Genomic DNA, 457,748 nt, shown 5'->3' with positions numbered 1-457,748 from the left:
GCAGGTGCCGGGACACCGCCGGGCGGCTCACCGGGAACCGCTGCGCGATGGCGCCGGCGGGCTGGTCGCCGTGCGCCAGCAGCTCGACGATCTGACGCCGGGTGTCGTCGGCGAGGGCGGCGAGCGCTTCCATCGGACCAATGTCAGCCATCGGTTACGTAACTGTCAAGTTACTCGTCATCTCATCACAATTTGATTACCCGGTGTACTCAAGTGACTACTTTCAGGCGTCGATTGGTCCGGTGTGTGAGAGGGCAGAACGGGTCATCACCTGCGAAAACACATGGGTGTGATTCGGCGTGTCGGCTCGCATGTGATCGCCGCGTCAGAGGAAACTGACACGGGACCTGTGTGACTGGTGTTCCCTATGGGGCAACTTTCGCCTAGTCTCGGTCGAGCGCGCCTGCCTGGCGATCGCCGTCCGGCCCCAGCTGGGGCCTGACGTGAGCCTCGACCGAAGGGTCCGGATGAGTCCGCTGCACCGCATCCGCGGCACGCAGGTGCGCCGTGCCACCGCGCTCACCGCGACCGCCCTCGTGCTGGCCAGCGGGTTGACCGTGACGGCCGCCGACGGTGCCTCGGCTCGTCCCGTGTACCCCTCGGCCGACCAGGTCGCCCAGGCGAAGCAGGCCGTCTCGGCCGCCGCCACGACCGTGCACGGCCTCGAGGCCTCGCTGGCCGTGGCCTCCGCGAAGCTCGAGGCCCTCCAGGTCCAGGTGCAGGTCGCCGCCGAGGCCTACGACCAGGCCAAGGTGGAGCTCGACCACCGCACCGCCGCCGCCAAGGCCGCTCGCGCCCAGGCCGACGCCGCGCAGACGGCCGCCGACAAGGCGCAGTCGGACGTCGGCCAGCTGGCCGTCGACTCCTACTACGAGGGCGGCTCCTTCGGCGGCCTCGACGTCCTCATCGGCGCGACCACACCGCAGGAGCTGCTGCAGTCCGCCGCCAGCTACCGGATCGCCAACAACGTCGTCGAGCAGACCTTCGAGCGGGCCCGCGCCAGCCGGGTGGTCGCCACCTTGATGCGACACCAGGCCGACGCCGCGCTCGCCGAGCAGGCGGCCGCCGCAGCCAGGCTCGACGCCGCCCGGCAGGCCGTGCAGGACAAGGCCGACGCCGCCGCGCAGCAGACCGCGGCCATCTCGGCCCAGCGCCAGCAGACCATCGTCCAGCTCGCCGCCCTGCGCAAGACGTCCGTGCGGCTCGAGAGCCAGCGCCAGCAGGGCCTCGAGGCCGAGCGTCGCGCCCGCGCCGAGGCTGCCCGTCGGGCCGCCGCCGAGCGCGCGGCCCGCGCCGAACGCCGTCGCGAGGCGGCAGCCGCCGCCCGTCGCCGGGCGGCCCAGCAAGCGCACCACTCCAGCAGCGGCAGCAGCTCGGGTAGCAGCTCGGGCGGCAGCTCGGGTGGGACGTCCGGCGGGAGCTCGGGCGGTGGCTCGTCCCAGGGTTCGTCGTCCGGTGGCTCGGCCGCAGCGAGCTGGGCCCTGACCCAGCTCGGCAAGCCCTACGAGTGGGCGGCTGACGGTCCGTCCACCTACGACTGCTCCGGGTTGACCCTGCAGGCCTGGGCGCGGGCGGGCGTGTACCTGCCGCACTCCTCGGTGATGCAGTACTCCATGACCGAGCACGTGTCGTACAGCAGCCTGCGCCGCGGTGACCTGATCTTCTTCGCCACCAACACCTCGAACCCGAGCACCATCCACCACGTGGCCATCTACATCGGCGGCGGCCAGATGGTCGAGGCTCCCTACACCGGCGCGAACGTGCGGATCTCGTCGATCTACCGCTCGGACCGCATGCCCTACGCGGGCCGCCCCTGACCGCTCGCCGCGGTCAGTGCGCGGCGAAGCTGGTGCCCTTGGCCCGCTCGTAGGAGGCCAGGACCTCCGCCTCGGCCTCCGCGCGGCCGGCCCAGTGCGCGCCCTCGACGGACTTGCCGGGCTCGAGGTCCTTGTAGGTCTCGAAGAAGTGCTGGATCTCCAGCCGGTCGAACTCCGAGACGTCCTCGAGGTCCTGGATGTGCTTCAGCCGCGGGTCGCCGGCGGGCACGCAGAGCAGCTTGTCGTCCCCGCCCGCCTCGTCGCGCATGTGGAACAGGCCGATGGTGCGGGCCTTGATCAGGCAGCCCGGGAACGTCGGCTCCTCGAGCAGCACCAGCGCGTCCAGGGGGTCGCCGTCCTCGCCGAGGGTGCCCTCGACGTACCCGTAGTCGGCGGGGTAGCGGGTCGAGGTGAAGAGCATGCGGTCCAGCCGGATGCGACCGGTCTCGTGGTCCACCTCGTACTTGTTGCGCTGACCCTTGGGGATCTCGATGGTGACGTCGAACTCCACGGCCCTGCCCTCTTCCGCTCGGACTTCGGCGCGACGACTAGGGTCGCGGGTGTCCAAGTGTCCCGCACCGGGCGCGTGCCGTGCAGAGGGGGGCCTATGCGCAGGGTGAGGTGGCTGTCCGCGGCCGCCGTCGTCCTCGTGCTGGGCTACGTCGCCGCGGACGTCGCGGACGTCGCCCCCGGGCTGCTGACCCTGGACCCGGCGACGACGGGTCCGGCGCCGACCCGGCCCGCGCCGTCCGACCCGGCGCGTGAGCCGCTGCCCCCGGCGATGCCGGCGCTGGCCACCGACGCGCCGGCGCCGACCCCTGAGGGGGTGTCCCGGGTGCTCGACCCACTGCTGTCGGTCGACCAGCTCGGCCCGCAGACCTCCGCGACCGTCATCGACGCCGCCACCGGGGACGTGTTGCTCGACCAGTTCGGCACGTCGCTGCGGGTGCCCGCCTCGACGGCCAAGCTGCTGACCGGCGCCGCGACGCTGAGCACCGTCGGCGGCGCCACCACGCTCGCCACCAGGGCCGTGCAGGGCGGCAGCGCCGACGAGGTCGTGCTGGTCGGCGGCGGTGACGTCATGCTCGGCACCGGCGCGTCGAAGCTCGACCAGGTGCACGGCCACGCCGGCCTGCGCACGCTCGCCGCCCAGGTCGCCAAGGCGCTCAGCGCTGCGGGCCGCAGCCAGGTCGCCGTGCGCTTCGACGACAGCGCCTTCGCCGGTCCGACCGTCAGCCCGGGCTGGTCCGCCACCGACCTGCAGATCGGCTTCGTCGGCCACATCACGGCACTGGGCCTGGACGACGACCTGGCCGCCGTGAACCACCCCGGCCCCGCCGATCCCTCGCTCGCCGCCGGCCAGGCGTTCGCCCAGGCACTGCGCCGGCAGGGCATCACGGTCGTCGGGAACGTCGTCCGGACCCGCGCGAGCGCCGACGCGAAGGTGCTCGGCGAGGTCCGCTCGGCGCCGGTCGCGGACGTCCTCGGCGTGGCCCTGACGACCAGCAACAACACGATCGCCGAGGTGCTGGCGCGGTTGACCGCCAAGGCCATGCAGCGGCCGGCGACGTTCGAGGACTCGGCGCTCGCGGTGATGGACCAGGTGCAACGGCTCGGCGTGGACGTCGGCGGGTCACACCTCACGGACGGCAGCGGACTGGCCGCCGGCAGTGCGGTCACCAGCCAGGTGCTCACCGACCTGCTGGTGCTCGCGTCCGGCGGCAGCACCCCGGCGCTGCGGCCGTTGCTGGCGGGTCTGCCGGTCTCGGGCTTCACGGGCACCCTGGCGGAGCGGTTCGACCGGCCCCTGACCCAGGACGCCGCAGGCACCGTTCGCGCCAAGACAGGGACCCTGACCGGGGTCAACAGCCTCGCCGGCACGACCGTGGACGCCGACGGCCGGCTGCTCGTCTTCGCCGTGATGAGCGACCGGGTGCCGGTCGGCGGCACGACTCTGGCTCGCCGAGCGTCGGACAGGGTGGCGGCGGCACTGACCGCTTGCGGCTGCCGATAGCCCGCCGCCAGGAGAGGATGCCCGGATGAGCGAGGAGCTGCTGGACCGACTGGTGGACTGGGACCTGGCCGCCGCGACCGCGCGACGGCTGGCCGGCACCGGGCCGGTGGTCGAGCCGGACGAGGCCGCCGCGGTGGTCGCCGAGCTGCGCCGCTGCGCGGTCGAGTCCCGCGGGCACGTCGAGGCGATCACCGGCCTCAGTGCCCCGGACGACGACCCCGTGGTCCTCGTGGTGGACCGCGCCCGCTGGGTGGAGGCGAACCTGCGCACGCTGCGGGCCATGCTGCTGCCCGTCGTGGACAAGATGGCGGCGCACCGGCGGACCAGCGGTACCGGGGTCTTCGCGACGGTCGGCGGCAAGGTCACCGGCGCCGAGGCCGGCGGGCTGCTGGCCTTCCTGTCCGGCAAGGTGCTGGGCCAGTACGACATCGCGCCAGGGGCGACGCCGCGGCTGCTGCTGGTCGCGCCGAACCTGGTGAACGTCGAGCGCCAGATGGGCGTCGACCCCTCCGACTTCCGCCTCTGGGTGTGCCTGCACGAGGAGACGCACCGGGTGCAGTTCACCGCGGTGCCCTGGCTGCGCCAGCACCTGATCGAGCAGGCCACGTCGCTGGCCGGTGACCTGGCCCCGGACCCGGCGAGCCTGGTCAGCACGCTCGAGGACGCCGCCCGCCGGCTGCCGGAGGTGCTGCGCGGCGAGGGCGGATCGCTGATCGACCTGTTCGCCGGGCCGGAGCAGCGCGAGCGGCTGCGCGGGATCACGGCCACCATGTCGCTGCTCGAGGGGCACGCGGACGTCGTGATGGACGAGGTCGGACCCTCGGTGGTGCCCAGCGTGGCCACGATCCGGGCCCGGTTCACCGCCCGTCGCGCCGGGGTCGACCCCTTCGACCGGCTGCTGCGCCGCCTGCTCGGGCTCGAGGACAAGATGCGCCAGTACCGGGACGGCGCCTCGTTCGTGCGCGGCGTGGTCGACAAGGTCGGCATGGACGGCTTCAACGCGGTCTGGACGTCGCCGGAGACCTTGCCGTCGCCGCAGGAGGTGGCCGACCCCGCCGCCTGGGTGGCCCGCGTCCGCCCCTGACGTTGATCACGTTCAGTGGGTGCAGACCCGCTTCCCGAGGTGAACGACCCTCGACAAGTGGACGTAACCCTCGACATGTTCGCCCGCCGCGCGCCCGCCCTACGCTGAGCCCGTGACCGGACCCGACCGCGCGGTGGCCGACGTCCGGGTGGCCGTGCGCCGCTCGCTCGCCGACCTGGACGACGGCGACCTCGTGCTCGTCGCGGTCAGCGGCGGAGCCGACTCGCTCGCGCTCGCGGCGGCCACCGCCTTCGTCGGACCGCGACGGCACCTGCGGGTCGGAGCCGTCCTGGTCGACCACGGCCTGCAGGCCGGCTCGGCGGACGTCGGCGAGCGGGCCGCCGCCACCTGCCGCGGGCTGGGACTCGACCCGGTGCACGTCGTGCGGGTCGACGTCCCGGACGACGGCACCGGGCCCGAGGCGGCCGCGCGTAGCGCGCGCTACGAGGCCCTGGAGAAGGTGGCGGCGCAGACCGGTGCCCGCGCCGTCCTGCTCGGGCACACCCGCGACGACCAGGCCGAGACGGTGCTGCTCGGACTGGCCCGCGGGTCCGGCACCCGCTCGCTGGCCGGCATGGCCGAGCGCCGGGGGGTGCTGCGCCGCCCGCTGCTGGACGTCGACCGGGCCACCACCGCCCGTGCCTGCGGCGTCCTCGACCTCGACCCCTGGCAGGACCCGCACAACGACGATCCCCGGTACGCCCGGGTGCGCGCGCGCCGGCTGCTCCCCGAGCTCGAGGCCGCGCTGGGGCCCGGCGTGCTGGATGCCCTGGCCCGGACGGCGGCCCTGGCCCGGGCGGACGCCGACCTGCTCGACGACCTGGCTGACCAGGCGCTGCGCACCGCGAGCCAGCCGGACGACGCGCAGGGCCTCGACGTCGCCGCGCTGGCCGACCTGCCCGCTGCCCTGCGGGGTCGGGTGCTGCGCCGCGCGGCGGTCGCGGCGGGCGCACTGGACGGGCGGCTGTCCGCCACGCACGTCGCGGCGATGGAGGCGCTGGTCACCCGGTGGCGCGGGCAGGGCGTGGTGGCGCTGCCCGGGGGCGTCGGGGCGGTCCGGCGGTGTGGCAGGCTGCTCCTCGTGGACCACACGGACATGGGCGACGACCTTGCCTCGGTGATGCTGACCGAGGCGCAGATCCAGGACCGGCTGCGCGAGCTGGCGGCGGAGATCGACGCCGACTACGCCGGGCAGGACCTGCTGCTCGTCGGCGTGCTCAAGGGTGCGGTCATGGTCATGGCCGACCTGGCCCGGGCGCTGCACCACCCGGCCGAGATGGACTGGATGGCCGTGTCGTCGTACGGCTCGGGCACGAAGTCCTCGGGCGTCGTGCGGATCCTCAAGGACCTCGACCGCGACATCACCGGCCGCAACGTGCTCATCGTCGAGGACATCGTCGACTCGGGCCTGACCCTGTCGTGGCTGCAGTCCAACCTGCGTTCGCGCGGCCCGGCGTCCGTGAGCATCTGCACCCTGCTGCGCAAGCCCGCGGCGGCCAAGGTCGAGGTCGAGGTCCGGTACGTGGGCTTCGACATCGACCCTGAGTTCGTCGTCGGCTACGGCCTGGACTACGCGGAGAAGTACCGCAACCTGCCCTTCGTGGGCACGCTCGCGCCGCACGTGTACTCCTGAGCGCCCGCTGATCGGCCGGAACACCGCACCCCGCTCGCGCGTTGACCCCACGTGTACCGCCGTCCGGGAAGACGTGTACGGCGGTGTACGGTCATGACCAGGTCGTGGACCACGTGATCGGGCGGATCGCCGCCTGATCAGCACGAGTCGATCGAGCAGGAGGATGGGGTCCTAGACCCCGAAACCATGGACGTCAAGCGCATCCTGCGCGGCCCGCTGGTGTGGGTCGTTCTCATCGTGCTGATCGGGCTGTCCGTGCTGCGGCTCGGCTCCCTCGGCCAGTCCTTCCAGCGCATCGACACCAGCTCCGCGCTGACCCTGATCTCCGAGGGCAAGGCCGACAAGGTCAAGCTCGTCGACGGCGACCAGCGGATCGACATCACGCTCAAGGACGGCCAGAAGTTCACCGGGGACGGCGTCAAGGACGCCACCCGCGTGCAGGCCTTCTACATCCAGCCGCGCGGCGAGCAGGTCGTCGACACCGTCAACGCCGCCGCCAAGGCGAACCAGCTGCCGGGTGGCTTCGACGACTCGAACCCGCAGCCGGGCTGGCTCTCGTCCCTGCTGGTCTCGATCTTCCCGATCATCATCATCCTCGGCCTGTTCTGGTTCCTGATGAGCCAGGCTCAGGGCGGCGGCAACCGGGTGATGAGCTTCGGCAAGTCCCGGGCCAAGATGGTCAGCAAGGAAGCGCCGAAGATCACCTTCGCGGACGTCGCGGGCGTGGACGAGGCGGTCGAGGAGCTCCAGGAGATCAAGGAGTTCCTGGCCGAGCCCGCCAAGTTCCAGGCGGTCGGCGCGAAGATCCCCAAGGGTGTGCTGCTCTACGGCCAGCCCGGTACGGGCAAGACGCTGCTCGCCCGGGCGGTCGCCGGCGAGGCCGGCGTCCCGTTCTTCACGATCTCCGGCTCCGACTTCGTCGAGATGTTCGTCGGTGTCGGTGCCAGTCGCGTGCGTGACCTGTTCGAGCAGGCGAAGACCAACGCGCCCGCGATCATCTTCGTCGACGAGATCGACGCCGTCGGTCGCCACCGCGGCGCCGGCCTGGGCGGCGGTCACGACGAGCGCGAGCAGACCCTGAACCAGCTGCTGGTCGAGATGGACGGCTTCGACGTCAAGACGAACGTCATCCTGATCGCGGCCACCAACCGGCCCGACATCCTCGACCCCGCCCTGCTGCGCCCAGGTCGCTTCGACCGGCAGATCGCCGTGGACGCCCCGGACAAGAAGGGTCGCCACCAGATCCTGACGGTGCACGCCAAGGGCAAGCCGATGGCGCCGGATGTCGACATCGAGGCCGTCGCGCGCCGGACCCCCGGGTTCACCGGTGCCGACCTGGCCAACGTGCTCAACGAGGCCGCGCTGCTCACCGCGCGCACCAACGCGAAGTTCATCGACGACGCCGCGATCGACGAGGCCGTCGACCGCGTGGTCGCCGGGCCGCAGAAGCGCACCCGGATGATGAACGAGAAGGAGAAGAAGATCACGGCGTACCACGAAGGTGGGCACGCCCTGGTCGCCGCGGCGATGCGGCACACCGACCCGGTCGCCAAGATCACGATCCTGCCGCGCGGTCGCGCCCTGGGGTACACGATGGTGCTGCCGGTCGACGACAAGTACTCGACGACGCGCAACGAGCTGCTCGACCAGCTCGCCTACGCGCTCGGCGGCCGCGTCGCCGAGGAGCTGATCTTCCACGACCCGACGACGGGCGCCTCGAACGACATCGAGAAGGCCACGGGTCTCGCGCGGCGCATGGTCACGCAGTTCGGCATGAGCGAGCGCATCGGCGCCATCAAGCTGGGCGCCGAGAGCGGCGAGGTCTTCATGGGCCGCGACATGGGCCACGGACGCGACTACTCCGAAGAGGTCGCGGGCATCGTCGACGAGGAGGTGCGTCGCCTGATCGAGGCCGCGCACGACGAGGCCTGGAACGTGCTGGTGGAGAACCGCGACGTCCTGGACGACCTCGTGCAGAAGCTGTTCGAGAAGGAGACGCTCGGCGGCAAGGAGCTGCTGCAGATCTTCGCCGACGTGCGCAAGTCCCCCGAGCGCCCGATCTGGCTGTCCAGCGAGCGACGCCCGATCAGCAACGTGCCGCCGATCCTGACGCCGAACGAGGTCAAGGCGGCCAGCAACGGGCACGCCGTGCAGGACGACCGTGAGCACCCGCCAGCCGCCGTGGTCGAGGTGCCCGAGGGCGGCGCCGTCGACCCCAGCGCCTGACGCCCGGAGCACCAGGTGATCGACCAGCCGCGAGCCGAAGCAGCCGTGCGTGAGCTGCTGCTGTCGATCGGGGAGGACCCGGACCGCGAGGGCCTCAAGGACACCCCGGCCCGGGTGGCGCGCTCGTTCAGCGAGATCTACGCGGGCATGGACCAGCGCGCCGAGGACGTCCTGACGACGACCTTCAACATCGGTCACGACGAGCTGGTGCTGGTGCGCGACATCGACGTGTACTCGATGTGCGAGCACCACCTGGTGCCGTTCCACGGGCAGGCGCACGTCGGCTACATCCCCGCGAAGGACGGCCGGGTCACCGGGCTCTCGAAGCTCGCCCGGCTGGTCGACGTCTACGCTCGCCGGCCGCAGATCCAGGAGCGGCTGACGAGCCAGATCGCCGACGCCCTGGTCGAGCACCTCGAGCCGCGCGGCGTGCTGGTGGTCATCGAGTGCGAGCACCTGTGCATGGCGATGCGGGGAGTGCGCCGCCCGGACACCCGCACGATCACCTCCGCGGTGCGCGGGCAGCTGCGGGACGTCGCCACGCGCGCCGAGGCGATGAGCCTGCTCCGGGGTCGCTGACGTGCCGGCCGAGACGGTCGTCGCCGGTCTGCCCGAGGCGTTGCGGGACACCGCCCGCACACGGTGCCTGGTCATGGGTGTCGTCAACGTGACCCCGGACTCGTTCAGCGACGGTGGGCTGTGGCTCGACGCCGGTGCCGCCGTCCAGCACGGTCGGGACCTGGTCGCCCAGGGCGCCGACCTGGTGGACGTGGGTGGCGAGTCGACCCGACCCGGCGCCGAGCGGGTGGACGTCGACGAGGAGCTGCGCCGGGTGCTGCCGGTGGTCGCCGCACTGGCGACGGAAGGTCATCTGGTGTCGGTCGACACCATGCGCGCCGAGGTGGCTCGGCAGGCGCTCGACGCCGGCGCGGTGATGGTCAACGACGTGAGCGGCGGGCTGGCCGACGAGGCGATGGCGGGGGTCGTGGCGGCTTCCGGCGCGCCGTTCGTTGTCATGCACTGGCGCGGCCACTCAGCGACCATGAACGCGCTGGCGCAGTACGACGACGTGGTCACGGACGTCGTGCGCGAGCTGGGTGGTCGGATCGACGCCCTGGTGGACGCCGGGGTGGCCCCGGAGCAGCTCGTGCTCGACCCGGGACTGGGGTTCGCCAAGCAGGCCGAGCACAACTGGGCGGTACTGGCTCGCTTGGACGAGCTGGCCGTGCTGGGGCGGCCGCTGCTGGTCGGCGCGTCCCGCAAGCGGTTCCTGGGCTCCTTGCTGTCCGAGCCGGACGGCGAGCCGCGGGCCGTGCCGGAGCGCGAGGCCGCGACCGTCGCGACCACCGTGATCGCGGCGATGGCCGGCTCCTGGTGCGTTCGCGTGCACGACGTCCCGGGCAACGCCGATGCGGTCCGCGTCGTGCAGGCCACCAGGTCGGGAGCACCGGGCATGGCCGTGAGCGCGGGGAGGCACCGGTGAGTGGGGTCGGCCCGGACGCCGGACCGGTGCTGGACGCCGACGGGAGACCGCTGGATCGCGTTGCGCTGCATGGGCTGCGGGCCCGCGGGCGGCACGGGGTGCTCGACTTCGAGAAGGCGCTCGGCCAGGACTTCGTCGTCGACGTCGTGCTGCACCTGGACGTTCGGCCGGCGGCGGCGGGCGACGACCTGACCCGGACCGTGCACTACGGCGAGCTGGCCGAGCAGGTCGTGGCCGTGGTCGCGGGCGAGCCGGTGGAGCTGGTCGAGACGCTGGCAGAGCGGATCGCGCTGGTCGCGCTGGCCTCGCCGCTGGTGGTGGCCGCCGACGTCACGGTGCACAAGCCGCAGGCGCCCGTGACGGTGCCGTTCGACGACGTGACCGTGTCCGTGCGGCGGTGGCAGTCGTGAGCCCCCTCGTGGGCCCGGTCGGCGGTGACGTCGAGGTGGTGCTGGCGCTCGGCGCCAATCTGGGCGACCGGGAGGGCACGCTGCGCGCCGCCCTGGCCGAGCTGGACGAGACGGAAGGCGTTGCGGTGCAAGGTGTTTCGCCGCTGGTCGAGACCGACCCGGTGGGCGGTCCGGAGCAGCCCGACTACCTCAACCTGGTGGCGACGGCGCGGACGTCCCTCGGGCCGTTCGAGCTGCTCGACGTCTGCCACGAGGTCGAGCGCCAGCACGGTCGCGAACGCGAGGTCCGTTGGGGTGCACGGACGCTGGACGTGGATGTCATCGCCTACGGACGCCCGGGGTCGACGTCCGAGGTGGTCAGTGCCGACCCGGCGCTCACCTTGCCGCACCCGAGGGCGCACGAGCGGGCGTTCGTGCTGTCGCCCTGGTCCCAGCTCGTGCCGGACGCGCAGCTGAGGCTGCCGGACGGGAGCGTGCGGCCCGTGGCCGACCTGCTCGCCGAGGCGGCCGACCGGGACGGGGTGAGGTCGTGCTGAAGCCGACCCGGACGCTGCCGCTGGTCGCGATCGCCGTCGGGGTGGCGGTGGTGGCATGGATCGTCCTGCGGCTGTGGATGTCCGGCGGTCACGAGCTGCCCGGCCTGCCCTGGACGGCGCCGGGCGTCATGGTGCTGCTGGCCGGTGTCGTCCTGGCCTTCGGCTGGCCGGTGCGGCAGTGGACCAGGGGCAGCCGGCTGCGCCCGCTGGACCCGCTGCGCGCGGCCCGCACCGTCGTCCTGGCTAAGGCGTCCCAGTACTGCGGGGCGCTGCTGTCCGGGTGGTACGCGGCCCAGGTCCTCGCCCTGCTGCCCACGCTGGACGTCGAGCCGCGCCGCTCACTGGCGGTCCGGGCCGGCATCGCCCTGCTCTGTGCGGTCGGCCTCTGGGTGGTCGGCTGGCTCGTCGAGCGCTGGTGCCGGGTGGACCGCTCGGACGAGGACGAGCACAGCGGCGCCGACGTCGCCTAGCGCACCGGCCTAGCCTGGCCACATGGGTACCTTCATCAAGTCCGTGACGTTCGACTGCGCCGACGCGATGCTGATGGCGACGTTCTGGGCCGCGGCCCTGGGTTCGGACGTCGACGAGGAGTCGACGAGCGAGCGCGCGTTCGTCGAGCCGGCGGGCTGGGGTGGGCCGAGCCTGTGGTTCGCCGCCGTGCCGGAGCCCAAGATCGCGAAGAACCGGATGCACTTCGACCTCCGCGCACCGGGACGGGTCGAGGACGAGGTCGCCCGGCTGGCCCTGCTCGGTGCCATCGTGCTGCGGCCGGGGGACGACCTGGTCGTCATGGCCGACCCCGAGGGCAACGAGTTCTGCGTAGAGTGACCGACCAGTGAGCGAGGCGATGGCGGGCCGAGCCTGGATCGGCGTGGCGGACGGCGGGGTCGTGCTCGCGCGTCCGTCGGCGTCCGGCGCCGACGAGCTGCTCGTGGACCGGCCCGCGGGCTTCCGCTATCGCAGCCCCGAACCCGCTGTCTGGCGGGACGGTGTGCCGGTGCTGGACGGCGTCGTGCTGCGACCGGTCTCGGCGCATCCGTCGCGGATGGCCGGGCTCAGCGGCTGGTACGGCGACGACGACCGGCAGGTGCTGCTGACCCAGGTCCCCGAGCCGTACTTCGGTGAGCCGATGGTGCTGCTGGCCGAGGGTGACCGGGTCACCCGGGCCTACCCGTTGGGCGAGAACGCCTTCCTGACCGAGGACGCGGTCTTCCTCGAGGTCGCGGACGACCAGCTGCACCTCACCGGGCCCTCGGCTGCCGCCACCCTGGCCCGGACGTCACGCTGGCACGAGCGTGCAGTCGGCTTCGAGGTCGCCGGCGCGACGTACGCCGGCACCGTCGTCCTCCCGGCCGGTCCCGGACCGCACCCGGCCGCCGTCGTCCTGCACGGTGCGGCTGGTGGGCAGCGGGACTTCTGCCGGATTCAGTCCTGGGCCCTGCTGCGCGCCGGGGTCGGCGTGCTGAACTACGACAAGGCCGGGCACGGCGACTCGGGTGGTCCGCCGGACCCGTCGATCTACGACCAGGCCGACGCGGCCGAGGCCGCCATGCAGGTGCTGTCCGACCAGCCGGACGTCGACCCGGCGCGGATCGGCCTGGCCGGCTTCTCGAACGGCATGTGGTCCGTGCCGATGGTCGCCGCCCGGCGTCCGGCCGCGTTCGTCGTCGGGGCCGGATCACCCGGAGTCAGCATGGCGGAGTCGGAGGTGCACCGGCGCACGAAGGTGCTGCGGGACGTCGGCGTCAGCGAGCCGACGCTGGTGGCCGTGGCGCAGGCCTGGCGGAGCCTGTTCGCGATCGTCGCGGGTGGCCCGACCGACGAGCTGACCGGGCGCTTGGGTGCGGCCCTGGACGACGTCGCCGCCGCGCCGGACCTGGACCGCTACGAGGTGCCGGGGTACGTGGCGCAGAACCCGATGCTCTCGCCGATCCCGCCGCTGGTGCCGGTCGACGAGCTGGTGCCGATGCTGGCAGGTGAGCGCGACCCGCAGCTGGCGTACGACCCGGCGGACGACTACGCGCGGATCGGCTGCCCGGTGTTCCTGCAGTACGGCGAGGTCGACACGAGCGTGCCGGTGGACGTCTCCATCGCCCGCATCACCGAAGCCGTACGCTCCGCCGGCCAGTCGTTGACCGTCCGGGTCTACCCCGAGCTCGAGCACATGCTGAACGTCGTCTCCACCCGGGTGGTCGGGCTCACCGCCGAGGACGCGATGTACCAGTACCACGACTTCACGTTCGGCGCCGGCACGTGGGCCGACCTGACGATCTGGTTGTCGGAGAACGTCTTTCGCGAGGTCAGCGGCTGAAGCGCACGCCGCCGATCCTCAGGGCCGGTGCGAGGTCCGCCACCTGCGCGTCTCGCGAGCTCACCGGCTGCAGGCCCAGGGCTCGCTCGATGCTGGCCATGATCGAGGTCGTGTCGTAGCTCGTGTGGTCGACCCCCGAGTGCCGGAACGCGGCACCCAGGACCAGAGCCGGGATGCGCGTGCCCGGACCGAACGAGTCGTGCGTCCCAGGGGTGCTGCTGCCCGGGCCGGGCGGCGACACGTGGTCCCACTGCCCGCCGAACTCGTCGTACGTCACCACGATCACGGTGTGCTTGGCCTGCGGGCCGCGCTGGACCGCCTTGATCAGGTCGACGAGGTGGTCGCTGCCGTCCGGCTCGCTGGCGTAGCCGGGGTGCTCGTTCTCCGCGCCGTAGGGCTTGACGAAGCTGACCGTCGGGAGCCTCCCCTTCTTGGCCGCGGCGACGAACTTCGTCTCGTCCTGCAGGTGTGCCCGCCCGGGCTGGCCCGGCGCGTACGCGGCGAAGTAGTTGAACGGTTGGTGGTGGTACTGGAACAACGGTCCGGGGTGGCCGGCCTCCGCGTCGTCCCACCCGCCGGAGTACCAGGCCCAGCTGACGTTCGCGGCCGAGAGCCGGTCACCGATGTTCGGGTAAGTCGCGTTGTCCACCAGCGGGATCTTCGCCCCGCTGCCGAACGGCGGCGATGCGGGCTGCACGGTGTTGACGGCGTAGTTGCCGCACGCCTTGGCGAAGTCAGCCGTCGAACCATCTCGGCAGGACTGCGTCAGCTGGCTGTCCTTCACCGGGCCCACCGGTGTGTACAGGGGGTACGTGTTGGGCATGCCGTTGGCATCCACCACCGAGTTCGCGGCGCCACCGAACGTCCCACCGCTGGTGTCGACGGGTGCTCGGGCGGCGATGAGGTACTGGTGGTTCAGGAACGAACCGCCGAAGGCGCCCTGGAAGAACCGGTCCGCCACGACGTAGTTCGGCGCGCCGCGGCTGTGCAGGTACGTCCAGATCGGCAGGGACGTCGTGGCGTAGGTCCCCATCGTCAGGCCGACGGCGTCGCTGCCGGTGACGTACCGGTTCTGCCGGCCACCGTTCAGCTGGTACTGCTCCTGGTAGAAGCGGTGCACGAGGTCCCGGGTGCAGCCGCCGGGCAGGCCGGACCCCTTCAGCACGCCGTTGGGAGCGGACTGGCCGGGCGCCGGGCAGGTGGTGTCGGTGGGGCCGATGACGTCGTCGATCGTCCAGGGGCCGTTCGCGAACGCGCTCTGCGGAACGCCGTGCGCCGGGTCGTGGCACCAGCCGTCCAGCGGTGGTGCGGTGAGGTTGACGTCGACCTGCCGGAGGCAGCCGTACGCCGTCCCGTCCTGGGCGACCTGGGTCCGGTGCTGCGCGGTGGCGCCGGCCAAGCCGTCGACCTGCTGCCCGCCGACCGGCCCCCAGCTGCCGAAGAGGTTGTCGAAGCTGTGGTTCTCCTGGTAGATCACGACCAGGTTCGTGATCTTGGCGCCGCCACCTCCGTGGTGGCCGTCGGTGCCGAACGCCGAGGCGATCGGCAGGCTCGCGCCGGCCAGGACCAGCGCCGTGGCGGCGCCCAGGACGAGGTGCCGGCCGTGGGCACGGGGGATCAGGCGGAACATGGGAGTCCTCCTCGCGGTAACGGACGAGTGTGGCGAAGGACCAAGTGCTCTGGCCGGTGTCACACGAGGGGTCGTCCCGGACGCTAGACCTGTGCGGCGGGTTCGTCCAGACTTGCCGGGTTTGCGGTTCCAGTACGTTGACCCGATGCAGAGCGAAGCGGCCACGAAGGGTGCGGCGGGCGTCGTCCTGCTGACACTGGCATCAGGCCAGTTCCTGATGACGCTGGACAGCTCGGTGATGAACGTGTCGATCGCCACGGTCGCGCAGGACCTGGGGACGACGGTCACGGGCATCCAGACCGCCATCACCTTGTACACGCTGGTCATGGCGTCCTTGATGATCACCGGCGGCAAGATCGGCCAGATCGTCGGACGCAAGCGCGCGTTCGGCATCGGCTGCGTGATCTACGGCTGCGGGTCCCTGGTCACCTCGCTCGCCCCCAACCTCACCGTGCTGATCCTCGGCTGGTCGCTACTCGAGGGCATCGGCGCCGCCCTGATCATGCCCGCCATCGTCGCCCTGGTGGCCTCCAACTTCGAGCGGGCGGAGCGGCCCCGGGCCTACGGTCTGGTGGCGTCGGCCGGCGCGATCGCCGTCGCCGCCGGACCGCTGATCGGCGGTCTCTTCACGACGTACCTGTCGTGGCGGCTGGTGTTCGTGGCCGAGGTGTTCATCGTGATCGCGATCCTCGCCGTCGGCCGGCGCATGGCCGACGTCAAGCCGCAGGGGCGGGTTCGCCTCGACCTGGTGGGTACGGCGCTGTCCGCCCTTGGCCTCGGCCTGATCGTGTTCGGGATCCTGCGCTCGGGCGAGTGGGGTTTCGTCCGCGCCAAGCCGTCCGCCCCGGAGTGGCTCGGCCTCTCGCCGGCGATCTGGCTGAGCCTGGCCGGTGGCGTCGTCCTGTGGGTCTTCATCGGCTGGGAGAACCGCCGCCTGTCCCGCGACCAGGAGCCGCTGGTCGATCCCGCGATCCTCGGCAACCCGCAGCTGCGCGGCGGTCTGACCGCGTTCTTCTTCCAGTACCTGCTGCAGGCCGGGCTGTTCTTCGCGGTGCCGCTGTTCCTGTCGGTCGCGCTCGGTCTGTCGGCCATCGCCACGGGCGTGCGGCTCCTGCCGCTCTCGATCACGCTGCTCGTGGCCGCGGCCGGCATCCCCAAGGTCTTCCCGCACGCCTCGCCGCGGCGGGTCGTCCAGCTCGGGATCCTGGCCCTGTTCGCCGGCATCGTGGTGATGCTCGTCGCCCTGGACGCCGATGCCGGCGCCGAGATCGTGACGTGGCCGATGCTGCTGGCCGGGCTGGGCATCGGCGCCCTGGCCTCGCAGCTGGGCAGCGTCACGGTGTCGTCGGTGCCGGACGAGGAGGCCGGCGAGGTCGGCGGGTTGCAGAACACCGTCACCAACCTGGGGGCCTCGATCGGCACCGCCCTGGCGGGCGCCCTGCTGATCTCGGCGCTGACCACGTCATTCCTCAGTGGCATCCAGGCCAACCCCGACGTGCCGGCCGAGGTCTCGGCCACCGCCACGACGCAGCTGGCGGCGGGGATCCCGTTCGTCTCCGACGCCCAGCTGCGGACGGCCCTGGACGACGCAGGGGTCCCCGCGGCGACGTCCGATGCCGTGGTGAAGGAGAACGCCGCGGCGCGGCTGGACGGCCTGCGGGCGGCCCTGGGGATCCTCGCGCTGATCGCGCTGGTCGGGTTGTTCTTCACCCGCAAGCTGCCGACCGAGCAACCGGCAGTAGTCGCCGCCCGGGAGGCGCCGGCCTGAGGCCCTGGCGCGTGCGGTGGTGCTGGTGGCCAGGGGCGGGGTCGAACCGCCGACCTTCCGATTTTCAGTCGGACGCTCGTACCAACTGAGCTACCTGGCCCTACAGCCTGCCCTGGGCGAGCAGGACAAACCGTGGCGACCCCGACCGGACTCGAACCGGCGACCTCCGCCGTGACAGGGCGGCGCTCTAACCAACTGAGCTACGGGGCCAAATGAACTGCGCCGACCGATCGTACCGACAGCGCAGGTAGTACCCCCAACGGGATTCGAACCCGCGCTGCCGCCTTGAAAGGGCGGTGTCCTAGGCCGCTAGACGATGGGGGCGTCGTGACGCCTCCGAACGTGCCAGCGTCGAGGACCGGTTCAGCATAGGGGACACCTGCCGAGTTCTCCAAAGCGGGAACATCCGAGCGGCCCAAGGGGCTGTCGCTGCCGTCAGTAGACGCTATGAGAGGACCTCCATGCAGACCCGCACCCTCGGCACCGCCACCGTCTCCGCGATCGGTCTCGGTGGCATGCCGCTGTCGATCGAGGGCCGTCCGGACCGCGACCGGGCGCTCCGCACCATCCACGCCGCGCTCGACGCCGGCGTCACCCTGATCGACACCGCGGACGCCTACCACCTGCACGCGGACGACGTCGGACACAACGAGGAGCTCATCGCCGAGGCGCTGCGCACCTGGTCCGGCGACCCCGACACGATCCTGGTCGCCACCAAGGGCGGCCACCTGCGACCGGGCGACGGTTCGTGGACCCAGGACGGCTCGCCCGAGCACCTGCGCAGCGCCGTCCAGGACTCGCTCAAGCGCCTGGGCGTCGACCGGATCGACCTCTACCAGTTCCACCGCCCGGACCCGGACGTCGCCTACGAGGACTCCGTGGGCGCCGTCCGCGACCTGCTCGACGAGGGCGTCATCGCCCAGGCCGGCATCTCGAACGCGAACCCGGACCAGATCGCCCTGGCCCGCTCGATCCTCGGTGGCCGGCTGGCCAGCGTGCAGAACCAGTTCTCGCCGCGGTTCCGCTCCAGCGAGCCCGAGCTGCAGCTCTGCGACGAGCTGGGCATCGCCTTCCTGCCGTGGAGCCCGCTCGGCGGCATCACGAAGGCGGCCGACCTCGGCTCGTCGTACGCGCCGTTCGCCGAGGTGGCCGACGCGCACGGGGTGAGCCCGCAGCAGGTCGCCCTGGCCTGGGAGCTCGCCAAGTCGCCGTGGGTCATCCCGATCCCGGGCTCGAGCCGGCCCGAGACGATCCTGGACTCGGTGCGGGCCGTCGACCTCGAGCTCACCGCCGACGAGCTCGCCGCGCTCGACGCCATCGCGATCTGACCGTCGCGCGAACAGGACTCACCCGCCCGCGATCGACCGCCCGAGCACGTGGGCGGGGGCCCGGGCCGCGCGAGTCCTGTTCGCGCGACGTGATCGCGACGACGCACGGCAGACTGACCTCGTGGTCGAGATGAGCGAGCAGGACTTCGAGGCGGCCGTCGCCGCCGGCCTGGACTCCGTGCCGCCCGAGCTCACCGCGCTGATGCGCAACGTGGTCGTCCTGGTCGAGGACGAGCCGCCCGCCGACGAGCCGTCCGACACGCTCGGCCTCTACGTCGGCATCCCGCTCACCGAGCGAGACCTCGGCTGGGGTGGCGGCCTCACCCTGCCGGACCGCATCATGATCTTCCGCGGCCCCACGCTGCGCGCCTGCACGAGCGAGGAGCAGGTGGTAGAGGAGGTCGCGGTCACGGTCGTCCACGAGATCGCGCACCACTTCGGCATCGACGACGACCGCCTGCACGACCTCGGCTGGGATTGAGGGCCCACCCGACCGCTCAGAGCAGCCCGGCGTCGTGCGCCAGGATCGCGACCTGCACCCGGTTCCCGGCGTCCAGCTTGGTGAGCAGCCGGGACACGTGCGCCTTCACGGTGGCCTCGCTCATGAAGAGCTCGCGGCCGATGTCCGCGTTGGACAGCCCGCGAGCGACCCCCACGAGCACCTCCCGCTCGCGGGCCGTCAGCACGTCGAGCCGGGCCAGCGCGGACCGTTGCCGGGACGACGCCCCGCCGCCCGCGAAGTGGCCGATCAGCCGCCGGGTCACGGCCGGCGACAGCATCGCCTCGCCGGCCGCCACCACCTGGACGGCGCGCACCAGCTCGCGCGGCGGGGTGTCCTTGAGCAGGAACCCGGACGCCCCCGCCTCCAGCGCCCGGAACACGTAGTCGTCCAGGTCGAACGTGGTGAGCACGACGACTCGCGGCGGGTCCGCCAGGGCGAGCACCTCGCGGGTCGCGGCCAGCCCGTCGAGCCGCGGCATCCGGATGTCCATCAGGACGACGTCCGGCCGGTGGGCCCGGACCGCGTCCACCGCGTCCGCGCCGTCCTCGGCCTCGCCGACCACGTCGAGGTCCTCGGCGGCGGACAGGATCATCCGCAGCCCGGCCCGAACCAGCCCCTCGTCGTCCACGATCAGCACCCGGGTCACGCGCCTGGCTCCTCAACCGGTTCGACGGCGTCCGCGCCTGGTGGCTCCGCGCCCTCGGTGGCCGGCGCTGCCCAGGGCAGGTGCGCCTGCACCCGCCACCCGCCGTCCCCGGCCCGGCCCCACTCCAGCTCCCCACCGACGAGCTCCACCCGCTCGCTCAGGCCGACCAGCCCCATGCCCGACCCGGGCAGCAGCGTCGCCGCCGAGACCGGCACCTGGTTGCGCACCTCGACGTCCAGCCCGACGCCCTCCGCACCGCTGAGCAGCACCACCGTCGAGGCGGCGCGGGCGTGCTTGTGCACGTTGGTCAGCGACTCCTGCACGATCCGGTAGGCCGTGCGGCCCAGCACGGCCGGCGGCGTCCCGGTGACCTCGCAGCGCAGGTCCACCGCGACTCCGGCCACCCGAGAGGCCTCGACCAGGCGGCCGATCTCGGCGATGCCGGGCGCGGGCGCCAGATCGGACCCGTCGGGTGAGTCGTCGGTGCGCAGGACGCCCAGCACGCGGCGCAGGTCGTCGAGGGCCTCGCGGGCGGTCGTGCGCACCAGCGCCGCGGTCCGCTCCACCTGCTCGGGCCCGGCACCGGCGTTGACCTCCAGCGCGCCGGCGTGCAGGGCGATGAGCGACACCTTGTGCGCCAGGACGTCGTGCATCTCCTGAGCGATCCGGTGCCGTTCCCCCAGCCGGGCCTGGTCGGCGCGCGCCTCGCGCTCGGCCTCGGCGGTCTCGGCCCGCTCGCGCAGTGACGTCACCAGGTCGCGGCGGGCGCCGACGTACGCGCCGAACGCCAGCACCGCCGCGAAGTACAGGGTGGAGGTCAGGAAGATCGAGACCAGGTTCATGCTGTGGTCGGTCAACGCCGTGCGGACGACGTCGACCACGAAGCACAGCGCGGTGATCGCCCACAGCACGCGGTCGCGCCGCCGGATCGCCAGCGTGAACAGGGCGACGGTCAGCGCTGCCGGGATCCCGGTGATCGCGGCGCAGACCAGGGTGATCAGGGTGACGGCCACCGGGTAACGGCGCCGCCACCAGAGCACCACGGCGGAGACGATGCCGACCACGACGAGGACGAACACCCAGTCGTCCGCGCTCTTGCCGTCGCGGTTGGCGGCGTAGCCGAGGTTGATGCTGAGGACCACCAGGACGAACAGCACGTCCCTCGCCCGCGGGCTGACCCGGGCGCCGAAGACCCGGGCACGCTGCCAGCGCAGGTGCGCGTTGGTCCACAGGGAGGTCACGGCCTCCAATGTAGGGCGGCGGCGGCGCCGAGGACGTCGTCCGGACGTCGACCCCCGGACCGCGTGACCCCCTACTTTCGTCGGGGGTCGGCGGGGACGATCGGCCGATCCGGGCGGCGCGCCGGACCCGTCAGGATGGAGCCCATGATCACCGTCACGAACCTCACGAAGCGCTACGGCCACACCCTGGCCGTGGACGACATCAGCTTCACCTGCGCCCCGGGGACCGTCACCGGCTTCCTCGGCCCGAACGGCGCGGGGAAGTCCACCTCGCTGCGCATGCTCACCGCACTCACCCCGCCCACGTCCGGCACCGCCACCGTGGACGGTCGCCGCTACCGCGACCTGCCCAACCCGGGCCGGGTCGTCGGGGTCATGCTGGACGCCGCCGCCGCGCACGCCGGCCGGACCGGCCGCGAGACGCTGCAGGTGGCCGGTGAGGTCCTCGGCGCCCGCAGGGGGGCGGCCGACGACATGCTCGAGCGGGTCGGTCTGGCCTCGGCCGCCGGACGCCGGGTCGGCCAGTACTCGCTCGGCATGCGCCAGCGGCTCGGCATCGCGGTCGCCCTGCTCGGCGACCCGGCCGCGCTGGTGCTGGACGAGCCCGCCAACGGCCTGGACCCCGAGGGCATCCGCTGGATGCGCGAGCTGCTGCAGGACTTCTCCCGCCGCGGCGGGACGGTGCTGCTGTCCAGCCACCTGCTCAGCGAGGTGCAGGCCACCGTCGACCGCCTCGTGGTGATCGGCAAGGGCAAGATCGTCGCCGAGGGGGACCTCGCCGAGCTGCTGGCCGGGTCGGGCATCAAGGTCCGCGGGCTGGACCCGCAGGGCCTGCACGCCGCGCTCGTCGCGGCCGGGCTGAACCCGACGCCGCTGCCGGACGACGCGTTCACCGTGGACGCCACCCCCGAGCAGGTCGGCCGCGCCGCCGCCGCGGCCGGGCAGGTGCTGCTCGAGCTGCGCGCCGCCGACGGCGCCGGCCTGGAGGACCTGTTCTTCACCCTCACCGCGGGCACCGAGCTCGCCGACGACAAGGACGTGGCATGAGCACCGCCGACACGAGCACGGTCGACCAGTCCCGCCGCCCGACCGAGCACCCGTCGAACCTCGGACCCGTCGTCCGGCCCTCGTTCGTCCGGCTGACCCGGATCGAGCTGCGCAAGGCGGTGGACTACCGCGCCGGCCGCTGGATCCTCGGCGTGATCGTCGGGTTGGCCGTCCTGGCGCTCGGCTGGCTGGTGTGGGCCTCCTGGCACGACCCGCAGGGCGAGATCATGTTCCGCGACTTCGCCGGTGCCGCCCTGGCCGCCGCGGCCTTCCTGCTGCCGGTGCTCGGCATCCTGGCGATGACCAGCGAGTGGTCCCAGCGGACGGCGCTCACCACGTTCACGCTCTCACCGCGGCGGATCCCGGTGCTGCTGGCGAAGCTGGTGGCGGCGCTCCTGCTCATGCTGGGCGTCATGGTGGCGATCACCGTGGTGGCCGCCCTGGCGACCGCGCTGGCCGGGGCGATCAGCCCCGACTCGGTGACCTGGGCCGGCGAGGACCCGTGGAGCTACTGGGCCGGCCAGTACCTGACCCAGGCCATGTTCGTGCTCATGGGTGCCGGGTTCGGCGCCCTGATCCCGATCACCGGGGTCGCCCTGACCGCCTTCTTCGTGGCCCCCTTCCTGTTCGCCGTCCTGGCCAACACCCTGCTCAAGCACGTCGGCTCGTGGTTCGACGTCTTCAGCGCGTTCGACCGCATCGGTCAGTTCAAGCTCGACGGCAAGGGCTGGGAGTCCCTGACGTCGATCCTGATCTGGGTCGTCGTCCCGATCGTGGCCGGGCTCTACCTGAGCAACCGCCGCGAGGTGAAGTAGGCCGGTCCTGTTCGGGCCCGGCTCAGGGACCGGGTCCGAGGCAGGGCTCAGCGCGAGGCGCGTCGTCGAGCGGACGGCGCGCCTCGCAACATGCGCAGCACCGCCCGTTCGATCGCGCCGTGGGTGGCCGGGTGGCCGGGCTGCACGTCCTCGCCGAGCTTGCGCAGCGCGGGCTCGATCGTCGTCCCGTCCTCGAACAGGTCGATGACCCGCGGGTCGACGTAGGACGCCCTGGCCACCGCCGGGGTGTTGCCCAGGTAGTCGGCGACCTCGCGCATCGCGCGGGCGATGGCGCGCTTGCGGGACGACGGCGTGCCGGCGGCGTTGGTCGACACGGCGAGTGCGACCGCGGCGAGCACGGTGCCGTGCCAGGTGCGGAAGTCCTTGGCGGAGACCTCGCCGCCGACGACGTCCTTGACGTAGGTGTTGATGTCCTCGCTGGTGATGTCGCGCCAATTCCGTCCGTCGCGGTACGCGAGCAGCTCGTCGGTGCCACCTCGCCTGCGCCGCAACGTGTTCACGGCCGCGAGCAGCTCGGGGTCGCCAAGCGCGACGTAGCGTTCCTTGCCGGACTTGGCGGTGTACTCGAACACCACCAGGTCGCCGTCGAGGCTGACCTGGTCGCGGGTGATGGTGGCGAGCCCGTAGCTGCCGTTCTGCTCGGCGTACGTCTCGCCGCCGATCCGGAAGAAGCCGAGGTCGAGCAGCCGGAACGCGGTGGCCAGCGCGCGCTCGCGGGGCATGCCGTCCAGCGTGAGGTCCTGGCTGACCCGCTGGCGTGCCTTCGGCAGGCGCGCGGCCACGGTGAGGACGCGGTCGTGCTTGGCCTGGTCCCGCTGCCGCCGCCACTGCGGGTGGTAGAGGTACTGGCGGCGTTCGGCGGCGTCCGTGCCGACGGCCTGGATGTGGCCGTTGGGGTAGCGGCAGATCCAGACCTCCTCCCAGGCCGGCGGGATCACGAGTGACTTGATCCGGGTGATCACGACGGCGTCGGTGACCGGCTGCCCGGCGTCGACGTACCGGAAGCCGCGGCCCTGCCGGCGGCGGGCGATCCCGGGGTCGGTCGGCGAGACGGTGCGCAGGCGGGGCATGGACGCATCCTGCGGGCACCCGGAGGCACCGGCAACCGCAAAGCGCTGCACGCGGCTAGGGTCCCTGTTCGAGGAGGCCGCCATGATCATCCGCCCTGCCATCGCCCGAGCGCTGCTGCGCGTCACCCGCTGGAAGGTCGTCGGCGAGGTGCCCGCGGTCGGCGTCGCGGTGGGCGCACCGCACACGTCCTACTGGGACTGGGTGACGATGCTGATGATCATGTGGCGTGGGGGCCGCAAGCCGCGGGTGCTGATCAAGAAGGAGCTGTTCCACGGGCCGCTGGGCTGGCTGCTGACGGTGACCGGCGGGGTGCCGGTCGACCGCGAGCAGCCGAGCGCGCTGATCCGGGTGCTGATGAAGCAGGCGAAGAGCGGCGAGGACTTCCTGCTGGTGATCGCCGCCGAGGGGACCCGCTCCAAGGGCGAGTACTGGAAGCCGGGGTTCTACCGGATCGCCCGCGCGGCCCGGATGCCGATCGCGCTGGGCTTCGTCGACGGGCCCACCCGGACGATGGGTTTCGGGCCGAGCCTGGTGCCGACCGGTGACGTGCGCGCGGACATGGACGTCATCCGGGCGTTCTACGCCGACAAGCACGGAGTGCACCCCGACCGGCGCACCGAGCCGCGGCTGCCCGAGGAGGACAAGCCTCAGCGGCCGGCGGACCCCACCCACCCCCCGCGGTGATCATGCACGTTCGCCCACCCGATTCGTGACCTTCGTCACCTGCGCTCGTTGAACCGTCCAGACGCAGCCCGGCACGGGCCGGGGCGAGAGCTGGAGGACGGTCGTGAGGACGAGCAACCGAACAGCACACGGACCCACCGGACGACGGACCCGCACCGGGACGCTCCTGCTGGCCGCCGCGCTGGTGCCCCTCGGGCTGAGCGCGGCCCCGGCTGGCGCGGCCAGCACGCCCGCGCCGCTGCAGCCGTGGCTGGCCCACCAGCTGACGACCGTGTCGGCGACCCTGCCGCAGTCGGTGCTCGTGCACGGCACGGACGTCGCAGCCGCCCGCCAGGCGGTGTCGGCGTCCGGGCTGCACCTGGTCACCACCTTCGACAAGATCGGCGTCGCGGTCGCGCGGGGCACGACCAGCCAGATCACGGCCGTGCGCAGCCGGCCGGGCGTCACCTACGTCGAGGGTGACCAGCCGATCGCGTTCTCCCTGGACCACTCGCACCAGGCCACCCGCGGAGCGGAGGCGGTGCAGACGCTGAACGGGGCCAACGGCAGCGCGCTGGACGGCCGCGGGGTCAGCGTCGCCGTGATCGACTCGGGCGTCGACCCGACGCACCCGTTCCTGCAGGAGCCGAGCGGCGGTACGGCGGTGGTGCGCAGCCTGAAGTCGGTCTGCCTCGACGAGTCCACCCAGAGCACGAGCTGCATCCTCGACGTCCCGACGGCGGTGGACACCGACACGCTGTCCGGTGGTGGCCACGGCACGCACGTCAACGGCATCGTCGCCGGAAGGCCGACCACCACGACCGACGGCCGCCGGCTGCAGGGCGCGGCGCCCGGCGCGAAGCTCGTCGACATCTCCACCGGCGCCGTGCTGCTCATCGTCGGAGCTGACTCGGCCCTCAACTGGGTGTTGGAGAACCACGAACACCCTTGCGGCGCAGGCGTTCCAGCCACCACCTGCCCGCCGATCAAGGTGACCAACAACTCGTACGGACCGACCGGCGGCGGTGCGTTCGACCCGAACTCGGCGACCGTGAAGCTGCAGCGCGCGCTGGCGGCCGAGGGCGTGGTGACGGTGTGGGCCGCGGGCAACGACGGTGGTGACGGGACGACGTCCCTGACCAACCCGCCCGGCCAGGACCCGACCGGTGGCATCGTCTCCGTGGCGTCCTACAACGACCAGAACACCGGCACCCGCGAGGGCACGGTCAGCGACTACAGCTCGCGCGGTGCCGCGGCCCAGACCTCGACCTGGCCGGACGTCTCTGCTCCGGGCGAGAACATCACCTCGTCCTGCCGGCCATACCTGCCGATCTGCTCGACGGGACTGGACCCGGTCAACGGCCCCGGACCGCTGGACGTCGGCACCTTCAACACCATCAGCGGGACGTCGATGGCCGCGCCGCACATCGCGGGCATCGTGGCCCAGCTGTTCCAGGCCGACCCGACCGCGACGCCGGCCGAAATCGAGGACGCGCTGAAGGCCACCGCGCACCGCTACTCCGACGGTGCGCCGTACCAGGCCGTCGCTGGCTACCAGAGCTCGTTCGACAAGGGCGCCGGCCTGGTGGACGTCGTCGCCGCGGCGACGAGGCTGGGCGCTAGCCCGCGGTGACCCGGTTGCCGCCGGCTCGCTTGGCGGCGTACATGGCCTGGTCCGCGCGGGTGATCGCACCGGGCAGGGCGGCCGCCGGTGTCGAGCAGACGCCGATGCTGGCGGTCGCCGGGCTGTCCGGCAGGGCGTCGACGGCGTCGACCATGCGCTGCGCGACCCGCTGTGCCGCAACGGCGTCCGCGCCGGGCAGCAACGCCGCGAACTCGTCGCCGCCCAGCCGGGCGACGAGGTCGCCCTCGCGCACGCTGGCGCTGAGCGCGCCGGCGACGGTGCGCAGCAGCGCATCCCCGGCGTCGTGCCCGTGGGTGTCGTTGACGTCCTTGAACCGGTCGAGGTCGATCACGAGCGCGGCCACCGGGCGTCGCGGCTCGAGCGCGGCGTGGGAGGCGACGGCGTCGTCGAAGGCCCGCCGGTTCGCGATGCCGGTGAGCGGGTCGACCAGGGCGGAACGGGCGGCCTGGTCGTGCGCGTGCCGGAGCGTGTCGAAGGAGCGCATGGTCTCGGCCACGTGCAGGGTGCGCAGCCGCTGCCGCCACAACGCGTGCGCCAGCGTCTGGCCGTACTCCAGGGTCTCGGCCGTCCCGGGCAGCCCGGCCTCGGCGAGCAGGTAGGCCCGGGTGTGCTGCAGCGCGGCGAGCTGGATCCAGGCCGCCCGCGCGTTCGCCTCGGCCAGGGTCTCGCGCAGCAGGTCCAGGGCCTCCTCGCTGCGGCCGACCCGGCCCAGCGCGACCGCGACGAACGGCGCGGACCAGTGCAGGTCGGCGGTCGCTCCGCGGACCTTGGCCCGTTCCCGCCGCGTGAGGATCTCGCCCAGTGCGGGCTCGTCCTCGCCGCAGCTGATCCGGGCGCAGCACTCCTGGATGCCCGCGCTGGTGCGCCAGCGCTCGGCGTCCGGTCCGGCGGCGGCCTGCCCGGCGCGGACGGCGTACTCCAGCGCGTCCCGGCTGTGCTTCTCCGCGTCGGCCACCAGCTCGACGCGGTAGAGCTCCAGCGCCCAGTCGAGCTCGACCTCGGCGAGGTTGAGCAGCCACATCGCGGGCGCTCCGGTCTCGGTCGAGCCACGGGTGCTGGCCTCGTACGCCGCGGTGTAGTGCGGCAGCGCGAGCTCGTACAGGCGGAGGCTGTGGAACGGCAGGGCGATGCCGGTGTGCGCGTTGCTGGCCAGCCACGGGTCCTCGACGCCACGCAGCAGCGCGTCCTCGGCGTCGACCAGGTCGCGCAGCACCGTCTCGAGGTCGTGCTCGGCGACGTCCTGCTCGCCCATCTCGACCCGCAGGACGGCGCGCAGGGACAACCCGCAGGACAGCCAGCCCGCGCTCTCCTCGCGCTCCGCCGCCTTGATCATCAGCTCGGCGGCGGCCAGCGCCGCGTGCTCGTCCCCGCCGCTCATGTAGGCCACGGCGCGCGCGAAGTGCAGACCGGCGGGACCGTCGACGAGGTCGCCGGTGGGCTCGCGCAGGAGCCGCTCCGACTCCGCCACCACCTCGGCGTGCTCACCCGACTGGCCGCGTTCCAGCAGCCGGGCTGCCACCGCGGAGACGTCGTCCATCATGCTCGTGCCTCTCTCTTCCTCACGTGACATATCGACACGTCCGGGGCGGGGTTGAGCACAAGCGCCTAGCGGAGGCCGTCCCGGTTGTCCACATCCTGAGAGACTGTGCCAAGGGGTGGACGCTGTGCGACCATGGACGGGTGATGCCTGCGCAGCCGTACCTCGTGAGTCGACGCCACGTCGACCTCGGTCGTACGCGCAGCATGATCTGTCGCGGCTGCTGACCCGCCCGGACGACGACGTCGTCACCCCGCGCGCGGCGACCGTGCCCTCGACCCAGAGCTGGGCTCCCTCGTCTGCGTGCCACCACCTCGACGAGGACCCTCATGACTGCGACGATCCCCACCTCCCGCGCCGGCCGACCGCCTGCGCCCCAAGGGCAGTGGGCTCTCGGTGACCGCACCCCGCTGAACGCCAACGAGCGCTTCAAGCAGGAGGACGACGCGCTCAACGTCCGCGCCCGGATCGAGCAGGTCTACGCGGTCGAGGGCTTCGACGCCATCACCTCGGACGACCTGCACGGCCGGTTCCGCTGGTGGGGGCTCTACACCCAGCGCAAGCCCGGCATCGACGGCGGCCGCACCGGATCCATGGAGCCTGAGGAGCTCGAGGACAAGTACTTCATGCTCCGCGTGCGGGTGGACGGTGGCGCGCTGACCACCGAGCAGCTGCGCACGATCGGCGAGGTGTCCGTCCGGTACGGCCGCGGCACCGCCGACCTCACCGACCGGCAGAACATCCAGCTGCACTGGATCCGGGTCGAGGACATGCCGGCCATCTGGGAGCGGCTCGAGGGTGTCGGTCTGCTGACCACCGAGGCCTGCGGCGACTGCCCGCGGGTGATCCTGGGCAGTCCGGTGGCCGGTATCGCCGCCGACGAGATCATCGACCCGACGCCGGCGATCGAGGAGATCCAGCGCCGGTACGTCGGCGACCCGGCGTTCAGCAACCTGCCGCGCAAGTACAAGTCCGCGATCACCGGCATGGCGACCAACGACGTCGTGCACGAGATCAACGACATCGCGTTCACCGCGGTCGTCCACCCCGAGCACGGGCCGGGCTTCGACCTGTGGGTCGGTGGCGGCCTGTCGACGAACCCGCGGCTCGCCGTCCGGCTCGGGGCCTTCGTCCCGCTGGACGACGTCCCCGACGTGTGGGCGGGAGTCACCTCGGTGTTCCGCGACTACGGCTACCGCAAGATGCGGCACAAGGCGCGGCTCAAGTTCCTGCTGGCGGACTGGGGCCCGGAGCGGTTCCGCGAGGTGCTGGAGACCGAGTACCTGGGTCGGGCGCTGCTGGACGGCCCGGCGCCCGAGCCGACCGCCGACCCGGGCGACCACATCGGTGTGCACGCGCAGCGCGACGGACTGCACTACATCGGTGCCGCGCCGCACGTCGGACGGGTCTCGGGTGAGACGCTGACGCAGCTGGCCGATCTGGTCGAGTCCCACGGCTCGCAGCGGATCCGGCTGACGCCGCACCAGAAGCTGCTGGTCCTGGACGTGCCGTCCGACGCGGTCGAGGCCGTCGTCGAGGGCCTCGGCGAGCTCGGGCTGGACGCGCGGCCGAGCCTGTTCCGCCGGCACACCATGGCCTGCACCGGCATCGAGTACTGCAAGCTGGCGATCGTCGAGACCAAGGGCCTGGCGACGGCGACCATCGGCGAGCTGGAGACCCGCCTCGCGGACGTCGCGGAGCAGCTGGACGGCCCGATCACGGTGAACGTCAACGGGTGCCCGAACTCGTGCGCCCGCATCCAGGTCGCCGACATCGGGCTGAAGGGCCAGATCGTCACGGACGACGACGGCGAGCAGGTGCCCGGCTTCCAGGTGCACCTGGGCGGCGCGCTCGGGCTCGACCCCGGTTTCGGCCGCAAGGTCCGCGGGCTCAAGGTCACCGCCGAGGAGCTGCCGGACTACGTCGAGCGCGTCGTCCGCCGCTACCTCGCCGAGCGCGCCGGCGGGGAGCGGTTCGCCACCTGGGCCGTTCGCGCGCCGGAGGAGGCGTTGTCATGAGCACCATCACGGCACCACTGCGCGAGCGGGTGGCCGAGGCCGCCAAGGAGCTGGACGGCGCCCCGGCGCTCGAGATCGTCCGCTGGGCGGTCGAGGCGACCGGGGGCAACCTGGCGGTGGCCGGGAGCATGCAGGACTCGGTGACCTCGCACCTGGTCTCGCAGGTGCGGCCCGGGGTGGACGTGCTGTTCCTGGACACCGGCTACCACTTCGCCGAGACGCTGCGCATGCGCGGCCGGGTGCAGGGCCAGCTGGACGTCACGGTCATCGACGTGTTGCCCAAGCAGACCGTCGCAGAGCAGGACGCCGAGTACGGCGCGAAGCTGCACGACCGCGACCCCGGGCTGTGCTGCTTCCTGCGCAAGGTCGCGCCGCTGGCCGAGGCGCTGGAACCCTACGACGCGTGGGTGACCGGCCTGCGCCGGGACGAGTCGCCGACCCGGGCCGGCACACCGGTGCTGTCCTGGGACGACAAGCACGACATGCTCAAGGTCGCCCCGCTGGCCACCTGGACCGACGAGGACGTCGAGAGCTACCAGGTCGAGCACGGCCTGCTGCGCAACGCGTTGGTGCTGCAGGGCTACGCCTCGATCGGCTGCCAGCCGTGCACCCGGCTCGTGGCCCCCGGCGAGGACGCGCGGTCCGGCCGCTGGGCGGGCACCGACAAGGTGGAGTGCGGGATCCACATCTGATTGCAGAGCGCGCTCTCATTCACCCGCATGGCGTATAGCCGAAAGCCACACACCGCCCCTGAGCCCGTGCCACGATGAGCCTCACGTGGTCTGGGACAGGAGGGGCGCCCATGGTCGACGGGTGGCGAGATGCCCTCCGGGAGCAGTCGATCGCGGGCGCCGACGCGGCCTCGGACCCGCAGCCTCCCACCTGGCTGAAGGCCGTCGTCGAGGCGCAGCAGCACATCGCGCGCTCTGGTCCCGGTGTCGCGGACATGGCGGCGGCGCTGGCGCAGGAGGCGCACCGGATCCTGGGCTGCGCGGTCCTGGTGCCGTTGCTGGACGAGGGCGGCCTGCGGATCGCGGCGGCGGCCGGCGACCTCCCGCCGGGCATGCGCGTCGGTCGGCGGTTCGAGGTGCTGGGCACGCTGACCGAGCGGTGCCTGCGCTCCGGCGAGCCGGTCCTGTGCCAGGACACCCGCGGCGAGTCGACCCTGGCGCCGGAGCTGTTCGCGATGCTGGGCATCCGGTCCGCGGCCCTGGCGCCACTGCGCTACGGCGCGGTGTCGCTCGGCGTGCTGGTCGCGCTCGCCCCGACCGTGCACGCGGTGAGCCAGGAGGACTGCGACGTCCTGTCGGTGCTCGCCTTCTCGGCCGCGCCGGCCATGGTCGGCTCCCGGATCGAGACGGACCTGGCGGGTGAGCGGCTGCGGCTGTCCGCGACGTCCACCCTGACCGGCGCCGGGCAGTGGCGCTGGGACGTCCTGACGAACGACCTGCAGTGGTCGCCGGAGATGTTCGAGCTGTGCGGACTGGACCCGCGGACCACCCGCCCCTCGATGTCGCTGTGGGAGTCCTTGCTGCACCCCGAGGACCGCCGGCACGAGGACCTCGCCGCGGACGTCGCCGACCGCGAGGACGGGCTGCTCGAGACGTTGCGGCTGCGCCACCCCGACGGCACCTGGCGCGAGCTGGTCGCCTGGTCGCGGGCGATCGTGGAGGGCGACGTCGTCACCTGCGTCTTCGGTGCGACGGTCGACGTCACCAGCCAGCGTGGCGCCGAGCGTGAGCTGGCGCGGCTGGCCGCGCGGGACGGGCTCACCGGTCTGGCCAACCGCAGCGTGCTGGACGACCTGTTGCGCCGCAGCATCGCGACGCTGCCGGACCCGAACGACGTGTTCGACCCGGGGGACGCCGACGCCGCGTCCGAGCTGCCCGACGACCTGGGGCCGCTGACCGCCGTCCTGCTGCTCGACCTCGACCGGTTCAAGCTGGTCAACGACACGCTCGGCCACACCGTGGGCGACGCCCTGCTGGTGGCGGTCGCGCAACGGCTCACCGCGGCGCTCGAGCTGCACGACGTCAGCGACTGCTCGCCCACGGTGGCCCGCCTCGGTGGGGACGAGTTCGTGGTGCTGCTGCCCTGGGTCGCCGGCGTCGAGGCGGCCTGCGACGTCGCCCGGTGGTTGCTGGAGGAGGTGCGTCAGCCCCTCGAGATCGACGGGCTGGACCTGGTCTGCACCGGCAGCATCGGCGTCTCGGTCGCCTCGCACTCCGGCCGGTCGGGCAGCGAGCTGTTCCGCGAGGCCGACCTCGCGATGTACCGGGCCAAGAGCGTCGGCCGGGACCGGGTCGCCCTGTACGACGGGGCGCTGCGGGCCGAGGCCGAGTCGCGGATGCTCGCCGAACGGCGGCTGCGGGTGGCGATCGAGCGGGACCGGCTGCTCGCGGTGTACCAGCCGATCGTCGGCCTGGACGGCGAGAAGGTCATCGGCGTCGAGGCGCTGATGCGGCTGCGGGACGACGACGGCCAGCTGTTGCTGCCCGAGGGCTTCATCGACGTCGCGGAGGACACCGGCCTGATCGTCGAGCTGGACCGCTACATGCTCGAGCAGGGCGTCACCAAGCTCGCCGAGTGGGGCGCCGCCGGGCTGGACCTGACGGTGCAGGTGAACGTGTCCGCGCGGACACTGGGGCAGCCGGGCTTCGAGGAGCACGTGCACCAGCTGCTGGACCAGTACGGCGTGGCGCCGACGTCCCTGCAGCTCGAGCTGACCGAGACCAGCCTGGTGCCCGGCGGTTCAGCGGCCCAGGACGCGATGCACCGGCTGGCCGCGGTCGGCGTCCGCACCGGCATCGACGACTTCGGTACGGGCTACTCGGCGCTCGCGTACCTGCAGGACCTGCCCGTCTCGTTCATCAAGATCGACCGCGCGTTCGTCAGCCGGCTGGACGGGTCGCCGCGGCCGAGCGCGATCGTGCGCGCCATCGTCCAGCTCGCGCACGCCCACGGGTACTCGGTCACCGCCGAGGGCGTGGAGTGCCAGACCCAGGCGGACCTGTTGCGGGACATGGGCTGCGACTACGCGCAGGGCTGGCTGTTCGGCCGGCCGTCCGTCGAGCAGGTGCCCCTGCTGACCTGGGGCGAGAACCGCCGAGGCGCCCCCGCCTCCTGAAAGCCCCCAGCCCTCACCCCCCACACCCACCCCCCGCGGTGATCATGCACGTTCGCCCCGCGTCCGGGGGCGGAGGCGGGGCGAACGTGCATGATCACGGGTGGTGGGGTGGGCGAACGTGCATGATCACCGGGGGGTGGGGGTCAGCGCGGCTGGCGCGGACCGCGCGGCGCGGCGCCGTCACGACGTCCGGCGTACCCGCCCTCACGACGCGGGCCACCCTGACGCGGGCCACCCTCGCGACGTCCGGCATAGCCACCGCTGCGGCGGGGGCGGTCCGTGCGATCGGCGCGCCGCGGCGGGAACAGGTCGCGCTCGGCGACCACGACACCGCTGGGCACGGCACCGCGGGTGACCTGCAGCAGTGCGTCGTCGTGCGGCGAGACCTGCTCGGGCGTTGCGTCGACGCCCGCAGCGGCGGTCAGCCGGTCGACCATCCGGCGCTGGTGCGGCAGGGCGAGGGTGATGACGGTGCCGGTGCCACCCGCGCGGGCCGTGCGACCGGAGCGGTGCAGGTAGTCCTTGTGGTCGGCGGGCGGGTCGACCTGGACGACGAGGCTGACGTCGTCCACGTGGATCCCGCGGGCCGCGACGTCGGTCGCGACCAGCACCGGGACGTGCCCGTCCTTGAACGCGGCGAGCGTGCGGTTGCGGGCGCCCTGGGCGAGGCCGCCGTGCAGCGCCGCGGCGCGCACGCCCTGCTCGCGCAGCTGCAGCGCGATGCGGTCGGCGCCGAGCTTGGTGCGGACGAAGACGACGGTGCGGCCCTCGCGGGACGCGAGCGCGGCGGTCACCGGGGCCTTGTGCGCCGGCTTCACCAGCCACACGTGGTGCTCCATGGTGGTGACGGACGCGGTGGCGTCGCTGGTGGAGTGGGTCACCGGGTCGGTGAGGTAGCCGCGGACCAGCTTGTCGACGTCCCCGTCGAGCGTCGCCGAGAACAGCAGCCGCTGGCCGCCCTTGGGCGTGTGGTCGAGCAGCTCGGTGACGGCGGGCAGGAAGCCCATGTCGCACATGTGGTCGGCCTCGTCGAGGACGGCGACCTCGACCTCGGACAGGTCGCACGAGCCGCGGTCGACCAGGTCGGTCAGCCGGCCCGGGGTGGCGACGAGGACCTCGACGCCGCGCTCGAGCGCGCTGATCTGCTTGTGGTACGGCAGGCCGCCGGCGACCAGCTTGATCCGGACGCCGATGACGTGGGCGAGCGGCTCCAGGGCGTCGTGCACCTGCATGGCCAGCTCGCGGGTCGGCACCAGGATGACGGCGCGAGGCTTGCGGGCGTTGGCCTTGCGGCCCTCGAGGCGGGCCAGCATCGGCAGCCCGAAGGCGAGGGTCTTGCCGGAGCCGGTCTGGCCGCGGCCGAGGACGTCGCGTCCGGCCAGGGCGTCCGGGATCGTCGCGGACTGGATCGGGAACGGCTCGGTGATGCCGTCGCGGGCCATCCGCTCGACCAGCCGGTCGTTCAGGCCGAGAGCGGAGAAGGCGTTGTCGGCGGAGACGGTCACCGGACGCTGACGCAGCTGGGGACGGTCGGTGGAACGGGGGTGGTGCGTGGACACAGAAGTGCTCGTTTCATGACACTGGCGCACGCAACCGCTTCGTCGCGGGGGCGTCGACGCCGGGCGCTCCAGGTGCACCCTCGGCACCGGTCGACAGCAGGTCGCTGGCCGGTGGGGTGTCGGAGCGCCGAGTGAAAGCCTGGGGGCCGTCGTCCGCCCTGGCTTTAAACCAGTGCGTTCGGACGGCGCGCGCCGACGTCGTCCAGTCTACCGGCCCTGCGGGGTGCCCCTGACCACACCACGGGAGACCCCCGTCACGTCGGGCACCATGATCGCTGCGGTGGCCGACCCGGCCGGTTGGGCGTAGACATGTCCGCATGTCTGACGTCACCGGTGACTCCAGTCCCGCACCTCAACTGAGCGAGCACCACGGCAAAGTGGTGATGCTGTCCATCGCCGCGGCGATGGGCGGCTTCTTGTTCGGCTTCGACAGCTCGGTCATCAACGGCGCGGTCGACGCCGTTGAGGACAACTTCGAGCTGTCCTCGTTCGTGACCGGATTCGTCGTCGCGATCGCCCTGCTCGGGTGCGCCGCCGGCGCCTGGTACGCCGGCCGCTGGGCGGACAAGTGGGGCCGTACCCGGGTCATGCTGATCGGCGCGATCCTCTTCTTCGTCAGCTCGCTCGGCGCCGGGTTCGCCTTCTCGGTGTGGGACCTGGCGTTCTGGCGGCTCGTCGGCGGCCTGGGCATCGGTATCGCCTCGGTCATCGCGCCGGCGTACATCGCCGAGATCGCGCCGGCGTCGATGCGCGGCCGGCTGGGGTCGTTGCAGCAGCTCGCGATCACCATCGGCATCTTCGTCGCGCTGCTCTCGGACGCCTTCTGGGCCAACACCGCCGGCGGCGCGAACGACGTGATCTTCGGCCTGCAGGCGTGGCGCTGGATGTTCATCGTCGGCGTCGTCCCGTCGGCCGTCTACGGGATCCTGGCGTTGCAGATCCCCGAGTCCCCGCGCTACCTGGTGGCGACCGGTGAGCTGAAGAAGGCGACCGAGGTGCTGCGTCGCTGGGTCGGCATGCGCGCCCCGGAGAAGAAGGTCGAGGAGATCCAGAAGACCATCGACCGCGAGCACACGCCGTCCACCAAGGACCTGCGCGGCAACACCTTCGGGCTGATGCCGATCGTCTGGGTGGGCATCGCGCTCTCTGCCTTCCAGCAGCTGGTCGGCATCAACGTGATCTTCTACTACTCGACGACCCTGTGGCAGGCGGTCGGCTTCTCCGAGTCCAACTCGTTCGTCATCTCGGTCATCACCTCGGTCACCAACGTCGCGGTGACCGTCATCGCGATCCTGCTGGTGGACAAGATCGGACGCCGGATCCTGCTGCTCGTCGGGTCGGTCGGCATGGCCGTGTCGCTGGGTGCGATGACGCTCGCCTTCACCCAGGCCGTGATGACGACGGCGTCGGACGGTACCCAGACCCCGCAGCTCGGGTCGCCGTGGAACGGCATCGCGCTGGTCGGCGCGAACCTGTTCGTCGTCTCGTTCGGGGCGACCTGGGGACCGGTCGTGTGGGTGCTGCTCGGCGAGATGTTCCCGAACCGGATCCGCGGCGCCGCGCTCTCGGTCGCCGCAGCGGCCCAGTGGCTGACGAACTTCGTGGTCACCACGACGTTCCCGCCGCTGTCGTCGGTCTCGCTGGTGCTCGCCTACGGGCTGTACACCGGCTTCGCGGTGCTCTCGTTCTTCTTCGTGCTGTGGAAGATCAGCGAGACCAAGGGCATCGAGCTCGAGGACATGAGCGGCGACGTCCGGAGCCGGCGGCCGGCCAGCGCGCCGGCGCAGACCTAGCGGTCGCAGCCCCGGCGCATCAGCCGGGCTGTTGGGACGGGATCGGCTGCGCCTCGCGTCGACGGCGTCGGCCGAGGCCGAGCGTGAGCGCGGTCGCGACCAGGCACAGCGCGCAGACGGCGAGCGTCGCGGGCCGGACGCCGACGGCGGCGGACAGCTGGCCCGCGGCGAACGAGCCCAGCGCGATCGCGCCGACGTTGACCTGGTCGAACACCCCGAACACCCGCGCCAGGACGTCGGGCCGTGCCGCGCGCTGCAGCATGGTGACCGCGACGACCTCGGCGACCATGGTCCCGGCGCCCGCCACGGCGAGCATCGACAGGGTCGCGGCGGTGGCGCCCACCACCGCGAAGGCGGCGACGCTGCCGCACAGGCAGGTCATCACCACCATCAGCACGACCCGCGACCGCCCGTGGCCCGCGCACCGGTTGACCACGGTGAGCGCGGCCAGCGCGCCGCAGGTCAGCGCCCCGTTGAGCAACCCGAAGGACGCCACCGCGGTCAGCATCATCGCCACCAGCAGGAAGCCGTAGAGGAAGTTGTCGATCACCGCGACCGTCATCGGCACCCGCACCGCCCGGTCCGCGTAGACGGCGTGCAGCCCCTCGCCCATCGCCCGCCACCACGACGCAGGGTGCGCGGCCCGGCGCGGCAGCCGTACCCGTGCCGCCACGACCGTGGCCAGGACGAAGCACAGCGTCGACACCCCCGTCGCCACCGCGGTGCTGCGGCCCACCAGCATCAGCAGCCCGAGCAGGCCGGGACCGGCCAGCCACACCACGTTCTCCGCGGCGGTGACCAACGCGTTCGCCGCCGGGAGCTGCCCGGCCGGCACGCACTGCGGGGTGGCCGCGGCGGTGGCCGGGTAGGACGGCGTCGCGCACACCGCCGTCACCGCGGCCAGCAGCACCAGCACCGGGGTGGACCAGTCGAGCACGATGCCGGCGGTGACCGCGGCGGAGGTCGCGCCGCGCACCGCGACGGTGGCACCGATCACCGCGGGTGCGGACCAGCGGTCCGCCAGTGCGCCGGCCGCGCCGGAGAAGACGGCGTACGGCGCGAAGCCGAGCGCCACGGCGATGGAGACCCAGATGCCGGACGTCGTCCGGCTGAGCACCTCCAGGCCCACGGCGAGGGTGAGCGCCAGCTGCGCCGCGGTGCCGAGGCTGTGCGCGACCACCAGACCGCGCAGGCTCCGGGAGGCCAGCGCGCCGCGGAACCGGGCCGGTTCGCCGGCTGCCTCGGGCGCGGCGACGCCGCCGTGCTCGAGCGCCGCCGCGTCGACCGCCGGCGCGGTCACCGGAACTCCTCGCGCAGCGGCGCGAAGCCGTTGAACCCGATGGTGGAGTAGGACGCCGTGTACGCGCCGGCGGAGTGCAGCCGCAGCCGGTCACCGGGACGCAGGTCGGCCGGCAGCGGATAGCGGTGCTCGGCGTAGAGGACGTCCAGGCTGTCGCAGGTCGGACCGGCCAGCACCACCGGACGCGTCGGGCCGAGCAGCGGCGCGCCGTCCCGCAGCGCCTCGATCCGGTAGCGGATGGCCTCGCCCACCGTCTCGACCAGCCCGGTGAACACCCCGGCGTCCAGGTACACCCACGGCACCCCCGAGCGCTCGCTGACCAGGACGACCTCGGTGTCCAGCGTGCCGGCGTCGGCGACCATCGCCCGGCCCGGCTCGGCCATCACCTCGGGGAGGTCCGGCCCCAGGTGGCGGTGCAGGGAGGCCGTGATGGCGGCGCCGTAGTCGGCCAGCCCACGGGTCGGCTCGAGCGTCGAGGCGGGCAGCCCGCCGCCGAGGTCCACCACGGCCAGGTCGGCGCCGCACGCGCGGACGACCCGCCGCAGCGCGGACGTGGTGGCCAGCGGCTCGTCCCACGCCTGCGGGTCGCGCTGCTGGCTGCCGACGTGGAAGGCGACGCCCACCCGGTGCCCGGCCCGCACGGCCTGCTCCAGCAGCCGCGCGGCGACGTCCGGCGGGCAGCCGAACTTGCCGCCGAGCGCCCAGTCGGCCCCCGCCCCGGACGTGCTGATCCGGACCATCACCGTGCTGCCCGGCGCGTGCTCGGTGAGCTTGTTCAGCTCGCCCACGGCGTCGAAGGTGAACCGGCGTACCCCGGCGGCGAACGCGTAGGCGATGTCGGCGGCCCGCTTGACCGTGTTGCCGTAGGACATGTCCGCGGGGTCGCCGCCGGCGCACAGCACCGCGTCGATCTCACCCGGGCTCGCGACGTCCCACCGGCAGCCGAGCTCGGCCAGGGTGCGCAGCACCTGGTGCGCGGGGTTGGCCTTCACCGCGTAGTGCAGCCGGACGCCGGGCAGCGCGGCCGTGAGCAGCGCGTGCTGCCGAGCGACCTCAGCGGTGTCGACCCGGACGACCGGAGTGCGGTCGCCGCCCCGGTCGAGCGGGCTGGACGCGAGGGCGGACGCGGTCACGGCGGGCAGGGTCTGCATGGGAGGCCTCCGGCGGGCGGCACGCCGCGTCGCGGCGTCTCACCGGGAAGGAGCCGCCGGAACCGGCGCGTGATACCGCCCGGGCGCCCTCGCTGCGAGGGTCCTTGTGCGCGGCGGGGCCGTGCACTAGACACAGGAGCGGGCCGGGGCCGACGCCGGCCGCCCAGCGGCCGGAGGTGGACGTGGACGTCGACGTGCTGCGCAACCTCGTCGTCCTGCTCTCGGTTGCGGTGGCGGCGCCGCTGCTCGCCGACCGGTTGCGTCCGGTGCTGCTGGTGCCGACCGTCGTGCTCGAGCTCGTGCTGGGCATCGTGGTCGGGCCGGACCTGCTGGGCTGGGTGCAGGACTCCACCGCCATCTCGGGGTTGTCCAACCTCGGCCTCGCCCTGCTGATGTTCCTGGCCGGCTACGAGATCGACTTCGCCAAGATCCGCGGCCTGCCGGTCAGCCTGGGGCTGCGCAGCTGGGGCGTCTCGCTGGCCATCGGTCTGGTGATCGGGCTGGTCACGGCGACGGTGTCCGGGCACCTGTCGGTCCAAGGTGTCGCACTCGGTCTGATCGTGACGACCACGGCGGTCGGCACGTTGCTGCCGATCCTGCGCGACCGTGGCGAGCTCGAGACCTCCTTCGGGCCGTTCGTGCTGGCGGCCGGTGCCATCGGCGAGTTCTGCCCGCTGATCGGGCTCTCGCTCTTCCTGGCGTCGGACCGCCCGGTGGAGACCGCCGGGGTGCTGCTGCTGTTCGTCGCGGCCGCACTGGTGGTGGTGTGGCTGGCGCTGCGCAGCCGTACCCCGCGGGTGATCCGGATGGTCGGCGAGACGCTGACCACCAGCGCGCAGCTCGGCGTCCGGGTCGGCATCCTGCTCTGCATCCTGCTGGTCTGGGTCGCGACGGCGTTCGACCTCGACTTCCTGCTCGGCGCGTTCACCGCCGGGATCATCCTGCGGCTCTTCCTCGCGAGCAGCCCGCGCGAGGAGGTCGAGGTGCTGGAGTCGAAGCTCGAGGCCGTCGGCTTCGGCTTCCTGGTGCCGATCTTCTTCGTGATGAGCGGGGTCCGGCTGGACCTGCAGGCGCTCATCGAGCAGCCGCTCTACCTGCTGCTGCTGCCCGTCGCCCTGGGTGCCTTCCTGCTCGTGCGTGGCGGACCGATGCTGTGGCTCTACCGCCCCGTGCTCGACGCCGCCGACGTCAAGGCGCTCGCCCTGTACTCCGCCACCGCGCTGCCGCTGGTCGTGGTGATGACCGGTATCGGGGTGGACGACAAGCTCATGTCACCCGCCATGGCGTCCGTGCTGGTGACCGCCGCGATGATCTCGGTGCTCGTGCTGCCGTTGCTGGCCGGCCGGCTGCGTCCGGCGAACGCCGACTACGAGCCCGCCGACGGAGCCTGACCATGCCCGGCAGACCTAGGGAGACCACATGACCGCGCTCATCGGGGACCTACTGCCGTACGCGGTCGGGGTGGCGATCAGCCCCATCCCGATCATCGCGACGATCCTGATGCTGCTCGCGCCCAAGGCGGGCGGCACGAGCGTGGGGTTCCTGATCGGCTGGGTGCTCGGCATCACGGTCGCGACCGTCGTCTTCCTGGTGATCGCCGAGACGTCCGGCCTGGAGGCCGGCTCCGACCCCTCGACCACGTCGTCCTGGATCAAGCTGATCCTCGGGGTGCTGCTCCTGCTGCTGGCCGTCCGGCAGTGGCGCAGCCGGCCCAAGGGCGACGAGCCCGCGACGCTGCCCAAGTGGATGTCGGCGATCGACTCGTTCACCCTCGTGCGCGCCCTGCTGCTGGGGTTCGCGCTCGCCGCCATCAACCCGAAGAACCTGCTGATGTGCATCGCGGCCGGTGCCGCCCTCGGCGGCAGCACCCTGCCGAGCGGGGACGTCGTCGTCGCGACCGTCGTGTTCATCGTGCTGGCGTCCTGCACGGTGGCGGTGCCGGTGATCGGGTACGCCGTCGCCAAGGAGCGCATGCGTGACCCGCTGGACGAGCTCAAGGTCTGGTTGCAGGCCAACAACGTCGCGGTGATGAGCGTGCTGCTGCTGGTGATCGGCGTGGTGCTCGTCGGCAAGGGCCTCGCCGGCCTCTGAGGGCCCTGGGCTGGGCGGCGCGGCGGCGAGCCGTAGCCGAGAGGGTCGTTGCGGCTCTAGGGTCACCGGATGGACCCGTTGGTACGACGCGCCCCGCTGCGCGCCGTCCGCAGCGGGGTCTGGGGCCTGCTCGTGCTGGCGGCGTTCACCCTCGCCACCGCGGCCGCGGCCGCCGAGCCGCTGTTCGGTTCGGCCGCGGGGGACGCCGCCCTGGCCGACCAGCTGGCCGCCGTCCCGGCCGACGCGGTCGCTGCGGACGCTCCCGTCGTCCGGCTCGTCGGCGGTACCGGCATCCCCGGCCGGGGCCTGCTCAACGGGGCGCTGGACGACGTCCCCGGGCTCGGGCCGAGCGCCGTCACGGCCGCCTCCGTCTCGGTGGAGACCCGACCGCTGGAGTCCCTGCTGCAGCCGTACGTGAGTGCGGGCGGTGACCGCGAGCGCGCCCGGCTCTACGGGGACGACGACCTCGTCCACTCGTTGGTCCCCGTCGCGACCGCACCGGGTGCTGCGGCCAGCGGCGTCTGGCTGCCGGAACCGTTGGCGGACAGCCTGTCCGTGCGGCCCGGCGACCCGATCACGGTCGGCCTCGACACCCGCTTCCGGGACCGCTCGACCCCGTCCACGGTCGCCGGCATCTACGCGGTCGGACCGGACGGCCGGACGCCGAAGGACCCGCCCGGCACGCACCGCTGGACGTACCGGCGGGCCTCGCTGCCGGTGGACAGCGAGTTCGGCGTCCTGCCCGCGTACCTGCTGGTCACCGACGTCGCCGGTGCCGCCGCCCTGGCCGCCCCGATCGGTGACGAGCTGCTCTATGCGGTCGAGTCCCAGCTCGACCCGGTGACGCCGACCCTGGTCGAGGCCCAGCAGACGGTGGACGGGATCCGCGACCTGCAGGTCCAGGTGCGGGATCCCACCTTGGCCGGCGAGCGGCCGGACCGCTTGCGGCAGCAGGTCGTCTCGGGCCTGCCGAAGCTGGTGGCCGAGGCCCAACGGGTTGCCGTCCGGACCGTCGCGTGGACGCGCCCGCTCCTGCTGGCCGGGTTGCTGCTCGGGCTGACGGCCGTAGGGTGCGTGGCGGTGCTGACCGCGAACCGGCGAGCCGTCGAGGTGCGGCTCGGGGTCGCCCTCGGGCAGCGACCGTCGTCCGCCGGTGGTCTCGCCGCGCTCGAGGTGCTGCCTGCCGCGTTGCTGGCTGTGGTGCTCGGGCCGTTGGTGGCGTGGCTCGCGGTGTGGGCCGTCGGACCGCCCGCCGCGGTGTCGGCCACCGCGCTGGGCCACGGCGCCGGTCGGGCCGCGTTGGCCGCCGCGGCCGGCTGCGTGCTGGTGGCCGGGATCGCTCTGGTGGCGGCCTGGCGCGCGGAGCGGCTCCGGGTCGGGCCCGGCCGATCGAGTGTGCCGTGGGACGTCGCCCTGCTGCTGGTCGCGCTGACGGCGACGGTCGGGCTGCTGGTCCGGCCGGACGTGGCCGGGCCGCCGAGCGCGCTGGACCTGCTGGTGCCGCTGCTGCTGGTCAGCGCGGTCGGCGCAGTGGTCGGGCGGGCAGCGCTCACCCTGCTCGACCGGACGGCCGGCCGGGCTCGCAGCGTGTCCTCGATGCTGGCGCTGAACCGCGCCTCGGCCGGACGACGGCAGGGGGCCCTCGTCGTCACGGTGCTGGCCGCCGGGCTCGGGATGCTCGCCTACGCACTGGCCGCCGCCGAGTCCGTGACGACGGTGACCGCGGACCGGACGGCCGTCCTGGCCGGGGCCGACGCGACCGCCGAGATCGAGGTCTCCTGGCTGCTCGACCCCGGCGCGGCCCAGCTGCCGCCGCCGCAGCCCGGCGACTCGGCCCAGCCGTCGCTGAACGCGGTCCCCGGCGCCCGCACCCCGCCACTGCCGGACGGCACCACCATCGTCTGGCGGGGCCGGGTCAGCGTGCCGCCCGAGCTGGGCAACCTCGACCTGCTGGTCATCGACCCCGCGCACTTCGAGCAGGTCGCGGCGTGGGGCACCGGGCCCGAGCTCGCCCGGGCCCGCGCGCAGCTGGGCGAGCTGGCCCGCCAGGACGAGGTCGTCGCCGCGCGGCTGCGCGGCGGTGAACGCTTCGGACCCATCCCGGCGATCGGCGTCGGCGACGTCGTGGCGCGGCCCGGCGAGACCGCGGGGGTGACGAGCGAGCAGGGTGACGTCCCCGTCCGGTTCCTGGACGTCGTCCCCGCCTTCCCCGGGCACGACGACGCGCTCGGGATGGTCGTCGTCCCGGCGGACAGCTTCTTCCTCTACCTCGGCGCGCTCGACCCGAGGGTCAAGCCGCCGGCCGGCTCCGGGCGGTTCAACCGGGCGCCGTCGGACTACTTCCCCTCGCTGTGGTCCGCCGACGGCGTCGCTGGCATCCGGGCCGTCACCGACCCCGCCGGGGTCAAGACCGAGGGCATGACCACGATGGCGCAGGTCGCCCAGCAGCCGGACCTGGTCGCCGCCCGGCGCTCCACCGGCGCGCAGGTGGCGCTCGGCGCGAGCGTGGCCCTGGTCGCGTTGCTGGTGCTCGTGATGTACGCGGAACGGCGGGCCGCCGTGGCCCGTGCCGCCGACCTGATGCTGGCTCGGATGGGCCTGCGACGACGCGGTGTGCTGCGGGCCCGAGCGGTCGAGCTGGCCCTGCTCACCCTGCTCGGCTCGCTCGCCGCCGCGCTCGGGGCCGCGCTGCTCGCTCCGCTGGGTGGCCGGCTGCTCGATCCCGGTGGCGGCACGGAGCCGGAGTTCCACCTGCGGCTGGACGTCGTGGGCGCACTCTGGGTGCTGGCCGTCGCGGTGCTCGCGTGGCTCAGTGCGGTCGGTCTGGTGGCCTGGCGCGGCCGCCGGGTGGACGAGGGGCAGGTGCTGCGCGATGCCGAATGACGCGATGCGGAACGACCTGCAGCCGAGTGAGGAGGTCGCGCGCTGCGCCCGGCTGGTCCGGATCTACCCGTCCGCCACCGGTGAGACCCACGCCCTGCGCGGCGTCGAGGCGGTGTTCCGTCGCGGCACGGCCACCGCCGTGACCGGACCCTCCGGCAGCGGCAAGTCCAGCCTGCTCGGCGTGCTCGCCCTGCGCGACCGGCAGAGCGGCGGCGAGCTCTGGCTCGAGGGTCGGCTGACCGACGGCTTGGGCCGCCGCCAGCTGCGACAGCTCCGCCGGCGGGACGTCGCCTGGCTGGCCCAGCGCCCCACGCACAGCCTGTACGAGCACCTGACGGCTGCCGAGCACCTCCGGCACGCCGCCCAGATCCGTTCCGCCGCAGCGGAGTCCGGGCTCGAGCTGCTCGACCGGCTCGGCCTGGCGGCCCGCCGCGACGCCCGCCCGGCTGAGCTGTCCGGCGGGGAGCAGCAGCGCCTGGCGCTCGCGATGGCACTCATCGGGACGCCGTCGCTGGTGGTCGCCGACGAGCCGACCGCCGAGCTGGACGACAGCTCGTCCGAGCTGGTGCTGGCCGAGCTGCGCCGAGCGGCCGCGACGTCCGCCGTCGTGTTCGCGACCCACGACCACCGGGCTGTCGACGCCGCGGACCGGGTGCTGCACCTGCGGCACGGGGTGCTGTCCACCGAGACCCGTCGGGGCAGCGACGCCCTCGCCAGCATCGACTCGACGGGGCGGGTGCAGCTGCCGGCGCAGGCGATGACGCTGTTCCCGCAGGCCCGCGCGCGCATCGTGGTCGATGAGCAGGGCGTGCACCTGCTGCCACCGGAGGTCCCCGATGACGACTGAGTCGACGGGTCCCGAGCCGGTGCTGGTGGTCGAGGACGTGGGCCACGTGCTCGGCGGCTCGGCGCGGGTGCTGCAGGACGTCTCGGTGCAGCTGTCCGCCGGTGAGGTGCTGGCACTGGTCGGCCGATCGGGTTCGGGCAAGACGACCCTGTGCCACCTGGTGGCGGGCCTCGGACGCCCGACGTCCGGCCGGATCACGGTGGGCGGCACGGACGCGCACGACGTCGACGACTGGGCGCTCGTCTCCCTGCTGCCGCAACGGCTCGGGCTCGTCGAGGAGCTGACGGTCGAGCAGAACGTGCTGCTGCCGAGCCGGCTGCGCGGAGCCGACGACACGGTCGACGGCGCGCTGGTCGAGGACCTGTTCGCGGCGCTGGACCTGACCGCCTTCCGCGACCGACGAGCCACCCAGACGTCGCTGGGCGAGCAGCAGCGCACGGCACTGGCTCGCGCGCTGGTGCTGCGACCGGCGCTGGCCGTCCTGGACGAGCCGACCGGTCACCAGGACGACGAGCACGTGGCGCTGATCGGCGCCGCGCTGGACGTCGCCCGGCGGCACGGTGTCGCCGTGCTGGCCGCCACCCACGACGAGCGGATCATCGGCGCCGCCGACCGGGTGGTCACGCTGGCCGCTGGCCGCGTCGTCCCGGACTGATCGTGGCGCAGACCTAGCCGCGCAGGTCGCGCAGGATCCGCTGGCTGGCCAGCTTTCCGGGAGCGCCGATCACGCAGCCGCCGGGGTGGGTGCCGGACCCGCACTGGTAGTAGCCCTCGATGGGCGTGCGGTACTGGCTCCAGCCCGGCGCGGGACGGAAGAAGTACATCTGCGGCGCCAGGAACTCGCCGGCGAAGATGTTGCCCTCGGTCAGGCCGGTGACCCGCTCGATGTCCAGCGGGGTGACGACCTCGCGGTGCAGCACCAGGTCGCCGAAGCCGGGGAAGTGCGACTCGAGCACCGCCTGCGCCTTGTCGCCGAAGCTCTCCCGCTCGGTGTCCCAGTCGCTGCCCTTGAGCTCGTAGGGCGCGTACTGCACGAAGCACGACATGACGTGCTTGCCGGGCGGTGCCATGTCCGGGTCGACGACGGACTGGATCGCGGCGTCGATGTAGGGCCGCTCGCTGTACCAGCCGTACTTGGCGGCGTCGAAGGCCTTCTCGACGTACTCGATGGTCGGCCCGATGTTCAGGAAGCCGCCGTACTGGTCGACCGAGTCGGGCAGCGCCGGGAAGACCGGCAGCCCGTCGAGCGCGAAGTTGACCTTGGCCGAGACGCCGCGGAACTTCATCCGCTCGACGTTCTCCACCAGGTCCGCGGGCAGCTCGCGCGGGTTCACCAGGTCGAGGAACGTGCGGCGCGGGTCGAGCGCGCTGACCACGATCGGGGCGCGCAGCTCGGTGCCGTCCTCGAGGGCGACGCCGACGGTGCGGCCCTCGTGGGTCAGCACGGCCGTGACCGGTGCGCCCAAACGGATCTCGGCCCCGAAGGACTCGGCGGCCCGGGCCAGCACCTGGGTGAAGCCGCCGTTGCCGCCCTTGTGGAAGGCCCAGGACCCGAGGCTGCCGTCGTGCTCGCCCATCTTGTGGAACAGCAGGACCAGCCCGGACCCGGGTGACATCGGCCCGACCTTCGAGCCGATCACGCTGGACGACGCGTGGTATCCCTTCACGGCCTCGTGGGTGAAGTAGTTCTCCAGCCAGTCCGCGGCGCTGCCGGTGACGAGCCGGACGACGTCGTGCATGACCTTCTGCTCGATGCCGCCGAGGTGGTCGAGGAGCCAGGCGACGTCGGCCTGGTCCTCGGGGTCCTTGCCGAACACGTTCGGCGGCGGGTTGTCGAACAGCGGCCGCACGGCCTGGACGACCCGGTCGAGGTCGTGGTGGTACCGGTCGTAGGCGTCCGCGTCGTGCGGGGAGTGCCGGCGGATCTCCTGGATGTTCTGGCCGTGGTCGTCGCCGAACAGCAGGTAGTCGCCGTCCCCGGTGGGGTGGAAGGACGACGGCATCATCAGCGGCATGAAGCCGTGCTGGACGAGGTCGAGCTCCTGGATGATCTCGGGTCGCAGCAGGCTGAGCGCGTAGGAGAACGTGGTGAACGAGAAGCCCGGTACGAGCTCCTCCGTGATCGCCGCGCCGCCGACCAGGTGGCGCTTCTCCAGCACCAGCGTGCGCAGCCCCGCCTTGGCGAGGTAGCCCGCGTTCACCAGGCCGTTGTGGCCGCCGCCGACCACGATCGCGTCGTACGTCGAGCTGTCGGTCGTCATGGCTTGGCCGTCTTCCTCGCGGGGTTGAACAGGGCGTACCGGGCCGTGCGTGCGGCCACGGTGGTGTTGTGGTGCTGGATGGCGAGCTCCATCCGGACCACCGGGCCGAGGCCGTCGGCGGTGGGGGCCAGCGCCGGCCGGACCCGGGCCAGCCCGATGTGGCGCTGCAGGACCGGCGAGTACATGAAGCTCGTGACGTAGCCGACCTGGGCTCCGTCCTCGTCGTACAGCATCGACTCGTAGGGCAGCGGGTTCTCGTCCTTGGTGGGCAGCAGCCCGGCGTCCCGGAACAGCCGGTCCCACTCCTGCCAGTCGACGACGATCGAGACGGCGGCCCAGCGCGACGAGCGCTCGCGCAGCTCGCCGCGGATCGCGGCGCCGCCGACGAAGGCGCGGTCGTCGTCCAGGAGACCGCGCAGCATCCAGCCCATGCCGAGCTCGGTCGGGGTGACCCGCTCGTGGTCGGTGAACGCGAGCCGGCTGTTGTGCCACTCGACGTCGACCAGCGGCAGCCCGGCCTCGATCCGCAGCATCCCCATGGCCTCCTCGCCGTAGGGACGCAGGCTGTGCGCGCGACCGGCGTCCAGCACCGCGTCCAGCACCTCGAGGGCGTCGCCCGAGTCCACGGTGATCTCGAAGCCGAGGTCGCCGGTGTACCCGGTGCGGGACACGGTGACCGGGGCCGAGCCGACCTTGCCCGGTGCGTGGCCCATGAACGGCAGCTCGTCGACCGCGGGCAGCAGGTCGCGCAGGGCGGCGCGCGAGCGCGGCCCCTGGATGGCCAGCACGCCGTACGCGTCGGAGACGTCCTCGAACGCGACCTGCATCCGCCCGGCGAGGTCCTGGAACCAGCCCAGGCTGGCGCGCGCGGTGGTGAGCAGGAAGTCGTCGTCGGAGTGCCGGAAGACGACGCCGTCGTCCATCACGAAACCACGCTCGTCGCACCACAGGGTGTACTGCGCGCGCCCGGGGCGACAGGTGCGGATGTCGCGCACCAGGACGCCGGCCAGGAACCGTTCGGCGTCCGGTCCGTAGACGCGGTACTTGAACAGCGGCGACGTGTCGAACAGACCCACGCCGTTGCGCACCGCGAAGTACTCGTGCTTGGGCGCGTGCGAGTAGCGCAGCGCGGACAGGTATCCCTGCCAGTGGGTGTACAGGCCCTGCGTGTTCAGCTCGCTGAGCCGCGGATGGAACGGCGTGGTCCGGATCACCGGGTCAGCCTAGACGGCTACTGACCGGCGCGTCAGTAACTCGCAGCCGATCGAGCACCCAGGCGTAGACCTCCGCCTCGTACGCCAGGTGCGCGAACCGCCCCGACGGGCCGGCGTGCGCACCCGCCCCGGTCTCGCAGCGGAACAGGCAGCGCGGCGACCACTGCGGATCGCTCTCGCGCAGTGCCGCCACCCACTTGGCCGGCTCGCTGACCATGACGCGGGGGTCGTGCAGCGCACCGGTCACCAGCAGGTCCGGCCGGTTGCCTGCGGCCGGCAGGTTGTCGTAGGGGGAGTAGGCGAGCAGCCAGTCGAACTGCTCCCTCACCCGGGGGTCGCCCCACTCGTCCCACTCGTTGATGGTCAGCGGGACGTCGGCGTCGAACATCGTCGTGACGACGTCCACGAACGGCACCTCGGCCACCACCGCCCGCCAGCGCTCGGGGCGCTGGCTGAACACCGCGCCCTGCAGCAGGCCGCCGGCGCTCAGTCCCCGCGAGGCCAGCCGGTCGCCGTCCACCAGCCCGGCCAGGCCGTCGGCCACCGCCAGGTGGTCGTCGAACGTGTGCTGCTTGTGACCGAGCCGGCCGTCCAGCCACCAGCGCCGACCGCCCTCGCCGCCGCCGCGCACGTGCGCGTGCGCGAAGACCACGCCGCGGTCCAGCAGGCTCGGCAGGGCCGGGTCCCAGTCCGGCTCGAACGAGTACTCGTAGGCGCCGTAGGCGTACAGCAACGCCGGGGCGGTGCCGTCCAGCGGGGTGTCGCGGTGCCGCACGATCGTCACCGGGACGGCGGTGCCGTCCTCCCCGGGGAACGTGCGCGTCTCGGCCACGTACCGGTCGGGGTCGTGGCCAGGAGCTTGCTGCCGGTGCCGCGGCGTGCGCGCCCCGGTGACCAGGTCGACGTCCGACCAGACGGGTGGCTGCGTGTAGGCCTGGTCGACCACGGTGACGGCACCGGCCGCGAACTCCTGGTTGTGGCCAAGGGTGACGGTTCCCGCGGCGAAGTCCGGACGGATGTCGAAGGCCGGCTGGGCGTCGACCCGGCCGAGCCCGTCGACCGGCAGCACCCGCAGCCGGTGCTCGCCCTGCGTGCGCAGGCTGAGCACGACGTGGCCGGCGAACGCGTCCACCCGCTCGAGCCGCTCGGCCGGGTTCTCGTCGACCAGCGGGAGCCAGGCGCCGTGGTCCTGGTCGTGCTCGAGCGGCAGCGGGCACCGGGCCAGCCGGAACTCGGTCGCGGCGTCGTTGGTGACCAGCAGCAGCGCCTCGCCGTCGGGCAGCACGGCGTGCTCGGCGTGGTACTCGACGCCCGGACGGCGACCGCCGACCGAGCGGGGGGCGGCATCGGTGGCGGCGGCGTCCAGCACCCAGACCTCACTGGTGTCCCGGCTGGCCGACCAGAGCACGACGAGCCGGCCGCTGCGGCTGGTCCGCACGTTGATCTCGAAGCGTTGGTCCGGCTCGGCCTGGACGACCGTGTCCTGCTCGGTCGGCGTGCCGATCACGTGCCGGCGCACCTCGTACGGCCGGTACGCCTCGTCGTGCACGGTGTAGAGGAAGGCGTTCGAGTCGGCGCTCCACGCGCCGCCGTAGTACGAGCGCGGCACCTCATCGGCCAGGTCCTCGCCGGTGCTCAGGTCGCGGAAGTGCAGCCGGTAGACCTCGTCGCCGTCGGTGTCCACCGAGTACGCCAGCAGTCGCCCGTCCGGGCTGACCAGGGTCAGGCCCAGCTCCACGTAGCCGGTGCCCGCCTGGTCGGCCAGCAGGTTGGCGTCCAGCAGCACCTCGCTGCGGCGTCCGTGTTCGTCTGCCTCGACGCCGTTCGGCCACGATTTCAGCACCGATCCTGCGTCCGAGGTGTTGAAATCGCGCAACAGTTGCCGGTACTCCCTTCCGGCCGGGAGCAGCGTGTAGTAGGAAGACCCTCGATACCTCCAACTGACCGATGGGTCAGTAGCAGGGACCCGCTCCAGCATCTCCGAACGCAACGCCTCCACGAGGGAGACCAGATGTCCGGTAGCCGATCGGTACCAGTCGCGCTCGGCCTCGAGGTGGGCGAGCAGGTCGGGGGCGTCCAGCCTGCGCATCCAGTGGTACGGGTCCGGGCGGCGAACGCCGTGCTCGGTGTGCTCGTGCGGCTGCTGGCGAGCCTGCGGGGGAGTCGTCACAGCGCGCACCGTACCCCCGTGCGGCTGGCCGCCGTGCTGGCCCTGGTCGCGGGCGCGTCGCTGGTTCCGGCTGCGCTGCAACCGGCTTCGGGGGCGACGACGCCGGCCAAGTCGACCTTCACCGTGGCGCTGACCGGCGACGTCGACTCGTTCAACCCGTTCCTCGGGGTCGAGGCGAACTCGTACGAGATGTGGGCGCTGACCTACGACTACCTGGTCAACTACTCGATGAAGGACATGTCACCCGAACCGGGCCTCGCGAAGTCCTGGGAGACCTCGGCGGACGGCCTGACCTGGACCTTCCACGTGCGGGACGGCGTGAAGTGGTCGGACGGCCAGCCGCTGACCGCCGCGGACGTCGCCTACACCTACACCCGGGTGCTGAAGGGCGAGACCGAGTCGACGAACTGGGCCACCTACCTCGGCTCGGTCACCTCGGCGACCGCACCGGACGCCCAGACCGTGGTGCTGAAGCTGAGCCAGCCCAACGCCGTCCTGCCACTGCTGCCGATCCCGATCGTGCCGGAGCACATCTGGAAGAGCGTGTCCGAGAAGGCCGTGAAGACCTACCCGGCCGAGCCGAAGCCGGGCCAGCCGGTGGTGGGCTCCGGGCCGTTCCGGCTGGTCGAGGGCACGGCCGGCGGCTCGACGTTCCGGTTCGAGAAGAACCCGGACTACTGGAACGGCACCCCGCACGTCGACGAGGTCGACTACCGGGTGTTCAAGGCCAAGGACCCAGCGGTGCAGGCGCTGATCAAGGGCGAGGTGGACTTCGTCGAGGACATCCCGCCGCTGCAGGTCAAGTCGTTGCAGGGCAAGCCCGGCATCACGGCGCACAGCGGCATCTCGCCCCTGTTCGAGGAGATCGGCTTCAACACCGGGGCCATCGACACCGAGTCCGGCAAGGCGATCGGTGACGGCATGCCCGCGCTGAAGGACCCGAAGTTCCGGCACGCGCTGGGCTACGCGGTGGACACCAAGCGCATCGTGCAGAACGCCTACCAGGGCGCCGCGCTGCCGGGCGACACGATCATCCCGACGGCGTACGACAACTACCACTGGGACGTCCCGGCGGACCAGGCGTTCACCTTCGACCTCGCCAAGGCCGGCGAGCAGCTCGACGCGGCCGGCTACAAGAAGGGCGCGGACGGCCAGCGCACCGACCCGCAGGGCAAGCCGCTGACGACGATGCGGCTGTTCGCCCGCAGCTCCGACCCGGCCTCCGTGAACACCATGGACTTCTTCAAGGAGTGGCTCGGCCAGATCGGCATCAAGGCCGACGTCACCGCGATGGACTCCAGCAAGCTCGGGGACGTCATCCTCAGCGGCGAGTACGACGCCTTCCAGTGGGACTGGTACGTCGAGCCGGACCCGGACTCGATCCTGTCCGACTTCACCTGCGACCAGCTCGGCGGCTCCTCGGACTCCTGGTACTGCAACAAGGAGTACGACGCGATGTACAAGCAGCAGAACGGCGAGATGGACCACGCCAAGCGGGTGGACCTCGTCAAGAAGATGCAGGAGCTGCTGTTCCAGGAGTCGCCGTACATCGTGACCGCCTACACGACCATCGGCGAGGCGGTCCGCAGCGACCGGTTCGCCTGCTTCCAGCCGCAGCCCGACCCGGGCGGCGTCTGGCTCATCCAGTACGGCGCGCACAACTACAGCTCGCTGCGACCGGCGTCCGAGGCCGGGGACTGCGACGGGGTGACGTCCGCGCTGGGCGCCAACGCGTCGTCGGGTGAGGAGGACGCCGCGGGGACCAACACGGCGGTCTGGATCGGCATCGGCGTGGTCGTCGTCCTGCTGCTCGTCGGTGGTGGGGTCCTCGCGCTCCGCCGTCGGGGGACGGAGGGCGAGCGCGAGTGACGATCCTCGACTCCGGCGCAGCTGTCCCGCGGACGGTCCGCCGGCGCAGCTACGGCCGGTACGTCGGGTCGAAGGTGCTCGGGTCGATCGGCAGCCTGTTCTTCGTCCTGGTGGTGAGCTTCTTCCTCTTCCGGGTGCTGCCCGGTGACCCCGCCAGGACGCTCGGCCGCGAGCGGTTCAAGACCCCCGAGCAGATGGCGGCGTTCCGGCACACGTACGGGCTGGACCAGTCCATGCCGCAGCAGTTCGTGACGTTCCTGAAGAACGTCTTCAGCGGTCAGCTGGGGGTGTCGCTGCGCTACCGGGTGCCGGTCGCGGACCTGATCCAGGAGCGGATGTGGCCGACGGTCCTGCTGGTCGGGTCGTCGACGATCCTGGCCACCGTGATCGGGGTCCGCATCGGGATCCGCAGCGGCTGGAACCGCGGCAGCCGGTTCGACAAGTCCTCGACCGCGTCCACGCTGACCCTGTACTCGATGCCCGAGTGGTGGCTCGGCCTGCTGCTGATCGCGGCGTTCGCCGTCGGGATGGGACCGCTGCCGGGGCTCTTCCCCACCAGCGGGCTGCACTCCATCGGCGTCGACCCGAGCAGCCTCAAGGGCGTGCTGGACACGGCCTGGCACCTGACCCTGCCCGTGGTCACCCTGACCCTGGCGTACCTGGCCGAGTACTCGCTGATCATGCGCTCGTCGCTGCTGGACGAGCTCGGTGAGGACTACCTGGTGACGGCCCGGGCCAAGGGTCTGCGGGACGTGCAGGTGCGACGCCGCCACGCGGTCCGCAACGCGATGCTCCCGACGCTGACCATCTCGGCTCTGAACATCGGCTTCGTCGTGTCGGGAGCGATCACCATCGAGACGATCTTCTCCATCCCGGGGCTGGGCCTGCTCACCACGGAGGCGCTCACCATCCCGGACTTCTGGGTGCTGCAGGGCACCTTCCTGATCGCCTCCGGCGCAGTGATCGCAGCCAACCTGGCGGCCAACCTGCTCTACGGGTTGTTCGACCCGCGGGTGCGCACGTGAGCGCCGTCCAGGACGCCGTGCAGCCGCGGCTCACACCGGGTCAGATCGCGCGTCGTCGCCGGGCGGAGTCGGCGCGCCGCACGTGGAAGACGTTCCGCCGCAGCCGGTCCGGCGTGCTCGGGCTGTGCGTCCTCACGTTCTTCATCCTGGTCGCCGTGCTCGCGCCGCTGCTCGCGGACCCGGACGGCCTGGAGGTGACCAAGGCGACGGGCGGTGTCCTGCAGCCGCCCGGGGCCGGCTACCCGCTCGGCACGGACGAGAACGGGCGCTCGATCCTGACCCTGCTGATCTACGGTGCCCGGGTGTCGCTGGCGGTCGGGCTCACCGCGACCTTCATCTCGGTGGTGATCGGCACGTTGGTGGGCCTCATGTCCGGCTTCTTCTCGGGTTGGCCGGCCGCCGTGCTGTTCCGGGTCACCGAGTGGTTCCTCGTGCTGCCGTTCCTGCCCCTGGCGCTGGTGCTGGCCACCGTGCTGGGCCGCTCGCTGCTGAACATCGCGATCGTGATCGGGGTGACGAGCTGGCCTGCCACGGCCATGTTGATCCGCAGCCAGACCCTGTCCATCAAGGAGCGCCCGTACATCGAGCGGGCCCGCGTGCTCGGCGCCGGTCGGTGGCGGCAGATGACCCGGCACGTGCTGCCGAACGTGATGCCGATGGTGTTCGCGAACACCACCCTCACGGTGGCGATCGCGATCCTGGCCGAGACGACCCTGAGCTTCCTCGGCCTCGGCGACCCCACCCGGGTGTCCTGGGGCTCGATGCTCGAGGGTGCCTTCGCGGTCGGCGCGATCACCACCGGAGCCTGGTGGTACATCGTGCCCCCGGGCGTCTGCGTCGTGCTGGTGGTGCTGTCGTTCACCCTCATCGGGCAGGCGCTCGAAGAGGTCTTCAACCCCCGTCTCGGGAGCCGGTGATGACGGAGGTGCTGGAACCCGAGCAGCTGCGGACGGAGCTGCTGGAGATCGACGACCTGTCGGTGTCCTACCGGACGTCGGAGGGGCTGCTCCCCGCGGTGCGCGGTGTCTCCCTGACGCTGCGGGCCGGTGAGGTGGTCGGCGTGGCCGGTGAGTCCGGCTGCGGCAAGTCCACGCTGGTCAGCACCGTGCTCCGCCTGCAGCCCAAGGACGCCACGGTGACCGGGCAGGTCCGGGTCGACGGGGCGGACGTGCTGAGCATCGGCTGGGGTCAGCTGCGCGCGGTGCGCTGGGCACAGGCGTCCATCGTCTTCCAGGGAGCGCTGCACTCGCTCAACCCGGTGCTCCGGATCAGCGACCAGATCGCGGAGCCGATCCAGCTGCACGAGCCCGCGCTGTCGGCGTCCGCGGTGGACGAGCGCGTCGTCGAGCTGCTCGAGCAGGTCGGCCTGCCGCCCGCCCGGCGCAAGGCCTACCCGCACCAGCTGTCCGGCGGCCAGCGGCAGCGGGTGATGATCGCGATGGCCCTGGCCTGCCGACCGCACCTGATCGTGGCCGACGAACCGACCACCGCGCTCGACGTGATGGTCCAGGCGCAGATCCTCGACCTGCTCTCGAACCTGGTGAAGGAGCTGGGCGTCGGCCTGCTGATCATCAGCCACGACCTGTCCGTGCTCGCGTCGGTCTGCGACCGGGTCGCGGTGATGTACGCGGGTCGTGTGGTGGAGGGCGGCACCGCCGACCAGGTCTTCACCGACCCGTTGCACCCGTACTCCAAGGCCCTCTCCGACGCGTTCCCGCGAGTCGGCGACCCCGCCGCCCGCTACACCCCGGCCGGTCTGGCCGGCGACCCGCCCGACCCGCGGTACCTGCCGCCCGGGTGCTCGTTCGCGCCGCGCTGCAGTCGCGCGACCGCCGCCTGCGAGGTGGCCGAGCCGGCGCTTCTCGACTTCCCGGTGGCCCGCCAGGTCGCCTGCATCCGCGTGGGGGAACCGTGAGCGAGTCCAAGCAGCCGCTGCTGGAGGCGCGCGGCGCGCACGTGGAGTTCGTGACCCGGGCGGGTGCGGTCGCGCGCGCGCTGGACGGCGTCGACCTCGCGGTCGAGCGTGGTGAGATCGTCGCGCTGGTCGGCGAGTCCGGCTCCGGCAAGACCACGCTCGCACGCACCCTGGTCGGGCTGCAGCGGCCGGACGCCGGCCAGGTCCTGGTCGACGGCGCGCCGCTGGACTACTCCGTCCGTGGGCTGCGGGCCTTCCGCAGCCGGGTCCAGCTGATCCTGCAGGACGCCGCGGGCGCGCTGAACCCGCGGCAGACCGTGTACGAGTCGGTGGCCGAGGGCATCCGGCTGCACAAGCGCGTGCAGGGCGACGAGCAGGGCCGCAGCGAGCCAGAGCTGGTCGCCGCCGCGCTCGCTGAGGCGGGTCTGCGCCCACCGGAGAGGCTGTTCCTGCGGTACCCGCACGAGCTGTCCGGCGGCCAGAAGCAGCGGGTGCTCATCGCCGGCGCGCTCGCGCTCCGGCCGGAGCTCCTGGTCGCGGACGAGCCGGTCTCCTCGCTCGACGCGTCCATCCGTGGCGAGATCCTGGCGCTGCTGCTGCGGCTGCGCGACGAGCTCGGCCTGGGCATCGTGGTGGTGACGCACGACCTGGGACTGGCCTGGAACATCGCCGACCGGATCGCGGTCATGTACCTGGGTCGCGTGGTCGAGCACGGCACCACCGAGGAGGTGCTCGAGGCGCCGCGGCACCCGTACACCCAGGCGCTGCTGTCCGTGGTGCCCGAGATGGAGCAGCTCGAGCCGGTCGTGCTGACCGGTGAGATCCCGGACCCGACGCACATCCCGGCGGGCTGCCGGTTCCACCCGCGGTGCCCGATGCTGGCGGACGGGACGGCGGAGCGCGCCGGGGTGGCCGACAGCTGCCGGACCGTGCCGCTGACGGTGCTGCCCAACGAGTCCGGGCACCGGGTGGCGTGCCACCTGGACGCCGTCCTGAGCCGGACGCGGTAGCGGTGGCGACGGCGGGTTCGCCCATGAGACGATCGCTCCCGTTACTGACTCGCGAATCAGTAGGGACGAAGGTGGTGCGGCATGTCGACGGCTGACCTGGTCCCCGCGCTGCCCCGCGAGATGTACGTCGACGACGCGACCTGGCGGTCCGAGCGCGAGGCGCTGCTGTACGGCGAGTGGTTCTGCCTCGGGCGCCGGTCCGACCTCGGGCTCACCGCGCCGTCCCAGGTGCTGACGGCGGACGTGGCCGGTGAGTCCGTGCTGGTGACCAGCGACGAGCACGGTGTGCTGCACGCGGTCTACAACGTCTGCCGGCACCGCGGGTCCCAGCTGCGCCCGGTCGTCCCGGACGCTCCCGACGGCGCCGCCGGCCCGGCCGTGGCCTGCTCGATCGGCGCGCTGCGCTGCCCGTACCACTCCTGGACGTACGGGCTGGACGGCCGGCTGCTGCGGGCGCCGCACGCGGAGCTCGACGACCTCGCGCCGTTCTCGCTCGCGCCGGTGGGGGTGGACGTCTGGGGCGGGTTCGTGTTCGTGCACCTGACTCCTGAGCGCGCCCAGCCGCTCGGCGAGTCGGTCGCCAAGGCCGCGGCGACGCTGGCCAACTACGGGTTGGCCGACCTCGTCACCGGTCAGGTGCTCACCTACGACGTCGCGGCCAACTACAAGGTCCTGCTGGAGAACTACAACGAGTGCTACCACTGCGGCCCGGTGCATCCCGAGCTGACCCGGCTGGTGCCGGCGTTCGGCGGTGGCGGCGCGGACCTCACCTGGGACGACGGGATCCCGCACCGCGAGGGGGCCTGGACGTTCACCACCACCGGCACCACGACGCGCGCACCGCTGCCGGGTTTGAGCGAGGCCGAGCGGACCCGGCACAAGGGCGACCTGGTGTACCCGAACCTGATGGTGTCGGCGTCCGCGGACCACGTCGCGGCATTCGTGCTGCTGCCGACCGCCGCCGACCGGACGCGGGTGGTGTGCTCGCTGCTGTTCGCGGCGTCCGAGGTCGGTGAACCCGACTTCGACCCCACCGACGCCGGGGACTTCTGGGACCTGGTGAACCGCCAGGACTGGGCGATCTGCGAGTCCGTGCAGCGCGGGATGTCGTCGCGCAGCTACCGGCACGGCTGGTTCGCGCCGATGGAGGACGACAGCCTCGACATCCGGCGCTGGGTGCTGCCCCGGCTCGGCCACCGAACGGGGGAGCAACCATGAGCGAGCGGGTCGACTACGTGGTCGTCGGGCTCGGTGCCCTCGGCAGTGCGGCCGCGATGGAGCTCGCCGGGCGCGGCCACTCCGTGGTGGGCCTCGAACGCTTCGAGCTCGGCCACTCGCGCGGCGCCAGCCACGACACGAGCCGCATCCTGCGGCACAGCTACCACACGCCCGACTACGTCCGGCTGACCCAGCGGGCCTACGCCGACTGGGCCCGGCTGGAGCACGACGCGGACGCGTCGTTGGTCACCGTCGTCGGCGGGCTGGACCTGTTCCCGGCGGACGCCGCGATCAACCCGGTCGACTACCTCACGTCGCTGGACGCGGTCGGCATCGCCTACGACTGGCTGGACGTCGACGCGGTCCGCCAGCGGTGGCCGCAGTTCCGGCTGCCCGAGGGAACGATGGCGCTGCACCAGGCGGACGCGGCGATCGTGCCGGCCGGCCGCGGCACCCGAGTGATGCAGGAGCAGGCCCGCCGCCGCGGCGCCGACCTGCGGGAGCGCAGCGCGGTGCTCGCCGTCCGCGACCTGGGCGAGCGCGGATACGAGGTGGCGACCGTGCACGGCCCGGTGCTCTGCAGCGGTCTGGTCGTCTGTGCTGACGCGTGGGTCAACGACGTGCTCGAGGGCCTCGGGGTGCAGGTGCCGGTCGAGGTCACCCTCGAGCAGGTGACGTACTTCCAGCCGGACGACGCCACCCCCTTCCAGCCCGGCCGGATGCCGCTGTGGATCTGGATGGACGACCCCTCGTACTACGGCTTCCCCAGCTACGGCGAGCCCACGGTCAAGGCGGCCCAGGACTGCGGCGGCCCCACCGTGCATCCCGACCGACGGACGACCGACGTCGACCCCGCGATGGAGTCCCTGCTCGCCCAGCACCTGCAGGCGATGCTGCCCGGCGTCGGCCATCCGGTGCGTTCGCTGCGGTGCCAGTACACGCTGACCCCGGACCGTGACTTCGTGCTCTCACCCGTGCCCGGTCACGAGCGGGTGGTCGTCGGTCTCGGCGCCGCGCACGGGTTCAAGTTCGCGCCGACCTTCGGCCGGCTGCTGGCCGACCTGGTCGTCGGCGGGCCGGCACCGGACGCCGACCTCGACCTGTCGGCCTTCCGGCTCGACCGGGCCGCGCTGACCGACCCCGACTACCAAGCGCACTGGCTGGTGTGATGTGGCTGCCCGAGTGCGCCGCAGCGCTTCAGACCAGGTCCGCCGGGTCCAGCCCGAGCTCGCGGGCCACCGACTCGGCCACCCAGCGCTTGAGCTCGGCCCGGGTCACGGTGCGGTAGACCAGCATCGCGACCGACAGGCCGTCCAGCAGGGCCGAGACGCGGGTGACCGCGGCCGCCGGCTCGGCGCACTCGAAGGTCCCGTCCTCGACACCGTCCTCGACGACCTCGCGCAGCACGGTGCACCAGCGCTGGTCCATGCCGCGCAACGCCTTGCGGATCACCGGTTCGCGCTGGGCCAGTGCCCAGGCGTCGATCCACAGCCGCCAGCCGGTGGCCGCACCCGTCGGGCCGTACAGCCGCAGCACCCGGCGGAGCCGGTCCAGCGGGTCGCGTCCGCGCGAGTTGGCCGCGTCCAGCCGCGACAGGTCGCGTTCCACGGCGTGCGCGAAGGCATCCGCGACGAGCGCGTCCTTCGTGCCGAAGTGGTAGAAGATCAGCCCCGGGCTGATGTGCAGCGCGTGCGCGACGTCCGAGACCCGGGTCGCCGCGAGCCCGAGCCGGTCGACCACCTCGATGGTCGCGGACAGGATCTCCTCGCGACGGACGTCGACGCTGCGTCGTCCCCGCGTCACGGTCGCAATCCCATGCAGCGCAGCATATGGCCCCGTCCGCAGGAGGTGTGGTGATCGACGACATGAACGCCGACCAGGTCGAGTCGGTACGCCGGCTGGCCCCCGCCCCCGGACTGCCCGGGCAGATGATGGCGGCCGACGCGTACACCTCGGACGAGGTGCTCGCCTGGGAGCGGCGTCACCTGTTCGCCGGCACCTGGACGTGCCTGGGGCGGCTCGACGACCTGCTGCCGACGCCCGCCGAGGGCCGCCGGACCTCCCAGCGCGCGCTGCGGGTCGGTGACGTCTCGACCCTCCTGGTGCAGGACGGCGAGACCCTGCGGATGTTCGCGAACACCTGCCGGCACCGCGGCCACGAGCTGCTGCCCGAGGGTGAGGCGTCGCACCGCCGCACCGTCCAGTGTCCCTACCACGCGTGGACCTACGCCCCGTCCGGCGAGCTGGTCGGCGCACCCGGGTTCCGGGAGGACGACACCTTCGACTTCGCCGAGCACGCCCTGGTGGAGCTGCCCGTGCGCGAGTGGGAGGGCTGGGTCTTCGGGCACGCGCTGCACCCGCTGGGAGACGTGGACGTCCCGTCGTTCGAGGCGCACCTGGGCGCCCTGGCCGGGCTGGTCTCGCCGTACGCGCCGGGCTCGCTGGTGCTCGCGGACCGGCACACCTACGAGGTCGCGGCGAACTGGAAGGTCATCGCCGAGAACTACCACGAGTGCTACCACTGCCCGCTGATCCACCCCGAGCTCTGTCAGGTCAGCCCGCCGACCTCCGGCGAGAACTACGAGCTGCCCGGCGCCTGGGTCGGTGGGTCGATGGACCTGCGCGAGGGCATGTCGACCATGTCGATGGACGGCGCCCTGGCGGCCACGCCGCTGCCCGGCGTCGACCCGACGCGCGTGGAGTACCTGCACCTGCTGCCGAACCTGCTGGTGTCGGCGCACCCGGACTACGTGATGACCCACCGGATGGTGCCGCTGTCCCCGGGGCGTACCTGGGTCGAGTGCTCCTGGCTGGTCGCGCCGCCGGCCGACGGGTCGGCGCCCTCGGCCCGAGGTGCCGTCGAGTTCTGGGACGTGACGAACAAGCAGGACTGGGGTGCCTGCGAGTCCGTGCAGCGCGGCCTGGCCAGCCCGCACTTCCGGCCAGGTCCGTTCGCGCCCAACGAGGACGCCGTCATGCAGGTCGTCGCGATGATCGGCCAGGCCTACCGCACCGGGCGGCTCGAGGCGTGACCGACCGCCGGTCGGTCAGCGAGGCACGTGCTCGGACCAGGTGCGCCGGCTGACCAGCTCGTCGCCGTCGTAGGCCTCCGCGTCGATCGCGACCGCGTAGCCCTCAGCCCCGACGTCGATCCGCATCGTCGACATCACCCGCACGTCGATCCCCGGCCAGCTCAGGCGGTACGTGCAGGTGGCAGCAGCGTGCTGGGCGAACGTGCGCCGGTCCACCACGACCTCGCCGGCGTAGTGCTCGGTGGCCTCGCCGTCGTACGGCACCGGGTACGTCGAGCCGCTGCGCACCGCGCAGGTGGTGGTGCGGGCCAGCACGTCGCGGGTGATCGTCCAGGCCACGTCGGACGGGTCCTCGGACGACGACGGCTCACCCGGCGTGAACGCCGGCGCCGGGCGCTCGGAACCGCTCCAGAGCGGTAGGTCCAGCTCCGCCGAGTGCACCGTCAGCGTGACCGGTGCCGGGGGTGCGATCGTGTTCGGCCAGTCCGTCCCGGCGACGCTGACCCGCAGGGTCTGCCCGGGCGAGAACGCGTACGCACAGGCGTCGAGCTCCACCGTGACGTCGTAGACCTCGCCGGGCACCAGGGGCTCCGGGTCGGTGGCCGCGTGCACGCCGGCCCGGAAGGCCAGGTCCAGGCTGCCGCGCGAGACGAGGGCGGACGTGCCGTCGTCGAACACGTCGCACAGCTTGACCGACAAGGACGCCGCCGGGGCGTCGGCGCTGACCCGCAGCCGCAGCCGCGGCTGCCCGATCAGGACCTCACCCCCGGCGGGGCGGTCCCAGGTCAGCGACCGGACGTCGTCCTCGCGCTGGTCGCCGGACAGTCCCCACGGCAGGTGGCCCGCGCAGTCGATCCAGGCCGAGGTGCCGACGTCCGGATCGACTGGGAGGGAGCGGGTCCCGTCCAGCTCGTGGGTCGCCCAGGCCGTGGCCGGCGAGGGCCAGGTGTCGCTGACCCAGTACCCCTCGTGCAGCTCCAGGTCCGGCTCGGGCCGCGTCGAGGTGCGCACGAACACATCGGCGCGGTCCTCGTGCGGGGTCGAGTCGTCCTCGCGCAGCCAGCGGTCCCACCAGGCCACCATCTCGGGCACCAGGTCGATCCGCGGCCCGGGGATGGCGCTCGCCGGGTCGGCGTGCGCCCACGGTCCGGCCAGCAACCGGTGCGGCACACCGGCTTCGCGCAGCGCGGCGATGGTCCGGAACGAGTTGTTGCGGTAACCGTCGGCCCAGCCGGCGACGATCATCACCGCGCACTCGATGCGCTCGTACCCGCGCGTGCCGGTGTCGACCCGCACGGAGCCGTGCCGCCAGTAGTCGCCGTCGCGGTTCTCCCGCAGCCAGGTGAGCGCCCAGGGCTCGTTGGTCTCCAGCCGGCGCCGCCACTCGTCGCGCCAGTCCTCGCCCCAGAGCGCGGGCACGGGTGGCAGGACGCACATCGGCGTCATGTAGTGGTTGTAGTCGACCTGGTCGACCAACCGCAGCGCGCCGCCCCGCCAGTGCACGTCGTCGGTCCAGCGGTCGTCGCTGGAGTAGATGCCGCAGACCGCCTTCAGGGCGGGCGGCCGCTCGCACGCGATCTGCAGGGAGTTGAAGCCCGAGTACGACGTGCCCCACATGCCGACGTTCCCGCTGCACCACGGCTGCTCGGCGAGCCAGCCGATCACCGACGGCAGGTCGGACTGCTCGGCCTCCGGGTACTCGTCCGTGGCGTCGCCCCCCGAGGAGCCGGTGCCGCGCAGGTCGAGCCGGCAGACCGCGTACCCGTACTCGTCGCGCAGCCGCTGGTAGCTGTCGGCGTAGGAGGAGGTGAGGTCGTCCTTGCGGTACGGCAACGCCTCCAGCAGGCAGGGTTGTGGTCCGTTGGCCTCGTCCGGCAGGTAGAGCGTCGCTGCGAGCTCCACGCCGTCCGCCATCGGGATGCGGACCTCGCGCTCAGTGCCGGCCACGGTAGGCACCCCCCATCAGTCGGGTGACCAGCGCGGGATCCAGGCCCTCGCTGGTGTTGGCGTCCCGTCCGACCGTGGTCGGGGCGGTGAGCAGGGAGTTCAGGACGGCTTCCTCCGCGGCATCGACCACCGCCTCGAACAGCGCGTCCAGCCCGCGACCCGACACGAGCTCGATGCCGCTGGACCCGCCGTCCCGGTCGGTGCGGCACGCGGTGGAGGCGGCCAGGAAGATCTCGCCGCTGCCGTGGTGCGCGGTGGATCCGGTGCGCGCCAGGCCGAGGCCGATGCGGCGGGCCAGGCGGGCGCACCCGGCGCTGTCCACCGGCGCGTCGGTCACCACGATCCCGATGCACGATCCGGCGGGACGGTCCGGCTCGACCCGATCCGCGCTGAGCTCCTCCGGTGGTGGCAGCAGGCGGCCGAGCGGCGTCCCGTCCACGGTGAGGCGCTTGCGCTCGCCGAAGTTGGTCAGCAGCAGGACGGCAACGGTGTGGCCGTCCGGCGTCACCCGGGACGACGTGCCGATGCCGCCCTTGAACCCCAGGCAGGACATGCCCGTCCCGGCGCCGACGGCGCCCTCGGCGGGTGCCTGCTCGCCGCCCCGCGAGGCGAGGGCCCGGGCGTAGGCGTCGCGCACGTCCTGCTCGCTCACCTGCATCCGCCGGCAGTCGTTGAGGAAGGAGTCGTCGCACTCGCCGACGACGGGGATGACGACGTCGTCGGCCACCGCGTCGTGCTGCTCGAGCGCGATCTGGCAGGCCGCGTCGTAGACCCGGCCGAGCTGCATCGTGGACGTCAGGTAGACCGGCGTCTCGACCGCGCCCCACTCGCCCGCGGTGAGGAACCCGGTGCACTCGCCGGCGCCGTTCAGCACCGCGCCGCCGGCGGCGACCGGCCGCAGGTAGGCGTCCTCGGCGAGCAGCAACGTCGTCACGCCGGTGCGCGCCACGCCTCGCCCCTGCGGCGGAGCCGGCTCGTCCCGCACGACGGTCGCGTGCCCGAGGCCCACCCCGGCGACGTCCAGCACGGAGTTCGTGGGGCCGGTGGGCAGGACGCCGATCTCGATGCCGATCTCACGCGCGCGCGACATGGCGCCATCCTGCCGCACCGCGGACCCGGATGTGGTGTGATGCTGACTCATGAGTCAGTTGACGGCGCCGGTGGTGTGGTCGCCGGCCACCCGCGAGCACGACCCGCGGCACGAGATCTGGGTCGGCGTGGCCACCCAGGGCACCGAGGTCGCCACCCGGGTGGACGTGATCCTGCAGGCGCTGCGGGACGCCGGCCACCGACTGGTCGAGGCACCCGGGCACGGGGACGACGTGCTGCGGCAGGTGCACGACGGCGAGCTGCTCGAGTTCCTGGCCACGGCCGCCGAGCGCTGGGCGGCGGGGCCGTACGCCGAGCTGGTCGGGCAGGACCGCGTCGTCCCGTACCTGTTCCCGACCCCGGCGATGACTGCGGGGCTGCCGGTGCGCCGTCCCGTCTCGGTGCACGCGGACGCCGGGCGGTTCGCCTACGACACGATGACGCTGGTCGGCCCGGGCACCTGGGAGGCGGCGCGGGCGGCGGTCGACTGCGCCCTCGAGGCCGCTGCGCTGGTGGGCGCGGGGGAGCGGCTGGCGTACGCGCTCTGCCGTCCTCCGGGGCACCACGCGACGCCCGCCGGCTTCGGCGGTTCCTGCTACCTGAACAACGCCGCCGTTGCGGCAGAAGCACTTCGCGGCCAGGGCCACGAGCGCGTCGCCGTGGTCGACATCGACGCCCACCAGGGCAACGGGACCGCCGCGATCTTCTACGACCGTGCCGACGTGCTCTACGGGTCCGTGCACGTCGACCCCGGCGCGGGCTGGTTCCCGCACGTCGTCGGGTACGCCGACGAGACGGGCGTCGGGCCAGGGGTCGGGGCGACCCGGAACGTCCCGCTCGCCGCGGGAACGGGGGATGGGCCCTGGCTGGCGGCGGTCGGCGACCTGGCGGCCTGGGTCGCGCAGGCCGGCTGCACGGCGCTCGTCGTCTCGCTCGGGGTGGATGCCGCGGCGGACGACCCGGAGAGCCCGCTGCTGGTCACCCACGACGGATACCGGGGCGCCGGAACGGTTCTGGGCCACACCGGACTGCCGTCCGTGGTCGTGCAGGAGGGCGGCTACCACCTGCCCAGCCTCGGGACGCTCGTCGCCGCCTATCTCGACGGCCACGCGGACGGGCTGAGCTAGCCGGTCTCAACCGGCCCTGACGCCGGCCAGTTCGTCCAGGTCCTGCGCGGACAGGGTGAGGTCCCCGGCCGCCAGGTTGTCCTCGAGGTGGTCGACGGACGACGTGCCGGGGATCAGCAGCACGTTCTCGGCGCGCGACAGCACCCAGGCCAGTCCGACGCGGCTCGCCGGCACGCCGTGCCGGGCCGCCACCGCCTGCACCTGCGGCTGCTCCGTGACCTTGGGGAGGTGCGGGAAGGCCGAGCCGAGCGGGAAGTACGGCACGTAGGCGACGCCGACCGCAGTGCACCGGGCGAGGACGTCGGCGTCGCCCCGGTCGACCAGGCTGAACGCGTTCTGCACGCACGCGATGTCGGCCAGCCGGATCGCCGTCTCCACCTGCTCCGCCGAGACCGTGGACACCCCGACGCCCGCGATCTTTCCCTCCTCGCGCAGGGCCACCATCTCCGCGAGCTGGTCCTCGAACGGCACGGCATCCGCCGGATCCGCGTGCTCGTCCATCCGGCGCAGGTTCACCGCGGTCAGGCGCTCGACCCCGAGGACGCGCAGGTTCTCCTCGACGTCCTCCCGCAGCTGCGCCGGATGCTGCGCGGCGATCCAACCGCCGCCGGCGTCGCGCCGGGCACCGACCTTGGAGACGATCGCCAGGTCGTCCGGGTAGGGGTGCAGCGCCTCGCGGATCAGGCCGTTGGACACCCCGATGCCGTAGTACTGGGCGGTGTCGATGTGGTTCACGCCGAGCTCGACCGCGCGGCGGAGCACCCGCAGCGCGCCGTCGTGGTCGCGGGGTGGCCCCATCACGCCAGGGCCGGGCAGCTGCATGGCGCCGTAGCCGATCCGGTGGACGTCCCGGTCGGCGAGTCGATACGTGTCGGTCATACGTGCCACGCTACGTCGCCGCAGCGCCACATATTCGGTTGTCGGGACGTCGGCGCCTTGGCAGGCTCGCGCTATGCCCAGCGCCGTCGACCCCCCGTTCGACCAGTTCCTCGCGACCGCCGAGGCCGTGGCCCAGGCGCGACCCGAGGTCGACCTCGAGATGGCCCGCGAGGTCTTCATGGAAGCAGCCACCCTGCTGCACAACGGGCTGGTCCTCGATGACCTGGACGAGCACGACGCCAGCGCGGTCGTCGCCGGGCTGTGCATCGACCTGGTGACCGCGGATCCCGGCGCAGCGGTGCGCGCTCGCGCGCAGTCGGCGTTGGAGGGCAAGGAGGACCTGCACGACGCCGAGGGTGGCTACGCGGCGTACATCACCTCCGCGGCGCTCATGCAGCTCTGATCCGGGTTCCGAGGAGGGCGTCGTGGTCGCGGATCGCAGGACGCCCCCGCAGGGTGGGTTGCCGCCGACGGCGGGGCTGGCCGGGGTCGTCGAGATCGCCTGCGACGAGTCCGGGTTCTCCGGCACCAACCTGCTGGACGCCGCCACACCGGTGTTCGCGCACGCGAGCGTCGACCTGCGACCGGACGAGGCCGCCGACCTGGTCGCGGGGCTGCGGTCCGGCTTCCGGCGGTCCGACGAGGTCAAGTCCGGACGGTTCCTGCGCGGTGCGCACGTCGACGAGGGGCTGGCATGGCTCCTCGACGCGCTCAGCGGACGCGCACACGTCCACCTGATCGACAAGCAGCACTTCGTCGCGTCCCGGGTCGTCGACCTGTTCCTGGCCGAGCCCACGTACGCGGCGGGGACCAGCCTGGCTGAGGGCTCCGGCGTGTCCGCCCTGGCCCTCTACCGAGCCGGCCGCGAGGTGGGTCCCCGCTGGGACCGCTTCCTCCAGGCCTTCGTTGCGCTGGTGCGCACCAAGCGTCGGCGCCAGCCGAGTCGCGGTGCCGTGCAGCAGTTCATCCAGGCGCGGGACGACCTGGCCGGTTCCGGGCCGGGCGCCGAGGCCGAGCACGTCCTCGCTGCCATCGACCCGGCGCACGTCTGGGACGTCCTGACCCGCCTCGCGCAACGCGACCCGTCGATCCCGCCACCGCTGGAGCCCCTCCTGCCGGCGCTCGCCGAGACCGTCCTCTTCTGGAGCGGGGTGCACCGGCAGGTGCTGGTGATCCACGACGAGCAGAGCGCACTCACCCCCGGCCGGCTCCAGCGCCTCCAGCAGGTGCTCGCCCAGGGCCGCGAGGTGTCACCGCTGGCGGGGCTGGTGTCGGTCGACTCCCGAGACGATCCGCGGGTCCAGGTCGCGGACCTGCTGGCCGGGGTGGCCCGGCGCTCGGCGGGGCGAACGTGCATGATCACCGGGGGTGGGCAGCGGCCCGACGCGGCTGCCGGACACGGCTACACGACGTGGAACTCGATCCGGTAGACCAAGGTGGCGTCGTCAATCGGGCCGGCGTGAGCGGCGCGGACGCGCAGCGTCTCCCGGTCCGGTTCACCCGAAGCCTGCACGTCGTCGTCCGTCACGGCGGAGAACGGCAGCACCTCGATGGTGTCGACCTCGATCAGGACGCCGCACGTCGCGTAGCGCCCGCCGGCCTTGACCTGCGGGCGCGCCCAGAGCCGGATCGACACCGTGATCTCGCCACCCGCCACCGCCTCGCGCAGGTCCCGACTGAACATCACCCCTGACACGGTACGTCGGATCGCGTGCTTGGCGGCGCCTGGCGGTTTCGGGCAGGCTGACGGGGTGACGTCGTCAGCGCCGGCCCAGTACGTGACCAAGCCGCTCACGCCGCAGACGTGGCCGGACTTCGCTGCGCTCGTGGAGGCGAACAACGGGGTCTGGGGCGGGTGCTGGTGCATCGGGTTCCACCCCGACGGCTTCCAGGACTCGCGGGAGGGCAACCGCGACGCCAAGCGAGCCCATGTCGAGAACCGGACCGTCCACCAGATCCTCGTCTACGCCGGCGACGAGTGCGTGGGCTGGTGCCAGTACGGGCCGCCGGGTGAGGTGGCCTCGATCAAGAACGCCAAGGCCTACGAGAAGGAGCTCGTGGCCCTGCCGGACTGGCGGATCGGCTGCGTCTTCGCCGGCAGCAAGCACCGGCGCCAGGGCGTCGTGCGTGCCGCCCTGGCCGCGGCGCTGAGCGCGATCGGCGAGGCCGGCGGAGGCGTCGTGGAGGCCTACCCCGAGCAGCTGGACGGGCGCGCGCCACAGCGAGGCGCCTTCCTGCACACCGGCCCCGAGAGCCTGTTCGAGGAGTTCGGCTTCGAGCGCGACCGCCGCATCGCCAAGTGGCGCTGGGTCATGCGGCGCACCGTCACCTCGTGACGCTGCCCCTAGATCCGGACGGTTTTCGTCCTGTTGCTGTGCCAGCCTACGAAGCGATCACCGGCGCGATCGAGCGAGGGAGGGACCGTGAGCGAGTTCCAGGTCAGGCCGCTGACGTCGCAGAGCTGGGACGCGTTCGCTGAGATGGTCGAGCGGCACAACGGCGTGTTCGGCGGCTGCTGGTGCACCTACTTCCACACCATGAACGCCGAGAAGGAACGCACCTACGACGCCAACCGATCCCTCAAGCACCGCCTCGTCGTCGAGGGGCGGGCCCATGCGGCACTGGTGTTCGACGGGGACGAGGTGGTGGCCTGGAGCGAGTACGGCAGCCCGGACGAGCTGCCGAACATCTACCACCGCAAGCAGTACGAGGAGGAGCTCGACGTCCGGCCCGACTACCGGATCACCTGCATCTTCGTCGACAAGCGCTACCGGCGGCGCGGGCTGTCCGCCATCGCCCTGCAGGGCACCCTCGACCTGATCGCGGCGGCGGGTGGCGGCGTCGTCGAGGGCTACCCGCACGACAACGACGGCCAGAAGAAGTCCGTGCTCTACGACGGAACCCGGGCGCTGTTCGAGCGGGCCGGCTTCGAGTTCATCCGCAGCAAGGGGTTGGGCAACTGCGTCATGCGCCGCACCGTGGCCTAGCCCGGTAGGTCGCGGCGGTACTGGGCCGTCGCGGCGCTCCACGCCCCTGGCGGCAGGCGCCACGACGACGTCCCGGGGGTGACGGCCCTGAGCAGCTGCAGCACCGAGGCCACCTGGCCGACGAGCCCACCCTGACGGTGCCCGACCAGGGCCGCACCCTCACCCGTGAGGGCGAACCGGTCGTCGCCGTCGATCGCGAGCAGGCCAGCGGCCGCGAGCCGGCCGACGGACGACTCGACCTCGGCCTCCGTGACGATCGCGTGGTTGACGGCATCCGCGGCCGCGACCAGGTCGACCAGGTCGCAGGGATGCTGGGAGATCGTGACGGCGGTGAGGACCCAGGCATCGGCGAACCGCCACGCGTCGGCGCCTGCGTCGCTGCCCGCGTCCCTCACGAGCGGACCCGCGACTCGCCCAGCTTGACCGCGACGACCCCGGCCAGGATCAGCAGCCCACCCACCAGCTGGACCGGACGCGGCAGCTGGTCGAGGAGCAGCCAGGCGAACACGACGCCGGCCACGACCTCGAGCAGCGCCACGAACGACGCCAAGCGCGAGCCCAGCCGGCGCCCGGCCGCGATGCCCGTCGTGTACGACACCGCGGCCGTCACGACGCCGAGCACCAGCAGCGGGACCCACCACGCGACCGTGTGCCCGGCGTACGTCGTCGAGCTGGTCGAGGTGTCCATCGGCAGCAGGCCGACGACCCCGAGGACGCCGAGGAAGAGGGCACCGACGACGAGCCCGCCGGCCGCGAGCGCCAGGGGCGGCAACCCGTTCGCCTCGTCGGCCGAGATCACGAAGTACGCCGCGGCACCGACCATGGCGGCGAGGGCCCAGAGCACCCCGGCGACGTTGAGGTCGGCGCCGGAGAGCAGGTCCAGCACGAGGACGAGTCCGAGGGCGGCGAGCCCGGCGCCGACCAGGGTGACCGGGCCGGGGCGCTGCCCGTGACGGAGCCAGAGCCAGACCACGACGGCGGCGGGGGCGGTGTACTCGATCAGCAACGCCGGCCCGACGTCCATCCGGGCGACCGCGGAGAAGTAGCAGAACTGGGCGCCGGCGACGGCGAGGGCGCCGTACACCAGGACCAGGCCGGCGTTGTGCCAGAGCACGTTCCAGCGACCGTGCAGCGCGTAGAGGCCGAACGGGAGCACGACGAGCGCAGCGATCCCGACCCGCACCAGGACCACGGCCCCGGCGCTCCAGCCGGTGTCGAGCAGTCCGCGGGCCAGCGAGCCGGACAGGCCGAACGTCGTCGCGGAGACCACGGCGAAGACGAGACCGGTGACCAGCCGGGACGGCGCCGCCGTCGGGGCGGTCGCCGAGGGGGCGCTCGCGAGGCTGTCATGGTCAACGGTGGTCATGACTCATGACCGTAGGCCCGCCTGGTGTAATCTGTCAATGTGCTCTTCGGTCATGACACCGAGATGTCCCTCGGCGCTGCCGTCGCGTTGGTGAACACCGCCGAGGCCCCGGACACGCTGACCACCGTCGAGGAGCTCGACGAGTGGTACGCGGAGTGGTCCTACACCGGACGCCGGGACGGGGACGGCGCCGAGCTGGCCGCCGTCCGGGCGCTGCGGCCGGTGCTGCGCGGGCTGTTCGTCGCCGACCGGGACGACGCGGCCATCCTGGTCAACACCATGCTGGCCGAGGCCGGCGCCGTGCCCCGGCTGGAGCGGCACGGCTCGTTCGACTGGCACGTCCACGCGGTCCCGATGGAGGCGTCGCTGGTCACCCGGGTGACGGTGGAGACGGCGATGGCGATGATCGACGTCATCCGGTCCGACGAGATGTCCCGGCTCGGGGTGTGCGCCGACGACACCTGCGACGGGATCGTGCTCGACCTGTCCCGCAACCGTTCTCGGCGGTTCTGCAGTACCGCGTGCGGCAACCGCAACGCCGTCGCCGCCTACCGCGCGCGCTCCCGCCTCAGCTGAGCTCAACCGAGCCCGAGCCCAGCTCGTCCGGGGCCCGCATCCGCCAGGCGTCCGTGACCAGCTCGGTCAGCCGCTCGACGTCCACGGCGTCCAGCCGCAGCATCACCAGGGGCCACCCGTCGTAGGCCGGGGTGGTGAAGAACAGCTCCGGCTCGCCCTTCAGCAGCGCCTGCTTCTCGCCCTCGTCGCCGACGAACAGCACGGCGACGTCGGTCCGGATCACCCGCTTCCGGCCCGGTTCGCGCTCCGGGTAGGACCAGACGAACCCCTTGCCGCCGACCCGGAAGTCGAAGCCGTCGCTCGGGATCTCCGCGACGTGGGCCAGCTCGAGCGCGATCCGGCGCACGTCCGCCGCGTCAGCCATGGCCGTTCGACCGCTGCCTCGCCCGCTGCATCTGTACAGGTTAGGTGCCGATCCGGTGGGCCTGGGCCAGAAAGACGCCGGTCCGAGCGACACTAGGGGGCGTGACGAGTCTGAGTGCGCCGATGACCCGATGGTTCGGACGTCGGATGCTGAAGAGGGTGGCCGCCGGGGGTCTGGATCTGTCGCGCGTGCCGTTCGCGCCGGACTCGTTCCTGCTGCCGTTCCGGCGCGACGGGCTGGACCCGGTGGCCGAGCTGGGACGGCGGCGCGAGCGCGAGCCGGTGAGCCGGCTCCTGAGGTTCGCCGGGTTCAACGTCTGGCTGGTCAGCGGTCACGCCGAGGTCCGCGCCGTCCTCGCGGACCGGTCGAGCTACAGCAACGACATCCGCCGCCTGGTCCCGAGCCACGGCACGACGGCGGCGCACTCCGTCGGCGGCCTCGGGCTGACCGACCCGCCGGACCACACCCGGCTGCGCGGCCTGCTCACCCCGGAGTTCACGATGCGTCGCCTGGCCCGGCTGCAGCCGGGCATCACCCGGATCGTGGACGAGCAGCTGGATGCGCTGCAGGCCAAGGGGCCCGTGGTCGACCTCGTCGCGGACTTCGCCTTCCCCATCCCGTTCCTGGTGATCTGCGAGCTCCTCGGCGTCGCTCCGGAGGACCGGGAGGCGTTCCGCCAGCTGGGCGCGAGCCGCTTCGACCTGACCCGCGGCGGGATCGGCCTGTTCGATGCGGCGTCGACCTCGCGGTCGTTCCTGCTGGACGTCGTCGCCCGCCAGCGCGCAGAGCCGGGGGACGGCCTGATCGGCGCGATCCTGCGCGAGCACGGCGACGAGATCGACGACCTCGACCTCGCGGGTCTGGCGGACGGCGTCTTCCTCGGGGGTTACGAGACCACGGCCAGCATGCTCAGCCTGGGCACGCTCACCCTGATCCAGCACCCCGACGTCCTGGAGCTGATCCGCCAGGACGACGACGCCGTGGCCGGCGTGGTCGAGGAGCTGCTGCGGCACCTGTCCGTCGTGCAGACCGGCTTCCCGCGCTTCGCCCGGCACGACCTGCAGCTGTTCGGCCAGCGCATCGCGGCCGGCGACGCAGTGCTCTGCTCCCTCAGCGGCGCCAACCGCGACCCGAGGTTCGCCGCCGACCCCGACTCGGTCGACCCGGACCGCCGCGCGGACTCGCACGTCGCCTTCGGCCACGGGTTCCACCGCTGCGTGGGCGCCGAGCTGGCGCGGATGGAGCTGCGGACGGCCTTCCGGGCGATCGCGACCCGGTACCCCGAGCTCGCGCTGGCGGTGCATCCGGACGAGCTCACGTTCCGCGAGCAGTCGGTCGTCTTCGGGGTCGAGACGCTCCCCGTCAGGCTTCAGCCCGCATAGGACCGGGCCGCCGGGTCGGTGGCGGCCTCGGCGTCCTGGGCCTCGCCCTCGCTGCGCCCGAGGAAGAAGATCCCGAGCAGCACGGCCGCGAGCCCGGCGCACTCGACGAGGACGGCGAGCGGGCTGGACCGTGGGCGCTCGTCGAACACGATGATGCCGAACGTCAACGCCACCAGCGGGTTCACCAGGTTGAGCATGGGAATGGAGTCCGGCAGCCGAGTGCGGTGGTACAGGTGCTGGTTGAGCAGGAACCCGGTCAGCCCGATGCTGACGGCGGCGTAGAGCGGCCACGTGGTGAACACCTCGTGGTGCGCCCACGCGCCGGTCGTCGCCTTCAGTGAGCCGGCCATCAGGCCGAACACGATCCCGCCGGACGTGCCGAGCAGCAGGCCGGCCCGCGACGGGTGCCGGGCCGCCAGGCGCCAGGCCACGAACGCCCCCAGCAGCCCCAGCCCGATGACGATCGCGGCGCCGGCGTCGTCCGGGACGTCCGAGCTCTCGGAGGAACCCGTCGCGGCCAGGAACACCGCGAGCCCGGCCGCCGTGACGGCCCCCCAGGTGAGCGTGCGCCGACTGGGTCGACGGCGGTCGAGGGCGTCCCGGAAGACCAGCGAGAAGAACAGGCCGGTCACCACGATGGGCTGCACCAGCGTCAGCGAGCCCAACCCCAGGGCGATGGTGTGCAGGGCCAGTCCGAACAGGCTGGCAGCGAGCCCGATCAGCCACTTCCACTGGGTGAAGACGTGCCGCAGCAGGGCGATCCCGCGGCTGCCCGGGGCGGCCCCCGAGGCGCCGTGGTGCATGAGGGCGGTGGACCAGCCGAACGAGATGGCAGCAGCCAGCGCGACCGCCGCCGCCAACCAGCTCGTCATGTCCACCCCCTCAGTTTCTCATCCGCCAGAAACGCCGGTGCACCGCGGACGCCCGCGGGGCTACCGTCAACGGATGGAGTCGCTCCAGACGTCCGTTGCCGCGATCGCCGCCGAGCACGGGTTCTCGGGTGCGGTCCGCGTCGACCAGGCCGGCGAGACGGTGCTCGCCCAGCCGTTCGGCCTCGCGGAGCGGGGGCTCGGCGTCCCGAACACCCTCGACACCCAGTTCGCGGTGGCCAGCGCGTGCAAGGGAACCACCGCGTTGACGGTGATCAGCCTGGTGGACGACGGGACGCTGGCCCTGGGGACCACGGCGCGCTCGCTCCTGGGCGCGGACCTACCCGAGATCGACGACGCCGTGACCGTCGAGCACCTGCTGGCGCACCGGTCAGGAATCGGTGACTACGTCGACGAGGACGACGACGGCGAGATCACCGACTACGTGCTGCCGGTCCCGGTGCACCGGCTGACCGAGACCGAGGACTACCTGGCGGTACTGGACGGCCACCGCCAGAAGTTCGCCCCGGGCGCCCGGTTCTCTTACTGCAACAGCGGGTTCGTCGTCCTCGCGCTGCTGGTCGAGCGGGCCACCGGGACGGCCTTTCGGGACGTGGTCACGCAGCGGGTGTGCGGGCCCGCCGGCCTGCGGGACACCGCGTACCTGCGCTCCGACGAGCTGCCCGGTCGGGCGGCTCGCGGCTACCTCGACACCGAGGGTTTGCGGACGAACGTGCTCCACCTGCCGGTCCGCGGCAGCGGCGACGGTGGTCTCTACACGACCGTCGGCGACGTGCACGCGTTGTGGCGGAGCGTCTTCGCCGGGCAGGTCGTGCCGCGGCACTGGGTGGACGAGATGGTGCGCCCGCGCAGCGACTCGCCGCAGGTGTCCAAACGGTACGGTCTCGGCTTCTGGCTCGACCCGACGACCGACGCAGTCCTGCTGGAGGGCTACGACGCTGGGGTCTCGTTCCGCAGCCTGCACCGGCCCTCGACCGGCCTCACCTGGACCGTGGTGGCGAACAGCAGCGACGGGGCGTGGCCCGTCGCCAAGCACCTGGGCGCCGTCCTTCGGTGACTGCCGCTCTTCCCTGGCGGCTCACGGGTCCTGGCGTCGGCGAGCGCGTTGGACCGCGCCGGTGAACACGCGGATCCCCAGGCCGAGGACGAGCAGGTCGAGGATGATCTGGCTCGAGACGAGCAGCCGGGCGTTCTCGCTCGTCGCCGCGATGTCCCCGAAGCCGACGGTGGCGAAGGTCGTGATCGTGAAGTACAGGCTGTCGACCCGGGTCAGCCCGGGCGTGTTGAAGTTCGACGGGTCGTCCTGGGCCAGCACGAAGTAGCTGGCAGCGAACAGGAGCAGGAACAGGGGGACGGTGACGGCGAGCGCCTCGATGGCGCGCACTGCCGGGTGGGCGTCCCGGGTGATCGCCCGCAGCTGCCACCCGGACACGAGCAGCAGCGCCAGGAGGGCGAACCCGAGGGCCAACCCCACCGGCATCCGCTGGACCTGGGTGAACGGCCCGCGGAAGTACAGCGCGAGCAGCACCGTGGTCGCCGCGAGGGCCCGAAGCAGCCCACGGACGATGAGCCGACGTCGTTCGGCCGGCGGCAGGGCCGGCGGGGGTGCGACCGACATGATGGGGATCCCGTCGCTACTGGCGGGCCATCGCGACCCGCAGGCGCTCCTCCGGGTCGATGAAGTGGTCGGCGTCCTCCGCGCCGACGTCGAGCTGGACCCAGTGGATCTTGCCGGTGAACCGACTGGTGCGGGACGTGTAGGCGGGCGTGACCGTCGTCCCGGACTCGTACCCGACGTCGGTGGTCTCGTCGGCGGAGAAGATCATCGCCTGGGTGGCGGCGACCCGTCCGGACCCGACGGCGTCGCCGTCGTGGAAGAGCGTCACGTCGCCGCCCTTGGCCAGCCCACCGCCGTCGTAGGCGAACTCCATCCGCAGCTGGTGGTGGCCCGCGGGCACGGCGACGTCCGCGGTGACTGCGAACTCCTGGATGCCGAGCAGGTTGTAGACGAACGTCGCCTTGCCGTCCTTGGCGTAGAAGGACCAGCCGCCGAACCGGCCGCCCTGGGCGATGATCACGCCCTCGGCGCCGCCGGCCGGCACGTCGACGTCGGCGGTCACCGAGAACGACTTGTTCTTGATGCTGACGACGCTGTTCTCCGACAGCCGGCCCATCCCGGCGAACAACAGCTGCGAGCTCCCGTGGATCAGGGTGGGCCGACCGGCCAGGTCGGCGTTCAAGCGCTCACCCGAGCGGTCGTCCATCGGCAACGCGTTGTACTTCGTGGCCTCGATCAGCCAGAGCCGCTGCAGGTGGGCGAGGCGCTCCGGCTGGTCGGCCGCCAGGTCGTTGGCCTGGCTGTAGTCGCTGCTGCCGTCATAGAGCTCCCACACGTCGGCGTCGAACGGACCCATGTTCGGGTCCACGATCATCCACGGCGTCTTGTGCTTGGTGACCGCGCTCCAGCCCCGGTGGTAGATCCCGCGGTTGCCGAACATCTCGAAGTACTGCAGGTCATGGCGTTCCGGCGCGGCGGCCTCGTTGAAGCTGTAGACCATGCTGGTGCCTTCCATCGGCGACTGCAGCACGCCGTTCACCATGGTGGGCTCCGGCAGGCCCGCTGCCTCGAGGATGGTGGGGGCCACGTCGATGACGTGGCTGAACTGCGAGCGCAGGCCACCCTTCTCCTGGATCCCGTGCGGCCAGTGCACGATCGTCCCGTTGCGGGTGCCACCCCAGTGCGAGGCCACCTGCTTGGTCCACTGCAGCGGGGTGTTCATCGCCCACGCCCAGCCCACCGAGTAGTGGTTGTACGACGAGGGGGAGCCGAGCTCGTCCATCCGGCTGAGCATGAACTCGGGGGTCTCGAGCGCGGCCATCCCGTTGAAGTTCGCCATCTCGTTGAACGCGCCGTTCATCGTGCCCTCGGCCGAGGCCCCGTTGTCGCCGATGATGTAGTACACGAGCGTGTCGTCCAGGACCTCGAGGTCGGCGAGTGCGTCGATCAGCCGCCCGACCTGGTGGTCGGTGTGCTCGAGGAAGCCGGCGTACACCTCCATCTGCCGCGCCAGCACGGGCTTGAGCTCGTCGGGCATGTCGCCCCAGGCGGTGATCTCGTCGTGCCGCTTGGTCAGCCCGGCCTCCGGCGGGATGACCCCGAGCTCCTTCTGCCGGGCGAAGATCCGCTCGCGCTGCACGTCCCAGCCGTCGTCGAACTGGCCGGCGTACTTGTCCGCCCACTCCTTCGGGACGTGATGCGGTGCGTGCGTCGCGCCGGGCGCGTAGTACACGAAGAACGGCCGTTCGGGCATGAGCGCCTTCTGCTGGCGCATCCAGCTGACCGCACGGTCGGTCAGGTCCTCGGTCAGGTGGTAGCCCTCCTCGGCCGTGGCCGGCGGCTCGACCGGGGTCGTGCCGTCGTACAGCGCGGGCTCGTACTGGTTGTTCTCGCCGCCGATGAAGCCGTAGAAGGTCTCGAAGCCGCCACCGCCGGACGGCCACGCGTCGAACGGTCCCATGGGCGAGGACTGCCAGACCGGCACCTCGTGGCACTTGCCGAACTGCGCGGTCGAGTAGCCGTTGAGCTTGAGCGTCGTCGCGAGCGGGGCCTTCGTGTTGGGCCGCAGCGAGCTGTTGCCGGGCGCCGACGTCGCGGTCTCGGTGATGCTGCCCATGCCGACCGAGTGGTGGTTGCGGCCGGTCAGCATCGCCTGCCGCGTCGGGGCGCACAGGGCCGTGGTGTGGAACCGGTTGTAGCGCAAGCCTCCTGCGGCCAGCCGCTCGGCCGTGGGGGTCTGACAGGGGCCGCCGAAGGCACTGGACGCGCCGAAGCCGACATCGTCGAGCAGGATGATGAGGATATTCGGGGCGCCGGCCGGGGGCAGCAGCGGCTCGATCGGGGGGAAGGCCGTGTCCGGGTCCTTCGCGTCGTACGTGGTCAGTCCCGGCGCGGGTCGGTCCGGGATCGGCAACATCGAGCGGGCGTGACGGTCTGCGGCCATGACAGTCCTCCGTGCTCAGCGACCTGGGGATCTGTCCTGAACGTAGGGCGAGGGGCCGCCGTGCAGCATCACCCGCTCAGGGTGAGCAACGGACCGTGACGCTCGACGTCACGGAGTTCCATCGATCGTCACGCCTTCAGGGCATCAGTCCCGACGAGTTCCGAGGAGCCCACGATGCCCAGCGCCAACCGCCTGTCGACGCCCGTTGCGGTCGACGAGCCCGAGATCGAGGGACGCTACGCGCCGCTCGACGAGTACACCGTCAGCTTCGAGTCGTTCCACCAGGACGTCGATCCCGCGCCGTACTTCACCGGCCTCCCCGACGACCGGTGCCAGTGCGTGCACTGGGGAGTCGTCACGGACGGGCAGATCACCTTCCGCTGGCCGGACCGCGAGGAGACCTACGTGGCCGGTGACGCCTACTACGCCCCACCCGGGCACCTGCCGCTGATCACCGCCGGCACCGCGATCGTGGAGTTCAGCGCGACGGCCGACCTCGAGGCGACCATGGCCGTCGTGCAGCGCAACCTCGCCGCGGCCGGGGCGTCGTCATGACCGCCCAGCCGGTGGCGGACCCCACCGTCGCGGTGGCCCGGCTGATCTCGTTCCTGGAGACAGGGTCGGTGCCCGAGGGGCTCTTCGCCCCAGACGTGTTCTCGGACCTTTCACTGCCGCACTGGCGGATCCAGACCGAGACCGCGCGGGACATCATCGCCGAGCGGGTCGCCGGCCACCCGATCCCCGGTCAGGTGCGGGTCGAGCGGGTCGAGCACACCGGGCACGGCTTCACGATCGAGTTCGAGGAGCGGTGGGTGCACGAGGGGCAGCAGTGGTACTGCCGGGAGATGATCCGGGCGGACGTCGTCGACGACGTGATCCTGGAGATGTCGATCTACTGCACCGGTGACTGGGACGAGGCCAAGCAGCGCGAGCACGGCCAGGCCGTGCGACTGATCCGCCCGTGACGGCGCGATCGGACCGTTCCCCCGCCCGCAGCCGAACCCTACGATGAGTCATGGCCATCCGGGCGACCGTGGTCACGGATCTCCTCGACCGCGCCGATGCGGAACGCGCCGCCGGTCGGGGAGAGACCGCGGCCGGGCTCTACGACCAGGCGGTCGCCGCCGCTCGCGCGGACGACGACCTGCCGGGCTGGACCCGAGCCGTGCTCGGCGCGGCATCGCTCTACGTCTTCGGCGCCGAGCCCGGCAAGATACCCGCCCAGCTGTACGACGTCCTGGCCCGCACCGAGGCCGACGCCGACCGCGCTCGGCTGGCCGCCGCGCTGGCCCGGTGCTGGGGCTACGCGGGCCACCCCGAGAGGGGCGCGCCGTTCGCCTCCGAGGCCGTGCAGCGGGCCGAGCGGGACGGGGCCGCCGACCTGCTGGCGGACTGCCTGGACGCTGCCCTGGCGGTGCACTGGGGACCGGATGAGCTCGACGTCCGACAGGCCATGGTCGCCCGGCTCGACGAGGTCGCGGCGCACGTTCTCGAGCCGGACGTGCGGTTGCAGGCTCACCTGTGGGGCCTGCAGGTCGCGTGCGAGGTTCTGGAGATGCAGGCGGTGCACCGCCACCTGCGGGCCTTGGAGCGGCTGGGGGAGGAGTCCCCCCGTGCGCTGTTCTTCGCGGCATCGCGCCGGCTGATGCTCGACCTGCTCCGCGGACGCACCGACACCGCGCCCCAGCTGACGAAGGTCGCCTCGGCGGCGGGCGAGCAGGCCGGCCTGGCCGATGCCTGGTTGGTGCTCAAGGCCATGGAGGCGTACTCGGCCGCCCAGTCGGGTGACAGCCGCACGTGCGCCGCGGCCGCCGCGGAGGGTGAGGCGTTCGCCCTCGCCGAGGGTGTCCCCGCGGTGTGCGCGGAGATGGCGTACCTGTGGGTCTGTGCCGACCGGCTGGACCGCGCCCAGGCCCTCGTGCACACCTTCCGGGGCGCGGTGCTGGCCGACCTCCCGCGCGACGTGAACTGGCTGCTGACCTTGCAGTGCGTGCTGGAGGCGGCCCTGGCAGTCGACGACGACGAGGTCGTCGAGACGGCGGCCGGCCTGCTGGCGCCGTACGAGGGTCGGGCCGTGATGAACGCCGGGGCGGTCATGTTCCACGGGCTCACCGACGACACGCTCGCCCGAGCCGCCGCCCGACGCGGTGACCACCAGGTAGCGGATCGGCTGCGCGCCAACGCCCTGGCCACCTACGACCGGGTCGGCGCCCAGTGGTGGCGCGACCGGCTCGCCTCGTGGAGCCCGCCGGAGCGGCCGGCCCCGAGCCTCGGCGTCCGGCCCGTGCACCTGCACCCGGAGCGCGGCGGCCTCTGGCGGATCGGACCGGACGACGCCGCCGTCACGCTGCGGCCCCTGCGCGGGTTCGGCTACCTGCGCGAGCTGGTTCGTCGTCCGCACCAGCCCGTCTCCGCGCTGGACCTCGTGGGTGCGGGCACCGGTGTCGTGGTGGAGTCCGGGCTCGGTGAGGTCGCCGACCCGCAGGCCATCGCGGCCTACCGGGAACGCCTGCGGGAGCTGGAGGGCGAGCTGGCCGAGGCCGCCGAATGGGCGGATCTCGGACGGGCCGAGGTCGCCCGTCGTGAGCGGGACGCCCTGCTGGACGAGGTCGCTCGTTCCACCGGGCTGCACGGCCGAGCCCGCACCACCGGATCGAGCCAGGAACGGGCCAGGGTCGCCGTCCAGAAGGCCATCACCGTTGCGGTCGAACGGATCGGCTCCGTCGACGAGCGACTCGGGCAGCACCTGCGCGGCAGCATCCGCACCGGCCTCCAGTGCACCTACGAACCCCGGGACGACGACCAGGTCGGCTGGATCCTCGACTGAGGCAACGGGTCAGCCTGCCTGCCAGAGCTCGATCCGGTTGCCCTCGGGGTCCGTGACCCAGCCGAACCGACCGACGCCGTCCATGTCCTGCGTCTGCTCCGCGACGTCCGCGCCCCGGGACCGCAGCTGCGCGAGCATCGCGTCCAGGTCGCGGACCCGGAAGTTGAGCATGGTCTGCTGGGCGCGAGAGCCGAAGTAGTCGGTGCCGGACTCGAAGGTCGCGAACACCGTCGGCCCGGACTCCGGCTGCCACAGGCCGTTCGCGTCGGCGTCCAGGCCGAGGCAGTCGCGGTACCAGGCGCCCAGGGCCGCCGGGTCCGCGGCCCGCAGGAAGTAGCCACCGACTCCGAGGACACGTTCCATGTCGCCATCATGCCCGCACGGCACTCGTCGGCGACACCTCAGGCGTGCTCCGCGCGATAGCGGACGAGCAGCCGGTCGAGGAGGTCGGCCAGGTCGGCGGCGAGCGCGTCGTCGAGGGAGGGGAACGAGAAGGTGGCCCGTCCACTGCGCCGGGCCTGCAGCTCGGACGAGGCGGCGGCGACGTCCTCGGGATACCGGTCGGCGATGATCAGGTAGAGGCTGACGAACGTCTTGCCGCGCTTCGAGGCGACGAAGTAGTCGTGCCCGGTCGCGCCGGGCCAGACCAGCGCAGGAACGCCGTAGATGCTGCCGTCCACGAGCTCAGGGCGGTAGCGGTCCAGCAGTGTCCGGAGCCGATCCTCGACCTCCGTCAGGTCCGACGTCATGCCGTCAGGCTAGGTGCAGCCGCTCGCCGGCGGGTGCCAGCAACGTGGCAACCTCGCAGCCCCGGCGATGCCGGGTTGCCACGATGCCGGGTTGCCACGGTGTCGAGGTGGAACGGTCAGGCGAGCTGCCCGGCGACGGTGGGGTTGGCGACCGACACGATCACCCGCGCCGCCTCACCGAGCGCCGCGAGCTGCTCAGGCGTCAGGGCGTCCACGACCAGCCGGCGTGCCTCCCGCACGTGCCCGGGCGCGGACTCCTGGAGCTTGACCCAGCCCGCGTCGGTCAACCGGGCGTCGACCCGACGACCAGCGGTCGAGCAGCTGCTGCGCCGTACCCACCCGGCGTGCTCGAGGCGGGTCACCGCGTGCGACAGCCGGGACAGCGAGCCCTGGGAGAGGGAGGCCAAGCGGGACATCGGCAGGGTGCGGTCCGGGGAGCCGGACAGGGCCGCCAGCACGTGGTACTCGAACGCGTTCAGGCCGGCCTGGCACTTGAGCTGGGTGTCGAGGGCCGTGGGCAGGGTCGCGAGCAGGGCGATCAGGGACCGCCAGTCCCGCTGCTGGTCGGGGCTCAGCCAGGGGACGTCGTCGTCCTGAGATCGGGCCGTCATGTGCTCAGCGTAGGGCCGACTTGAATGTTCAACCATTGTCGGCGTACGGTGTTGAACATTCAACCCCACCAAAGGAGAACCCCGTGACCGTGCTTCGCGTCGACGCCAGCATCCAGGGACCGCGCTCGGCCAGCAGCGAGCTGGCTGACCTCGTCCTGGCCGAGCTCACGACCGCACGACCGGACGTTCCCGTCGTCCAGCGCCACCTCGCCGCCGACCCGCTGCCCGCCCACGCCTGGGCCGACGCCATCGCCGGCAAGTGGACGCCGGCCGAGGACCGCAGCCAGGCCCAGATCGACGCGCTGGCGCTCGCGGCGACCCTCGCGAACGAGCTGCGGGACGCCGACTCCGCCGTCCTCGCGCTGCCGCTCTACAACTTCGGTGTCTCCCAGCACGCCAAGGTCTGGTTCGACCTGGCCATCGCCGGCGGCGAGCAGGGCGAGCGGCTGCTGGACGGCAAGCCCGTCGTCCTGCTCACCACCCGCGGCGGCGCGTACGGCGCCGGCACCCCGCGCGAGGGCTGGGACCACAACACCGACTACCTCCGCCGCATCCTGGCCGACATCTGGGGGGCCGACCTCACCGTCATCGAGCGCGAGTTCACCCTGGTCGGCGTCAACCCGGCCCTCGACGAGTTCGCCGAGCTCGCCGAGCTGATGAAGAAGTCCGCGCACGAAGCGGCCGTCGACGCCGGCAAGGCCCTCGCCGCGCGGTAGTCGCCCGGTCGTGACCCGGCGATACTGGCGGGATGGAGCAGCTCACCCTCGCGCAGATCCTGGACGCCGGGCTGGACGACTGGCGCAAGCTGGCCCGAGCCCTGCACGCCCGCTACCTCACCGGTGACTTCGTCACGGGCCTGCGGTTCGTGACGGCCGTCACCGAGGCGGCCGAGGCGGCGAACCACCACCCGGACGTCACGCTGACCTACCCGGCGGTCGACCTGGCGCTGCTGAGCCACGACGTCGGCCGGCTCACCCAGCGGGACGTCGACCTCGCCCGCCGGATCAGCGAGATCGCTGCGGCACAAGGGATCGCCGCCGATCCGGCCGGCCCGGCCCTGGTCGAGCTCGCGCTGGACTCCGCGGACATCCGACCCCAGAGCCGGTTCTGGTCGGCCCTGCTGACCGGCAGCGCCGACAACGTCGACCCGGACGAGGGTGACGTCATCGACCCGACCGGGCAGGTGCCGCTGCTGTGGTTCCAGCGCACCGATGCCCACGAGACGCCGCGCCAGCGGTTCCACCTCGACCTGTGGGTGCCGCACGACGTCGCCGAGGAGCGCATCGCGGCCGCCGTCGCCGCCGGTGGCGCCGTGGTGGACGACACGGAGCGCCCGTCGTTCGTCGTCCTGGCCGATCCCGAGGGCAACCGGGTGTGCGTCTGCACCTGCCTCGACCGGGGCTAGGATTTACGAAGGGGTCCTTCAGGAGGCTGGTCACACGGATGGTTGCCCCGAAGCCGCTGGGAGACAAGGCGCTGCGCGAGTGGCTCGACCTGACCCTGTCCGGACACGGCTTCGACCCCCTGACCAGCGGATGCCTGTGCGGCTGGGTCGATGCGCGGCCCACGCAGCCGGGCGACCAGCAGCCCTGGTTGGCGCACCGGACCGACGTCATCCTCGACGTCCTGGAGTTCACGGACACCTCGCAGCAGGCCCAGGCCGCCGAGTGGGAACGCCTGGCTGCGAAGATGCGCCGCGTGGACCCGCGATGACGAACGACGAGACACGTGGCGGCCAGTACGCGGACGTGAACGGCGTGCACCTGTACTACGAGGTGCACGGCACGGGTGGCCCGTTGGTGCTGCTGCACGGCGGTCTGGGCTCGGGGGAGATGTTCGGACCGGTCCTGCCGGCGCTGACCGAGCACCACCAGGTGATCCTTCCGGACCTGCAGGGGCACGGCCGGACGGCGGATGTCGACCGGCCGCTCGACGTCCGGCTGATGGCCGACGACGTCGCCGCGCTGGTCGACCACCTCGACCTCGGTCCGGTGGACGTCGTCGGCTACTCGCTCGGCGGTGGGGTAGGCCTGCAGGCGGCGATCCGGCACCCGGCCACGGTTCGTCGCCTCGTCGCGGCGTGCGCCCACATCCGCCGGGACGCCCTCTACCCGCAGATGCTGGCGCAGCAGGCCCAGGTCGGTGCCGACGCGGTCGAGTTCATGAAGCAGACCCCGATGTACGAGCTGTACCAGCGGGTGGCGCCGCACCCGGAGGACTTTGCGCGGCTGCTCGACAAGATCGGCGCGTCCATGGCCCTGGACTTCGACTTCTCCGACGGCGTGCGCGGCCTGCAGGTGCCGACTCTGGTCCTGGCCGCCGACGCCGACATGGCGCCGCCCAGCCACTACGTCGAGGTGTTCGCCCTGCTCGGGGGCGGCCAGCGCGACGGCGGCTGGGACGGTTCGGGTCGACCGGACGGCGGCCACGCGCTGGCGATCCTGCCCGGTCTGACGCACTACGACCTGTTCGCCTCGCCACTGTTCGCCGCGACCAGTCTGGCGTTCCTAGCCGGGTGAGCCCGGACGCTCCACGAGCGCGGCCAGCCGGCCGATGGACTCGGTCAGCCGTTGGGTCAGCACCCACTCCAGCAGCGGGTTGTGCGCCCACTTGCCCGGGCCGCTGCTGGGCTCCTCCGCGAGGACGATGCGGGTGCCGCTGCGCTCGGGAGTGAGTCGCAGGTCGACCCGCGCGGTGCCGAAGGGACGCCCGCGCGCCTCGAGCACGAGGTGCCGACCAGGCTCGCAGGCGAGGACCTCCGACTCGTCCCGCAGCATCGCCGGCCAGGCACCGACCGCATGGTGCAGGCGCGACCCGACCTTCGGCCAGGTCGGCTCGACCGCCCGCATGTGGGTCGTGCCCACGACCCACAGCGGGTACAGCCAGCCATCGCTCAGCACCTCGAAGACCCGCGCGGGGGTGGCGTCCACCCACCTCTCGACCTGTGCCATCTCAGCTCCTCACGGCCGGAGGACGACCTTGATCGCGCCGTCCTCCTTCTTCTGGAAGATCTCGTAGGCCCGAGGTGCCTCGGACAGCGGGAGCCGGTGCGTCGCAAAGGACTCGACGTCCAGCGGGTCGTCGTCGGTGAGCAGCGGCATGATGTCCGGCACCCAGCGCTTGACGTTCGCCTGCCCCATGCGCAGCTGGATCTGCTTGTCGAACATGGTGGCCAGGTCCATCGGGTCGGCCGCGCCGGCGTACACGCCGATGAGCGAGACGGTGCCGCCGCGCCGGACGATGTCGATCGCCGAGGTCACCGCAGCGAGCTGGTCGACCCCGGCGGTCTTGGCGACGGGCGCCGCGATCGCGTCCGGCAGGAGCGCGGCGACCTGCAGCACCGCCCGCGCCGCGGGGGAGCCGTGTGCCTCCATGCCCACCGCGTCGATCACCGAGTCGGTGCCGCGACCGTCGGTCAGGTCGCGGACGACGTCCCCGAGGTCGTCCTCGTGCTCGCGCAGGTCGATCACCTCGAGGCCGCGGGCCCGGGCCCGCTCCAGCCGCTCGGGGACGAGGTCGACCGCGATGACGCGCAGGCCCTGGTACTGGGCGATGCGCGCGGCCATGTCACCGATCGGGCCGAGGCCCAGCACGGTCACCGAGCCGCCCTTGGGGACGTCCGCGTACTGGACGGACTGCCAGGCGGTCGGCAGGACGTCGGACAGGTAGACGAACCGCTCGTCCGGCGGCCCCTCCGGCACCTTGATGTGGGTGAACTGCGCCTGCGGGACCCGCAGGTACTCGGCCTGGCCGCCGGGCACCTGGCCGTACAGCTTCGAGAAGCCGAACAGCGCCGCGCCCATACCCTGCTCGCGCACCTGCGTGGTCTCGCACTGGGTGTACAGCGACTGGTCGCACATGAAGCAGTGCCCGCAGGAGATCTGGAACGGCATCACGACCCGGTCGCCCACCTTCAGGTCACCGACGTCGGACCCGACCTCCTCGACGATCCCCATCGGCTCGTGGCCCAGGACGTCCCCGGCGTCCATGAACGGCGTCAGGGTCTCGTAGAGGTGCAGGTCGGATCCGCAGATGTTGGTGCTGGTGATCTTGACGATCGCGTCCGTCGGCTCCTGGATCTGCGGATCCGGAACCTCCTCGACGCTCACCGAGCGCTTGCCCTGCCAGGTCACGGCCTTCATCAGGTGCCTCCGTTGGTTGCACCTGAGCGTGTGCCCTCGGCGGCCGATCCGCCCGTCGATCTTGAAGACGACAGCGGACCGGGCGCCGGGTCAGGCGATCGGACCCTCGCCGAGCGTGACCGTGGCGGACTGCTGCTGGCCGTCGGACGTCGTCCAGGTGACCCGCACCTGGTCGCCCGGCTGGTGGGTGGCGAGCGCGCTGCGCAGCTCGGCGGACGATCCGACCGACGTCCCGTCGATGGCGGTGATGACGTCGCCGGCCTGCAGGCCGGCCCCGGCGGCGGGAGTGCCGTCCAGGACGCCGGCCACGGTCGCGGACGAGTCGTCCGTGCCGAGCCCGATGCCCAGGTACGCCGGGTAGCCGAGCTCGACCGAGCCGGTGTCGTCACCCGACGTGATGGCCTGGACCGCGGTCAGCACGGTGCTCAGCGGGATCACGTAGCCGCGGATGTCGGACGTGCCGCTGGAGGCGGCGACGTTCATGCCGACGACCTTGCCGTCGGAGCCGAGCAGCGCACCGCCGGAGTCACCCGGGATCACGTCGGCGTTCACCTCGATCAGGCCGGTCAGCTGGTGCGGCGTGCCGTCCTCGTCCGACACGGTGATGGACTGGTCGAGCGCGGTGACGGTGCCGGCGGCGGCGGTCAGCGACCCGCCGTCACCGTTGGCGTCGCCGACCGCGGTGACGTCGTCACCCGACTGGACGCCGGACGAGTCCAGGCTGGCGGTCTGCAGGCCCTGCGCCCCCACGAGCTTCAGCACGGCGACGTCCTTCACCGGGTCGGCGCCCACGTAGTGGGCGGTGTAGGTCTGGCCCGTCGAGACGACGGTGACCTTGATGGCCGTCGCGCCCGCGACGACGTGGTGGTTCGTGACGATGGTGCCGTCGGAGGACAGCACGATCCCGGTGCCGGCCGCGGTCCCGTTGGTCAGCGTCGAGGTGATCTCGACCAGGCCCACGGACGCCGCGTCCGAGGCGTCGGTGGTGTCCGTGCCGCCGGTCGTGTCCTGCTGCTGCGTCGTCCCGGAGCCGTTCCACAGGTCGCCGTAGCTGCCGTAGCCCTGGTCGCCGTAGCCCTGGTCGCCGTAGCCCTGGTCGCCGTAGCCCTGGTCGCCCCAGGACCAGTCAGCCGTCGTGACGGTCTGGCTGCGCGGTGCGGTCGCCGTGCCGACGCCGGCGGCGTGCGCGACGCCACCGGTCGCGACCAGACCCAGCGCGAGCGCGATGCCCGCAGCGGTGCGGGACGAGCGGCGGGTGCTGCGGCACCGGTGGGCGGCGCGCGGTGCCGGACCGAATGCGGTGCCGCGGTCCTGACGACCGCTGTGCGGGGCCTGCGTGGTGTCCATGGGACGTTCCTTCCTCGGATGATCTCTCCCGAGGACTCTGGCCGACGAACCTGGGCAATCCCTTGGAGCCGAGTGGGAGCAGGCCGTGGAGTTCCGTGGCGCGTCGGTCAGTCCACGATCAGCTGGAAGTTCACCGGTCGGCTGCCCGGGAAGGCCACCCGGCCGGTCCCGTCGACCATCTTGAACCGCACGAAGCAGAACGTGGCGGCGGTCGGGGCCGTGACGTCCACCTTCACGTCCACCATCTTTCCGGGCGCGGTGTCGGGAACCGGGATGTCCGAGATGGTCTGGCACTGGTCGCGTCGCTGCGGCTCGTCGACGCGGTGCAGGGTGTAGCCGGACCACGCCACCGTGCCGGTGTTCTTGAACCGCCACGCCTTCGTGACCGTCTGCCCGTGGGGCACGTGGGCGCAGTCCGGCAGGGTCAGGTCGGCGACGAACGAGGCTCGGTCGCCGCGGTGCTCGGGCTGCTCGACCGGCGGGTTCGTCTGGTGCACCGGGCAGTCGCTCGCGGCGTACCGGGCCGGTGGGCGCGGCGCCGTCTTGTCCCGGGTGGCCATGGCCCACGCCACCCCCGCACCCGCGACGACCAGCACAGCGGCGGCTGCGGCCAGAACGGCGTACCGGCCCGGACGACGCCGCCGCACGGGCTGGTCCGGACCGGACGGAGCTGCGGACGGAGGTGCGGTCGGGGCTGCCGGAGCGGGTTCGGCCCGGACGTCGGTCCCGGCTGGGCTCACGACTCGGTTGGCCTGCTCCCACCGTTCCCGGTAGTCCGCGGGATCCGCCCCGCACGCCCGGACGAACTCCGCCGTCGTGCCCCAGCTCGGCAGCCGGTTGCCCTGCGCTGCCTCGTGCAGCGTGGTGTGCGAGATGGCCCGGGACCGTCCGGCCATGGTCCGGAACGACGGCTTGCCGACCGAGTCGCGCAGGTCCGACAGGACCGCGGCGAACCCCTCGATCGCCTGCGCCCGCTCGGCCGCTGTGCTGCCCGCCACGCCCCCTCCTCGCTCGTGCCCGCCCTTGACCTGCCCGGGCCCGGGCAGCGACATTACCGGCAAGCGGAGCGAGACATGCCGGATCGCCCGCCGCGCTGCAGCGCGACGGGCGACCCGGTGCTCGATCCGTGCTCGGGACGTGCTCGAGTGGCTACGAGGTGAGCACGATCCCGCTGTAGTACGACTTCAGGATCGTCGCGTAGCCCTTCCCGGCGTTCGCCTGGTCCCGCGAGCCGTACTGCGACATCCAGTTGCCGTCGACCCACCCGGAGCAGGCGGTCGTCGTCGAGCAGTAGTGCGCCTGCAGGATGTTGCCGCTGCGGGTCATCCTGGTACCCCAGGTGCGATCCACCGCCGCGCTCGTCGAGGCCGCAGCGGACGACGGCACGTACACCTGGTCGGCCGTGTCGTCCCGGACGTCGTAGCACTGGCCCGTCCCGGTCTGCCGGGTCGAGTGCAGTGCCCAGTACCAGCCGTAGCTCTTCACGGCCATGGCGCCGGCGTCCAGCGAGGCGCTCGGCCAGCTCGACACCCACTCGTTGGGCAGCACGTTCTTGACGTAGGTCTTGAACGCGACCCGGTCGACCCGCCCGGCCTGCACCCGGTACACCAGGATGGTGGTGGGCAGCGTGCTGTTCGTGCCGTCGGTCTTGCACCCCGTCGGCGGCGCGGCCGTGAGCAGCTGGTGAGAGGCGTTGTTGTTCTTCAACGTGGCGTTGAGGTTGCCCTTCGCGCCGGCCGCGAAGTCCTGGTGCGACCCGGCGAAGTTGCTGTTGAAGTACACCCGCACCGTCTTGCCGGTCCGGTTCCAGACCGACGCCGCGTTGTTCTTGACGCAGACGCCCTTGCCGGCCCCTGCCCCCTTGAACTCGTAGCACGTCGGCTGGCTCGCGCCGTAGTCGTCCAGCGAGGCGGTGAAGTCGGAGACCGAGCCCGCCTCACCGCTGTTGTAGTAGTAGCAGAACTCCCCGCTGTTGCAGACGCCGTCGCGGGAGGCCGCTGACGCGGGGCCGGCGAAGGCGATCGCACCGGCGACCACCACGACGAGCGTGATCAGCAGCGAGGTCAGCGCTCTGACGTGCTTCGGCATGCTCGACACCCGGATCAGTGGTTGACCTTGAACCACGGCTGGGTCCAGCCGAGGTAGTGCTCGCCGAAGCTGGACTCGATCGTGGCGATGGTGGTCTTGCCGTAACGACCCGCGTGGTAGCGGCCGTCGGTGCCGACGTCGGTCGAGGCGAAGCTGCCGCCGCCGAGTGACAGCATCACGTGGCCGTAGCCCTGCGAGCCGCCGCTGAAGAAGGCCAGGCCACCGGCCGGCACCGAGCGGTCACCCGCGTGCTTGTACGTGCTGGGCACCTGGGTCCAGTGCAGGTAGGCGTCGTGCGACCCGCTGCTCGACCAGCCGTACGCCAGGGCCACGACGTGGTCGCACGTGCCGGTGCCCAACGAGGTGCTGCCCAGGTGGTCGTTGGCCCACGCGACCGCCCCGCTGCAGGTACGCGGGTCACCGAGGCCGGACGTCGAGCACGCCGTGCTGGACGCGGTCACGAACTGGTGGGACGCGTTGTTGTTCTTGAGCGTCGCGTTGAGGTTGGCCTTCGCGCCGGCCGCGATGGACTGGTACGTGCCGCCGTAGCTGCTGTTGAAGTAAACCCGCACCGTCTTGGTGCTGCGGTTCCACACCGAGGCGGCGTTGTTCTTGATGCACAGGCCCTTGCCGGCGCCCGCGCCCTTGAAGTCGTAGCAGCCCGGCTGCGTCGTCCCGTAGTCGGCGATCGAGCCGGTGAAGTCCGAGATCGAGCCGGCCTCACCGCTGTTGTAGTAGTAGCAGAACTCCCCGCTGTTGCAGACGCCGTCGCGGGAGGCCGCGAACGCCGGGGTGGCGCCCGCGCCGAGGGTCGAGGCGGTGACCGCGATCGCGGCGCCGGCCAGGCTGAGGGTCTTCGTGAGCTGCTTCATCGTCGTTTCCTCCACGTGAGTGTGCTGGTGATGGTTGGTGCTGCGTGCTGTCACTGCAGCCGCTGGTACTCCTCCCAGGTGTGGATCGTGACCTTGGGGCCGTCGTCCGCCGCGCGGTTCGCGAGGCCGTTCTTGCCCAGGTAGTAGTCGCCGGTCTGGTGCTGGGCCTGGCTCGACAGGTCGGTGTCGTTGATCGCCGCGGCGTGGATGTGCCACGGCCAGTCGCCCTGGCTCGGGTTGCGCACCCAGGCCGCGAATCCCACCTCGCGCAGCCCCTTCGCCACCGCCGTGCGGGTGGCGGCGCTCATGCCGGTCACCGAGATGTCCACGACCCCGCCGCCGTCGTGGGTGCCGGCCGAGCTGGGGTCGCCGCCGGGGTTGTAGGAGCCCTGCTCGAGCACCAGCGTCCGGCCGAGCCGGCGCTGCGCCTCGGCGAGCATGCTGTTGGTCCGCGCGTTCACGGTGACGCCGTCGCGGGTGAGCTTGGCACCTGGCGCGAGCGGGTTCGTGACCGTGAAGCGACCGGCGCCGAGCGTGGTCAGCGACGTCTTGCCGGGCAACCCGTTGGCAGCCAGCCCGGTATAGCCGAGGGAGGCCTGGTACTTCGCGTACGCCGCGACCGTCTCGGTGCCGAAGTAGCCGTCGACCCACTGGGCCGCCAGCAGCTTCTTCGCCTGCAGCGCCTTCTCGACCGCCAGGACGCTCGCCTTCGCACCGGGGGTCAGCGTATGGTCGGCGCGGCGGGGGTCGATCTGCGCGGCCTTGACCGTGGCCTCCATGTTGACGGTGGGCAGGTCGGCCGCCGACGCGGCCGCCCCGCCGGCCGGGACGAGCAGGGCCACGGCCGCCGCCGTGGTGACCCAGGAACGGAACGTCATCAGTCCTCCTCGTGTGCTGCGGGGGTGACCCGGAACGGGCCGAGCACACGATGGGGCAGATCAGACGCCGTCCGGCAGGCCCAGCGCTCGCCTGACACGATGCGCGGGCTGTCATCTGGGCCCTGACCTGCGCAAACGCGGGTGTTGTCAGTCCGGCGCGGGCCGGCGTTTGACACGGTCGGCGGCCCGATCGGCGCGCGGCGCGGCCCGCCGGCTGGTCGAATGGGTCGCCGCCCGGACCCACCTCGAAAACTGGAGTCGCCTCGTGCCTGACATCCCCGTCGTCGCCGTGATCGTCGCCAACCCCGGGTCGGAGGACGTCGTCCGGGCCGCGTTGGCCGACCTCGTCGAGCCCACCCGGGCCGAGGAGGGCTGCCGGTCGTACGAGCTGCACGAGTCGGCGGCCGCGCCCGGCACGTTCGTCACGATCGAGTCGTGGAGCGACGCGTCCGACCTCGACAAGCACCTGGCCACACCGCACGTCGCCGCGGCGCTCGCCGCAGCGGACGGCCACCTCGCCCTGGCGCCAGGCATCCACCCGCTGACGGTGGTGCCCCGCTGACGGCTCGCAGCAGGCGGGGGGCTACGGCGCGTCGGGCTGGGCCGTCGAGCCCCGGACGACGAGCTCGGTGGCGAGCTCGATGTGCCGGAAGTCCACGCGCGCGCCGGCGGACAGCTGGACGGCGGTGCGCAGGGCCACGGCGCCCATCTCGCGCAGGGGCTGGCGGACGGTGGTCAGCGGAGGCGAGGACAGCCGGGCCATCTGGGTGTCGTCGAAACCCACGACGCTGAGCTCGGCCGGCACTCGCAGGCCCCGCGTTCGGGCCGCCTCGAGCACTCCGAGCGCTACCTCGTCGTTGAACGCCAGCAGCGCGGTCGGCCGGTCCCGCAGGTCCATGAGCTCGGCCCCGCTGGCGACCCCGTCGTCGTAGGCCTCCTGCTCCGAGCGCAGGTACTCCTCGATGACCGGCGCCCCGGCCGCGTGCATCGCGCTGCGGAAGCCGGCCATCCGCGCCTGGTTGCAGGGCGCCAGCGGTGCGCCGCCGATGTAGCCGATCTTGCGGTGCCCCAGGGCCAGCAGGTGGTTGGTGGCCGCGATGCCGCCGCTGAAGTCGGTCGAGCCGACGCTCGTCAACCGGGCGTGCGGGGTCGTCAACGGGTTGACGACGACCAGCGGCAGCCGGGCCCGCGACAGGGCGCCGACGTCACTGGCGGTCAGCTCGGTGGTTACCGCGACGACGGCCTTGCGACCTGCGGCGATCACGTCCTTCGCCCAGTCCGTGGGCTCGGACGTGCCCTTCGCGAGCGACAGCACCGACACCACCACCGAGACCGTGAGGTCGGCCGCGGCGTCCAGCGCCCCGTTCATGATCTCGGTCATGTAGGCGTTGAGGTCGTTCTGGAAGAGCAGCGCGATGCTCGGGGTCCCGCCGGCCGGCACCCGCCGCGACACGTAGTCGTGCTGGCGGAGCAGCGCCTGGACCCGGGCTCGGGTGGTGGGGGACACGTCGGTTCGCCCGTTGATCACCTTCGACACGGTCGCGACGGAGACACCGGCGGAGGCGGCGACAGTGGCGAGCGTGGTGCGGGCGGAACCGGACGGCACGACGTCTCCCTAGGCAGTACCTGGCGTCGTGGAACGCCCAGGGAAGGTTACCGGGGTGACCAGCTGGCGATCACTCCCGACTGGCCGGACCGGCCCGGTGAGCGCGATCGTGGCCCGGCAGGGCAGATCGGCCGCCGAGGTGCCCACGAGCACCTCGATGTCACCCGGCTCGACGATCCGCTGCAGCCGAAGGTCCAGGTACGACGTCCGGTCCGTGTGCACGGTGAAGGCGACGTCCTGCTCCTCGCCCACCTCGAGGTGCGTGCGCGCGAAGCCGGCGAGCTGCATCAGCGGTCGGGCGACCTGCGCCTGCGCGTCGTGCAGGTACAGCTGGACGACCTCGTCACCGGACCGCGAACCAGTGTTGGCGACCCGCACGGTCACCGTGAACTCGCCGTCCGTGGGCACCTCGGTGTCGCTGACCCGCAGGTCGGTCACCTCGAAGGACGTGTACGACGTGCCGAAGCCGAACGGGAAGAGCGGCGTCGAGTCCAGGCTGCTGATGCCGGCGCTCTCAGCCGCGCCGAGAGCGGGCTGCAGGTAGGTGCTCGGTTGGCCGCCGGAGGTGCGCGGGATCTGCACCGGCAGCTTGCCGCCGGGCTGGACGCGGCCGGAGAGCACGCCGGCGATCGCCTGGCCGCCCTCCTCACCCGGCATGAAGGCCTGCACGAGCCCCGCGGCCCGGCCGTGCACGTCACCGAGTGCGTAGGGACGGCCGGACACGACGACCACCACCAGCGGGGTGCCGGTGTCGAGGAGCTCCGCGAGGAGCTCGGCCTGCAGCCCAGGCAGCTTCAGGTCGACGGCGTCGCAGCCCTCACCGGAGGTCCCGAGCCCGAACAGCCCGGCGAGGTCTCCGACGTAGGCCACGCAGACGTCGGCGTCGCGGGCGGCCGCGACCGCGGCGGCGAAGCCGGAGCGGTCCTCGCCCTGCACCGCGCACCCCGGTGCGTGGACCACCTCGACGCCGGGCAGCTCGGCGCGCAGCGCGTCCACCCCGGAGGGCACCTGGACGCCGAGGCCCACCTCGGGGTAGCGCGGCAGCACGTGGTTGGGGAACGCGTAGCAGCCCATGAAGGTGCGCGGGTCGTCGGCGCACGGCCCGACGACCGCGACCCGGCCGAGCGTGGGCCGTCCGTCGCCGAGGAGCGGGAGGGCGGTGCCGGCGTCCAGCAGGATGATCGAGCGCTCGGCCAGCTCGAGCGCGATGCTGCGGTTCTCGGCCGAGTCCAGGTCGGTGTCGCCGTCGCGGACAGAGCCCTCGGGCGTCCAGTCGGGGTCGAGCAGGCCCAGCTCGACCTTCTGGGTCAGCAGCCGGCGCACCGCCCGGTCGATGAGGTCGACCGAGAGCTCGCCGCGGTTGACCCGGTCGGTCAGCCCGCTGCCGAAGCCCAGGGTGTCCGGCAGCTCGACGTCGATGCCGGCCGTGAGCGCGAGCACGCCGGCCTCGTCGGCGTCGGCCGCGACCCGGTGCATCAAGGACAGGAACGGGACGGCCCAGTAGTCGGACACGACAGTGCCCTCGAAGCCCCACTCCCCGCGCAGCAGGTCGGTGAGCAGCCAGGTGTCCGCCGCGGCCGGGACGCCGTCGACGTCGGAGTAGGAGTTCATCACCGAACCGACGCCGTCGCGCACCACCGCCATCTCGAACGTCGGCAGGATGATGTCGAGCAGCTCGCGCCGTCCCATGGAGACCGGCCCGTGGTTGCGGCCGGCGCGGGCCGCTGAGTAGCCGGCGAAGTGCTTGAGCGTGGCGATGACACCCGCGCCCTGCAGGCCGCGGACGTAGGCGCCGCCCAGCATCCCGACCAGGTACGGGTCTTCGCCGATGGTCTCCTCGACCCGGCCCCACCGGTAGTCCCGGACGACGTCGACGACAGGAGCGAGCCCCTGGTGCACGCCCACGGCGGCCATGTCCCGGCCGATCGCGGCCGCCATCCGCTCGACCAGGTCGGCGTCGAACGTCGCCCCCCAGGCGATCGCCGCCGGGTAGATGGTCGCGCCGAACGTGGTGAAGCCCGTGAGGCACTCCTCGTGCACGAGCGCCGGAACTCCCAGCCGCGAACCGTCCAGGACGACGTGGTGCTGGCGGACCAGCTCGGCGGTGCCCTCGGCCACGGTGACCGGCCGGCTACCGAAGACCCGCGTGAGGTGGCCCAGCCCGTGGACGCTGGCCTCCTCGAGCGAGACGGTCCCCGACGCGGCGAAGACGTCCTGCAGCGGGGCGACGTTGAAGGTGGTCGCCGGCTCGTCCGCGGGCTGCTCCGGGGTGGCGACCTCGTCCTGCATGTCGTTGCCCACCCAGCGGCTGCCGAGCTGGGCGACCTTCTCCTCGAGCGTCATCTCGCCCAGCAGGGCCTCGACGCGCTGGGCCACGGGCAGCGACGTGTCGTGCCACGGCCGCGCCGCCTGCACCTCCGAAGACGTCGGGACGGTCGCCATGGGGTTCTCCTTCGTCGGCCGAGCCGCTCCTGGAAGCGAAACAACTCGAAAAGTTTCGAAGAGGGTCGTTCGGCGGCGATGGCAGTGCCAGTTCCCCGAAAGCCGCGCGTTTACAACACTTCCAGCGTCACTCTGGACCCTGATGAAGCCATCCGCAAGGCTATTGACACTCGCGGACTTCGAAACATACCGTTCACCCTGCTGATGTCGTACGGACGATTTCGTTCATCGCAGTTGCTCACCCTTTCGCCGCGGCGAGGCCTCGGCCCTTCGAGTTCGGAGCTCAGCGTGGATCCCATATCGATCTCCCGGCGCACTCTCCTCCGCCTCTCCCTCGTCGGCACCGCCGGAGTGGGCCTCGCCGCCTGCGGCAGCTCAGGCCCCGACAAGGCGAGCGACAGTGGTGGCAGCACGGGTAGCGCCACCTACTGGTACCTCAGCGGTGCGCCGGGTGAAGGCATCCGCACCAACACCGTCAAGCGCTTCAACGAGGCCAACCCCAAGACCCAGATCAAGGGGTCCACGTTCCAGAACGACGCCTACAAGACGAAGATCAAGACGGCCATCGGCGCCGGCGAGGCGCCGACCATCATCTGGGGCTGGGGTGGTGGCGGGCTGAAGAGCTACGTCGACGCCAGCCAGGTGGAGGACCTCACCGACTGGTTCGGGCAGAACGCCGCGGTCAAGGACCGGCTCTTCCCGTCGTCCTTCGGCGCCGCCACGGTCGGCGGCAAGATCTACGCGATGCCGTGCGAGACGGTGCAGCCGATCGTGCTGTTCTACAACAAGACCTCGTTCGAGAAGATCAAGGCCGAGCCGCCCAAGACCTGGGCCGACATCATGGACCTGGTGCCGAAGTTCAACGCCGCGAAGATCGCGCCGTTCTCGCTGGCCGGTCAGTCCCGCTGGACCAACATGATGTGGCTGGAGTTCCTCTTCGACCGCATCGGCGGCCCCGAGGTCTTCCAGGCCGTGTTCGACGGCACCAAGGACGCCTGGTCGAACCCGCTGGCCATCCAGGCCCTCACCGAGTGCCAGAAGCTGATCAAGGCCAACGGGTTCATCAAGGGCTTCTCGTCGATCACCGCCGACTCCAACGCCGACCAGGCCCTGCTCTACACCGGCAAGGCCGCGATGATGCTGCACGGCACCTGGACGTACGGCAGCATGGCGACCGACGGCGGCGACTTCGTCTCCGGCGGCCACCTCGGCTACATGAACTTCCCGCCGGTCGACGGCGGCAAGGGTGACCCGACCAACACCGTCGGCAACCCCGGCCAGTACCTGTCGATCTCGTCCAAGGCCACGGCCGAGCAGAAGGACATCGCCAAGAAGTTCTTCGCCACGGCCGTCCTGTCCGACGCGGAGAAGAAGGAGTGGATCGCCTCCGGCGGCATCCCGATCGTCAAGGGTGCGGACGCCGAGCTGGCCAACTCGAAGGACGCGGACTTCCTGAAGTTCGTCTACGGCGTCGCCAGTGGCGCCAAGACCTTCGCGCAGTCCTGGGACCAGGCGCTCAGCCCCACGGCGGCCGAGTCGCTGCTGGACAACATCGCCAAGCTCTTCCAGCTGCAGATCACCCCTGAGCAGTTCGCCACCAACATGAACCAGACCATCGGCACATGAGCACTGCTCGACCGAGCACCGCTCCGGCTGGCGCCTCTCTCGCCGGCCGGAGCGGTTCGGTCACGTGGATGGCGCTGCCGGCGATGGTCATCTTCACCGCGTTCGGCGTGATCCCGCTGCTCGGCGTGCTGGGCCTGAGCTTCACCTCCTGGGACGGCATCGGGGTCATCCACTTCACGGGGCTCCGGAGCTGGCGCGCCGAGCTCGCCAACCCCGGCCTGCCGCACGCCATCTTCGTCACGTTCAAGATCATGATTCTCTCGTGGCTCGTGCAGACCCCCCTGAGCATCCTCATCGGGGTGTTCCTGGCCGGCCACCAGCGGTACCGGAACTGGCTCGCCGTCCTGTACTTCATCCCGCTGCTGCTGAGCTCGGCGGCCATCGCCGTCGCCTACAAGGCGTTGCTGGACCCTAACTTCGGCCTCGGCGCGGGGCTGCACATCGGGTGGCTCTCGCAGGACTGGCTCGGCCGGGGCGGGCTCGCGGTCGCCGTGGTCATCTTCATCGTGTCCTGGCAGTTCATCCCGTTCCACTCGCTGATCTACCAAGGTGCGGCGCGGCAGATCCCGCGCACCATGTACGAGGCTGCCGAGATCGACGGCGCCGGGCGGATCCGCGCGTTCTGGAGCATCACGCTGCCGCAGCTGAAGAACACGGTCATCGCCTCGTCGACGCTCATGGTCGTCGGCTCGCTCACCTTCTTCGACCTGATCTTCATCCTCACCGCCGGCGGGCCCGGCGATGCCACGCGAGTGCTGGCGCTGTCCATGTACAAGACGGGCTTCCAGGCGAACCTGATGGGCCTGGCCAGCGTGATCGCGGTCATCCTCGTCCTCTTCGGGGTGGGCCTGGCGCTGCTCCTGCGCCGCATCGGCGGCGGGGCGAACACCCAGAGCACGTTGGAAGGTGGCTGACGTGGCGACCACGGTGACCACGCCGACGCAGGGACGTCGCAAGACCCCGACCCGCCACGAGGGACCGGCCGGACGCCGTCCGCGACCCAACTGGTTGGGCGCGATCCTGGGCATCGTCTGGCTCGTGATCGTGATCGTGCCCGTCTATTGGATCGTCATCACGAGCTTCAAGACGCAGGCCAACTACTACGCGATGAACCCGCTCAAGCCGCCGCCCGAGCCGACCTTCGCCAACTACCAGCTGGTCATCCACTCCGGCTTTCCGCGGTACTTCCTGAACAGCGTGATCGTGACGGCCGGGACGATCGTGCCGGCCGTGCTCGTGTCGTTCATGGCGGCCTACGCCATCGTGCGTGGGGCCGGCCGCACGTTGCGGGTGATGAACGGGATCTTCCTGGGGGGTCTGGCGATCCCGTTGCAGGCCACCATCATCCCGGTCTATCTGATCATCATCCGGCTGCACCTGTACGACACCCTGCTGGCGATGATCCTGCCGTCCATCGCCTTCGCCATCCCGTTGTCGGTGCTGGTCCTCACGAACTTCGTCCGCGACGTCCCGCGTGAGCTCTTCGAGTCGATGCGGGTCGACGGGGCGAGCGAGTGGACGACGTTGTGGCGGTTGGCGTTCCCGCTGACCCGGCCGGCGCTGGTGACCGTGGCGATCTACAACGGCCTCGCCGTGTGGAACGCGTTCCTGCTGCCGCTGATCCTGACCCAGAGCACCGAGAAGCGGACCCTTCCGCTCGCGGTCTGGTCCTTCCAGAGCCAGTACGGCGTCAACGTGCCCGCCGTCCTGGCCTCCGTCGTGCTGACCACGCTGCCGATCCTCATCCTGTACGCCTTCGGCCGGCGCCAGCTGGTCAGTGGGCTCACCGCCGGCTTCAGCAAGTAGGCGTAGCGCGCGCTGTTTCCGCCCACGGGTCGCGTCGGCCGCCCTAGGCTCCGGGCCCATGACTGAAGGTGACAAGCCCCGCGCCGGGCAGTACCGGTCGATGACCTGCGGTCGTGGGACGGCGCCCGCCATGGCTCGGGCCCTGGTCCGGGCACGGCTGCTCCGCCCGGGGCCCGTGGGCGCGGTGCTGCTCGTCGGCGTCCTCGGTGCGTTGCCGCTCGCCTCGGACGGCTACCCGACAGGCGCTGTGGTGCAAGGCCTCGTGTCGGCCGTCGTCGTGGCGGCGGTCCTGGTGTGGGCGACCCACCGGCGCCTGATGCGTGCGACCCTGGCGCTGTGCCCGGCCGGGGCCACGCTGGCCGTCGACCTCGCGGACGACGTGCTGCGGGTGCGGACCGCTGTCGGTGAAGGACAGTCGCCGTACGCCGACATCCGGGAGCCGCTCCTCGTGCAGGGTCACGTGGTCCTGCCGATGCGGCGGGTGCGCAGCTCCATCACGTTGCCTCCCGGGTTGCTCACCGCCGCGGACGTCGCGTGGCTGCGGGAGCGGATCGCCCTCGCGCAGGCGCCCGACGTGGCGGGTCAGGTCGTGGCAGGTCCGGTCGTGGCAGGTCCGGTCGAGCTCGAGCCCGAACGGGTGGATCCGGACGTGGTCGGCGGCGCCGTGGTGCTCACGGCCGAGATGCTCGAGCGCGCGTATCCCGCGGTGCTGCGGTACCGGCTGCTGCGGGGCCGGGTCGGTCTCGCCGTGCCGCTGATCTCGATCGGGTTGGGGGTGTGGGTGGGAGACGCCATCGGGTGGGTGCCCGGCGCCGCGGTGGCCCTGCTGTTCGCCGGTTCCGTGCTCCTGGCCGCCGCGCTCCAGACCAGGAGGACGTGGCGGCGCAGCGCGCGAGTCGGCCGGAGGCTACGTAGTCGCTTCGACGACACCCACCTGCACCTCGACGTCGACGGCGCCGAAGCCTCCCTCGCGTACACCGCGATCCGCCGCTGCGACGTCCGGGGCGACGTCGTCGTGCTGGCCACGACCACCGGCCTGCTGCAGGTCCTGCCGCGCGAGCTGGTGCCGGACGAGGCGGTGCGCCGGCTGCGCGCGGCGCAGGGCTGATCTCACCACGGCCGGGCGGTCTAGCCGACGCCCCGCAGGACGCAGCGCATGTTCGGCTCGGCCGCGAAGCTGGCGGCGGCGGTCCACGTGGCATCGCCCTTGGCCGGCACGGTGACCTTCGTCGTCGCGTAGTCCAGCACGGTGGCGGCGGTCGTGGTGAAGAACACCGTGATGGTGAGCTTCACGTCCTTCTTGCTGGGGTTGACGGACTTCCCCGTGGCCTGCCACCCGCCCGACTTCGAGGTGCAGCCGGTGATGGCGGTGGTGCGGCGCAGCTTCACGTCGTTGCGGATCTTCGACGGCTCGGGCAGGGGCTCCTGCGTGGGGACGTGCGCCGGCGTGGTCTTGCTGCCGGACGCCGCGGCGCCGGTCGGCGTGGGCTTCTGGTCCGAGGACGTGCAGCCGACCACCGTGCTTGCCACGGCGACAGTCAGCAGGACGACGGCAGACTTCGAGAACACGCTGCTCCTAGGGTCGGTCGGATTTCGATCATGCCTCATCGCGTCGGCGGACCAGCGTGCCGAGCACCAGCAGCAGCCCGAGGAGGATCGCGCCGACACCGATGAGCAGCGACTCCTGCACCGCGTAGGCGCCGGTGTGCGGCAGGTCCGAGCCGGACCCGGATCCCGACCCACCAGCCGGTCCGGACCCGGGCTGGGACACCGCCCCGCCCGATCCGCCACCGGCGACGACGGACACCGTGGCAGTCGCCGCCGCGGACAGCACGGACGCCCCACGGACGCTGGTGCCCGTCGCGGTGGCGGTGTTGACGATGGTGCCGGCGGCGGCCTGTGCGGCCGTGATCGGTTGCGGCGCAGACGAACAGGTCACCGAACGGCCGGGTGCGACGTTCGAGCTCGGGCAGGTGACCGGCCCGGCCAGCGCGTCGTGCACGACGATGTCGGTCAGCGTCGTGTTGCCGGTGTTGGTGGCCTGGAACGTCCACCGGACGGTGTCGCCGGCATTCGTGACCCCGTCGCGGTTGGTGTCGGTCACCTGCGCCTGCTTGGTCAGCTGCAGCGCCGGGCTGTCCGGCAGCGGGACGGTGGCGCTGGACGGGGTCGAGGTGACGGGGGCGCCGCCGGCAGGTGTCCCGATCGCGGTGGCGGTGTTGGTCACCGACCCGGCGTCGACGTCCGCCTGGCTGATCACGTGGGGTCGGTCCGCGCGGCACGTCGTCGAGCTGCTCGGCACCAAGGTCGGGACGGGGCAGGTGACCGGTCCTGCGGTGTCGTCCTCGACGGCGATACCGAGGGTGATCTGCCCGGTGTTCGTCACCACGAACGTCCAGCTCACCTCGTCGCCGACGTCCAGGACGGCGTTGCCGTTCGTGTCGTTGACGGCGGCCTCCTTGACGAGGCTGATCGCGGGTGGCCCGGCGAAGACGGGGATCACCGCGGTCGACGGGGCCGAGGTCGCCGTCCCGCCGTCCGGGTCGGTGGCGTCAGCCGTCGCGGTGTTGCTGATCTGGCCGTGGTCGATGTCGGCCTGCGTCACGACGTAGTCGGCGGTGCAGGTCGTCTGGGCGCCTGGCGGCAGCGGTGTGTCCGGGCAGACCGCGGTCAGCCCGGGGCCGGCGGGCGCCTCGAAGGTGTCCACGATGACGACGCCGTGCAGCGTGACGTTGCCGGTGTTGGTCGCGAGGAACTCGTAGGTCACCGACTCGCCGGCGTGGGACACCAGGGTGGTGGGCGAGGACTTGACCAGCGACAGCGACGGCGCGGCGCCGATGGTGACGCGGGCGGTGGACGGCGCTGACTGGACGTCGCCCCCGCCGGGCACGGTGGCGGCCGCCAACGCGCTGTTGTCGACGGTGCCGTGGTCGACATCGGCCTGGGTCACCGAGTACGTCGACGTGCAGGTCGCCGAGCCACCGGGGGCGAGTGGGCTGTCGGGGCACACGATCGTGGGTTCCGGGCCGGCGGGGGCGGTGAACGTGTCGGTGACGGCGAGCGCCGCCAGGGTCACGTTGCCCGTGTTGGTGACCCGGAACGTGTAGGTGATGCTCTGGCCCGCTCGCGCGGCGGACGTCGGGGAGGCCGACTTGGCCAGCGTCAGGGACGGCAGGGCACCGACGTCCACGACCGCGGTCGAGGCGTCGGACGAGACCTGCTGCCCCGCCGGGCCGGTGGCCTGGGCGACGGCGGAGTTGTCGATGCGGCCGTGGTCGACGTCGGCCTGGATCACCACGTAGTCGGCGGTGCAGGTCGTGGACGTACCCGGTGCCAGCGTGGTGGCCGGGCAGCTCACCGCCAGCGCCGGGCCGGCGGGCGGGGTCAGCGAGTCGAGGACGGTGAGGTCGCTGACCGTGACGTTGCCGGTGTTGCTGGCCAGGAAGCGGTAGGTGACGGTCTGGCCGGCCTGCGTCACGGACGTCGGGGCCGCCGTCTTGGTCAGCGTGACGGCGGGCGACTGGGCCGCGCTCACCGAGGCGCTCGACTCGTTGGACGCGACCGGACCGGCCTGGGGGTCGACACCGGTCGCGGTCGCGGTGTTGTCGATGGCGCCGTGGTCGAGGTCGGCCTGGGTCACGGTGTACGTCGCGGTGCAGGTGGTCGACGCGCTCGGCGCGAGGGTGGACGTCGGGCAGGTGACGTCCACGGCCGGCCCGGCGGGGCTGCTGAGCTGGTCGTCGACCGACAGCTGGCTGATCGTGTCGTTGCCGGTGTTGGTGACCAGGAACGCGTAGTCGACCTGGTCGCCGACCGCGGAGACGCTGCCGGGGGTGGCCGACTTGACCAGGGTCAGCGCCGGGTCGGCGGGGATGGTGACGGTGGCCGTGTCGTCGTCGGACTGAACCGGATCCCCGGCCGCGTCCAGGGCCGTGGCGTGCGCGCGGTTGGTGATGGCGCCGTGGTCGACGTCCGCCTGGGTGACCGTGTACGACGCCGTGCAGGTCGTCGCCTCGCTCGGCCCGAGAGCCGCACTCGCGCAGTCGATCGACGTCAGCGGGGGACCGGCCGGCGCCTCGAGGCTGTCGTCGATGGCGAGGGCGGTGACGCTGACGTTCCCGGTGTTGGTCACGGCGAACGTGTAGGTCACGGTGGCGCCGGCCTGCGCCACCGTCGTGGGTGATGCCGTCTTGGTCAGGGCGAGCCCTGCCGCAGCCGGGACCGACACCGTGGCAGTCGACGTGTTCGAGGTGATCGTGCCCCCGCCCGGTGCCGTACCCGTCGCGGAGGCCGAGTTGACCACCGTGCCGTGGTCGACGTCCGCCTGGGTCAGCACGTAGCTGGCGGTGCACTGCGTGTCCTGGCCCGGTGCCAGCGTGGTGACCGGGCAGGCGATCGGGGACGGCGGGCCGGCGGGCGCGGTGAACGCGTCGTCGATCGCCAGGTCGGTGACCGTGGTGTCGCCGCTGTTGCTGACGGTGAACGTGTAGCTCACGCGGTCGCCGGCGTCGTGCGCGGTCTCCGGGGTGACGGACTTGACCAGGGTCAGCCCCGGGGTCTGGGCGATGGGCACGGAGGCGGTGGACTCGTTCGACGTGACGCTGGTGCTGCCCGGCGTGACGGCCGCGGCGGTGGCGGTGTTGTTGATCGAGCCGTTGTCCACGTCGGCCTGGGTCACGGTGTAGCTGGCCGTGCAGCTGACCGTGGCGTCCGGAGTGAGAGCGGCGCTCGGGCAGGTGACGGTCAGCGCCGGGCCGGCCGGTGCGGTCAGGCTGTCGGCGATCGCCAGGCTCGTCAGGCTCACGTTGCCGGAGTTGGTGACAGCGAACGCGTAGTCGACGCTCGTGCCCACCGTGACCGGGTCGGCGGGCGACGCGGTCTTGACCAGGGTCAGCCCGGCGTCCTGCACGACGTCGACCGTCACGCCGGCCTGCGGCGAGCTCACCGGCACGTCGGACGGGTCGCGCCCGGCGGCGACGGCGACGTTCTGGATGACCCCACGGTCCATGTCCGCCTGGGTGGTGACGTAGGTCGCGGTGCAGGTCGCGCCCTCCCCGGGTGCGATGACCGTCGGCGCGCACGTCGGCACGTTGGACCGCAACGGCGGGTCCGCGATCGTCAGGGAGCTCACGGTGACGTTGCCGGTGTTGACGACGGCGAAGGAGAACTCGACCGGCTGGCCCGCGTGGTCCACCGTCGTCGGGTCGGCCGTCTTCACCAGGGACAGCGACGCGGACCGGCTGACGACCACGGCGGCCGACGCCGGGTTGGACGTCACCGGGTCGTTGCCCGGGTCGAGGCCGGTCGCCGTCGCGGTGTTGCTGATGACGCCGTTGTCCACGTCGGCCTGGGTCGCGGTGTAGACGGCCGAGCACGTCGTACTCGCTCCGGAGGCGAGCGTGCTGAGCAGGCAGGTCGGGGTGACCGGCGGTCCGGCCGGCGGGGCGAGGACGTCGTCCAGGGCGAGGCCGTGGATCGTGACGTTGCCCGCGTTGGTGATCGTGAACTGGTAGGAGACCTGTTGCCCGGCAGCGGAGATCTGGGTCGGCGTAGCGCGCTTCTGCAGCAGCAGCGCCAGGTTCTCGTTCGTCGTGACCAGGGCCGAGGACGGGTTCGAGACCACGGCGCCGCCCTGCGGACCCGTGGCACCCGCGGTCGCCGTGTTGGTGATGGTGCCCTGGTCGAAGTCGGCCTGGGTCGACGCGTACGTCGCCAGGCACGTGGTGCTGTCGCCCGGGGCCAACGTCGTCACGGGGCAGACGGCTGGTTCGGCCGGGCCGGCCGGAGCGACGAACGTGTCGTCGATGGTCAGGTCGGTGACCGTCACGTTGCCGGCGTTGGTGACCAGGAACGAGTAGGTGACCGACTGGCCCACCGTGGTGAGCGCCTCCGTCAACGCGGACTTCACCAGCTGCAACGTGGCGCTCTGCGTGGCGATCACCACGGCGGTCGCCGCCGGGGACGCCACGGGCGCTCCAGCGGGGTCGCTGCCGCCGGCGACCGCGGTGTTCCGGATCGCCCCGCTGTCGATGTCGGCCTGGGTGGTGGAGCGGCTCGCGGTGCAGGTGGTGGAGGACCGCGGGGCCAGCGACTGCTGCCGGCAGACCGGCGCGTTCGCGCCGGTGAACACGGGGTCGGAGATCGTGATCGAGTCGACGGTGACGTTGCCCTCGTTCGTGACCGTGAACGTGTAGTCGATGAGCTGGCCCGGCGCGGTCACCGTGTCGCGCGACGCGGTCTTGGTCAGGCTGAGCGCGGCCGTCTGGTCGACGTCGACGGTCTCGGCGGACGGTGGTGAGGTGATGGTGGTCCCCGTGGGGGTCCGGGCGTTCGCGGTGGCGGTGTTGGCGACCGACCCGTGGTCGATGTCGGCCTGGGTGGCGGTGTACGTCGCCGTGCAGGTGACCTGCGCGGCCGGGTCGATGGTTCGTTGCGGGCAGTCGACGGTCAGCGGGGGAGCGGCGGGCGCGGCCAGGGTGTCGTCGATCGACAGCAGCGACATCGTGACGTTGCCGGTGTTGGTCACCAGGAACGAGTAGCTGATCGCCTGTCCGGCGGAGGTGATGGTGGCCGGGCTGGCGCTCTTGACCACCGTCAGGGCAGCGGTGACCGTGACGGCGACCGAGGCGGTGGAGGGCTGGGAGGTCACCGGGTTGCCGGCCGGGTCGCTGCCGTTGGCGGTGGCGGTGTTCGTGATCGAGCCGTTGTCGACGTCGGCCTGCGTCGCGGTGTACGACGTGGTGCAGGTGGTGGCTGCGCCCGGGGTGAGAGTCGTTGCGGCACAGCTGATCGGCAGGTTGGCCGGTGCCGCGGGCTGGGTGAAGACGTCGGCGATGGACAGGCTGCCGACGGTCACGTTGCCGACGTTCGTGACGCGGAACGTGTACGCGATCGCCGCCCCGGCCGCGCTGATCGTGGTCGGGCTGGCCGTCTTGACCAGGCTCAGCGCAGGCGTCTGGTTGGCGGAGGCGCTGGCGCTCGACGGCGGTGAGGTGACCGGGTCGCCCGTGGGGTCCGTCCCCCGGGCCGTGGCGGTGTTCTGGATCGACCCCGCATCCAGGTCCGCCTGGGTCACGGTGTGACGGGCCGTGCAGGTGGTCCTGGCGCTGGGGGCGAGGGTGCCGGCGGCGCAGGTCGCGGCTCCCGCGCCGGTGAACATCGGATCGACGACGGCCAGGGCGCGCACGGTCACGTTGCCGTCGTTCGTCACCGTGAAGGTGTAGGTCAGCGTCTGGCCGGCGGCGTCGTACGTGGTCGGGGTCACCGTCTTGGACAGCACCAGCGAGGGGGTGGCCGAGACGCCGACGCTGGCCGTGGACGGTGGTGACACCACCGGGTCGCCCGCCGGGTCCTGGCCCGCCGCGGTGGCGGTGTTGTCGATCGAGCCGTGGTCGAGGTCCGCCTGCTTGCTCGTGTACGTCGCGCTGCAGGTCGTGCTCGCGTTGGGTGCCAGCGTCGTGACCGGGCAGGCGATCGCGGGCAGCTGGGGGGTTGCCGGCGCCGCGAGGGTGTCGCGGATGACCAGCCCCGTCACCGTCTGGTTTCCGGTGTTGGTCACCAGGAAGGCGTAGGTGACCGCCTGTCCGGCCGCGGTGATCGTGGTCGGCGAGGCGGACTTGGTCACCGTCAGCGCGGCCTGCTGGGTCACGGCCACGGCGGCGGTCGACGGGCTCGAGCTCACCGCGCCACCCGACGGGTCCGTGGACCGGGCGGTGGCAGTGTTGTTGATGGAGCCGTTGTCGAGGTCGGCCTGGGTGACGGTGTGGCTGGCGGTGCAGGCAGTGCTCGCGCCCGGCGGGAGGATGGCCTTCGGGCAGGTGACCGTCAGCGCTGGTACGGCCGGTGGTGCGAGGGCGTCCGCGATGCTGATCGGCGCCAGCGTAACGTTGCCGGTGTTCACCGCGGTGAAGGTGTAGCTGACCGTCTGACCTGCCGTGCTGACCGTGGACGGGGTGGCGGTCTTGGTCAGGCTCATCGCCGGCGATGCCGCGATGGTGACGGTCGCGGTGTCGGGTGGCGCGGTGACCGACCCACCGTTCGGGTCGGTGCCGCTGGCCGTCGCGGTGTTCTCGATGCGACCGTTGTCGACGTCCGCCTGCGTCGCCGTGTACGAGGCGGAGCAGGTCAGGCTCGCGCCGGGCGCCAGTGTGGTCGCGGGGCAGACGGGCGTGGCCGGGGGTCCGGCAGGCCCGCTGAACGAGTCGGCGATCGACACCCCGGTGATCGTCACGTTGCCACGGTTGGTGACGACGAAGCTGTACGTGACCTGCTGCCCCGAGCGGGTGAGGGTGCTGGGGGCGGCGGTCTTCACCACCGAGAGGGCGGGCGACTGGACGACGGTCACGATCGCGGTGGAGGCGTTGGAGGAGACCGGGTTGGCGGTCGGGTCGCGACCGCTCGCGACCGCGGTGTCGGCGATGGAACCGTGGTCGACGTCGGCCTGGGTGGCGACGTAGGTGCCGCTGCACGTCGTCGACGCCCCAGCCGCCAGCGAGGTCGCCGCGCACGTCACGGGGCCGGACAGCGGCCCGGCCGGAGCGCGGTTGATGTCGGTGACCGCGATCGTGCTGACGGTCTGGTTGCCCGAGTTGGTCACCGCGAAGGTGAAGGTGATGGTCTGGCCGGCCCGGGTGATCGTCGTCGGGGCAGCGGTCTTGGTCAGCGACAGGGCCGCGTTGGTGATCGCACTGACCGTGGCCGTCGACTGGTTGGACGTGACCGGGCCACCGGTCGGGTCGGTGCCCGTGGCGGTGGCCGCGTTGCTGATCGACCCGTTGTCGACGTCCGCCGCCTTCGTCACGTACGTCGCCGTGCAGGTGGTCGACGCGGCCGGCGCCAGGCTCGTGCTGGCGCAGCTGATCGGGCCGAGCTGCGGGGTGGCGGGTGCGGCGAGCGCGTCGTCGATCGCGAGGCCGGACACGGTCACGTTGCCGGTGTTCACGACGGAGAACGTGTAGGTGATCGTGCTGCCCTGGTTGGCGAAGGACGCCGGACTGGCCGACTTGGTCAGCTGCAGCCGCGGGGTGGCCGAGACCGCCACGGTGGCCGATGCCGGCGCGGACGTGACGGCGCCGCCCTGCGGCGTCGTGCCGCCGGCGGTGGCCGTGTTGGCGATGGAGCCGCGGTCCATGTCGGCCTGGGTGCTGGTGTAGGACGCCGTGCAGACCGCCGAGGCGTCCGGCGCGAGCGTGGTGACGGCGCAGACCGGCGCCCTGGCCCCGGTGAACATCGGGTCGTTGATCCCGACCGTGGAGATCGTCGTCTGGCCCGCGTTGGTGACCGTGAAGGTGTAGCTGACGTTCTGGCCGGCGCCACTGATCGTGGTCGGCGATGCCGCCTTGCGCAGCGTCAGGGCCGACGTGACGTTCACCGTCACCGAGGCCGTCGAGGCGTTGGACGTCACCGTGGCGCCGCCCGGGCTCACCGCCCGGGCGGTGGCGGTGTTGTTGATCGAGCCGTTGTCGATGTCGGCCTGCCCGACCGTGTACGTCGCGGTGCACTGCGTGCTGGCACCGGGCGGTACGGCGGTGGGCGGGCAGGAGATGACGAGCGGCGGGGTGGCCGGAGCCGCGAGCGAGTCGGTGATGCCGGCGCTCGACAGGGTGACGTTGCCGGTGTTGGTCACGCGGAACTGGTAGCTGACCTGCTGGCCCAGAGCGGTCACGGTGCTCGGGGTGGCGGTCTTGACCAGGCTCAGGGTGGCGGTCGGCGGCGCGGTCACGGTCGCTGTCGCGGTGGGCGAGCTGACTGACCCACCGCTCGGGTCGGTCCCCTGGGCGACCGCCGAGTTCTTGATCGTGCCGTTGTCGACGTCGGCCTGGGTGGCGGTGTAGCTGGCGGTGCAGCTGGTGGACGTCCCGGGGGCGAGAGTCGTTGCGGGACAGGTGATCGCGGGTACCGGACCGGCGGGTGAGGTGAAGGTGTCGGCGATCGCCAGGCTGCGGATCGTGACGTTACCGCTGTTGGTCACCGCGAACGTGTAGGTCACCTGCTGCCCGGCGGCGGTGACCGTCGCCGGCGACACGGTCTTGGTCAGGGCCAGCCGCGGGGTGGCCGTCACCGTCACCGACGCGTTCGACTGCGCGGAGGCGACCGGGCGTCCCTGGGCGTCGGTCGCGTTGGCGATGGCGGCGTTCCGGATCGTGCCGCTGTCGACGTCCGCCTGGGTCGCCGTGTAGGTCGCCGTGCAGGTGGTGCTCGCGTTCGGCGCGAGCTGGGTGACGGGGCAGGTCACGGACGGCACCGGGCCGGCGGGTGCGGTGAACGTGTCCGCGATCGACAGGGACCTGACCGTCAGGTTGCCGGTGTTGGTGACCTTGAACGAGTAGGCGACCTGCTGCCCGGCGGCCGAGACGACGGTCGGCGTGGCGGTCTTCACGAGTGCGAGCGAGGCGCCGGCCGAGGCCGTCACGCTGGCCGTCGACGGGCCCGAGGTGACGGGCGCGTTGTTCGGGCCCAGACCTGACGCGGTGGCGGTGTTGGTCACCGACCCGGCGTCGATGTCGTTCTGCGTCGTCGAGTACGTGGCGGTGCACGTCGTCGAGCTGCTCGGCGCCAGCGTGGTCGTCGGGCAGCTGACGGTCGGCGTCGGCCCCGCCGGGGCGGTGAGGACGTCGGCGACCGTGATGCCGTGGATCGTCACGTTGCCGGTGTTGGAGACGACGAACGAGTAGGCGATGGCCTGCCCCGCAGTCGCCACGGTGGCCGGCGACGCCGTCTTGCGGATCGTCAGGGCCGGGGAGCGGGTCACCGTGACGGTCGCCGCGGACGCGTTGGACGCCACAGCGCCACCGGCGATGTCCGAGCCGTTCGCGACCGCGCTGTTCGCGATGGTGCCGTTGTCGACGTCCGCCTGGGTCACGGCGTACGTGCCCGTGCAGGTGGTGGACGCCGCGGCGGCGAGGGTGGTCACCGGGCAGGTGATCGCCGGCACCGGACCGGCCGGTGCGGTCAGCGTGTCGGCGATCGAGATCGAGCTGACCGTCGAGTCACCGGAGTTGGTCACCTTGAACGAGTAGGTGATGGTCTGCCCGGCAGCGGTCGCCGTCGTGGGGGACGCCGTCTTCGCCAGGGTCAGCGCCGGCCGGATCACCGGGACGGGCACGGTGGCGGTCGCCGTGACGGTGCGGGTGAGGGAGTCCTGGCCGCTGACGGACGCGGTGTTGCTGTTGCCGCTCACCGGCGCGGTCGCCGTGCAGGTGTAGGTCGTGGTGTCACCGGCGGCCAGGCTGCCGATGGTGCGCGCACAGCCCGCTGTCGTCGGATCGGTCACGGCGACGTTCGCCAGGTCCGCGTTGCCGGTGTTGTTCACCGTGATCGTGTAGGTCACCGTCGCGCCCACCCGGTAGCCCGGCTGGTCCGTGGTCTTGGTGATCGTGAGGGCGGGGTTGAGCACCGTGACCGGGGCTTGCGCAGTCCCCGTGAGGGCGTCGCCCTGCGCGTTCGTCCCGGTCGCGGTGGCCACGTTGGTGAAGCCGCCGGACCCGGCCACCCCGGTGCACGTGTACGTCGTCGAGCCGGTGAGGCTGCCGATGGTCCGGTTGCAGGCAGGGGTCAGCGGGTCGGTGACCACCACGTTGCTAGCGGTGCTGCCGGTCGTCGGGTTGGTGACGGTGATCGTGTAGGTGACCGTGTCACCCGGGTGCACCGTCGTCGGTGCGGCCGTCTTGGTGATCTGCAGGGTCGGGACCGGGATCGACAGCACCAGCTCCTGCGCGAGGTAGGAGTCGCCGGACGTGCTGAAGCTCAGGGACGCCGACGTGTCACCCGGTTTGATCACCGCCGTGGACACGTTGAACTGCTTGGCATCGACCGAGAAGTTGTTGGGCGCGGTCGGACTTCGGAACTGGGCGTACGACGTGAAGAAGTTGGTGCTCGACCCGTTCGGGGCGCCGGGGTCGGTCTGCGCGGTCCCGTTGATGGAGAACTGGTCGCCGGTGATGCCCCAGTCGCCTTCGTAGGCGACGACGCCGACCCGCGCCTGCCCGCTGACCCGGAAGCCGGAGATCGTCGTCGTGGTGGTCGGGTCGGTCGAGTTCTGCCGCACGTGACCGTCGTAGACGAACACCTCCCGCTTGGTGGGGGCGTTCGTGGGGTCGGCCTGGGGGTAGGAGTAGACGAGGACGAGCGACCAGCCACCCATGCAGCCGAAGCCGGCCGGGGTCCAGACGTTCGACGTCGTGATCGTCAGCGGCGAACCGGTGGGGGCGCCGACGAACTGCGGGGTCACGTTGGCGGCCGCCGAGTAGTACTGCGGCTGGTTGACCGAGACGTTGGCGATCGCGTCGGTGGTGAACCGCTGCGCCGTGACGGAGACCTTCGCCTTGGCGCCGACGGTCAGCTGGACGGGGGTCGTGGATGCCGCACCCGGCGGCTGGACGGCCACCGGGCTGTTGTTGCTGTTGCACCGCGAGGTCACGGTCGTGTTGGTGCCGGTCTTGAAGACGCCGGTGTCACCGGCCCACAGCAGGCGCGCGTAGGCGATCGTGGCGCCGGTCGGGATGGTGAGGCTGATGCTCGAGGAGTTGAACCAGCCGTTGCCCGCGTTGGCACCCGTCTGGGTCATGTAGAAGTTGTCGTTGACCGCGGTGCTGGTGCGGTTCGTCGAGTTCGTGCAGTCGGTGTTGCCGGCCGGGCAGACCAGCACCGCGTTGCCGCCCATGAGCGCGTCGCCGTACACCTGCTGGTTGAAGGCCAGGGACAGCGGCGCCTCGACCGCAGCCTCCGCCGGTACCGCCGCAATCGCGCCGAGCCCGAAGGTCAGCGCGACTGTGACGAGGACCGCCACCAGGCGGCGCCAGCGAGGAAGCGGATGCACCCAGTCCAGACCTCCGCCCCAAATCCGAACAACCCTGTTTGTTCGGCGTACCCCAGGTTGTCAGGCCCCCCGACTCCCGTCCAGAGCAAGGGGCAGGTGACCCGGTCAGGCGCTGGACCCGGCCGCGATCGCGTCCAGGTCGCGGACCGCGAAGCGCAGGTGCTCCCACTCCTCCTCGAAGATCGTGTGCAGGCAGGACAGGGTGGTCTCCGGGTACTCGGCGGACCACGGGTTCTGCCGTGACGTGGCCAGCTCGGCCGCGGTGACCGTGGCGAGGACGTCGCGCACGAGGGCGACCCGGTCCGACCGGGCGGCGAGCACCTCGTCGTACGACGGCAGGTCACTCGTGAAGAGCGACAGGTCCAGGCCGTCGTCCTCGGCGCCCGGCCCGGCCAGCCCGAGGGGGTGGAACGGTTGCGCGATCCCCAGGACCGCTCGACCCAGCCAGGCGTCCGTAGCCAGCACCAGGTGCCGCAGCGTCTGGGCGAACGACCACTCGCCGTCCACCGACACGTCGACCGTGCCGACCGGCAGCAGCGCGACGCGCTCGAGGGTGGCCGCCCAGGCCTGCTCGAGCGCGGCCCAGGCCGCGCGCAGTCCGTCCGGGTCGGCGGCGCGTCGGTCGGCGCGGCCCGGGAAGCGGCGGTTGAGCTCGGCCTCGACGAAGGGGGCGACGTCCACGCCGTTCACCCGCAGCGCGCTCTCGCCGTCCAGCAGCCACGGCGCATCGATGTCCACGCCCTGCGCGTCGACCCCACGCATCACGACGTCGGACAGGTCCGAGCTGACGAACCTGGCGCCGCGCAGGTTCACGTCGACGAACTCCGCTCCGTGCAGGTCGTCGGAGCGGGTGAAGGTCGCCATGACGTCTCCTCGGCGTTCTACAGCAGCGTTCTACAGCAGTTCAGTCAGGTCGGCGTTCGCGCCGACGAGCTCGATTCCCAGCTCGAGCTCCTCACGCATCAGGTCGACCGTGTCGTCGTGCCCGAGCACCTCGGGCACGTCGTTGGAGACCTCGAGCTGGTCGAGCAGGTCGTAGGCCTCGCCGAGGGTCGAGGCACCGTGCTCGTGCGCCCACTGCAACGTGTTCCGCGCGCTGGCCGATGGATGGAACTCCTCATCCCAGGGGTTCGACACAGGAGCGCTCCTCAGGTCTCGGAGGGGTGGTGCGGCTCGAGCCGGATGACGATGGACTTGGACGTCGGCGTGTTCGACTCTGCTGCAACGGAATCCAGCGGGACGAGCACGTTCGTCTCGGGGTAGTACGCCGCGGCAGACCCCCGCGGGGTGCCGTACTCGACGATGCGGAACCCCGCGGCCCGTCGTTCCTCGCCCGCGTGCACGCTGATCAGGTCCACCAGGTCGCCGTCGGTGAAGCCGAGGTCGGCGACGTCCTGGCTGTTCAGGAAGACGACCATCCGTCCGCCGTGGATCCCGCGGTAGCGGTCGTCGAGACCGTAGATCGTCGTGTTGAACTGGTCGTGGCTCCGCAGGGTCTGCATGAGCAGGTGCCCAGCGGGGAGGTCCCAGGCCTGCGGGGGGCTGGTCCGGAAGTTCGCCCGGCCGGTCGCGGTGTCGAAGCGGCGCTCGTCCCGCGGGCCGTTCGGCAGGTGGAACCCACCGGGCTCCGCGACGCGCGCGTTGAAGTCGTCGAAGCCGGGGACGACGCGGGCGATGCGGTCGCGGATGAGCGAGTAGTCCTCGCGCAGGTCGGCCCACGGGATCGTGTCGGTGGGTCCGAACGTCGCCTCGGCGATGCCGCAGATGATGGCCACCTCGCTGCGCTGCTCGGCCGACACCGGGTTGACGCGGCCCCGGCTCAGGTGGACGACGCCCATCGAGTCCTCGACCGTCACCCCCTGCGGTCCGCTCGCCCGTTCGTCGCGGTCCGTTCGGCCCAGGCACGGCAGGATCAGCGCCTCCCGACCGTGCACCAGGTGCGAGCGGTTCAGCTTCGTGGAGACCTGGGCGGTGAACGGGATCGACCGGAGTGCGCGATGGGTCACGGCCGTGTCCGGGGTCGCCTGGGCGAAGTTGCCGCCGAGGCCGATGAACACGTCGCAGTGGCCGTCCCGCATGGCGCGGATCGCGTCGACCGTGTCGTAGCCGTGGGCGCGGGGGGAGGTGATCTCGAACTCGTCGTCGAGCGCGGCGAGGAACGTCTCTGGCATCCGCTCGAAGATGCCCATGGTCCGGTCGCCCTGGACGTTCGAGTGGCCGCGCACCGGGCAGACCCCGGCCCCGGGTCGGCCGATGTTCCCGCGCAGCAGCAGGTAGTTCGTCATCTCCTCGATGATCGCGACGCCGTTGCGGTGCTGGGTGATCCCCATGGCCCAGCAGACGGTGATGCTCTTCGCCCGGACCGTCTCGTCGACGAAGGCGGTGACGACGTCCGCGCTGAGGCCGGTCTGGGCGAGCAGGTCGCGCGGGTCGAGCTCCGCCCACGTCCGCTGCGCCTCCTCGAGCCCTGCGGTGTGGGTCGCGAGGAAGTCCAGGTCCAGAACGGTCCCGGGGGCCGCTGCCTCGCGGGCGACGAGCTGCTGGTTGACCAGCGCGAACAACGCCTGGTCGCCACCGACGGAGATCGGCAGGTGCAGGTCGGAGAGCTTGGTGCCCCGACCGATCACCCCACTCGCCCGCTGCGGGTTCTTGAACCGGTTGAGGCCGGCCTCGGTCAACGGGTTGACGGAGACGATGCGGGCCCCGCGCTTCTTGGCCTTGGCCAGGGCGGTCAGCATCCGCGGGTGGTTGGTGCCCGGGTTCTGGCCGACGATCACGATCAGCTCGGAGTGGTCCGTGAGGTCGTCGAGCGTGACGGTTCCCTTGCCGATCCCGATGGACCGGCTCAGCGCGACGCCACTGGACTCGTGGCACATGTTCGAGCAGTCGGGCAGGTTGTTGGTGCCGAGCCGGCGGGCCATCAGCTGGTACAGGAACGCGGCCTCGTTGGATGCGCGGCCCGAGGTGTAGAAGATGGCGCGGTTGGGATCGGGCAGGGCCTGCAGGGCGGAGCCGATCAGCCGGAACGCCTCGGCCCACGCCACGGGCCGGTAGTGGGTGTCGCCGGCGGCGAGGTGCATGGGCTCGGTCAGCCGGCCCTGCGCCTCGAGCCAGTGGTCGGAGGACGACTCCAGGTCGGCGACCGAGTGGCGGCGGAAGAACTCCGCATCGACGACCTTGGTCGTGGCCTCCCACGAGACGGCCTTGGCGCCGTTCTCGCAGAACTCCGCGTGCGTTCGGTGGTCCGGGTCGGGCCAGGCGCAGCTCGGGCAGTCGAGGCCGTCCTTCTGGTTCAGCGCCGTCAGGACCCGAGCGGTCCGCACCGGCCCCATCTCGTGCAGGGCGTACCGCATGGATGCCCGGACCGCCGGAACGCCGGCCGCCCAGGTCTTGGGCGCACTGACGGTGAGGTCCTCGCCGTCCTCACCATCAGCCTTGGCCGTCATGGGGACAGGCCTATCAGGTCGACGGGGTGGGAGCACCACGGGGCACGGCTCCCAGCCGTCGATCACAGGCCGAGGTACGCGGGCGTGGCGATCCGCCGAGTCGTCAGCGCTCGTCGTCCCAGGCCATCGCGCTGATCCGCCAGCCGGCCTCGGTGCGCACGAGCTGGATCGTCTTGGCTCCGGCGCCCCTGACCCGCTCACCGTCCTCCACCCACTCCTTGGCGTAGGTGCACCAGTGGTGCGCGATGTCGCCGTACACCTGGGTCGTGCCGTCGACCTCCCACTCCCGGAAGTCGGTGACGCGTCCGCTGGTCAGCAGCTCCCGCCGTGGCTCGATGAACCCGTCGACGCCATAGGTCGTCGGCACGCCGCCCGTCCGCACGATGAGTGCCTCCGGGATCAACACCTCCCGCAGCCCGTCCAGGCGCGCCTCCACGTCGGGCCCGGAGGTGAAGGCGCCGAAGAACGTGCGGACGACCTCGGTGATCTGGGCCTCGGCCCGGTCGGGAGGTGTCGGAGTCATCCGGGGAGGCTACCCGTGCCCGCCTGGGCCGTGGTCGAGGATCTTGGGGCGGTCCCGCATCCGGCTGTCGACGCTCCCGGTGGCCCGCAGCTGGGCGCGGCGCGTCGTCGCCCGCCGGCGCCTCCAGGCCCTGAGCCTCGTCAGCATGGCGACCTCCGATCCACCGGGACCAGCGACGACCGCGGCCTGCCGGATGCCCGATCGTCCCGCCGCGGTGACGAGGCCCGCAAGCCCTCGGTCACGACGTCCGCGCTCAGCGGGGGAGCGGCTCGATGCGGGCGTCCACGACCTGGCCGTCCGCCAGGTCGAGCAGCCCGAACGTGCCGTGCGGCTGGCGGCGCCGGTCGGTCGGCGACCCGGGGTTGAACACCCGGACCCCGTCCCCGGTGACATCCATCGGGATGTGGGAGTGACCGAAGACCACCAGGTCCGCCGTCGGGAAGCGGCGACGCAGGCGCGCCGTCCGCCCGTCCCGTGGCCCGCTGTCGTGGATCATCGCGACGGACACGCCGCCGAGCTCGAGCTGAAGCGTTTCGGGCGCCCCCCAGGCGGCGACCTCCGGCCCATCGTTGTTGCCCAGGACGACGTGCACCGGTGCGAAGCCGGCCAGGAAGTCGAGGACGTCGGGGGTGCACACGTCCCCGGCGTGCAGGATGACGTCGGCGCCGTCGAGGTGACCGAGCAGGGCCGGCGGGCAACCCTTCCAGTGCCGCGGACTGTGCGTGTCGGACAGCAGGACGACTCTCATCCGGGTGAGCTCTCGGCCGGCGCTGGGAAGTAGGTCCACTGACCTTCCGAGACGACCTCGACGGTGCCGTCGACCACCGAGATGGCCGTCTCGTCGTCCATCGCGTACGCCGGACCCGAGAGGGTGGCCGCCCACTGCTCCGCCTCGGCCATCGAGTTGCCCGGCTGGCCGTCCGGAGCGAGGTGCGGGCAGATGGAGAAGTCGACGAGGCCCAGCGTGCTGTCGTCACCGTTGGGCGCAGTCCACTGCACGAAGTCCGCGCCGATCCTGGGGGTCAGCACCATGCTCCCCGCGCTCAACCCCACCCAGACCGTCTCGGTCAGGGACGGGATGAGGTCCGCCAGTCCGGACTCGCGCATCCAGTGGTGGAGGTAGAGGGCGTCGCCACCCGCCACCAGCAGGACGTCGGTCTCGCGGACCAGTGGCACCCACTGGTCGTCGTCGATGCTCGGCAGGGCCGTCAGCTCCAGCACGCCCACGGACTTCCAGCCCAGGCTGACCATCGGAAGCTCTCCCTGGCCGCTGATGAACCGCCAGGGGCCGGTGCCGGGGCCGACCATGGGGTGCCCGTACTGCGCGGTGGGGATGCACAGGGCGCTCGACTCGGCGATCGGCTTGCCCAGGAGGTCGACCAGTGCCTGGTGGATGCTGGCGTTCTTGACGCCGGCGGATGTGAGCAGAAGCCTCACGCTGCCTCCAGTTCGAGTGCGGTAGAGCGGTCGAAGACGCTAGTCCGGGGCCGTCCACTGCAGCAGCTGACCGGACGACGCGAACCCCAGTCTCTCGTAGACGGGTACGGCCCGGCGGCTGGAACTGACCGTCACGCGACCCGCTCCCAGCCGCGACGCGTGATCCACCGCAGCCCGGACGAGTGCGGAGCCGATCCCCTGGCCGCGGTGCTCGACATCGACGAAGACGCTCTGGAGGTCCGCCGAGAGACGCGTGGTCACGCCGGGTCTCGGCACCCGAGGGACGAGCGCCAGCCAGGCCATGCCGACGACCTCGTGCTCGGCCAGTCGGGCGACGAAGGGAAGGTGCGAGTCCTCGTGGTCGCTCCACCACGCGGCCAGGTCACCGGCGAACGACTCGACCGTCTGGCTGGCCTGCTCCGCGGGAGCCGCGTGCACCCAGAGCAGCCGAGCCAGCTGGGGCAGGTCCGGCGCGCCGGCGAGGCCGATGTTCATGCCTCCAGTGTTTCGCAGCGTCCGCTCAGCGCACGTCCACGTAGTCGTCGATCGAGTACGCGTTGACGTACTTGGCGCTCGCGGTGAACCACACGACGCTCCACCAGCCGTCCTTGGTTGCCTTGTGGCGGTAGGTGAACGAGCCGGACGCCGTCGTGCGGGCGTAGCCGAGGTAGACCCACTTCTTGCTGCCCTTGGCCCGGAAGAAGACCTCGGCGTACTTCTTGCTGCCGATGCTCTTCCAGCCCTTGTCGTAGCGCTGCACGATGCCCTTGAGCGTCACGTAGTGGTTCTTGCGCACCGGTTCGGGGGAGGCGTTGAACGACTTCACGCGGGTCTCGATGCGGGACAGCCTCACCACCCGGCTGTAGCTGGGCTGCAGGGAGCCGTCGGCGCCCACGTAGACCAGCCGCCAGTAGCCCGTCGGGTGCGGCACCCACCCGTCGACGTTGAAGTAGCCGTAGGAGTCGGTGGTCTTGACCCAGTAGATGTACTTCCAGCCCGTGTGGCCGTTGGCCGACTGCTGCAGGTAGACCTTCGTCCCGCGCGGGATCGAGACGCCGCCCCCCGCCTGCAGCTGACCCGAGACGTGCACCTGGGAGTACTCGTCCAGGTAGGGGTCGGCCCAGTTGAGGAACGTGCGGTCGATGACCTTCACCGAGGCCGGCGGCGAGGAGATCTCGTCGAACCACATGGCCTGGTCGCCGTCGTACGGGAGGGAGACCTGGTAGGTCAGGTCCTGCTCCGGGGCCAGCGTCACCGTGAAGTCGCCCTGCGCGTCGGTGGAGAAGACGTGGTTGGCGTAGTCGGTGAGCGGAACCGACGCCAGCGGCGTCCAGGCCCCCCCGCTCAGGTACTCGACGGTGCCGTGGAGGGTCGCCTTCGCCGGGTACTTCACTGCCGCCAAGGGGGCGTACCGCACTCGCAGCGGGGACCGGTTGACCGCGATCTCGTTGAGGGCGTTCCCGATCAGGGCGAGCTCGGTGGTGTCGTCCCCACCCGCATACACCCCGGTGGAGGACGGCGAGGACGCCGTGCGGGTGACATGGCGGGTCCACGAGTAGTGACCCTGGGAGTCGGTGCGGAAGTCGTCGGCGTGCCCGTCGTACCAGCCGCTCATCGGGATGTCGGCCGCCGGCAGCGTGGTCTGGGTGACCGGGTCGAACAGCTGGAGGTCGCCGGTGGCGACGACGTCCTGGTGGTCGTAGTCGACGGCCGTGGGGCTGACGCTGTGCGCGCCGACGACCACCTGACGCAGGTAGCGCAGGGTCTCGGTGGTCGGCTCGCCGGCAGCATCATCGGCGTCCTTGGCGACGGCAGTCATCGTGTACTGGCCGTACGCCGTCAGCGGCAGCCGGTTGCTGCTCCAGCCGGTAGCGGCGTCACCGTGCAGGGTCACCGAGACGTCGTGCGAGGTGTCGGCCCCGTCCGCCTGGGCGTGCAGGGACACCTGTACCGCAGTGGCGGTCTCGGTGGTCGTCGCCTGCAGGACGCCGGGGTCGCCCGGTGCGCTCTTCAGCTCGGAGACCGTCGGGCCCGGGTCGGCCGCGTATGCCGTCGCCGGCAGGCCCGCGACCACGAGCGCGGCGGCCACGCCACTGATCAGGACGGCAGGAAGGCGGAGCTGGGCGCGCATGGGTCCCCCGGCGGCGGTCGGTGAGGTCCCGGCTGGGACGGCGACAGGCTAGGGGAGCGGACACCGCCGTGTCAGGACGATTCACCCATCCGGCGCGCAGCGGGACGACGTCCGGGTCAGGTGACCTCGGGCAGCTTGCCGCCCTTCGCCACGTCCGGGTCGGTGCAGGAGGCGAGGTTGAAGCAGCAGGGCCGACGCTTCCCGTCGTTCAGCTTGGACAGGCTCACGTCCACCCGGCGCTGTCGCGTCTCGGGGTTGCGCGTCGCCTGTACCCACCGGACCCACTCCCAACGAGCCATCGGGGTGATGTCCTCCCACACGCCGCGGATCTTCGCCGGCGCCTCGGCGAGGGCGCGGGCGAAGTCATCGGGGAGGTCCGGCTCGGGCCAGTCGGAGGCGACGTCGATGGTGATCTCGGTCGTGTCTCCCGGGGTGATTCGAAGGGCCCGCTGGAGCGAGTCACCGACGCGGATCCAGTGACCGCGGCGGCCGTCCGGCTCGATCACCGTCTCGACGTCGTGCCCGCCGATCGACGCGTGCACGGCTACCTGGCCGCGCGAGGGGAGCCGCTCGCTGGCCTCAGCCGGCAGCTGCACGAGCGCGGTGCCGTCGATGGCGGTCAGCTTGGCGGTGAAGCTGATCGATGCGCGACGCGCTGTCCGGGCGTTGCTCGTTGAGGGCGTCACCGCGCGCCGTCCCCTGTCGGTCGCAGCTTGTCCAGCCGCGCCCGCAGCAGTGCCTCTCGGTGCCCGTTGCCGTGCAGGTCGAGGTAGCGGCTGCCGAAGACCGCGAGCAGTGCGTCGTCGAGCCGCCGGACGGCGCCCGGCGGGTAGCGATACGCCATGCGGGACTCCAGAGCGGCGGCGTCCAAGGTGCCCAGCAGCCCGGCCAGCTCGTCGAGGGACGTGATGCCCAGCTCGAGCAGGAGGCCCGAGATCCACTCGTAGTGGTCGGTCCGCGACCAGCCGGCGTCCACGAACTGCGCGGCCAGGAAGGTAGCGAGGTCCTGCGCGTCGATGCGCGGGTCCGCGTCACCGTCGTCCCGGCCGTCGTCCGTGTCGTCGACCACGGCGGGTCCGCCCTGGCGCAGCCGGTCGCGGATCGCCGAGAACTCGCCGTCGGCCAGCTCGAGCAGACCCGCGGCGAGGGAGAAGCGGCGGTCCAGATCGGCGCCGTGCTCCTCGGGAACCGTTCCCTTGTAACGGATGTCGTGCTCGAACTCCGCCCACGCGTGCTGCAGGACCGTCCGCACCTGCACCTGCGCGCTGCGGTCCGCGAGCAGTCCTGACGTCGACGCCGGCCGGTCGTGGTCCAGGGTGACCAGGAGGTGGCGGCTGGCGTAGCCGAAGCGGCCCTCGCTCGCGGTCTCCTGCCCCATGTCCCGGTCGTCGAGCACGCGCAGCTGGTCGGCGAGCAGGTCGGCGACCGCCGCGACGTCGCTGTGCACGTAGGTGATCACCCGGATCCCGATCTGGTCGGTGATCTCGGTCAGCGGATCGGCGTAGAGGTGGCGACCGCCGTCCGTGCGCTCCGCCTTGCCCGCGAACGACGCCACGGTCTTGGCGCGACCGGTGACCGTGAGGTAGTTGATGCCGGCGTCGTCGAGCAGTCCGGTCACCAGCGCGACGTACTCCTCGGTGGCCGCCCGCAGCTCGGGCTGGCGCGCGGCGTACTCCTGCACCGCGTGCCGGATCGCGCCCTCGACGCCGGCTGGCTGCTCGATCGACGGCTCCAGACCTGCCGGCAGCGTCGGGGTGATGATCGCGCCGGTGGCCGCGTCGCCGTAGACGGTGACCCGATCCGGATGGCGCTCGGCGAACATCGCGACGTACGCGCAGACGACGGCGTCCACCTGGTCCTCGGCGCGACGAAGGTCGCTCTTGCGCTGCGCCTGCTCGACCCCGGACACCAGGTCGGTCCACGCGGGCAGCTGGACCAGCCGCATCGACGGGTCGGCGGCGGCCAGACCCTCGAGCAGCCCGACGAGCCGCATGAGCTCGGACCGCAGCTGCGACAGCGTGCGACCGGGCTTGTTCTTGTACTTCAGGGTCTGACCCAGCCGGAACAGCGACACCGTCGCGGCGTGCGGGTACACCTCCATCGCGCGCCGCGGCCCGCGCGACGCCGGATCCAGGTCCAGTCCGAGCAGCTGAGCCAGCCGCCCGCCGCGGGACCCGTTCTGGAACTCCGCTCGCGCCGTGTTGGTGGGGTGCGCGCCGGCGTGGAAGCGCGCGAAGTCGCGGTTGAGCGCGGCCTCGGCCGGGCGGTTGCCGGTGGGGTTGGTGACGACCAGCGGTGCGTCGATCGCGACGACGCACCGGCCTTCGGTGAAGGCTCGCAACGTGCTGATGATGCTGTCGTCGTCCGTCGCTGCACTGACGTGGACCAGGCGCCCTTCGGCGTCCAGGACGGCCAGCCCGGTGGAGCGCCGATCCCCCCAGGCGAGGTCGATCCCGACATGATGCACCCGGCCACTGTGCCCTACTCGCCGACCGCGCGGGTCCGAGGCCGCGTTCGCGCTCGCGTGTCGTCACCCGCCGTGGCTCGACGCCTCGGGCACGGGGAAGAGGAGATGGGTGACCCGATCCCCCTGGATGCAGACCGTCGGGTCACCGAGGAGGGCTTCGTCCAGCGACAGCCCACCGAAGTAGGCGCGGCCCGTCCCCATGAGCACGGGCACCAGGTCGATGGCGACCGCGTCGAGCAGCCCGAGCTCCAGACACTGCCCGGCAATGGTGCCGGCCGTCACGGCCACGGTGCGCAGCCCGGCGATCTCCTGCGCCTTCGCCACCGCGGCCTCCACTCCGTCGGTGACGAAGTGGAACGGGGCGTCCGGGTGGGCCTCGACCCAGTCACCCGGGACCTGGTGCGTCACGACGACGACAGGCACGCCGATCGTGTGCAGGCCGCCCCACCCGTCCGTGAAGTCGAACAGCGTGCGCCCGCACACCAGAGCACCCAACCCGTCGACCCACTCTCGCCAGTACGCGGCGCTGGGCGGGCTCAGGTGAAACGTGATCCGGTCATCGACCGTTGGGAGCTCGACCTCGCCGTTCTGCAACCAGTCGAACAATCGACCGATCGTGTTGTCGTCCTTCGCGATGTAGCCGTCCAGCGACATCGACGCGGAGGCGATGACCTGACCCATGTCTGGCTCCTTCGTCCGGGTGCTTCCCCGTAACGACCCTCGTGGCGCGCCCAAGTCATCGCCGCCCGCGAGGATCGTCCATGCTGACGAACGGAGGTGTCTCATGAAGCGTGTCGTCTGCATCCTGCTTGGTCACAAGTGGGCGCACATCCGGGCGACCGGCAGCCTGAGCAGCCGTGACTTCTACAACAGGTGCTTGCGCTGCGGGCGGGTGGACGAAGATCCACCCCAGTTCTCGGGTGCGGGTGGCTGACTGATCGTCGGCACCGGGGTGGAGCTCACGCGCCGGTCTTGCCGTCGACTCCCTCGCGGAGCAGGTCGATGTGCCCGCAGTGCTGGGCGTACTCGGCGATCATCCGCAGCACCAGCCAGCGCAGATCGATGTCCTCGTGCCAGTCCAGGGGCCGGGCGGTGTCGTCCAGGTCGTGGGCGGCGACGATCTCGCGGGAGACCGCGCACTCTGCGCGCCAGGTCTCGAGGTCGGCGGCGAGGTCGGCGTCCGGCGGCGGGTGGAAGTCGAGATCGGGCTCGTCGGCGGTGAAGAAGAGGAACGGCACGTCACGGCGCTCGAAGTTCTGCTGGAACCACCACCGCTCGACGCCGGCGAGGTGGCGCACCACACCGTGCAACGACATCGTGGACGGCGGAACGGACCGCGTCCGCGCTTGCGCGGTGGTCAGGCCGCGGCACTTCATCTCCACGGTGGCCCGGTAGTACTCCAGGTACGCCGCCAGGGCCTCGCGCTCGCCGGCCACCCGCGGGATGGGTGGGCGGTCGTCGCCGGCCCAGGTGGGCGGGAACGCCTCATCGGTCAGGCCGGACTCCGTTCCCGTCGTACTCGGCGTGGGGTGATCGCTCATGCCAAGCACTCTGGCCATCCCAGGTCCGGGCTGTCCAGTGGCTCGTCGACGGCTGCTCACGAACTGGCAGCCGGCGTCTGTCACCCATCTGGGAGCCGGTGCACGTCATACCTGTGAACCACATCGGGCGCAGTGGCGCAGGAGCGGCGATCCGACCTCGTCGGAACGCCAGGGGGAGGGATGATGGCGAACACGATCGAGCAGGTGGAGCTGGGTGCGCCGGCACAGGCTGGGGCGCAGCAGGCGCAGGGGACGGTGACCCTGCCACCCCAGTCGCCGTACCCGTACACGACAGTCTTCCTCGCGACCTACACGGGGACGGAGCGGTTGCGTCGGCTGTTCTACGTCGACCAGCTGCTGCACTACTACTGGCAGAACCCGAGCTGGACCGGCGACCAGCTGCGCGAGGCTGCGAACGGCAAGCTCGTGCAGTACGACAAGTACGTCACGGAGGGGCAGCTCGACCCGTTCACCCAGATCGAGGTCTACGCCGGCGACTTCCTGCTCAAGGGACTCGGTGCGATGGCGCCGAAGGAGCTGTCCTGGATGATCGACCCGGCGGCCAGCCTGATCAAGGACGCCTTCGGCATCAACGACGCGCTGGCCGCCGAGAAGCGCACCAACGCCCAGACCCAGATGTCGAACATCATCGACGAGTACGGGCGCGGCGACGCCGCCGCCCAGGTGGCCGTTGCCTACCGGTCCTGCTCCCAGTCGGCGGCCTGCCTGGATGCGTTGACCAAGGGCCTGCCGGAGATCCGGCTGGGTAACGACAAGCCCCCGGACCAGCTCAAGGACGACCTGACCGCCGCGCGCATCGTGCAGAACAACCGCGAGACCTTCAACCAGTACGTGACGGTCAACGTCGACAGCGGTGTCTCCATCAAGGTCGACGAGCTCCGCGCCGACCTGGCCGCCCGGCTGACGAGCCTGCACGACCAGGTCGGTGCCGGCTTCACCCAGGTCCTGACCGTGCTCGGCGACCTGGACCGGGGCCAGAAGGAGATCCTGTCCTGGATCCACGACCAGGCCCGGCAAGCCGCCGCCCAACAGCGGGCCAAGGACGTCGCCGACGTCTACCAAGGCATGCTGGACGCCGCCAAGGCCGACCTGGGCGCCATCGTGGCCATCGCCGGGCTCATCGACCCCAAGCTCGCGCGCGCCATCTCCGTCGTCGGCGGCGCCATCATCACCATCGCCGAGGCCAGCCTGAAGGCCGTCAACCAGATCGCCAACTTGACGAGGATCGCTGGCCAGGCCGGCGGGCTCATCGCCAGCGCCGCCCTCTGCGGGACCGTGGTCGGGGCAGTGGTCGGCGTCCTGTCGTTCCTCATCAGCATGGACGAGCCCAATCCGGACCAGATGATCCTGGAAGGGATCCAGAACCTCCAGACGCAGGTCGCCGAGCTCGGCAAGCGGATGGAAGAGCGGTTCGACCGCATCGACAAGACGCTGAACGCCATGTACCAGTCGATGGCCACCTCGTTCTCCCAGGTCGTCGTCGAGCTCGGACGCATCGAGGGAGACCTCAACCAGATCCAGGGCGAGCTGCTCGAGCAGGCGGCGCAGCTGCACCGCATCGAGACGGCGGTCGGCAACTACGCCGTCGTCGTCGGACGGCGCGACCTGCTCGACGCGATCTCCGAGGGGATCGGTTGGGACACGCGCGTCGACGTCCCCATGAGCCTGAACGCGTTCCTGGGGTTCGCCGGCAAGTTCCGCACCTGGGGCACCGTCACCGCCAACGACGAGGCCGAGATGGGCACGCTCGGGCGAGACTTCTCGGCGGACAAGATCGCCGGCGAGCTGACGGATGTCAGCCAGGACCGCAACCTGGCCTATCTCGACGGCTGCACACGACTGGCCGGGGCCGGGCCGCTGTTCGCCAACAACGCCATGTGCGGGAACCCGCTGACCTGGACGATGGCCGCTCGCGCGCACGCCCAGCTGCTGGTGGAGCAGGCTCGCCTTGCCCAGCACCTGGCGCCGGACCGCAACGACGACCTCCGGGCAGCCGGAACCCACATCCGCGACTGCCTGCGCTCGATCACGGTCGAGCACGACGGCACCCCGAGGGTGGCGTTCTTCCACGCACTGATCGACCACTACGCCGCCACGGTGAAGGCCTGCGGCGATGACATGGACGCCGCCGTCCAAACCAGCCTCGACCAGGCTGGCGGGCCGAAGGGCCATCCAGCGGGCACGCCGGCTCCCAACCCCTGGGGTCCGCCCGGGCAGCGCCTGTTGTACAAGCCTCCCGCGTTGGACCACATGGGGGGCGGACTCCCGCCTCCGCCCGCCATCGCCAGCCACGTCCCACCGGAGCTCATCGTGGCGAGCTGGTTCAACGGCGCCGCCGACACGTCCCTGTCCGTGTCCTGCGAGGCCAGCTGGTTCGATGTCACTCCCCAACGCCCCGGGGACGAGGTCTCCGGGCGCCCCGAGCCCGGGAGCGTCGTCGGCAAGCCCGATCCCGGCCGAGAGGTGCACAAGTGGCGCCGCGGGGTCAATGTCGGCATCTGGTGGTCCGGCACCCAGATCGCCGGGTGGGGCACGGCCTTCGGCACCACGTTCAGCACCAACGACGCGAACCCGCCCTCGGCCACCGAGACGCCGGCCCAAGCCGTCCGGGAGAACTGGACCACGGGCCTGAACCTGCAAGCCGCGTGCATGAGCGGCCTCGCTCCCACCGAGGGCGCACAAGCCGCTGTCGACCAGGTGATGACGAGCGTCACCGACTCCCTGAAGACGCTGCGCGACAACGCCAGAAGCGCGGCCGGACGTGCCCTCGGCTCCGCAGCGGACGTCGTCGAAGGTGCCCGCTTGCTGCTGGACAACGTCGTCACCCTCGGAATGCCGAAGACGCTCGCCACCGACGACCTGTTGCGCACCCTGCTGGAGGCCGAGCCGCCGCCTGCAGGTCAGCCCGGCGAGCCGACCGAGCCCACGGACCCGGCGGACCCGCCGACGCCGCCGCTTGGCAACGGTCTCCCGGGAGTGGCCGCTCTCGTGACCTGGTGGGGGATGGACGACACGTCGGCAACCGCTCCGCCCCACTTCGCGCCGCAGCTGGTCGCGCTAGCAGCGGCCAAGGTCAGCGTGCTGCGCGACCGCCTCGACCAGCACCTGAACGAACCGACCGAACGGGCCGCAGACAGCATGCCGCCCATCGACGACGCGATCGCCATGCTCACGCTGGCCGACTTCATCGTCGACGGCGTCCCGCAGATTGGAGAACTCATGCCTGCCACGCTTCCACTCCTCGCGCTGGGCTCGAAGGGCCCCGCCGTCAAACGGCTTCAGGCCCTGCTCCTGGCCAACATCCCAGGCCTCACCACCGCCCAGGTCGCCCTGGACGGCGACTTCGGACCCATCACCGCCAAGTACGTCAAGCAGTTCCAGACGGCGGCCGGACTCGCCGGAGCTCAAGGCGCTCCGGGTGACGTGGACGGCACGACGTGGCGGTGCCTGCTCGGCATGGTCTGAGTGGCCGGTTCAGAGGCCACCGCGCCCGTATCCGAGCACCTTCGGAACTGGCTCCTGCCGGCGGCCGCCGTGGCCGGTGTGACGGTCAGCCTGTGGAGCGGTTACAGCACCGCGAGCCAGAACCGGGAGCAGGCCGAGCGCACCCGTCAGACCGTCGTCGCCGAACGGTTCAGTCGTTCGGTCGAGCAGCTCGGATCGGCGAGCCCCGATGTGCGACTGGGCTCGATGTACGCCATGCAGCGGCTGGCCGCGGACGATGGGAGCTACCAGAAGCAGGTCCAGGAGATTCTCGTCGCCTACCTCTACGCCCACGAGCTGGCGGGGTCCACCAGGACGGCTCGCGGGAGGTACACCAAGGTGAACCCAGATATCGTCGGGGCGCTGATGATCTTGGCGGCAGTCAAGCTCGACCCGCCGACCACGGCTATCCAGCGGGCGAACTCCGACCGAGAGATTGGCCACTACGTCTTTCGAGGACTGGGTCTGCAGCACGCAGACCTCATGAAGCGCAGCCTGCCGGGCATCGACCTCGCCGGTGCGAGCATCGAACGGTCGCGCTTCGACGACGCCGACCTGCCGGGCGCCGACCTTCGAGGCACGTTCCTCGCCCACTCCTCCCTCAGCATGGCGAACCTTGCCGCAGCGGATCTGTACACCGCCGACCTGAGCAGCGCCAACCTCGTGTGGGCTCACCTGAAGGGCGCTCGGCTGCAGAAGGCGAGTCTGGCCGACTCGACCCTGTGGCATGCGAACCTCGACGACGCACACCTGGAGAACGTGTACGCGCCAGGCGTCCGTATGCACGGCGCCACCCTGCGCGGAGCGCACCTCATGGGTGCGGCACTGGGCAAGGCCGACCTCACGAACACGGACCTCACAGGGGCCGACCTGCAGCATGCGGATCTGAGCGACGCCAACCTCGTCGGCGCGGACCTGAGGGGAGCGAACATCAGCGGTACCCGGCTGCGGGGAGTCACGTGCGACCTCCTGACCAGGTGGCCCAACGACGGGACACCACCGCGAGGCGTGACGTGCGCTGATCGCGTATTGACGCCGCCAGAGTCGCAGAGACCCTGAGACCCACTGTGAAAAACTTCTGAGATGTGATGTCGAAGAGCCTGACGTTCGTTCGACGTACGTGCGACAAGCAACTCACCAGCAACCAGTAGGAGTGATCAGGATGCCGCGGTTCATGGGCTTCGTGCGGATGGAAGAGAACATCGGGACGCCGCCGCAGGCGTTGTTCGACGCGATGGACGTGCACATCGGCGAGCGGGCGGCCAAGGGCGTGTTCCTCGACGGCGGCGGGCTGTACGGAACCGAGGACGCCGTGAACTTCGTGGTCCGCCAGGGCGAGGTCAGCCGGGTCGACGGCCCGTACGCCGAGGCCAAGGAGGTCGTCGGCGGCTGGGCGATCATGCAGTACGACACGCTCGAGGAGGCCGTGGCCGACCAGCGGGAGTTCGCCGAGCTGCACGCCAAGCACTGGCCGGAGGTCACCGTGGTCGCGACCCTGCGCCAGATCTCCGCCGGCCCGGAGGAGCCCGGCGCCTGATCGGGGCTCCTACGCTGGCCCCGTGCCGGCAAAGACCAGGAAGGATGACCCGAACGGGGTCATCGTCGCCGCGTGGCGGGCCGAGTCGGCCCGCCTCGTCGGCGCCCTCACCCGGATGACAGGTGACGTCGCGCTCGCTGAGGACCTGGCGCAGGACGCACTGGTAGCCGCGCTCGAGCAGTGGCCGAGCGCCGGCGTCCCGGAGAACCCGGTCGCGTGGCTGATGGCCATCGCGAAGCGGCGCGGCATCGACCACTTCCGGCGCGCCGACACCCTTCGCCGCAAGGTCGCCGAGCTCGAGCACGCCCGTCGGGGAGAGGAGGACGAGATGCCCGACCTCGACGCCCAGGTCGACTACATCGCGGACGACGTCCTGCGACTCATCTTCCTGACCTGCCACCCCTGCCTGACGGCCGATTCCAGGGCCGCCCTGACGCTGCGCCTGGTCGGGGGACTCACCACGGCCGAGATCGCCCGCGGCTTCCTGGTCACCGAAACCGCGATGGGCCAGCGCATCTCGCGAGCCAAGAAGACGCTGTCGGAGGCGCACGCCGAGTTCGAGCTGCCTACGGGGGCGGAGCGGACCAGGCGGCTGGACGACGTCATGGCCGTGATCTACCTGATCTTCAACGAGGGGTACGCCGCCACCGCCGGTGAGGCCTGGATGCGTCCCGACCTGGCGAACGAGGCGATGCGGCTGGCACGCATGCTGTCCGACCTCGCTCCCGACGAGCCCGAAGTGCTGGGACTGCAGGCACTGCTGGAGCTTCAGGGCTCGCGGATGACCGCCCGGCTCGATGCGGACGGCGCACCGGTTCTGCTCGAGGCGCAGGACCGAGCGCGCTGGGACCAGCTGCTGATCAAGCGCGGCCTGGGCGCCTTGCAGCGAGCCGAGCTGCTGGCCGCTCGCGGGACGCCGGTCGGGAAGTACTTCCTGCAGGCCTCGATCGCCGCGCAGCACGCCAGTGCGAAGAGGGTCGAGGACACGAACTGGCGGCGGATCGCGGCCCTGTACGACGTCCTGGCGGAGGCCGCACCGGGACCGGTCGTCGAAGTCAACCGGGCCGTCGCGCACGGGCGGGCGTTCGGCCCGGACGCGGGGCTCGCGGTGCTGGCGGGACTGGACGCAGGGGCGCTTGGCGACTCACCGCTCGTGCCGAGCGTGCGTGGAGATCTACTCGAGCGGGCCGGGTTGCCCGCGCAGGCAGCCGAGGCGTTCGCCGAGGCGGTCGCGCTCACCAGGAACGAGGGTGAGCGGGCGGTGCTGCAACGGCGGGCCGAGCTGAACCGGAAGCAGGCGTCGACGCCGGTGTCGACGTCGCCGTACGACGCACCGAGCGGGCCGGGGGCCTCGCGGCAGCCAGGGTGACTCAGGATTCGGCCTGCGCCCGCAGTCCCGCGAGCAGCAGGTCGAGTCCCGCACGGAAGACCTCACCGTCGTCGTGGTGCTCGAACTCTTCGGCGATCTGGTGGGTGAACGGGAAGTCGTCGGGGTCGAGCGCACGCCAGCGGTCGGCGTACATCTTCATGAACTCGGCGGGTTCGAGGCCACTCTCGAGAAATTCCGGTGGGGGCGGCTGCGCCATGTCCGTCGCCACCCCGACCACGTAGCTCACGACGGACGAGACTGCGTGGAACCGCTGCTTCGGCGTGATGTCGAGTCGCATGACCTGTTGGCCCAGCCGTTCGAACATCTGCATCGAGTTGGGCTGGAGACCGGTGTTTCGCAGCATGTAGGAGCCGAACCACGGCCGCTGGACCATCTGGTCGAACAACGCGAGCGACAGCGCGCGCAGGTTCGCGATCGGGTCGGGTCCGGTGGACAGGTGCTCGGTGTCGACCAGCACTCGCCCCATCACCTCGTCGGTCGCCCGGTCGAGCAGCTCGTCCTTGCTGGTCACGTACCAGTAGACGCTGGCCACGCCGCCACCCAGCCGGGCCGCGAGCGCCCGAAAGGTCAGGGCCGACTCGCCGGACTCGTCGAGGAGGGCGATGGTCTCGGCGAGCACGGACTCCATCGAGTGCGACACGCGTCGGCGGGTACCGCGTGGGGTGTCCTGGGCCGGTGTCATGCGCAGCTTCCGATCATGGTTTGCATCATATCGAACGTTGTTCTATCGTATCGAATGTCGTTCGATCATCGAACGGCGTTCGACACCACGGAGGTGAGTCATGACGGTAACCACGACCTCAACGCCAGCGCCGACCTACCGGTCCCTGCGGGCGGCTGCTCTTCCCCTTCTCGCGCTGTGCCTCGCCTTCTTCGTCGAGATGGTGGACAACACCTTGCTGACGATCGCGCTGCCGACTATCGGGCGCGATCTCGGGAGCAGTACCACCGCCCTTCAGTGGGTCACCGGTGCCTACTCCCTCACGTTCGGCGGCCTGCTGCTGACCGCCGGCGCGACGGCGGACCGGCTCGGCCGAAGGCGGGTGCTGCTCGCGGGCCTCGGGGCGTTCGGCGTCCTGAGCCTCGGCGTCATCCTCGTCTCGACCTCGGGCCAGCTGATCGCCCTGCGCGCCGCGCTCGGCTTTGCCGCCGCAGCAATGGCCCCGGTCACGATGTCGCTGATCTTCCGGCTCTTCGACGAGGAGAGGCTGCGCATGCGCGCGATCACCGTCGTCATGATCGTCGGCATGTCGGGGTTCGTGCTCGGCCCGATTCTGGGTGGCACGGTCCTGGCCCACCTGAGCTGGCAGTGGCTGCTGATCGCCAACGCGCCCATCGCGCTGTTCGCCTGGATCGGCGTACGCCTGGGCGTGCCGGCCGACCGGCCGGGGGACCTGACGACGGATCCCCTGGACCTCGCGGGCACGGCGTTCAGCATCGCCGGGATCGGTCTCGCTTGCTACACGCTCACCAGCGGCGTGGAGCACGGGTGGTTGTCCGGCATCACTCTGGCGTCAGCGCTCGGCGCCGTCGTGGCCGTCGTCGCCTTCGTTCGGCACGAGCGCAGCACGACATTCCCCATGCTCGACCTGCGGCTGTTCTCGAGCGGTCCGGCACGAGGTGCCGCCATCACCCAGATGGGCGCCTCGATCACCATGGCCAGCGTGATGTTCGGCCTGATCCTGCACTTCCAGTACGCGTACGGCTGGAGCCCGATGCGGGCCGGCCTGGCCAACTTGCCGCTGATCATCACGATGATCGCCGCGACTCCGCTCTCGGAGTGGCTGGCCGAGCGGTTCGGGCACCGCATCGCCTGCCTGATCGGTACGGGGCTGCTGGTGGTCTCGCTGCTGGGCATGGCCTGGGGGGTGCAGCACGGGTACGTCGCCATCGCGGTGTCGATGGTGGTCCTGACCGTCGGACTGCGCACCATCATGACGATCTGCGCGGTGGCGCTCGTCGCGGCGATGCCGGCGAACCGCACCTCGATCGGCGCGGCGCTCAACGACACGGCCCAGGAGATCGGCACCAGCGTCGGGACGGCGGTGGTAGGCACCATGATCGCCGCCCTGGTCACCACCAGCCTCCCGCGGGGGGTGTGGAGCTCAGAGCTGGTGCAGTCGTTGTTCCACGGCGAGCGGGTCACCTTCCTCGTGCTCGGGGCGATCGTCGGACTCGTGGCGACGTACGGGTCGCTCTCACTCACCGACTCGCGCTCCACCGAGGAGCACTGACGCGGGGACGCGTCACGAGGTCCCAGTGAGGGGGAGGCGCACCACCCGCCGGCGCAGGGTCGGCGAGGCCTCCACCTCGTACCCGGCGTCGAGGAAGACCTGCAGCAGCCCGACCGACGCCTCGTCCCAGATCACGGTCTTCTCCGGCGGCGGCTCGGTGGGATAGCCCTCCAGGACGCGGGCGCCGACCTGCCTTCCGTACTCGACGGTGGCGGCCGCCAGCTCGTACATCAGGCCCTGCCGGCGGTAGCCCTTGCGGACGACGAAGCAGGTGACCGACCAGACGCCCTCGAGGTCAGGGTCCATCCGCATCCACGGCTGCTTCCGGCTCCACACCCTGGGGTAGTTGTCCCGCGGCTCGACCGCGACCCAGCCGGCGGGCTCGCCGTCGAGGTAGCCGATCAGGCCGGAGGTGGGTCCGGCTGTGCCGCAACCGGTCTGCTCCAGGAGGGCGGCGTCCCGCTGCTCCTGGGTGGTGTCGCGCCAGATCCAGCCGGGGACCTTCAGGGCCTGGCAGCGGCACTTGCGGGCGCCGCCGGTGTCGAACACCGTCTCGACGTCCTCGGTCGTTGCCTGGTTGGCCGGTCGCCACGTGAACTCGGGCACACCGCAGCCTAGCGAGACCCTGGCTCGTTGGACGTCACGGTGAGGTGTGGACCCGTGGTTTGCTCCCCGAAGCGCAGACCCTGTCGGTAGCTCACCCGGACCCCGTTGACCTTGACCACTCCGGGACGGGTGGGCGTGATGGTCAGCACGATCTGCGACTGCCTCGCGGACGCGGCGTCCAGGTCGAAGGTCGCTCCTCGCACCGGCTCCAGGGTGCGGCAGTAGTCCGAGAGGTCCGCGACGTCGATCGCCCCGATGACCGAACCGTCCAGGCGCTCAGGGTCAAGGCGGCAGACGCTCAGGTGCACGCCGGCGCCGGCGTCGTTCTGCACGACGTTCGCGGTGATCTGACGGAAGGTGACGGTGCCATGGCGGCCAACACCGGGGTCGATGACGGCGAAGGCGATGGCGTGCATGCCCTCGGTCGGCAGTGCTGCCGCGGCCTCGTAGTTCGGAGAGTCCAGAAAGGCCTTGGGGTGGGTTGTCCACCACGCTGCAGCGACGATCAGCATCACCGCAGTGGCCAGTCCGACCCCTGCCACCCAAGGCCCACGCAGGCGACCGGTCCGGTCGGCCATCGGGCCGTCCTGTCCATCGTGACCAGGTCCCGTGGGTGGGAGCGGTGGGCGGCCTGACCCGTCGTCCGTGGTGACGCTCACTGCGGGCCTCCTGGACGACTCGGCGCGCCCGGACGTCTGTCGGGTGGAGCAGATCATGGCGGCCAGGTGCCTCGAAAGTCCACCGTCAGCTCGACGCTGCGCGCCGTGGCCACCGCGAACCTCGTTCCGTCGTGGTCCCGGTTGTAGCGTCGGGCGCGTGACCGCGATCCCGGACCGAGTCGAGGCGTACCTCGCGGGGCTGCCCGAGCCCAAGCAGGCCGACCTTCGCCAGCTGCACGCGCGCCTGCTCGCCGAGTTCCCCGACGCCAGGTTGTGGTTCAGCGACGGCACGAACGACGACGGCAAGGTCGTGGCCAACCCCAACATCGGCTACGGCGAGTACGCCATCACCTATGCCGACGGGTCGTCTCGCGAGTTCTATCGGATCGGCCTGAGCGCCAACACCTCTGGGATCTCGGTCTACGTGCTCGGCCTCGACGACAAGACCTTCCTGGCTCGCACCTACGCGGACTCGATCGGCAAGGCCACCGTCACGGGCTACTGCATTAAGTTCAGACGGCTCTCGGTGGTCGACGTCGATGTTCTGCACGCGGCCATCCGACACGGCATGGGTGTGGATCGGCGCGGATAGGCGCCGGTTGACGTCAGCCCTTCTTCAGCTCCTCGGCGAGCATGACGATGATGCCGCTGGGGCCGCGGACGTAGCTGAGCTTGTACACGTCCTCACAGGTCGCCACGCCGCGCAGCGGGTGACAGCCGTGGCGTGCGGTGATCTCAAGCGCCGCGTCGATGTCGTCGACCGAGAAGGCCACCCGGTGCATGCCGATCTCGTTGGGTCGGGTGGGCTCCGTCTCGATCGCTTCGGGGTGGATGTACTCGAAGAGCTCGAGGCGACCGTTGCCGTCCGGAGTCTGGAGCATGGCGATCTTGGCGTGGTTGCCGTCGAGGCCGACGGCGGTGTCGGTCCACTCCCCGCTGACCGTGTCCCGTCCGAGGACGGTGAGCCCCAGGTCCGTGAAGAAGGCGATCGTCGCTTCGAGGTCGCGCACGGCGATCCCGACGTTCTCGAGCTTGATGGGCATGCGCTGCACGCTACCGACTCAGCAACCTCCGTGATCCGACGTGGTGGCACTACGCTGCTTCGGTGTGAGCAGAATCTTCACGACCAGCTTCGCGTCGGTGTACCCGCACTACGTGGCGAAGGTGGAGAAGAAGGGGCGCACCCAGGCCGAGCTGGACGAGGTGATCCAGTGGCTCACGGGGTTCGACGAGCCAGCGTTGAGCGCTCACCTGGCCGCGGGCACGACGTTCGAGGACTTCTTCGCCGATGCCTCCCTCAACCCGCGCGCATCGTCGATCACGGGGCTGGTGTGCGGCGTGCGCGTGGAGAACGTCGAGGATCCCTTGATGCAGAAGATCCGCTACCTGGACAAGCTGGTCGACGAGCTCGCCAAGGGCAAGTCGATGGAGAAGGTCCTGAGGGACTAGCCGCGCGGCATGATGGGCCGGTGACCCGGTGGGTGCTGCACGTCGACCTCGACCAGTTCCTGGCCGCGGTCGAGGTCCTGCGTCACCCCGAGCTCGCCGGCCTGGCTGTCGTCGTCGGTGGTGACGGTGACCCGACCAAGCGTGGCGTGGTCAGCACCGCGTCCTACGAGGCCCGCGCACTCGGCGTCGGCTCGGGCACGCCGCTGCGCACGGCGGCTAAGCGGATCCCGGACGCGGTCTTCCTGCCCGTCGACCGGCCGCACTACGAAGCAGCGTCGGCCACGGTGATGGCCGCCCTGCACGAGGTCACGGACGAGGTGGAGGAGCTCGGCTGGGACGAGGCGTTCCTCGGGATCGACGACCCACCGGACGACGACCCCGAGGCGGTCGCCCGCGACGTCCAACGCCGTGTGCTGGCCGCGAGTGGACTGCACTGCTCCGTCGGCATCGGCCGCAACCGGCTGCAGGCCAAGATCGCGACCGACTACGGCAAGCCGGCGGGGGTCTTCCGGCTCACGGCCGCCACCTGGTTCGACCTGCTCGGTGACCTCCCGCCGTCCGCGCTGTGGGGCATCGGAGGCAAGACGTCGACCAAGCTGGCCGAGCTGGGCATCGCCACCGTCCGCGACCTGGCCGGCGCGGACGTCGAGGCGCTCTCCGCCCGGTTCGGCCCGACCACCGGCCCGTGGCTGCAGCGGATCGGCGCGGGCCGTGACTCGGCCGCCGTGCGCGAGAGCCCGCGCGAGCGTCGTTCGCTCGGCCGCGAGGTGACCTACCAGCAGGACCTGCACGACTGGGACGACGTCCGAGCGCAGGTCGTGGAGCTGGCCACCCGGGTGGCCGGTGAGGTCGCGGAGTCCGGGCGGGACGCCGTCCGCGTCGTCCTCAAGGTGCGGTTCGTGCCCTTCACCACCCGCACGAGCAGCCGGGTGCTGCCGGAACCCACCACCTCGGCGACCGCGATCGAGCAGGCCGCGCTCGAGGCGTTCGCGCGGTTCGAACCTCGCGCCGTCCGCCTGGTCGGTGTGCGGGCCGAGCTGTCCCGGTGAGGCCGTCCACGATCCCCAGCAGCGAACGGGAGTGCGCGTGAAGGCAGTCGTCTACGACCGGTACGGCGGACCCGAGGTGCTGCGGGTCGAGGACGTGCCGACGCCAGCCCCCACAGCCGATCAGGTGCTGATCAAGGTCGCGGCAACGTCGGTGAACCTCAGCGACTGGGAGTGCCTGCGCGGGTCCCCGGCATACGCGCGCATCGGTGGCCTGCGGTCGCCCGCGCGACGGACGCTCGGGTCGGACGTCGCCGGGGTAGTCACCGACGTCGGGGGCGGGGTGACCCGGTTCCGGGTCGGCGACGAGGTGTACGGCGACAACCTCGCGCTCAAGGGCGGCTTCGCGGAGTACGCGGTGGTCCCGGAGTCGGCGCTGGCCCTCAAACCGTCCGGCCTGTCGTTCGCGGCGGCCTCGACGATTCCGCAGGCGGGCGCGATCGCACTGCAGGGAACGCGCTGGGCCACGGCAGGTGACCGCGTGCTGATCAACGGGGCCGGCGGTGGTTCCGGGTCCTTCGCCATCCAGCTGGCGAAGCAGGCCGGGGCTTATGTCACAGGGGTCGACAACGGCGGCAAGCTGGACTTCATGCGGTCGGTGGGGGCCGACGACGTGCTCGACTACAGGAAGGACGACTTCACCCGGACCGCCCAGCCCTACGACCTCGTCCTGGACCTGGTCGCCCACCGGTCGGTCTACGCCTACCGGCGCGCGCTCGCCCGGCGCGGACGGTACCGGTGTGTAGGTGGTTCGGTCCGCACGCTGCTGCGGGTGCTCACCGCCGGTTCGCTGCTCGGCGTGGTCAGCGGCCGCTCGATCGGAGTGCTGGCGGTGAAGCAAGGTCCGGGCCACTTCACGCGGCTAGGTGACCTGTGCGCCAACGGGTCCGTGGCGATCCACGTCGACCGCACGTTCGCGCTCGACCAGGTGCCGGCAGCGCTCGCGTACGTCGGGGAGGGGCTCGCGCTGGGCAAGGTGGTGGTCCTGCCAACCTGACCGGCGGCCGGTCAATGACGCTGCATCTCCCACGCCAGGTCGATGGCCGTGCGAACAGCTTGCGGCTGAGCCCGATCGAGATAGGCCTCGACCTTGTGATGCGCCTCCATGCGAGGGGGCACGCCGAAGCTGTCCGGGAAGCGCTCGAGGAGTGACTCCCGCTCGCTCAGCGGAACCCGGATCACCACCGTGTTGGGGTCCTGCAGGCGCACCACCAGCCGGTCGTGGACGTACCAGGCGGGACGCGACTGCGTTCCCTTGCGCTTGACGTGAAGGAGCGACTCCGCGTACCGGCCAACCTCGTCCAGGGTCACCAGCACAGGCTAGGCGCCTGCCGCGCGAAGGCAGGGGTCGAGGGCCCCAGGATGCCGCTACGTCGTCCACGTCGTCGACCGTCGCGCCTGGTCGAAGATCGTCTCGATCTGGTCGGCGCTGAGTCGTCCCTTACTGGGCCTGTCCCATTTCGGGGCTCGGGCCATGAAGCTCAATCGCACTCTCATGCCGAGATGAGTGCATCCGTCGAATGCAGAGAAGTGGGGCACTTGAGGTCGGCGCCACGCCCCACTTCTCTGATCTCGCCGCCGTCATCCTGAACCCATGCTGAGGTGACAGAGATGGGGCACCTCGGACGACTGGTGTGCCCCTTCTTCGTCATCTCACCGAGCGGTCGCGCCGCCGAGCATGAGCGGTCCTGCCGATGAGCGGGCGAACGAGGCCGGGCGGGGCGATCCGCCATGTTGTGCCAGGTTCATATCGACGAGCACGTGCTCGAGGGCGGGCGTCCCATCGCTACTCAGGCTCGCTCGGGCTAGCTCCGCGGGAGGCTCCGGGGCGGCCGGCGGCTAGGGGGACGGCGCTCGCGGGGTCACGGTGTTCCCGCCCCACTGCTCGGGCGCCACGTCGGTCAGCGTTTGGTTGAGCACCCACTGGTGCCCGAACGGATCATCGATGGCGGCCTGCCGCTCGCCGTACTCCCAGTCGTGCGGCGGATCGACCAGCCGCGCTCCCCGGGCCACGGCAGTCTCGACGACTCTCGCGACGTCCGCGACCTTCAGCATTACCTGGTGGGAGCGTTCGTTCTCCGGTGTTCGCCGTCCTGGCCGAACCTCTGCCACCACCAGCTCGGCTGGCGGCCCGTCCGGGAGGCCGAGCTGCGAGCGATGCCTGTCGCCGATGCGGACGTGTTCGACGAAGCCGAAGACCTCGATGTACCAGGCCACGGCCGATCGGACGTCAGCCACGGTCAGGACGGGGGTCACGCGCGCGTGCGGCGCCGACCGGTTCGTGAGCACCTGTTCAGACTAGAGCGTGGTGGGGACCCTGGGCCTCAGCCGTGGACACCCCGGGACAGTGCCCTCGTCGATGGCGACCTGCTGAACCCAGCCGTTGGTGCGCATCGCGCCCATCATCGGCGTTCTATCGAACCCCGAACCCGGCCGCGCTGATAGAGCCATGGCTCGGCACCCTCGGTGGGCCCACGTGCGGCAGGGGACCAGGGACGCCTACTCTGCCTGTCCCGGCCAACTGTTCTGGCAACGCGCGTCGAACCACTGGAAGGGGCACGATGACGGGCTTCGAGAGTCGGGTTCCCTTCCCAGGGACATTCCGGCTGTCCGAGGCTGCAAGCACCCTGCTGGACGCGTTGGCCGCCGTGGGAGGCCGCCCCTTCGTGGTCGGCGGATCGGTGCGCGATGCACTGCTTGAACCGGAGCTCACGTTCAAGGACGTGGACGTCGAGGTGTTCCACCTGGACGTGGACGCTGTCGCCGCCGCGCTACGAACTGTGGGACTCGTTGACGAGGTCGGCCGCGCCTTCTCCGTGCTGAAAGTCCGCGTCGACGGGCAGGATTTCGATGTATCCCTGCCCCGCCGAGAAGTGAAGTCCGGCGACGGGCACCGGGGATTCGACGTTGTCGCCGATCCGCGCACGTCCCTGGTTAAGGCGTCTGCGCGACGCGACTTCACACTGAACGCGCTGCTGTTCGACCCAGCGACCGGCGAGCTGGTCGACTGCTGGGGCGGTTTGGACGACCTCCGGGCCGGCGTCCTGCGGCACACGACGCCCGCGTTCGCGGAGGATCCACTGCGGGTCTTGCGTGCGGTGCAGTTCGCTGCCCGCTTCGGGCTGCGTCTGGCGCCCGAGACGGCTGAGCTATGCCGGGAGTTGGTGGGCGAGTTTGAGCACCTGTCGACCGAGCGGGTCTGGACCGAGTGGTACAAGATCGCCACTCGCGGTAAGCACATGGCCCGGGCCCTGACCGTTCTGGTGGAAACCGGATGGGACGTGCACTTCCCCGAACTCTCCGCGCTCCGCGGGCTGAAGCAGGACTTGCGGTGGCACCCCGAAGGCGACGTGTTCACCCACACCGGGTTGGCCGGCGACCAAGCGGCACGGCTGGCGGACGAGGCAGGGCTAGTCGGCGACGACCGCGCGGTCATCGTGCTTGGCACCCTGCTGCACGACGTCGGCAAGGTCGACCACACCCAGTTCTCGCGCCGCAAGGATGGAACCCTCAAGGTCTCGAGTCACGGCCACGCCGAGGCCGGCGTAGCCCCGGCGCGTACCTTTCTGCGTGCGATCGGCGCGCCTCACCACCTCACACGGCGGGTACTGCCATTGGTCGCCGAGCACATGGTGACCGCGTCGACGAACAAGCCGACGGCGGCCGCGGTACGCCGCCTTGCCCGCCGGCTGGCCCCGGCAACGATGACCGAATGGGCACTAGTCGTCGAGGCCGACAAGGGTGGCCGCGGCCGCGGGTCCCGTCCCGGCGGCACTGGTCCCTGGCTGGCCCTCGCGGAGGAAGTCGGCGCTGAGCAGACTCCGGTTACGGGTCTGCTGCGCGGTGAACACCTAATCGAGGTAGGCATGATGCCCGGTCCAGCCTTCGGTCCATTGCTGCGGGCGGCACTTGCGGCGCAGGATGACGGAGAGTTTGAGGACGAAGCCGGCGCCAAGACGTGGCTCGCCGCGCGCCTGCACACCTCCAGCTGAGCGCCCAAGCCCCGGTGGCGCGTCCGACGCAGCGAAGAGGCGCACCGTGGCCGCGGCACTTCGGGCGCCGCTGCTGCCTCGTCTCGGCCCGCGCGAACCTAGTTCGCTGTGCTTCAGCCGTCCTCGGGTTTGGGGAGGTCGAGGTTGTTGTCTTCGACGAAGGCGCTGATGTCTGACTCGCTCACCCGCCCATCGGCCAGTGCCTGCTTGGCCGCCAGCAGAAGTTGGTTGGGGGCGGAGAGTTCCAGCGCGATGTTGTCGGGGTCGCGGAAGTTGAGGTGGTAGCCGAACTCCATGTCTCGAATCGGCGTGTAGGTCACACCCAGCTCGTCGAAGCGGTGTTCCCACTCCTCGAGGTCCTCGCGTGATCCGGCGGTGAGACCGAGGTGGTCGAGCCCGGTTGCCAGTTCAGTGAAGCGACCGCCGTGCGCGCCGTCATGCTTCATCAGCGACAGCGTGAAACCCGTCTCGGGATGCATGAATATCCGGCCGTAGCCGACGTCCAGCACCATGAGGAAGTCGAGTACCCCTGAGTAGAAGTGCTGACTCGCATCGAGGTCCGTGACCGTGAAGGACACATGGTCGACACCCACGAACGTCACCATCAGCTTGCTCGCCAACCCATGGGAGCCATGGCGGGTACTTGGCAGTCGACCAACTCGAGGGTCTCCCTCTCTGGCAGGTCGGCAACATCGTCGATGCCCAGCGAGCGCAGTACCGCGGCGATCGCCGGTCCGACACGCTCGCGCTGGAATCGTTCCTGCTCTTCCGCGTTGTCCCACACCTCGATGTGTCGGAGTCGACCCGAAGGCGCCTTGGCCACCAAGTGCATCCGCAAGGCCGGCGGCAACTTTGGTCCGATGGCCGCTGTGATCTTCCCGTAGAGCGCTTCATCGCCGGGCACGTCGTACTGGACTGCATAGGGCATGTCGAGCCTCCCCTGTCCCATCTTTCGATAGAGTTGTATCTATCTGATAGAGGAGCATCTACCTAAATGCCTGATCACGTCAACCCCCGTCGCAACTACCGGTCGCCGGCCCGAGAGCAACAAGCACGCCACACGCGGACCGCGATCATCGCGGCAGCACACCAACTCTTCCTGTCGCGAGGATTCGCCGCGACCACCATGAACAGCGTTGCGACCGAGTCGGGCGTGGCCGTCCAGACCGTCTACAAGGCATTCCCCAACAAGGCCGTGCTCGCCAAGGCAGTCTTCGACAACGCGATCGCCGGCGATGACGAATCTGTACCCGTGGTCGAGCGCGATCAACTCACCAAGGTCCGCACCGAACCAGACCCTCAACGCAAGCTTCGGCTGTACGGGGCCTTTCTCGCTCGGACCGCGCCTCGACACGTGCCTGTCCAGCTCGTCATTCGTGCCGCGGCGGCCACCCATCCCGAAGCAGCCCAGCTCTGGACGCAACTGCAGGACGAACGCCTCGCCGGCATGGCCTACTTCGCAGCCGACCTGGATCGAGCTGGTCACCTCCGCACAGGAATCACCCGAAGCGAGGCACGCGACGTGCTCTGGACCTACAACGCCGCCGAGCAGTACGAGCTTCTCGTCCTCGAGCGAGGGTGGAGCTCGCGTCGCTATGGCTCCTGGATCGCCGAAGCGCTCATTGCTGCCCTGCTCTAGCCAACCGGCGCCAGATCGGCGGCGGGCAAGTCCAGGCACCTCAGAGGTGCATCGCAGGAACCAATCGGTCGGGCGTCCTCATGGGCGATCCGACGCGGTGGAATGGAGCGGACGGCTTCTGTGGATCAGCCACCCGTCAGGGGCTGACAACGAGGACGACGCGGCCCACCGCCTGTCCCGAGGCTAGGTGGTGCAGTGCCTGGCTTGCCTCGCCGAGTGGGAACGCCCGATCAATCACGACGCGGAGCTGACCGGTCGTCAGGAGCTGGCTCAGGATGGCCATCAACGCGCGCTTGTCCGGTGACGCGAACGAGCCGCCTCGCAGCTCGGGGGTGACCGCAGAGCGGGCTACCAGCCCCAGCATGCGCGGGATGCTGCCGAGCCAGCGGTGCCCGGTCGCACCGAATGCGTCATGGCCGATGAGCACGTAGCCACCGCCCGGTGACAGGACCTGGCGGATCTCGGTGAAGGAGTGGTTGCCGGGCACGTCGAAGATGAGGTCCCACCGCTCACTGCTCTGGGTGAAGTCCTCCATCGTGTAGTCGATGGTCCGGTCCACACCCAAGGCGCGTAGGAGGTCGAGCTTGTGTGGGCCGTCGACAGCGGTGACCTCCGCGCCGTACGCCCGCGCGAGCTGAACCGCCACGGAGCCCACGCCGCCAGCGGCACCGTTGACCAGGACTCGATGGCCCACCGGCACGCGGCGCTGCGGCAGGTTGTTGAGCGCGATCAGGCCAACGGTCGGAACGGCTGCCGCTTCTTCGAAGCCGATCGTGGACGGCTTGAGTGCGAGTCCCTCCTCAGGTGCCGTGGCGAACTCTGCGAAGGCACCGCCGTTGCGCCACTGGACTCCACGGATGGTTTCCCCGAAGACCTCGTCCCCCTGCCGGAACCGGGTCACGTCAGCACCCACGGACACCACTACCCCGGCGACGTCTGTGCCCGGCACATGCATCTTCGGCTGCTGCAGGCCAGAACCCATGAGACGCAGCACTGCCGGTTGACCGGTCACCACGTGCCATACGTCGGGATGCACAGAGGCTGCCCGCACCTGGACGAGCACCTCGTCCGCGGCCGGCACCGGAGTCGGCACCTCCCGCAACCTGAGATCGTCGATCGAGCCATAGCGGTCCTGGACGATGGCTCTCATGCTCCGGACCGTACTGTCCCCGAGCGAACACGGGAAGCAGGGGACCACTGCGGCGCAAGTGCCGTATTGAGTGGGCCCGTCATGCTGGAGAGAGACACCGGTCCCCGGCCCCGACGGGTTCGACAACGGCCGCGGGACAACGTGGGCCGGTGAGACGGTCCACCGCGCAGCCGCTGAACCTCAGTCGAGCCTTGTTCACGGTCAAGTCTGGGACTCGGCGTACCGAAGCCCATTCCAACGCGTTCCAAACAACTGGCGAGACATCCTCGTCGACCACGATCTCGGGGGACACCATCCTTCAGCACCTCTCGGGCGACTCTGCCTGCACGCCTTCCCCTCTGTCTGCGTACGGCGGCCGCTCCGCCCGATCCGCTCGCGCCCTCGGACGCTCGGGCAGGAAGGCGGTGCTCGGTGCGGTGACGATGGCCCTGGTCGCCGGAGCTGTCATGGCGGGTTCGGCGACTCCCGCGACCGCTTCGACGTCCTACGCGCCGGTCGACACGATCCACTTCGCGCATCCCCTCAACGACAGCCTGGTCGTCGATCCCGCTCACCAGTCGGTCTACCTCGTCGACGGCAGCTCGAACCAGGTGACGGTGGTCGACACGAGCACGGGCACGGTCAAGGCCACGATCCCGGTCGGTGACTCACCGCAACGGATCGCACTCGACCCCGTTCTCGACCGGGCCTACGTCACCAACTACGGGGTAGACGGATTCCTCGGCGAGGGGGTGGACGGCAGCTCGGTATCGGTGATCGACACCAGCACCAACACCGTTGTCGACACGATCCCCGGGCTGTCGAACCCGCGCGGCCTGGCAGTAGACCCGACGACCCACCTGGTCTACGTCGTGAACTACTGGTCCCAGGTCATGTCGGTGATCGACCCGGCGCAGAGCCCCGCGACCATCGCCGAAACCGGCTACCTGGAGAGCCGCCCCTGGGCGGTGGACGTGGACCCCACCACCCACCGCGCCTACGCCACCACGCTGTACGGCGGGAGCCTGTCGACCATCTCCGGCACCGCCACGCTCGACACCCTCTACGGCTTCGGCGGCCCGACCCAGGTCACGGTCGACCCGGAGACCCAGCGTGCCTACGTCGCCAACTCCGGGAACATCTCCGTCGTGGACATCAGCAACGACGCCGCCGCCATCACCGGCACCCTGGCCGCAGGCACCCAGCCCTCCGATGTGGCCATCGACCCGGCCGCCGGTCTCTTCTACGTCACGAACTACGGCGACAACACGGTTTCCGTGATCGACAAGACCAGCAACGCCATCCTCGCCACCGTCCCGGTCGGCGACCACCCGACGGCCGTCGAGGTCGACCGCATCACCCACCGGGCCTACGTGGTCAACTCCGACAACACGCTCTCGGTGATCGCCCCGTTCGCAAGCCAGGACATCACCTTCACCTCGGTCCCGCCGACGAACGCCACGGTGGGCGGCAGCGCCGTGGTCACCGCCACGGGCGGTGGCTCGGGCAACACGGTCACGTTCAGCACCACCAGCCCTGCGTGCACGGTCAGCACCGGCGGTCAGGTCGACTTCAATCACGCCGGTCAGTGCGTGATCGCCGCCGATCAGGCCGGCAGCAGCACCTACACCGCCGCTCCGACCGCGACCCAGGACCTGGCCGTGGCACTGAACGCGACGGCCACCACCCTGAGCCTGCCGACCGGCGGCGTCGTCTTCGGCCAGGCGGCCACCGCCACGGTCGCGGTCAGCGGCACCCACGACGGGTCCGTCCAGTTCACCCTCGACGGAGCACCGGTCGGCAGCCCCCTCGCACTCGCCGCGGACGGTACCGCCACCAGCTCGAACCTGGTCGGCTCCGGCCTGGCCGTCGGCTCGCACCCGGTCGGCGCGGTCTTCACCCCGACCGATTCGGACACATACGCCGCGTCCAGCGCCACCCCCCAGGCCCTGACCGTCGGCAAGGCCGCGACCACCTCCTCGGTGTCGATAGACCCGAACGCCATCACCGCGACCGTGACCCCGACGGTGCCGGGCGCCGGCGACCCCACCGGGAACGTCGACTTCTACCTTGCCGGGACCAAGATCGGCAGCGCCAGCCTCACCAGCGGGACGGCGACCCTCGCCCACCGCGTTCCCAACGGCGCCGACCGGGCGGTCTCGACGATCTACGCCGGAGACACCTCGTTCACCGGCTCCTCGGCCTCCACGGCCCGCCGCGACCCGGTGATCACCGCCGCCGTCTCGAGCACGAAGGCATCCCGCCACGGGTGGTACGCCACATCGGTGACGGTGACCTTCACCTGCCACCAGACCAGCGCCGCGCTGACCGCGACCTGCCCTGCTCCGGTGACGCTGTCGCGCAACGCCGCGGGCCAGTCGGTCACCCGCACGATCATCGCCGCCGACGGTGGTGCGGCAACGGCCGTGGTCACCGGCATCAACATCGACAGCGTCCGGCCGACCGCCCGCGTGACCGGCGTCCGAGCCGGGGCAACATACTTCGCCACGGGTCCGGTCGCCGGCTGCCGCGCCGCCGACAGCCTGTCGGGGGTCACCGCCTGCACGGTGACGCGGACGACGCGCGGACACCAGGTCACCTACGTCGCGACCGCGACGGACCGGGCAGGCAACCGCAGCAGCACCCGCCTGGTCGCCCGCACCACGTCGGTGGCCATCAGTGGGGCGTCGATGAGCGACGGTCGCTACGTCGTCCACCGCGGCCGCACCTACACGGTGCTGGTCGCCGCGGCCAACCGTCCGACGTTCATCTACGCGACTCCCTCACCTGGCCGTCCGGCGGGCGGCGGCCTCCTCTTCAAGCGCATCGGAAAGAACCGTTGGGCCTTGGGTGTGACGTTCACGCAGTCGATGAGCAACCACGCCTACTGGAACATCGGTACCCGCGTCGGCTCCCACACCACAGTCACGACAGTGCACGTCGTGCGCTGAGCCGGACTCAGGGGCAGCTTCGAATGTGCCCCTGACCTGCGAAAGTCGGTCACTCGCGGCGGTATGACGCAGGTACCCGGCTCGCCCAGAATGCATGAGTGCGTCTCACGGTCCACCCCTCAGTCCGCGTGACTGCCGCTGGAACTGCGCGGTCGACGAGTCGGCACGCTGGGGCCTACCTCCCACAGATGGGGGGCTCGTGCGCGCAAAATGCCGAACATGTCTAGCGATCGACCATCGAATCCAGGAGTCAGTCTTCCGGCCAGCAAGGAGTTGTCCGCCGTCCTGGGTCGCATTTTTGACCAGCTGAGCCTCAGCGCTTGGATGCCGGGCATTGTCTTGACGGGAGGCGCTGCGTTCATGGTGGCGCTCAGTCAGTCGAACCCAGATGGTGATTTCCCGTCGATTGCGTCGGCCGTATCGCAGCTGGCGACTCCGAGCGTTGGGGGCGCCTTGGTCCTGGCTTTCGCGGTCGTGTTTTCGACGGTGATGACCCAGGCATTCGAGTTCGAAATGATCAAGTTGCTGGAAGGCTACTGGACGGACCGTTGGTGGGCTCGCCAACTTCGGAGACGGAGGGTTACGTCCCTTAAAGTCGAGGGCGCGGAAGTCCGGAAGCTAGCGAAGCGCCTGGAGCGACGGACCCGTAAGTCATCGTTCGGGAAGCTTGCAGGTGGCGACAAAGCGCTCAAGCGGCGGCTGAAGGGGCGAGTCAGGTTACGAGCAGGCGCTAACGAGGCGCCACCCGACCCGGAAGCCGACTACCTGCTGATGCACTGGCGAACGGCCGCTGAGCCTGCGGCGCTTCGTCGACTGGAGTCTGTAGAGCGAGAGGCCCGTAACTTCCCGGCTGCCCACCGAACGATGGCGACCAGACTGGGCAACACTTTGAGGGCGCGTGAGGATCGCATGAAACTCGCTGACGGCGGCGATCTCGAAGGCTTCATTCTTCGGAACTACGAGCGCATCCCTGAGCGGCTCACTGTTCAAGTCAGCGACTTCCGAACTCGCCTGAACATGTACTGCACGCTGGTCTTGGCATGGATTCTCCTGACCATGGCCGGTATTGCAGCCACGTTGACATACAGCGGACTCTTCCATGTCACCACCATCGTCACCGTGGCCGTTTGCCTGCTTCTCGCAAGGATGTCCTACGCCGCAGCCACCTCCAGCGCGAAGGGCTACGGTGCAGCGCTGCTAGCAGCAGACGAGCATGTTGCACGCGTCATTGCGAAAACCGAATCCAAACCAATGGAATCGTCGGGTGTCGCGGGCAGGGCACCGGATGAATGACGCCTTCTCGCTTCGTCTCGCAAGTGGGAACGGGACATGCATAGTCGCTGGGAAGCAGTTCTGCTTCGCCGGGAATCCTGTCATCACCCACGCGACCATAGTTACTTCCGCGTGTTCCCGGGTCAAGCGAAGGACTTCGAGCATCGCTGCCCAGGGAGGCTGCCTGTTTCATTCTGGGCGCTGAGGACCAGGCCCCCGCGCCGCATCAGCGCTGGCTAGACGCCGGCGACGTAGGCGGTGAGGACGTGGACGCCGGGGCGGTCGCGTTTGCCGCGCGCTCGGTCGTAGTGCTGGGTGGTGCGGGGGTCGGCGACGGGCGAGGATCTGGGCATCGCGCAAAGGGACGCCGGCGTCCAGGGCGTTGGTGATTGCGGCATGGCGTAGCGAGTGCGGGCTGATATGCCTGGGGATGCCGGCGGTCTTCGCGATTCGGATGACCATGCGGTCGACGTCGCGTCGGTCGACCGGGTTGCCCGATGTCGGTCTTAGAACCAGCGCTCCGCTCGCACGTTCACCGCGACATGCCTCCAGGACACGCAGCACCGGGACGGTCAGCGGCATGGTGGCGGGCTTGATCCCCTTCCGACCAGGTGCAGCACCCGGTGGCCGCGCAGCGTGTCCGCGTAGTCCTCGATCCGGACTGCTGCCGCCTCGGAGGCGCGCAGGGCGTTGATGCCGAGCAGGAACGCCAGCGCCCCGTGGTGCACGCTGAGCGTCTGGGCGACCTGCAGGAACCGGATCAGCTCGAGGCGGTCCAGTCCGTGGGTGCGGGTCTCGTCGCGGTGGATCCTAGGCAGGCGGGCGTAGACGGCGGGATCGCCCGGGATGAGGCCGTCGATGTGAGCGAACCGGAAGTACCCACGGACCGCGTGCATCATCGTGTTGACCGTGGAGTCCATCAGCCCGGCCTCGCCGAGTGGCGGATGAAGAGCTCGACATGCGCGCGTTGGATCCCAACCAGTGGGTCCAGGGCGTTGGTCTCGCACCACGCGAACCAGCGTTGCAGCTGGTGGGCGTACAGGTCGTGGGTGTGACCGGAGTACCGGGCTAAGTACGAGACGGCTGTGATCTGGGCGCTGGTCATCGTCAACGGCTGGAACGGCAACAGCTTCTCGGCAGACATGCTCACCTCGCGCGGCGACTGCACCACGCCCAGCCACGCCCACCGCCACCGCAGCAAGGCTGCGAACCCGTCGACGCTATCCCCATCGACATGGCAGCCCGCCAGGCGGCCGATTGACACTGGCTCGGCCGCCGCAAGGCGGGAAGTGGTGGCTGCCACGAGCTGGCATGAGCAATGCTTGGGGCCATGGGTCTCGTCGTCCTCATCTGCCGTCGCTGCGGCGAGCACCTTTCACGACCAGTCGAACAGCTTGCGGAGATGCCCGAGCCGGAACAACTGCCCGATGGATATCGGCCGACCCTTCCGATCGGGTCCCTCGCTGTCGATCCGAACCCAGTCGGCTGGGACGGCGACATCCCAACCAGCACCCTGGGCTGCCTGACAATCAATCCTGTCGACGGCGTCGGGTTGAGCCCACACCCAGACCCTCGCCGCAACAGCGGGTGCTGCGCCCACGACGGGCTGGACGGCCCCAACCTCCTGTGCGCGAGCTGCGGGCTTGAGGTTGCGACTCTTCGGGACGACTGCTGGAGTCGCGTCGAGTTGCGGTTCGAACCGGCGGCAGTTGCCGGCCACACTGCCTCAGAGCTGGCTTGAGGATTGTCGCCGAGAGAAGGCAGGCGCGTGCGTCAGAGTCGACGGACGGCGCATCGCTGGAGTCTGCCTCGCGGCGGAATGACGCGCGTGCGGTTGCCATGGAGTAGTGGGCAAGCCTCTTCGTCGGTGTGAGGTGACCTGGTCCTCTCGGGCTTCTGGGCTCGGTAGGTCCTTAGGTCTTGCCGTCAGTTTCCGATGCAGTTCAGGTGACTGAGAATGTGTCTGCAGCGAGGCGGGCCAGCGAACTGCGAGCTGAGGCCGAGGCTGCACGCGCGCGCAGTGAGCGGCTACTCGCGGAAGCTGGCGCCTGGGATGCAGGCGCCGAAGGGGAGCTTCGGGTAGCGACCGCTTTGGCCGACCTGCCCGACGCTCTAATGCCGCGGGTGCTTCACGACCGCCTCCTACGTCCGGGCCGATCCGCCGTGAACCTGGACCACCTGGTTGTCACGACCGGCGGGCTCATGTTGGTCGATGCCAAGAATTGGGCTGGGCAGGTCAGCGTCTATGAGGGCAGCCTGTGGCAGCACACGTTCGGGGAGGGCGGGAGCCGGAACAGCAACCGCAAGACCGCCGAGGCGCAGAAGGTTGGGCGGATGGCCGAGGAGGTCGCCCAGGTCCTCGGCGTGCCGGTAACGCCGGTGCTCTGTCTGGCCGGAGACCGGGCCGCGGGCTTCGGGCCACCGCAGATGGTGGCAGGCGTTGCCGTCGTTCCCGTGGGCGATCTGGCGGAATGGGTTGCCAGGTTGCCGCCTGTGCTGGCTCCGGATCAGGTGCAGGGCTTGGCCAATCGCATGGCGGTCACCTTCCCGCCAGCCGCAGTCGCGCCAGCCAGAACCATTGAGCTGCCGATCCCGCGGAAGGGGAATCGGGCTCGCGCGCTGCCGTCAGCGCCGCGGACGCAGGTGCGGGCAGCTGGCCCCGGTCGCCGTGGTGGGGACGCCGCCGGCCCGGGGCGGCCCGGCAAGACGACGCGGGGAAGCGCGCGGTCGCGAAGGAAGTCCTCGCTGCTGTCGGCGCTCGGGTGCTTGATCATGCTCGCGATCGTGTGGCTCGGGGCCGTCGCGATGATCGACCAAACCGCCTCACGCCCTTCGGGTCAGAACACCGGTAACACGTCCACCACCGCCGGCTCCTGCCTGGGTGTGAACGCCGCGCAGGTGACGAAGTTGGTCGGTGCACCGGTGTACCTGGTGCAGGCTTCGAAGCGGACCTGCCTGTGGTCGGTGACTCCCGGCACGCACAGCGGCCAAGTCGCCATCTCCACCGGCTACCTGGTTGTGGCCACCTCGCATGAGCCGGTCACGCGGACCGATGCGTACGGGAACCGGCACCTGCTGGTACCTCAAGGTGCCAACGTCCCCGGGTCGAAGCCGGTCGCGACCGCCGCCCAGAACGTCGAAGTTGTCATCGACATCCAGACAGCTCACGGCGGCCATCGGATCAGCACAGCCGCGGCAGACAAGACGGCCCGCGCATACGCGGCGATCGTGCTCACGAACCTGAAGCCCTGACCCTCGCGATCCGAGCGCATCGAGCCTTGGCCCCGGCCCAGCAGATCGCAGATACCCCTGCGCATACCAGTACGGGCAAGTGCGGGCGACGCTCGCGGCGGAATGACGCACGTCCTGGCGCCGGCGCGACGGACCTCGGCGGCGCATTGGCTAGAGCCAGAGACCTACTCGCGGTCGCCCCGAATGCCGGTCTCATTAGGCGGGTTGACCCATTGCGGCCAGCGGGTTCGACTCTGGAAGTACTGGAGTGCCTCCGGCTTCTCGACGAACTGCAGCAGTCCGCCTGCCTTCTCCAGCAGTACTGCTTGTACCTCGGCTGGGGTGGCGAAGAAGAACTCTCGTCGCTCGTTGACGAGGTTCACCTTTCGGTCGGCGAACGTTTTGTGTAGCTCGTTCTCGAGGGTGACCGCGTCCTCGGAGAAGTACAGAGCATGCACGTCATAGGGGAACGGGACCGATGCGTCGCCGAGTTCGCGCACTCGGTCCAGAGGCTCCAGGCGGCGGGTCATGCCGATCTTGACCATGTCTGGTCCGAGAGCGCCGATGTTGGAGATCACGTACACATAGCCTGCTCGGATGTTGGCGATGCGGTAGTCGTTGGCCTCGATCGCGGCGTCGATCTCGGCTAGCCGACCAGCCAGTTCGTCCGCAGCAGTGTCGTCTCCCTTATCCCGTAGCGTCACCAGTGCGCTCTCGTAGTGTGCGCGTTCTTTGTCCAGTCGCGCGCGCTCGGCCGCCAGCTCCTGCTCGGCCTGCCGCTGCTCACGAAGCTGCTCGCGCTCCTCGCGAGCTCGCTCGCGCTCTTCTTGCACCTTCATCTGGTAGTCCGCGGTGAGCTCGAGCTCCTGCAGCCGTAGCGCGTGGTAGTCGGGATTGACCCGCATTTCCATCATCGCGCCCAGGCGCTGGATCGCCGTAACGGCCGACTCCAGTCGCTTCTTCGCGGTGACGATGTTGCCTGAGCGAAGCGACCGGACGCAGTTGTCGGCTTCGGCGTTGTAGGCGCGCAGCATCAGCTTGGACAGGTCTGCGGTCATCTTGCGGCCCTTGGCCAGCGAGCCGGAGAAGGTGAACATGTCCGCTGCCAGCACCCCACGGCCGATCTTGATGATGTCGCCCATCTGCGCCTCGAGCGCCTTCAGGCGCTCCTTGTAGGCAGCCGCGTCTTCGAGGGGGTGGTGGTAGCGGTAGATGCCGACGTCCTGCAAAACGCGCTGGTCGTCCAACTCCACCGGATCCAGCCCCGACTGCACTTGGGCCAGGGTCGCTTCTAGCTCGGCAACCCTGGCACGTAGCGCCGAGATTTCGCCGCCGTCCGAGCTGGACGCGAACGGTTCTACAGTCCCTGAGTCTGGTGTCGGCGGCGCGGATGTGCCCGGTTCGAGCGCATCGCCAGCTGAGATTGGGGTGACCGGTCTTGGGGTAGCGGAATCCGGCCGGGCTGGTGGGATCGTCGGCGGCGCGTTCGACGATTCGCGTGCGTCAGCGACGTCCGCTTCGTCTGAGAGCCACAGTTGCCATCCGGGCGGCGGCTGCGGCCAGGAAGGGTCAGGGGACCAGCCGGCCGGTGGCGTCCATCCCGACGGGGGCGTTGGCCAGCCCGGCGGCGGATTGAATCGCATGGTGTCAGACCTTTCGAGTCCGTACGCCGGGACCGATGTCTGCCGGAGTGAGGTCGAACGGCGACTTCGACAACGCGGCCCCGAGATGCTCCAGCGTGGCCTTGGGCACAACTCTGGCCAGGTCGAAGGAGGTGAAGGCGTTCCGGTCGGCCGCGACCTGGACGAGCGGGATGGACTCCGTAAGCCCTGTCGCCGGGGCGATCCGGCTGGTGGCCACTGATAAGGAGATGGAGTGGATCCTGCCGGCCCGGTCTGCCTCGAATACTTCGTGGAGGGTTCGTACGGCGACCTGCCAAACCGCGCCGGCATACCGATCCTTCTGCTCGCGCGCCGGCAAGGGCGCGGGGCTGATCTCATCCTTCGATTTGACGTATCGGAACTCCTTGACGACCGGAACCTCGGCTGGCTCTGGGACCATCGCCGTCATGGTCAGCTCGCGGGTAGCTAGGTCGAACGTGTGCTCGTGCGCAACAGGGAAGGACTCCGGATAGACCGAGTTGGACAGCACGACGCCCACGTACTCTTCAATCGCGGAGGGGACGTCGAAGGCGAGATCGTTGATGAACTTAGTGATCGCCTCGTTTCGCGAGCGAGCCTCTTCCTCTCGGGCCTGACATTCCTGGCGATAGCGATCCTCGGCGGCCGCCAACTGGGTCAGCCGTTGTTGCTCAGCCACCCGGCGGCGCTCGAACTCGGCGACATGTCCGGCATAGAGGGCCTGGTTGTGCTCGTTCCAGCGCCGGACGGCTTCCTGATGTGCGGCCTGAGCCCGCGCGATCGCATCCTCGTGCTTCTTCTTCGACGCGAACATGCCTTTCGGGGCGGCTGGTTCCTCGTACACAGGCTCGGGCGGATACACCAGCGGATCCATCGTCGGAGTTGTCGTCGCCAGGTGCCCAGGGCTGAACGGCGGGTGCTGTACGGAGGCGACCCTCAACGACTCGAGGTCCACGTAGTCATCCACCGCAAGCGTCGCTGCCAAGAGCCCATCGATCTCCGTGTAGGTCTCTGCCAGTTGGGCATTCATGGCGGCAACCTCGGCAGCGCGCTCTTCGGCATGCAGCTGGGCCGCCAGCTTCTCTGCCTGCTTCTGATCGGCCACGCTGGCCCTCGTCGCCGCAGCCATGGCACGTTCCGACTCTCGGCGGGCACGCTCAAGATCTCGCTGAGCTGCGGCCTGGGCGCGCGCCGAAGCCGCAGCTTGCTGTCGCTTCCGCTTCTCTGCCTGCTGGTTCTGGTAGTGGATCTCAGCGAAGAACCCACGTCGAGCCACGGCACTCCCCAATCGCGTCTGAACCCCGGCAATCGACACTACTCGTGTCTGCCAACTGCGAGTCGGAAGAATCCCACCGGAGAAAGGCGCCAGACATGAGGTGGCCGCCATGCCGCGGAATGACGCCTCTACAGGAAAGGCTTCCGGGGACGTCGTCGAGTACACGCGCAGGCTTCAGGCGGTGCAAGGACGCAACTCCATCGCCTACCTACGCTGCACGATGCCGAAGTGCTCCCTCCAGCTGCTCCTTGCTGGTTCGTTCGACTGCACGCTGACGCGGCGATATGACGCACGTCAAGGTGTCACCGATCGGTGCAGCAGTCCCCGTCCTACTTCCCGCCTCGTCGGTACGGCCGAACGTTGGTCCCGTTCCTTTTGGTGTATCCACTCACGCTATGCGCCTCGGGCGACTGACGGCCTACAAACGGAGAATCGGTGTCGGGGCCCGGTGCCGCCCTCATGGATGGATGCGTCGAGCGACCGTTGGTGCGATGTGTCCCCGCAGACCTGGCGCGGTTGAGCGCTTCCGTGGCCACTGTGGCGATGACAGAAACGACCGCGGCCCGCACGCGTGGATCCTTCGACGCCTGCTGGGCAACGCGCTGCAGTGATCGGGCCCCCTGTCGCCAGCGGCCCGTTGAGGCCGCAGTCGCGTCCGTCAGAGAATCCGCATTCTTACTCGCGCTGCCGGAAGTCTGCGTGCTGGCTGCGCCGAGGAGATCGACATACAGCGGATTCGTGAGCGTCATCTCGACGCACGGTTGGGGAGGGCTGTTTCCGAAGCTTAACGTTCTCCTGGACGCTGGGTCGTAGTAGCCGTTGGTCAGATTCTTCCAATTGCCACCATGGGCTGCGAGGTGTTCTTCGCGCGAGAGGAATTGGATGTTTCGAGGGTCGTCCTGATACTCCGGATGCGACGAGACACTTTTCATGTGTTGGCCTTCGAAGGCCCTGCCCTGGTCGTCGTAAGCCTTGCCCTTGTCCTTGATCTGTCTCTGGTGCTCTTCCGACCAGTCACGAGTTCCTTTGCCTTCGAGCACGAGACGCCGCTCGTTCTCCCATGCCTCCTTGATCGCGCGGCTGGCTCCTGCAGTCCTACTCGACATCGTCTTCACCGGCGCCAACGACGGCAACCAAACCGGTCAGAAAGGTGAAGAAGTCGGGGAAGGATTCGTCGTCCTCGATCCTTCCGGCCTCATGGTTGTAGATCGAGATTCGCTCACTTGATCTCTCACACAGAACTGGGTCACCGGACGACAACGCGCCGATCACGACGTAGCTGTCATCCGGTCGATCGGGGTCATCAACATCAATCAATGGAAGATGTGCCACGCCTAGCAACTGAAACCCTGCTGGAAGGAAGAAGTCTCCACCGTCCGAAACGAGTAGCCATTGCTTGAGCTGAGACGGCAGTGGAAGCTCATGCCTCGCCTCGAAGGCCTCGATGTCCGCGTTGGTTGCCGGCTCCACGAAACTCATCTGCCCCTGAGACCTCAATAGACCCGCAATGGCTTCGGGCTCACTCGACACAGCATCACTCCTGGGGCTGTCGCGGTTGGCGCTCTGGGTGGATGGTTCTCAGGCCGCGTCTGCAAGCCGTTTTGGTCATTCGAGCCTAGCCCGCCATTCCGAGTACGGGTGTTGTGTTGATCATGCCGACGTTTCGGCGATCGTGTGAAGGGCTCCGAACTGGAACGGGCTGAGCATGCTCAACCGTCCCGCCGTGGTGGGTAGCAGGCGCGTCACGTTGGGCGGAGTGCAGCGTCTAAGTGGGCGAAGTGCAGGGCCTAGGGGGCCGCCGGATGCGCGCTGCACTGCTGGCTCCGGCGGCCCGGCGAGGGACTGGAGAAGGCCCGGCATCGTGTCGCTCGCCGGACGAGAGCAACATCAATCCGAGGTCTGCGACTGACGCGCGCTACGTCGCCTGCGGCGGCGCGCCACAGCCGGGAGTGCACCGTAGGGCAGCAAAGCTGCTCGCGCAGGCGGCGGGATGACGCGGGCATGGTCTGCGGCATACTCGTGCTCGGATCGTGGGTGAATGACACCAGAGTTATCCCGAGGGTTCTCCCGAGGGTTCTCCCCGTTATAACGCTCATGTCCCGGGCCTCTAGCTCAACTGGCAGAGCAGCGGACTTTTAATCCGCGGGTTGTGGGTTCGATCCCCACGGGGCCCACTCGGCGAACCCGCGTCACCCGCGCCAGGCCTCTTGGAGCCCGCGGTAGTCGATCACGGTGATCCCTGCGTCTCGCAGCTGCTGCGCGGCCGCCGCGGAAGCCAGCCAAGCCAGATCGCTAGCGCGCACCCATCGCCCGTCGTCAGCCGGTTCGGCGTCTGCCCCGGCTGGACCGGGGTGCACGGCCCACTCGCTCAGCCCAGCAGGGAGCGCCTCCACCAGGGCCGCGAACCGCTCGGCCTTGCCCTCGACGCCGAGGCTGAAGCTGTCCACGAAGGGGTGGTCGACGACGGGCAGTCCACGCCCACGTGCTAGCTGGCGTCCCGGCTCCAGCCACACCCGCGCCGCCAGACCGTACTGGGCGGCGAGGTCGAGCCCGAGCTCGAAGATGTCGGACCGGCCACCATCGGCGAGGCTGTGCCAGTCCAGATGGGTCGGAGAGAGCCCGGTCCGCAGCACCGAGTCGATCTGAGCTCGCAGCTCGACCTCGACCTCTCCCAGGATCGCGATGCGCAGCAACGACTCTCGATCCTCGGCCAGGATGAGGAAGCCATCGCGGTCGACCAAGGAGGGCACCCGTTCGGGGCCGGCCATCGGGCGGAACCGCATCCGCGCCGACTCGCTGACCAGCGTGAGGTGGATGCCGAACGGCAGGTTCGGTCGAGCCATGAGCAGCCGCAAGGCCTCCGCCGCGCCCGGGCACGGCGGCATCAGCGAGCACGAGCTAGCCACTCCGCGCTCGATCGACTCCAGCACAGCCGCGTTGATCGCCGGGTACATGCCGAAGTCGTCCGCGTTGATGATGAGCACCCGCGCGTCCGCCGGGAAACCCAGCCGCTCGCTAGCGAGCATGATCGGCGATCGCCTCCAGCAGGCAACGGTAGGTCGCCTCGACGTCGTCCGGGGTGATCGCGACCTGGGCGACACACGACCGTTGCGCCACCAGGGCTTCGAGCCGCTCGAGCGTCGGTCCCAACCGGTCCGAACCAGCGGCGGCCAGCCACCCGGCGTCCACGTGCTCCGGACGCTCGGCCCGCGCCGTCCGCTCCGCGAATCGCGTCGCCAACCGGCCCCGGTCGTCGACGAGCACGACCTCCACCAGCTGAGCGCCCGTCTCGGTCGCCAGATCGGTGAGCGCGTCCAGGAACTGCGGCCGAGCGATCAGCTGCGGCACGACGACGCTGTCACCGCCGAGCAGGTGCACCCGAGCCATGGACAGTGCGAGGGCTCTGGCCCACAAGCCGGACGCGTGCGGGTCCTTCTGCCAGCCACCCAGCGAGCCGCGCAGCACGTCGACGTCCAGGTTCAGACAGGTGGGGTGGTCCGCGACATATCGCCGGGCCAGCGTCGACTTCCCGACGGCAGGAGGCCCGTTGAGCACCAGCAGCAGCGGTGGCACCCGGCACACGCTAGGCGCGCGACCGCCTGCCGTGTAGGGGTTTCCTGCAAGGCCGGGAGACGAAACGGCCGAACTACCCCACTCTGGTCGGCAGCTTCTGGCCGGGGCAGGTGGCGAGCACCCGCGCGATCGCGTCCCGCTCCGCGGCGGTCACCCACAGCCCGTACGCGCGTTTCACCGCCACCTGCCGCGCGACGTACGAGCACCGGTAGGGCTTGGACGGCGGCAGCCAGGTCGCAGCGTCACCGTCCCCCTTCGAGGCGTTGGTCGGCCCGTCCACCGCCAGCAGGTTCAGGGGGTCGTTCGCGATCGCCTCGCGCTTGGCGTCGGTCCACCTCCCGGCACCCTTCTGCCAGGCGTCCGAGAGGGCAACCACGTGGTCGATCTGCACGTCGGACGACGTCCCGACCCCGCGCACGAACGCAATCGTGCGAGCGGTGTACGGGTCCTTCAGCGTGCCGCGCAGCACCAGGCACCCGTGCGTCCCGGCCTTCAGCACATACGGCCTCAGGTCGCGCCGCAGCACGTCGTTGCGGGTGTCGCACCCGTTGCGATCCACGTCCTTCCACGCCGGACCGAACTGCTCGCGCGAGTAGCCGGTCTTCGGCGCGCGCCCCTTCACCGGCAGCCGCCGCAGCGCGGCCAGCGCGGTCCCCGGCGCCGCTGCGGCCGACGGGGCGGCCGACGAGGTCGGTCGCCCGGACGTCGTCCCCGTGGCAGCCGCGGACGGCGCCGAGGTCGTGGGGTCGCTCGGCCCCACGTCCTGAGCCGACTGGCACCCCGCGAGGAGGGCTCCGGCCATCAGCACGACGGCGGCGAGCCGGGGTGCGCGCGAGCGAACAGTCACGTGCTCAGGATCGACCCCGGCTCCGCAGCGCTTGAGCCGGGTCGGCGAACTGGGACGCGCCTCACCCAGCCCGGGTGATGCCCACCGGACTCGCCACCAGGCAACGTGCCGAGGAGAATCGCCGGGCGACTGCAGCAGGAGGACGGATCATGGAGCCCGAAGGGACGCCCAGCGGCCCGGCTCCGGCGACCGCCCCGTCCGGCGGCGCCTACCTCAAGCTCGTCGGGCTGGCCGCGCTCATCGGGTTGCCGGCGGCCGGACTGGCGGCCGTCTTCCTCGCGGTCGTCCACTGGCTCGAGGACCTGCTGTGGGTTGACCTGCCGAACCACCTGGGCGCGAGCGAACCGCCCTGGTACCTCGTGGTCGGGCTGCCGGTCGTCGGTGCGGCGCTGGTGGCGGCCGCGCGCGTGCTGCTCCCCGGCGACGGCGGCCACGAACCGATCAACGGGCTCGACGCCACCCCAACCCCGCTCTCGCACCTCCCGGGGGTCGCGCTCGCGGCGCTGGGTTCGCTGGCGTTCGGCGCCGTCCTCGGCCCCGAGGCGCCGCTGATCGCGCTCGGGTCCGTCGTCGGCGTCGCGATGATCCGCCTGGTCAAGGTCAAGGGGCCGGGGGGCGCCACGCTCACCGTGGCCGGCTCCTTCTCGGCGATCTCCGCGCTCTTCGGCGGCCCGCTGCCCGCCGGCATCCTGCTCGTCGAGGCCAGCGTCGGGCTCGGCGCGGCCGCGATCCCGCTGCTGCTCCCCGGTCTGGTCGCCGCTGCCGTCGGCTACCTGCTGTTCGTCGGGCTGGGCTCCTGGGGTGGCATCGACGCGGCGACGCTGAAGGTCAGTGGGCTACCGGCGTACGAGGGCACGCACCTGAAGGACCTGGTGCTGGCGATCGCCGTGGGCATCGTCGTCGCCATCCTGTGCACGCTCATCCGCTTCGGGGCGCACCACCTGCAACGCCTGCGGCACACCGGACTCGGCGTGCCCGGCCTGCTGGTGCTCGGCGGGCTCGCGGTCGGACTCATCGCCCTCGCGACCCGCGCGCTCGGCGCGGACTCCCAGGACCTGCTCTTCTCCGGCCAGGCGTCGCTGCCCGCCCTGGTGTCCCAGACCTCGACGGAGATCGTGCTGGTCCTGCTCGTCGGCAAGTCCGTGGCCTACGCCGTCTGCCTGGGCTGCGGCTTCCGCGGAGGCCCGGTCTTCCCGGCGATCTTCATCGGCGTCGCCGTGGCCAGCGCGGCCGGGCTGCCGTTGGACGTCTCGCCGACGCTCGCCGTGGCGGTCGGCGCGGCCGCTGGGATGGCGGCGATGACCCGGCTGCTGTTCGCGTCCCTGCTCATCTCCGCCCTCCTTGTGGGGACGAACGGGCTGGACACCGTCCCGGCCGCGGTCCTGGCCTGCGCGGCCGCCTGGATCGTCATCCACGCCATGGACCAGACGCCGCTCGGCCTGCCCCCGGTGGCGCACGCCCAACGCGCGTCTTGACCTGAATCGCCCTGTTGACCCGGCGGTCAACAGCGCCTGCCCTCACCCTGAACGGGGGAGGCTGAGCAGCGAGCGCGAGCACAGGCTGGGGCAGATGAGGCACGGACGACGGACGGCGAGTGCGGCTCTCGTCGCGGTGTTCGGCGGCCTGCTGGTCGGCGCGACGGCCACGGGCTTCGGCATCGGCGGTGTGCAGCCGGCCACTGCCGTGCCGCCACCCGCCCGCAGCTACGCCGACGCGTGCGCCAGCCCCACGGACACCATCTCCACGACGGTGACGGACACCCTCAACCTCACCAGCACCCAGGTCCTGCTGATCACGGGCACCGGCACGTTCGCCGGCGGCGTGAACGCGTTCCCGGCCGGCGCTGTCATCTGCGTCGCGCCGGGCGGCCAGCTGCGACCGCAGTGGGCCAACGGCGTCTCCGGCGCCGTCTACAACCGCGGGTCCACGCTGACCGGCTCGGTCGGCGTCAACAACGGCTTCCTGTTCATCAACAACGGGACCCTGACGTTCACCAGCGACGCCAACATCTCGGGCTCCGCCGAGCTCCGCAACGAGTCCGACGGCACCGTCATCTTCCAGAACGGGATGAACGCCGGGAGCGGGGCGCTGATCACCAACGCCGGGACGCTCACGCTGCAGGCCGGCGGCAACCTCAACGCCGGCTCCACGATCGTCAACTCGGGGACGCTCACGTCGAACGGCCAGCTCAACGTCAACGGCGTCCTGACCAACGCCGGCACGGTCGCGGTGACCGGCGGCATGGTGTTCAACGGTGGCAGCCGGTTGTCCAACGCGTGCGTCCTGCGCACCACCGGCCAGTTCGACAACAACAGCCAGACGGTGGTCAACGGGGGCCTGCTGCGGGTCGGCGGGGCGTCCGGCTCGGCCGGCACCGGTGGGTCGACCTGGAACAACAACGGGCGCTACAACCAGACCAGCAGCGGCCTGACGATCGGCTTGAACCTGCAGAACAACAACACGGTCACCGGCCTCGGCCAGTACCTGTTCGCCGGCACGACTCGGACTCAGGGGGTGTTCGTCGGCGACGCTCCGACGTCCCCGATCACCGTCGACGACCGCACACCGACCGGCCCGGTCTTCGACAGCCAGGCCGGCAGTGTCGCCAACGTCGTGGCCGGCACCGTGACGGACCCGGGGAACGCCCAGATCTGGCCGGGCTGCGCCAACCAGCCGGGTCCACCGGCCAGCACTGACGTCGCCACCTCGAAGACCGGGCCCGCCTCGGTCGCCGCGGGCGCCACCGCCACCTACACGGTGACCGTGCACAACGCCGGCTCCCAGCCCGCCGAGGACGTCGTCGTCGTCGACACCGTCAGCGGCGGGCTGACGGGCGTCACCGCCTCGGACGCCGGCACGGTCTCGGGCGGCACGGTGACCTGGCGGCCCGGCACGGTGGCCGCCGGGCAGAGCCTCACCTTCACGGTCAGCGGCACCGCACCGTCGTCCGGGCAGGTCCTGGACGTCGTCTCGTCGACGTCCAGCACCGCCGACCCGAACCCCTCGAACAACGACGGCAGTGCAGACTCCGCCCGCGTCGCGACGACCGTGGAGCCGGCGCCCCCGCTCAACCACCCGCCGGTCGTCCCGGACCAGCGGCTGTTCACCCGCGCCACCTTCCCGATCACGGCGACCGCGGCGGCGATCGACCCGGACGCGGGCCAGACCGTCACGGTGACCCTGACCACCGGGCCGAGCCACGGCGCGGTGTCGGTGCAGCCCAGCGGCGAGCTGACGTACACGCCGACCGCCGACTACGTCGGTGAGGACACGTTCGTCGTCACCGGGTGCGACAACGGGACGCCGTCCCTGTGCGACACCGGAACCATCACCGTCGTGGTCTACCCGCTGGCCGTCGACGAGTCAGTCCGCACGACGCAGGACACCGCCATCGCGATCGCCGTGACCACCAACGACCTCGGTGCGACGTCGCCGCCCCAGCTCGCCGACCCGCCGGCGAACGGCACTGTCACCCGCAGCGCCGACGACCCCAACGTGCTGGTCTACACGCCCGACGCCGGTTTCGTGGGCTCGGACGCCTTCACGTACTCGATCTGTGCGCCCACCGCCCCGACCGTGTGCGCCACCGCCGACGTGACCGTGACCGTGGAGGCGCGGCCGAACCGGCCGCCGGCCGTCGACCCCGCGGTCCTGACGACGTCCGCGCGCAGCGCCGTCGACGCGACGCTCACCGCCACCGACCCGGACGCCGGCCAGAGCGTGACCTTCGACCGGATCGGCACGGAACCGTTGCACGGCACCGCGACCGTCCAACCGAACGGCGCCTTCCGGTACGAGCCCACGGGCGACTTCACCGGACGCGACCAGCTCACGGTGATCGCCTGCGACAACGGCATACCACTGGCCTGCGCCGCCGGAGCCGTGCAGGTCACCGTCTTCCCGCGGACCGCCCCGGACGTCGCGCAGACCGACGTCGACACCGCGGTCGACATCCCGGTGAGCGCCAACGACATCGGGGACGTCGACCCGCCCACCGTGGTCGGCGCAGGACCGGCGCACGGCACCGCCGAGCCGGTCGACGGCCAGCCCGGGGTGATCCGGTACACGCCCGAGGCCGGCTTCACCGGCACGGACACGTTCCAGTACGAGGTGTGCAGCCCGGACGGCACCGCCTGCGGGCAGACGTCGGTCACCGTCGAGGTCGTCGCAGGGCCGCCGCCGACGCCACCACTGGTCATCGACGACCAGGTGCTGTCCACCAGTGCCGGCGTGCCGGTGCTCGGGTTCATCGAGCCGTCGGAGGATCCCGCTGGACTGACCTTCACGGTCCTCCGCGAACCGGCGCAGGGCACCCTCACGGTGAGTGGTCCCCTGATCAGCTACCAGCCGCCACAGGACTTCTCCGGCCGCGACAGCGCGCAGGTGCAGGCCTGCCGTGACGCCGCCCCCGCTGAGTGCGACACCGCCGAGGTGCTGCTGGAGGTCAGCCCGATCGCCCGGCTCGACATCGCCGAGCTCGACGCGACCGGTGGCACCGTGGTCGACGTGCGGGCCAACGACCTCGGCACCCCAGGTCCCCCGACGATCGTCAGCGGACCGGACCACGGCACCGCGAGCGTGGGCCCAACCGGGCAGGTGCGGTACGCCCCCACCGGAACGTTCGCCGGCCACGACCAGCTCACGTACCGGATCTGCGCCCCTGCACCGGACGCCGACCTGTGCGACGAGACCACCCTCGACCTGCGCGTCTACCCCGTCGCGGTCGGCGACCTGGCCTCCACGTTCGCGGGGCAGCCGGTGCTCGTCGACGTCCTCGCGAACGACCGTGGCGACGTGGCACCGCCGAGCGTCGTGCAGGCGCCGGCCCACGGGGGAGTGCGGACCGAGCTCGGCCGGATGCGCTACACGCCCGGCGGCTCCTTCACCGGTCGTGACACCTTCACGTACCTCATCTGCTCGCTGACCCCGGGCGGTGGCGTCGCGCCGGACGACCCGCTGTGCGCCGAGACCACCGTGACGGTCACCGTCCTGCCGCTGCTCGCCCGCGACTCGGCGACCACCCCGCAGGACGTGCCGATCGACATCGACGTGACGGCCAACGACTTCGGAGACGCGGGGCCACCGCTGTTGTCCACCTCGTCGGTCGGACCGCCGATCCCCGCGAGCGGCATCGGGGTCGCGCCCTCGTTCGGGACGGCGACGGTGCTGGACGACGGCCGGATCCGCTACACCCCCCGCGCCGGCTTCGTGGGGGTCGACACCTTCAGCTACGCGCGCTGCTCCGGCAACGACCTGTCGCTGTGTGCGACCACCGAGGTCACCGTGACGGTGACCGAAGCCGCCCCCCCGACGCCGACCCCGACCCCCACCCCGACCCCGACCACCACGACCCCGACGCCGACCGACACCGGTGGCGGCGGCGACACCCCGACGACCGGCTCCGGCGGTGGCGGGGGAGACGTTCCGTCGAGTGCCCCGGGGGGTGGCGAGGGTGGCGTGGGCGACCAGCCGTCCTTCCTGCCGCACACGGGCGGCATCGCGCTGGGCGCGGTGCTCGCGGGCCTGCTGCTGCTCGCCGGTGGGGGCTGGATGCGCCGGGCCGCGCGCGAGCGCCGGCACTGATCGGTCGACCAGTCAGAGCAGTCAGAGCAGTCGGACCAGTCAGGCCAGTCAGGCCGGGGGAGCGGTGGAGCCGCGCTGCACGAGCGCGGTCGGCAGGCTCAGGTGCGTCGCGTCCAGCGCGCGGCCGCCGATGAGCTCGAGCAGCATGTGCACGGCCTGGAAGCCCATCTCCTGGATCGGCTGGTCGATAGTGGTCAGCGCCGGGTCGCAGAGGGCCGACTCGGGGATGTTGTCGAAGCCGACGACCGACAGGTCCAGCGGCACCCGCAGCCCGAGGGACCGGGCGACCGTGATCGTCTGGATGGCCGACAGGTCGTTCGCCGCGAACACGGCGGTGGGCCGCGTCGGGCCCTCCAGCAGGGCGTGCGCGGCCGGGTCGGCCCGCTCGGCCTCGTAGTCGCCGGGCTGCACCCAGTGCTCGTTCACCGTCAGGCCGGCCTTCGACATCGCCTGCCGGAAGCCCGCCTCGCGGCGCTGCGCCGACTCGAGGTCGCTGCGCCCGGCCAGGAAGCCGATGTCGCGGTGCCCCAACGAGATCAGGTGCTCGGTGGCCAGCAGCGCGCCGTCCTGGTTGTCCGAGACGACGGTGGGCATGTCCGGGTGACCGGTGTGCGGGTCGACCGCGACGACGGGGGCGCTGTACCCGACGTCCACGACCGTCGGGGTGACCAGGACCGCGCCGTCGATCAGCGTGCCGCTGAGGCGGTTCAGGTACCGCCGCTCCCAGCCCGGCTGCTCGAGGCCGCTGCCGCCGGCCGAGTAGGCGACCAGCTCGTAGCCGGAGGACCGCACCGCCCGGGCGGCACCCTTGAGCAGCTCGGTGCTGAACGGCTCGAAGTCGGCGACGAGGATGCCGATCACGCCGGTCCGCCGGGCCCGCAGCGTGCGGGCCACGAGGCTGGACTCGTAGCCGAGGTCGTCGATGACCCCCTGCACCCGCTCCGTGGTGCTGCTGGCCACGCCGTAGCGCCCGTTGACCACCTTCGACACCGTGGCGACGGACACGCCGGCGGCGAAGGCGACGTCGTGGATGGTCACGCGGCGGGCGGTGGTCACGGCGAAACCATATCCGTTCGAAAACGTTATCGATAACGATTGACACCCTGCGTCAACCGGACGAGACTTCCGGCCACCCGAGGGTGACGGGACCGCCGAGCGACGCCGCGACAGGAGGTCAGGATGACCGTGACGGACCTGGCGACCGCGCTGGCCGACCTGGCTGAACCGGACGCCTGGCAGCCGGCTCCCGCGCCGGTCCCCCCGGACTGCCTGACCGGCTTCGCGGCGTGGCGGGCCACGGCGTTCCCGACGCCGCTGGGCTGGGCGGCGACGTTCGATCCCGCGCTGGTGCACGAGCTGGCGGCGGCCGTCGCGCGGTCCATGACCGACGTCGGCGTGCACCAGGGGCAGGCCCCGGTGCTCGAGGTCTGCCGGGACCCGCGCTGGGGCCGGACCGAGGAGACGCTCGGGGAGGACGCCTACCTGGTCGACACGCTGGGCGCCGCGTACACCGCCGGGCTGGAGTCCGGCGGGGTCGCGGTCTCGGCGCGGCGCCGCGAGCCCGATGCCGTCCAGCCGCTGCGGGCGCCGGACCTCGACTCGCCGTGGCTGCGGTCCCTGGCGGCTCGGATGGCCGAGCGGTCCATCGTGCTGCTGGAGAACGACGGCCTCTTGCCGCTGCCCGCTCCGGCCTCCGTCGCAGTCGTCGGCCCGTGCGCCGACGAGGTGCGATCGCTGGTCGCGAGCAACGCCTTCCCCCGTCGCGGGCCGGCGCGGGTCGGCGCCGGCCGGCGAGTCGAGACCCTGGTCCAGGCGCTGCGCCAGGAGTGGCCGCGCGCCCAGATGCGCTGTGCCGCAGGCGTCTCGGCGGAGCGGGCCGACGTCAGCGGCGTGCCCGCCGCCGCCGCGCTCGCGGCGTCCGCCGACGTCTGCGTGCTCGCCGTGGGCGACGTCTCGGGGCCGTTCGGGGTCGGCACCTCGGGCGAGGGCTGCGACGTGGGCGACCTGCGGCTACCGGGTGCCCAGCACGAGCTGGTCGAGGCCGTGCTGGCCACAGGCACGCCGACCGTCCTCGTCCTGCTGTCCGGACGCCCGTACGCCCTGGGGGAGTACGTCGGGCGCGTGGGGGCCATCGTGCAGGCGTTCTTCCCCGGACGGCTCGGAGCCCAGGCGGTGGCGGGTGTCCTCAGTGGCCTGGTGAACCCGTCGGGACACCTGCCGGTCGCGATCCCCACGACCCGCTACGGACTGGGACACGGCCTGTCCTACACCAGCTTCACGCTGCGCGACCTGACGGTGGACGTCGACCAGGTGCCCGCCGCCGGGCAGGTCCAGGCGCGGTTGCTGGTGACCAACGACGGCGGCCGTCGGGGCGAGGACGTCGTGCAGCTCTACGTCGACCGGCGGCTGGTCGGCTTCGCCCGCGTTCCGCTGGCGGCCGGCCAGACCCGGGAGCTCGCCTTCACCCTGCCCGCCGGCGAGCCCGGGCGCTTCGAGCTCCACGCCGCAGACACCGGCGGGATGGTGCAGGACGGCCCCACCGCGCAGTTCGCCGTGGTGGGGCCGCCACGCATCAGCGGTTGATCCGGACGACCGAACCGGGTCCGGTGGGGTTGCCCTCCTCGTCTGTCGGGCCGAGCGTGCTGGCGAACAGCTTGTCCCCGGCCAGCTCGACGGCGAGTGCCCCGGGCAGCTGGACGTACGGCTTCACCTTGCCGTGCTGGATCGTGCTGATCTGCCCGCCGAAGAGCTCGGCCACGTAGACCGTGCCGCGGTGGTCGACGGCGACGTTGGTCGCGCCGAGGAAGCCGGTCGCCACCCGGTGCGTCGACCGCGTGAACGGGTTCACCGTGTAGACGCTCCCGCGCGCGCCCAGCTGGGGTCCTTCAGGGCCACCCGGCAGCAGGGACACGTACAGATGCCCCCAGGGCCCGACCTCGACGTCCGTCGGCACGGGCTCGAAGTTGTACGTGACGCCGACGACGCAGTCCGGCAGACCGAGCCCAGCGGCGATGTCTGCCGTGACCACCAGCGGCTGGCGGGGCAGCACCTTGAGCAGGGAAACGTGCCCCCAACGGTCGACCTTCAGCAGGTCGTTGCCGCCTGCGTCGGCGACGATCCAGCTACCGAACAGCCAGCTGGTCACCGAGTACGCGTGCGAGTCCACGCCGCCCTGGCTGGTCGCGCCGCCGAGCGGCTCGAAGGCGTCCTGGACGCACTGGCTCGGGTTGTCGACGCCGTACGTGACGTTCTGGTCGGGGTTGTGACTGGCCTCGAAGCCGGACAGGTCCGCCACCACCGGTGCCTTGCCCTGGCGCGTGATGGTGAGCGTCGCGTTGCCGTTGGTGTAGTCGAGCGACGTGTAGGCCATGGCGCCGTCCGGCGCGAACGCGACGCCGGCGACCTCGCCCGGCGTCGGACCGTGGGCGAGCACCGGGCCGTTGACCCGGGACACGGTGGACGTCGCGCCGTCCGCGACCACGAGGCCGTGCCGGTACGCGAGCTGGAACGGCGCGCCGACGGTGCTGTTCAGCACCGTCACCGTCGGGCCGTGCGAGTGGGAGTGCGCGGAGGCCGCGCCGGGTGTCGCGAGGACGAGCGCGGCGGCGGCCGCGAGGGTGGTGCTGCCGATGAGTAGGCGTCGTGCCATGGAGGCTCCCCTAGCCGGACAACGAGGTCCGGCGTCAGGACGACGCCGGACCTCATCGAGGGTGCCAGCCTTGTGCGGTGGTGAAAAGCATTCGGGTCAAACTCCTACGCATCGCTACTGATCGCGTGCGCTGCGTGCGCGTCAAACGGGACAACCGTTGCGAATCAACAGGTCTGCGTCGGGCCGGCGGCTACTCGTCCCAGACCTGCAGCGCGGTCTGCTGGGTGATCAACCCATGGGAGAGCGTGGCGACCGTGCCGCACAGCACCTTGGTCCCGTCCGCGTAGGTGCAGTGCTCGGTGAAGGCGAGCCGGTCGGGGGTGACCACGAGGTCGCGGACCTCGTGCGTCATCTCCCGCGAGCACACGTCCGTGAGCAGCGCCGCGATCTGCGCGGTGCCCGTGAACACCTGCGGCTGCGACGGCGGGTGGTTCCGGTCGACCACGGTGAGCGTCGCGTCCGGGGCGTACCAGGCGGCGACGGCGCGGCCGTCCCGTCCCTCGATGCCCTGCACGAGTGAGCTGACGTCCGGGGCGGCGGTGGTGATGGTGGTCATGATCGTCTCCTTCAGTGCTTGGCTTCGATGACGAGGTTGACGGGGGTCTGCACGGCGATGCGCACCCGGCTGAAGCCCGCGTCCCGCAGCAGACCGGTCAGGACGGCGGGCCCGGCCTGCGCGCCGAGCGCCGCCGCACCCGGCTGGGACAGCGAGGACGGCGTGCAGACCAGCGTCGAGGCGCCGTAGAAGACACGCCCGACGGGGTTGAGGTTGTCCTCGATGTGGTCTCCCGCAGCAGGTTCGACCACCATGAGCGTGCCGTCCGGACGCAGCGCGGCCCGTGCCGCCCGCGCCGCGGCGGCGGGGTCACCCATGTCGTGCAGGCAGTCGAAGAGGGTGATGAGGTCGTACTGCGTGGACGGCGCGGAGTCGGCATCCGCCACCTCGAACCGCACCCGGTCCTGCACTCCCGCTTCGAGGGCCTTGCGCCGGGCCGCGACGATCGAGGCCTCGTGGTAGTCGCTCCCGGTGAACCGCGAGCGCTCGAACGCCTGCGCCATCAGGATCGTCGACACCCCGTGGCCGCAGCCCCAGTCGGCGACGTCCGCCCCGGCCCGCAGGGCCGGCACCACGCCGTCCAGCGCGGGCAGCCAGGAGTCGACGAGGTTGGCGACGTACCCGGGGCGGAAGAACCGCGCGGTCCCCTCGAAGAGCCCGGCATCGTGCTCGTGCCAGCCGAAACCGGCGCCGCTGCGGAACCGGTCCTCGAACCCCGGGACGTCCCGCAGCACCGCCAGCGCGAGCTGGAACGCGCCGGGGAAGAACGCCGGGCCGTCCTCGATGACGAACGCGAGGACCTGCTCGGGCGTCATCGAGTACTGCCCGCTGCCCGCGTCGTACTCCACGTAGCCACCGGCGGCCTGGTTGGCCAGCCACGGCGTCACGTAGACCACGGACGTGCCCGTCCGCTCGGCGAGCTCGGCCGGGGTGGCCGGCCCCTCGGCCAGGCCGGAGTACAGGCCGAGCCGGTCGCCGAGGTACACGAGCCCCGCGCTGACGGTCGCGCCGACGTCGGTGATGATGCGGCCGGCGAGCTCCTCCATCCGAGCCTCGTCGACCGTGGTCGGGTCGAACGTGCTCGGGTCGAACGTCGTGCTGGTCGGGTTGATGGTGCTGGTCATCGGTCCACCTCCGGGACGGGCTGCAGTCAAGCTGCAGGTCGCTCTGCTGGGTCGGTGGGACCACGTTCGCGCCCCGTGCGTCGAGCCATCGTCAGCGCATCGTCAACGTCAGCCGAGGCCCGGTCGACCGGCCTCCTCCGGGGCTACCCTGACGAGATGCTGCGGGTGTGGCTGGTGGGCCGCGTCGCCGTCGAGCTCGACGGTGCGGCCCTGGACCTGCCGACCAGCGAGCGCGCCCGGGCGCTGGTCGGCTGGCTCGCCCTGCACCCCGGGGCGCACCCCCGCTCGCAGGTCGCCGCGCAGCTGTGGCCGGACGTCCCGGAGGCCAGCGCGCGAGCCAGTCTGCGCACGGCCGTGTGGGCGCTGCGGCGCTCGTGGGGCGAGGTGACGGACGACGTCGTCGAGGGCTCCCGGACGACGATCGGGCTGCGCCGCCCCGGCCTGTGGGTGGACGCCCTGGACGGCCTGGACGACGAGAGCGGGCTGACGTCCGGCGAGTGGCTGTCCGGTGAGCTGCTGCCCGGCGTGGACGACGAGTGGGCCCGCACCGCTCGCGACGAGCACCGCGCAGCGACCCACGCCCTGGCCCACCGCCGGCTGGCGGCCGCCGAGCGGGCCGAGGACTGGCCACAAGCGTTGCAGTGGGCCAGGTTCCGCTGCGCCACCGCACCGCTGGACGAGGCCGCCCACCGCGACCTGCTGCGCCTGCTGGACCTGGCGGGGGAGCGACCGGCCGCGCTGCTCGCCGCCCGCGAGTTCGGCGAACGGCTGCACCGCGAGCTTGGCGTGCTTCCCTCGCCCGCCACCCGCGCCGTCCAGTCCCAGCTGGTCGCCGCGGCGGCCACCACCACCGGCACCACGGTCTTCGGACGCTCGACGGAGCTGGCCGCACTGGCGTCCGTCTGGGCCGCGGCGGCCCACGGGCGAGGACAGGTCGTCGTCCTGTCCGGCGAGGCCGGGATCGGCAAGACCACCCTGGTGAGCGAGGTGGCGAGCCGGGTGGGCGCCCGCGGGGGCCTGGCCGCGGTCGGCGCCGGGATCGACGTGGGTGGCCAGACACCCTTCGCGGCCTGGCTGGAGCTGGCCCGCGCCCTGGTCGGCGTGGTCCCCACCCCGCCGCCCACGGCGTCCTGGCCGGCGGACCTCAACCGGCTCTCCCGCGAGCTGGGCGGCCGGCTGGGCCACCGCGAGCCGCCTGCCGCGCTGGCCGCACCCGAGATCGAGCGGCTGCGGATCTTCGAGGCGGTGCTCCGGCTCGTGGAGTGGTCCTGCTCCACCCGGCCCGTGCTGCTCGCGCTGGACGACGCGCAACGGGCGGACCTGGCCAGCCTGAGCCTGACCGCGCACGTCGGACGCCGGATCACCCGGTTGCCGGTGCTGCTGGTGCTCACCCGACGCGACCGCCCCGTCCGGACCGACCTCGACGCCCTGCTGGCCGACCTCGTCGGCCGCGGCGTGCCGGTGACCGAGATCGAGCTGGGTCCGGTCGACGACCGCGACGTGGCGGCCATGGCCCGGGCGGTGGGACCGCTCGGCGACGACGATGCCCGACGGGTCGTCGCGGCCGCCGAGGGCAACCCGCTGCTGGCCATCGAGTCGGCCCGCGCGCTGGCCGCCGGCGGCAGTGGCCCCCCACCCAACCTGCGCACGGCCGTGCGCGCGATGACCGGGGCGCTGCCACCGTCCGGCCGGAGCCTGGCCGAGCTGCTGGCCGTGTGCCGGCGGCCGCTGTCCCGGCCCGAGGTGGACCGGCTCGGCATCGAGGACCTGCCGACCGGCGAGGCCGCCGCGCTCGAGGTCGGCCTGCTGGCCTGGCGCCACGCCCGGCTCGGGTACCGGCACGCGCTGCTCCAGGAGGCCGCGCACGTCGCCGCCGGACCCGATGACGGTTCGTGGCGGCACGACCAGGTCGCCGCGGCGATCGACCCCGAGGACCACACCGAGCTCGCGTACCACCTGGAGTCGGCCGGCCGAGAGGCCGAGGCGGCCGGGCACTGGGGCGCTGCCGGGATCGCCGCGCGGGCGGTCGGCGCCCTGGCCGAGGCCGCCGAGCTGCTTCGCCGCGCGGTCGACCTGGACCCGGGGAACGGGTCCTGGTGGTTGGAGCTGCACGAGGTCTGGTGCTGGTCCGTGCGCCGGGACCTGATGGACGAGGCCTTCGACACCGCGCTCACCCTGCTGCCCGCCGAGGAGCTGGCGGACGCCTACTGCCGCCGCGGCCGGTTGATGCGCTCGGTGTCCTGCGACCCGCCGGCCTCGCTCGAGGCCTACCGGCACGCCGGCGAGCTGGTGGACATCGCGTCGAACCCGTTGAGCCGCAAGGAGATGCTGCTCGGGCTGGCCTGGGGTCATGCGGTCGCCGGCGATCCCACGCAGGTCTCCGAGCTGCTCGCCCTGGCCGGCGTCGACGACCCCGCGAGCCCGGACCGCGACCCGCTGGTGGTCAGTGACATCGAGGAGATCCGGCTGCTGGGCCTGGTCCGCGAAGGCCGGTTCGCCGAGTGCGCGGACGTCGCCCGCCGCGCCGGCTCGGCCGCCATGCTCGCCCGGCTACCCGGCCGCGCCTGGGCGCTGTGGGGCAACGCCTCCTGCGCCGCCGCCTGCGCGGGTGACTTCGACGGCGCACTGGAGCTCATCGAGCGAGCCGTCGAGGCCACGGCCGCCCTGCCCGTCCTGCTCATCCCGTGCCTGTCGGGCAAGGCGCACCTGCTGGCCCGGCTCGGCCGGCACGCCGAGGCCGCTGCCGTCGTCGAGCAGCTCGAAGCCGCGGTGGAGCGGTTGGACGTCGTCCACTACCGCGCGATGACCTGGCACGACGAAGGGCTGGTGGCGCTCGCGGGAGGCCGGTTCGGGCCGGCCGCGGACCTGCTGCAGCGAGCGCTGGACGCCGGGGCCGAGGTCAGCCGCCCGGCGGCCCGGTTGGCCCGCGCCGAGGCGCTGGCCCGCGACGACCGCCCGGACGAGGCGCGCACCGAGCTGCGCGCCGCGCTGACCGAGCCCACCGCTCGCGCCGACCAGCCCTGGTCCCTGGTGCCCCGCGTGGCCCGGGTGCAGGGGCTGATCGCGCTGGCCCGTGGCGACCAGGACCTGGCGCGTCGCCGGCTGAAGGAGGCCGCTGACGGCTGGGAGCGCCTGCGCCGGCCCTCGGACGACGTCCCGGAGGCGTTCTTCGGTGCCCTTGTCGACCTCGGCCGCCCGCCGGTCGTCGGACTCGTCGACCCGACGTGGGAGCTGCGCCGGGTGCAGGACGAGCTGGTCGAGCTGGCCGGCGCGCCGCGGGCCGCAGCGGCGGAGATGACCTGATGCCCGAGTTCGCCCTGACCGTCGACGTGGACGCCCCGCTCGAGGACGTCTGGAAGCTGCTCTACGACCCCACCCGGTTCCCCGAGTGGTTCTTCGGCATGCAGACCGTGCGGACGGGGGACGGCGCAGGCGACGACTTCACCTACTGGCTGGCGGACTACCCCGATTTCCCCATGCCGCAACGGTTGCGCACCGACCACGCCGACCGCCGGGTCACCATCTCGTGCCTGGTCTCGTTCCTGGAGTTCTCCTGGCAGCTCGAGGAGCTCCCCACGGAGCGGACGAGGGTCGCGCTGGAGGTGACCATTCCCGAGCAGGAGGCGCACCGCCTGGAGGACCAGCGCGGGTACGCCGAGCGGTCGATGAGCCGGCTCGCGGCCGTCGCCGAGGCTCAGTCGACCGCGGGTGGCTCGGCGCCGAGCCGGTAGCGCCAGAACGTGGGGAACCGCAGCACCACCAGCACGGTGAGGACGATCACCAACAACCCACCGGCCACGATCGTGCGCGCCGTCCCGACCAGGTCGCCGACCGTGCCGTGCAGCAGGTCCGCCAGCCGCGGGCCGCCCGCCACCACGAGGAAGAACACGCCCTGCATCCGGCCGCGCATCTCGTCCGTCGCCGCGGTCTGCAGGATCGCGCCGCGGAACACCATGCTCACCAGGTCCGCGGCGCCGGCCAGCGCGAGGAAGGTCGCGGCCACCCACAGGTTCCCGGACAGCCCGAACGCGGCGATCGCCGCCCCCCAGGCCATCACGGCGATCGCCGTGGCCTGCCCGTGCCGGCGGATCCGGGTGAACGACCCGGAGAACAACCCGGCGGCGAACGCCCCGGCCGGGATCGCGGCGTACAGCACGCCGAGGGCGATCCCCCCGCCCGGCGGGTCGCCGAACGTCCGCTCCGCGAGCTCGGGGAACAGCGCCCGCGGCATCCCGAAGACCATCGCGATGATGTCGACCAGGAACGAGACCAGCAGGACGGCGTGCAGCGAGATGTACCGCAGCCCCTCGATGACCGAGCTGAGCCCGGTGGTGGCCCGCTGGCCGTCCTCGCGCGGCGTCGGCGGCATCGCCGGCAGCCGGAACACGGCGTACAGCGCAGCCAGCAGCGCGACGCTGTCGATCAGGTACAGCCAGGACAGCCCGAGCACCGGGATCAGCGCTCCGGCCAGCAACGGTCCGAGCACCGCGCCGAGCCCGAACACGGTGGCACTCAACGCGTTCGCGGCCGCCAGCTCGCCGGCCGGCACCAGCCGCGGGATCGCCGCGCCGCGCGCCGGGCTGTTCAGCCCGAAGCACGCCTGCTGCACGGCCAGCAGCACCAGCACCAGCCAGACCTGGGTGTTGTGCAGCGCCGACTGGGCGAACAGCGCGAACGAGGTCGCCGCGATGCCCGCATTGGTCAGCAGCAGCATCTTGCGTCGGTCCACGGCGTCCGCGATGGACCCGCCCCACAGGGCGAAGAAGGCCAGTGGCACCAACGCGACCAGCCCGCTCAGCCCCACCCACGCCGACGAGCCGGTGTCGTCGAAGATCTGCTTCGGCACCGCGACCGCGGTGAGCTGCGCGCCGACCGTGGTCACGACGGTCGACAGCCACAGCCTGCGGTACGCCGGATGGCGCAGCGGCGCCGTGTCCACCACCAGCCGCCGCCACCGGGGGACGGACGGCGCGCTCACGCCTCGAACGCTACGTCAGGAGCGCTGGTCCGGCGCGGGTGGGTCCGAGTCGCTGGGGTCGCCCGGCTCAGCCGGCGGGCGGGGGTTCAGCCGCCGCAGGAAGTCGGGGTCGTCGTCCGGGCCGCGTGGGGCGCTGCTGGGCCGGGTCGGGCCGCCGGTGGTGCCGGGTCGCCACGGCGGGGCGCCGCCGTCCCGGGCCGGTCGGCCCGCGATCAGCCAGGCGATCGGACCAGCCAGCGGGATCAGCACGATCAGGATGATCCAGGCGATCTTCGGCAGGTTGCGCACCCGCTTGGTGTCCGACTGGATGCAGTCGATCAGGCAGTACACGAGCAGGGACAGCTGGACCAGGTACAGCACCACGCGCAGCACGTCGCCCCCTTCAGACCCGCGAGGAGTACAGCGACTCCACGTCGCGCGCGAAGTCCTCCATGACCTTGTTGCGCTTGAGCTTCATCGTCGGCGTCAGGTGCCCCGATTCCTCGGTCCACGCGGTCGTCAGGATCTGGAACCGGCGGATCTGCTCGGCGCTGGACACCGTGGCGTTCGCGTCGTCCACGGCGGTCTGGACGGCGGCCCGGACCTGCTCGTCGTGCGCGACCTCGGCGACGGGCTGGGGCGGGCGACCCTGGTCCTGCAACCACTGGTCGAGGGACTCCTGGTCCAGGGTGATGAGCGCGGCCACGAAGTTGCGCTGGTCCCCGACGACCATGGCCTGGCCGACGATGGGGTGGGCCCGGACGACGTCCTCGAGCGCCGCGGGCGCGACGTTCTTGCCGCCGGCGGTCACGATGATCTCCTTGAGCCGTCCCGTGATGGTCAGGTAGCCGTCGGCGTCCAGGCTGCCCAGGTCGCCGGTGTGGAACCAGCCGTCGGCGTCCAGCACCGCGCGGGTGGCCTCGTCGTTGCGCCAGTAGCCCCCGAACACGTGGCCGCCGCGCAGCTGCACCTCGCCGTCGTCCCCGAGCCGCACCTCGAAGCCGGTCAGCGGCCTGCCGACCGTGCCGATCCGCTGCGCGGTCGCGGTGTTCACCGTCGCGGCGGCCGTCGTCTCGGTCAGGCCGTAGCCCTCCAGCACGGTGACTCCGATGCCGCGGTAGAAGTGCGCCAGCCGCGCGCCCAAGGGGGCGCCGCCAGAGATGGCCAGGTCCGCGTTGCCGCCCAGCGCGGCCCGCAGCTTGGCGTAGACGAGCTTGTCGAACACCGCGTGCCGCATCGACAGCATCGCGCTCGGCTTGCCGTGCTCGTGCGCCTCGCTGTACGCGATCGCGGTGGCCGCGGCCTTGTCGAAGATGCCGCCCCGCCCGTCCGCCGTCGCCTTGCGGCGGGCCGTCTCGAAGACCTTCTCGAAGACCTGCGGCACGGACAGCACGAAGGTGGGCTGCACGACCGCGAGGTCCTTCACCAGCCGGGCCGGGTCGCTGTGCGAGAGCTTGACGCCCTTCATCACCACGGCCACCTGGATCATCCGGCCGAACACGTGCGCCAGCGGCAGGAACAGCAGCGTCGACGCGTCATCGCGGTCGAACAGCTCCGGCAGCGTCTCGAGCGCGCTGGAGCACTCGGCGATGAAGTTGCCGTGGGTGAGCATGCAGCCCTTGGGGCGCCCGGTCGTGCCGGACGTGTAGATCAGGGTGGCGATCACGTTGCGGGACAACGCCGACTGGCGGGTCGCGAGCTCCTCGTCGGACACCTCACGGCCGGCCGCCACCAGCTGCTCCAGGCCGGGCACCTCGTCGCTCTTGTCGATCTGCCAGATGTGCTTGACGCCGGGTGCCCGGTCGCGGACGACCGACAGCCGCCAGCTGTGCGCCTTGGTCTCGACCACGCACGCCACGGCCTGCGCGTCGGACAGGATCCACGCGACCTGGTCGACGGAGGACGTCTCGTAGATCGGCACCGGGATCGCCGCGATGGACCACAGCGCGAAGTCGCACAGCGTCCACTCGTAGCGCGTCTTGGACATGATCCCGACCCGGTCGCCGACGCCGACCCCGGCGGCCACGAAGCCCTTCGCGAGCGCGGTGACGTCGTCCTGGAACTCCTTGGCGCTGACGTCCCGCCACCCCTCGTCGTCCCGTCGTCCGAACAGGACCCGCTGCGGGTCGCGGCTGACGGTTTCGTGGAGGACCTCGACGAGGTCCTTCGGCGACGGCGCTGTCGATGTGGTGTCGGTCACGGCGCACAGCGTACGTCGTGCACCCGGGAACGGGCTGGCGCGGCACCCGGATGGCGGGCCGCGTCGGGTGCCCGGTGCGAGACTGGCCCGGTGAGCAGCACGCCCCCGCACCGACCCCGCCGACCCGCCATGTTCGGGCCGCACGCCCTGGACACGTTCGAAGCCGGTACCGACCCCGCGGCCGCGGCCGAGGCGGCGCACGCGACGGCCTGGGCCATCGTCGAGGCCGGCCGCAGCGCCGACGACCCCGAGCTGACCGCGCGGCTGGTCCGGCTGGTCGACGACCACGGCCTGGACACGATCGCGGACCTGTGGTCCGAACGCCCCGCGCGCTCCCTGCCCGGGGCGTTGTGGCGGCTGTACGTCGTGCGCGAGTGGGTGCGCCGGGACGGCGTCGGGGCCGCCGCGGACTACCAGGCCGGGCGCGCGCTCGCCCCGGTCGCGGACGTCGTCGCCGGGGTCGCCGAGCCGCCCGGCCCCGACGAGGTCCGCACCCTCGCCGACGCCGTGCTCACCGGCGTGTACTCGGGCGACCTGGACGTCGCCCTCGAGCGGGCCGCGGCGTTCTGCCGGGTCGTGTCGGCCGGCCGCGCCGTCCGGGCCGACGACCTGGCCGACCACGACGAGTCCGTCCAGCTCACCCGGCGCGCGGCGTCCCTGCTGTCGACCGCGGCTGACCTGGAGGCCGCGGCGCACGCCTGGCGGGCCGCCGACCTCACCTGACCACCCCACCCCCTCCCCGCCCCCACCCCCTCTCGCCGCGATCACGCACCATTCGCGCTTGCTGTGGTTTTGAGGGCCGTTTGAGCACGTCAAGCGCGAATCGTGCGGTGTCGGGCAGGTAAATGTTGGCCCGGGAACATGCGCGAACCCCCGTTGGTTGTGCACACTCGTGGTGTCCCCTCGGGGATGCCCGGGCGTCGGGCTGCGGTAGCCCCGGGTCCCAACTGAAGCCGCTACGAGCGGCCGCGCGCCGTGAGGCGCTCCCAGCCCGACGCCCACCCCAAACCCCAGAAGTCACCATCCGCCCCACCGGTCTCCGCCGGTCTCCATCGTGCGATCGCGCCCTGATCACGCCAGAGTGAGGTGATCATGCAGATTCGCCCCATCACCTCCCCGCAGGGACGACGCGTCGCGCGCCGGGTCGGCATCGGCCTGCTCGCGCTGTTCGGCTTCCTGGTCGGCGCCGCGGTCGCCCCCGCCGCGCATGCCCAGATCGGCCCGCTGACCGTCGACGTCCACGTCCGGCCCAGCCTGACCCCCGGCGCCACCGTGGACCTGCCCCCGGTGGGCTCCGTGCAGTTCCCCACCCACTCGACGCCGCTGCAGGTCCAGGCGTCCATCCGCGCGGTGGACCTCGACCAGGCCCGCGCGCTGATCGACAACCCGGCCCGGCTGACGAAGCTGACCGAGCAGGCACCGGACGACGTCCGCTGGGCCGCCGCTCGCGCACTCGGCTGGTCGCTCCTGTTCGGTTTCGCCGGCGCCGCGCTGCTCAGCTACCTGGCCACCCGCAGCCGGCGGGGGGTCGCGCTCGGCATGGCGGTGGTCACCGGCGCCACGGCGGTGCTGGCCGCCGCGACGGCGCTCACGTTCGACAGCGCGCAGCTCGCCCAGCCCCGGTTCACCGGCCTGCTCAGCAGCGCGCCGTACGTGCAGCGGCGGACGTCGACCCTGGCCGAGCGGCTGGAGTCCTACCGGTCGGGCCTGTCCGACTTCGTGCAGTCGGTGACGACCCTGTACGCGGTCGGCCAGCAGCTGCCCCGACCCGGCGGCGGGCTCAGCGGCGACGTGACGACCGTGCTGCACATCAGCGACCTGCACCTGAACCCCATCGGCTTCGACCTCGCCGACCGCTTGGTGGACCAGTTCGGTGTCGAGCTGGTGGTCGACTCGGGCGACCTGAGCACCTGGGGGACGCCGATGGAGGAGGGCTTCGTGAACCGGGTCGGCTCGCTGAAGGTGCCGTACGTGTTCGTCCGCGGCAACCACGACAGCCAGACCATCGCGGACGCCGTGGCCCGGCAGAAGAACGCGACCGTGCTCGACGGCGACGTCACCAGCCTGCTCGGGCTGCGCATCGCGGGCGTCGCCGACCCGCGGGACCTGCCCGCCGAAGGCAGCAAGGACGACGTCGGCAAGGACGAGGTCGCGGCGTCCGTGCAGCGGCTGGCGGGCGTCGTCGACGGCTACGACGCCGCGCACCCGGACGAGCCCGTGCAGGTCGCCGTGGTGCACGACCCGACCCGGTTGGACGCGCTGCGCGGCAAGGTGCCGCTCATCTTGTCCGGGCACATGCACAAGCGGGACGTCACGTACGCCGACGGCACCCGCACCATGGTCGAGGGCTCCACCGGCGGCGCCGGCCTGACCGCCGACGGGCTCCGCCGGCTCAGCGAGGGCGACCCGGTGCCGCTCGAGGCGACGCTCCTCTACTTCGCCAAGTCGGGGCCGGACGCCGGGCGCCTGCTGGCGTACGACGCGGTCACGGTCGGTGGGCTCGGCCTCACCTCCGTGAGCATCGACCGCACCCTCGTCCCGCGCGACGAGGTGAACCCGCCGACCCCCACGCCGACCCCGTCACCCACCTCCCCGTCGCCGTCCGGAAGCGACTCGCCGAGCGGAGGGTAATGACTTGGTCAAGTCCGGCGAAATCGCGGAGTTCGTGCGTAGGCTGGTCGAAGGCCAAGGCCCAGGGAGGAGCCATGACCGACACGGAGGACGCCCTGCGCGACGCTCCGCTGGATGACGAGATCACCCTCGTCGGTGATCTGGTGGTGGCCGCCACCTCTCACGACGGCCCCCTCAGCCAAGCGGAGATCGACCACGCCCTCGGGTTGGACTGACCGCTAGAGGTCCCGGCGTCGCAGCAGCGCGCCGGAGATCACGACGAACACGCCAGTGATCACCCCGAGGTAGAGCAGCGCGTGCAGGTTCGAGACGTGCACGTAGCGGGCCACGTACTCGCCGCGGTCGAGCGTCTCGCCGAACTGGAAGCGCTGGCCCCGGGGCACCAGGAACGCCGTGATGTTCTCGACGACCAGCCACCGCGGCCACCCTCGGTCGTAGAACAGCACGCGGACCGCGTTCTCCACGACCACGAACCAGCCGAGCAGCACGCCGAGCAGTCCCGCCGTGTGCCGGGTCAGCATCGCGATCGACGCGGCCAGCACCGCCGCGAGGACGACGACCAGCACCCCGCGGCCCTGCAGGGAGAGCAGGTCTCGCCAGAAGTGCTGCTCGGGGATGCCCCAACCGTTCGGGTCGAACGGCGGCGACGTCCAGGTACCGCGCAGGCTCGCCGTGAGCGCGCCCAGGCCGAGCGCGATGGCCTGCGTCACGACGGCCACGACGGCCATGAACAGCCCGATGGCGAGCAGTCGGGTGCCGAACAGTCGCAGCCGGCGCGGCTCCCAGGTGATCAGGGTGACCATCGCCCGGCTGGACCAGTCGGCGCCCACCGCGGTCGCGCCGATCATGGCCCCCACCAGCGCACCCACGATGGCGACGCCGATCGCGATGGCCGGCAGCCCCGTGGCCGCCACGAACCGCGGGTCGTCCACGTACACGAAGTCGTCGATCGTCTGCCCGTCCGGCCCGCAGGCGCCACTCTCCTTGTCCGAGTCCGAGATCGTCGGATCGGCCATGCACTGGGTGCGGTACTCCTGCGACGACGCGAGGTCCCGCTGGGCCCGCTGCATCGCCTCGGCCCGCGCCCCGGCGATGTCCTGGCTGTGCGTCACGAACACCAGCGTCAGGGCCGCCAGCAGTGCCAGCACGCCCAGTGCCACGAAGGTGATCACCAGTCGCCGGCGGCGCAGCCGGCCCAGCTCGGCGCGCAGCAGGTGGCCGCGGCCCGTCGCCGCGCGCGGGCGGGGCGACGTCAGTGGGTCCGTCGGATCCAGCGGATCCGTCGGGTCGGCGACCGTGCCCACACCGCCGTTCGTGCCGCTCACGCCGCTGCTCCGGCGTCGTCCCCGAGGCCCTGGCCGCGAGTGATCTCCAGGAAGGCGCTCTCCAGGTCGGCCGCGACCGGCGTCAGCTCACGGGCCCACAGCCCGCGCTCGCCGAGCAGCCGGTTCAGCTGGGCGGGGTCGACCGGCCCGGTCGAGTCGGCAGCGTCGGGGCGCGAGACCTGCAGCCGGCCGTCCGGACCGGGGTGGACGTCGTACCCCGCCTCCGCCAGCACGGTGCTCGCAGCCGCGGTGTCGGCGTCCGTCATGACGACGGTGACCGCCCCACTGGCGTGCGCGGCGAGCACGTCGCGCACCGGCCCCTGCACCAGGCAGCGCCCGCGGGACAGGATCGCCACCGTGTCGCAGACCTGCTGCACCTCGCCGAGCAGGTGCGACGACAGGAACACCGTGTGCCCGTCCGCGCCGAGCGCGCGCACCAGGTCGCGCATCTCCTTCATCCCGGCCGGGTCGAGGCCGTTGCTCGGCTCGTCCAGGATGAGCAGGCGCGGGTCCTTGAGCAGGGCCGCCGCGATGCCGAGCCGCTGGCGCATGCCCAGCGAGTAGCCCTTGACCCGCTCGTCCGCCCGCTCGTGCAGCGCGACGCGCTCCAGCACCTCGTCGACCCGGGTGTCCGGCACGCCGACGGACTGCGCGAGCAGCCGCAGCTGGACGCGCCCGCTCAGCCCGGGAAGGAAGAGCGGGTTCTCCACCAGCGCACCCACGTGACCGACCACCAGGGGCAGCTCGCGCGGGACGACGCGTCCGAAGATCCGGGCGGTGCCGCCGTCCGCCGCGGCGAGCCCGAGCAGGACCCGGATCGTGGTCGTCTTGCCCGACCCGTTGGGCCCCAGGAAGCCGTGCACGCCGCCGGCGTCCACGGTCAGGTCCAGGCCGTCGAGGGCAGGGGTGGTGCTCCGGCCGCGCCGTCGGTAGCTCTTGCGAAGTCCCTGGATCTCGATCGCAGCGGCGCTCACAGGCCCCCCTCGTCGGTGTGTGGTCGGCCACATCATGGCCTAAACGAGGGCAGCGGGACGGCGTGTTGTCCCGTCTGGGCGGGCGTGGCGGACCACCAGGTGACAGGGAGGCCCCCGGAGCACCTACCATCGTCCCTGGCCGCTGTTCGCGGTCAGTCGCCCGCGCTGATCCGTGGGGCGTGTCCCCCCCGTTCCTTGACCGCCGATCTGCCCGGAGAAGCAACGTGAGATTCAGTCTCTCCCCGAAGGACACCAGCTTCTACGACCTGTTCTCCGACCAGTCGCAGCACCTGGTCAAGGGCAGCGCGCTGCTCACCCAGGTGCTCGGCGCGGACACCTCGGCCCGCGAGGACCTGGCCCGGCAGATGAAGGACGCCGAGCACGCCGCCGACGAGTCGACCCACGAGATCATGCGCAAGGTGAACTCCTCGTTCATCACGCCGTTCGACCGCGAGGACATCTACTCGCTGGCCTCGAACCTGGACGACTGCATGGACCACATGGAGTCCGCGGTCGACCGCATCGTGCTGTACCAGATCGGCCAGCTCCCGGCGGGCGTCGCCAGCCAGGTCGAGGTGCTGGTCCGGATGTCCGAGCTGACCGCCGAGGCGATGCCCCGGCTGCGCTCGATGAAGGACCTCGCGGAGTACTGGATCGAGATCAACCGGCTCGAGAACCAGGGCGACCAGGTGTACCGCCGCCTGCTCGCCGAGCTGTTCGACGGTGACCTCAAGGCCACCGCCATCCTGAAGCTGAAGGACGTCGTCGAGGGCCTCGAGCACGCCATCGACGCCTTCGAGACGGTGGCGCACACGGTCGAGAGCATCGCGGTCAAGGAGTCCTGACCCTCGTGGACCTGCTCCCGATCATCGCGGTCATCACGCTTGCCATGGTGTTCAACTACACCAACGGGTTCCATGACTCGGCCAACGCGATCGCGACCTCGATCTCGACCCGGGCCCTGACCCCCCGGGTGGCGCTGGGCATGGCGGCGGTGGCCAACTTCGTCGGTGCGTTCGCCGGTCAGAGGGTCGCCGACACCGTCGGCAAGGGCATCATCGACCCGCCGTCCGGCTCGACCGGACTGGCGATCTGCGCCGCCGCGCTGATCGGCGCGATCGGCTGGAACCTGCTGACCTGGTGGTTCGGCCTGCCGTCCTCGTCCTCGCACGCGCTGATCGGTGGCCTGGTGGGCGCCGCGCTCGCCGGCTCGGCGACCGTGCTGTGGTCCGGCGTCTGGGACAAGGTCGTCATCCCGATGATCCTGTCGCCCTTCGTCGGCCTCATCGGTGGCTACATCCTGATGCTGGTCATCCTGTGGCTGTTCCGGCGGTCGAACCCGGGCAAGACCGCTCGTGGCTTCCGGTCGGCGCAGACCGTCTCAGCGGCCGCGATGGCGTTCGGCCACGGGCTGCAGGACGCCTCGAAGACCGCCGGTGTCGTCGTCCTCGCCCTGACGGTCGGCGGGTACCACACCGGCTCCGGAATCCCGCCCTGGGTGCTGCTGATCTCGGCGACGGTGATCAGCCTCGGCACCTACTCCGGCGGCTGGCGGATCATGCGCACCCTGGGACGGCGCATCATCCACCTCGACCCGCCGCAGGGTTTCGCCGCCGAGACCACGGCGGCCTCGATCCTGTGGATCGCCGGTCGCGTGTTCGGTGCGCCCATCTCGACGACGCACGTCATCACGACCGCGATCATGGGCGTCGGCGCGACCAAGCGGCTCTCCGCCGTCCGCTGGGGTGTGGCCACGAACATCGTCACCGCCTGGGTGCTGACCATGCCCGGCGCCGGCATCGTCGCCGCCGTGAGCTACTTCGTGATCCACCTCTTCATGTAACCCCCAGCACCCACGCTTCCGCCGCTCAGGCCGGTTTCCGCCGCTCGGGCCGGTGAGCCGTGCCCCAAACGCGGGTTGGGTGGCGGAGGCTGCAGGGATCTGCCCTCTCGACCGTGCCGGTGAACGCGGCCCGGCTGGCCGTGCGCTTGGCGGCCTCGACCCTCCCGGCAAGCCGATCCGGGTGTCGCACCGCCTCGGAGGTCCCCCAGCGGACGACGGTGACCCCGAGCGAGCGCAGCTCCAGCTCGCGCTCCATCTGGGCGGCCATGGTCGACCGCACGCTGCGGACGACGTCCCCGGTGCTCGGGGCGTCACCGGCCTCGGACAGGTACTTGGCCCGACCGTCGGCCTCGAGGGCAATGGCGTGCTCGTCCAGCCAGCCGTCCACTCGCGCCACGAACCGGCCGGTGGCGTCGCGGATCGTCACCTGGGGCTCGGGATGGAGGCCGCGATGGGCCAGCCGTACGAACGAGTAGCTCTCCAGGTAGGACTCGCGACGCGGGTCGACCAGCTCCAAGCCGTGCCTGCCGTTGGCCAGGTACGGCCACGGCTCCTGCCGGTCGAGCACCTCGCGGACGGCTTCGATGCTGCTGTCGCCCATCCGGATCGCCGCGTCCATGATCGCCACGGCGTCCTCCTGCCGGAGGTGCCGGAGGCAGTCGGCCAGCGTTCGCGCCGGGCTGGTGAGCGCGATGGTGTGGTGGTCGTCGCCGATGCGGATCGTCCTGTGGCGGACGTCGAGTTGCGGCAAGGTGGCGATCTGGACGACGAGCGACGCGCGCCGGCGGCCGGACCTCGCCAGGTCGGGGCTGGTCACCGTCGCCGGCCCGGAACCGTTGAAGGGGAGTGGCCAGCCCCAGGCCGCCGCTGCCGACAAGTGGCTCCCGACGTCCGGTGCACCCCGGTAGCGCAGGGTGGCGACTAGCGAGACGAGGTGGCGAGCGCGAGATCCCAGCTCATGAAATCGCGTCGCCTCGGCGTACCACCCCCGACGCAGGGCGAGCCACTGGCCGGTGCGGACCCGGTGGCAGACCTGGTGGCGGGTCCAGCCGCGTGCCAGGGCTTGCTCGCGGCTGAAGGGCATCGGCAGCTCACGTGACTCAGGCATAGCCCCAGCCTGGCCGTCGAGCGCGTCGATCCGAGACCGTCGTCCACAGGGCCTCCGCCACCCAAGCCGGTCTACGGACTCCGAAACCGGCCTGGGCGGCGGAAACCGGACTGAGTGGCGGAAGCGGGGGGGGGCGTGGGGGTTAGCCGAAGCGGCCGGAGATGTAGTCCTCGGTGGCGCGCTCGACGGGGTTGCTGAAGATCTTCGTGGTGTCGCCGATCTCGATGAGCCGGCCGGGCTTGCCGGTCGCCGCGAGGTTGAAGAAGGCGGTCCGGTCCGAGACCCGCGCAGCCTGCTGCATGTTGTGCGTGACGATGACGATCGTGTACCGCGACTTCAGCTGGCTGATCAGGTCCTCGATCGCCAGCGTCGAGATCGGGTCGAGCGCGGAGCACGGCTCGTCCATCAGCAGCACCTGCGGCTCGACCGCGATGGCCCGGGCGATGCACAGCCGCTGCTGCTGACCGCCCGAGAGCCCCGCGCCCGGCTTGGCGAGCCGGTCCTTGACCTCGGTCCACAGGTTCGCGGCGCGCAGCGACTTCTCGACGACCTCCGAGACCCGGGCCTTGTTCTTCACGCCGTTCAGCTTCAGGCCCGCGGCGACGTTGTCGAAGATCGACATCGTCGGGAACGGGTTCGGTCGCTGGAACACCATGCCCACCGTGCGGCGCACGGCGACCGGGTCGACCTCGCCCCCGTACAGGTCACGGTCGTCCAGCCGGATCGACCCCTCGACGCGGGCGCCCGGGATCACCTCGTGCATCCGGTTCAGGGTCCGCAGGAAGGTCGACTTGCCGCAGCCGGACGGCCCGATGAACGCCGTCACCGATCGCGGCTCGACGGTCATCGTGACGTCCTCGACCGCCTTGAAACCGCCGTAGTAGGCGTTCAGGTCCTTGACGTCGATGCGCTTGGCCATAGTGGCTCCAGACTCCGTTGTGACTACTGCTTGACGGCACCGAGGCGAGCCACGATCCGCCCGGCGATACTGAGGACGAGGATCAGGAGCACCAGGGTGAGCGCGGCGGCCCAGACCCGGTCCAGCGCGGGCTGGAGCACCTCGGTGCGGTCCTGGTTGATCATGGTCGGCAGTGCGGCCATGAACCCGTTGAAAAGGTCGGTGTTGATGGACTTCGCGTACGGCCCGAGGATCAGCAGCGGCGCGGTCTCGCCCATCACCCGGGCCAGGCCGAGCAGGACGCCGGTGACGATGCCGCTGAAGGCCGTCGGCAGGACGACCAGCACGATCGTGCGCCACTTCGGCACCCCGAGGGCGTAGGACGCCTCGCGCAGCTCGTTCGGGACGAGCTTGAGCATCTCCTCGGTGGACCGGACGACGACCGGCACCATCAGCAGCACCAGGGCCAGCGAGACGGCGAACGCGACCCGGTTCAGCCCGAGCGTGGTGACCCAGAGGGCGTAGATGAACAGGGCGGCGACGATCGACGGGATGCCGGTGAGGATGTCCACCATGAAGCTGACCACGCGCGCGAGCTTCCCGCGGCCGTACTCCACCAGGTAGACGGCGGTCAGGACGCCGATCGGCACCGAGATGATCGCGGTGACCAGTGCCTGCAGCAAGGTGCCGACGATCGCGTGGTACGCGCCGCCGCCGACCCGCCGAGCCGTGATCCCCTGCTGGGAGTTGGTCCACCAGTGGACGTCGAGCAGCAGGTGGAAGCCCTTGCTCACCACGGTGAACAGGATCCATGCCAGCGGGACGATGGCGATCAGGAAGCAGGCCACCACGATCACGGTGGCGGCGGCGTTGCGCACCTGCCGCCCGCGCGAACGGTGCGTCAGCTGGTCGTCCCCGACCTCGGCGGTCGGCGGGTCGGCCGTCAGGATGCTCATTCGGTGAACGCCTTCCTGCGCTCGATGACCACTCGAGCGATCGCGTTGACGATGAACGTCAGGATGAACAGGACCAGGCCGGCGGCAATGAACGCACCGGCCTTCTGCGGGCTGTCGAACTCGGCCGCGTTGTTGGCGATGCGGCTCGCGAAGGTCTCGCCGCCGTTGAACAGCGACCACGACCACGACGTCCCACCGGCCAGGCTGCTGACGATGATCGTGACGGCGATGGTCTCGCCCAGCGCCCGACCGAGGCCGAGCATGGCGGCGGAGATGACTCCCGGACGCCCGAACGGCAGGACGGCGGTCCGGATGACCTCCCACTTGGTGGCCCCCAGGGCGAGCGCCGCTTCCTTGTGCGCGTTCGGGGTCTGGGCGAACACCTCGCGGGACAGCGCGGTGACGATCGGCAGGATCATGATCGCCAGCACGATCGAGGCGAGGAAGATGGTGCCGGCCGAGTTGATGGTGGTGTCCGACGAGAACAGCGGGAACCAGCCGAACGCGGTCTCGATCCAACCCTGGGCGTGCAGCACGTAGGGTCCGAGGATCTTGATGCCCCACAGGCCGAAGATGATCGACGGCACCGCGGCGAGCAGGTCGACCAGCGCGGCGAACGGGCTGGCCAGGCGCCTGGGGGCGTACTGCGTGAGGAAGAGCGCGACCCCGATCGCGATCGGCACCGCGATGATCATCGCCACCGTCGCGACGATCACGGTGACCCAGAGCAGGTCGGCGATGCCGAACCGCAGGGTCGGCCCGTCCACGTCCCAGACCCGGGAGGTGAGGAAGTTGGCGTGGTTGTCGGCCAGCGACGGGACGGCCTGGCTGACCAGGAAGACGCCGACCAGCGTGACCATGGCGATGATCAGCAGGCCGGACCCGCGGGCGGCGCCGGCGAAGAGCCGGTCACCCAGGCGCCCGGTGGACGCGCCGTCGCCGGGCCCGGACGAGGCCGGGTCGTGCGGGTCGCCGTCCCCGAGCAGGTCAGCCGGTGGTGTCGCTACGGACATCGCAGCCTCTCGTCATCGTTGCCCCCGAAGGGAAACCAGCCGCCTCTCCCGTGTTCCCGGCACGGGAGAGGCGGCTTGGCACCGGCGTTGGGTCAGCTGATCGCGGCGACGGCCGCGGTCACCTTGGACTGCAGGTCGCTGGGCAGCGGCGCGTAGCCGAGGTCCGGCAGGGTGCCCTGGAACTCGGTGCCCGAGAAGTGCGTCAGGAAGGACTTCAGGAGCGCGGTCTGGCCGGCCTCCAGGCCCTTGCTGCAGACGACCTCGTAGGTGACCAGGATGACCGGGTAGGCGCCGGGCTCCTTGGTCGCGTAGTCCAGCTTGAGGGCCAGGTCGTTACCGGTCCCCACCTGGGTCGCGGTCGCCACGGACTTGGACACCGTGTCGGCGGTGAGCTCGACCGGGCCGCCGCCGTTGTCGACCTGCGCGACGCCGAGCTTGGCGTCCTTCGCGTACGACCACTCGACGTAGGTGATGCCGCCGTCGGTGTTGCTCACACCGTCGGTGACGCCGGCCGACTTCTCCTTGCCCTCGCCCTTGCCGGTCCACTTCTTGCCCGGGTCGGCGGTCCAGGCGGACGGCGCAGCGGCGTGCAGCCACTTGGTGAAGTTCTCGGTGGTGCCGGACTCGTCGGAGCGGAAGAACACCTTGATGGCGGTCGACGGCAGCTTCGCGTCCGGGTTGACCTTGGCGATCGCCGGGTCGTTCCAGGTGGTGATCTTGCCGCTGAAGATGTTGGCCGCGAGCTCGGGCGTCACGACCAGCTTGTCGACGCCGTCGAGCTTGTAGGCGACGGCGATCGGGCCGGTGACCATGGGCAGGTTCCAGGCCGGGTTGCCCTGGCAGCGCTTGGCCGCGTCGGCCGGCTCGCCCTTGTCGGCGTTGAGGGCGGAGTCGGAGCCGGCGAAGTCGACCTGGGCGGCGATGAACTGCTTGATGCCCGCGCCGGAGCCGGTCGGGTTGTAGTTGACCTTGGCCGCCGAGCACGTGTCACCGAAGGAGGCGATGGCCTCGTCGATCGCGTTCTTCTGCGCCGAGGAGCCTTCGCCGTTCAGCGTGCCGGAGGGGCACGAGCTGGACGAGGCAGCCCCCGCGGCGTCGTTGCTGTTGTTGTCGGAGCCGCAGGCCGTCAGGGCCAGGGCGCCGACGAGCGCCACGCCGGCGAACCGGCCCACTCGCTTGATCGTCACAGTGTCGTCCGTCTTTCGTGTGAGGTCGCGACGTGGCAGGGCGCCGCGTCGCTACGGACGCTAAGCAGGCTGAGTGAAGCGATGGCCGGACCCAGGTGAACGGGGGGTGAACGCCTGCGGGCGGGTCGTCGTCCGGCACCGGGCCCTGCGGCGAGCGCCAGGTGAACGAGCTGAGTCAGTACGTGTCGTGCCGTTCCACGGCGACGACCCGGGCGTCCTCGCCCTGACCGCTCACGTGTGCCACCAGGACCTCACCCTTGACCAGGCCGGGGCCCGCGGACTCGCGCAGCGCGGCGGCCACCCGCTCGGACGCCGACCGCTCCGCGAGGGCCCCGAGCACGGTCGGCAGCACCGGGCGGTGCGTGCACAGCGCGGCCGGCTCACCCTTGGCCAGCAGCTTGGCCACGACCCTCACGGCGCCCCCGGCGTCGGCGGCGAACCCTTCCTCGCTGAGAGCGTGCCGGCCGCGTAGCCGGCCACCGGTCGCCCGCGCGTACGGCGCCAGCGTCGCCGCGCAGCGCTCGGCGTCCGAGGTCACCAGCCGTTGCACCTGGTAGGCGGACAGCAACGGGATCAGCTCGCTCGCGCGCTCGCGACCAGCCTCGTCGAGCGGGCGCTGGACGTCGTCCTGCTTCCACCGACGACGCGACACGCTGCTCGCGTGCCGGACGACGAGCAGCGGCCGGGCGTCGATGGTGCCATGGGCGTCGGCCTCGATCAGCGCGTCGAGCTGCACCTGGTCGCGCCGGTAGTGCAGGCGACCGCGGGCCTGGTCGGCGGGTAGCCAGCGCACCTCGTCCACCTCGTCGGTCAGGTGCCCGCCGCTGGCCACCACCTGCGCGGCCCAGTACTGCACGACCTTGCGCCGGTAGGGGCGGCTGGTGCCGACCTCGTACCGGGCCAGCGGCAGGGGGATGCCCAGGCGGGCGTGCAGGCCGGTCTCCTCCAGCACCTCGCGGACCGCGGCCTCCGCCCAGGACTCACCCGGGTCCAGCTTCCCCTTCGGCCACGACCAGTCGTCGTACTTGGGCCGGTGCACGACGGCGACCTCGAGCCCCTTGCCGCGCCCGCGCCAGAGCAGCGCACCGGCGGCCCGCACGGTGCCGTCGTCCACCGGTGCGGGCAGGGCGACCACCTGCGCGGTCACCGGCAGCCTCGGGGCGTGGTCGGCCTCATGGACCGATGGTGGCACCGGTGCTCGGTATGCTCCACAACCTGTCCGCAAAGCGGACCGGTACGACCACCCCAGGGAGAGGACGTCGCATGCTGCTCGAGGGCAAGAAGCTGCTCGTGACCGGAGTGCTGACCGACTCCTCGATCGCGTTCCACGTGGCCCGCCTGGCCCAGGAGCAGGGCGCGGAGGTCGTGCTCACCTCGTTCGGCCGCACGATGAAGATCACCCAGGTGATCGCTCGCCGGCTGCCCGCGGCCGCGCCGGTGCTCGAGCTCGACGTCACCGACACCGACCACCTGGCGTCGCTGGCCGAGCGGGTCGGCGAGCACACCGACCGGCTGAACGGCGTGGTGCACTCGATCGGTTTCGCGCCGGCCGGGGCGTTCAACTTCCTCGAGGCCGGCTGGGACGACGTCGCGACCGCGCTGCACACCTCGGCGTACTCGCTCAAGGCGCTGGCGGTCGCGACGCAGCCGCTGCTGCAGCGTGGGTCGTCCATCGTGGGGCTGACGTTCGACGGCTCCTACGCCTGGCCGGTCTACGACTGGATGGGCGTGTCCAAGGCCGCCTTCGAGGCGGTGAACCGCTACTGCGCCAGGGATCTCGGGCCGCTGGGCGTGCGCGCCAACCTGGTCAGCGCCGGCCCGATCCGGACCACTGCCGCCAAGTCCATCCCGGGCTTCCAGGCGTTCGAGGACACCTGGGGTGCGCGGGCGCCGCTGGGCTGGGACGTCAACGACCCGGTACCGGCCGCTCAGGCCTGCGTGGCGCTGCTGTCCGACTGGTTCCCGGCCACCACGGGCGAGATCGTGCACGTCGACGGCGGCGTGCACGCCATGGGGCAGTAGGGACTTCGGCGTCGAGGGGCCGGCCGTCGGCCGCACTAGTGCCGGCGGGCCTTGCGCCGCTGCCGGCCGAGCCGCTCCGCCACGACGGTCTGCAGGTCCTGCAACGCCACCCCGTGCTCGTCCAGGTGGCGCCTGGTCCACCCGCCGTCCGCGCCGAGGTGGAAGGACGACGTCTCGTCGCTCATGGCGGTGTCGAGCAGGGTGCGCAGCTCGGCCACGTGCACCGGGTTCTCCAGGCGGACCAGCGCCTCGACGCGCCGGTCCAGGTTGCGGTGCATCATGTCCGCGCTGCCGATCCAGCAGGCCGTCTCGGTCGGCTCGCGGTCGGCCGGGCCGAACATGAAGACCCGCGAGTGCTCCAGGAACCGGCCCAGCACGCTGCGCACCCGGATGTTCTCGCTCAGGCCGGGCACGCCCGGCCGGATCGCGCAGATGCCGCGCACCAGGACGTCGACGGACACGCCCGCACCGGAGGCCCGGTACAGCGCGTCGATGATGGACTCGTCCACGATCGAGTTCATCTTCAGGGCGATGGACGCGGGGTGCCCGGCGTCGGCGTGCGCGATCTCGTTGTCGATCTGCTCGATCAGCCCGCTGCGCAACGACCGCGGCGCGACCAGCAGCCGCTTGAACCGGGTGCGCGGCGCGTAGCCGGACAGCTGGTTGAACAGCCGAGTCAGGTCCTCGCCGACCTTCGGGTCGGTGGTGAGCAGGCCGAGGTCCTCGTACAGGCGCGCGGTCTTCGGGTTGTAGTTGCCGGTTCCGATGTGGCAGTAGCGACGTAGCCCGTCGGCCTCCTGCCGGACGACGAGTGCCAGCTTGGCGTGCGTCTTGAGCCCGACGATGCCGTAGACGACGTGCACGCCGGCCTGCTCGAGCTTGCGCGCCCAGCTGATGTTCGCCTGCTCGTCGAAGCGCGCCTTGATCTCGACGATCGCCAGCACCTGCTTGCCCGCCTCGGCCGCGTCGATCAACGCGTCCACGATGGGCGAGTCACCGCTGGTGCGGTAGAGCGTCTGCTTGATGGCCAGCACCCGCGGATCGGCGGCGGCCTGCTCCAGGAACGCCTGCACCGACGTCGAGAACGAGTCGTACGGGTGGTGCAGCAGCACGTCGTGCATCCGCATCGCGGCCAGGATGTCGCCCGGCTTGCTGGTCTCGATGCCCTCGGTGAGGTCCCGGTGCGTGCCGGCCACGAACGAGGGGTAGCGCAGCTCGCTGCGGGCCAGGTCGGCGACCAGGTTCAGGCCGGTCAGGTCCAGCGGGGCGGGCAGGCGGTAGACCTCGCTCGCGGAGACCCCGAGCTCGCGGACCAGCAGGTCCATCACGTGGTCGTCGACGTCGTCGTCCACCTCCAACCGCACCGGCGGCCCGAACCGGCGACGCATGAGCTCCTTCTCGAGTGCCTGCAGCAGGTTCTCGGCGTCGTCCTCCTCGACCTCGAGGTCCTCGTTGCGGGTGACCCGGAAGCTGTGGTGGGTCATCACGTCCATGCCCGGGAACAGCTGGTCCAGGTGCGCGGCGATGATGTCCTCGAGCGGCACGAACCGAGACTTGTACGGGTCGGCGAGGGCGGGCTCGACCCCGGCGGCCGAGCCGCCGACGTCCTCGACGGCGATGAACCGGGGGAGCAGCGGCGGCACCTTGACCCGCGCGAAGTGCTCCTTGAACGTCTTGGTGTTGCGGACCACCACCGCCAGGTTCAGCGACAGCCCGGAGATGTAGGGGAACGGGTGCGCCGGGTCGACGGCCAGCGGCGTCAGCACCGGGAAGATCTGCTCGCGGAACATCTCCTGCAGGCGCTCCTGCTCGAGGGTGCTCAGCTCGTCCCAGCGCACGACGGTGATGCCCTCGCTGGCCAGCGCCGGGCGGACGTCGTCCTGGAACACCCGGGCGTGCCGCTGCATGAGCTCCTGGGCGAGCGAGCTGATCTGCTCCAGCACCTCGCGCGGCTCGAGGCCGGCGGCCGAGCGGACCGCGATGCCGGTGGCGATGCGACGCTTGAGGCCGGCCACCCGGACCATGAAGAACTCGTCCAGGTTGCTGGCGAAGATGGCCAGGAAGCGGGCGCGCTCGAGCAGCGGGAGCGTCGGGTCCTCGGCGAGCTGCAGCACGCGCTCGTTGAACTGCAGCCAGCTGGTCTCCCGGTCCAGGAAACGCTCGGGGTCCTGCTCGGCGGGCTGCTGCCGGCCGGCGGGCTCGATCGCGACGGTCATGCCCTGATCGTGCCACCGCTTCGTGAACGGTGGGTAGCGCGCGTCCGACGGGCGGTCAGCAACCGGGTCAGGGCTGGTCGGTGAGCGCGGCGGACGGCAGCGGCCGCGAGTACTGGACGTCGACGGCCGCGCGGGTGAACCCCAGGCGCGAGTAGGTGCGCACGGCGGCCTCGTTGTCCCCGTCGACGTACAGCATCACCTGGGTCAGCCCCTGGGAGCGCAGGTGGCGCAGCCCGGCGACGGTCAGCACCGCGCCCAGCCCGTGCCCCTGGTGCGCGGGCGACACCCCGACGACGTACACCTCGCCGATCCGATCGTGGCCGTGCCGGGCCGCCGGGTCGGACCCGTGCACCTTCGTCCAGTGGAAGCCCGCCAGGTCGCCGTCCGGGCCGTCCAGCAGCAGGAAGCCGGCGGGGTCGAACCAGTCCTCGGCCATCCGGAAGGCCAGGTCCTGCGCCGTCCACCGGCCCTGCTCGGGGTGGTGCGCGAAGGCCGCGGCGTTGACCGCCAGCCAGGCCTCGTCGTCCGCGCCGGGCCGGAACGCGCGCAGCGTGTAGCCGGGCGGCGGGTCGAGGGCGGGGACGTCCTGGCGCAGCGAGCGGCGCATCTGCCAGAGCTTGCGCACGGACACGTAGCCGAGCGACTCGGCCAGCGCCCGCGCCCCGGCCTGCTGCCCGTGCGCCCACAGCCGCAGCCGGCCGTCCGGGGACAGCTCCTGCAGGTGGCCCACCATCAGCCGGCCGACGCCGTGCCCGCGCAGGTCGGGGTGCACGACCACCTCGGCGCTCGCGCCGTCCACCGCGTCGGTGGGGTCGAGGTGCCCGTAGCCGGCCAGCCGCTCGGCGCCCCCCTCGGCCGGGGTCGCGAAGACCAGCAGGTGCCGGTCCGCGCCGGGCGCCGTCGACGGCAGGTGCAGCATGACGTGCTCGCTGAGCGGGTGCAGGCCGTCGGCCTCGGTCGCGGCGGCGACCAGTGCGGTGACCGCCGACAGGTCGTCGGGGGCGAGCCTCTCGAGCACCTCGAGACGGACGTCGAACTCGGACGTCGGGTCGCTGGGCAAGTCGGTCGGCGGGTCGGTGGGCGGGTCGGTCGGCACGGGCTGAGCCTAGGGCGCGACCCGTCCGGGTGCCGATTGGCACCTGTTGGCCACCCGACGTACTGCTTTCGTGACATCTGCCGTCTGTCGGACGTTCCCGACTGACGTTACGGTGCCGGACAAGTTGGAGGATCCACCCCGTCCGACGATCCGATCCACTCAGGGAGTGTCATGTCATCGCGTCGCCACCTGCGGCTCGCGCAGGCCCTGGCCGTCACCTCGGCCGCCGCGCTCGCCGTCACGATGTCGCCGTCCACCGCCCTCGCCGGCGGTCACGGCAAGCCACCGAAGCCGCCCAAGCCCACCACGGCCCAGATCCAGCTGCTCTCGTTCAACGACTTCCACGGCAACCTGGAGGCGCCGGCGGGCTCGAGCGGGGTGATCACCACGGGGTACACGGAGACGCAGAACGCGACGACCGGCGCCTTCCAGGCGACGGCCACGAACGTCCCGGCCGGTGGCGTCGAGTACCTGGCCACCCACCTCAAGCAGGCTCGCGCGGGGCACAAGGATTCGCTCACCGTTGCCGCGGGTGACCTGATCGGCGCCTCGCCGCTGCTGTCCGCCGCCTTCCACGACGAGCCGACGGTCGAGGCGATGAACTCCCTCGGCCTGGACGTCACCTCGGTGGGCAACCACGAGTTCGACGAGGGCTACAAGGAGCTGCAGCGGATCGCCAAGGGCGGCTGCATCGACGACGGCCCGGGCGGCGCGAACAACCAGAACTCCTGCGCCGCGCACACGTTCACCGGCGCGAAGTACCCGATCCTGGCGGCCAACGTGCGCTACACCGGCACGCTGAAGCGGATCCTGCCGCCGTACTGGATCAAGACGTTCAAGGACGGCGCCAAGGTCGCGTTCATCGGCATGACCCTGAAGGACACCCCGTCGATCGTGACCAAGTCCGGCATCGCGGGGCTCACCTTCGACGACGAGGCGACCACCGCCAACCTGCTGGTGCCCGAGCTGAAGAAGAAGGGCGTCAAGGCGATCGTGGTGCTGGTGCACCAGGGCGGCACGCCCGCGGTCACCACGTACACCGCCGAGCACGGCACCTACAACGTCGCACCGCCGTACGACGCGACCTGCTCCACGGAGACCAAGAACGGCGTCAAGGGCGCCCAGCTGACCGGGGACAGCGCGATCCTGGACATCTCCCGCCGGCTGGACCCGCAGATCGACATGGTGATCTCGGGCCATACGCACCAGCCGTACATCTGCTCCCAGGCTGACCCGGACGGCAACCAGCGGCTCATCACGAGCGCGTCGTCCTTCGGTCGGCTGTACACCGAGACGGAGCTGACGTACGACCTGAAGAAGAACGACATCGTCCGCTCGTCGGTCGAGGGCTCGAACATGATCGTGACCCGCGACGTCGCCAAGGACGCCGCGCAGACCGCTCTGATCAGCACGTACAACACGCTGGTCGCGCCCATCAAGAGCAAGGTCATCGGGCAGGTCGCGGGTGGCGTCACGCTGCCGAAGACCGGCGCGGACGTCGAGACCTCGCTCGGGCGGCTGATCGCCGACGCGCAGAAGAACGACGCGTCGACCGTGAGCAACGGCGTGGCACCGCAGATCGCGTTCATGAACCCGGGTGGCATCCGGGCCGACCTGGTGCCGCTGGCCAACGGTGACGTGAACTTCGGCGCCGCGTTCACGGTGCAGCCGTTCAACAACTACGTCGTGTCGATGGACCTGACGGGCGCGCAGATCTACGCGCTGCTCGAGCAGCAGTGGTCGGGCGCGAACGCCCCGGCCGTGAAGATCCTGCAGGTCAGCGAGGGCTTCACGTACTCCTACAGCGCGTCGGCGCCGGCCGGCTCGAAGGTCGTGCCGGGCAGCGTCGCGCTGGACGGGACACCGATCGCCATGGGCACGACGTACCGCGTCGCGGCGAACTCGTTCCTGTCCGACGGCGGGGACAACTTCGCCTCGTTCGCGGGCGGCACGAACAAGCTGATCGGTGGGCTCGACATCGACGCCTTCGCGAACTACCTGACGGCGCACTCGCCGTACGCGCCGATCGAGACGGACCGGATCACCCAGGTCCCGTAACGCCACCCACGCTTCCGCCGCTCAGGCCGCTTTCCGCCGCCCGGGCCGGGTTTCCTCCCCAGGAACCGGCTCGGGTGGCGGAAACCGGACTGGGTGGCGGAAGCGTGTCGTGCGGGTGGGGTCACGCAGGGGGGCAGGCGGGGGCGTCAGGCGGGGGAGGGGACGTCGGCCCCGACGCGGGACTCGACGCCGTCGCGGCCCGGGGGGACGAACCGGTACCCCACGTTGCGCACGGTGCCGATCTGCTGCTCGAACTCGGGGCCGAGCTTGGCGCGCAACCGGCGCACGTGGACGTCGACGGTCCGGGTGCCTCCGTAGTAGTCGTAGCCCCAGACCTCCTGCAGCAGCTGGGCCCGGGTGAAGACCCGGCCCGGGTGCTGCGCGAGGTACTTCAGCAGCTCGAACTCCTTGTACGTCAGGTCCAGTGAGCGCCCGCGCACCTTGGCGGAGTACGTCGTCTCGTCGATCACCACGTCGCCGGCGCGGATCTCGGGCGCCAGGTCGTGGTCGGTCTCGGCGACCATCAGGGACCGCCCGATCGCCAGCCGCAGCCGGGCCTCGACCTCGGCCGGCCCGGCGCTGACCAGGATCACGTCGTCCGCGCCCCACTCGGCGCTCACGGCCGCCAGGCCGCCCTCGGTGACCACCAGCAGCAGCGGCACCGACAGGCCGGTGGTGCGCATCAGGCGGCACAGCGAGCGGGCCGGGGCGAGGTCGCGGCGGGCGTCGACGAGCACGGCGTCCGTGGGCGGGGTCTCGACCAGCGCGGACGCCTCGGCGGGCAGCACGCGGATCTGGTGGGCCAGCAGCCCCAGGGCGGGGACGACCTCAGCGCTGGGCGCGAGGTCGTTGGTCAGCAGCAGCAGTCTCGCCACGAGTCAGGCCCTCCTTCCGGCGTCGGATCGGGCCGGCGATGCCATCGTGCAGTGCTGATGCCATCGTGCAGTGGTGCTGTAAGACTGACGGCGCCCGCGCGACCCTTGGGGTCGGGCGACGATGGCCGACTGGCTCAGGATAGGGCACGGCGTCCCAGCCGGTGGAGTCTCGTCCCGCGGGGTGAGACGTTGAGCACGGGCGTGTGCTGGCCGAAACGAGCACGACACGGAGGGAGCGGGCGGCGTGGCCGAGGTGACGGTGCGGTATTGGGCGGGCGCCCGGGACGCCGCGGGCACGGACGACGAGCGGCTCGTCGCGGCGTCCGTCCGGGAGGTCGTCGCCGCGTTGTGCGCGCGGCCCGGGCCGCTGGCCGAGGTGGTGCGCCGCAGCTCCGTGCTCGTGGACGGCCAGGTCGTGCGCGACGACCGGACGCTGGTGGACGGGCAGACCGTCGAGGTGCTGCCCCCGTTCGCCGGTGGATGAGGCGTCCGTGCGCCCCCCGGCGACCTGGCAGGATGACGCCGTGACCGGCACCGACGACGCCACCGGCGAGCGCGACATCGTGCCCAGCCTGCCTGCGACGCCGACCGGCGCGATCCGGTACTGGACGGCGGGGATGAGCACCGTCCTCGCCGGGCTGCTCGCCCTCGGTGCCTACGCCGGCTCCGTGGGGCTGGTCGTCGCCGCGCTGGTCACCGTGGGCCTGCTGGCCTGGGGGTGGCCGGCTCTGGTGGACCTGCCGTCCCCGCGCGGCACCACGACGGTGCTGGCGCTGGCTGGCACCGCCGCCGTGCTGTCGGTGGCCCTGGCGGACGCCGAGCCGCGGCTCGAGTGGCTCGCGCTGGCGCTCGCCGGTGCGGTCGTGGCGGAGTTCGTCCACCAGCTGCTGCGTAGGGACGGTCGACCCCGGCTGGTCGAGTCCGTGTCCGGCACCATCGCGGGCGTGGTCGTGCTGGGCTCGGTCAGCGCCGTGCTCGCCCTGGTGGACGCACCGGCCGGCGCGGCGGGTGTGCTGACCTGGGCCGTCTGCGTGGCGGTGGCCCTGCTCGTGCTGCTGGCGCCGGTGTCGTCGCGGTTGATCATGGGGCTCGCGATGGTGGTGGCCGCGGCCGTCGGTGCCCTGCTGGGCACCGCGCTGGACGACGGCACCGCCCTCGCTGGGGCCGTCTGCGGCGGCCTCTGCGCGGCCGTCGCCCTGGTGCTGCACCGCCTGCTCTCGGTGCTCCCGGCGGCCGGACGCGCCCCCGGCTGGCTCGCCCTGTCGGCGGCACCGCTCGCGTCGTCCGGGATGGTCGCCTACGTCGTGCTGCGCCTGGCCCTGGGCTGAGCGTTTCTGCGGCTGGCCCGCCTGCGGCAGCAGCGGGAGGCACTACGCTCGGGCCGTGCTGCTAGCCGCCTGGGTCCGGATGAACGGTGGCCTGTGGACCTTCCGCGCCCGGCTCGTGGGCCGGAACCGCCGTACCCCGTGGGGCCGCCTGCAGACGGCCATCTACAAGCGGTACCTGGAGCAGCTGGGCGGGTACATCTCGCTGCTGGCGGAGTTCGCCGACGAGCCGAGGTTCCCGCACAAGCCGGCCGGCGTCTTCATCGCCCCGTACGCGCGGATCGGCAGCCGCGCAGTGATCTACCAGCACGTGACCATCGGCAAGAACGACTTCCCTGGGCACCCCCGGGCCGGCGCGCCGACGATCGGCGACGACGTGTACATCGGCGCCGGTGCGAAGATCATCGGCCGGATCACGATCGGCGACGGTGCGCGGATCGGCGCCGGCGCCGTCATCGTCAAGGACGTCCCTGCGGGGGCGACGGCCACGGCGGCCGAGGCGGTCATTCGCGAACCCCGGGCCTGAGCCGGCCGTTCACGAGATCTGCCCAGGCTCCACCCACAAGGGTCCAGCGCCGCGCTGCGCGGGCGACCTACGATCGTGGACCGGAAGCATGCAGGCGCGAGCGAGGTCGGTCTCGGAAGGCGGAGGCGTCAGGTGTCCCATCGGGATCTGGGCGAGGCTCGGACGGCGCCCGCGCGCGTGCTGGTCGTGTGCACCGGGAACGTCTGTCGCTCGCCCCTCGCGGAGGCGCTGCTGCGCGGTTACCTGGCTGAGGCTGGAGTCCGGGCCGAGCAGGTGTCCGTGGAGTCCGCCGGCATCAGGGCCCTCGAGGACCAGGCGATGACGGAGCAGGCGCAGCGCCAGCTGGCCGGGCTGGGTGGTGAGGCCAACGGGTTCCGCGCCCGCTCGCTGACCGCGGCCATGGTCGAGGGGGCCGATCTCGTGGTGACCGCCGACCGGACCCACCGGTCCCGGGTGGCGCAGCTCGTGCCCCGGGCGTTGCGCTACTCCTTCACGTTGCGCGAGCTGGGGCGGCTGCTGGAGGGCGCGGACCTCGCCGGCCTGCCCCAGGACCCGGCGTCGCGCGTGCGCGAGCTGCCTCGCGTCGCGGTCGAGCGTCGCGGGCAGGTCCGGCCCGCCCGCGGTGAGCTGGACGACATCGACGACCCCTACGGGCGCTCGAACTCCGACTACGTCCGGACCACGAAGCAGCTGGTGCCGACCGTGGACGTGCTGGCCCGGGCGATCATCGGCGGTCAGTAGACGAGGGCCTGCGCGCCGTCCATGAGGGACTCCTCGACGAAGGCGGCGGCGCCCGCGATGCGCACTCCCGGCAGGACGTCGTCCCCGGTGATCTCGCGGCGGGCGGCGCACTGCGTGCACAAGGTCACCCGGCCCTCGGCCAGCACGGCGGCGAGCAGGCCGTCCAGCGGCGCCGCGTGCGGCAGCTCGAACTGCTCGGCCCGGCCGGGCAGCGCGAACCAGCTGGCCTCGCCGGTCAGCCACAGGCTCACCTCCGCGCCTGCCGCGACGGCCGTCGCCGCGACCGTGAAAGCCTGTGCGCACCGCTCGGGTGCGTCCGCGCCGGCGGTGACCTTGACCACGAGTGAGCGCTCCATGAGGGCACGCTATCCGGGGGCGGTTACGATCGAACCGTGAGTGGTCTCGAGATCTTCTACACCAGCCTGCTGGCGGCCAGTGCCCTGGTCATCGTCTGGTTCAGCGGCTTCGTCGTCTACCGGCTCTACCGCGGGCAGAGCTGACCGCCGTGCAGCTGGACGCCGACCTGCCCACCCCGCTCGTCCCGCTGGCCTGGTTGATCGGCCGCTGGGAGGGTGCCGGCGTGGTCGGGTACCCGACGATCGAGTCGGCGAACTTCGGCCAGGAGGTCGAGTTCCGGCACGACGGCCGCCCGTTCCTGCACTACCGCTCCCAGGCCTGGCTGCTGGACGACGACGGCGCCAAGGTGCGCCCGCTGGCTAGCGAGACCGGCTTCTGGCGGATCGGCGACGGCGGCGACCTCGAGGTGCTGCTGACCCACCCGACCGGCTACGTGGAGATCTACGTCGGCACGGCGGACGGCGCCCGGGTCACCCTGGAGACCGACCTGGTGGCGCGCACGCCCACCGCCAAGGAGTACACCGCCGCGACCCGGATGTACGGCCTGGTCGACGGCGACCTGATGTGGGTCATGGACATGGCGGCCGTCGGGCAGCCGATGCAGTCGCACGCCTCGGCCCAGCTGAAGCGGGTCGAATGAGCGTCCAGACCGGCGACAACCCGCTGCTGCACCGCTCCGGCGCGGTGGCCGCGGAGGGTCCCGACGCCGGTGTCGCCTGGCACTACGGCGACCCCACCCGCGAGCAGCGCCTGCTCGACGAGGGGCTGGCCGTGGTCGACCTCTCGCACCGCGCGGTGGTCACCGTCACCGGCCCGGACCGGCTGTCCTGGCTGCACTCGATCACCACCCAGGCGCTGACCGGCCTGGCACCGCGGACCTCCACCGAGGCCCTGATCCTCAGCCCCAAGGGGCACGTCGAGCACGCCCTGCACGTCGTCGACGACGGCGAGACCACCTGGATCACGGCCGAGCCGGGTACCGGCGACGCCCTGGTCGGCTGGCTGCGCAGCATGCAGTTCATGCTCCGGGTCGAGATCACCGACCGCAGCGCGGACGTCGCGGTGCTGGGTGAGCCGATCGGCCGCGAGGGCGTGGACGGCGAACCCGTGGTCTGGCTCGACCCGTGGCCCACCGTGGCGCCAGGCAGCGTGTCGTACGCGGCCGTGGCGGACGCCGAGCACCCGGCGTCCGGACGGCAGTGGCGTGAGCTGCTGGTGCCGCGCGGTGACCTGGCCGACGCGGTCGGCGACCGGCCGCTGGCTGGGACCTGGGCGGCCGAGGCGCTGCGCGTCGCGGCCTGGCGACCGCGGCTGGGTCTGGAGACCGACCACCGCACGATCCCGCACGAGGTGGACTGGTTGCGCACGGCCGTCCACCTCACCAAGGGCTGCTACCGCGGGCAGGAGACGGTGGCCCGGGTGCACAACCTCGGCCGCCCGCCGCGCCGGCTGGTCATGCTGCACCTGGACGGGTCCGCGCACCTGCTGCCGCCGTCCGACTCCGCCGTCGAGCTGGAGGGCCGGGCGGTCGGCCGGGTGACGACGTCCGCGCGCCACCACGAGCTGGGACCCATCGCGCTCGCGGTGGTCAAGCGCAACCTGCCCGTCGACGCCGTGCTGCTGGTCGACGGCGTCAGCGCGGCCCAAGAGGTCGTCGTCTCCCCCTGACGGCACCCCAACCCCGCGGTGATCATGCACGTTCGCCCCGGTGGCGTGGGCGAACGTGCATGATCACCGCGGGGAGGGGGATGGCAGGATGGCCGCCATGCCCGGCACCCTGATCACCGTCGCGCCCACCGGCGCGGAGACCGCCAAGGACGACGTCCCGAAGCTGCCGACGACGCTCGACGAGCTCGTGGCCGAGGCCAAGGCCTGCGAGGCAGCCGGGGCGTCCCTGGTCCACGTGCACATCCGGGACGACGAGCACCGCCCGACGCTGGACCCGCAGCGGCTGCACGACACCGTCCAGGCCCTGCGCGAGCAGACCGACCTGATCGTCCAGCTGTCCACCGGCGGCAGCGTGCACGACCCGCTGGAGAGCCGGCTCAAGGTGCTCGACGCCGAGCCGGACTCCTGCTCGCTGACCTGCGGCACCACGAACTTCGGGGACGACGTGTTCCTCAACCCGTACCCGTTCATGGGCCAGCTCTACCAGCAGGCCCAGGAGCGCGAGGTCGTCCCGGAGTTCGAGCTGTTCGACCTCGGGCACGTGGCCGCGCTGCGCCGGCTGCTCGACACCTACGGCCTGCCCTACGGCGGCAAGGTGCACGTCGACTTCGTCACCGGCGTCCCCGGCGGGATGCCGGGCACCGTCGAGGCCCTGGTGGCGGGCGTGCAGGCGCTGCCCGCCGAGGTGACCTCGTGGTCGGCCACCGGCATCGGGCGGGCGCACCTGCCGATCGCCGCGGCGGCCCTCGGGATGGGTGGCCACCTGCGGGTCGGCATGGAGGACAACCTCATGTACGCCAAGGGCCGGCCGGTCCGGGACAACGCCGAGCTGGTCGCCCGGGCCGCCGCGCTCGCCGATCTGATGCAGAGACCTGCCATCACCACCGCCGAAGCGCGTAGCCTGCTCGCTGTGCGCGACCGACGCGCGCGATCCTGAGTGCGAGCAGAGGTTTCATGACCACCGAGTCCCACCCCGGCGGCCGCCGTCCGATCGACCGCGTGCTGGCCGACGGCTTCGCCGACGACCTGCAGGGCCTGCCGTTCGAGGACCTGCGCGAGCGCCGGCACCTCGCCGAGCAGGAGGAGGTCGACCTCAGCTTCGCCCGGCGCCTGCTGCAGGGCCGCCTGGACCTGCTGCGCGCCGAGCAGCAGCAGCGCGAGCTGCCGCAGGACGGGCCCGTCGAGGGTGAGCGCACCGACGCCGAGCTGGCCCGCGACCTGTCCCAGGCGCTCGCCGACGCGCCGCGCGCCGACCACGGTCTGGGCCGGCACCTGACCACCGACCCCTCGCGGGTGGGGGAGCACCGCCGCGCCGCCGAGCAGGCGGTGGCCGACGTCCAGGCGAGCGACCCGTCCGCACTGACGGACGAGGCGATCGTGCGGGCGATCGAGCACCTGGTCGAGCTGGAGCAGGCGGTCAGCGACACCCGGCACCAGGTGCAGGCCGTGATGGACCTGATGTCCACCGAGGTGGCGCGTCGCTACCGCGAGGGCGAGGCCCGGGTCGAGGACGTGCTGACCGCCGAGTGAGCGCTCGCGCTACTTGAGCAGCAGCTTGAGCCCGGCGACCATGGCGCCCAGCGAGGCAGCGAACACGGCGTCGAGCAGCACGAACCGCCCGCGCGCCTCGTTCCGGACGCCGATCACCACGCCCCAGCAGAAGAGCAGGGTCGTGGTGACCGCGATGACGACCCAGTCGCCCGAGGAGGAGTCCAGGCCGAGCAGGTAGGCGACGGTGATGGCCAGCACCTCGATGCCGCCACCCCACAGGACCGTGGCCTCGGAGCCGAGCGTGTGCCGCGCGGCCTGCCAGCGCAGGCGCCGGGTGCTGCCCCCCATCGACTCGCCGATCAGGTGGCAGTAGACGTGGGTCAACCAGTAGACGACGACGGTGGCCGCGGTCGCGACGACGACCTGGACGTGCGAGGCCTCGTAGTGCACCTCGGCGGTGACCACGACGGAGGCAACGATCATCCCGTAGACGAGTCCGCTGGGATTTCCCCGAGGCTGCAGCGACGCGAGGCGGATCACCGCCCGGCGCCAACGGGGCGTGGTGACGGCCTGGTCCTGGGCGCTCGGCTGCACAGGCGTCATCGAACCACGAAGCGGCTCGCGGTGGGCGATGTGAGCGGCTTCACGCCCGCCTCGGGTTGCATTTGCTAACTAGAGCAAGCACGATGGCAAGCATGACGTCCATCCGCGCTGACCTGGGGGAGTACCTCAAGGAGCAGCGGCACAGCGCGAAGCTCTCGCTGCGCCAGCTCGGCGAAGCGGCGGGCGTCAGCAACCCCTACCTCAGCCAGATCGAGCGCGGGCTCAAGAAGCCCAGCGCAGAGATCCTGCAGTCGCTGGCGAAGGGGCTGCGGATCTCGGCGGAGTCGCTGTACGTGCGGGCCGGGATCCTGGACGAGCAGGAAGCCACCCAGGTGGAGGTGAAGGCCGCCATCCTCGGCGACCTCGGCCTGAACGAGCGGCAGAAGCGCGTGCTGCTCGACATCTACGAGTCCTTCTGCTCGGAGAACGACCGCACGCCGGCGGACGCCGCGCCACCGGCCGCCCCGCGCCAGCGGGCCACCACGAAGGCGGCGTCGACGAAGCCGACCGCCACAAAGAAGGCGACCGCCAAGGCCGCCACGAAGACCACCGCCAAGAAGAGCACGGCCAAGAAGACCTCCACCGCGCGCACGACGCGCAAGCCCACCACCTGAAGGAGCAGCTCGTGACGACCCTGGTCAACGACATCCGCAAGACCGTCACCGACACCACCCCGGTGCTCGCCCTCGTCGGCGCCACCGACCTCGTCGTCGAGAAGGTCCGCGCCGTGCGCGCGCAGGCCTCCGGCGTCCAGCTCGAGGTCGACGTCAAGGCCCTGCAGGGCAAGGCCAAGCAGGTCCCCACCCAGGCCGTGAGCAAGTCGATCGAGATCGCCGGCAAGGCCGAGGAGACCTACGGCGACCTCGCCGCCCGCGGCGAGAAGCTGGTCACCCGGATCCGCCAGCAGAAGGCCACCCAGGACCTGCTCGCCCAGGGCAAGGTCACCCTGTCCCGCGGCAAGGCCGCCGTCACCACGGCCCGCAAGGCCGCCGACGAGACCCGCACCGCCGCCAAGGCCACGTTCACCACCGCCAAGCGTGAGGCCCCCGTGGCCGCGCCGGCCACCAAGAAGGCCGTCAAGCGCACCACGACGACCGCCAAGAAGCGCGCCACCACCGCCAAGAGCACCACCAAGGCCACCGCGACCAGCGCGCGCAAGACCGCGACGAAGGCCGTCAAGGCCACCGAGGCCGCAGCCGAGAAGGTCGGCGACTGACCTCTCGCTGCACAGCTGGGCTCCTCCGGCCCGGGAAGACGGCGCTCCGACCTGCTGGTCGGGGCGCCGTCGTCCGTTCCGGTCCCGGGGGCGGCGCGACGTCCCTTAGACTCTCCCGCATGTTGGGATCCGCGCAGACGATCGTGTTCATCGCGCTCGCCATGGCGGCCCTGGTCGTCGAGGTCGTGGCCCTGGTGGACGCCGCCCGGCGTCGACCGGACGCGTTCGTGGCCGCCGGCAAGATGACCAAGCAGCGTTGGCTGATCATCCTGGGCGTCGCGACGGCGCTGGGCTTCGTGTCCACGCCGCTGCCGCCGAGCTGGCAGTCGATCCTCGGCCCCCTGCAGATCCTGTCCATCGTCGCGTTCGTGGCCGCCGCGGTCTACCACGTCGACGTCAAGCCCGCCCTCAAGCAGGTGCAGGGTGGCGGCCGCGGTACCTCGAGCGGCCCCTACGGACCCTGGTGAGCACCAGATGACGACGAGCGAGCCGACCACGAACGAGCCGACCACGAACGACCCGCGCCCCGGGTCGTTCGTCGTGAACCGGCCGTGGGGGCAGTTCCAGCAGCTGGTGTCGAACCTCCCGGTCACCGTGAAGATCATCACGGTGGAGCCCGGGCACCGGCTCAGCCTGCAGAAGCACGGCCACCGCGGGGAGTTCTGGCAGGTCCTGGACGTGCCGATCGACATCACCGTGGACGACGAGAGCTGGGTCGCGAAGCCCGGTGAGCAGGTGTGGGTGCCGTGCGGCGCGACGCACCGGATGGGCAACTCGGGCGACGCGCCCGGCCGACTGCTGGAGATCGCCTTCGGTGACTTCGACGAGTCCGACATCGTGCGGCTCGACGACGACTACGCCCGCTGACTCAAGCGCGGGGCCTGACCGGACGATGGTCCGGGTGTGCAATGGCTCCGGCAACGCGTGGAGGCGGTCGTCGACGTCCGTGGGACGTCCGATGCCGCACGCCTCGGGCGCTGGCTGCTGGCGCTGCAGGGACTGCTGGTCGCGGCCACCGGGTGGTGGGTGGCCGGCGCCGACCGGGCGTCGCTGAGCAGTGCCGTGCTCGGCGTGCTCACTGCCGGGTGCGCCACCGCCACGACGTGGCTGCCCTGGGACCGCTGGCGGACCAGGATGCTGGTCGTCTACCCGGCGGCCGGTCTGGTCATGCTGGCGGTGCTCGGCACGGTGGCCCCCAGTGTGGGGTCGGCGTACACCGGCTTCCTCACGCTCTGGTTCATGTACGTCGGCCTGGTCGGCCGGGTGCACGCCGGTCTGCTGCTGATGCTCCCGGCGGCCGGGGTCTGGGTCGTGCTGCAGGGCTCGCTGGGACCGGAGAAGATCGTCCGGCTCGCGCTCGCCGGCCTGGTCTGGGGGGTGCTGGCCGAGGTGCTCGCGCTGGCGACCTCCGCCAGCAAGGTGCGCACCGAAGGACTGGCCCACCAGGCTGAGACGGACCCGCTGACCGGACTGCCGAACCGGCGCGCGCTGGAGGCCTCGATGTCCCGGCTCAGCGGCGGGGACGTGGTCGTGGTCGTGGACCTGGACCACTTCAAGCAGGTCAACGACGGCGGCGGGCACGCCTTCGGCGACCAGGTGCTGGTCGACTTCGCGCAGACCCTGAGCGGCTGCGTGCGCGGCTCGGACCTGGTGGCCCGCTACGGCGGCGAGGAGTTCGTCCTCGTGCTGCCGCAGGTGAGCTCGCACGGCCTCGGCGCCGCGTCCGTGATGGCCCGCCTGCGTGGCCAGTGGAGCCTGCTGCACCCCGACATCACCTGGTCCGCCGGGGTCAGCTGCCACGAGCAGGGCAACGAGCCGCGCACCACCCTGCGCGAGGCCGACCGGGCCCTGTACCGGGCCAAGGCGGCCGGTCGGGACCGGGTGGTCGCCGCCAGCGAAGCCCGCGAGCTCGTCGGGGTGGCCACCGCCGACCGGGGCTGAGTCCCGTAGGTTCGGCGCATGCCCGCCACACCTCTCGCGCACGTCGTGCGCTCCGGCTTCGTCGAGTCCGTGCACTACGGCAGCGTGGTCGTCCTCGGTCCGGACGGCGACGTGCTGGCGGCCGCCGGCGACCCCCAGGAGCAGATCTTCGCCCGGTCGTCGAACAAGCTCGCGCAGGCCGTCGCCATGCTGCGCCACGGCCTCGACCTGGACGGTGAGCTGCTCGCCCTGGCCGCCGCCAGCCACTCCGGCGAGCCGTTCCACCTGAGCGCCGTGCAGCGGATCCTGGGTTCGGCTGGCCTCGACGAGACCTCCCTGCAGAACACCGCGGACCTGCCGTACGACGACGTCGAGCGCCGGGCCTGGCTGGCGACCGGCCTGGAGCCGGTGCCGCTGGCGCAGAACTGCTCGGGCAAGCACGCCGCGATGCTGGCCACCTGCGTGGCCGCGGGCTGGGACCTGGCGACCTACCGGGACCCGGACCACCCGCTGCAGCAGGCCATCGCCCAGACCCTGGCCGAGCTGGCCGGGGAGCCCGTGACGGCGACCGGGGTCGACGGCTGCGGTGCGCCCGTGATGGCGCAGTCGCTGACCGGACTGGCCCGCAGCTTCCAGGCGATGGCCGTGGCCCCGGCGGCGTCCGAGGCCGGCCGGGTCGCCGCCGCCGTGCGAGCGCACCCCGAGTACCTGGGCGGAACCCGGCGGGACGTGACGGCGCTGATCCGGGCGGTCCCGGGGCTGATCGCCAAGGACGGCGCCGAGGCGGTGTACGCGGCGGCGCTGGACGACGGCCACGCCGTGGCGCTGAAGATCGCGGACGGCGGCCAGCGGGCCCGCCCGGTGGTGATGGCCGAGGCGCTGCGCGTGGCCGGCGTCCCGGCGTCCGCGCTCGACGCGCTGCGGGCCGCCCCCGTCCTGGGCCACGGCCAACCGGTGGGCGCCGTGCGGGCGCTCCCGCTCGGCTGAGGTCGCGGGCGTGCGCGCGGTCGTGCAGCGGGTCGACGGGGCCCGGGTGCGGGTCGCCGGCGAGGTGGTCGGCAGCATCGAGGGCCAGGGGCTGCTGGTGCTCGTGGGGGTCACCCACGGCGACGGGCCGGACCAGGTGGCCACGATCGCCCGCAAGGTCGCCGAGCTGCGCATCATGGACGACGAGCGGTCGGCGCTGGACGTCGGCGCCCAGGTGCTCGTGGTCAGCCAGTTCACGCTCTACGCGGACACCCGCAAGGGCCGGCGGCCGTCGTGGTCGGCGGCCGCGCCGGGCCCGGTCGCCGAACCGCTGGTCGCGGACGTCGTCGCGGCGCTGCGCGAGCGCGGGCTGAGGGTGGCGACGGGCGAGTTCGGCGCGCACATGCGGGTCGAGCTCGTCGGCGACGGCCCGGTCACCCTGCTGCTGGAGTCGTGAGCACCGCGCAGGCCTGACTCGCGGGTTCTGAGGCTATGGTGAGCCGATGGCCAGCCTGGGAGGAATCGGCCCGAAACCGGTCAAGGTCGTGGGCCGCCCGGCCGATCCACAGGGCATGCCCGCACCGCGCTCAGCGCTCGTCCCTGCTGCTCTGCTCGCCGCCTTGGCCGGCTCGCTCGTCGCGGGAGCGGGGACCGCCGTCCCGGCCGCAGCCGCCACCAGGACCGCCGCCACCGCGGCGGTCGCCACGACCTACGTGCCCACCACTGCCGACGTGCGGATCGCCGCCCGGCTCAGCACCCGGGCCGCCGCGAGCGTGCTGGGGACCCACTACAGCGGCACCGTCATCGACGTCGCGAGCAACCGGGTCGTCTGGTCGCGCAACGGCTCGGTGGGCCGGATGCCGGCGTCGACCGCCAAGCTGATCACCGCCACCAACGCGCTCACCGTCTTCGGCCCGGACCACCGGTTCACCACCACGGTGCGACGCGACGCGACCCACCCCAGCTGGGTCTACCTCGTCGGCGCTGGCGACCCGAGCCTGTCCGGCGCGAACCTGGACGTGCTGGCCGACCAGACCGCCGCGGAGGTCAGCGGCATGACCTCGCTCCGCGTCTTCGCCGACGACCACGTCTTCTCCCGCCCTTCACTGGCCCGCGGCTGGAAGGCCAGCTACGTGCCGACCGACGTGCGCTGGGTGCGCGCGCTCGTCGTCGACGGTCACCACGCCACCGACACCTCGCTGGACGCGGCCAAGGTGTTCGCGGCCAAGCTGAAGGCCCGCGGGGCCACCATCACGAGTGTGTCCCGCCGCACCGCCCCCCGGCCCTCCACCGGGCTGGCCAGCGTGCAGGGCCAGCGCCTGGACGCCATCGTCAAGCAGATGCTGCTGGTCAGCGACAACGACCACGCCGAGGCGCTGAACCGGCTGGTCGCCACCAAGGCCGGGTACGCGGCCACCTGGACGGGAGCCGCCCAGGCCCAGCGGGTCGTGCTCGCCCGAGACGGCGTCCAGATCCCCGCGGGTGCGATGTTCGACGGCAGCGGGCTGTCCCGCAGCGACCGGCTGACGACGGGCCAGCTCGCCCGGGTCGTCGACAACTTCCTCGAGTCCGGCCAGAGCGACCTGGCGGTGCTGCGCTCCGGCGGCCTGCCGCTCGCCGGCCGCACCGGCACCCTGACCAAGCGCTTCGTCAAGCAGGCGACGTGCGCGCGGGGCAAGGTCGTCGCCAAGACCGGCACCCTCCAGGACGCCGTCAGCCTGGTCGGGTACGCGACGGGTACCGACGGACGGCTGAAGGCGTTCGCGTTCGTGGTCAACGGGAAGACCGCGACCACGGCGATCAAGAACCGGGTGGACGTCCTCGCCGCGACCGTCACCGGCTGCTACTGACCACCTGGTCAGTCCAGCCGCCCGCCGTCAGCCACCTGGTGCCACGGCGTCCCAGGCCACCCCCACCTCACCCAGCCGCCACCGCGCCGGGCCGTCCAGCACCGGCCAGCCGGCCTCCGCGACCCGGTGCACGGTCGCCAGGAACCGTTGCCGCGCACCGAATCCCGCCATCGGCGCCTCGCGGGCCCAGGCGTCGTCCAACGCGCTGAGGAAGCCGTGCACCCGCTCGCCCGGGACGTTGCGGTGGATCAGCACCTTCGGCAGCCGCTCCGCCACGTCCGAGGGTCGGTCCAGCCCGCGCAGGCGCATCGACAGGGTGAGCGAGACCGGCCCTCGCTCGCGGTCCACCGCGACCCACGTCGAGCGCCGCCCGACCTCGTCGCAGGTGCCGTCGACCAGCACACCACCCTCGGCCAGCCGGCCCCGCACGGTGGCCCACGCCGTGGCGACCTCGCTCTCGTCGTACTGACGGAGCACGTTGAACGCCCGGACCACCACCGGGCGACGCCCCCGCGGCAACGGCACCTCGAAACCGCCGAGCGCGAACGTGAGCCCAGGACCGGCCAGCGGCAGGGCGTCGGCCACCCTGGCCGGGTCGATCTCCAGCCCCACCACCTCGACGTCCGGCCGCACCGTGCGCAACCGGGCGAGCAGCTCGACGGCGGTCACCGGCGATGCCCCGTAGCCGAGGTCCACGACCAGCGGGTCGGCCACGGAGCGCCAGCGCGCGGCCAGCGGGCCGGCGATCCACCGGTCCACCCGGCGCAGCCGGTTCGGGTTCGTGGTGCCGCGGGTGATCGCACCGACGGGCCGCTGCCCGCGTCGTCCCAGGTCGTCCCGCACGGATCGAGGGTGACATGCTCAGCGGGTGCGTCGCGCCACTCGGGTCCTCATCGCCGGGATCGCTGGGTTCGCGGTGCTGGCGAGCGTGAGCATCGCCCTCGGCTGGCAGGCCCCCGCGCTGCGCGACCAGCGGGACGCGAGTGATCTCGAGCCGGGGCTGCTGCAGGTCACCCCCGCCCTGCGCGGCGCGGTGTCGCTCGGCAACGGGGTGTACGTGCAGTTCGCCGCCGGGGGACTGCTGGTCAGCCGGCAGTCGGCCACCGTGTGGCGCGGGGTCGACCAGGCGGCGCCGTTCACGGCGGCCGTCGGGCACCTGCAGTGGCGCGACGCGACGCCCGAGGCCGGCGGCTGGTCCGCCCACGACGGGCCGCAGTGGCGGGTCCGCGAGGTCGTCGAGCAGTCCTTGGGCAACCTGCAGGTCACCGGACGCGTCCTGGGCGAGCGAGCGGTCACGTACACCGGCCGGGTGTTCCACGACCAGCCGCACGGTCGGGACTCGCTGCCGTTCACGCTGACCATCACCCGGCGCGCCCCGGACTCTCGGATCGTGTTCCAGGTGAGCGTCCCCGGGGCGGACGCCGTAGCGATGCACGCCTACCGCCGCAACGGGTTCACCTTCCGCGGAGGTGGTGCGCAAGGGGCGGCCGAGCTGCTCCGCGACGGCCGCTACCCGATCGTCAGCCGCGGCACCGACGTCCAGGACACCCCGGGCGCCTCGCTGGCGCCGGCACCCGTGCTGCTGTCCAGCGCGTCCAACGGTTTCGCCGTCGACGGGTCCGCGTACACCACCCTCGACCTACGGCACCGCGGCCGGGTCGACACCACCGTCTGGTCGCCCGAGCTGACGTCCCTGCTGTACGACGGCACCCCCGCGCAGATGGTCGGTGCGCACTCCGCCGACGTCGGCCGGATGCCCACGCTCCCCGTCTGGGCCAGCGCCGGTGCCGTGGTCGCCGTCCGGGGCAGCACCCAGCGAGTGCTGCGCACCGCAGTCCGCCTGCTGGACGCGAACGCGTCGGTCGCCGCCCTGCTGGTGGCCGACGGCGGCCAGCGACGGCGGTACCCGCAGTGGCGCGCGCTCGTCGACCGGCTCTCGGCCAAGGACGTGCGCCTGCTGACCAGCGTGAGCCCGAGCCTGGCCCTGCACCGGCGTGCCGCCGGCCCGGACGACGAGCCGAACCTGCTGGCCACCGCCCGCCAGCGCGGCTACCTGGTGGTCGACGCCGCTGGCCGACCGGTGCCGGTGGCCGTACCGGACGCGGACGCCGGCTCGGTGCCCGGCGTGCTCGTCGACCTGAGCCAGCCGGCCGCCTCGAGCTGGTACGCCGAGGTGCTGGCGAACCGGATGCGCGCTGAACGGCTCTCCGGCTGGCAGGTGCTGGGTGGCGCCGAGCTGCCGCCGGCGGCGCGCCCGGCCGGTGGCGAGGTGGACGGGCTGCGCAGCACGTGGCCCGCGCTGTGGGCGGCGGTGACCCGGCGGGCCTGCGTGAGTGCCGGCCGCCCGGACTGCCTGCTGCTCCAGGACACCTCGGGTGGCGACGCCGTGCAGGCCGCCGGCGCGTTCGGCCTCGGGCAGCAGGCCACTGACTGGTCCGACCGCGGGCTGGACGGCGTCCTGCCGGCCGTGCTGAACGCCGGGCTGTCCGGGATGACCAGTGCGTACTCGGCGGTCGGCGGCACGAGCACGGTGTCCAGCTGGGCGGGCCGGCGCCGCGGCCGCAGCGACGAGCTGCTCAGCCGCTGGGCCGAGCTGCAAGCCTTCGGGGCGCTGCTGGTCACCTCGGACGGCGACCGGCCCGCGGGCACCCCGCAGGTCTGGGACTCCCCGGCCCGGCTGCAGGCGTTCGTGCGCAGCAGCCGCATCTACGCGGCCCTCGCCCAGTACCGGCGGTCCGCGGTGCGCCAGGCCGAGCGGGACGGGCTGCCCGTGGTCCGCCCGGTATGGCTGAGCGAGCCGGGGCTCAGCCAGGACAGCACCCAGGGCGAGTACTTCTTCGGCCGCTCCCTGCTCGTCGTCCCCGTGCTGACCGCCGGGGCGCGGACCGTGCAGGCCAAGCTGCCCCCGGGCACCTGGGTCAACCTGTTCACCGGCGAGCGGTACGCGGTCGCCGAGCCGGACGTCCCGGCCGGCGGGGCGACCGCCACCGACGTGGCGGTGCCCGAGCAGGTGACGATCTCGGCATCCCTGGGACGTCCGGTCGTCCTCTACCGGGCCGGCGACGACGACGGTGCGGCGGCCCGCCAGGCGCTCGCCGGTGCCGGGCTGCTGGCACCCAGCCAGCCCCCCAGCGGGGTACCCGACTCCTCCACCGGCTCCTGAGGAACAGGGGAGCCCCGTGTCTGCGTTGCCTACGGCGTGACGGACCTCCCTCGCCGCGTGGCCATGCTGGCCGTGCACACCTCCCCCTTCGCGCAGCCGGGGACCGGGGACGCCGGCGGCCTGAACGTGTACGTCGTGCAGACCGCTCGCCGGCTGGCGCAGCGCGGCATCGAGGTCGAGGTCTTCACCCGGGCGACCAGCAGCAGCCTGGCACCCGCGGCCGAGCTCGCCCCCGGGGTGCTCGTGCGGCACGTGACGGCCGGCCCGTTCGAGGGGCTGGGCAAGGACGACCTGCCGGGCCAGCTGTGCGCCTTCGCGTCCGGCGTGATGCGCACGGAGGCGGCCCGCCCCGCCGGCTACTACGACCTGATCCACTCGCACTACTGGCTCAGCGGCCAGGTCGGCTGGCTCGCCGCCGACCGCTGGCAGGTGCCGCTGGTGCACACCATGCACACCATGGCGCGGGTCAAGAACCTCGCGCTGGCCGACGGGGACGACCCCGAGCCGCCAGGCCGTGAGATCGGCGAGCAGCAGGTCGTCGAGGCCGCCGACCGGCTGGTCGCGAACACCGCGCAGGAGGCCACCCAGCTGGTGGACCTGTACGGCGCCGACCCAGGGCGGGTCAGCGTCGTGCACCCGGGCGTGGACCTCGCGCGCTTCACCCCCGGTGGCTCTGGTGGCGCCGACGGGTCCGACGGTCGGGCGGACGCGCGCGCCGTGCTGGGCGTGGCGCCGGACGCCGCGTTGCTGCTGTTCGTCGGACGCATCCAGCCGCTCAAGGCCCCGGACGTGCTGCTGCGGGCCGCCGCGGACCTGCTGGCCCGACGCCCCGAGCTGCGCCGCCGGCTGGTGGTCGCCGTGGTGGGCGGGCCGAGCGGGTCCGGGCTGCGGGAGCCCACCTCGCTGATCCGGCTGGCCCGCGAGCTCGGCATCGACGACTGCGTGCGCTTCGAGAAGCCGGCCGAGGGTGACGCGCTGGTGCACTGGTACCGCGCGGCGGACCTGGTCGTCGTCCCCTCGTACAGCGAGTCGTTCGGGCTGGTGGCGCTGGAGGCGCAGGCTTGCGCGACGCCGGTGCTGGCCGCGGACGTCGGCGGGCTGCGCGACGCGGTGGCGCCCGGGGTGAGCGGCGAGCTGGTGTCCGGGCACGATCCGGCGCAGTGGGCGGCTCACCTGGAGGCCCTGCTGCTGGACGACGCGCGACGGGCCGAGCTGGCGGCTGGTGCGGTCGAGCACGCGGCCGGTTTCAGCTGGGACGCGACCGTGGACGGCCTCGAGCTGGCGTACGAGGCGGCGACGTCGACGTTCGCCCGGCCGGGTGCGCCGGTAGCGTCGGTGCGGTGACATCACGCGACGAGGTCGAGCAGCTGGTGCTCGACCACCTGGCGGCGGCCGGGATCGAGCACGAGCGCGGCGGCCGGCCCGGCGAGGTCGTCGCCACCCTCCCCGGCGAGCACAAGCTGCGCACCACGGTGTCGCTGCTCGTCGGGGACCACTCGCTGTCGGCGTCCGCGTTCGTGATCCGGCACCCCGACGAGAACGCGGAGCAGTTCAGTCGCTGGCTGCTGCGGCGCAACGCCCGCCTGACCGGGATCGCCTTCGCGGCGGACGACGCCGGCGACGTCTACCTCGTCGGACGGCTGCCGCTGGTCGGCGTCACCGAGGACACCCTGGACGGCCTGCTCGGCGCGCTGCTGGACGCCGCGGACTCGTCCTTCGACCCGTTGCTGACCATCGGGTTCCTGAGCTCGATGCAGCGCGAGTGGAACTGGCGGGTCTCGCGCGGGGAGTCGACCCGCAACCTGGAGGCGTTCCGCCACCTCCTGGACACCGGGCGCTGAGCTCCGCTCGCTAGGCTTCCGGCATGAGCGCCGAGCCGTACACGCTGGTCCTGCTCCGCCACGGCGAGAGCGAGTGGAACGCCCGCAACCTGTTCACCGGCTGGGTGGACGTGGCCCTGTCGGAGAAGGGCGAGGCCGAGGCACGACGCGGCGGCGAGCTGCTGCGCGACCGTGGCCTGCTGCCCGACGTCCTGCACACGTCCCTGCTGCGCCGCGCCATCACGACGGCGAACATCGCGCTGGACGTCGCGGACCGGCACTGGATCAACGTCCGGCGCAGCTGGCGGCTGAACGAGCGGCACTACGGCGCGCTGCAGGGCAAGGACAAGAAGCAGACCCTGGAGGAGTTCGGCGAGGAGCAGTTCATGCTCTGGCGCCGCTCGTACGACGTCCCGCCGCCGCCGCTGGACGACGACTCCGAGTACTCCCAGTCCCGGGACCCGCGCTACGCCGACCTCGGGGCCGCCGCCCCCCGCGCGGAGTGCCTGGCCGACGTCCTCGAGCGCTTCCTGCCCTACTGGCACAACGGGATCGTGCCCGACCTGGTCGACGGCAAGACGGTGCTGGTCGCCGCGCACGGCAACTCGTTGCGGGCTCTGGTCAAGCACCTGGACGGGATCGACGACGAGACCATCGCCGGCCTGAACATCCCGACCGGTATGCCGCTGGTCTACCGGCTGGACGCCGAGCTGACGCCGCTGACGCCGGGCGGGGAGTACCTGGACCCGGACGCCGCCGCCGAGGCCGCCGCCGCGGTCGCCAACCAAGGCCGCTGAGCCCGCCCCCCATCACCCCGAATAGCGGTCTTTCCGGGGTCATGGCGGCCGGATGACCCCGAATAGCGGACTATCCGGGGTTGCCGGGAGGGCGCCGCGCTGGGGTCAGGGGGTGTGTGCGGCGGTGGGGTCGTAGGACTCGTGCCACTCGCCGGTCACCAGGTACACGACGCGGCGGGCGACGGACACGGCGTGGTCGGCGAACCGCTCGTAGTAGCGGCCGACCAGGGTGATGTCGACGGCCGCCTCCATGCCGTACGGCCAGTTGCCGCTCAGCAGCTGGTTGAACAGCTGCCGGTGCAGGCGGTCCATCTCGTCGTCGTCCTGCTCCAGCTGGACGGCGAGCGCGACGTCCCGGGAGGCGATCACGGACCCGGCCTTGGCGACGATCCGCTCGGCCACCTGACCCATCTCCAGCAGCGTCGCGCGCAGCGTCGCCGGGACGGCGGAGTCGGGGTACCGACGGCGGGCGACCTTCGCGACGTGCCGGGCCAGGTCGCCCATCCGCTCCAGGTCCGCGCTCATCCGCATGCTGGTGACGATCGTCCGCAGGTCGGTGGCGACCGGTTGCTGACGGGCCAGCATGTCCAGGGCGAGCTCGTCCAGCTCGCGCTGGATGCGGTCGATCTGCTCGTCCGCCGCGATCACGCTCTCGGCGACGGCGAGGTCGGCGTCGAGCAGCGCCGTGGTGGCACGGGCGATCGCCGAGCCGGCGAGCCGGGTCATCTCGACGAGCTGGTCGGACGTGTGGTCGAGTCCTTCATGGAACGCGTTGCGCATGCGGCGAGGGTGTCAGCACCTGGTGAACGGATGCCAGTGCCGAGGTGAACATTCGCTGAAGTCGCAGGTCAGCGACCCGCGCGTGGCACGGACCCCGTCCAGATCGTGCGTACGCTGGTGCCGTGGATGCAGCAACGGCAGCGACGCTGGGTGGCGTCGCCGGTCTCGCACTGGGTGCGGTGGCCCTTCTCGCGGTCCGCTGGTCCGAGCGGGCGCAGCAGGCCGTCCCGGTACAACCGGAGCCGGCCGTCCCGCGCGGCGTCGCCGACGTGCTGGCCGTGCTGCGCGAGAGCGCCGTGGTGGTGGCGGGCGACGACTCGGTGCTCAAGGCCAGCCCGGCGGCGTACGCCTACGGCATCGTCTCCGGGTCCGACCTGACCCACCCCGAGCTGCGGCACCTGGTCCGCCAGGTGCGCCGGGACGGAGTCATCCGGGAGAGCGAGCTCGAGCTGGCGCGCGGTCCGCTCGGCCCGGCCCGGCTGACCGTGCGCGCGCGGGTGGCTCCGCTGTCCGGCGGCCTGCTCCTGCTGCTGGTCGAGGACCGCACGGCGGCGCACCGCGTCGAGGAGGTGCGCCGGGACTTCGTGGCGAACGTCAGCCACGAGCTCAAGACCCCCGTCGGCGGCCTGTCGCTGCTGGCCGAGGCCGTGCAGGACGCCAGCGACGACCCGGCCGCGGTGCAGCGCTTCGCGGCCCGGATGCAGGTCGAGGCGGGCCGGCTGAGCCGGCTCGTCCAGGAGATCGTGGACCTCTCGCGGCTGCAGGTCGCCGACACCCTGCACGCACCGCAGATGGTGTCGATCGACGAGGTCGTGGCCGAGGCGGTGGACCGCTGCCGGCTGGTCGCCGCGGCCAAGGACGTCGAGCTCGCCGTCTCGGGCGACCCGGCAGCCCGCGTGTTCGGCGACCGTGACCTGCTGATGACGGCGCTGCGCAACCTGGTCGACAACGCCATCGCCTACTCGGGGCACGGCACCCGCGTCGCCGTCGCCGTCACGCTGCACCACGGACTGGTCGAGGTGCAGGTCAGCGACCAGGGCGTGGGCATCTCCGAGGAGGAGCAGGTCCGCATCTTCGAGCGCTTCTACCGCGTGGACCCGGCCCGTTCGCGCAGCACCGGCGGCACCGGCCTCGGCCTCGCGATCGTCAAGCACGTCAGTGCCAACCACGGCGGCGAGGTCACCGTCTGGAGCCAGCCCGGGCAGGGGTCGACGTTCACCATGCGGCTGCCCGCGGCGCCCACCGACCTCGCCGAGTCCACCGCTCACCCGACCAACCAGGAGGCCCGCGGATGAGCCGCATCCTCGTCGTGGAGGACGAAGAGTCCTTCTCCGACCCGTTGTCGTACCTGCTGCGCAAGGAGGGGTACGAGGTCGCGGTCGCCGCCGACGGGCAGCAGGCGCTCGACGAGTTCGCCCGGGCCGGCGCGGACCTCGTGCTGCTCGACCTCATGCTGCCGGGCCTGTCCGGCACCGAGGTGTGCCGGCGGCTGCGGGCGCAGAGCCAGGTCCCGATCATCATGCTGACCGCGAAGGACTCCGAGATCGACAAGGTCGTCGGCCTCGAGCTGGGCGCCGACGACTACGTCACCAAGCCCTACTCCAGCCGCGAGCTGCTGGCCCGGGTCAAGGCGGTGCTGCGCCGGCTCCAGGAGCCGGAGGAGCTGCTGGCGCCCACGCTGCACGCCGGACGGGTCCGGATGGACGTCGAGCGGCACGTCGTCACGGTGGACGGCGCGGCGGTGGCGTTGCCGCTCAAGGAGTTCGAGCTGCTGGAGCTGCTGCTACGCAACGTGGGGCGGGTGCTCACCCGGATCCAGCTGATCGACCGGGTGTGGGGCAGCGACTACGTCGGCGACACCAAGACCCTGGACGTGCACGTCAAGCGGTTGCGCGCCAAGATCGAGCCCGATCCGGGCCACCCGACCATGCTGACCACCGTGCGGGGGCTGGGCTACAAGCTGGACGCCTGAGCGTCGCCCGGACGGTCAGTCGGCGGTGGGGGTGACCGTCGCGTACTCGGCGGTCGGCGTCAGGACCGGGACGCCGGTGACGACGTCGCCGCCGGTCGGGCTGGAGAACGTCACGTCCAGCAGCGAGCCGGGAGCGACGGTCAGGTTGCCGACGACCACGCTGGTCTGGTCGGCGCCACTGCCCAGGCTGACGAGCCCGCCCCTGGGCACCATGACAGTGACCGGCTGCGGCTGGCCCTTGGCAGTGATGACGACGCTGACGTCCTCCTGGCCCTGGTTCACCAGGCCACCGGACAGCAGCCCCTCCTTGCCCTTGTCGCCGATCACCACGAGGTCGCGGCCGACGACGCTGCCGACCGTGGCGGTGACCCCGTTCGCGGCGTCGTAGTTCTCATCGGTGGTGATCGGTGAGAAGGCGGCGCAGGCCGTCAGGGTGGTCATCGATCCGGCGAGGGTGAGGGCCACCAGAGCCCGGCGGCTGGGACGCATCACGGCGACGACACTCCTCGGATCTGGCGACCGGCTGGCATGGTCCGACCGGTGTCGGCCGAACCCGTCGCACAGCGTATCGGGCCGGCGTCCGGGTGGGCCGGCAGGCCGTCCTCCTACGCGCGCGAAGCATGCGAATTCGGGTCTGTCAAGACCCCGTGAGGTGACAAAGAGGGCCTCTGACCTGCAGGAATACAGATCTGACACCTTCTGCGTGCCCGGATTCGCGTGATATTCTGGAGACCCGCGAAAGGGGATAAGAGCACATGGTCTTCACAGTCGGCGAGACGGTCGTCTACCCGCACCACGGGGCAGCAGTGATCGAAGAGGTCAAGACCCGCACGATCAAGGGGGAGGACAAGATCTATCTTGTCCTGAAGATCGCCCAAGGTGACCTGACCATCGAAGTACCAGCCGAGAACCTCGACCTCGTGGGTGTCCGCGACGTCGTCGGGCAGGAGGGCCTGGACCGCGTGTTCGAGGTCCTGCGCACCCCGCACGCGGAGGAGCCGACCAACTGGTCGCGCCGCTACAAGGCGAACCTCGAGAAGCTGGCCTCCGGTGACGTCATCAAGGTTGCCGAGGTCGTCCGCGACCTGTGGCGCCGCGACAAGGACCGCGGCCTGTCCGCCGGCGAGAAGCGCATGCTGGCCAAGGCCCGGCAGATCCTGGTGAGCGAGCTCGCGCTCGCCGAGCACACCAACGAGGACAAGGCCGAGGCGATCCTCGACGAGGTCCTGGCCTCCTGAGCCAACCGAGTCGCCGAAACGGCGGGGCCCCATCGGGGTGCCCCGCCGTTTCGCGTCCCTGAGTCCGTCACACTGAGTGCCGTGAACCCACGTCCCGTGCGAGTGCCCGTCGGGGTCATCGAGCTGCTGCGCCTGTTCGTCGTCGTCTTCTTCGCGGGCCTCGGCTACCAGATCGCTGTCGCGGCCGAGCCGACCGACGTCCGGCTCGGCCCGCTGGACGCCGTGGGTGCAGGGGTGCTGCTCGGCGCCGCGATCGGCTACGTGCTGGGCGGGGTCGTCGCCCGGCTCACCGTTCGCTCCGTGGCCGCGACCGAGCGGAACCTGCGCCAGCGCTCCACCGAGCAGGTCCTGTCGGGCATGATCGGCGCCGCTCTCGGCGTGCTGCTCGCGGCCGCGGTGACCTGGCCGCTGCTGCTGATCGGCAGCCAGGTGGTCATGCTCCCGCTGTTCGGCTTCATCATCGTCACCCTCGCCCTGCTCGGCTACCGGATCGGCGTGGCCCGCCGACACGACCTGCTGGCCCTGTTCGGGGCGCAGGCCGGCCTGTCCGGCGGCTCCCGGGCCGGCTCGGGGGAGCGGATCCTCGACACGTCCGTGGCCATCGACGGACGGATCGTGGACGTCGTCACCGCCGGCTTCCTGACCGGCTCGTTCCTGGTGCCCCAGCCGGTGCTCGACGAGCTGCAGGGGCTGGCCGACGCCGGCGACGACCTGCGCCGGGCGCGCGGCCGGCGCGGCCTGGAGGCGCTCGACGCCCTGCGCCGCCAGCGCGACGTCGACCTGGAAGTGGTGCCGGACGCCGCCCGGGAGGTGCCGGACGTCGACGCCAAGCTGGTCCGGATGTGCCTGGACCGCCGGGCCGTCCTGGTCACGCTGGACACCAACCTCGCCAAGGCCGCCGCTCTGGCCGGCGTCTCGGTGATGAACCTGCACGCCCTCGCCCTGGCACTGCGTCCCCCGGTGACCGCCGGGGACGTCGTCCGGGTCAACCTGCTCAAGGCCGGCAAGGAGCCGGGCCAGGCCGTCGGCTACCTGGACGACGGCACGATGGTCGTCGCCGAGCGCTCCCGGGACCGCGTCGGCCAGGACGTCGCCGTCGTCGTCACCAGCGTGCTGACCACCGCGAACGGGCGGATGGTGTTCAGCCGCCCGCAGACCTCGTGAGCCCGTCGTGACGACCGGCGCCGTGGTGGTGGCCGCCGGCTCGGGCAGCCGGCTCGGCGCCGACCGCCCCAAGGCGTTCGTGCAGCTGGCCGGGGTGACCCTGCTGGAGCACGCGGTCGCCCGGCTGCGCGACGGCGGGGTGCGCGCCATCGTGGCGGTCGTGCCGGACGCCCTGGTCGGCCAGACCCAGGCGCTGCTCGGTGACGCGGCCCAGGTGGTGGCCGGCGGCGCCGAGCGCCAGGACTCCGTGGCCGCCGGGCTCGCCGCGCTGCCCGCCGACGTCGACGTCGTCCTCGTGCACGACGCGGCCCGCTGCCTGGCCCCCGCGGCGCTCGTCGCCCGGGTGGCGTCGGCGGTGACGGCGGACTCGCCCGCCGTCGTCCCCGGCCTGCCCGTGGTGGACACCGTCAAGGAGGTCGACGCGTCCGGCCTGGTGGTGGGCACCGTCGACCGCGCGCCGCTGCGCCGGGTGCAGACCCCGCAGGGCTTCGAGCGGGCCCTGCTCGAGCGGGCGCACGCCGCCGCCGGCGACAGCGCGGCCACGGACGACGCCGCGCTGGTCGAGCGGCTCGGGGTGCGGGTCCGGCTGGTCGAGGGCGACCCGCTGGCGTTGAAGGTGACGACCGCCGAGGACCTGGCGCTCGCGGAGTGGCTGCTCACTAGGCTCTCGCCGTGACGTCCTCGAGCTCAGGCCTGCCGCGCGTCGGCGTCGGCACCGACGTGCACGCCTTCGCTGCGGAGGGCAGCGACCGCCCGATGCGGGTCGCCGGGCTGGACTGGCCGGGCGAACGCGGGCTCGAGGGGCACTCGGACGCCGACGTCGTCGCGCACGCCTGCTGTGACGCCCTGTTCTCCGCGGCCGGGATCGGGGACGTCGGCACCCAGTTCGGGACGTCGCAGCCGCAGTGGGCCGGGGCGGCGGGCGTGGTGCTGCTGGCCGAGGCCGCGCGACTCGTGCGCGCCGCCGGGTTCGAGATCGGCAACGTCGCCGTCCAGCTGGTCGGCAACCGCCCCCGGCTGGGGGCGCGCCGGGCCGAGGCCGAGACGGCGCTGTCAGCGGCCTGCGGGGCGCCGGTCTCGCTGAGCGCGACGACGTCCGACGGGCTCGGCCTGACCGGACGGGGCGAGGGCGTCGCCGCGATCGCCACGGCCCTCGTCGTCCCCCGCCCCTGAGCACGTCACAGGACGGGGATGTTCGGCGCCTCGGCGGCGATCGTGGTCGAGTCGCCGTGGCCGGTCCGGACGACGGTGTCCGGCGGCAGCGTGAGCAGGCGCTCGCGGATCGAGCGCACGATGGTCGGGAGGTCGCTGAAGCTGCGCCCGGTGGCGCCCGGACCGCCCTGGAACAGCGTGTCGCCGGTGAACACGGTGCCGAGCGACGGGACGAAGAAGCAGACCGCACCGGGTGCGTGCCCCGGGGTGTGGATGACCTGGACGTCGGTGCCGGCGACGGTGATCACCTGACCGTCGGCGAGGTCGCCGTCCGGCATCCGGCCGGGGTGGGTCAGCCGCCACACGGGCAGGTCGTCCGGGTGCAGCAGCACCGGCGCGCCGAAGTGGTCGGCCAGCGCCGGCGCGACCCGCACGTGGTCGTCGTGGGCGTGCGTGCACAGGATGGCCAGGACGTCCCGGTCGCCGACGACCTCGGCGATGGCGTCCCGGTCGTGCGGGGCGTCGATGACCACGCACTCGTCGTCGTCGCCGAGCACCCAGAGGTTGTTGTCGACGTCGAAGGTCTCGCCGTCCAGCGAGAACGTGCCGGACAGCACGGCCCGGTCGATCCGGACGTCGCCGCTCACAGCACGACGACCGAGCGCAGGACCTCGCCGCGGTGCATCTTCTCGAACGCGGCCTCGATGTCGCCGAGGCCGATGGTCTCGCTGACGAAGCCGTCGAGGTCGAAGCGGCCCTGCCGGTAGAGGTCGATGAGCATCGGGAAGTCCCGGCTGGGCAGGCAGTCGCCGTACCAGCTGGACTTCAGCGCGCCGCCGCGGCCGAAGATCTCGATCATCGGCAGCTCGACCTTCAGGTCCGGCGTCGGCACGCCCACCAGGACGACGGTGCCGGCCAGGTCGCGCGCGTAGAACGCCTGCTCGTAGGTCTCCGGACGGCCCACGGCCTCCACGACGACGTCCGCACCGAACCCGCCGGTGAGCTCCCGGATCGCCTCGACGGCGTCCCGCTCGCGGCTGTTCACCGTGTGCGTGGCGCCGAAGCCCTTGGCCCACTCCAGCTTCCGGTCATCGACGTCCACGGCGATCACGGTGCTGGCCCCGGCCAGCACCGAGCCCGCGATGGCCGCGTTGCCGACCCCGCCGCAGCCGATCACGGCCACCGAGTCGCCGCGGCCGACGCCGCCGGTGTTCACGGCCGCACCGAAGCCGGCCATGACCCCGCAGCCGAGCAGCCCGGCGGCGGTGGCCGGCGCGGCCGGGTCGACCTTGGTGCACTGCCCGGCGTGCACGAGCGTCTTCTCGACGAATGCCCCGATGCCGAGGGCGGGGGACAGCTCGGTGCCGTCGGTCAGGGTCATCCGCTGGGTCGCGTTGTGGGTGTTGAAGCAGTACCAGGGCCTGCCCTTGAGACAGGCCCGGCAGGACCCGCACACGGCGCGCCAGTTCAGGATCACGAAGTCGCCCGGTGCGACGTCCGTGACGCCCTCACCGACCGCCTCGACGACCCCGGCCGCCTCGTGACCGAGCAGGAACGGGAAGTCGTCGTTGATCCCGCCCTCCCGGTAGTGCAGGTCCGTGTGGCACACCCCACAGGCCTGGACGGCGACGACGGCCTCACCTGGCCCCGGGTCCGGGACGACGATCTCGACCAGCTCGACGGCGGCGCCCTTGGCGCGCGCGATGACTCCCTGCACTGTCTGCGGCATGTCGGCGAATCTACGGGTCACGAGCGGCCCGTGACCACCGGTAACCTTGACCGGTGAGCCTTCGCCTTTACGACACCGCCACGCGTGAGCTGCGTGACTTCGAGCCGCTGCAGCCTGGTCGGGCTGGGCTGTACATCTGCGGGCTCACGGTGCAGGGGGCGCCGCACATCGGTCACGTCCGGTTCACCGTGGCCTTCGACATCCTGCGCCGCTGGCTGACCCGCGGGCACGACCTCGAGGTCACCCTGGTCCGCAACGTCACGGACATCGACGACAAGATCCTCGCCAAGTCCGAGGCCGCCGGGGTCGACTGGTTCGCCTGGGCGTACACCTTCGAGCGGCAGACCTCGGCGGCGCTGGACGCCCTGGGCGTGCTCCCGGCCACCTACGAGCCGCGCGCCACCGGGCACATCCCCGAGATGGTCGAGCTGATGCAGACCCTCGTGGACGCCGGCTACGCCTACCCGGGCGACGACGACGGGGCGGGCGGCGGCGAGGGCGCCGGCGACGTCTACTTCGAGGTGAAGTCCTGGCCCGAGTACGGCTCGCTCACCCACCAGAAGATCGACGACATGAACCCCGCGGAGGACGCCGACCCGCGCGGCAAGCGGGACGCCCGCGACTTCGCGCTGTGGAAGGGCCACAAGGCCGGCGAGCCCGAGTCGGCGAGCTGGACGTCGCCGTTCGGGCGCGGGCGGCCCGGCTGGCACCTGGAGTGCTCCGCGATGGCCCGCAAGTACCTCGGCGACACGTTCGACATCCACGGCGGTGGGGTCGACCTGCGGTTCCCGCACCACGAGAACGAGCAGGCCCAGTCGCACGCGGCGGGTCTCGGCTTCGCCCGGTACTGGCTGCACAACGGGTGGGTCACCATCGGCGGCGAGAAGATGAGCAAGTCGCTGGGCAACTCGCTCATCGTGTCCGAGGTGCTGAAGTCGGTGCGGCCGCTGGCCCTGCGCTACTACCTCGGCGCGGCGCACTACCGCTCGATGATCGAGTACACGCCGGACTCGCTGCGCGAGGCCGAGACCGCGGTGGAGCGGATCGAGCACTTCCTCGGCCGGGCGGCCCGGGTCGGTGAGCTGCCGGTCGACGCCGAGGTGCCCGACGCGTTCGCCGCTGCGATGGATGACGACCTCAACGTCTCCGGCGGCCTGGCCGTGGTGCACGACACCGTCCGGGCCGGCAACACGGCACTGGACGACGGCGACGACGCGACCGCGCTGGTCGCGGCCGGTGCGGTGCTGGCGATGACCGACGTCCTCGGCGTGAACCCGCTGGACCCGGTGTGGCACCAGGGCTCCAGCGCGAACGACGACCGGACGGCAGTTGCGCTGGCCGCCCTGGTGCAGGCCGAGCTGGACCACCGCCAGGCCGCCCGCGCCGCCCGCGACTTCGCCGCCGCCGACGCCGTCCGAGACCGGTTGACCGCGGCGGGAATCGCCGTCGAGGACACACCTGCAGGGGCCCGCTGGTCGTTGCTGCGCAGCACCACCGACACCGAGAGCGAGTCCTGATGCCCGGCAACTCACAGCGCAAGGGCGCGATGCGCAAGGGCGCGTCGCGCAAGGGGCCCCTCGTGGGCACCGGCGGCCAGAAGCGCAAGAGCCTGCAGGGCAAGGGGCCCACGCCGAAGGCCGAGGACCGCGAGAAGCACATCGCGGCCAAGCGGAAGCGGGGCGCCGAGCGCCGCGAGGCCGCGCTGACCAAGGGTGGTCGCACCCCGACGTCCGACGGCCGATCCGGCGGTCGACCCGGTGGGCGCGCTCCTGGCCGTCCCGTGCGGCGCACCGGCAAGGCGAGCAGTGAGGTCGTCGCGGGGCGCAACAGCGTCGTGGAGGCGTTGCGGGCTGAGATCCCGGTGACCGCCATGTACGTCGCGAGCCGGATCGACTCCGACGACCGGGTCAAGGAGTCCCTGAAGATCGCCACCTCGCGTGGCCTGAACATCCTCGAGACCCCTCGCGGCGAGCTCGACAGGCTCACCGACGGCGCCATCCACCAGGGTCTGGCGTTGCAGGTGCCGCCGTACGAGTACGCGCACCCGTCCGACCTGCTCGCCGCGGCGGACGACGCCGGGCAGCCCGCGCTGATCGTCGCCCTGGACGCCGTCACCGACCCGCGCAACCTCGGGGCCGTCGTCCGGTCCGCGGCCGCGTTCGGCGGGCACGGGGTGATCGTCCCCGAGCGACGGGCCGCCGGCATGACCGCCGGAGCCTGGAAGACCTCCGCCGGCGCCGCGGCCCGGCTGCCGGTCGCGCGCGCCACCAACCTGACCCGGGCGCTCGAGTCGTTGCAGCAGGCCGGGTGCTTCGTCGTGGGCCTCGACATGGAGGGCGACCTGGAGCTGCCCGACCTGACCATGGCGCACGACCCGCTGGTGATCGTGGTCGGCTCCGAGGGCAAGGGCCTGTCCCGGCTGGTGCGCGAGCAGTGCGACATGATCGTGTCGATCCCCATGCACGCCGCCACCGAGTCCCTGAACGCCGGGGTCGCGGCCGGAGTCGCGCTCTACGAAGTTGCTCGGCGGCGAGCCCACGGCTCGTAGGGCTGGGGTCGGCGACGAACGGGCCGAGGGGAACGGCGACTCTCGCAAGCTCGTTTGACGTCGCCGTACCCCTCGGCCCGTTCGTCGCCTTCGGCTCCTCGGCCTTGGCTCGGCTGCGCCTCGTCGGGCTCTCGTAGCCACGCACAGGAGTGCATCGGCACCCTGGCGCAGCCGGGTCGTGACGCCCGCCGGAGGGCAGCGAGGGCGAGGCGGACGGCGACCGGAGGGCGACGTCAAACGAGCTTGCGAGAGTCGCCCGTAGGTCGGCGGCCGCCTCGCCCGGACCCCCTACGAGTCGCGAGGAGCGATGACCGGGATGGCCTGGGTGTCGACGCCGAGGATCGCGACCTCGTCGGGCTTGGTCGGCAGGACCTCCTGCACGTAGTCCTCGACGGCCTTCTTCAGGCTGACGTCGTGGCCGGCCCGCTCGCTCAGGTACCAGCGGTGCTCGAGGACCTCGTGGAACAGCTCGGCGGGCTCCAGCTTGGTGCGCAGCTTGCGGGGCACCTTGCGGATGACCTTCTCGAAGACCTGGGACAGCCACTCGTGGGCAAGGATCTCCTCGTCCTCGCCCTGGCGCTCCTCGGCGGCGGCGAAGCTGTCCAGGTCGTTGAGCAGGCGCCGGGCCTGGTTCTCCCCGACGTCGAGGCCGGTGAGCCGCAGCAGCCGCCGCGAGTGGTGCCCGGCGTCCACCACCTTGGGCTGGATCTGCACGGTGGCGCCGTCGATGTCCGTGGTGATCGCGAGCTCGCCGACGTCGAAGCCGAGCTCGTTGAGCTTGCGGATCCGGGCCTCGACCCGCCAGCGCTCGCCCTGCTCGAACGACTCGGTGCCGGTGAGCTCGTCCCACAGGGACCGGTACCGGTGGATGATCCGTTCGCTGGTCAGCAGCGGTTCGTCGTCCGTCTCCAGGAGCCCGCCGGCCTGCAGGTCCATCAGCTCGCCGGCGATGTTGACCCGGGCGATCTCGAGGTCGTGCTCGCGCTGGCCGTCGCTGAGGTGGTTGTGCAGCTCGCCGGTCTCGGCGTCCACGAGGTAGGCGGCGAACGAGCCCGCGTCGCGGCGGAACAGCGTGTTCGAGAGGCTGACGTCGCCCCAGAAGAACCCGTTCAGGTGCAACCGGACGAGCAGCACGGCCAGCGCGTCGACGAGCCGGGACGCCGTGTCCGGCCGCAGGTTCTGGCTGAACAGGGCGCGGTAGGGCAGGGAGAACTGCAGGTGCCGGGTGATCAGGCACGGGTCCAGTGGGGCCCCGTCCCTGCCGGTGCGTCCGGTGATCACCCCGACGGGTTCGACCGAGGGGACGTCGAGGCGGTTCAGCAGACGCAGCAGGCCGTACTCGCGCCGGGCGAGGTCCTCGCGGATCTCCTTGATCGCCACGACGCTGCCGGACAGCTTGGCGAAGCGGACGACGTGCCGGGAGATGCCGCGGGGCAGCGCGGCGAGCGTCTCGGCGGGCCAGTCCTCGAGCGGGATGTCCCAGGGCAGGTCCAGCAGCGCGGAGTCGGGCCGCGCCGAGGTGATCTGGAGGGAGCTCATGGCTGCCGCTGGTGCGACCCGTCCCCACCCGCCGGGCGGCGGGCAGGGACGGGGTCAGCAGTCAGTCGCCGATGCGCTCGCCGGTGGTGGCGTTGAACATGTGGATGTGGCCCTCCTTGGGGGCCAGGTAGATCGTCTGGCCCTTCTCCGGGGGCTTGCGGCCGTCGACGCGGGCGATGAACGGCTTGTCCTCGGCGCTCTCCTCCGCGTCGAGCACGTGCGTGCGGGCCTCTTCGGTGCTGCCGTAGATGTAGGCGTCCGCGCCGAGCTCCTCGACGACGTCCACCGTGACGGCCAGGCCGTTGCCCTCGGTGGTCAGCGTGAGGTCCTCGGGTCGCACGCCCACCGTGACGGTCTTGCCGGCCGCCTCGAGGTGCTCGCGGGCCACCGGGTAGGTGCCCGAGCCGAACTTCACGCCGCCGTCGGTGACCGCGGTGTCGATGAGGTTCATCGCGGGCGAGCCGATGAAGCCGGCCACGAAGACGTTGTTCGGGTGGTCGTACATGCGCCGCGGGGTGTCGACCTGCTGGAGCAGGCCGTCCTTGAGCACGGCCACGCGGTCGCCCATCGTCATGGCCTCGACCTGGTCGTGGGTGACGTAGACGGTGGTGATGCCGAGCCGGCGCTGCAGGGACGCGATCTGGGTGCGGGTCTGCACGCGCAGCTTGGCGTCCAGGTTCGACAGCGGCTCGTCCATCAGGAAGACCTGCGGCTGGCGCACGATCGCGCGGCCCATGGCGACGCGCTGGCGCTGGCCACCGGAGAGCGCCTTGGGCTTGCGGTCCAGGTAGGCCTCGAGGTCGAGGATCTTGGCGGCCTCCTCCACGCGCTTGCGGATGTCCGCCTTCGGGGTGCCGGCGATCTTGAGCGCGAAGCCCATGTTGTCGGCGACCGTCATGTGCGGGTACAGCGCGTAGTTCTGGAAGACCATCGCGATGTCGCGGTCCTTGGGGGCCTCGTGGGTGACGTCGCGGTCACCGATGAGGATGCGGCCGCCGTTGACGTCCTCGAGCCCGGCGAGCATGCGCAGCGAGGTGGTCTTCCCGCAGCCGGAGGGGCCGACGAGGACGAGGAACTCGCCGTCCTGGATGTCGAGGTTGAGCTTGTCGACTGCCGGAACCTCTGAGCCCGGGTAGATCCGGGTCGCGGCGTCGTAGGTAACTGTGGCCATGCTGAGATCACGTTCCTTCCACCGGCAGGTACGTGCCGGACGATCCGTCGTGGGAGGTGGAGCGGTCCTCATCCTGCATGACGAAACGCCCGACGTACAGGCTTTGCGGCGTTCTTTCGCACAGTTCGTGCACAGCGGCCGTATCCTCTTGCTGCAAGAACTTGCGAGCGAAGGGACATCCATGGCAGCCCGTCTGGCGGACATCGCGGCGCAGGCAAAGGTCAGCGAGGCGACGGTCAGCCGGGTGCTGAACGGCAAGCCGGGCGTCGCCGACTCGACCCGGCAGGCCGTGCTCACCGCCCTGGACGTGCTCGGCTACGAGCGCCCGACCCGGCTGCGGCGCAAGAGTGCCGGGCTGGTCGGGCTGATCGTCCCCGAGCTGGCCAACCCGATCTTCCCGGCGTTCGCGCAGGTCATCGAGACCGCGCTGGCCCGGCACGGCTTCACGCCGGTGCTGTGCACCCAGACGCCCGGCGGCGTGCACGAGGACGACTACACGCAGATGCTCCTGGAGCGCAGTGTCAGCGGCATCATCTTCGTCTCCGGCCTGCACGCGGACTCACTCGCGGACCACGAGCGCTACCGGCAGCTCACCGCCCGCGGCCTGCCGATCGTGCTGGTGAACGGCTACGCGGACGACGTCGAGGCGCCCTGCGTGTCCAGCGACGACCTGGCGTCCTCCGAGCTCGCCGTGGCGCACCTGCGGGCGTTGGGGCACACCAGGATCGGCCTCGCCGTCGGTCCGGAGCGGTTCGTGCCGGCCATCCGCAAGATCGCCGGTTTCCGGCAGGCCATGGCGTCGGTGGTCGCGCCCGCCGACGTCGAGGACCTCATCGAGCGGTCGCTGTTCACCGTCGAGGGCGGCGCGGCGGCGGCGCAGCGGCTGCTGGACCGCGGCTGCACCGCCATCGTCTGCGGGTCGGACCTGATGGCGTTCGGCGCGATCCGGGCCGCCCGGTCCATGGGGCTGCGGGTCCCCGAGGACGTGTCCGTGGTCGGGTACGACGACTCGCCGCTGGTCGCGTTCACCGACCCGCCGCTGACGACCCTGCGGCAGTCCGTGCAAGCCATGGGTGAGGCCGCAGTGCGGGCTCTCGTGGACGAGATCAGCGGCCAGCCCGCGCCCCGGGCCGAGTACGTGTTCCGCCCCGAGCTCGTCGTCCGCGGGTCCACCGGCGCGGTGCCGGCCGTCGTCCGCCGCTGACGCCTCGCAGGGTTTCCGCCACTCAGGCCGGTCCTCCCGCCGCGAAAGCGGGCCGGGTGGCGGAAAGCGGACTGGGTGGCGGAAGTGGGGTGGGTGGCGGAAGTGGGGTGGGTGGCGGAAGTGGGGTGGGTGGGTGGGTCAGCGGAGCAGCAGGTTGGGTAGGGACTGCAGCAGCGACCGGACGGCGACCGGGTCGGCGATGCGGAACCGCGCGGCCGTGTCGCCGTCGCCCACCTTGACCCCGACGTCGCCCTCGCCGAGCAGCACGAACACCGTCTCGTCCGTCACGTCGTCTCCCACGTACAGGGCGCCGACGGCACTGTGGTGGTCGCGCAGCCGGCTGATCGCCGCGCCCTTGCTGGCCTGGGTGACGGCGACCTCGACGACCTCCTTGCCGCGGGTCACGTGCACGTCCGGGACGTCGGCCATCAGTGCCAGCGCCTGCGCCGTCACCACCGGCGCCTCGTCCGGCGGCAGCCGTCGGGTGTGCAGGACGGCGGCACTGGGCTTGTGCTCGACGAACGCCCCGGGGTGCTCTGCCGCAAGGGTTTCCAGCCGCGCCTGCACCGCGGACAGCCGCTCGTGCTCGGCATCGTCGAGGCCGTCGTCGTGCCCGTCGAGCGGCAGCTCGGCGCCGTGGCTGCCGACCAGCAGCAGGTGCTCGTCGTCCAGCGCGACGCCGGTCCGCTCCGCCAGGTCGGCGCGGGCCCGTCCGGAGACCAGGGCGACGTAGACCCCCTCCAGCGCAACGAGATCGCGGATCGCGTCCATCGTGCCGGGCAGTGCGACCGCCTCCGAGGGGTGCGGCACGAACGGGGCGAGCACCCCGTCGAAGTCCAGCCCGACCAGCAGCGGCCGACCACGGCCCAAGTCGGTCAATGCCTGCTGCAGCAACGGGTCCGGCCCGTCCAGCGCGCTCACGGCCGGTCCGGTGCGGCGTCCAGGGCGGCCAGGAAGTCGCCCGCCCACCGGCTCACGTCGTACTCGGCGACCCGCCGTCGCATGGCCCGCATCCGTCGCCGCTTCTCGGCCGGGTCGGCGTCCAGGGCGTGCCGGATCGTGTACTTCAGGCCGTCGATGTCGTGCGGGTTGCAGATGAACGCCCGGTCGAGCTCGCCGGCCGCGCCGGTGAACTCGGACAGCACCAGCGCTCCGCCGTCGTCGTGGCGGCACGTCACGTACTCCTTGGCCACGAGGTTCATGCCGTCCCGCAGTGGGGTCACCAGCATCACGTCGGCAGCCAGGAACATCGCTGCCATCTCGGCCCGCCCGTAGGACTGGTGCAGGTAGTGGATGGCCGGCATGCCGAGGTGGCCGAAGTCGCCGTTGGCGCGACCCACGGTGACCTCGACCTGCTCGCGCAGCTGGATGTAGGCCGACACCCGCTCCCGGCTCGGCGTCGCGACCTGCACGAGGACGGCCTGGGGCGGCGCGAGCACGCCGTCGGACAGCAGCTCCTCGTACGCCTTGAGGCGGTGCCGGATGCCCTTCGTGTAGTCGAGCCGGTCGACGCCGAGCAGCACGTGCTCGGGGTCGCCGAGGTCGCGTCGGATCTGCCTGGCCCGCTCCATCACCTCGGGCGTGCGGGCCAGGTCGGACAGGCTCGCCGCGTCGATCGAGATGGGGAACGAGCTGGCCCGCACCACCCGCGTGCTGTCGCCCGGCCCGGGGACCTCGACGGTGCCGCCACGGGTGTGCAGGCCGAGCAGCCGGCGGCAGACCCGCAGGAAGTTGTCGGCGTCCGCGCGGCGCTGGAAGCCCAGCAGGTCCGCGCCCAGCAGCCCCTGCACGACGTGCTTGCGCCACGGCAGCTGGGCGAAGATCTCGACGCCGGGGAACGGGATGTGGTTGAACCAGCCGATCCGGACGTCGGGCCGCAGCTCGCGCAGCATCGCCGGGACCAGCTGGAGCTGGTAGTCGTGCACCCAGACCGTCGCCCCCGGCGCCGCGAGCGAGGCGGCGACCTCGGCGAAGCGCCGGTTGACGGTCCGGTAGCCGTCGAACCAGCGCCGGCGGAACCGCGGCGGCACGATCACGTCGTGGTAGAGCGGCCACAGCGTCTCGTTGCTGAAGCCCTCGTAGTGGTCCTCGATCTCCTGCTCGGTCAAGCCCACCGCGTGCAGGTGCATGTCCCCGGAGTCGAACGGCTCCGGCGCCTCGCCCGGGTCGCCCGACCAGCCCACCCACGCGCCGTCCTGACCGGTCATCACGGACTGCATGGCCGTCACCAGGCCGCCGGGGCTCTGCTGCCAGCGCACCGTGCCGTCGTCGTCCGTGACGCGGTCCACCGGGAGGCGGTTCGCCACCACGACCAGCTCGTAGGTGCCCTCGGCCGGGCTCTGGTCGCGGGTCCCGCGCGGTTCGGTCGTGGAGGCCGGGCGGGTCACGGAGGGGCTCCTCGGTACAGACGGCGGTGCAGGGGATGTCGTGCCAGCCTATGACCGGCCTGCGAATCTGTCGCCGCGGGCGGGATCTCGCTACGGTGAGACGGCGAGCTGACCGGGCATCTGGCTAGGGGCACAGGAGGCGATCGTCATGCGCATCACCGACGTCATCAGGCGCAAGGGGGCCGAGGTCGTGACGGTGCGGCCAGACCACACCGTCACCGAGCTGCTCACCCTGCTCGCCGAGCACAAGATCGGTGCGGTCGTCGTGTCCGCCGACGGTGCCGCCGTCGACGGGATCGTCAGCGAGCGCGACATCGTCCGGGGGCTGCACCGCCGCGGTGTCGACGTCCTGGGCCTGCCGGTGTCCGACCTGATGACCGCCGACGTGACCACCTGCGGCCCCGAGGACAACGTCGAGCACCTGATGCGGTTGATGACCGACCAGCGCGTGCGGCACATCCCGGTGGTCGTCGACGGGAAGCTGCACGGCATCGTCAGCATCGGCGACCTGGTCAAGCACCGCATCGACGAGCTGCAGGACGAGCGCGACCAGCTCGTGGGTTACATCAACCAGTAGCCCTGCTCGCGTACCGTGGTGCGCATGTCCATGGGGGAGCGCACCGCCGAGCAGAGCACCACGCTCGGTCCGTACCGCCTCCACGGCCGCCTCGGCGAGGGCGGCATGGGCGTCGTCCACCTCGGGCTGGACCGGGCCGGACGCGCGGTGGCCATCAAGGTGCTGCGCCCGCACATCGCGCACGACCCCGACGCGCGGGCTCGGCTGGCCCGCGAGGTGTCCACGCTGCGCCGGGTCCGGCACCCCCTGGTCGCCGAGGTGCTGGACGCCGACCTGGACGGCGACCAGCCCTACGTCGTCACCCGCTTCGTGCCCGGCGCGGGCCTGGACGCCGTGGTCCGCGAGCACGGGGCGCTCGCCGCGCCGCAGCTGCTGCGGCTGGGGGTGGGGCTGGCCAGCGCGCTGCAGGCCATCCACGACGTGCACGTGGTGCACCGCGACCTCAAGCCCGGCAACGTTCTCGTGCTCGACGGCGACCCCGTGGTCATCGACTTCGGCATCGCCCACGTGACCGATGACATCCGCCTGACCTCGACCGGGCTGGTCATGGGCACCCCCGGCTACCTGTCGCCCGAGGTGATCGACGGCGGCCGGGTCACCGAGGCCACGGACTGGTGGGGCTGGGCCGCGACCCTGACGTTCGCCGCGAGCGGCCGACCGCCCTTCGGCCGCGGACCGATGGACGTCGTCATCGACCGGGTGCGCCGCGGTCAGAGCGACCTGGACGGCGTGGACGAGCGCCTGCGCCCCCTGCTGGCGGCCGCGCTGTCCGTCGACCCGGCGCAGCGCCCGGGCCAGGACGAGGTGATCGACGCGCTGGACCGCTACGCGGCGGGCGAGTCCACCACCGCGACCGTCACCTTGCTGCCCGGGGCCACCCGGCTGATGCCCGAAGTACCCCCCTCGTACGACGACGATCCGCTCGCGCCGCCGCTCGCCGCGGCGCCGCTGGGAACCGCCGGGCCCTCCGACACGCCGGACGGCGCAACCGAGGACGCGCCGTCCGGACGTCGTCCGATGGTCCTGGCCGCGCTGTTCGTGGCCCTGGTCGCCGGGGCGCTCGCCGACCCGGTGGTCACGGCCGCCGCCGTCGCGGTGCTGTGCGTGCTGGCCCGGCTGGTCGAGCGCAACCGGACGGTGCTGGCCCGGCGCCGCTACGAGCGTGGACGTCGACGCTCCGACCTGTGGGTCGCCACGCTGAGCTCGCCCTGGCACCTGCTGCGGGCGGTGTTCGTCCAGGCGCTGGCATCGATCCAGCCGGTGCTGCTGGGGGTGGCGACGGCGTTCTGCGTCGGGCTGGTGCTGCCGATGTCCGACGGGTCGGCGCATCCCGCGTCGCTGCCCGCGGTGGGGGCCGGTGCGGCGATCGCCTTGCTCACCGCGTGGTGGGGGCCGGGTGGTGGTGCGCTGCGCCGCGGGACCGCGACGAGCCTGCGGGTGCTCGTGCCGCGGACCCAGCGCTGGACGTGGGTGCTGGTGCTGGTCGTGCTGGCGGCTGGGCTCGCCTGGTGGGCCGTCCGGCAGGGTGAGCCGTCCTGGTGGCCGGTGCAGAACGCGCCGTTCGGGTTGGGCCGCTGACCGCCATCTCGACGACGAGCAGTCAGGCCGGCCCGCCACGGCAGGCAATCGGCGATGAGTCGGAGCAGGGGACGGAGTCTTCAGGGGGCCCACCGGTGGGCGCGCAACCAGGGAGGCACGGATGAAGCTGTTGCTCACGTCAGGCGGCGTCACGAACGCGAGCATCCGCTCGGCGCTCGTGCGGCTTCTCGGCAAGCCGATCGACGAGTGCCACGCGCTCGTCGTGCCGACAGCACAGTGGGGTCACCCGATGTGCGGACCAGCGTCGGTGCGGGGCCTGGTCGCCGCGGAGCCCGACTTCCGCCACTTCACCGGGCTGGGCTGGGCGTCCTTGGGTGTCCTCGAGCTGACCGCCCTGCCCTCGATCGGAGCGCAGCGGTGGGTCCCCTGGGTCGAGGAGGCTGACGTGCTCCTCGTGGACGGCGGGGACGCGACGTACCTGAGCCACTGGATGCGGGAGTCCGGCCTGGCCGAGCTGCTGCCGTCGCTGCCCGACAAGGTCTGGGTGGGGGTGAGCGCCGGAAGCATGGTCATGACGCCACGGATCGGCGCGTCCTTCGTGCAGTGGCCGTCCGCGCCGGACGACCGCACGCTGGGCATCGTCGACTTCTCGATCTTTCCGCACCTGAACGCCTTCCCGACCAACACCCCGGACGAGGCGCAGCGGTGGGCGGCCGACCTCGGTGGCCCGGCCTACGCCATCGACGAACAGACCGCCATCACCGTCGTCGACGGGGCCGTCGAGGTGGTCTCCGAGGGCCAGTGGACGGCGTTCGACTGACGGGGGAGACCGAGGCCGCGGGTCTGGTCAGTCGGTGAACTCGGCGGGACGTTCGGCCTGGCCGAGGTAGGCGAGGACGTCGGCGGCGTCGCGGGTCAGCTGCTTCCGGTCCCGTTGCGCGATCGGTTCGAGCGGCTGGATCGTGAGCGTGCCGGCGGCCAGCCGCCAGGTCGCCACGATCCCGCCGTCGACCAGCGCGGACGGCCGGAAGACGCCGTTGCTGGTCACCACGCCCACGTGGCCGCGAAGCAGCGGGTCGCGGGACCGCCAGCCGTGCAGCACCGGGTCGAACGGACCGAGCAGCCGCGGTGCCGGGACGACGTCCCCGGCCGACTCGGCTGCATCGGCTGAGTCGGTGAGCCAGGTCTGGCCGTCGTCGTCGGACGTCGTCTCGCCGGCGACCGCCGCGAAGGCGCGGCGGGCGTCGCCCAGGGTGATGCCGGCCCAGTACGCGAGGTCGTCGGCCGTGGCCGGCGCGTGGCCGACCAGGTAGCGCCGGGCCAGCCGGGCCAGCGCCTCGTCGCGGTCGAGCGGCGGGGGTGGCCGCCCCAGCCACTGCGCGGCGCTGACGAACGCCTGCTCGCCGCCCACCACCGGGCCGCGCACGAGGTCGTACCGCAGGCAGGTCGCGAGCAGCACGTGCACGAGCGCCTGCCGCTGGGTGGGGACCTGGTGCTCGTCCAGCAGGGCGCGCAGGGCGGTGCGGGTCTGCGGTCCGGACGCGACGGCGTCCATGATCAGCTCGGCACCGCGCGCGGCCTGCTGCGGCGAGACCCCCTCCTGCTCCAGCCGGCGGGCGCTCGCGGTGGCCAGCTGCGGGGTGGTCAGCGGGTGCAGCCACCAGTAGTCGCCGGCGCCGACGAGGTGCAGCGTGCCACGGTGCAGCCAGTTGACCACCAGGCTGCGCGGCTCGCTCAGGGCGGTGTCGACGGCCTGGCTGGTCAGGCCCGTGGAGCGGCTGCGGACGGCGAGCCGGAAGCCGCGCGGGTCCTGGGCCTGGACGGCGAGCAGCCGGTCGACCACCTGCTCCGGCGTGGTCGCGTCCGGGTGGGTCAGGCCCTGGGTGCGCAGACGCCGGACGGCCAGCGGTGGTGCTGCTGGCCGTCCGGCGGTCACAGGTCTGTCGCGTCCCGCTGCAGTCGTGCAGTCAGCGACCCTGGGCGGGCGCCTGCTCGGACTCCTCGACGTCCGCGCTGTCGTCGTCGCCCTCGATCGCCTCGTCGGTGACGTCGATCTCGTCGGCCTCGTCCGCGCCGTCGGCGTCGGCGTCCTCGACCTGCTCGGCCGCCTCTGCGGTGGCCTCGTCGGTCTCAGCGGCATCGGTCTCCGTGGTCTCAGCAGCCTCGGCGGGCTCGTCGTCCTGACCGAGCGCGGCGAGCGCGGCCGGCGTGGTGCCGGACAACGTGGCCAGCATCTGCCGGACGTTGGTGAGCTGGGCGTTGATGCTGTCCCGACGCTGGGTCGAGGCGGCGAGCTCGCGCTCGGACTCGGCCCGGATCCGGGCGGCGCGCTGCTCGGCCTGCGAGACGATCTCGTCGGCCTGCCGGCGGGCGTTCTGCACGTCCTGGGCGGCCTGCGACGCAGCCTCGCGCTGAGCCCGCTCGGACTCCTGGCGCAACGCGTCGCTGCGGCCCTGCAGCGCCTCGAACTCGGCCTCGGCGGCCTGGCTGCGCTCCATGAACTCCTTCTCCGAGCGCTGCCGGCGCTGGGCCAGCGTGGTCTCGAAGTCGGCGGCCGCCCGGGCGGCGTTGGCGCGCTGGTTCTCGTAGACGGCCTCCGCCTCCTCGCGGCGGGTCGTCGAGGTGCGGTCGGCGTCGTCGAGCATCTCGTCGGCCTTGCGCTTGGCGTCCTCGATGATCCGCTCGGCCTCGGCGTCCGCGGCGCCGCGCTTCTCCTCCGCGTAGCGGTCGGCGTCGCTGCGCGCCTTCTCGGACTCCGCGGACACGTGGTGCTGCAGCTCGTCGGCGTCCGCCTGCGCCTTCGCGCGCAGGTCGGCCGCCTCGTCCTCGGCCAGGCCGAGGATCTGGACGACGCGAGCGCCCAGCGCCTCGAACGTCGGCGTGGTGTCGGCGGGCGGCTCGGCCTGACGGACCGCGGCCTCGCCCTCGAGCTGGCGGACCCGGGCCGACAGCTCCTCGGCGCGGGCGTTCGCCTCGCCGGTCTGGCCGGCGGACTCGCGGGTGCGCGCGAGCTGCTCGCGCAGGTCGCGGATGGTGGCGTCGACCTCGGCGGGCTCGTAGCCGCGCAGCACGGTGCGGAACTGGGGGGTGTCGCTCATGTCCGTCTCATTACCTCTGGGTTGGGGAAGGGCAGGGTCAGGTGGTGGACTGCTGGTGCTCGTGCTGGTCTGCATCGACGACGTCGTCCTGGTGCTGGTCGTCGGGGTCGGACTCGGGGACGGCGAGCGCCTCGATCACGCCGGACAGGCTGCCGAGCTCGCGCTCGATCGCCGCGCGGCGCTCGGCGAGGGCGCCGACCTCGGCCCGGGCGCTGGCCAGCAGCTCGCGAGCCTCGGCGCGCAGCTGGTCGGCCTCGGCGCGGGCCGAGGCGAGCAGCTCGCTGGCCTCCGCGCGGGTGTTGCGACGGAGCTCGTGGGCCTCGACCTGGGCCTTGGACAGGTTGTCCGCGGCCCGCTCGCGCAGGCTCCGGGCTCCGCTGTCCGCCTCGTCCAGCCGGCGCTGGGCCCGTTCGTTGGCGCGCAGCTCGTCCTCATGGGCCTGCGCGGCCAGCCGCTCGGCCTCACCCGCGACCTCCTCGCGGTGCCGGTCGGCGTCCTGCTCGGCCCGGGCCAACGTCGCCTCGGCCTCGGCGAGCTGGCGGGCCAGCTCGGCTTCGTGCTCGACCTGACGGGCGTCCCGGTCGGCGGCGGCGTCGGCGATCATCTTCTCGGCGCGGGCCCGGGTGTTCTCCAGGTGACGGGCGGCGGCGTCGTCCGCCTGCTCCTTGGTGCGGGCCACCTCCGCGGCGGCGGTGGCCAGTAGCTCCTCGACGGTTCGCTTGGCCCAGGCGAGCTGCTCGTCGGCTTCGGCCACCCGGGCCGCGACGTGCTTGTCGCCCTCGGTCTGCTGCTGCTCCAGCTCGTGCGCCACCGCGTCGCGCTGCTCGGCCAGCTCGGCGCGGACCCGGTCCGCCTCGGCCTGCGCCTGCGCGCGGTGCTCGTCGGCGTCCTCCTCGGCGCTGGCCAGGATGCGCTCGACGTCCTCATCCAGCTGTGCCCGGCGTCGTCGTTCGGTGAGCTCGTGCGCCGCGACCAGGTCGGCCTGCCGCTCGCGCAGCTCGAAGAGCCGCTGGGCGGCGAGCTCGCGGGTCATCTCCGCCTCGTCGCGCGCGCTGTCTCGCGCTCGGGCCGCCTCGACCGTCGCCCCGGACAGCCGGTGGTCGGCCTCGCGCCGACTGTCCGTGCGGACCCGGGTGGCCTCGTCCCGGGCGGTGGTGACCAGGTCCTCGGACGTGGTGTCGGCGGACGCCAGGGTCAGCGAGGCCTGCTCGGCCGCGTCCTGCACGAGGTGGTGCGCCTCGGCCCGGGCGGATTCCAGCACCCGCTCGGCCTCGCTGCGGTGCAGCTCGGCCTCGCGCGCCGCTCGCTGCGCGCCCGAGTGGAACTGCTCGATCTCGGCGCGCTTGGTCGCCGTCTCGCTGCTCAGCCGACCGGCGTCCTCACGCGCGTCGGTCAGCAGCCGCTTCGACTCGGTGTCAGCGGCCGTCCGGACCCGGTTCGCGTGCTCCTCGGCCTGTGCGACCAGCCCGTCCGCGAGCTGCTGCGCGCGAGCCAGGATCTCGACGGCCTGCTCGGCGATCTGCGGCCGCGCGTCGTCCCCGCCCGAAGGTGCTCCAGACGGGACGAAGGGGACGGGACCGGACGTCGGGGCGTCCGCTCGCTCGGTCCCGGTGCCGTCACCACTCATGCACTCATCGTGTCAGATGTCGCCCGATGAGCGGCACCCCCGGGTGGGTGGATCAAGGTGCGATGCTGGCCCCATGACGGACTCGAATACAGGGGCAGGGTCAGACCCCGCAGTGCTGGACCCCTCCGTGGCCCCCAGCGGCACCGGGTGCGCAGAGTGCGATGAAGCCGGCGGCTGGTGGGTGCACCTGCGCCGGTGCGCCGCCTGCGGCCACATCGGCTGCTGCGACACCTCGCCGTCCCAGCACGCCACCGCCCACTTCCGCGCCACCGGGCACCCGCTCATCCGCAGCTTCGAACCCGGCGAGGACTGGTTCTTCGACTACCGGGACGAGCAGATGTACGAGGGTCCCGAGCTCGCGCCGCCGCTCGAGCACCCCGAGGACCAGGGGACGCCGGGCCCGCCCGGCCGGGTGCCCGCCGACTGGCGCTCGCAGCTCCACTGACGCCCGTCGTCGCCGAGCCCGCACTGACCTGACGAAGATGGGGCACCTCGGACCTCCGAAGTGCCCCATCTGCGTCAGGTCAGCGGGTTCCTGCTCGGCGCTCAGACCAGCGGGGCGTCGTCCGAGTCGTCGTCGGAGTCGTCGGGTTCGAGGCGCCAGGTGAACTGGAACTCGATCTCCTCCTCGTCCTCCTCGCGCTCGTGCGCGATGGAGAACTGGGCGCGAGCCGGGACCCAGATGCGCTCGCCGGCGATCTGGATGCGGAACGGCTTGTCGGCCTCCAAGGCGTCGGCGAGGCGCCGGAGCTTGGCAACGAGCTCGGGGACGGAGTAGATCTTCTCGACCTCGCGCTCGTCGCGGCTAGTCATCCGCGTCCGCCTCCTTGGCGGCGGCCTTGATGTCCTTGGCCACCACGTCGTCGATGGCAGCGTTGACGATCGCGTCGGCAGCGGCGAGCGCCTTGCGCAGCTCGACGGCGGCTGGGTCGGAGACCAGGGCGACGATGCCGGAGTGCCCGGGGGCGATGGTGTCCTCGAGCTGGTCCGCGACCTCGCTGCGGTGGTGCAGCTGGCGGACCTTGCCGGTGGCGGCACCGGCCGCACCGAGGGCTGCCGCGCTGCCGAGGATGGATGGCGGGAAGATGATGCCGAGCGCGATGCCGCCCACCAGGCCCCACTTCAGGCCCGACCTGGTGCTGTGGTCGGTGGCCTTCTGCACCTCGAGCTTGCCGTCGGCGTCGCGCTTGACCACGACCACGCCCTCGATTTCGACGGTCCGCCCGTCCTCGACGGACTTCAGTGCCTCGTAGGCCTCCCAAGCCGCGTCGGTGTCGGCGAAGTCGGCGACGATGAGGGTGTACGTGCCGTCGGTCGCGGCAGCCACGACCGAGGGGTCGGACGAGGTCGGGGTGGTCGGGGTCTGGTCGTCTGACATGAGGGCTCCCTTGCCGCAGAGTGGGTTGCCACCATCGTGTGAGCAGTGGTCGGCTCTGACCTCACCCGGGCCGGGTGAGCCGTCAGCGGTCGGAGGTGCCGGTGAGCGCGCCCAGGCCGGCGCGCAGGAACCTGAAGCCGACGGCCAGCTGTGCCGTGCCGTCGTCGGGCGCCTCGAGCCCGATCGCGCGCAGGGCGAACAGCAGTGACACGGTCGCCCCGGCGAAGGTCTGCGGCCCCACGTCGTGCGCGGCGACGCCGAGGTCGCGGGCGACGGCCTCCGCGATCTCCGACTGGACCTGCTCCAGGCGCTGGTGGGTGCGGGCGCGCAGCTCGGCGTCGTGGGTGATCGCGGCGTCGCAGAGGCGGGCGATCTCCGGGTCGGGCTGCTCGCGGCCGGACTCGTCGGCGATCCACGCCTCGATCCGGTCGACGACGTCGCCGGGGCCCTGCCGTAGGTGCCAGGTCGCCCGGGCGATGGCCTCGTCGATGCCGAGGAACAGGATGTCGTCCTTGGCGGGGAACCACGTCGACACCGTGCGGGGCGCGACGTCCGCCCGCTCGGCGATCCGCGGGATCGTCGCCGCGGCGTAGCCGCCCTCGATGGTCAGCTCGGCGGCCGACTGCACGATCGCCCGCCGCGTCTGCGCGTTCTTGCGCTCGCGGAGCCCGAGGGCAGCGTCGGTGGTGGCCATGTCGGTCACCCTAGCCGAAGTCGCAAGACATTGCGAAGTTGCAATGCCATGCGAGTTTCCTCTACTGTGCAGTGTCGGCTCGAGGCAATGGCGCCCGTCCGCCTGGCCTCGCCACCCTTCGCACCTCCCGGCACCTCCTCCAGACTTGGAAGTCCTTCATGGCTCACCTCCTGCACCGGCTCGGTGCGTTCGCCGTCCGTCGTCGTCGCGCCGTGCTGATCGGCTGGCTGGTCGCCGTCGCCGTCCTCGGCGGCCTCACGATGGGGCTCAAGGGCACCTTCGCCTCCGAGTTCTCCATCCCCGGCACGGAGTCCCAGCAGGCCGCGCAGCTCGTGGCCGAGCGGATCCCGGGCGCGAACCCGGACGCGGCCAACGGGCGGGTCGTCTTCGCGGCGCCCGCCGGCGAGTCGCTGCAGACGGCCGACCGCAAGGCCGCCGTCGAGCAGAGCGTCGCGGCGCTGGCCAAGGTCACCGACATCGGCTCGGCCAGCGACCCGTTCGTGACCCAGACGATCTCGAAGGACGGCCGGATCGGCTACTCCGACCTCGGGTTCACGGTCGGTCCGATGGATGTCACGGCCACCCACACCGAGGCGATCGCCGCGGCGACCCGGCCGGCGAAGGAAGCGGGTTTGCAGGTCGAGTACGGCGGTGCTGCGACGCCGACCGTCGCCGAGTCGCACCTCGGCGAGGGCCTCGGCGTCGTCGTCGCGATGCTCGTGCTGACCGTCACCTTCGGCTCGCTGCTGGCCGCCGGACTGCCGCTGCTCACCGGGATCCTGGGCGTCGGCGTTGGCGCGCTCGCCATCACGCTCGCCAGCGGCTTCACCAACCTCACCGATACCTCGCTGACCCTCGCGGTCATGCTCGGCCTGGCCGTGGGCATCGACTACACGCTCTTCATCCTGTCCCGGCACCGGACGCAGGTGAAGGACGGCATGAGCATCGAGGCGTCGATCGCCAAGGCCGTCGGGACGGCGGGCAGTGCCGTCGTGTTCGCCGGCGCCACCGTCGTCATCGCCCTCGTCGCGCTGACGGTCACGGGCGTGCCGTTCCTGGCCCAGATGGGGATCGGCGCCGCCGGTGCCGTCGCGGTCGCGGTGCTGCTCAGCCTGACGTTCGTGCCGGCGCTACTCGCGGTCGCCGCGAAGCGCGCCGTCCGGGGCAAGACGTTCTCGGCGGAGCTGCACGACGCCGAGGCCGGCGAGAAGCCGACCATGGGCGCGCGCTGGATCGCCCTGGTCATCCGCCGTCGCTGGATCGCCATCGTCGCCGTCACGCTCGGGCTGCTCGCGCTCGCCGCACCGGCGCTGAACATGCGCCTCGGACTCCCGGACGACGGCACCGCCGCACCCGCCACGACCCAGCGTCAGGCGTACGACCTGCTGTCCACCGGGTTCGGTCCCGGGTTCAACGGGCCACTGACCGTCGTCGCCGACCTGGACGGCGTGAGCGACCCCGCGCAGGCGGCCAAGACCACCGCTGCGCGGCTGGGCACGTTGCCCGGCATCGCCGCTGTCGCACCGCCGTTCGTCAACGAGGCCAAGGACCTCGCGATCATCACCGTGGTCCCGACCACCGGGCCGTCGTCCGCCGCCACGACGGACCTGGTCAAGGCCATCCGCGCCGACGCGCCGTCGATCGCGGAGCAGACCGGCGCCCAGCTCTCCGTCACCGGTCAGACCGCGACGAACATCGACATCTCCCAGCGGATGTCCGACGCGCTCGTGCCCTACCTGGCCGTCGTCGTCGGGCTCGCGATGCTGCTGCTGATGATCGCGTTCCGCTCGCTGCTCGTCCCCCTCACCGCCATCGCCGGGTTCCTGCTGACCATCGTCGGGTCCTTCGGCGTGGTGACGCTGGTGTTCCAGGAGGGCGTCGGCGCCGGCCTGTTCGGTGTCGCGCAGACCGGACCGCTCGTCAGCCTGCTGCCCATCCTGATCATCGGCGTCATCTTCGGGCTCGCCATGGACTACCAGGTGTTCCTGGTCTCCCGCATGCACGAGGAGGTCAGCCACGGGGCGACCCCGACGGACGCCGTCCGCGACGGATTCCGGCACAGCGCAAGGGTTGTCACCGCCGCCGGGTTGATCATGATCTCGGTGTTCTCCGGCTTCATCCTGCCCAGCGACCCGATCATCAAGTCCATCGGTCTCGCATTCGCGGCCGGCATCCTGATCGACGCGTTCCTGGTGCGGATGACCCTCATCCCGGCCGTCATGACGGTGCTGGGCAAGAGCGCCTGGTGGCTGCCGCGGTGGCTCGACCGGATCGTGCCGAACGTCGACATCGAGGGCGCGTCGCTGGAGAAGCGCAGCGCGTCGGACTCGTCGGCCAGCCCGGACGAGAAGGTCCTCGTCTCGTCCTGACCGAGCGGTTCTGGCTGCGGCGCTCAGCCGACGGTCGTGTGCTGGTACGCCGGCGTCAGCTCGGTCCAGCGCGCGTGCCAGGCCGGGGCCGGCGTCTGCTCGGACCAGCCGCCGACGTGGGCGGGGCCGTCGCTGGCCAGGGAACGCCCGAGGTCCTCCAGGTGGACCTGCCAGCCCGCTCCGTAGAAGTGCAGGGATCCGACCGGCAGGCCGCGCTCCTCGACCACCAGCCTGGTCCGGGGCCCCTCGGCGGTGAGCCAGGCCTCGAGCTGCGCCTCGTCGTCCGTGCCCGCCTGCGTCGTGAGCAGCAGGTGGTGCGGGGCGTCGCAGACGTCGATCCTCGCGGGACCGGTCCAGGTGCTGGTGAAGACGGCCTGGACCGTCCCGCCCTCGTGCAGGTCGCCCGAGACCTCGGCGATCCAGCGCGCGAGGCGCTCGGGCGACGTGCAGGCCGCCCACAGGTCGTCGATGTCGGTCTCGTACACGTCCTCGACGCGGACCGCCCCCTGGGTCTCGTCGAGCGCTCGCATCGTTCCGGTGATCCTCATCTGCGCGACTTCCTTCCTCGTGCGATCTCGGTGTGCAGGGCGTCGAGCCGGTTCTGCCACAACGCCCGGTAGTCCTCCAGCCATTCGTCGACCTCCACGAACGCCTCCGGGCGCAGGCTGTAGATCCGGCGCTGCGCCTCCTGGCGGACGTCGACGAGCCCGGCCTCGCGCAGTACGCGCAGGTGCCGAGACACGCCGGGCCGTGCGATCGGCAGCGCCTCGGCCAGCTCGCCGGCCGACGCCGGGTGGTCCCGCAGGATCCCCAGCACGGTGCGACGGCTCTGATCGGCCAGTGCCTGCAAGACGGCGTCCATGAGCACGACTGTACCTATCTGGGTACGTAACCGCAAGGGTACGCAAAGAGTCCGAGGGTCCTGATGCTTCGGACGGGTCACCGAGCGGGGCCAGTACGCTGGACGTCACCTGCTGGCATGGCGCAACTGGTAGCGCACCCGACTTGTAATCGGGCGGTTCGGGGTTCGAGTCCCCGTGCCAGCTCTTCGCTCGGACGCACGATCGGCGGAAGGCCGACCAGGCTCACCTCTGTTGGGTGAGGGCGAGCAGGGCAGCCGGTGGGAGAGTTGCCGGGATGGGGGAGATCCCTTGTCGTGGACGCAGGGGAAGGTCCGAACATGTGGGATTCATGGTTCTGGTGGACCGTCGTGGTCATCATCTGGGTGGCCATCGCCTTCTGGCCGGCACGGGTCGCCTCCCGCAAGGGGCACAGCTTCTTCCTGTACTTCCTGTTCAGCCTGGTGTTCTTCCCCGCCGCTCTGATCGCGGCGTACCTGGTCGGAGACCGGCGGACCGCTGTTCAGCCGGCGATCTAGCCGCCCGGTCACGCCCGGTCACGACGCCCGTCGTGGCTCCGGGCGAGGAGCCGGACCCTCGTCACGAGAGGTCAGCCAGGCGAGTTCTCGCATCCGGCCGCGGTGGTCCTGCACGGCGGCAGCGACGTCGCGCAGCTTGACGTTGTGGTGTGAGGAGATGCGGCGCAGAACCTCGAACGCTGCGTCCTCGTCGATGTCGTAGTGCGCCATCAAGAGGCCCTGCGCGATGCCGATCTGGTGCCTGGTGGTCAGTGCGATCCGCAGCCCGTGCTTGTCCTGGGTCTGACGGATCGCCGTGCTGGCATGGATTGCGTAGATGTGGCCGGTGACCACGTCGTCCTCCGTGAAGGCGTAGGGCTTGGCGGAGTACAGGTTGAGCCCGCCGACGACCCGGTCAGCGGTCTGCAGTCGGACGCTCAACACGCTGCGCAGGCCGAGCGCGGCCGCCCCGGGTGCCCACCGTGGCCAGCGGTCCTCGACGTGAAGGTCCTGGATGACGTAGCTCTCCGCCAGGGAGAGCGCGTCCAGGCATGGACCCTGGCCGAGCTGGTACTGCAGGCTGTCGGCCTCGCCGACGATCGGGTCCGTCATCGCCGGAGTGTCGACGAGGCCGCCGCCGTGCCGCAGGCTGATACCGGCGTAGTCGCAGGGCCCGATCGTGTGGACGGCGAGGTCCACCACAGCGCGGAGGACCGCCTGCGGATCATCTCCCGCGAGCAGCTGTTGGCTGACCTTGGCGAAGGCATGGGCGTCTTGCGGTTTGGCGGACACGTCGCGCCTCCGGCTGGTGCACAGACCAAAGGCCGAGAGTCGGCGCGGCCGCCTGCGTGACCGCTGCCCAGAGTATGCGCCCCCCGAAGCCAGGGTGCAGGGCCGAAGGTCCTGTGCTGCCTGCGTTCAGGCCCGGTCCTGCGGGCTGGACGGAGCGCTCGGGGCCCGATCGTCACGCTCGGACTTGTGGTGATTCCTGAGCTTCGGGACCTTGGTCGGCCTCGGGAGCTTGGCCTTCGGGAGCTTGGCCTTCGGGAGCATGGCCTTGGGAACCTTGGCCTTCGGGGCCATGGCTGGTTTCGGGGCCTTGGGCTTGGCGGTCTTGGGCTTCGGGGCCTTGGGTGGCGTGGCGGCCCTGGGCTTCTTGCTGGCCTTGGCCGGGGGCTGCTTGGCCGCCGGACGTCCGGAACGCGCTGCGTCAGTCGGCGTCGGCGCCTTCGTGGGGGCCGGGTGTCCTAGCGCTGGCGTGCTCGTCCCGCGGCTGGGCGCCGTGAGGGTCCGGCCTGCGCCGTGCAGACCCGAGGAGGCCACGACCGAGACGGTGGGGGCCGGCGCCGGGGCGGGAGTGCCGGCCACAGCCGTCGGCAGGCTGCCCGAGGCGACGACCAGGGCCGTCACGCCCGCCGCGCTGGCCGCGCCGTGGGCGGTGGCACCCGCGACGTCCGCCAGCCGGGCTCCCCCGTCGCCGACCCACTTCAGGAACGGTGCGTTGAGCAGGAACGCCAGCGGACCGACGGACCAGAGCAACCGGGGCAGCGCGATCGCCAGGAACGCTCGGACGATCGTGGGGTCGAAGTGGGTTCCGGCGCACCGGGTGAGCTCGGCGCGGGCGGCCACCACGGTCCGGGCCGCCTTGTACGAGCGGGCCGCGGTCATGGTCTCGAAGGCGTCGACGACGGCCACGGCCCGGCCAGCCAGCGAGATCTCCTCGCCGGCCAGCCCCATCGGGTAACCGGTCCCGTCGAACCGCTCGTGGTGCTGGATGATCCCGGAGTACCAGGGCCCGAGCCACTCGGCGAGCGGGTGGGCGAGCAGTGCGCCGGCGGTGGGGTGGGCGCGGATCGCCGTCCACTCGTCGTCGTCGAGGGCGCCGGGCTTGTTGAGGATCAGCGCGCTCACCTGGAGCTTGCCGATGTCGTGGATGAGTGCGACCCAGCGCAACCGGCCGCGATCGCCCTCGGACAGGCCCAGCTCGTTCGACAACAGGTCGCAGAACAGCCGGACTCGCTCGCTGTGCCCGCGGGTGTGCTTGTCGTGTCGGCTCAGCGCGGTGACGAGGGCCAGCATGGTGACCGCGGCCTCTTGCGCGGTGGCGTCACGGCTGGCCAGTAGCTGCCGGAGCTCCTTCGCGCTGGTGGACCGTCGAGCGACCTTGACGCGGCTCGGCGCGCGGTCCGGGAAGATCATGGTCATCTGCAGCAGCACGGCGAGCGGCGCCAGGCGCATGCTGGCGCGGGAGGCCGCGAGGCTGGTGACGACCGCGACGGCCAGCCCCACCCCCGCGGCGACGAGTGTCGTCGTGTGGTCGGCCAGGAGGGCCACCGACACCCGGGCCAGGATCGTGCCGAGCAGCAAGGGGACGCCGTACTGGACGGCGCGCACGCCGAGCGCCAGCAGGGGTCGCCCGCGCCATGAATCGCCAACGCCAGACGCGCGCATGAGAGATCTCCTCGTCGACCGACGACGTCGGCCGGTTTTCCGGATGGAGTGAGGAGGCGCTGCTGCTGAACGTCGTCCACGCCCTCCATCGACGTCCGCTCCATGGTCTTGACGCCGCCGCGGGATGCTTCGCCCGTTCGGACCTGGAGTACGGTCGGGCAATCCTCGCGATCGCCCCTTCGCGGACAACGGGGTCCGCCGCCGGTCGCTGAAAGGTCGGCGCCATGTCCAGCGACAACCCCCGCCCGGGCGGGGTCTCCCGCCGAAACGTTCTGGGCTACTCCGCGGCCGCCGCAGCGCTGGCGGGTACCCAGCTCGCCGGCGCCACGCCAGCGCACGCAGCGGTCAGCGTGAAGCCGCTCTCGCCGCAGATGCTGGCCCGGATCAAGCGGGGAGAGCGGTTCCGCCTGCGCGAGCTGGGCATCATCATCGGCACCTTGCCCACCGGCCGCCACAACGCCATCACCGACGTCCCCGGCGTCCAGGTCGGCTACACGACGCTGAACTTCGACCGGCCCGGCATCGCCCGCACCGGCGTGACGATCATCAAGCCGCGCAGCGAGCCCATGCAGAACAACTGGTGCCACGCGGGCTGGTTCTCGCACAACGGCAACGGCGAGATGACGGGCACGCACTGGATCGACGAGACCGGGATGCTCACCTCCGTCATCGGGATCACCACGACGAGCCAGGTCGGCATCGTCCGGGACGCCTTGATCAAGATCGGCCTGGAGACGTTGCCGGACCTGGAGTTCCTGCTGCCGGTCGTCGCCGAGACCTACGACGGGTCGATGAACGACCTGTCCCGGTCCTGGATCAAGGACGAGCACGTGCGGCACGCCTATGCCAGCGCCAGGAGCGGCCCGGTGCAGGAGGGGAACGTCGGTGGTGGCACCGGCATGCACTACTTCGACTTCAAGGGCGGCAGCGGGACGTCGTCCCGGATCGTCCGGTACGCCGGCAAGGACTACACGGTCGGGGTCTTCGTGCAGACCAACTACGGCAGCCGCCAGCGCGAGTACTACCGGGTCAACGGCGCCCCCGTCGGCAAGGAGATCACCTACGACGAGGTGCCGCGCTCGGGCCCCCCGGCCGGGCACCACTCGTGCATCGCCATCGTCGCCACGGACGCGCCCTTCCTCCCCGCCCAGTGCAAGCGCCTCGCCATGCGGGCGGGGATCGGGCTCGGCGCCACCGGAGGCATCGCCGACAACAACTCGGGCGACATGTACCTGGCGTTCTCGACGGCCAACGACGTGCGACAGGACGAGGTCCCGGACTACTACTCGGCGACGTCCATCCCGGACGCTGAGATCACGCCCTTCATGCACGCGGTGTCGGAGGCGTTCCAGGAGGCCGCGCACAACTCCGCGACCAAGGCGCGCACCCTCGCCGGTTTCCAGACCACCCTGTACCAGCTGCCGCTGGACCGCCTCGTCGAGATCGTCCAGGAGCACCAGCTGTACGGACCGGGGTTCTCCGGGTAAGTCAGGATCGACACCGCAGGCGCTCGCGCGTTGAACCGGATGCCGAGTCAGCTCGTGTCACCGGGTGAGTCACGTCAGTGAGCTGCCTCATCGGAAGGGGATGCGCGATGCGCCGCCTCGGAGTCCTCCTCAGCATGGTGATCCTCGGAGCGCTGACCGTCGCGTTCCCGACCTCGGCGATGGCCTCCGGCAGTATCGGGGCGCTCTCAATCAACCCGGACTCCGTGCGCGCCGGCCAGTCGACGACGGGCACCGTGGACCTCGGCTTCCCTGATTCCGCCCCGACTGTCGTGCGGTTGTTCTCCGGCGATCCCGCCGCGGCCCAGGTGCCGGTGTCGATCACCATCGCAGCCGGGCAGACCACGGGCAGCTTCACCATCACCTCGAACGCTGCGGCGGCGCCAGAGATCGTGCAGATCATGGCCGCGACTCCCGACAACATCTCCCGAACCCACCTCCTCTCGGTGAACCCCGCGACGCCGGCCGGCCCCTCGCTGACCTCGGTCTCGTTCGTCCCGACGTCGGTCGTCGGGGGGCAGAACGCCACCGGCACCGTGCGGTTCACCGCTGCGGTGCCCCAGGGCGCCGTCGTCCAGCTGTCGAGCGGCCGGCCCGACATCGCCCGGGTCCCGCAGGAGACCGTCGTCAGCGCCAACACCGCCACGAGCACGTTCAACCTCGCGACCTCGCCGGTCACCTCGGCGACGGCCGTCACGGTCACGGCCAGCTGGTTCGGCCTCACGAGGACCGCGACCGTCGTCGTGACGCCCGGCGCGCCACCGGCTGCCGACGTCGTGCGGATCACGAAGGCCACCTGGAAGAAGGGTCTGCTGACGATCGAGGCGACCAGCACCAACCCGAACGCCATCCTCACCGTGTTCTCGGCCTCGGGGGCGCCGCTGTTCGACCTCACGAACAAGGGAGGGGGGCGGTACGTCGACCAGCGCGGCTTCGTCTTCAACCCGGTGCAGATCAGCGTGCGGAGCAACTTCGGCGGCTCGGCCTCGGCGACGCTGAAGACCTAGCGTCCGGCCGTGCTGGGGTCTTGCCCCGGCGGGCGGCCAGGGCCACGCTGGCACAGGGCTGGCACAGGGGCCGGCACAGCCCAGGAGAGGAACGCCAGGATGGCGCAGCACACGGAGTACAGCGTGACCGCCGTCGTTGCGAGCAACCTCGATCTGGCGGATCCCGGGGCGGTCCACCGGGTTCTGGACGAGCTTGCGGACCACTCACCGCAGGTCCTCGCCGAGGGCGGACAGCACGAGCCGGGCCACGTGCTGGTCGCGGTCGCGGTGCTGGCGAGCTCCCTGGCCGAGGCGGTCCGGCAGGCCATCGAGCTGTTCGAGCCGCTCGGAGCGGTCGTCGAGATCCGGGCGATGGCCACCAGCCGGCACGACGTGCTCTATGCACCCGCCGAGGCGGCGGAACCTCATACCTGGCACTGCACCTGCCGGCACTGCCTGGCTGCGAGCCTCCGGCATCCGATCTCGAGCAGGACCCACCAGTCGGACTGACCCCTGGCATGTGATCGACGTTCGCGGTCCGTCGTCCCTACCGAAGGTGGTCATAACGGACAGTGCTGCGTGTGTTACCGAGCGTGGTTCTGTGACAGGCTGTCGAGATGAGTGAGCAGCGGCGAGCCCGGGTGGGCGCACTTGCGGCTGTCTGCTGGCTGGCGCTCGTGGTCGCGGCCCAGATCGCCGCGGGACGTGAGCCGACACTGGTCCTGTCCGCGCTGTACGGGATGGCCCCGCTCATCGCGTGCGCGGCCGTCCCGGCGTTCGGGACCGCCCTGGTGGGCCTGGCCGCGATCGGTCTGTCGGTCCTGTCAGGCGTCTGGACGGGAACGCTCGGGACCGAGCAGCACGCGGTGCGCCTGGTCAACGTCGCGCTGATCGCGGTGGTGGCGGTGGTCATGGCCGAGGTGCGGGTACGGCGTGAGCGGCGCTTCGCGCGGGTCGCGCGCATCGCGGAGGTGGCCCAGCGGACGATCCTGCCCGTCGTGCCGCCGCAGGTGGGACCGGTGAAGGTGGCCGCCACCTACGTCGCGGCCGGGCAGGACGCGCTCGTCGGTGGCGACCTGTTCGACTACTACCACTCGGCCGACCGCACGTACTTCGTCGTGGGGGACGTACGCGGCAAGGGCGTGGGGGCGGTCGAGCAGGCCGCGCGCGTCATTCGGGCGTTCCGTCAGGCGGCGGCTGGTAGCACCGGGCTCGCGTCCGTGGCCGGCTCGATGAGCCGGTACCTGGTGCCGTTCCTCGGTGACGAGGACTTCGCCACCGCGGTGCTGGTCGAGGTGGGCGAACGCGAGCTGACGATCGTCAGCTGCGGGCACCCGCCGCCGCTGCTCATCAGGCCGGCGCACGGGGGCGTCCTGCTTGACGCCCCGCCGGGCCTGCCGCTCGGGCTGTCCGACCTCTACGAGGAGCGCACGGTGCCCTGGGAGCTCGGCAGCCGCTTGCTCCTCTACACGGACGGTCTGAGCGAGGCGCGGGACGGTGCCGGTGAGTTCCTGCCCGTCGCTCCCTTGGCGGCGCAGCTCGAGACGGGCACCGTCGCCGATGCCGTGGATGCGTTGCTCCGCATCGTCCGCGACTACACCGTCGGCCAGGACGCCACCGACGACCTGGCGGTCGTCCTGCTCGAGAATGCCGGCACCCAGGCGGGCGAGCGCGACCCGCGCGACCACTTCCTGCTGCAGGGCTGAGCGGCACCCGCGTTCGCTCTAGTCCCCCGGCAGTCGCAGCTCGCCCCGGTCCGGGTCCCAGTGGACGAGGCCCTCCTGCGCGAAGTCCCGCAGCCACCCCTGCATCGGCCACGTGCCCCACCGTTCACGAAACACGGTGGCGTTGCGCACGATCGCCTCGACGTGCTGGCGCGGTGGGTTCTGGGTCGGGTGGTACTGGTGCCAGGCGACAGCGCCGCCGACCCAGGTGAACGGCGTGCCGAGCTCCCTGGCCATGAACGCCAGGTCGGTGTCCTCGGCGCCGTAGCCGACGAACTCCTCGCAGAAGCCGCCGAGCGCCTCGTAGTCGCCGCGTCGGATGGCGAACGAGAGCGACCAGAACAGCTCGTAGCGGTCCTCGCCCAGCAACTGACCGGCCGGCGGATCGGGTCGGGCTGGGTGCGGCGCGGCGGCGGCACCCAGCGCTGCCTCGTTCGCGACGCGCGCGTCGAAGTCCTCCGGAAGGTAGGCGACAGGTCCGCAGAGCAGCCCCCGTGCCGTCCGCGCCGCTGCCGCGTAGCGACGCAGCAGCTGGCTGCTGGGGATGCAGTCGACGTCCAGGAACACCAGGAGGTCGCCGACGGCTGCCGCCGCCCCGGCGTTGCGCGCCGCGGCGAGCGGGAGCCGGGGGCGGCCCTGCTCGTCGTCGTCCACAGGGATCTCGACCGGGACGACCGCTGGGGCGCCCACGACGTCGGGCCACGGAGAGGGGCCGCCCATCTGCACCACCACGTGCTCGGCGTGCACACCCTGCCGGGCCAGCCCGCGCCGCATCTGGCGCAGGTGGTCCAGGCGTCCGTGCACGGTCGTGATCACGGAGATCTCAGGCACGAGACCACTCCTCCAGCGCGGTCGCCATCCGTTGCGCGCCACCGCCGTCGTGGTAGCGCGCCCACCCCGCACCACCGAGTCTCATCGCCTGGTCCAACAGGTCCGGCCACGCACGCCGGTCCGGCCACGGCTCGGCCAGGACTGCCAGGCCGTGGGACACCAGGGTCCTGGCGTGGCTCTCCTGCTCTCCGAAGGGCCGCGGCTGCGGGACAGCGACCAGGGGCTTGCGAGCAGCCGCGGCGTCCGCGATGGCGTTGTTTCCCGCCGTGGCGACGACGACGTCCGCCTGGCAGAGGTACGGCCAGGGGTCGTCCAGCCAGCCGACCAGGTCCAGGGTCGCCGGGCGGCCCGCCGGGCGGTTGCCGGTCAGGTCACCGGCCACGTGCCAGTGCGTGTCGGGCACTCCGGCCGCCTCGACGAGGTCGGTCCTGCGCATCGCGTCGCCACCACGGCCCAGCAGCAGCAGCACGCATCGTCCGCCGGTCTCGCAGCGTGTCCGTACGACTGCGCGCGCGTCGTGCCGGCTGATCGGGCCGACCCACGTGGTGCGCTCCAACCACTGGGGCGGCCACGGCTGCTGGGTCGACTCCGGCCACGGCGCGACGATGTGGCTGGCCAGGTCGTACCCGAGGGCGTGCGGGGCGTCCAGGCGGTCACCGCGCATCGCCACCGCCACGGACGGGACGGACAGCAGGCGGGCCAGGGCGAGTACCTCGACGGAGACGTCACTGACGAGCAGGTCAGCCGCTTCGTCGTCGAGCCAGCGGCCGAGCGTGGCCATCCGGCGGCGAAAACCCTGGTGTCGCAACGGTGCCCAGTGCAGCGCGCTGTGCGCGGTCACGTCGTCCTGCGGTCCGGGAGCAGGGACGTCGTCCCGCCCGAGCCTGAGCCAGGGCACGCCGGGCCCGGGGTCGGCCGAGCTGAGGACCGTGATCGGGCCGCTCACCCGCCGCGCCACCTGCCCAGCGCGCTGGACGTGTCCGGCACCCTGGTGGTGCGCGTAGTAGCCGATCACGAGGCCATCGGCGCCTCGACGGGGGCGTCGGCGCGGTAGAGCTGCTCGTAGCCGGCCACCATCCGCCGCGAGTCCACCGACAGCTCCGCGTGGCGCCGGGCGGCACCGCGGTCGAGCCGGCTCGCCGAGCGGATGGCGACGGCGAGGGCGTCGACGTCCCCTCCGTCCACGAGGACCGCGCACTCCGGCGTGACCAATTCGGCCAGGGCACCTCGGCGGAAGGCGGCCACCGGCGTGCCGGCGGCCAGCGCCTCGGCGACGACGAGGCCGAAGGGCTCGTCCCAGCACGGGGTCACGACGCAGACCGCGGCGGCCCCGACCAGCCGCCGCAGTGCGTCGTGGTCCAGGTGCCCCACCCACTCGGCGTCAGGGCCCAGCATCGGCATCAGGACCGTGCGCAGGTAGTGCTCGTCGGGCGCCGGGCCCGCCAACCGCAGCGGGAGCCCGGCACGCCGGCACGCCGTGACGGCGAGGTGCGGCGCCTTCTCCGGCACCAGCCGCCCCGTCCAGACCGCACCGGCCCCACCCGGCCCGGCGGTCCAGCGCTGGAGGTCGATCCCGTTGTGCAGCACCGGGATCGGACCGGTCATCGGGCGCCAGGCGTCGGCCGTGTGCTGCGACACCGCGACCGGCCGGACGGTCGTTCCCAGCGTCAGTGCCGACTCCAACCAGGGGGTGGGTGGGGTGTGCAGCGTGAGCAGCGGTGGCCGAGGTAGCAGCTCCGCCATGGCCACCGGTAGGTGGTGCAGCGTGTTCAGGTGGACGACGTCGAAGGTCGTGTCTGCGGCCAGCCGGAGCATGAGCGACTGGTAGGCGTGGTGCTCGCGCAGGAACCGGTCCGGTGGCATCGACACGTCCGCCCGGGCGCGGGCGCTCGGCTCGAAGCGGCCGCCGTCGATCACCTCGATGCGCGCGATGGACGGGTCCGACCCGGGGGCGGCGAACACGGTCACGTCGTGGCCGCGCTCCGTCAGACCCTGTGCCAGCAGCCAGGTGTGGGCCTCCATCCCGCCGGCGAACGGCTCGGCCACGGGGAACCGGGTGCCGGCGACGAGGGCGATGCGCAAGGGCGAGGCTGTCACGGCAGCAGGGCCGCGTAGACGCGTGCGTGGGTCGCGGCGATGTCGGCGCGCTGCTCGGTTCGGAACGCCACGCTGAGCGGCTCCGGTGGTCCCGCACTGCGAGCCGCGGCCACTGCCTGCGCCAAGGAGGTGACGTCCAGGGCGTGCTCGTCGAGGTCGAAGGACACGATCGCGCCCTGGTCTGCGTAGTAGCCGCACCGGGGCGCTGCGACCGCCGTGCCGAGGTCCCGGCACGCCTCGAGCCAGCCGGAGTGCGTCCCGAACCGGTACGGCAGTACCGACAGGTCGAGGTCGCTCAGGTAGTCCCACAGCTCGGAGTCGGAGAAGTAGTCGTGCACCCGGACGTCCGCCCCGCTACCGGCGGCCCGCTCCAGGGTCGCCGCCAGCTGCGGCTGGTACCGCGCGCCGGCCGGTTCGACGATGTCGCGGTGGGCGTCGACGCGCAGCCGTACACCAGGCTGGGTGTCGACGACGTGCAGGAGGGCGTTGACCACGGGGACTCCGGACATGCACGCGCGCATGCTCTTCAGGTGCACGCCGACCAGGAAGTCGCCGCCCGTCGGAGGCGCATCGGACCGGCTGCGTTCGCGGCGTCCCATCTCCGCCAGGTCGAGCACGTGCGGATGAGGGACGACGAGCGCGCGTCGTCCCCACCGGGACTGGATCTCGCGCGCCGCCCCCTCGGTGAGGGTCAGCAGGGCGTCGGCCGCCGGGACGAGCACCCCGAGCTGTTCGTCGTGCAGGTGGCGGGTCGGGTGGTGCGGGTTGCGCAGGTCGTGCACGGTCAGCACGAGCGGCTTGCCCGCTTCTCGCAGGGCCGCGACGATCGCGGCGAGCTCCGCCGGCGCGAGGGCGTCGAAGCCGAAGTGCACGTGCATCAGGTCGAACGTGTCGGCGTGGGCCCGGATCCAACCGGCGTCCAGCGCGACCGGTGGCCACCACGGGTTCGAGGGGTCGGGCAGTCGGACGAGCGACCCGGTCGGAGCGGCGGGCGGCGACAGGTGGCGGACGTAGACGTGTCCGCTCGGCACGGACGCGACGGTGAGGGGCCTGGTAGCGGCCGCACGAGTCGGCGCGGGGGTGGTCGGGGTGGCGGTGGACACGCAGGCTCCTGGTGGATCGGTGCGGCGGCGGCGGCACGGGTGCGCGCGCTGATCGACGGGCGGCCTGCCTTCGCGCGCTCGGAGAACGACGTCCTCAGGCCGTCGGGCCATGGCTTGACCGCTCCCTGAGCATGGGGCCGGTTCCACGGGGCCGCCCGTCGATCTTGGACGAGTCAGGCCGGGACCTCGGGATGCTCGGCCAACGCGGCCAGCCGGCGCAACGACTCCACGATGCGGGCGTGCAGGAGGCTGTCCAGCAAGGGGTTCTGCGCCCACTTGCCCGGCCCGCTGACCGGGACCTCGCCCATGGTGACCACGGTCCCGGCGGCGGTCCGCGCGAGACGAAGGTCCACCCTGGCCTCGCCGAGCGGCCGGCCTCGGGCCAGCAGCGCCAGGTGCGTGGGCGCCTGGCACACCTCGACGGTGGTCTCGCCCTTCAGCGTCGCCGGCCAGACGCCGACGGCGTGGTGGAGCCGTGAACCCGGGCGCGGCCAGCCGGTCTCGACGGCCCGGACGTTGGCGGACCCGACCACCCAGCCCGCGAACTGCCAGCCGTCGGACAGCACCTCGAAGAGCCGCTCCGGGGACGCGGACACGGTCACGCTCGCCTCTGCCATGGGCCAACCCTCACCCCGCGCCACGCTTACCGCGCGTTGGTCTCTCCCGGTGGCGTGGTCGGAGCCTGCGGCCCGACGCTGGCGGAGTGACTTTGGCGCGCTTGGCGCGCTCGGGTGGCCGACGCCCTGGCCGCGTGTCAGCGTCACGGAGTCGTGATTCAACCCAGAGTTGCGGAGATACCCGTGACGTAGGGATGAATCAGATGCGAGCACTGACGTGGCAGGGCAAGCGGGACGTCCAGGTCCTAGAGGTCCCGGACCCGAAGATCCTCGAGCCGACCGACGCCATCATCAAGGTCACCTCGACGGCGATCTGCGGGAGTGACCTGCACCTGTACGAGGTCCTCGGATCGTTCCTGGCCCCCGGCGACGTCCTGGGGCACGAGACGATGGGCGTGGTGGAGGAGGTCGGGTCCCAGGTCTCCCAGATCAAGCCCGGAGACCGCGTGGTGGTGCCGTTCAACATCTCGTGCGGGACCTGCTGGATGTGCTCGCGCGGACTGTTCGCGCAGTGCGAGACCACCCAGGTCACCGCGCAGGGCAAGGGGGCCGCGCTGTTCGGGTACACCGAGCTCTACGGGTCCGTCCCGGGCGGTCAGGCCGAGTACCTGCGGGTGCCCCAGGCCCAGTTCGGCCCGATCGTCGTCCCCGACGGCGTGCCCGACGAGCGGGTCCTGTACCTGTCCGACATCCTGCCGACCGCCTGGCAGGGCGTGGCCTACGCCGACGTCGAGCCCGGCGGGACCCTGGCGGTCATCGGTCTCGGTCCGGTGGGCCAGCTGGCCGCCCGCATCGCGCTGCACCAGGGCGTCGGCCGAGTCATCGGTGTCGACCTCGTGCCGGAGCGCCTCAAGCTCGCCGCCGCGTACGGTGTCGAGACGCTCGACATCAGCGGCTTGGACGACGTCGACGGCGCGCTCATCGAGCTCACCGGTGGCCGTGGCCCGGACGGCGTGCTCGAGGCGGTCGGGATGGAGGCGCACGGGTCGCCGGTCGGCAAGCTCGCCCACACGGCCGTCGGCCTGCTCCCGGACGCGGTGGCGAAGCCGTTGACCGACCGGATGGCCGTGGATCGCCTCGCTGCCCTGTACACCAGTCTCAAGGCGGTCCGGCGTGGCGGGACCGTCTCCGTGAGCGGGGTCTACGGCGGCGAGATGGACCCGATGCCGATGATGGAGATGTTCGACCGCGGGATCCAGCTGCGGATGGGTCAGTGCCACGTGAAGCGCTGGATCGACGAGATCTGGCCCGTCGCGCTGGCTGACGGCGACCCACTCGGACTCGAGTCCCTCGCGACGCACCACCTGCCGCTGCAGGACGCCCCGGCCGCGTACGACCTGTTCCAGCGCAAGGAGGACGGCTGCATCAAGGTCGTCCTGCAGCCGTGACCGCTGATCCCGCCAAGGGGGACGACGCCACCCCGCGCGTGGTCCTGGTCACCGGTGCGACGAGTGGGATCGGACTGGCGTTGGCGCGCGAGCTGGCCGCCGCCGGGGACCACCTCGCCCTGCTCGCGCGGAGCAAGGAGCCGTTGGACCGGACGGCGTCTGAGTGCCGCACTGCGGGCGCCGCCTCGGTCACGACCTTCGCCGCCGACGTCGCCGACGGTGCGGCTGTCGAGGCGGCCGTCCGCGACGTCGAACGCCGTCAGGGACCGATCGACGTCGTCGTCCAGTCCGCAGGCGTCGCCGCCTACGGCCGGTTCGAGGACGTGCCGCCGGAGGTGTTCGACGGCGTGCTGGCCACGAACGTGCTGGGCACGGCCAACGTCGTCCGCGCCGTGCTGCCGGGCATGCGCGACCGCAACGACGGTCGCATCGTGCTGATCGGGTCGGTCGTCGGGGCGCTCGCCGTCCCGGAGATGAGCGCGTACGCCGTGAGCAAGTGGGCCATCCGGTCGCTCGCGCGGCACCTGCAGATCGAGAACCGCGACCGTTCCGGCGTGCACATCACCCTCGTCACGCCCGGCGGGATCGACACCCCCATCTACCCGCAGGCGGCCACCTACAACGGCCACGTCGGCAAGCCGCCGCCGCCGATCTACGCACCGGAGACGGTGGCCCATCGGATCGTCCAGTCACTGAACAGGCCGCCCAAGCGGCTGGACGTCGGGATCACCAACGCGGTGATGGCCCTCGGGTTCGCGCTGCTGCCGTCGCTCTACGACGCGATCGTCACCCCGCTGTTCAACCTGGTGACGAAAGAACGCGAGAACGTCCCGCCGACCAGTGGCAACGTGCTGCGGCCGAACGCGGCACTCAACGCGCTGCGCGGGCGTCATCCCGGCCTGACCAACCTCCGGCGGCGCTGATCAAGCGAGGACCCGCTGCGAGCACCCCACTCGCCGCGCGGGTCCCGCCCGCGGTCTGGCCGGGGAGTCCACGCTTACCCACTGAGGGTGAGCCGCTGGGTCCCCATGGTGGGGATCATCGGAGGGCAGTCGGGACCACCGAAGGATGACCTGGTCTCGATGTCGACACCCGAGAGGGACCCTCATGAGTGACGAGCAGGTCAGCACGGCGACGAATCCCAAGGTCCTGGTCGTCTATTACTCGTTTACGCAGCAGAACCGGAAGGTCGCCGACGTCGTCGCCGACCGGCTGCGCGAGCGCGGGTGCAAGGTGACCACAGCGGCCATCGAGTTCACCGACAAGCGTTACATCGAGCGGTTCGCGGTGTTTCCGCTCAAGCACCGGATCTTCGACATCGTTCGGATGCTCCCGGCTCAGCTGCGTCGGGCAACCGGCGAGATCCGCATCCCCGAGGAAGCGCAGCGCGGTGGATACGACCTGGTTTGCGTTGGCTCGGCGACGTGGTGGCTCACCACCTGCATGCCGATCCGCTCGTTCCTGAAGGCCGACTCGACCAAGGCGCTGCTGTCCAGCACGCCGTTCGGCGCGTACGTCGTCTGCCGGCGGTACTGGAAGAGCAACCTCAAGAGCGTCCGGCGCATGGGAGCCAAGCAGGGTGGCGTCTGGGTTGACGGCATCCACTTCAAGGCCCTCGGTGGTCAGATCCGATCACTGCTGTCGTTGATCAGCTACCTGGGGACCGGTGAGAACCGGAGCCACTACCTCGGTGTGCCGATCCCGAAGCCGAACCTGACCGATGACTACGCCGACAAGTCCAAGGCTTTCGCAGACCAGTTGGCCGATCGGGCCGGAGCCACCAAGGCCGCCTGAGGTTCCAGCGGGCCTGGCACAGCCACGTTGTCCTGGTTCCACCGGAGACCGACTTGTTTGGGGTGCAGCATGCAAAGGTCAAACGCATGGAGACTGGCCGTCGTGGTCGTCACCTGCCTGGTCGCGGCTGGTTGCTCATCCGGAGATCACAAGGCGGCGAGTTCGTCGAGCGCGGCAGCCACCAGCGGATCGAGCGCGCTGGGCGGCATCGTGACGATCGCCATGGCACAGGTTGGTGACCCGGGCAACAAGTCCGTGGGTGTCATTCAGACGTTCGGCGGTCCCAAGGGCCAGTTCGTCGACCCGCCGAAGGGCACAGGCATCTACCAGACCTGTGCGGAGGCTCCGAAGCCGCCGCCTAAGTGTCTGACCGTGGGCGCGGTTGCCTATCCGTACGGCATCGGTGAGTTTGAGACCACCGTGAGCCAGTACGTGACCTTCCTCAACACCGCCGACCGCGAAGGCAAGAACCTGCGCAATCTCTACTACGACAACATGAGCCCTACGGTTTGGCCCCAGTACGGGTCGATCAGCTACAACCCGAGCGCTAGCGCCGGTGCGCACTACGCCGTGGCGTACCCCGAATGGGCGCAGAAGCCCTTCAACTTCGGGGACTTCAGCCGCGGCGCCCGCTTCGCGAACTCGCTGACCAACGGCAAGATCCTGTCGAGCACGCCGTCATCGTCAAACGGCTTCAACTACGTCACATACCAGGTCCAACTCTCGCCCGAGACCGAAAAGGGTATGTACGACATGAGGACCGAGGCCCCCACCCGCACCGCGAAGACCGGGTTCGTGATCTCCAGTAACGACGAGTGGATCAAGGCCGCGTACTACGACCCGAAGGGCGGTGGGACCAACTCGTACTGGGCCTACCCCACCGGGCCTCTCAACCCACCGAATCCCACCGTGCTCGACCCGAAGACCGGTGACGTGACGAACGCCAGCGACCAGCCGTTGGCCACGTACAACCCGAACGACCCGAATGGCTCGAACGACACCCCAGGATCGCCGACCGGTGCCGCACCCACGTGGTGCCCCTCACAGGCGGGACCGACCTGCGCCAAGGTGTTCCCGACCGAGCTCCCGCCGGGGCTGGACCTCCCGTCCCTGTACATGGCGAACGTCAGCACCGTGGGGCAGGCGAAGACTCCCTCACCATGGGGCACCTACGACCAGGGCGGGAACGTCGTGGAGGTCCTCGACAGCGTTGTGCCGCAGCCGGAGGGCTACAACTTCGTGCGGGACTGGCACTACTACCACGGGGGTGTGGCGAACGCGCCCGCCTATCAGGTGGAGATCTCGGCCTTCGGCCCTGCACCGGGGGACTGGCTCTTCACCCGCTACTACCCATGGCTTGGTTTCCGTCTAGGTGTCGTGGGGGACGCCGCAGCCACCGGGACCGCGACGCCGAGCGGTTGAGTAGGAGTATTCACCCAGAACGGGTGGTCCCCGTCGAACGCGAAGGGGAGAGGGTTACAGAACGCGCGCACCATTGCGGGCGAACGAGTCATGATGACGGCGACGAGACACGAGGGCTGACATGACTGACGACTTCGACCGGACCGTCCTGCCCATCCGTCGCCCACCGTTCCAGGGCGTCGCCGAGAAGACACTCGGCGGGTCGACCCCGGACTGGGGCCTGATCGGCCACGCCCAGGCCCCCGAGGGGGCGCCGAACGTGCTGCTCGTGCTCATCGACGACGCCGGGTTCGGCAACCCGAGCGGCTTCGGCGGCCCGATCAGCACGCCGCACTACGACCGGATGGCCGAGCAGGGCGTGCGCTACAACCGCTTCCACGTGACGGCGATGTGCTCGCCGACCCGGGCGGCCCTGCTCACCGGTCGCAACCACCACGCCGTGGGCATGGGTGGCATCCCGGAGTTCTCCTGCGGGTTCCCGGGGTACTCGGCGATGCTGCCGCGCGATGCGGCGCCCTTCCCGAAGGTGCTGAACGAGAACGGGTACTCGACGGCGTGCGTCGGCAAGTGGCACCTGACTCCGGAGAAGGAGCAGGGCCCGGCCGGACCGTTCAACCACTGGCCCAACGCCTGGGGCTTCGACTACTACTGGGGCTTCCTGGCTCCCGAGGCCGGCCAGTACGACACCATGATCGCCGAGAACCAGAAGTTCATCGGTGTGCTGGAAGGCAAGGACGGCAAGCCGTTCTACTTCCCGGAGGCGATGACCGACCAGGCGATCGACTGGCTGCACGGTGTCCGGGGCCACGACTCCGACAAGCCCTGGATGCTCTACTACTCCACGGGTTGCAGCCACGCGCCGCACCACGTCGCGAAGGAGTGGTCGGACAAGTACAAGGGGCAGTTCGACCAGGGGTGGGACCAGCTGCGCGAGGAGACGTTCGCCCGGCAGAAGGCCATCGGGGTGGTCCCCGAGGATGCCGTGCTCACTCCGCGGGATGCGGAGATGCCGGCCTGGGACTCGTTGTCGGAGAACGCCAAGCGGCTGTTCGCGCACCAGATGGAGGTCTACGCCGGCTACTCCGAGAACGCCGACCACCACGTCGGCCGGCTGCTGGCCGCGATCGAGGAGATGGGCGAGCTCGACAACACGGTCGTCGTCTGGATCTGGGGTGACAACGGCGCGAGCCTGGAGGGCACGCCCACCGGGTCGTTCAACGAGGGGACGATGGTCAACGGCCTGCCGCTGACCGACGAGGAGCAGATGCAGCTCGCGCTCAAGTGGGGCGGGCTGGAGGCCTGGGGCACCGAGATGATGTACCCGCACTACTCGACCGCCTGGGCCTGGGCGAGCAACACTCCCTTCCAGTGGGGCAAGCAGGTCGCCTCGCACCTGGGGGGCACCCGCAACCCGCTCGTCGTCCGGTGGCCCGAGCGGATCCAGGACGCCGGCAGCATCCGGTCGCAGTTCACCCATGTCACCGACATCGGGCCGACGATCCTCGACCTGGCCGGCATCCCGCAGCCCACCCTGGTCGACGGCATCGAGCAGCAACCGATGACCGGGGTGAGCTTCGCCGACTCGTTCACCGACGCGCAGGCCCCCGAACGGCACACCCAGCAGTACTTTGAGAACTTCGGCAACCGGGCCATGTACCAGGACGGATGGTGGCTCTCGATGCGGATGCCGCGGATCCCCTGGCGGCTCGACCCCGAGATGCTCAAGGCGTTCGCGCCGGGCGTGTGGAACCCGGACGACGACCCGGTCGAGCTCTACTACCTGCCGGACGACTTCGCACAGGCGAACGACCTGGCGGCCGAGCACCCGGAGAAGGTGAAGGAGCTGCAGGCGCTGTTCTGGGAGGAGGCGGAGAAGTACCACATCAAGCCCTTGCTGTCGGGCTTCGCGCCCTTCTTCGGCATCCTGCCGCCGCTCGGGTCGAACACGACCACCACCTACTACGGCAACGTGCAGAACGTCGCGCCCGGGCTCGTGCCGCGGATCTACAACCACTCGTACACGATCAGCGCCGACCTGCACATCCCGGACGGCGGCGCCGAGGGCGTCATCGTCGCCGACGCCAACCACCTCGGCGGGTTCTCGCTGTTCGTGGAGGACGGCAAGCTCAAGCACACCTACGCCTTCCTGGGGGTGTTCGAGTACCGCCAGGAGTCGACCGGTCCGCTGCCCACCGGTGAGGTGAACGTCCAGATGCGGTTCGTGGCCGACGAGGCCAAGCCGGCCACGCCCGGCGACGTCACGCTGGTCATCAACGGCGAGCCCGTCGGTGGCGGGCGGCTGGACCACACCGTCCCGTTCGGCTTCAGCGGCTACTCGGGTCTGGACGTCGGCCAGGACAACGGCCTGGTGGTCGACCGCACGTACGCCGACAAGGCGCCGTTCGCGTTCACCGGAACAGTGAGAAAGGTGGTCTTCGACGTGGCTCCGCACGACGACGCCGACGACGAGATCGACCTGCACGCCCATTCCGGCCAGGTCGACACCGTGCGAGGTATCAATGCCTGACTTCGACGTCGTCATCGCCGCCTACCTGATCCCCGACCTGGCGCAGCAGGACTTCGACGCCCTGGTCGCCCTCGTCGAGGCCAAGGAGCTCGAGGTGGAGGGCGTGGCCCTGGTCTCGGTCGACGCGGACGGCGAGGTCACGGTCACCGAGACCGGAGACCACCTGGGCCGCAAGGGGGCGAAGCTCGGCGGCGGCGTCGGCCTCGTCGTCGGGCTGTTCTCCCCGCCGTTGCTCGCGGCGGCGGTCGTCGGTGGGGCGGCCGGTGCCCTGATCGGGAAGTTCGCCCAGCACAAGGTGGAGAGCGGGTTGGGAGACAAGCTCGGCGCAGCCCTGCCGCCCGGCTCGGCCGGCATCATCGCGATCTACGACCGGGCCAAGAGCACCACCGTGCAGACCACGCTCGTCAGCGCCGTCCGGAGCTCCGTCGCCCCGATCGACGGGGGCGGTGCCAAGAAGCTCAAGGAAGCACTGGCGCAGGCGCAGGCGGGTATGAGCGGCGGCTGAGCCGGCAGGGAAGGCAGGGGAGGCAGCGGTGGACATCAGTCAGCTGGACCTGTCGCGGTTGCAGTTCGCGACGACGACGATCTACCACTTCCTGTTCGTGCCGATCACGATCGGGCTGGCGTTCCTGGTAGCGGTGCTGCAGACGATGTGGTTCCGCTCCCAGGACCCGGCGCTGCGAAAGCTCACGCGGTTCTTCGGACGCCTGCTGGTCATCAACATCGCGATCGGCGTCGTGACCGGCATCGTGCAGGAGTTCGAGTTCGGCATGAACTGGTCGCAGTACTCCCGGTTCGTCGGGGACGTGTTCGGTGCGCCGCTCGCGATGGAGGGACTCGGCGCGTTCTTCCTGGAGTCCACGTTCCTGGGGCTGTGGCTGTTCGGCTGGGACATCCTGCCGCGCAGGGTGCACCTCGCGACGATCTGGGCGGTGGCGTTCGGGGCGGCACTGTCGGCCGGGTTCATCATGGCCGCGAACTCGTGGATGCAGCACCCCGTCGGCTACGAGATCAATGCCAGCACCGGGCGTCCGGAGCTGACGTCGATCGGTGCGCTGTTCACCAACCCGGTGTTCGTCTGGGGCTATGCCCACGTCCTGCTGGCGTCGCTGGTCACCGGCACGCTGCTCGTGCTCTCGGTGTCCGCCTGGCAGGTCCGCCGCGGGACCAGCCCCGAGGTCTTCGTCCGCTCGATGATGCTGGCGCTGGCCCTGCTGCTGCCCGTCTCGGCGGTCACGCTCGGCGTGGGCAGCCACCTCGGCGTCATCGAGACCACGTACCAGCCGATGAAGGTCGCCGCGATGGAAGGGCAGTGGGACACCTGCGCGCCCTGCTCGTTCTCGGCCGCGCAGGTGGGCGGGTGGACCAGTGACGACCAGCAGGCCACCAAGATCATCGAGATCCCGCACCTGCTGTCGATCCTGGCGACCGGTTCGTTGGACGGGCAGGTCGTGGGTCTCAACGAGCTGCAGGCCCAGTACCAGCAGAAGTACGGCCCGGGCGACTACATCCCGAACGTCTTCATCCAGTACTGGTCGATGCGGGTCATGGCCTACCTGGGCTCGGTGCTCCCGCTGCTCGGCCTGTGGGGGCTCTGGCTGTGGCGGCGGCACAAGCTGACGTCGGCCCGGCTGTTCCTGTGGGTGTCCACCTGGGCCTTCCTCGCGCCCTTCGCGATGAACACGGCCGGCTGGCTGCTGACCGAGAACGGGCGCCAGCCCTGGGTGGTGCAGGGCCTGCTGCGCACGAAGGACGGCAACTCGCCATCGGTCAGCCTGGCCGAGGTGGCGCTCAGCCTCGGCATCTTCTGGGTGCTCTACCTGGCCCTGGGCGCGGTCTGGGGCTTCCTGATGCTCCGCTTCGCGCGACGTCCGCTGGACGAGGACGCCGAGGACCCCGCGGCGCCGGACGACCCGGACTCGCTGTTCCCCCGATCGCCGGCCCTGACCTACTGAGGTGGCGGCATGAGTCTGGACGTCCTCTGGTTCATCATCATCGCGGTCTTCTGGACCGGCTTCTTCGTCCTTGAGGGCTTCGACTTCGGGGTCGGGGTCCTGCACCAGGTCGTCGGCCGCACGGACACCGAGCGCCGCGTCGCCATCAACGCGATCGGCCCGCTCTGGGACGGCAACGAGGTCTGGCTCATCGTCGGTGGCGCGGCGATCTTCGCGGCGTTCCCGTCCTGGTACGCGACCTGGTTCTCGGCCGGCTACCTCGCCCTGATGCTGGTGATCGTGGCGCTGATCCTGCGCGGGGTGTCGTTCGAGTGGCGGGCCAAGCTCGACACCGACCGCTGGCGGGGCACCTGGAGCTGGGCGCTGACCATCGGATCGCTGCTCACGCCGCTCCTGCTCGGCGTCGCGCTGGGCGATCTGCTGGCCGGGCTGCCCATCGACTCCTCGCAGGAGTTCACCGGGACCTTCTGGGACCTGCTCACCCCCTACGGGCTGTGGCTCGGGCTGACGCTGCTCGTCCTCTGTGCGAGCCACGGCGCCACGTTCCTCGGCCTGCGGACGACCGGCCCCGTCGTCGTGCGGTCGCGTGAGCTCGCCCGCCGGCTCGGCGTCCCGACCCTGGTCTGCGTCGCGGTGTACGCGGTGTGGACCGTCGCGATCTCGGACGCCGGGGCCTGGCGGATCCTCGCGGCCGCCGTTCCGGTGGTGGCCGCGGCGGCGGCCGTGGTCCTCGTCCGGGCCGAGCGCGGCGGCCAGGCCTTCGCGGCGAGCGCCCTGACGGTCGGCGGGGTGGTCGCGGCGCTGTTCGCCAACCTCTACCCCGCCGTGCTGGTCTCCTCGACGAGCGCCGCCAACACCCTCACCGTCGCCGACACCGCCGCCAGCCACTACGCCCTCACGGTGATGACCTGGGTCGCCGTCGCTGTCTTCCCGCTCGTGCTGCTCTACCAAGGCTGGTCGTACTGGGTCTTCCGCGCCCGGATCAGCGCGCCGCCGGACCCCGCGGGAGACACGGGTCAGCTGCGCCCGGCCGGACGTCGTCCGAGGGGCTGAGGCGGTGGGGGCAGCAGGGCGCGGCGGCGCCGCAGCTCACGCTCGACGTGGGCGTCCGAGGTGATCTCGACGAGCTCGCCGGCGTGCCGCAGCGTGAGCCGGGCGTCCGCGCCGTCCCGGATCGAGTACCGGACGTGCCGGTGGTCGATGTCCACGGTGAGCCGGACGTCGCGCCAGCGCAGCCGGAAGGTCAGCCGGGTGATGGACTCCGGCAGCTGCGGGTCCAGCGACAGCACGCCCTCGTCGTCCCGCAGGCCGCCGAAGCCGGCCACCAGGGCGGTCCACGCGCCGGCCAGCGAGGCCATGTGCAGGCCGTCGCGGGTGTTGTGGTGCAGGTCCCGCAGGTCGATGGCGGCGGCCTCGTACGCGTAGTCGTGGGCCAGCTCCAGGTGGCCGACCTCGGCGCACATCACCGCCTGGGTGCAGGCCGACAGCGAGGAGTCGCGCACCGTCCTGCGCTCGTAGTAGTCGACGTTGCGGGCCTTCTGGTCGTCGGTGAAGGCGTGGCCCTGGAACTGCATGGCCAGCACCAGGTCGGCCTGCTTGATCACCTGCGCCGGGTAGAGCCGCACGTAGGGCTCGTGCAGCAGCAGCGGGTAGCGGTCGGTGCTCGCGGCGAAGTCCCACTCGGCGAACGTGGTGAAGCCCTCGCACTGCTGGTGCACGCCGAGGTCCGCGTCGTAGGGCAGGGCGACGTCGTCCGCGGTGTCCCGCCAGGCGGCCGCCTCCTCGGTGTCCACGCCCAGGGCGAGCGCCTGCTCCGGGTGCCGCACGGAGGCGTCGGCCGCGCAGCGCAGGTTGTGCGCCGCCATCAGGTTGGTGAAGACGTTGTCGCGGACGATGGCCGTGTACTCGTCGGGGCCGGTGACCCCGTCGATGTGCCAGACGCCGTGCCGGTCGTGGTGGCCCAACGACATCCAGAGCCGGGCCGTCTCGACCAGCACCTCCAGCCCGCACTCGCGCTCGAGGTCGTCGGTCCCGGTGACGAGGCGGTGGCGCTCGAAGGCCGCGGCGATGTCGGCGTTGACGTGCCAGGCGGCGGTGCCGGCCGGCCAGTAGGCCGAGCACTCGTGGCCGCGGATGGTGCGCCAGGGGAACGTCGCCCCCTTGAGGCCGAGCTGCTCGGCGCGGGCGCGGGCCAGGTCGAGGGTGGACGCGCGCCAGCGCAGGGCGTCCGCCGCGGCCTCGGGCACGGTGTAGCTCAGCACCGGCAGCACGTACGCCTCGGTGTCCCAGAAGGCGTGCCCGTCGTAGCCGGGGCCGGTGAGTCCCTTGCCGGCGATGGCCCGACGCTCGGCGCGGGCGCTGGCCTGCAGGACGTGGAAGAGCCCGAACCGCACGGCCTGCTGGATGTCGGCGTCGCCCTCGACCTCGACGTCCGCGCCGTCCCAGAACTCGTCCAGGTAGGCCCGCTGCCCGTCCAGCAGGCCCTGCCAGCCGCTGTAGCGGGCGCTGGCCAGCGCGCCGGAGACCTGGTCGCGCAGCGCGGGCCGGGTGCGCAGGCTGGACCAGCCGTAGGCCAGGTACTTGACGATGCGCAGCCGCTGCCCGGGGCGCAGCCCGCAGATGATGGTGGTGCGCGCGTAGTCGGGCGCCGCGTCGGTCTCGACCTCGACCCGGCCCGGCACCTCGACCTCGTGGTCCATGCCGGCGGCCATCATCAGCTGACTGGCACGCGTGCGGTGCAGCAGCACCGCACCGCGCTCGCCCTTCTCGTGCATCACCGGCTCCAGCGGCCGGGACAGCGCCGCGGACACCCGCGGGTCCTTGGAGGTCACCGGCTGGTCCTCGTTGGAGACCAGCTCGGACTGCACCGTCACCCGGGTGAACTGGTCGAGCGCCTCGACGACGTACTCGATCGCGGCCACGCCACGCTGCTCGAAGGACACCAGCCGGGTCGAGGTGATGGCGACCTCCTTGCCCGCGGGGGAGCGCCAGCGCGCGGTGCGCAGCAGCGTCCCGGCGCGCAGGTCGAGCACCCGCTCGTGCTCCAGCAGCTCGCCGTACCGGACGTCGAACGGCTCGTCGTCGACGAGCAGCCGGATCACCTTGCCGTTGGTGACGTCCACCAGCGTCTGGCCGTCCTCCGGGTAGCCGAACCCGGCCTCGGCGTAGGGCAGCGGCCGGGTCTCGTAGAAGGACCCGAGGTAGGTACCGGGCAGCCCGGCGGGTTCGCCCTCGTCGAGGTTGCCGCGCAGCCCGATGTGGCCGTTGCTCAGGGCGAAGATGGACTCCGACTGCGCGATCAGCCCCAGGTCCAGCCGGGTCTCGCGGATGTGCCACGGCTCGACCGGGAACGCGCCCTGCTCGATCACAGCAGCTCCTCCAGGCTCTGCACGACGACGTCCGCCCCGTGGCTGCGCAGGGCGGCCGCGTGGCCGACCCGGTCGACGCCGACGACGATGCCGAAGTGCCCCGCCCGCCCGGCCTCGACGCCGGACAGTGCGTCCTCGAAGACGGCTGCGGCGTCCGGGGGCACGCCCAAGCGCTGCGCGCCGAGCAGGAACGAGTCCGGGGCCGGCTTGCCGCGCAGGTGCTGCTCGCGGATCGTCACGCCGTCGACCCGCTGCTCCACGAACCGGTCCAGCCCGGTGAGCTCGAGGACGTCCTGGGTGTTCGCGCTGGACGAGACCACCGCGATCTTCAGGCCCGCGTCGGCTGCTGCGGCGAGGTAGCGCCGGCCGTCCTCGAAGACCTGCACGCCGTCGCGGTGCAGGGTCTGCTGGAACGCGGCGTTCTTGCGGTCGCCCAGCGCGGTGACCTCGTCGTCGTCCAGCTCGATGCCCCGGCTGGCCAGGAACGTGCGGACGCCGTCGTCGCGGGGCAGCCCGTCGACGTACCGCTGGTAGTCCGCGACCGGGTCGAACGGCTGGAACGGCTCGCCGCCGCGGTCGGCGCGCTCGCGCAGGTACGCGTCGAACATCGCCGTCCACGCCTTCGTGTGCACGCTCGCCGTGTCGGTCAGCACACCGTCCAGGTCGAACAGGCAGGCCTGCACGTGGTCCGGAAGTCCGAGCACCGTTCCTCCCTGCGTCGACGGCTCCTCCACGCTACCGACGGGGGTGCTCAGCGCTGGGACGTCGCGGCCGGTGTCACGCCCTTTCGAAACGGGCCTCGCCGGGCTGGTAGCCGAGCGACCACTCCAGGCCGCCCACCTGCGAGCGCAGGAAGTCCGTGGCGACCTGTCGGGAGCCGGGGTCGGTCGAGTCCGCGTCGGGGTGCTCACCGAGCCAGCGTTCGAGGGTGAGCAGGATCGCCCCGACGTACGCCGTGGTGATCACGTCCATCGGGACTCGCGGTTCGTGGGCGGGGGCCGCGACCATCCGGGTCAGGACGGCGCCGGTGAGTCGCTCGAAGGCCGCGACGAGCTCGGTCCGGGCCACCGAGCCTCCCTCGCCGCTGATGACCAGCCGGTACAGGGCACGGTGCCGCGCCGCCTGGTCGAAGATCGTGAACACCGCGCCGCCCGTGTAGACCGGCGGCTCGGGCGCGGCAACGGCCTGGGCGCGCTCGGTGAGCTCGGCGACCAGCTGCTGGCTGACCTCGAGGAGGAGCGCCGGCTTGTCCTTGACGTGCGCGTAGAACGTGGCCCGCGCGACGTCGGCGTACTCGGTGATGTCCTCCACCGTGATCGCGTCATACGGTTTGGCCGCGACGAGGGTGATCAAGGCCTGCTGGAGGGCGGCTCGCGACTTGCGTTGTCGTCGGTCGGTCACGTCCGCAGCATACAGTTGACCTACTAATAGACAAGCAGTATGGTAATGGTCGATACGTTGGGTATTGGGGGTTAGTGGTGTCAGCTGGCTGGACGGTGCTCGCTGCCCTCCAGCTCGTGCTGGCCGGCTTCGCGCTGCTGCTCGCCGCCCAGCAGGCCAGCGTCTGGCGCTGGGAGGGCCCCCGGTCCCCGGCCCGGCTCATCGTGTTCACCGCGCTGGCCGCCGCCGCCGTGCTGGTCACGAACGACCTGGTGATCCGGGCCCTCGCCAAGCCGGTGACCCCCGACTGGCTGCTCTTCGCCCGCTCGGTGGCGCTCGCCGTGCTCGCCGTCAGCACGCTGCCACTGGCCGGCAGCATCGCCGGTCGGCCGCCACCGCGGTGGCTGACGTCGGCCATCGTCGTGGTCGCCGGGACGCGACTGGTCCTGTGGCCGGGCACGGACCTGATGTTCCGTCACCGGCTGGCGGACGGCATGCCGGACTACGGGCCGCTGATGGGCCCGACCGGATTCGTCGTCATCGCCCTCGTCTTCGGGTACCTGTGCGTCAGCTCCGGGCGCGGCCGCTCGGACCGGGAGCGGTCGGTGCTGGTCGTCGGCTTCGTCCTGTCCCTGGTGCTCGCCGTCGTCACCGTCGTGTCGGGCTCCGCGGTCGCGGCGGAGGTGCTGTCGGGCTACGTCCCGCTGCCCGCCCTGATCTCCATCGCCGCCATCCTGTGGGGGCGCCAGATGAACGCCTACCGGACCGTCCGGCGGCTGGCGGACGACCGGCAGCGCGCCAACGACGAGCTCAAGCGGCGGGCGGCCACCGACGAGCTCACCGGGCTGGCCAACCGGTCCCGCCTGCGCGAGCTGGTGAACCAGGCGATCGCGGACGGCGCCCGCCACCCGGCGACCCTCGCCGTCGCCCTGTGCGACGTCGACCGCTTTCGCGCGATCAACGACGTGCACGGTCACCCGGCGGGCGACGAGGTGCTCGAGGAGCTGGCCCGCCGACTGGTCGGCCTGGCCCGCGGCTGCGACGTCGTCGGTCGCTTCGGCGGCGACGAGTTCGTCGTGCTCTGCACCGACGCGGACGGCGAGGACAGCGTCGCGGAGCTCGGGCAGCGACTGACCGCGGCCTTCGAGCAGGCGTTCGTCACCACCCGGGTCAGCGCCGCCGTCACGGCCAGCGTCGGCATCGTGACCACGACCGCGGACGGCTGCAGCCAGGCCGACGCGGACACCATGTTCCGGGACGCCGACACCGCGATGTACGACGCGAAGGCCCGCGGCGGCGCCTTGATCGGCCAGTTCCACGACGGCCTGCGCTCGGCCGTCGTCTACCGCGCCGACCTCGAGCGCCGGCTGGTCGGGGCCGTCGAGCGGGGCGAGATCCTCACCCACTTCCAACCCATCCTGAGCCTGCCGGACCGGCGGATCGTCGGCTTCGAGGCCCTGGCCCGTTGGCAGCAGGGCAGCGCCACCCTGTCGCCGAACGAGTGGATCCCGATCGCCGAGTCGACCGGGTTGATCAACGAGATCGGCGAACACGTGCTGCGGCAGGCCGTGCAGCAGCTGCAGCGGTGGCTGGCGGACGGGCACCAGGTCACCCTCAGCGTGAACGTCTCACCCCGCCAGCTCTCCTCGCGCCGGTTCGCCGACGCTGTCCTGGGCTGCCTGGCGACGGGGGTGCCGCCGGGGCTGATCGCGCTCGAGGTCACCGAGTCGCTGGCCGTGGACGAGGCAGCCTCCGCGATCCTCGCCGGCCTCCGGGCGGAGGGCGTGCGGATCGCTCTGGACGACTTCGGCACCGGGTACAGCGCGCTGGGCGCGGTGTCGCGCCTGCCGGTCGACGTCCTGAAGGTCGACCAGTCGATCGTCCGGCGGGCCAACGACCCGCAGGGGCGGGCGCTGCTCACGTCCGTCCTGGCCATCGCCCGCTCGCTGGGGCTGACCACCGTCGCCGAGGGCGTCGAGACGCCCGAGCTGGAGGCGGCGCTGGCCGAGCTCGGGTGCGAGCTGGTCCAAGGTTTCCTCTACAGCCCAGCGGTGGACGCCGAGACCGCCGCCGCGATGCTGGTCTAGCCGGCAGCCTCCGGCTCCGCGTCAGCCGGGGCGGGGTTCGCCGGGTCGGAGGCGCTGCCGCTGTAGCGGTTCAGGGCCACGGCGACGCCCGGGAACACCATCACGGACAGCACGCCGGCGCCGACGAGCGCCGCCGCGTTCGCCGGCAGCATGTGACCGGTGCTCAGCCCGATCTCGGACAGCGCGACCAGCAGCGGCAGCGCCGTCGCGGTCAGGAACATCATCTGGAACCGTTGGGGCAGCGGCAGCAGACCGCGGTAGAGCGCCAGTGCGGGCAACCCGCGGACCAGCAGCAGCAGGACGAAGAAGACCAGCAGCCGCCACGGGTTCTCGGCGATGGAGCGCAGGTCCAGACCCATCCCGGAGGACACGAAGAAGACCGGGATGAAGAAGCCGTAGCCCACGGCGTCCAGCTTGGTCTCCAGCGAGTGCACGTCGCCGGGGGCCCACCGCTTGAGGACCACGCCGGCCAGGAATGCGCCGAGGACGACGTCCAGCCCGAAGTTGCTCGCGACCAGCAGCAGGGCGAACAGCAACGTGAGCGTGAACCGCAGGGTCGTCTGGGACGTCGCGTGCTCGCCCTCGCGCGCGATGGTGGCGAACCGCTTGCTGCGCGCCAGTCGCGGGACGTACGTGAGCGCCAGCGCCACCACGCCCATCGCCAGCAGCGACACCAGGCCGAGGACCTTGCCGTTGGCGCTGAGGAAGATCGCGATCCCCACGATCGGCAGGAACTCGCCCACCGCCCCCGCCGGGAGCACGTAGTGCCGGAACGAACCGGACAGCATGTCGTTGTCGCGCAGGATCGGCAGCAGCGTGCCGAAGGCCGTCGTGGTGAGCCCCAGCGCCACCGGCACGAAGGCGTGCACGAAGCCCAGGGCCGCCAGGACGCCGGTCACCGCCACGGCGATGACGGCCGTCACGAACCAGGCGACCACCGCTCGCCGGCCGCCGCGCTCGCGGAACAGCTCCAGCTCGAGCTCGTAGCCCGCCATCAGGAACAGGAACCCCAGCCCGATGTTGGCCAGCAACGAGATGTCCGCGCGGTCGGCCAGGTCCAGGACCTCAGGGCCGATCAGGATCCCGCCCAGGATCAGCACCACGACCTGCGGCACCTTGGCCGCGTGCAGCAGGCCGGCGACGAACGGCGCCAGGGTGGCCACCAAGGACACGACCAGGAGCGTGCGCAGACCGGTCTCGAGACTCATCGCCGTCGCCTCCTGGTGAGTTCGCTCCCGGTAGGTCACCACGGCCAGGTCACGAGCGCGTCACCCGTTGTGGGCGATGACAGGGCGGGCGCCGCGGCCGAGGGTGGGTGAGGAAGATCAACGAGAGTGAGGCCGGCATGGACGAGTACCCGCCGATCGAGGACCACGGCATGATCGGCGACCTGCAGACCGCCGCCCTGATCTCCAAGGACGGCGCGATCGACTGGTACTGCTGCCCGCGGTTCGACTCGCCCAGCGTGTTCGCGAGCCTGCTGGACAGCCGCGCCGGCGGGGTCTTCCGGATCGCGCCGAGCACGCCGGACTACACCTCGCGCCAGCTGTACTTCCCCGACACCGCCATCCTGATCACCCGGTTCATGACCGAGAACGGCGTGGGTGAGGTCGTGGACTTCATGACCGTCCGGCCGGGCCCGGAGGCGACCGACAACCACCAGCTGGTGCGGCTGGTCCGCTGCGTGCGCGGTGAGATGACCTTCACCATCGACGTGAACCCCCGGTTCGACTACGCGCGGATCGGCCACGAGACCGTCAAGACCGAGCACGGGGTGGTGTTCCGGGCCGACGGGCTCACGCTCACGCTGCACGCCGTGCGCGACCCCGACCACGAGCACCTCACGGTCTGGGAGGTCTCCGACGACGGCCGCGGGGTGCGCGGCACGGCGAGGCTGCGCGCCGGCGACGTGCGCGGCGTGGTGCTGGAGTCCGGCGCGGTCGGGCCACCGCGGGAGATCTCGGTCGCCGAGGTGGAACGGTTGGAGAGCGAGACCGAGCAGTTCTGGCGCCACTGGCTGCGGCAGTCGACGTACACCGGCCGCTGGCGCGAGGCGCTGCAACGCTCCGCGATCACGCTGAAGCTGATGACCTACGCGCCGACCGGCGGCATCATCGCCGCACCGACCGCTGGCCTGCCCGAGCAGGTCGGCGGCGAACGGAACTGGGACTACCGCTACACCTGGGTCCGGGACGGCTCGTTCTCGGTGTACGCGTTGCTGGGCATGGGCTTCACCGACGAGGCCGCGGCCTTCTGCGGGTGGCTGCGCGACCGCGTGCAGGAGAAGGTCGGCGGCGAGTCCGGCCCGCTGAACATCATGTACCGCGTCGACGGCTCGTCGGACCTGAGCGAGGAGACGCTCGACCACTGGTCCGGCTACCGCGGCTCCTACCCCGTGCGGATCGGCAACGGGGCGATGGAGCAGACCCAGATGGACATCTACGGCGAGGCCGTCGACAGCATGTACTTCGCCGACCAGCACGGCATCGAGCTCGACCACGGCGGCTGGCTGGCGCTGCGCGACATGATCGACTGGCTGACTGACCACTGGGACCGCCCGGGGGAGGGCATCTGGGAGACCCGCGGCGGCAAGCAGGACTTCACCTACGGGCGGGTGATGAGCTGGGTGGCCTTCGACCGCGCACTGCGGCTGGCCACCAGTCGCGGGCGACCGGCGCACGCCGACCGCTGGGCCAGCGCGCGCGACGCCGTCTACTACCAGGTGATGGACAAGGGCTGGAGCGCCGAACGGCGGTCGTTCGTGCAGCACTACGGCAGCGACGTCCTCGACTCCTCGCTGCTGCGGATGGCCACGGTCGGCTTCATCTCGCCGACCGACCCGCAGTGGACGTCCACGCTCGCCGCGATGGACGCCGAGCTGGTCACCGACAGCCTCGTCTACCGGTACGACCCGGCCGCCTCGCCGGACGGCCTCGCGGGCTCCGAAGGCACCTTCTCGCTGTGCACGTTCAACTACGTGGACGCCCTCGCCCGGGCCGGCCGGCTCGACGAGGCCCGGCTGACCTTCGCCAAGATGCTCACCTACTCCAACCACCTCGGCCTGTACTCGGAGGAGATCGGCGCGACCGGTGAGCAGCTCGGCAACTTCCCGCAGGCCTTCACCCACCTCGCCCTGATCGACGCCGCCATCACCCTCGACGCGGCCCTCAACCGACAGCGCCGCAACGTCCCGGGAGGTGCGCGATGACGACGTCCACGGAACCGGCCGACGTCCTCGTGGTCTTCGGGATCACCGGCGACCTCGCCCGGGTCATGACGTTCCGCTCGCTGTACCGGCTGGAGCGCCGCGGCCTGCTCGACTGCCCGGTCGTCGGGGTGGCCGTGGACGACTGGTCGCTGGACCGGCTCGTCCAGCGCGCCCGGGACTCCATCGTGGCCACCGGCGAACCGCTCGACGAGGACGTCTTCGCCCGGTTCGCCGCCCGGCTCTCCTACGTGGCCGGAGACTTCGGCGACGCCGGCACCTACCAGCGCGTCGCCACCGCGACCGGCGCCGCCCGGCGTCCCGTCTACTACCTGGAGATCCCGCCGTTCCTGTTCTCCACCGTCGTCAAGGGGCTGGCCGAGGCCGAGCTCACCACGGACGCGCGGATCGTCATCGAGAAGCCGTTCGGCCACGACCTGCAGTCCGCGCGGGCGCTCGCCGCCGAGCTGCACCAGTACGTCGAGGAGTCCCAGCTCTGCCGGGTCGACCACTACCTCGGCAAGATGGGCCTGGCCGAGATCCTGCACCTGCGGTTCGCGAACACCATGCTCGAACCGCTGTGGAACCGCCAGTACGTCGAGTCCGTCGAGATCACGATGGCCGAGAGCTTCGGCATCGACGGGCGCGGCCACTTCTACGAGCCGGTCGGCGCACTGCGCGACGTCGTGGTGAACCACCTCATGCAGGTCGTCGCGGCGGCGGCCATGGAGCCCCCGGGCGGCCGCAACCCCGACGCCCTCAAGGACGCGCAGGTCGCGCTCTTCCGCGCCGTCGCGGACGCCGACCCCGCGCACTACGTGCGCGGCCAGTACGACGGGTACAAGGACGTGGACGGCGTCGCGGCCGACTCGACCACCGAGACGTTCGTGGCGCTGCGCCTGGAGATCGAGAACTGGCGCTGGTCCGGCGTCCCCTTCTACATCCGCACGGGCAAGAAGCTGCAGGTCACCCAGACCGAGCTGCGGGTGGTCTTCAAGCAGCCGCCGCCGGTGGACTTCGGGTTCGGCTACGACGCCAGCGCGGACCGGCCGCGCGACCAGCTCGTCGTGAAGCTCGACCCGTCCACCGGGGTGCGGCTGCGCCTGGATGCCCGTCGAGCCGACGCCGACCGGGCCGAGTCCATCACCCTCGACATGGAGTTCGCTGCCGAGGGCGGCGAGGCGCCGACGCCGTACGAGGTGCTCCTGCACGCCGCGATGATCGGGGACACGTCGAAGTTCAAGCGGCAGGACCTGGTCGAGGAGAACTGGCGCATCATGCAGCCGCTCATCGACCACCCGACGGCCGTCCAGTCGTACGAACCCGGCTCGTGGGGGCCGGCGGCGGCCGACGCGCTGGTCGAGGAGACGGGCGGCTGGCACGGACCCTGGATCGTCTAGGGCCATGACCGACCGGCCACCCATCAACGTCCGCGAGACCCGGGCGATGACCGGGTTCCTGCGGGACGCGGTGGAGGCCGGCTCCGAGCAGGAGCGCGATGCCGCGCTGGACGCCGGGATCGTCGCGTGGGGCCGGGAGTTCGTCGACCTGCTGCGGTTTGCCGCAGGGGAGGCGCCGGACCCCTGGCAGCCGGTGCTGGACGCCGGGCTGACGCGGCTCCTGCGCTGGCTCGGCGGCGCCGTCCTCACCGCGCGGGCCGACGAGGACGAGCGGCGGGCCATCGTCGCGCTGGAGGTCGCCGAGCTGACCCCCGCTCTGGCCCGGCTGGCCGTCGAGGCGCTGCGCCGCTTGCCGGCCGGCCACCCGCTGCGCCGCGAGCACCTGGACGTCGCCCTGGCCCGGGCGCGCCGTCACCTGGTCGACCCGCAGACGGACGACGAGGTGGAGGGCCGCCTCCTGACGCTGGGTTCGCTGATCGACCAGGACCCCGACGGCGAGGACGTCGACGACCTGGTGGCCGAGGGCGAGCGGCTGCTGCCCCGCGGCCGGGACCCGTTCTCCCGCAGGGCGTTCCGGATGGCGGCAGGGGCCGTGTTCATGGGGCGGCTCATCGCTTCCCGGGACGCCGAGGACCGAGCGGGCGTCACCGACGCAGCGCGGCGGGTGCACGAGCTGCTCGACCCGGTCGTCGAGGGGCTCACGGAGGCCGGCGACGCGACCGCGCTGCCGTTGGCCGCGCTCGCCTACGAGCTGGACGACGACGAGGGTGCCGCGCTGGATCTCTACCTGCGGGCGCTGGACGGCGAGCACGCCGAGGCGCTGACCGAGGAGCAGCGGCTCACTGCGCTCACCGCGGTGCTGCGGACCGGCGTCCTCGTCGGCCGTCACGAGCCGGTGACGGCGTTCGCGCGCGAGACGCTCGGCCGCCTCGTCTTCCGGTACGCGACGGAACCCGATCCGCAGCGGGCTGGCGAGCAGCGCGAGGCGGTGGACGCGGCGCTGGCCAACATCGGGTCCGCCTGCGCGGCCACCGGCGACCTGGACCTGCTGCTGTGGGCGTTGGAGACCACCAGCAGTGCGCGGCTGCGGTACCGCAGGGCGATCCGGCAGGGCCGGTCCGCGGCGAGCATCCGCAAGCTCGAGGCCGCGTTGTGGAGCGCCGAACGGGGAACCGGCGGCACGGGCAGCTCGGGCGGCGGCTCGGGTGATCGTGAGCTGCGTCGCGAGGGTCGCGCGGCGCGGCAGGTCACGGCGGTGGCCAGGCTGCGTGAGGCGCACCGCCGCGAGGCGCTGCGGCACCGCCGCGAGCTGGCGGTGCCGACGGCGGATGAGGTGTCGGGACGGCTGCGCCGCGGCGAGGGGGTGGCCGTCCTGGGCGCCGGCCGTTGGGGCACCGCGGTTCTGCTCCTGGAGGGCGCCGGCCCGCCGGACGGTGAGGCGGTGGGGGGAGGCGTGCTGGACGAGCCGCTCCACGCGTGGGCGAACACCCTGGGCTCGGACGATCCCGCCGGGTGGGCCTACGCGGTCGGCCTGCCCTGGGCCTTCGACACCCTGGCCGGTGCCGACCGGCGAGCGGCCCTCGAACGAGCCCTGGCGAAGGCCGACGAGCAGGTCGGGCGGCTGCTGCTCGCCTGGTCCGGCGAGCGCGGGCTGGACCGGGTGTGGCTCGTCCCGCACGGGATCCTGGGGCTGCTGCCGTGGTGGGCGGTGCCGAGCCTGCGCGGTCTCGACGTCCGCCAGGTGGCGTGCCTGGCGATGCTGCCGTCCGCGCGGGGGGCGGCGCAGCTGCGCGGTCCGGCCGTGGTCGTGGGCAACGCCACCGGGGACCTGCCGGCGGCGTCGGCGGAGGCCGGCAGCGTGGCCGCGCGGCTGCGCGCCCGTGGCGTCCCGGTCGCGGACCTGCCCGTCGACGAGTGCACCGAGGACGGGGTGGCGGCGGCGGTGAGCGGGGCGCGGCTGCTGCACTTCTGCGGGCACGCGACGTCCGAGATGACGGACAGTGCCCGCTCGGCGCTGCACGTACGACCGGACCCGCGCTGGTCCGGGCCCAGCGTCCTCGAGGAGCTGGACCGGCTGGTGGCCGGCGCGTCCTGGCGGGGGGAGCCGGACGAGGCACGCAGCGCGGAGGTGCGGCTCGACGACGGGACCGGCCCGCCGCTGCCCGGCCTGCTCCGCGAGGAGGACGTCGGTGGCGGCGTCACGCTGCGCCACCTCGAGCACGGCCCGGCCGGGACGCTGCAGGCCGTCTACGTCGGCGACCGGCTGGTCCGGCTGGCCGAGCTCTGGTCAGCCGGCGACATGGCGGTCTCGGGCGCCCTGCGCGACGTGCGCCTGGCGGTGCTCTCGGCGTGCCAGAGCGGCGGTGGTGCGCTCAGCCTGGGCAGCGACGAGCTCGGCGGGCTGCCTGCGGCGATGCTGCTGGCCGGGGTCCGCTCGATCGTCTGCACGGCGTGGACCGTGGACGACGTGCTCGCGGCGGTGTCCGCCGACCTGCTCTGGGAGCTGCTGTGTGCGCAGCCGAGCGGACTCGTCGACCTGTACGTGCTCGTGGGTGAGGTCCGCGACCGCCTGGCGCAGCTGAGCCGGGACGATGCGGCTCGGCGGATCGGGGACCTGCGCGCCGCCGCCCCGGACGGCCGCACCCGCTTCCGCCTGGAGGCGGCCGCGGCGGGGCTGGCGCCGGGACGTCCCTTTGCGCGACCGTTCGAGTGGGCTCCGCTGTACGTGGTCGGTGAGCCCCTGGTGAGGTGGAGGCCGGCATCATGACGGAGTGGGACCAGGTGCTGCAGGCGACCGACGGCGCGGTGGCGGCCAGCGAGGACGACGAGCTGCTCGTCGTCACGTCCGCGACCGGGCCCGTGCTCGCGATCGAGCTCGCCCAGGAGTGGTTCGGCGAGGATGACGACCGCAGCGCCCTGCGCCTGGTCGTCGACGGCATCGACAGGGGGGTGCTGCGCCGCACCGCCGCCTACGCGCTGGTCGGGTCCAGCGACCGCGGCACCCTGGGGGCCGGTGACCACGCCACGCTGCCGGGGCACTCGGTCGAGTACGTGGTGCTGCGGCTGCACTGCCCCCACGAGGGCTGCCAGGTCAGCGGGTTGGCGCTGTCCTACGACCCCGACGACCCACCGACCTGCAGCGTGCACCACGTGGCGCTGCTGGTCGCCGCCTGACATGGGACTGGCCACCCTCGTCGGTCTGGACTCCGACACCCTCGGACCCCGGTTCTCGCTGGTGTCGCTGCTGCCGACGTCCGCGGGCACCCTGGTGGTGGCATTCGTCGTCGCCGCCGGCGCGCCGGGGGAGCAGCCCGGGTGGGACGAGGCGGTCCGGACGGCGCGCACCCTGGACGCCTCCGACGTGGCCCTGCTCGGGGTCGCGGTCCTGGTGGTCGCGGTGGTCCTGCACCCGCTGCAGCTCCAGCTCGTCCGGCTGCTGGAGGGCTACTGGGGCACCGGCTGGCTCGCCGCGCGGATCACGGCGCCGTTGGTCGCTCGGCAGCGCAATGCCCGTCAGGCGCTGATCGAGCGGGCCACCCTCGATCCGGCCACGACCGACCCCGCGGCCACCAGCGTCCCCGCGGACGCCGCGGTCGCCGACCAGGTCCGGCGGGCGCGCTACCCGAGCGACCCGCTGCTGCCGACCGCACTGGGCAACGCGCTGCGCGCCGCCGAGCGCAGCGCCGGACGCCGCTACGGGCTGGACGCGGTGGTGCTCTGGCCCCGCCTGTACCCGATCGTGCCGCCCGCCCAGCGGGCGGTCGTCGAGGACCGCCGCGACCAGCTCGACCTCACGGCGCGGATGTGCGCCACGTTCGCCGGGGTGGCCGTGGTGACCGCGGCGCTGCTCTGGCGCTACCCGCTCTGGTGGTTGCTGCCGTTGGGGGTCCTGGCCCTGTCGGTGCTCGCCTACCGGTCCGCCGTGGCCGCCGCGCTCTCCTACGGCGAGGCGCTGCACGTCACCTTCGACCTCTACCGCTTCGACCTGCTCGCCGCGCTGCACCTCCCGCTGCCGGCCGACAACGCGGCCGAGCGCCAGCAGAACAAGGCGCTCAGCACCTGGCTGCGCCAGGGCGGCCCGGCGCCGGAGGCCTACCGACACCTCGACTGAGCGCTACCAGCGGTCGACGTGCAGCACCTCGTCGAGCGGCTGGCGCGGCGCCTTCCTGAAGGTCTCGCCCGTGTAGTACGCCGTGGGGATCAACGCTCCCTGCCGGACGTCGTCCGGCAGGCCGAGCAGCGTGGCCACCTCGTCCTCGTACTCCAGGTGCAGCGTCGTCCAGGCCGTGCCGAGCCCGCGCGCGCGAGCCGCGAGCATGTAGCTCCAGGCGGCGGGCAGCAGCGAGCCCCACAGTCCCGCCTGGTTGCCGTCGTCCAGCCGCTTCGCGGTCAGGCACGGGATGACCAGCACCGGCGCCTCGCCCAGGTGCTCGCCGAGGTAGGCGACGCTGTCGCCGACCCGCTGCTGCACCGGGCCTCGGTCGGGGTCGTCCGCGAACAGCGCGCCGGCCGACCCGGGCGACTCCAGGTACGCCGCGACGGCCCGGCGGTAGACCTCACCGATGGCGGCGCGCCGGTCGGCGTCCGTGACCACGAGCCAGTGCCAGCCCTGCCGGTTCGAGCCGGACGGCGCCTGCAGTGCGACCTCCAGGCACTCGCGGACGAGCCCGATCGGGACGTCGCGGGTCAGGTCCAGGCGCTTGCGGACCGATCGGGTGGTGGTGAGCAGCTCGTCCGGGGTCAGGGGCAGCGTGGGCACGCTGACATCCTGCACCCGCCGCGTCCCGATTCACAGGTTGCTCGCAGGTGGGCCCAAGGAACCTGCCCGACACTGGGCGCGCAGCACCGACCCCAGGAGGAGCCCGCCATGACGGAGAGCACGCCGACGCCCACACCGGCTCCAGGCCGCAGTCGCTGGCAGCAGGTACGCGAGGCGCAGGTGCGGGTGACGTCCGTCGCCGCGGCCGTCGTCATCCTGCTCGTCGGCGGCGTCATCGGTTTCGGGATCGCGCAGGCGGGCGACGACTCCGGTCCGGCCCACCGCTTCGAGGACGGCCGAGGCCGCGGGCCCGGCATGGAGCAGCGCCAGATCCCGCAGCAGCGCCAGGGCCCTGCCCGCCGTTAGCGCACCTGCCGTGGCAGCCTGAGCCGCATGCGCATCGTGACCTTCAACATCCAGCACGGGCTCGCCGCGGCGCAGGACGTGGTCGAGCTGAACCGGCTGCAGCGGGCCGTACGTGACCTCGACCCGGACGTGCTGTGCCTGCAGGAGGTCGACCACCGGCAGGAGCGTTCGGGCGGCGCGGACCAAACCGCGGCGGCGGCGCAGGCCATGGGGGCGGTCGCCCACCGGTTCGTGCCGGCACTGACCGGGACGCCGGGGCAGGACTGGGTGGCGGCCACCGGCGACGAGCCGCCAGACGCGCCCGGGTACGGCATCGCGCTGCTGTCCCGGCACCCGGTCGCGGCGTGGCAGGTGATCCGGCTGCCGGCGCTCGTGGCCGGTGAGGAGACCCGGGCCGCGGTCGCGGCGCAGGTCGACTCCCCGCGTGGACCGCTGACCGTGGTCAACACCCACCTGTCCTACCTGCGCCCGTCCAACCGGCAGCAGCTGCGGCTGCTCGTGGACGCCCTGGCCGACCTGCCGCGCCCGCTGGTGCTGACCGGCGACCTGAACCTGCGCCCGCGCGCCGTCCGTCGGGTCGCCGGCCTGCGGGCCCTGGCGTCGGCACGCACCTTCCCGGCGCCCGCGCCGGTCAAGCAGATCGACCACGTGCTGCTCGACGGCGAGCTCCCCGGCCTGCGGCGGCGGCCGGCCACGGGATCGGTGCGGACGCCGGTCTCGGACCACCGGGCGCTGTGGGTGGAGATCTAGCTACACGACGGCGAGGGCGTCGATCTCGACCAGCATCTCCTCGCGGGGCAGGCCGGTGAACACCGTGGTGCGGGCGGGCAGCACGCCGCTCGGGACGCGGGCCGTGACGAAGGCGCCGTAGGCGTCGTTCATCGGTCCGAAGTCCTCGCGCTTGGTCAGGTAGACGCGCAGCATCACGACGTCCTCGAAGGACGCGCCGGCAGCGTCCAGGATCGCGGCGACGTTCGCGAGCGTCTGCTCGGTCTGCCGCACGACGTCACCCGGGTGCAGGTACTCGTTGGTCTGCGGGTCGACCGGGCCCTGACCGGACACCTGCACGACGTTCCCCTTGCGGATGCCCTGCGAGAACGTGTGCGCGGGGGCGGGGGCGGCGTCCGTGCTGATCCGGGTCTTCTCGCTCATCGGGACCTCTCCTCGACTGGCTGGCTGGGGTGCAGGGCCGGCGACTCGATCGCGCCGGCCCGGACGACGGTAGCGGCCCACTGCTCGTCCGGGCAGGTCAGCAGGGCCTGGCGGACAGCGGCGGGCGCGGCCGGCGCGTGGTCGCCGTCGGTGACCAGAACCGTTGCGGCAGTGAGGTGTCCGAGCCGAAGGCACTGCTGCGCGGGGCGGCCGTCCAGGGTTCCCGCGAGGTAGCCGGCCGCGAAGGCATCGCCGGCTCCGATCGGGTCCAGCACGTCGACGGTGAGCGCGCTGACACTCGCCGTGCGACCGTCCGGCGCGGCGCTCACCGCGACGTGGTCATCGCTCTTCAGCACGATCACGGGCCGCTCGCCGAGCCGGGTCCGCAGGCTGGCGACGTCGCCGGTGCCGAGGGCGGTCTGCGCCTCGTCCGCACCCAGGAACGCGAGGTCGGCCAGCGACAGCAGCCGGACCAGCTCGACCGGGTCCCGTTGCCCCCACAGGGCCGGGCGCCAGTTCAGGTCCACGGTGAGCCGCAGGCCGTGCCGTTGCCGGGCCGCGTCCAGGGCGTCGACGAACGCGCCCGGGTCGGCCACCACGCCGAGCGTGATGCCGGAGACGTGCAGGATCTCGGCGGCCGCCAGCGCGGCGGTCACCGCGTCGCTGGCCAGCCAGTCGGCGTCCATCGCGCTCGCCGCAGAACCGTTGCGGTAGTAGTGCATGCGCGACGAGGAACCGTCGCGGTCCTTCAGGTAGAGCCCGGTCGGCCGGGAGAGGTCGACGTCCACGGCGGCGACGTCCACGCCGCGACCGGCCAGGTCGGCCACGACGAAGCGGCCGAACGGGTCGTCGCCGACGCGGGACAGCCACGCTGCCGCGACGCCCTGCGCGACGAGACCGCTGGCCACGTTGCACTCCGCGCCGCCGACCGAGCGGCGCAGCACCCTGGCGGCGTCCAACGACTCGGCGTCCGCGCCGGAGAGCACCACGAGACCCTCGCCGACGCACGCCACGGCTGACGGACGACCCTGCTGACCTGCCCCACCACGCACTCCGCGATCGTAGGAGCAATGATGGCGTGATGCCCGAGTTGATCGACTCCCACGCAGTGGCCCGGCTCGCCGCCATCGCGGTCGGACCCCAGGACAAGGCGCTCCCGGCGTCCTGCTGGGGCCGGACGCCGGCCGAGGTGGTGGCGCTCGGGCTTCGCCGGTCCGACCTGCCGACGCCCTTGCTCACCTTGTCGGAGCGGGCCCTCGGCGCGAACATCGAGCTGCTGGCACGCTGGGCCGCCGAGCGCGGCCTCGGCCTGGCGCCGCACGGCAAGACGACGATGGCGCCGCAGCTGTGGGCCCGCCAGCTGGCCGCCGGTGCCCGGGGGATCACGGTCGCCAACCTGAGCCAGCTCGCGGTGGCGCGCGCCTTCGGGGTGCGGCAGATCATGGTGGCGAACCTGCTGCTGTCGCCGCCCGGGCTGCGCTGGCTGGCCGGCGAGCTGGCCGCCGACGCCGACCTCGACGTCAGCGTCTGGGCGGACTCGGTCGACGCCGTCGCAGCCATGGACGCCGCGCTCGGGGACGACGCCCTGGCCACGGACGACGGCCGACCGGTCGACGTCCTGGTCGAGCTGGGCGGCCCGGGCGGGCGCACCGGTGCGCGCGATGCGGCGTCCGCGATCGAGGTGGCCCGGGCGATCGCGCGGTCGGCGCACCTGCGGCTGGCCGGCGTCGCCGGCTACGAGGGTGCGCTGGCGCACGACAGCGACGCGGCGGGCCTGGCCGTCGTCCGGGACTACCTGCGGGAGCTGGGCGACCTGCACCGCAGCGTGGCGGCCGAGGGGCTGTACCCGACCGGCGTGCGGCCGGTCGTGACGGCCGGCGGCAGCGCCTACTTCGAGCTGGTCGCCGAGGTGCTCGGGTCGCTCGGCTCCGACGGGGTCGACGTGGTGCTGCGCTCGGGGGCCTACCTGGTGCACGACGACGGCTTCTACCGGCACATCAGCCCGCTCGGCGAGGAGCCGCGGGCGGACGGCGGGCGCCTCACGTCCGCCATGCACGGCTGGGTGCGGGTGACCTCGCAGCCAGAGGTCGGCACGGCGATCTTCGACGCCGGCAAGCGAGACCTACCGTTCGACGAGGGGCTGCCGACGGTGCAGCGGCTGGCCGGCGGGGCACCGCTGGACGGCATCGAGGTGACGGCGCTCAACGACCAGCACGGCTTCCTGTCCTTCGACGCGCGGCGACCGGCGCCGGTCCAGGTGGGGGACGTGCTGCGGCTGGGCCTCTCGCACCCCTGCACCGCGTTCGACAAGTGGGGCCTGATCCCGGTGCTGGACGACGCGGATGCCGACGACCCGATGGTGGTCGACCTGATCCGCACCCGGTTCTGAGCCCTCGTGCCGGTCGACCTCCTGATCCGAGCCGCCACCGTCCTGGACGGCACGGGCGCACCGGGCACCGTCGCGGACGTCGCCGTCGACGGCGGTTCGATCGCCTCGATCGGCGGGGTCGGCGCGGCGCCCAGTGCCAGCCGCACCATCGACGCGGACGGACTGGTCCTGTGCCCCGGCTTCATCGACCTGCACGCCCACTCGGACCTGCAGATCCTCGCGAACTCGGCCCACACGGCCAAGGTGAGCCAGGGCGTCACCACGGAGGTGCTGGGCCAGGACGGGCTCTCGTTCGCCCCGGTGGACGCGGCGGTGCGGGCCCGGCTGCAGGACCAGATCGCGGGGTGGAACGGGCAGACCGGGGGCGTCGAGGAGCAGTGGGACTCGGTGGCGGGCTACCTGGACCGGCTGGACCAGGGCATCGCCTGCAACGTCGGCTACCTGGTGCCGCAGGGGAACCTGCGGCTGCTGGCGATGGGCGACGAGAACCGGCCCGCGACGGCAGCCGAGCTGGCGGTGATGGTCCGGCTGCTGCGCCAGGGCCTGACCGAGGGTGCGCTGGGGATGAGCAGCGGGCTCACGTACCCGCCGGGGATGTTCGCCGACACCGAGGAGCTCGTCGCGCTGTGCACGGTGGTGGCTGAGCACGGCGGCTACTACAGCCCGCACACCCGCTCGTACGGCGCCGGAGCGCTCGAGGCGTACGCGGAGATGGTGGACGTCGCGCGCCGGTCGGGCTGCGCGTTGCACCTGACCCACGCGACGATGAACTTCGAGCCGAACCGAGGCCGAGCCGCCGAGCTGCTGGCCCTGGTGGACGACGCGCTGGCCGACGGCGTCGACGTCACCTTGGACACGTACCCGTACCTGGCCGGCTCCACCACGTTGAGCGCGCTGCTGCCCAGCTGGGCACTCGGCGGGGGGACACCCGCTCTGCTGCAACGGCTTCAGGACCCGGCCATCCGCGAGCGACTGACCCGCGAGCTCGAGGTCGACGGTACCGACGGATGCCATGGTTGCCCGGTCGACTGGACGACGATCCAGGTCAGCGGGGTGCGTGACCCGGCCGCGTCGGACGCGGTCGGTCGGACGATCGCCGAGCTCGGCGCGGCGTCCGGGCGGCGTCCGGTCGAGGAGTACTTCGAGCTGCTCGTCGCCGACCGGGCTGCCACGACGATCCTGCAGCACGTGGGGGACGAGTCGAACGTCCGCACGATCATGGCGCACCCGCGGCACTGCGGAGGCTCGGACGCGATCGTGGTCGGGGCACGGCCGCACCCGCGGGCCTGGGGGACCTTCCCGCGGTACCTCGGGCACTACGTCCGCGACGAGGGGGTGCTGGACCTGGCCGAGTGCGTCCGGCACCTCACCGGGACGCCGGCCGAGCGACTCGGCCTGACCGACCGCGGCCTGGTCCGGGAGGGCTATGCGGCCGACCTGGTGCTGTTCGACCCGGCCACGGTGCGGGACGCGGCGACGTACGAGGACCCGCGCCAGCAGTCGGTCGGGATCGAGTGGGTGCTGGTGAACGGCGTGCCGGTCATCGAGGCCGGGCGGCGTACCGAGGCCCTGCCGGGCCGCACGCTGCGCCGCGGTCAGACCGGGCCAGTCAACCCATCGACGCGACCCCCTCGGGAGGCATAACGTTCGAAGGAGTCGAACGCCACCCGAGGGGGCCACGCAGATGAAGACCCACAAGCACCACATCATCGAGCTGCTGAAGAGTCGTGGTCACCACGACCACGCAGCCGAGGCCGAGGCGTCGCTGCCCGACGAGCTCGACACGGACGAGCACGAGGACAACCTCAAGCGCTGGGGCGTGAGCACCAACGACATCTCACCCGCCAGCAGCATCGGCATCCGCCGGATGGGTCTCTAGCCCGTCAGTCAGTAGGCCCCGTCACGCCGGGTCCACGCCGGCCTCGGCGCGGATCTGGCGCAGGTGCGCCGCGACCTCGATGGCGTCACCCTCGGCGACCTCCGACGAGTGGCGGTCGGGTCGGGCCAGCGCCAGGTAGAGCGCGCCCGAACCGAGCACGATCGCGAGGCCGATGAGCACGATCCAACGGTCCACGAACGGCCCCTCGGACGCCGGACGCACCAGCAGGATCATCGCGAAGATGCCGTACGCCAGGGCGGCGACGTTGACCACCATGCCCCAGGCACCGAGCGTCCAGAGCCCGGCCGGCTTCCAGCCGCGCAGACGCTGACGCAGCGCGGCCAGGACGACGGCCTGGAACGCCACGTAGATGCCGAGGACGGCGAACGAGGTCACCTTGGTCAGGGAGTCCGGCCGCCAGTAGACGAACAGCGCGATCAGGCCGGGGATGAGGCAGACGACGAGCAGCGCGTTGGTCGGCACCGCGTGCCGGTCGGAGACCTTGGCCAGCCAGCTGCTGCCGGGCAGCATCCGGTCGCGGGCGAACGCGTAGAGCAGCCGGCTGCCGGCCGCCTGCAGCGAGAGCACGCACGAGATGAACGCGATGACGGCGACGCACAGGAACACCTTGGAGCCGGCGCTGCCCAGCGCGTCCTCGAGGATGGACGGGATCGGGTCGGTGTCCTTGCCGTCCACGATGTCCTGCAGGTTGGGCGCGGCCAGGACGTACCCGGCGTAGGACATGAGTCCCGAGACGCCGCCGACCAGGATGGTCAGGATCATGGCCTTGGGGATCTGCCGGGTGGGGTCGGCGACCTCCTCGGCGACGTCGCCGCAGGCCTCGAAGCCGTAGAACAGGAACAGGCCGGCCAGCGCCGCCGTCAGGAAGGTGCCCAGGTAGGCCGCGTCGCCGCCGGCGCCCATCGGGTCGAAGAACACCGAGAAGGGCTGCTCCCGCTTGAAGATCAGCAGGAAGAGGCCGAGCGCGACCACGCCGACCAGCTCGGCGGTGAGGCCGATGCGGGCGATGCGGCCGAGCATCCGGGTGCCGCTGTAGTTGAACGCCAGCGCCAGCACCAGCAGCACCACCACGGTCAGGAACGTGACGGCGGGCGTGGCCTCGATCTCGAAGAGGGCGCTCACGAACACGCTGGCGTACTCGGCCACCGCGGTGACGGTGACGATGATCGCCCAGATGTAGACCCAGGACACCAGCCAGGCGTACTGGCGGTTCCAGAGCCGACGCGTCCACGGGTAGATGCCACCGGCCAACGGGTACTGCGAGACGACCTCGCCGAACACCAGGGCGACCAGCAGCTGCCCGGCGCCGACGATGACGAGCCACCAGATGGACGGCGGACCGCCGACGGACAGGCTGTAGGCGAAGAGCGAGTAGACGCCGACCAGCGGCGAGAGGTAGGTGAAGCCCAGGGCCATGTTGGACCACAGGCCCATGTGGCGCTGCAGCTCGCCGGAGTACCCGAGGGCGGCGAGATGCTCCTCGTCAGCGGCTCCGGAGGCGGCCTGCGGTGATGCGGACGACGACATCGGCGTTCCTTTCGGCAGGGAGGGTGCGGCGCCGAACCTAGGCCCGGATCGCCTCCCGCACAAGGACTCGCGACCTCGGAGTCGGCGATCGGTGTCGCTTGCGTCCGAGAGGTCGTGATTACGTTGTTGACCCGCGAGTCAATCCCAGCGTCCGCCTCGCCTCGTCCACCGAGCCGAGCAGCGCGGGCAGGTCGAAGGCGCCGTGGTGCCGACGTCCGTTCACGAAGAAGGTCGGCGTCCCCCGGACGCCGCTGGCCGCAGCGCCCTCCACGTCGGCGTCGATCCGGGCCGAGCCCTTGCCGTGCTTGAGGTCGGCGACGAACTGCTCAACGTCCAACCCGAGCTCGCCGGCGTACGCGATGAGCTGGCGCGGGGCCAGCGCGTCCTGCCGGGTCAGCAGCAGGTCGCGCATCGGCCAGAACTGGCCCTGCCGCGCGGCGGCCTCGGTCGCGACGGCGGCCTGCTGCGCACGCGGGTGCACGTCACGCAGCGGCAGGTGCCGCCAGACGTAGCGGACGTCCGTGCACCCGGTCAGCAGCTCACGGACCGCCTCCTCCGCCTGGCCGCAGAAGGGGCACTCCAGGTCGCCGTACTCGACGAGCGTCACGGGTGCGTCCACCGGCCCGCGGATGTGGTCGCGGTCCGGGTCCACGGGCTCGGTCAGGTCCGTCAGCGCGGGCACGGCGCCGTACATCGCGCGGTTGCGGAGCTGCGTCGGCAGCGCAGCGACCACCCGGAAGACGAGCCAGGACACCACGGTGGCGAGGACCGTCGCGGCCAGCACCCCGATCTTCGCCTCCTCGAGCTGGTCGCCGTCGAACGCCAGCGCCGCGATGAGCAGCGAGACCGTGAAGGTGGCGCCCGTGCTGGCAGCGCCCCCGGCCACGGCGCCCCAGCCGACCGACGGCTGCAGGCGTCCGCGAGTCATGGCCCGCACCAGCCCAGCGGTGACCAGGATGCCCAGCGGCTTGCCGACCACGAAGCCGAGCACGATGCCCCAGCTGATCCGGGAGTGCAGCGCATCGTCCAAGGCGTCACCGCTCAGCACGATGCCGGCGTTGGCGAGCGCGAAGACCGGCACGACCACGTAGCTCGTCCACGGGTGGAACAGGTTCTGCAGCCGCTCGTTGGGGGAGACCGCGAACCGCAGGCCGAGCTGCGCCTCGCGCGCCAGCTCGGACGTCGGCTGCTCCCGGAACGACCGGAACCGCTCGCTGGCCACCTCGAGGGCGTCCGGCTCGACGGGGTGCGCGTACAGCAGGAGGCCCAGCGCGAGGCCGAGCACCAGCGGGTCCACGCCGGACTCGAACAGGAAGGCCCAGACCGCGATGGACAGCAGCGTGTACGTGACGCCGTGCCGGCGCCGGGTGAGCACGCCGGCCGCGATGACGCCGAACAGCGCGACCGCGACCAGCAACGGCCACAGGCTGACGTCCTCGCTGTAGAAGAACGCGATGACCAGCAGCGCGGCGACGTCGTCCACCACCAGCACGGTCAGCAGGAAGGTGCGCAGCCGCCCGGCCGGCTGTGCGCGCAGCAGCGCCAGCATGCCGAGCGCGAAGGCGGTGTCGGTCGAGATGGCCACGCCCCACCCGTGGGTCGCGTCGGTCCCGGCCGTGACGACCAGGAAGACCCCGGCGGCCGCCGCCATGCCGGCCAGCCCGGCCAGCACCGGCAGCACGGTGCGGCTGCGGGCTCGTAGCTCGCCGATGTCGAGTGCGCGCCGGGCCTCCAGGCCGATCACCAGGAAGAAGAAGGTCATCAGGCCGGTGTTGACCCAGCCGCGCAGGTCCTGGGCGATCTCGGCGTCACCGATCGAGAACGCGATCCGGGTGGACCAGAAGCTCTCGTACGCCGCCGGCATCATCGCCACCCAGCCCAGGGCGGCCGCGATCGCGGCCACCAGCAGGGCGGCACTGCCGGTCTCGGTTCGGATGAACTCGCGCACCGGGGTGTTGCGGACGGTCAGCCACGGCGTCGACACCGGCAGTCCCCTTTCGCGTTCCGCGAGAGGGCTAAGCCTGCCCACCGCCGAGGCATTCCCGCCAGGGGCTCAGCCGGTTGCCGAAGATCCAATACTCCTGCAGTCACTTCTGATGGCAAGTACCCCTTTACATCCCTTCTGTCACGCGGGACGCTTCAACGAGTTTCCAGCCGTTTCACGGACGACACCGCGTACGGGGTACGCCCGTCTGTCCTTCGGCTGGGACGCGCGGAGGCAGGGACGTGCGGACGGCGCACCGGGGCAGGTTCGGGGAGTCGACGCGCCGGGGTCGTGACGCGAACCGGGCACGTCGGCTGATCGCCTGCGTGCCCGTCGGCACCCTGCTCGCCGCGTCCCTGGCCACCGGTCTCGCGACGGTGGCCGTCGTCGCGGCGGACGTCGCTAACCCCGCACCGGCGCAGGCCGCGCCCGGCAGCCCGGGCGTGATGGAGGCGCCGAGCCTGTCGTACTTCGAGAACTTCGAGAACATCCCGACGGAGAACACCTCGACGTTCGTGCAGACCCTGGCGGACTACCCGAACGGCGCCGCGCCTGGCTCGCCCGGCTTCCAGCCGGGGTACGTCGGACGCACGGGGATGACGTACACGGCCGACCCGCAGTGGAACGGGCAGTTCTGCAACGGGTTGGTCATGCGGGCCACCACCCCGAAGACGGACACCACGACGCCGCTGCCCTCGGCCGCTTCGGCCGCTGCCTGTGCCACGACCGCGCCTGCCAACGAGTTCTGGACGCGGCTGCGTTACATGGCGGCCGACATGGGGACGTACGTCCACAGCGCGGCGTGGCCCTACACGTCGTTCCTCGCCGGCTCCGGGCAGCCCGCCAGCGACCTGGACAACCACCAGGTTGCGGCGTTCACCAACGGCAACCCGGGCAACGGGACCGAGCTGGAGTTCAAGCAGCCACTGCCCGTCACGCCAGGGCACTACTTCTCGTTCTCAGTGGACGAGGTCACGATGAGCTGCATCAACGGCGCGACGGTGGCCCGGCCGCAGTTCACGATGATCCAGCAGGACGGGACCAGCTCACCGGCGTTCAGCACCATCCCGAACGTCTGCGACCCGGCGCAGACCGTGCAGATCGGTGGGAATGCCAACGCGCGCATGACCCGGACCGGCACCTTCCTGGGCGACACCCCGATCCGCGCGACCGGGAACTCGCTGCGGCTGCGCCTGCAGAACCTGACGAACTCCGGGAGCGGCAACGACTCCGCGTGGGACAACATCCTGATCCTGGACACCACCCCGAAGGTCGACAAGCAGTTCTCCACCGGGCCGCGCGAGGGTGGCGGCTACCCGCTGGGTGCCACCGGCAAGCTGACGTTCACGGTCACCAACACCTACAACCCGCTGGCGCCGACCCAGTCGTCCGGGCCCAAGCTCGGCTGGTCGTTCACGGACGCCATGCCGGCCGGCTTGCAGGTCAAGCAGCCGCTGGCGTTCACGACCACCTGCGCGAACGGTGCCATGACGGGAACCCCGAGCAGCCTCTCGGCGACCGGCGACCTGTCCGGGGCCAACGTCAACTCCTGCACCTTCACCGTCGACGTCACGTCGAACACCGCAGGCACCTACACGAACGGGCCGAGCAACGTGACGACGAGCGGTCTGCTGGCACCGGGTAGCACCAGCATCACGTTCCTGCCCCCGCCGGCACCAGGCTCCTGCCCCACCGACGCGACGCTCTGGCAGAGCCCGGCCACCGGCCAGACGACGAACGTCAAGACGGTCAACCTCGTCACCGGCGTCACCAACGCCGGGGCCACGGTCGCCGGGGCGAAGATCAACTCGGTCGGCTACAACGTCACGGACGGCAACTACTACGGCTACATCCAGGCCGGCGACGCCGGGGGGCAGGCGCTCGTCCGAATCTCGCCGGACTTCAGCACCGTGACGAACCTGGGTGCCCCCGACGTCAGCAGCACCGGCTTCCCGCTGTCGGACTTCGGCACCATGAACACGGGGGACGTCTCTCCGGCGGGGATCTGGTACGGCCGCACCAACACACCCACCAACGCGCGCTGGCTGGCGGTCGACGTCAACCCCGGCTCCCCGACGTACCTGCAGACCGTGGGTGGTGGCCAGACCGGCACGGGTAACGCCAACCAGGTCTTCGGCGCCGACTGGTCCTTCAACCCCGCGGACGGAAACCTCTACTCGGTCGGCTACAACGCCAACACCTTCAACGCCCAGGTCTTCCGCTTCGACCCGCGCACCGGCACGACCACGCTGGTCGCCTCACCGGGTCGCCTGACGGCGCCGAACGGGGTGAACAGCCAGCAGACCAACGATCCCCAGATGGGGGCGACGTACGCCGACAGCAACGGCTACCTGTACGCCGCCAACAACGGCACCGGCCACACCTGGCGCATCAACATGAACAACCCGACGGACATCTCGTTCTTCTCCTACGGTCCGGCGTCCAACCAGAACGACGGCGCGCGCTGCGTGAACGCCCCGCTGCCGCTGGACTTCGGTGACGCCCCGGACTCCTACACCACCACCTTGAACAGCGGCGGTCCGCTGCACCAGGTAACACGCACGGCGGGTGGCGCCCCCTCGGTCATGATCGGCAGCACCGTCACGCTGGAGAACGACGGCCGACCCTCGGCGGCCGCGAACCTCGACTCGGACGACGCCTTCCCCGCCAACCCGGTCTACAACCGCGCCGCCGGGACGATCAGTCAAGCCGTACCCATCACCAACAACGCCGGGCAGCCGGCGACGCTCGCCGGGTGGATCGACTTCAACAACAACGGCACGTTCGACAGCGCCGAAGCGGCCGTCACCAGTGCCGGGACGACCACCCACAGCGTCACGCTCACCTGGACGGTCCCGGCGGGCGTGACGCCACCGGTCAGCTCGTACCTACGGCTGCGCGTCTCGCTGGACACCGCACCGGCAGCTGCGGCGCTGGCCCTGGCGGTGACGGACGTCGGGCTCGGCGCGGTCTCCGGCGAGGTGGAGGACTGGCAGGTCGGCTTCGCCACCCCGGGTCTGCAGATCACCAAGTCCGCGGCGCCGTCCCAGGCCATCCCGGGCGGCAAGGTGACGTACACCGTCAGGGTCACCAACACCGGCCAGGTGCCCTACACCTCGACGACCCCAGCCACCTTCACGGACAACCTGGCAACGGTGCTGGACGACGCGACCTACAACGGCGACGCGAGTGCGAGCGCGGGAACGGCGACGTTCGCGAGCCCGACCTTGTCCTGGTCCGGACCGCTGGCGGTGGGTGCCACGGCCACCATCACCTACTCGGTGACGGTCAGCAACCCGTTGACCGGCAACGGGATCCTGAGCAACGCGGTGACCGGGCCACCCGAGTCGAACTGTGCCGTCCCGACGTCCGTGGGGTGTACGACGACCACGCCGGTGCGGGCGCTGACCATCGTGAAGACCTCGGGTGCCGCTGGGGTGCTTCGGCCCGGTGACTCCGTGGGCTACACGGTGCGGGTCACGAACAGCGGCAAGGTGGCGTACACCGTGGGTGATCCGGCGACGTTCACCGACTCCCTGGCCGCGGTGCTGGACGACGCGACCTACAACGGCGACGCGGCGGCGTCGGCGGGGACGGTCTCGTTCGCGACGCCGAACCTGTCCTGGACGGGTCCGCTCGCTCCGGGGGCGACGGCCACGATCACGTACTCGGTCACGGTGAACGCCCCGGTCTCGGGCGACGGGGTGCTGACGAACGGGGTGCGCGGACCGCCGGAGTCGACCTGTGCCGTCGCGACGTCGTCCGGTTGCGCCGTGAGGCTCGGCGTCCGTGCCCTGACGATCGTCAAGACACCGACCCCGGGCTCGGCGGCCCCCGGCGACACCGTCACCTACTCGGTCGTGGTCACGAACTCCGGCGGGGTGGCGTACACGGCGGCCGATCCGGCGAGGTTCTCGGATGACCTGACCGCGGTGCTGGACGACGCGACGTACAACGGTGACGGGGCGGCGAGCGCGGGCACGGTGTCCTTCGCCTCGCCGACGCTGTCCTGGTCGGGTGCGCTGGCGGTCGACGCCGTGGCGACCATCACGTACTCGGTGACGGTGAAGGACCCGGACCCGGGGGACGGGGCGCTGCGCAACGCGGTGACGGGACCGCCGGAGTCCAGCTGCGCGGCTCCGACGGCGGGCGGGTGCACGACGACGACACCGGTGCTGGCGCGTGGTCTGAGGATCGCCAAGACCTCGAGCCCGACCGGGCAGGTGCTGCCGGGGCGCACGGTCACCTACACGGTGAGGGTGACCAACACCGGCGAGATCGACTACACGGCAGCGCATCTGGCCACCTTCAGTGACGACCTGACCGCGGTCCTGGACGACGCCACCTGGAACGGCGACGCCACCGCGAGCGCTGGCACGGCGACGTTCGCGAGACCGAGGCTGTCCTGGTCCGGACCGCTGGCGGTGGGGGCCACGGCCACCATCACCTACTCGGTGACGGTGAACAACCCGTTGACCGGTAACGGCACCCTCACCAACGCCGTCACCGGCCCACCGGAGTCCACCTGCGCCGTCCCGACGGCAGCTGGCTGCACGACCATGACGCTGGTCCGGGCCCTGCAGATCGAGAAGTCGTCGGCCCCGACCGGGCAGGTGGCGCCCGGGGGCGTCGTGACCTACACGGTGCGGGTCACCAACACCGGGCAGGTGCCGTACACCGCTGCCGCCCCGGCGACGTTCTCGGACGACCTGACGGCGGTGCTGGACGACGCGAGGTACAACGGCGACGCGACCGCCAGCGCCGGCACGGCGACGTTCGCGACGCCCAAGCTCTCCTGGTCCGGCGCGCTCGCGCCGGGCGCCACCGCGACGATCACGTACTCGGTCACGGTGAACGACCCGCTGTCCGGGAACGGAACCCTCACCAACGCGGTCACCGGCCCACCGGAGTCCAGCTGCGCCGACCCGACCGCCGACGGCTGCACGACCACGACGCTGGTGCGGGCGCTGCAGATCGTGAAGCGCTCGGCCCCGAGCGGGAGCACCACTCCGGGTGGCACGGTGACGTACACGGTGACGGTCACCAACACCGGGCAGGTCGCCTACACCGCCGTCGACCCGGCCACGTTCTCGGACGAGCTGACCGCGGTGCTGGACGACGCGACCTACAACGGCGACGCGGTCGCGAGTGCTGGCGCAGTGGTCTTCAACGACCCCACCATCACGTGGTCGGGTCCGCTCGCGCCGGGCGGTGACGCCACCATCACGTACTCGGTGACGGTGAACGACCCGCTGTCCGGGGACGGGACGCTGACGAATGCGGTGACCGGGCCGCCGGAGTCGACCTGCGCCGAGTCGACCGTGGACGGCTGCTCGACGACGACGTTGGTCCAGGCCCTGCAGATCACGAAGACCGCGTCGCCCACCGGTGACGTCACCCCCGGCGGCACGGTCACCTACACCGTCACGGTCACCAACACGGGTCAGGTTGCCTACACGGCAGCCGATCCGGCGGACTTCAGTGACGACCTGTCCGCCGTCCTGGATGACGCGACCTACAACGGCGACGCGGCGGCCAACCCCGGCACCCCGACCTACACCGCTCCGACGCTGGGTTGGTCGGGGGCACTGGAACCCGGTGCGGTCGCGACGATCACCTACTCGGTGACGGTGAACGACCCGGTGTCCGGGGACGGCACCCTCACCAACGCCGTCACCGGCCCGCCGGAGTCGACGTGCGCCGACCCGACCGCGGACGGCTGCACCACCACGACATCGGTGCGCGCGCTGGAGATCACCAAGACCTCCACGCCGACCGGCGAGGTCGTGCCGGGCAGCGTGGTGACGTACACCGTGCAGGTCACGAACACCGGTGGCGTCGACTACACCGCCGTCGACCCCGCGACCTTCTCCGACGACCTCACCGCGGTGCTGGACGACGCGACGTACGACGGCAACGCCACCGCCGACGTCGGGACAGCGGCCTTCAACGATCCGTCGTTGTCCTGGTCCGGGCCGCTGGCCGCCGGGGACGACGCGACGATCACCTACTCGGTGACGGTGAACGACCCGGTGACGGGTGACGGCCGGCTGACCAACGCGGTGACCGGTCCGCCGGAGTCGACCTGCGCCGACCCGACCGCGGACGGCTGCTCGACCACGACGCCCGTGCGGGCGCTCACCATCACCAAGACGGCGTCCCCGGCCGGTCAGGTCACCCCTGGCGGGGTCGTCACCTACACCGTGGCGGTGACCAACAGCGGCCAGGTCGCCTACACCACAGCGGATCCGGCCACGTTCAGCGACGACCTCACGGCGGTGCTGGACGACGCCACGTGGAACGACGACGCCGCGGCGTCCACGGGTACCGCCTCCTTCACCACACCGGTCCTGACCTGGAGTGGTCCGCTCGTGGCCGGCGCCACGGCGACGATCACCTACTCGGTGACGGTGAACGACCCCTTGACCGGCGACGGCACCCTGACGAACGCGGTGACCGGCCCGCCGGAGTCGACCTGCCCCGACGCGACGACGGACGGGTGCACCACGACGACTCCCGTCCGGTCCCTGTCGATCGTGAAGACGGCGTCACCCGCTGGGGCGGTGACACCGGGCGGCACCGTGACGTACACGGTCACGGTGACCAACAGCGGGCAGAGCGCCTACCCGGCCGCGGATCCGGCGACCTTCTCGGACGAGCTGACCGCAGTGCTGGACGACGCGTCGTACAACGGGGACGCGGCCGCGACTGCCGGAACGGTGGCCTTCAACGACCCCACCCTCACCTGGTCGGGCGCGCTCGCGCCGGGTGACGACGCGACGATCACCTACTCGGTGACGGTGAACGACCCGCTGACCGGGGACGGCACCCTCACCAACGCCGTGACGGGCCCGCCGGAGTCGACCTGCGCCGACCCCACCGCGGACGGCTGCACCACGAGCACGGCCGTGCAGTCGCTGAGCATCGTCAAGGCATCCTCCCCGACGGGGACGGTGACGCCCGGCGGCGTCGTCACCTACACGGTGCGGGTCACCAACACCGGGCAGGTGCCGTACACCGCAACCGATCCAGCCACCTTCGCCGACGACCTGAGCGCAGTCCTGGACGACGCGACCTGGAACGACGACGCGGTCGCCAGCGCCGGCACGGCGACGTTCGCGACGCCGGCGCTCTCCTGGTCGGGGGCTCTCGCACCGGGTGACGAGGCGACGATCACGTACTCGGTGACGGTGAACGACCCGCTGTCCGGGGACGGCACGCTGACCAACGCGGTGACCGGGCCGCCGGAGTCGACCTGCGCCGACCCGACCGACGACGGCTGCACGACCACGACGCTGCTGCAGTCGCTCGAGATCAGCAAGACGTCGTCGCCGACCGGTGAGGTCACCCCGGCCGGAACGGTCACCTACTCCGTGACGGTCACGAACACCGGTCAGGCTCCTTACACCGCAGCCGATCCCGCGACCTTCAGTGACGATCTGTCCGCGGTCCTGGACGACGCCGCGTACAACGGCGATGCGGTGGCGTCGACCGGCACGGCGGCGTTCGCGACGCCGGCGCTCTCCTGGTCGGGCGCGCTCGCACCAGGTGACGAGGCGACGATCACGTACTCGGTGACGGTGAACGACCCGTTGTCCGGGGACGGCACGCTGACCAACGCGGTAACCGGCCCACCGGAGTCGACCTGCGCCGACCCGACGGACGACGGCTGCAGCACGACGACGCAGGTCCGCGCCCTGCAGATCGTCAAGACGTCGTCGCCGACGGGTGAGGTCACCCCCACCGGCAAGGTCACGTACACCGTCAAGGTCACCAACACCGGCCAGGTGCCGTACACCGCGACCGAACCCGCCACGTTCAGCGACGACCTGTCCGCCGTCCTCGACGACGCGACCTACAACGATGACGCGGCCGCCAGTGCCGGAACGGTGAGCTTCGCGACCCCGACACTCAGCTGGTCGGGCCCCTTGGCCGCCGGTGCGACGGCGACGATCACCTACTCGGTGACCGTGAACGACCCGCCGTCCGGGGACGGCACGCTGACCAACGCGGTGACCGGCCCAGCCGAGTCCACCTGCGCCGACCCGACCGCGGCCGGCTGCACCACGACGACCCTGGTCCGGGCGCTGCAGATCACCAAGACGGCGGCTCCGACCGGCGAGGTGCTTCCTGGCGGCGTCGTGACGTATACGGTCGTCGTCACGAACTCGGGGGGTGCCGCGTACACCGCGGGCGAGCCGGCGACCTTCGCGGACGACCTGTCCGACGTCCTCGATGACGCCGCCTACGACGGCAACGCCGCCGCCAGCGCCGGCACCGCGACGTACACGGCCCCGACCCTGTCCTGGTCCGGCCCGTTGGCGGTCGACGCCAGCGCCACGATCACCTACTCGGTCACCGTGAACGACCCGGTCACCGGGGACGGGCTGATCACCAATGCGGTCACCGGGCCGCCGGAGTCCAGCTGCGCTGACGGCGACGGGCCCGGGTGCACGACGACCACACCGGTCCGCTCGTTGACGATCGTCAAGACGTCCGAGCCGTCCGACGAGGTTGCGGTCGGTGACTCGGTGCTCTACACCGTGAAGGTCACGAACAGCGGCCAGGTGCCCTACACCGCAACGGATCCGGCGACCTTCGACGACGACCTGACGGCCGTCCTGGACGACGCGACCTGGGACGACACCGCGGCGGCGAGCGCCGGTGAGGTCAGCTTCACCGACCCGACGCTCAGCTGGTCCGGCGCGCTCGACGTGGGGGCAACCGCCACCGTCACGTACTCCGTGACCGTGGACGACCCGACGCCCGGCGACGGGACGCTGACGAACGCGGTCACCGGGCCGCCCGAGTCGACCTGCGGCGACCCCACCGCCGCGGGGTGCACGACCGAGATGCCGGTGCTCACCCGTGGCCTGGACATCGTCAAGTCCCAGAGCGCCCGACCGACGGTGGGGCCCGGCGAGACCATCGCGTACACCGTGACGGTCACGAACAGCGGTCAGGTCGCCTACACCCCAGTCCACCCGGCGAGCTTCAGCGACGACCTGACCGACGTCGTGGACGACGCCACCTGGGGCGACGACGCCACCGCCAGCGCCGGCGTGGTGGCCTACTCCGCCCCGACGCTGCGGTGGGCCGGACCGCTGGCCGTGGGTGCGACCGCGACGGTCACGTACTCGGTGACGGTCAACGACCCCCTCACCGGGAACGGCACGCTCACCAACGCGGTCACCGGCCCACCGGAGTCCACCTGCGCCGACCCGACCGTGGACGGCTGCACCGTCACGGCGGCCATCCGGGCACTGCGGATGGCCAAAGCGCAGCAGCCGTCGGGTGACGTCGTCCCGGGTGACGTCGTGACCTACACGCTGACCGCGGAGAACATCGGTGCGGTCCCTTACGTCGTCCCGGAGTCCGCCAAGCTCACGGACCGGCTCACGGACGTGCTCGATGACGCGAGCTGGAACGGCGACCTGCAGGCCTCGCTCGGCCGAGTGGGGGTCGAGGGCGAGGTGATCGGCTGGGACGGCTCGCTGGATCCGGGCGACACGGTGACGATTACCTACTCCGTCACGGTCAAGCCGCCGGGTGCGGGTAACGGACGACTGCCGAACGTCCTGGTCGGCCCGCCGGACAGCAACTGCCCCGTGCCTCTGGCGGAGGGTGCCCGCGTCCTGCAGTCACGACCACTGGCGGCCGCCGCCGATGCGCCGCTCGACCCGGACTGCTCGACCGAGGCCACGGTCCTCGAGCCCGGGCTGACCATCACCAAGACCGCCAGCCCGACGGGCAGCGTGGACCCCGGTGACACTGTCCGGTACACGGTGGAGGTCGTCAACAGCGGCGAGATCGACTACACCGCAACCGATCCGGCGACCATCACGGACGACCTGACCGGCGTGCTGGACGACGCGACCTACAACGGCAGTGCCAGCGCGTCGTCGGGAACCACCGGCTACACCGAGCCGCTGCTGACCTGGAGCGGTGCCTTGGCGGTGGGCGCGTCCGCGACCATCACCTACTCGGTCACGGTCGGCGACCCGCCGGCGGGTGACGCCGTGCTGGGCAACGTCGTGACCGGACCGGATGCCTCGAACTGCAGTGACGGGACGGCCGATGCCTGCCGCACCCTCACCCCGATCGTGCTGGGCGGCAGCGAGGAGCCTGGGCCGCCGAGTACGCCGGGCACACCCAGCGAGCCAGCCAGTGGGCTGCCGCGCACCGGCGCCGACGTCCTCGTGATGGGCTGGCTCGCTCTGGCGCTGCTGCTCTCCGGCGCAGTCTGCGTGGTGGCTGCGCAGCGGCGTCAGCGACGCATTCGCGTGAGGTAGCGGCGGACGAGGGCTTCGACGGCCTGGGTGGCGCAGTTGGCGTCGGCCACTTGATGGTCCGGCGGCCCCGTGCCCCAGGTGACGTGGCCGTGCTCGACGCGGCCGGTCTGGCCCGTGGCATGGACATGCCGGTGGTGGCGGCCGCACAGAAGGGCGCCGTTGTGCACGGCCGTCCTGCCGCCCTGGGAGAAGGGGATGAGGTGGTGGACGTCGCACCAGGCTGGAGGGGCGGTGCATCCTCGGTAGGTGCAGTGCTGGTCGCGGACGGCGATGGCCAGGCGCTGCTTGGCGGGGAAGGAGTACTGGGTGTCGCCGACGTCCAGGGGGTTGCCTAGGTCGTCGACCAGCACTGGAACGACCTCGCTGTCGCAGGTCAGCGTCCGCAGTGCGTCGGACGAGAGCCGGGTGCCGTCGGGCAGCGCCGCGACGAGGGTGGTGTGCGGGACGGTGACGACGACGCGGTAGGGGCTGCCGTGGGTGGTCGGGAGCAGCTCGGGCGTGGCGACCGCCGAGGCGGCGAGGCGGTGCAGACCGTCGTGGCGGCGTTGCGCCGCCGTGCGTGGGTCAGGTGAGCCGTCGGCCGCGGGCTGGGGTGCGGACCACGCGTCGATCGCCGTGCGGAGGGCGGCGCCGCACTCGGGGGTGAGTGCACCCTCGAGATGCACCATTCCGGAGGTCAGGGTGTGGATGCTGAGGGTGCGGGCGCGTTCGCGGGCGGCTTCGTCACGGGCCAGGCGCTCGTCGGCGTCGGGGTCGAGCCGGTGCCGCAGGTAAGCGGCGATCCGGGTGAGCTTGCTGGCGTCGAAGGCGGCTGACTGGTCGAGCAGGAAGGTCTGTGCCTCGTCCAGGGTGTCTTCGTCGATGGTCCCGGCCGGCACCGTCGGGGGTTGCAGCGCGGACAGCGTCGTGGTGAGCACCTCGGCCTGGTCCAGTGCGACCGACCCGCTGAGCACGGCGGCTCGGGTGGGCTCCAGGTCGACGGCGCCGGGACCCGGGTAGAGGGCGTCCGCCCGGCGGGCCAGGGTGGCGGCGTCCCGCGGGCTCATCGTGGGCACCGCCTGCCGGATCCAGCCCGTTGCCCGGCCGTGCCCTGCCTGCGCGGGCAGCCCGCGGGAGGAGGCTTCGGCGACCACCCGCACCGACTGCGCACCCACCCGCCGGGTCAGCGCGTCGAGCCCGGCGACGGCCTCGGTGAGCTGCCCATCGGCCAGCCGCCAGGCCGGGATCTGCGCGAATCGGCTGATCGCCTCGAGCGCGTCCGCGAGCGCGGCGGAAGCCGCGTCCACGCCGTCGCCCGGGGCTGATGTCATGCGTCAACTCTACGAGAGGACACCGACAAACCAGACGTACCAACCGAATCTGTGGATAACTGGCAAGCCCCCCGGAGGACCCGGGGTTCAGCGCCGCAGCCGGGTAACGGCGCCCCAGACCAGCGTGACGAGGCCCATGGTCAGGGCGGGCACCCCGAGGTACAGGAACAGCTCGGCTGGCCAGTTCGTCGCATCGGGCCACCGCGCCCGCTGGGAGAGGAAGTACCCCAGCACGGGCGTCGCGAACGCCGTCGCAGTGGCGGCCATCAGGTGCCTTGCGTTGTCCAGCAGCAGCAGCTCCTCGTCCGGCGCGACACCGGCGCGCCCCGTGGTCGGACGCAGCACGCGGGCCAGCGAGTAGTACGCCGGCGGACCCAGCGTCGCGGCCACCCACGCCAGCCACCCGTACCAGAACGGGCCGAGGAACAGGACTGGCGCGAGGACCAGCGTGGCGCAGGCGAAGGTGCGCCGCGTCCCGCTGGCCAACGCCCACCCGTGCCGTGGCGCCCACCGGGTGATGGGCCATTTCCGAACGACCGGCCGAGGCAGCGGCGCGAGGCCGAGCACGTGGTCCTCCGCCACCGCGTCATCCACTGAGACTCATCCCGGGAAGATCGTGTCCCAGTCGTCAGCCATGCTGACCACGGTCCACCCCAGTCGACGTCCGACGTCCGTGATGGGCTCCGGCTCGGCGAACGTCTCGGCCGAGCTGACGTAGCTGAACTCGCGTTCGGCGTCGTCGTGGTTCACCAGCAGCGCCAGCGACGGGCCGTCGCCCGAGACCGCCCACTCGAGCATCTCGCGGTCCCCGCCGGAGTTGCCCGCGGCGAAGATCGGACGACGCCCCAGCTGGGTCTGGATGTTGCCGACCTTCGTGCTGCCCTCGTTGGCGCCACCGGTGACCCGGGCGGTGCGTCGCAGGCGAGGTGAGCCGCTCTCGGCGCGGCTGAACTCGTACTCGACCAAGGTCCCCACCACGGCCTCGGGTGGGACGCCGTACAGGTCCTCGCTGATCGCGCGCACGAACTCAGTGCCCCCACCGGTGACGACGGACACCGTGAAGTCCAACCGTCGCAGCTCCCCCATCAGCTCGAGCATCGGCTGGTAGACGTTGGTGCGCAGGGGGCGATGCAGCGTGGAGTGCATCGCGCTGTCCATGAACGCCTGAGCCCGGGACAGGAACTCGTGCGGTTCCAACCCCTCGAACAGGCCACCGAGCGCCAACGCGATGCGCTCCAGCCCGATCTCGCCGATGGCCGCTCGGTCACCGCTGAGCAGCGCGGCGAACTCCGGGACCTTCGCCACGCTCGGGTCCTGGCCGAGCCGGGACTTCAGGGCGTCGATGAAGAAGTCCAGCTGGGCATAGGTCGGCTTCTCGCACCACAGCGTGCCGTCGTTGTCGAAGCACGCCACGCGCTCGGCAACCGGAACTGCCGCGGCCGCGTCCAGGAAAGCCGTCACAGCGTCCCGGGTCACCCCGGGACGCCACGACGGCAGCTGCTCAGGCACTCCCGGCACCTGCCCTCAGCTTGTCCATCATCTGGTCGATGCTGAAGCTCGGCGGCGTCTGCCGCGCCGGGAACTCGACCAGCGTGCTCATCATCTGCCCGACGTACACCTGGGCCGGGATGAACAGGTAGATGTGGTCGAGAACCCAGTCGAAGTAGGTGTTCGAGGTGAGGTCCGCCCGTTCGTAGGGATCGGTGCGCAGGTTGAACAGCTTCGGCACTCGCAGCTCGGTGTAGGGCTCGATCCACACCTGCAGCGTGCCCGTGGCGCGCTGCTCGAGGAAGACGAACTTCCAGTTGTCGTAGCGCATGGCGGTCAGGTCGCCGTCGTCCGAGACGTAGAAGAAGTGCTTGCGCGCGCTGGTGTCGCTCGCGCCGGTGATGTAGTCGAGCTGGTTGTGCCCGTCCAGGTGCACCTTGTACGTCGTCCCGCTCAGGTCGGCTCCGACCTTGAGCCGATCGGCGACGTCCGTGTCGCCCGCGGCGGCCAGCAGCGTGACGAACCAGTCGTTGTGGCTGACGATGCCGTTCAGCACCGTCCCGGCCGGGATGTGCCCTGGCCAGCGGACCACCGCCGGCACCCGGAAGGCACCTTCCCAGTTGGAGTTCTTCTCGTTGCGGAACGGCGTCATCCCGGCGTCCGGCCACGAGTTCATGTGCGGTCCGTTGTCCGTGGAGTACATGACGATCGTGTCGTCGGCCAGCCCCTGCTCGTCCAGGAAGTCCAGCACCGAGCCGACCAGCTCGTCGTGGTCGACCATCGTGTCGTGGTACTCGGACTGCCAGCGTCCGGCCTTGCCGCGGCTGCCGTCCTTGATGTGCGTCCGGAAGTGCATGTGGGTCGTGTTCAGCCAGACGAAGAACGGGGTGTCGCTCGCCTTGGCGTCGGTCATGAACCGCAGGGCCTCGGGGACGATCTCGTCGTCGATGGTCTTCATCCGCTCCTTGGTCAGCGGCCCGGTGTCCTCGATGCGTTGCGTCCCATCGCCGTTGGCCCAGCTGTGCAGCACGCCGCGCGGGCCGAAGTTCTTCCGGAAGTCCGGGAACTCCTCCGGTGTCGGGTAGTCGTCGAGCTCGGGCTCCTCCTCGGCGTTCAGGTGGTACAGGTTGCCGAAGAACTCGTCGAAGCCGTGCATCGTGGGCAGGAACTCGTCGCGGTCACCGAAGTGGTTCTTGCCGAACTGGCCGGTCGCGTAGCCGCGCGCCTTCAGCGCGGTGGCGATGGTCGGGTCCTCGGCGCGCAGGCCGAGGTCTGCGCCGGGTAGGCCGACCTTGGTGAGCCCGGTGCGGTAGGGGTTCTGGCCCGTGATGAACGCCGCCCGACCCGCCGTGCAGCTCTGCTCGCCGTAGTAGTCGGTGAACCGCACCCCTTCGTCCGCGATGCGGTCGATGTTGGGTGTGCGGTAGCCCATGACTCCGTCGCTGTAGCAGCTCAGGTTGCTCTGGCCGATGTCGTCACCCCAGATGATCAGGATGTTCGGGGTATCAGGCACGCGCTCCTCCTTGGTTGGTTGCGAGATGTCTGCCGGACAGCGAGCCCGGCCCGCGCAACCGCGCGATGAGCCAGGCCAGCAGCCCCACCGGGATGGGGAACCAGAACGACGCGAGGCGGTAGAGCAGCGTGCCGACGACGGCCTGGTCCGACGGTACGCCCGCCAAGACCAGGAAGCCGGTCAGGCCGGCCTCGACGATGCCCACGCCGCCCGGGGTGATCGGGATCATGCCCAGCGCCATGGCGGCGACGTACGCGACGAGTACGAGGGACGGGCGCACCTGGGCTCCGACGGCGATGAGCGCCGCGACCAGGACCGCGTAGTCGGCCATCCGGCTGGCCGCCGCGCTGGTCAGCGCGCGGATCCATCGCTTGTCGAGCGCCGCCGCCACCTGGTCGCGCTCGGCGACCAGCCGCTTGGCGGTCCGGGCCGGCTGGGACTTGCGTCGCACGAGCGCCACGAGTCGGCCGACGAGGTAGAAGGCGCCACGGGCGAACCGGTCCCACTTCAGCAACGCGTAGCCGAGCCCGACGAGCAGCCCCGCCACGACCAGGCTGAACTCCAGCCCCAGCTGCAGGTCGTGCGCCAGCGGTGGCCCGAGGAAGGCGGCCGGGATCGCCAGCACCGGCAGCGCCAGCAGGACGCCCGTGGTGAGCAGCCCGCAGGCGGCCAGCGCCGTGGCCACCCGCCCGGTGTCCATCCCGGCGCGCACCAGCAGCCCGCCCTGGACGACGGCACCGGACGCCGCGCCGCCCGGGATCACCCGGGTGGCGGCGTTCCCGGCGAGCTGGGACAGCGCGACGTCCGTCCAGTTCTTCGTCGCCAGCGAGATCCGCAGCAGCAGCCACAGCAGGGCCATGCTCAGCGACTCCAGGACGACGATCGCCACGAACCAGTAGGGCTTCACGTCACCGAGCTCCGGCCAGGCGCCGAACACGGTGAGCAGGCTGGGCAGGACGATGTACAGGCTGACCCCGCAGACCAGCAGCGCAGCCGCCTGCTTGCCGAGCTGGTAGGCCAGGTGACGACGTCCGGACCGCTCGCTCATGCCACCGCTCAGACCACGTCGTGGGGGGCCGGCTGCCTCTCGGGCAGCTCGGTGCGGTGCCCGAGGTCCTCGAGCCAGCGCACGAGCTGACGGTGCAGCGTCGGCGCGCCGTGCAGGTGCTCGGCTTCGGTGAGCGGCCACTCCGCCGGGTGCACCAGCATCGCCCGGGTCTGCCAGCCGCCGAGGCCGCCGTGGCAGCCGACGAGCTCCTCGAACGCGGAGACCTCCATCGTCATGGGGTCGAAGGCGCTGCCGACGAACAGGTCGGCCGCGTTGCCGAACTCGGCCAGCCGCAACAGGTCCGGACCTGCGGTCGCGGGGAACGGGGCCAGCGGGTCCACGCCCTCGACGGTCCCGTCGACGAGCTGGCGCAGACCGTTCGCCCCCACCACGACAGGTCCGTGCGCCGCGCTCTGCACCAGCAGCCAGCCGACTCCTGGGTGGTTGGCGAGCGCGCCCACGAGGCCGGGGTGCAGCTCCTCCAGGTCCTCGAGCGTGAGCCGGCCGGGCTCGCGGGCGAACCAGACGAGGCCGAGGTTGCCGGAGCCGACCACGACGAGCTCGGGTCGCTGCTCGCTGTCCGAGGTGGCGGCCGCGACCTCGCGGTCGGCCGGGCCGAGGCCGACGTCGCCGTCCTGGGAACGCTTGGACAGGCTGCGCCGGGCGAAGTTCGCAGCGACCCCGGTCTGCTGGGTGAGGTCGGTGAGGAACGCGTTGACCGGGCCCCAGCCCTCGATCGAGGAGGTGACGGCGACCGTGTCCGTCGAGCCGACGAGGTCGGTCACGACGTCCTCCAGCGACTTCCCGTACTTCTGCAGGAACGTCGGCCCCTGGCTCTGGCCGTGGTCGGACAGCAGCACGAAGTGGTAGCGCCGGTTCACCTGGCTGGCCACCCGCTCCAGGCTGTTGAGCACCCGGTCCAGGCCGACGAGGGACGCGATCGACTCGGGGCGCAGCGGGCCGGCGTGGTGCGCGATCTCGTCGTAGTCCACGAAGTCGACGTAGACGGCGCGCCGGCCGAGCACCATCTGCTCGGCCACCAGCGCCATGTTCAGGTCGCGCAGCATGACGTTCGTCGCGGCCCGGAGCAGGACGTACGAGCCGTGCCGGTGGATCCGGGGCTCGATCCCACGCTTGCCCTGCAACCATCCCTGGTGCAGCTCCTTGACGATCTCCCCGATGGTGAGGAAGAAGGCCCGGGCGAAGCCGAACGGGTGCAGCACGAACGAGGCGTAGCTGCGTGACGGGCCGAGCCCGCGCTTGCCCTCGGACATGCCGGCCATCGAGAGCATGTTGATCTCCGCGTCACCGGAGAACAGGTTGCTGATCGAGCAGCCGTCGTCGGCGAGCAGGCCGAGACCGTTGCTGGCCCGGCTCTCGATCTCGGCTGCGTCGGCCGGCCGGTTCGCGACCAGCAACCGCCCGGAGTCCTTCTCGTACCAGCGGAACGCGGGCATGTTGTCGTTGTTGCCGTGCAGGATGCCGGCCTGGGAGATCGGGGTGGTGCAGGGGACGGCGGCGGTCCACTCGCGCATTGCGTGACTGCCCGAGCGCACCCAGCGGCTGATCGTGGGCATGTCGCCGGACGCGACGCCCAGCTGCAGCACCGGCCAGGGCATGCCGTCCAGCTGGACGAACACCACCCCGTCCAGCCCGTCCGCACCAGGAGTCGGCAAGGTGATGCCCTGGCGCTTCGCCCGCCACCGGGCGAACCAGCCCGGCTGCGCGGACCGCACGACGTGGGCCAGCAGGGCGGAGTCGTCGTCCACCAGCATCAGCCACGACCCCAGCGCCCCGAGGATCGCGTACAACCACGAGGCGAGCAGTGCCGAGCCGAAGTCGTCGACGTGGATGCCCGGCGACAGCTCCAGCCCGACCCAGACGATGAGGGCCTGGGCGAAGAAGCCGACGACCACGATGCCGAACCACGACATCGCCACGGCCAGTGCGGCCAGCACCGGGCGCAGGACGATGGTCGCGGCCGCGACGAGGACCACGGCGATCGCGATGTCCCAGCCGTCGTCCGCGCTGATCCCCGGCACGATCCGGATGATGATGGCGAGGATCGCCGTGCCGATCACCCAGGTGAGCAGGAAGCGGAAGAGCGAGCCGACGGTCCAGCGGATGGAGTGCAGCAGGGACCGGGCCAGCCGCCATCGGCCGGTGGTGGTCGAGGCTTGCTCGCCACCGGCAGCCGGTGCCGGCGCGGTCGTCATCGTGCTCAGCGTGGCACGGCCGGGCGCCGCGCATCTCGCCCGAGACGGGTGAGGCGATCACCGCTGCTGGCTGCCTAGCGTCGGCTGCGGACAGTCACTACCCCCACCCAGAGGAGCGTCGATGTCGGACACGATCACCACGGGACACCGGGTAGCGGCCGAGGCGTTCGGCACGTTCTGGCTCGTCCTCTGTGGCTGCGGTTCCGCCGTCCTCGCCGCCGGCGTGGTCAACGGCGACGGCGTCCACCTGGGCATCGGTTTCGCCGGGGTGTCCCTGGCCTTCGGGTTGACCGTGCTGACGATGGCCTACGCGGTGGGCCACCTGTCCGGCGGGCACTTCAACCCGGCCGTGACCATCGGCCTCGCGGTGGCGAAGCGCTTCGCCTGGAGGGACGTGCCCGTCTACGTCGTCACCCAGGTCGTGGCGGCGACCGCGGCAGCGACCGTGCTGCTGGTCATCGCCAACGGCCAGGAGGGCTTCAGCGCCAAGGCCAGCGGCTTCGCGGCCAACGGGTACGGCGACCACTCCCCGGGGGGCTACGCCTTGCTCGCCTGCGCGGTGGTGGAGGTCGTGTTCACCGCTGGTTTCGTCCTGGTCATCCTGGGTGCGACGGATACCCGGGCACCGCGCGGCTTCGCGCCGCTGGCGATCGGCCTCGCGCTGACCCTGATCCACCTCGTGACGATCCCGGTGACCAACACCTCGGTGAACCCTGCGCGGTCCACCGGCGTCGCGTTCTTCGCCGGCAGCTGGGCCCTCGGGCAGCTGTGGCTCTTCTGGGTGGCCCCGATCGTGGGAGCGCTGATCGCCGGCGCGATCTACGGACCGCTGCTCGGCAGTCGCGAGGCGCCGGCCAGCCTGCAGGAGGCATCGGAGGCCTGAGCGCCGCCCCCGGCTCAGACCCGCGGCATCCGGTGCGGGACGAGCTCGGCGCGCTGCGCCCACTCCGCTGACACCACGGCGGCCGCGACGACGCCGGCGCAGACCACGATCAGCCAGGTGAGCAGGGCGAACGTGACGCCGATGACGCCGTACCGCACGGAGTTCAGCGAGACGATGTGCGGCATCCAGGTGGCCGAGTAGATGCTCACCACCGCCTGCCCGGCCGCTGCGGTGATCGACCCCGGCACCAGCGCCCGGCGCGGCACCCGGCGGCTGAGCAGCAGGTACTGCACCTGCAGCCACAGGACGCTGGCGATGGCGAGGTGCATCAGGATGACGACGCCCTGGTGGCCGCGCAGCTCGCCCACGAGCCCGGACAGCCACGACAGGAACACGACCTGCCCGATCAGCAGCGCCAGCCCGAGCACGCTGTTCAGGGTGCCGACGATGCCGACCGGCGGCAGGTCCCACGCCGACTGGTACGTGCGCTGCACGTAGCGGGCGAGCGCCATCGTCGAGTAGAAGAGCACCACGAGACCGACGAGGGTCAGGGCGCTGGCGGCGTTGGCCGGCCGGGTGAACAGCACGCGCATCGCGCTCTCGCCGTTGCCGCTCAGGTGGAACCGCTCGACCATGCCGTCGGCCAGGGCGTCGTTGTCGGACGAGAAGCTGCTGATCACGATCAGCAGCGGGATCATCGCGGTGAACGCCTGCGAGGCCATCACCAGGATGCGGTCGCGGCCGTTGATCCGCACGAACCTCAGCAGGCAGCCCAGGACGAACGAGTCGGCCAGCCAGCGGGCCAGCGCACCGATCCGGTCCTGGCGCTGCGCGACCTTGTCGAGCGGCTTGGTCCACAGTGGCCGGTTGGCCTCCGGACGGCCAACCGTGGTGTCGAGCGGCTCGCTCACGCCGTGGACGGCGGCGCGCTCGGCGGCAGGGACCCGGAGCTGACGTCGTCGTCGGCGACGGGCGCGGCGAGGAGCTCGATGATGCCGATCAGGACGACGAGGACGATGGTCAGCACGATCGTGAACCCGGCCGACGGGTGGTCCTTCACGACGTAGACCAACGCGCACAACCCCACGACCGCCAACCGAAGCGGGGTCCGGAAGCGGCCGACGAACCGGCCGACCGGGCCGGCGTCGATCCCGTGCCGCGCACCGCCCTCACGCAGCGCCGCCGCTCCGCGGGACGGTCCGCTGCGGGTCGCCACCGCGGGCGCCGAGGAGCCGGTGGCCCACGCCGCGGCCGCGATGATCAGGAACAGCACCAGCACCGCGCGCAGGTTGGTCCGGATCGTGCTGGTGATCGTGTCGAAGATGTCGCCTCCGGCGTCCTGCGGGATGGCCGACGGCAGCGCGTCCAGGTAGTAGGGGCGGGCCAGGTTCAGCCCGGCCCCCAGCACGAGCATGCTCACCGCGATGCACAGCGCGCCCACCATCAGGGTGCGCCGGTGGTGCCGCGAGATCGCCACGGCTGCGATCAGGCACAGGATGCCCAGCACCGGCAGCGCAGTGGCCAGGGTGTCGAGCAACGAGAACACCCGCTGCGCCCGGCTGATGTCCGCGCCCTCCAGCACCACGAACGACGCGTTCACCGTGGGCAGCTTGTCGACGATCGAGAAGCCCTGGGCGGACAGGCTGGCCTTCACCGCGTCGATCACCCCGGCGAGGTTCACCGAGACGTTGTCGTCCTGGACGGTGACGGCTCCGCTCTGGTCGCCGGTCAGGACGGCGACCAGCTGGGCGTGCGCCTCGCGGTTCGCGGCCGTCCAGGCGTCCTGGAACTGTTGGGTCGCAACGATCTTGGCCACCTGGTCGTGCACGAAGCTCTCGACACCGTTGGACAGCGGGCCGCTCAGCGCGGTGAGGGCGGTGGCGATGTTCGGCGGCAGTCCCTGCGCCTCCAGCGCCTGCACGGCCTGGCTGGTGATCGCCTTGACGTCCAGCCGGGTGAAGATCGCGTTCGTCACCTGGTCGGTGATGGCGGCCTGGACCGAGGGTTCGGAGGCGAGCGGTGCCACCGTCTGCACGTAGGTGTCGGTGTCGCCGAGCTCGTGGCTGGTCCAGCGTGCCACCACGGCGGCCGGGGCGCAGACCGTCGCGATGATCAGCAGCACCACGACGACCGGAGGGCGCCACCAGCCGGACAGCCGGCCCGGTCGAGGCGGTACGGCGATCGGCGTGGTCTGGTCGAGCCCCGCGGGTCGCTCGTCCAGCTGGCGCTGCAGGTCCTGGACCTGCTGCTGCAGGCGTGCGACCTCTGCGTCTTTCGGGCCGGCCGCAGGCTTGCCGTCGTCGCTCATGCCGCCGGTCCCGAGCTCGCGACGCGCCCATGGTGGCTGGGTGGCAGCTGACGGATCTCGATGATCTCGACGCCGAGCCGGTCGAGGTGGTTGATCACCCCTTGCAGTGCGCACTGGTCGGGCAGCTCACCGGACAGCATGGTGTGCACCGGGACCTGCCGACGCGACAGGCCGGGGAAGGCGCTCATCAGGTCGTCGGACAGCGGACCCGCCACGCTGATCACGTACTCGCTCATGCGATGCCTCCGCGTCCGGTCCGCCGTCACCGACGACGATCCGACGCGCGGGTCACCTGCGCATCACCCGTGTCGGGGGAGGTCCCAGCTCTCGCCGGGCGCCAGCCCCACGACGGTGCACCCGGCGTACGCCTCCCGGGCCAGGGCCGCGAAGCCGGCGGCCGCGTGGGCCCGGCGGGCCGCCCGCCACCGCCAGAGGACGGGGATGCGCAGGTCGCCGTAGTGGATCGGCACCACGTAGCTCGGGTGCAGCAACCCGATGGCCTGCGCCGCCTCTTCGGGGTCCATGTGCCCCTCCGCCAGGGTCAAACCCCACCCGCCGATGGGCAGCAGCGCCAGGTCGAGCGGGCCGAGCCGGCGCATCCCGTCGAACGACTCGGTGTCACCGGCGAAGTAGACGCGGTCGCTGCCGGCGATGACGAAGCCGAGCGGGTCGGACTGCAGCTGGCCCTTGCCCCGCCGCGGGTCGTGGTCGGCGTAGGTGGCGCTGACCTGCAGCGCGCCGACGTCCACCTGGGCACCCGGCCGCACCCCGCGCACGGTGTGCCCGGTGCGTCGACGGACCAGGTCGGCACCTCCCTCTGGCACCACCAGCGTGACCCCGCGCGGCAGCCGGCGCAGCGACTGCAGGTCCAGGTGGTCGCGGTGCAGGTGCGAGATGAGGACGGCGTCGACCCGGCCCAGGGTGGCGACGTCCGGTACCGGGCCGGTGTTGTGCAGCGGCCCGATCCGGGTGCGCAGCAACGGGTCCATCAGGATCGTCGTGCCGTCCATGGTCAGCGCCACGAACGCGTGACCCCACCAGGTGACCGTCGTCGGCTCCGCTGGGTCCACCCGATCAGTGTGGCAGGCCGCCCGGTAACCTCGCCCCATGCTGCGGCCGATGCTGTTGGGCAAGATCCACCGAGCGACCGTGACGGATGCGGACCTGCACTACGTGGGCTCGCTGACCCTGGACCTCGACCTGATGGACGCGGCCGGGCTGCTGCCCGGCCAGCAGGTGGACGTCGTCGACGTCACCAACGGCGCCCGGCTGACCACGTACGTGATCGAGGGCGAGCGCGGCAGCGGCGTGGTCTGCGTGAACGGCGCGGCCGCGCACCTCGTGCACCGCGGCGACGTCGTGATCGTCATCGCCTACGGGCTGCTGGAGGACGCGCAGGCCCGCGGGCGCCGTCCGGACGTGGTGTTCGTGGACGCCGAGAACCGGGTCGTGGACGTCGGTGCGGACCCGGCCGCGGTGCCCGCCGGCCACGGCCTGATCACCTCGGGCCTGCTTGGCTAGGAGTCCGGCCCGCGCTCGACGATCTCCCGGGCGATCGACGACAGCTTGCGGTTCATCAGCGAGGATGCCTTGCGCAGCGTCGCGAACGCCTCGTCGGCGGTGAGCCCGTGCGCCGCCATCAGCAGTCCGATCGCGGTGCCGATCTCACGGTTGCTGGAGATGCCCTCGGCCATCGTGGTCGCCTGCTCGTGGTGCGCGGAGGCGCCCATCGCCACGGACGCGAACGCGGCCAGGATGGCGCCGGTGTCGCCGGAGTCGGCGGTCAGGGCGCCGGCGGTGTTGGAGAACAGGTTCAGCGCCCCGCTCTTGCGGCCGTCGACCAGCAGCCGGAAGCCCGCCATGCCCCGGACCGGGGTCTCCGCCAGCACCCGGGCCGCGAGGGACGGCCACTGCGAGGCGGTCGCGATGTCGGAGTCCAGCTGGTACGCGTCGTTCTCGATGGCGTCCACGCACGGCCCGTCCTCGACCTCGCGCTCCATGGCGTCGATCTTCGCCCCGATCTCGTCGGAGGCGGCGATCGTGCGGTAGCCCTTGCTCTCCTTGACCATGATGCTGGCGTGGTCGCAGCCCTCGACGAGCTGCGGCGCAGCGTCGACGATGGCCCGGCAGACGTCATCCATCCCTGGGCTGGAGTGCACGATTCGGGCGAGGTCCGCGAAGCTCGTCGCGATCTCGCCGCTGCCCTCGGGGTCGAGCCCCTGGTAGCGCTGCTGCTGCTCGTCGTGCTCGGTCACGGGGCCAGTGTGCACCGTGCGGCGGGTGCTGTGTCACCCGCTTCTCGCTAGCGTCCCTCCCGTGGACGGTCTGCCGGACGACGGGCGCGGCCTCTCGCCGCGTCAACGCGTCGAGCTGGCCGAGCAGCAGCTGGGGGCCCCCGTGGTGCTCCGCTGGTGCGCGGGACTGCTGACCGGGGACGTCGCCTACGACGACCCGGCGCAGCCGCCCCTGACCTGGCTGGGCGGTCCGCACGCCACCTGGCTGCTCGGCCAGCCCGCTCGGGTCGCCGACGACCAGGAGTACTGGGCCCGCACCTGGGCGGCCCGCGCCCTGCTGCACGCCTGGGACGACGCGGTCCTCGAGCTGGTGCCGGCGGTCGTCTGCGCGCTGGCCGACCCGGCCTGGCGGGTGCGCGAGATGGCCGCCAAGGTCGTGGCCCGCCGCGAGCTCGGGCAGGCCGGCGAGGCACTGCTCCCGCTGGTCGAGGACGACGTGCCGCGGGTGCGGGCGGCCGCCGTCCGCGCGCTGGGGCTGGTCGGCGAGGTCGAGGCGCTGGACGCCGCCCGGGACGCCCAGGACGACCAGGACCCGGCCGTGCACCGGGCCGCCGAGCTCGCGGTGCGCCGGCTGCAGGAGCGGCTGGACCGGTGGTGAGCGTTAGGGTCGGCGGGTGCGAGAGCCCCAGGTGACCCCGATCCCCGGCCTGCCCGAGCGCGTCAGCATCTACGAGGTCGGCGCCCGCGACGGCCTGCAGAACGAGTCCGAGGTCGTCCCGGTCGAGGTCAAGGCCGAGCTGGTCCGCCGGCTGGTGGCCAGCGGGCTGCGCGCGGTCGAGCTGACCAGCTTCGTGCACCCCAGGTGGGTGCCGCAGCTGGCGGACGCCGAGCAGCTGCTGGACCTGCTCGGCCCGCTGTCCACCGGCGAGCTGGCCGGGGTGCGGGCCCCGGTGCTCGTGCCCAATGCGCGCGGGCTCGAGCGGGCGCTGGCCCGCGACGTCCCCGAGCTGGCCGTGTTCGTCAGCGCCACCGAGTCCTTCGCGCGCAAGAACCTGAACGCCTCCCGGGACGAGGCGCTCGCCATGTCCGGCCAGGTCGTCGAGGGTGCGCTGGCCGCCGGCCGCTCCGTCCGCGGGTACGTGTCGATGTGCTTCGGCGACCCGTGGGAGGGGGACGTCGACGCCGCCGCGGTGGTGGACGTCGTCCTCGCGCTGCGCGAGCAGGGCTGCCACGAGATCTCGCTCGGCGACACGATCGGGGTGGCCACTCCCGGTCAGGTCGTGCGGCTGCTGGACGGCCTGGCGGCCGCCGGGGTGCCGCGCGAGGCCCTGGCCGTGCACTTCCACGACACCTACGGCCAGGCGCTGTCCAACACCTTGATCGCGCTGCAACAGGGCATCACGACGGTGGACTCCTCGGCGGGTGGGCTCGGTGGGTGCCCGTTCGCCATGTCCGCGACCGGGAACCTGGCCACCGAGGACCTCGTGTGGCAGCTGCACGGCCTGGGCATCGAGACCGGCGTCGACCTGCCGAAGCTCGTCGCGACCAGCGTCTGGCTGGCCGGGCTGATGGGCCGCCCGAGCCCGTCGAACGCCGTCCGCGCCCTGGGCTGACCGCGTTCAGCTGTCCCGGTCCACCAGCGGTAGCGGCTCGGCCGTCGGCCGCTTCGGCTGCACGGTGTCGCCGGAGGACTGCCGGCGCAGCCGGCGACCCACCCAGGGGCCGACGTACTGGCGCAGCCACTGGGCGTCCTCGCGCAGGGCGGTGCGCCGGTCCCGGGCCTGGGCCGGCGGCAGCGGGATGGCCCAGCTCCCGTCGCCGGCCAGCCCCAGCACCTCGGCGGCGTGCAGTGCCACCCGCTGGTGGCCCTCACTGGTCAGGTGGATCCGGTCGGGAGCCCACAACCGCCTGTCCTGCAACGCCTTCATGCCCCACAGGTCCAGCACGTACGTCTGGTGCCGGCGGGCGATCGTCCAGATCGCGGCGGCGAACACCGCGGCCTTGCCGCGGGTCAGGTTGATCAGCGGGGACTGCACCGGGTCGACCGGGGTGGCCAGCAGGACGTCGGCCCCGCTGACCCGCAGGTCGACCACCGCGGCCTCGAGCCGGGCCGCGAGCCGGTCCGGGTCACTGCCCGGACGCAGCACGTCGTTGCCGCCGCCCACCAGGCTCACCAGGTCGGCGCCCAGCTCGATCGCCGCCGGGACCTGCTCCTGCACGATCTGGCCGAGCAGCCGGCCACGGACGGCGAGGTTCGCGTACCGCAGCGGCTCGATGGCGCCGCCGGTCGGGTCCGCGGCCGCGCGCCCGCCGGCCAGCTGGTGGGCCAGCCGGTCCGCCCAGCCCCGGTACGCGCCGTCCTCGCCGACGTCCTCCATCCCCTCGGTGAAGGAGTCGCCGACCGCGACGTAGCGCGTCCACGGCGGGGCCTGCGTGGTTTGCTCTTCGGTTCGTTCGTCCACCCGCTCATCGTGCAGCATGGGGCCATGACCGAGCCCACCGGACGCGGGTCGGGCCAGCCGCACCAGCCGGGCCTGGCCTGGCAGCGCTGGCTGCGCTCGGAGGAGCCGACGGGTCCGGTGCCGCTGGTGGACCGGTTGCGCGGCACGCCGTTCCGCGACCCGAGCCGGATGGGCGCCCCGCAGGAGGAGCAGGCCCGCGAGGTCATCGAGTTCGGCCTGCGGCTGGGGGACCTGCTGCTGCGCAGCGGTTCCGGCACCCGGGACGTCGAGGCCGCCCTGATCGCGGTGACCGCGGCGATGGGTCTGACGGACGTCGAGGTGGACATCACCGCCCAGTCGATCCTGCTGCAGCACGCGCCGGCCGGCGGGCGTCCGGTGAACCTGCTGCGGGTGGCCCGGACGCAGAGCCGCGACCACGCCCGGCTCGCCGACGCCTACCGGCTCGTCTCGGACCTGGTCGCCGGCCGCTGCTCGCGCGAGGAGGCCGACCGGCGGCTGACCGAGATCGAGACCAGGCCCAAGCCGTGGCCGCGGTGGGTGGTGTCGGTCGCCTACGGCCTGCTGGCCGCCGCGGTCTGCGCGCTGGTCGGCGGTGGTGCCCGGGCCACGGCGCTGGCGTTCGTGGCCAGCGTCGCAGTCGACCGGCTCGGTCGCTACCTCGGCCGCCGCCGGTTGGTGCCGTTCTTCATCACGTTCGTCGGCGCCGCGATCGCCGCCGTCGTCACGGTGCTGGCGGCCGAGCTCGAGCTGATCGGCCCGCGCGACGCCGGCGCGGTGATCGCCGGCGGCATCGTCGTCCTGCTGCCCGGGCGGCTGCTCGTCGCGGCCGTCGAGGACGCGATCTTCGGTTTCTCGGTCACCGCGTCCGGCCGGGTGCTCCAGGTGCTGCTGACCGGCGCCGCGATCATCTCGGGCACCGCCATCGGCCTCGGGCTGGCGCAGCGGCTCGACCTCGACCTGGTGGTCGACCTGACCGGGACGACCGCGGTGGACGTCGTCCGCGGCCTGGTCTGCGCGGCCGTCGCCTCGCTGGCCACCGCAGTGGCCTACCGCAGCCCGCGCCGGCTGGTCCTGCCGCCGGTGCTGATCGGCGTCATCGGTTACGCGATCTACGGGCTGCTGCGGGTCAGCGACCTGGCCGGGCCGACCGCCGCGACGGCCGCGGCCGCCGTCGTCGTCGGGCTGCTGGCCCGGCTGCTCGCCGCACGGATGACGGCGCCCGCGCTGGTGCTCTCGGTGCCTGCGCTGTCCACGCTGCTGCCCGGCCTGGCGATCTTCCGGGCGATGAGCCTGCTGTCCAGCGACCCGCAGGCCGGCATCGGGCAGCTGTTCCTGGCGATGGCGACTGCCCTCGCGATCGGCGCGGGCGTGGCCCTCGGCGACGTCCTCGCCGCGCCCGCCGACCGCTGGTGGCTCAGGCGAGCCGCAGCCAGGCCGTCACCGTGATGCCGACCTGACGGCCGATCATCAGCCGGGGCGCCTTCAAGCCCAGGTCGCGCCGGTCCAGGACCGCCGTCGCCTCGACCGGCACGCGGCCGTCCGGACCCGGCTCGCCCGGCAGCGTCCCGTGTAGGGTCAGCGGGCAGCTCGTGCCGCGAGCCGCGATCGTGCCCTGCGCCGTCCAGCCGTCGTGCTGGGTGCTGATCCGGTCGCTGACGAACGTCAGGGTCGGGTGCGCGTCCAGGTCGAGGAAGCGCGGCTTGCGCAGGTCCTTCTCGCGGCGCGCGTTGCCCGTGTCGAGGGCCGCCAGGTCCAGCTCGGCCACCAGCCGCCGCGGGGCGCCGGACGCGTCGACCTCGACCTCGCCCGAGCGCACCGGGACGGTCCCCGCGACGGTCTTGCCGAGGTTCGCGACGGTGAAGCCGGCCCGGCTGTCGGCCGCCTGCACCTGCCAGGTGCCGGTCTGCAGCGGCGTGGCTGTCGACGCGCTCATCGCGCACCTGCCACGGCCGGCAGCTCGCACCGCTCGACGCTGAGCACCGCCATCCGGTCCGGTCCGGACAGCAGGGCCGGGTCCTCGCCGGGCAGCAGCTCGGTCGACATCGCCACGTCCTGGATGGCGGCCGGCACGTCCGGCGACGTCACCAACGAGACGGTCAGGTAGCCCAGGTCGTCCGCCCGCAGCACCCAGGTGCGCACCACACCGGGCACCTGCTGGACCGCCGGGGCGATCCGGCTGCCCGCGACCTGGTCGGCGGCGGCCTGGGCCGCGCTGCGCGGCCCGTCGAACCACAGCACCATCGCGTGCGTCGGCGGCTCAGCGACCGCCATCCCCTCGTGGGAGTCCACCACCACGTAGCCGGCCCCCGAGGTCTCCCAGAAGGCGAGCACCTGGTCGAGGACCCCGTCCGCGGAACGCAGCACGACGTGGCCGGACGGCGGGCCGCCCGGGCGCAGGGTGTCCGGTCCCGGGGGCTGGTGGGTGAAAGGGTGCAACGACGCGTACACGGCTACCTCCTCGGTCGGTGCCGGCTGGTCGCCGGCGACGAGGACGACGATCCGCGCCGCCGCCGCCCGGTCCATCCGTGCCAGTACGCAGCGCGCCACTGAATCGCGATACTGGGCCCGTGGCGACGCACGGTCCCGTCGAGACCGGCCCGCCCTTCGTCGGTCGCGAGCGGCAGGTGGCCGAGCTGGGCGAGCGGGTCGCCGGTGCGCGCGCCGGTCGCGGCGGCCTGGTCCTGGTCAGCGGCCCGGCCGGCATCGGCAAGACCCGCCTGGTCGAACGGGTCTGCGGCCCGGCGTCGGACCAGGTGCCCATGCGCTGGGGCCGCGCCGTCGACGAGCCGGGAGCGCCACCGCTGTGGCCGTGGCGCGCCGCGCTCGCGGCCCTGCCCGACGTCCCGGCCGAGCCGCTCGCCGACGCCGAGTCCGCCCGCTTCCGCTTCGTGGCCGACACCACGGACGCGCTGCTGCGCGCCGCCGAGCCGGCCGGGCTCGTCGTCGTACTGGAGGACCTGCACTGGGCCGACGAGACCTCGCTGCGCCTGCTGCGCCGGATCGCCGGCGAGGTCGCCGGCGCCGGGCTGGTGGTGGTCGCGACCTACCGGGACGGCGGGTCGGCCGGCCTGATGGCCGAGGCGCTGCCCGACCTGCTGCGCTGGTCGACCACCCACCCCTTGCCCCTGCCCCCGCTGGTCGAGCACGACGTCCGGGCCTACCTGGGACAGACCCTGCACCGGGCCGCCGACCCCGAGCACGTGCGGGGCGTGCTGCACCGGTCCGGCGGCAACCCGCTGTACCTGCGGGCGGTCACCGACCTGGTGCGTGGCGGGGCGTCGCCGGACCCGGCGGACGCCGACGCGAGCAGCCAGCTGCGGACCCTGGTGCGCGGCGTCGTGGCCGGGCTGCCCGAGGCCGCCGCCGAGCTGCTGGCCGCCGCGGCCGTGCTCGGCGAGCAGCTCGACGTCGCCGTCCTGGCGGCGGTCTGCGAGCGCCCCGAACCGGCCGTGCAGCGCGACCTGGACGAGGCGGTGCGCGCCGGCGTGCTGGCCGAGGTGCCCGACGTCGGAGCCGGCCGGCTCCGGTTCGTGCACGCCGTCGTCCGCGAGGGCGTGTACGCGGACCTCGACCGCTCGCAGCGCGAGGCGCTGCACCGGCACGCCGCCCTCGTCCTGCAGGAGCAGTCCGGGCACGACCCGGGTCGGGCCGGTCTGGTGGCCGGCCACTGGCTGCGCTGCGCCCGCGACCCGGCCGAGCTGCGGACGGCCGCCGCGTGGGCGGTCCGGGCCGCGGACGCCGCCACCCGCGCCTACGCGGACGCCGAGGCCGCGCGCTACCTCGCCATGGCGCTCGGCGAGCTGGAGCGGGCCGGGGCCGGTGACGGTGAACGCGCGGAGCTGCTGCTGCGGCTGGCCGACGCGCACTTCCGGGACGGCCGGGTGCGGGAGGCCAGCGAGTGCGCCGAGCAGGTCGTCGACCTGGCGCTCGCGGGGGACCGGCCGGACCTGCTCGCCCCGGCCGCCCTGGTCGTGCACGACGTCGCGGCGCCGGACGTGCTGCCACAGGTCCTGCGGCGGTGCGCCCGGGTACTCGAGCTCGACACCGACCTCGACGACCTGACGCGGTCGCGGCTGCTGTCGCTGCGGACCTCGGCGGCTGCCGACGCCGGACGCCCACAGGACGGTGCGCAGTGGTCGCGTGAGGCGCTCGAGCTCGCCGAGCGCAGCGGCGACGACATCGCGCTGGTGGAGGCGGCCCGGGCGCGGGACAAGGTCGTGGACTCGGCGTTCTCGCCCGACGAGCGGCTGCGGCTCGGGCAGGTCGCCGTCGAGACGGGCACCCGCAGCGGGCAGCCGATGACCGTCCTGTGGGGACACAAGTGGCGGATCGACGCCGCGCTCAACCTCGGCCGGATGGCCGCCGCGGACGCCGAGATCGCCGAGCTGGGGCTGCTGGCCCGCTCGTCCCGGCTGCCGCTGGTGCGCTGGCACGAGCTGCGGGTCCGGGCCTCGGTGACCGCCTTGCGCGGCGAGTTCGAGGAGGCGCTCGAGCTGAACGCACAGGCCGGCCGGCTGGGCGCCAGCGAGCTGTCCCAGGACCTGTCCGCCGCCGGGATGTCCGACGCGTTTCTGCTGGTGCACAGCGTCGCCACCGGTCAGCCGGTGGTCAGCGAGGAGTCGCTGGCGACGCTGCGGGCCGCGCCGCAGGAGCTCACCGTGGTGCGGGTCAGCGTCGCGCTGATGCTGCTGCAGCTGGGCCGCACGGACGAGGCCCGCGCGGCCTACGACGGCCTCGGGCTCACCATCGAGGACGTCGGACCCGAGCTGCGGCACGGCGTCCCGCTGAGCCAGGTGGCGCTGGTCAGTGCCTTCGGCGACGTCGCTGCCGCGGCGGCGCTGGAACCGCTGGTGGCGCAGTACGAGTGGGAGGTCGGTGACGCCGGGATCTACTGCTTCGGCTCGGCGCGCTGGTTCGCCGGCCGGCTCTCGGTCGTCCTGGAGCACTGGGACGACGCGGTGGAGCACTTCCAGTCGGCGCTGGCCACCGACACCAGGACCGGCGCCCGCCCGGCCGTCGCCCGGGACCGGGTGGGTCTGGCCGAGGCGCTGCTCGGCCGGTCCCGGACCCCACGGGCGCAGCCGGACGACGTCCCGCGGGCGCTCGCGGCCGCCACGGCCGGCGCCCGGGAGGCGCGGGCCCTGGACCTGCCCGGTCCCCTCGCCGAGGCCGTGGCGCTGCAGGAGCGGGCGAGAGCCGTGGCGCGCGACCGCGACCCGTTGAGCGGGCGCGAGCGCGAGGTCGCCGAGCTGGCCTCGCAGGGTCTGAGCAACAAGGAGATCGCCCGACGGCTCGTCCTGTCGGAGCGGACCGTGGAGAGCCACATGCGCAGCATCCTGGGCAAGCTGGGCCTGTCGAACCGGGTGCAGCTGGTGAGCGCTCGCCCGCGCGGCTAGTCCGTGGCGCTGAGCTGCAGGGCGCGCCTGATCCAGACCGGCGGGTCGTCGCGGTGGTAGATCCGCTCGTCCGGCTCGATCCGGTCCAGGAACGTCCGGTAGATCAGCGCCTGGCGCAGCGCCGCGAGGGGTGGCACCAGGGCGATGGCGCGCTCGACGTCCGCGTCCGGTCGGCGGGCGCGCCACTGCCGCACCCAGCCGGCCCGGACGGCGTCCTGCTGGTCCCCGGGCAGCCGCTCCAGGAAGGCCGGCAGGTCGAGCAGCGGGTGGCCGACGCCGCTGTCACCCCAGTCGAGCAGCAGCAGGCCGCCCGGGCCGTACCGCCAGTTGCCGGCGTGCAGGTCGCCGTGCACCAGGGTGTCGCCGAGCCCGCAGGCGTCCAGCTCGGCCACGAGGGCCGGCAGCCGGGCGGCGAGCCCGTCCACCCCGTCGAGCTCGCGCGGCTCGAGCCGGTCGCGGACGTCGTCGCGGGCGAGCAACGCGGACAGCGCGCCGGCCAGTGCGGGACCCCGCCAGTCGGGCAGCCTGAGGGCGAGCAGCTCGTCAGCGCGTCCGACCCACTCGTCCTGCAGGTCGACGACGGCCTCGACCATGTCGGCGAGCCGCGCCGGTCCGGCGGACCACTGGTCCTCGCCCGGCACGTCGGCCATCAGCACGGTGCCCGTCGCCGGGTCGGCCGCGAGCAGGTGCGGCACCAGCCGTGGGTGGCGCGCCGCGACCGCGGCGATGATGGCCCCCTCGTGCGCGAAGAACGGTGGCGCGCTCTTGCACCAGACCGGCCCCCGCGCGGTGGGCAGCCGCAGGATCGAGGACAGGTTCCACGTCTTGACCTGCTCGGCCGGCGCGGTGCGCGGCGTCCCCGCCCGGGAGAGCACATCGTCCGCCCAGGTCAGGATGGACGTCGGTCCGCCGGGTCGCGCCCACGGTGCCCGCAGCGGGTGGTCGTCGAGGGCGTCGCCCAGGACGGCCGCCGGCGGGGGCTCGAGGCCGGCCAGCTCCTCCGCGGTCAGGGCTCGCGTGCTCTGGGCGAGGTAGGTGACGGCGCCGCCCACGGGCTCGCGCGACCCGTCGTCGGCGGCGGGGGCCAGCACTCGCAGCACGAGCACGTCGAGGCCGTGCTGCTCCCGGACCGCGTGGACGAGCGGCTCGACGTCCGGCCACCACGGCGACGCGACCTCGACCGGCCCGAGCCGCCCGACCGGGTCGCCGCCGACGTCCAGCAGGACGAGCCGGGCCTGGCGGGGCGGGCGGGCTGCCGAGCTCACCGCAGCGACCAGTCCACCGGCTCGGCGCCCTGGGCGACCAGCAGCTCGTTGACCCGGCTGAACGGGCGCGACCCGAAGAACCCGCGGTCGGCGGACATCGGGCTCGGGTGGGCGCTGGCCACCACGGGGGTGTCCCCGAGCAGGGGTCGCAGGGTCTGCGCGTCCTTGCCCCACAGCAGCGCGACCAGCGGGGTGCCGCGGGCCACCAGCGCGCGGATGGCCTGGTCGGTCACGGCCTCCCAGCCCTTGCCCCGGTGGCTCGCGCTCGCTCCCGGCGCCACCGTCAGCACCCGGTTGAGCAGCAGCACGCCCTGGTCGGACCACGCGGTCAGGTCACCGTGCGGGGGCGGTGCCACGCCCAGGTCGGCGTTCAGCTCGCGGTAGATGTTCTGCAGGCTGCGCGGGATCGGCCGGACGTCGGGCGCCACCGAGAAGGACAGCCCGACGGCGTGACCGGGTGTCGGGTAGGGGTCCTGGCCGACGACGAGCACCCGGACGTCCGCGAACGGCCGCTCGAACGCGGCCAGCACCCGCTCGCCGGCCGGCAGGTACTGCCCGCCGCCGGCCAACTCGGCCCGCAGGAAGTCGCCCATCTGCGCGACCTGGTCGGCCACCGGCGCCAGCGCCTGCGCCCAGCCGTCGTCCATCAGCTCGCTCAGTGCCCTCGCCACGTCCGCACACGTTAGTGCGCGGCCCCCGAACCCTGCTGGCGCGGCGCGGGAGTGCGGGCGTAGATTACATACCGAGTCTAAGTATCTTTCTCTGGAGGCCCCGTGCCCAACCCCCGATACGACTCCGCCCACCCGCACTACAAGTGGGTCGCGCTGTCGAACACGACGCTCGGGGTGCTGCTGGCGACCGTGAACGCGTCCATCGTGCTGATCTCGCTGCCGGCGATCTTCCGCGGTATCCAGCTCGACCCGCTGCGGCCGTCCAACGTCAGCTACCTGCTCTGGATGCTGATGGGCTACCTGCTGGTCACCGCCGTCCTGGTCGTCTCGCTGGGCCGGCTCGGCGACATCTACGGCCGGGTCAAGATGTACAACGCGGGCTTCGCCGTGTTCGCCGCCGCCTCCGTCGCGCTCGCGCTCGTCCCGTGGACCGGCAGCGCGGGCGCCCTGTGGCTGATCGGCTTCCGCGTCGTCCAGGGCGTCGGCGGCGCGATGCTGATGGCGAACTCCACCGCGATCCTCACCGACGCCTTCCCGACCGAGCAGCGCGGCATGGCGCTGGGCATCAACCAGGTCGCGGCGCTCGCCGGCTCCTTCATCGGGCTCGTGCTCGGCGGCGTGCTGTCCGAGTGGCACTGGCGCTCGGTGTTCTGGGTCTCCGTGCCGATCGGCATCGTGGGCACCGTCTGGGCCTACCGGTCGCTGCACGAGCTCACCAGCCGCGGCAAGGGGAGCATCGACTGGGTCGGCAACGTCCTGTTCGGCGCCGGGCTGACGGCGATGCTGGCCGGCATCACCTACGGCATCCAGCCGTACGGCAGCCACGACACCGGGTGGACCAACCCGTGGGTGCTGGCCGGCCTGATCGGCGGTGCGGCCATGCTCGTGGCGTTCTGGTTCGTCGAGCGCCGGGTCACCTACCCGATGTTCCACCTCGAGCTCTTCCGCGACCGCACGTTCGCCTACGGCAATGCGGCCACCCTGCTGTCCTCCATCGCCCGCGGTGGCCTGCAGTTCATGCTGATCATCTGGCTGCAGGGCGTCTGGTTGCCGCTGCACGGCTACGACTACGAGTCCACCCCGCTGTGGGCCGGCATCTACCTGGTGCCGCTGACCATCGGCTTCCTGGTCTCGGGCCCGGTGTCCGGCCACCTGTCCGACAAGTACGGCTCCCGGCTGTTCGCGTTCGTCGGGCTGATGGTCGCTGCGGCGTCCTTCGTCGGCCTGCTGCTGCTGCCGGTGAACTTCCACTACGGCTGGTTCGCGGCGCTGATCGCGCTCAACGGCATCGGCTCGGGCCTGTTCGCCGCGCCCAACACCAGCGCGATCATGGGCAGCGTCCAGCCGCAGGACCGCGGCGCCGCCTCGGGGATGCGCGCCACCTTCATGAACGCCGGCATGCTGCTGTCGATCGGCATCTTCTTCTCGCTGATGATCGCCGGGCTGGCCAAGCACCTGCCCGCCCAGCTGAGCAGCAGCCTGACCGCGCAGGGCGTCCCGGCCGACACCGCGCACACGATCGCCGGGCTGCCGCCCGTGGGCAGCCTGTTCGCCGCCTTCCTCGGCTACAACCCGATGCGCGAGATGGTCGGCCCCGACGTGCTGGCGAAGCTGTCGCCGGACCACGCCGCGAACCTGGTCGGCAAGACGTTCTTCCCGCAGCTCATCTCCGGCCCGCTGCACGACGGCCTCGTCGTCGTGTTCCTGGCCGCCGCGGTGATGTGCGTGGCCGGCGCGCTGATGTCGCTGGTCAGGCCCAGCCCGCAGGTCGACGTCCGAACCGACGAGGAGGCCGCCGTGCAGGAGGTGCTGAGCGCGCACTGAGGGCCCCTAGACTTCCCTCTCGTGCACTCTTTCGACGCCGACGTCGAGGCCCTGAGCCAAGCCGTCCTGGACTACACGCTGCGCCGCTCGCGGATGAACCCGGTGCCGCTGGACGGCCCGCGCACGCAGGCGGAGCTCGACGAGGTGGCCGGGCAGACCATCACCGCCGACGGCCTCGGCGGCGTGGCGGCCCTCGAGCTCTTCACCAGAGAGCTCGCCCCGGCCTGCATCTCGACCGACCACCCGCGCTACCTGTCCTTCATCCCCTGTGCGCCCACCGAGGCCAGCACCCTGTTCGACCTGGTGGTCGGGGCGTCGTCCATCTACGGCGGGTCCTGGCTGGAGGGCGCCGGCGCGGTGCACGCGGAGAACGCGGCGCTGCGCTGGATCAGTGACCTGGCCGGGCTGCCCGAGTCGGCGGGCGGGGTGTTCGTGCCCGGCGGGACCATCGGCAACCTGTCCGCGCTCGTCGCCGCCCGGCACGCGGCCCGCCGCGAGGGCGGCGAGCAGCCGACCCGCTGGAAGGTCGCCGGCACCACCCAGGCGCACTCGTCCATCAAGAGCGCCTGCGACATCATGGACGTCGACTTCCTGGGCGTCCCGGTCGACGACGCCGGCCGGCTGACCGGCGAGAACCTGCGGGCGACGCTGGCGTCCACCGGCACCGACGGGCTGTTCGCGGTCGTCGCCACCGCCGGCACGACGAACTTCGGCATCGTCGACGACCTCGCGTCGGTCGCGGCGGTCTGCGCCGAGCTCGGCGTCTGGTTCCACGTGGACGGCGCCTACGGCGGCGCCGGGCTGGCCGCCCCCAGCATCCGGGCCCGCTACGACGGCATCGAGCAGGCCGACTCGTTCATCGTGGACCCGCACAAGTGGCTGTTCGCGCCGTTCGACTGCTGCGCGCTGATCTACCGCGACCCCCAGCTCGGCCGGGCCGCGCACACCCAGAAGGCCGGCTACCTCGACGTGCTGACCGAGTCGGCCGAGTTCAACCCGTCCGACTACTCGGTCGGGCTGACCCGGCGGGCGCGCGGGCTGCCGTTCTGGTTCAGCCTCGCCACCCACGGTACGGACGCCTACGCCGCCGCGGTCGAGCGCACCCTCGAGGTGACCCGGTTCGCCGCCGCGCAGGTCGAGCAGCGCGACTACCTGGAGCTGCTGCGCGAGCCCGACACCTCGGTCGTCGTGTTCCGCCGGGTGGGCTGGACGCCGCAGCAGTACCAGCGCTGGTCGGACCGCCTGCTGCTGGCGAACTTCGCGTTCGTCGTCCCGACCACGCACGAGGGGGAGACCGTCACCCGGTTCGCCATCGTCAACCCGAACACCAGCGAGGCGGACATCTCGACGATCCTGGACACGATGGCCTAGGGGGTTGGCGCAGGGGCTGGCATTCACCCAGCGGGTCGAATGACATCGGTGTGGTTCACCGTCTACCCTGGTGGGCATGGATGCCGCGACGACCGACCCCCGCACCGCTGGCCACGGCTCTGCCGGGGTGGGCGAGGCGTCGGGCCTGAGCGAGCGGGACGCCGAGATCCTGGCCTTCGAGCGTCAGTGGTGGAAGTACGCCGGCGCCAAGGAGCAGGCGATCCGCGAGCTGTTCGACATGTCCGCCACCCGGTACTACCAGGTGCTCAACGCGCTGATCGACCGGCAGGACGCGCTGGAGCTCGACCCGATGCTGGTCAAGCGGCTGCGCCGCATGCGCGCCTCGCGTCAGCGGGCCCGCTCGGCCCGTCGCCTCGGCATGAAGGTCTGACCCTGAGGGCGTTCGCAGCATGAGCCAGACGTTCCACGAGCGCCGCGGCGCGCACCGTCCACCGGGCCTGGGCCCGGCCGGTGCCGTCCCCTGGTTGGTCGCGGCCGTGGCGGTCGTGCTGATCGTGGTGTGGGCCACCGGCTGGTGGGGTGGCGGCGGGACCGATGAGGCCAGCTCGAACACGGGCGTGACCTCGGGGGCGACCGGCACCACGACCAAGGGCACCTCCACCAAGTCCTCGTCGAGCACGAAGACCGCCTCACCGACCAGCACGAAGTCCGCGAGCACCACCCAGACGCCGACGGTGGACCACAGCCAGCCGGTCGCGGTGCTGAACGCCACCAAGCGCGGCGGGTTGGCCGCCGGTGCGGCGACCAAGCTGCGCAACGCGGGCTGGACGATCCGGAGCACCGGCAACTACACCGGCTCCGTCACCGGCACGACGATCTTCTACGGCAAGGGCTCGCTGCAGGCGACGGCGCAGGCCGTCGCCGACGACCTGGGCAGCCCCGCCGCGGTGCAGGAGTCCGCGGACTTCGGCTCGTCCCGGGTCACTGCGGTGCTGGGCGCCGACTACCCGAGCTGACCGACTCGCCCGGTCTCAGGTACCCGCCCTCGACCAGTCCGGCGCGCACCTCGAACACGTTGGCCAGCGCGAAGTCCCGCACCTTCCACCACGACAGCAGGCTGGCCACCCCGTACGCGACCGGGAACCCGAGCATGCCGAGCCAGCACGCCCACTGGCCGCTGTGCCGCGACTCGTGGGTCAGCAGCAGCGGGCGGCGGGCCAGGCGCTCGTCGTCCAGCCGGAGCAGGACGACGTCCCCGATCGTCACCGCGGGGGCCCGCGGAGCCGGGAAGCGGGAGCGGTAGCCGGTGGCCACCCAGGTGCCGCGCGGCCCGGGCACCAGCCGGGCGTGGCCCGACCTGGCCAGGGCCAGCCCGACCGGCGTGGCCAACGTGAGCACGTTCACCACCCGACGGGTCCAGTCCCGGCTGCTCAGCCTCATGGCGCCCATGATCGTCCGGCGCGGCGCGCGGCGGTAGGGGTCCAGGCATTTGCACTCGGGGGTGCCGAGTGCTAATCATTGACCTAGCACTCGCACGACGTGAGTGCTACCTGACGTCGACCGATCAGTGAGGCCGTCGAGCGTCGCGTGACCAGAGCGCGGCAACGGCGGTCGTCCGTCGCGGGCACCGACCGGTCACCACCACCCGATCACGGGAGGAACCCGAAGCATGGCCAAGATCATCGCCTTCGACGAGGAGGCCCGCCGCGGGCTCGAGCGGGGCATGAACGCCCTCGCCGACGCCGTCCGGGTCACGCTCGGCCCGAAGGGACGCAACGTCGTCCTGGAGAAGAAGTGGGGCGCCCCCACGATCACCAACGACGGTGTCAGCATCGCCAAGGAGATCGAGCTCGACGACCCCTACGAGAAGATCGGCGCCGAGCTGGTCAAGGAGGTCGCCAAGAAGACGGACGACGTCGCCGGTGACGGCACGACGACCGCCACGGTGCTGGCTCAGGCGATGGTGCGCGAGGGTCTGCGCAACGTGGCTGCCGGCGCCAACCCGATGGCCCTCAAGCGCGGCATCGAGCAGGCCGTCGAGGCCGTGTCCGACCAGCTGCTGGCCTCGGCCCGCGAGGTCGAGACCAAGGAGCAGATCGCGCAGACCGCCGGCATCTCGGCCGGTGACTCCTCGATCGGCGAGCTCATCGCCGAGGCGATGGACAAGGTCGGCAAGGAAGGTGTCATCACCGTCGAGGAGTCGAACACCTTCGGCCTCGAGCTCGAGCTCACCGAGGGTATGCGCTTCGACAAGGGCTACATCTCGGCGTACTTCGTCACCGACACCGAGCGCATGGAGACCGAGCTCGAGGACCCCTACATCCTCGTCGCGAACTCCAAGATCTCGACCGTCAAGGACCTGCTGCCGCTGCTCGAGAAGGTCATGCAGTCCGGCAAGCCGCTGGTCATCATCGCGGAGGACGTGGACGGCGAGGCTCTCTCGACGCTCATCGTCAACAAGATCCGTGGCACCTTCAAGTCCGTCGCCGTCAAGGCCCCGGGCTTCGGTGACCGCCGCAAGGCCATGCTCGCCGACATCGCCACCCTGACCGGTGGTGAGGTCATCAGCGAGGAGGTCGGCCTGAAGCTGGAGAACACCGGCATCGAGCTGCTCGGCCGGGCCCGCAAGGTGGTCATCACCAAGGACGAGACGACCATCGTCGAGGGTGCTGGCGACGCCGAGGCGATCGCCGGCCGGGTCAACCAGATCCGCGCCGAGATCGAGAAGTCGGATTCGGACTACGACCGCGAGAAGCTGCAGGAGCGGCTGGCCAAGCTGGCCGGCGGCGTCGCCGTCATCAAGGCCGGCGCAGCGACCGAGGTCGAGCTGAAGGAGCGCAAGCACCGCATCGAGGACGCGGTGCGCAACGCGAAGGCCGCCGTGGAGGAGGGCATCGTCGCCGGTGGTGGCGTCGCTCTCATCCAGGCCGGCAAGACCGCCTTCGACAAGCTCGAGCTCGAGGGTGACGAGGCCACTGGCGCGAACATCGTCAAGGTCGCCGTCGAGGCTCCGCTGAAGCAGATCGCGATCAACGCCGGTCTCGAGGGTGGGGTCGTGGCCGAGAAGGTCCGCAACCTCGAGTCGGGCTGGGGTCTGAACGCCGCGACCGGCGAGTACGTCGACATGCTGCAGGCCGGCATCAACGACCCGGTCAAGGTGACCCGGTCCGCGCTGCAGAACGCCGCGTCGATCGCCGCGCTGTTCCTGACGACCGAGGCCGTCATCGCCGACAAGCCGGAGAAGGCCGCTCCGGCCATGCCCGGTGGCGACGGTGGCATGGGCGGCATGGACTTCTGAGTCCCGCCGCGCTGGCTCACAGCGTCTGAACGACCCGAACCCCCTGTCCACATGGTGGACAGGGGGTTCGGTGTTCCCCGCGATTGTCCACAGCGGTCGTCCCCAGCGCGTCCACAGCCTGTTGATGACGGCAGGGGACGGCGGCGCGCTGGGGGACGCCACTCCCGTCCCACGGCCGGTTCGTCGTCCACATGTGATCCACACCTGGTCCACAGGATGATCCACAAGCCGGCGGCGACCCGGCCAAAATTCTTCCGACGAGATCTCGCCAAAACCCTTGCGCGGCAGTCGGATCGGAGGATAGAAATCTCCCACACCGCAGAACGCATGCGGGGCCGGAAGACCGGGGCAACCCGAGCGGAAGGCGCCGACAGCAGACTGAGGTGGGCGGTCAGGAGACCGGTGCTCCACCCCCGAGCGGCTTGCCGAGCGGGCGACGTCGATGACGAGACGTCGGGAGCGCACGGGCCTGGTCGAGCGTGGCACGTCGTTCGGAGTCCCGGTGGCCTCGGCTGTCGGATAGGCCGGACGCGGCGGGCGTCATCCCGGGTGATGGCAGGGTCGGTTCGCCGGCCAGGTGATCATGGCGACGCACACGCGAGGCCCCTCCAACTCATACTTGGAGGGGCCTCGTTCGCGTGGTGCCACCACCTTTCTACCCGGTTCGCGCCGCCGATAGGTGTCGCCACGCCGACCCTGGCGTGAACGGACCCCGACAGTGAGTCCGGCTCAGCGGAACATCGCGGCGTTCTGCTGCTCCGCGGCGGCGTACTGCTGCCCCGCCTGGGCGAGCAGCTGGCCGATGTGGTCCAACGCCTCGCGCACCCGCACCTGCGTCCCCCGCCACTCGACCGCGACCGCGTGGAAGCGGCCGGACGCCTCGCCGCGCCAGGCGTCCTGCAGCGCGGTGAGCTCGCTGGTCATCCGGCTGACGGCGCTGTCGATGTCCGCGCCGATCCGCTGCACGGTGCCGCTCGCGCCGCTGATCCGGTCGGTGTCGACCTGGAACTGGCTGCTCATGAAGGCCCCTCTCGTCGTCCTGCTGGGTGTGTCCCTCCGACGCTAGGGGAGGTCGCGACGACCGCGCTGCGGTCATCCACAGGCTCGGGCTCACCTACGCTGCGCTGGTGGCCGTCCTCATCGACCCTCCCGCGTGGCCGGCGCACGGCCGCCTCTGGTCGCACCTGGTCAGCGACGTGTCGTACGAGGAGCTGCACGCGTTCGCCGCCGCCGCCGGGGTGCCGCGGCGGGCGTTCGAGGGCGACCACTACGACGTGCCCCAGGAGCGGTACCACGCCCTGGTCGCGGCCGGCGCCCGCGCGGTGGCCGGGCGCGACCTGCTGCTCGGCCTGCAGCGCAGTGGGCTGCGGGTGCCCAAGCGCAAGGGCGAACGCGTCCTGCGCACCTGGCCGGACGGGCACCTGCTGCCCGACGTCGGCCCGCACCGGGTCGACGTCATCGCCTCGCGGCTGGGGCCACCGGCGGACACCACGGTCGGCGTGGCCCTGCTGGCCCGGGCCGGGGGCCGGTTCGCGCTGGCCGACGACGCACTGCCCGCGCTCCCCGACCCTCAGCGCGGTCAGCCGCTCGGCCACCTGCGTGCACGGTTCGGTCCCGAGCCCGCCAGCCGCAAGCTGCACGTCGCGCTGCGCGGGGTCAGCCCCGCCGAGCTCATCGCCGCCCTGGCGGAGCAGCAGCCCCTGCGCTGGGCGGCGGCCGAGGAGCTGGCGGACCTGCCGGCGCTGACCTACTGGCTGCCGCTGCTGGACCGGCTGCGCGGGCCCCGCTGAGGCACCAGGCGCCGGCGCCCCAGCCGCCCGCCGCTCACCCCAGGTCGCGCAGCTCGGCCTCGACGTTCGCGCGCGCCGACGCCTCCCAGCGCTCGTGCGCCGACGGCGTCCGGTAGATCGCCGGCCGCTCGAGCAGGCCGCGCAGCAGCGCGGCCCGGCCAGCGCGGAACGCGACGTCCGGCACGGCGGCGTACTCGCGGCGGACGTCGGCGGCGTACACCGAGTAGCGGTGCTCCGGGCTGGCCAGGACGGCGAGGTCGGCGTCACTGAGCACCTGCCCGTCGGCGTCGTGCTGCTCGGGAGCGTGGTGGGCCGTCATCCGGACCAGGTCGCCGACGTGCAGCACGCGGTCCGGGTCGGACTCCCAGCCGGCCAGCGTCGCCGTGGCCAGCCGGGCGCTGGCCTCCTCGTTGTCGTCCGCGCCGATCTCGTACACCGCGTCGTGCCACCACGCCGCCAGCACCACGGCCGACAGGTCGTGCGCGTGCTCGGCGAGCAGCGCCACCGCGGCCAGCACCTCTGACAGGTGCCGCTGGTCGTGGTAGGCCCGGTGCGGCTCCTCGTAGCGGGCCAGCAGCTCCAGGCCGGCCGCCTCGAGGTCCGTCCGGTCGATGCCGGGCGCCATCCGGCGCGCGTGCCGTACCCATCCGCCGAGCAGCTCCATGCGCGCCATTGTCGCGGACAGCGCGCCGATGATCCACGAGGTGCGGGTGCGTGCCGCGTGCGATGCTGTCGCCATGAGCGCCGACGAGGCCTGGTCGAGCGCGCAGGTGCTGGGGGAGAGCCTGCGCGGCACCGGCTACCTGCCCGACCCCGGCCTGTCCACGGTCGCCTGGCTGGCCATGCGGCTGCACCGCCCGCTGCTGCTCGAGGGCGAGCCCGGCACCGGCAAGACCGCCCTGGCCGAGGCCCTCGCCCAGGTCACCGGCGCCCCGCTGATCCGGCTCCAGTGCTACGAGGGCATCGACGCCAGCCAGGCGCTGTACGACTGGGACGTCACCCGCCAGGTCCTGCACCTGCGTGCGCTCGAAGCCACCCGTGGTGACCAGCGGATCGACGTCGAGGCCGCCGAGCGCTCGCTGTTCGACGAGCGGTTCCTGCTGGCCCGGCCGGTGCTGGCCGCGCTGCGCACCAGCCCCAGCGTGCTGCTGGTCGACGAGATCGACCGCGCGGACGACGAGTTCGAGGCGTTCCTGCTCGAGGTGCTCTCCACGTACGCCGTGACCATCCCCGAGCTCGGCACCGTCACCGCGGCCCAGCCACCGATCGTGGTGCTCACCAGCAACCGGACCCGCGAGGTGCACGACGCGCTCAAGCGGCGCTGCCTCTACCACTGGGTCGAGCACCCCGGACTGGTCCGCGAGATCGAGATCGTCCGGTCCCGCGTGCCGCAGGTGCCGCAGCGCCTCGCCGAGCAGGTCGCCGCGGCCGCCCAGCGGCTGCGCACCATCGGGCTGCTGAAGCCGCCCGGCGTCGCCGAGTCGCTGGACTGGGCGCGCTGCCTCGTCGAGCTCGGCGCGCAGGAGCTGGACACCGAGGTCGCCGCCACCACCCTGGGCGCCGTGCTGAAGTACCGCGAGGACGCCGACCGGGTCCGCCAGGACCTGGCCCGGCTGCTTGCCGGCTGACATGCCTGACGTCGCGGTGCCCGACGTCGCCACGCCTGATGTCGCGACCGTGCTGGCGGGGTTCGCCCGCACGCTGCGCGCGGCCGGCGTCCCGGTCACCCCGGACCGGACGACGGCGTTCCTGACCGCGGCCGCCGAGGTCGGCGCGGCGGACCGGGCGGGCGTCTACTGGGCCGGGCGGGCCACCTTGTGCGGTGACCCGGACCATCTGCGGCTGTACGACCTGGCCTTCGACGACTGGTTCGGCGGACGTCGCCCTCGCCCCCGCGGCGCCGACGCGCCGACCCCGCTGCCGCCGTCCACCATGGCGTCGCTGGAGAGCGACTCGGGTCGCTCCGGCGACCCCGAGGACCTGGACGACGACCCGGTGCGCGCCGCGGCCAGCGCCACCGAGGTGCTGCGGCACCGCGACGTCGCCGACCTCGACGAGGGCGGCCGCGCCCAGATGCGCCGGCTCCTCGCCGAGCTCGACGTCCAGATGCCGAGCCGGCGCTCCGCCCGGCGGCGGTCCTCAGCCCGCGGCGAGCTCGACGTCCGCCGCACCCTGCGCGAGGAGCTGCGCCGTGGCGGCGAGCCCGGCCCGCTGCGCTATCGGCGCGCCGGGCGCCGTCCGCGCCGGGTGGTCTGGCTCGTCGACGTGTCCGGCTCGATGGCGCCCTACGCCGACGTGCTGCTGCGGCTCGCGCACGCCCAGGTCCGGGCCGGAGTTGGGCAGGGGCGCTCGCGCGTCGAGGTGTTCACGGTCGGCACCCGGCTGACCCGGGTCACGCCGTCGTTCGCCCACCGCGACGTCGAGCGGGCGCTGCGGGCGGCCGGCGAGCAGGTGCCGGACTGGTCCGGCGGCACCCGGCTCGGCGAGACGCTCGCCGCGTTCGTGGAGCGCTGGGGACGTCGGGGGGTGGCGCGCGGGGCGGTCGTCGTGATCTGCTCCGACGGCTGGGAGCGCGGCGACCCCGCGCAGCTCGGCGAGCAGGTCCACCAGCTGCACCGGCTGGCTCACCGGCTGGTCTGGGTGAACCCGCACCGCGGCAAGGAGGGCTACCAACCCGTGCAGGGCGGGATGGCTGCGGTGCTGCCGTACGTTGACGACTTCGTGGCGGGGCACTCGGTGGCGTCGTACGCCCGGCTCATGGAGGTGGTCGCGGGTGCGTGAGGTCCTGGACGAGCTGCTCGGCTGGTGGCGGGACGGCAAACCGTCCGCGATGGCCACGGTCGTCGCGACCTGGCAGTCGGCGCCGCGCCCCGCTGGCGCCTCGATGCTGGTCGGTCCGGACGGCGAGGCCGTCGGCAGCGTGAGCGGCGGCTGCGTCGAGGGCGCCGTCTACGAGCTCGGCCAGCAGGTCATCGCCGACGGCGTGCCGGTCCTGCAGCGCTACGGGGTCAGCGACGACGACGCCTTCGCGGTCGGCCTGACCTGCGGCGGCATCCTGGACGTCCTGGTGCAGCGGGTCGACCCGCTGACCTTTCCCGAGCTGGGTCAGGTCGCGGACGACGTCCGGGCCGGTCGCCCCGTCGCGGTGTGCACCGTCATCGAGCACCCGGACCCGGCGCTGGTCGGCAGCCGGCTCGTCGTGCACCCCGACGACGACTCCGAGCCGACGGTCGGCCGGCTGGTCTCCGAGCGCGCCACCGACGCCGTCGCGGACGACGCGCGCGGTCTGCTGGCCGCCGGCCGCACCGAGACGCTGACGTACGGTCCGGACGGCGAGCGGCGCGGCGAGGGGATGCGGGTGTTCGTCGCGTCGTACGCGCCGAAGCCGCGGATGCTGGTGTTCGGGGCGATCGACTTCGCCGCCGCGGTGGCCCGGGTGGGCTCGTTCCTCGGCTACCACGTGACCGTCTGCGACGCCCGGCCCGTGTTCGCTACCGCGACGCGGTTCCCGGAGGCCGACGAGGTCGTCGTGCGCTGGCCGCACCAGTACCTGCGAGCCGAGGCGGACGCCGGGCGGGTCGACGAGCGCGCGGTGCTCGCCGTGCTCACCCACGACCCGAAGTTCGACGTGCCGCTGCTGGAGGTCGCGCTCGAGCTGGACGTCGCCTACGTCGGTGCGATGGGGTCGCGGCGGACCCACGACGACCGGGTCAAGCGGCTGCAGGAGGCCGGGGTGAGTGCCGCCGCGCTGGCGCGGCTGAGCTCGCCGATCGGGCTGGACCTCGGCGCCCGCACCCCGGAGGAGACGGCGATCTCGATCGCGGCGGAGATCGTCCAGCTGCGCTGGGGCGGTCGCGGCAGTCGGCTCGTCGAGCTCGCCGGGCCGATCCACCACGTGGCACCACACGCATCACCGGACGTATCACCGGACGTATCACCAGAAGCCACCGCGGGCTCTTCCTGACCGAGTGGCCGCGTCCGGCGGCCACCACGTGGCAGGGGAGTGATCGTGCTCGAGCTCGCGCAGGCATCGGCCATCGGGTTCGGCACCCGTCGCTGGACGGGGGCCGACGACGAGGAGCGCACCCTGGCCATCGCGCTGGACCGCGGGTGCTCCCTCGTGGACGTCGCGGGGCCCGCTCCCGAGCAGGCCGAGACCGCAGTCGGGCGGGTGCTGTCCCGCCGACTCGACGACGTGGCCGTCGTGGCGAGCACCGGCGAGCTGGACCCGCACGCGGTGGTGCGGCGGGTCCGGGTCGCGGCGTCCCGGCTGCGGCGGGACCGGCTCGACGTCCTGGTGCTCGACCCGACCAGGCTGCTGATGGCGGACGCGGCGCCGGACCCCGAGCAGGCGGCGGTCGACCAGGCCGCCGTCGAGCAGGCCCTGACGGCTGCCTTCGCCACCTGCGAGCTGCTGGGCGACCGCGGTGAGCTCGGCTGCTACGGCGTGCGGATCGGCACGTCCCAGGCGGCCGGCGCGCGGCTGCTGCAGCGCTGGGTGGAACTGGCCCGGGCGGTGCGCGGGGACCACCGGCTCGCCGTCGTCCAGCTGCCCTGCTGGGCGTGCGCGGGCCGGGGCGGACCGAACGACCTGGTGCTCGCGGCGCACCGGACGGGGCTGCGCGCCCTGGGCACGGACCCGCTGCCGGTCTGGCCGCGCGCCGGGGCCGCGCCGCTGGCCACCTGCCAGCAGCACCTGCTGGACGGGGTCGACCACGTCGTCGTGGACCCGAAGGACGCGGAGCAGGTCCGGGCGATGCAGAGCCTGCTGCCACTGCGATCTGCGGCCTAAACGCGCCGTTCCCCTTGTGCTTGCGCTCTCAACGGCATTGGATGAGGCCATCGAGCCACAGCGTCGTGTTCTGCTCGCGCACCTCTCGGGTGGACCTTCGCGCACCGCATCCGTGGAGGCCGCATGACCCGTGTCACCGTCACCGTCGACGGAGTCCAGTACAGCGACGACGTCGAGCCCCGACTGCTCCTCGTGCAGCACCTGCGCGAGAACCTCGGCAAGACCGGCACCGTGATCGGGTGCGACACCAGCAACTGCGGCGCCTGCACCGTGCACCTGGACGGGGTGAGCGTGAAGTCCTGCACGGTGCTCGCCGTCCAGGCCGACGGGCACGAGGTCACCACCATCGAGGGGCTGGCCACCGACGGTGAGCTGCACCCGATGCAGGCCGCCTTCCACGAGCACCACGCCCTGCAGTGCGGCTACTGCACCCCCGGCATGATCATGTCGGCCTGCGCGCTGCTCAACGACAACCCGGACCCGTCGGAGGACGAGGTCCGCGAGGGGCTCGAGGGCAACCTGTGCCGGTGCACCGGCTACCAGAACATCGTGGCCGCGGTGCAGGCCGCGTCGAAGGCCGGTGCGCGGTGACCGCCGTCGACGACCCGACCGCCACCGCGGAGGTCGGCCGGGCCCGCCGCCGCAAGGAGGACCAGCGGCTGATCACCGGCCGCACCCGCTGGACGGACAACATCACGCTGCCCGGCATGCTGCACCTGGCCTACGTGCGCAGCCCCTTCGCGCACGCCACGATCACCTCGATCGACACGAGTGCGGCGCTGGCGTCGTCCGGCGTCGTGGCCGTCTACACCGGCGCCGACCTGGACGCCGAGCAGGGCGGCCTGCCCAACGCGTGGCCGATCACCCCGGACATGAAGGCCCCGCGGCACCCGGCGCTCGCCGTCGACCACGTCGCGTTCGCCGGCGAGGCCGTCGCGGTCGTGGCGGCGCGGACGCTGCGCGAGGCCCGGGACGCCGCCGAGCTGGTGGACGTCGACTACGACGAGCTGCCCGTCGTGCTGGACATGGCGGCCGCCGTCGAGGACGGCGCCGCCCTGGCCCACCCCTCGCTGGACAGCAACGTCAGCGCCGTCTGGGTCTTCGACTCGGCCGAGGCCGGCACGGGCACCGACGTCGACGCCGCCATCTCCGACGCGCGGCTCAACGGCGTGGTGATCGAGCGCCAGTTCCGCCAGCAGCGGCTCGTGCCGGCGTTCATGGAGCCGCGCTCGGTCGTCGTCGACCCGACCGGTGAGCAGATCACCGTGTGGAGCGCGACCCAGGTGCCGCACTTCGTTCGGATCTTCCTGGCGCTCGGCACCGGCGTCCCGGAGTCCAAGATCCGGGTCATCGCGCCGGACGTCGGCGGCGGGTTCGGTGGCAAGCTCCAGTTCACGCCGGAGGAGCTGATCACCTTCCTGGTCGCCCGCCGGCTCGGCAAGCCGTGCAAGAGCACCGAGACCCGCACCGAGTCGATCCTGACCGCGCACCACGGGCGCGACCAGATCCAGCGGCTCACGCTGTCCGCCACCAAGGACGGCACGGTCACCGGCTTCAAGGTCGACCTGCTGGCCGACATGGGCGCCTACCTGGGCCTGGTCACCTCGGGCGTGCCGATCCTGGGCGCCTTCATGTTCACCGCCATCTACAAGTTCCCGGCGTACCGGTTCACCTGCACGAACGTGTTCACCAACAAGACCTGGACGGACGCCTACCGCGGCGCCGGCCGGCCCGAGGCCACCTTCGGCATCGAGCGGATGATGGACGAGCTCGCCGCCGAGCTGGGCCGCGACCCGCTCGAGGTGCGCGAGCAGAACTGGATCAAGCACGAGGAGTTCCCGTTCACCACGGTCGCCGGGCTGGAGTACGACTCCGGCAACTACGAGGCGGCCACCGAGAAGGCCAAGGAGCTGTTCGGCTACGACGCGCTGCGTGCCGAGCAGCAGCAGCGCCGGGACAGCGGGGACGCCGTCCAGCTCGGGCTGGGGATCTCCACCTTCACCGAGATGTGCGGGCTCGCGCCGTCCCGGGTGCTGGGTGCGCTCAGCTACGTCGGCGGCGGCTGGGAGTCGGCGTCCATCCGAATGCTGCCCACGGGCAAGGTCGAGGTGCTGACCGGCGCCAGCGCGCACGGGCAGGGCCACGAGACGGCCTTCAGCCAGATCGTCGCCGACCGGCTCGGCGTCGCCTTCGAGGACGTCGAGGTGCTGCACGGCGACACCCAGATCTCGCACAAGGGCCTGGACACCTACGGCTCGCGCTCGCTGGTGGTCGGCGGCATCGCCATCGTGAACGCCGCCGACAAGGTGATCGAGAAGGCGCGGCCCATCGCGGCGCACCTGCTCGAGGCCAGTGAGGACGACCTGGAGTTCACCGGCGGCAGGTTCAGCGTGCGCGGCACCGACCAGGGCGTCTCGATGGGCGAGCTCGCGTTCGCCGTCTTCCAGGGCCACAACCTGCCGGACGGCGTGGAGCCGACCCTGGACTCCGACGCGACCTTCGACCCGGAGAACTTCTCCTACCCGCACGGCACGCACCTGTGCGCCGCCGAGGTGGACACCGAGACCGGTGCGGTGAAGCTGCGCTCGTACGTGTGCGTGGACGACATCGGCGAGGTGATCAACCCGCTGATCGTCGAGGGCCAGGTGCACGGCGGGCTCGCCCAGGGCATCGCGCAGGCGCTCTACGAGGAGGCCGTGCACGACGACCAGGGCACGCTGACCACGGCGACGTTCGTGGACTACCTGCTGCCCACCGCGGTCGACCTGCCGCACTTCACCACGGACCGGACGACGACGCCGTCCACCACGAACCCGTTGGGCGTCAAGGGGGTCGGCGAGGCCGGCACCATCGCCTCGACGCCGGCCGTGGTCAACGCGGTGCTGGACGCCGTCCGGCACCTCGGGGTGTCCGACATCGAGATGCCGCTGTCCCCGCAGCGTGTCTGGCGGGCGCTGCGGGACGGTGCCGCCGGTGCCGCCGGCGAGGCCGCTGCGGCCGTGCCGCACTGGGAGGAGCCCGCGCAGTCCGGCGGGGTCGAACCGTCGCCCACCCGAGCCGAGGGCTCCGACGAAGGGAGCCCGGCATGATCCCCGCGGCGTTCGACTACCACGCGCCGACCTCCGTGGACGAGGCGCTGCAGCTGCTCGCTGCCGCCGCGGCCGACGGCAAGGACGTCAAGGTCATGGGCGGTGGGCAGAGCCTGATACCGGTGCTGCGGCTGCGGCTCGCGGCGCCCGAGGTCATCGTCGACCTCGGCCGGATCGGCGACCTGGCCGACGTCCGCGACGACGGCGACGCCCTCGTCATCGGCGCCATGGCGACCCACGACACGGTGCTGCGGCACGAGCTGGTCCGCCAGCACGCGCTGCTGCTCGCCCTGGCCACCGAGACGGTGGCCGACCCGCAGGTGCGGCACCGCGGCACCTTCGGCGGCGCGCTGGTGCACGCCGACCCGGCTGGTGACCTGCCGGCCCCGACGCTCGCGCTGGGCGCGGAGATGGTCATCGCCGGGGCCGGCGGCGAGCGGCGCACCGTGGCCGCGGCCGACTTCTTCCAGGACCTGTTCACCACCGCCGTCGGCGAGGGCGAGCTGCTCGTCCAGGTCCGGGTGCCGAAGTACACCGGCTGGGGTGCCTGCTACGAGAAGTTCAACCGGATCTCGCACGCCTGGGCGATGGTCGGGGCGGCCGTGGCGCTGAAGGTCGAGGGCGGCACGATCGCCGAGGCCCGCGTCGGGCTGACCAACATGGGCTCGGTGCCGGTGCGGGCCACCGGGGTCGAGGCCGCGCTGGTCGGCCAGCGGGCGACGTCCGACGCGGTGCGGGTGGCGTGCGCGGCGGCCGGTGACGGGACCACCCCGCCCACGGACGCGAACGCCGACGCCGACTACCGACGTCACCTCGCGGGGGTGCTGACCGGCCGCGCCGTGCTCAGCGCCGCCGGGGCCTGAGGCTCTCGGATGGAGCTGCAGCACACGTTCACCGTGCCCATCGGGATCGACGAGGCGTGGGCGGCGTTCACCGACATCGAGCGGATCGCGCCCTGCCTGCCCGGCGCCGTGATCACCTCGGTGGACGGTGACGACTTCGAGGGCACGGCCAAGGTCAAGCTCGGCCCGATCGCCCTGCAGTACGCCGGCAAGGGCACCTGGGTCTCCCGGGACGACGCGACGTACAGCGCCGTCATCGAGGCGCAGGGCAAGGACAAGCGCGGCAACGGGACGGCGGGCGCGACCATCAGGGCGCACCTGGAGCCCGACGCCGCCGGCACCAAGGTCGTCGTCGACACCGAGCTGAAGATCACCGGGCGCCCGGCCCAGTTCGGCCGCGGCGTCATCCAGGACGTCGGTGGCAAGCTGCTCGACCAGTTCGCGCTGTGCCTGTCCACCCGCCTCGCCGAGCCCGCCGCCGCCGCCGACGTACCCACAGCGTCCGAACCTACGGCGTCCGAACCCACCGGGTCCGAACCGATCGCACCCACAGGTGAGATGCCTTCGGACGCTACGGGCGAGCCGGTGGCCTCCGCGCCGCCGGTGGAGGCCGCCGTCCCGCCGCCGGTGGCGATCCCGCCGGGGCCACCCGCGGAGCCGGCCGAGGTCAACCTGGGCAGCGTCGTCGGCCCGGTCCTGCTCAAGCGCTACGGGCCCTGGGTCGGTGGCCTCGTGGTGGTCGCCATCATCGTCTGGGCGGTCACCCGGGGCTGAGGGCTTCGGGCAGGGGCTCGGCGTGGACGACGGTGAGCCCGGTCACCGCACGGGTCAGGACGACGTACAGCCGGCGCAGGCCGGTCCGCTCGTCCGGCTCGGCGGCGGCGATCGCGGCCGGTTCCACGACGACGACCCGGTCGAACTCCAGGCCCTTGGCGACCGTGGCCGGGACCAGGTGCAGCCGGTGCGCGCCGTCCTCGTGGTCGGCCGTGCCACCGTCCAGCTCGTCGTCGCGGCCCAGCCGCAGGTGCTCGAGGCCCGCGGTTGAGAACGCCCGCGCCACGGCGGCGACCTCCGCGTCCGCCACGATGACGCCGACCGACCCCTCGATCGCCAGCGCCGACCGGGCCGCCTCGACGGTCGCGGGCACGACGTCGTCCGCGGCCACCGCGCGCAGCTCGAGCACGCCCGGGTCCTCGCGGACCGACTCGGGCGCCGCCAGGCCGGGCGCCATGAACGGCAGCAGCTGCGCCGCGAAGTCGATGACCGCCGAGGGCACGCGGAAGCCGCGGACCAGCTCCTCGACGTGCGCGCCGTCCTGACCCAGGTGCCGCAACGACTCGGCCCAGGAGCGCGTCGACCAGGGCGTCGTGCCCTGCGCGATGTCGCCGAGCACGGTCATCGACCCCGTGGAGCACCGTCGTCCGACGGCCCGCAGCTGCATGGGGGACAGGTCCTGCGCCTCGTCCAGCACCACGTGGCCGAGGGAGGGGGTGCGGGTCAGCACGTCCTCGACCTCGTCGACCAGCACGGCATCGGCCGGCGTCCACGGCGCCGACCGCGGGCCGCGGGCCGGCGTCGGCCAGGCGAGCAGGTCCTGCTCCGCCTCGGACAGGATGCCGTCGGCGCTCGCGGCCAGCAGGTCCCGGTCGGACAGCAGGGTCATCACCAGCCGGGGTGCATCCACGGCCGGCCACACGGCGTCCACGTACGCCTTCACCGGGCGTGAGCGGGCCACCGCGTCCTGCACCCGGTCGTCCGGTGAGTCGCCGGCCTCCTCCATCAGCAGCAGCACGGCGTGCGCCAGCCGGTGCGACAGCATGGCCCGGGCGGCCGAGTACCGCACGCCTCGGGTGCGCAGCTCGGTGAGGATCTCGCGCACCTCGTACGCCGGTACCCGCCAGCGCCGCGAGCCGCGCGGCACGACGAGGGCGTCGTCCGGCTCGCGCACCGTGGCCCACACCGCGCGGGACAGCACCTCCGCCATCCGCGCGTCGCCCTTCAACGTGGCCAGGGCGGCCGGCTCGCTCGCCCGCACCGGCACGGAGCCGACCAGCTGCTCGGCCGTGGTGTGCGCGACCTCGATCTCGCCGAGCGCCGGGAGCACCGACCCGACGTGCTCGAGGAAGGCGCGGTTCGGGCCGACGACCAGCACGCCGCTGCGGGCCAGCCGCTCGCGGTAGGCGTACAGCAGCCAGGCCGCCCGGTGCAGCCCCACCGCCGTCTTGCCGGTGCCCGGCGCTCCTTGCACGCAGACCGTGGTGGACACGTCGGCGCGCACGATCGCGTCCTGCTCGGGCTGGATGGTGGCGACGATGTCGCGCATCGGCCCGACGCGCGGCCGCTCGATCTCGCCGGCCAGGATCTGGCTGCGCTGCTCCGTCTCGCCGGCGTCGGTGAGGTGCTCGTCCTCGTACGCCGTGATCCGCCCGTGGTCCACGCCGAACCGGCGGCGCAGCCGCACGCCCATCGGCTCGGCCCGGCTGGCCCGGTAGAAGGCCCGCGAGACGTCCGCCCGCCAGTCGATCACCACCGGGTCGCCGGCCTCGTCGGCCACGTGCCGGCGGCCGATGTACCAGCGCTCCTCGGGGTCCGGGGGTACGGCGTCGGTGTCGATCCGGCCGAAGAACAGCGTGGACGTCGGGTCGTCGGCCAACGACGCGGCCCGGTGGTAGAGCGTGGCGGCCAGGAACTCGCTGGACACCCGGTCCCCGCCCTGCGCCTCCAGCGACAGCGTCCGCTCGCGCATCCGGGCGAGCTGCGATCGGGCCCGCTCCAGGTAGCCGCGCTCCGCTTCGAGGGGATCCGGATCAGCGGCAGGCACGAGGATCGACCTTACGCGGGTAGCATGTCCGGCGCACAGGGTTATTGCGTCGGGGGTGGGACGGCGCCACGTCGGCCAACCCGGAGACCCCGTGAACCGCTCGTCCACCCGTGCCCTCGTGGGCCTCGCCGGGCCCACCTTCCTGCCGCTCGGCTTCCTCGCGAAGCTGCCGCTGGCCATGGGTCAGCTGGGCATGCTGCTGGTCGTCGCGGACCGCACGGACTCGTACGCGACCGGCGGCCTGGCGGCCGCCGCCATCGGCCTCGGCTCGGCGATCGGCGCCCCGGCGGCGGGCGCGTCCGCCGACCGGTTCGGCCAGCGCATCGTCCTGCTCGTGGTCGGCCCGCTGTACGCCGCCGGGATGCTGGGCGTCCTCGCCCTCACCCGCAGCGGCGCCTCCACCGGGGCGCTGGTCGCGGCCGGGGCGCTGGCCGGGCTGTTCGCGCCGCAGGTGGGGCCGCTGGCCCGGGTGCGCTGGGTGGCGTTGATCCGGCGCGCCGGCGAGCCCGAGGCGGAACGCCAGCGGGTGACCCAGGCGTTCGCGCTCGAGGGCGCCACGGACGAGGCGAGCTTCGTCGCCGGCCCGGCCCTGGTCGGGCTGCTGGCCAGCCTCGCCGGTCCGCAGTCGGTGCCGGTCGTGATCGCCGTCCTGTCACTGACGGCGGTGACGGCGTTCGCGCTGCACCCCACGGCCCGCGTCGTCCGGCCCTCGCACACGCCGCACCTGACCGCAGCCCGGCGTGGCGGGCTGCCGGGCGGGGCGACCACGGTGCTGCTGCTGGTCGGCGGCGCCCTGCTGGGTCTGGTCTTCGGCGGCACCCAGGTCGGCGTCACCAGCCTGACCGCCTCGCTGGGCCATGCGGGCGCCGGCGGGTTGGTCTACGGCCTGCTCGGCCTCGGCAGCGCGCTGGCCGGGCTGGCGAGCGCCCGCATCCCGCAGCGGTTCGCCCTGCCGGACCGGCTGGTCGCCTTCGCGCTCGCCCTCGCCCTGCTGTCGCTGCCGCTGCTGCTGGTCAACCAGCTGTGGACGGTGTCCCTGGCGGTCATGGCGTTCGGCTGCGCGGTGGCCCCGTACCTCATCGTGCTCTACGCGCTCGCCGAGCGGGCCACTCCGATCGAGCGGGCCGCCACGGTCATGACGATGCTGTCCAGTGCCGTGATCGTCGGGTACGCCGCCGGGACCGCGGTGGCCGGCGTCCTCGCGGACGACCACGGCCACCGGGCGGCTTTCGCCGTCCCGGTGGCCGCGGGGTGTGCTGCGTTCGTGCTGGCCGTGCTCAGCCGTCCCCGGCTCAGCCGGCCGACTTCTTGGTGAGCGTCGCGCTGACGCTCTGCTGCTTGCCGTCCCGCACGATGGTCAGCTCGACCTTGCTGCCGACCGAGCGCTCGCGGATCTGAGCGACCAGCGACTCCGAGCCGTTCACGGACTCGCCGTCCACGGCGATGATCGCGTCGTCCTTCTTCAGGCCGGCCGCGGAGGCCGGGCTGTTCGCGGTGACGTCCCCGACGATCGCGGCGTTGCGCTCGGCCTGGTCCTGCTTGACCGAGCCGTCCTTCAGGCTGACGCCCAGGAAGGGGTGCTCCGCGGTGCCGTCGGCGATCAGCTGGTCGGCGATCGACTTGGCCTCGTTGATCGGGATCGAGAAGCCGAGGCCGATGCTGCCGGCCTGGCTGCCGGCGCTGGCACCGAGCGAGGCGATGGACGACGGGACGCCGATCACCCGGCCGTTGATGTCGACCAGCGCGCCGCCCGAGTTGCCGGGGTTCACGGCCGCGTCGGTCTGGATGGCGTTGGTGACCACGGTGCTGTCGGTGCTGGAGCCCTGGCTGGGCTGGGTGGGCTGCTGCTCGCCCTGGCCGGGCAGGCCGGGGATGGTGCCCTGGCCCTGCTGGTCCTGGCTACCCTGGTCGCCCTCGGTCTCGTTCGACGTGGTGACCGGGCGGTCCAGCGCGCTGACGATGCCGGTGGTGACCGTGCCGGCCAGCCCGAGCGGGTTGCCGACGGCCATCACGGGGGCGCCGACCTTGACGGCGTCGGAGTCGCCCAGGGTCGCGGGGGTGAGGTTGGTGGCGCCCTTCATCTGGATGACGGCGAGGTCGGTCGAGGGGTCGGTGCCGACGACGGTCGCGGTGTAGGTGAGCCCGCCGGACGTGGTCACGGTCAGCTTGGCGTCGCTGCCGACACCGGCCACCACGTGGTTGTTGGTGAGCACGCGGCCCTTGGCGTCGAGGATGACGCCGGAACCCTGGGCGCCGCCGCTCTGCGTGGTCGCGGTGATCGCGACGACGCTCGGCTCGACGGCGGTGGCCACCTTGTTCCAGTCCGGCGCGACGGCGCTGGCCTGGGAGACCGGGCCGGAGCCGGTGCCGGCGGCAGCGTTGCCGCTGCTGTGGTTGCCGCTGCTCGAGACGTTCGCGGTGCTGTCGTCGTTCGTGGCGGCGAGCACCCCGGCGGTGGTCCCACCGGCGACGACGGCGGCTACCACGGCGGCGACGCAGACGTCGACCCAGCGCGGGCGGCCGTGGCCACCGGTGCCGTGGGTCGGGGTCGGCGGAACCGGCGGGGCGCCGGCCGGCTGCTGGCCGTAGGGGTTCGTCTCGCCCAGCGCGAGCGGCGTCGTGCTCTCGTGCGCCGGCGTCGAGGGGCCGTACCACTCGATGGTGGGCTCGGCGTCCTGGGTGCTCGTCGCGGTGGACTGCGATGCCTGCGGCTGCGGTTCGGTCATCTGGCTCATCCTGGCTCTCACCTCTGTGTGGGGGTCTGAGTCAAGGACACCTCACGCAGTTGGCTGGGCGCTGGGCTCTTCCTGGGAGTGGCCTGTGAATGCGAGCCCGTTGCGGACCAGCGGCAGCCGGACGGCGAAGGTGGCGCCGCCGCCGGGGGTCTCGCTGACGCCGACCTGGCCACCGTGGGCGCCCACGATCGCGGCGACGATGGCCAGCCCGAGGCCGGAGCCGCCCGAGCTTCGTTGCCGCGACGCGTCGGCGCGGAAGAAGCGTTCGAAGACCTTGCGGGCGTGGTCCGGGGCGATGCCGGTGCCGTGGTCGCGGACCTCGACGATGCCGAAAGCGCCGTCGTGGCCCACCGCCAGCTCGACGGGGGAGCCGGCCGGGGTGTGCCGCAGCGCGTTGGCCACGAGGTTCGTGACCACCTGGCGCAGCCGGGGTTCGTCGCCCAGCACCTCGATGGGGCCGAGCGGCTCGCCGCCGCGTCCGGTCAGCCGGACGGAGCGGGCCGGGTCCAGGGCGCGGGCGTCCTGCACGGCGTCCGCCGCGACGACGGTGAGGTCGACGGGCACCCGCTTCTCGTCGCGCTGCTCGTCGAGCCGGGCGAGCGTGAGCAGGTCCTCGACGAGGCCGCCCATCCGGGTCGCCTCGTTCTCGATGCGGCGCATCGTGGTGTCGAGGTCGGCCTTCTGCGTGACGGCGCCCTGGCGGTACAGCTCGGCGTAGCCGCGGACGGCGGCCAGCGGCGTGCGCAGCTCGTGGCTGGCGTCGGAGGCGAAGCGGCGCATCCGCTCCTCGGAGGCGGACTGCACGGCGAAGGCCCGCTCGATCTGGCTGAGCATGGCGTTCAGCGACGCGGCCAGCCGGCCCACCTCGGTGGACGTCGGGTGCTCCGGGACGCGCCGGGACAGGTCGCCGGCCGCGATGGCTCCCGCGACGTCCTCGACCTCGCGCAGCGGGCGCAGGGTCTGCCGGACGATCAGCGCGCCAGCAACACCGACCAGCACGAGCACGATGACGCCGACCACGAGCAGGATGACGGCCATCCGGGTCACGGTGTCGTCGACGTCCCGCAGGCTCTGACCGATCACCAGGGTGCCCGGGCCGAGTTCGGCGTCGGTCCCCTGGACGGCGACGACGCGCCAGTGGCCGCCGCCCGTCGCGCTCTGCACGGTGAACGGCTTGCCGTCGTGCTGGGCGACGACCTGGTCGGTGATCGCGTCCAGGTCCGGGCTGCCGGAGCCGATCCGCCGGCCGATCGGGTAGTTGCCACCGGTGTCGGGCAGGAACACCCCGAACGTGGACGTCGGGATGCCGCGCGGTGACTGCTGCTGTTGCTGCTGCTGCGGGCCGGAGTCGGGGTTGCGCACCAGGACCTGCTCGGTGGCCAGGATCTGGTCGTCGACCTTGCTCACCAGCTGGCCGCGCAGCAGCGTCACGGCGAGGGTGCCCATGATCGTGAGCGCGACGAGCGCGAGCAGCACCAGGACCGCGACCAGCCGGTCGCGAAGAGAGACCCGGTCGAGCCGGGCGGCCAGGCCTGCTTCAGCCACGTCAGCCTCGCTCGGGGGGCAGCCGCAGCACGTAGCCGACCCCGCGCCGCGTGTGGATCAGCGGCTCGAGGGAGTCGGCGTCGATCTTGCGCCGCAGGTAGGAGATGTAGGACTCGACGATGCCGGACTCGCCGCGGAAGTCGTAGTCCCAGACGTGGTCCAGGATCTGAGCCTTGGACAGCACCCGGTTGGGGTTGAGCATCAGGTAGCGCAGCAGCTTGAACTCGGTGGGGGACAGGTCGACGAGCCGCCCGCTCCGCCGCACCTCGTGGGAGTCCTCGTCGAGCTCGAGGTCGGCGAACGCGAGCCGCGCGCCGTCGTCCGCCTCGAGCCCGCTGGTGCGGCGCAGCACGGCGCGGATCCGGGCCACGACCTCCTCCAGGCTGAACGGCTTGGTGACGTAGTCGTCGCCGCCGACGGTGAGGCCGGTGACCTTGTCCTGGGTGTCGTCGCGCGCGGTGAGGAAGACGACGGGCATGCGCCGTCCCTGGTCGCGCAGCCGGCGGGTGACGGCGAAGCCGTCCATGTCGGGGAGCATGACGTCCAGCACGAGCAGGTCTGGTCGCGTGGTCTCGGCGAGCTTCAGCGCGGTGGCGCCGTCGGCTGCCGTGTGCACCTCGAAGCCCGCGAACCTCAGGGACGTCGAGAGCAGCTCACGAATGTTGGGCTCGTCCTCGACCACGAGCAGTCGAGCCTCTGGCGTACTCGAAGCGGGCATGCCCCACCACCTTCCTGCGCACCAGTGTGGGGGCAGAGTCTGGGAGTTGGCTGAACGCACGGTGCACGCTGGCCCCACGACGCGTTCAGCGTGTCGCGGGCCAACCCGCTCCGGTCGGGCGACCCATGCCGGTTTGGCATGCGCATGCCCCCATGGCATTCGACGCTCGAGCCGCGCCCTTTTCCTGCGGTTACTCCCGGCGAGGTGCCCTCGACAGAGCGTGGCGAAGGAACCGTTGCTCGTCGTTCGTCAGTCGCAGGGAGCCCACCGGTACGACTCGCACCGGTGCGCCGTCGTCGAACACGTCGCCGGGAAAGGTCCCGGCCCACGGTGGCGTGACCAGGGTCGCTGCCGGTGGCTCGGCCACGGTGCGGAACACCAGCCGTCGGCTCTCGCGCTCGGCCACCACCGTGCGCTCGTCGGGCCCCGCTCGGAGGCTGATCACCGAGGCACGGCACGCGGCCGCCAGCTCGGCCGCGTCCAGGCTGGGCGGCACCAGGAACTCGATGTCACCCACCGGGAGGGGCAGGCCGTGCAGCCGTGCGCCCAGCGTCCCGTCCACCACGACCGGGACCAGGCTGGGCAGCATCGCGACCGCGCGCTGGTCGAACACCAGGTCGTCGAACCAGTCCAGCGCCGGCCGCGACTGCTCGAGCTCGAGCATCCGGGAGACGTGCGATTCCAGGGGTTCCAGCGCGATCCGCGGTTGCAGGTCGAGGGCGCCCAGGAGCAGGGTGAAGACCGTCCAGGAGGTCGGTCGGGCGCCGGTCTCGAGTCGGGACACGACCGACTGTGAGACGCCGGCGCGGACGGCGAGCTCCCGCTGCGTGAGCATCGCCCGCTCCCGTGCCTGTCGCAGGACCAGTGACGGCGCGTCGGGCGCACCGGGCGCGTGGGGGTCCACCTGAACAGTCTGGCGCGGACGGCGAGCGGTCAGGCCTCGCCGTCCACAGGGCCGGTCAGGACGTCGGTCGCGTCGATGATGCGGTAGGCGTAGCCCTGCTCGGCGAGGAACCGCTGGCGGTGGGCTGCGAAGTCGGCGTCCACGGTGTCCCGCGCGACCACGGTGTAGAACCGCGCGGACCGCCCGTCGCCCTTCGGCCGCAGCACCCGGCCGAGGCGTTGGGCCTCCTCCTGGCGCGAGCCGAAGCTGCCGGACACCTGGATCGCGACGCTCGCCTCGGGCAGGTCGATGGAGAAGTTCGCCACCTTGCTCACCACGAGCAGCTGGATCTCGCCGGTGCGGAACGCCTCGAACAGCTTCTGTCGCTGGGTCACGGTGGTCTCGCCCTTGATGACGGGCGCGTCCAGGTGCTCGCCCAGCTCGTCCAGCTGGTCGATGTACTGCCCGATGACCAGGGTGGGCTCGCCACGGTGCTGCTCGACCAGCCGCTCGACCACCTTCGTCTTGACGTCGGACGACGCCGCCAACCGGTAGCGGACGTCGGGCTCGGCCGTCGCGTAGGCCAGCCGTTCGCGCTCGGGCAGGCTCACCCGCACCTCGACGCAGTCAGCGGGGGCGATGTACCCCTGCGCCTCGATGTCCTTCCACGGGGCGTCGTACCGCTTCGGGCCGATCAGGCTGAAGACGTCGCCCTCGCGCCCGTCCTCGCGGACGAGCGTCGCGGTCAGGCCCAGCCGCCGTCGGGCCTGCAGGTCCGCGGTCATCCGGAAGATCGGCGCCGGCAGCAGGTGCACCTCGTCGTACAGGATCAGGCCCCAGTCGCGGGCGTCCAGCAGGTCCAGGTGCGGGTAGACACCCTTCCGCTTCACGGTGAGCACCTGGTAGGTCGCGATGGTGACCGGGCGTACCTCCTTGCGGGCGCCCGAGTACTCGCCGATCTCGTCCTCGGTGAGCGAGGTGCGCTTGAGCAGCTCCTCGCGCCACTGCCGGGCAGACACGGTGTTCGTCACCAGGATCAACGTGGTCGCGCTGGCCCGCGCCATCGCCGCCGCCCCGACCAACGTCTTGCCCGCCCCACAGGGCAGCACCACGACGCCGGAGCCGCCGTGCCAGAAGTTGTCCACCGCCTCGCTCTGGTACGGCCGCAGGTGCCAGTCGCGCAGGTCCAGCTCGATCGCGTGCTTCTCGCCGTCCACGTAGCCAGCCAGGTCCTCGGCCGGCCAGCCCAGCTTCAGCAGCACCTGCTTCAGGTGCCCGCGCTCGCTCGGGTGCACCGCCACCGTCTCGGTGTCCAGCCGGGCGCCGACGAGGGGCTGCACCTTCTTGCTGCGCAGCACCTCCTCGAGCACCGGCACGTCGCTGGCGTGCAGCACCAGGCCGTGGCTGGGGTGCTTCTCGAGCCGCAGTCGACCGAACCGGTCCATGGTCTCGGCGACATCGACCAGCAGCGAGTGCGGCACGGGGTAGCGGCTGTAGGTGAGCAGCGTGTCCACCACCTGCTCGGCGTCGTGCCCGGCGGCCCTGGCGTTCCACAGCCCCAGCGGGGTCAACCGGTAGGTGTGCACGTGCTCGGGAGCGCGCTCGAGCTCGGCGAAGGGCGCGATCGCCTTGCGGCACGCGTCCGCCTCGGCATGGTCGACCTCGAGCAGCAGCGTCTTGTCGCTCTGCACGATCAGCGGTCCGTCGGGTGCGCTCACCAGGACAGTGTCTCAGGACGCACTGTCAGTGCCCGTTGTCAGTGCCCGTTGTCGGTGCCGTCTGGCAGCGTGCCCCTCATGTCGCGAACAGTGCAGATCGTCTTCGACGCCGCCGAGCCCGCGAAGGTGGGTGACTTCTGGGCCTCGGCTCTCGGGTACGTCCGGGAGTCGCCGCCGGAAGGGTTCGACACGTGGCCCCAAGCCTTGGAGGCGTTCGGTGTGCCCGAAGCGCTGTGGGACTCCGCCGACGCCGTCGTCGACCCCGACGGATCGGGCCCACGGCTCTTCATCCAGAAGGTGCCCGAGGGCAAGACCGTCAAGAACAGGGTCCACCTCGACATCCGGGTCAGCGCGCGGGGTGACGACCGCGAGGTCGCCGACGCGGCCGTGCTCGCCGAGGCCGAACGGCTCGAGTCGATCGGCGCGAGTCGCGTCGAGTGGCGCGAGGGGATGGGCTCGCGCTGGCTGGTCATGCAGGACGTGGAGGGCAACGAGTTCTGCGTGACGTGACGTGACGTGACGTGACGTAACGGGCCGTGGCTGGGGCCGCCGACGTCAGCTCATGTTCCCCATGCTGCCTAGGCCCACGATGAGGCCGACGAAGAGCACGCTCAGCACGATGCCGACGATCGCGCAGATGCGTCCGGCGGTCACCACCCCGGCGCCGACGAAGCGGCCGCCCGACTCCTCGATCTCCCGCTTCGCGCCTCCGGCGAGCACCACGGCCACGATGCCGGGGATGACGCCGACGCCGCAGAAGAAGGACAGGACGATCGAGGCGATCCCGCAGATCAGGACGCCGATGGCCTTACCCGGCGTCGTCGCGTAGCTCGCGTACTGCTGCTGGCCGTACTGCTGGCCATAGGCCGGCGGCTGGCCGTACTGCGGCGGCTGGCCGTAGGCAGGAGGCTGTCCGTACGCAGGTGGCTGTCCGTACGTGGGCGGCTGGCCGTAGGCCGGGGGCTGTCCGTACGGCGGCGGCGGCTGGGGTGCAGGGGGTGGCTGCGGTGCAGCCGGCTGCTGTGGGGCGGGCGGCGCGTACGGGTTGTCGTCGCGGTTGTCGTCGCGGTTGTCGTCGTGGCTCTCGCCGGGCACCGGCGTCGTCTCGTCAGGCACGTCGTCACCCTAGCGATCGGGGTGACCTCCGGGCCTGGATTCGTCGACCGACGCCGGCGCGACCCCTGTCACCCGGTGCACCGAGAACGAGCGGACCTCCTCGCGGCTGTGGTCGAACGCCGTCACCCGCCCGCCCTCGACGCTGAGGGGTTCGACGACGCGGCGCTCCACCCGGCCGGTGCCGTCGGCGTAGCCGATCCACACCCTTTGCCGGCGCTCGATCGCCTCGCGCAGCACGGCGAGCGTGTGCGTCGGCTCGGTCGGGGCCAGGGCCGGACCGGCTGGCGCGGGTGCGGGCGGCGCCGCCGAGCGCAGCGCCCGGACCACGGCCTGCAGCAGCGGGTCGGCGGCGGGGGTGACCTCGCCGCGGGTGGGGGCTGGGGGCTGGCGCAGCGGGGTGCGGCGGGCGTCCGGACGACGCACCACCACCTCGCCGGTCGCGGACTCGGCCGCCGGGGCCAGGCCCATGGACCGCAGGACCTGCAGGACGGTCGCCGGCTCCGCCTGGGCCGCCAGGACACTGGGTGCCAGCGCGCGCAAGGACAGCGGGGCCGCCCGCCGGTCGGCCATCAGCTCGCGCAGCACGCTCTCGTCGTCACTGCGCACGAAGGACTTCGCGGCGCCGACCCGGATCCGGCCGTGCCGACGGGCGACGTCGCGCACCAGGTACTCCAGGGGTTGGGGCACCGGCGTCCGGCTGGCCTCGCCCAGCTCGGCGAGCAGCTGCTCCGCGGCCCAGCCGCTGTCCAGGGCTCGGCGCACGCTGTCCGGGGTGAACCGGTAGACGGTCGCGCCGCCGCGGGACTCGACGTCTGCGGCCAGGTGCATCAGGCGGCCGAGGTCGACCTCGAGCGGACCCGGAGCCACCGCGGTGAGGTCGGCCTGCAGCAGCACGTGGTCGACCGGGGCCGGCAGCAGCGCGGCGACCACCTGCTCGACCTCGTCGTCGTCACCCGCCAGCAGGGCGCGACCCGCCGCGCTGAGCGCGCCCCGGCCGGTCACGCCCAGCAGCTCGGCTTCCTGCACGGTCCAGCGGGCGAGCTGCTCGGCCAACGAACCGGTCCGTCGAGGCCGCCGCCACCGCAGCCGGCTCAGCAGGGTCTCCACGTCCGGCGCGCTACCCGTGGGAAGCTCGGCGAGCACGGCGAGCACGCTCTGCCGCACGCTCGCTGCCGGCGCCCGGTCCACGTCGGCGGACAGGGCCGCGCGCACGGTGTCGCGGTCGTCGCGCTGGCCGACCAGCTCCGGGACCCGCGACATGCCCAGCCACGCTCCGGCGATCCGGCGCCACCGTCCGGCCGGCGGCTCCGACGTCCACGCGTCGTAAGCCGGGGTCGGCGCCCACGACGCGCCGACCTGGCCGTCGTCCGCGACGAGCCCCGCCGCGTACGCCAGCTCGATGACGACCGCTGCGGCCGGCTCGGGGAGGTCCAACGCGGCCGCCGTCCGGCGCAGGTCGCGGACGCCGAGGCCACCGGAGCGCAGCACCGGCGGCGGCGTCACCCCCCAGAGCTCACCGAGCTCGGCGACCAGCCGGAGCAGGTCGCTGGCCGCCCCACCGGCCGCGGCGTCGACCAACCGCGGGGCCCGCTCGCTCGCCGCGATGGCGGGTGGCTCCGGCTGGACGTCGCGGTGCACCCGTCCGCCTCGCAGGTGCAGGCCGACCTCGCGGGGCAGCACGACGTGGTCCGGGTCCAGCACCGCGAGCAGGCGGTGGGCCAGTAACCACTCCACCGGCGACCGGGCCGTCGTCCGGCTGGTCGGCCGGTCCGCGCCCCGCACGGCACCTACGGGCGACTGCCAGACCAGCCGGTCCAGGACCTCCCGCGCCCCTTCGGGTGCCTGGGCGAGCAGCGCGTCCACCTCGGCGCCGTCGGGGGCGGTCGGTGAGGGCGGCCCCAGGCCGGCGGGGAACGGTCCGAGCGTGTCCCGCACGGTCAGCACCAGTCGCAGCGCGGCATCCCGACCCCAGACCAGGGCGAGGTCCCGCAGCCGGTCCAGCGTCGCGGCCAGGCTCGTCGGCCGGACGCCGAGCAGCCGCGCCACGTCCGTGCGACTGGCCGGGTCGGGCAGCGCCGCGAGCGCGTCAAGGACCTGCAGCTCGAAGGTGTCCAGGCTGTCGAGCACCCGGTGCACGCTGGCCCGGGTCGTGCAGCGGGCGGCCACGGTCGTCAGGTCGTTCGGCAGCGGGGTCATCACGTCCGGGCGGGCGCGCAGCAGGGCGACGAGCCGCGCGTCGTCCCACGACCGCAGCTCGTCGGCGAGACTGCGTGGTGCCGCAGCCGGTCGAGTAGCCATCCGCTCTACGTTACGCGCCCCCTCTACGGTGGGCTCATGGCTGCATCAGCTGGTCCGAACATCGGCGTCGTCGTTCTCCCGCAGCAGCGCTGGGCCGAGGCGGCGGCCCGCTGGCGAGCGGTCGAGCAGATGGGGTTCGCGCACGCCTGGACCTACGACCACCTGGCCTGGCAGTCACTGGCCGACGAGCCCTGGTTCGCCACCGTGCCGACGCTCACCGCGGCGGCCCTGGTGACCGAGCGGATCCGCCTCGGCACGTGGGTGGCGTCGCCGAACTACCGCCACCCGGTGCCCTTCGCCAAGGACCTGATGAGCCTGGACGACGTCAGCGGCGGCCGCTTCCTGCTCGGGGTCGGCGCGGGTGGCAGCGGGTGGGACGCCGCGGTGCTGGGCGTCGAGGCGCCCTCGCCGGGCGCCAGGGTGCGGCGGCTGGAGGAGTTCGTGCAGCTGCTGGACCTGCTGCTCACCCAGCCGTCGACGACGTGGCGCGGCGAGTGGTTCAGCGCGGTCGAGGCGCGGATGGTGCCGGGCAGCGTCGAGCGGCCGCGGATGCCGTTCGTGGTCGCGGCCAACGGTCCGAAGGGGATCGCCGTGGCGGCCCGGCGCGGGGATGCCTGGGCGACGACCGGGGCGCCCGCCAGCTCGGACGGCGCGGACGACCAGGACGCCTGGTGGCGCGGGGTCGCGGGGCTGGTGGGCCGGTTCGAGGACGCCGCGGGAGAGGCGGGTCGCGACCCCGTCGCCATGGGGCGCTACCTGAACCTGGACTCCGGCGCCGTGTTCTCGCTGTCCTCCGCGGACGCGTTCGCGGACGCGGTCGGTCGGGCTGCTGAGCTGGGGTTCACGGACGTGGTGACGCACTGGCCGCGCGAGGCCGGGATCTACGCCGGCGACGTCCGGGTGCTGGAGGCGATCGCCCCGAACGCCTGAAACGGTCGGGGGTATTGAAAGCACTCTTTCGAAAGAGTACTTTCGACGCATGCCCGAGTCCCGCGAGCCGCAGCCGGTGCGCGTCCTGTCCGGGGCCCAGACGCTGCGAGCGCTGGCTCACCCCGTCCGGCTGAAGCTGCTCGAACTGGTCAGCCTGCGCGGCCCGCTGACCGCGAGCCAGTGCGCTGCGCTGGTCGGCGAGTCGCCGTCGTCCTGCTCGTTCCACCTACGCCAGCTGGCCAAGTACGGGTACGTCGAGGAGGCGCCCGGTGGCACCGGGCGCAACCGGCCGTGGCAGATGACGTCGGTCTCGCACCAGTGGTCTCCGGCGCAGGACTCGGACGTCGCGGCGCGGGCCGCGGGGGCGGCGCTCAGCGAGCGCTTCCGGGAGCGCACTGCCGAGCTGCACCGCGAGTACGCCGAGGTCGCCGCGGCGTTCGGGCCGCAGTGGACGGAGGCGGCGCTGGACCTCACCGGCAACGCGTACCTGACCGTGGCCGAGCTCGCCGAGATCCAGGCCGACCTGCTCGCGGTCATGTCGCGCTACCTCGACCGGATCACCGACCCCTCCCAGCGGCCCGCCGGGGCGCGCCTGGTGCACCTGGCCGCGCTCGGCTTCCCGCGCGCGGACGGACTGGAGCCCGGAATGGACGACAGCGATGCGTGAGCTGCTGAAGGACCGCAACCTGCGGCTGCTGCTGGTGGGGCAGACGCTGTCGATGTTCGGCGACACGGCGATGCTGCTGGTCCTGGCCATGTGGGCCAAGCAGCTCACCGGTTCGAACTCGGCGGCCGGCACCGTGCTGGCCGCCGTGATCGTGCCGACGCTGCTCGCCCCGCTCGGCGGGATCGTCATCGACCGGCTGCCCCGGCGCCCCCTGATGATCGCGGTGGACGTCGCGACGGCCGCGGTCGTGCTGACGCTGTTGCTCGTCCACGACGAGGGCGACCTGTGGCTGCTGTACGTCGTCGGCTTCCTGTACGGCGCGTCCCTGGTGCTGTTCCAGTCGGCGCGCGCCGCGCTGCTGACCACGATGCTGCCCGAGCAGCTGCTGGGCCCGGCCAACGGCAGCCTCGGGACGGTGCGCGAGGCGCTGCGGCTGGTCGGCCCGCTGACCGGGGCGGCGCTGTTCGCCGGGTTCGGCGGGCACGCGGTCGCCGTCCTGGACGCCGCGACCTTCCTGGTCTCGGCGCTCGCGCTGGCCCTGATGCGGGTCGCCGAGCCCAAGCCCGAGCCGCACGAGCACCACGTGCTGCACGAGGCGACCGCCGGGGCGCGCCACCTCTTCACGCACCCGGTGCTGCGGGCGCTCGTCGTGGCCACGGTGATCTGCATGCTGGCGATCGGGTTCGGCGAGAGCGTGTTCTTCGCCGTCGTCGACCAGGGCCTGGGTCGACCGGTCTCCTTCATCGGCGTGCTGGCCGCTGTGCAGGGCGCGGGAGCGGTGCTGGGAGGCATCGCGGTGACCGTGCTGATCAGCAGGGTGGGCGAGCTGCGCCTCGTCCCGGTCGGGCTCGCGCTCATCGGGGTGGGCTGCCTGCTGCCGGTCAGCGACCTGCTGCCCGTCGTCGCGGCCGGGTCGTTCCTGCTCGGCGCCGGGTTGCCGATCGTCGTGGTCGCGATCGTCACCGCGCTGCAGCGCCGCACCCCGGGACCGGTGCAGGGCCGCGTGTTCACCGCGTTCGAGTTCCTCACCGGCGGCCCGCAGCTGGTGTCGATCCTCGTCGGGGCGGCCCTGGTGGCCGTCGTCGACTACCGCTGGCTGCTGCTGTTCATGGCGGTCGGCAACCTGCTGGGTGCCCTGTACGCCGCCGTCCGGCTGCGCGAACCGGTCCCCGGGCTCAGGGTCGGGCCCGGAACTGCCGAGGTTGAACCGACACACCCGCAGCCCCTCGCCTAGGAGCCCCATGTTCTTCCGCCGTTCCACCGTCGCGCTGGCCGTCGTCGGTGCCACCGCCTGCGTGGCGTTCGGACCCCTGACCGCGCACGCCTCCGTCGCCACCGAGATCGTCGACACCTTCACCACGGACGTCGTGGTGCTCGGCATCACACAGGCGCACGACTCGCTGTCCGTCGCCGCCGTCCGTGGCACCACCGCGGTCACGGTGGTCGGGGAGCGCGCGACCGCAGGGCTGTGCGCCGGCTTCACGGACACCCTGGAGAACCTCGGCCCGTCGCAGGACGACCCGTCCATCACGGAGTTCGGCTCCAGGGTGTCGATCGTCGCCAAGGACTTCCAGGGCTACGGCGACAACGGCTGCGCCGGTCGCTGGAAGCTGACCTACACGGCGACCGGACCGAACGACGGCAAGGACACGGCGGTCGACTACCAGTACATCCTGCGGGCCTCGCGCTTCCTGGGCGCCAACAGCGGCCCCGAGCCGATCGCGGCCGGCGCGGCAGTGACCACGAGCGCGACCCTGCAGCGGGCGAGCTTCGCGGACGCGAAGTACCACGGCTGGGTGACCCCGGTGCAGCTGCAGTTCAAGACGAAGGGCGCCTGGAAGACCTACCGCACCCTGACGCCCAGCTCCGCCGGCAAGGTCGCGGGCACCGTCCGCCAGCGCGTCACCGGCTGCTGGCGTCTGGTCGCCGTCGGCACCGCCACGACGGACGACGCCGTCAGCCCGGTCGACTGCGTCACGGTCCGCTGAGCCCACGGCAGACCTGCTCCGCAGCTGCCGAACGGTACGACATCGAGACACCCGCGTGACCTCGCTCCTTGCCTCCGTCTGGTCCGATGGACGGCGGCGAGGAGGTCGAGGTGGGTGGTCGTCGGCGACGGCAGGTCGGGGCAGCGCTCCTGGGCCTCGCGCTGCTGACCTGCTCGTGCACGGGGGCAGGACCACGCGGGGCAGCCTCGAGCGCAGCGACGACTGCGGCGGCAGCGGGAGCAGGGGCGACCGGGCCGGGCGGGCCCGGCTGGTCCGGTTGGCGGTCGTGCGCCGGCACGGAGCTCGCGTCGCTGCTCTGCGGGTCCCTCGTCGTCCCGCTCGACCACGACCATCCGGCTGACCCAGCTGGTCAGGCTGGCCGCACCCTCACGCTCGAGGTCGCCGAGGGCGGGGACCGGTCTGCCGACCGCACGCTGCTCTTCCTGACCGGAGGCCCGGGGCAACCCGGCGTCCCGTTCGCGCCGCGGATCATCGCGTCGCTCGGCGAGATCGCTCAGCATCATCGCGTCGTGCTCGTCGACCAGCGCGGGACGGGGGCGAACGCGCTGGTCTGCCCCCTGCTGCAGGAGCAGGTCGGCTACGCGGACCTCGAGGTGCCGACCGACCAGGCGGTCACCGAGTGCGGCTCGGCGATCGGCGCGGACGCCGCGCACTACGGGACCACCGACACGGTCGCCGACCTGGAGCAGCTACGGGCCGCGATCGGGGTGGACCGGTGGTCGATCGACGGCGTCTCGTACGGCACCTACGTCGCCCAGCGGTACGCCGCCGCGCACCAGGCCCACGTCGACCGGCTGGTGCTGGACTCCGTGGTGCCGGTGGACGCGTTCTCCGGCACGAACGTCGAGTCCTTCCCGGACGTCGCCGCCGTGCTGCGTGACGTGTGCGCCGCTGAGCACTGCGCCGGCGACCCGGCCCAGGACCTGTCCACGGTCGTCGCGCGGTACCGGCTCGGCCCCGCCCTGCTGGACGTCGTCTCCCTGATGTCGGTGGTCGACCCGGACTTCACCGGCCTGCTCGCGGCGCTGCACGCCGCGGCCGCGGGCGAGCCCGAGGCGTTGCGCACGCTGGTCCACCACTGGCAGGACGCCAGCGCCGGCCCGGCGGACCAGCTCAGCCAGGGCCTGCACGCCAGCACTCTGTGCCTGGACCTCGACTTCCCGTGGGGCGGCGCGGACGCCGCCCCGGCGAGCCGGGCCCAGGCCGCGGACCGCGCGGTGGCCCGGCTCTCGTCGTCCCAGCTGTTTCCCTTCGACGCGCAGACCGCGCGCGGCAACGGCGAGCTGCGCACCTGCGAGCTGTGGCCGAAGGTCGCCGACCCGCAGCCCGCGTCGCTCGAGCTGCGCGGCGTGCGCGCGCTGCTGCTGCACGGCTCGCGCGACCTGTCCACGCCCCTGGCCTGGGCGCACCGGGCGCAGGCCGACCTGCCAGGGTCGCGGCTGGTCGTCGTCCCCGGCGCGGGCCACGGCGTCCAGACCCGCGGACCAGCCTCGGCGCGCGCAGTGGTGGCCGACTTCCTGGGTTGAGGGCCAGGATGGGCCCATGACCGCGCCGTCGTACACCTCAGCCATCTCGGACACCCCACTGCTGGGCGAGACGATCGGGGCGAACCTGGAGCGCACGGTGGCCCGCTGGGGTGACCGCGAGGCTCTGGTGGACGTGCCGACGCACCGGCGCTGGACGTACAGCGAGCTGGACGTCGAGGTCGACGAGCTCGCGCTCGGGCTGCTCGAGCTCGGCATCGCGAAGGGCGAGCGGGTGGGCATCTGGAGCCCGAACTGCGCGGAGTGGGTGCTGCTGCAGTACGCGACGGCCAAGATCGGCGCGGTCCTGGTCAACGTCAACCCGGCCTACCGCAGCCACGAGCTGGCCTACGTGATCAACCAGTCCGGGCTGCGGCTGCTGGTCAGCGCGGTGCAGCACAAGACCTCGGACTACCGCGGCATGGTCGAGCAGGTGCGCGGGGACTGCCCGGGGCTGAGTGACGTCGTCTACATCGGCGAGCAGTCCTGGACGGACCTGGTGGCCAACGGCAGCCGGGTCGACCACGTCCGGTTGCACGAGCGGGAGGCGCTGCTCGGCGCCGACGACCCGATCAACATCCAGTACACGTCGGGCACCACGGGCTTCCCCAAGGGCGCCACGCTGAGCCACCACAACATCCTGAACAACGGGTTCTTCGTCGGGGAGCTCGTGCACTACAGCGAGCTCGACCGGATCTGCATCCCGGTGCCCTTCTACCACTGCTTCGGCATGGTGATGGGCAACCTGGCGGCCACCTCGCACGGTGCCTGCATGGTGATCCCGGCGCCGTCGTTCGACCCGGCCGCGACGCTGGCGGCGGTGCAGGACGAGCAGTGCACCTCGCTGTACGGCGTCCCGACCATGTTCATCGGCGAGCTCGGCCTGGCCGACTTCGCCGACTACGACCTGACGTCCCTGCGCACCGGGATCATGGCCGGCTCGCCTTGCCCCGTCGAGGTGATGAAGCGGGTGGTCGCCGAGATGCACATGGCCGAGGTGGCCATCTGCTACGGCATGACGGAGACCTCGCCGGTGTCCACCATGACCCGCTCGGACGACGACCTGGCCCGTCGCACCGAGACGGTCGGGCGGACCATGCCGCACCTGGAGTCCAAGGTGGTCGACCCGGCGACGGGCCTGACCGTGCGGCGCGGTGAGCCGGGCGAGCTGTGCACCCGTGGGCACACCGTGATGCTGGGCTACTGGGACGAGCCGGAGAAGACCGCCGAGGCGATCGACGCGGCGCGCTGGATGCACACCGGTGACCTGGCGACGATGGACGGCGACGGCTACGTCAACATCGTCGGCCGGATCAAGGACCTGGTGATCCGTGGGGGCGAGAACGTCTACCCCCGTGAGGTCGAGGAGTTCCTGTACGGCCACCCGGACATCGCCGACGTCTCGGTGGTCGGGGTGCCGGACGAGAAGTACGGCGAGGAGCTGATGGCCTGGATCGTGCTGAAGCCGGACGCCGAGCCGCTGGACGCCGAGGCCGTGCGCGCCTTCTGCGCCGGCAAGATCGCGCACTACAAGGTGCCCCGCTACGTGCACGTGGTGGACGGCTTCCCGATGACGGTGACGGGCAAGATCCGCAAGGTGGAGATGCGCGAGGCGGCGGTCGAGATCCTCGGCCTGCCGACGTGATGCAGAATGCGCGCGTGACCACTGACGACGCCACCGGTTCCTCGCCGACCCCGCCGACCCCGCCGACCCCGCTGCCTCCCACGGCGACCCAGGTGCGCATCGCGCACGGCGACCACGAGGCGTGGACCGTGTCCGTCGCGGCCGGGCTGCGCACGCTGCGGCTGGCCGGGCGCGACGTCGTCGACGGCTTCGGCGAGCACGACCGGCCCTCGGGTGGCCGCGGTCAGACGCTGGTGCCGTGGCCCAACCGGATCGCCGGCGGCCGCTACCCGCTCGACGGCGCCGACCAGCAGCTCGCGATCACCGAGCCGAGCACCGGCAACGCCATCCACGGGCTGGCGCGCTGGGCCACCTGGGACGTCGCGGACCGCACCGCGAGCTCGGTGACCTGGTCGCACCTGCTCGTCCCGCAGCCGGGCTGGCCGACGCTGCTGGCCTGCCGGGTGACCTACGCGCTGGACGACGACGGGCTGAGCGTGACGACGTCCGCGCGCAACGTCGGCTCCGCCGACTGCCTCTACGGCACCGGCTCGCACCCGTACCTGACGTTGGGCACCGCGCTCGTCGACGACCTGAGCGTCACCGTGCCGGCGGCGACCTGGTTCGAGACGGACGACGGGGGCATCCCCACCGGCGCGTACCCGGTGCAGGGCACCCCGTACGACCTGCGTACCCCGCAGCGGATCGGCGAGCGCGTGCTGGACACGGCGTACGGCGACCTGGACCGGGACGACGACGGGCGCTGGCGCGTGCGGCTCGCCGGCCCCGCCAGCGCGTCGAGGCTGGTCATGTGGGCCGACGGGGCGTACGACTACGCGCAGGTCTTCTCGGGCGACACGCTGCACGGCGCGGAACGGCGCCGCGGCCTGGCGGTCGAGCCGATGACCTGCCCGCCGGACGCCTTCAACGCCCCGGACCCGGCCGCGGTCGGTGTCGTGCGGCTGGCCCCAGGCGACGAGCACGTCGCCACCTGGGGTCTTGCGCTGGACCAGCCGATCACACCGCTCAGCTGACCGAGGTGAGCTCCTGGGCCGGGAGCGGGTGCGCAGCCGCGACCCCGTTCGCCTCGGGCGAGATGACCCGCTCGAGCCGCCCCAGCATGGCCACCATGACCGCGCAGCCGACGAGCAGCAGCACCACGAAGGCCGCCGACAGGTGGTGCCCGAGCAGGAACCCGGCCGTGACCGGTCCGACCACGGCCGCGACCTGGAACACCCCGGAGCCGACGGCGTTGTAGCGACCGCGCAGGTGCTCGGGTGCGAGGTCGTTCGTGATCGCCGGCACGACCGGTGACTGGAACGTCTCGCCGAGGGCGAAGACCCCCATGCTGGCGCTGAGCAGGACGGCCGCGACGACCGAGCCGGGCAGCAGCCCCGCGATGCCCATCAGCGACCAGGACAGTGCCCAGACGACGCTCATCAGCATCAGCACGCGGGTGCGCCGGTGTCCCTCGATGCGCTGGATGACCACGAGCTGCAGCAGCACGATGGTGGCGGTGTTGACCGCGAACGCGATGCCGATCAGCTTCGTCGACGCGTCCGCCACGGTGCGCGCGTACGCCGTCCACCCCGCCTCGAACTGGGCGTAGCCCACGAACGCGGAGAAGAACACGACGACCAGGAACCGGCGGAACACGCCGTGCCGCAGGACCACCCGGTAGCTCGCCGTCGGTGCCTCGTCGTCCTCGTGCGGCGCGACGGTGTTGCCGACGTGCCGCAGCGGGATGGCCAGCACGCTCAGCGGCGCGAGGAACGACAGCGCGTTCGCGACGTAGATCGCCTGGAAGGTCCACGGGTGCGCCTCGGAGACGAACAGGCCGGAGGCCAGCCCACCGATGCCGATGCCGAGGTTCAGCACCGTAAAGCTCAGGCCGTAGTACCGCTGGCGGATCTCCACCGGGACGATCGCGGCGACCAGGGACTGCGACGCCGGCCAGAAGACGGCCTGCCCGGCACCGAACAGCGTGAACGCCAGGGCGGCCGCGGCCGGGGTGGTGGCGAAGGCCAGCACCAGGCTGCCCAGGACGTTCATCGACAGCGCCAGCATCTGCAGGCGGCGCGGGCCGTACCGGTCGATCACGGTGCCGATCGGGCCGAGCAGCGCCAGCGCGATCGCGGACGGCAGGGCGAGCAGCACGCCGACGGTGGGCAGGGCGATGTCCCGCACCTCGTGCAGGTAGACGACGCCGAAGGGCAGGACGAAGCCGATCCCGAGCGCGTCGACGATGACGGTGGACAGCAGCAGCCGGCCCTCGCGCGGCAGGTCGTGCCAGAACGAGGACAGGGTGGGGCGAGGCGAGACAGCGGGGGACATGTCGTCCATGGTCGCAAGGACCACCGACACTCCCCAAACCGTTAAACCTCCCCCTGCGCCGTCCGGGTGCTCCGTGCGAGGCCGCGCGTGACGAGACATACAGTGGCCGGGTGGATCTCGCCGTCGGCTTCGACCTGGACATGACGTTGGTCGACTCCTCCGAGGGCATCGTGGCCACGGTGCTGGCCGCGGTCGCCGAGCTGGGGCCGGACAGCGGCTACTCGATCGACCCTGCCGCGCTGGCCGCCACCATCGGGATTCCCATGGAGGACATGCTCGCGCCCTACCTGCCGCCCGAGCTGCTGCTCCCGGTGGCCGACCGCTACCGCGAGCTCTACCCGGCGATCGGGGTACCACGCACCGTCGCCCTGCCCGGCGCGCACGAGGCCTTCGCCGCCGTCCGCGCCGTGCACGGGCAGGTGGTGGTGGTCAGCGCCAAGCCCGAGCCCGCCGTCCGGCTGGTCCTCGAGCAGGTCGGCCTGCAGGCGGACGTCGTCGTGGGCCGGCTGTTCGCCGCCGACAAGGGCATCGCGCTGCGCGAGCACGGCGTCAGCGTGTACCTCGGCGACCACCCCGGTGACGTCGCGGGTGCGCACGCCGCCGACGCGGTGGCCGTGGCGGTCGCCACCGGCCCGCACGACGCGCCGGCGCTGGCCGCGGTGGGCGCGGACGTCGTCCTGCCCGGCCTCGAGCCGTTCCCGGTCTGGCTCGACGCGCACGTCCTGGACGCGCGGCTGGCCGACCTGCACGCGCGGCTGGCGGCGACGGGCTCCCTGGTGGTGGCCTTCTCCGGCGGCGTGGACTCGGCGTTCCTGCTGGCCGCCGCGGTGCGCGCGCTGGGGCCGACGAACGTCGTCGCCGCCACGGCGGTGAGCGGCTCGCTGGCCGACGGCGAGCTGGATGGCGCAGCCGCCTTCGCGCGCGGCCTCGGCGTGCGGCACCTGACGCCGCAGACCGACGAGATGGCCCGCGACGGCTACCGGGCCAACGCGGGCGACCGGTGCTTCTTCTGCAAGGCCGAGCTGCTCGACGTCGTTGGTCCGCTCGCCCGCTCGCTCGGCATCGAGGCGGTCGCCACCGGCACCAACGCGGACGACGCCTTGGCCGGCTTCCGGCCGGGCATCCGCGCCGCCGCCGAGCGTGGTGCGCTCACGCCGCTGCGCGACGCCGGGTTCACGAAGGCGCAGGTCCGGGCCGCCGCGGCCCGCTGGGAGCTACCGACCTGGGACAAGCCGGCGGCCGCCTGCCTGTCCAGCCGGATCGCCTACGGCGTGCAGATCACGACCTCCGGCCTGGCCCGGGTCGACCGGGCCGAGGCCGACGCGCGCACCTGGTGCCGCGAGGGCGGCGTCGACGTCCGGGACCTGCGGGTGCGCGACCTCGGGCAGGACCGGGCGCGCATCGAGCTGGACGCCGCCGCGCTGGCGGCGGTGCTCCAGCGCCCCGATGCCGGGGCCGCCCTGGTCGCCGCGGTGCTCGCTGCCGGCTTCGGGTCGGCCGAGATCGACCCGCAGGGCTTCCGGTCCGGATCGATGAACGAGCTGCTGGCCACGCCCGAGCGCTATCGCTGAGCAGATCGACTGGTCAGAACGGGCTGGACACGGGCGATACCCTGATGTCGATCTCGGGCGTGCGGTCTCCTCGCGAGGCGGCACGCCCTTCCTGCACGATGCGAGGGGTTCACGGTGCCGACTGGCAAGGTCAAGTGGTTCGACACGGCCAAGGGGTTCGGGTTCATCAGCTCGGACGAGGGCGGCGACGTCTTCCTGCCCAGCTCGGCGCTGCCGTCCGGCACCACCGCCGTCAAGGGCGGCGCCAAGGTCGAGTTCAGCGTGGTCGAGGGACGCCGCGGCGCGCAGGCGCTGTCCGTGCAGCTGCTCGACGCCCCGCCCTCGGTGGCGGCCCGCACCCGTCGTCCGGCCGACGACCTCGGCGTCATCGTGGAGGACCTGATCAAGGTCCTCGACGGCATCGGCAACGGCCTGCGCCGGGGGCGCTACCCGGACAAGGCGGCCGGCGCCAAGTACGCCTCGCTGCTGCGGGCCGTCGCGGACGATCTGGACGCTTAGGCGGGGTGCGGACGGCGCGTCCGCACGAGGGACCGCAGCGTCACGGCCAGCGACCCGAGCAGGGCGACGGCCGCCACGGCCAGGCCCCACTCGCCGCTGACCGGCAACGCGATCCCCACCCCACCGCCGACCACCCAGGCCAGCTGCAGCACGGTCTCGGAGCGGGCGAAGGCGGAGGAGCGGACGTCCTCGGGCACCTCGATCTGGATCAGGGCGTCCAGCGACAGCTTGCCGAGCGCGGCGGCCAGTCCGGCGCACAGCCCGGTCACCAGGACGGCGACCAGGCCGTACCAGAGCGCGCCCACCGTCGCGCCGACCGCGGCCAGCACGAGCATGGCGGTGACGACCAGCTCGGGCCGCAGCCGGCGCAGCAGTGCGCCCAGCGACGTCCCGATCGTGTTGCCGACGCCGGCCGCGCCCACCACCAGGCCGATGGAGGCCAGCAGCGGCAGCGAGTCCGACACCGGGTCGGTGCGCAACGCGAACGCGAGGAAGAACGTCAGGAAGCCGGTGAACCAGCGCAGGGTCGCCACCGCGCGCAGCCCCAGCACGACCCGCGGGCCGATGTTCCAGCGCGCCGTGCGGGAGCCGACGGGGATCTCGGCCGTGTCGTCCGAGGACAGCCGCGCGCCGACCTCGCCGACCGCCGAGTCCACCCGGCGGGGCAGCGCGAGGGACAGGCCGGTACCCACCCCGAAGACCACGAAGGCGAAACGCAGCACCCACTCCGGGCCGGCCTGCATGAGCAGGAAGCCGATCGGGGTGGCGATGGTCACCGCCACGATGCCGCCCAGCAGCACGCGGGAGTTTGCCGTCACGAGGCTCACCCCGCGCGGCTGGACGCGTGGGATGGCCGCCGCCCGGGTGACGCTGTAGGCCTTGGTCGCGACCAGGTAGCCGAACGCAGCGGGATACAGGGCGAACGCCTCCTTCCCGCCCGCCACGGCACCGGCCATCACCCAGGCCAGGAAGGCCCGCGACACGAAGGTGACCGCGAGCGCGTAGCGGCGGCCGTGCCGGTACCGGTCCAGCAGCGGCCCCAGGATGGGCGCCAGGATCGAGAAGGGCAGCATCGTCACGAGCAGGTACAGCGCGACGCGGCCCCGGGCCTCGCCCACCGGCACCGAGAAGAACACCGTGTTGGCCAGCGCGAGCAGCACGAGGGCGTCGCCCGCTGCGGACACCCCGTGCAGCTCGATGACCTTGGCCAGGCCCGACTCGCCGGCCCCCTGGGCCCGGGTCAGCCGGCGGACCCGCCGTCCGGTCGCCCCGACGGCCCGCTTCGAGGCACCCGCGACCCGCTTGGCGGCGCGCTGGGTGTCAGGTGGCACGTCACCCATCCTGCCGGGCCTTGTTCGCCATCGTGCGTCGGGTAGGAGACACTCGGTCCATGTCGAGCCCTGCCCCCACCAGCGTCGAGACCGTCCAGACCCCGCGCGCCCGCACGGCGCCCGTCGACGCCGTGCTGGCCGACGCCGTGGACGTCGCGCTGGCGGCGGCCCGGGACGTCGCGGAGGGCGGTTCGGTCGGTGAGCACCTGGGCCTGACGGCTGAGGGGGAGCGGCTGGTCAGCCACTCCTTCGCCTGCACCTCCGCGGGCTACCGAGGGTGGCGCTGGGTGGTCACCCTGTCGCGGGTGTCGCGCTCGAAGACCGTCACGGTCAGCGAGGTGAACCTGCTGCCCGGCGACGGTGCACTGCTGTCGCCGCAGTGGCTGCCCTGGGCCGACCGGTTGGCGCCCGGCGACGTATCGCCGGGCGACGTGCTGCCCAAGCGGGTCGACGACCCCTTCCTGGAGGAGGGCTACGCGGCGACGGGCGACGAGGAGTCCGACGAGCTCGCGCTGTACGAGCTCGGCCTGGGCCGGCCGCGCGTGCTGTCGCTGCTCGGCCGCGAGGACGCCGCCCAGCGCTGGTACGACGGCACGCACGGTCCGCGGGACCCGCACGCCGAGCAGGCCCCGGCGAAGTGCACGACCTGCGGCTACTTCGTGCCGATGGCTGGCGCGCTGCGCCAGGTCTTCGGGGTGTGCGCCAACGAGTGGTCGCCCTCGGACGGGTCCGTGGTCAGCCTCGACCACGGCTGCGGCGCGCACAGCGAGGTGGACGTCGAGCACCGCCCCGAGGTCGTCGAGCCCCCCGTGCTGGACGAGCTGGGGTACGAGTCCGTCGAGCTCGAGTGACCGACCCGTTCGGCACGGCCGGCATCCGGCAGCGGGTGCTGGCCGGCTGGTCCGCGGCCCCCGTCCGGCTGCGCGAGGACGCGAACGCCGAGGAGGACCTGGCCCTCGGGGGCTACCGCGACCGGCTCGTCGTGGAGCTGGCCCAGAACGCGGCCGACGCCGCCAGCCGGGCGGGCGTGCCGGGCCGGCTGTCACTCACGCTGGCCGAGCGGCCCGGGGAGACCCCGGTGCTCGTCGCGGCCAACACCGGGGCACCGCTGGACGCGGACGGCGTGCAGTCCCTCGCGACCCTGCGGGCCTCCGCGAAACGCCTGACGGACGAGGGCAGTGCTGACAGTGCTGACGCGGCGCCCGGCAGCGTCGGCCGGTTCGGCGTGGGCTTCGCCGCGGTCCTGGCGGTCAGCGACGAGCCGGCCGTGCTGTCCCGGACCGGCGGGGTGCGGTTCTCCCGCGACGACACCGCGGACCTGGTCGCGGCCGCCGCCGTCGGCGCCCCCGCGCTCGGCGCCGAGGTCCAGCGCCGCGACGGCCACGTGCCGGTGCTGCGGCTGCCGTTCGCCGCCGCGGGAGAGCCACCGGTCGGCTTCGACACGGCGGTCGTCCTGCCGCTGCGCGACGAGGCCGCCGCGGACGTGGTCCGCGCCCAGCTGGACGCCGTGGACGACGCCCTGCTGCTCGCGCTGCCGGCGCTCACGGAGGTGGTGCTGGACGTCGGCGGGAGCCGTCGGGTGCTGACCAGGGCCGGTGACCGCTGGCGGGTGCACCGAAGGGCCGGTGACTGGTCGCCGGCCGAGCGCGCCGACCTCCTGGCCGACCGTCCCACCGAGGAACGGCGACAGCGGGGATGGCAGGTGCTGTGGGCCGTGCCCCGCGACCCGTCGCAGCCGGTACCCCGCACGCTGCACGCCCCGACGCCCACGGACGAGCCGATCTCGCTGCCGGCCCTCCTGCTCGCCACCCTGCCCCTGGACCCGACCCGTCGGCACGTCGCGGCCGGGCCCCTGGCCGACCGACTGGTCAGCGAGTGCGCCACGGCGTACGCCGAGCTGCTCACCGAGCTGGCCGGCGGTGGGGCGGACGTCGAGCAGGACGTCGAGCAGGACGTCCTGGCGCTGGTCCCCGTCGGACTGCCCGCCGGCGCGCTGGACGGTGCCCTGCGTGAGCAGGTGCTGCGCGTCCTGGTCGGCGCGCCGATCCTGCGCGGCGTCCAGGACGGTCGGGCGCTGCGTCCCCGGGACGCTGTCGCGCTCGACGTCGACGCCGATCCGGCCGCGCTCGAGGCGCTGGCGCCGCGAGTGGCCGGACTGGTCCGCGCACCAGCCTCGGCGCGGGCGGTGCTGCGGGCCCTCGACGTGGCCGTGACGCCCCTCGCCGATGTGGTGGAAACCCTTCCCGCACAAGGCGACCCGGCGTCCTGGCTCGCCCTCTACGAGGCCCTGTCACCGCTTGCCGTGGACGCCAACGCGCGCGAGGCCCTGGCCGCGCTGCCGGTGCCGCTGGCCGACGGACGGGTGGTGCGCGGGGCTCGCGGACTGCTGCTCGGCGGCCCTGGCCAGCTGCCCGCCACGGCGCTGGAAGCGTTGGCGCCGTTCGGTCTGCGGGTCGTGCACCCCGAGGCGGCGCACCCGCTGCTGGAGCGGCTGGGTGCGCGTCCGGCGTCCGCCCGGGAGGTTCTGGACGACCCCGCGGTGCGAACCGCCGTCGAGCAGGTCGCGGACGACGAGGCCGCCGAGCCGGACCAGGTCGTCGACGCGGTGCTGGCCCTGGTCGCGGCCGCCGTTGGCGCCCAAGGGCTCCTGACCGCTGAGCAGGGCGACCTCGAGTGGCTGCGCGACCTGCCGCTGCCCGACGAGGACGGCGAGCCGACCCCAGCCGGCCTGCTGGCCATGCCCGGCTCGGTCGCCGCCGACCTGCTGGACGGCGACGAGATCGGTGTGCTGCGCCAGGACGCGGTCTCCCGCTGGCCGCGGGCCGCGCTGGCGGCGGTGGGGGTCCTGGACGGCCTGGCTGCGGTCGTGGTGCAGGACCCGGACCTGCGCGACCCGCCCGAGGCACTCGCCGACCTCGACGGCTTCGACGACTGGGCCGACGAGCTGCTGCGCTCGGGCGAGGTCGTCGGGGGCGATGTCGTCGGGCCGGTGGCGGCGGTGCGCGACCTGGACGTCGTCCGCCCCGATCGCTGGCCGGAGCTGGTGCGGCACCTGGCGTCCGAGCCGGAGCTGCGACGGGCGCTGCTGGAGCCGGTGCGGGTGCGCGCGGGTGAGCGAGTGGCGGCTGAGCGGGTGAGTAGCGCGCCGTCGTACACGGCCTGGTGGCTGCAGCGTGAGCTGGGCCTGGCCGGCACCGTGCCGCCGGGGGCCGACGACCTGGGCGGGGTCCTGGGTCAGGCGCCGGACTGGTGTCGGGACGTCGACCCGCAGGTGCGAGTCGCCCTGGGCGTCCTCGAGCCGACCGGCGGGCAGCAGCCGGGCGCGGCGGTCGCCGGCCGGTTGCTGGCCGCATTGAGCGACCCCGAACGTGACCTGGACGTCGTGGCCTGTCTACGGCTGTGGCGCCTGCTCGCCACCTTTGACGGCGTCGATCTGCCCGTGCCGCAACGGCTTCGGGTGCTGGACGGCGACCGGATCCGGATGTCGGACGCGTCGGCCGCAGTGGTCCCCGACGACCCGCGGTGGTTGCAGCGCGGCGACCTCGGCGGCCTCGTGGTGGCGCCCTTCGACCGAGCGCCGGCGCTGGCCGACCTGCTCGACCTCGACCTGGCCGGTGAGCGGGCGGACGGTGCGGTGACCAGCGCCGGGTCGCGGGCCGACGTCTCGGACGTCGTCCGCGCGCTCCTCCCGACGGCCCCGAGGACGTGGGTCGAGCACGACGCGCTGACCGTCGACGGGCACGCCGTGGACTGGTGGGTGGACGTCGACGGCGCCGCGCACGCGGCGACGTCGGACGGGTTGGCGCGGGCGTTGGCGTGGGCCGCCGGGGCGTGGTCGGCCCGCTACCTGCTCGCGGAGGTGCTCGCCGACCCGGGCTCGCTGGGCTGGCGGCTCGCGGAAGACAGCTAGCGCGCAGGTCCGGCGACCCCGTTCGCCCTCGATCAGGACGAGCAGCCGTTATCGTCTCGGTGGCGCGGGGGCCCCGACGCTCGAGATGCGCGCCGCAAGGCGTGTGGAGGAAACATGCGCTGGACGTTCACCCGGGCTGCGGCCGCGGCCGTCGGTCTGGCCCTGCTGGGTGTCAGCGTGGCCGTCCCGGCCGCCGTCGCCGCACCCGACCCGGGCGTCTCCGACCCACCCGGCACCGTCCTGCTGCCGCGGGCCGAGCTGAACTCCCCGGTCACCCGCCGGGTGTTGGCCACCGACGGGACGCACCGAGTGCTCCTGCAGCCGGACGTGAACGGGACCTGGTGGTTCTGGTGGCAGACCGGCACCCAGGCGCCAGAACGCAGCGACACCAGCTTCGGGACCACCTCGGCCGTGGCGACCGAAGGGGTGTCCGCGTCCGGTGGGCACGCGATGTTCAAGGTGGCCGGCGCCTGGTACTCCGCCTTCGCAGCGAGCAAGACCGTGCAGAAGGTCACGCTGCCCAGCCTGGTCAGCCTCGTGGCGGCCACGCCGGACGGCTGGGTGCAGTGGAACGGCACCGCCAGCGCCCGGGTCCTCGAGCGAGTCCGGGCCGACGGGACCACGACCACGGTTCCGCTGGACGTCCCGCTCACGTCGGTCTCGACCGCGCCGCCCAACTCGGCGAGGGCGGCCAACCACGCGGCGGCGGACGGCGACGGCGTCGTGCTGAGCGGTAGCTGGGGGGGAACGAGCGCCGAGCGCGGTATCCGCTGGTTCCCCTTCGACGGTTCGCCGTCCACGAGACTGGCCGAGCAGCAGTACTCCGCGCACGCCTTCTCGTTGTCCGCGACCGACGTGACGTGGGCGAGCGAGGCCTGGAACGGGACGACGCCACCGCCCTTCCCGAAGCGGGTGCACCGGGTGGCCAAGGCCGGCGGCACCGAGCACGTGCTCGACATCACGGACAGCGTGCTCGTCGTGGACGGCACGGCGATCACCGGCACGAGCACCGCGTGGACCGGCCCCGCGCAGTTCGTGACCTGGGGCGGTACCGGCGACCACAGCTCGCGCCTGGCGTACTCGGCCGACGCGGCCCTGGCGAACCCGCACCGCATCACCGGCATGAATGCCACCTCGGTGCTGGCCGAGGGTGACGACGTGCTGATGACCGACGAGCTGCCCGCGGCTGATGCCGGCCTCTACGCGGTCGACGCCGCGGACGCCGCGACCCTGCTGACCCGCACCACCGCCCCGGTCATGCCGATCAGGGCCTTCGCCTACGACGGCACCCGGCTGGTCGAGCAGCGCCTGGACGCCACCGGGTCAAGCACCAGCACGGTGACCCGGGCCGTGAGCAGCACCGGCGTGCCGTCGTCCGTCGCGGCCACCGTCAGCACCGGCGGCGGGACGACGCCGCTGACGATCGCGGCCTCCGCCGGACGGGTCCTGACCGACGGGTCCACGACACTGGTGAGCGACTTCGGCGCGTTCCCGGTCGTCGACGACTCGACCACCCTCACCGGGTCGGCGCGCCTCGCCGAGCTGTCCGGATCCACCGCGGTGGTCGCCGGGCACGTGCTGGACGCCGCCAGCCTGGCGGAGCGGTACGCCCTGCCGGGGGCGGTGACCTGGGCGGTGTTCGGGCCGACGGTCGTCTGGTCGACGTCGCGCGGTGAGGTGTGGCGACGCACCGGCACGGCGGCCGCCACCCGGCTGCTCGCCGCCGGCTGCGCGCTGGACTGCCCGGCCGAGGTGGGGGTGTGGGGGGACGAGGTCGTCGTGCAACCACTGGTCGGCCCGCTGCAGTTGCGCCGCCTCGACGGCAGCCTGGTCAAGACCTTGCCCGCCATCCCGGCGGCGGACAGCCCTCACCCGACGGCCCTGACGCTCGAGGACGGTGTCCTGGCGTGGGTCGAGCCGACGTCCGGCGGGCCTGGCGTGCTGCGGGTGATGGACCTGCTGGCCGCGACGCCGACCCCGGTCGACGTGGCCCGCGCCTGGCGCGGCGCCGGGGTGCGCGCCGTCGAGCTCCGGCAGGGCCGGCTCGCCTGGGTGTCCGCCGACGACCGCGGGCTGCGGCTCGCCCCGTCCCCGATCACCCGGCCGGTGCACGTCGTGAAGGTCGAGTCCTCGGCCGCGGCGGCCTTCTCGCCGAACGGCGACCATCACCAGGACACCTGGCAGCTGACTGCGATCCTCACGGCGCCACTGGCCGGCACGGCCTTCGTGGAGGTGCTGGACGCCAACGGCGGACTTGTCCGCCGGTTGCCCACCGGAGCTCCGCTGGGCCGGCTCGACGTCACCTGGGACGGGCGGACCGACGGGGACGTCGCCGCGCCGGACGGCCCGTACACCTGGCGGCTGAGCGGGACGAGCACCTCAGGTGGGCCGCTGGCCCCGGTCACCGGTTCGATGGCGCTGCGGCGCACGGCGCCGGCCGTGGTCGTGGCGGCCCCGCAGATCAGCTCCTCGGTGTCGAGCACCGGACTGTTCCCGGTGTCCTGGCGGACGACGACCGCCCAGCCCGCGTGGTCCGAGGTCACCTACGAGGTCCAGGCCAGGACGTTGCGCGGCGGCTCCCCGCGGTCCGGCTGGGAGACCACCTACTGGCCGTGGCTCACCGGGACGAGCGCGACCGGTGGCACGTTCGACCTGCGACGGTTCCAGACGGGCTCGCGGCAGTGGCAGTTCCGCGTCCGGGCCGTCGCGCCGGGCGGTGCGACCGGGGCGTGGTCCTCGGCCTCGACCACGATCCCGGTGGACGACGCGTCGTCCGCTGCGCACTACGTGACCGGCACCTGGGCCCGGCAACGCGTCGCCGGCACCTTCATGGGCACCCAGCACCGGACCGCCACGGCCGGGGCCGTGGTGGACGTCTTCGACGACACCGCGTCGAGCCGGGTCCGGGTGCTGGTCACCACCTGCCCGAGCTGCGGCAAGGTGCGCATCCGGGTCGACCAGGGTCGGTGGCTGACCGTGGACACCTACTCCCGCACCGTCGTTCGTCGCCACCTGGTCTACCGCGCGACCCTGAAGCGGGCTCAGCACCGGGTCACCGTGCAGAACCTCGGCACCCGCGGACGGCCCTACCTGTACCTGGACGGGGTGGCCTTCGAGACGTTGTAGCCGCTGCGTCAGCGGGCCGGACGGGGCACGCTCCGTCCGACTTGTTCCCACGGGGGCCGCCGGGTGGCTAGAGTGCGCGCGGCCACGTTCCCGCGGGGCCAGCGAGTTCGACGTCCAGGAGCAACGTTGCGCCGTCCCGTGGTCACCTTCGCCGCCCTGGCCGCGGTCGTCGTCGGCGCCATCGTGCCCCTCGCGGCTCGACCCGCCGCCGCCCTGCCGGCGGACGGCTCACCCGGCTACGCCGCCCCCGACCCGACGGTCACCGACCCGGCCGGGACGGTCCGGGTGCCGCGGGTGGCGCAGCTCTCCCCGGCGGGCCGGTCCGTGCTCGGCGCGTACGCCGGAACCCGGGCACTGCTCCAGCCCGATCTGGACGGCGAGTGCCGGTTGTGGTGGCAGACGGACGATGCGGCTCCGGTGCCCAGCGAGCTCGCGCTGGGCCCCGGGACCTGCCTGGTGCAGGGCAACGCGATCTCGGTGTCCGGCCCGCACGTGCTGGCCCGGCTGGTGGGCACCACGACGGTGCGGACGTACTCCATCCACCTCGACACCCGGACGGTCACGCAGGTCGCGATCTCCGACCTGGTGACCGCGACGCCGGACGGCTGGGTCAAGCTGGTCCGCAGCCCGACGCCGGTGCTGCAGCGCGTGGTCGAGGGTGGTGCGACCAGCACGCTGACCCTGGACTTCACGCTGACCAATGCGCAGACGAGCGGCAACCCGTTCGGCCGGGCCGCCGTGGCGGCAGCCGACAGCGACGGGATGGTGCTGGTGGCCTTCGCGTCCGACCCGGCCCAGACCGGGGTGCGGTACATCCCCTTCGACGGCGGCCCCACGACGCTGCTGGCCACGACCCGCGGGGTGCCCTTCGGCTTCAGCCTGGCCGGCGCGGACGCCGCCTGGCAGACCGCGGCCGTGGCGGCCACCGACACCGCACCCGCGCTGCTGCCGACGATCCACCGGGTGCGGCGCACCGGCGGCGACGACCGCACGCTCGCGCTGCCCAACACCTTCGAGCAGATCGACCAGACGGCGATCACCCCCGATGCCACCTACTGGATCGGACGCACCTCCGTCGTGGTGATCCCCGGCGACGGCAGCAACCGGGTCGCCTACCGGGCCGGCGCCGACCTGTCCGGTGCCACGAAGCTCAGCGGGATGAACGCGACCTCGATGGCGGCCGAGGGCGACCACGTGGTGATGGTCGACGAGCTGCCCATCGCCGACGCCGGCCTGTACCGGGTCTCGGCCGTCGGGGAGCCCACCGTGCTAGCGGCCACGACCTCACCGGCGCAACCGGTGCGGGGGTTTGCGTTCGACGGCAGGCACCTGGTGGACGACCGCGTACCCAATGAGCGGCAGACCTTCCGGAGCGAGACGACGTCGCGCACGGTCAGCAGCGCCGGGACCCTCGGCCAGCCGGTGCAGGTCCAGGGTCAGTACCCCACGGAGTCGTTCGCTGTCGCAGTGGACGCCGGCCGTGCGGTCCTGGCATCCACGTCGGCCACCGACGACGTCGACCTCACCCACCCGAGCGGTTCGCAGAGCTGGGTCAACGGTTCCGGTCCGGCGCTGGCCGAGGTGTCCGCCGACACCGCGGTCGTCCAGGGCAGGCTCACCACGCCCGACCACCCGAGTGGCGGCACGACGCTGCCCGGCGCCGTGACCTGGGCGGTGTTCGACCGCACCGTGGTGTGGTCGACCAGCCGCGGCCAGGTGTGGCGGCAGACCGGTGGTGCCGCCGCGCAGGAGGTGCTCTCGGCCGCCTGCGCGGCCGACTGCCCCGCCCTGGTCGGGATCTGGGGGGACGTCCTGGTGGTCCAGCCGCTGGTCGGCTCGTTGCAGGTCCGGCGCACGTCCGACAGCGGCCTGGTCCGGACCCTGCCCGCGATCCCGGCGGCCGACACGGCCAACCCGCCCGCGCTGACGCTCGAGGACGGCGTGCTCGCCTGGGTCGAGCAGACCGCGGGCCGCAACGGCGTACTGCGCGTCATGGACCTGACCGTCGCCGACCCGCAGCCGACCGACGTCGCCCGGGCCCGCCGGGATCCCGGCGTCCGCGCCGTGCAGCTGCGCGGCGGACGCCTCGCCTGGGTGTCCGCCCAGGACCGCGGACTGCGGCTCGCGGCCTCCCCGATCACCCGCGCGCCGGCCGTCGGGCTGCTCGGGCTCACGGCCGGGACGGTCCTGTCACCCAACGGCGACGGCGCCTTCGACACCTGGTCGGTGCACGCCACCGGCACCCAGCCCCTCGACGCGGTGACGCTGACCATCCGGGCGGGCGACGGCACCGCGGTCCGCACCGTCACCACCTCTGCCGCCGACGCGCGCATCGACCTGGACTGGGACGGCACCACGGACGCCGGGCAGCCGGCCGCCGAGGGTGCCTACCGGTGGCAGCTGACCGGCCGGAGCAACGGGGGCACGACCACGCCCGCCGCCACGGGCACGGTGGTGCTCCGCCGGACCGCGCCCGCCGTCGTGCTGTCCGTGCCCGAGGTCAGCACGACGGTGTCGTCGTCCGCGTTGGTGCCGATCAGCTGGCGGCCGACCACGCCGCAGCCGAGCTGGTCGCCGCCGGCCCGCTACGAGGTCGACGTCCAGCCGTGGGGCGACGCGTCGCCGGCCGTGCGCTGGGACCTGGGCTGCGAGCTGCTGGTGACCACCAGCACCCACCTCACCTTCAACCCGAACCGCTGCAACGGGGTCGGGGCGCGGGTGTGGCGGTTCCGGGCACGGGCGGTGGTCGCGGGGGAGGTCGCCGGAGCCTGGTCACCCTGGTCGACCATGACGATCCCCTTCGACGACTCCACGCGCTACCAGGTCCAGTACGACGGGCAGGCGGGAGCCTGGGTGGCCCAGCACGTCAGCGGCGCGTTCATGGGGACCCAGCACCGGTCGGGGCGGCCCGACGGGGTGGCCTGGTCCAAGCCCTGGCAGAAGTCGAACCGGGTCCGGGTGCTGGTGACGACCTGCCCGCAGTGCGGCAAGGTGCGGATCCGCGTCGACCGGGGCCCCTGGCTGACCGTGGACACCTACTCGCGCAGCGTGCGGCGCCGGGTCTCGGTGTACCAGAGCACCCGCTCGCTCGCCGTCCACCTGGTCGAGGTCCAGAACCTGGCAACCCGGGGTCGGCCCTACCTCTACCTCGACGCCATCGCCTTCCAGGTCCGATGAGACGGGGACCGGCGTCAGCGCTGACCGTCATCGGTGCCGTGGTCAGCGCGGTGCTCGCCACGCTGCTCATCGCGGTGCCCTCCGTCGCGGCGCCGGCGGCGCCACCCGACGACCCGCCTGGCACCGTCGTCCTCCCCGCCCAGCTGGCCCGGGGCCTGGGCTCGACCGTGGTCGCGAGCCACGGCGGCCAGCAGCTGCTGTGGCAGCCGGACGACAGCGGCACCTGGTCGCTCTGGTGGCACGACGGTGTCGGGCCCGACGTGCGCACCATCGTGAAGGGCGACACCACGACGTTGACCAGCTCGGTCTCCGCGAGCCACGTCCTGGCCAGGGGACGCGGATCGGCCTGGTACTCGCTCGACCTCGAGACCCGGACGGTGGCCGCGCTGCCCTCCGGAGTGAGCGTCGTAGCCGCGACCCCGGACGGCTGGGTCGAGCTCGACCGCCCGACCGGCCAGCTGCGCCGGCACCTGGGCGACGGGTCGACGGTGCCGCTGGTGTGCGGCTGCATCTTGCCCTCCACGCTGAGCAGCTTGGGTGCAGCCGATGCCGACGGGGTCGCCCTGACCCTGCAGGGCCTCGTCGCCTGGGTGCCGTTCGACGGCACGACCCCCGTCGTCGTGGCGAGCGACCAGGTCCAGCCCCAGCTCGCGGCGGTCGCCGGCGACGACGTGGCCTGGTACACGCCGGCGCACGTCGCGAGCGGCACCTTTCCGGCGGAGCCAGCGCTGGTCCACCGGGTCGCGAAGGTCGGCGGGTCACCCGTGTCGGTCGAGGCGCCCGACGTCCGCCAGCTCGCGATCACGCCGGGAGTCACCGCCTGGGTCGGCACCCGACCGGGGTCGACGACACCCGACAGCGACCCGACCTTCGCCCGGGTCGCGCGCGCCGACCTGACCGGCGTGGTCGACGTCGGGCTCAACGCCGCTTCCGTCGTCCCGGACGGCACTGACGTCGTCATGGCGGCACGGTGGCCGGTGGAGCGGACCGGGATCTACCGGGTGTCCGCCACCGGGGTGCCCACCCGGATCGGGGACCTGCGGCCGCCGGTCCGCCCGGTCGGGGCCTTCGCCTTCGACGGCCTGAACCTCGCGGTGGAGGTCACGGCCGGGACGCGCTCGAGCGAGATCTCGTCGCAGCCGGTGGGCGCGGACGGGACGATCGGTCCCGCGCGGGTGCTGCCCAAGCCGTCGTCCTTCCCGGTTCGGCTGGCCGCGGTCGACTCGCACGTGGTCGTGCAGGCTGGGGGAGCGTCCGCGGTGGTGGACCTGACCTCGGGGTCGAGCCCTCGGGGCTGGTTGGGCTACGGCGACGACGTCCACCCTGAGGGCGCCGGCGACGCGGTGGTGCTCGGGAACAGCTGGGTGGGCTGGGACGAGGGGCCGATCGGCCCTGACCTCGAGGGCGCCGTCACGGCCGTCGTGTGGGGCAACGAGGCGGTCTGGGGGACGACGAGGGGCGAGGTGCTGCGGAGCGACCCGCTGCACTGGCCGCCGGTCCGGGTGGTCCCGCCGGCCTGCACCGCCGGCTGCCCGGCGCAGCTGGGCCTGTGGGGCGACCAGCTCCTGGTGCAGCCCACCACCGGACCCCTGCAGATCCGCACGCTGACCGGGGCCTTGGTCCGCACCGCGCCGGCCCTGCCGGCGTCCGGGTCGGCGAAGCCGCCGGCGCTCGCCGTCGAGGACGGCGTGGTCGCCTGGGTCGACCCGTCGCCCGACGGCGCCGGTTCCGGTTCCGGGGTCGGCGTGCTGCGGGTGATGGACCTGCGGGCGGCCGACCCGGTGCCGGTCGACGTGGCGGTCGCGAGGCGTAACCCGGATGTCCGCGCGGTCGAGCTGCGCGACGGCCGGCTGGCGTGGGTGGGCGCGGACCTCCGGGTCCGCGTCGCGCCGCTGCCGCTGGGCCGAGCGTCTCGGGTCGTCCCGGTCGACCTGAGTGCGCCGACCGGGTTCTCGCCCAACGGCGACGGCAACCAGGACCGCTGGACCCTGCACGTGACCACGTCGGTGCCCACGCTCGGACCGGTCACGGTCGACCTGCTGTCCGGCTCCCAGGTGGTACGCCACTTCGCCGATGCGGGGACCGCCGGGCGGATCGAGGTGACGTGGGACGGGCTGCTGGACGGCGGCGGGCCCGCCCCGGACGGCCTGTACACCTGGCGGGTGAGCGCGCAGACGGCCCGCGGCACCGACGTCACCAGCCTCAAGGGCCCGTTGACCGGATCGGTCGCCCTGCGACGGTCTCGCCCGGTCGCCGCCCTCACGGCACCCGAGGTGTCGACCACGGCGTCGTCGTCCGGCCTGGTCCCGGTCAGCTGGCGGACGACGACCGCACAGCCCGCCTGGTCCCGGATCACCTACGAGGTGCAGACCCGGTCCCTGTACGCGGCACCGCTCGAGCAGTACTGGAACTCGTGGACCACGTGGGCGCAGACCGCCGCCAGCGGCCGGACGTTCGACCCGCGCACCTACGAGCCGACCACGCGGCACTGGCAGTTCCGGGTCCGGGCGGTCGCCGACGGTGGCGCGGTCGGACCGTGGTCGGCGATCCGCACGGTGAACATCCCGCTGGACGACGCCAGCCGGCGGTACGGCTACCCGGCCAACACCTACTCCGGGTCGTGGTCGGCGCAGCACGTGGCCGGGGCGTTCATGAGCTCGCAGCACCGGGCCAACAACGCGACCGCGTACGTGATCACGTTCGAGGACCTCGACTCCCGGCTGGTGCGGGTGCTGGCCACCCGCTGTCCCACGTGCGGCAAGGTGCGCATCTTCGTCGACGGCGGTCGCGGGTACGTGGTGGACACGTACGCCCCGACCGTGCAGCGCCGGGTGCTGATCTTCCGCAAGACCGTGCGCAGCGGGTTCCACACGATCGGGGTGCAGAACCTCGCGACCCGCGGTCGTCCGTTCTTCTACTTCGACGGAACCGTCTCGGAGCCCTGACCGCGGGCGCCGGCCGCGTTGCCCCGACCGCGCAGCAGGTAGGCCAGACCCACCAGCCCCAGGACCAGACCGGACACGCAGGCCCACGGCCACCAGTCGCGGTCCCCGCTGTGCAGGGCGGGGACGACCAGGGTGAGGACGAGCGCGACCACCCAGCAGGCCGTGCCGATCAGCACGATGCGGACGGTGTCCACGGCGATGGGAGCGAGCGGCTCGGAGTCGGTTGGCACCCCTCCAGGGTAGGCCCTGGGCCGGTCGCAGACCCCCCTGCCGCGGCCGACGTCCTTCTGGCAGCATGTGCGTCGCCCGGCAGCGTCGCCGGCCCTGATCGGATCCCCGCCCGGCCGTCCCGAGAGGCCCTCCATGTCAGCGCCCAAGAGCACCGAGACCCCCGTTCGTGAGAACGCGCTCACCCGCTTCTTCGAGATCACCAAGCGACGCTCGACCCTCGGGCGAGAGCTCCGTGGAGGGCTCGTCACCTTCTTCACGATGGCGTACATCGTGGTGCTGAACCCGCTGATCATCGGCACCCAGCCCGACTCCACCGGCCACTTCGTGGGCGGCGGCACCGTGCCGGACGTGCGCCTGGTCGCGGCGGCCACCGCGCTGGTCGCCGGCGTCATGACGATCCTGATGGGCGTCGTGGCGAACTACCCGCTCGCCCTGGCCACGGGCCTGGGGCTGAACGCCTTCGTGACCTTCGGCATCGCGCAGCTGCCCAAGATGACCTGGGCCGATGCGATGGGCCTGGTCGTCATCGAGGGCCTGATCATCCTGCTGCTGGTGCTGACCGGGTTCCGCCAAGCCGTGTTCCGGGCCGTACCCGCGCAGCTGAAGACGGCCATCAGCGTCGGCATCGGTCTCTTCATCACGATCATCGGCCTGGTGGACTCGGGCATCGTGCGCAAGCCGGCCGGTCCGACGCCCGTCGAGCTCGGCGTCGGCGGCTTCCTGGCCGGCTGGCCGGCCGTCGTGTTCATCGTCGGCCTGCTGGCCATCGTCGTGATGATGGTCAACAAGGTGAAGGGCGCGATCCTCTACGGCATCGTGGGTGCGACGGTGCTGGCGATCATCATCGAGGCCATCGCCAACGTGGGCAGCCAGACCGACGCGACCGGCAAGGTGGTGAACCCCACCGGCTGGGGCCTGAACGTGCCGAAGCTGCCGGACACCTGGATCGCCAAGCCCGACTTCTCGCTGCTCGGTGACTTCAACCTGCTGGGGTCGTTCTCGGCCATCGGCGCGGTCAGCGCGATCCTGCTGATCTTCACCCTGATGCTCGCGGACTTCTTCGACACGATGGGCACCGTCGTGGCCATCGGCAAGGAGGGCGACCTGCTGGACGAGGACTCCAACCCGCCGTACGTCGAGCGGATCCTGGTGGTCGACTCGCTGGCTGCCGCCGCGGGTGGTGCGGCCAGCGTGTCGAGCAACACCTCGTACATCGAGTCCGCGTCCGGTGTCGGCGAGGGCGCGCGGACCGGTCTGGCATCCGTGGTCACGGGCGTGCTGTTCCTGCTCGCCACGTTCTTCGCGCCGCTCGTCGAGATCGTGCCCTACGAGGCCGCGACCCCCGCACTGGTGATCGTCGGCTTCCTGATGATGACCCAGGTCAAGGACATCAGCTGGGACGACCTGGAGATCGCCGTCCCGGCCTTCCTGACGATCGTGCTGATGCCGTTCACCTACTCGATCACGGCGGGCATCGGAGCGGGTTTCGTCACCTACGTGCTGCTGAAGCTGGTGCGCGGCAAGGCCAAGTCGGTGCACCCGCTGCTCTACGTGGTCAGCGGACTCTTCGTGGTCTACTTCGCCATCGACCCGATCAAGCAGGCGCTGGGGGTGTCGTAGGTGGGCTTCCCGGGCTGGCTGAGCCACCAGCAGTACCTTGCGTCGTACCGCGCCGACGGTGACCGCATGGCGCTGCTCCTCGGCGAGGCGGCACCGGACGCGCCGGTGCCGACCTGCCCCGGCTGGACGGCGCTGGACCTGCTCCGGCACGTGTGCGACGTCTACTCGCACAAGGTCGCGGTGCTGCGCCTGGGACGGTCGCTGCACCCGGGGGAGTGGACCCTGGCGGACGCGATGGATCAGGCGACCGCGCTGGACTGGCACGACAGCGTCCGCGCCGAGCTCGCCGCACTGCTGGCCGAGCTCGGCCCGGACTCCGCCTGCTGGACGTGGATGGAGGGCGTCGGCGAGGCGACCACCGGCGCCTGGGCGCGCCGGATGGCGCACGAGGCGCTGGTGCACCGGGTGGACGCCGAGTCCGTGCTGGGCCGACCCCTCGCACCGGCCGCCGAGGGGCTGGCGGTCGACGGGATCAACGAGATCCTGACGTGGATGGCCGGTGACCCCGACGTCCTCACGTCGGACGGCGCGGACGACGGCACTGCCGGGAGTGTGCTGGTCGACTTCGGCGGTGACGGTGACGGTGACGGTGACGGTGGCGGCTGGCTCGTTGACCTGCCGGATGGCGCGCAGACCGTGACGCTGGTCGAGTCCGGGTCGTCGGCCGACGCGCGCCTGTCCGGGGACGCCTTCGCGCTGGACCTGCACCTGTGGGGCCGGCCGGCCGAGCTCACGGGAGTGACCGAGGAGTCCGGGAACGAGGCCGTGCTGACCCGGCTGCGGGCACGCCTGAAGATCGCCGCGCAGTAGCGCGGGTCACGGCGGTCGGGGCGCGCGCCATCGGCGGGTGAGGTCGTCGAGGAGTCGGGTGGCGCGGGTGACGCTCGCTGCCGGCGGTGCGTCGGGTGGGCTGGTGCCCCAGTGGATCTGGCCGTCGAGGAGGTGTCCGGTCTGGCCGGTGGCGTGGACGTGGCGGTGGTGGCGTCCGCAGAGGAGCGCCCCGTTGTGAACGCTGGTAGGGCCCCCTTCGGAGAACGGGATGAGGTGGTGGGCGTCGCACCAGGGGGGTGGGGCCTGGCAGCCGGGGTAGGTGCAGTGCTGGTCGCGGTGGGCGATGGCGGCGCGTTGCTTGGGTGGGAACAGGCGTTGGGTCTCGCCAACGTCGAGGGGGTTGCCGAGGTGGTCGATCAGGATCGGGAGCAGGTCGGCGTCGCAGCTGAGGTGGCCAGCGCGGTGGAGGAGATCGGGGTGCCGTCGGGCAGGGTCGCGGGCGCCAGCCCGGCCACCGGCTCGTGCTGCGCCGCGGCAGTGAGGGTCTGGTGGGGGACGGTGACCACGATCCGGTAGGGGGAACCGTGGGTGCTGGGGAGCTGGTCGGAGCCGATGGCGCGTTCGGCGAGCTGCTGCAGGCCGTCATGGCGGCGTTGGGCCGCGCTGCGTGGATCGGGCGTGCCGTCTGCGGCGGGTTGGGGTGCGGACCAGGCGTCGATGGCGGTGCGCAGCGCGGCGCCGCAGGCGGGGGTGAGGAGTCCTTGGAGGTGCACCATCCCGGACAGGGTGGGCGCGAGGGTGAGGGTGCGGGCCCGGTGCTGGGCGTGCTCGTCGCGGGCGAGGCGGTCGTCGGCGTCGGGGTCCAGGCGGTGCCGCAGGTGGGTGGCGAGGCGGTTCAGCTGGCCCGGTTCGAAGACCCGGGCCTGCTCGAGCAGGAACTCCTGCCCCTCGACCACGGCGACGTCGGGGACCACCCCGGCCGGCACGACCGGCGGCACCAGCACCTGGATGGTGCGGGCCACCACGTCGGCCTGGTCACCGCTGACCTGCCCGGCCAGCAGCGCCTCCCGGGTCGGCGCCAGGTCGGCCGCGACCGCGCTGGTGAACAGCCGCTCCGCGCGCCGGGCCTGCGCCGAGGCCACTCGCGGGCTGGTGGTGGGGACCTGCTCCCGGATCCAGTGCTCCAGGCGGGCGTGCCCGCGCCGGCCAGGTAGCCCCCGCGCACCGGCCTCGGCGGCCAGGCGCAGTTGCTGGGCCGAGGCGAGCCGCATGACCCGTTCCAGGCCGGCGACGGCCTGGGCCAGGGCGTCGTCCGAGACCTGCCAGTCGGGTATCGCACCCACGTCGTCGAGCCCGGACAACACCCCGGCCAACGCCGCGAGCGCGGCGTCGGGCGGGTCGTCCAGGTCTGCGGTCATGCCTCGAATCTAGGCGACCTGACCGACAGAACCACTGCCCCGCAACGGATCTGTGGACAGTGGGGACAAGAGAGTCTCCCGTGGACAACCCCTGTGGAATACCGCGCGGCGCGTTCGACGTTGACACCCCTGGATCCTTAGCAAAGGTAATGAGATAGGCTAACTGTTGATGTCACCAGCACCCACGACCCCGACCCGCACCCCGATCGCGTCCCTCGCGGTCGAGCTGCGCATGGCCGTCATGCGCACCTCCCGCCGACTGCGCCAGGAGCGCAGCGTGGACGACGTCACGCCCGGCCAGTACTCCGTGCTGGCCTTCCTCGATGTCCAGGGCCCGATGACCCCACGCGAGCTGGCCGCGCGCGAGAAGGTCCAGCCGCCGTCCATGACCCGCACCGTCGCGGCGCTCGAGCAGCTCGGGCTGGTCGGCCGGACCGACCACCCCTCCGATGGGCGCCAGGTCCTGGTGAGCCTGACCGAGCAGGGGGCCACCGTCGTCCGCGAGACGCGCAAGCGCCGGGACGCCTGGCTGGCCAAGCGGCTGGCCGAGGCCACCCCGGCCGAGCGCGAGGTGCTGGCCCAGGCCGCGGCGATCCTGACCCGGCTGGCCGCATCATGAGCCCCACCTTCCGCGCCCTGCGGACCTTCAACTACCGCGTCTGGGCCACCGGCGCCATCGTGTCGAACGTCGGCACCTGGATGCAGCGCGTCGCCCAGGACTGGCTCGTCCTCACGGTCCTCACCGACCACTCCGCGGTCGCCGTCGGCATCACCACCGGTCTGCAGTTCGCGCCGATGCTGCTGCTGGCCCCGTTCGCCGGGCTGCTCGCCGACCGGCTGCCCAAGCGCCGGCTGCTGATCGGCACCCAGGCGGCCATGGGCCTCGTCGGCCTCGTCGCGGGCGTGCTCGTCGTCACCGGAAGCATCCAGCTCTGGCACGCCTACGCCCTCGCCTTCGCGCTCGGCATCGCCGCCGCCATCGACTCACCGGCCCGGCAGGCGTTCGTCAGCGAGATGGTGCCGCGCGAGGACCTGTCCAACGCGGTGGGGCTGAACAGTGCGTCCTTCCACGCCGCCCGGATCATCGGCCCCGGCGTCGCCGGCCTGCTGATCGCCTGGGTCGGCACCGGCCCGGTGTTCCTGATCAACGCGGTCACGTTCCTCGCGGTCATCGGGTCGCTGCTGCGCATGCGGGTCAGCGAGCTCACCCCGGCTGACCGCGCGCCGCGCGGCAAGGGCCAGCTGCGCGAGGGCCTGCGCTACGTGAAGCGCCGCCCCGACCTGGTGCTCATCATGAGCATCGTGTGCCTGGTCGGCACCTTCGGCCTGAACTTCCAGATGACCACCGCGATCATGGCCACCGGCGCCTTCGGCAAGGGGTCGGGCGAGTACGGGCTGCTCGGGTCGATCATGGCCATCGGCTCGCTGGCCGGCGCGCTGCTCGCCGCCCGGCGCGAGCGCCCGCGGCTGCGGCTGGTCATCGGCGCCACCCTGGCCTTCGGGGTGTTCGCCTCCATCTCCTCGTTGATGCCGACGTACGGGCTGTTCGCGCTGTCGTTGATCCCGGTCGGCCTGTCCTCGCTGACCTTGATGACGAGCGCCAACGCGACCGTCCAGCTGTCCGTTGCCCCGCACATGCGCGGCCGGGTGATGGCGCTCTACATGGCGATCTTCATGGGCGGAACGCCGATCGGCGCGCCGATCATCGGCTGGATCGGCAGCGCGCTCGGCCCGCGCTGGACCATCGGGTTCGGCGGCCTCGTGTCCATCGTGACCGCGTTGGTGGCGCTGGCGTACGTGGTGCGCAAGCGGGACCTGCGAGTGACCTACCGGCTGGACCGCACGCCGCACCTGCTGGTGCAGCCCGCCGGCCCGGAGCGCGAGCTCGCCCGGGCCAGGATGGCCGCCGACCAGGCGGCCGACACCCGTTCCGCCGCCTAGAGTTGCCAGCGTGACCCCCCGGACCAGGCGCCTCGTCGTCAGCATCGCGCTGGCTGCCCTGGTGCTGGTCGCGGTCGTCGGCGCCCTGGTGCGCTGACCGCGGCAGCGACCCCCGGATCCGCGCCGCCGTAGACAGATGATCACCTCGGTGGGATAACTGGCGAGGGGAACCACACCGCCGGCGGGGGGTGACATGAGCCCGGACCAGGGACGGCTCTCGGCGCGCCTGAAGGCGGCCGGCGAGCACGCCGCACTGCTCGACGCGCAGGCCCCGCCACCGGCCCTGCCGGGTGGGCCGGCCGAGCACGCCCTCGTGACCCGCGTGCGGTTCCTGGCCTTCCGCCGTCCGGTGCTCAAGGCCGTGGTGGCCGCGGCCCTGCTCGCCCCGGCCGTCGGGCACGACCCGCTCGAGGACGTCGACCGTCCCTTCGTGCTGGTGCTCGAGGCGTTGGTCGCCTGGCTGCTCGTGGTGGCCTACGGGCGGTTGCGCAGCGGTCGAGGACCGCAGGTGCAGACGAAGCCCGATGCGCCGCAGATCATGGCGATCTGGTGCCTGATCAGCGGGCTGGGACTGGTCGCGGGGCTCGTCGCGGTGTTCTTCGACGTGCCCGGGACGGCGACGACGTCCCTTCTCCTGCAGGCGTTGGCCGTGATCGGCTCGTTCCTGCTCGTGCTGCGGGTGCAGCCCAGCCGCGCGGACCCCGACCACGACTCGCAGGCTCCCGTGCCGCAGCCCTCGGGGTTCGACGCGTCGATGGGCGACAAGCCGGCGTTCAGCGGTACCGCGATCGCCTGCTCGGGCGGGGGGATCCGGTCCGCCGCCTTCTGCCTCGGTGGCCTGCAACGGTTGCGGCAGAGCGGGACCGGCGGCAGCTCGCTGTACGCCGACGCCGACCGGGTGTACGCCGTGAGCGGTGGTGGCTACATCGCGACCGCGCTGCACATGGCCCGGCGGCACAGCGACCAGGACCCGGACGTGCAGGAGTCGCTCTTCCAACCGGGCTCGCCGGAGGAGGACTGGCTGCGCCGCCGGTCGAAGTTCCTGCTCCCCACGGGTTCCACGATGGTGTCGGGCATCTTGTCGATCCTGTACGGCATCGCGGTCAACCTCACGCTGATCGGCGTCTCGTTGTACGGCGCGGCCCTGTACGTCGGGTGGGTGCACCAGCGGATCACCGTGGTCTGCCCGGCTCGCGGCCCGGGCGGTGCGGCGACCTGCCTCGGGGACGGGTCGCAGGCGGTCTTCAGCACCGAGAACGGCCACCACGGCGGCTGGTTCCTGTTCGGCTGGGGTGTCCTGATCCTCGGGCTCGCGCTGTTCGTCGGCGCCAAGGTCGTGGCGAAGTACCTGGGGCGCGGGCGGCTGGTCCTGGCCGGTGCCACCCAGACGCTGGTCAGCGTCGGTCTCGCTGTCGGGGCGCTGATCATCGTCCTGCCGTGGTTGGTCGTGGTGCTCAACAACGCGACGCTGAACAACAAGCCCACCCCGTTGGTGGCCAAGGTGATGGCCGCGTCCCGGCTCGCCACGCCGGACGGGTGCCTGACCAAGGTGGAGGACGAGTTCACCGCGGAGGCGGAGCTGGCCTGGGGTCGCGCGAGCCCGAAGCAGCGGGAGGACTCGGTGCCGTTCACGTACAGCGGCTGCGGTGGCACCTGGACGGACGACGCGGTGGTGTTCGCACCCGGCGGCGCCGTGATCACCAACGAGCACGGGCAGTGGTGCGACCCGACGGACGAGACGCCGGTGCCCACGTTCTGCGACGACCGGCCCGGCGGCCGCGGCGGCTCCCTGTCAGACACCCTGGCGTCCTGGCTCACCGCAGTGGTCGCCCTGGCGGCGGCGGTCCGTGGGCTGCTGAAGGCCGGGGCCAGCCGCTCGCCGACGACCCGTCGCGGCGCCCTGCTCGACGTGTTCCGACGGCTGGTGGTGCCGTGGGCGGCCGGCCTGATCGTGATCGGGGCCGCGTTCGTCGTGCTGCTGGTGCTGGTCCGGGACAACCTGCTCTACCCCGAGCGGCTGCTCGACCACAAGGTCGAGCTGGCCGCCATCGGCGTCGTGCTGGCGATCCGGCTGTTCAGCGACGCGATGCTCAGCTCGCTGCACCCCTTCTACCGTGAGCGGCTCTCCGACTCGTTCCTGGTGCGCCGCACCGGTTCCAAGGCACAACCGCTGCCGTACCAGACGCCGACCCACGTGTCGGCGAACGGCGCCGAGTCCGGCCCGGAGCTGTGCGTGTGCTGCACGGTGAACATCTCGGACCGGGACTACGTCCCAGCCGCGCGCGGCTGCGCGCCGTTCCAGTTCCGGACCGGGGACGGCGTGCTGGACGGCGCGCCGGTCGCGGGTGGGCTGATCGGCATCAGCGACTCCCGGCTGCCCAGCGGCCGCATGCAGCCCGCCGACGCGTACTCCGCGATGTCCGACCCGCAGGGCCTGGACACCACCGTCGCAGCGGCGATGGCGGCCAGCGCCGCGGCCTTCTCGCCGCGGGTGGGGCGGATGAACGGACGGGTCCGGCCGTACCGGATGCTGCTGGCCCTGGCCAACGCCAGGCTCGGCGTGTGGCTGCCCAACCCGTACCTGGTGAACCCGGCAGCGAAGCTGGCCGCGAAGCCGGACGGCGTTGCGGGACAAGCGTTCTGGCTCTGGCGCCGGGCCGTGCGCCCCGGCCCGCTGCGGATCTTCCGGGAGGCGTTCGGCAGCCTGACCATCGACGACACCAAGGTGTACGTCACCGACGGCGGGCACTACGACAACACGGCGATCGTGGAGGCGTTGCGGGACATGCCCCGCACGCTGTTCGTGCTGGACGCGTCGGCGGACGCCCAGGACAGCCTGGACGCGCTCAGCGACGCCATCGTGACGGCCCGGATGGATCTCGGTCTGGTCGTCCGGCCCAGCCCCGAGGACGCCGCGCTCATGCTGCGTCGCAACGCGAGCCAGCTCGTGCACGTCATCCCGCGCGGTTCGCAGACCAGCGTCGAGCTGCCGAGCCCGGCCAGCCAGGGCTGGATGCACCTGCTCGTCTCGACGGTCAAGGACCCGGACACGGTGGTCAGCGACGTGTGGTTCGTGAAGAACATCCGGACGGCCGAGCCGAACCTCGAGCTCGACGGGTACGCCGCGGAGAACCGCGAGTTCCCGATCACCTCGACCGGCAACCAGTTCTACGGGGAGTACGACTTCGAGGCCTACCGGCTGCTCGGCTACACCAACACCACGAAGATGCTCGAGGCCTACTTCACGGCCAACCCGGACCACCCGGCGGCCGCGACGACCACCAGCATGCGCCCGGTCTGAGCTTCTCGGGCTACGGCCGGTGGGTGCTCGTCGTCGTCTTCGTGGTGGTCGTGCTGGAGATCGTCGTGATCGTGCAGACCTTGATCCCGAGCACGTTGATGATGCACGGGGTCGTGGTGGTCACGATGGGCGTCGGGAGCTTGACGACCTGGGTGACCACCGAGGTGACCAGGCTGACGGCGGACGAGACACCGGACGACGCCGCCGAACCGACCGACCCGACGACGCCGGGGAGCCCCGGAGCGGTCGTGGGCAGGGTCGCGCCGCTCCCGCTGTGCCCCGACCCCGGGCCGGCCGAGCCACCGGTGCTGCCGGAGCCCGAGCCGCCGGAGCCGCTGCCAGCGGTCGGCGCAGCACCAGAGCCCGAGCCCGCGGCGCGGTCGGTCGTGGTGGTCGCGGCCGGACGCGCACCCGCGGCCTCGACGTCCGGCCCGGCCCCGCTGCCCTGGTGCGCTGCGGGCAGGCTCGCCGCCGGCAGCTCGGCGACGCCGTGCCGGTACGCGTCGGCGATGGCGATCACGGTGCGCACGTAGGTGTCGGAGTTGTTGTACCGCTTGATCGCGCCGTAGAGGTCGCTGTCGCGGCGCAGGTCGCCCGGGCCGCTGCACAGGTAGATCGCGGTGGCCGTCGCGGCGTCGTTCATGTCCTGCGGGTTGCGCGCGCCGTCCCCGTCGGCGTCCGCGCCGACGATCCGCCAGGTGCCGGGGATGAACTGCATGGGGCCGACCGCGCGGTCGTAGGTGGTGTCGCGGTCCCAGCGCCCGTCGTCCGTGTCGGTGATCCGCGCCGTCCCGTTGGAGCCGTTGAGCGGCAGCCCGATGATCCCGGGGCGGGCGATGCCCTGGGCGTCGAGGGCGTTGCCGCCGAACCGCGCGTGGTTGCTCTCGACGCGGCCGATCGCGGCGACCAGCGGCCAGTCGATGTGGCAGGCCGGGTCGGCCTGGTCGACCAGCCGCGCGGCCAGCTGGTAGGCGGCCAGGGCGGGTCGGGGGATGCCCAGGGCGTCCAGCCGGACCAGCTGCGCGCTGCCGGGGGACACGCCGTTCGGCAGGTCCAGGCCGGGGGCGACGCCGGGCGCGGCGCCCGGGTCGGCCGCGCCGGAGCCGGCCGGCTGGACACTGCCGCTGCGGTCGGGCTGGGCGAGCGCCGCGCCGGGCACCGGCGGGAGGCTGAGCTGGTGCGCGCCGTGCGGACCGGACCAGGCGAGGGCGATGCCGCTGGCCGCGAGCACGACGGCCGGGACGAGCGCGACGGCCTGCCGCCACCGGATCCGCACGGTCCTGCACTCTCGATGGGCGCTCACTGCTGAAGCCTCCGTCGTCGTCTCGGCACACCCCACCCCCGGGGCTCGACCTGCCTAACGAGCGGGCGCGTCGAAGGTCACGCCATGATCGGCCATCTCGGGCGAAAGTGCATCCGGGACGTGCTCAGGGACGGCCGCCGGCGGGCGGTTCAGCTGGGCCCACTCCGGCCGGACCAGCGGCAGGGTGGTCGCCACCAGGTAGATGGCGCCGCACACCAGCAGGGCCGTGCTGATGCCGAACTTCGTGGCGAGCACGCCGCCGAACACGCCGCCGAGGGGGATCAGGCACCAGCAGGCCGCGTTGATCAGGGACATCACCCGGGCCCGCATCGGCTCGGGCACCCGCTCCATCTGCACGGCGCCGAGGATCGGGTTGATCAGCCCGCAGCCCAGGCCGCCCACGAACAGCACGGCGAACACCAGCCACAGGGGCGCGTCCAGGCCGAGCACGGCGAAACGGGGTGCCCCGATCCCGAAGAAGCCGATGGCGAAGGCCATCCGGCGGGGAAGCCGGTGCCCGGCGGCCGCCGCGAACAGGGCGCCCAGCAGGGCCCCGACCGACATCACGGCGGCGGTGGCCCCCATCAGCCCGGCGCCGCCACCCTGGTGCTGGGCCCAGACGGCGATCAGCACGCCGGCCATGGCCGCGTCGATCATGTTGGTGACCGCGACCATGCCGACGATGGCGCGCAGCAGGCCGTCGTCCCAGACGAACCGGGCGCCGGCGCGCAGCCGGGAGAAGTACGGGTCGGCGCTGTCCGCAGCGTCCTCGGCGGCACTGCCGGCACCGCTCGCCTCGCTCGGCCGCAGCGCGACGACGAACACGAGGGCGGCGACGGCGAACGTCGCGGCATCCAGCGCGATGGCGGTTGGTGCGCCGACCAGGGTGACCAGCGCGGCGGCGGCGAGCGGCCCGATCACGGTGGCGGCGCGGCCGATCCCGTCCTCGAGGCCGAGCACGCGCTCGTTGGGCTGGCCGGCGGCCTTCGCCACGGCCGGGGCGAGCACGTACTTGGCGCTGTCGCCCGGCCCACGGACCGCACCGGCTACCGCGACCAACGCGACCAGGGTGCTGAAGTGCAGCATCCCGGCCTGGTGCAGCACCGGGATCAGGCCGACCACGACGACGCTGACCAGGTCGGACGTGATGCTCATCCGGCGTGGCCCGACCCGGTCGGTCACCGGACCGGACAGTGCCTGGGCCAGGACGTACGGCGCCATCTCGGCCATCGCGACGAAGCCGGTGCGGGTGGGGGAGCCGGTGGTGGCCAGCACGAAGAGCGGCAGCGCGATCATCGAGAGCCGGGTGCCGACCAGCGAGATGCCGTACGCGGTCAGCAGCGCGATCATCGGGCGCAGGGAGGCGCGGGCGGGCGCCGTCGTCCGGCTCATCGCGCGTCCCCAGGGACCGGGAAGACGTTGAGCTGGACGTCGACGGGGCGCAGGGCCTCGCCCGGGTCGGTGTCGTCCACCGGCGGCGCGAGCTCGTCAGCGCGCGGGTACTCGTTGACCAGCGCCCACATGCGCTCGGCGAGCTCGTCGGCCTGGTCGGGGGTCAGGCGCAGCCGGATGTCGTTGAACGTGCCGGCGGACTGCCAGTGGCCCGGCAGCGCGACCTTCTCGTCCAGGTGGCTCTGCACCAGGTCCGCGGACATCCGGGTGACGGCCCGCAGGTAGGTCTCCGTGTTCGCGGCCAGCTCGGGGTCGGTGACGTAGGCGCCGACGTCCAGCGTCGTCGACCGGCTGGCCGACTTCCAGTACCGCTCCCGGCCCTGGCCGAGCTCCTCGACCTCGACGATGAAGCCGTACTCGGCGAGCTGGCGCAGGTGGTAGCTGGTCGCGGCGCTGGACTGGCCGAGCTTCTCGGCCAGTCCGGTCGCGGTGGCGGCGCCGTCGCGGCGCAGCATGCCGAGGATGCGCACCCGCAGCGGGTGGGCCAGGCCGCGCAGGGTGCGGGCGTCCAGCCGCAGCTCCTGGGGGTCCTGGGCCGGCTCGGGCTGCTGGCTGCCGTCGGGGGTCTCGTTCATGGTGCCAAAGCTACTTTGCAAAGACTTCTTTGCCAAGACTCCTTTGCAAAGAAGATTGGGGATGCGCGGAGGGTCGCTGGGATCGGTGATGATGGACGACGTGCTCGACCTCGACGACGCCCTGGCCCAGCTGCGGCCCGCCCTGCTCGACCCCGACAAGCTCGTCCGGGCCGTCGCGGCCGGCCGCCGCCGCACCGCGCACCCGTCCGTGACGCGCGCCGAGCTGCGGCCGGTCGACCTGAAGAGCGGCCGCGTCCTGCAGGTCGTCACGCACGACGGGCGCGCCGCGACGACCCGCAACACCCCGTACGGCGCCGCCGCGGCCACCGTGGACGCGCTGCTGGCCGAGCCGTTCGGCAACTGGCACGTCGAGACCGTCGACGAGACCGTGCAGCTGCGGGTCACCAAGAAGGGTGCCGCGCAGGTGCACCGGGCGCCGGCCAGCCGCCGGGTCGTCGAGGTGCGCTCGCACGACCGGGTCCGCCAGCGGCTGGTCTCGCCGGACGACCCGCTGTTCCGGGTGCTCGGCGCGGACGGCGACAAGCGCCGGCAGGTGGACGCGTTCCTGCGCCTGCTCGAGCCCACGCTGGACAAGCTGCCGACCGACCGGCCGGTCCGGGTGGTCGACCTGGGCTGCGGCAACGCCTACCTCACCTTCGCCGCGCACCGGTTCCTGGCCGAACGGCTGGGCGACGTGCAGACCGTCGGCATCGACATCCGCCCGGACGTCGTCGAGCGCAACACCCGGCTGGCCGCCGAGGCCGGTCTCGATGGCCTCACCTTCCGGGTCGGCGCGATCGGGGACGCCGACCCCTTCGGCGGGCAGCCGCCCGTGCTGGTCCTCGCGCTGCATGCCTGCGACACCGCCACCGACGACGCCCTCGCCCGGGCCAAGCGGTGGGAGTCGGCCGTCGTCCTCGCCGCGCCCTGCTGCCACCACGACGTCCAGCGGCAGCTCGCCGCCGGCCCCGGGGCGCCCAATCCGTACGGCGCGGTGGCCCGGCACCCGATCCTGCGCGAGCGCTTCGCCGACGTCCTCACCGACTCGCTGCGCGCCCTGGTGCTGCGGATGGTCGGCTACCGGGTCGACGTGGTCGAGTTCGTCGACTCCCGGCACACCCCGCGCAACGCCATGATCCGCGCCACCCGGACGACGGCCCCGGCCAAGGACTCGGTGCTCGCGGAGTACCGGGCCATGACCTCCGACTGGAACGTGCACCCCGCGCTGGCCCGGCTGCTCGACCCCGAGGTGACGGCCGCGCTGTCCCGGCCGCGCAGGTGAGACTGGCACGTCCGGCGCTGCTGCTCGCGGTGGCGGGAGTGCTGCTTCCGGTGGTGTCGGCAGCGGCCGCCGTCCCCGGCGCCTCTTCTGCAGCCCCGCGCAAGGTCACCACGGTCAGCGACCCGCGGATCACCGAGAACAGCGGTCTCGCAGTCAGTCCCACCCATGCAGACCTGGTCTGGACCGTGAACGACTCCGGCTCGGGCCCAGTGGTCTACGGGGTGTCCACCCGCACCGGCCGCACCCGCGCCGCGCTGCGGATGGCCGATGTGGACGCGCGGGACATGGAGGCGCTCGCGGCCGGCCGGGACGGCGCCGGCCGGTCGTGGTTGTGGATCGGCGACATCGGGGACAACCGGACCGTGCGGGAGAGCGTGGTGCTGCGGCTGTTCCGCGAGCCCGCCCAGGTGCGCTCGCAGGACGTCGCGGTGACGTCGCTGAGGGTGCGCTACCAGCACGGCCCGGCCGACGCCGAGACCCTGGTCTGGCTGCCCGACGGCCGGCTGCTCATCGTGACCAAGGCGTTCCTGTCGTCCCGCGTCTACCAGGTTCCGGCCGTCGCCGTACGTCGCGCGCTGGCCGGTCACGACGTGACGGAACCCGTTGTCGCGCAGCAGGTCGGCACGATCCCGCAGACCCTCGCGACGGACGGCTCGGCGCTACCCGACGGCCGCTTCGTCGTCCGTGGCTACGAGTCCGCGACGATCTGGTCCTGGGTCGACGGCACCCTCGTCGCCGACGCGCCCGTCACGCTGCCCGACCAGCCGCAGGGTGAGGGCATCGGCGTCGAGCGGTCCGGCCGGACGGCGCTCGTGTCCTCCGAGGGGGAACGCGAGCCGCTCTACCGGGTCACCCTGCCCGCCGCGGGTGCCAGCGACCCCACGAGCTCCACCAGCCCCACCAGCCCCACCGCCTCGCCGGGCGCCTCGAACGGCACGGGGGCACCCCGCGACGAACCTATGGGAGCAGGGGCCCCCAGCGACGACTCGGGAACGCAGTGGGGTGCCCCCGCGGCGTTCGTGGGCGGTATCGCGGCCGGCCTGCTCGTGGTGCTGACGCTCGCGGTCAGAGGTGCTCGACGACGTAGTCGACGCACCCGGTGAGGGCCTGGACGTCGTCCGGCTCGATCGCCGGGAACATCGCGATCCGCAGCTGGTTGCGGCCGAGCTTGCGGTACGGCTCGACGTCCACGATCCCGTTGCGGCGCAACGTCGCCGCCACGGCCGCGGCGTCCACGCCGTCCGCGAAGTCGATGGTCGCGACCACGGCGCTGCGGTGCCCGGGGTCGGTGACGAAGGGCGTCGTGTACGACGTCCGCTCGGCCCAGCCGTAGAGCCGGGACGCCGAGTCCGCGCAGCGCGCGGTCGACCAGGCCAGCCCGCCGCGCTCGGCCAGCCACGAGATCTGCGCGTCCATCATCAGCAGCGTGCCGATGGCGGGCGTGTTGTACGTCTGGTCCAGCCGGCTGTTCGTGACGGCCGTCATCAGGTCCAGCCCGGCGGGGATCCAGCGCCCCGACGCCGTGATCTGCTCGGCCCGCTCGACCGCGGCCGGTGACATGAACGCCAGCCAGAGCCCGCCGTCGGAGGCGAAACCCTTCTGCGGCGCGAAGTAGTAGACATCCGTCTGGCTGACGTCGACCGGCAGCCCAGCCGCCGCGGACGTGCCGTCGACGACGACCAGGGGCCCGCCGTCCCCGCTGGGCTCGGTGCCGGGCACCCGCTCCACCGGCACCCAGACGCCCGTCGAGGTCTCGTTGTGCGGCCAGGCGTACACGTCGATCCCGTCCTGCGCGGACGGCTGCGGACGGCGCCCGGCGGGCGACTCGAGCACCACCGGATCGGCCAGGAACGGCGCCGCCCTGGTCGCGGCGGCGAACTTGGCGGAGAACTCGCCGAGCACCAGGTGCTGGGCGCGCTCGCGCACCAGGCAGCTGGTGGCGATGTCCCAGAACAGGGTCGAGCCGCCGTTGCCCAGGACCACCTCGTACCCGTCCGGCAGGTCGAACAGGTCGCCCAGCCCGCGGCGCACCCGCCCGACCAGCTCGCGCACCGGCGCCTGCCGGTGCGACGTGCCGAGCAGGGAGCGCCCGGCGTCCGCGACGGCCTGGGCCTGCTCGGGCCGCACCTTGCTGGGGCCGGAACCGAAGCGCCCGTCCGAGGGCAGCAGGTCCGGCGGGATGGTGAGGGTCACGCGCCGCAGTCTCCCAGAGGCCCGACGTCCACTCGCAACCGCTCAGTGGTGCGCGACGGCGTCGCTCCAGCCGATGACGTCCTGCGGCGTGCGCGGGCCGTGCCCGATGTATCGCGCGCTGGGCCGGATCAGCCGTCCGGTGCGCTTCTGCTCCAGCACGTGCGCGGACCAGCCCGCCGTGCGCGCGCAGGTGAACATCGGGGTGAACATGGACGCCGGGACCTCGGCGAAGTCCAGGATCACGGCGGCCCAGAACTCCACGTTGGTCGCCAGCACGCGGTCCGGACGGCGCGCGTGCAGCTCGTCCAGGGCCGCCTTCTCCAGCGCCGCCGCGACCTCGTAGCGCGGCGCACCGAGCCGCTGCGCGGTGGCCCGCAGCACCCGGGCCCGCGGGTCCTCGGCGCGGTAGACGCGGTGCCCGAAGCCCATCAGCCGCTCGCCGCGGTCCAGCACGCCGCGCACGTACGCGCCGGCGTCGCCGGTCCGTTCCACGCCCTCGATCATGTGCAGCACGCGGGACGGCGCCCCGCCGTGCAGCGGGCCGCTCATCGCCCCCACGGCACCGGACAGGCAGGCCGCCACGTCCGCCCCGGTCGAGGCGATCACCCGCGCCGTGAAGGTCGAGGCGTTCATGCCGTGCTCGGCCGCGGACACCCAGTAGGCGTCGACCGCCTCGACGTGCCGTGGGTCGGGCTCGCCGCGCCAGCGGATCATGAACCGCTCGACGATGGTGTGCGCGCGGTCCACCTCGCGCTGCGGCACCATCGGCAGCTCCTGGCCACGGGCCGACTGCGCGATGAACGACAGCGCCATCACGGACGCGCGCGCGAGGTCCTCGCGGCACTGCTCGGCGTCGATGTCCAGCAGCGGCCGGTAGCCCCAGATCGGCGCCAGCTGGGCCAACGCGCTCTGCACGTCCACCCGGACGTCGCCGGTGTGCACGGGCAGCGGGAACGGCTCGGCGGGCGGCAGGCCGGGGTTGAACTCGTCGTCCACCAGCAGGCCCCACACGTTCCCGAACGACACCTGGCCCACCAGGTCGTTGATGTCGATACCGCGGTAGCGCAGCGCGCCGCCCTCGCGGTCGGGCTCGGCGATCTCGCTCTCGAAGGCGATGACACCCTCGAGACCCGGACGGAACGTCGTGTCGGCGTCGGTCATGACGCTCCTCCCACTCCTCGTCGAGCTCGTCGTCGGGGACATTCTGCACCTACCCGCTGGTAGTCAGACCAGCGCCTACGCTCAGCGGGTGAGCGAACGACGAGTGGTCGACCCCACCGCGCGACTGGACTACGACGGCGAGCTGATCGGCGACGACGTCTCGCCCGGCGGCGCCGGCGCCCCGCTGGCCTGGGTCGAGCGGTGGTACGCCGAGGCGAAGGCCGACCCGCGAGTGGCCGAGCCCAACGCGATGGTCGTCGCCACCGTGGACGCCGACGGCCTGCCGGACGCGCGCACCGTGCTGCTCAAGGGCCTGTCGGCGGGTGGCCTCACCTTCTACACGAACACCCGGTCCGCCAAGGGTCAGCAGCTCGCGGCGCACCCGCACGCGGCGCTCGTCCTGCTGTGGCACCCCATGTTCCGGCAGATCCGGCTGCGCGGTGCGGTCACCCCGACCGGCCCGGACGACGCCGCCGCCTACTTCGCGACCCGCCCGCGCGGCTCGCAGGTGGCCACCCGAGCCTCCCGGCAGTCCCAGCCGATCGGCACCCGCGCCGAGCTGGAGGCCAAGGTCGCGGCGGAGGAGTCCCGGTGGCCCGACACGGGCTCACCGGCCGACGTCCCCGCGCCGTCCACCTGGGGCGGCTACCTGCTCCGCCCGGACGTCGTGGAGCTCTGGGTCGGGCGGCGCTCGCGGCTGCACGACCGGCTGGTGTTCACCCGGACCGGGGACGGCGGCCTGGACGACCCGCGGTCCTGGCGCACGGAGCGCCTGCAGCCCTAGCGTGGTGGACGTCGAAGGAGGCGTCCCATGCCGGCAGCCGCAGCGTCCGCAGTTCTCCCCCAGCTGGACGGGGCTGTGCTGGTCACCGACTCCGGCATCGAGACGGACCTGATCTTCCACCACGGCGCCGACCTGCCGGCCTTCGCGGCGTTCACCCTGCTGCGCGACGACGACGGTCGCGTGCTCCTCGAGAGGTACTTCCGCGAGCACCTGGAAACCGCTGCGGCACACGGGGTCGGCTCCCTCGTCGAGACCCCCACGTGGCGGGCCAGCGCGGGCTGGGCCGCCGCGGTGGGCTGGTCGGTCCCGGACGTCGTCCGGGCCAACCGCGAGGCCTACGAGCTGGTCGACGGCGTGCGTCGGCGGGTGCCCAACCAGGCCGGTCCTTCGCTGGTCAGTGGCTGCCTCGGACCCCGTGGCGACGGGTACGTGGTGTCCGAGCGGATGAGCGCCGAGCAGGCCCGGGTCTACCACCAGCAGCAGGTGGAGTCCTTCGCCGAGACCGGCGTGGACCTCGTCAGCCTGCTCACCCTCGGCTATCCGCAGGAGGCCATCGGCTTCGTGCTGGCCGCGGCCGCCACGGGAGTGCCGGCGGTGCCGTCGTTCACCGTCGAGGTCGACGGCCGGCTCCCGGACGGCACCGCGCTCGGCGACGCGATCACCGCGGTGGACGACGCCACCGACGGCTACGCGGCCTACTTCATGGTCAACTGCGCCCACCCCGAGCACATCGCGCCGGTCCTGGACCCGACCGCGCCGTGGGCGTCGCGCCTGGTCGGCGTGCGGGCGAACGCCTCGACCCGCAGCCACGCCGAGCTGGACGAGGCCACCGAGCTGGACGACGGCGACCCCGTCGCGCTGGCCGCCGGGCTGCTCGGGCTGCGCGACACGATGCCCGCGCTGAGCGTGCTGGGCGGCTGCTGCGGGACCGACGTCCGGCACATCGACGCGCTGGGTTCCGCGCTGGGCGCCGCGCTGCAGGGATAGCCCGCGACGTCCCGGATACCGGGACTACCCGTCGGTATGTTTGCCCGCCGCGCGCCCCGACCCCGTACCGTGGTAGCGGTCACATCCATCGCGGGCGCCAGAGTCGCCGTCCGTCGGCCCGGATCTCGGGCCGCCGGCGACAGGAAGCCTATGAACGTGCACCGCGTCGTCCACGACGTCACGGAACGCATCGCCGCGCGCAGCCAGGACACCCGCGCGCAGTACCTCGACCAGGTCGAGCGAGCCCGGGCCAACCCGTCGCGGCGCTCGAACCTCGGCTGCAGCAACCTCGCGCACGCCGTCGCGGCCTGCGGCAGCAGCGACCGGGCCGCCCTCACCGGCGGCGAGGGCGCGAGCATCGCGATCGTCACCTCCTACAACGACATGCTCTCGGCGCACGCGCCGTACGAGACCTACCCGCAGCTGATCAAGGCCGCCGCGCAGGGGGCGGGGGCCGTGGCACGAGTCGCGGGTGGGGTGCCGGCGATGTGCGACGGCATCACCCAGGGTCGCGAGGGCATGGAGCTCAGCCTGTTCAGCCGCGACGTCATCGCCATGTCGACGGCGATCGCGCTGTCGCACGACGTGTTCGACGCTGCGCTGATGCTCGGCGTCTGCGACAAGATCGTGCCCGGCCTGGTCGCCGGGGCGCTCGCGTTCGGTCACCTGCCGACGGCGTTCGTGCCGGCCGGCCCGATGGCCAGCGGGCTGCCGAACGCCGAGAAGGCGTCGGTCCGTCGGCAGGCCGCGGAGGGCAAGGTCGGGCGCCCGGAGCTGCTGGCCGCCGAGGTCGCCAGCTACCACTCGAAGGGCACCTGCACGTTCTACGGGACGGCGAACTCCAACCAGCTCCTGATGGACGTCATGGGCCTGCACCTGCCCGGCGCCGCGTTCGTGCACCCGGATGACCCGCTGCGGGCTGCGCTCACCGAGGCGGCCACCCGCCGGGTCGCGCAGATCGCGACCAGCGAGGCGCCGTACGGCATCGGGGACGTCGTCGACGAGCGCTGCGTCGTCAACGGGGCGGTCGCGCTGCTGGCGACCGGCGGCTCCACCAACCACACCATGCACCTGGTGTCGATGGCGGCCGCTGCTGGCGTGCAGCTCACCTGGGAGGACCTGGACGACCTGTCCGCGGTCGTCCCGCTCTGCACCCGGCTCTACCCGAGCGGCACGGCGGACGTGAACGACTTCCACCGCGCCGGCGGCACGCCGTTCCTGGTGGGCACCCTGCTGGATGCGGGCCTGCTGCACGGCGACGTGCTCACCGTCGCCGGGCACGACCTGCAGCGCTACCGGCAGGGCCCGGCACTGGCGGACGACGGCACCCTGACCTGGGTCGACGGCCCGGCGGTCAGCGGCGACCTGGACGTGCTGCGTCCGGCGTCCGCGCCGTTCTCCACCGACGGTGGTCTGCGGGTGCTGCGCGGGACCCTCGGCCACGCCGTGATCAAGACCTCCGCGGTCAAGCCCGAGCACCGGGTGGTCGAGGCCCCCGCGCGGGTCTTCACCGACCAGACGGCCGTGCTGGAGGCGTTCTCCCGGCGCGAGCTCGACCGCGACGTCGTGGTCGTCGTCCGCGACCAGGGCCCGTCGGCGAACGGCATGCCCGAGCTGCACCAGCTCACACCATCGCTGACGGTGCTCCAGCGCCGCGGCCACGCGGTGGCGCTGGTCACCGACGGTCGGATGTCGGGCGCCTCCGGTGCGTTGCCGGCGGCGATCCACGTCACGCCCGAGTCCGTGCACGGCGGCCCGATCGCCCGGCTCCGCGACGGCGACGTCGTCCGGATCGACTGCGAGACAGGTACTCTCGACGTGCTGGTCGACCCGGCCGAGTTCGCCTCGCGCGAGCCTGCGGCGCCCTCCCACCAGGAGGAGCGCGGCGTCGGACGCGAGCTGTTCGGCGTGCTGCGCCGAGCGGTCGGACGGGCCGACCAGGGAGCGCACGTCTTCGGAACCCTTGCGCCGCAAGGGTCCGACCTGCAGGAGAGTGCACGGTGAGCACAGTGGACGAGCGGGTGGACGAGCGGGTGAGCGAGCGGGTCGTCGAGCGGGTCGACGGGGTGCTCGGCGTCTCGCCGGTCATCCCGGTCGTGGTGATCGAGGACAGCGCGGACGCCGTCCCGCTGGCCCAGGCGCTGCTGCGCGGCGGGGTGGGCATCATCGAGATCACGCTGCGCACGCCGGCCGCGCTGGCCGCGATCGAGATGGTCGCGGACCAGGTCCCCGAGATGCTCGTCGGCGCGGGGACGGTGATCACGCCGTCCCAGGTGGAGGCCGTGACCGCGGCTGGGGCCGGCTTCATCGTGACCCCCGGCGCACCGGACGGCGTGCTGCGCGCGGCGCTCGGCAGCGGGCTGCCGCTGCTGGCCGGCGCGAGCACCATCACCGAGATGATGCGGCTGGCCGAGCACGGCCTCGGGGCGATGAAGTTCTTCCCCGCCGAGGCGTCCGGCGGCCGCGACTACCTCGCCGCCGTGGCCGGACCGCTGCCGCACCTGCGGTTCTGCCCGACCGGCGGGATCACGCCCGCGACGGCGCCGAGCTACCTGGCCCTGCCGTCGGTCGCGTGCGTCGGGGGGTCCTGGCTGACACCGAGGTCCGCGATCACCGAGGGGGCCTGGCACGAGATCGAGGCCCTGGCCCGGGACACCGCAGCCCTGCGCTGAACCTGCCTGGACCCGGGCTGACCGGGCTGAAGCGGAATCTCGTTGCGGGGCCGGGGGCCGCGACGTACGGTTCTCGCACACGGGAAAGGAGGTGGTCCGCTAGTGAATTCTCAACGGACGCGTGAGGTGGCTACCCGCTAGCCGCTCGTCGACTTGGACGGGCTCTTCGATCCCACCACCGACACCGGCGCCTTCGGGCGTCGAGCGGCTGGCGAGATCCAGGCAGTCACCGTTGGCCCGCAGGAGCCGCGCCTCGTCCAGCGCGGCAGGCCCTCATCAGGAGGGTCAGCCTGCGGGCCGCTGCCTGCCCGGCGGCAGTCCGGCGTCAGTCCGGTCACGTCAGGCCGGTCACGTCAGGCGGTGAGGTCCACCGTCAGCACCGGGTCCGTGGTCGGCTGCTTCGAACCGCCGGCCGGCTCCACGGTCACCCCGAGCTGGGCGTCCGGACCCACCCCGGTGGCCAGCAGCGGCTTCGAGCCCTCGATCAGGCCGACCGAGCGGGCGCCGTCCTTCAGCACCCACAGCTGCAGCACGTGGTCGGCGTCCACCGCGGGCAGGTTCTGCCCGACGAACACCGCTTCCTGCTTGGACGGGGACACGATCACCCGGGCGCCGTCCGCGTCCACCTGGTGGGCGTCCGGGGCGCCGATGACCTGGGACATCTGGGTGGCGAGCTGGCGGGCCTGGCCGGCCTGCTGGTGCTCGCGCACCGCGACCGCGCCGAGCGCGCCGGCGATCACCACGAGGGCGGCCGCGACGGCGACCAGGGCCCGGGACGTCGTCCGCGCCCGGTGCAGCATCGACTGCACGCGGCTGGGGTCCTGCGCGGGGTCGGCCAGCGGCGGGAGCTGTCGGGTGGTGCGCACCTGCGCCATCACCGAGTCGTGCAGCGCCGCCGGCACGGCGACCGCCTCGGCGCTGCCCAGCACGGCGCCCACCGCCCGCAGGCTGCGCACCTCGTCGGCGCAGGCGTCGCACTCGTTCAGGTGCGCCTCGAACTGGCGGCGCTCGATGTCGTCCAGCGAGTCCGTGGCGTAGGCACCGGTCAGGGTGTGCAGGTCGGGGCTCATGCCGTCACCCCCAGGCAGTCGCGCAGCCGGATCAGTCCGTCGCGCAGGCGGGTCTTCACGGTGCCGAGCGGGGCGTCGACCAGCTCGGCGACCTCGCGGTAGGTGTAGCCGCCGTAGTAGGCGAGCTGCACGGACTCCCGTTGCAGGTCGGTGAGGCCACTCAGGCACCGGCGCACGGCTTGCTGCTCCATCCGCACCTCGACCTCCTCGGCCACCTCGTCGTACTCGCGAACGGTCTCGCGCCGTCCGACCTTCTCCTCGCGGGCCCGGGCGGACTGCGCCGAGCGCACCCGGTCCACCGCGCGGGCGTGCGCCATGGTCATGATCCAGGACGTCGCGCTGCCGCGGTCGGGGTCGAACCGGGTGGCGGTCCGCCAGACCTCGACGAGCACCTCCTGGGCGACCTCCTCGGACTGGGCCGGGTCGCGCAGCACGCGCCGGACCAGGCCGAGCACGGGGCCGCTGACCCGGCGGAAGAGGTCCTCGAACGCCTCCTCGTCGCCGCGGGCGACCTGGGAGACGACCTGTTCGAGGGAGGCCGGCCCGTCGTCGGCAGACGAGGCATCGTCCTGCACCGCGCTGAGGCGTCGCTGTCCGGAGCTCATCCGGGTCCCCTTCGTGAGCCGAACCACATGTCTCCCGTTCTTCGGTGCCGCCCGCCACCTGGATTGGTCCCGGCGGCAAAACCATCGCACCATTCGCGCAAGGTGGCCCTATGAGGCGTTCACAGGCACGTCAAGCGCGAATGGTGCGGGGTCGGGCAACGGGTCGGGGCGTGCTCAGATGGTGGTGACGACGTCCTCGAGGTCGAGCCGGGGACTGCGCGCGAAGGACGCGTCCGGGCCGGGGCGGCCGATGTTGACGACGGCGAGCACGCGCTGGCCGGTGCCGGCGAACAGCTCCTGCTCCAGCCCGGCGGCGTCGAAGCCGGTCATCGGGCCGGCGGCGAGGCCGGCCGCCCGCACACCGAGGATGAAGTAGCCGACCTGCAGCGTCGCGTTCAGCCGGGCGGTGCGCTCGCGGGCCTCGTCGTCGGCGAAGGCGGCCTTGGCGCCCGGGAAGTGTGGGAACGTGCGGTGCAGGTGCTCGTGGAAGTCGGTGTCCGCGGTCAGCACGGCCACCAGCGGGGCGGCGCCGGTCTTGGCACGGTTGCCCTCGGCCATGTGGTCGAGCAGGCGGGCGCGGGCCTCGTCGCTGCGCACCAGGGTGACTCGCAGCGGCTGGCTGTTCATCGCGGTCGGCGCCCACCGGACCAGGTCGTAGATCGCCGCGACCTGCTCGTCGGTGACGGGTTCGTCGGTGAACGTGTTCGCGGTACGGGCCTTGCGGAACAACAGGTCCTGCGCGTCGGCGGACAGGACCAGGGTGTCGGTTGCGGTTGTCATGCTGGTTGAACGGTCAACTATTGAGCGTCATTCCGCGGTGCGGCTGAGACGGCGCTCACATCCACCGCGATCCAGACCGCGGCCGCGCGGGCCAGCAGCCGGGGCGCGGCGTCCGATCGCCCGAGGGCGTACAGCGCGGTCTCGGTCCAGGCCTTGCGCCCCTCCTGCCGCAGCACCCGGCCCATCACGACGTGCCGCTGCCCGGCCCGCGGTGCGGCGTCCAGGCGGGTCGTCATCGTGCCCAGCACCATCGGGCGCCCCGCCAGGTCGACCGACCACCCGCCCGGGCAGTCCAGCGCGGCCCAGGTCACCGGACCGCCGATGTCCGAGCCGTCCGAGCCGTCCGGCGTCCAGGTGCACGCGGTCACGTCCGGCCGGTCGAGCAGCGGGCCGGGCCGCAGACCCAGCCCGTCGTCGCGAGCGGTGCCGCAGCTGAAGCACGTCGGGAACGGGTGGTCCGCGAGCCCTCGGTAGCGCGCCTCGGCGGCCGACGCGACCTCCCACGACACCGGCTCCGGCGCCGCCGCCGTGAACGGGCTCGGGACGGCGACCGCCGTCGCCACCGGCCCACGGGAGTCGGACGCCGTCACCGATCCCTCGCGCCCAGCGACCTGCATCGGGACGTCGAGCGGCGGGGGAGCGCTCAGCCGGACCTGGACGACGGGCGACGTGGACCCGAGGTCGGCAGCCGGCAGCATCGTGGCCAGCGCGCCGCAGGTCCAGCCGCCGTTGCCCGAGTGCGGCGGTCCGTTGAACCGGCTCGGCACGACGAGGTCGGGCAGCGCAGGCGTGGTCACGCAGTCAACCTAGCCGCGCACGTCGGCGTAGCGCCGCAGCGCCTCGGCCCGCTCCTCGCCGTGGTCGACGATCCGCTGCGGGTAGCCGCCGGTGTAGCCGTCGTCGGCCTTCCAGGGCTCGTGCGCGGCGGCGCCCGGCAGGTGCGCCAGCTCGGGCACCCACTGGCGGACGTACTCGCCGTCCGGGTCGAACCGCAGCCCCTGGGCGACCGGGTTGAACACCCGGAAGTACGGCGCGGCGTCCGTCCCGCTGCCGGCCACCCACTGCCAGCCGTGGTTGTTGCTGGCCAGGTCCCCGTCGCACAGCCAGCGCAGGAAGTGCCGGGCGCCGTGCTGCCACTCCACGTGCAGGTCCTTGACCAGGAAGCTCGCGGTCACCATCCGCACCCGGTTGTGCATCCACCCCGTCGCGAGCAGCTGGCGCATCCCGGCGTCCACCAGCGGGAACCCGGTGCGGCCCTCGCGCCAGGCGTCGACCGCCTCCTGGTCCGGGCGGTCGTACGCCATGGCGGCATAGCCGGGACGCAGGTACTCGCGGGCCGACCTCGGGTGGTGCCACAGGACGTCCGCGTAGAACTCGCGCCAGGCCAGCTCGGACCGGAAGGTCGCGGCGCCGCCCCCGCGCCGGCGGCTCAGGTCGGCGAGCAGCGTCCGCGGGTGGATCTCGCCGTACTTCAGGTGCGCGGACAGCCTCGAGGTCCCGGACAGGTCCGGGCGGTCCCGGGCGCTCGCGTAGTCGGCGAGCCCCTCGTCGCGGAAGGCCGCCCACCGCTCGTGCGCGGCGTGCTCGCCGACAGCGGGGAGCTGCACCCCGGCCAGGTCGGGGTCGTCGGGCAGCTCCTCGCTGGGCACGGTGCGGGCCCAGCGCAGCCCGGTCGGCGGCGGGCCGGCCGGGGCGGGCCAGCCGTGCTCGTGCCAGGCGCGGGAGAACGGGGTGAACACCTGGTACGGCGTGCCGTCGGCCTTGGTGACCGAGCCGGGGCCGACGGCGTACGGCGTGCCGGTGCGCACGAGGGGGACGTCCAGCGCGCCGGTGACGTCGTCGTCCCGGCGCCGCCCGTACGGGCCGCCGTCGGCGCTGACGTGCACGGACGACGCGCCCAGCTCGCGGACGACCTGCGGGACCACCTGGGACGGGTCGCCGTGCCGGACGACGAGCGCGCCGCCGGTGTCGGCGTCCAGGGAGCGCAGGGAGCGCAGCAGCCAGGCCCGCCGGGGCGCCCCAGCGGCGCGCAGCAGGGTGGGGTCCAGGACGAACAGGGGCAGGACCCGGCCGCCGTCGGCCGCCTGGGCGGCGGCGTGCAGGGCGGGGTGGTCGTGCAGGCGCAGGTCGCGGCGCAGCCACAGCACGGTGTCGGGCACCCGGCCACGCTAGGTCGAGGAGGCCGCCCGTGCCCGCTGCTGACGCGGTCGGGAATGACGGCGGGACCGCGTACGCTCAAGGCCGTGCGAACCACGAGGGAGACGGGGACGGCGTGAGCGATCTCATCGACACCACCGAGATGTACCTGCGGACGATCTTCGAGCTGGAGGAAGAGGGCATCGTCCCGCTGCGGGCGCGGATCGCCGAGCGCCTCAACCACAGCGGTCCCACCGTGTCCCAGACCGTGGCCCGGATGGAGCGGGCCGGGCTGCTGCACGTCAGCGGCGACCGGCACCTGGAGCTCAGCGCCGACGGGCGGGCCAAGGCCACCCGGGTGATGCGCAAGCACCGGCTGGCCGAGCGGCTGCTGGTCGACGTCATCGGTCTGGAGTGGGAGTACGTGCACGAGGAGGCCTGCCGCTGGGAGCACGTGATGAGCGAGCGGGTCGAGCTCAAGCTGCTGCAGATCCTGGACCACCCGACGGTATCTCCGTACGGCAACCCGATCCCGGGGCTGGACGAGCTGGGCGAGCTGGGCGAGGGCGAGCTGTTCCTCGGTGAGGGGCTGCGCCAGCTCACCGAGGTGGCCGGACCGGCCAGCGAGACGTTCGTGGTGCACCGGATCGGCGAGCCGGCCCAGGCCGACCCGACGGTGCTGTCGATGCTGCACGCCGCGGGGCTGCGGCCGGGGCGCACGGTGCACGTGCGGGTCGACGGCACCCACCTGATGGTCAACGCCGCGGACGGCGACGAGGTCGAGGTCCAGCACCAGATCGCCGAGCACGTGTTCGTCACCGCGTCCTGAGCGTCCTGAGCAGTCCGTTTTCGTGAGTTCCGGGCCGCCATGTGTCAGAGATCTGCCTGGCCCGCAACTTTTGGGTGAACGCGACGCGCCGACGGGGTGACAGACCCCACCCGGGCTGTGTAGGTTGGCACGTGCCTCCGGTCCCTGTCCGGAGGTCCTCAACGCGGACGCCGAGCTCTGCCACCGCGCGCGAGGAACGTTCGACACCGTCTGGCAGAGGCGGGGGAACCACTTGTGGTCGGCGCGGAAGCCATTCGCAGCCGACCTTGGGGTGAAGCCGGTACCGGCACGTGGGCCAGGGGGTCCAGGTGCAGGGACCGGCCGGGTGATAACTCTCCACCCGAACCCGACAGCTCACCTCGAAGGCGTCGGAGAGGCACCACCCTGTGACCATGACTTCTGCTGGGCGGCACCGCCAGCCCACGCCCGTCTCGCCCGTCCTCGCCGCCGTCCAGTCCTCTGGCCCGGCCGCCGTTGTCGCCAAGACCTCCGCGGTCCTGGCCGTCTCCGGTGGCCTCGTGGCCTCCCTGGGCCTGCAGGCGCACGCCGCGACCCCGGCCACTACCGACGCGTCGTCCAGCACCGCTGAGCCGGGCACCGCGACCCAGCTGTCGTCCGCCGTCCCCACGGCGTTCGTCGACGGCGTCGCGAAGGCCCCGTCCTTCGGCGACATCGGGTTCACCGCGAAGGCCAAGCCGAAGCCCAAGGCGAAGGCCAAGGCCGCCGTGCTGCAGGTGCGCGAGCGCACGACCCAGCGGGTCAGCCGCGACACCCAGCGCACCGCGATCGCCCCCGTGCACATCAAGGCGGGCGACCCCGGCTCGGCCGAGTTCGGTGCTGCGGTCCTGTCGATCGCCGCCCGCTACGCCGGCACCCCGTACCAGTACGGCGGCACCACCCCGGCCGGCTTCGACTGCTCGGGCTACACCCAGTACGTGTTCGCCCAGGTGGGCATCAACCTGCCCCGGACGTCGGACTCCCAGCGCGGCGCCACCACCCGGATCTCGCGCAGCGAGGCCGTCCCCGGAGACCTGGTGTTCTTCCCGGGTCACGTGGGCATCTACGCCGGCAACGGCATGATGTGGGACTCCCCGCGCACCGGCGAGTCGGTCACCAAGCGGGCCATCTACTCCAGCAGCGCCACGTTCGGCCGGGTCGGCTGACCAGCAGCCACGACCCGCCCCAGCGTCGAGCCCGGATCCGAGTGGATCCGGGCTCTCGCGTTTCCGATGCCCATATGTGCGTGACCGCACCACGTACGGGCGCTTACCCTGACGCGTGGGCCGTCAATCCGGGCGGACCCGTGGACGCCGACGTGTCCCGCATGCCAGCTGGGCCCCGCCGGCGAGAGAGGGGCGCGCCATGCGCACGCTCGTGCTCAACGCCGGCTACGAGCCGCTGTCCGTCGTCTCGTTCAAGCGGGCCGTCGTGCTCGTCCTCGCGGGGAAGGCCACCGTGCTGGCCGACACCGGCGAACCGATCCGCAGCCCCGGGTCGCTGCACCGCCACGGGGTGACACTGAGTACCCCCTCGGTCATCCTGCTGGTCCGCTACGTGCGGGCGCCGCGCCGCCGGGCGGTGGCGGTCAGCCGGCGCGGGGTGCTGCGCCGCGACGGGCAGCGCTGCGCCTACTGCCGCGGTCACGCAGCGACGGTCGACCACGTCCTGCCGCGCTCGCGGGGCGGCGCGGACACCTGGGAGAACCTCGTGGCCTGCTGCCTGCGCTGCAACGGCATCAAGGGCAACCGGACGCCGGACGAACTCGGCTGGCGCCTGCAGGTGCGCCCGCACGCGCCGGCCGGTCCGGTGTGGGCGCTGCGTGGGGCCGAGGCCGTGGACCCGCTGTGGGAGGAGTTCCTCGGCGTCGCGGCCTAGATCACACCAGGTCGGGGGAGTAACCGGGGCGCCCGGCGGCGTTGGCCCCAGCATGAGCGAAGCGCTGCAGGTCGAGATCTGGTCGGACGTGGTGTGCCCCTGGTGCTACATCGGCAAGCGCCGGTTCGAGGCCGCGGCGGTGACGTCCGGCGTCCCGGTCGAGGTCACCTGGCGGTCCTTCCAGCTGGACCCGACCGCGCCCCGGGTGTCGACCGAGGACGTCGCGACGCACCTGGGACGCAAGTACGGCGGCGGCCGCGAGAACGGGCTGGCGATGAACGCCCGGGTCAGCGAGGTCGCCGCCCAGGACGGGCTCGACTACCACCTGGACGACGCGAAGCTCGTGAACACCGTGGACGCGCACCGGCTGCTGCACCTGGCCCACGCCGAGGGCGCGCCGGGCGCTCAGGACGCGTTGAAGGAGCGGCTGCTGTCGGCCTACTTCGTCGAGACGCTCGACGTCGGGGACCACGAGGTGCTCGCGACGCTGGGCACCGACGTCGGGCTGCCGGCCGAGCGGGTGCGCGCGGTGCTCGCGTCGCAGGAGTTCGCCGCGGACGTCGACGCCGACGCCGCTGAGGCGGCCGCCCTGGGCGCGAACGGCGTGCCGTTCTTCGTGATCGACCGCAAGTACGGGGTGAGCGGCGCGCAGCCTGCCGAGCTGTTCGAGCAGGCGCTCAAGCAGGCCTGGGACGAGCGCCGGCCCGCGCTGGTCAGCCCGCTGGGCGTCGTCGCGTCCGACGCGTCGTCCGAGGCCGAGGTGTGCGGGCCCGAGGGCTGCTAGCGGATCGACGTGATGGACGCGAGGTAGCGCTCGACGATCGCGAGCTCGGCCAGGCTGAAGCCCTCGTGCACCTCGGCCATCTCCTTCATGATCTGGCCGTAGGCCTGCCCTACCTGGGCGTCCTCGAACGGCAGTGCGTGCACCAGCACCTTGCGCCGGTCGTCCGGGTCGGCCTCGCGGCGCACCATGCCCTTCGCCTCGAGTCGGTCGAGCACCCGGGTGGTGGTGCTGGACGGCAGCGCGGTGGCCGCGCTGACCTCGCCGGGCGTCATCGGCGAGCCCTGGCGCAGCAGGACACCGAAGGTCTGGAAGTCCACGACGTTGAGTCCGATCAGCCGCGCGATCCGCTCATTGGTGAGGACGGCCGCGGCGATCACCTCCTGCATGTGCAGGGCGATGCGCTCGGTGGCCTCGGCGCGCGGTGACGGACTGGACAACCTGGCCGCCCTTCCCTACGATCTCTCCACATCGGAAAGATTCCGATGTGGAGAAGTCCCTGAGTGGGACTTTCCCGCCTTCCAGGGTAACGCAGGCGAGAGGACGACGTGATGGGACGAAGCCGAGGGCTGGCGATCGGGGTGCTCATCTTCGCGTCCTTCATGGACCTGATGGACGCGACCATCGTCAACGTCGCCCTGCCGAGCCTGCAGGCCGACCTGCACGCCACACCCGCCGCGCTGGAGTGGACCGTCGGCGGCTACCTGCTGGCGTTCGCCGTGCTGCTGGTCACCGGAGGCCGGCTGGGCGACATCTACGGTCGGCAGCGGGTCTTCGTGGTGGGCGTGCTGGGCTTCACCGTCGGCTCGGCGCTGGCCTGCGTGGCGCCATCGCCCGAGGTGCTGGTCGGCGCCCGGGTCGTGCAGGGCGCCTTCGCCGCGCTGATGGTGCCGCAGGCCTTGTCCTCGGTGCAGGCGCTGTTCGCGCCGCGTGAGCGCGCGCCGATCTACGGGGTCATCGGTGGGGTCTCGGGGTTGTCCGCGGTGATCGGGCCGGTGCTCGGCGGCTGGATGATCAGCAGCGACGCGTTCGGCATCGGCTGGCGCAGCGTCTTCCTGATCAACCTGCCGATCGGGCTGGCTCTGGTGGTCCTGGCCCTGCGGTTCGTGCCGAACACCCGCTCCGAGCAGCCGCTGCGCCTCGACCTGGTGGGCGTCGTCCTGGCCAGTGCCGGGCTGCTGGGTGTGGTCTACCCGATCATCGAGGGCCGTCAGCTGGACTGGCCCGCCTGGATCTGGGCGATGGAAGCAGCTGGTCTCGGGCTGCTGGCGGTGTTCGTCGTCCAGCAGCGTCGCCGCGAGCGCGGCGACGGGTCGGCGCTGCTGCCGATGCACCTGTTCGTCAACCGCGGCTTCTCGGCCGGCCTGGTCACCCAGGCCACCTTCCAGGGCGCCATGGCGGCGTTCGCCCTCATCACCGTCATCTACCTGCAGACCGGGCTCGGCTTCACCGCGATGCACGCCGGGCTGACGCTGCTGCCGTTCAGCCTCGGCGCCTTCGTGGGCGTCGCCGTGGCCGTGCCGCTGGGGGTCAAGGTCGGCAAGCTGGTCATGGTCGCCGGCGGCGCGATGCAGTCCCTCGCCGTGGTCTGGACGCTGCTGGTGGTCCGGGCGCAGGCGGACGGGCTGCGCACCCTCGACGTGGTGCCCCCGCTGCTGCTCGCCGGGATCGGGCTCGGGCTGCTCGTGGTCCCGCTGATCGACGTCGCGCTGGCCACCGTGCCCACCGGCGACGCCGGCGCTGCCTCGGGCGCCTACGGCACCGTGCAGCAGGTCGGCGCAGCCCTGGGGGTGGCCGTCGTGGGCGTCGTGTTCTTCGGCGTGGTCGGGACGACGTACACCCCGGACTCGCTGCGCGACGCCATGCTCACGGCCGGCTTGGTGCCCGTGGTCGGCTACGCCGTCGCCGCGCTGGCCAGCCTGCTGCTGCCCGCGCGGGCAGACGTGCTGGCGCACGTGGAGGCGCAGGCCCGTGAGCTCGAGCTGGCCGCCTGAGGGGGCCGTGCGCGTCAGGCGGCGCCGACGTGCTCGGCGGACCACTCGGCGAGCGGCCGGACCTGACGCCAGGTCGCCTGCACGTGGTCGAGGGCCTGCGGAGTGGCCAGCCAGTCGGGCGTCCCGTACCGGTGGAACACCATCAGCGAGCGGTTGCGCATCAGGTCGAGGCGGGGGTGGTCCGCCGGGACGCCGCGGGGCCGGGTCTTGACCTGGTCGCCCTCGATGTCGAAGCCGTCGGCGCGCAGGCGGTCGACGAGTGCCGCCAGCTGCGCGCCGGTCGTGTCGTCGTCCACGGCTGCCCGGTACCGGGCGACCTGCTCGGCCGAGTGCGAGCGGAACCCGCCGCCGGCAAGCAACCCGTCGGCGTCCAGCTGCAGGTAGTAGCCGACCCCCGTGGTCGGACCGCCGAACGCGCCCTGGTGGGTCTTGTACGGCGACTTGTCCTGGGCGAAGCGGGTGTCCCGGTAGGGGCGGAACAGCTTGATGGCTCCGAACTCGTCCTCGAGGGCATCGGCGAGCGCCTCCAGCGGCGCGCGGACCTGCGACTCGTAGACGGTCTTGTGCGCCGTCCAGAACGCCTTGCTGTTGTCCGCCTCGAGCCGCGCGTAGAACTCGGTGGCCGCGGGGGAGATGCCGTCGAACGTCACGTCCCGATCCTGCACCCGCCGCTAGTCGTCGAACAGCTCGGACAGGAACGACTTCTTCTTCTTGCGGTACGGCTGCTGCTGGTAGCCCTGCTGCTGGTAGCCCTGCTGCTGGTAGCCCTGCTGCTGGACGGGCTGCGGCTGCGCCTGGTGCCAGCTGTTCTCGGCGGTGGCGAGCTGCTCGAGCTCACCCTTGTCCAGGAACAGGCCGCCGCAGCCGGTGCACTGGTCGACGAGGACGCGGTTGCGCTCGTAGGAACGCATCTCGCTCTGGCACTTCGGGCAGCTGAGGCTCATGTGCGGCTAACGGGCGGGCTTGACCCAAGGTTCCTCAGCCGGCGCGCCGCACCGTCAGTGACGGCGGGGTGGCCAGGCTCTGGGCGACCACGCAGTAGCGCTCGGTCAGGGTGCGCAGCTTCTCGAGCGCCTCGTCGTCCGCGTCGGTGTCGAGCTCGGCGACCAGCCGGATGTCCTGGACGCCGACCGGCGCCTCGCGCGAGACCCCGAGCGTGCCACGGGCGTCGAAGCGGCCCTGGGCGGCCAGGCTGGCTCCGCGGACCTGGATCCCGAGTGCCGTCGCCACGCTGCGCATCGTGACCCCGGCGCAGGCCAGCACGGCCTCGAGCAGCATGTCGCCCGAGCACGCGTCCTGGCCGTCGCCACCGGTCGCCTCGTGCAGTCCGGCGCGGGTCTCGCCGCTCCAGGTCTGCACGGTGCAGGTGATGCCGTCCTCGTCGAAGGTCGCGCTGGCGTGCAGCGGGGTGTCGGCGGTCGACGGGTCGTCGCGGTAGCGCTGCTTGAGCGGGGCCTGCAGCGTGCGCAGGGCATCGGCGTCCATGGTCGGGTCTCCCGGTCGTCGCTCACTGGTCAGAGATGGGGCACTCGGGCCAGCCTAGGTGGCCCGTCGGTGACCGGTGAGCGCGTCAGCCGTCGGCGAGGGCGAACGCGGGCGGGTACACGAGGTGCCCGCGGACCGTCGGGTCGTACGCGGTGAGCCGGTAGACCTGGCCGGCCTCGCGCGGCGCCCCGTCGGGCAGGTCGAGCGTGATGCCGAGCGGTCGGGAGTCCACGAAGCCGAACCGCCCGTAGTAGACCGGGGACCCCTCCAGGACGACGAGCGGCTCACCACGCGCCTCGCCGACCGCCAGCGCCGCCGGTACGAGGGCCGAGCCCACGCCACGCCGCTGGACGGCGGGGGCCACCGCGAGGGGCGACAGGCTCAGCACGCGGTGACGGACCTCGCCGTCCACCAGCGTCACGTAGCTGAGCATCACGTGCCCGACGACCTCGCCGTCCAGCCGGGCGACCAGTGACGCGTCCGGGACGAAGTTCGGCGAGACGCGGATGGCGTCCACCATGTCCGCGACGCCCTGGTGGTGGTCGAAGGCGGCCCGGACGACGGCGTGGATCTCGGCCTGGTCGTCGGGGCACTCGGGCTCGATCGTGATGTCCATCGCAGACCATCGTGGGCCCCACCGGCGCGGTTCGCGACCGAATTTCGACTGGTGCCCCCGACAGGAATCGAACCTGCGACACAGGGTTTAGGAAACCCTTGCTCTATCCCCTGAGCTACGGGGGCGGGGGTCGGCGCGCGGCGTCCGACGGTGACCATCCTGCCATCCCCGGCGACCGTTCCCTGCAGCGGCGGGATCGGCGGCGAAGACGGCCCGCAGGCTGGGCAGGACCCGCAGCGCGGCGGCGGTCCGCGTCAAGGGTCCGCGCAGCACCAGCCAGCCGAGCCCGCTGACCGCGCCACCGAGCAGCAGCCCGGCCACGACGTCCCACGGGTAGTGCGCCCCGACGTAGACGCGGGTGAAGGCCATCAGGACGGCGAGCACCGCCGCGGCGAGTCCCAGCCGCCGGGAGACCAGCCACAGGCCCAGGACGACGGCGCCGGCCATGGTCGCGTGGTCGGAGGGGAACGAGAAGTCGCTGGTGCGCGCGGCCAGGCGCAGCCACTGGGGATGCGTCACGTACGGCCGGTTCTCGGCCACGGCGCGTCCGATCGGCTGGTTGACCGCGACGGCCAGCAGGGTGCCGAGGGGCGCCCACCCCGCCGCGGCCAGCACCTGCGGCCCGCGGTGCCGGGAAACGACCACCCCGGCGACCAGCGGCGCCGCGAAGAGCAGCACGCCGTAGGAGGCGAAGGCCAGGGCCGGTCCGTGCAGCCAACCGGTGTGCCGGGCGAAGTCGTTGACCGCGACGGCCAACCGGTCGTCGAGGTGTCGCAGGGTGTCCATCCGGGCAGCCTGCGCCCCGATTCTCAGACGTCTCTGGGAGCCGCCGCCGGCCCAGTCCCGCCGTTTGCCTGTCGCCGGGCCACCGGAAGCGGGACCATGAGCAAGATCGCAGGGCTAGCGGTCCTGCGCGCGACAGGTGCGGTGGTGCACATGTGGGCGATTCGCGGGCGCGTCCTGGCGATGTCCGACCATCCCGACGTCCCCTCCGCGCGCTCCGGCGCGTTCAGCGGCACCGTGTGGCTGCAGGACGACGGGCGGATCGCGGCGGTCACGTCGTCGCGGCAGCGGGCGCCCGACGGCTTCGCCGACGCGAAGGTCGTCGACGTCGGCCACTCGCTGGTCCTGCCCGGCCTCATCGACCTGCACAACCACCTGGCCTACAACACGTTGCCGCTGTGGACCGAGCCGAAGCAGACCACCCCGTTCCTGCACCACAACTCGTGGACCCGGGCGCCGACCTACTCGGCGTCCACCACCTGGCCGGCGTACGCGCTGATCACCGCGTGCCCGGCCGAGCTGCTGGCCTACGTGGAGACCAAGGCGATCATCGGCGGCACCACGACCATCCAGGGGTCGCCGCCGATGAACCGCCCGCGGGACGGCTGGCTCGTCCGAAACGTCGAGGACGAGACCTTCGGCACCGGAGACGACGACCGCATCTACGCGAGCGTGCTGACCGACAAGCCGGCCGCGCTGGCCACCCGGGCGCAGCGGATGCGGAAGGGCTCCGCCTTCATCTACCACTGCTCCGAGGGCCAGCCGGGCTCGGTGGTGGCGAAGGAGTTCGTGGACGCCGAGCGCGCCGGCTGCCTGCAGGCGCGATTCGTCGCGGTGCACGCCAACGCCGCCGACCCCGCGCGGTTCAAGGCGTGGCGGGCCAAGGCTGGCGCCATCGCCTGGTCGCCGTTCTCGAACCTGTGGCTGTACGGCAGGACCACCGATGTGCCTGCGGCGCAACGGGAGCGGATCACCGTCTGCCTGGGCTCGGACTGGGCGCCCTCGGGCACCAAGCACGTCCTCGGTGAGGTTAAGGTCGCCCGCCTGGTCAGCGACGACCTGGGGTGGGGACTGAGCGACGAGCAGCTGGTCGCGATGATGACGTCCTCGCCGGGGGACGTGCTGGCCCGGGCGTGGCGCCGCCAGCTGGGGCGGTTGCAGCCCGAGGCGATCGGTGACGTCCTCGTCCTCAGGGCCGGCGCCCGGGCGAACCCGTACGCCGCGGTGGTCGGCGCGACCGAGCGCGACGTCGAGCTCGTCGTCGTGGCCGGGCAGGCCCGGTACGGGACCCCGGCGCTGATGGCGGAGGCGACCAGCCAGCCGGTCACGACCATCTCCGTTGCGGGACAAGACCGTTCGCTGCAGCTCACGCACGCGGACGACACCGCCACCCGCTGGCAGTGGGCGGACGTCGTGGCTCGGATCGAGCAGGTGCGCGCCGACCCCAAGGGCGAGATCGAGAAGGCGCAGACCACGATCGGCGCCTTCGCCGGGCGGCTCGACCAGGACGAGGCGCCGCTGCGGCTGGCTCTGGACATGCCGACCGGGCTGGGTCCGGTCGGCGGGCTGCCCAAGGACCTGGGCGACGTGCACGTGCCGGCACTGGAGTCGCTCACCCACGACGCGGAGTGGCTGAAGGGCCTGGTGGGCAAGGGCTTCCACGGTGGCCTGCTGGACGACCTGTCCCGGTACTACCCGACGCGAGGGGGCTGAGGTGGCGAGCAAGTGGGGCAAGCGCCTGGACGTCTCGTCCACCCTCCGTGGTCGATCGCTGACCCAGGAGCTGGCCGGCCAGGACGACGACGGCCGGCTGGACGGCGGTGAGCGGCAGGCGGTGCTGGACACCCTGATCGCCGTGCTGGGTGGCGCCTACGCGCACCTTCCGGGCAAGCGGGCCGCGTACGCGATCGACCCGGTGCACGAGCTGGAGCTGTTGCGCCGCAGGGCCTCCGACCTCAGCGACGCGGAGTTCCACCTCGCCGTCACCGGGGTCGTCACCCGGCTGCGGGACGCGCACACCCGGTACATCGGGCCGAGCAGCCTGCGCGGCCAGGTGGCCGCCCTGCCCTTCCTGGTCGAGCAGTTCGGCCCGGACGACGACCCGCAGTACCTGGTCACCAAGACGGCCGGCGCGGTCCCGGGCGACCCGACGTTCGAGCCGGGCGTGCGCCTGGAGTGGTGGAACGGCATCCCGTTCGCCCGGGCGGTGGAGCTCTACGCCGACCGGGAGACCGGTGGGCGGCCCGACTCGCGCCGGGCCAGGGCGTTGGAGAGCCTGACGTTCCGCTCGCTCGACTACGGTCCGCCGCCGGACGAGCACTGGGTCGTCCTCGGGTACCGGACGCGACGGGGCGCCAAGCGCGAGCTGACCATCCCGTGGCGGATGCTCGCGCCCGGAAAGGCGGCGACTGCCGCGAAGCCGGGGTCGCGGGCCCAGACCAAGCAGGCCGCGGACCCCGCGGCCGAGGCTGTGCGACGCGCCAAGAAACAGCTCTTCGCCCCGACCCTGTGGGCCAGCGAGGATGACGAGCAGCCGGTTCCGCCACCGTCGCGGGCGCTGCGCGCCGGCCGGTCGCGGGCCCCGCTGACCACCACCTTCCAGGACACGCTGGCCGCCCAGGCGCTCACGTCCGACCTCGGGTACCTGCGCATCTGGTCCTTCGACGTGGACGACGACGACGCGTTCCTCGACGAGGCGGCCCGGCTGCTGGGCCTGCTGCCGCAGCAGCGCCTCATCGTGGACCTCCGCGGCAACCCTGGTGGTCTGGTCTGGGCCGCGGAGCGGATGCTGCAGCTGTTCGCCGACCACCCGCCCGAGCACCCGATCGTGCCGACCCGGTTCCAGCTCGTCGCGTCGCCGTTGACCCGACAGCTCGCTGCGAGCCCGTTCAACCGGCTGGAGCTGCAGGCGTGGAGCGAGTCGCTGGAGGACGCCGTGTCGACCGGCGAGCAGTACGCCCAGCCGCTACCGCTCACCGACCCGTCGTGGTGCAACGACCGGCCGCGCGCGTACCCCGGGCAGGCCGTCGCGGTGGTGGACGCGAACACCTACTCCTCCGGTGACCTGTTCTCGGCGGGTTGGGTGGACAACGAGGTCGGCCCGCTCGTCTGCGTCGGTCAGGCGACCGGCGCCGGTGGGGCCAACGTGTGGACCAGCAACCAGCTGCGCGATGCGCTGACCGGGACGGACCACCAGTTCGACCCGCTGCCCGCCGACGTCGGCTTCACGGTGGCGATCCGCCGCGCCATCCGGTCCGGGCTGTCCGACGGCATCCCCATCGAGGACCTGGGGATCAGTGGGATCCCGTACGCCATGACCCGGGACGACCTGCTGCACGAGAACCGGGACCTGTACGCGTTCTGCGCCGACGTCCTGGCCCAGACCTGACCGGCCGAAAGCTGACCTACCAACCAGGAGGCACTCCATGGTCGAGTTCGACCCCGGCCCGCCGAAGGCGGTCGCCAAGCACCTGATGGCCGTGCCGTCGTACGCGCCGCACCGTGAGCTGTTCTGGTACGACTGGGGACCGGTGTTCTACCGCGGCCGGTTGGACCGGTCCGCCAAGCTCCTCTGCATCGCCTCCGATCCCGGCCCTACGGAGCGCATCGCCGGCCGCACCCTGGTGGGCGACGCGGGCCAACGGGTGCAGGGCTTCCTGACCAAGGTCGGGCTGACCCACAGCTACGTCCTGGTCAACGCGTTCGCGTACGCACTGCTGCCGTCCAAGGCCAGCAAGGGCACTCCCATCCTGAGCGAGCCGGCGCACCTGGCCTGGCGCAACACGCTGCTGGGCAAGATCATCGGGCCGCAGCTGCAGGCGGTCGTGGCCTTCGGCGGGCAGGCGCAGGCCGCGGTCGCCCTGTGGGACGACCGGCCCGACGTGCCGCTCTTTGAGGTCGCGCACCCCTCGAGCCGTAACGCCGACGCGCTGGTCGCCGGTTGGCGGGCCGCCATCACCGCGCTTCGTGGCATCGTCACCCCGGACGACGACGGTGACGCGACCGGCCCCAACTACGGCAGCAGCGTCGCGGAGGTCGACTACGCGCCGGTCCCCGCGCGCGACCTGCCGTTCGGGGTGCCACCGTGGCTGGGGAACGACCACGTCGGCCGGACCACCAAACCCAAGCACCGCAACTGCTGCGAGCGCCTGTCGGGTGACCTCATGCACACGCTGGTCTGGCGGGCGCCGACGAACCAGCCCTGAGCCGCGCCCTCAGACCTGGGCGGCGAGGCGGACGATCGCCGCGACGGACCGGTCGACGTCCTGCTCGGTCGTGCCGTAGTTCGACACCGAGATCCGCATGAACCGTCGGCCCCGCCAGGTGGTGCCGCCCATCCAGCAGGTGCCGTCCTGCTGCACGGCGGCCGTCACCGCGTCGGTGCGCTCGTCGTCCCCGAAGGAGACCAGCACCTGGTTGAGGACGACGTCGTTCGCGATCTCGAACCCTTGTGCCGCAAGGGAATCGGCGAAGCGTCCCGCCAGTGCGCAACAGCGGTCCACCAGCTCGGCCACGCCGCTCGCGCCGAGCTCGCGGATCGCGGCCCAGACGGCGAACCCGCGACCGCGCCGCGAGGACTCGGCGGTGAAGTCCGCGCCGACGGGCAGCACCCCGGAGCCGACGAGGTAGGCGGCGGTGTACGACATGGCGGCCGCGTGCACGTCCGGGCGGGACACCATCGCGAAGGCCGAGTCGTAGGGCACGTTGAGCCACTTGTGGGCGTCGCAGCCCCAGGAGTCGGCGAGCTCGACGCCGTCGACCAGGTGCCGAAGCCCGGGGCTGGCGGCGGCCCACAACCCGAAGGCGCCGTCGACGTGCACCCAGCCTCCGCGCGCGTGCACCAGGTCGCAGGCGGCACGCAGGTCGTCGCACGCGCCGGTGTTCACGTTGCCGGCCTGCAGGCAGACGATGAGCGGCTGGTCCGGCTCCCCCTGAGCCAGCAGGGTCTCCAGGTGCCGGACGTCGATCGCGCCGTTGCCGTCGGCGTCGACGGCCTCGACCAGGTCGGAGCCGAAACCCAGCAGCCGCAACGACCGGTCGACCGTCGCGTGCCGCTCCTGCGAGGCCAGCACCCGCACGGCCGGCGCTCCGATCAGGCCCCGGCGCTCAACGTCCCACCCGGCCTGGGCCAGGACGTGGTGCCGTGCCGCCGAGAGCCCGACGGTGTTGGCGGCCTGGGCGCCGGTGACGAAGCCGACGGACGCGCCGTCCGGGACGCCGAGCAGCTGCTTCACCCACGACCCGGCCGCGTGCTCCACCGCCATGGCCGCTGGGGAGGTGGCCGCGTTGAACGCCACCGCGTCCCAGCCGGTGGCGAGCATGTCCGCCGCCGTGGCCGCAGGCAACGCGCCGCCGATGACGAACCCGAAGAACCGCGTCCCGGCGGTCGCGACCAGTCCCGGCTGCACGGCCGCGGCCAGCTCGTCGACGACCTCCGCGGCGTCGGTCGGCCCGGCCGGCAGGGGTCCGCCGACGGCGGCGGCGAGCGTCTCGACGTCCGAGCTCGCGATCACCCGCCGCTCGGCCAGGCCGGCTCGGTACTGGCTGGTGATGTCGGCGACGCGGTGCAGCAACGCGTGGAAGTCGTCCATGTCGAGACCGTACCCTCGGCGCCCTCGATGCCCCGTCGGTACGGTTCCGCTAGGAAGTCGGGGCGGCAGCAGCGAGAGGTGGGCGCGTGGGTGTCTGGACGGCGGTCTTCTGGGGCGCTTTCTCGTCCGCCTCGCTGTACCTGGGCCAGGCGTTGGCCCGCCCGCTCACCGGGAAGAACAAGATCACCGGGCTGGTGATGGGGTTCGGGGCCGGCACCTTGCTCAGCGCGGTCGCGTACGAGCTCGTCCCGGAGTCCATCCTGGAGAAGGGCCCCTGGGTCGCGGTGTCGCTCCTGGTCGGCGCCCTGGCGTACTACGTCGGGGACCGCCTGGTGGACCAGGGCGGCGGGTCGGACCGCTCGTCGATCGACTCCGCGGCCAGCGGGTCCTCGGGGGCGGCGATGTTCGTCGGGGCTCTGCTGGACGGCATCCCCGAGGCGTTCATCCTCGGCTCGACCATCGCGCTCGGCGGCGGCATCAGCATCGCCTTCGTCGCGGCCGTGTTCGTCTCGAACATCCCGCAGGGTGTGGCCGGGACGACGAGCCTGCAGGACGCCGGGTACTCCTCGGGGCGCATCTTCCGGATGTGGACGGCGCTCACGGTCGCCTGTGCCGTGGTGGCCGTGCTGGGCTTCGTCGTGTCGACGTCGATGGGCAGCAGCGGGGTCTACGCCCAGGCGTTCGCCGGGGGAGCGGTGCTCACGATGCTGGCCGACTCGATGATGCCGGAGGCGTTCCAGCACGGTGGGGACAGCGTCGGCCTCGTCACCGTGCTCGGGTTCCTCGTCGCCGGGGCGCTGACGGTCGTCCAGTGAGGACGCTCAGGCGCGGTGGCGGTGCAGCTCGCGGATGGTGGTGACGGCGAGGGCCAGCACCACCAGGTTGAACGCGATGTTCAGGCACACGATGGCGCGGGCGGCCTGGCCGCTGGCGGTGATGTCGCCGAAGCCGACGGTGGAGACCGTCGACATGGTGAAGTAGAGCGCGTCCAACCGGGTGTGCAGGCTGCCACTCATCTGCCCGGGGTCGTTGACGGCGAGGCTGTAGTAGGTGCCGGAGAAGAACAGCACGGCGATCCACATGGCCGTCGCCAGGCCGCGCAGCTGCGCGGCGCCACGACCGCGGCCGCTGCGGTAGCGGGTGACCTGCCACAGGACCAGGGCCCCGGCCGCGATCAGTCCGAAGGTGAACGCGAACGCGACGAGGAAGCCGTTGGACGGCTGCATCGTCCGCCACGGCAGCACGGCATAGAGAACCGACACCAGGATGAGCGCCGCCAGCGTGCCCACCCAGCTCCAGCTCTGCCTGTTCATGGCGAACAGTGGACCACGCCGCCGGAAGACCCGCCATCACCCGACCTGGGTGGGTCGGCGTAGCGTCCGCCAAGGGGGCGACCGTGACATCTCGGGAGAAGGAGAACGCATGCCGCACACCGCAGCCGACACCATCTGGGCCGGCACGACCACGATCACCGGGGACGGCGGTGACGAGCTCGAGGCGTACGCGGCCGGCCGGATGGGCGAGGGATCCCGGGGCGGCGTGGTCGTCATCCACCACCTGCCCGGCTACGACGCCGCGACGAAGGAGATGACCCGGCGGTTCGCCGTCATGGGCTACGACGCGATCTGCCCGAACCTCTACTTCCGTGAGGCTCCCGGCGCCGACCCGGACGACGCCGCCGCCACCGTGCGGGCGCTCGGCGGGGTGCCCGACGAACGCCTGGTCGGCGACGTCGCCGGGGCCGCCGCCGCGCTGCGGGCGCTGCCGTCGTCCAACCAGAAGGTGGCCGTGATCGGCCACTGCAGCGGTGGGCGGCACGCCTTCCTCGCCGCCACCAGCCTGCCGCTGCAGGCGGCCGTGGACTGCTACGGCGCGTTCGTCGTCGGAGAACCGCCGGCGGGTTCGACCCTGAAGGCCCGCCCGCTCGTGGGCCGTGCCGCGCAGCTCGCCTGCCCGTTGCTCGGGCTCTTCGGCACGGAGGACGCCTACCCCTCGCCCGAGCAGGTCGAAGAGCTCGCGAAGGCGTTGCGGGACAACGACAAACGGCACGAGTTCCACTCGTTCGACGACGCCGGTCACGCCTTCTTCGCCGTCGACCGTCCCGGCTACCGCCAGCACGCCGCGACGCAGGGCTGGCGGATCATCGAGGACTTCTTCGCCCGGACCCTGGCCTGAGGAGGCAGCGCATGTGCACCTACGAGACGTTCACGGTCGACGTGCAGGGCTGCGGCAAGGGAGCAACGGGCTGGTTCGACGCGACGCTCGCCTCGGTGTCGTTCGACCACCCCGTGCGCGCCCAGGCCGAGCACACGCTCAACATCGACGTGCTGGCGCCGGCGCTCGGCCCGTCCGCGCGGGTCGCGCTCGAGCTCACCGCCGAGTCGGCCCGGGCGCTCGCTGCGGCCATCACCCAGGCACTGGACGCCGCGCCCGCCGCCCTGCTGGAGGACGCCTCGCTCAGGGGCGCGTGACCGAGCCGTTCAGCCGGCCGAGCAGCTCACCGAGCGAGCGCAGGTCCGCGCCCGACCAGCTGCTCAGGTGCGAGCGGAGGATGGCGGCCCGGCGGTCGATGTCGTCGGCGCAGCGTCGCCGTCCCTCGTCGGTGACGGTGAGCAGCTGCGCCCGGCCGTCGACGGGGTGCGGCGTCCGGGCGATCAACCCGAGCTGCTCGAGCTGGGCCACCTGCCGGCTGATCGCGGCCTTGTCCAGGCCGAACGACTCCGCCAGCCCGCGGGCCAGCGTCGGGCCCTCCTGGACGAGGTGGAACAAGATCGCGTAGCCCGAGGACTGCAGGTCCGGGTGGACGAAGGTCGCGGCCTCGCGGATCGAGCGGCGGGCGTGCGAGATGAGCACGCCCAGCTCGAGCTGGATCCGGCGCACGTCCTCGTCCGTAGCCCGGCTGCTGGGCCTGGTCTCGCTCATCTGGGCAGTGTGGACCATCACGGGCAGGCGACGTCCACCGGCTCGTCCGCCGGCTCGAGCACCCGCGAGAGTCGCTCCAGCAGACCTGCCAGCGTCTCGACGTCCCGTGGCTCCCACCCGGCCAGCGCGCTCCGGACCAACCGGCCGTACGGACGCGGCTCGTCACCGCAGCGGTGCCGGGCGTCGTCGGTCGCGGCGAGCAGCCGGGCCCGCCCGTCCGTGGGGTCGACCCGCCGCTCCAGCAGGCCCAGCGCGGCCAGCTCGTCGGCCTGCCGGGTGACCACGCTGGGCGGGACCTCCAGCCGCTGGGCGATCGTGCACGCCCGGGTCGGGCCGTCCTCGATCAGCCGGACCAGCAACGTCCACGGACCGCCGTGCAGGGCCGGGTGCACCGCGGTCGCCTCCTGCGCCTTGACCCGGCGGGCCCGCAGCAGCAGCTCGCGCAGGGTGGTCAGCACCCGGTCCGCCGGCTCGAGCGGGCTCATCGGCCGGCCCCAGCGTGCTCGGGGTCGACCCCCATCCCGGCGGCGGCCAGCTCCTCCTCGGCCAGCTGCTCGGAGGCGGACTGGGTGCCGAGCGGGCGGTTGGGCAGGAACGCGATGGCGATCAGTGCGATGACGCCCAGCGGTACCGCAGCCAGGAACACGTCACCGACGCCCTCGCCGTACGCGGACTCCACGACGGCGCGCACCGGCGCGGGCAGTGTCGCGAGGTTCGGCAGCGCGCCGGACCCGTTGCCCTGCACGCCGAGCGCGGCCAGCCCCTCGGTGACGAGCGCGGTCACCCGGTGCGCCAGCAGGGCGCCCATCGCCGAGACGCCGATGGCCCCACCCAGGCTGCGGAAGAACGCGACCGAGGCGCTACCGGACCCCATCTGCCGCGGCGGCAGCACGTTCTGGACGACGAGCACGAGGTTCTGCATCACCATGCCGATGCCCATGCCGACGAGCGCCATGAACACCGCCAGCTCCCACCACGCGGTGTCGTAGCGCACGGTCCCCATCAGGGCCAGGCCGACGGTCAGCACCACCGCGCCGGTCACCATGTAGCGCTTCCAGATGCCGGTCCGGCTGATCAGCTGGCCGACGATCGTGGAGGAGACGAGCAGCCCGACCATCATCGGGATGGTGAGCAGGCCGGACACGGTGGGGGTCTTGCCCCGCGCGAGCTGCATGTACTGGCTGAGGAACACCGAGGTGCCGAACATCGCGACGCCAACGGCGACGCTGGCGACCAGCGCCAGGGCGATGGTGCGGTTCCTGAACAGGCTCATGGGGAGCACGGGCTCGGCGGCGCGGCGCTCGACGAGCACCAGCAGCACGCCCATCAGCAGGCTGCCACCGACCATCAGGGCCGAGGTCGGCGAGACCCAGTCGAAGTGGTCGCCGGCCAGCGTGACCCAGATCAGCAGCAGGCTGACCGAGCCGGCGATCAACGCGGTGCCGAGGTAGTCGATCCGGACGTTCTCCCGACGGGCTCGCGGGGCCAGGTGCAGGGTCTTCTGGATGACCGCGATGGCGACGGCGGCCAGCGGGATGCCGATGAAGAAGTTCCACCGCCAGCCGATGCCGTCGGTGACGACGCCGCCGAGCAGCGGACCGCCCACGGTGCCGACCGCCATCACGGCGCCGAGGTAGCCCATGTACCGGCCGCGCTCGCGGGGGCTGATGATGTCGGCCAGCACGACCTGCGACAGGGCGGTCAGGCCGCCGGCGCCGAGGCCCTGCAGGACGCGGAACGTGATGAGCTGCCCGGAGCTCTGCGAGAAGCCGGCCAGCGCCGAACCCAGCACGAACACGAACAGCGAGGTCTGCAGGAGCAGCTTGCGGTTGAACAGGTCCGCGAACTTGCCCCAGATCGGCGTGCTGACCGTGGTCGCCAGCAGCGTGGCCGTGACGACCCAGGTGAAGGCGGACTGGCCGCCACCGAGGTCGCCGATGATCTTGGGCAGGGAGGTCGAGACGACCGTGCTCGACAGGATCGCGACCAGCATGCCGAGCAGCAGCCCGGACAGGGCCTCGAGGACCTCGCCGTGGGTCATGGCGGGGGCGCCCGACGCGGGCTCGTGCTCGACGTCGCTGGCCGGGGCGGACGTGGTGGTACTCAAGGCTGCTCCTGAGGCTTAGTTGATAGATAGCAACCATATGTAAGAAGGTTGCATACGTCAACTAAGGCCGCGGGTCCGCCGTCCAAGCCGGTTCGGGACGTCGGAAACCGGCCTGAGTGGCGGAAACCGGCCTGGGTGGCGGAAGCGGGTGGGGGCGGGGCTGGGAGGGGGCGGGGCTGGGAGGGGCGGGGCTGGGTGGGGTCAGCTGAAGGGCGGGCGGGCGTCCAGGTGGGTGGAGGTCCGGCCGGCCAGCCGCCACAGCCTCGCGACGACGTCCGCGTCCTCGGGCTGGACGAGGTTGCCCATCAGTCGCAGCGCGAGCGTCATCAGCGAGCGCGACCGCATGCCCAGTGGCCCCGCGGCCGGCAGCAGGCCGGGCACGGTCAGCAGTCCGGCCAGCCGGCGCGCGATCGAGAACGCCTCGCCGTAGTGCCTGCGCAGGGTCTGCGGCCAGGCCCGGTCCAGCGGCTGGCCGGACTCGATCAGCTCGGCCAGCAGCCGGCCGGTCTCCAGCCCGTAGTCGATGCCCTCGCCGTTCAGCGGGTTCACGCACCCGGCGGCGTCACCGACGAAGCCCCAGTTCGGACCGGCCACCCCGGACACCGCGCCGCCCATCGGCAGCAACGCCGACCAGGGCGCCCGGACGTCGCCGACCAGGCCCCAGTCCTCCCGGCGCTGGGCGGTGTAGACGTCGAGGAGCCCGCGCAGCGCGACGTCCGCCGGGCGGCGGGACGTCGCGAGCGTGCCGACGCCGATGTTCACCTCGCCGTCGCCGAGCGGGAACACCCAGCCGTAGCCGGACAGGATCTCGCGGTCGGCGCCGCGCAGCTCCAGGTGCGAGCTGATCCACGGGTCGTCCGCGCGGGCGGACTTGATGTAGCCGCGGATCGCGACCCCGTAGGCGGTGCTGCGGTGCCACTCGCGGCCCAGGACGCGGCCGAGCTGGGAGCGCGCGCCGTCCGCGACGACCAGCCGGTCGCAGGTCACCGTGAAGGTCTGGTTGCGCCGCCGGAACACCACGCCTGACACCCGCTCGCCGTCCCGCTCCACGTCTACGGCGCGGGCGTCGTCCAGCGGCTGCGCGCCGCTGTCCAGCGCTACCTGCCGGATCGTGTGGTCGAGCTCGGTGCGCGGCACGGCGCTGCCGTACGCGGGCAGGCTGCCGCCCGGCCAGGGCAGGAACAGCTCCTGGCCGAACCCGTGCGCCCGCAGGCCCCAGTTCACGGTGCGCCCGGCCAGCCAGTCGCCCAGGCCCAGCCGGCGCAGCTCGGCGATCGCTCGGGGGGTGAGGCCGTCGCCGCACGCCTTGTCCCGCGGGAACGTGTGCTTGTCGGCCAGCACCACGTCGCGGCCCGCGCGGGCCGCCCACGCGGCCGCGGCGGACCCGGCCGGACCGGCGCCGACGACGAGCACCTCAGCGTGCGCGGGAACCTGGGCGGGGGTGGTCACGTCGTCGATTCTCCCCGTTCGGGGTCTTGTACGCCCACCCGGCCCCGTCCGCGCGGCGACGTTACGCCGTTCGGGTGACGGAGGGTTTGTGGTTCCGACCGCGAAATTCGTGGCAAAGTCGGGCCAAAACCGTCGACCTCGTGGGTTCGGACGACGAAACGCGTCACAGTCTCAGCGATCTGCTTGACGCTGCAACGGATGGTGTCGCATGCTGTCACTCGACGGTGTGCACCGCTTGCCCCCCCTGCGCGGTGCACACCGTCAACCATGTCCCGGGACTTTTCCCGGCGCGGACCCCTTCGGGGCGCGGCGCGGACGGCCCCGGTGAGGGCGGCGGTTAGCGTAGGGCGGTGACCGAAGCCGACTCCCAGGACGCACCAGCCCCCTCCCGTGAGCAGCGGGTCCGGGACGCCGTCGACGCCTGGGCGCGTGAGCTGGTCGACCTCGGCGGGCGCAACACGCTCCTGTGGTACCGCGACCTCACGGTCGGCACCCTCGACCTGACCAACGCCCACCCCAGCGGTCTGGCGATGCTGCTGGCCGGGCGTCCGACGAGGCTGTCCACCCTCATCCGCGAACCCGGGTCGCTCGCCGACAGCCGCCGGCGGGCCCGCGCGATCCGCGCCAAGACCACCGAGCTCGCCGAGGAGCGCGGCATCGCGGCCGGCTGGCTCGCCGTCGGCATGGCTACCTGGAGCGCGCCCGACGCCTCGCGCCCGCCGGCCGCGCCGGTGCTGCTGCGCTCGTGCGAGCTGCGACCCCGCGGCGCGGCGGGGGAGGACTTCGACGTCGACCTGGGGCCGGCCGCCGAGCTCAACCCCGTGCTGGTGCACTTCCTCGCGTCCGAGTACGGGATCACCCTGGACGCCGACGTCATCGCCGACCTGGCCATGACCGACGACGGCTTCGACCCGACCCCGGTGCTGGAGCGGGTCGCCCAGACCTGCCGCGACGTCCCGGGGTTCTCGGTGCAGCACCGACTGGTGGTGGGCACGTTCTCCTACGCCCGCCTGCCGATGGTCACCGACCTGGAGGCCCAGCGCGACACCCTCGCCGGGCACGACGTCGTCGCGGCCCTCGCCGGGGACGCCGGCGCGCTGGCCGCCGTGGCCGCCCGCCCGGTCGGCCAGCCGGGCCCCGCGGACGCGGATCCCAGCACCGAGTTCCTCGTGCTGGACGCCGACGCGTCCCAGGAGGCGGTCGTGGACGCCGTCCTGGCCGGCTCGCACCTGGTCGTCAAGGGCCCGCCCGGCACCGGGAAGTCCCAGACCATCGCCAACCTCGTCGCCAGCCTGGCCGCGGCCGGCAAGCGCACGCTGTTCGTCGCCGAGAAGCGCGCAGCCATCGACGCCGTGCTCTCCCGGTTGGCCGCCGTCGGGCTCGACGACCTCGTGCTCGACCTGCACGACGGCGCCACCAACCGGCGCCGGGTGGCCCGCGAGATCGCGTTGACCCTGGAACGGGCCGGCCGGGTGCCTCGCCCGGACCTCGAGGCCGTCACGTCGACCCTACTCGAGCGGCGCGGCCGGCTGACCGGGCACGTGCAGGCCCTGCACGCCGGGCGCGACCCCTGGCACGTCAGCGCCTACGACGCCCAGCAGGCCCTCGCCGGGCTGACCGACCGCCGTCCCGCGCCGCGCTCGCGGGTCCGGGTGCGCGGCGCGGCGCTGAAGGCGCTCGACCGCACCGAGCTGGACGCGCTGCGCGAGGAGCTGCGCGAGGCCGCCAGCCTCGGCGCCTTCCGCACCGCCCCGGACGACGACCCCTGGTTCGGTGCGCTGCTGCGCACCCCGGACGAGGCCCGCGAGGCGCTGGAGAAGGTCACCCTGCTGAGCCAGGAGGCCCTGCCCGCCGCGCTGTCCGTCGTCCCGCCGGTGCTGGCCGAGGCGGGCATGCCGCCCGCCGCCAGCATGGCCGAGCTCGGCCGCAACCTCGGCCTGGTCGGTTCGGTGCGCCGCACGCTGGACGTGTTCTCCCCCAACGTGTTCGACACGTCGCTGGCCGACGCGGTCGCGGCCACGGCGACGCGGGAGTGGCGAACCGAGCGAGGTATCGAGCTCGGCTGGTGGCAGCGGCGGCGACTGGCCCGCGCGGCCCGCCGGCTGCTGCGACCCGGCGCCCCGCCGCCGGACCTGCACGCGGCCCTCGAGCTCGCCCACCGCCAGCGCGAGGAGTGGCAGGTGCTGGCCGGCCGCGGCGCGCGTCCCGCCCTGCCCGCGGGCCTGGACGACGCCGAGCACGCCTACCTGGACGCGGCCGAGCCGATGACCTGGCTGGCCGAGCGGCTGGCCACGACCCCCGCGGGCGGCGACCTCGCCGAGACCGACCTCGGCCTGCTGGCCGGGCGGCTCGAGCTGCTCGGGGAGCGGACGACGTCCCTGCCCGTGATCCCGCGGACGGTGGCCCTGCGCGAGCGGCTGCGGGCCGCCGGCCTGGAGCCCCTGCTGGCCGACCTGGCGGCTCGGGACGTCGCGGCGCAGGACGTCGGCGCCGAGCTTGAGCTGGTCTGGTGGACGTCGGTGCTGGAGGACCTGGCGGTCGGCGACCCGCGGTACGGCGCGCACGACGGCGACCTGCTGCGCCAGGTCGCTGCCGAGTTCGCGGCGGCGGACCGCGAGCACCTGTCCGCCGGGGCGGCGCGGGTGCGCCGGGCCACGGCCGAGCGGCTGGTGGCGACGCTGGACCGGTTCCCGGAGCAGGCCGCCCTGCTGCGCGCCGAGGCGGCCAAGCAGCGCCGGCACCGTCCGCTGCGCGACCTGGTGGTGGGCGGACCAGACGTGCTCGGCGCGGCCAAGCCCTGCTGGGCGCTCAGCCCGCTCGTCGTGTCACAGGTGCTGCCGCCGGGCGAGCAGTTCGACGTCGTGGTGTTCGACGAGGCTTCCCAGGTGCCGCCGTCCCAGGCAGTGGCCGCGATCAGCCGGGCCCGGCAGGTCGTCGTCGCCGGCGACGAGCGACAGCTGCCACCGACCGCCTTCTTCACCAGCGCCGTCCCCGACGACGCGGCGGCCGGTGCGCACGCCGACGAGCCCTACACCGAGGGGTTCGAGTCGGTGCTGGACGCCTTGACGGCCAGCCTGCCCGTGGCCCAGCTGCGCTGGCACTACCGGTCCCGGGACGAGCGGCTCGTCTCGTTCGCCAACCAGCACGTGTACGACGGGTCGCTGGTGACCTTCCCGGCGGCCGGTTCGGGTCAGGTGCTCTCGTTCGTCGAGGTCGACGGCCGCGGGGTGCTCGCGCCCGACGCCGAGTCGGTGGAGAGCACTGACGCCGAGGTGGCCGAGGTGGTGCGGCTGGTCATCGAGCACGCCCGCACCCGCCCGCACGAGTCGCTGGGCGTCATCGCCCTGGGTCTGCGACACGCCGCCCGGCTGGACGACGCGCTGCGGCTGGCCCTGCCCGAGCACCCCGACGTCGCGGAGTTCCTCACCGCGCCGGGCCGCGAGCGCTTCTTCGTGAAGAACCTGGAGCGGGTGCAGGGCGACGAGCGGGACGCGATCATCCTCAGCGTCGGCTTCGGGCGGACGCCGCACGGCCGGGTGCTGCACCGGTTCGGGCCGCTCAACCAGGCCGGCGGTGAGCGCCGGCTCAACGTGGCGATCACCCGGGCCCGCGCACGGATGACCGTGGTGGCCTCGTTCGGGCCAGCCGACCTGGACCCGACCCGGCTGTCCGCCGAGGGGGCCAAGCTGCTGCGCGAGTACCTGGCGTACGCGGCCAGTGGTGGTGAGCTCCCGGTCGAAACCGTTGCCGCACCGGCGGAATCGGCTGCGGATGGCGGGCGGCATACGTCGCTCGGCGACGCGCCGCAGGCGGACGCGCCGCATGCGGACGCGCTGCTCGGGGACCTGGCCGTGCGGTTGCGCGGACAGGACCTGCAGGTGGTCGAGCAGCACGGTGCGTCTGACGCGCGGATCGACCTCGCGGTGGGGGAGGTCGGCGGACCGCTGCTGGTGGCCGTCGAGTCGGACGGTCCCGGCTACGCGGCGGTGACCAGCTCGCGCGAGCGGGACCGGCTGCGCAGCGAGCAGCTCGAGCGGCTGGGCTGGCGGCACCTGCGGGTGTGGTCCACCGACGTGTTCCGCGACCCGGCGCGCGAGGTGGCCCGGATCCGGGCGGCCGTGGGCCGGGCCTCCTCGGCGGCCACCGCGACGGCGGCGCCGGTGCTGGCTCCGGTCGCGCCGTCCGGGCCGCAGGTGCAGTGGGACGGCGACGAGCCCGCGCCCGGCGGGTCGGGGACGTCGGCCGGTCAGCGGGTGGGACCGCGCCCTCGGGTGCCGTCCGGGCTGCCCATCGACGACTACACCGAGGCGGACCTGGACGCTGTCGTCGGCTGGATCTGCTCGGACACGTTGCTGCGCACCCACGACGAGGTCGCCGCGCTGACCCGTCAGCAGCTCGGCTTCAGCCGTCGGGGTAGCCGGATCGACGCTGCCGTGGACGCCGCGATCGCGCGGGTACGCACGGGTGGCGGGTCGTGACGCCGTCCGAGGAGCCGACGCCGGGCCCCCGGCGCCGACGCCGGGCCACCCGCCCGGCGACCGGCGGCCCCGCGAGCGAGTCAGCGGGGGAGCAGACCAAGGACGATACGGACGCCGGGTGGGGCGAGGCGCCCGACCGGGACGAGAAGCGTGACCAGCACGAGCAGTGGCTGCACGAGCAGCGCCCGCCGCACTGGGAGTGAGTGCTACTCCTGGGTCGGCGCGCCGCTCGTGCGGCTGAGCAGGTCGCGGATCTCGGTGAGCAGGATGACCTCTTCGCTCGGCGCCTCGGGCTCCGGCTCCTCGCCACGCTTGCGCCGCTCGGCCAGGTGGTTCATCGGCACGACGACGATGAAGTAGATCGCCGCGGCGATGATGACGAAGTTGATCACGGCGGTCAGGACGAGGCCGATCGAGAAGTTGGCACCGTTGATGGTGAAGTTGCCGACGCCCGTGAGGTCGGGCTTGCCGAAGATCGCTGCGATCAGCGGGTTGATCAACCCGTCGAGGAGCGACTTGACGACGAGTGCGAACGCAGCGCCGATCACGACGGCGACCGCGAGGTCGACGACGTTCCCACGCATCAGGAAGTCCTTGAAGCCCTTCAGCATCTGATCGCCCATCTGCTCGAGTTCCGGAACGCATCGAACGTAGCGCAACCGCCGCCTCCGACCGTCACGTGACCCGGATCCCCCACGCACCATTCGCGCTACCCGTGGCTGTGCTGCCCGGAAAACCACGGAGAGCGCGAATGGTGCGGGTGGGGCGGGGCTAGCGGACCAGGAAGGACAGCTGGCCGACGACCGCCGCCTGGGCCAAGTCGTTGCCCGTGGACGCTGGCACCGCGAGCAGGACGAGCCCACCCTGCCCAGGATCCGTGGCGGCCGACCCGCCGAGCAGGGTGCTGCCACCGGTGCTGGCGCCGGACGACGCGGCGCCCGGCACGGCCAGCACGGTCGCCCCGCGCGCCACGGTGCGGGCGGCGGGCTGGTCCGGCGCGGCCACCAGCACGTCGACCCGGCTGCCCGGCGTCAGCAGGGCACTGGCCGCGCCGTCCGCCATTCGCACCGGGACCATCACGTCACCGGCCGGCCGCGCCGCCAGCAGGCTGCGGCCGACCAGGCGCGACCGGGTCAGCACCTCGCGGGCTCGCAGTGGGGCGGCCACGACCCGGCCCACGGCGGCATCAGTGCTCGTGAGCGCCTGCGCCGGAACCTCGGTCGCCGGCCGGCGGACGACGTCCAGGTCACCGTCCTGCAGGGCCGCGCCGGCCGGCACGTCGCGGGCCGCCACCAGCACCGGCACGCCAGGGCGCGGATCGGGGGCCAGGGTGCCCAGCGCGACGGCGGTCGCGGCCGCCGCGCAGCCCGCGGCCAACCAGCGGCGCAGCCCGTGCCCCCTGCGGCGCAACGGGACCCAGCCGCCGACGCCGGCCGGCGGGGTCCGTTCGGAACGCGCGCGCAGCCGGTCGAGCAGCCGCGTCACGGCAGGTCGAACGGCAGCCGCTGACCGTCGAGCGCGTGCCGGCAGGCGCACTCGTCGTCGTCCGGCATGGTCGGCATCACCTGCGAGAGCATCGCCTTCAGTCGTTCGACGTTGTGCGCGAACACCTCCAGCACCTCGTGGTGGGTGACGCCCTGGCCCTCCTCGACACCGGCGTCCAGGTCGGTGACCAGGGCGATCGAGGTCAGGCACACCGCGAGCTCGCGCGCGATGGACGCCTCCGGCATGCCGGTCATGCCGACGACGGACCAGCCCGCAGCGGCGTGCCACTGCGACTCGGCCCGGCTGGAGAACCGCGGGCCGTTGATGACGACGAGGGTGCCGCCGTCCACCACCTGCTCGTCCTGCGCCTGCGCCACGGCCAGGACGGCGCGTCGCCCGCGCGGGCAGTACGGGTCCGCCATCGACACGTGCACGACCGGACCCTCCGCGTCGTACACGGTGTGCTCGCGCCCCCAGGTCCGGTCGACGACCTGGTCGGGCAGCACGATCGTGCCCGGCCCGTTCTCGGCGCGCAGCGACCCGACGGCGCAGGGGGCCAGCACCTGGCGCACGCCGACCGCCCGCAACGCCCACAGGTTCGCCCGGTAGTTCACCCGGTGCGGTGGGAAGCGGTGGTCCTTGCCGTGCCGCGCGATGAACGCGACCTCGCGCCCACCGACCGCCCCCAGCGTGACCGGCCCGCTGGGCTCGCCGAACGGGGTCGGCACCGAGACCTCGGCCGCGTCGTCCAGGAAGGAGTAGAACCCCGACCCGCCGATCACCCCGATCGGGGCTGACGTCGCTGTGGCAGAACGGGAAGCGTGGGCGTGGGCCGGATCGGTCATGACGCCAACCCTAGGGGGCCCGCGGCCCGCGGCGGTGGTCGCGACGGCGCCCTGTGGACAACGGGACCAAGCGCCGTCCCGTGGGACAGGACCGTCAGGCGGCGGAGGTGGAGCCGCCCGAACCCGTGGACGACGAGCTCGACGCCTTGCTGTCCGACGACGAGGACGACGAGGACTTGCTGTCGGAGGACGAGCCGCTCGACGACGAGCTGTCGGAGGACTTGCTCTCGGACGACTTGCCGTCCGACGACTTGCTCGCCGGCACGGTGGAGGAGTTGCGCGAGTCGGTGCGGTAGAAGCCCGACCCCTTGAACACGACACCCACGGATCCGAAGACCTTGCGCAGCCGGCCACCGCACTCGGGGCACACGGTCAGCGCGTCGTCCGTGAACGACTGCACGATCTCGAACGCGTGGTCGCAGTGCGTGCAGGCGTAGTCGTACGTCGGCATCCAAGTCCTCCACAGGTGCGCACCGGCTCTGGCACTCCGGTCGATCGAGTGCCAAGTGTACGGGCAAGGCACGGAATGCGCCGCCACCTGAGCACGTTCCGTGCCCATGACGACGACGGCCATGACAACCCCGGACGGCTACGAGCTGTTCCGGCTCGCCGAGCAGTACCTGGACGACGGCCACCCGCGGCACGCGATCTCGACCCTGGAGCGGATGGCCGCCGACGACCTTGCCGCCCCCGCGGCCCAGCGGCTGCTGGCGCTGGCCAGCTACCGGTTCGCCGCGCTGGGCCGCGCCCGCGAGATCGCGGAGCGCCTCGTCACCGCCGATCCGTCGGACGCCGAGTCCGCGCACCTGCTCGGACGCACCCTGATGCGCCAGGGCGAGAAGGACCTGGCCCGGCGCTGGCTGCGGCTCGCCGCGGTGCTGGACCCGCGCGAGGAGCACCTGGCCTACCTGGGCTGACGGACGTGGAACGATGCCCCGCATGAGCGCGGGCATGGACGCAGACGTCATCGTGGTCGGAGCCGGCCTGGCCGGGCTGGTCGCCACCGCCGAGCTGGTGGACGCCGGACGCCGGGTGGTCCTGGTCGACCAGGAGCCGGAGCAGTCGCTGGGCGGCCAGGCGTTCTGGTCGTTCGGGGGACTGTTCCTGGTGGACAGCCCCGAGCAGCGCCGGATGGGCATCAAGGACTCGCTCGACCTCGCCTGGCAGGACTGGGAGGGCACGGCCGGCTTCGACCGCGACCGCGAGGACCACTGGCCGCGCCGGTGGGCCCGCGCCTACGTCGAGTGGGCCGCGACCGAGAAGCGGCAGTGGCTGCGCGAGCAGGGCGTCCGGTTCTTCCCGGTGGTCGGCTGGGCCGAGCGCGGCGGCTACCTCGCCGACGGTCCGGGCAACTCGGTGCCCCGGTTCCACATCACCTGGGGCACCGGCCCGGGCGTCGTGGAGCCGTTCGAGCGGCGGGTCCGGACGGGGGTCGAGCGCGGGCTGGTCCGGCTGGCGTTCCGGCACCGGGTGGACGCGCTGACGACGACCAACGGCGCGGTGGACGGCGTGACCGGGGTGACGCTGGAGGCCAGCGACGTGCGGCGGGGCGAGTCGTCGTCCCGGACGTCCACGGGCGAGTTCACCCTGCGCGCCCAGGCCGTGGTGGTCACCTCCGGCGGGATCGGCGGCAACCACGAGCTCGTCCGGGCGAACTGGCCCACGGCGATGGGTGAGCCGCCGCGGGAGATGCTGACCGGCGTCCCGGCGCACGTCGACGGGCGGATGCTCGCGATCACCGAGAGCGCCGGCGGCTCGATCGTGAACCGCGACCGGATGTGGCACTACACCGAGGGCATCCAGAACTGGGATCCCATCTGGCCCGGCCACGGCATCCGGATCCTGCCGGGGCCGTCGTCCCTGTGGCTGGACGCCACCGGCCGGCGGCTGCCGGTCCCGTACTTCCCGGGCTTCGACACCCTCGGCACGCTCGAGCACATCCTGGGCACGGGCCACGACCACACCTGGTTCGTGCTGACCCAGAAGATCATCGAGAAGGAGTTCGCGCTCTCGGGCTCGGAGCAGAACCCGGACCTGACCGGCAAGGACGTCCGGCAGGTGCTGTCCCGGGTGAAGCCCGGCGCGCCCGGGCCGGTCGAGGCGTTCAAGGAGAAGGGCGTCGACTTCGTGGTCCGCGACACCCTGCGCGAGCTGGTCGACGGGATGAACGCGTTGGCCGGCAACGACCTGCTGGACTTCGCCGACGTCGAGCGGCAGGTGCTGGCCCGCGACCGAGAGATCGACAACGACTTCACCAAGGACCTGCAGGTCACCGCGATCCACGGTGCCCGCAAGTACCGCGGGGACAAGCTGATCCGGACGGCCACCCCGCACAAGCTGCTCGACCCCAAGATGGGCCCGCTGATCGCCGTCCGGCTGCGGGTGCTGACCCGCAAGACCCTCGGTGGGCTCGAGACGGACCTGTCCGGTCGGGTGCTGCGAACCAGTCCGGGCGCGCCGGGCGAGCCGGTGCCGGGGCTGTACGCCGCGGGCGAGGTGGCCGGTTTCGGCGGCGGTGGCATGCACGGCTACCGGTCCCTGGAGGGGACCTTCCTCGGCGGCTGCCTGTTCAGCGGCCGGACCGCCGGCCGCGCCGCCGCGCACGCCACGGCCTGACCCGAACCCCTGACCCGAACCCCCTGACCCCCGCACATACCCGCAGATGTCCCGCTATTCGGGGTCAAACGGCCTCCACAAGCCCGGATAGCGGGATATTTGCGGTGGCGGCGCGGCGGGCGAGGGCGCGGGTGCGGGAAGAACGTGGTCATCGAGCCGCAGATGCGGTTAGGGTGCGCCTGTGCCGCTGTACCGGATCCGTGAGGCCGCCGAGCTGCTGGGCGTCAGTGACGACACCCTGCGCCGCTGGGTGGACGCCGGACGCCTGACCACCGAGTCGGACGGCGCGGGCCGGCTGGTGGTGGACGGCGCGGAGCTCGCCCGGCTGGCCACCGAGGTCGCCGACGCCGCCGAGCGCCCCGCCCCGCGACCGATCCTGGTCGAGTCGGCGCGCAACCGGTTCGTCGGGCTCGTCACCCGCGTGGTCCGCGACACGGTGATGGCCCAGGTGGACGTCCAGGCGGGTCCGCACCGGCTGGTGTCGCTGATGAGCCGCGAGGCCGCCGACGACCTCGGCCTCGAGCCCGGCGTGCTGGCCGTCGCGTCCGTGAAGTCCACCCACGTCGTCGTCGAGAAGCCCGAGCAGCCGTGAACCTGGAGCAGCCGTGAACCTGGAGCAGCCGTGAGAAACCTCCGCCGTACCCTCGTCGTCGCCCTCGTGGCGTCCCTGGCCCTGGTCATGGCGGGCTGCGGCGACAGCGACGACACGACGAGCGCTGGGGGCTCGTCGACGTCGTCCGCCGCCATCACCGGCACGATCACCGTGTTCGCGGCGGCGTCGCTCACCGAGTCGTTCACCGCACTCGGCAAGAGCTTCGAGGCGGCGCACCCGGGCACCAAGGTGACCTTCAGCTTCGGTCCCAGCTCGGGACTGGCCGAGCAGATCACCCAGGGCGCGCCGGCCGACGTGTTCGCCTCGGCCAGCAAGAAGAACATGACGCAGGTGAGCGACGCCGGGGATGCCGCCAACCCGCAGGACTTCGCCAAGAACGTCATGGAGATCGCGGTACCGCCGAGCAACCCGGCCAAGGTGACCGGCGTGGACGACCTGGCCAGGTCCGGCGTCAAGGTCGCCCTCTGCCAGGCCGCCGTGCCGTGCGGCACCGTCGCCGCCCAGGTCTTCACGAACGCCGGCATCACGGTGAAGCCGGTGACCGAGGAGGCCGACGTGAAGGCCGTGCTGGCCAAGGTGACCCTCGGCGAGGTGGACGCCGGCATGGTCTACGTGACCGACGTGAAGTCCGCCGGTGACAAGGTCGCCGGGGTCGAGATCCCGGCCGACGTCAACGCCTCCACGTCGTACCCCATCGCCGCGCTGAAGGGCTCGAAGAACGCGGCGACCGCGCAGGCCTTCGTCGACTACGTGCTCTCGCCCACCGGCACGGCAGCCTTGACGGCGGCCGGATTCCAGGCACCCTGAGGTCCATGCAACGTCGCGGCCAGCCCGCCCGGGCGCCCTGGCCGCTGGCCGTCCCCGCGGCGCTCGCCGTCGCGTTCCTCGTCCTGCCGATCGTCGCGCTGCTCGTGCGTGCCCCCTGGCGCAACCTGCCCGAGCTGCTGTCCAGCAGCCAGGTGGCGAGCGCGCTGAAGCTGTCGCTGGTCAGCGCCACCCTGGCCACGCTCGTCTGCGTGGTGCTCGGCGTGCCGCTGGCCTGGGTGCTGGCCCGCTCGCGGCTACCCGGCACGGCCCTGCTGCGCGCGCTGGTGACGGTGCCGCTGGTGCTGCCCCCGGTCGTCGGCGGGGTGGCGCTGCTGATGGCGCTCGGCCGGCGCGGCGTGGTCGGGCAGTACCTCGACCAGTGGTTCGGACTGACCCTGCCCTTCACCCCGGCGGCGGTGGTGATCGCCGAGGCGTTCGTCGCGATGCCGTTCCTGGTGCTGACGCTGGAAGGCGCGTTCCGCAGCGCCGACCGCGGCATGGACGAGGCCGCCGCCACCCTGGGCGCGAGCCGGATGACGGTGTTCCGGCGGGTCACCCTGCCGCTGGTCGCGCCGTCGCTGGTGGCCGGCGCGGTGCTGTCCTGGGCCCGAGCGCTCGGCGAGTTCGGCGCCACCATCACCTTCGCCGGCAACTTCCCGGGCCGCACCCAGACGATGCCGGTCGCCGTCTACATCGCGTTGCAGACCGACCCGGACGCCGCCATCGCGCTCTCGCTGGTGCTGCTCGTCGTGTCCGTCACGGTGCTGGTGCTGCTGCGCGACCGGTGGCTGCGCACCGGGGTCGCCTCATGAGCGGGGTGGACTCCTCAGGGCTGGGTTCCTCAGGGCTGGGTTCCTCAGGGCTGCGGGTGCACGGAGCGATCACCCGCGGCGCCTTTACGGTCGAGCTCGAGGTGGACGTCGATCCCGGCGAGGTCGTGGTGCTGCTCGGGCCCAACGGTGCCGGCAAGACGACCCTGCTGCGCGCGATCGCCGGCCTGGAACCGTTGCAGCGCGGGCGGATCGAGCTGGGCGGCCGGCTGCTCGACGACGGCGCCGACGTCTTCGTGCCGCCCGAGGAACGGCCGGTCGGACTGGTCTTCCAGGACTACCGGCTGTTCCCGCACCTGTCGGTGCTGGACAACGTCGCCTTCGCCGCCCGCTCGAGCGGGGCGTCGCGGCGCCAGGCCCGAGCCGAGGCTCGGGACTGGCTCACCCGGCTGGACGTCGACGGGCTGGCCGACCGCCGTCCCAGCCAGCTGTCGGGTGGTCAGGCGCAGCGGGTCGCGCTGGCCCGCGCGCTGGCCCGCCGCCCGCAGGCCCTGCTGCTCGACGAGCCGCTGGCCGCGCTCGACGCCCGCGCCCGGCTCGAGGTGCGGGTCGCCCTGCGCCGGCACCTGGTGGACTTCGGCGGACCCGTGGTGGTCGTCTCGCACGACCCGGTCGAGGCCATGGTGATGGCGGACCGGCTGGTCGTCGTCGAGGGCGGTCGCGTCGTCCAGCGCGGCCGCCCGGCCGACGTCGCCCGGCGGCCGGCGACCGACTACGTCGCCCGCCTGGTCGGGTTGAACCTGCTGGCCGGCGCCGCCGAGTCCGGTGGTCACGTCCGCTTGGACGACGGCGGCGGTCTGCAGGGCACCGGGGACCAGCTGCCGGGGGCCCGGGTGCTGGTCGCCGTCCCTCCCTCGGCGGTGAGCCTGCTGACCGCCGAGCCGGGCCCGGGCAGCGCCCGCAACGTCTGGCCGGGGGTCGTGGACGGCCTCGAACCGTTGCACGACAGGGTGCGGGTGCACGTCGAGGGCCGGCCGTCCCTGCTCGTGGACGTCACCGCAGCGGCGGTCGCCGAGCTCGGCCTGCGGCCCGGGTCCACCGTGTGGCTCTCCGTCAAGGCGACGGAGGTCGAGGTGTACCCGGGGCCGCAGCCGGGCTGAGCGGGGGACCCTTCGAAGGGCTCAGCCGTTCTTCAGTGCGGCGTCGATGACCGTCTTCAGGTTCGCCGGCTGCCAGTCCTGGACCACGGTGCCGTTCACCAGGATCGTCGGCGTCCCGACCACCTTGTCCTTGCTCGCCTGTTCGGTGACGCGCTGCGTCCAGCCCTTGAAGGTCTGGTCGTTGATGCAGGTGCTCACGTCCGTCGCGCCGGCTTGCTTGGCGAGCTCGATGAGCTTGCTGTCCGGCAGGCCCGCGCTGTTCTCCGGCGGCTGGTTCGCGAACAGCAGCGCGTGGTACTTGGGGAACGCGTCCAGGCTGGTGTTGACCACGCACCCCGCGCTGTTCAGGGCCCGGGTCGAGTACTGGGTGGTCGACGCGTTGTCCAGGATGGCGATCGGGCGGTAGTTGATCTTGATGAGCTTCTGGTCCAGGTACTGCTTGAGCAGCGGCCCCGACTGCTCCTCGAACTGCTTGCAGATCGGGCACTGGAAGTCCTCGTAGGCGTCCACGACCACAGTCGCCGACGCCGAGCCCAGCAGGATCGACTGGTTCTGCTTGCCGGTCGTCGCCTTGGGCGAGGCCGAGCTGCTGGACGTCTGCGAGCTGTTGTCGTTCTGCACCAGGACGTACGCGCCGACGACGACGAGGACGACGACGGCCACCACCGCGGTGATGATGCCGTTGCGGCGCCGGGCCTCCTTCTTCGCGACGGCGGCCCGCCGCTCGGCTGCCTTGGCTTCGCGGTCGTCGCGGGATGCTTTGCCAGAGGTCATCGTCCGGTCTCCTTCTCGGTCAACGGTTCGGTGTCAGTCATGGGGTCCCTGCCCGCGGACGGGGTGTGGTCGATCGAGAGGCGGCTGGCCGGCCAGACCACCAGGAACGCGGCCGCCAGCAGCAGCCCGACGTCCCGCGCGATCTCCTGCGCGTACTTGGTCTGGTTGGCCGCGACCGTTCCGCCACCGCCGAAGCAGCCGCAGTCGATGGTCAGGCCGCGAGCCCACGCGGAGGAGATGCCGATGATGAAGGCCAGCATCAGCAGGCCTGCCACCGCGGCGGCGAAGCGGGTCGCCAGACCGACGAGCAGCAGCACCCCGACGATGATCTCGAGCAGCGGCAGGGCGTGGCCGACGGACGGCACGACCGACTCGGGCAGCAGCTGGTAGGCCCGGACCGCCCGGACGGACGCGGCGGGCTCCGGCAGCTTCAGCCACCCAGCGACGATGAGCACCCCGGCCAGCACGAGGCGCAGCACGGTGGCCAGCCACAGCCGCCAGGCCGGGGCGTAGTCGGTGCTCACGGCGCCTCCCGCTGCCGACGCTTCGCCAGCACGATCGTGCCGGCGCTGAGCGCCGCGCCCACGATCAGCACCAGCAGCAGGACCCGTCCTGGGCCGCCTGCCTGGTCCTCGTCCTCGTGCGCGCTCGAGGACGACGGTACCGGGGTGGCGGTGGTCGAGGACGGATCCGCGCTCGGGGTGGCGCTGGGCGTGGCGCTGGGCGTGGCGCTCGCAGTGGTACCCAGCGACGTGAAGTGGAACGTCCCCGAGACCGGGTGACCGTCGTCCGAGGCCACCCGCCAGGTGGCGGTGTACCGCCCGGCCGGCAGCGGCTGGTCGAACGTGGTGCTCACCACCGCGCCGTCCACGGCAAGGTGGCCGGGCACCCGTCCCGCGGGTCCGACGACGACGATCCGGTTGCCGCTCCCGACGTCGAGCACCGGCTCGCCGAAGGTGACCCGGACGACGGACGGGCCACTCACCCGGGAACCGTCGGCGGGGGTCGTGCTCTTGAGCTGGTCGTGCGCCTGGGCGGTGGGAGCACCGACCAGGAGGAGGGCGGTGACAAGGGTCAGCAGCGCGGCGAGGGCCGGCCATGGGCGGGCGGGTGCAGGACGGGGCATGGGCGCTCCGGTGGTGCGGCGGCGCGGGTGCGCCGGGACGGGTGAGATGGGTCGGCAGCGGCCGGCCCCCCGCACGCGGGGGCGCTCAGCCGCAGGCGAGCGCGGGCGGCCCGCGCCGCCCGATTGCCGTGCGGCCCGGGTCCGCCGGCCCGGTCACCCGGACGTCGACCGGTGCCGGACGCCGGACGGCGGGCGCCGCGTCCACCGTGGCGCGGGCCGGGACGAGCGACCCGGAGGTGAGGTAGGTGCGGGCGAGGGTGGCCAGCTGCCACAGCGCCCGCTCGCCGCGGGCCAGCAGCGCGCTGGTGAGCAGCACGGCCAGGACGTGCGCGACCGGCATCGCCAGGCCACTCATCCCACCGGCGCTCGACGAGGTTGCCGGGTGCGACGCGGTGGCCGCCGCGCTCACCCCCTGCGCGCAGGCCGCCGCACCGTGGTGGTGACCGGACAGCACGATGCCGCCGACGTCGCAGCCGTGCCCGCCGGTCAGCGAGAACCAGACGTGCAGCAGCCCCTGCATCGCGACCAGGCCGGCCCCGATGCCGAGGCCGCCGATCCGGCGCCCCGTCGCGGCGACCGCCACGCAGCCGACGCCGACCACCGCGGTGAGCAGGGCGAGCGGAGCGGGCAGCGGACCACCGGCGATGGTGTGCGCGGCGAGCGACAGGCTCACCGCGGCCAGCGCGAAGGCACCCGCGCGCACGGCGCGTGGCCCTCCGGTGGTCGGGGCCACCGCCGCACTGGTCACCCGGCTACGGTAGCCGCCGGCCCGGCTGGCGTTCCGCCCGCTTGCCCCACAGCGCGAGCCGGCCCCCCATGCTGAGCGCGCGCAGCCGGCGCTGGGTGTCCCGCCGGACCTTCTGGGTGGCGACCACGAGCAGCTGGTCGCCCCGGCGCAGCACGGTGCGGTCGCCCGGCACGAAGCTCTCGCCCTCGCGGACGACCAGGGCGATGTTCGCGCCGCGGGGCAGCCGCAGCTCGAAGACCTCCAGGCCGTGCAGCCGCGAGTCCTGCCCGATCCTGACCTGCAGGATCTCGGCGCCCAGCTCGTCCAGCGGGGCGGACTCGACAGCCAGGTCGCGGCTGTCCATCGTGTGCTCGACCCCCAGCTTGCGCGCCATGAACGGCAGCGTGGGGCCCTGCACCAGGGTGAACACGACGACCAGGACGAAGACCAGGTCGAACAGCCACTCCACCCCGGGCACACCGGTGGTCACCGGCACGGTGGCCAGCACGACCGGGACGGCGCCGCGCAGGCCCGCCCAGGACAGGAACGCCTGCTGGCGCCACGGCATCCGGAACGGCGTGAGCGAGACGAGCACGGACAGCGGTCGGGCGAGCAGCAGCAGCACCGCGCCGAGGGCCAGGGCGGGCCACAGCTGGTCGCGCAGGTCGCTCGGCGACGCGAGCAACCCGAGCAGTACGAACAGGCCGATCTGGGCGAGCCAGCCGACGGCCTCGGCGAAGCCGCGGACCGCCGCCCGGTGCGGCATCTCGGCGTTCCCGAGCACCAGCCCCGCCACGTAGACCGCGAGGAAGCCGGAGGCGTGCAGGTTCGCGCCGAGGGCGTAGGCGGTGATGGTCAGCGCGAGCACGGCCAGCGAGGTGAGCGCGGACGACGGGAGGGCGAGCCGGCGCAACCCCTGGGCCCCGAGCCAGCCGATGGCCAGGCCGATCGCAGCGCCCGCGGCGAGCTCGAACACGCCGAGCGCGACCAGCTCGTACCAGGTGTGGTGCGCGCCGTGGCTGGTCGCCTGCTCGGACAGCACCACGACCAGCAGCACGACGGGGGCGTCGTTCAGCCCGGACTCGGCCTCCAGCACCCCGGCCAGCCGCGGGTGGATCGGCACCCGGCGCAGCACCGAGAACACGGCGGCGGCGTCGGTGGAGGAGAGCACGGCACCGACGAGCATGGCCACGGTCCAGGGCAGGTCGAGCAGCAGGTGCGCGGCGGCGCCGACGACCAGCACCGACACGAGGACGCCCACGGTGGCCAGCACGGACGCCGGTGCGAGGGCGTGCCGGACCGTCGTCCAGCGGGTGGTCAGGCCGCCCTCGGCCAGGATCAGCGCCAGCGCGCTGAAGCCGAGCACCTGGGTGAGCTCCTGGTTGTCGAACTTGATCCCCAGCGGGCCGGCCTCGCCCAGCACCACGCCGAGCCCGAGGTAGAGCAGCAGCGAGGGCAGCCCGGAGGACAACGAGAACCGCACCGCGGCGACGGCCACCAGCACCACCACGGCGCCCACGAGCAGCGACTGGTTGAGCAGGTCGACTGTCACCAGCCGTGCCCAGTTCGTGAGGTCACTCGCGGCCTCCAGTGTCCGGTGCGGGGGTGCAGGTGGCTTAGTCTCGCAGCGTGGCCCGCCTGAACCCGATCGTTCGTGTCCTCGTCGTCGTCTGCGCCGCGCTCGTCGTGGTCGCGCTGGTGGCCACGATCGCCGTCACGACGGTGGTCCGGCGGTCCTTCCCGGACCGCGGCGGGGACGTCGACGTGCCCGGCCTGAGTGCCCCGGTCACCGTGCTGCGCGACGACCAGGGCGTGCCCCAGGTGTACGCGGACACCGCCGACGACCTGTTCGCCGCGCAGGGCTACGTGCAGGCCCAGGACCGCTTCTTCGAGATGGACCTGCGCCGGCACATCACCGCGGGCCGGCTCTCGGAGCTGGTGGGGGAGAGCAAGGACGCGTTGGACGCCGACAAGGTCGTGCGCACCCTGGGCTGGCGGCGGGTCGCCGAGCAGGAGCTGCCGCTGCTGTCCCCGTCGAGCCGGCAGTACCTGCAGGCGTACGCCGACGGGGTCAACGCCTACATCTCGGGCCGCTCGACGTCCGAGCTCGGCGTGGAGTACGCGGTGCTGGACCTGCAGCTGCCCGACTACCACGTGGAGCCGTGGACGCCGGTGGACTCGCTGGCCTGGCTCAAGGCGATGGCCTGGGACCTGAAGAGCAACTACGACGACGAGATCACCCGGGCCCGGCTCTCGGCGTACCTGTCCACCCGGCGGATCGAGCAGCTGTACCCGCCGTACCCGACCAAGGACCACGCGCCGATCCTGTCCGAGGCCGACACCGCGACCGGTTCGACGGTCGGCGCCGGCAGCGCGGCCGCCGTTCCGTCCGGCACCGTGCGGGCCGCGCAGGCGCCGTCCGGGCGCTCGGCCCTCGCGCTGGCCCAGAAGGCGCTCGCGTCGGTGCCCGAGCTGATGGGCCGCGGTGACGGCATCGGCTCCAACTCCTGGGTCGTCGCGGGGTCGATGACCAAGAGCGGCAAGCCGATGCTGGCCAACGACCCGCACCTGTCGCCGGCGATCCCCAGCCTCTGGTACCAGATGGGCCTGCACTGCCGCACGGTCAGTGCCCAGTGCCCGTTCGACGTGGCCGGGTTCACCTTCTCCGGGACGCCGGGCGTCATCATCGGCCACAACGCCCGGGTCGCCTGGGGGTTCACCAACCTCGCGCCCGACGTCACCGACCTGTTCCTCGAGCGTCTCGTCGGCGACAAGGTCGAGTACGACGGCCGGTACACCCAGGTGGAGTCCCGGGAGGAGACGATCAAGGTGCGCGGCGGGGACGACGTCCCGCTGACCGTCCGCACCACCCGGCACGGGCCGCTGCTGTCCGACGTCCTCGACGACGTGAAGGACGCCGGCCGCGACTACCGGGACAACGACGCCGAGGCGCCGACGTACGACGTCGCGCTGTCCTGGACGGCGCTGAGCCCGGGGCGGACCGCGGACGCGATCTTCGCCATCGACACCGCGACCGACTGGCCGTCGTTCCGCGCCGCGGCCGCACAGTTCGAGGTGCCGTCGCAGAACCTCGTGTACGCCGACGTCGACGGCAACATCGGCTACCAGTCCCCGGGCAAGGTCCCGGTGCGCGAGGGCTTCGACGGCCGCTGGCCGGTGCCGGGCTGGTCCAGCCGCTACCGGTGGGCCTCGTACGTCCCGTTCGCGCAGATGCCGTCCGTCGAGAACCCGCCCGAGGGTTTCGTGGTGACCGCGAACCAGCAGGTCCAGGCTGCGGACGACCCGTACCTGACCCAGGACTGGTCCTACGGCTACCGCTCGCAGCGGATCCGGGACCTGCTGCAGGGCCGCACCGGGCTGACCGCCGCGGACATGGCGAAGATCCAGTTCGACAACCGCAACGGCATGGCGCCCACGCTCGTGCCGCTGCTGCTGGCCACGGACCTGTCGGACGACGCGTTCACCCGCGAGGCGCAGCAGCTGCTCAAGGGCTGGAACTACACCCAGCCACCAGACTCCGCGGCCGCCGCGTACTACAACGCGGTGTGGCGCAACCTGATGCGGCTGGGCTTTGACGACGAGCTCGGGGACGACCTGCAGGCCGACGGCGGGGACCGCTGGTTCCAGGTCGTCACCACCTTGCTCAAGCGCAAGAGCGACCCGTGGTGGGACAACCGGGCCACGCCGGGCGCCATCGAGAACCGGGACGAGATCGTGCGCCAGGCGATGGTGTCGGCGCGGCTGGAGCTGACCCGCCAGCTCGGCAAGGACGCGTCGCGCTGGCAGTGGGGCCGGCTGCACCGGCTCGAGCTCGAGCACACGCCGCTGGGCGGCCCGTCGGTGCCGGGGCCGATCCGGGCCATGGTCAACCGCGGCCCGATCGAGCTCGGCGGCGGGTCCGGCCTGGTCGACGCCACCGGGTGGAACGCGGCCGAGGGCTACGAGGTGACCGCCGTGCCGTCGATGCGGATGGTGGTGGACCTGTCCGACCTCGACAAGTCGACCTGGGTGAACCTGACCGGCGCGTCCGGGCACGCCTACGACGCGCACTACGACGACCAGGTCGACCACTGGGCCACCGGCCGCAGCTACCCCTGGCCCTTCACCCAGGCCGCGGTCAAGGACGCCAGCTCGGACGAGCTCACGCTCAAGCCGGGGAGCTGAGCCAGGCGACGCCGTCCACCGTGACCACCACGTGCACCGGTCGGTCGTGCGGCTCGCGGGGGAGCGGGTCGTCGAGCAGCTCGCCGGGGTGCAGCACCGCGACGACCAGTGTCCCGGGCGCGGTGCGGGCCAACGCCCGGTCATAGCTCCCGCCGCCCTGACCGAGCCGGGTGCCCCGGCGGTCCACCGCCAGCGCGGGAACCAGGACGACGGCCGCCGCGGCGATCGCGGTCGCGCCGAGCAGGCGACCGGTGGGCTCCGGGACGTCGACCACGGCGCTCGTCCGGCGCTCGCCGCCGTCCACGGCCCAGTCCAGGTCGAGGTCTGGTCGGACGACGGGCAGCAGCACCCGCCGACCCGCGGCCCGCCACCGAGCGAGCAGCGGCCCGGTCGACGGCTCGTCCCCGCGCGAGGCGAAGGCCGCCACGGTGCTGGCGGCCCGGACCGGCGCGAGGGACTCGACGACGTCCGCGAGTCTGTCGCCGTCCGCTCCTGCGGCGGTATCCTCGCGGGAGCGGCGCACGTCCCGACGTTGCCGCCGAAGTTCTGGCTTGGACGGGGCTGTACCGGGGCGGTCCTGTTCGGATGTTGGTGAAAAGTTCGTGATGAACACCCCTTTGTGTCCCGAATTGCCAGGTGCGCCGTGACGTCGCTCGGCCTTTCATGCCACCATGCCACGACATCGCGCGCGCGAGCCTGCCGCAACTTTCGGGGATGGAGGGGGACATGAAGTCGGTTCGCAGCCGCCTGGCCGTGGTGCTGGGTGTCGTGCTGCTGATCCCGGCCCTCGCCGCCCTCCTCGCGATCGGCGTGCTCGCTCCCCGCCAGGTCAACCAGGCCGCGGGTCTGTCGATGACCCAGGCGGCGAGCTCGGTGGGCGCTGCGCTCCAGGCCCGGTGCCTGGCCATGGGCGAGGCCGCCCGCGTGCTCGCCCTGCAGGCCCGCACGCAGAAGCTGCAGATCGCGGCTCGCAACGCGATCTCCCGCCAGTCCGACGGCTTCTCGATGTTCGTGAAGGACGGCAAGGTCGTCGCGTCCGCCGGCACGACCCCGGACATGCCGGTCTCCGAGCTGCTCACCTCGTCCTGCTCCAAGGCCAGTGCCATCGGCGTGCAGCCGCTGGTGCCGACCGGGCTGCCCGTCGTGTCCGAGGTCGTCCAGGCGGTCGACGCGAAGGACAACGAGCTCGGCACCGCGATCGTCGGCCAGGTCTACGACCAGCAGCGGCTCAACGCGCTGGCGGCCGTGCTCGGCCTGCCGTCGGAGACCGACCTCGCGCTGGCCTGCCCCCAGGGCCGAGGCGTCTCCACCCAGACCGGCGCGCTGGGCGCCAAGCTGCGGATGGCGGCGGCGTCCAGCCCCGGCGTGCGGGACATCGAGGACCGCAAGGTCGCGATCTCCACCAAGGCGCAGGGTCAGTACTGCGGCGTCGCGGCCGCCATCGCCGCGCCAGGTCTGGCGCTCACCCAAGGCTGGCTTGCCCTCGCCCTGGTGCTCGCCCTGGTGATCGGCATGCTGCTCGTGGTCCGGCTGGCGGCGAGCCTGACCCGGCCGGTGCTGGCGCTCACCGAGGCCGCCGAGCGGGTGGCCCGCGGTGACCTCAGCACCCGGCTGCCCGCCGCGGGGCAGGACGAGCTGGGCCGGCTGTCCGGCGCCTTCAACCACATGACCGACGAGCTGGAGCTCAAGCTCACCGAGCTGGAGCGCAGCCGGAACCTGCTGCGCGAGAACGTCGCACGCCTCGGCGACACGCTGGAGCGCACCCACGACCTGGAGGGGCTGCTGGGCACGGTGCTGTCGGCCGCGGCGTCCGCGACCGAGTCCCAGCGGGCCACCGCCTGGCTGGTCGAGGGCGGCTCCGTCGTGGCGCGCGCGTCGGTGCCGGCCGGCGCCCCCCGCGCGGTCGTGCGCCGGCTGCCGCTGGGCGGCGACCTGGCCGGCGAGGTGGCCGTGGACGGCATGCCGCGGCGCCTGGGGCACGGCCACGAGGACTCCACGACGGTGCTCGGTGGGCCCGCGCTCGCCGCCCCGCTGCGTCGCGGGCACCACACGGTCGGGGTGATCGTGGTGGAGCGCGAGCCCTCGCGCCCGGCCTACGACACCGACGCCGAGGCGATGCTGGTCTCGCTGGCCGGCCCGGCCGGCATCGCGGTCGACAACGTGCTGCTGCACCGCGAGGCCCAGCGGCTGTCGGTGACCGACCCGCTGACCGGCGCCGGCAACCTGCGGCACATGACCACGACGCTGGCCCGCGAGGTCGAGCGCGCGAGCCGGTTCGAGCGGCCGCTGTCGGTGCTGCTGCTGGACCTGGACCACTTCAAGAACGTGAACGACACCTACGGGCACACGGTCGGGGACGCCGTCCTGCGCGAGCTCGCCCGGCGGTTGGCCAGCGTGGTGCGCGAGGTCGACACCGTGGCCCGGTACGGCGGCGAGGAGTTCGTCGTGGTCACCCCCGAGACCGACACCGAGGGCGCCGAGCACCTGGCCGAGCGGATCTGCGAGGCCGTGCGCGAGGAGCCGTTCATCGTCGGCGAGGACAGCGTGGACGTCACCGTGTCCGTCGGCATCTCCTCCCTGCCGATGCACGGGTCGGCGAGTGGCGACCTGGTGCGGGCCGCGGACGACGGGCTGTACGCCGCCAAGCGGGCGGGGCGAAACCAGTGGCAGGTCGCCGCGACGTCGCACGTTCCGCCCCAGGGCCTGGCCGCAGGGGAGGAGCCGGTCCTGGACCGGTGACTTCCTCGACACGTCGCCGTCACCGGCTGCCGCTAGCCTGGCCCGCATGAGCGACGAGCGCCCGGTCCGCAAGGCCGTCATCCCCGTGGCCGGTCTGGGAACCAGGTTCCTGCCCGCCACCAAGGCGATCCCGAAGGAGATGCTGCCGGTCGTCGACAAGCCGGCCATCCAGTACGTGGTGGAGGAGTCGGTCAAGGCCGGCCTGAGCGACGTGCTGATGGTCACCGGCCGCAACAAGGGCGCGCTGGAGGACCACTTCGACCGCAGCTGGGAGCTCGAGCAGGCGCTGGAGGCGAAGGGCGACGAGTTCCGGCTGGAGCGCGTCCGGGACGCCGCGGTGCTGGCCGACGTGCACTACGTCCGCCAGGGCGACCCGAAGGGGCTCGGCCACGCGGTGCTGTGCGCCGCGCAGCACGTCGGCGACGAGCCGTTCGCGGTGCTGCTCGGCGACGACCTGATCGACGCGCGGGACACCCTGCTCGAGACGATGCTCGGGGTGCGAGCCGAGCACGGTGGCAGCGTGATCGCACTGCTCGAGGTGCCGCCGGACCAGGCGCACCTCTACGGCTGCGCGGCCATCGACGAGCGTGCCGACGAGGGCGCGGACGTCGTCCGGGTGACCGGGTTGGTGGAGAAGCCCGCCCCCGAGGACGCCCCGAGCAACCTGGCGCTGATCGGGCGCTACGTGATCGACCCCGCGGTCTTCGAGGTGCTGCGGCACACCGCTCCCGGCCGGGGCGGCGAGATCCAGCTGACCGACGCGCTGCAGGAGCTGGCTGCGATGGCTCCCGAGGACGGCGGCGGGGTGCGCGGGGTGATCTTCCGCGGCCGCCGCTACGACACCGGCGACCGGCTCAGCTACCTGCAGGCCGTGGTCCAGCTCGCCGAGGGCCACCCGGAGTTCGGGAAGGACTTCAGCAGCTGGCTGAGGTCGCGCCCGTGATCGGCGTCGAGGACCACCTGCAACGGTGCCTCGACGGTGTGCAGCCCCTCGACCCGATCGACCTGGCGCTGCTCGAGGCGCAGGACTGCGTGCTCGCCGAGGACGTCGTGAGCCCGATGGACGTCCCCGGCTTCGACAACTCCGCGATGGACGGCTACGCGGTGCTCGCCGCCGACGTGGCGGCGGCGTCGTCCGAGCACCCGGTGGAGCTGCCCGTGGTCGGCGACATCCCGGCCGGTTCGACCACGGCGCAGCACCTGGCCGCGGGGCAGACGATGCGGATCATGACCGGGGCGCCCCTGCCGTCCGGCGCCCAGGCCGTCGTCCCGGTCGAGCTCAGCGACGGCGGCGTGCGCACGGTGCTGCTCAGTGCAGCGGCGCCGTCCGGGCAGCACGTGCGCGTGGCCGGCAGCGACGTCCGAGCCGGTGACCGCGTGCTGAGCGCGGGCACGCTGCTCGGCCCGACCCAGCTCGCCCTGCTGGCGGCCGTGGGCCGCGCCCGGGTCAAGGTGCACGCGCAGCCGCGGGTGGTGGTGCTGTCCACCGGCAGCGAGCTGGTCGACCCCGGCGTGACGCCCGGTTTCGGCCAGGTGGTCGACAGCAACGGCATCATGCTGACCGCGGCCGCGATCGACGCCGGCGCCCGGCCGTACCGGGTCGGGGTGGTGCGCGACGAGGCCGGCACGTTCCTGCAGACGCTGACCGACCAGCTGGTGCGCGCCGACCTCGTGGTCACCACCGGCGGGGTCAGCGCCGGCGCCTACGACACGGTGAAGGAGGTGCTGCGCGGCCTGGGCACCGTCTGGTTCGGCAAGGTCGCGATGCAGCCCGGGATGCCGCAGGGCTTCGGCACGGTCGGCCCCGACGCGACGCCGATCTTCACCCTGCCCGGCAACCCGGTGAGCTCCTACGTGTCCTTCGAGATGTTCGTCCGGCCGGCGATCCGCAAGATGGCCGGCCACCGGGGCCTGTTCCGGCGCAGCGAGATGGCGACGGCGCTGGAGGGATGGTCCTCGCCACCCGGCAAGCTGCAGCTCGCCCGCGCCGAGCTCGGCACGGCCGAGGACGGGTCGCGGGTGGTCCGGCTGTCCGGCGCACAGGGCTCGCACGTGCTGGGTGGGCTGGCCCGGGCCAGCGCGCTGGTCGTGGTGCCCGAGGCGGTGACCCGGGTCGAGGCGGGTGACGAGGTGCGCTGCCTGGTGCTGGACCGGCGGGCCCGATGAGCGAGCAGCAGCCCGAGGGCCAGCCCGAGCAGGCGCGGCTCACCCACGTCGACGCGCGCGGGGCGGCGCGGATGGTCGACGTGTCCGGCAAGCCGGTGACCGCGCGGTCGGCGTCGGCCCGCGGCCGGGTGCTGCTCTCGCCCGCCGCGGTCGCCGCGCTGCGCGACGGTGAGGTACCCAAGGGGGACGCGCTCGCGGTCGCCCGGATCGCCGGGCTGCAGGCCGCCAAGCTGACGCCGACCCTGGTGCCGCTGGCGCACCCGGTCGCGGTGCACGCGGCGGTCGTGGAGCTGGAGGTCGTGGACGACGGCGTCGAGATCGCCGCGACCGTGCGGACCGCCGACCGGACCGGCATCGAGATGGAGGCGCTCACCTGCGTCACCGTGGCGGCACTGGCGTTGGTGGACATGGTGAAGGCGGTCGACAAGCACGCCCGGATCACCGACGTCCGGGTGACGGCGAAGTCTGGTGGCCGCTCCGGTGACTGGGTCGAGCCCGGCGAGGCGCCGGCGTGAAGGGCCTGGTGATCACGGCGTCCAACCGGGCCAGTGCCGGGGTGTACGCCGACCGCGGCGGTCCGATCCTGGTGGCGGGCCTGCGCGAGCTCGGTCTCGACGTCCCGGACCCGGTGGTCGTGCCCGACGGTGAGCCCGTCGAGCAAGCGCTGCGCACCGCGGTCGCGGACGGCATCGACGTGGTCCTGACCACCGGGGGCACGGGGCTCACGCCGGGGGACCTGACGCCCGAGATGACCCGGCGCGTGCTGGACCGCGAGACGCCCGGCATCGCCGACGCGATCCGGGCTTTCGGTGTCGCCCAAGGGGTTCCGTCCGCGATGCTCTCCCAGGGGGTGGCCGGGATCGCCGGTCGGACCCTGGTCGTCAACCTGCCCGGCTCGACCGGCGGCTGCCGGGACGGGCTCGCCGTCCTGTCGCCCGTGCTGGTGCACGCGGTGGAGCAGATCCGCGGCGGCGACCACTGATGGCCTGGCCGGTCACGCTGTCCGACGGGCTGGTCGGGTTGCGGCCGCTGCGGTTGCGGGACGGCGCCCGCTGGCGCGAGCTGCGGACGGCGAACCGGCACTGGCTCGAGCCGTGGGAGGCGACGCCGCCGGACCCGCAGGCCCCCGGGATGTCCTACGCCCAGCTGGTCCGCGCCCTGGCTCGGGAGGCGCGCGGCGGACGCGGGCTGCCCTTCGCCATCACCTACGGCGAGGTGATGGTGGGCCAACTGTCGGTCAGCGGGATCGGCTGGGGGTCGCTGTGCTCGGCCAACGTCGGGTACTGGGTCTCCGAGCACGTCGCCGGTCGCGGGATCACCCCGACCGCCGTGGCGCTGGCCACCGACCACTGCCTGATCACGCTAGGGCTGCACCGGATGGAGGTGAACATCCGGCCGGAGAACGCCGCGAGCCTGCGCGTCGTCGACAAGCTCGGCTTCCGCGACGAGGGGTTGCGGCGGGCGTACCTGCACATCGACGGGGCGTGGCGGGACCACCGGACCTTCGCCCTCACCCGCGAGGAGCTCGGCCCCGGTGGCCTGCTCGGGCGCTGGCACGACGTCCAGTCACAGAAACCACACGAGTCTCATCCGCGACACACCGAGCCGCCTGCGTGAACACTTGTCGCAGCGCGCCTACCGTCTGTGACCGTGGATCCCAGCAGCCTCATCTTCGTGGTCATCGTGGCCATCTGGGCTGCCTACCTGCTCGGGCACTGGGTTCGGCGTCGCGATCACCTGGCCACCGTCCGGTCCGTCGACCGGTTCTCGGAAGCCATGCGCGTGCTGGAGCGCCGGCCCGCGGTGCGCGCCGTGCCGCTGTCCCGCCCGAACCCCCGCTCGTACGTGGTCGCCCCGTCATCGCGCTCGTCAGCGCGCCCGCCGTCCGACGTCGTGGTGAAGCGCGCGCCGGCCGTGGGGCGTCCGGCGCCGTCACCGGCGTCACCGGTTGTCGCTGAGCGTCCGGTGCGTCCGGCGCGTCCGGCGATCGCGTCGCCGAGGACCCCGGTCCGCGGGCTGGTGCTGCTCGGCCTGCTGGTCGTCACCCCCGTGGTCTGGCTGCTGGTCCCGTTCACCGCGCTGGCCTGGTGGCTCGGCGCGCTGGTCACCGCCGCGCTGGTCGCCATGGTGGGCTGGCAGCGGCACACGGTGCGGCGGGCGCGTGACCAGCGTCGTCGCCAGGCGCGTCAGGAGCTGCGCTCGGCCTCGCTGGCTCGCCGGCAGTCGCGCCGGGACGTCGTCGGACAGGTCGTCGCCGCCAACCGGGACCGCGCCGCCGCAGCCGGCAGCGCCGCCGCGGTGGACGGTGCGTCGTCCGAGGTCGAGTCCGGGCCGGACGACGGCAGCTGGCAGCCCGTGCCCGTGCCGCCCCCGACGTACACGCTCAAGCCCAAGGCTCCCCCCGTCCAGGTCCGCCCGGCGGCGTACTCGAACGACCCCGCCCCGGACGCGCCGGTGGCCGAGCCGGTCAGCGAGCCGGTCGGCGAGCCGGCTGTGGTGGCCGCGGCGGCCGAGGCCGGCGGGTTCGACCTCGACGAGATCCTCGAGCGCCGCATCGCGGCCAACGGCTGACCCGCAACACCGGTGGGGTGTCCGGAGCAGTGGCTCCTGGCTGATAACCTTGTCTGCGGTTCAAGGGGCTGTGGCGCAGCTGGTAGCGCACCTCGTTCGCAACGAGGGGGTCAGGGGTTCGAGTCCCCTCAGCTCCACCCGATCACCTGAGGACGGCGACCTGCATCGAGCGGGTCGCCGTTCCTGCTTTGCCAGGGCGGTTGCGCCGTTTATTCAACCAAAGGGTTGACAACGGCTGGAGGCGGCCGTAGCGTCGTCCTCAACCAAACGGTTGACGAAGGAGGCGTCGTGGCGGACGACCAGCTCTCCCGGGTGTTCGCGGCCCTCGCCGACCCGATCAGGCGTGACCTGGTGGCCCGGCTGGCCACCGCGGACGCCACGGTCGGCCAGCTGGCCGAGCCCTACGACGTCTCGGTCCAGGCCGTGTCCAAGCACCTCAGGGTGCTGGAGGACGCCGGGCTGGTCAGCGGCAGCAAGGACGCGCAGCGCCGGCCGCGGCACCTCGAGGCGGAGGTGTTCGACCTCATGACGAAGTGGATCGAGCGATACCGGAAGGAGGCCGAGGAGCGCTACCGCCGCCTCGACGCCCTGCTCGACCAGATGGACGACGACGGCACGGTCCGCACGACCGGCCCCGACCAGGCAGGAGCAGCATCGTGACCACCACCGCAACGCACGAGACCCGCATCGAGGCCGACCCGAAGCTGCCGACCGTGAAGGTGGTCCGCGACTTCGACCACCCGCGGGACAAGGTCTTCCGCGCCTGGACCGACCCCGAGCTGGTGGCCCGCTGGATGGGTCCGCGCAACCTCGAGATGACGATCGAGCACTGGGACCTGCGCACCGGCGGCAGCTACCGCTACACGGCCTGGCGCGAGGGCGAGCGGATCGCCGGCTTCTGGGGCTCGTTCCACGACGTCCGCGAGGACCGCATCGTGCAGACCTTCAGCTTCGACGGCGCACCGGACGGCGTCAGCCTGGACACCCTGACGCTCGAGGACCTCGGCGACGGGCGCACCCGCACGACCGTCCTGTCGGTCGTCGAGTCGATGGAGATCCGCGACATGATCATGGCCAGCGGCATGGACGTCGGCGTCGTCGAGGGCTACGAGCAGCTCGACGAGCTGCTCGCCGGGGGCTGACCAGGGCTGTGGTGGTGGGGCGCCGGGATGCGGGCGGCCCTGGCGTCCGCGAGGATCGCTAGGTCCGCCCGTACGTCCGCACCCGAGGAGTCGACCGGTGACCACCGTTCCCACCATCACGTTGAACGACGGGCGCGCGATCCCCCAGCTGGGGTTCGGCGTCTTCCAGATCGACCCGGCGCAGACGGCGCAGGCCACCCGGGCCGCCCTCGACATCGGCTACCGGCACATCGACACGGCCCAGATGTACGGGAACGAGCGCGAGGTGGGCCAGGCCGTGAGCGAGAGCGACCTCGACCGCGAGGACGTGTGGATCACCAGCAAGCTGAACAACGGTTTCCACCGTCCGGACGACGCCCGCCGGGCCTTCGACCGCACGCTGGAGGCGCTCGGCTCGGACTACGTCGACCTGTTCCTGATCCACTGGCCGCTGCCGACGCGCTACGACGGCGACTTCGTCTCCACCTGGAAGGTGCTGGAGGAGTTCGCCAAGGACGGTCGGGCGCGGTCGATCGGGGTCTCCAACTTCCAGGTCGCGCACCTTCAGCGGCTGGCGGCCGAGACCGACACGGTGCCGGCGGTCAACCAGATCGAGGTGCACCCGTTCCTGACCAACGAGCAGGTGCGCGCGTACGGCCACGACCACCAGATCGTCACCGAGGCGTGGTCACCGATCGCCCAGGGTGGCGTGCTGGACGACGAGGCGATCACCGCTGTCGCCGAGCAGGTCGGGCGCACCCCGGCGCAGGTCGTGCTCCGCTGGCACATCCAGCGCGGTGACGTGATCTTCCCCAAGTCCGTGACGCCGGAGCGGGTGAAGGAGAACTTCGAGCTGTTCGACTTCGAGCTGGACGACGCCCAGCTCGCGGCGGTCGGCGGCCTCGACCGCGGGGAGCAGGGGCGCACCGGCCCCAACCCCGACGAGTTCGACTACATCCCCGACTGAGCCGCATCACCCGTGCGGCGACCGGCCTAGAGCACGCCGCGGGGGCGGAACTGGATGCTGATCCGCGGGCCGACGGCCTTGGTGGTCTTCGGGATCGCGTGGTCCCAGGTGCGCTGGCACGACCCGCCCATCACGACCAGGTCGCCGTGCCCGAGCGGGAAGTGGTGCGTCGGGCCGCCGCCACCGGTCGGGCGTAGCGCGAGGGTGCGGGCGGTGCCGACCGACAGGATGGCGACCATGGTGTCGTGCGTGGCGCCGCGGCCGAAGCGGTCGCCGTGCCAGGCCACGCTGTCGCGACCGTCCCGGTACAGGCACAGGCCGGCGGTGACGAACGGCTCGCCGAGCTCATCGGCGTAGCGGGCGTCCAGCATGGAGCGAGCCGTCGTCAGGATCTCGTGCGGCAGGGCGTCGCCCTCCCCGTAGTGGCTGAGCAACCGGGGGACGTCGACCACCCGCTCGTACATCTGCCGGCGCTCGCCATGCCACGGGACGTGCTCGACCAGGTGGTCGAACAGAACGTCGGACCCGGCCAGCCAACCCGGCCGCAGGTCGACCCAGGCGCCGTCACCCAGCATCGTCCGCCGCATCGACCCCAGCGAGCGCAGCTCGAGCTCGTCGCCGACGTCCAGCAGGGAGCCCTGGAGCCCGCCCTGCAGGGCGGCGTGCACGGTGGCCGTCATGCCGCCCCACGTTACCTGAAATCGAACTGGTGTTCTAGTCTGCGCCGGCCTGCACGAGGAGGAAGGCGCGCTCGGCGTCGTTGTCGGTGAGATCCGACGCGGCGAGGTACGCCGCCCGCGCCTCGCCGTCGCGGCCCAGCCGACGCAGCAGGTCCGCGCGCACCGCGTGCCACAGGTAGTACTGCGGCAGCTCGACGTCGTCGACCAGCGCCAGCCCGGCCGCCGGCCCCTGCACCTCCGCCACGGCGACCGCCCGGTTCAGCGCGACGACGGGGGTGGGGGCCACAGCCAGCAGGTCGTCGTACAGGCGCAGCACCGCACGCCAGTCGGTCGCGGCCAGGGTCAGGGCGTCGCTGTGCACCGCCTGGATCGCGGCCTGCAGCTGGTACGTCCCCGGCCGGCCGCGCCGCAGGCAGCGGCGCACCAGGTCCTGGCCCTCGCGGACCAGCCCGGCGTCCCACCGCGACCGGTCCTGCTTGTCGAGCGGCACCAGCGCGCCGTCCGGACCGACCCGCGCCGGCTCCCGGGACCGCACCAGCAGCATCAGGGCGAGCAGGCCCAGCGCCTCGGGCTCGTCCGGCATGAGCTCGACGAGCAGCCGGGCCAGCCGCACGGCCTCGGCGGCGAGGTCGGTCCGCGCCAGCTCCGCTCCCGAGCTGGCGGTGTAACCCTCGTTGAAGACCAGGTAGATCACGGCGAGCACCCCGCCGAGCCGCTCCGGCAGGTCCGCCTCGCGGGGCACCCGGTAGGGGATGCGGGCGTCCCGGATCTTGCCCTTCGCCCGCACCAGCCGCTGAGCCATCGTCGGCTCGGGCACGAGGAACGCCCGGGCCACCTCCGCGGTGCTCAGGCCGCCCAGCAGCCGCAGGGTGAGCGCGACCTGGGCGGGGCGGGCGAGCGCCGGGTGGCAGCAGGTGAAGAGCAGGCGGAGCCGGTCGTCGCGCACGGCGCCCTCCTCGACGGGCTCGTCCTGAGCGTGCAACAGCGCGGCCTGCGCCTGCCGGTCGGCCCGGGTCGCCTCGCGGCGCAGCCGGTCGATGGCCCGCCGGCGGGCGGTGGTGATGATCCAGCCGGCCGGGCTGGGCGGCAGCCCGTCGTCCGGCCACCGGGCCACCGCCACCGTGAACGCCTCCTGCACGGCCTCCTCGGCGAGGTCGATGTCACCCAGGACGCGGACCAGCACGGCCACCGCCCGCCCGTACTCGGCCCGGAAGACCTGCTCGATCCCGGACGCCGAGACCACGGACCGCTCAGTCCGTCTGCCAGGAGAAGGGGCGGACCTCGATGGGCAGCGTGGTCGCCCGGGTCAGCTTGCGACCCCACTCGAGCGCGGCGTCCAGGTCGGGCGCCTGCACGATGGTGAAGCCGCCGAGGTACTCCTTGGCCTCCAGGAACGGGCCGTCGGTGGTGAGCACCTCGTCACCCTTGGCCCGCACCACGGTCGCGGTGCTGGGGGCGTGCAGCCCGCCGGCGAACACCCACGCGTCCGCGGCGCGCATCTCGGCGTTGAGCTCGTCGAGGTTGCGCTGGATCTGGTCCAGGAACTCCTGGTCGGGCATGGGGCCCTCGGGCTGGTACACGCTGAGCAGGTACTGCTGCATGTCGCACCTCCTAGGTCGATCAGGTCGGTCGGTCACCCCTTACACGAACGGCGACCGGCCGGATCGACACCTGCGCTCGATCCTGCCCTCAGCCCGTCCCGCGGTCGCGCAGCGTCGCCACGGCGATGAGCACGGACGACGCCGTCCAGGCCAGTGGTGCCGGTCCGGCCGGCGAGCCGTCGCCCAGGACCTTCTCGGGCAGGCTGCCCCACGGGACGCGGTGCCAGTCCAGCCAGTCCAGCCAGTGCTCGGCGCGGGTCTGGTCGCCCGAGGCGGCGGCGGTCAGCGCGACCAGGCCGACCTCTGGCGTCCACGAGATGCCGTCGTTCTTCCACGAGGTCCCCGGGGCGAGGCCGCCCGCGGGGCGCTCGGCGTCGCGCTGGTACTTGCGCCACGCGCGGACGACGTCGGCTCGCGGGTGCTCGACGAACGGCGGCATCAGGAAGGTGATGGCGGCGTCCACGCCACCGCCCGCGGGATAGCGCTGAAAACCCTTGCGGGCGAAGGTCTGGTAGAGCACGCGCTGGTACTGGTCGGCGGCGCCGGAGGCCCTCGTCGCCAGCGCCGGCGACCCGAGCTCGCCGTAGAGCTGGGCCGCGGCGCGCAACCCGAAGAGCACGGGAGCCGCGGTGCCCAGGGTCAGCTTGCGGGTCGGCACCTCCCAGTAGTCCGGTCCCGGTGGCGGCATCGTGGTGCCCGAGAAGGTGAGCCGCATCAGGTAGTCGGACGCCTCGTCGACCATGTCGTAGTGCGCGACCAGCTGAGCCACCCGGGCGTCGTCGTCCTTCGTCTGCGCGAGCACCTGCGCGGTGCCCCACAACGCCCAGGCCGCGCCGTCCGACTGGCGCTCACGGGCGTCCGGCGAGCCGGTGCCGTCCGGGCGGTAGCGGGCCTCGAAGCCACCGTCGTCCTCCTGCACGCTGCGCAGGAAGTCGATCATCTGCCACGCCTCGCCCACGTGGCCGGTGCGGGCCAGTGCGGCGGCTGCGAAGGCGGCGTCCCGCGGCCACGTGTACGACCAGTACCGGGCCGCGCCGGCGGACATGGAGCCGTTCTTGCCGGACAGCTGGCGCAGGTCGACGAGCGCCCAGTGCGTCATGTCCGCCCAGCGTCCCCCCGTGCCGGGGTCGCTGCCCTGGGCCACCCAGGCGTTCTCGGCGGTCGGCCCCTGGGCGGCGGCGCCCTCGGCGGACTTGCCCGTGGGGTCCGTGACCACCCGCCAGGACGACGTGGTGAGCAGCGGTGCGGTGGACTGCGCGGACCCGGCGAGCAGGCCCTGCCAGACCAGCGACCCGGTCACGGCCGCGACGAGCGCGGCGAAGAGGGCACGCCGGCGACGGCCCTGGCGGGGCCAGGGCCGCCAACCGCGGGACTGCGTCACGTGCGCCTCAGTTCCTGGGAGCTCGAATGGTGGGAGCTCAGATCCAGCTCGGGAACCACATGCGCGCCGCCCACTGCGCGTACGGGATGACCTGTGCGGTCAGGACCGGCCAGAAGAAGAAGAACAGCATGACGCAGATCACCACGTACGAGCCACTCACCACTGCGCCGACCAGGCGTCGGGTGGGGCTCGCGGTGCGCGGGCCGAGCACCATACCGAGCACGTAGGTCACGCCCAGCACCATCCACGGCACGAACGCGATCGCATAGAACGAGTAGATGGTCCGGTGCTGGAACGCGAACCAGGGCAGGTACCCGGCGGTCAGCCCGGCCAGGATGGCGCCGGCCCGCCAGTCGCGCCGCAGGGCCCACATCGCGAGCAGCACGAAGACCGCCGCCACGCCGCCCCACCACAGCGTCGGCGTCCCGATGGAGGTGATCGCCTTGCTGCACTGGTCGACGAGGCAGCCCTCCTGGCCCTTGGTCTTGCCCTCGTAGAAGAACGAGGTGGGCCGGCCCTGGATCATCCACGACCATGGATTCGTCTTGTATGGGTGGTCACTGAAGAGCGTGACGTGAAAGTGGTACATCTCCTGGTGGTAGTGCCAGAGCCCGCGCAGCGCGTCCGGGACCCAGGAGTCGCTCGGATGAGCCTTCGCCCACTCGCGGTCCCAGCCGCCCTTGGTG

The 457,748-nt window shown here is 72.3% G+C and carries 407 protein-coding genes, 7 tRNA genes, 3 pseudogenes and 1 riboswitch (2 of these 418 cut by a window edge); of the genes and pseudogenes, 222 read left to right on the top strand and 195 right to left on the bottom strand.

From position 1 onward, the window contains the following. Positions 1–133: the 5' end (the start) of an ArsR/SmtB family transcription factor gene (locus tag ABEB17_RS19415; protein WP_345718393.1), read on the bottom strand. The gene continues 197 nt to the left of window position 1, outside the view; only the first 133 of its 330 coding nucleotides appear in the window; the start codon lies at positions 131–133; its stop codon lies beyond the left edge, outside the window. Between the two features lie 334 nt (positions 134–467). On the opposite strand from ABEB17_RS19415, the gene ABEB17_RS19410 reads away from it, so the two are divergent. Then, positions 468–1,817 (top strand): C40 family peptidase, encoded by a 1,350-nt coding sequence (locus ABEB17_RS19410; protein ID WP_345718392.1) that lies wholly within the window; start codon positions 468–470, stop codon positions 1,815–1,817. A gap of 13 nt (positions 1,818–1,830) precedes the next feature. Here the strand turns inward: ABEB17_RS19410 and ABEB17_RS19405 are convergent, their stop codons facing one another. Then, a complete protein-coding gene (locus tag ABEB17_RS19405) occupies positions 1,831–2,328 on the bottom strand; it encodes an inorganic diphosphatase (RefSeq protein WP_345718391.1) in 498 nt (165 codons plus the stop codon). Between the two features lie 96 nt (positions 2,329–2,424). Here ABEB17_RS19405 and dacB (ABEB17_RS19400) point away from each other — a divergent pair, with 96 nt between their 5' ends. The 12 genes and pseudogenes from dacB (ABEB17_RS19400) to ABEB17_RS19350 all read left to right on the top strand — a co-directional run bounded on the left by dacB (ABEB17_RS19400) (position 2,425) and on the right by ABEB17_RS19350 (position 13,514). Further along, positions 2,425–3,831, top strand: a complete 1,407-nt coding sequence (gene dacB / locus ABEB17_RS19400; protein WP_345718390.1) for a D-alanyl-D-alanine carboxypeptidase/D-alanyl-D-alanine endopeptidase — start codon at positions 2,425–2,427, stop codon at positions 3,829–3,831. Between the two features lie 25 nt (positions 3,832–3,856). Next, complete coding sequence (locus ABEB17_RS19395) at positions 3,857–4,915, top strand: zinc-dependent metalloprotease (protein ID WP_345718389.1); 1,059 nt, start codon at positions 3,857–3,859, stop codon at positions 4,913–4,915. Between the two features lie 112 nt (positions 4,916–5,027). Further along, a pseudogene (tilS, locus tag ABEB17_RS20050) lies at positions 5,028–5,993 on the top strand (tRNA lysidine(34) synthetase TilS); the annotation flags it as partial. 18 nt (positions 5,994–6,011) lie between these two features. Beyond that, complete coding sequence (gene hpt, locus ABEB17_RS20045) at positions 6,012–6,548, top strand: hypoxanthine phosphoribosyltransferase (RefSeq protein WP_378227032.1); 537 nt, start codon at positions 6,012–6,014, stop codon at positions 6,546–6,548. Positions 6,549–6,734: 186 nt separating this feature from the next. After that, positions 6,735–8,774: an ATP-dependent zinc metalloprotease FtsH gene (ftsH, locus tag ABEB17_RS19385; RefSeq protein ID WP_345718387.1), complete on the top strand. Its 2,040-nt coding sequence runs from the start codon at positions 6,735–6,737 to the stop codon at positions 8,772–8,774. 15 nt (positions 8,775–8,789) lie between these two features. Further along, a complete protein-coding gene (gene folE / locus ABEB17_RS19380; protein ID WP_345718386.1) occupies positions 8,790–9,353 on the top strand; it encodes a GTP cyclohydrolase I FolE in 564 nt (187 codons plus the stop codon). 73 nt (positions 9,354–9,426) lie between these two features. Next, positions 9,427–10,257 (top strand): dihydropteroate synthase, encoded by an 831-nt coding sequence (folP, locus tag ABEB17_RS19375; protein ID WP_345718510.1) that lies wholly within the window; start codon positions 9,427–9,429, stop codon positions 10,255–10,257. Positions 10,258–10,307: 50 nt separating this feature from the next. Then, the gene (folB, locus tag ABEB17_RS19370) at positions 10,308–10,667 is read left to right on the top strand and encodes a dihydroneopterin aldolase (protein ID WP_345718509.1); all 360 of its coding nucleotides are present in this window, start codon (positions 10,308–10,310) and stop codon (positions 10,665–10,667) included. Beyond that, entirely contained in the window at positions 10,664–11,203 is a 540-nt protein-coding gene (folK, locus tag ABEB17_RS19365) for a 2-amino-4-hydroxy-6-hydroxymethyldihydropteridine diphosphokinase (protein ID WP_345718385.1), read from the top strand. The genes folB and folK overlap by 4 nt, the downstream gene beginning before the upstream one ends. Further along, positions 11,197–11,673 carry a DUF3180 domain-containing protein gene (locus ABEB17_RS19360; RefSeq protein ID WP_345718384.1) on the top strand — a complete coding sequence of 159 codons (477 nt, stop codon included), beginning with the start codon at positions 11,197–11,199 and terminating at the stop codon, positions 11,671–11,673. The genes folK and ABEB17_RS19360 overlap by 7 nt, the downstream gene beginning before the upstream one ends. A 22-nt stretch (positions 11,674–11,695) precedes the next feature. After that, complete coding sequence (locus ABEB17_RS19355; RefSeq protein WP_345718383.1) at positions 11,696–12,031, top strand: VOC family protein; 336 nt, start codon at positions 11,696–11,698, stop codon at positions 12,029–12,031. A gap of 7 nt (positions 12,032–12,038) precedes the next feature. After that, entirely contained in the window at positions 12,039–13,514 is a 1,476-nt protein-coding gene (locus ABEB17_RS19350; RefSeq protein ID WP_345718382.1) for an alpha/beta hydrolase family protein, read from the top strand. Here ABEB17_RS19350 and ABEB17_RS19345 read toward each other — a convergent pair. Continuing rightward, a complete protein-coding gene (locus ABEB17_RS19345) occupies positions 13,504–15,144 on the bottom strand; it encodes an alkaline phosphatase family protein (RefSeq protein WP_345718381.1) in 1,641 nt (546 codons plus the stop codon). The genes ABEB17_RS19350 and ABEB17_RS19345 overlap by 11 nt on opposite strands. Positions 15,145–15,289: 145 nt before the next feature. Between ABEB17_RS19345 and ABEB17_RS19340 the strand changes: the two genes are divergently transcribed. Beyond that, positions 15,290–16,912, top strand: coding sequence for an MFS transporter (locus ABEB17_RS19340; RefSeq protein ID WP_345718380.1), 1,623 nt, complete (start codon positions 15,290–15,292; stop codon positions 16,910–16,912). A 23-nt stretch (positions 16,913–16,935) separates the two neighbouring features. Here the strand turns inward: ABEB17_RS19340 and ABEB17_RS19335 are convergent. The 3 genes from ABEB17_RS19335 to ABEB17_RS19325 form a co-directional block, all read right to left on the bottom strand. Further along, positions 16,936–17,012, bottom strand: a tRNA-Phe gene (locus tag ABEB17_RS19335). Positions 17,013–17,045: 33 nt separating this feature from the next. Continuing rightward, positions 17,046–17,122: transfer RNA gene (locus ABEB17_RS19330), tRNA-Asp, on the bottom strand. Positions 17,123–17,163: 41 nt separating this feature from the next. Beyond that, positions 17,164–17,236 (bottom strand) — tRNA-Glu (locus tag ABEB17_RS19325). A 137-nt stretch (positions 17,237–17,373) separates the two neighbouring features. On the opposite strand from ABEB17_RS19325, the gene ABEB17_RS19320 reads away from it, so the two are divergent. Both ABEB17_RS19320 and ABEB17_RS19315 read left to right on the top strand, forming a co-directional pair. Beyond that, on the top strand, positions 17,374–18,240 hold the full coding sequence (locus tag ABEB17_RS19320; RefSeq protein WP_345718379.1) for an aldo/keto reductase: 867 nt from the start codon (positions 17,374–17,376) through the stop codon (positions 18,238–18,240). Positions 18,241–18,370: 130 nt separating this feature from the next. Further along, positions 18,371–18,721, top strand: a complete 351-nt coding sequence (locus ABEB17_RS19315) for a metallopeptidase family protein (RefSeq protein ID WP_345718508.1) — start codon at positions 18,371–18,373, stop codon at positions 18,719–18,721. Between the two features lie 16 nt (positions 18,722–18,737). On the opposite strand, the gene ABEB17_RS19310 is transcribed toward ABEB17_RS19315, so the two are convergent. Together ABEB17_RS19310 and ABEB17_RS19305 are read right to left on the bottom strand one after the other, a co-directional pair. Then, the gene (locus ABEB17_RS19310) at positions 18,738–19,388 is read right to left on the bottom strand and encodes a response regulator (RefSeq protein ID WP_345718378.1); all 651 of its coding nucleotides are present in this window, start codon (positions 19,386–19,388) and stop codon (positions 18,738–18,740) included. Beyond that, a complete protein-coding gene (locus ABEB17_RS19305; protein ID WP_345718377.1) occupies positions 19,385–20,629 on the bottom strand; it encodes a sensor histidine kinase in 1,245 nt (414 codons plus the stop codon). Before ABEB17_RS19305 ends, ABEB17_RS19310 begins: the two co-directional genes overlap by 4 nt. 144 nt (positions 20,630–20,773) lie before the next feature. Between ABEB17_RS19305 and ABEB17_RS19300 the strand changes: the two genes are divergently transcribed. Beyond that, entirely contained in the window at positions 20,774–21,676 is a 903-nt protein-coding gene (locus tag ABEB17_RS19300; RefSeq protein WP_345718376.1) for an ABC transporter ATP-binding protein, read from the top strand. Beyond that, positions 21,673–22,491, top strand: coding sequence for an ABC transporter permease (locus ABEB17_RS19295; RefSeq protein WP_345718375.1), 819 nt, complete (start codon positions 21,673–21,675; stop codon positions 22,489–22,491). Before ABEB17_RS19300 ends, ABEB17_RS19295 begins: the two co-directional genes overlap by 4 nt. 47 nt (positions 22,492–22,538) lie before the next feature. Here ABEB17_RS19295 and ABEB17_RS19290 read toward each other — a convergent pair whose 3' ends face one another. Continuing rightward, the gene (locus ABEB17_RS19290; RefSeq protein WP_345718374.1) at positions 22,539–23,582 is read right to left on the bottom strand and encodes a DNA topoisomerase IB; all 1,044 of its coding nucleotides are present in this window, start codon (positions 23,580–23,582) and stop codon (positions 22,539–22,541) included. Between the two features lie 82 nt (positions 23,583–23,664). On the opposite strand from ABEB17_RS19290, the gene ABEB17_RS19285 reads away from it, so the two are divergent. Together ABEB17_RS19285 and ABEB17_RS19280 are read left to right on the top strand one after the other, a co-directional pair. Then, a complete protein-coding gene (locus tag ABEB17_RS19285) occupies positions 23,665–24,267 on the top strand; it encodes a 1-acyl-sn-glycerol-3-phosphate acyltransferase (protein WP_345718373.1) in 603 nt (200 codons plus the stop codon). Between the two features lie 103 nt (positions 24,268–24,370). Beyond that, a complete protein-coding gene (locus tag ABEB17_RS19280; protein WP_378226992.1) occupies positions 24,371–25,879 on the top strand; it encodes a S8 family serine peptidase in 1,509 nt (502 codons plus the stop codon). Here ABEB17_RS19280 and ABEB17_RS19275 read toward each other — a convergent pair. Beyond that, positions 25,866–27,428, bottom strand: coding sequence for a GGDEF domain-containing protein (locus tag ABEB17_RS19275; RefSeq protein WP_345718506.1), 1,563 nt, complete (start codon positions 27,426–27,428; stop codon positions 25,866–25,868). The two genes, ABEB17_RS19280 and ABEB17_RS19275, sit on opposite strands and share 14 nt — an antisense overlap. Before the next feature lie 329 nt (positions 27,429–27,757). Here ABEB17_RS19275 and ABEB17_RS19270 point away from each other — a divergent pair, with 329 nt between their 5' ends. From ABEB17_RS19270 to ABEB17_RS19260, 3 genes are all read left to right on the top strand, one after another. Continuing rightward, positions 27,758–29,446, top strand: coding sequence for a nitrite/sulfite reductase (locus ABEB17_RS19270; RefSeq protein ID WP_345718372.1), 1,689 nt, complete (start codon positions 27,758–27,760; stop codon positions 29,444–29,446). Beyond that, complete coding sequence (locus ABEB17_RS19265) at positions 29,443–30,138, top strand: phosphoadenylyl-sulfate reductase (protein WP_345718371.1); 696 nt, start codon at positions 29,443–29,445, stop codon at positions 30,136–30,138. Before ABEB17_RS19270 ends, ABEB17_RS19265 begins: the two co-directional genes overlap by 4 nt. Before the next feature lie 110 nt (positions 30,139–30,248). After that, positions 30,249–32,573, top strand: coding sequence for a putative bifunctional diguanylate cyclase/phosphodiesterase (locus ABEB17_RS19260; RefSeq protein ID WP_345718370.1), 2,325 nt, complete (start codon positions 30,249–30,251; stop codon positions 32,571–32,573). 143 nt (positions 32,574–32,716) lie between these two features. On the opposite strand, the gene ABEB17_RS19255 is transcribed toward ABEB17_RS19260, so the two are convergent. Then, the gene (locus ABEB17_RS19255; RefSeq protein WP_378226991.1) at positions 32,717–34,078 is read right to left on the bottom strand and encodes a DEAD/DEAH box helicase; all 1,362 of its coding nucleotides are present in this window, start codon (positions 34,076–34,078) and stop codon (positions 32,717–32,719) included. Positions 34,079–34,449: 371 nt separating this feature from the next. On the opposite strand from ABEB17_RS19255, the gene ABEB17_RS19250 reads away from it, so the two are divergent. Further along, the gene (locus ABEB17_RS19250) at positions 34,450–35,925 is read left to right on the top strand and encodes a sugar porter family MFS transporter (RefSeq protein ID WP_345718368.1); all 1,476 of its coding nucleotides are present in this window, start codon (positions 34,450–34,452) and stop codon (positions 35,923–35,925) included. Between the two features lie 19 nt (positions 35,926–35,944). Here the strand turns inward: ABEB17_RS19250 and ABEB17_RS19245 are convergent, their stop codons facing one another. Continuing rightward, complete coding sequence (locus ABEB17_RS19245; RefSeq protein ID WP_345718367.1) at positions 35,945–37,225, bottom strand: MFS transporter; 1,281 nt, start codon at positions 37,223–37,225, stop codon at positions 35,945–35,947. Continuing rightward, positions 37,222–38,358 (bottom strand): type III PLP-dependent enzyme, encoded by a 1,137-nt coding sequence (locus tag ABEB17_RS19240; RefSeq protein ID WP_345718366.1) that lies wholly within the window; start codon positions 38,356–38,358, stop codon positions 37,222–37,224. Before ABEB17_RS19240 ends, ABEB17_RS19245 begins: the two co-directional genes overlap by 4 nt. A 200-nt stretch (positions 38,359–38,558) precedes the next feature. Here ABEB17_RS19240 and ABEB17_RS19235 point away from each other — a divergent pair, with 200 nt between their 5' ends. From ABEB17_RS19235 to ABEB17_RS19215, 5 genes are all read left to right on the top strand, one after another. Beyond that, positions 38,559–39,767, top strand: a complete 1,209-nt coding sequence (locus ABEB17_RS19235) for a cation:proton antiporter (RefSeq protein WP_345718365.1) — start codon at positions 38,559–38,561, stop codon at positions 39,765–39,767. A 28-nt stretch (positions 39,768–39,795) separates the two neighbouring features. Further along, positions 39,796–40,467 carry a GAP family protein gene (locus ABEB17_RS19230; RefSeq protein ID WP_345718364.1) on the top strand — a complete coding sequence of 224 codons (672 nt, stop codon included), beginning with the start codon at positions 39,796–39,798 and terminating at the stop codon, positions 40,465–40,467. Between the two features lie 69 nt (positions 40,468–40,536). Next, positions 40,537–43,350 carry a hypothetical protein gene (locus ABEB17_RS19225; protein ID WP_345718363.1) on the top strand — a complete coding sequence of 938 codons (2,814 nt, stop codon included), beginning with the start codon at positions 40,537–40,539 and terminating at the stop codon, positions 43,348–43,350. Further along, on the top strand, positions 43,340–44,197 hold the full coding sequence (locus ABEB17_RS19220) for an ABC transporter ATP-binding protein (protein WP_345718362.1): 858 nt from the start codon (positions 43,340–43,342) through the stop codon (positions 44,195–44,197). Before ABEB17_RS19225 ends, ABEB17_RS19220 begins: the two co-directional genes overlap by 11 nt. Next, entirely contained in the window at positions 44,187–44,852 is a 666-nt protein-coding gene (locus tag ABEB17_RS19215) for an ABC transporter ATP-binding protein (protein ID WP_345718361.1), read from the top strand. The genes ABEB17_RS19220 and ABEB17_RS19215 overlap by 11 nt, the downstream gene beginning before the upstream one ends. Before the next feature lie 13 nt (positions 44,853–44,865). Here the strand turns inward: ABEB17_RS19215 and ABEB17_RS19210 are convergent, their stop codons facing one another. From ABEB17_RS19210 to ABEB17_RS19200, 3 genes are read right to left on the bottom strand one after another with little or no spacing between them, the layout of a single operon-like run. After that, positions 44,866–46,458, bottom strand: a complete 1,593-nt coding sequence (locus ABEB17_RS19210) for a phytoene desaturase family protein (protein ID WP_345718360.1) — start codon at positions 46,456–46,458, stop codon at positions 44,866–44,868. Further along, positions 46,455–47,672: an aminomethyl transferase family protein gene (locus tag ABEB17_RS19205; protein ID WP_345718359.1), complete on the bottom strand. Its 1,218-nt coding sequence runs from the start codon at positions 47,670–47,672 to the stop codon at positions 46,455–46,457. Before ABEB17_RS19205 ends, ABEB17_RS19210 begins: the two co-directional genes overlap by 4 nt. A gap of 4 nt (positions 47,673–47,676) precedes the next feature. Further along, entirely contained in the window at positions 47,677–49,842 is a 2,166-nt protein-coding gene (locus ABEB17_RS19200; RefSeq protein WP_345718358.1) for a prolyl oligopeptidase family serine peptidase, read from the bottom strand. 189 nt (positions 49,843–50,031) lie between these two features. Here ABEB17_RS19200 and ABEB17_RS19195 point away from each other — a divergent pair, with 189 nt between their 5' ends. The 7 genes from ABEB17_RS19195 to solA all read left to right on the top strand — a co-directional run bounded on the left by ABEB17_RS19195 (position 50,032) and on the right by solA (position 58,048). Further along, the gene (locus ABEB17_RS19195; protein WP_345718505.1) at positions 50,032–51,711 is read left to right on the top strand and encodes an ABC transporter substrate-binding protein; all 1,680 of its coding nucleotides are present in this window, start codon (positions 50,032–50,034) and stop codon (positions 51,709–51,711) included. A 2-nt stretch (positions 51,712–51,713) separates the two neighbouring features. After that, positions 51,714–52,736, top strand: coding sequence for an ABC transporter permease (locus ABEB17_RS19190; RefSeq protein WP_378227031.1), 1,023 nt, complete (start codon positions 51,714–51,716; stop codon positions 52,734–52,736). After that, positions 52,733–53,653: an ABC transporter permease gene (locus tag ABEB17_RS19185; protein WP_345718356.1), complete on the top strand. Its 921-nt coding sequence runs from the start codon at positions 52,733–52,735 to the stop codon at positions 53,651–53,653. Before ABEB17_RS19190 ends, ABEB17_RS19185 begins: the two co-directional genes overlap by 4 nt. Then, positions 53,653–54,651 carry an ABC transporter ATP-binding protein gene (locus tag ABEB17_RS19180; RefSeq protein WP_345718355.1) on the top strand — a complete coding sequence of 333 codons (999 nt, stop codon included), beginning with the start codon at positions 53,653–53,655 and terminating at the stop codon, positions 54,649–54,651. Before ABEB17_RS19185 ends, ABEB17_RS19180 begins: the two co-directional genes overlap by 1 nt. Further along, positions 54,573–55,661 carry an ABC transporter ATP-binding protein gene (locus ABEB17_RS19175; protein WP_378227030.1) on the top strand — a complete coding sequence of 363 codons (1,089 nt, stop codon included), beginning with the start codon at positions 54,573–54,575 and terminating at the stop codon, positions 55,659–55,661. Before ABEB17_RS19180 ends, ABEB17_RS19175 begins: the two co-directional genes overlap by 79 nt. Before the next feature lie 81 nt (positions 55,662–55,742). After that, positions 55,743–56,879, top strand: coding sequence for an aromatic ring-hydroxylating oxygenase subunit alpha (locus ABEB17_RS19170; RefSeq protein ID WP_345718354.1), 1,137 nt, complete (start codon positions 55,743–55,745; stop codon positions 56,877–56,879). Then, on the top strand, positions 56,876–58,048 hold the full coding sequence (gene solA / locus ABEB17_RS19165) for an N-methyl-L-tryptophan oxidase (RefSeq protein ID WP_345718353.1): 1,173 nt from the start codon (positions 56,876–56,878) through the stop codon (positions 58,046–58,048). Before ABEB17_RS19170 ends, solA begins: the two co-directional genes overlap by 4 nt. Before the next feature lie 28 nt (positions 58,049–58,076). Here the strand turns inward: solA and ABEB17_RS19160 are convergent, their stop codons facing one another. Next, positions 58,077–58,682 (bottom strand): TetR/AcrR family transcriptional regulator, encoded by a 606-nt coding sequence (locus ABEB17_RS19160; protein WP_345718352.1) that lies wholly within the window; start codon positions 58,680–58,682, stop codon positions 58,077–58,079. A 50-nt stretch (positions 58,683–58,732) separates the two neighbouring features. Here ABEB17_RS19160 and ABEB17_RS19155 point away from each other — a divergent pair, with 50 nt between their 5' ends. After that, positions 58,733–59,911, top strand: a complete 1,179-nt coding sequence (locus ABEB17_RS19155; RefSeq protein ID WP_345718351.1) for an aromatic ring-hydroxylating oxygenase subunit alpha — start codon at positions 58,733–58,735, stop codon at positions 59,909–59,911. A 15-nt stretch (positions 59,912–59,926) separates the two neighbouring features. Here ABEB17_RS19155 and ABEB17_RS19150 read toward each other — a convergent pair whose 3' ends face one another. Further along, a complete protein-coding gene (locus ABEB17_RS19150) occupies positions 59,927–61,858 on the bottom strand; it encodes a CocE/NonD family hydrolase (protein WP_345718350.1) in 1,932 nt (643 codons plus the stop codon). After that, positions 61,845–62,948 carry a P1 family peptidase gene (locus ABEB17_RS19145; protein WP_345718349.1) on the bottom strand — a complete coding sequence of 368 codons (1,104 nt, stop codon included), beginning with the start codon at positions 62,946–62,948 and terminating at the stop codon, positions 61,845–61,847. The genes ABEB17_RS19150 and ABEB17_RS19145 overlap by 14 nt, the downstream gene beginning before the upstream one ends. 49 nt (positions 62,949–62,997) lie before the next feature. Here ABEB17_RS19145 and ABEB17_RS19140 point away from each other — a divergent pair, with 49 nt between their 5' ends. Continuing rightward, complete coding sequence (locus ABEB17_RS19140; protein WP_345718348.1) at positions 62,998–64,074, top strand: histone deacetylase family protein; 1,077 nt, start codon at positions 62,998–63,000, stop codon at positions 64,072–64,074. A 6-nt stretch (positions 64,075–64,080) separates the two neighbouring features. Here the strand turns inward: ABEB17_RS19140 and ABEB17_RS19135 are convergent, their stop codons facing one another. After that, positions 64,081–64,953, bottom strand: coding sequence for an oxidoreductase (locus tag ABEB17_RS19135; protein WP_345718347.1), 873 nt, complete (start codon positions 64,951–64,953; stop codon positions 64,081–64,083). A 73-nt stretch (positions 64,954–65,026) separates the two neighbouring features. On the opposite strand from ABEB17_RS19135, the gene ABEB17_RS19130 reads away from it, so the two are divergent. Both ABEB17_RS19130 and ABEB17_RS19125 read left to right on the top strand, forming a co-directional pair. Further along, positions 65,027–65,356, top strand: a complete 330-nt coding sequence (locus ABEB17_RS19130) for a hypothetical protein (protein ID WP_345718346.1) — start codon at positions 65,027–65,029, stop codon at positions 65,354–65,356. 22 nt (positions 65,357–65,378) lie between these two features. Beyond that, positions 65,379–66,383 (top strand): hypothetical protein, encoded by a 1,005-nt coding sequence (locus tag ABEB17_RS19125; protein ID WP_345718345.1) that lies wholly within the window; start codon positions 65,379–65,381, stop codon positions 66,381–66,383. Here the strand turns inward: ABEB17_RS19125 and ABEB17_RS19120 are convergent. Further along, entirely contained in the window at positions 66,356–66,640 is a 285-nt protein-coding gene (locus ABEB17_RS19120; protein ID WP_345718344.1) for an ASCH domain-containing protein, read from the bottom strand. The two genes, ABEB17_RS19125 and ABEB17_RS19120, sit on opposite strands and share 28 nt — an antisense overlap. A 64-nt stretch (positions 66,641–66,704) precedes the next feature. Between ABEB17_RS19120 and ABEB17_RS19115 the strand changes: the two genes are divergently transcribed. After that, complete coding sequence (locus ABEB17_RS19115; RefSeq protein WP_345718343.1) at positions 66,705–67,289, top strand: GNAT family N-acetyltransferase; 585 nt, start codon at positions 66,705–66,707, stop codon at positions 67,287–67,289. 87 nt (positions 67,290–67,376) lie between these two features. Beyond that, on the top strand, positions 67,377–67,940 hold the full coding sequence (locus ABEB17_RS19110; RefSeq protein ID WP_345718342.1) for a GNAT family N-acetyltransferase: 564 nt from the start codon (positions 67,377–67,379) through the stop codon (positions 67,938–67,940). On the opposite strand, the gene ABEB17_RS19105 is transcribed toward ABEB17_RS19110, so the two are convergent. Both ABEB17_RS19105 and ABEB17_RS19100 read right to left on the bottom strand, forming a co-directional pair. Next, positions 67,937–68,335, bottom strand: coding sequence for a hypothetical protein (locus ABEB17_RS19105; protein WP_345718341.1), 399 nt, complete (start codon positions 68,333–68,335; stop codon positions 67,937–67,939). The two genes, ABEB17_RS19110 and ABEB17_RS19105, sit on opposite strands and share 4 nt — an antisense overlap. After that, positions 68,332–69,306 (bottom strand): EamA family transporter, encoded by a 975-nt coding sequence (locus ABEB17_RS19100; protein WP_345718340.1) that lies wholly within the window; start codon positions 69,304–69,306, stop codon positions 68,332–68,334. Before ABEB17_RS19100 ends, ABEB17_RS19105 begins: the two co-directional genes overlap by 4 nt. A 39-nt stretch (positions 69,307–69,345) precedes the next feature. On the opposite strand from ABEB17_RS19100, the gene ABEB17_RS19095 reads away from it, so the two are divergent. Beyond that, positions 69,346–69,882, top strand: coding sequence for a CGNR zinc finger domain-containing protein (locus tag ABEB17_RS19095; RefSeq protein ID WP_345718339.1), 537 nt, complete (start codon positions 69,346–69,348; stop codon positions 69,880–69,882). Here the strand turns inward: ABEB17_RS19095 and ABEB17_RS19090 are convergent. Then, entirely contained in the window at positions 69,875–70,246 is a 372-nt protein-coding gene (locus ABEB17_RS19090) for an MmcQ/YjbR family DNA-binding protein (RefSeq protein WP_345718338.1), read from the bottom strand. The genes ABEB17_RS19095 and ABEB17_RS19090 overlap by 8 nt on opposite strands. 122 nt (positions 70,247–70,368) lie before the next feature. Here ABEB17_RS19090 and ABEB17_RS19085 point away from each other — a divergent pair, with 122 nt between their 5' ends. Beyond that, positions 70,369–71,628 (top strand): cytochrome P450, encoded by a 1,260-nt coding sequence (locus ABEB17_RS19085; RefSeq protein ID WP_378227029.1) that lies wholly within the window; start codon positions 70,369–70,371, stop codon positions 71,626–71,628. On the opposite strand, the gene ABEB17_RS19080 is transcribed toward ABEB17_RS19085, so the two are convergent. Beyond that, positions 71,616–72,500, bottom strand: a complete 885-nt coding sequence (locus ABEB17_RS19080) for a DMT family transporter (protein ID WP_345718336.1) — start codon at positions 72,498–72,500, stop codon at positions 71,616–71,618. The two genes, ABEB17_RS19085 and ABEB17_RS19080, sit on opposite strands and share 13 nt — an antisense overlap. A 73-nt stretch (positions 72,501–72,573) precedes the next feature. On the opposite strand from ABEB17_RS19080, the gene ABEB17_RS19075 reads away from it, so the two are divergent. Beyond that, positions 72,574–73,575, top strand: coding sequence for a serine hydrolase domain-containing protein (locus tag ABEB17_RS19075; protein ID WP_345718335.1), 1,002 nt, complete (start codon positions 72,574–72,576; stop codon positions 73,573–73,575). Positions 73,576–73,596: 21 nt separating this feature from the next. Here ABEB17_RS19075 and ABEB17_RS19070 read toward each other — a convergent pair whose 3' ends face one another. Next, positions 73,597–74,136: a potassium channel family protein gene (locus tag ABEB17_RS19070; protein ID WP_345718334.1), complete on the bottom strand. Its 540-nt coding sequence runs from the start codon at positions 74,134–74,136 to the stop codon at positions 73,597–73,599. Positions 74,137–74,152: 16 nt separating this feature from the next. Then, on the bottom strand, positions 74,153–76,519 hold the full coding sequence (locus ABEB17_RS19065) for an arylsulfatase (protein ID WP_345718333.1): 2,367 nt from the start codon (positions 76,517–76,519) through the stop codon (positions 74,153–74,155). 174 nt (positions 76,520–76,693) lie between these two features. On the opposite strand from ABEB17_RS19065, the gene ABEB17_RS19060 reads away from it, so the two are divergent. The 3 genes from ABEB17_RS19060 to ABEB17_RS19050 are packed head-to-tail and all read left to right on the top strand — an operon-like array spanning position 76,694 to position 79,346. Next, positions 76,694–77,074 (top strand): cupin domain-containing protein, encoded by a 381-nt coding sequence (locus ABEB17_RS19060; protein WP_345718332.1) that lies wholly within the window; start codon positions 76,694–76,696, stop codon positions 77,072–77,074. Next, positions 77,071–77,484: a hypothetical protein gene (locus ABEB17_RS19055; RefSeq protein WP_345718331.1), complete on the top strand. Its 414-nt coding sequence runs from the start codon at positions 77,071–77,073 to the stop codon at positions 77,482–77,484. The genes ABEB17_RS19060 and ABEB17_RS19055 overlap by 4 nt, the downstream gene beginning before the upstream one ends. A 50-nt stretch (positions 77,485–77,534) precedes the next feature. Continuing rightward, entirely contained in the window at positions 77,535–79,346 is a 1,812-nt protein-coding gene (locus ABEB17_RS19050) for a hypothetical protein (RefSeq protein ID WP_345718330.1), read from the top strand. A 9-nt stretch (positions 79,347–79,355) separates the two neighbouring features. Here ABEB17_RS19050 and ABEB17_RS19045 read toward each other — a convergent pair whose 3' ends face one another. From ABEB17_RS19045 to ABEB17_RS19035, 3 genes are all read right to left on the bottom strand, one after another. Then, positions 79,356–79,709 (bottom strand): VOC family protein, encoded by a 354-nt coding sequence (locus tag ABEB17_RS19045; protein ID WP_345718329.1) that lies wholly within the window; start codon positions 79,707–79,709, stop codon positions 79,356–79,358. A gap of 38 nt (positions 79,710–79,747) precedes the next feature. Beyond that, on the bottom strand, positions 79,748–80,095 hold the full coding sequence (locus ABEB17_RS19040) for a hypothetical protein (protein ID WP_345718328.1): 348 nt from the start codon (positions 80,093–80,095) through the stop codon (positions 79,748–79,750). Positions 80,096–80,211: 116 nt separating this feature from the next. Beyond that, positions 80,212–80,706 carry a MarR family winged helix-turn-helix transcriptional regulator gene (locus ABEB17_RS19035; protein ID WP_345718327.1) on the bottom strand — a complete coding sequence of 165 codons (495 nt, stop codon included), beginning with the start codon at positions 80,704–80,706 and terminating at the stop codon, positions 80,212–80,214. An 83-nt stretch (positions 80,707–80,789) separates the two neighbouring features. On the opposite strand from ABEB17_RS19035, the gene ABEB17_RS19030 reads away from it, so the two are divergent. Genes ABEB17_RS19030 through ABEB17_RS19015 form a run of 4 tightly spaced genes read left to right on the top strand, consistent with a single transcriptional unit; the run spans position 80,790 to position 83,225 of the window. Next, positions 80,790–81,422 (top strand): FMN-dependent NADH-azoreductase, encoded by a 633-nt coding sequence (locus ABEB17_RS19030; protein ID WP_345718326.1) that lies wholly within the window; start codon positions 80,790–80,792, stop codon positions 81,420–81,422. A 32-nt stretch (positions 81,423–81,454) separates the two neighbouring features. After that, positions 81,455–82,111, top strand: a complete 657-nt coding sequence (locus ABEB17_RS19025; RefSeq protein WP_345718325.1) for a VOC family protein — start codon at positions 81,455–81,457, stop codon at positions 82,109–82,111. Between the two features lie 38 nt (positions 82,112–82,149). Continuing rightward, positions 82,150–82,419, top strand: a complete 270-nt coding sequence (locus ABEB17_RS19020) for a hypothetical protein (protein ID WP_345718324.1) — start codon at positions 82,150–82,152, stop codon at positions 82,417–82,419. Further along, the gene (locus ABEB17_RS19015) at positions 82,416–83,225 is read left to right on the top strand and encodes an alpha/beta fold hydrolase (RefSeq protein WP_345718323.1); all 810 of its coding nucleotides are present in this window, start codon (positions 82,416–82,418) and stop codon (positions 83,223–83,225) included. The genes ABEB17_RS19020 and ABEB17_RS19015 overlap by 4 nt, the downstream gene beginning before the upstream one ends. Here ABEB17_RS19015 and ABEB17_RS19010 read toward each other — a convergent pair. The 7 genes from ABEB17_RS19010 to ABEB17_RS18980 form a co-directional block, all read right to left on the bottom strand. After that, the gene (locus ABEB17_RS19010) at positions 83,214–83,657 is read right to left on the bottom strand and encodes an SRPBCC family protein (RefSeq protein ID WP_345718322.1); all 444 of its coding nucleotides are present in this window, start codon (positions 83,655–83,657) and stop codon (positions 83,214–83,216) included. The two genes, ABEB17_RS19015 and ABEB17_RS19010, sit on opposite strands and share 12 nt — an antisense overlap. A gap of 9 nt (positions 83,658–83,666) precedes the next feature. Then, on the bottom strand, positions 83,667–84,848 hold the full coding sequence (locus ABEB17_RS19005; RefSeq protein ID WP_345718321.1) for a zinc-dependent alcohol dehydrogenase: 1,182 nt from the start codon (positions 84,846–84,848) through the stop codon (positions 83,667–83,669). A gap of 90 nt (positions 84,849–84,938) precedes the next feature. Then, positions 84,939–86,195 carry a S1C family serine protease gene (locus ABEB17_RS19000; RefSeq protein ID WP_345718320.1) on the bottom strand — a complete coding sequence of 419 codons (1,257 nt, stop codon included), beginning with the start codon at positions 86,193–86,195 and terminating at the stop codon, positions 84,939–84,941. Between the two features lie 107 nt (positions 86,196–86,302). Then, positions 86,303–87,193, bottom strand: coding sequence for an NBR1-Ig-like domain-containing protein (locus ABEB17_RS18995; protein WP_345718319.1), 891 nt, complete (start codon positions 87,191–87,193; stop codon positions 86,303–86,305). 151 nt (positions 87,194–87,344) lie between these two features. Continuing rightward, positions 87,345–88,283 (bottom strand): peptidase inhibitor family I36 protein, encoded by a 939-nt coding sequence (locus ABEB17_RS18990; RefSeq protein WP_345718318.1) that lies wholly within the window; start codon positions 88,281–88,283, stop codon positions 87,345–87,347. A gap of 14 nt (positions 88,284–88,297) precedes the next feature. Beyond that, positions 88,298–89,155: a peptidase inhibitor family I36 protein gene (locus ABEB17_RS18985; protein ID WP_345718317.1), complete on the bottom strand. Its 858-nt coding sequence runs from the start codon at positions 89,153–89,155 to the stop codon at positions 88,298–88,300. A 50-nt stretch (positions 89,156–89,205) separates the two neighbouring features. Beyond that, a complete protein-coding gene (locus ABEB17_RS18980) occupies positions 89,206–90,033 on the bottom strand; it encodes a peptidoglycan-binding domain-containing protein (RefSeq protein ID WP_345718316.1) in 828 nt (275 codons plus the stop codon). Between the two features lie 265 nt (positions 90,034–90,298). On the opposite strand from ABEB17_RS18980, the gene ABEB17_RS18975 reads away from it, so the two are divergent. After that, positions 90,299–90,595, top strand: a complete 297-nt coding sequence (locus tag ABEB17_RS18975; protein ID WP_345718315.1) for a putative quinol monooxygenase — start codon at positions 90,299–90,301, stop codon at positions 90,593–90,595. Between the two features lie 21 nt (positions 90,596–90,616). On the opposite strand, the gene ABEB17_RS18970 is transcribed toward ABEB17_RS18975, so the two are convergent. Then, positions 90,617–91,639 (bottom strand): LacI family DNA-binding transcriptional regulator, encoded by a 1,023-nt coding sequence (locus ABEB17_RS18970; RefSeq protein WP_345718314.1) that lies wholly within the window; start codon positions 91,637–91,639, stop codon positions 90,617–90,619. 9 nt (positions 91,640–91,648) lie between these two features. Continuing rightward, positions 91,649–94,081, bottom strand: a complete 2,433-nt coding sequence (locus ABEB17_RS18965) for a glycoside hydrolase family 3 N-terminal domain-containing protein (RefSeq protein WP_345718313.1) — start codon at positions 94,079–94,081, stop codon at positions 91,649–91,651. Between the two features lie 288 nt (positions 94,082–94,369). Here ABEB17_RS18965 and ABEB17_RS18960 point away from each other — a divergent pair, with 288 nt between their 5' ends. From ABEB17_RS18960 to ABEB17_RS18945, 4 genes are read left to right on the top strand one after another with little or no spacing between them, the layout of a single operon-like run. Further along, positions 94,370–95,707 carry an extracellular solute-binding protein gene (locus tag ABEB17_RS18960; RefSeq protein ID WP_378226990.1) on the top strand — a complete coding sequence of 446 codons (1,338 nt, stop codon included), beginning with the start codon at positions 94,370–94,372 and terminating at the stop codon, positions 95,705–95,707. After that, entirely contained in the window at positions 95,704–96,621 is a 918-nt protein-coding gene (locus ABEB17_RS18955) for a carbohydrate ABC transporter permease (protein ID WP_345718312.1), read from the top strand. The genes ABEB17_RS18960 and ABEB17_RS18955 overlap by 4 nt, the downstream gene beginning before the upstream one ends. A gap of 1 nt (position 96,622) precedes the next feature. Next, entirely contained in the window at positions 96,623–97,513 is an 891-nt protein-coding gene (locus ABEB17_RS18950; protein WP_345718311.1) for a carbohydrate ABC transporter permease, read from the top strand. Between the two features lie 58 nt (positions 97,514–97,571). Further along, positions 97,572–98,621 carry an FxsA family protein gene (locus ABEB17_RS18945; protein WP_345718310.1) on the top strand — a complete coding sequence of 350 codons (1,050 nt, stop codon included), beginning with the start codon at positions 97,572–97,574 and terminating at the stop codon, positions 98,619–98,621. Between the two features lie 20 nt (positions 98,622–98,641). Here the strand turns inward: ABEB17_RS18945 and ABEB17_RS18940 are convergent, their stop codons facing one another. From ABEB17_RS18940 to ABEB17_RS18875, 14 genes are all read right to left on the bottom strand, one after another. Further along, positions 98,642–99,082, bottom strand: coding sequence for a hypothetical protein (locus tag ABEB17_RS18940; RefSeq protein ID WP_345718309.1), 441 nt, complete (start codon positions 99,080–99,082; stop codon positions 98,642–98,644). A gap of 28 nt (positions 99,083–99,110) precedes the next feature. Continuing rightward, positions 99,111–110,330 carry a DUF7507 domain-containing protein gene (locus ABEB17_RS18935; protein WP_345718308.1) on the bottom strand — a complete coding sequence of 3,740 codons (11,220 nt, stop codon included), beginning with the start codon at positions 110,328–110,330 and terminating at the stop codon, positions 99,111–99,113. A 105-nt stretch (positions 110,331–110,435) separates the two neighbouring features. Further along, on the bottom strand, positions 110,436–111,194 hold the full coding sequence (locus ABEB17_RS18930; RefSeq protein ID WP_345718307.1) for a DinB family protein: 759 nt from the start codon (positions 111,192–111,194) through the stop codon (positions 110,436–110,438). Positions 111,195–111,224: 30 nt separating this feature from the next. Then, positions 111,225–111,467, bottom strand: coding sequence for a hypothetical protein (locus tag ABEB17_RS18925; RefSeq protein WP_345718306.1), 243 nt, complete (start codon positions 111,465–111,467; stop codon positions 111,225–111,227). Between the two features lie 11 nt (positions 111,468–111,478). Further along, on the bottom strand, positions 111,479–113,776 hold the full coding sequence (locus ABEB17_RS18920; protein ID WP_345718305.1) for an FdhF/YdeP family oxidoreductase: 2,298 nt from the start codon (positions 113,774–113,776) through the stop codon (positions 111,479–111,481). 103 nt (positions 113,777–113,879) lie between these two features. Beyond that, positions 113,880–114,299, bottom strand: a complete 420-nt coding sequence (locus ABEB17_RS18915) for a Cif family virulence factor (protein ID WP_345718304.1) — start codon at positions 114,297–114,299, stop codon at positions 113,880–113,882. A gap of 253 nt (positions 114,300–114,552) precedes the next feature. Next, the gene (locus ABEB17_RS18910; RefSeq protein ID WP_345718303.1) at positions 114,553–115,047 is read right to left on the bottom strand and encodes a metallophosphoesterase family protein; all 495 of its coding nucleotides are present in this window, start codon (positions 115,045–115,047) and stop codon (positions 114,553–114,555) included. Next, positions 115,044–115,736 carry a Type 1 glutamine amidotransferase-like domain-containing protein gene (locus tag ABEB17_RS18905; RefSeq protein ID WP_345718302.1) on the bottom strand — a complete coding sequence of 231 codons (693 nt, stop codon included), beginning with the start codon at positions 115,734–115,736 and terminating at the stop codon, positions 115,044–115,046. The genes ABEB17_RS18910 and ABEB17_RS18905 overlap by 4 nt, the downstream gene beginning before the upstream one ends. Before the next feature lie 39 nt (positions 115,737–115,775). Continuing rightward, positions 115,776–116,231 carry a GNAT family N-acetyltransferase gene (locus tag ABEB17_RS18900; RefSeq protein WP_345718301.1) on the bottom strand — a complete coding sequence of 152 codons (456 nt, stop codon included), beginning with the start codon at positions 116,229–116,231 and terminating at the stop codon, positions 115,776–115,778. Between the two features lie 25 nt (positions 116,232–116,256). Next, positions 116,257–117,867 carry a hypothetical protein gene (locus tag ABEB17_RS18895; protein ID WP_345718300.1) on the bottom strand — a complete coding sequence of 537 codons (1,611 nt, stop codon included), beginning with the start codon at positions 117,865–117,867 and terminating at the stop codon, positions 116,257–116,259. A gap of 116 nt (positions 117,868–117,983) precedes the next feature. Continuing rightward, a complete protein-coding gene (locus tag ABEB17_RS18890; protein WP_345718299.1) occupies positions 117,984–118,553 on the bottom strand; it encodes a YdeI/OmpD-associated family protein in 570 nt (189 codons plus the stop codon). Then, positions 118,550–120,334 carry a DUF429 domain-containing protein gene (locus ABEB17_RS18885; RefSeq protein WP_345718298.1) on the bottom strand — a complete coding sequence of 595 codons (1,785 nt, stop codon included), beginning with the start codon at positions 120,332–120,334 and terminating at the stop codon, positions 118,550–118,552. The genes ABEB17_RS18890 and ABEB17_RS18885 overlap by 4 nt, the downstream gene beginning before the upstream one ends. A gap of 63 nt (positions 120,335–120,397) precedes the next feature. After that, positions 120,398–121,015, bottom strand: coding sequence for a dihydrofolate reductase family protein (locus ABEB17_RS18880; protein WP_345718297.1), 618 nt, complete (start codon positions 121,013–121,015; stop codon positions 120,398–120,400). A gap of 278 nt (positions 121,016–121,293) precedes the next feature. Beyond that, positions 121,294–121,875, bottom strand: coding sequence for a DinB family protein (locus ABEB17_RS18875; protein ID WP_345718296.1), 582 nt, complete (start codon positions 121,873–121,875; stop codon positions 121,294–121,296). Positions 121,876–122,058: 183 nt separating this feature from the next. Here ABEB17_RS18875 and ABEB17_RS18870 point away from each other — a divergent pair, with 183 nt between their 5' ends. The 4 genes from ABEB17_RS18870 to ABEB17_RS18855 all read left to right on the top strand — a co-directional run bounded on the left by ABEB17_RS18870 (position 122,059) and on the right by ABEB17_RS18855 (position 128,285). After that, a complete protein-coding gene (locus tag ABEB17_RS18870) occupies positions 122,059–125,361 on the top strand; it encodes a peptidoglycan-binding domain-containing protein (protein ID WP_345718295.1) in 3,303 nt (1,100 codons plus the stop codon). Beyond that, the gene (locus ABEB17_RS18865; protein ID WP_345718294.1) at positions 125,362–126,438 is read left to right on the top strand and encodes a pentapeptide repeat-containing protein; all 1,077 of its coding nucleotides are present in this window, start codon (positions 125,362–125,364) and stop codon (positions 126,436–126,438) included. Positions 126,439–126,541: 103 nt separating this feature from the next. Continuing rightward, on the top strand, positions 126,542–126,916 hold the full coding sequence (locus tag ABEB17_RS18860) for a YciI family protein (RefSeq protein WP_345718293.1): 375 nt from the start codon (positions 126,542–126,544) through the stop codon (positions 126,914–126,916). Between the two features lie 22 nt (positions 126,917–126,938). Next, positions 126,939–128,285: an RNA polymerase sigma factor gene (locus tag ABEB17_RS18855; protein ID WP_345718292.1), complete on the top strand. Its 1,347-nt coding sequence runs from the start codon at positions 126,939–126,941 to the stop codon at positions 128,283–128,285. Position 128,286: 1 nt separating this feature from the next. On the opposite strand, the gene ABEB17_RS18850 is transcribed toward ABEB17_RS18855, so the two are convergent. After that, the gene (locus tag ABEB17_RS18850; protein WP_378226987.1) at positions 128,287–128,988 is read right to left on the bottom strand and encodes a TetR/AcrR family transcriptional regulator; all 702 of its coding nucleotides are present in this window, start codon (positions 128,986–128,988) and stop codon (positions 128,287–128,289) included. Positions 128,989–129,088: 100 nt separating this feature from the next. Here ABEB17_RS18850 and ABEB17_RS18845 point away from each other — a divergent pair, with 100 nt between their 5' ends. Next, positions 129,089–130,540, top strand: coding sequence for an MFS transporter (locus ABEB17_RS18845; protein ID WP_345718290.1), 1,452 nt, complete (start codon positions 129,089–129,091; stop codon positions 130,538–130,540). 12 nt (positions 130,541–130,552) lie between these two features. Here ABEB17_RS18845 and ABEB17_RS18840 read toward each other — a convergent pair whose 3' ends face one another. Further along, positions 130,553–131,146, bottom strand: a complete 594-nt coding sequence (locus ABEB17_RS18840; RefSeq protein ID WP_345718289.1) for a GNAT family N-acetyltransferase — start codon at positions 131,144–131,146, stop codon at positions 130,553–130,555. Between the two features lie 8 nt (positions 131,147–131,154). After that, positions 131,155–131,688: a hypothetical protein gene (locus tag ABEB17_RS18835; RefSeq protein ID WP_345718288.1), complete on the bottom strand. Its 534-nt coding sequence runs from the start codon at positions 131,686–131,688 to the stop codon at positions 131,155–131,157. Between the two features lie 274 nt (positions 131,689–131,962). Here ABEB17_RS18835 and ABEB17_RS18830 point away from each other — a divergent pair, with 274 nt between their 5' ends. Further along, on the top strand, positions 131,963–132,397 hold the full coding sequence (locus tag ABEB17_RS18830) for a DUF1801 domain-containing protein (RefSeq protein ID WP_345718287.1): 435 nt from the start codon (positions 131,963–131,965) through the stop codon (positions 132,395–132,397). Between the two features lie 13 nt (positions 132,398–132,410). Here ABEB17_RS18830 and ABEB17_RS18825 read toward each other — a convergent pair whose 3' ends face one another. Next, entirely contained in the window at positions 132,411–132,848 is a 438-nt protein-coding gene (locus ABEB17_RS18825) for a VOC family protein (RefSeq protein ID WP_345718286.1), read from the bottom strand. Positions 132,849–132,912: 64 nt separating this feature from the next. Between ABEB17_RS18825 and ABEB17_RS18820 the strand changes: the two genes are divergently transcribed. The 3 genes from ABEB17_RS18820 to ABEB17_RS18810 are packed head-to-tail and all read left to right on the top strand — an operon-like array spanning position 132,913 to position 135,297. Beyond that, positions 132,913–133,254 (top strand): DUF2200 domain-containing protein, encoded by a 342-nt coding sequence (locus ABEB17_RS18820; protein ID WP_345718285.1) that lies wholly within the window; start codon positions 132,913–132,915, stop codon positions 133,252–133,254. Positions 133,255–133,274: 20 nt separating this feature from the next. After that, entirely contained in the window at positions 133,275–134,303 is a 1,029-nt protein-coding gene (locus tag ABEB17_RS18815; RefSeq protein ID WP_345718284.1) for a DNA polymerase IV, read from the top strand. Positions 134,304–134,340: 37 nt separating this feature from the next. Then, positions 134,341–135,297, top strand: coding sequence for an NAD(P)-dependent alcohol dehydrogenase (locus ABEB17_RS18810; RefSeq protein WP_345718283.1), 957 nt, complete (start codon positions 134,341–134,343; stop codon positions 135,295–135,297). Positions 135,298–135,308: 11 nt separating this feature from the next. Here ABEB17_RS18810 and ABEB17_RS18805 read toward each other — a convergent pair whose 3' ends face one another. Together ABEB17_RS18805 and ABEB17_RS18800 are read right to left on the bottom strand one after the other, a co-directional pair. After that, positions 135,309–135,611: a hypothetical protein gene (locus ABEB17_RS18805; protein WP_345718282.1), complete on the bottom strand. Its 303-nt coding sequence runs from the start codon at positions 135,609–135,611 to the stop codon at positions 135,309–135,311. Between the two features lie 528 nt (positions 135,612–136,139). Then, on the bottom strand, positions 136,140–136,538 hold the full coding sequence (locus ABEB17_RS18800) for a VOC family protein (protein WP_345718502.1): 399 nt from the start codon (positions 136,536–136,538) through the stop codon (positions 136,140–136,142). Positions 136,539–136,861: 323 nt separating this feature from the next. On the opposite strand from ABEB17_RS18800, the gene ABEB17_RS18795 reads away from it, so the two are divergent. Next, complete coding sequence (locus tag ABEB17_RS18795) at positions 136,862–138,292, top strand: CCA tRNA nucleotidyltransferase (protein ID WP_345718281.1); 1,431 nt, start codon at positions 136,862–136,864, stop codon at positions 138,290–138,292. Positions 138,293–138,405: 113 nt separating this feature from the next. Here ABEB17_RS18795 and ABEB17_RS18790 read toward each other — a convergent pair whose 3' ends face one another. Next, positions 138,406–138,885: a VOC family protein gene (locus tag ABEB17_RS18790; RefSeq protein WP_345718280.1), complete on the bottom strand. Its 480-nt coding sequence runs from the start codon at positions 138,883–138,885 to the stop codon at positions 138,406–138,408. Between the two features lie 11 nt (positions 138,886–138,896). Continuing rightward, entirely contained in the window at positions 138,897–139,220 is a 324-nt protein-coding gene (locus tag ABEB17_RS18785) for a hypothetical protein (RefSeq protein ID WP_345718279.1), read from the bottom strand. A gap of 66 nt (positions 139,221–139,286) precedes the next feature. Here ABEB17_RS18785 and ABEB17_RS18780 point away from each other — a divergent pair, with 66 nt between their 5' ends. Then, positions 139,287–139,931 (top strand): TetR/AcrR family transcriptional regulator, encoded by a 645-nt coding sequence (locus tag ABEB17_RS18780; protein WP_345718278.1) that lies wholly within the window; start codon positions 139,287–139,289, stop codon positions 139,929–139,931. Between the two features lie 136 nt (positions 139,932–140,067). Here ABEB17_RS18780 and ABEB17_RS18775 read toward each other — a convergent pair whose 3' ends face one another. Beyond that, entirely contained in the window at positions 140,068–141,081 is a 1,014-nt protein-coding gene (locus tag ABEB17_RS18775) for an NAD(P)-dependent alcohol dehydrogenase (RefSeq protein WP_345718277.1), read from the bottom strand. 404 nt (positions 141,082–141,485) lie between these two features. Here ABEB17_RS18775 and ABEB17_RS18770 point away from each other — a divergent pair, with 404 nt between their 5' ends. Together ABEB17_RS18770 and ABEB17_RS18765 are read left to right on the top strand one after the other, a co-directional pair. Continuing rightward, a complete protein-coding gene (locus ABEB17_RS18770; RefSeq protein WP_345718276.1) occupies positions 141,486–144,011 on the top strand; it encodes an Ig-like domain repeat protein in 2,526 nt (841 codons plus the stop codon). A gap of 219 nt (positions 144,012–144,230) precedes the next feature. Further along, positions 144,231–145,304 carry a hypothetical protein gene (locus ABEB17_RS18765; RefSeq protein WP_345718275.1) on the top strand — a complete coding sequence of 358 codons (1,074 nt, stop codon included), beginning with the start codon at positions 144,231–144,233 and terminating at the stop codon, positions 145,302–145,304. 384 nt (positions 145,305–145,688) lie between these two features. Here the strand turns inward: ABEB17_RS18765 and ABEB17_RS20040 are convergent. The 3 genes and pseudogenes from ABEB17_RS20040 to ABEB17_RS18755 form a co-directional block, all read right to left on the bottom strand. Then, positions 145,689–145,865: pseudogene (locus ABEB17_RS20040) on the bottom strand (hypothetical protein); the annotation flags it as partial. Next, on the bottom strand, positions 145,856–146,203 hold the full coding sequence (locus ABEB17_RS18760; RefSeq protein ID WP_345718274.1) for a hypothetical protein: 348 nt from the start codon (positions 146,201–146,203) through the stop codon (positions 145,856–145,858). The gene ABEB17_RS18760 and the pseudogene ABEB17_RS20040, both read right to left, overlap by 10 nt. Next, positions 146,203–146,655 carry a hypothetical protein gene (locus ABEB17_RS18755; protein ID WP_345718273.1) on the bottom strand — a complete coding sequence of 151 codons (453 nt, stop codon included), beginning with the start codon at positions 146,653–146,655 and terminating at the stop codon, positions 146,203–146,205. Before ABEB17_RS18755 ends, ABEB17_RS18760 begins: the two co-directional genes overlap by 1 nt. A gap of 575 nt (positions 146,656–147,230) precedes the next feature. Here ABEB17_RS18755 and ABEB17_RS18750 point away from each other — a divergent pair. Further along, on the top strand, positions 147,231–148,535 hold the full coding sequence (locus ABEB17_RS18750) for a nuclease-related domain-containing protein (protein ID WP_345718272.1): 1,305 nt from the start codon (positions 147,231–147,233) through the stop codon (positions 148,533–148,535). 164 nt (positions 148,536–148,699) lie between these two features. Here ABEB17_RS18750 and ABEB17_RS18745 read toward each other — a convergent pair whose 3' ends face one another. The 4 genes from ABEB17_RS18745 to ABEB17_RS18730 all read right to left on the bottom strand — a co-directional run bounded on the left by ABEB17_RS18745 (position 148,700) and on the right by ABEB17_RS18730 (position 152,960). Beyond that, positions 148,700–149,788 carry an SNIPE associated domain-containing protein gene (locus ABEB17_RS18745; RefSeq protein ID WP_345718271.1) on the bottom strand — a complete coding sequence of 363 codons (1,089 nt, stop codon included), beginning with the start codon at positions 149,786–149,788 and terminating at the stop codon, positions 148,700–148,702. Positions 149,789–150,161: 373 nt separating this feature from the next. Then, on the bottom strand, positions 150,162–151,283 hold the full coding sequence (locus tag ABEB17_RS18740; RefSeq protein WP_345718270.1) for a hypothetical protein: 1,122 nt from the start codon (positions 151,281–151,283) through the stop codon (positions 150,162–150,164). A gap of 476 nt (positions 151,284–151,759) precedes the next feature. Next, the gene (locus tag ABEB17_RS18735) at positions 151,760–152,536 is read right to left on the bottom strand and encodes a hypothetical protein (protein WP_345718501.1); all 777 of its coding nucleotides are present in this window, start codon (positions 152,534–152,536) and stop codon (positions 151,760–151,762) included. Next, a complete protein-coding gene (locus tag ABEB17_RS18730) occupies positions 152,526–152,960 on the bottom strand; it encodes an SMI1/KNR4 family protein (RefSeq protein WP_345718269.1) in 435 nt (144 codons plus the stop codon). Before ABEB17_RS18730 ends, ABEB17_RS18735 begins: the two co-directional genes overlap by 11 nt. Positions 152,961–153,531: 571 nt before the next feature. Here ABEB17_RS18730 and ABEB17_RS18725 point away from each other — a divergent pair. Beyond that, positions 153,532–153,604: transfer RNA gene (locus ABEB17_RS18725), tRNA-Lys, on the top strand. Between the two features lie 15 nt (positions 153,605–153,619). On the opposite strand, the gene ABEB17_RS18720 is transcribed toward ABEB17_RS18725, so the two are convergent. From ABEB17_RS18720 to ABEB17_RS18710, 3 genes are all read right to left on the bottom strand, one after another. Then, positions 153,620–154,456: a ChbG/HpnK family deacetylase gene (locus ABEB17_RS18720; RefSeq protein WP_345718268.1), complete on the bottom strand. Its 837-nt coding sequence runs from the start codon at positions 154,454–154,456 to the stop codon at positions 153,620–153,622. Continuing rightward, positions 154,446–155,003 (bottom strand): AAA family ATPase, encoded by a 558-nt coding sequence (locus ABEB17_RS18715; RefSeq protein WP_345718267.1) that lies wholly within the window; start codon positions 155,001–155,003, stop codon positions 154,446–154,448. Before ABEB17_RS18715 ends, ABEB17_RS18720 begins: the two co-directional genes overlap by 11 nt. 73 nt (positions 155,004–155,076) lie before the next feature. Beyond that, positions 155,077–155,850: an HNH endonuclease family protein gene (locus ABEB17_RS18710; RefSeq protein WP_345718266.1), complete on the bottom strand. Its 774-nt coding sequence runs from the start codon at positions 155,848–155,850 to the stop codon at positions 155,077–155,079. Between the two features lie 149 nt (positions 155,851–155,999). Between ABEB17_RS18710 and ABEB17_RS18705 the strand changes: the two genes are divergently transcribed. Together ABEB17_RS18705 and ABEB17_RS18700 are read left to right on the top strand one after the other, a co-directional pair. Next, entirely contained in the window at positions 156,000–157,325 is a 1,326-nt protein-coding gene (locus ABEB17_RS18705; protein ID WP_345718265.1) for a chloride channel protein, read from the top strand. A 94-nt stretch (positions 157,326–157,419) separates the two neighbouring features. Then, positions 157,420–161,433 carry an Ig-like domain-containing protein gene (locus tag ABEB17_RS18700; protein ID WP_345718264.1) on the top strand — a complete coding sequence of 1,338 codons (4,014 nt, stop codon included), beginning with the start codon at positions 157,420–157,422 and terminating at the stop codon, positions 161,431–161,433. 48 nt (positions 161,434–161,481) lie between these two features. On the opposite strand, the gene ABEB17_RS18695 is transcribed toward ABEB17_RS18700, so the two are convergent. After that, on the bottom strand, positions 161,482–162,489 hold the full coding sequence (locus tag ABEB17_RS18695) for a LacI family DNA-binding transcriptional regulator (RefSeq protein WP_345718263.1): 1,008 nt from the start codon (positions 162,487–162,489) through the stop codon (positions 161,482–161,484). 123 nt (positions 162,490–162,612) lie between these two features. On the opposite strand from ABEB17_RS18695, the gene ABEB17_RS18690 reads away from it, so the two are divergent. Then, a complete protein-coding gene (locus ABEB17_RS18690) occupies positions 162,613–164,016 on the top strand; it encodes a glycoside hydrolase family 3 C-terminal domain-containing protein (protein WP_345718262.1) in 1,404 nt (467 codons plus the stop codon). On the opposite strand, the gene ABEB17_RS18685 is transcribed toward ABEB17_RS18690, so the two are convergent. The 3 genes from ABEB17_RS18685 to ABEB17_RS18675 all read right to left on the bottom strand — a co-directional run bounded on the left by ABEB17_RS18685 (position 164,006) and on the right by ABEB17_RS18675 (position 166,762). Then, the gene (locus ABEB17_RS18685) at positions 164,006–165,082 is read right to left on the bottom strand and encodes a ScyD/ScyE family protein (RefSeq protein ID WP_345718261.1); all 1,077 of its coding nucleotides are present in this window, start codon (positions 165,080–165,082) and stop codon (positions 164,006–164,008) included. The genes ABEB17_RS18690 and ABEB17_RS18685 overlap by 11 nt on opposite strands. A 190-nt stretch (positions 165,083–165,272) precedes the next feature. Beyond that, positions 165,273–165,638 carry a nuclear transport factor 2 family protein gene (locus tag ABEB17_RS18680; protein ID WP_345718260.1) on the bottom strand — a complete coding sequence of 122 codons (366 nt, stop codon included), beginning with the start codon at positions 165,636–165,638 and terminating at the stop codon, positions 165,273–165,275. 11 nt (positions 165,639–165,649) lie between these two features. After that, on the bottom strand, positions 165,650–166,762 hold the full coding sequence (locus ABEB17_RS18675) for a class I SAM-dependent methyltransferase (protein ID WP_345718259.1): 1,113 nt from the start codon (positions 166,760–166,762) through the stop codon (positions 165,650–165,652). A gap of 156 nt (positions 166,763–166,918) precedes the next feature. Here ABEB17_RS18675 and ABEB17_RS18670 point away from each other — a divergent pair, with 156 nt between their 5' ends. Together ABEB17_RS18670 and ABEB17_RS18665 are read left to right on the top strand one after the other, a co-directional pair. Then, positions 166,919–170,065 (top strand): ATP-binding protein, encoded by a 3,147-nt coding sequence (locus ABEB17_RS18670; protein ID WP_345718258.1) that lies wholly within the window; start codon positions 166,919–166,921, stop codon positions 170,063–170,065. After that, a complete protein-coding gene (locus ABEB17_RS18665) occupies positions 170,065–170,493 on the top strand; it encodes an SRPBCC family protein (protein ID WP_345718257.1) in 429 nt (142 codons plus the stop codon). Before ABEB17_RS18670 ends, ABEB17_RS18665 begins: the two co-directional genes overlap by 1 nt. Here the strand turns inward: ABEB17_RS18665 and ABEB17_RS18660 are convergent. From ABEB17_RS18660 to ABEB17_RS18650, 3 genes are read right to left on the bottom strand one after another with little or no spacing between them, the layout of a single operon-like run. Further along, the gene (locus tag ABEB17_RS18660) at positions 170,457–171,740 is read right to left on the bottom strand and encodes an MFS transporter (protein ID WP_345718256.1); all 1,284 of its coding nucleotides are present in this window, start codon (positions 171,738–171,740) and stop codon (positions 170,457–170,459) included. The two genes, ABEB17_RS18665 and ABEB17_RS18660, sit on opposite strands and share 37 nt — an antisense overlap. A 15-nt stretch (positions 171,741–171,755) precedes the next feature. Then, positions 171,756–172,112 carry a PLD nuclease N-terminal domain-containing protein gene (locus ABEB17_RS18655; RefSeq protein WP_345718255.1) on the bottom strand — a complete coding sequence of 119 codons (357 nt, stop codon included), beginning with the start codon at positions 172,110–172,112 and terminating at the stop codon, positions 171,756–171,758. 10 nt (positions 172,113–172,122) lie between these two features. Continuing rightward, on the bottom strand, positions 172,123–173,919 hold the full coding sequence (locus tag ABEB17_RS18650; RefSeq protein WP_345718254.1) for an AMP-dependent synthetase/ligase: 1,797 nt from the start codon (positions 173,917–173,919) through the stop codon (positions 172,123–172,125). Positions 173,920–174,009: 90 nt separating this feature from the next. Here ABEB17_RS18650 and ABEB17_RS18645 point away from each other — a divergent pair, with 90 nt between their 5' ends. From ABEB17_RS18645 to ABEB17_RS18635, 3 genes are all read left to right on the top strand, one after another. Beyond that, entirely contained in the window at positions 174,010–174,642 is a 633-nt protein-coding gene (locus ABEB17_RS18645) for a hypothetical protein (RefSeq protein WP_345718253.1), read from the top strand. 369 nt (positions 174,643–175,011) lie between these two features. Further along, on the top strand, positions 175,012–176,550 hold the full coding sequence (locus ABEB17_RS18640; RefSeq protein WP_345718252.1) for a metallophosphoesterase family protein: 1,539 nt from the start codon (positions 175,012–175,014) through the stop codon (positions 176,548–176,550). Between the two features lie 74 nt (positions 176,551–176,624). Beyond that, positions 176,625–176,765, top strand: coding sequence for a hypothetical protein (locus ABEB17_RS18635; protein WP_345718251.1), 141 nt, complete (start codon positions 176,625–176,627; stop codon positions 176,763–176,765). Between the two features lie 3 nt (positions 176,766–176,768). On the opposite strand, the gene ABEB17_RS18630 is transcribed toward ABEB17_RS18635, so the two are convergent. Next, positions 176,769–177,875 carry a hypothetical protein gene (locus tag ABEB17_RS18630; protein WP_345718250.1) on the bottom strand — a complete coding sequence of 369 codons (1,107 nt, stop codon included), beginning with the start codon at positions 177,873–177,875 and terminating at the stop codon, positions 176,769–176,771. Then, positions 177,872–178,849 carry an ABC transporter ATP-binding protein gene (locus ABEB17_RS18625; protein ID WP_345718249.1) on the bottom strand — a complete coding sequence of 326 codons (978 nt, stop codon included), beginning with the start codon at positions 178,847–178,849 and terminating at the stop codon, positions 177,872–177,874. The genes ABEB17_RS18630 and ABEB17_RS18625 overlap by 4 nt, the downstream gene beginning before the upstream one ends. Before the next feature lie 224 nt (positions 178,850–179,073). Between ABEB17_RS18625 and ABEB17_RS18620 the strand changes: the two genes are divergently transcribed. After that, positions 179,074–179,694, top strand: coding sequence for a DUF47 domain-containing protein (locus ABEB17_RS18620; RefSeq protein WP_345718248.1), 621 nt, complete (start codon positions 179,074–179,076; stop codon positions 179,692–179,694). A gap of 44 nt (positions 179,695–179,738) precedes the next feature. After that, positions 179,739–180,692, top strand: a complete 954-nt coding sequence (locus tag ABEB17_RS18615) for an inorganic phosphate transporter (RefSeq protein ID WP_378227028.1) — start codon at positions 179,739–179,741, stop codon at positions 180,690–180,692. Between the two features lie 25 nt (positions 180,693–180,717). Here ABEB17_RS18615 and ABEB17_RS18610 read toward each other — a convergent pair whose 3' ends face one another. The 6 genes from ABEB17_RS18610 to ABEB17_RS18585 form a co-directional block, all read right to left on the bottom strand. Continuing rightward, positions 180,718–181,800: a hypothetical protein gene (locus tag ABEB17_RS18610; RefSeq protein WP_345718246.1), complete on the bottom strand. Its 1,083-nt coding sequence runs from the start codon at positions 181,798–181,800 to the stop codon at positions 180,718–180,720. Between the two features lie 142 nt (positions 181,801–181,942). Next, entirely contained in the window at positions 181,943–182,719 is a 777-nt protein-coding gene (gene pstB, locus ABEB17_RS18605; protein WP_345718245.1) for a phosphate ABC transporter ATP-binding protein PstB, read from the bottom strand. A gap of 23 nt (positions 182,720–182,742) precedes the next feature. Continuing rightward, positions 182,743–183,654, bottom strand: coding sequence for a phosphate ABC transporter permease PstA (pstA, locus tag ABEB17_RS18600; protein WP_345718244.1), 912 nt, complete (start codon positions 183,652–183,654; stop codon positions 182,743–182,745). Next, positions 183,651–184,667 carry a phosphate ABC transporter permease subunit PstC gene (gene pstC / locus ABEB17_RS18595; RefSeq protein ID WP_345718243.1) on the bottom strand — a complete coding sequence of 339 codons (1,017 nt, stop codon included), beginning with the start codon at positions 184,665–184,667 and terminating at the stop codon, positions 183,651–183,653. Before pstC ends, pstA begins: the two co-directional genes overlap by 4 nt. Positions 184,668–184,759: 92 nt before the next feature. Continuing rightward, positions 184,760–185,854, bottom strand: coding sequence for a phosphate ABC transporter substrate-binding protein PstS (gene pstS / locus ABEB17_RS18590; protein WP_345718242.1), 1,095 nt, complete (start codon positions 185,852–185,854; stop codon positions 184,760–184,762). A 175-nt stretch (positions 185,855–186,029) separates the two neighbouring features. Beyond that, entirely contained in the window at positions 186,030–187,001 is a 972-nt protein-coding gene (locus ABEB17_RS18585; protein ID WP_345718241.1) for an NUDIX hydrolase, read from the bottom strand. Positions 187,002–187,117: 116 nt separating this feature from the next. Here ABEB17_RS18585 and fabI point away from each other — a divergent pair, with 116 nt between their 5' ends. Next, positions 187,118–187,876 carry an enoyl-ACP reductase FabI gene (gene fabI, locus ABEB17_RS18580; protein WP_345718240.1) on the top strand — a complete coding sequence of 253 codons (759 nt, stop codon included), beginning with the start codon at positions 187,118–187,120 and terminating at the stop codon, positions 187,874–187,876. A 35-nt stretch (positions 187,877–187,911) separates the two neighbouring features. On the opposite strand, the gene ABEB17_RS18575 is transcribed toward fabI, so the two are convergent. Both ABEB17_RS18575 and mshD read right to left on the bottom strand, forming a co-directional pair. Further along, positions 187,912–190,092: an RNA degradosome polyphosphate kinase gene (locus ABEB17_RS18575; protein WP_345718239.1), complete on the bottom strand. Its 2,181-nt coding sequence runs from the start codon at positions 190,090–190,092 to the stop codon at positions 187,912–187,914. A gap of 67 nt (positions 190,093–190,159) precedes the next feature. After that, positions 190,160–191,152: a mycothiol synthase gene (mshD, locus tag ABEB17_RS18570; protein WP_345718500.1), complete on the bottom strand. Its 993-nt coding sequence runs from the start codon at positions 191,150–191,152 to the stop codon at positions 190,160–190,162. Between the two features lie 207 nt (positions 191,153–191,359). Between mshD and ABEB17_RS18565 the strand changes: the two genes are divergently transcribed. Continuing rightward, on the top strand, positions 191,360–193,246 hold the full coding sequence (locus ABEB17_RS18565; RefSeq protein WP_345718238.1) for a bifunctional metallophosphatase/5'-nucleotidase: 1,887 nt from the start codon (positions 191,360–191,362) through the stop codon (positions 193,244–193,246). Positions 193,247–193,392: 146 nt separating this feature from the next. Here ABEB17_RS18565 and ABEB17_RS18560 read toward each other — a convergent pair whose 3' ends face one another. Beyond that, positions 193,393–194,121, bottom strand: a complete 729-nt coding sequence (locus ABEB17_RS18560) for a winged helix-turn-helix transcriptional regulator (protein WP_345718237.1) — start codon at positions 194,119–194,121, stop codon at positions 193,393–193,395. 244 nt (positions 194,122–194,365) lie between these two features. Between ABEB17_RS18560 and ABEB17_RS18555 the strand changes: the two genes are divergently transcribed. The 4 genes from ABEB17_RS18555 to ABEB17_RS18540 all read left to right on the top strand — a co-directional run bounded on the left by ABEB17_RS18555 (position 194,366) and on the right by ABEB17_RS18540 (position 196,713). Further along, complete coding sequence (locus ABEB17_RS18555; protein WP_345718236.1) at positions 194,366–194,605, top strand: MoaD/ThiS family protein; 240 nt, start codon at positions 194,366–194,368, stop codon at positions 194,603–194,605. A 40-nt stretch (positions 194,606–194,645) separates the two neighbouring features. Next, positions 194,646–195,449, top strand: coding sequence for a hypothetical protein (locus tag ABEB17_RS18550; RefSeq protein WP_345718235.1), 804 nt, complete (start codon positions 194,646–194,648; stop codon positions 195,447–195,449). A 55-nt stretch (positions 195,450–195,504) separates the two neighbouring features. Beyond that, entirely contained in the window at positions 195,505–195,972 is a 468-nt protein-coding gene (locus tag ABEB17_RS18545; protein ID WP_345718234.1) for a DapH/DapD/GlmU-related protein, read from the top strand. Between the two features lie 132 nt (positions 195,973–196,104). Beyond that, on the top strand, positions 196,105–196,713 hold the full coding sequence (locus ABEB17_RS18540; RefSeq protein WP_345718233.1) for an arsenate reductase/protein-tyrosine-phosphatase family protein: 609 nt from the start codon (positions 196,105–196,107) through the stop codon (positions 196,711–196,713). Here the strand turns inward: ABEB17_RS18540 and ABEB17_RS18535 are convergent. Next, complete coding sequence (locus tag ABEB17_RS18535) at positions 196,707–197,069, bottom strand: DsrE family protein (RefSeq protein WP_345718232.1); 363 nt, start codon at positions 197,067–197,069, stop codon at positions 196,707–196,709. The two genes, ABEB17_RS18540 and ABEB17_RS18535, sit on opposite strands and share 7 nt — an antisense overlap. Positions 197,070–197,218: 149 nt before the next feature. On the opposite strand from ABEB17_RS18535, the gene ABEB17_RS18530 reads away from it, so the two are divergent. The 4 genes from ABEB17_RS18530 (at position 197,219) to ABEB17_RS18515 (ending at position 200,268) form a co-directional block, all read left to right on the top strand. Continuing rightward, complete coding sequence (locus ABEB17_RS18530) at positions 197,219–197,710, top strand: heme-binding beta-barrel domain-containing protein (protein ID WP_345718231.1); 492 nt, start codon at positions 197,219–197,221, stop codon at positions 197,708–197,710. Further along, positions 197,707–198,738, top strand: coding sequence for a CAF17-like 4Fe-4S cluster assembly/insertion protein YgfZ (gene ygfZ / locus ABEB17_RS18525; protein WP_345718230.1), 1,032 nt, complete (start codon positions 197,707–197,709; stop codon positions 198,736–198,738). The genes ABEB17_RS18530 and ygfZ overlap by 4 nt, the downstream gene beginning before the upstream one ends. Positions 198,739–198,835: 97 nt before the next feature. Beyond that, positions 198,836–199,675, top strand: a complete 840-nt coding sequence (locus ABEB17_RS18520) for a beta-keto acid cleavage family enzyme (protein WP_345718229.1) — start codon at positions 198,836–198,838, stop codon at positions 199,673–199,675. 17 nt (positions 199,676–199,692) lie between these two features. Then, entirely contained in the window at positions 199,693–200,268 is a 576-nt protein-coding gene (locus ABEB17_RS18515) for an RsiG family protein (RefSeq protein ID WP_345718228.1), read from the top strand. Between the two features lie 9 nt (positions 200,269–200,277). Here the strand turns inward: ABEB17_RS18515 and ABEB17_RS18510 are convergent, their stop codons facing one another. Continuing rightward, entirely contained in the window at positions 200,278–200,832 is a 555-nt protein-coding gene (locus ABEB17_RS18510) for a hypothetical protein (protein ID WP_345718227.1), read from the bottom strand. 92 nt (positions 200,833–200,924) lie between these two features. On the opposite strand from ABEB17_RS18510, the gene ABEB17_RS18505 reads away from it, so the two are divergent. From ABEB17_RS18505 to dacB (ABEB17_RS18470), 8 genes are all read left to right on the top strand, one after another. Further along, a complete protein-coding gene (locus tag ABEB17_RS18505; RefSeq protein ID WP_345718226.1) occupies positions 200,925–201,446 on the top strand; it encodes a helix-turn-helix domain-containing protein in 522 nt (173 codons plus the stop codon). 11 nt (positions 201,447–201,457) lie between these two features. After that, on the top strand, positions 201,458–202,048 hold the full coding sequence (locus ABEB17_RS18500; RefSeq protein WP_345718225.1) for a hypothetical protein: 591 nt from the start codon (positions 201,458–201,460) through the stop codon (positions 202,046–202,048). A 119-nt stretch (positions 202,049–202,167) separates the two neighbouring features. Further along, a complete protein-coding gene (locus ABEB17_RS18495) occupies positions 202,168–202,515 on the top strand; it encodes a DUF2516 family protein (protein WP_345718224.1) in 348 nt (115 codons plus the stop codon). Positions 202,516–202,522: 7 nt separating this feature from the next. Beyond that, positions 202,523–202,915: a phosphomannose isomerase type II C-terminal cupin domain gene (locus tag ABEB17_RS18490; RefSeq protein WP_345718223.1), complete on the top strand. Its 393-nt coding sequence runs from the start codon at positions 202,523–202,525 to the stop codon at positions 202,913–202,915. A 36-nt stretch (positions 202,916–202,951) separates the two neighbouring features. After that, positions 202,952–203,989, top strand: coding sequence for a GGDEF domain-containing protein (locus ABEB17_RS18485; RefSeq protein ID WP_345718222.1), 1,038 nt, complete (start codon positions 202,952–202,954; stop codon positions 203,987–203,989). An 18-nt stretch (positions 203,990–204,007) separates the two neighbouring features. After that, on the top strand, positions 204,008–204,955 hold the full coding sequence (locus ABEB17_RS18480) for an asparaginase (protein ID WP_345718221.1): 948 nt from the start codon (positions 204,008–204,010) through the stop codon (positions 204,953–204,955). A gap of 10 nt (positions 204,956–204,965) precedes the next feature. Beyond that, the gene (gene dtd, locus ABEB17_RS18475; RefSeq protein WP_345718220.1) at positions 204,966–205,391 is read left to right on the top strand and encodes a D-aminoacyl-tRNA deacylase; all 426 of its coding nucleotides are present in this window, start codon (positions 204,966–204,968) and stop codon (positions 205,389–205,391) included. Positions 205,392–205,437: 46 nt separating this feature from the next. After that, a complete protein-coding gene (gene dacB / locus ABEB17_RS18470; RefSeq protein ID WP_345718219.1) occupies positions 205,438–206,784 on the top strand; it encodes a D-alanyl-D-alanine carboxypeptidase/D-alanyl-D-alanine endopeptidase in 1,347 nt (448 codons plus the stop codon). 27 nt (positions 206,785–206,811) lie between these two features. Here the strand turns inward: dacB (ABEB17_RS18470) and ABEB17_RS18465 are convergent, their stop codons facing one another. Further along, positions 206,812–207,627, bottom strand: coding sequence for a class I SAM-dependent methyltransferase (locus ABEB17_RS18465; protein ID WP_345718218.1), 816 nt, complete (start codon positions 207,625–207,627; stop codon positions 206,812–206,814). A 25-nt stretch (positions 207,628–207,652) separates the two neighbouring features. Between ABEB17_RS18465 and ABEB17_RS18460 the strand changes: the two genes are divergently transcribed. From ABEB17_RS18460 to ABEB17_RS18445, 4 genes are read left to right on the top strand one after another with little or no spacing between them, the layout of a single operon-like run. Then, on the top strand, positions 207,653–209,947 hold the full coding sequence (locus ABEB17_RS18460) for a TIM-barrel domain-containing protein (protein ID WP_345718217.1): 2,295 nt from the start codon (positions 207,653–207,655) through the stop codon (positions 209,945–209,947). A 36-nt stretch (positions 209,948–209,983) separates the two neighbouring features. Then, positions 209,984–211,291, top strand: a complete 1,308-nt coding sequence (gene mshA, locus ABEB17_RS18455; RefSeq protein ID WP_378226983.1) for a D-inositol-3-phosphate glycosyltransferase — start codon at positions 209,984–209,986, stop codon at positions 211,289–211,291. Further along, complete coding sequence (locus tag ABEB17_RS18450) at positions 211,288–211,788, top strand: type III secretion system chaperone family protein (protein ID WP_345718216.1); 501 nt, start codon at positions 211,288–211,290, stop codon at positions 211,786–211,788. Before mshA ends, ABEB17_RS18450 begins: the two co-directional genes overlap by 4 nt. Before the next feature lie 23 nt (positions 211,789–211,811). Further along, a complete protein-coding gene (locus ABEB17_RS18445) occupies positions 211,812–212,564 on the top strand; it encodes a phosphoglyceromutase (RefSeq protein ID WP_345718215.1) in 753 nt (250 codons plus the stop codon). Between the two features lie 105 nt (positions 212,565–212,669). Here ABEB17_RS18445 and phoU read toward each other — a convergent pair whose 3' ends face one another. Further along, the gene (gene phoU, locus ABEB17_RS18440; protein WP_345718214.1) at positions 212,670–213,344 is read right to left on the bottom strand and encodes a phosphate signaling complex protein PhoU; all 675 of its coding nucleotides are present in this window, start codon (positions 213,342–213,344) and stop codon (positions 212,670–212,672) included. A 122-nt stretch (positions 213,345–213,466) separates the two neighbouring features. Here phoU and ABEB17_RS18435 point away from each other — a divergent pair, with 122 nt between their 5' ends. Then, positions 213,467–214,639 (top strand): sensor histidine kinase, encoded by a 1,173-nt coding sequence (locus ABEB17_RS18435; RefSeq protein ID WP_345718213.1) that lies wholly within the window; start codon positions 213,467–213,469, stop codon positions 214,637–214,639. After that, complete coding sequence (locus ABEB17_RS18430) at positions 214,636–215,316, top strand: response regulator (protein WP_345718212.1); 681 nt, start codon at positions 214,636–214,638, stop codon at positions 215,314–215,316. The genes ABEB17_RS18435 and ABEB17_RS18430 overlap by 4 nt, the downstream gene beginning before the upstream one ends. A 15-nt stretch (positions 215,317–215,331) precedes the next feature. Here ABEB17_RS18430 and ABEB17_RS18425 read toward each other — a convergent pair whose 3' ends face one another. Beyond that, positions 215,332–215,757, bottom strand: coding sequence for a hypothetical protein (locus ABEB17_RS18425; protein ID WP_345718211.1), 426 nt, complete (start codon positions 215,755–215,757; stop codon positions 215,332–215,334). Between the two features lie 314 nt (positions 215,758–216,071). On the opposite strand from ABEB17_RS18425, the gene ABEB17_RS18420 reads away from it, so the two are divergent. The 4 genes from ABEB17_RS18420 (at position 216,072) to ispF (ending at position 218,891) form a co-directional block, all read left to right on the top strand. Continuing rightward, positions 216,072–216,554 carry a CarD family transcriptional regulator gene (locus tag ABEB17_RS18420; RefSeq protein WP_345718210.1) on the top strand — a complete coding sequence of 161 codons (483 nt, stop codon included), beginning with the start codon at positions 216,072–216,074 and terminating at the stop codon, positions 216,552–216,554. Positions 216,555–216,635: 81 nt separating this feature from the next. Then, a complete protein-coding gene (locus tag ABEB17_RS18415) occupies positions 216,636–217,718 on the top strand; it encodes a PIN/TRAM domain-containing protein (RefSeq protein WP_345718209.1) in 1,083 nt (360 codons plus the stop codon). A 7-nt stretch (positions 217,719–217,725) separates the two neighbouring features. Then, positions 217,726–218,394 carry a 2-C-methyl-D-erythritol 4-phosphate cytidylyltransferase gene (gene ispD, locus ABEB17_RS18410; protein ID WP_345718208.1) on the top strand — a complete coding sequence of 223 codons (669 nt, stop codon included), beginning with the start codon at positions 217,726–217,728 and terminating at the stop codon, positions 218,392–218,394. After that, positions 218,391–218,891 carry a 2-C-methyl-D-erythritol 2,4-cyclodiphosphate synthase gene (ispF, locus tag ABEB17_RS18405; RefSeq protein WP_345718207.1) on the top strand — a complete coding sequence of 167 codons (501 nt, stop codon included), beginning with the start codon at positions 218,391–218,393 and terminating at the stop codon, positions 218,889–218,891. The genes ispD and ispF overlap by 4 nt, the downstream gene beginning before the upstream one ends. 5 nt (positions 218,892–218,896) lie before the next feature. On the opposite strand, the gene ABEB17_RS18400 is transcribed toward ispF, so the two are convergent. Beyond that, positions 218,897–219,517, bottom strand: coding sequence for an MBL fold metallo-hydrolase (locus ABEB17_RS18400; protein WP_345718206.1), 621 nt, complete (start codon positions 219,515–219,517; stop codon positions 218,897–218,899). Continuing rightward, positions 219,514–220,599 (bottom strand): S-(hydroxymethyl)mycothiol dehydrogenase, encoded by a 1,086-nt coding sequence (locus ABEB17_RS18395; RefSeq protein WP_345718205.1) that lies wholly within the window; start codon positions 220,597–220,599, stop codon positions 219,514–219,516. The genes ABEB17_RS18400 and ABEB17_RS18395 overlap by 4 nt, the downstream gene beginning before the upstream one ends. Positions 220,600–220,652: 53 nt before the next feature. On the opposite strand from ABEB17_RS18395, the gene cysS reads away from it, so the two are divergent. Together cysS and rlmB are read left to right on the top strand one after the other, a co-directional pair. Further along, a complete protein-coding gene (gene cysS, locus ABEB17_RS18390; protein WP_345718204.1) occupies positions 220,653–222,116 on the top strand; it encodes a cysteine--tRNA ligase in 1,464 nt (487 codons plus the stop codon). Then, positions 222,116–223,147: a 23S rRNA (guanosine(2251)-2'-O)-methyltransferase RlmB gene (rlmB, locus tag ABEB17_RS18385; RefSeq protein ID WP_345718203.1), complete on the top strand. Its 1,032-nt coding sequence runs from the start codon at positions 222,116–222,118 to the stop codon at positions 223,145–223,147. The genes cysS and rlmB overlap by 1 nt, the downstream gene beginning before the upstream one ends. Before the next feature lie 288 nt (positions 223,148–223,435). On the opposite strand, the gene ABEB17_RS18380 is transcribed toward rlmB, so the two are convergent. After that, positions 223,436–224,686, bottom strand: coding sequence for a DUF4032 domain-containing protein (locus ABEB17_RS18380; protein ID WP_345718202.1), 1,251 nt, complete (start codon positions 224,684–224,686; stop codon positions 223,436–223,438). 61 nt (positions 224,687–224,747) lie between these two features. Next, positions 224,748–225,857: an ABC transporter ATP-binding protein gene (locus tag ABEB17_RS18375; RefSeq protein ID WP_345718201.1), complete on the bottom strand. Its 1,110-nt coding sequence runs from the start codon at positions 225,855–225,857 to the stop codon at positions 224,748–224,750. Positions 225,858–226,038: 181 nt separating this feature from the next. On the opposite strand from ABEB17_RS18375, the gene ABEB17_RS18370 reads away from it, so the two are divergent. Next, the gene (locus tag ABEB17_RS18370; RefSeq protein ID WP_345718200.1) at positions 226,039–227,061 is read left to right on the top strand and encodes a LacI family DNA-binding transcriptional regulator; all 1,023 of its coding nucleotides are present in this window, start codon (positions 226,039–226,041) and stop codon (positions 227,059–227,061) included. A gap of 138 nt (positions 227,062–227,199) precedes the next feature. Here the strand turns inward: ABEB17_RS18370 and otsB are convergent, their stop codons facing one another. Beyond that, the gene (gene otsB, locus ABEB17_RS18365; RefSeq protein ID WP_345718199.1) at positions 227,200–227,982 is read right to left on the bottom strand and encodes a trehalose-phosphatase; all 783 of its coding nucleotides are present in this window, start codon (positions 227,980–227,982) and stop codon (positions 227,200–227,202) included. Further along, complete coding sequence (locus tag ABEB17_RS18360; protein ID WP_378226981.1) at positions 227,979–229,448, bottom strand: alpha,alpha-trehalose-phosphate synthase (UDP-forming); 1,470 nt, start codon at positions 229,446–229,448, stop codon at positions 227,979–227,981. The genes otsB and ABEB17_RS18360 overlap by 4 nt, the downstream gene beginning before the upstream one ends. Before the next feature lie 148 nt (positions 229,449–229,596). Between ABEB17_RS18360 and ABEB17_RS18355 the strand changes: the two genes are divergently transcribed. From ABEB17_RS18355 to ABEB17_RS18345, 3 genes are all read left to right on the top strand, one after another. Next, a complete protein-coding gene (locus ABEB17_RS18355) occupies positions 229,597–230,025 on the top strand; it encodes a CBS domain-containing protein (protein ID WP_345718198.1) in 429 nt (142 codons plus the stop codon). 24 nt (positions 230,026–230,049) lie between these two features. Beyond that, a complete protein-coding gene (locus ABEB17_RS18350; RefSeq protein WP_345718197.1) occupies positions 230,050–231,603 on the top strand; it encodes a serine/threonine-protein kinase in 1,554 nt (517 codons plus the stop codon). A 121-nt stretch (positions 231,604–231,724) separates the two neighbouring features. Further along, the gene (locus tag ABEB17_RS18345; RefSeq protein ID WP_345718196.1) at positions 231,725–232,384 is read left to right on the top strand and encodes a Type 1 glutamine amidotransferase-like domain-containing protein; all 660 of its coding nucleotides are present in this window, start codon (positions 231,725–231,727) and stop codon (positions 232,382–232,384) included. A 27-nt stretch (positions 232,385–232,411) separates the two neighbouring features. On the opposite strand, the gene ABEB17_RS18340 is transcribed toward ABEB17_RS18345, so the two are convergent. From ABEB17_RS18340 to ABEB17_RS18330, 3 genes are read right to left on the bottom strand one after another with little or no spacing between them, the layout of a single operon-like run. After that, a complete protein-coding gene (locus ABEB17_RS18340; protein ID WP_345718195.1) occupies positions 232,412–233,500 on the bottom strand; it encodes a winged helix DNA-binding domain-containing protein in 1,089 nt (362 codons plus the stop codon). Between the two features lie 31 nt (positions 233,501–233,531). After that, positions 233,532–234,662: a coiled-coil domain-containing protein gene (locus ABEB17_RS18335; RefSeq protein WP_345718194.1), complete on the bottom strand. Its 1,131-nt coding sequence runs from the start codon at positions 234,660–234,662 to the stop codon at positions 233,532–233,534. A gap of 37 nt (positions 234,663–234,699) precedes the next feature. Then, the gene (locus tag ABEB17_RS18330) at positions 234,700–236,289 is read right to left on the bottom strand and encodes a coiled-coil domain-containing protein (RefSeq protein WP_345718193.1); all 1,590 of its coding nucleotides are present in this window, start codon (positions 236,287–236,289) and stop codon (positions 234,700–234,702) included. 73 nt (positions 236,290–236,362) lie between these two features. On the opposite strand from ABEB17_RS18330, the gene ABEB17_RS18325 reads away from it, so the two are divergent. Next, positions 236,363–236,734 carry a UBP-type zinc finger domain-containing protein gene (locus ABEB17_RS18325; protein ID WP_345718192.1) on the top strand — a complete coding sequence of 124 codons (372 nt, stop codon included), beginning with the start codon at positions 236,363–236,365 and terminating at the stop codon, positions 236,732–236,734. 101 nt (positions 236,735–236,835) lie between these two features. Here ABEB17_RS18325 and ABEB17_RS18320 read toward each other — a convergent pair whose 3' ends face one another. The 3 genes from ABEB17_RS18320 to ABEB17_RS18310 all read right to left on the bottom strand — a co-directional run bounded on the left by ABEB17_RS18320 (position 236,836) and on the right by ABEB17_RS18310 (position 238,361). Further along, positions 236,836–237,102 carry an amphi-Trp domain-containing protein gene (locus ABEB17_RS18320; protein ID WP_345718191.1) on the bottom strand — a complete coding sequence of 89 codons (267 nt, stop codon included), beginning with the start codon at positions 237,100–237,102 and terminating at the stop codon, positions 236,836–236,838. Next, complete coding sequence (locus ABEB17_RS18315) at positions 237,095–237,667, bottom strand: DUF1269 domain-containing protein (RefSeq protein ID WP_345718190.1); 573 nt, start codon at positions 237,665–237,667, stop codon at positions 237,095–237,097. Before ABEB17_RS18315 ends, ABEB17_RS18320 begins: the two co-directional genes overlap by 8 nt. A gap of 82 nt (positions 237,668–237,749) precedes the next feature. Then, the gene (locus tag ABEB17_RS18310) at positions 237,750–238,361 is read right to left on the bottom strand and encodes a TetR/AcrR family transcriptional regulator (RefSeq protein WP_345718189.1); all 612 of its coding nucleotides are present in this window, start codon (positions 238,359–238,361) and stop codon (positions 237,750–237,752) included. Between the two features lie 158 nt (positions 238,362–238,519). Between ABEB17_RS18310 and ABEB17_RS18305 the strand changes: the two genes are divergently transcribed. Further along, positions 238,520–240,730 carry an MMPL family transporter gene (locus ABEB17_RS18305; RefSeq protein ID WP_345718188.1) on the top strand — a complete coding sequence of 737 codons (2,211 nt, stop codon included), beginning with the start codon at positions 238,520–238,522 and terminating at the stop codon, positions 240,728–240,730. A 23-nt stretch (positions 240,731–240,753) separates the two neighbouring features. Here ABEB17_RS18305 and ABEB17_RS18300 read toward each other — a convergent pair whose 3' ends face one another. Together ABEB17_RS18300 and ABEB17_RS18295 are read right to left on the bottom strand one after the other, a co-directional pair. Further along, positions 240,754–241,278, bottom strand: coding sequence for an SRPBCC domain-containing protein (locus ABEB17_RS18300; RefSeq protein WP_345718187.1), 525 nt, complete (start codon positions 241,276–241,278; stop codon positions 240,754–240,756). Further along, positions 241,275–241,592, bottom strand: a complete 318-nt coding sequence (locus tag ABEB17_RS18295) for an ArsR/SmtB family transcription factor (RefSeq protein WP_345718186.1) — start codon at positions 241,590–241,592, stop codon at positions 241,275–241,277. The genes ABEB17_RS18300 and ABEB17_RS18295 overlap by 4 nt, the downstream gene beginning before the upstream one ends. A 111-nt stretch (positions 241,593–241,703) precedes the next feature. Between ABEB17_RS18295 and ABEB17_RS18290 the strand changes: the two genes are divergently transcribed. Both ABEB17_RS18290 and ABEB17_RS18285 read left to right on the top strand, forming a co-directional pair. Beyond that, positions 241,704–241,776 (top strand) — tRNA-Thr (locus ABEB17_RS18290). A gap of 134 nt (positions 241,777–241,910) precedes the next feature. After that, positions 241,911–242,108, top strand: coding sequence for a hypothetical protein (locus tag ABEB17_RS18285; protein WP_345718185.1), 198 nt, complete (start codon positions 241,911–241,913; stop codon positions 242,106–242,108). Positions 242,109–242,126: 18 nt separating this feature from the next. Here ABEB17_RS18285 and ABEB17_RS18280 read toward each other — a convergent pair whose 3' ends face one another. Then, the gene (locus ABEB17_RS18280) at positions 242,127–242,879 is read right to left on the bottom strand and encodes a GAF and ANTAR domain-containing protein (RefSeq protein WP_345718184.1); all 753 of its coding nucleotides are present in this window, start codon (positions 242,877–242,879) and stop codon (positions 242,127–242,129) included. 126 nt (positions 242,880–243,005) lie between these two features. Further along, the gene (locus ABEB17_RS18275; RefSeq protein WP_345718183.1) at positions 243,006–244,538 is read right to left on the bottom strand and encodes an HD-GYP domain-containing protein; all 1,533 of its coding nucleotides are present in this window, start codon (positions 244,536–244,538) and stop codon (positions 243,006–243,008) included. Between the two features lie 224 nt (positions 244,539–244,762). On the opposite strand from ABEB17_RS18275, the gene ABEB17_RS18270 reads away from it, so the two are divergent. From ABEB17_RS18270 to ABEB17_RS18255, 4 genes are all read left to right on the top strand, one after another. Continuing rightward, positions 244,763–246,025: a P1 family peptidase gene (locus ABEB17_RS18270; protein ID WP_345718182.1), complete on the top strand. Its 1,263-nt coding sequence runs from the start codon at positions 244,763–244,765 to the stop codon at positions 246,023–246,025. Positions 246,026–246,132: 107 nt separating this feature from the next. Then, on the top strand, positions 246,133–247,050 hold the full coding sequence (locus tag ABEB17_RS18265; protein WP_345718181.1) for a hypothetical protein: 918 nt from the start codon (positions 246,133–246,135) through the stop codon (positions 247,048–247,050). A gap of 99 nt (positions 247,051–247,149) precedes the next feature. After that, on the top strand, positions 247,150–247,539 hold the full coding sequence (locus tag ABEB17_RS18260) for a hypothetical protein (protein WP_345718180.1): 390 nt from the start codon (positions 247,150–247,152) through the stop codon (positions 247,537–247,539). Between the two features lie 107 nt (positions 247,540–247,646). After that, positions 247,647–248,735 (top strand): PP2C family protein-serine/threonine phosphatase, encoded by a 1,089-nt coding sequence (locus tag ABEB17_RS18255; RefSeq protein WP_345718179.1) that lies wholly within the window; start codon positions 247,647–247,649, stop codon positions 248,733–248,735. Positions 248,736–248,753: 18 nt separating this feature from the next. On the opposite strand, the gene ABEB17_RS18250 is transcribed toward ABEB17_RS18255, so the two are convergent. The 5 genes from ABEB17_RS18250 to ABEB17_RS18230 form a co-directional block, all read right to left on the bottom strand. Next, complete coding sequence (locus tag ABEB17_RS18250) at positions 248,754–249,584, bottom strand: glycosyltransferase family 2 protein (RefSeq protein ID WP_345718178.1); 831 nt, start codon at positions 249,582–249,584, stop codon at positions 248,754–248,756. Then, entirely contained in the window at positions 249,577–250,599 is a 1,023-nt protein-coding gene (locus ABEB17_RS18245; RefSeq protein WP_345718177.1) for a glycosyltransferase, read from the bottom strand. The genes ABEB17_RS18250 and ABEB17_RS18245 overlap by 8 nt, the downstream gene beginning before the upstream one ends. Continuing rightward, complete coding sequence (locus ABEB17_RS18240; protein ID WP_345718176.1) at positions 250,596–251,681, bottom strand: glycosyltransferase; 1,086 nt, start codon at positions 251,679–251,681, stop codon at positions 250,596–250,598. The genes ABEB17_RS18245 and ABEB17_RS18240 overlap by 4 nt, the downstream gene beginning before the upstream one ends. Then, complete coding sequence (locus tag ABEB17_RS18235) at positions 251,678–252,712, bottom strand: glycosyltransferase (protein ID WP_345718175.1); 1,035 nt, start codon at positions 252,710–252,712, stop codon at positions 251,678–251,680. The genes ABEB17_RS18240 and ABEB17_RS18235 overlap by 4 nt, the downstream gene beginning before the upstream one ends. Before the next feature lie 245 nt (positions 252,713–252,957). Next, positions 252,958–253,401: an SRPBCC family protein gene (locus ABEB17_RS18230; RefSeq protein ID WP_345718174.1), complete on the bottom strand. Its 444-nt coding sequence runs from the start codon at positions 253,399–253,401 to the stop codon at positions 252,958–252,960. Between the two features lie 203 nt (positions 253,402–253,604). On the opposite strand from ABEB17_RS18230, the gene ABEB17_RS18225 reads away from it, so the two are divergent. The 8 genes from ABEB17_RS18225 to cydB all read left to right on the top strand — a co-directional run bounded on the left by ABEB17_RS18225 (position 253,605) and on the right by cydB (position 263,540). Further along, on the top strand, positions 253,605–254,789 hold the full coding sequence (locus tag ABEB17_RS18225) for a zinc-dependent alcohol dehydrogenase (protein WP_345718173.1): 1,185 nt from the start codon (positions 253,605–253,607) through the stop codon (positions 254,787–254,789). After that, positions 254,786–255,712, top strand: coding sequence for an SDR family NAD(P)-dependent oxidoreductase (locus ABEB17_RS18220; protein ID WP_345718172.1), 927 nt, complete (start codon positions 254,786–254,788; stop codon positions 255,710–255,712). Before ABEB17_RS18225 ends, ABEB17_RS18220 begins: the two co-directional genes overlap by 4 nt. 184 nt (positions 255,713–255,896) lie before the next feature. Further along, positions 255,897–256,583 carry a flavodoxin family protein gene (locus ABEB17_RS18215; RefSeq protein WP_345718171.1) on the top strand — a complete coding sequence of 229 codons (687 nt, stop codon included), beginning with the start codon at positions 255,897–255,899 and terminating at the stop codon, positions 256,581–256,583. Positions 256,584–256,685: 102 nt separating this feature from the next. Continuing rightward, the gene (locus ABEB17_RS18210; protein WP_345718170.1) at positions 256,686–258,005 is read left to right on the top strand and encodes a hypothetical protein; all 1,320 of its coding nucleotides are present in this window, start codon (positions 256,686–256,688) and stop codon (positions 258,003–258,005) included. A gap of 121 nt (positions 258,006–258,126) precedes the next feature. Then, positions 258,127–260,532, top strand: coding sequence for an arylsulfatase (locus ABEB17_RS18205; protein WP_345718169.1), 2,406 nt, complete (start codon positions 258,127–258,129; stop codon positions 260,530–260,532). Further along, entirely contained in the window at positions 260,525–261,037 is a 513-nt protein-coding gene (locus ABEB17_RS18200; RefSeq protein WP_345718168.1) for a DUF1269 domain-containing protein, read from the top strand. The genes ABEB17_RS18205 and ABEB17_RS18200 overlap by 8 nt, the downstream gene beginning before the upstream one ends. Before the next feature lie 28 nt (positions 261,038–261,065). Next, positions 261,066–262,487 carry a cytochrome ubiquinol oxidase subunit I gene (locus ABEB17_RS18195; protein ID WP_345718167.1) on the top strand — a complete coding sequence of 474 codons (1,422 nt, stop codon included), beginning with the start codon at positions 261,066–261,068 and terminating at the stop codon, positions 262,485–262,487. Positions 262,488–262,496: 9 nt separating this feature from the next. Further along, positions 262,497–263,540: a cytochrome d ubiquinol oxidase subunit II gene (gene cydB, locus ABEB17_RS18190; RefSeq protein ID WP_345718166.1), complete on the top strand. Its 1,044-nt coding sequence runs from the start codon at positions 262,497–262,499 to the stop codon at positions 263,538–263,540. On the opposite strand, the gene ABEB17_RS18185 is transcribed toward cydB, so the two are convergent. From ABEB17_RS18185 to ABEB17_RS18175, 3 genes are all read right to left on the bottom strand, one after another. Continuing rightward, the gene (locus tag ABEB17_RS18185; RefSeq protein ID WP_345718165.1) at positions 263,504–265,855 is read right to left on the bottom strand and encodes a glycoside hydrolase family 65 protein; all 2,352 of its coding nucleotides are present in this window, start codon (positions 265,853–265,855) and stop codon (positions 263,504–263,506) included. The genes cydB and ABEB17_RS18185 overlap by 37 nt on opposite strands. Beyond that, entirely contained in the window at positions 265,852–266,559 is a 708-nt protein-coding gene (locus tag ABEB17_RS18180) for a beta-phosphoglucomutase family hydrolase (protein ID WP_345718164.1), read from the bottom strand. The genes ABEB17_RS18185 and ABEB17_RS18180 overlap by 4 nt, the downstream gene beginning before the upstream one ends. Before the next feature lie 73 nt (positions 266,560–266,632). Further along, complete coding sequence (locus tag ABEB17_RS18175; protein WP_345718163.1) at positions 266,633–267,256, bottom strand: TetR/AcrR family transcriptional regulator; 624 nt, start codon at positions 267,254–267,256, stop codon at positions 266,633–266,635. Between the two features lie 95 nt (positions 267,257–267,351). Between ABEB17_RS18175 and ABEB17_RS18170 the strand changes: the two genes are divergently transcribed. Continuing rightward, complete coding sequence (locus tag ABEB17_RS18170) at positions 267,352–269,322, top strand: putative bifunctional diguanylate cyclase/phosphodiesterase (RefSeq protein WP_345718162.1); 1,971 nt, start codon at positions 267,352–267,354, stop codon at positions 269,320–269,322. Here the strand turns inward: ABEB17_RS18170 and ABEB17_RS18165 are convergent. Beyond that, positions 269,319–270,530, bottom strand: coding sequence for a cation:proton antiporter (locus ABEB17_RS18165; RefSeq protein WP_345718161.1), 1,212 nt, complete (start codon positions 270,528–270,530; stop codon positions 269,319–269,321). The genes ABEB17_RS18170 and ABEB17_RS18165 overlap by 4 nt on opposite strands. A 137-nt stretch (positions 270,531–270,667) precedes the next feature. On the opposite strand from ABEB17_RS18165, the gene ABEB17_RS18160 reads away from it, so the two are divergent. The 5 genes from ABEB17_RS18160 to ABEB17_RS18140 are packed head-to-tail and all read left to right on the top strand — an operon-like array spanning position 270,668 to position 278,038. Next, positions 270,668–272,530, top strand: a complete 1,863-nt coding sequence (locus ABEB17_RS18160) for a glycoside hydrolase family 15 protein (protein WP_345718497.1) — start codon at positions 270,668–270,670, stop codon at positions 272,528–272,530. Next, entirely contained in the window at positions 272,527–273,927 is a 1,401-nt protein-coding gene (zwf, locus tag ABEB17_RS18155) for a glucose-6-phosphate dehydrogenase (RefSeq protein ID WP_345718160.1), read from the top strand. Before ABEB17_RS18160 ends, zwf begins: the two co-directional genes overlap by 4 nt. A 4-nt stretch (positions 273,928–273,931) precedes the next feature. After that, entirely contained in the window at positions 273,932–276,694 is a 2,763-nt protein-coding gene (locus tag ABEB17_RS18150) for a CHAT domain-containing protein (protein WP_345718159.1), read from the top strand. Further along, the gene (locus tag ABEB17_RS18145; protein ID WP_345718158.1) at positions 276,691–277,101 is read left to right on the top strand and encodes a hypothetical protein; all 411 of its coding nucleotides are present in this window, start codon (positions 276,691–276,693) and stop codon (positions 277,099–277,101) included. Before ABEB17_RS18150 ends, ABEB17_RS18145 begins: the two co-directional genes overlap by 4 nt. Position 277,102: 1 nt before the next feature. Beyond that, positions 277,103–278,038, top strand: a complete 936-nt coding sequence (locus ABEB17_RS18140; RefSeq protein ID WP_345718157.1) for a hypothetical protein — start codon at positions 277,103–277,105, stop codon at positions 278,036–278,038. Positions 278,039–278,041: 3 nt separating this feature from the next. Here the strand turns inward: ABEB17_RS18140 and ABEB17_RS18135 are convergent, their stop codons facing one another. After that, positions 278,042–278,686, bottom strand: a complete 645-nt coding sequence (locus tag ABEB17_RS18135; protein WP_345718156.1) for a nitroreductase family protein — start codon at positions 278,684–278,686, stop codon at positions 278,042–278,044. A 108-nt stretch (positions 278,687–278,794) separates the two neighbouring features. On the opposite strand from ABEB17_RS18135, the gene ABEB17_RS18130 reads away from it, so the two are divergent. After that, a complete protein-coding gene (locus ABEB17_RS18130) occupies positions 278,795–279,052 on the top strand; it encodes a hypothetical protein (RefSeq protein WP_345718155.1) in 258 nt (85 codons plus the stop codon). Between the two features lie 27 nt (positions 279,053–279,079). Then, positions 279,080–279,802, top strand: coding sequence for an endonuclease/exonuclease/phosphatase family protein (locus ABEB17_RS18125; RefSeq protein ID WP_345718154.1), 723 nt, complete (start codon positions 279,080–279,082; stop codon positions 279,800–279,802). On the opposite strand, the gene ABEB17_RS18120 is transcribed toward ABEB17_RS18125, so the two are convergent. Both ABEB17_RS18120 and ABEB17_RS18115 read right to left on the bottom strand, forming a co-directional pair. Then, positions 279,803–280,204, bottom strand: coding sequence for a RidA family protein (locus ABEB17_RS18120; protein ID WP_345718153.1), 402 nt, complete (start codon positions 280,202–280,204; stop codon positions 279,803–279,805). After that, the gene (locus ABEB17_RS18115) at positions 280,201–281,256 is read right to left on the bottom strand and encodes a sugar kinase (RefSeq protein ID WP_345718152.1); all 1,056 of its coding nucleotides are present in this window, start codon (positions 281,254–281,256) and stop codon (positions 280,201–280,203) included. Before ABEB17_RS18115 ends, ABEB17_RS18120 begins: the two co-directional genes overlap by 4 nt. Before the next feature lie 29 nt (positions 281,257–281,285). Here ABEB17_RS18115 and ABEB17_RS18110 point away from each other — a divergent pair, with 29 nt between their 5' ends. The 3 genes from ABEB17_RS18110 to ABEB17_RS18100 are packed head-to-tail and all read left to right on the top strand — an operon-like array spanning position 281,286 to position 284,472. Then, positions 281,286–282,593 carry an alanine racemase gene (locus ABEB17_RS18110; protein WP_345718151.1) on the top strand — a complete coding sequence of 436 codons (1,308 nt, stop codon included), beginning with the start codon at positions 281,286–281,288 and terminating at the stop codon, positions 282,591–282,593. Positions 282,594–282,599: 6 nt separating this feature from the next. Continuing rightward, positions 282,600–284,237: an N-acyl-D-amino-acid deacylase family protein gene (locus ABEB17_RS18105; RefSeq protein ID WP_345718150.1), complete on the top strand. Its 1,638-nt coding sequence runs from the start codon at positions 282,600–282,602 to the stop codon at positions 284,235–284,237. Positions 284,238–284,277: 40 nt separating this feature from the next. After that, positions 284,278–284,472 carry a hypothetical protein gene (locus ABEB17_RS18100; protein ID WP_345718149.1) on the top strand — a complete coding sequence of 65 codons (195 nt, stop codon included), beginning with the start codon at positions 284,278–284,280 and terminating at the stop codon, positions 284,470–284,472. Between the two features lie 21 nt (positions 284,473–284,493). Here ABEB17_RS18100 and ABEB17_RS18095 read toward each other — a convergent pair whose 3' ends face one another. Next, on the bottom strand, positions 284,494–286,020 hold the full coding sequence (locus tag ABEB17_RS18095; protein ID WP_345718148.1) for an APC family permease: 1,527 nt from the start codon (positions 286,018–286,020) through the stop codon (positions 284,494–284,496). 118 nt (positions 286,021–286,138) lie between these two features. Further along, on the bottom strand, positions 286,139–288,004 hold the full coding sequence (locus tag ABEB17_RS18090; protein WP_345718147.1) for a Na+/H+ antiporter NhaA: 1,866 nt from the start codon (positions 288,002–288,004) through the stop codon (positions 286,139–286,141). A 326-nt stretch (positions 288,005–288,330) separates the two neighbouring features. On the opposite strand from ABEB17_RS18090, the gene ABEB17_RS18085 reads away from it, so the two are divergent. Next, positions 288,331–298,296, top strand: a complete 9,966-nt coding sequence (locus ABEB17_RS18085) for a DUF7927 domain-containing protein (protein ID WP_345718146.1) — start codon at positions 288,331–288,333, stop codon at positions 298,294–298,296. On the opposite strand, the gene ABEB17_RS18080 is transcribed toward ABEB17_RS18085, so the two are convergent. From ABEB17_RS18080 to ABEB17_RS18055, 6 genes are all read right to left on the bottom strand, one after another. Then, on the bottom strand, positions 298,272–299,606 hold the full coding sequence (locus tag ABEB17_RS18080; protein ID WP_345718145.1) for an HNH endonuclease signature motif containing protein: 1,335 nt from the start codon (positions 299,604–299,606) through the stop codon (positions 298,272–298,274). The genes ABEB17_RS18085 and ABEB17_RS18080 overlap by 25 nt on opposite strands. An 87-nt stretch (positions 299,607–299,693) precedes the next feature. After that, complete coding sequence (locus ABEB17_RS18075) at positions 299,694–300,092, bottom strand: hypothetical protein (RefSeq protein ID WP_345718144.1); 399 nt, start codon at positions 300,090–300,092, stop codon at positions 299,694–299,696. Between the two features lie 114 nt (positions 300,093–300,206). Beyond that, on the bottom strand, positions 300,207–301,115 hold the full coding sequence (locus ABEB17_RS18070; RefSeq protein WP_345718143.1) for an HAD family hydrolase: 909 nt from the start codon (positions 301,113–301,115) through the stop codon (positions 300,207–300,209). Continuing rightward, on the bottom strand, positions 301,108–302,607 hold the full coding sequence (locus tag ABEB17_RS18065) for an arylsulfatase (protein ID WP_345718142.1): 1,500 nt from the start codon (positions 302,605–302,607) through the stop codon (positions 301,108–301,110). The genes ABEB17_RS18070 and ABEB17_RS18065 overlap by 8 nt, the downstream gene beginning before the upstream one ends. Next, positions 302,600–303,655, bottom strand: coding sequence for a lysylphosphatidylglycerol synthase transmembrane domain-containing protein (locus ABEB17_RS18060; protein WP_345718141.1), 1,056 nt, complete (start codon positions 303,653–303,655; stop codon positions 302,600–302,602). The genes ABEB17_RS18065 and ABEB17_RS18060 overlap by 8 nt, the downstream gene beginning before the upstream one ends. An 8-nt stretch (positions 303,656–303,663) precedes the next feature. Further along, the gene (locus ABEB17_RS18055) at positions 303,664–305,871 is read right to left on the bottom strand and encodes a phage holin family protein (RefSeq protein ID WP_345718140.1); all 2,208 of its coding nucleotides are present in this window, start codon (positions 305,869–305,871) and stop codon (positions 303,664–303,666) included. A 121-nt stretch (positions 305,872–305,992) separates the two neighbouring features. Between ABEB17_RS18055 and aqpZ the strand changes: the two genes are divergently transcribed. After that, positions 305,993–306,754, top strand: coding sequence for an aquaporin Z (gene aqpZ / locus ABEB17_RS18050; protein WP_345718139.1), 762 nt, complete (start codon positions 305,993–305,995; stop codon positions 306,752–306,754). A 14-nt stretch (positions 306,755–306,768) separates the two neighbouring features. Here aqpZ and ABEB17_RS18045 read toward each other — a convergent pair whose 3' ends face one another. The 4 genes from ABEB17_RS18045 to ABEB17_RS18030 all read right to left on the bottom strand — a co-directional run bounded on the left by ABEB17_RS18045 (position 306,769) and on the right by ABEB17_RS18030 (position 310,132). Next, a complete protein-coding gene (locus tag ABEB17_RS18045) occupies positions 306,769–307,665 on the bottom strand; it encodes a YhjD/YihY/BrkB family envelope integrity protein (RefSeq protein WP_345718138.1) in 897 nt (298 codons plus the stop codon). After that, positions 307,662–309,062: a hypothetical protein gene (locus tag ABEB17_RS18040; RefSeq protein WP_345718137.1), complete on the bottom strand. Its 1,401-nt coding sequence runs from the start codon at positions 309,060–309,062 to the stop codon at positions 307,662–307,664. The genes ABEB17_RS18045 and ABEB17_RS18040 overlap by 4 nt, the downstream gene beginning before the upstream one ends. After that, positions 309,059–309,298: a hypothetical protein gene (locus ABEB17_RS18035; protein WP_345718136.1), complete on the bottom strand. Its 240-nt coding sequence runs from the start codon at positions 309,296–309,298 to the stop codon at positions 309,059–309,061. The genes ABEB17_RS18040 and ABEB17_RS18035 overlap by 4 nt, the downstream gene beginning before the upstream one ends. A gap of 63 nt (positions 309,299–309,361) precedes the next feature. Further along, positions 309,362–310,132 (bottom strand): MBL fold metallo-hydrolase, encoded by a 771-nt coding sequence (locus ABEB17_RS18030; protein ID WP_345718135.1) that lies wholly within the window; start codon positions 310,130–310,132, stop codon positions 309,362–309,364. A 37-nt stretch (positions 310,133–310,169) separates the two neighbouring features. On the opposite strand from ABEB17_RS18030, the gene panD reads away from it, so the two are divergent. Then, positions 310,170–310,583, top strand: a complete 414-nt coding sequence (gene panD / locus ABEB17_RS18025) for an aspartate 1-decarboxylase (RefSeq protein ID WP_345718134.1) — start codon at positions 310,170–310,172, stop codon at positions 310,581–310,583. Here panD and ABEB17_RS18020 read toward each other — a convergent pair. After that, positions 310,580–311,317 (bottom strand): GAF and ANTAR domain-containing protein, encoded by a 738-nt coding sequence (locus tag ABEB17_RS18020; RefSeq protein WP_345718133.1) that lies wholly within the window; start codon positions 311,315–311,317, stop codon positions 310,580–310,582. The two genes, panD and ABEB17_RS18020, sit on opposite strands and share 4 nt — an antisense overlap. A gap of 61 nt (positions 311,318–311,378) precedes the next feature. Between ABEB17_RS18020 and ABEB17_RS18015 the strand changes: the two genes are divergently transcribed. After that, complete coding sequence (locus ABEB17_RS18015) at positions 311,379–311,954, top strand: HEAT repeat domain-containing protein (protein ID WP_345718132.1); 576 nt, start codon at positions 311,379–311,381, stop codon at positions 311,952–311,954. A 16-nt stretch (positions 311,955–311,970) separates the two neighbouring features. Further along, positions 311,971–312,909: a hydroxymethylglutaryl-CoA lyase gene (locus ABEB17_RS18010; protein WP_345718131.1), complete on the top strand. Its 939-nt coding sequence runs from the start codon at positions 311,971–311,973 to the stop codon at positions 312,907–312,909. A 6-nt stretch (positions 312,910–312,915) separates the two neighbouring features. Here the strand turns inward: ABEB17_RS18010 and ABEB17_RS18005 are convergent, their stop codons facing one another. Beyond that, the gene (locus ABEB17_RS18005) at positions 312,916–313,758 is read right to left on the bottom strand and encodes an SGNH/GDSL hydrolase family protein (protein ID WP_345718130.1); all 843 of its coding nucleotides are present in this window, start codon (positions 313,756–313,758) and stop codon (positions 312,916–312,918) included. 24 nt (positions 313,759–313,782) lie between these two features. Here ABEB17_RS18005 and ABEB17_RS18000 point away from each other — a divergent pair, with 24 nt between their 5' ends. Next, positions 313,783–315,204 carry a threonine/serine exporter family protein gene (locus ABEB17_RS18000; RefSeq protein WP_345718129.1) on the top strand — a complete coding sequence of 474 codons (1,422 nt, stop codon included), beginning with the start codon at positions 313,783–313,785 and terminating at the stop codon, positions 315,202–315,204. Here ABEB17_RS18000 and ABEB17_RS17995 read toward each other — a convergent pair. Both ABEB17_RS17995 and ABEB17_RS17990 read right to left on the bottom strand, forming a co-directional pair. Further along, positions 315,173–315,691 (bottom strand): YceI family protein, encoded by a 519-nt coding sequence (locus ABEB17_RS17995; protein WP_345718128.1) that lies wholly within the window; start codon positions 315,689–315,691, stop codon positions 315,173–315,175. The two genes, ABEB17_RS18000 and ABEB17_RS17995, sit on opposite strands and share 32 nt — an antisense overlap. Further along, on the bottom strand, positions 315,688–316,281 hold the full coding sequence (locus ABEB17_RS17990) for a hypothetical protein (RefSeq protein WP_345718127.1): 594 nt from the start codon (positions 316,279–316,281) through the stop codon (positions 315,688–315,690). The genes ABEB17_RS17995 and ABEB17_RS17990 overlap by 4 nt, the downstream gene beginning before the upstream one ends. Positions 316,282–316,325: 44 nt before the next feature. Here ABEB17_RS17990 and ABEB17_RS17985 point away from each other — a divergent pair, with 44 nt between their 5' ends. After that, positions 316,326–319,154, top strand: coding sequence for an ATP-binding protein (locus tag ABEB17_RS17985; protein WP_345718126.1), 2,829 nt, complete (start codon positions 316,326–316,328; stop codon positions 319,152–319,154). Here the strand turns inward: ABEB17_RS17985 and ABEB17_RS17980 are convergent. Together ABEB17_RS17980 and ABEB17_RS17975 are read right to left on the bottom strand one after the other, a co-directional pair. Continuing rightward, positions 319,151–320,419: a phosphotransferase gene (locus ABEB17_RS17980; protein WP_345718125.1), complete on the bottom strand. Its 1,269-nt coding sequence runs from the start codon at positions 320,417–320,419 to the stop codon at positions 319,151–319,153. The two genes, ABEB17_RS17985 and ABEB17_RS17980, sit on opposite strands and share 4 nt — an antisense overlap. After that, positions 320,416–321,090, bottom strand: coding sequence for a uracil-DNA glycosylase (locus tag ABEB17_RS17975; protein ID WP_345718124.1), 675 nt, complete (start codon positions 321,088–321,090; stop codon positions 320,416–320,418). The genes ABEB17_RS17980 and ABEB17_RS17975 overlap by 4 nt, the downstream gene beginning before the upstream one ends. Before the next feature lie 102 nt (positions 321,091–321,192). Here ABEB17_RS17975 and ABEB17_RS17970 point away from each other — a divergent pair, with 102 nt between their 5' ends. The 4 genes from ABEB17_RS17970 (at position 321,193) to ABEB17_RS17955 (ending at position 325,262) form a co-directional block, all read left to right on the top strand. Then, the gene (locus ABEB17_RS17970) at positions 321,193–322,914 is read left to right on the top strand and encodes an MFS transporter (protein WP_345718123.1); all 1,722 of its coding nucleotides are present in this window, start codon (positions 321,193–321,195) and stop codon (positions 322,912–322,914) included. 21 nt (positions 322,915–322,935) lie between these two features. Continuing rightward, the gene (locus tag ABEB17_RS17965) at positions 322,936–324,285 is read left to right on the top strand and encodes a pyridoxal phosphate-dependent decarboxylase family protein (RefSeq protein ID WP_345718122.1); all 1,350 of its coding nucleotides are present in this window, start codon (positions 322,936–322,938) and stop codon (positions 324,283–324,285) included. Positions 324,286–324,361: 76 nt separating this feature from the next. Beyond that, positions 324,362–324,676 carry a nucleoid-associated protein NapA gene (gene napA / locus ABEB17_RS17960; RefSeq protein ID WP_345718121.1) on the top strand — a complete coding sequence of 105 codons (315 nt, stop codon included), beginning with the start codon at positions 324,362–324,364 and terminating at the stop codon, positions 324,674–324,676. A gap of 19 nt (positions 324,677–324,695) precedes the next feature. Next, positions 324,696–325,262, top strand: a complete 567-nt coding sequence (locus tag ABEB17_RS17955; RefSeq protein ID WP_345718120.1) for a LytR C-terminal domain-containing protein — start codon at positions 324,696–324,698, stop codon at positions 325,260–325,262. Here ABEB17_RS17955 and ABEB17_RS17950 read toward each other — a convergent pair. Beyond that, positions 325,228–325,686, bottom strand: a complete 459-nt coding sequence (locus ABEB17_RS17950; protein ID WP_345718119.1) for a hypothetical protein — start codon at positions 325,684–325,686, stop codon at positions 325,228–325,230. The genes ABEB17_RS17955 and ABEB17_RS17950 overlap by 35 nt on opposite strands. A 229-nt stretch (positions 325,687–325,915) precedes the next feature. On the opposite strand from ABEB17_RS17950, the gene groL reads away from it, so the two are divergent. After that, on the top strand, positions 325,916–327,544 hold the full coding sequence (gene groL, locus ABEB17_RS17945) for a chaperonin GroEL (protein WP_345718118.1): 1,629 nt from the start codon (positions 325,916–325,918) through the stop codon (positions 327,542–327,544). A gap of 729 nt (positions 327,545–328,273) precedes the next feature. Here the strand turns inward: groL and ABEB17_RS17940 are convergent. Further along, positions 328,274–328,564, bottom strand: a complete 291-nt coding sequence (locus ABEB17_RS17940; RefSeq protein WP_345718117.1) for a WXG100 family type VII secretion target — start codon at positions 328,562–328,564, stop codon at positions 328,274–328,276. Between the two features lie 107 nt (positions 328,565–328,671). Between ABEB17_RS17940 and ABEB17_RS17935 the strand changes: the two are divergent. Next, positions 328,672–328,929 (top strand): annotated as a pseudogene (locus ABEB17_RS17935) (DUF4031 domain-containing protein); the annotation flags it as partial. Between the two features lie 439 nt (positions 328,930–329,368). Here ABEB17_RS17935 and ABEB17_RS17930 read toward each other — a convergent pair. Next, positions 329,369–330,073, bottom strand: a complete 705-nt coding sequence (locus ABEB17_RS17930) for an HD domain-containing protein (protein ID WP_345718116.1) — start codon at positions 330,071–330,073, stop codon at positions 329,369–329,371. Between ABEB17_RS17930 and ABEB17_RS17925 the strand changes: the two genes are divergently transcribed. The 8 genes from ABEB17_RS17925 (at position 330,072) to ABEB17_RS17890 (ending at position 338,831) form a co-directional block, all read left to right on the top strand. After that, positions 330,072–330,962, top strand: a complete 891-nt coding sequence (locus tag ABEB17_RS17925) for an AAA family ATPase (RefSeq protein WP_345718115.1) — start codon at positions 330,072–330,074, stop codon at positions 330,960–330,962. The genes ABEB17_RS17930 and ABEB17_RS17925 overlap by 2 nt on opposite strands. Position 330,963: 1 nt before the next feature. Beyond that, positions 330,964–332,115, top strand: coding sequence for a vWA domain-containing protein (locus ABEB17_RS17920; protein ID WP_345718114.1), 1,152 nt, complete (start codon positions 330,964–330,966; stop codon positions 332,113–332,115). Then, positions 332,108–333,298, top strand: coding sequence for an XdhC family protein (locus tag ABEB17_RS17915; RefSeq protein WP_345718113.1), 1,191 nt, complete (start codon positions 332,108–332,110; stop codon positions 333,296–333,298). The genes ABEB17_RS17920 and ABEB17_RS17915 overlap by 8 nt, the downstream gene beginning before the upstream one ends. A 45-nt stretch (positions 333,299–333,343) precedes the next feature. Next, positions 333,344–334,126 carry an aldo-keto reductase family protein gene (locus ABEB17_RS17910; protein WP_345718112.1) on the top strand — a complete coding sequence of 261 codons (783 nt, stop codon included), beginning with the start codon at positions 333,344–333,346 and terminating at the stop codon, positions 334,124–334,126. Between the two features lie 123 nt (positions 334,127–334,249). Then, positions 334,250–334,717 (top strand): (2Fe-2S)-binding protein, encoded by a 468-nt coding sequence (locus ABEB17_RS17905; protein ID WP_345718111.1) that lies wholly within the window; start codon positions 334,250–334,252, stop codon positions 334,715–334,717. Further along, the gene (locus ABEB17_RS17900; protein WP_345718110.1) at positions 334,714–337,215 is read left to right on the top strand and encodes a xanthine dehydrogenase family protein molybdopterin-binding subunit; all 2,502 of its coding nucleotides are present in this window, start codon (positions 334,714–334,716) and stop codon (positions 337,213–337,215) included. Before ABEB17_RS17905 ends, ABEB17_RS17900 begins: the two co-directional genes overlap by 4 nt. Continuing rightward, positions 337,212–338,078 (top strand): FAD binding domain-containing protein, encoded by an 867-nt coding sequence (locus tag ABEB17_RS17895; protein WP_345718109.1) that lies wholly within the window; start codon positions 337,212–337,214, stop codon positions 338,076–338,078. The genes ABEB17_RS17900 and ABEB17_RS17895 overlap by 4 nt, the downstream gene beginning before the upstream one ends. A gap of 9 nt (positions 338,079–338,087) precedes the next feature. Continuing rightward, entirely contained in the window at positions 338,088–338,831 is a 744-nt protein-coding gene (locus ABEB17_RS17890) for an SRPBCC family protein (RefSeq protein WP_345718108.1), read from the top strand. Here ABEB17_RS17890 and ABEB17_RS17885 read toward each other — a convergent pair. Beyond that, complete coding sequence (locus ABEB17_RS17885; protein ID WP_345718107.1) at positions 338,818–340,878, bottom strand: HelD family protein; 2,061 nt, start codon at positions 340,876–340,878, stop codon at positions 338,818–338,820. The genes ABEB17_RS17890 and ABEB17_RS17885 overlap by 14 nt on opposite strands. A gap of 91 nt (positions 340,879–340,969) precedes the next feature. On the opposite strand from ABEB17_RS17885, the gene ABEB17_RS17880 reads away from it, so the two are divergent. Then, positions 340,970–342,193, top strand: a complete 1,224-nt coding sequence (locus ABEB17_RS17880) for an MFS transporter (RefSeq protein ID WP_345718106.1) — start codon at positions 340,970–340,972, stop codon at positions 342,191–342,193. Here ABEB17_RS17880 and ABEB17_RS17875 read toward each other — a convergent pair. The 5 genes from ABEB17_RS17875 to ABEB17_RS17855 all read right to left on the bottom strand — a co-directional run bounded on the left by ABEB17_RS17875 (position 342,171) and on the right by ABEB17_RS17855 (position 348,477). Further along, positions 342,171–343,604, bottom strand: a complete 1,434-nt coding sequence (locus tag ABEB17_RS17875) for a S1C family serine protease (RefSeq protein ID WP_345718105.1) — start codon at positions 343,602–343,604, stop codon at positions 342,171–342,173. The genes ABEB17_RS17880 and ABEB17_RS17875 overlap by 23 nt on opposite strands. A gap of 51 nt (positions 343,605–343,655) precedes the next feature. Further along, positions 343,656–345,158, bottom strand: coding sequence for a sensor histidine kinase (locus tag ABEB17_RS17870; protein WP_345718104.1), 1,503 nt, complete (start codon positions 345,156–345,158; stop codon positions 343,656–343,658). Between the two features lies 1 nt (position 345,159). Beyond that, positions 345,160–345,876 carry a response regulator transcription factor gene (locus ABEB17_RS17865; protein WP_345718103.1) on the bottom strand — a complete coding sequence of 239 codons (717 nt, stop codon included), beginning with the start codon at positions 345,874–345,876 and terminating at the stop codon, positions 345,160–345,162. A 190-nt stretch (positions 345,877–346,066) separates the two neighbouring features. Then, entirely contained in the window at positions 346,067–346,780 is a 714-nt protein-coding gene (locus tag ABEB17_RS17860) for a helix-turn-helix domain-containing protein (RefSeq protein ID WP_345718102.1), read from the bottom strand. A gap of 29 nt (positions 346,781–346,809) precedes the next feature. Beyond that, positions 346,810–348,477 (bottom strand): DNA repair helicase XPB, encoded by a 1,668-nt coding sequence (locus ABEB17_RS17855; RefSeq protein ID WP_345718101.1) that lies wholly within the window; start codon positions 348,475–348,477, stop codon positions 346,810–346,812. 78 nt (positions 348,478–348,555) lie between these two features. On the opposite strand from ABEB17_RS17855, the gene ABEB17_RS17850 reads away from it, so the two are divergent. Continuing rightward, positions 348,556–348,987: a VOC family protein gene (locus ABEB17_RS17850; RefSeq protein ID WP_345718100.1), complete on the top strand. Its 432-nt coding sequence runs from the start codon at positions 348,556–348,558 to the stop codon at positions 348,985–348,987. 45 nt (positions 348,988–349,032) lie between these two features. On the opposite strand, the gene ABEB17_RS17845 is transcribed toward ABEB17_RS17850, so the two are convergent. Together ABEB17_RS17845 and ABEB17_RS17840 are read right to left on the bottom strand one after the other, a co-directional pair. Continuing rightward, positions 349,033–349,593 carry a hypothetical protein gene (locus ABEB17_RS17845; protein ID WP_345718099.1) on the bottom strand — a complete coding sequence of 187 codons (561 nt, stop codon included), beginning with the start codon at positions 349,591–349,593 and terminating at the stop codon, positions 349,033–349,035. Positions 349,594–349,602: 9 nt separating this feature from the next. Further along, complete coding sequence (locus tag ABEB17_RS17840) at positions 349,603–351,891, bottom strand: helicase C-terminal domain-containing protein (RefSeq protein WP_345718098.1); 2,289 nt, start codon at positions 351,889–351,891, stop codon at positions 349,603–349,605. 36 nt (positions 351,892–351,927) lie between these two features. Here ABEB17_RS17840 and ABEB17_RS17835 point away from each other — a divergent pair, with 36 nt between their 5' ends. The 7 genes from ABEB17_RS17835 (at position 351,928) to ABEB17_RS17805 (ending at position 359,678) form a co-directional block, all read left to right on the top strand. Further along, positions 351,928–352,821 carry an LLM class flavin-dependent oxidoreductase gene (locus ABEB17_RS17835; protein ID WP_345718097.1) on the top strand — a complete coding sequence of 298 codons (894 nt, stop codon included), beginning with the start codon at positions 351,928–351,930 and terminating at the stop codon, positions 352,819–352,821. A 49-nt stretch (positions 352,822–352,870) separates the two neighbouring features. Further along, complete coding sequence (locus tag ABEB17_RS17830) at positions 352,871–353,488, top strand: winged helix-turn-helix domain-containing protein (RefSeq protein WP_345718096.1); 618 nt, start codon at positions 352,871–352,873, stop codon at positions 353,486–353,488. Beyond that, positions 353,481–354,722: an MFS transporter gene (locus ABEB17_RS17825; protein ID WP_345718095.1), complete on the top strand. Its 1,242-nt coding sequence runs from the start codon at positions 353,481–353,483 to the stop codon at positions 354,720–354,722. The genes ABEB17_RS17830 and ABEB17_RS17825 overlap by 8 nt, the downstream gene beginning before the upstream one ends. A 7-nt stretch (positions 354,723–354,729) precedes the next feature. Then, a complete protein-coding gene (locus ABEB17_RS17820) occupies positions 354,730–355,476 on the top strand; it encodes a hypothetical protein (protein ID WP_345718094.1) in 747 nt (248 codons plus the stop codon). Positions 355,477–355,562: 86 nt separating this feature from the next. Next, complete coding sequence (locus ABEB17_RS17815; RefSeq protein ID WP_345718093.1) at positions 355,563–357,023, top strand: alpha/beta fold hydrolase; 1,461 nt, start codon at positions 355,563–355,565, stop codon at positions 357,021–357,023. Between the two features lie 16 nt (positions 357,024–357,039). After that, positions 357,040–358,665 carry an AMP-binding protein gene (locus ABEB17_RS17810; RefSeq protein ID WP_345718092.1) on the top strand — a complete coding sequence of 542 codons (1,626 nt, stop codon included), beginning with the start codon at positions 357,040–357,042 and terminating at the stop codon, positions 358,663–358,665. A 14-nt stretch (positions 358,666–358,679) separates the two neighbouring features. Further along, a complete protein-coding gene (locus ABEB17_RS17805; protein ID WP_345718091.1) occupies positions 358,680–359,678 on the top strand; it encodes an aldose 1-epimerase family protein in 999 nt (332 codons plus the stop codon). On the opposite strand, the gene ABEB17_RS17800 is transcribed toward ABEB17_RS17805, so the two are convergent. Continuing rightward, on the bottom strand, positions 359,671–361,002 hold the full coding sequence (locus tag ABEB17_RS17800; RefSeq protein ID WP_345718090.1) for an MFS transporter: 1,332 nt from the start codon (positions 361,000–361,002) through the stop codon (positions 359,671–359,673). The two genes, ABEB17_RS17805 and ABEB17_RS17800, sit on opposite strands and share 8 nt — an antisense overlap. 86 nt (positions 361,003–361,088) lie before the next feature. On the opposite strand from ABEB17_RS17800, the gene larE reads away from it, so the two are divergent. Then, positions 361,089–362,549 carry an ATP-dependent sacrificial sulfur transferase LarE gene (gene larE / locus ABEB17_RS17795; protein ID WP_345718089.1) on the top strand — a complete coding sequence of 487 codons (1,461 nt, stop codon included), beginning with the start codon at positions 361,089–361,091 and terminating at the stop codon, positions 362,547–362,549. Positions 362,550–362,663: 114 nt separating this feature from the next. Further along, on the top strand, positions 362,664–363,047 hold the full coding sequence (locus ABEB17_RS17790; RefSeq protein WP_345718088.1) for a cold-shock protein: 384 nt from the start codon (positions 362,664–362,666) through the stop codon (positions 363,045–363,047). On the opposite strand, the gene ABEB17_RS17785 is transcribed toward ABEB17_RS17790, so the two are convergent. Next, positions 363,044–364,387: an MFS transporter gene (locus ABEB17_RS17785; protein ID WP_378226977.1), complete on the bottom strand. Its 1,344-nt coding sequence runs from the start codon at positions 364,385–364,387 to the stop codon at positions 363,044–363,046. The genes ABEB17_RS17790 and ABEB17_RS17785 overlap by 4 nt on opposite strands. Positions 364,388–364,437: 50 nt before the next feature. Here ABEB17_RS17785 and ABEB17_RS17780 point away from each other — a divergent pair, with 50 nt between their 5' ends. The 5 genes from ABEB17_RS17780 (at position 364,438) to ABEB17_RS17760 (ending at position 377,536) form a co-directional block, all read left to right on the top strand. Next, positions 364,438–365,229: a DUF3027 domain-containing protein gene (locus ABEB17_RS17780; RefSeq protein WP_345718086.1), complete on the top strand. Its 792-nt coding sequence runs from the start codon at positions 364,438–364,440 to the stop codon at positions 365,227–365,229. Beyond that, positions 365,226–368,288 (top strand): sacsin N-terminal ATP-binding-like domain-containing protein, encoded by a 3,063-nt coding sequence (locus ABEB17_RS17775; protein WP_345718085.1) that lies wholly within the window; start codon positions 365,226–365,228, stop codon positions 368,286–368,288. The genes ABEB17_RS17780 and ABEB17_RS17775 overlap by 4 nt, the downstream gene beginning before the upstream one ends. 114 nt (positions 368,289–368,402) lie before the next feature. Then, positions 368,403–371,414 carry a FlgD immunoglobulin-like domain containing protein gene (locus ABEB17_RS17770; protein WP_345718084.1) on the top strand — a complete coding sequence of 1,004 codons (3,012 nt, stop codon included), beginning with the start codon at positions 368,403–368,405 and terminating at the stop codon, positions 371,412–371,414. Between the two features lie 126 nt (positions 371,415–371,540). Then, positions 371,541–374,591 (top strand): FlgD immunoglobulin-like domain containing protein, encoded by a 3,051-nt coding sequence (locus tag ABEB17_RS17765; protein ID WP_345718083.1) that lies wholly within the window; start codon positions 371,541–371,543, stop codon positions 374,589–374,591. Next, positions 374,588–377,536, top strand: coding sequence for a flagellar hook assembly protein FlgD (locus tag ABEB17_RS17760; protein ID WP_345718082.1), 2,949 nt, complete (start codon positions 374,588–374,590; stop codon positions 377,534–377,536). The genes ABEB17_RS17765 and ABEB17_RS17760 overlap by 4 nt, the downstream gene beginning before the upstream one ends. Here ABEB17_RS17760 and ABEB17_RS17755 read toward each other — a convergent pair. Further along, positions 377,506–377,766 carry a DUF2530 domain-containing protein gene (locus tag ABEB17_RS17755; protein WP_345718081.1) on the bottom strand — a complete coding sequence of 87 codons (261 nt, stop codon included), beginning with the start codon at positions 377,764–377,766 and terminating at the stop codon, positions 377,506–377,508. The genes ABEB17_RS17760 and ABEB17_RS17755 overlap by 31 nt on opposite strands. A gap of 133 nt (positions 377,767–377,899) precedes the next feature. Between ABEB17_RS17755 and ABEB17_RS17750 the strand changes: the two genes are divergently transcribed. Both ABEB17_RS17750 and ABEB17_RS17745 read left to right on the top strand, forming a co-directional pair. Next, positions 377,900–379,387, top strand: a complete 1,488-nt coding sequence (locus tag ABEB17_RS17750; protein WP_345718080.1) for an NCS2 family permease — start codon at positions 377,900–377,902, stop codon at positions 379,385–379,387. Continuing rightward, entirely contained in the window at positions 379,388–380,197 is an 810-nt protein-coding gene (locus ABEB17_RS17745; protein WP_345718079.1) for a maleylpyruvate isomerase N-terminal domain-containing protein, read from the top strand. It begins immediately after the preceding gene. Between the two features lie 6 nt (positions 380,198–380,203). On the opposite strand, the gene ABEB17_RS20035 is transcribed toward ABEB17_RS17745, so the two are convergent. Both ABEB17_RS20035 and ABEB17_RS17740 read right to left on the bottom strand, forming a co-directional pair. Next, entirely contained in the window at positions 380,204–380,503 is a 300-nt protein-coding gene (locus ABEB17_RS20035; RefSeq protein WP_378227027.1) for an HNH endonuclease signature motif containing protein, read from the bottom strand. A gap of 71 nt (positions 380,504–380,574) precedes the next feature. Then, positions 380,575–381,576, bottom strand: coding sequence for a DUF222 domain-containing protein (locus tag ABEB17_RS17740; protein WP_345718078.1), 1,002 nt, complete (start codon positions 381,574–381,576; stop codon positions 380,575–380,577). A 169-nt stretch (positions 381,577–381,745) separates the two neighbouring features. Here ABEB17_RS17740 and ABEB17_RS17735 point away from each other — a divergent pair, with 169 nt between their 5' ends. The 3 genes from ABEB17_RS17735 to ABEB17_RS17725 all read left to right on the top strand — a co-directional run bounded on the left by ABEB17_RS17735 (position 381,746) and on the right by ABEB17_RS17725 (position 386,818). Next, entirely contained in the window at positions 381,746–382,195 is a 450-nt protein-coding gene (locus ABEB17_RS17735; RefSeq protein ID WP_345718077.1) for a MarR family winged helix-turn-helix transcriptional regulator, read from the top strand. Then, a complete protein-coding gene (locus tag ABEB17_RS17730; RefSeq protein WP_345718076.1) occupies positions 382,192–383,517 on the top strand; it encodes an MFS transporter in 1,326 nt (441 codons plus the stop codon). Before ABEB17_RS17735 ends, ABEB17_RS17730 begins: the two co-directional genes overlap by 4 nt. A gap of 193 nt (positions 383,518–383,710) precedes the next feature. After that, positions 383,711–386,818: a patatin-like phospholipase domain-containing protein gene (locus tag ABEB17_RS17725; protein ID WP_345718075.1), complete on the top strand. Its 3,108-nt coding sequence runs from the start codon at positions 383,711–383,713 to the stop codon at positions 386,816–386,818. A gap of 10 nt (positions 386,819–386,828) precedes the next feature. Here the strand turns inward: ABEB17_RS17725 and ABEB17_RS17720 are convergent, their stop codons facing one another. The 3 genes from ABEB17_RS17720 to ABEB17_RS17710 are packed head-to-tail and all read right to left on the bottom strand — an operon-like array spanning position 386,829 to position 390,148. Beyond that, a complete protein-coding gene (locus ABEB17_RS17720) occupies positions 386,829–388,121 on the bottom strand; it encodes a lytic murein transglycosylase (protein ID WP_345718074.1) in 1,293 nt (430 codons plus the stop codon). Positions 388,122–388,175: 54 nt separating this feature from the next. Then, the gene (locus ABEB17_RS17715) at positions 388,176–389,513 is read right to left on the bottom strand and encodes an MFS transporter (protein WP_345718073.1); all 1,338 of its coding nucleotides are present in this window, start codon (positions 389,511–389,513) and stop codon (positions 388,176–388,178) included. Beyond that, positions 389,510–390,148: a helix-turn-helix domain-containing protein gene (locus ABEB17_RS17710; protein WP_345718072.1), complete on the bottom strand. Its 639-nt coding sequence runs from the start codon at positions 390,146–390,148 to the stop codon at positions 389,510–389,512. The genes ABEB17_RS17715 and ABEB17_RS17710 overlap by 4 nt, the downstream gene beginning before the upstream one ends. A gap of 61 nt (positions 390,149–390,209) precedes the next feature. On the opposite strand from ABEB17_RS17710, the gene ABEB17_RS17705 reads away from it, so the two are divergent. Both ABEB17_RS17705 and ABEB17_RS17700 read left to right on the top strand, forming a co-directional pair. After that, positions 390,210–391,430, top strand: a complete 1,221-nt coding sequence (locus ABEB17_RS17705; RefSeq protein WP_378226976.1) for a class I SAM-dependent methyltransferase — start codon at positions 390,210–390,212, stop codon at positions 391,428–391,430. Then, complete coding sequence (locus ABEB17_RS17700; RefSeq protein ID WP_345718071.1) at positions 391,427–392,533, top strand: hypothetical protein; 1,107 nt, start codon at positions 391,427–391,429, stop codon at positions 392,531–392,533. The genes ABEB17_RS17705 and ABEB17_RS17700 overlap by 4 nt, the downstream gene beginning before the upstream one ends. Here the strand turns inward: ABEB17_RS17700 and serC are convergent. Further along, positions 392,496–393,623: a phosphoserine transaminase gene (gene serC, locus ABEB17_RS17695; protein WP_345718070.1), complete on the bottom strand. Its 1,128-nt coding sequence runs from the start codon at positions 393,621–393,623 to the stop codon at positions 392,496–392,498. The two genes, ABEB17_RS17700 and serC, sit on opposite strands and share 38 nt — an antisense overlap. Positions 393,624–393,665: 42 nt before the next feature. Beyond that, positions 393,666–394,784, bottom strand: a complete 1,119-nt coding sequence (locus tag ABEB17_RS17690; RefSeq protein WP_345718069.1) for a citrate synthase 2 — start codon at positions 394,782–394,784, stop codon at positions 393,666–393,668. Between the two features lie 88 nt (positions 394,785–394,872). Between ABEB17_RS17690 and pdxH the strand changes: the two genes are divergently transcribed. The 4 genes from pdxH to eda all read left to right on the top strand — a co-directional run bounded on the left by pdxH (position 394,873) and on the right by eda (position 399,227). Beyond that, on the top strand, positions 394,873–395,568 hold the full coding sequence (pdxH, locus tag ABEB17_RS17685; RefSeq protein WP_345718068.1) for a pyridoxamine 5'-phosphate oxidase: 696 nt from the start codon (positions 394,873–394,875) through the stop codon (positions 395,566–395,568). 27 nt (positions 395,569–395,595) lie between these two features. After that, the gene (locus tag ABEB17_RS17680; protein WP_345718067.1) at positions 395,596–396,555 is read left to right on the top strand and encodes a homocysteine S-methyltransferase family protein; all 960 of its coding nucleotides are present in this window, start codon (positions 395,596–395,598) and stop codon (positions 396,553–396,555) included. A gap of 150 nt (positions 396,556–396,705) precedes the next feature. Next, the gene (gene edd, locus ABEB17_RS17675; RefSeq protein WP_345718066.1) at positions 396,706–398,559 is read left to right on the top strand and encodes a phosphogluconate dehydratase; all 1,854 of its coding nucleotides are present in this window, start codon (positions 396,706–396,708) and stop codon (positions 398,557–398,559) included. Positions 398,560–398,564: 5 nt separating this feature from the next. Next, entirely contained in the window at positions 398,565–399,227 is a 663-nt protein-coding gene (gene eda, locus ABEB17_RS17670) for a bifunctional 4-hydroxy-2-oxoglutarate aldolase/2-dehydro-3-deoxy-phosphogluconate aldolase (RefSeq protein WP_345718495.1), read from the top strand. A 353-nt stretch (positions 399,228–399,580) separates the two neighbouring features. Here the strand turns inward: eda and ABEB17_RS17665 are convergent, their stop codons facing one another. The 5 genes from ABEB17_RS17665 to ABEB17_RS17645 all read right to left on the bottom strand — a co-directional run bounded on the left by ABEB17_RS17665 (position 399,581) and on the right by ABEB17_RS17645 (position 403,841). Further along, positions 399,581–400,297, bottom strand: a complete 717-nt coding sequence (locus ABEB17_RS17665; protein WP_345718065.1) for an anti-sigma factor — start codon at positions 400,295–400,297, stop codon at positions 399,581–399,583. Continuing rightward, on the bottom strand, positions 400,294–400,902 hold the full coding sequence (sigK, locus tag ABEB17_RS17660) for an ECF RNA polymerase sigma factor SigK (RefSeq protein ID WP_345718064.1): 609 nt from the start codon (positions 400,900–400,902) through the stop codon (positions 400,294–400,296). Before sigK ends, ABEB17_RS17665 begins: the two co-directional genes overlap by 4 nt. Before the next feature lie 174 nt (positions 400,903–401,076). Further along, positions 401,077–401,682 carry a malonic semialdehyde reductase gene (locus ABEB17_RS17655; RefSeq protein ID WP_345718063.1) on the bottom strand — a complete coding sequence of 202 codons (606 nt, stop codon included), beginning with the start codon at positions 401,680–401,682 and terminating at the stop codon, positions 401,077–401,079. A 17-nt stretch (positions 401,683–401,699) separates the two neighbouring features. After that, positions 401,700–402,479, bottom strand: a complete 780-nt coding sequence (locus ABEB17_RS17650) for a hypothetical protein (protein ID WP_345718062.1) — start codon at positions 402,477–402,479, stop codon at positions 401,700–401,702. Positions 402,480–402,488: 9 nt separating this feature from the next. Then, complete coding sequence (locus tag ABEB17_RS17645) at positions 402,489–403,841, bottom strand: cryptochrome/photolyase family protein (protein ID WP_345718061.1); 1,353 nt, start codon at positions 403,839–403,841, stop codon at positions 402,489–402,491. Between the two features lie 113 nt (positions 403,842–403,954). On the opposite strand from ABEB17_RS17645, the gene ABEB17_RS17640 reads away from it, so the two are divergent. The 4 genes from ABEB17_RS17640 (at position 403,955) to ABEB17_RS17625 (ending at position 407,306) form a co-directional block, all read left to right on the top strand. Beyond that, positions 403,955–404,647 carry an iron-dependent transcriptional repressor DtxR gene (locus tag ABEB17_RS17640; RefSeq protein ID WP_345718060.1) on the top strand — a complete coding sequence of 231 codons (693 nt, stop codon included), beginning with the start codon at positions 403,955–403,957 and terminating at the stop codon, positions 404,645–404,647. Positions 404,648–404,841: 194 nt separating this feature from the next. Beyond that, a riboswitch (cyclic di-AMP (ydaO/yuaA leader) is annotated at positions 404,842–405,030 on the top strand. A gap of 9 nt (positions 405,031–405,039) precedes the next feature. After that, on the top strand, positions 405,040–405,810 hold the full coding sequence (locus ABEB17_RS17635) for a C40 family peptidase (RefSeq protein ID WP_345718059.1): 771 nt from the start codon (positions 405,040–405,042) through the stop codon (positions 405,808–405,810). Positions 405,811–406,009: 199 nt separating this feature from the next. Further along, positions 406,010–406,522, top strand: coding sequence for an HNH endonuclease (locus ABEB17_RS17630; RefSeq protein WP_345718058.1), 513 nt, complete (start codon positions 406,010–406,012; stop codon positions 406,520–406,522). Positions 406,523–406,574: 52 nt separating this feature from the next. Beyond that, positions 406,575–407,306 carry a DsbA family oxidoreductase gene (locus ABEB17_RS17625; RefSeq protein WP_345718057.1) on the top strand — a complete coding sequence of 244 codons (732 nt, stop codon included), beginning with the start codon at positions 406,575–406,577 and terminating at the stop codon, positions 407,304–407,306. Here the strand turns inward: ABEB17_RS17625 and ABEB17_RS17620 are convergent. Further along, positions 407,303–407,743, bottom strand: a complete 441-nt coding sequence (locus tag ABEB17_RS17620) for a MarR family winged helix-turn-helix transcriptional regulator (RefSeq protein WP_345718056.1) — start codon at positions 407,741–407,743, stop codon at positions 407,303–407,305. The genes ABEB17_RS17625 and ABEB17_RS17620 overlap by 4 nt on opposite strands. Positions 407,744–407,854: 111 nt before the next feature. Here ABEB17_RS17620 and ABEB17_RS17615 point away from each other — a divergent pair, with 111 nt between their 5' ends. Next, positions 407,855–409,297 (top strand): MFS transporter, encoded by a 1,443-nt coding sequence (locus tag ABEB17_RS17615; protein WP_345718055.1) that lies wholly within the window; start codon positions 407,855–407,857, stop codon positions 409,295–409,297. Positions 409,298–409,311: 14 nt separating this feature from the next. Here the strand turns inward: ABEB17_RS17615 and ABEB17_RS17610 are convergent, their stop codons facing one another. The 6 genes from ABEB17_RS17610 to ABEB17_RS17585 all read right to left on the bottom strand — a co-directional run bounded on the left by ABEB17_RS17610 (position 409,312) and on the right by ABEB17_RS17585 (position 412,184). Continuing rightward, entirely contained in the window at positions 409,312–409,947 is a 636-nt protein-coding gene (locus tag ABEB17_RS17610; RefSeq protein ID WP_345718054.1) for a DUF2461 domain-containing protein, read from the bottom strand. Between the two features lie 21 nt (positions 409,948–409,968). Further along, positions 409,969–410,241, bottom strand: a complete 273-nt coding sequence (locus ABEB17_RS20030; protein WP_378226975.1) for a TFIIB-type zinc ribbon-containing protein — start codon at positions 410,239–410,241, stop codon at positions 409,969–409,971. Positions 410,242–410,275: 34 nt separating this feature from the next. Continuing rightward, the gene (locus tag ABEB17_RS17600; RefSeq protein ID WP_345718053.1) at positions 410,276–410,782 is read right to left on the bottom strand and encodes an OsmC family protein; all 507 of its coding nucleotides are present in this window, start codon (positions 410,780–410,782) and stop codon (positions 410,276–410,278) included. A gap of 85 nt (positions 410,783–410,867) precedes the next feature. Beyond that, positions 410,868–411,398: a GNAT family N-acetyltransferase gene (locus tag ABEB17_RS17595; RefSeq protein ID WP_345718052.1), complete on the bottom strand. Its 531-nt coding sequence runs from the start codon at positions 411,396–411,398 to the stop codon at positions 410,868–410,870. A 49-nt stretch (positions 411,399–411,447) separates the two neighbouring features. Next, a tRNA-Arg gene (locus tag ABEB17_RS17590) sits at positions 411,448–411,523 on the bottom strand. Next, complete coding sequence (locus tag ABEB17_RS17585; protein WP_345718494.1) at positions 411,486–412,184, bottom strand: phosphatase PAP2 family protein; 699 nt, start codon at positions 412,182–412,184, stop codon at positions 411,486–411,488. Before ABEB17_RS17585 ends, ABEB17_RS17590 begins: the two co-directional genes overlap by 38 nt. A 96-nt stretch (positions 412,185–412,280) precedes the next feature. On the opposite strand from ABEB17_RS17585, the gene ABEB17_RS17580 reads away from it, so the two are divergent. From ABEB17_RS17580 to ABEB17_RS17570, 3 genes are read left to right on the top strand one after another with little or no spacing between them, the layout of a single operon-like run. After that, entirely contained in the window at positions 412,281–413,894 is a 1,614-nt protein-coding gene (locus ABEB17_RS17580) for an amidohydrolase family protein (protein ID WP_345718051.1), read from the top strand. A gap of 1 nt (position 413,895) precedes the next feature. Beyond that, positions 413,896–415,569, top strand: a complete 1,674-nt coding sequence (locus tag ABEB17_RS17575; protein WP_345718050.1) for a S41 family peptidase — start codon at positions 413,896–413,898, stop codon at positions 415,567–415,569. Positions 415,570–415,606: 37 nt separating this feature from the next. Then, positions 415,607–416,386: a uracil-DNA glycosylase family protein gene (locus ABEB17_RS17570; protein ID WP_345718049.1), complete on the top strand. Its 780-nt coding sequence runs from the start codon at positions 415,607–415,609 to the stop codon at positions 416,384–416,386. A 9-nt stretch (positions 416,387–416,395) separates the two neighbouring features. Here ABEB17_RS17570 and ABEB17_RS17565 read toward each other — a convergent pair whose 3' ends face one another. Continuing rightward, a complete protein-coding gene (locus tag ABEB17_RS17565) occupies positions 416,396–417,772 on the bottom strand; it encodes a pyridoxal phosphate-dependent decarboxylase family protein (protein WP_345718048.1) in 1,377 nt (458 codons plus the stop codon). Between the two features lie 86 nt (positions 417,773–417,858). On the opposite strand from ABEB17_RS17565, the gene ABEB17_RS17560 reads away from it, so the two are divergent. Continuing rightward, positions 417,859–418,587 carry a ZIP family metal transporter gene (locus ABEB17_RS17560; RefSeq protein ID WP_345718047.1) on the top strand — a complete coding sequence of 243 codons (729 nt, stop codon included), beginning with the start codon at positions 417,859–417,861 and terminating at the stop codon, positions 418,585–418,587. 6 nt (positions 418,588–418,593) lie between these two features. On the opposite strand, the gene ABEB17_RS17555 is transcribed toward ABEB17_RS17560, so the two are convergent. Beyond that, positions 418,594–419,085: a potassium channel family protein gene (locus ABEB17_RS17555; protein ID WP_345718046.1), complete on the bottom strand. Its 492-nt coding sequence runs from the start codon at positions 419,083–419,085 to the stop codon at positions 418,594–418,596. Between the two features lie 109 nt (positions 419,086–419,194). Here ABEB17_RS17555 and ABEB17_RS17550 point away from each other — a divergent pair, with 109 nt between their 5' ends. Together ABEB17_RS17550 and ABEB17_RS17545 are read left to right on the top strand one after the other, a co-directional pair. After that, positions 419,195–419,947, top strand: coding sequence for a dienelactone hydrolase family protein (locus tag ABEB17_RS17550; protein WP_345718045.1), 753 nt, complete (start codon positions 419,195–419,197; stop codon positions 419,945–419,947). A gap of 11 nt (positions 419,948–419,958) precedes the next feature. After that, positions 419,959–420,243, top strand: coding sequence for a DUF6295 family protein (locus ABEB17_RS17545; protein WP_345718044.1), 285 nt, complete (start codon positions 419,959–419,961; stop codon positions 420,241–420,243). Here the strand turns inward: ABEB17_RS17545 and ABEB17_RS17540 are convergent. The 4 genes from ABEB17_RS17540 to ABEB17_RS17525 form a co-directional block, all read right to left on the bottom strand. Then, a complete protein-coding gene (locus tag ABEB17_RS17540; protein ID WP_345718043.1) occupies positions 420,230–420,694 on the bottom strand; it encodes a MarR family winged helix-turn-helix transcriptional regulator in 465 nt (154 codons plus the stop codon). The genes ABEB17_RS17545 and ABEB17_RS17540 overlap by 14 nt on opposite strands. Positions 420,695–420,711: 17 nt before the next feature. Next, the gene (locus ABEB17_RS17535) at positions 420,712–421,179 is read right to left on the bottom strand and encodes a MarR family winged helix-turn-helix transcriptional regulator (protein ID WP_345718042.1); all 468 of its coding nucleotides are present in this window, start codon (positions 421,177–421,179) and stop codon (positions 420,712–420,714) included. After that, positions 421,176–422,801, bottom strand: coding sequence for an MDR family MFS transporter (locus ABEB17_RS17530; protein ID WP_378226974.1), 1,626 nt, complete (start codon positions 422,799–422,801; stop codon positions 421,176–421,178). The genes ABEB17_RS17535 and ABEB17_RS17530 overlap by 4 nt, the downstream gene beginning before the upstream one ends. A gap of 201 nt (positions 422,802–423,002) precedes the next feature. Further along, a complete protein-coding gene (locus ABEB17_RS17525) occupies positions 423,003–424,250 on the bottom strand; it encodes a geranylgeranyl reductase family protein (RefSeq protein ID WP_345718041.1) in 1,248 nt (415 codons plus the stop codon). A gap of 350 nt (positions 424,251–424,600) precedes the next feature. Between ABEB17_RS17525 and ABEB17_RS17520 the strand changes: the two genes are divergently transcribed. Together ABEB17_RS17520 and ABEB17_RS17515 are read left to right on the top strand one after the other, a co-directional pair. Next, positions 424,601–428,728 (top strand): AAA domain-containing protein, encoded by a 4,128-nt coding sequence (locus ABEB17_RS17520; RefSeq protein WP_345718040.1) that lies wholly within the window; start codon positions 424,601–424,603, stop codon positions 428,726–428,728. Next, positions 428,725–428,931, top strand: a complete 207-nt coding sequence (locus ABEB17_RS17515) for a hypothetical protein (RefSeq protein ID WP_345718039.1) — start codon at positions 428,725–428,727, stop codon at positions 428,929–428,931. Before ABEB17_RS17520 ends, ABEB17_RS17515 begins: the two co-directional genes overlap by 4 nt. A gap of 3 nt (positions 428,932–428,934) precedes the next feature. Here the strand turns inward: ABEB17_RS17515 and mscL are convergent, their stop codons facing one another. The 4 genes from mscL to ABEB17_RS17495 form a co-directional block, all read right to left on the bottom strand. Then, positions 428,935–429,351: a large conductance mechanosensitive channel protein MscL gene (gene mscL / locus ABEB17_RS17510; protein WP_345718038.1), complete on the bottom strand. Its 417-nt coding sequence runs from the start codon at positions 429,349–429,351 to the stop codon at positions 428,935–428,937. Between the two features lie 148 nt (positions 429,352–429,499). Next, positions 429,500–430,213, bottom strand: a complete 714-nt coding sequence (gene cpaB / locus ABEB17_RS17505; protein WP_345718037.1) for a Flp pilus assembly protein CpaB — start codon at positions 430,211–430,213, stop codon at positions 429,500–429,502. Then, a complete protein-coding gene (locus tag ABEB17_RS17500; protein WP_345718036.1) occupies positions 430,210–431,058 on the bottom strand; it encodes an S-methyl-5'-thioadenosine phosphorylase in 849 nt (282 codons plus the stop codon). Before ABEB17_RS17500 ends, cpaB begins: the two co-directional genes overlap by 4 nt. Before the next feature lie 94 nt (positions 431,059–431,152). After that, entirely contained in the window at positions 431,153–431,509 is a 357-nt protein-coding gene (locus ABEB17_RS17495; RefSeq protein ID WP_345718035.1) for an FmdB family zinc ribbon protein, read from the bottom strand. A gap of 106 nt (positions 431,510–431,615) precedes the next feature. On the opposite strand from ABEB17_RS17495, the gene ABEB17_RS17490 reads away from it, so the two are divergent. The 6 genes from ABEB17_RS17490 (at position 431,616) to ABEB17_RS17465 (ending at position 437,024) form a co-directional block, all read left to right on the top strand. Then, positions 431,616–431,975 (top strand): tetratricopeptide repeat protein, encoded by a 360-nt coding sequence (locus ABEB17_RS17490; RefSeq protein ID WP_345718034.1) that lies wholly within the window; start codon positions 431,616–431,618, stop codon positions 431,973–431,975. 22 nt (positions 431,976–431,997) lie between these two features. Continuing rightward, positions 431,998–433,674, top strand: coding sequence for an FAD-binding dehydrogenase (locus ABEB17_RS17485; RefSeq protein ID WP_345718033.1), 1,677 nt, complete (start codon positions 431,998–432,000; stop codon positions 433,672–433,674). Between the two features lie 181 nt (positions 433,675–433,855). Continuing rightward, entirely contained in the window at positions 433,856–434,266 is a 411-nt protein-coding gene (locus tag ABEB17_RS17480) for a TOBE domain-containing protein (protein ID WP_345718032.1), read from the top strand. Positions 434,267–434,353: 87 nt separating this feature from the next. Beyond that, positions 434,354–435,094, top strand: coding sequence for a molybdate ABC transporter substrate-binding protein (modA, locus tag ABEB17_RS17475; RefSeq protein ID WP_345718492.1), 741 nt, complete (start codon positions 434,354–434,356; stop codon positions 435,092–435,094). Between the two features lie 5 nt (positions 435,095–435,099). Continuing rightward, positions 435,100–435,906: an ABC transporter permease gene (locus ABEB17_RS17470; RefSeq protein WP_345718031.1), complete on the top strand. Its 807-nt coding sequence runs from the start codon at positions 435,100–435,102 to the stop codon at positions 435,904–435,906. Further along, complete coding sequence (locus tag ABEB17_RS17465) at positions 435,903–437,024, top strand: ABC transporter ATP-binding protein (protein WP_345718030.1); 1,122 nt, start codon at positions 435,903–435,905, stop codon at positions 437,022–437,024. Before ABEB17_RS17470 ends, ABEB17_RS17465 begins: the two co-directional genes overlap by 4 nt. A gap of 21 nt (positions 437,025–437,045) precedes the next feature. On the opposite strand, the gene ABEB17_RS17460 is transcribed toward ABEB17_RS17465, so the two are convergent. From ABEB17_RS17460 to ABEB17_RS17440, 5 genes are all read right to left on the bottom strand, one after another. After that, a complete protein-coding gene (locus tag ABEB17_RS17460) occupies positions 437,046–437,798 on the bottom strand; it encodes a DsbA family protein (protein WP_345718029.1) in 753 nt (250 codons plus the stop codon). Continuing rightward, a complete protein-coding gene (locus ABEB17_RS17455) occupies positions 437,795–438,322 on the bottom strand; it encodes a DoxX family protein (protein ID WP_345718028.1) in 528 nt (175 codons plus the stop codon). Before ABEB17_RS17455 ends, ABEB17_RS17460 begins: the two co-directional genes overlap by 4 nt. After that, positions 438,319–438,924, bottom strand: coding sequence for a copper resistance CopC family protein (locus ABEB17_RS17450; RefSeq protein WP_345718027.1), 606 nt, complete (start codon positions 438,922–438,924; stop codon positions 438,319–438,321). The genes ABEB17_RS17455 and ABEB17_RS17450 overlap by 4 nt, the downstream gene beginning before the upstream one ends. Positions 438,925–439,009: 85 nt before the next feature. Continuing rightward, entirely contained in the window at positions 439,010–439,672 is a 663-nt protein-coding gene (locus tag ABEB17_RS17445; RefSeq protein WP_345718026.1) for a hypothetical protein, read from the bottom strand. A gap of 4 nt (positions 439,673–439,676) precedes the next feature. Then, a complete protein-coding gene (locus tag ABEB17_RS17440; protein ID WP_345718025.1) occupies positions 439,677–441,203 on the bottom strand; it encodes a potassium/proton antiporter in 1,527 nt (508 codons plus the stop codon). Positions 441,204–441,280: 77 nt separating this feature from the next. On the opposite strand from ABEB17_RS17440, the gene ABEB17_RS17435 reads away from it, so the two are divergent. Beyond that, complete coding sequence (locus ABEB17_RS17435; protein WP_345718024.1) at positions 441,281–443,836, top strand: penicillin acylase family protein; 2,556 nt, start codon at positions 441,281–441,283, stop codon at positions 443,834–443,836. Here ABEB17_RS17435 and ABEB17_RS17430 read toward each other — a convergent pair. Continuing rightward, a complete protein-coding gene (locus tag ABEB17_RS17430) occupies positions 443,820–444,449 on the bottom strand; it encodes a 5-formyltetrahydrofolate cyclo-ligase (RefSeq protein WP_345718023.1) in 630 nt (209 codons plus the stop codon). The genes ABEB17_RS17435 and ABEB17_RS17430 overlap by 17 nt on opposite strands. A 113-nt stretch (positions 444,450–444,562) precedes the next feature. On the opposite strand from ABEB17_RS17430, the gene ABEB17_RS17425 reads away from it, so the two are divergent. The 11 genes from ABEB17_RS17425 (at position 444,563) to ABEB17_RS17375 (ending at position 453,400) form a co-directional block, all read left to right on the top strand. Continuing rightward, positions 444,563–446,575, top strand: a complete 2,013-nt coding sequence (locus ABEB17_RS17425) for a sensor domain-containing diguanylate cyclase (protein ID WP_345718022.1) — start codon at positions 444,563–444,565, stop codon at positions 446,573–446,575. A 46-nt stretch (positions 446,576–446,621) separates the two neighbouring features. Beyond that, positions 446,622–447,518 carry a UTP--glucose-1-phosphate uridylyltransferase GalU gene (galU, locus tag ABEB17_RS17420; RefSeq protein ID WP_345718021.1) on the top strand — a complete coding sequence of 299 codons (897 nt, stop codon included), beginning with the start codon at positions 446,622–446,624 and terminating at the stop codon, positions 447,516–447,518. Further along, entirely contained in the window at positions 447,515–448,741 is a 1,227-nt protein-coding gene (glp, locus tag ABEB17_RS17415; protein WP_345718020.1) for a molybdotransferase-like divisome protein Glp, read from the top strand. The genes galU and glp overlap by 4 nt, the downstream gene beginning before the upstream one ends. Further along, positions 448,738–449,256, top strand: a complete 519-nt coding sequence (gene moaC / locus ABEB17_RS17410) for a cyclic pyranopterin monophosphate synthase MoaC (protein ID WP_345718019.1) — start codon at positions 448,738–448,740, stop codon at positions 449,254–449,256. Before glp ends, moaC begins: the two co-directional genes overlap by 4 nt. Next, positions 449,253–449,723 carry a MogA/MoaB family molybdenum cofactor biosynthesis protein gene (locus tag ABEB17_RS17405; protein ID WP_345718018.1) on the top strand — a complete coding sequence of 157 codons (471 nt, stop codon included), beginning with the start codon at positions 449,253–449,255 and terminating at the stop codon, positions 449,721–449,723. Before moaC ends, ABEB17_RS17405 begins: the two co-directional genes overlap by 4 nt. Beyond that, a complete protein-coding gene (locus ABEB17_RS17400; RefSeq protein WP_345718017.1) occupies positions 449,723–450,358 on the top strand; it encodes a GNAT family N-acetyltransferase in 636 nt (211 codons plus the stop codon). The genes ABEB17_RS17405 and ABEB17_RS17400 overlap by 1 nt, the downstream gene beginning before the upstream one ends. A 33-nt stretch (positions 450,359–450,391) precedes the next feature. Next, positions 450,392–451,312 (top strand): hypothetical protein, encoded by a 921-nt coding sequence (locus tag ABEB17_RS17395; protein ID WP_345718016.1) that lies wholly within the window; start codon positions 450,392–450,394, stop codon positions 451,310–451,312. Positions 451,313–451,376: 64 nt separating this feature from the next. Continuing rightward, positions 451,377–451,449, top strand: a tRNA-Ala gene (locus tag ABEB17_RS17390). 151 nt (positions 451,450–451,600) lie between these two features. Then, positions 451,601–451,972, top strand: a complete 372-nt coding sequence (locus ABEB17_RS17385) for an ArsR/SmtB family transcription factor (protein ID WP_345718015.1) — start codon at positions 451,601–451,603, stop codon at positions 451,970–451,972. Beyond that, positions 451,969–452,454, top strand: coding sequence for an SRPBCC family protein (locus ABEB17_RS17380; RefSeq protein WP_345718014.1), 486 nt, complete (start codon positions 451,969–451,971; stop codon positions 452,452–452,454). Before ABEB17_RS17385 ends, ABEB17_RS17380 begins: the two co-directional genes overlap by 4 nt. A gap of 97 nt (positions 452,455–452,551) precedes the next feature. Beyond that, positions 452,552–453,400 carry an aldo/keto reductase gene (locus tag ABEB17_RS17375; RefSeq protein WP_345718013.1) on the top strand — a complete coding sequence of 283 codons (849 nt, stop codon included), beginning with the start codon at positions 452,552–452,554 and terminating at the stop codon, positions 453,398–453,400. 26 nt (positions 453,401–453,426) lie between these two features. Here ABEB17_RS17375 and ABEB17_RS17370 read toward each other — a convergent pair whose 3' ends face one another. From ABEB17_RS17370 to ABEB17_RS17350, 5 genes are all read right to left on the bottom strand, one after another. Then, positions 453,427–454,080: an alpha-ketoglutarate-dependent dioxygenase AlkB gene (locus ABEB17_RS17370; protein ID WP_345718012.1), complete on the bottom strand. Its 654-nt coding sequence runs from the start codon at positions 454,078–454,080 to the stop codon at positions 453,427–453,429. A gap of 34 nt (positions 454,081–454,114) precedes the next feature. After that, complete coding sequence (locus ABEB17_RS17365) at positions 454,115–455,323, bottom strand: RNA polymerase sigma factor (protein ID WP_345718011.1); 1,209 nt, start codon at positions 455,321–455,323, stop codon at positions 454,115–454,117. A gap of 7 nt (positions 455,324–455,330) precedes the next feature. Further along, a complete protein-coding gene (locus ABEB17_RS17360) occupies positions 455,331–455,681 on the bottom strand; it encodes a YciI family protein (RefSeq protein ID WP_345718010.1) in 351 nt (116 codons plus the stop codon). Between the two features lie 88 nt (positions 455,682–455,769). Then, on the bottom strand, positions 455,770–457,062 hold the full coding sequence (locus tag ABEB17_RS17355; RefSeq protein ID WP_345718009.1) for a glycoside hydrolase family 15 protein: 1,293 nt from the start codon (positions 457,060–457,062) through the stop codon (positions 455,770–455,772). A gap of 37 nt (positions 457,063–457,099) precedes the next feature. After that, positions 457,100–457,748 carry the final stretch of a dolichyl-phosphate-mannose--protein mannosyltransferase gene (locus ABEB17_RS17350; protein WP_345718008.1) on the bottom strand. Its footprint extends 962 nt past the window's final position, so 649 of the gene's 1,611 nt are visible here — the last part of the coding sequence; the start codon falls outside the window, past its right edge — the gene reads right to left on this strand; its stop codon occupies positions 457,100–457,102.

It is taken from the genome of Angustibacter luteus (genome assembly GCF_039541115.1).
Lineage (GTDB): Bacteria > Actinomycetota > Actinomycetes > Actinomycetales > Angustibacteraceae > Angustibacter > Angustibacter luteus.
This window is presented reverse-complemented; position numbering and strand designations above follow the sequence as displayed.

What these genes read in the sequence shown, in the direction of transcription:
- ABEB17_RS19410 (WP_345718392.1), top strand. Translation starts at nt 468, where the DNA reads ATGAGTCCGCTGCACCGCATCCGCGGCACGCAGGTGCGCCGTGCCACC.
- dacB (WP_345718390.1), top strand. Translation starts at nt 2,425, where the DNA reads ATGCGCAGGGTGAGGTGGCTGTCCGCGGCCGCCGTCGTCCTCGTGCTG.
- ABEB17_RS19395 (WP_345718389.1), top strand. Translation starts at nt 3,857, where the DNA reads ATGAGCGAGGAGCTGCTGGACCGACTGGTGGACTGGGACCTGGCCGCC.
- hpt (WP_378227032.1), top strand. Translation starts at nt 6,012, where the DNA reads ATGGGCGACGACCTTGCCTCGGTGATGCTGACCGAGGCGCAGATCCAG.
- ftsH (WP_345718387.1), top strand. Translation starts at nt 6,735, where the DNA reads ATGGACGTCAAGCGCATCCTGCGCGGCCCGCTGGTGTGGGTCGTTCTC.
- folP (WP_345718510.1), top strand. Translation starts at nt 9,427, where the DNA reads ATGGGTGTCGTCAACGTGACCCCGGACTCGTTCAGCGACGGTGGGCTG.
- ABEB17_RS19355 (WP_345718383.1), top strand. Translation starts at nt 11,696, where the DNA reads ATGGGTACCTTCATCAAGTCCGTGACGTTCGACTGCGCCGACGCGATG.
- ABEB17_RS19345 (WP_345718381.1), bottom strand. Translation starts at nt 15,144, where the DNA reads ATGTTCCGCCTGATCCCCCGTGCCCACGGCCGGCACCTCGTCCTGGGC.
- ABEB17_RS19340 (WP_345718380.1), top strand. Translation starts at nt 15,290, where the DNA reads ATGCAGAGCGAAGCGGCCACGAAGGGTGCGGCGGGCGTCGTCCTGCTG.
- ABEB17_RS19320 (WP_345718379.1), top strand. Translation starts at nt 17,374, where the DNA reads ATGCAGACCCGCACCCTCGGCACCGCCACCGTCTCCGCGATCGGTCTC.
- ABEB17_RS19315 (WP_345718508.1), top strand. Translation starts at nt 18,371, where the DNA reads ATGAGCGAGCAGGACTTCGAGGCGGCCGTCGCCGCCGGCCTGGACTCC.
- ABEB17_RS19300 (WP_345718376.1), top strand. Translation starts at nt 20,774, where the DNA reads ATGATCACCGTCACGAACCTCACGAAGCGCTACGGCCACACCCTGGCC.
- ABEB17_RS19295 (WP_345718375.1), top strand. Translation starts at nt 21,673, where the DNA reads ATGAGCACCGCCGACACGAGCACGGTCGACCAGTCCCGCCGCCCGACC.
- ABEB17_RS19290 (WP_345718374.1), bottom strand. Translation starts at nt 23,582, where the DNA reads ATGCCCCGCCTGCGCACCGTCTCGCCGACCGACCCCGGGATCGCCCGC.
- ABEB17_RS19285 (WP_345718373.1), top strand. Translation starts at nt 23,665, where the DNA reads ATGATCATCCGCCCTGCCATCGCCCGAGCGCTGCTGCGCGTCACCCGC.
- ABEB17_RS19275 (WP_345718506.1), bottom strand. Translation starts at nt 27,428, where the DNA reads ATGGACGACGTCTCCGCGGTGGCAGCCCGGCTGCTGGAACGCGGCCAG.
- ABEB17_RS19270 (WP_345718372.1), top strand. Translation starts at nt 27,758, where the DNA reads ATGACTGCGACGATCCCCACCTCCCGCGCCGGCCGACCGCCTGCGCCC.
- ABEB17_RS19265 (WP_345718371.1), top strand. Translation starts at nt 29,443, where the DNA reads ATGAGCACCATCACGGCACCACTGCGCGAGCGGGTGGCCGAGGCCGCC.
- ABEB17_RS19260 (WP_345718370.1), top strand. Translation starts at nt 30,249, where the DNA reads ATGGTCGACGGGTGGCGAGATGCCCTCCGGGAGCAGTCGATCGCGGGC.
- ABEB17_RS19250 (WP_345718368.1), top strand. Translation starts at nt 34,450, where the DNA reads ATGTCTGACGTCACCGGTGACTCCAGTCCCGCACCTCAACTGAGCGAG.
- ABEB17_RS19230 (WP_345718364.1), top strand. Translation starts at nt 39,796, where the DNA reads ATGACCGCGCTCATCGGGGACCTACTGCCGTACGCGGTCGGGGTGGCG.
- ABEB17_RS19225 (WP_345718363.1), top strand. Translation starts at nt 40,537, where the DNA reads ATGGACCCGTTGGTACGACGCGCCCCGCTGCGCGCCGTCCGCAGCGGG.
- ABEB17_RS19220 (WP_345718362.1), top strand. Translation starts at nt 43,340, where the DNA reads ATGCCGAATGACGCGATGCGGAACGACCTGCAGCCGAGTGAGGAGGTC.
- ABEB17_RS19215 (WP_345718361.1), top strand. Translation starts at nt 44,187, where the DNA reads ATGACGACTGAGTCGACGGGTCCCGAGCCGGTGCTGGTGGTCGAGGAC.
- ABEB17_RS19210 (WP_345718360.1), bottom strand. Translation starts at nt 46,458, where the DNA reads ATGACGACCGACAGCTCGACGTACGACGCGATCGTGGTCGGCGGCGGC.
- ABEB17_RS19195 (WP_345718505.1), top strand. Translation starts at nt 50,032, where the DNA reads ATGTGGGCGCTGACCTACGACTACCTGGTCAACTACTCGATGAAGGAC.
- ABEB17_RS19180 (WP_345718355.1), top strand. Translation starts at nt 53,653, where the DNA reads ATGACGGAGGTGCTGGAACCCGAGCAGCTGCGGACGGAGCTGCTGGAG.
- ABEB17_RS19170 (WP_345718354.1), top strand. Translation starts at nt 55,743, where the DNA reads ATGTCGACGGCTGACCTGGTCCCCGCGCTGCCCCGCGAGATGTACGTC.
- solA (WP_345718353.1), top strand. Translation starts at nt 56,876, where the DNA reads ATGAGCGAGCGGGTCGACTACGTGGTCGTCGGGCTCGGTGCCCTCGGC.
- ABEB17_RS19145 (WP_345718349.1), bottom strand. Translation starts at nt 62,948, where the DNA reads ATGTCGCGCGCGCGTGAGATCGGCATCGAGATCGGCGTCCTGCCCACC.
- ABEB17_RS19140 (WP_345718348.1), top strand. Translation starts at nt 62,998, where the DNA reads ATGAGTCAGTTGACGGCGCCGGTGGTGTGGTCGCCGGCCACCCGCGAG.
- ABEB17_RS19135 (WP_345718347.1), bottom strand. Translation starts at nt 64,953, where the DNA reads ATGACCGACACGTATCGACTCGCCGACCGGGACGTCCACCGGATCGGC.
- ABEB17_RS19130 (WP_345718346.1), top strand. Translation starts at nt 65,027, where the DNA reads ATGCCCAGCGCCGTCGACCCCCCGTTCGACCAGTTCCTCGCGACCGCC.
- ABEB17_RS19100 (WP_345718340.1), bottom strand. Translation starts at nt 69,306, where the DNA reads ATGACCACCGTTGACCATGACAGCCTCGCGAGCGCCCCCTCGGCGACC.
- ABEB17_RS19090 (WP_345718338.1), bottom strand. Translation starts at nt 70,246, where the DNA reads ATGGCTGACGCGGCGGACGTGCGCCGGATCGCGCTCGAGCTGGCCCAC.
- ABEB17_RS19085 (WP_378227029.1), top strand. Translation starts at nt 70,369, where the DNA reads ATGACCCGATGGTTCGGACGTCGGATGCTGAAGAGGGTGGCCGCCGGG.
- ABEB17_RS19080 (WP_345718336.1), bottom strand. Translation starts at nt 72,500, where the DNA reads ATGACGAGCTGGTTGGCGGCGGCGGTCGCGCTGGCTGCTGCCATCTCG.
- ABEB17_RS19075 (WP_345718335.1), top strand. Translation starts at nt 72,574, where the DNA reads ATGGAGTCGCTCCAGACGTCCGTTGCCGCGATCGCCGCCGAGCACGGG.
- ABEB17_RS19070 (WP_345718334.1), bottom strand. Translation starts at nt 74,136, where the DNA reads ATGTCGGTCGCACCCCCGCCGGCCCTGCCGCCGGCCGAACGACGTCGG.
- ABEB17_RS19065 (WP_345718333.1), bottom strand. Translation starts at nt 76,519, where the DNA reads ATGGCCGCAGACCGTCACGCCCGCTCGATGTTGCCGATCCCGGACCGA.
- ABEB17_RS19060 (WP_345718332.1), top strand. Translation starts at nt 76,694, where the DNA reads ATGCCCAGCGCCAACCGCCTGTCGACGCCCGTTGCGGTCGACGAGCCC.
- ABEB17_RS19055 (WP_345718331.1), top strand. Translation starts at nt 77,071, where the DNA reads ATGACCGCCCAGCCGGTGGCGGACCCCACCGTCGCGGTGGCCCGGCTG.
- ABEB17_RS19050 (WP_345718330.1), top strand. Translation starts at nt 77,535, where the DNA reads ATGGCCATCCGGGCGACCGTGGTCACGGATCTCCTCGACCGCGCCGAT.
- ABEB17_RS19045 (WP_345718329.1), bottom strand. Translation starts at nt 79,709, where the DNA reads ATGGAACGTGTCCTCGGAGTCGGTGGCTACTTCCTGCGGGCCGCGGAC.
- ABEB17_RS19040 (WP_345718328.1), bottom strand. Translation starts at nt 80,095, where the DNA reads ATGACGTCGGACCTGACGGAGGTCGAGGATCGGCTCCGGACACTGCTG.
- ABEB17_RS19035 (WP_345718327.1), bottom strand. Translation starts at nt 80,706, where the DNA reads ATGACGGCCCGATCTCAGGACGACGACGTCCCCTGGCTGAGCCCCGAC.
- ABEB17_RS19025 (WP_345718325.1), top strand. Translation starts at nt 81,455, where the DNA reads ATGGAGCAGCTCACCCTCGCGCAGATCCTGGACGCCGGGCTGGACGAC.
- ABEB17_RS19020 (WP_345718324.1), top strand. Translation starts at nt 82,150, where the DNA reads ATGGTTGCCCCGAAGCCGCTGGGAGACAAGGCGCTGCGCGAGTGGCTC.
- ABEB17_RS19015 (WP_345718323.1), top strand. Translation starts at nt 82,416, where the DNA reads ATGACGAACGACGAGACACGTGGCGGCCAGTACGCGGACGTGAACGGC.
- ABEB17_RS19010 (WP_345718322.1), bottom strand. Translation starts at nt 83,657, where the DNA reads ATGGCACAGGTCGAGAGGTGGGTGGACGCCACCCCCGCGCGGGTCTTC.
- ABEB17_RS19005 (WP_345718321.1), bottom strand. Translation starts at nt 84,848, where the DNA reads ATGAAGGCCGTGACCTGGCAGGGCAAGCGCTCGGTGAGCGTCGAGGAG.
- ABEB17_RS19000 (WP_345718320.1), bottom strand. Translation starts at nt 86,195, where the DNA reads ATGGACACCACGCAGGCCCCGCACAGCGGTCGTCAGGACCGCGGCACC.
- ABEB17_RS18990 (WP_345718318.1), bottom strand. Translation starts at nt 88,283, where the DNA reads ATGCCGAAGCACGTCAGAGCGCTGACCTCGCTGCTGATCACGCTCGTC.
- ABEB17_RS18985 (WP_345718317.1), bottom strand. Translation starts at nt 89,155, where the DNA reads ATGAAGCAGCTCACGAAGACCCTCAGCCTGGCCGGCGCCGCGATCGCG.
- ABEB17_RS18980 (WP_345718316.1), bottom strand. Translation starts at nt 90,033, where the DNA reads ATGACGTTCCGTTCCTGGGTCACCACGGCGGCGGCCGTGGCCCTGCTC.
- ABEB17_RS18965 (WP_345718313.1), bottom strand. Translation starts at nt 94,081, where the DNA reads ATGGCGACCGTCCCGACGTCTTCGGAGGTGCAGGCGGCGCGGCCGTGG.
- ABEB17_RS18955 (WP_345718312.1), top strand. Translation starts at nt 95,704, where the DNA reads ATGAGCACTGCTCGACCGAGCACCGCTCCGGCTGGCGCCTCTCTCGCC.
- ABEB17_RS18945 (WP_345718310.1), top strand. Translation starts at nt 97,572, where the DNA reads ATGACTGAAGGTGACAAGCCCCGCGCCGGGCAGTACCGGTCGATGACC.
- ABEB17_RS18930 (WP_345718307.1), bottom strand. Translation starts at nt 111,194, where the DNA reads ATGGCGACCTTCACCCGCTCCGACGACCTGCACGGAGCGGAGTTCGTC.
- ABEB17_RS18920 (WP_345718305.1), bottom strand. Translation starts at nt 113,776, where the DNA reads ATGACGGCCAAGGCTGATGGTGAGGACGGCGAGGACCTCACCGTCAGT.
- ABEB17_RS18915 (WP_345718304.1), bottom strand. Translation starts at nt 114,299, where the DNA reads ATGACTCCGACACCTCCCGACCGGGCCGAGGCCCAGATCACCGAGGTC.
- ABEB17_RS18910 (WP_345718303.1), bottom strand. Translation starts at nt 115,047, where the DNA reads ATGAGAGTCGTCCTGCTGTCCGACACGCACAGTCCGCGGCACTGGAAG.
- ABEB17_RS18900 (WP_345718301.1), bottom strand. Translation starts at nt 116,231, where the DNA reads ATGAACATCGGCCTCGCCGGCGCGCCGGACCTGCCCCAGCTGGCTCGG.
- ABEB17_RS18895 (WP_345718300.1), bottom strand. Translation starts at nt 117,867, where the DNA reads ATGCGCGCCCAGCTCCGCCTTCCTGCCGTCCTGATCAGTGGCGTGGCC.
- ABEB17_RS18880 (WP_345718297.1), bottom strand. Translation starts at nt 121,015, where the DNA reads ATGGGTCAGGTCATCGCCTCCGCGTCGATGTCGCTGGACGGCTACATC.
- ABEB17_RS18875 (WP_345718296.1), bottom strand. Translation starts at nt 121,875, where the DNA reads ATGAGCGATCACCCCACGCCGAGTACGACGGGAACGGAGTCCGGCCTG.
- ABEB17_RS18870 (WP_345718295.1), top strand. Translation starts at nt 122,059, where the DNA reads ATGGCGAACACGATCGAGCAGGTGGAGCTGGGTGCGCCGGCACAGGCT.
- ABEB17_RS18860 (WP_345718293.1), top strand. Translation starts at nt 126,542, where the DNA reads ATGCCGCGGTTCATGGGCTTCGTGCGGATGGAAGAGAACATCGGGACG.
- ABEB17_RS18850 (WP_378226987.1), bottom strand. Translation starts at nt 128,988, where the DNA reads ATGACACCGGCCCAGGACACCCCACGCGGTACCCGCCGACGCGTGTCG.
- ABEB17_RS18845 (WP_345718290.1), top strand. Translation starts at nt 129,089, where the DNA reads ATGACGGTAACCACGACCTCAACGCCAGCGCCGACCTACCGGTCCCTG.
- ABEB17_RS18825 (WP_345718286.1), bottom strand. Translation starts at nt 132,848, where the DNA reads ATGCCCATCAAGCTCGAGAACGTCGGGATCGCCGTGCGCGACCTCGAA.
- ABEB17_RS18795 (WP_345718281.1), top strand. Translation starts at nt 136,862, where the DNA reads ATGACGGGCTTCGAGAGTCGGGTTCCCTTCCCAGGGACATTCCGGCTG.
- ABEB17_RS18785 (WP_345718279.1), bottom strand. Translation starts at nt 139,220, where the DNA reads ATGCCCTATGCAGTCCAGTACGACGTGCCCGGCGATGAAGCGCTCTAC.
- ABEB17_RS18780 (WP_345718278.1), top strand. Translation starts at nt 139,287, where the DNA reads ATGCCTGATCACGTCAACCCCCGTCGCAACTACCGGTCGCCGGCCCGA.
- ABEB17_RS18775 (WP_345718277.1), bottom strand. Translation starts at nt 141,081, where the DNA reads ATGAGAGCCATCGTCCAGGACCGCTATGGCTCGATCGACGATCTCAGG.
- ABEB17_RS18765 (WP_345718275.1), top strand. Translation starts at nt 144,231, where the DNA reads ATGTCTAGCGATCGACCATCGAATCCAGGAGTCAGTCTTCCGGCCAGC.
- ABEB17_RS18760 (WP_345718274.1), bottom strand. Translation starts at nt 146,203, where the DNA reads ATGGACTCCACGGTCAACACGATGATGCACGCGGTCCGTGGGTACTTC.
- ABEB17_RS18740 (WP_345718270.1), bottom strand. Translation starts at nt 151,283, where the DNA reads ATGGCTGCGGCGACGAGGGCCAGCGTGGCCGATCAGAAGCAGGCAGAG.
- ABEB17_RS18735 (WP_345718501.1), bottom strand. Translation starts at nt 152,536, where the DNA reads ATGTCGAGTAGGACTGCAGGAGCCAGCCGCGCGATCAAGGAGGCATGG.
- ABEB17_RS18720 (WP_345718268.1), bottom strand. Translation starts at nt 154,456, where the DNA reads ATGCTCGCTAGCGAGCGGCTGGGTTTCCCGGCGGACGCGCGGGTGCTC.
- ABEB17_RS18705 (WP_345718265.1), top strand. Translation starts at nt 156,000, where the DNA reads ATGGAGCCCGAAGGGACGCCCAGCGGCCCGGCTCCGGCGACCGCCCCG.
- ABEB17_RS18700 (WP_345718264.1), top strand. Translation starts at nt 157,420, where the DNA reads ATGAGGCACGGACGACGGACGGCGAGTGCGGCTCTCGTCGCGGTGTTC.
- ABEB17_RS18690 (WP_345718262.1), top strand. Translation starts at nt 162,613, where the DNA reads ATGACCGTGACGGACCTGGCGACCGCGCTGGCCGACCTGGCTGAACCG.
- ABEB17_RS18685 (WP_345718261.1), bottom strand. Translation starts at nt 165,082, where the DNA reads ATGGCACGACGCCTACTCATCGGCAGCACCACCCTCGCGGCCGCCGCC.
- ABEB17_RS18680 (WP_345718260.1), bottom strand. Translation starts at nt 165,638, where the DNA reads ATGACCACCATCACCACCGCCGCCCCGGACGTCAGCTCACTCGTGCAG.
- ABEB17_RS18675 (WP_345718259.1), bottom strand. Translation starts at nt 166,762, where the DNA reads ATGACCAGCACCATCAACCCGACCAGCACGACGTTCGACCCGAGCACG.
- ABEB17_RS18670 (WP_345718258.1), top strand. Translation starts at nt 166,919, where the DNA reads ATGCTGCGGGTGTGGCTGGTGGGCCGCGTCGCCGTCGAGCTCGACGGT.
- ABEB17_RS18665 (WP_345718257.1), top strand. Translation starts at nt 170,065, where the DNA reads ATGCCCGAGTTCGCCCTGACCGTCGACGTGGACGCCCCGCTCGAGGAC.
- ABEB17_RS18640 (WP_345718252.1), top strand. Translation starts at nt 175,012, where the DNA reads ATGCAGATTCGCCCCATCACCTCCCCGCAGGGACGACGCGTCGCGCGC.
- ABEB17_RS18635 (WP_345718251.1), top strand. Translation starts at nt 176,625, where the DNA reads ATGACCGACACGGAGGACGCCCTGCGCGACGCTCCGCTGGATGACGAG.
- ABEB17_RS18615 (WP_378227028.1), top strand. Translation starts at nt 179,739, where the DNA reads ATGGTGTTCAACTACACCAACGGGTTCCATGACTCGGCCAACGCGATC.
- ABEB17_RS18610 (WP_345718246.1), bottom strand. Translation starts at nt 181,800, where the DNA reads ATGCCTGAGTCACGTGAGCTGCCGATGCCCTTCAGCCGCGAGCAAGCC.
- pstB (WP_345718245.1), bottom strand. Translation starts at nt 182,719, where the DNA reads ATGGCCAAGCGCATCGACGTCAAGGACCTGAACGCCTACTACGGCGGT.
- pstA (WP_345718244.1), bottom strand. Translation starts at nt 183,654, where the DNA reads ATGAGCATCCTGACGGCCGACCCGCCGACCGCCGAGGTCGGGGACGAC.
- pstC (WP_345718243.1), bottom strand. Translation starts at nt 184,667, where the DNA reads ATGTCCGTAGCGACACCACCGGCTGACCTGCTCGGGGACGGCGACCCG.
- fabI (WP_345718240.1), top strand. Translation starts at nt 187,118, where the DNA reads ATGCTGCTCGAGGGCAAGAAGCTGCTCGTGACCGGAGTGCTGACCGAC.
- ABEB17_RS18575 (WP_345718239.1), bottom strand. Translation starts at nt 190,092, where the DNA reads ATGACCGTCGCGATCGAGCCCGCCGGCCGGCAGCAGCCCGCCGAGCAG.
- ABEB17_RS18565 (WP_345718238.1), top strand. Translation starts at nt 191,360, where the DNA reads ATGTCATCGCGTCGCCACCTGCGGCTCGCGCAGGCCCTGGCCGTCACC.
- ABEB17_RS18535 (WP_345718232.1), bottom strand. Translation starts at nt 197,069, where the DNA reads ATGGAGCGCTCACTCGTGGTCAAGGTCACCGCCGGCGCGGACGCACCC.
- ygfZ (WP_345718230.1), top strand. Translation starts at nt 197,707, where the DNA reads ATGAGCGTCCAGACCGGCGACAACCCGCTGCTGCACCGCTCCGGCGCG.
- ABEB17_RS18520 (WP_345718229.1), top strand. Translation starts at nt 198,836, where the DNA reads ATGCCCGGCACCCTGATCACCGTCGCGCCCACCGGCGCGGAGACCGCC.
- ABEB17_RS18515 (WP_345718228.1), top strand. Translation starts at nt 199,693, where the DNA reads ATGACCACCGAGTCCCACCCCGGCGGCCGCCGTCCGATCGACCGCGTG.
- ABEB17_RS18510 (WP_345718227.1), bottom strand. Translation starts at nt 200,832, where the DNA reads ATGACGCCTGTGCAGCCGAGCGCCCAGGACCAGGCCGTCACCACGCCC.
- ABEB17_RS18505 (WP_345718226.1), top strand. Translation starts at nt 200,925, where the DNA reads ATGACGTCCATCCGCGCTGACCTGGGGGAGTACCTCAAGGAGCAGCGG.
- ABEB17_RS18495 (WP_345718224.1), top strand. Translation starts at nt 202,168, where the DNA reads ATGTTGGGATCCGCGCAGACGATCGTGTTCATCGCGCTCGCCATGGCG.
- ABEB17_RS18490 (WP_345718223.1), top strand. Translation starts at nt 202,523, where the DNA reads ATGACGACGAGCGAGCCGACCACGAACGAGCCGACCACGAACGACCCG.
- ABEB17_RS18480 (WP_345718221.1), top strand. Translation starts at nt 204,008, where the DNA reads ATGCCCGCCACACCTCTCGCGCACGTCGTGCGCTCCGGCTTCGTCGAG.
- dacB (WP_345718219.1), top strand. Translation starts at nt 205,438, where the DNA reads ATGGCCAGCCTGGGAGGAATCGGCCCGAAACCGGTCAAGGTCGTGGGC.
- ABEB17_RS18445 (WP_345718215.1), top strand. Translation starts at nt 211,812, where the DNA reads ATGAGCGCCGAGCCGTACACGCTGGTCCTGCTCCGCCACGGCGAGAGC.
- phoU (WP_345718214.1), bottom strand. Translation starts at nt 213,344, where the DNA reads ATGCGCAACGCGTTCCATGAAGGACTCGACCACACGTCCGACCAGCTC.
- ABEB17_RS18430 (WP_345718212.1), top strand. Translation starts at nt 214,636, where the DNA reads ATGAGCCGCATCCTCGTCGTGGAGGACGAAGAGTCCTTCTCCGACCCG.
- ABEB17_RS18425 (WP_345718211.1), bottom strand. Translation starts at nt 215,757, where the DNA reads ATGACCACCCTGACGGCCTGCGCCGCCTTCTCACCGATCACCACCGAT.
- ABEB17_RS18420 (WP_345718210.1), top strand. Translation starts at nt 216,072, where the DNA reads ATGGTCTTCACAGTCGGCGAGACGGTCGTCTACCCGCACCACGGGGCA.
- ABEB17_RS18395 (WP_345718205.1), bottom strand. Translation starts at nt 220,599, where the DNA reads ATGCCGCAGACAGTGCAGGGAGTCATCGCGCGCGCCAAGGGCGCCGCC.
- rlmB (WP_345718203.1), top strand. Translation starts at nt 222,116, where the DNA reads ATGCCCGGCAACTCACAGCGCAAGGGCGCGATGCGCAAGGGCGCGTCG.
- ABEB17_RS18380 (WP_345718202.1), bottom strand. Translation starts at nt 224,686, where the DNA reads ATGAGCTCCCTCCAGATCACCTCGGCGCGGCCCGACTCCGCGCTGCTG.
- ABEB17_RS18375 (WP_345718201.1), bottom strand. Translation starts at nt 225,857, where the DNA reads ATGGCCACAGTTACCTACGACGCCGCGACCCGGATCTACCCGGGCTCA.
- ABEB17_RS18370 (WP_345718200.1), top strand. Translation starts at nt 226,039, where the DNA reads ATGGCAGCCCGTCTGGCGGACATCGCGGCGCAGGCAAAGGTCAGCGAG.
- ABEB17_RS18355 (WP_345718198.1), top strand. Translation starts at nt 229,597, where the DNA reads ATGCGCATCACCGACGTCATCAGGCGCAAGGGGGCCGAGGTCGTGACG.
- ABEB17_RS18350 (WP_345718197.1), top strand. Translation starts at nt 230,050, where the DNA reads ATGTCCATGGGGGAGCGCACCGCCGAGCAGAGCACCACGCTCGGTCCG.
- ABEB17_RS18345 (WP_345718196.1), top strand. Translation starts at nt 231,725, where the DNA reads ATGAAGCTGTTGCTCACGTCAGGCGGCGTCACGAACGCGAGCATCCGC.
- ABEB17_RS18335 (WP_345718194.1), bottom strand. Translation starts at nt 234,662, where the DNA reads ATGAGCGACACCCCCCAGTTCCGCACCGTGCTGCGCGGCTACGAGCCC.
- ABEB17_RS18330 (WP_345718193.1), bottom strand. Translation starts at nt 236,289, where the DNA reads ATGAGTGGTGACGGCACCGGGACCGAGCGAGCGGACGCCCCGACGTCC.
- ABEB17_RS18325 (WP_345718192.1), top strand. Translation starts at nt 236,363, where the DNA reads ATGACGGACTCGAATACAGGGGCAGGGTCAGACCCCGCAGTGCTGGAC.
- ABEB17_RS18320 (WP_345718191.1), bottom strand. Translation starts at nt 237,102, where the DNA reads ATGACTAGCCGCGACGAGCGCGAGGTCGAGAAGATCTACTCCGTCCCC.
- ABEB17_RS18315 (WP_345718190.1), bottom strand. Translation starts at nt 237,667, where the DNA reads ATGTCAGACGACCAGACCCCGACCACCCCGACCTCGTCCGACCCCTCG.
- ABEB17_RS18310 (WP_345718189.1), bottom strand. Translation starts at nt 238,361, where the DNA reads ATGGCCACCACCGACGCTGCCCTCGGGCTCCGCGAGCGCAAGAACGCG.
- ABEB17_RS18305 (WP_345718188.1), top strand. Translation starts at nt 238,520, where the DNA reads ATGGCTCACCTCCTGCACCGGCTCGGTGCGTTCGCCGTCCGTCGTCGT.
- ABEB17_RS18300 (WP_345718187.1), bottom strand. Translation starts at nt 241,278, where the DNA reads ATGAGGATCACCGGAACGATGCGAGCGCTCGACGAGACCCAGGGGGCG.
- ABEB17_RS18295 (WP_345718186.1), bottom strand. Translation starts at nt 241,592, where the DNA reads ATGGACGCCGTCTTGCAGGCACTGGCCGATCAGAGCCGTCGCACCGTG.
- ABEB17_RS18285 (WP_345718185.1), top strand. Translation starts at nt 241,911, where the DNA reads ATGTGGGATTCATGGTTCTGGTGGACCGTCGTGGTCATCATCTGGGTG.
- ABEB17_RS18275 (WP_345718183.1), bottom strand. Translation starts at nt 244,538, where the DNA reads ATGCGCGCGTCTGGCGTTGGCGATTCATGGCGCGGGCGACCCCTGCTG.
- ABEB17_RS18270 (WP_345718182.1), top strand. Translation starts at nt 244,763, where the DNA reads ATGTCCAGCGACAACCCCCGCCCGGGCGGGGTCTCCCGCCGAAACGTT.
- ABEB17_RS18265 (WP_345718181.1), top strand. Translation starts at nt 246,133, where the DNA reads ATGCGCCGCCTCGGAGTCCTCCTCAGCATGGTGATCCTCGGAGCGCTG.
- ABEB17_RS18260 (WP_345718180.1), top strand. Translation starts at nt 247,150, where the DNA reads ATGGCGCAGCACACGGAGTACAGCGTGACCGCCGTCGTTGCGAGCAAC.
- ABEB17_RS18255 (WP_345718179.1), top strand. Translation starts at nt 247,647, where the DNA reads ATGAGTGAGCAGCGGCGAGCCCGGGTGGGCGCACTTGCGGCTGTCTGC.
- ABEB17_RS18230 (WP_345718174.1), bottom strand. Translation starts at nt 253,401, where the DNA reads ATGGCAGAGGCGAGCGTGACCGTGTCCGCGTCCCCGGAGCGGCTCTTC.
- ABEB17_RS18225 (WP_345718173.1), top strand. Translation starts at nt 253,605, where the DNA reads ATGCGAGCACTGACGTGGCAGGGCAAGCGGGACGTCCAGGTCCTAGAG.
- ABEB17_RS18215 (WP_345718171.1), top strand. Translation starts at nt 255,897, where the DNA reads ATGAGTGACGAGCAGGTCAGCACGGCGACGAATCCCAAGGTCCTGGTC.
- ABEB17_RS18205 (WP_345718169.1), top strand. Translation starts at nt 258,127, where the DNA reads ATGACTGACGACTTCGACCGGACCGTCCTGCCCATCCGTCGCCCACCG.
- ABEB17_RS18200 (WP_345718168.1), top strand. Translation starts at nt 260,525, where the DNA reads ATGCCTGACTTCGACGTCGTCATCGCCGCCTACCTGATCCCCGACCTG.
- cydB (WP_345718166.1), top strand. Translation starts at nt 262,497, where the DNA reads ATGAGTCTGGACGTCCTCTGGTTCATCATCATCGCGGTCTTCTGGACC.
- ABEB17_RS18165 (WP_345718161.1), bottom strand. Translation starts at nt 270,530, where the DNA reads ATGAGTCTCGAGACCGGTCTGCGCACGCTCCTGGTCGTGTCCTTGGTG.
- ABEB17_RS18160 (WP_345718497.1), top strand. Translation starts at nt 270,668, where the DNA reads ATGGACGAGTACCCGCCGATCGAGGACCACGGCATGATCGGCGACCTG.
- zwf (WP_345718160.1), top strand. Translation starts at nt 272,527, where the DNA reads ATGACGACGTCCACGGAACCGGCCGACGTCCTCGTGGTCTTCGGGATC.
- ABEB17_RS18150 (WP_345718159.1), top strand. Translation starts at nt 273,932, where the DNA reads ATGACCGACCGGCCACCCATCAACGTCCGCGAGACCCGGGCGATGACC.
- ABEB17_RS18145 (WP_345718158.1), top strand. Translation starts at nt 276,691, where the DNA reads ATGACGGAGTGGGACCAGGTGCTGCAGGCGACCGACGGCGCGGTGGCG.
- ABEB17_RS18140 (WP_345718157.1), top strand. Translation starts at nt 277,103, where the DNA reads ATGGGACTGGCCACCCTCGTCGGTCTGGACTCCGACACCCTCGGACCC.
- ABEB17_RS18130 (WP_345718155.1), top strand. Translation starts at nt 278,795, where the DNA reads ATGACGGAGAGCACGCCGACGCCCACACCGGCTCCAGGCCGCAGTCGC.
- ABEB17_RS18125 (WP_345718154.1), top strand. Translation starts at nt 279,080, where the DNA reads ATGCGCATCGTGACCTTCAACATCCAGCACGGGCTCGCCGCGGCGCAG.
- ABEB17_RS18120 (WP_345718153.1), bottom strand. Translation starts at nt 280,204, where the DNA reads ATGAGCGAGAAGACCCGGATCAGCACGGACGCCGCCCCCGCCCCCGCG.
- ABEB17_RS18110 (WP_345718151.1), top strand. Translation starts at nt 281,286, where the DNA reads ATGCCCGAGTTGATCGACTCCCACGCAGTGGCCCGGCTCGCCGCCATC.
- ABEB17_RS18100 (WP_345718149.1), top strand. Translation starts at nt 284,278, where the DNA reads ATGAAGACCCACAAGCACCACATCATCGAGCTGCTGAAGAGTCGTGGT.
- ABEB17_RS18095 (WP_345718148.1), bottom strand. Translation starts at nt 286,020, where the DNA reads ATGTCGTCGTCCGCATCACCGCAGGCCGCCTCCGGAGCCGCTGACGAG.
- ABEB17_RS18080 (WP_345718145.1), bottom strand. Translation starts at nt 299,606, where the DNA reads ATGACATCAGCCCCGGGCGACGGCGTGGACGCGGCTTCCGCCGCGCTC.
- ABEB17_RS18060 (WP_345718141.1), bottom strand. Translation starts at nt 303,655, where the DNA reads ATGAGCGAGCGGTCCGGACGTCGTCACCTGGCCTACCAGCTCGGCAAG.
- ABEB17_RS18055 (WP_345718140.1), bottom strand. Translation starts at nt 305,871, where the DNA reads ATGACGACCGCGCCGGCACCGGCTGCCGGTGGCGAGCAAGCCTCGACC.
- aqpZ (WP_345718139.1), top strand. Translation starts at nt 305,993, where the DNA reads ATGTCGGACACGATCACCACGGGACACCGGGTAGCGGCCGAGGCGTTC.
- ABEB17_RS18040 (WP_345718137.1), bottom strand. Translation starts at nt 309,062, where the DNA reads ATGAGCGACGACGGCAAGCCTGCGGCCGGCCCGAAAGACGCAGAGGTC.
- ABEB17_RS18035 (WP_345718136.1), bottom strand. Translation starts at nt 309,298, where the DNA reads ATGAGCGAGTACGTGATCAGCGTGGCGGGTCCGCTGTCCGACGACCTG.
- panD (WP_345718134.1), top strand. Translation starts at nt 310,170, where the DNA reads ATGCTGCGGCCGATGCTGTTGGGCAAGATCCACCGAGCGACCGTGACG.
- ABEB17_RS18000 (WP_345718129.1), top strand. Translation starts at nt 313,783, where the DNA reads ATGACCGAGCCCACCGGACGCGGGTCGGGCCAGCCGCACCAGCCGGGC.
- ABEB17_RS17995 (WP_345718128.1), bottom strand. Translation starts at nt 315,691, where the DNA reads ATGAGCGCGTCGACAGCCACGCCGCTGCAGACCGGCACCTGGCAGGTG.
- ABEB17_RS17990 (WP_345718127.1), bottom strand. Translation starts at nt 316,281, where the DNA reads ATGGACCGGGCGGCGGCGGCGCGGATCGTCGTCCTCGTCGCCGGCGAC.
- napA (WP_345718121.1), top strand. Translation starts at nt 324,362, where the DNA reads ATGGATGCCGCGACGACCGACCCCCGCACCGCTGGCCACGGCTCTGCC.
- ABEB17_RS17955 (WP_345718120.1), top strand. Translation starts at nt 324,696, where the DNA reads ATGAGCCAGACGTTCCACGAGCGCCGCGGCGCGCACCGTCCACCGGGC.
- ABEB17_RS17950 (WP_345718119.1), bottom strand. Translation starts at nt 325,686, where the DNA reads ATGAGGCTGAGCAGCCGGGACTGGACCCGTCGGGTGGTGAACGTGCTC.
- groL (WP_345718118.1), top strand. Translation starts at nt 325,916, where the DNA reads ATGGCCAAGATCATCGCCTTCGACGAGGAGGCCCGCCGCGGGCTCGAG.
- ABEB17_RS17940 (WP_345718117.1), bottom strand. Translation starts at nt 328,564, where the DNA reads ATGAGCAGCCAGTTCCAGGTCGACACCGACCGGATCAGCGGCGCGAGC.
- ABEB17_RS17925 (WP_345718115.1), top strand. Translation starts at nt 330,072, where the DNA reads ATGAGCGCCGACGAGGCCTGGTCGAGCGCGCAGGTGCTGGGGGAGAGC.
- ABEB17_RS17930 (WP_345718116.1), bottom strand. Translation starts at nt 330,073, where the DNA reads ATGGCGACAGCATCGCACGCGGCACGCACCCGCACCTCGTGGATCATC.
- ABEB17_RS17920 (WP_345718114.1), top strand. Translation starts at nt 330,964, where the DNA reads ATGCCTGACGTCGCGGTGCCCGACGTCGCCACGCCTGATGTCGCGACC.
- ABEB17_RS17905 (WP_345718111.1), top strand. Translation starts at nt 334,250, where the DNA reads ATGACCCGTGTCACCGTCACCGTCGACGGAGTCCAGTACAGCGACGAC.
- ABEB17_RS17895 (WP_345718109.1), top strand. Translation starts at nt 337,212, where the DNA reads ATGATCCCCGCGGCGTTCGACTACCACGCGCCGACCTCCGTGGACGAG.
- ABEB17_RS17890 (WP_345718108.1), top strand. Translation starts at nt 338,088, where the DNA reads ATGGAGCTGCAGCACACGTTCACCGTGCCCATCGGGATCGACGAGGCG.
- ABEB17_RS17875 (WP_345718105.1), bottom strand. Translation starts at nt 343,604, where the DNA reads ATGACCGAACCGCAGCCGCAGGCATCGCAGTCCACCGCGACGAGCACC.
- ABEB17_RS17865 (WP_345718103.1), bottom strand. Translation starts at nt 345,876, where the DNA reads ATGCCCGCTTCGAGTACGCCAGAGGCTCGACTGCTCGTGGTCGAGGAC.
- ABEB17_RS17850 (WP_345718100.1), top strand. Translation starts at nt 348,556, where the DNA reads ATGTCGCGAACAGTGCAGATCGTCTTCGACGCCGCCGAGCCCGCGAAG.
- ABEB17_RS17840 (WP_345718098.1), bottom strand. Translation starts at nt 351,891, where the DNA reads ATGGCTACTCGACCGGCTGCGGCACCACGCAGTCTCGCCGACGAGCTG.
- ABEB17_RS17835 (WP_345718097.1), top strand. Translation starts at nt 351,928, where the DNA reads ATGGCTGCATCAGCTGGTCCGAACATCGGCGTCGTCGTTCTCCCGCAG.
- ABEB17_RS17830 (WP_345718096.1), top strand. Translation starts at nt 352,871, where the DNA reads ATGCCCGAGTCCCGCGAGCCGCAGCCGGTGCGCGTCCTGTCCGGGGCC.
- ABEB17_RS17825 (WP_345718095.1), top strand. Translation starts at nt 353,481, where the DNA reads ATGCGTGAGCTGCTGAAGGACCGCAACCTGCGGCTGCTGCTGGTGGGG.
- ABEB17_RS17820 (WP_345718094.1), top strand. Translation starts at nt 354,730, where the DNA reads ATGTTCTTCCGCCGTTCCACCGTCGCGCTGGCCGTCGTCGGTGCCACC.
- ABEB17_RS17815 (WP_345718093.1), top strand. Translation starts at nt 355,563, where the DNA reads ATGGACGGCGGCGAGGAGGTCGAGGTGGGTGGTCGTCGGCGACGGCAG.
- ABEB17_RS17810 (WP_345718092.1), top strand. Translation starts at nt 357,040, where the DNA reads ATGACCGCGCCGTCGTACACCTCAGCCATCTCGGACACCCCACTGCTG.
- ABEB17_RS17785 (WP_378226977.1), bottom strand. Translation starts at nt 364,387, where the DNA reads ATGGGTGACGTGCCACCTGACACCCAGCGCGCCGCCAAGCGGGTCGCG.
- ABEB17_RS17780 (WP_345718086.1), top strand. Translation starts at nt 364,438, where the DNA reads ATGTCGAGCCCTGCCCCCACCAGCGTCGAGACCGTCCAGACCCCGCGC.
- ABEB17_RS17770 (WP_345718084.1), top strand. Translation starts at nt 368,403, where the DNA reads ATGCGCTGGACGTTCACCCGGGCTGCGGCCGCGGCCGTCGGTCTGGCC.
- ABEB17_RS17760 (WP_345718082.1), top strand. Translation starts at nt 374,588, where the DNA reads ATGAGACGGGGACCGGCGTCAGCGCTGACCGTCATCGGTGCCGTGGTC.
- ABEB17_RS17750 (WP_345718080.1), top strand. Translation starts at nt 377,900, where the DNA reads ATGTCAGCGCCCAAGAGCACCGAGACCCCCGTTCGTGAGAACGCGCTC.
- ABEB17_RS17740 (WP_345718078.1), bottom strand. Translation starts at nt 381,576, where the DNA reads ATGACCGCAGACCTGGACGACCCGCCCGACGCCGCGCTCGCGGCGTTG.
- ABEB17_RS17735 (WP_345718077.1), top strand. Translation starts at nt 381,746, where the DNA reads ATGTCACCAGCACCCACGACCCCGACCCGCACCCCGATCGCGTCCCTC.
- ABEB17_RS17730 (WP_345718076.1), top strand. Translation starts at nt 382,192, where the DNA reads ATGAGCCCCACCTTCCGCGCCCTGCGGACCTTCAACTACCGCGTCTGG.
- ABEB17_RS17725 (WP_345718075.1), top strand. Translation starts at nt 383,711, where the DNA reads ATGAGCCCGGACCAGGGACGGCTCTCGGCGCGCCTGAAGGCGGCCGGC.
- ABEB17_RS17715 (WP_345718073.1), bottom strand. Translation starts at nt 389,513, where the DNA reads ATGAGCCGGACGACGGCGCCCGCCCGCGCCTCCCTGCGCCCGATGATC.
- ABEB17_RS17710 (WP_345718072.1), bottom strand. Translation starts at nt 390,148, where the DNA reads ATGAACGAGACCCCCGACGGCAGCCAGCAGCCCGAGCCGGCCCAGGAC.
- ABEB17_RS17705 (WP_378226976.1), top strand. Translation starts at nt 390,210, where the DNA reads ATGCGCGGAGGGTCGCTGGGATCGGTGATGATGGACGACGTGCTCGAC.
- ABEB17_RS17690 (WP_345718069.1), bottom strand. Translation starts at nt 394,784, where the DNA reads ATGACCGACGCCGACACGACGTTCCGTCCGGGTCTCGAGGGTGTCATC.
- ABEB17_RS17680 (WP_345718067.1), top strand. Translation starts at nt 395,596, where the DNA reads ATGCCGGCAGCCGCAGCGTCCGCAGTTCTCCCCCAGCTGGACGGGGCT.
- edd (WP_345718066.1), top strand. Translation starts at nt 396,706, where the DNA reads ATGAACGTGCACCGCGTCGTCCACGACGTCACGGAACGCATCGCCGCG.
- ABEB17_RS17665 (WP_345718065.1), bottom strand. Translation starts at nt 400,297, where the DNA reads ATGAGCCCCGACCTGCACACCCTGACCGGTGCCTACGCCACGGACTCG.
- sigK (WP_345718064.1), bottom strand. Translation starts at nt 400,902, where the DNA reads ATGAGCTCCGGACAGCGACGCCTCAGCGCGGTGCAGGACGATGCCTCG.
- ABEB17_RS17655 (WP_345718063.1), bottom strand. Translation starts at nt 401,682, where the DNA reads ATGACAACCGCAACCGACACCCTGGTCCTGTCCGCCGACGCGCAGGAC.
- ABEB17_RS17635 (WP_345718059.1), top strand. Translation starts at nt 405,040, where the DNA reads ATGACTTCTGCTGGGCGGCACCGCCAGCCCACGCCCGTCTCGCCCGTC.
- ABEB17_RS17630 (WP_345718058.1), top strand. Translation starts at nt 406,010, where the DNA reads ATGCGCACGCTCGTGCTCAACGCCGGCTACGAGCCGCTGTCCGTCGTC.
- ABEB17_RS17625 (WP_345718057.1), top strand. Translation starts at nt 406,575, where the DNA reads ATGAGCGAAGCGCTGCAGGTCGAGATCTGGTCGGACGTGGTGTGCCCC.
- ABEB17_RS17615 (WP_345718055.1), top strand. Translation starts at nt 407,855, where the DNA reads ATGGGACGAAGCCGAGGGCTGGCGATCGGGGTGCTCATCTTCGCGTCC.
- ABEB17_RS20030 (WP_378226975.1), bottom strand. Translation starts at nt 410,241, where the DNA reads ATGAGCCTCAGCTGCCCGAAGTGCCAGAGCGAGATGCGTTCCTACGAG.
- ABEB17_RS17600 (WP_345718053.1), bottom strand. Translation starts at nt 410,782, where the DNA reads ATGGACGCCGATGCCCTGCGCACGCTGCAGGCCCCGCTCAAGCAGCGC.
- ABEB17_RS17595 (WP_345718052.1), bottom strand. Translation starts at nt 411,398, where the DNA reads ATGGACATCACGATCGAGCCCGAGTGCCCCGACGACCAGGCCGAGATC.
- ABEB17_RS17585 (WP_345718494.1), bottom strand. Translation starts at nt 412,184, where the DNA reads ATGGACACCCTGCGACACCTCGACGACCGGTTGGCCGTCGCGGTCAAC.
- ABEB17_RS17580 (WP_345718051.1), top strand. Translation starts at nt 412,281, where the DNA reads ATGAGCAAGATCGCAGGGCTAGCGGTCCTGCGCGCGACAGGTGCGGTG.
- ABEB17_RS17570 (WP_345718049.1), top strand. Translation starts at nt 415,607, where the DNA reads ATGGTCGAGTTCGACCCCGGCCCGCCGAAGGCGGTCGCCAAGCACCTG.
- ABEB17_RS17565 (WP_345718048.1), bottom strand. Translation starts at nt 417,772, where the DNA reads ATGGACGACTTCCACGCGTTGCTGCACCGCGTCGCCGACATCACCAGC.
- ABEB17_RS17555 (WP_345718046.1), bottom strand. Translation starts at nt 419,085, where the DNA reads ATGAACAGGCAGAGCTGGAGCTGGGTGGGCACGCTGGCGGCGCTCATC.
- ABEB17_RS17550 (WP_345718045.1), top strand. Translation starts at nt 419,195, where the DNA reads ATGCCGCACACCGCAGCCGACACCATCTGGGCCGGCACGACCACGATC.
- ABEB17_RS17545 (WP_345718044.1), top strand. Translation starts at nt 419,959, where the DNA reads ATGTGCACCTACGAGACGTTCACGGTCGACGTGCAGGGCTGCGGCAAG.
- ABEB17_RS17540 (WP_345718043.1), bottom strand. Translation starts at nt 420,694, where the DNA reads ATGAGCGAGACCAGGCCCAGCAGCCGGGCTACGGACGAGGACGTGCGC.
- ABEB17_RS17535 (WP_345718042.1), bottom strand. Translation starts at nt 421,179, where the DNA reads ATGAGCCCGCTCGAGCCGGCGGACCGGGTGCTGACCACCCTGCGCGAG.
- mscL (WP_345718038.1), bottom strand. Translation starts at nt 429,351, where the DNA reads ATGGGCGATCAGATGCTGAAGGGCTTCAAGGACTTCCTGATGCGTGGG.
- ABEB17_RS17500 (WP_345718036.1), bottom strand. Translation starts at nt 431,058, where the DNA reads ATGACCGATCCGGCCCACGCCCACGCTTCCCGTTCTGCCACAGCGACG.
- ABEB17_RS17495 (WP_345718035.1), bottom strand. Translation starts at nt 431,509, where the DNA reads ATGCCGACGTACGACTACGCCTGCACGCACTGCGACCACGCGTTCGAG.
- ABEB17_RS17490 (WP_345718034.1), top strand. Translation starts at nt 431,616, where the DNA reads ATGACGACGACGGCCATGACAACCCCGGACGGCTACGAGCTGTTCCGG.
- ABEB17_RS17485 (WP_345718033.1), top strand. Translation starts at nt 431,998, where the DNA reads ATGAGCGCGGGCATGGACGCAGACGTCATCGTGGTCGGAGCCGGCCTG.
- modA (WP_345718492.1), top strand. Translation starts at nt 434,354, where the DNA reads ATGGCGGGCTGCGGCGACAGCGACGACACGACGAGCGCTGGGGGCTCG.
- ABEB17_RS17470 (WP_345718031.1), top strand. Translation starts at nt 435,100, where the DNA reads ATGCAACGTCGCGGCCAGCCCGCCCGGGCGCCCTGGCCGCTGGCCGTC.
- ABEB17_RS17465 (WP_345718030.1), top strand. Translation starts at nt 435,903, where the DNA reads ATGAGCGGGGTGGACTCCTCAGGGCTGGGTTCCTCAGGGCTGGGTTCC.
- ABEB17_RS17460 (WP_345718029.1), bottom strand. Translation starts at nt 437,798, where the DNA reads ATGACCTCTGGCAAAGCATCCCGCGACGACCGCGAAGCCAAGGCAGCC.
- ABEB17_RS17450 (WP_345718027.1), bottom strand. Translation starts at nt 438,924, where the DNA reads ATGCCCCGTCCTGCACCCGCCCGCCCATGGCCGGCCCTCGCCGCGCTG.
- ABEB17_RS17425 (WP_345718022.1), top strand. Translation starts at nt 444,563, where the DNA reads ATGAAGTCGGTTCGCAGCCGCCTGGCCGTGGTGCTGGGTGTCGTGCTG.
- galU (WP_345718021.1), top strand. Translation starts at nt 446,622, where the DNA reads ATGAGCGACGAGCGCCCGGTCCGCAAGGCCGTCATCCCCGTGGCCGGT.
- moaC (WP_345718019.1), top strand. Translation starts at nt 448,738, where the DNA reads ATGAGCGAGCAGCAGCCCGAGGGCCAGCCCGAGCAGGCGCGGCTCACC.
- ABEB17_RS17400 (WP_345718017.1), top strand. Translation starts at nt 449,723, where the DNA reads ATGGCCTGGCCGGTCACGCTGTCCGACGGGCTGGTCGGGTTGCGGCCG.
- ABEB17_RS17370 (WP_345718012.1), bottom strand. Translation starts at nt 454,080, where the DNA reads ATGACGGCCACCGTGCACGCCGCCCTGCAGGGCGGGCTCCAGGGCTCC.
- ABEB17_RS17360 (WP_345718010.1), bottom strand. Translation starts at nt 455,681, where the DNA reads ATGCAGCAGTACCTGCTCAGCGTGTACCAGCCCGAGGGCCCCATGCCC.